The sequence below is a fragment of the Paenibacillus melissococcoides genome (genome assembly GCA_944800085.1).
GTDB lineage: Bacteria > Bacillota > Bacilli > Paenibacillales > Paenibacillaceae > Paenibacillus_B > Paenibacillus_B melissococcoides.
In genome coordinates this window covers 1-461,373 of sequence record CALYLO010000002.1, presented here as the reverse complement: position 1 = coordinate 461,373, position 461,373 = coordinate 1, and the positions used below count along the sequence as shown (strand labels likewise).

398 protein-coding genes, 1 tRNA gene, 25 pseudogenes, 9 riboswitches and 2 other annotated features (1 of these 435 only partly in view) are annotated in these 461,373 nt (G+C 53.9%); of the genes and pseudogenes, 147 read left to right on the top strand and 277 right to left on the bottom strand.

Annotated features, from left to right (window positions below; genetic code table 11):
- On the top strand, positions 1 to 1,035 hold the 3' portion of the coding sequence (locus OCY70_RS10310; RefSeq protein ID WP_213430115.1) for a M42 family metallopeptidase. Its footprint begins 45 nt before the window's first position; only the last 1,035 of its 1,080 coding nucleotides appear in the window; the start codon falls outside the window, past its left edge; its stop codon occupies positions 1,033 to 1,035.
- A 195-nt stretch (positions 1,036 to 1,230) separates the two neighbouring features.
- On the opposite strand, the pseudogene pdxR (OCY70_RS10305) reads toward OCY70_RS10310, so the two are convergent.
- Positions 1,231 to 2,671 (bottom strand): annotated as a pseudogene (pdxR, locus tag OCY70_RS10305) (MocR-like pyridoxine biosynthesis transcription factor PdxR).
- A 410-nt stretch (positions 2,672 to 3,081) separates the two neighbouring features.
- Between pdxR (OCY70_RS10305) and OCY70_RS10300 the strand changes: the two are divergent.
- The 3 genes from OCY70_RS10300 to msrA all read left to right on the top strand — a co-directional run bounded on the left by OCY70_RS10300 (position 3,082) and on the right by msrA (position 5,769).
- Entirely contained in the window at positions 3,082 to 4,089 is a 1,008-nt protein-coding gene (locus OCY70_RS10300) for a cytochrome ubiquinol oxidase subunit I (protein ID WP_213430114.1), read from the top strand.
- Positions 4,073 to 5,089: a cytochrome d ubiquinol oxidase subunit II gene (gene cydB, locus OCY70_RS10295; RefSeq protein ID WP_213430113.1), complete on the top strand. Its 1,017-nt coding sequence runs from the start codon at positions 4,073 to 4,075 to the stop codon at positions 5,087 to 5,089. Before OCY70_RS10300 ends, cydB (OCY70_RS10295) begins: the two co-directional genes overlap by 17 nt.
- Before the next feature lie 101 nt (positions 5,090 to 5,190).
- Entirely contained in the window at positions 5,191 to 5,769 is a 579-nt protein-coding gene (gene msrA, locus OCY70_RS10290) for a peptide-methionine (S)-S-oxide reductase MsrA (protein WP_213430112.1), read from the top strand.
- Between the two features lie 375 nt (positions 5,770 to 6,144).
- Here the strand turns inward: msrA and OCY70_RS10285 are convergent, their stop codons facing one another.
- The 7 genes and pseudogenes from OCY70_RS10285 to OCY70_RS10255 form a co-directional block, all read right to left on the bottom strand.
- The gene (locus OCY70_RS10285; RefSeq protein ID WP_213430111.1) at positions 6,145 to 7,119 is read right to left on the bottom strand and encodes a diaminopimelate dehydrogenase; all 975 of its coding nucleotides are present in this window, start codon (positions 7,117 to 7,119) and stop codon (positions 6,145 to 6,147) included.
- 227 nt (positions 7,120 to 7,346) lie between these two features.
- Positions 7,347 to 7,571 (bottom strand): sulfurtransferase TusA family protein, encoded by a 225-nt coding sequence (locus tag OCY70_RS10280; RefSeq protein WP_213430110.1) that lies wholly within the window; start codon positions 7,569 to 7,571, stop codon positions 7,347 to 7,349.
- Between the two features lie 27 nt (positions 7,572 to 7,598).
- A pseudogene (locus OCY70_RS10275) lies at positions 7,599 to 8,667 on the bottom strand (YeeE/YedE thiosulfate transporter family protein).
- 195 nt (positions 8,668 to 8,862) lie between these two features.
- Positions 8,863 to 9,308, bottom strand: a pseudogene (locus OCY70_RS10270) (SAM-dependent methyltransferase); the annotation flags it as partial.
- Positions 9,309 to 9,779: 471 nt separating this feature from the next.
- A complete protein-coding gene (locus OCY70_RS10265; RefSeq protein WP_261944829.1) occupies positions 9,780 to 10,985 on the bottom strand; it encodes an IS4 family transposase in 1,206 nt (401 codons plus the stop codon).
- 406 nt (positions 10,986 to 11,391) lie between these two features.
- Entirely contained in the window at positions 11,392 to 12,066 is a 675-nt protein-coding gene (locus OCY70_RS10260) for a TerC family protein (RefSeq protein WP_213430980.1), read from the bottom strand.
- A gap of 269 nt (positions 12,067 to 12,335) precedes the next feature.
- Positions 12,336 to 12,707, bottom strand: coding sequence for a putative glycolipid-binding domain-containing protein (locus OCY70_RS10255; protein ID WP_249725608.1), 372 nt, complete (start codon positions 12,705 to 12,707; stop codon positions 12,336 to 12,338).
- Between the two features lie 316 nt (positions 12,708 to 13,023).
- Between OCY70_RS10255 and OCY70_RS10250 the strand changes: the two genes are divergently transcribed.
- From OCY70_RS10250 to OCY70_RS10240, 3 genes are all read left to right on the top strand, one after another.
- Positions 13,024 to 13,275 (top strand): hypothetical protein, encoded by a 252-nt coding sequence (locus tag OCY70_RS10250; protein WP_249725609.1) that lies wholly within the window; start codon positions 13,024 to 13,026, stop codon positions 13,273 to 13,275.
- Between the two features lie 102 nt (positions 13,276 to 13,377).
- Positions 13,378 to 14,094, top strand: coding sequence for a YiiX/YebB-like N1pC/P60 family cysteine hydrolase (locus OCY70_RS10245; RefSeq protein WP_213430981.1), 717 nt, complete (start codon positions 13,378 to 13,380; stop codon positions 14,092 to 14,094).
- A gap of 16 nt (positions 14,095 to 14,110) precedes the next feature.
- Positions 14,111 to 15,310: a hypothetical protein gene (locus OCY70_RS10240; protein ID WP_213430982.1), complete on the top strand. Its 1,200-nt coding sequence runs from the start codon at positions 14,111 to 14,113 to the stop codon at positions 15,308 to 15,310.
- A 137-nt stretch (positions 15,311 to 15,447) separates the two neighbouring features.
- On the opposite strand, the gene OCY70_RS10235 is transcribed toward OCY70_RS10240, so the two are convergent.
- Positions 15,448 to 16,248: a DUF4179 domain-containing protein gene (locus tag OCY70_RS10235; RefSeq protein ID WP_249725611.1), complete on the bottom strand. Its 801-nt coding sequence runs from the start codon at positions 16,246 to 16,248 to the stop codon at positions 15,448 to 15,450.
- 6 nt (positions 16,249 to 16,254) lie between these two features.
- Entirely contained in the window at positions 16,255 to 16,479 is a 225-nt protein-coding gene (locus OCY70_RS10230; protein ID WP_213430983.1) for an RNA polymerase sigma factor, read from the bottom strand.
- A 408-nt stretch (positions 16,480 to 16,887) separates the two neighbouring features.
- Between OCY70_RS10230 and OCY70_RS36565 the strand changes: the two are divergent.
- The 5 genes and pseudogenes from OCY70_RS36565 to OCY70_RS10200 all read left to right on the top strand — a co-directional run.
- Positions 16,888 to 17,652, top strand: a pseudogene (locus OCY70_RS36565) (MBL fold metallo-hydrolase); the annotation flags it as partial.
- A gap of 35 nt (positions 17,653 to 17,687) precedes the next feature.
- Complete coding sequence (locus OCY70_RS10215; protein ID WP_006678380.1) at positions 17,688 to 17,903, top strand: DUF3006 domain-containing protein; 216 nt, start codon at positions 17,688 to 17,690, stop codon at positions 17,901 to 17,903.
- A 129-nt stretch (positions 17,904 to 18,032) separates the two neighbouring features.
- A complete protein-coding gene (locus OCY70_RS10210) occupies positions 18,033 to 18,320 on the top strand; it encodes a hypothetical protein (RefSeq protein WP_213430986.1) in 288 nt (95 codons plus the stop codon).
- A gap of 1,194 nt (positions 18,321 to 19,514) precedes the next feature.
- Positions 19,515 to 20,387: a polymorphic toxin-type HINT domain-containing protein gene (locus OCY70_RS10205; protein WP_261944828.1), complete on the top strand. Its 873-nt coding sequence runs from the start codon at positions 19,515 to 19,517 to the stop codon at positions 20,385 to 20,387.
- 97 nt (positions 20,388 to 20,484) lie between these two features.
- Complete coding sequence (locus tag OCY70_RS10200) at positions 20,485 to 20,940, top strand: hypothetical protein (RefSeq protein ID WP_213430988.1); 456 nt, start codon at positions 20,485 to 20,487, stop codon at positions 20,938 to 20,940.
- A gap of 99 nt (positions 20,941 to 21,039) precedes the next feature.
- On the opposite strand, the pseudogene OCY70_RS10195 reads toward OCY70_RS10200, so the two are convergent.
- Both OCY70_RS10195 and OCY70_RS10190 read right to left on the bottom strand, forming a co-directional pair.
- A pseudogene (locus OCY70_RS10195) lies at positions 21,040 to 22,496 on the bottom strand (IS5 family transposase).
- 109 nt (positions 22,497 to 22,605) lie between these two features.
- Positions 22,606 to 24,126 carry an IS5 family transposase gene (locus OCY70_RS10190; protein WP_261944827.1) on the bottom strand — a complete coding sequence of 507 codons (1,521 nt, stop codon included), beginning with the start codon at positions 24,124 to 24,126 and terminating at the stop codon, positions 22,606 to 22,608.
- A 1,104-nt stretch (positions 24,127 to 25,230) separates the two neighbouring features.
- Here OCY70_RS10190 and OCY70_RS10185 point away from each other — a divergent pair.
- Together OCY70_RS10185 and OCY70_RS36115 are read left to right on the top strand one after the other, a co-directional pair.
- On the top strand, positions 25,231 to 26,208 hold the full coding sequence (locus OCY70_RS10185; protein WP_213431452.1) for an EndoS/ChiA family endoglycosidase: 978 nt from the start codon (positions 25,231 to 25,233) through the stop codon (positions 26,206 to 26,208).
- Positions 26,205 to 26,321 (top strand): Imm53 family immunity protein, encoded by a 117-nt coding sequence (locus OCY70_RS36115; protein WP_390905245.1) that lies wholly within the window; start codon positions 26,205 to 26,207, stop codon positions 26,319 to 26,321. The genes OCY70_RS10185 and OCY70_RS36115 overlap by 4 nt, the downstream gene beginning before the upstream one ends.
- Positions 26,322 to 26,538: 217 nt before the next feature.
- On the opposite strand, the gene OCY70_RS10175 is transcribed toward OCY70_RS36115, so the two are convergent.
- A tRNA-Thr gene (locus OCY70_RS10175) sits at positions 26,539 to 26,613 on the bottom strand.
- 137 nt (positions 26,614 to 26,750) lie between these two features.
- On the opposite strand from OCY70_RS10175, the gene OCY70_RS10170 reads away from it, so the two are divergent.
- A complete protein-coding gene (locus OCY70_RS10170) occupies positions 26,751 to 28,079 on the top strand; it encodes an ISNCY family transposase (RefSeq protein ID WP_261944557.1) in 1,329 nt (442 codons plus the stop codon).
- A 78-nt stretch (positions 28,080 to 28,157) separates the two neighbouring features.
- On the opposite strand, the gene OCY70_RS10165 is transcribed toward OCY70_RS10170, so the two are convergent.
- The 3 genes from OCY70_RS10165 to OCY70_RS10155 form a co-directional block, all read right to left on the bottom strand.
- Positions 28,158 to 29,948, bottom strand: a complete 1,791-nt coding sequence (locus OCY70_RS10165) for a B12-binding domain-containing radical SAM protein (RefSeq protein ID WP_213429515.1) — start codon at positions 29,946 to 29,948, stop codon at positions 28,158 to 28,160.
- 240 nt (positions 29,949 to 30,188) lie between these two features.
- The gene (gene hcp, locus OCY70_RS10160) at positions 30,189 to 31,481 is read right to left on the bottom strand and encodes a hydroxylamine reductase (protein ID WP_213429514.1); all 1,293 of its coding nucleotides are present in this window, start codon (positions 31,479 to 31,481) and stop codon (positions 30,189 to 30,191) included.
- Positions 31,482 to 31,673: 192 nt separating this feature from the next.
- Positions 31,674 to 32,165 (bottom strand): GAF domain-containing protein, encoded by a 492-nt coding sequence (locus OCY70_RS10155; RefSeq protein ID WP_213429513.1) that lies wholly within the window; start codon positions 32,163 to 32,165, stop codon positions 31,674 to 31,676.
- A 671-nt stretch (positions 32,166 to 32,836) separates the two neighbouring features.
- Here OCY70_RS10155 and tnpA point away from each other — a divergent pair.
- From tnpA to namA, 4 genes and pseudogenes are all read left to right on the top strand, one after another.
- The gene (gene tnpA / locus OCY70_RS10150) at positions 32,837 to 33,193 is read left to right on the top strand and encodes an IS200/IS605 family transposase (RefSeq protein WP_213429519.1); all 357 of its coding nucleotides are present in this window, start codon (positions 32,837 to 32,839) and stop codon (positions 33,191 to 33,193) included.
- Positions 33,194 to 33,197: 4 nt separating this feature from the next.
- Positions 33,198 to 34,243, top strand: a pseudogene (locus OCY70_RS10145) (RNA-guided endonuclease InsQ/TnpB family protein).
- Positions 34,244 to 34,386: 143 nt separating this feature from the next.
- On the top strand, positions 34,387 to 35,316 hold the full coding sequence (locus tag OCY70_RS10140) for an alpha/beta hydrolase (RefSeq protein WP_213429512.1): 930 nt from the start codon (positions 34,387 to 34,389) through the stop codon (positions 35,314 to 35,316).
- Positions 35,317 to 35,437: 121 nt separating this feature from the next.
- Positions 35,438 to 36,448, top strand: a complete 1,011-nt coding sequence (gene namA / locus OCY70_RS10135; RefSeq protein ID WP_213429511.1) for an NADPH dehydrogenase NamA — start codon at positions 35,438 to 35,440, stop codon at positions 36,446 to 36,448.
- A gap of 7 nt (positions 36,449 to 36,455) precedes the next feature.
- On the opposite strand, the gene OCY70_RS10130 is transcribed toward namA, so the two are convergent.
- Positions 36,456 to 36,596 carry a hypothetical protein gene (locus tag OCY70_RS10130; protein WP_213429510.1) on the bottom strand — a complete coding sequence of 47 codons (141 nt, stop codon included), beginning with the start codon at positions 36,594 to 36,596 and terminating at the stop codon, positions 36,456 to 36,458.
- 318 nt (positions 36,597 to 36,914) lie between these two features.
- Positions 36,915 to 37,186: riboswitch (cobalamin riboswitch) on the top strand.
- Between the two features lie 229 nt (positions 37,187 to 37,415).
- On the opposite strand from OCY70_RS10130, the gene OCY70_RS10125 reads away from it, so the two are divergent.
- From OCY70_RS10125 to OCY70_RS10110, 4 genes are all read left to right on the top strand, one after another.
- Positions 37,416 to 39,767: a ribonucleoside-diphosphate reductase subunit alpha gene (locus OCY70_RS10125; RefSeq protein WP_213429509.1), complete on the top strand. Its 2,352-nt coding sequence runs from the start codon at positions 37,416 to 37,418 to the stop codon at positions 39,765 to 39,767.
- A 76-nt stretch (positions 39,768 to 39,843) separates the two neighbouring features.
- Entirely contained in the window at positions 39,844 to 40,875 is a 1,032-nt protein-coding gene (locus OCY70_RS10120; RefSeq protein WP_213429518.1) for a ribonucleotide-diphosphate reductase subunit beta, read from the top strand.
- A 240-nt stretch (positions 40,876 to 41,115) separates the two neighbouring features.
- The gene (locus OCY70_RS10115; RefSeq protein WP_249725389.1) at positions 41,116 to 41,628 is read left to right on the top strand and encodes a hypothetical protein; all 513 of its coding nucleotides are present in this window, start codon (positions 41,116 to 41,118) and stop codon (positions 41,626 to 41,628) included.
- A gap of 2 nt (positions 41,629 to 41,630) precedes the next feature.
- Positions 41,631 to 42,683, top strand: coding sequence for a bifunctional metallophosphatase/5'-nucleotidase (locus tag OCY70_RS10110; protein ID WP_249725388.1), 1,053 nt, complete (start codon positions 41,631 to 41,633; stop codon positions 42,681 to 42,683).
- Positions 42,684 to 42,687: 4 nt separating this feature from the next.
- Here OCY70_RS10110 and OCY70_RS10105 read toward each other — a convergent pair.
- The 3 genes and pseudogenes from OCY70_RS10105 to OCY70_RS10095 form a co-directional block, all read right to left on the bottom strand.
- Positions 42,688 to 42,921: pseudogene (locus OCY70_RS10105) on the bottom strand (suppressor of fused domain protein); the annotation flags it as partial.
- A gap of 92 nt (positions 42,922 to 43,013) precedes the next feature.
- Positions 43,014 to 43,976 carry an MraY family glycosyltransferase gene (locus tag OCY70_RS10100; protein ID WP_213429508.1) on the bottom strand — a complete coding sequence of 321 codons (963 nt, stop codon included), beginning with the start codon at positions 43,974 to 43,976 and terminating at the stop codon, positions 43,014 to 43,016.
- Between the two features lie 100 nt (positions 43,977 to 44,076).
- On the bottom strand, positions 44,077 to 45,078 hold the full coding sequence (locus OCY70_RS10095) for a LacI family DNA-binding transcriptional regulator (protein ID WP_213429517.1): 1,002 nt from the start codon (positions 45,076 to 45,078) through the stop codon (positions 44,077 to 44,079).
- Between the two features lie 321 nt (positions 45,079 to 45,399).
- Between OCY70_RS10095 and OCY70_RS10090 the strand changes: the two genes are divergently transcribed.
- The 7 genes from OCY70_RS10090 to OCY70_RS10060 all read left to right on the top strand — a co-directional run bounded on the left by OCY70_RS10090 (position 45,400) and on the right by OCY70_RS10060 (position 51,511).
- Positions 45,400 to 47,349, top strand: a complete 1,950-nt coding sequence (locus tag OCY70_RS10090; RefSeq protein ID WP_213429507.1) for an asparagine synthase-related protein — start codon at positions 45,400 to 45,402, stop codon at positions 47,347 to 47,349.
- 2 nt (positions 47,350 to 47,351) lie between these two features.
- Positions 47,352 to 47,489 carry a paeninodin family lasso peptide gene (locus tag OCY70_RS10085; RefSeq protein WP_213429506.1) on the top strand — a complete coding sequence of 46 codons (138 nt, stop codon included), beginning with the start codon at positions 47,352 to 47,354 and terminating at the stop codon, positions 47,487 to 47,489.
- Positions 47,490 to 47,592: 103 nt separating this feature from the next.
- Positions 47,593 to 48,534, top strand: coding sequence for an aldolase (locus OCY70_RS10080; protein ID WP_213429505.1), 942 nt, complete (start codon positions 47,593 to 47,595; stop codon positions 48,532 to 48,534).
- Positions 48,531 to 48,830 (top strand): lasso peptide biosynthesis PqqD family chaperone, encoded by a 300-nt coding sequence (locus OCY70_RS10075; protein WP_213429504.1) that lies wholly within the window; start codon positions 48,531 to 48,533, stop codon positions 48,828 to 48,830. The genes OCY70_RS10080 and OCY70_RS10075 overlap by 4 nt, the downstream gene beginning before the upstream one ends.
- Positions 48,827 to 49,288: a lasso peptide biosynthesis B2 protein gene (locus tag OCY70_RS10070; protein ID WP_213429503.1), complete on the top strand. Its 462-nt coding sequence runs from the start codon at positions 48,827 to 48,829 to the stop codon at positions 49,286 to 49,288. Before OCY70_RS10075 ends, OCY70_RS10070 begins: the two co-directional genes overlap by 4 nt.
- A 17-nt stretch (positions 49,289 to 49,305) precedes the next feature.
- Positions 49,306 to 51,108, top strand: coding sequence for an ABC transporter ATP-binding protein (locus OCY70_RS10065; RefSeq protein ID WP_261944826.1), 1,803 nt, complete (start codon positions 49,306 to 49,308; stop codon positions 51,106 to 51,108).
- Between the two features lie 67 nt (positions 51,109 to 51,175).
- Positions 51,176 to 51,511 (top strand): helix-turn-helix domain-containing protein, encoded by a 336-nt coding sequence (locus tag OCY70_RS10060; protein ID WP_213429501.1) that lies wholly within the window; start codon positions 51,176 to 51,178, stop codon positions 51,509 to 51,511.
- 122 nt (positions 51,512 to 51,633) lie between these two features.
- Here OCY70_RS10060 and OCY70_RS10055 read toward each other — a convergent pair whose 3' ends face one another.
- The 7 genes from OCY70_RS10055 to OCY70_RS10025 form a co-directional block, all read right to left on the bottom strand.
- Positions 51,634 to 51,804 carry an anti-repressor SinI family protein gene (locus OCY70_RS10055; RefSeq protein WP_213429500.1) on the bottom strand — a complete coding sequence of 57 codons (171 nt, stop codon included), beginning with the start codon at positions 51,802 to 51,804 and terminating at the stop codon, positions 51,634 to 51,636.
- A gap of 17 nt (positions 51,805 to 51,821) precedes the next feature.
- A riboswitch (cyclic di-GMP riboswitch) is annotated at positions 51,822 to 51,905 on the bottom strand.
- A gap of 89 nt (positions 51,906 to 51,994) precedes the next feature.
- On the bottom strand, positions 51,995 to 53,023 hold the full coding sequence (gene galE / locus OCY70_RS10050; protein ID WP_213429499.1) for a UDP-glucose 4-epimerase GalE: 1,029 nt from the start codon (positions 53,021 to 53,023) through the stop codon (positions 51,995 to 51,997).
- The gene (locus tag OCY70_RS10045) at positions 53,023 to 54,585 is read right to left on the bottom strand and encodes a lipopolysaccharide biosynthesis protein (protein WP_213429516.1); all 1,563 of its coding nucleotides are present in this window, start codon (positions 54,583 to 54,585) and stop codon (positions 53,023 to 53,025) included. The genes galE and OCY70_RS10045 overlap by 1 nt, the downstream gene beginning before the upstream one ends.
- Before the next feature lie 16 nt (positions 54,586 to 54,601).
- Complete coding sequence (locus OCY70_RS10040; protein ID WP_213429498.1) at positions 54,602 to 55,867, bottom strand: peptidase; 1,266 nt, start codon at positions 55,865 to 55,867, stop codon at positions 54,602 to 54,604.
- A gap of 24 nt (positions 55,868 to 55,891) precedes the next feature.
- A complete protein-coding gene (locus OCY70_RS10035; RefSeq protein WP_213429497.1) occupies positions 55,892 to 56,863 on the bottom strand; it encodes a polysaccharide pyruvyl transferase family protein in 972 nt (323 codons plus the stop codon).
- A gap of 11 nt (positions 56,864 to 56,874) precedes the next feature.
- A complete protein-coding gene (locus OCY70_RS10030; RefSeq protein WP_213429496.1) occupies positions 56,875 to 58,077 on the bottom strand; it encodes a glycosyltransferase in 1,203 nt (400 codons plus the stop codon).
- Positions 58,074 to 59,063 carry a nucleotidyltransferase domain-containing protein gene (locus OCY70_RS10025; protein WP_261944825.1) on the bottom strand — a complete coding sequence of 330 codons (990 nt, stop codon included), beginning with the start codon at positions 59,061 to 59,063 and terminating at the stop codon, positions 58,074 to 58,076. The genes OCY70_RS10030 and OCY70_RS10025 overlap by 4 nt, the downstream gene beginning before the upstream one ends.
- Positions 59,064 to 59,090: 27 nt before the next feature.
- Between OCY70_RS10025 and OCY70_RS10020 the strand changes: the two genes are divergently transcribed.
- Positions 59,091 to 60,281 (top strand): IS4 family transposase, encoded by a 1,191-nt coding sequence (locus OCY70_RS10020; protein WP_261944587.1) that lies wholly within the window; start codon positions 59,091 to 59,093, stop codon positions 60,279 to 60,281.
- A gap of 157 nt (positions 60,282 to 60,438) precedes the next feature.
- On the opposite strand, the gene OCY70_RS10015 is transcribed toward OCY70_RS10020, so the two are convergent.
- On the bottom strand, positions 60,439 to 60,780 hold the full coding sequence (locus OCY70_RS10015; RefSeq protein ID WP_249725606.1) for a nucleotidyltransferase family protein: 342 nt from the start codon (positions 60,778 to 60,780) through the stop codon (positions 60,439 to 60,441).
- 129 nt (positions 60,781 to 60,909) lie between these two features.
- On the opposite strand from OCY70_RS10015, the gene OCY70_RS10010 reads away from it, so the two are divergent.
- Positions 60,910 to 61,566, top strand: a complete 657-nt coding sequence (locus OCY70_RS10010) for an acetyltransferase (protein WP_213430962.1) — start codon at positions 60,910 to 60,912, stop codon at positions 61,564 to 61,566.
- Here the strand turns inward: OCY70_RS10010 and OCY70_RS10005 are convergent.
- The 14 genes and pseudogenes from OCY70_RS10005 to OCY70_RS09940 all read right to left on the bottom strand — a co-directional run bounded on the left by OCY70_RS10005 (position 61,557) and on the right by OCY70_RS09940 (position 76,647).
- Positions 61,557 to 62,732 (bottom strand): aminotransferase class I/II-fold pyridoxal phosphate-dependent enzyme, encoded by a 1,176-nt coding sequence (locus OCY70_RS10005; RefSeq protein WP_213430963.1) that lies wholly within the window; start codon positions 62,730 to 62,732, stop codon positions 61,557 to 61,559. The genes OCY70_RS10010 and OCY70_RS10005 overlap by 10 nt on opposite strands.
- A gap of 12 nt (positions 62,733 to 62,744) precedes the next feature.
- Positions 62,745 to 63,353 carry a sugar transferase gene (locus OCY70_RS10000; RefSeq protein ID WP_213430964.1) on the bottom strand — a complete coding sequence of 203 codons (609 nt, stop codon included), beginning with the start codon at positions 63,351 to 63,353 and terminating at the stop codon, positions 62,745 to 62,747.
- Positions 63,350 to 64,105 carry a glycosyltransferase family 32 protein gene (locus OCY70_RS09995; RefSeq protein WP_213430965.1) on the bottom strand — a complete coding sequence of 252 codons (756 nt, stop codon included), beginning with the start codon at positions 64,103 to 64,105 and terminating at the stop codon, positions 63,350 to 63,352. Before OCY70_RS09995 ends, OCY70_RS10000 begins: the two co-directional genes overlap by 4 nt.
- Positions 64,106 to 64,118: 13 nt before the next feature.
- Positions 64,119 to 65,192, bottom strand: a complete 1,074-nt coding sequence (locus tag OCY70_RS09990) for an EpsG family protein (RefSeq protein WP_213430966.1) — start codon at positions 65,190 to 65,192, stop codon at positions 64,119 to 64,121.
- A gap of 30 nt (positions 65,193 to 65,222) precedes the next feature.
- Positions 65,223 to 66,063: pseudogene (locus OCY70_RS09985) on the bottom strand (glycosyltransferase family 2 protein).
- 1 nt (position 66,064) lies between these two features.
- On the bottom strand, positions 66,065 to 67,174 hold the full coding sequence (locus OCY70_RS09980; RefSeq protein WP_213430967.1) for a glycosyltransferase family 1 protein: 1,110 nt from the start codon (positions 67,172 to 67,174) through the stop codon (positions 66,065 to 66,067).
- Positions 67,159 to 68,313: a glycosyltransferase family 4 protein gene (locus tag OCY70_RS09975; protein ID WP_213430968.1), complete on the bottom strand. Its 1,155-nt coding sequence runs from the start codon at positions 68,311 to 68,313 to the stop codon at positions 67,159 to 67,161. The genes OCY70_RS09980 and OCY70_RS09975 overlap by 16 nt, the downstream gene beginning before the upstream one ends.
- Positions 68,303 to 69,190 (bottom strand): UTP--glucose-1-phosphate uridylyltransferase GalU, encoded by an 888-nt coding sequence (gene galU, locus OCY70_RS09970; RefSeq protein ID WP_213430969.1) that lies wholly within the window; start codon positions 69,188 to 69,190, stop codon positions 68,303 to 68,305. Before galU ends, OCY70_RS09975 begins: the two co-directional genes overlap by 11 nt.
- A 20-nt stretch (positions 69,191 to 69,210) precedes the next feature.
- Positions 69,211 to 70,407: pseudogene (locus tag OCY70_RS09965) on the bottom strand (UDP-N-acetylglucosamine 4,6-dehydratase family protein); the annotation flags it as partial.
- A gap of 168 nt (positions 70,408 to 70,575) precedes the next feature.
- A complete protein-coding gene (locus tag OCY70_RS09960) occupies positions 70,576 to 71,820 on the bottom strand; it encodes an IS110 family transposase (protein ID WP_261944499.1) in 1,245 nt (414 codons plus the stop codon).
- A gap of 387 nt (positions 71,821 to 72,207) precedes the next feature.
- The gene (locus OCY70_RS09955) at positions 72,208 to 72,852 is read right to left on the bottom strand and encodes a nucleoside-diphosphate sugar epimerase/dehydratase (RefSeq protein WP_249724781.1); all 645 of its coding nucleotides are present in this window, start codon (positions 72,850 to 72,852) and stop codon (positions 72,208 to 72,210) included.
- Positions 72,853 to 72,976: 124 nt separating this feature from the next.
- On the bottom strand, positions 72,977 to 73,630 hold the full coding sequence (locus OCY70_RS09950) for a CpsD/CapB family tyrosine-protein kinase (protein ID WP_213427345.1): 654 nt from the start codon (positions 73,628 to 73,630) through the stop codon (positions 72,977 to 72,979).
- On the bottom strand, positions 73,620 to 74,360 hold the full coding sequence (locus OCY70_RS09945) for a YveK family protein (protein ID WP_249724782.1): 741 nt from the start codon (positions 74,358 to 74,360) through the stop codon (positions 73,620 to 73,622). The genes OCY70_RS09950 and OCY70_RS09945 overlap by 11 nt, the downstream gene beginning before the upstream one ends.
- A gap of 151 nt (positions 74,361 to 74,511) precedes the next feature.
- Entirely contained in the window at positions 74,512 to 76,647 is a 2,136-nt protein-coding gene (locus tag OCY70_RS09940) for a right-handed parallel beta-helix repeat-containing protein (RefSeq protein WP_213427343.1), read from the bottom strand.
- Positions 76,648 to 76,917: 270 nt separating this feature from the next.
- Between OCY70_RS09940 and OCY70_RS09935 the strand changes: the two genes are divergently transcribed.
- Positions 76,918 to 78,504 carry an FAD-dependent oxidoreductase gene (locus OCY70_RS09935; RefSeq protein ID WP_213427342.1) on the top strand — a complete coding sequence of 529 codons (1,587 nt, stop codon included), beginning with the start codon at positions 76,918 to 76,920 and terminating at the stop codon, positions 78,502 to 78,504.
- Positions 78,505 to 78,620: 116 nt separating this feature from the next.
- On the opposite strand, the gene OCY70_RS09930 is transcribed toward OCY70_RS09935, so the two are convergent.
- From OCY70_RS09930 to OCY70_RS09895, 8 genes and pseudogenes are all read right to left on the bottom strand, one after another.
- Positions 78,621 to 79,283 carry a hypothetical protein gene (locus OCY70_RS09930; protein WP_249724779.1) on the bottom strand — a complete coding sequence of 221 codons (663 nt, stop codon included), beginning with the start codon at positions 79,281 to 79,283 and terminating at the stop codon, positions 78,621 to 78,623.
- 54 nt (positions 79,284 to 79,337) lie between these two features.
- A complete protein-coding gene (locus tag OCY70_RS09925; protein ID WP_249724777.1) occupies positions 79,338 to 80,102 on the bottom strand; it encodes an extracellular solute-binding protein in 765 nt (254 codons plus the stop codon).
- A gap of 65 nt (positions 80,103 to 80,167) precedes the next feature.
- Positions 80,168 to 81,088 (bottom strand): annotated as a pseudogene (locus tag OCY70_RS09920) (carbohydrate ABC transporter permease).
- Between the two features lie 95 nt (positions 81,089 to 81,183).
- Complete coding sequence (locus OCY70_RS09915) at positions 81,184 to 82,146, bottom strand: ABC transporter permease (RefSeq protein WP_213427340.1); 963 nt, start codon at positions 82,144 to 82,146, stop codon at positions 81,184 to 81,186.
- A gap of 221 nt (positions 82,147 to 82,367) precedes the next feature.
- Entirely contained in the window at positions 82,368 to 82,910 is a 543-nt protein-coding gene (locus OCY70_RS09910; RefSeq protein WP_261944823.1) for a helix-turn-helix transcriptional regulator, read from the bottom strand.
- A gap of 54 nt (positions 82,911 to 82,964) precedes the next feature.
- A complete protein-coding gene (locus OCY70_RS09905; RefSeq protein WP_261944822.1) occupies positions 82,965 to 83,993 on the bottom strand; it encodes a response regulator in 1,029 nt (342 codons plus the stop codon).
- A gap of 165 nt (positions 83,994 to 84,158) precedes the next feature.
- On the bottom strand, positions 84,159 to 85,976 hold the full coding sequence (locus tag OCY70_RS09900) for a cache domain-containing sensor histidine kinase (RefSeq protein WP_213427338.1): 1,818 nt from the start codon (positions 85,974 to 85,976) through the stop codon (positions 84,159 to 84,161).
- Positions 85,966 to 87,609 (bottom strand): extracellular solute-binding protein, encoded by a 1,644-nt coding sequence (locus OCY70_RS09895; protein WP_213427337.1) that lies wholly within the window; start codon positions 87,607 to 87,609, stop codon positions 85,966 to 85,968. The genes OCY70_RS09900 and OCY70_RS09895 overlap by 11 nt, the downstream gene beginning before the upstream one ends.
- A gap of 291 nt (positions 87,610 to 87,900) precedes the next feature.
- Between OCY70_RS09895 and OCY70_RS09890 the strand changes: the two genes are divergently transcribed.
- A complete protein-coding gene (locus OCY70_RS09890) occupies positions 87,901 to 88,932 on the top strand; it encodes a LacI family DNA-binding transcriptional regulator (protein WP_213427336.1) in 1,032 nt (343 codons plus the stop codon).
- Between the two features lie 375 nt (positions 88,933 to 89,307).
- Entirely contained in the window at positions 89,308 to 90,297 is a 990-nt protein-coding gene (locus OCY70_RS09885; protein ID WP_168180035.1) for a glycoside hydrolase family 130 protein, read from the top strand.
- A gap of 130 nt (positions 90,298 to 90,427) precedes the next feature.
- Here the strand turns inward: OCY70_RS09885 and OCY70_RS09880 are convergent, their stop codons facing one another.
- Both OCY70_RS09880 and OCY70_RS09875 read right to left on the bottom strand, forming a co-directional pair.
- On the bottom strand, positions 90,428 to 91,387 hold the full coding sequence (locus OCY70_RS09880; protein ID WP_213427335.1) for a D-alanyl-D-alanine carboxypeptidase family protein: 960 nt from the start codon (positions 91,385 to 91,387) through the stop codon (positions 90,428 to 90,430).
- A gap of 224 nt (positions 91,388 to 91,611) precedes the next feature.
- Positions 91,612 to 91,845 (bottom strand): hypothetical protein, encoded by a 234-nt coding sequence (locus tag OCY70_RS09875; protein ID WP_213427334.1) that lies wholly within the window; start codon positions 91,843 to 91,845, stop codon positions 91,612 to 91,614.
- 93 nt (positions 91,846 to 91,938) lie between these two features.
- Here OCY70_RS09875 and OCY70_RS09870 point away from each other — a divergent pair, with 93 nt between their 5' ends.
- Positions 91,939 to 92,859, top strand: a complete 921-nt coding sequence (locus OCY70_RS09870) for a transposase (RefSeq protein ID WP_213427351.1) — start codon at positions 91,939 to 91,941, stop codon at positions 92,857 to 92,859.
- A 614-nt stretch (positions 92,860 to 93,473) separates the two neighbouring features.
- Here the strand turns inward: OCY70_RS09870 and OCY70_RS09865 are convergent.
- The 3 genes from OCY70_RS09865 to OCY70_RS09855 form a co-directional block, all read right to left on the bottom strand.
- On the bottom strand, positions 93,474 to 94,637 hold the full coding sequence (locus tag OCY70_RS09865; protein ID WP_213427333.1) for a sensor histidine kinase: 1,164 nt from the start codon (positions 94,635 to 94,637) through the stop codon (positions 93,474 to 93,476).
- A complete protein-coding gene (locus OCY70_RS09860; RefSeq protein ID WP_373871436.1) occupies positions 94,618 to 95,337 on the bottom strand; it encodes a response regulator transcription factor in 720 nt (239 codons plus the stop codon). Before OCY70_RS09860 ends, OCY70_RS09865 begins: the two co-directional genes overlap by 20 nt.
- 252 nt (positions 95,338 to 95,589) lie before the next feature.
- Positions 95,590 to 96,243, bottom strand: coding sequence for an SGNH/GDSL hydrolase family protein (locus tag OCY70_RS09855; protein WP_213427331.1), 654 nt, complete (start codon positions 96,241 to 96,243; stop codon positions 95,590 to 95,592).
- Between the two features lie 1,030 nt (positions 96,244 to 97,273).
- Between OCY70_RS09855 and OCY70_RS09850 the strand changes: the two genes are divergently transcribed.
- Together OCY70_RS09850 and OCY70_RS09845 are read left to right on the top strand one after the other, a co-directional pair.
- On the top strand, positions 97,274 to 98,533 hold the full coding sequence (locus OCY70_RS09850; RefSeq protein WP_213427330.1) for a Glu/Leu/Phe/Val family dehydrogenase: 1,260 nt from the start codon (positions 97,274 to 97,276) through the stop codon (positions 98,531 to 98,533).
- A gap of 264 nt (positions 98,534 to 98,797) precedes the next feature.
- Positions 98,798 to 100,618 (top strand): glycerophosphodiester phosphodiesterase, encoded by a 1,821-nt coding sequence (locus tag OCY70_RS09845; RefSeq protein ID WP_213427329.1) that lies wholly within the window; start codon positions 98,798 to 98,800, stop codon positions 100,616 to 100,618.
- Between the two features lie 90 nt (positions 100,619 to 100,708).
- Here OCY70_RS09845 and OCY70_RS09840 read toward each other — a convergent pair whose 3' ends face one another.
- The 3 genes from OCY70_RS09840 to OCY70_RS09830 all read right to left on the bottom strand — a co-directional run bounded on the left by OCY70_RS09840 (position 100,709) and on the right by OCY70_RS09830 (position 104,431).
- A complete protein-coding gene (locus OCY70_RS09840) occupies positions 100,709 to 101,014 on the bottom strand; it encodes an MTH1187 family thiamine-binding protein (protein ID WP_213427328.1) in 306 nt (101 codons plus the stop codon).
- 69 nt (positions 101,015 to 101,083) lie between these two features.
- Positions 101,084 to 102,721, bottom strand: a complete 1,638-nt coding sequence (locus OCY70_RS09835) for a formate--tetrahydrofolate ligase (protein ID WP_213427350.1) — start codon at positions 102,719 to 102,721, stop codon at positions 101,084 to 101,086.
- Between the two features lie 267 nt (positions 102,722 to 102,988).
- Positions 102,989 to 104,431 (bottom strand): aldehyde dehydrogenase family protein, encoded by a 1,443-nt coding sequence (locus OCY70_RS09830; protein WP_213427327.1) that lies wholly within the window; start codon positions 104,429 to 104,431, stop codon positions 102,989 to 102,991.
- 937 nt (positions 104,432 to 105,368) lie between these two features.
- On the opposite strand from OCY70_RS09830, the gene OCY70_RS09825 reads away from it, so the two are divergent.
- From OCY70_RS09825 to OCY70_RS09810, 4 genes are all read left to right on the top strand, one after another.
- Entirely contained in the window at positions 105,369 to 105,893 is a 525-nt protein-coding gene (locus tag OCY70_RS09825) for a PadR family transcriptional regulator (protein WP_133381611.1), read from the top strand.
- Between the two features lie 121 nt (positions 105,894 to 106,014).
- The gene (locus OCY70_RS09820; protein ID WP_213427326.1) at positions 106,015 to 106,725 is read left to right on the top strand and encodes an ABC transporter ATP-binding protein; all 711 of its coding nucleotides are present in this window, start codon (positions 106,015 to 106,017) and stop codon (positions 106,723 to 106,725) included.
- Between the two features lie 113 nt (positions 106,726 to 106,838).
- Positions 106,839 to 106,973, top strand: a complete 135-nt coding sequence (locus OCY70_RS09815) for a hypothetical protein (protein ID WP_261944821.1) — start codon at positions 106,839 to 106,841, stop codon at positions 106,971 to 106,973.
- Positions 106,970 to 107,266: an ABC transporter permease gene (locus OCY70_RS09810; protein ID WP_213427325.1), complete on the top strand. Its 297-nt coding sequence runs from the start codon at positions 106,970 to 106,972 to the stop codon at positions 107,264 to 107,266. The genes OCY70_RS09815 and OCY70_RS09810 overlap by 4 nt, the downstream gene beginning before the upstream one ends.
- A 127-nt stretch (positions 107,267 to 107,393) precedes the next feature.
- Here OCY70_RS09810 and OCY70_RS09805 read toward each other — a convergent pair whose 3' ends face one another.
- The 3 genes from OCY70_RS09805 to OCY70_RS09795 all read right to left on the bottom strand — a co-directional run bounded on the left by OCY70_RS09805 (position 107,394) and on the right by OCY70_RS09795 (position 110,692).
- Positions 107,394 to 109,625 carry an ATP-dependent helicase gene (locus tag OCY70_RS09805; protein ID WP_213427324.1) on the bottom strand — a complete coding sequence of 744 codons (2,232 nt, stop codon included), beginning with the start codon at positions 109,623 to 109,625 and terminating at the stop codon, positions 107,394 to 107,396.
- Between the two features lie 153 nt (positions 109,626 to 109,778).
- Entirely contained in the window at positions 109,779 to 109,958 is a 180-nt protein-coding gene (locus tag OCY70_RS09800; RefSeq protein ID WP_306433919.1) for a hypothetical protein, read from the bottom strand.
- Between the two features lie 224 nt (positions 109,959 to 110,182).
- Complete coding sequence (locus OCY70_RS09795; RefSeq protein WP_261944820.1) at positions 110,183 to 110,692, bottom strand: mismatch-specific DNA-glycosylase; 510 nt, start codon at positions 110,690 to 110,692, stop codon at positions 110,183 to 110,185.
- Positions 110,693 to 110,928: 236 nt separating this feature from the next.
- Between OCY70_RS09795 and OCY70_RS09790 the strand changes: the two genes are divergently transcribed.
- The 3 genes from OCY70_RS09790 to OCY70_RS09780 all read left to right on the top strand — a co-directional run bounded on the left by OCY70_RS09790 (position 110,929) and on the right by OCY70_RS09780 (position 113,780).
- Complete coding sequence (locus tag OCY70_RS09790; protein ID WP_213427322.1) at positions 110,929 to 111,777, top strand: alpha/beta hydrolase family protein; 849 nt, start codon at positions 110,929 to 110,931, stop codon at positions 111,775 to 111,777.
- Between the two features lie 173 nt (positions 111,778 to 111,950).
- Positions 111,951 to 112,838 (top strand): C40 family peptidase, encoded by an 888-nt coding sequence (locus tag OCY70_RS09785; protein ID WP_213427321.1) that lies wholly within the window; start codon positions 111,951 to 111,953, stop codon positions 112,836 to 112,838.
- A gap of 141 nt (positions 112,839 to 112,979) precedes the next feature.
- On the top strand, positions 112,980 to 113,780 hold the full coding sequence (locus tag OCY70_RS09780; RefSeq protein WP_249724771.1) for a M50 family metallopeptidase: 801 nt from the start codon (positions 112,980 to 112,982) through the stop codon (positions 113,778 to 113,780).
- Positions 113,781 to 114,154: 374 nt separating this feature from the next.
- Here OCY70_RS09780 and hprK read toward each other — a convergent pair whose 3' ends face one another.
- Positions 114,155 to 115,060 (bottom strand): HPr(Ser) kinase/phosphatase, encoded by a 906-nt coding sequence (hprK, locus tag OCY70_RS09775; RefSeq protein WP_213427320.1) that lies wholly within the window; start codon positions 115,058 to 115,060, stop codon positions 114,155 to 114,157.
- A gap of 801 nt (positions 115,061 to 115,861) precedes the next feature.
- Between hprK and OCY70_RS09770 the strand changes: the two genes are divergently transcribed.
- The 6 genes from OCY70_RS09770 (at position 115,862) to OCY70_RS09745 (ending at position 121,477) form a co-directional block, all read left to right on the top strand.
- A complete protein-coding gene (locus OCY70_RS09770; protein ID WP_213427319.1) occupies positions 115,862 to 118,705 on the top strand; it encodes a 2-oxoglutarate dehydrogenase E1 component in 2,844 nt (947 codons plus the stop codon).
- Between the two features lie 21 nt (positions 118,706 to 118,726).
- The gene (gene odhB / locus OCY70_RS09765) at positions 118,727 to 119,992 is read left to right on the top strand and encodes a 2-oxoglutarate dehydrogenase complex dihydrolipoyllysine-residue succinyltransferase (protein WP_213427318.1); all 1,266 of its coding nucleotides are present in this window, start codon (positions 118,727 to 118,729) and stop codon (positions 119,990 to 119,992) included.
- A gap of 325 nt (positions 119,993 to 120,317) precedes the next feature.
- Entirely contained in the window at positions 120,318 to 120,578 is a 261-nt protein-coding gene (locus tag OCY70_RS09760) for a hypothetical protein (protein ID WP_249724770.1), read from the top strand.
- Positions 120,532 to 121,017 carry a phosphotransferase family protein gene (locus tag OCY70_RS09755; protein ID WP_249724769.1) on the top strand — a complete coding sequence of 162 codons (486 nt, stop codon included), beginning with the start codon at positions 120,532 to 120,534 and terminating at the stop codon, positions 121,015 to 121,017. The genes OCY70_RS09760 and OCY70_RS09755 overlap by 47 nt, the downstream gene beginning before the upstream one ends.
- Positions 121,014 to 121,313: an aminoglycoside phosphotransferase family protein gene (locus OCY70_RS09750; protein WP_249724767.1), complete on the top strand. Its 300-nt coding sequence runs from the start codon at positions 121,014 to 121,016 to the stop codon at positions 121,311 to 121,313. Before OCY70_RS09755 ends, OCY70_RS09750 begins: the two co-directional genes overlap by 4 nt.
- Complete coding sequence (locus OCY70_RS09745; protein WP_213427317.1) at positions 121,310 to 121,477, top strand: hypothetical protein; 168 nt, start codon at positions 121,310 to 121,312, stop codon at positions 121,475 to 121,477. Before OCY70_RS09750 ends, OCY70_RS09745 begins: the two co-directional genes overlap by 4 nt.
- A 6-nt stretch (positions 121,478 to 121,483) precedes the next feature.
- Here OCY70_RS09745 and OCY70_RS09740 read toward each other — a convergent pair whose 3' ends face one another.
- Positions 121,484 to 121,609 carry a hypothetical protein gene (locus OCY70_RS09740; protein ID WP_261944819.1) on the bottom strand — a complete coding sequence of 42 codons (126 nt, stop codon included), beginning with the start codon at positions 121,607 to 121,609 and terminating at the stop codon, positions 121,484 to 121,486.
- Between the two features lie 426 nt (positions 121,610 to 122,035).
- Here OCY70_RS09740 and OCY70_RS09735 point away from each other — a divergent pair, with 426 nt between their 5' ends.
- Entirely contained in the window at positions 122,036 to 122,425 is a 390-nt protein-coding gene (locus tag OCY70_RS09735; protein WP_249724765.1) for a FadR/GntR family transcriptional regulator, read from the top strand.
- A gap of 32 nt (positions 122,426 to 122,457) precedes the next feature.
- Positions 122,458 to 123,243 carry an ABC transporter ATP-binding protein gene (locus tag OCY70_RS09730; protein ID WP_213427315.1) on the top strand — a complete coding sequence of 262 codons (786 nt, stop codon included), beginning with the start codon at positions 122,458 to 122,460 and terminating at the stop codon, positions 123,241 to 123,243.
- Positions 123,244 to 123,498: 255 nt separating this feature from the next.
- On the opposite strand, the gene OCY70_RS09725 is transcribed toward OCY70_RS09730, so the two are convergent.
- The 14 genes from OCY70_RS09725 to OCY70_RS09660 form a co-directional block, all read right to left on the bottom strand.
- On the bottom strand, positions 123,499 to 123,735 hold the full coding sequence (locus OCY70_RS09725) for a general stress protein (RefSeq protein WP_213427314.1): 237 nt from the start codon (positions 123,733 to 123,735) through the stop codon (positions 123,499 to 123,501).
- Between the two features lie 560 nt (positions 123,736 to 124,295).
- Entirely contained in the window at positions 124,296 to 127,724 is a 3,429-nt protein-coding gene (locus OCY70_RS09720) for a copper amine oxidase N-terminal domain-containing protein (protein ID WP_261944818.1), read from the bottom strand.
- Between the two features lie 165 nt (positions 127,725 to 127,889).
- A complete protein-coding gene (locus OCY70_RS09715) occupies positions 127,890 to 128,438 on the bottom strand; it encodes a nucleotidyltransferase family protein (protein ID WP_213427313.1) in 549 nt (182 codons plus the stop codon).
- 96 nt (positions 128,439 to 128,534) lie between these two features.
- The gene (locus tag OCY70_RS09710; RefSeq protein ID WP_213427312.1) at positions 128,535 to 129,347 is read right to left on the bottom strand and encodes a GNAT family N-acetyltransferase; all 813 of its coding nucleotides are present in this window, start codon (positions 129,345 to 129,347) and stop codon (positions 128,535 to 128,537) included.
- A 94-nt stretch (positions 129,348 to 129,441) separates the two neighbouring features.
- The gene (locus OCY70_RS09705; protein WP_213427311.1) at positions 129,442 to 129,987 is read right to left on the bottom strand and encodes a GNAT family N-acetyltransferase; all 546 of its coding nucleotides are present in this window, start codon (positions 129,985 to 129,987) and stop codon (positions 129,442 to 129,444) included.
- A 23-nt stretch (positions 129,988 to 130,010) separates the two neighbouring features.
- Positions 130,011 to 130,295, bottom strand: a complete 285-nt coding sequence (locus OCY70_RS09700; protein ID WP_213427310.1) for a hypothetical protein — start codon at positions 130,293 to 130,295, stop codon at positions 130,011 to 130,013.
- Entirely contained in the window at positions 130,283 to 130,522 is a 240-nt protein-coding gene (locus OCY70_RS09695; protein WP_213427309.1) for a hypothetical protein, read from the bottom strand. The genes OCY70_RS09700 and OCY70_RS09695 overlap by 13 nt, the downstream gene beginning before the upstream one ends.
- Positions 130,523 to 130,583: 61 nt before the next feature.
- Positions 130,584 to 130,787 carry a hypothetical protein gene (locus OCY70_RS09690; RefSeq protein ID WP_213427308.1) on the bottom strand — a complete coding sequence of 68 codons (204 nt, stop codon included), beginning with the start codon at positions 130,785 to 130,787 and terminating at the stop codon, positions 130,584 to 130,586.
- A gap of 164 nt (positions 130,788 to 130,951) precedes the next feature.
- Complete coding sequence (locus OCY70_RS35745; protein ID WP_306433918.1) at positions 130,952 to 131,185, bottom strand: hypothetical protein; 234 nt, start codon at positions 131,183 to 131,185, stop codon at positions 130,952 to 130,954.
- Between the two features lie 635 nt (positions 131,186 to 131,820).
- On the bottom strand, positions 131,821 to 132,207 hold the full coding sequence (locus tag OCY70_RS09680; protein WP_213427307.1) for a VOC family protein: 387 nt from the start codon (positions 132,205 to 132,207) through the stop codon (positions 131,821 to 131,823).
- A 171-nt stretch (positions 132,208 to 132,378) separates the two neighbouring features.
- Positions 132,379 to 132,744 carry a hypothetical protein gene (locus tag OCY70_RS36560; RefSeq protein WP_249724761.1) on the bottom strand — a complete coding sequence of 122 codons (366 nt, stop codon included), beginning with the start codon at positions 132,742 to 132,744 and terminating at the stop codon, positions 132,379 to 132,381.
- A gap of 104 nt (positions 132,745 to 132,848) precedes the next feature.
- Positions 132,849 to 133,394, bottom strand: coding sequence for a hypothetical protein (locus tag OCY70_RS09670; protein WP_213427306.1), 546 nt, complete (start codon positions 133,392 to 133,394; stop codon positions 132,849 to 132,851).
- A 279-nt stretch (positions 133,395 to 133,673) separates the two neighbouring features.
- Positions 133,674 to 134,528 (bottom strand): molecular chaperone DnaJ, encoded by an 855-nt coding sequence (locus OCY70_RS09665; RefSeq protein WP_249724759.1) that lies wholly within the window; start codon positions 134,526 to 134,528, stop codon positions 133,674 to 133,676.
- Positions 134,512 to 135,204: a helix-turn-helix transcriptional regulator gene (locus tag OCY70_RS09660; RefSeq protein ID WP_213427305.1), complete on the bottom strand. Its 693-nt coding sequence runs from the start codon at positions 135,202 to 135,204 to the stop codon at positions 134,512 to 134,514. The genes OCY70_RS09665 and OCY70_RS09660 overlap by 17 nt, the downstream gene beginning before the upstream one ends.
- Positions 135,205 to 135,672: 468 nt before the next feature.
- Between OCY70_RS09660 and OCY70_RS09655 the strand changes: the two genes are divergently transcribed.
- Positions 135,673 to 136,863 (top strand): IS4 family transposase, encoded by a 1,191-nt coding sequence (locus tag OCY70_RS09655; RefSeq protein ID WP_261944817.1) that lies wholly within the window; start codon positions 135,673 to 135,675, stop codon positions 136,861 to 136,863.
- 196 nt (positions 136,864 to 137,059) lie between these two features.
- On the opposite strand, the gene OCY70_RS36555 is transcribed toward OCY70_RS09655, so the two are convergent.
- A complete protein-coding gene (locus OCY70_RS36555; protein ID WP_444980927.1) occupies positions 137,060 to 137,638 on the bottom strand; it encodes a tubby C-terminal domain-like protein in 579 nt (192 codons plus the stop codon).
- A 93-nt stretch (positions 137,639 to 137,731) separates the two neighbouring features.
- Positions 137,732 to 137,995, bottom strand: a complete 264-nt coding sequence (locus OCY70_RS09645; protein WP_213430321.1) for an NADPH-dependent FMN reductase — start codon at positions 137,993 to 137,995, stop codon at positions 137,732 to 137,734.
- Positions 137,996 to 138,185: 190 nt separating this feature from the next.
- Positions 138,186 to 138,437: a binding site (T-box leader), on the top strand.
- A gap of 105 nt (positions 138,438 to 138,542) precedes the next feature.
- Between OCY70_RS09645 and OCY70_RS09640 the strand changes: the two genes are divergently transcribed.
- Together OCY70_RS09640 and OCY70_RS36105 are read left to right on the top strand one after the other, a co-directional pair.
- Positions 138,543 to 138,974: a hypothetical protein gene (locus OCY70_RS09640; protein WP_249725513.1), complete on the top strand. Its 432-nt coding sequence runs from the start codon at positions 138,543 to 138,545 to the stop codon at positions 138,972 to 138,974.
- Positions 138,937 to 139,266, top strand: coding sequence for a hypothetical protein (locus OCY70_RS36105; protein ID WP_390905244.1), 330 nt, complete (start codon positions 138,937 to 138,939; stop codon positions 139,264 to 139,266). The genes OCY70_RS09640 and OCY70_RS36105 overlap by 38 nt, the downstream gene beginning before the upstream one ends.
- A 116-nt stretch (positions 139,267 to 139,382) precedes the next feature.
- Here the strand turns inward: OCY70_RS36105 and OCY70_RS09635 are convergent, their stop codons facing one another.
- From OCY70_RS09635 to OCY70_RS09600, 8 genes are all read right to left on the bottom strand, one after another.
- A complete protein-coding gene (locus OCY70_RS09635) occupies positions 139,383 to 141,449 on the bottom strand; it encodes an amylo-alpha-1,6-glucosidase (RefSeq protein ID WP_213430330.1) in 2,067 nt (688 codons plus the stop codon).
- Positions 141,450 to 141,521: 72 nt separating this feature from the next.
- Entirely contained in the window at positions 141,522 to 143,630 is a 2,109-nt protein-coding gene (locus OCY70_RS09630; RefSeq protein WP_213430322.1) for a glycoside hydrolase family 3 N-terminal domain-containing protein, read from the bottom strand.
- A gap of 18 nt (positions 143,631 to 143,648) precedes the next feature.
- Entirely contained in the window at positions 143,649 to 144,473 is an 825-nt protein-coding gene (locus OCY70_RS09625; RefSeq protein WP_213430323.1) for a carbohydrate ABC transporter permease, read from the bottom strand.
- Positions 144,474 to 144,477: 4 nt separating this feature from the next.
- On the bottom strand, positions 144,478 to 145,422 hold the full coding sequence (locus tag OCY70_RS09620) for a carbohydrate ABC transporter permease (protein WP_213430324.1): 945 nt from the start codon (positions 145,420 to 145,422) through the stop codon (positions 144,478 to 144,480).
- A 137-nt stretch (positions 145,423 to 145,559) separates the two neighbouring features.
- Entirely contained in the window at positions 145,560 to 146,813 is a 1,254-nt protein-coding gene (locus OCY70_RS09615; RefSeq protein ID WP_213430325.1) for an ABC transporter substrate-binding protein, read from the bottom strand.
- A gap of 186 nt (positions 146,814 to 146,999) precedes the next feature.
- On the bottom strand, positions 147,000 to 148,535 hold the full coding sequence (locus OCY70_RS09610) for a response regulator transcription factor (RefSeq protein ID WP_213430326.1): 1,536 nt from the start codon (positions 148,533 to 148,535) through the stop codon (positions 147,000 to 147,002).
- A 5-nt stretch (positions 148,536 to 148,540) separates the two neighbouring features.
- Positions 148,541 to 150,349, bottom strand: a complete 1,809-nt coding sequence (locus OCY70_RS09605; protein ID WP_213430327.1) for a sensor histidine kinase — start codon at positions 150,347 to 150,349, stop codon at positions 148,541 to 148,543.
- Positions 150,350 to 150,373: 24 nt separating this feature from the next.
- Positions 150,374 to 151,066, bottom strand: a complete 693-nt coding sequence (locus OCY70_RS09600) for a helix-turn-helix domain-containing protein (protein WP_213430331.1) — start codon at positions 151,064 to 151,066, stop codon at positions 150,374 to 150,376.
- Between the two features lie 166 nt (positions 151,067 to 151,232).
- Here OCY70_RS09600 and OCY70_RS09595 point away from each other — a divergent pair, with 166 nt between their 5' ends.
- The 3 genes from OCY70_RS09595 (at position 151,233) to OCY70_RS09585 (ending at position 155,927) form a co-directional block, all read left to right on the top strand.
- A complete protein-coding gene (locus tag OCY70_RS09595; protein ID WP_213430328.1) occupies positions 151,233 to 153,521 on the top strand; it encodes a glycoside hydrolase family 65 protein in 2,289 nt (762 codons plus the stop codon).
- 72 nt (positions 153,522 to 153,593) lie between these two features.
- The gene (gene pgmB / locus OCY70_RS09590) at positions 153,594 to 154,265 is read left to right on the top strand and encodes a beta-phosphoglucomutase (protein ID WP_213430329.1); all 672 of its coding nucleotides are present in this window, start codon (positions 153,594 to 153,596) and stop codon (positions 154,263 to 154,265) included.
- Between the two features lie 303 nt (positions 154,266 to 154,568).
- On the top strand, positions 154,569 to 155,927 hold the full coding sequence (locus OCY70_RS09585) for an IS1182 family transposase (RefSeq protein ID WP_261944512.1): 1,359 nt from the start codon (positions 154,569 to 154,571) through the stop codon (positions 155,925 to 155,927).
- Positions 155,928 to 156,261: 334 nt separating this feature from the next.
- Here the strand turns inward: OCY70_RS09585 and OCY70_RS09580 are convergent, their stop codons facing one another.
- From OCY70_RS09580 to OCY70_RS09540, 9 genes are all read right to left on the bottom strand, one after another.
- Positions 156,262 to 157,452 carry an IS4 family transposase gene (locus tag OCY70_RS09580; RefSeq protein WP_261944552.1) on the bottom strand — a complete coding sequence of 397 codons (1,191 nt, stop codon included), beginning with the start codon at positions 157,450 to 157,452 and terminating at the stop codon, positions 156,262 to 156,264.
- Positions 157,453 to 157,865: 413 nt separating this feature from the next.
- Complete coding sequence (locus tag OCY70_RS09575; RefSeq protein ID WP_261944816.1) at positions 157,866 to 157,997, bottom strand: hypothetical protein; 132 nt, start codon at positions 157,995 to 157,997, stop codon at positions 157,866 to 157,868.
- Positions 157,998 to 158,232: 235 nt separating this feature from the next.
- A complete protein-coding gene (locus OCY70_RS09570) occupies positions 158,233 to 158,946 on the bottom strand; it encodes a YebC/PmpR family DNA-binding transcriptional regulator (RefSeq protein WP_197256374.1) in 714 nt (237 codons plus the stop codon).
- 204 nt (positions 158,947 to 159,150) lie between these two features.
- Positions 159,151 to 159,597, bottom strand: coding sequence for a spore coat protein (locus OCY70_RS09565; protein ID WP_213431261.1), 447 nt, complete (start codon positions 159,595 to 159,597; stop codon positions 159,151 to 159,153).
- A gap of 129 nt (positions 159,598 to 159,726) precedes the next feature.
- The gene (locus OCY70_RS09560; protein ID WP_213431256.1) at positions 159,727 to 160,026 is read right to left on the bottom strand and encodes a hypothetical protein; all 300 of its coding nucleotides are present in this window, start codon (positions 160,024 to 160,026) and stop codon (positions 159,727 to 159,729) included.
- Positions 160,027 to 160,033: 7 nt separating this feature from the next.
- Positions 160,034 to 160,651: a hypothetical protein gene (locus OCY70_RS09555; protein ID WP_213431257.1), complete on the bottom strand. Its 618-nt coding sequence runs from the start codon at positions 160,649 to 160,651 to the stop codon at positions 160,034 to 160,036.
- A gap of 84 nt (positions 160,652 to 160,735) precedes the next feature.
- Positions 160,736 to 161,380 carry a ribonuclease H gene (gene rnhA, locus OCY70_RS09550; RefSeq protein ID WP_213431258.1) on the bottom strand — a complete coding sequence of 215 codons (645 nt, stop codon included), beginning with the start codon at positions 161,378 to 161,380 and terminating at the stop codon, positions 160,736 to 160,738.
- 2 nt (positions 161,381 to 161,382) lie between these two features.
- Complete coding sequence (locus tag OCY70_RS09545; protein ID WP_143797983.1) at positions 161,383 to 161,619, bottom strand: DUF6953 family protein; 237 nt, start codon at positions 161,617 to 161,619, stop codon at positions 161,383 to 161,385.
- 12 nt (positions 161,620 to 161,631) lie between these two features.
- Positions 161,632 to 162,339, bottom strand: a complete 708-nt coding sequence (locus tag OCY70_RS09540) for a DNA alkylation repair protein (protein WP_213431259.1) — start codon at positions 162,337 to 162,339, stop codon at positions 161,632 to 161,634.
- 89 nt (positions 162,340 to 162,428) lie between these two features.
- On the opposite strand from OCY70_RS09540, the gene OCY70_RS09535 reads away from it, so the two are divergent.
- The gene (locus OCY70_RS09535; protein ID WP_213431260.1) at positions 162,429 to 162,782 is read left to right on the top strand and encodes a hypothetical protein; all 354 of its coding nucleotides are present in this window, start codon (positions 162,429 to 162,431) and stop codon (positions 162,780 to 162,782) included.
- A 217-nt stretch (positions 162,783 to 162,999) separates the two neighbouring features.
- On the opposite strand, the pseudogene OCY70_RS09530 reads toward OCY70_RS09535, so the two are convergent.
- Positions 163,000 to 164,159, bottom strand: a pseudogene (locus OCY70_RS09530) (IS110 family transposase).
- Between the two features lie 275 nt (positions 164,160 to 164,434).
- Here OCY70_RS09530 and OCY70_RS09525 point away from each other — a divergent pair.
- The 3 genes from OCY70_RS09525 (at position 164,435) to OCY70_RS09515 (ending at position 167,343) form a co-directional block, all read left to right on the top strand.
- On the top strand, positions 164,435 to 164,905 hold the full coding sequence (locus OCY70_RS09525; RefSeq protein WP_249725479.1) for a DUF4825 domain-containing protein: 471 nt from the start codon (positions 164,435 to 164,437) through the stop codon (positions 164,903 to 164,905).
- A 186-nt stretch (positions 164,906 to 165,091) separates the two neighbouring features.
- Positions 165,092 to 166,399: an MFS transporter gene (locus tag OCY70_RS09520; RefSeq protein ID WP_213430205.1), complete on the top strand. Its 1,308-nt coding sequence runs from the start codon at positions 165,092 to 165,094 to the stop codon at positions 166,397 to 166,399.
- Complete coding sequence (locus OCY70_RS09515; protein ID WP_213430206.1) at positions 166,396 to 167,343, top strand: polysaccharide deacetylase family protein; 948 nt, start codon at positions 166,396 to 166,398, stop codon at positions 167,341 to 167,343. Before OCY70_RS09520 ends, OCY70_RS09515 begins: the two co-directional genes overlap by 4 nt.
- Before the next feature lie 120 nt (positions 167,344 to 167,463).
- Here OCY70_RS09515 and OCY70_RS09510 read toward each other — a convergent pair whose 3' ends face one another.
- Positions 167,464 to 167,916, bottom strand: coding sequence for an SRPBCC family protein (locus tag OCY70_RS09510; RefSeq protein WP_213430207.1), 453 nt, complete (start codon positions 167,914 to 167,916; stop codon positions 167,464 to 167,466).
- Positions 167,917 to 168,202: 286 nt separating this feature from the next.
- On the opposite strand from OCY70_RS09510, the gene OCY70_RS09505 reads away from it, so the two are divergent.
- Both OCY70_RS09505 and OCY70_RS09500 read left to right on the top strand, forming a co-directional pair.
- Positions 168,203 to 169,570 carry an amidohydrolase gene (locus OCY70_RS09505; RefSeq protein ID WP_213430208.1) on the top strand — a complete coding sequence of 456 codons (1,368 nt, stop codon included), beginning with the start codon at positions 168,203 to 168,205 and terminating at the stop codon, positions 169,568 to 169,570.
- Positions 169,571 to 169,747: 177 nt separating this feature from the next.
- On the top strand, positions 169,748 to 169,957 hold the full coding sequence (locus tag OCY70_RS09500) for a hypothetical protein (RefSeq protein ID WP_213430209.1): 210 nt from the start codon (positions 169,748 to 169,750) through the stop codon (positions 169,955 to 169,957).
- Between the two features lie 75 nt (positions 169,958 to 170,032).
- Here OCY70_RS09500 and OCY70_RS09495 read toward each other — a convergent pair.
- Positions 170,033 to 170,628, bottom strand: a pseudogene (locus OCY70_RS09495) (TylF/MycF/NovP-related O-methyltransferase).
- Between the two features lie 336 nt (positions 170,629 to 170,964).
- Here OCY70_RS09495 and OCY70_RS09490 point away from each other — a divergent pair.
- The 4 genes from OCY70_RS09490 to OCY70_RS09475 all read left to right on the top strand — a co-directional run bounded on the left by OCY70_RS09490 (position 170,965) and on the right by OCY70_RS09475 (position 175,987).
- Entirely contained in the window at positions 170,965 to 171,363 is a 399-nt protein-coding gene (locus tag OCY70_RS09490) for a hypothetical protein (protein ID WP_213430210.1), read from the top strand.
- Between the two features lie 112 nt (positions 171,364 to 171,475).
- Positions 171,476 to 172,675 (top strand): hypothetical protein, encoded by a 1,200-nt coding sequence (locus tag OCY70_RS09485; protein WP_213430211.1) that lies wholly within the window; start codon positions 171,476 to 171,478, stop codon positions 172,673 to 172,675.
- Between the two features lie 34 nt (positions 172,676 to 172,709).
- Positions 172,710 to 175,118: a hypothetical protein gene (locus OCY70_RS09480; protein WP_213430212.1), complete on the top strand. Its 2,409-nt coding sequence runs from the start codon at positions 172,710 to 172,712 to the stop codon at positions 175,116 to 175,118.
- Between the two features lie 2 nt (positions 175,119 to 175,120).
- On the top strand, positions 175,121 to 175,987 hold the full coding sequence (locus OCY70_RS09475) for an ATP-binding cassette domain-containing protein (protein ID WP_213430213.1): 867 nt from the start codon (positions 175,121 to 175,123) through the stop codon (positions 175,985 to 175,987).
- 44 nt (positions 175,988 to 176,031) lie between these two features.
- Here the strand turns inward: OCY70_RS09475 and OCY70_RS35740 are convergent.
- Positions 176,032 to 176,115 (bottom strand): annotated as a pseudogene (locus OCY70_RS35740) (AraC family transcriptional regulator); the annotation flags it as partial.
- Positions 176,116 to 176,222: 107 nt separating this feature from the next.
- Between OCY70_RS35740 and OCY70_RS09470 the strand changes: the two are divergent.
- Entirely contained in the window at positions 176,223 to 177,131 is a 909-nt protein-coding gene (locus OCY70_RS09470) for a DMT family transporter (protein ID WP_213430214.1), read from the top strand.
- Positions 177,132 to 177,197: 66 nt separating this feature from the next.
- Here OCY70_RS09470 and OCY70_RS09465 read toward each other — a convergent pair whose 3' ends face one another.
- The 7 genes from OCY70_RS09465 to OCY70_RS09435 all read right to left on the bottom strand — a co-directional run bounded on the left by OCY70_RS09465 (position 177,198) and on the right by OCY70_RS09435 (position 182,004).
- A complete protein-coding gene (locus tag OCY70_RS09465) occupies positions 177,198 to 178,181 on the bottom strand; it encodes an SPFH domain-containing protein (RefSeq protein ID WP_213430215.1) in 984 nt (327 codons plus the stop codon).
- Positions 178,182 to 178,208: 27 nt separating this feature from the next.
- Complete coding sequence (locus OCY70_RS09460) at positions 178,209 to 179,006, bottom strand: TPM domain-containing protein (protein WP_213430216.1); 798 nt, start codon at positions 179,004 to 179,006, stop codon at positions 178,209 to 178,211.
- Positions 179,003 to 180,040, bottom strand: coding sequence for a TFIIB-type zinc ribbon-containing protein (locus OCY70_RS09455; RefSeq protein ID WP_213430217.1), 1,038 nt, complete (start codon positions 180,038 to 180,040; stop codon positions 179,003 to 179,005). The genes OCY70_RS09460 and OCY70_RS09455 overlap by 4 nt, the downstream gene beginning before the upstream one ends.
- A 27-nt stretch (positions 180,041 to 180,067) precedes the next feature.
- A complete protein-coding gene (locus OCY70_RS09450; RefSeq protein ID WP_213430218.1) occupies positions 180,068 to 180,751 on the bottom strand; it encodes a PspA/IM30 family protein in 684 nt (227 codons plus the stop codon).
- A 291-nt stretch (positions 180,752 to 181,042) separates the two neighbouring features.
- Entirely contained in the window at positions 181,043 to 181,189 is a 147-nt protein-coding gene (locus OCY70_RS09445; RefSeq protein WP_261944812.1) for a hypothetical protein, read from the bottom strand.
- 119 nt (positions 181,190 to 181,308) lie between these two features.
- Positions 181,309 to 181,701, bottom strand: a complete 393-nt coding sequence (locus OCY70_RS09440) for a type II toxin-antitoxin system death-on-curing family toxin (RefSeq protein ID WP_213430219.1) — start codon at positions 181,699 to 181,701, stop codon at positions 181,309 to 181,311.
- Positions 181,702 to 182,004, bottom strand: a complete 303-nt coding sequence (locus OCY70_RS09435) for an AbrB/MazE/SpoVT family DNA-binding domain-containing protein (RefSeq protein WP_006285820.1) — start codon at positions 182,002 to 182,004, stop codon at positions 181,702 to 181,704.
- 417 nt (positions 182,005 to 182,421) lie between these two features.
- On the opposite strand from OCY70_RS09435, the gene OCY70_RS09430 reads away from it, so the two are divergent.
- Positions 182,422 to 183,144, top strand: a complete 723-nt coding sequence (locus OCY70_RS09430; RefSeq protein ID WP_213430220.1) for a hypothetical protein — start codon at positions 182,422 to 182,424, stop codon at positions 183,142 to 183,144.
- 453 nt (positions 183,145 to 183,597) lie between these two features.
- Positions 183,598 to 184,842 (top strand): IS110 family transposase, encoded by a 1,245-nt coding sequence (locus OCY70_RS09425; RefSeq protein ID WP_261944499.1) that lies wholly within the window; start codon positions 183,598 to 183,600, stop codon positions 184,840 to 184,842.
- Positions 184,843 to 185,102: 260 nt separating this feature from the next.
- Here OCY70_RS09425 and OCY70_RS09420 read toward each other — a convergent pair whose 3' ends face one another.
- Both OCY70_RS09420 and OCY70_RS09415 read right to left on the bottom strand, forming a co-directional pair.
- Positions 185,103 to 186,488 (bottom strand): hypothetical protein, encoded by a 1,386-nt coding sequence (locus OCY70_RS09420; protein ID WP_213431478.1) that lies wholly within the window; start codon positions 186,486 to 186,488, stop codon positions 185,103 to 185,105.
- Between the two features lie 151 nt (positions 186,489 to 186,639).
- Positions 186,640 to 187,799 (bottom strand): annotated as a pseudogene (locus tag OCY70_RS09415) (IS110 family transposase).
- Positions 187,800 to 188,164: 365 nt separating this feature from the next.
- Here OCY70_RS09415 and OCY70_RS09410 point away from each other — a divergent pair.
- The 3 genes from OCY70_RS09410 (at position 188,165) to OCY70_RS09400 (ending at position 191,308) form a co-directional block, all read left to right on the top strand.
- Positions 188,165 to 189,133: a sensor histidine kinase gene (locus tag OCY70_RS09410; protein WP_249724549.1), complete on the top strand. Its 969-nt coding sequence runs from the start codon at positions 188,165 to 188,167 to the stop codon at positions 189,131 to 189,133.
- A 1-nt stretch (position 189,134) separates the two neighbouring features.
- Positions 189,135 to 189,827 (top strand): response regulator transcription factor, encoded by a 693-nt coding sequence (locus tag OCY70_RS09405; RefSeq protein WP_249724552.1) that lies wholly within the window; start codon positions 189,135 to 189,137, stop codon positions 189,825 to 189,827.
- A gap of 242 nt (positions 189,828 to 190,069) precedes the next feature.
- A complete protein-coding gene (locus OCY70_RS09400) occupies positions 190,070 to 191,308 on the top strand; it encodes an MFS transporter (protein WP_213426602.1) in 1,239 nt (412 codons plus the stop codon).
- A gap of 658 nt (positions 191,309 to 191,966) precedes the next feature.
- On the opposite strand, the gene OCY70_RS09395 is transcribed toward OCY70_RS09400, so the two are convergent.
- The 6 genes from OCY70_RS09395 to OCY70_RS09370 all read right to left on the bottom strand — a co-directional run bounded on the left by OCY70_RS09395 (position 191,967) and on the right by OCY70_RS09370 (position 199,749).
- Positions 191,967 to 192,308 carry a hypothetical protein gene (locus OCY70_RS09395; RefSeq protein WP_249724554.1) on the bottom strand — a complete coding sequence of 114 codons (342 nt, stop codon included), beginning with the start codon at positions 192,306 to 192,308 and terminating at the stop codon, positions 191,967 to 191,969.
- Between the two features lie 1,047 nt (positions 192,309 to 193,355).
- Positions 193,356 to 193,694, bottom strand: a complete 339-nt coding sequence (locus OCY70_RS09390; RefSeq protein WP_213426603.1) for a DsrE family protein — start codon at positions 193,692 to 193,694, stop codon at positions 193,356 to 193,358.
- A 256-nt stretch (positions 193,695 to 193,950) separates the two neighbouring features.
- Positions 193,951 to 195,615, bottom strand: a complete 1,665-nt coding sequence (locus OCY70_RS09385; protein WP_213426604.1) for a glutamine--tRNA ligase/YqeY domain fusion protein — start codon at positions 195,613 to 195,615, stop codon at positions 193,951 to 193,953.
- A gap of 63 nt (positions 195,616 to 195,678) precedes the next feature.
- A complete protein-coding gene (locus tag OCY70_RS09380) occupies positions 195,679 to 196,458 on the bottom strand; it encodes a hypothetical protein (protein ID WP_213426605.1) in 780 nt (259 codons plus the stop codon).
- A 293-nt stretch (positions 196,459 to 196,751) separates the two neighbouring features.
- The gene (gene ilvA, locus OCY70_RS09375; protein WP_213426606.1) at positions 196,752 to 198,017 is read right to left on the bottom strand and encodes a threonine ammonia-lyase IlvA; all 1,266 of its coding nucleotides are present in this window, start codon (positions 198,015 to 198,017) and stop codon (positions 196,752 to 196,754) included.
- Between the two features lie 75 nt (positions 198,018 to 198,092).
- Positions 198,093 to 198,365 (bottom strand) — a binding site (T-box leader).
- A gap of 103 nt (positions 198,366 to 198,468) precedes the next feature.
- A complete protein-coding gene (locus OCY70_RS09370) occupies positions 198,469 to 199,749 on the bottom strand; it encodes an MFS transporter (RefSeq protein WP_373871414.1) in 1,281 nt (426 codons plus the stop codon).
- Positions 199,750 to 200,339: 590 nt separating this feature from the next.
- Between OCY70_RS09370 and OCY70_RS09365 the strand changes: the two genes are divergently transcribed.
- Positions 200,340 to 201,674 (top strand): Na+/H+ antiporter family protein, encoded by a 1,335-nt coding sequence (locus OCY70_RS09365; RefSeq protein WP_213426608.1) that lies wholly within the window; start codon positions 200,340 to 200,342, stop codon positions 201,672 to 201,674.
- A gap of 233 nt (positions 201,675 to 201,907) precedes the next feature.
- On the opposite strand, the gene OCY70_RS09360 is transcribed toward OCY70_RS09365, so the two are convergent.
- From OCY70_RS09360 to OCY70_RS09335, 6 genes are all read right to left on the bottom strand, one after another.
- The gene (locus OCY70_RS09360; protein WP_213426609.1) at positions 201,908 to 202,738 is read right to left on the bottom strand and encodes a TatD family hydrolase; all 831 of its coding nucleotides are present in this window, start codon (positions 202,736 to 202,738) and stop codon (positions 201,908 to 201,910) included.
- An 849-nt stretch (positions 202,739 to 203,587) separates the two neighbouring features.
- Entirely contained in the window at positions 203,588 to 205,120 is a 1,533-nt protein-coding gene (locus OCY70_RS09355; RefSeq protein WP_213426611.1) for an MDR family MFS transporter, read from the bottom strand.
- Positions 205,121 to 205,375: 255 nt separating this feature from the next.
- Complete coding sequence (locus OCY70_RS09350) at positions 205,376 to 206,017, bottom strand: ABC transporter ATP-binding protein (protein WP_373871415.1); 642 nt, start codon at positions 206,015 to 206,017, stop codon at positions 205,376 to 205,378.
- 234 nt (positions 206,018 to 206,251) lie between these two features.
- Complete coding sequence (locus tag OCY70_RS09345) at positions 206,252 to 207,022, bottom strand: ABC transporter permease (protein WP_213426612.1); 771 nt, start codon at positions 207,020 to 207,022, stop codon at positions 206,252 to 206,254.
- Positions 207,023 to 207,229: 207 nt separating this feature from the next.
- The gene (locus tag OCY70_RS09340; protein ID WP_213426613.1) at positions 207,230 to 208,261 is read right to left on the bottom strand and encodes an ABC transporter substrate-binding protein; all 1,032 of its coding nucleotides are present in this window, start codon (positions 208,259 to 208,261) and stop codon (positions 207,230 to 207,232) included.
- Positions 208,262 to 208,466: 205 nt separating this feature from the next.
- Positions 208,467 to 208,604 carry a hypothetical protein gene (locus tag OCY70_RS09335; protein ID WP_213426614.1) on the bottom strand — a complete coding sequence of 46 codons (138 nt, stop codon included), beginning with the start codon at positions 208,602 to 208,604 and terminating at the stop codon, positions 208,467 to 208,469.
- A riboswitch (TPP riboswitch) is annotated at positions 208,599 to 208,713 on the bottom strand. It overlaps the preceding gene by 6 nt.
- Positions 208,714 to 208,869: 156 nt before the next feature.
- Here OCY70_RS09335 and OCY70_RS09330 point away from each other — a divergent pair.
- Positions 208,870 to 209,133 carry a hypothetical protein gene (locus OCY70_RS09330; protein WP_213426615.1) on the top strand — a complete coding sequence of 88 codons (264 nt, stop codon included), beginning with the start codon at positions 208,870 to 208,872 and terminating at the stop codon, positions 209,131 to 209,133.
- Positions 209,134 to 209,381: 248 nt separating this feature from the next.
- Here the strand turns inward: OCY70_RS09330 and OCY70_RS09325 are convergent, their stop codons facing one another.
- Together OCY70_RS09325 and OCY70_RS09320 are read right to left on the bottom strand one after the other, a co-directional pair.
- A complete protein-coding gene (locus OCY70_RS09325; protein ID WP_213426616.1) occupies positions 209,382 to 209,579 on the bottom strand; it encodes a hypothetical protein in 198 nt (65 codons plus the stop codon).
- A 64-nt stretch (positions 209,580 to 209,643) separates the two neighbouring features.
- Positions 209,644 to 210,372 (bottom strand): queuosine precursor transporter, encoded by a 729-nt coding sequence (locus OCY70_RS09320; protein WP_213426617.1) that lies wholly within the window; start codon positions 210,370 to 210,372, stop codon positions 209,644 to 209,646.
- A gap of 415 nt (positions 210,373 to 210,787) precedes the next feature.
- Between OCY70_RS09320 and OCY70_RS09315 the strand changes: the two genes are divergently transcribed.
- The 8 genes from OCY70_RS09315 to OCY70_RS09285 all read left to right on the top strand — a co-directional run bounded on the left by OCY70_RS09315 (position 210,788) and on the right by OCY70_RS09285 (position 219,619).
- A complete protein-coding gene (locus OCY70_RS09315) occupies positions 210,788 to 212,890 on the top strand; it encodes a BglG family transcription antiterminator (protein WP_213426618.1) in 2,103 nt (700 codons plus the stop codon).
- On the top strand, positions 212,878 to 213,192 hold the full coding sequence (locus OCY70_RS09310) for a PTS sugar transporter subunit IIB (protein WP_213426619.1): 315 nt from the start codon (positions 212,878 to 212,880) through the stop codon (positions 213,190 to 213,192). Before OCY70_RS09315 ends, OCY70_RS09310 begins: the two co-directional genes overlap by 13 nt.
- A 1-nt stretch (position 213,193) precedes the next feature.
- A complete protein-coding gene (locus OCY70_RS09305; protein WP_213426620.1) occupies positions 213,194 to 214,459 on the top strand; it encodes a PTS ascorbate transporter subunit IIC in 1,266 nt (421 codons plus the stop codon).
- Positions 214,460 to 214,653: 194 nt separating this feature from the next.
- Complete coding sequence (locus OCY70_RS09300) at positions 214,654 to 215,418, top strand: extracellular solute-binding protein (protein ID WP_390955138.1); 765 nt, start codon at positions 214,654 to 214,656, stop codon at positions 215,416 to 215,418.
- The gene (locus tag OCY70_RS36100) at positions 215,337 to 215,708 is read left to right on the top strand and encodes an extracellular solute-binding protein (RefSeq protein WP_390955137.1); all 372 of its coding nucleotides are present in this window, start codon (positions 215,337 to 215,339) and stop codon (positions 215,706 to 215,708) included. The genes OCY70_RS09300 and OCY70_RS36100 overlap by 82 nt, the downstream gene beginning before the upstream one ends.
- Positions 215,709 to 215,781: 73 nt before the next feature.
- On the top strand, positions 215,782 to 217,437 hold the full coding sequence (locus tag OCY70_RS09295; protein ID WP_213426622.1) for an ABC transporter permease: 1,656 nt from the start codon (positions 215,782 to 215,784) through the stop codon (positions 217,435 to 217,437).
- Between the two features lie 35 nt (positions 217,438 to 217,472).
- Entirely contained in the window at positions 217,473 to 218,537 is a 1,065-nt protein-coding gene (locus OCY70_RS09290; RefSeq protein WP_213426623.1) for an ABC transporter ATP-binding protein, read from the top strand.
- A 47-nt stretch (positions 218,538 to 218,584) separates the two neighbouring features.
- On the top strand, positions 218,585 to 219,619 hold the full coding sequence (locus tag OCY70_RS09285; protein ID WP_249724555.1) for an ABC transporter substrate-binding protein: 1,035 nt from the start codon (positions 218,585 to 218,587) through the stop codon (positions 219,617 to 219,619).
- Positions 219,620 to 219,720: 101 nt separating this feature from the next.
- Here the strand turns inward: OCY70_RS09285 and OCY70_RS36550 are convergent, their stop codons facing one another.
- From OCY70_RS36550 to OCY70_RS36540, 3 genes are read right to left on the bottom strand one after another with little or no spacing between them, the layout of a single operon-like run.
- Positions 219,721 to 220,011, bottom strand: a complete 291-nt coding sequence (locus tag OCY70_RS36550; protein ID WP_444980918.1) for a hypothetical protein — start codon at positions 220,009 to 220,011, stop codon at positions 219,721 to 219,723.
- 15 nt (positions 220,012 to 220,026) lie between these two features.
- Positions 220,027 to 220,446, bottom strand: coding sequence for an extracellular solute-binding protein (locus OCY70_RS36545; protein WP_444980920.1), 420 nt, complete (start codon positions 220,444 to 220,446; stop codon positions 220,027 to 220,029).
- Positions 220,446 to 220,928, bottom strand: coding sequence for an extracellular solute-binding protein (locus OCY70_RS36540; RefSeq protein ID WP_444980919.1), 483 nt, complete (start codon positions 220,926 to 220,928; stop codon positions 220,446 to 220,448). Before OCY70_RS36540 ends, OCY70_RS36545 begins: the two co-directional genes overlap by 1 nt.
- A gap of 452 nt (positions 220,929 to 221,380) precedes the next feature.
- Here OCY70_RS36540 and OCY70_RS09275 point away from each other — a divergent pair, with 452 nt between their 5' ends.
- From OCY70_RS09275 to OCY70_RS09255, 5 genes are all read left to right on the top strand, one after another.
- Positions 221,381 to 221,890: an FMN-binding protein gene (locus OCY70_RS09275; RefSeq protein ID WP_213426624.1), complete on the top strand. Its 510-nt coding sequence runs from the start codon at positions 221,381 to 221,383 to the stop codon at positions 221,888 to 221,890.
- A 180-nt stretch (positions 221,891 to 222,070) separates the two neighbouring features.
- The gene (locus OCY70_RS09270; protein ID WP_213426625.1) at positions 222,071 to 223,945 is read left to right on the top strand and encodes an FAD-dependent oxidoreductase; all 1,875 of its coding nucleotides are present in this window, start codon (positions 222,071 to 222,073) and stop codon (positions 223,943 to 223,945) included.
- A gap of 99 nt (positions 223,946 to 224,044) precedes the next feature.
- Positions 224,045 to 224,494 (top strand): adenylate kinase and related kinase, encoded by a 450-nt coding sequence (locus OCY70_RS09265; RefSeq protein WP_213426626.1) that lies wholly within the window; start codon positions 224,045 to 224,047, stop codon positions 224,492 to 224,494.
- On the top strand, positions 224,481 to 225,479 hold the full coding sequence (locus OCY70_RS09260) for a polyprenyl synthetase family protein (protein ID WP_213426627.1): 999 nt from the start codon (positions 224,481 to 224,483) through the stop codon (positions 225,477 to 225,479). Before OCY70_RS09265 ends, OCY70_RS09260 begins: the two co-directional genes overlap by 14 nt.
- A gap of 175 nt (positions 225,480 to 225,654) precedes the next feature.
- A complete protein-coding gene (locus OCY70_RS09255; protein ID WP_249724557.1) occupies positions 225,655 to 226,182 on the top strand; it encodes an ADP-heptose synthase in 528 nt (175 codons plus the stop codon).
- Positions 226,183 to 226,235: 53 nt separating this feature from the next.
- On the opposite strand, the gene OCY70_RS09250 is transcribed toward OCY70_RS09255, so the two are convergent.
- Positions 226,236 to 226,793 carry a hypothetical protein gene (locus OCY70_RS09250; protein WP_213426628.1) on the bottom strand — a complete coding sequence of 186 codons (558 nt, stop codon included), beginning with the start codon at positions 226,791 to 226,793 and terminating at the stop codon, positions 226,236 to 226,238.
- Positions 226,794 to 226,842: 49 nt separating this feature from the next.
- Positions 226,843 to 227,586, bottom strand: coding sequence for a hypothetical protein (locus OCY70_RS09245; RefSeq protein WP_213426629.1), 744 nt, complete (start codon positions 227,584 to 227,586; stop codon positions 226,843 to 226,845).
- A gap of 268 nt (positions 227,587 to 227,854) precedes the next feature.
- Here OCY70_RS09245 and OCY70_RS09240 point away from each other — a divergent pair, with 268 nt between their 5' ends.
- Together OCY70_RS09240 and OCY70_RS09235 are read left to right on the top strand one after the other, a co-directional pair.
- Positions 227,855 to 228,478, top strand: coding sequence for a TetR/AcrR family transcriptional regulator (locus OCY70_RS09240; RefSeq protein WP_213426630.1), 624 nt, complete (start codon positions 227,855 to 227,857; stop codon positions 228,476 to 228,478).
- Between the two features lie 43 nt (positions 228,479 to 228,521).
- Entirely contained in the window at positions 228,522 to 228,821 is a 300-nt protein-coding gene (locus OCY70_RS09235; protein ID WP_213426631.1) for a hypothetical protein, read from the top strand.
- 705 nt (positions 228,822 to 229,526) lie between these two features.
- Here OCY70_RS09235 and OCY70_RS09230 read toward each other — a convergent pair.
- The 8 genes from OCY70_RS09230 to OCY70_RS09195 form a co-directional block, all read right to left on the bottom strand.
- Complete coding sequence (locus tag OCY70_RS09230) at positions 229,527 to 230,399, bottom strand: UbiA-like polyprenyltransferase (protein ID WP_213426632.1); 873 nt, start codon at positions 230,397 to 230,399, stop codon at positions 229,527 to 229,529.
- Between the two features lie 22 nt (positions 230,400 to 230,421).
- Positions 230,422 to 230,604, bottom strand: coding sequence for a hypothetical protein (locus OCY70_RS09225; protein ID WP_261944811.1), 183 nt, complete (start codon positions 230,602 to 230,604; stop codon positions 230,422 to 230,424).
- A gap of 50 nt (positions 230,605 to 230,654) precedes the next feature.
- Positions 230,655 to 231,992, bottom strand: a complete 1,338-nt coding sequence (locus OCY70_RS09220) for an aspartate aminotransferase family protein (RefSeq protein ID WP_213426633.1) — start codon at positions 231,990 to 231,992, stop codon at positions 230,655 to 230,657.
- Positions 231,989 to 234,133 carry a peptidase U32 family protein gene (locus OCY70_RS09215; protein ID WP_213426634.1) on the bottom strand — a complete coding sequence of 715 codons (2,145 nt, stop codon included), beginning with the start codon at positions 234,131 to 234,133 and terminating at the stop codon, positions 231,989 to 231,991. Before OCY70_RS09215 ends, OCY70_RS09220 begins: the two co-directional genes overlap by 4 nt.
- 153 nt (positions 234,134 to 234,286) lie before the next feature.
- Positions 234,287 to 235,078: an energy-coupling factor transporter transmembrane component T family protein gene (locus OCY70_RS09210; RefSeq protein ID WP_213426635.1), complete on the bottom strand. Its 792-nt coding sequence runs from the start codon at positions 235,076 to 235,078 to the stop codon at positions 234,287 to 234,289.
- Between the two features lie 4 nt (positions 235,079 to 235,082).
- The gene (locus OCY70_RS09205; RefSeq protein ID WP_213426636.1) at positions 235,083 to 235,988 is read right to left on the bottom strand and encodes an ATP-binding cassette domain-containing protein; all 906 of its coding nucleotides are present in this window, start codon (positions 235,986 to 235,988) and stop codon (positions 235,083 to 235,085) included.
- The gene (locus tag OCY70_RS09200; protein ID WP_213426637.1) at positions 235,961 to 237,523 is read right to left on the bottom strand and encodes a Gx transporter family protein; all 1,563 of its coding nucleotides are present in this window, start codon (positions 237,521 to 237,523) and stop codon (positions 235,961 to 235,963) included. Before OCY70_RS09200 ends, OCY70_RS09205 begins: the two co-directional genes overlap by 28 nt.
- Positions 237,507 to 237,902, bottom strand: coding sequence for a NusG domain II-containing protein (locus OCY70_RS09195; RefSeq protein WP_133382076.1), 396 nt, complete (start codon positions 237,900 to 237,902; stop codon positions 237,507 to 237,509). Before OCY70_RS09195 ends, OCY70_RS09200 begins: the two co-directional genes overlap by 17 nt.
- 284 nt (positions 237,903 to 238,186) lie before the next feature.
- On the opposite strand from OCY70_RS09195, the gene OCY70_RS09190 reads away from it, so the two are divergent.
- Positions 238,187 to 239,260: an FAD:protein FMN transferase gene (locus OCY70_RS09190; RefSeq protein ID WP_213426638.1), complete on the top strand. Its 1,074-nt coding sequence runs from the start codon at positions 238,187 to 238,189 to the stop codon at positions 239,258 to 239,260.
- A gap of 144 nt (positions 239,261 to 239,404) precedes the next feature.
- Here the strand turns inward: OCY70_RS09190 and OCY70_RS36535 are convergent, their stop codons facing one another.
- Positions 239,405 to 241,333 (bottom strand): beta-N-acetylhexosaminidase, encoded by a 1,929-nt coding sequence (locus OCY70_RS36535; RefSeq protein ID WP_213426639.1) that lies wholly within the window; start codon positions 241,331 to 241,333, stop codon positions 239,405 to 239,407.
- 1,086 nt (positions 241,334 to 242,419) lie between these two features.
- On the opposite strand from OCY70_RS36535, the gene OCY70_RS09180 reads away from it, so the two are divergent.
- Both OCY70_RS09180 and OCY70_RS09175 read left to right on the top strand, forming a co-directional pair.
- Positions 242,420 to 243,610, top strand: coding sequence for an IS4 family transposase (locus tag OCY70_RS09180; RefSeq protein WP_261944552.1), 1,191 nt, complete (start codon positions 242,420 to 242,422; stop codon positions 243,608 to 243,610).
- Positions 243,611 to 243,775: 165 nt separating this feature from the next.
- Positions 243,776 to 243,886: pseudogene (locus OCY70_RS09175) on the top strand (DUF1540 domain-containing protein); the annotation flags it as partial.
- 205 nt (positions 243,887 to 244,091) lie between these two features.
- Here OCY70_RS09175 and OCY70_RS09170 read toward each other — a convergent pair.
- The gene (locus OCY70_RS09170; protein ID WP_213426640.1) at positions 244,092 to 244,982 is read right to left on the bottom strand and encodes a formate/nitrite transporter family protein; all 891 of its coding nucleotides are present in this window, start codon (positions 244,980 to 244,982) and stop codon (positions 244,092 to 244,094) included.
- A 313-nt stretch (positions 244,983 to 245,295) separates the two neighbouring features.
- Positions 245,296 to 246,726: an NAD(P)/FAD-dependent oxidoreductase gene (locus OCY70_RS09165; RefSeq protein WP_213426641.1), complete on the bottom strand. Its 1,431-nt coding sequence runs from the start codon at positions 246,724 to 246,726 to the stop codon at positions 245,296 to 245,298.
- A 107-nt stretch (positions 246,727 to 246,833) separates the two neighbouring features.
- A riboswitch (purine riboswitch) is annotated at positions 246,834 to 246,933 on the bottom strand.
- A 329-nt stretch (positions 246,934 to 247,262) separates the two neighbouring features.
- Here OCY70_RS09165 and OCY70_RS09160 point away from each other — a divergent pair.
- From OCY70_RS09160 to OCY70_RS09140, 5 genes and pseudogenes are all read left to right on the top strand, one after another.
- A complete protein-coding gene (locus OCY70_RS09160) occupies positions 247,263 to 247,463 on the top strand; it encodes a hypothetical protein (RefSeq protein WP_213426642.1) in 201 nt (66 codons plus the stop codon).
- Positions 247,445 to 247,897, top strand: coding sequence for a hypothetical protein (locus OCY70_RS09155; protein WP_213426643.1), 453 nt, complete (start codon positions 247,445 to 247,447; stop codon positions 247,895 to 247,897). The genes OCY70_RS09160 and OCY70_RS09155 overlap by 19 nt, the downstream gene beginning before the upstream one ends.
- Positions 247,840 to 248,584: pseudogene (locus OCY70_RS09150) on the top strand (ATP-binding cassette domain-containing protein); the annotation flags it as partial. The gene OCY70_RS09155 and the pseudogene OCY70_RS09150, both read left to right, overlap by 58 nt.
- A 685-nt stretch (positions 248,585 to 249,269) precedes the next feature.
- Positions 249,270 to 250,531: pseudogene (locus tag OCY70_RS09145) on the top strand (MFS transporter).
- A 347-nt stretch (positions 250,532 to 250,878) separates the two neighbouring features.
- The gene (locus OCY70_RS09140; RefSeq protein WP_213426645.1) at positions 250,879 to 251,871 is read left to right on the top strand and encodes a tetratricopeptide repeat protein; all 993 of its coding nucleotides are present in this window, start codon (positions 250,879 to 250,881) and stop codon (positions 251,869 to 251,871) included.
- Between the two features lie 54 nt (positions 251,872 to 251,925).
- On the opposite strand, the gene OCY70_RS09135 is transcribed toward OCY70_RS09140, so the two are convergent.
- Positions 251,926 to 252,354, bottom strand: coding sequence for an EamA family transporter (locus tag OCY70_RS09135; protein WP_197254422.1), 429 nt, complete (start codon positions 252,352 to 252,354; stop codon positions 251,926 to 251,928).
- A gap of 255 nt (positions 252,355 to 252,609) precedes the next feature.
- On the opposite strand from OCY70_RS09135, the gene OCY70_RS09130 reads away from it, so the two are divergent.
- Entirely contained in the window at positions 252,610 to 253,947 is a 1,338-nt protein-coding gene (locus OCY70_RS09130; RefSeq protein WP_213426646.1) for a TrkH family potassium uptake protein, read from the top strand.
- A gap of 69 nt (positions 253,948 to 254,016) precedes the next feature.
- Here the strand turns inward: OCY70_RS09130 and OCY70_RS09125 are convergent, their stop codons facing one another.
- Positions 254,017 to 255,363 (bottom strand): solute carrier family 23 protein, encoded by a 1,347-nt coding sequence (locus tag OCY70_RS09125; RefSeq protein ID WP_213426647.1) that lies wholly within the window; start codon positions 255,361 to 255,363, stop codon positions 254,017 to 254,019.
- Between the two features lie 264 nt (positions 255,364 to 255,627).
- Between OCY70_RS09125 and OCY70_RS09120 the strand changes: the two genes are divergently transcribed.
- Entirely contained in the window at positions 255,628 to 256,605 is a 978-nt protein-coding gene (locus tag OCY70_RS09120; protein ID WP_213426648.1) for an aromatic ring-hydroxylating dioxygenase subunit alpha, read from the top strand.
- Positions 256,606 to 256,865: 260 nt separating this feature from the next.
- Here OCY70_RS09120 and OCY70_RS09115 read toward each other — a convergent pair whose 3' ends face one another.
- The 3 genes from OCY70_RS09115 to hrpB all read right to left on the bottom strand — a co-directional run bounded on the left by OCY70_RS09115 (position 256,866) and on the right by hrpB (position 262,007).
- Positions 256,866 to 257,375, bottom strand: a complete 510-nt coding sequence (locus OCY70_RS09115; RefSeq protein ID WP_213426649.1) for a CcdC family protein — start codon at positions 257,373 to 257,375, stop codon at positions 256,866 to 256,868.
- 676 nt (positions 257,376 to 258,051) lie between these two features.
- Positions 258,052 to 259,263, bottom strand: a complete 1,212-nt coding sequence (locus OCY70_RS09110; RefSeq protein ID WP_213426650.1) for a macrolide family glycosyltransferase — start codon at positions 259,261 to 259,263, stop codon at positions 258,052 to 258,054.
- Positions 259,264 to 259,445: 182 nt separating this feature from the next.
- Positions 259,446 to 262,007: an ATP-dependent helicase HrpB gene (gene hrpB, locus OCY70_RS09105; protein ID WP_261944810.1), complete on the bottom strand. Its 2,562-nt coding sequence runs from the start codon at positions 262,005 to 262,007 to the stop codon at positions 259,446 to 259,448.
- Positions 262,008 to 262,573: 566 nt separating this feature from the next.
- Between hrpB and OCY70_RS09100 the strand changes: the two genes are divergently transcribed.
- Positions 262,574 to 263,248, top strand: a complete 675-nt coding sequence (locus OCY70_RS09100; RefSeq protein ID WP_261944809.1) for a YidC/Oxa1 family membrane protein insertase — start codon at positions 262,574 to 262,576, stop codon at positions 263,246 to 263,248.
- A gap of 132 nt (positions 263,249 to 263,380) precedes the next feature.
- On the opposite strand, the gene OCY70_RS09095 is transcribed toward OCY70_RS09100, so the two are convergent.
- Positions 263,381 to 263,890, bottom strand: a complete 510-nt coding sequence (locus tag OCY70_RS09095; RefSeq protein WP_213426653.1) for a GNAT family N-acetyltransferase — start codon at positions 263,888 to 263,890, stop codon at positions 263,381 to 263,383.
- Positions 263,891 to 263,941: 51 nt separating this feature from the next.
- Positions 263,942 to 265,315, bottom strand: coding sequence for a MocR-like pyridoxine biosynthesis transcription factor PdxR (pdxR, locus tag OCY70_RS09090; RefSeq protein WP_306433907.1), 1,374 nt, complete (start codon positions 265,313 to 265,315; stop codon positions 263,942 to 263,944).
- Between the two features lie 126 nt (positions 265,316 to 265,441).
- On the opposite strand from pdxR (OCY70_RS09090), the gene OCY70_RS09085 reads away from it, so the two are divergent.
- Positions 265,442 to 266,086 (top strand): LysE family translocator, encoded by a 645-nt coding sequence (locus OCY70_RS09085; protein WP_213426658.1) that lies wholly within the window; start codon positions 265,442 to 265,444, stop codon positions 266,084 to 266,086.
- Between the two features lie 260 nt (positions 266,087 to 266,346).
- Positions 266,347 to 266,619 carry a hypothetical protein gene (locus tag OCY70_RS09080; RefSeq protein WP_213426654.1) on the top strand — a complete coding sequence of 91 codons (273 nt, stop codon included), beginning with the start codon at positions 266,347 to 266,349 and terminating at the stop codon, positions 266,617 to 266,619.
- A gap of 204 nt (positions 266,620 to 266,823) precedes the next feature.
- Here the strand turns inward: OCY70_RS09080 and OCY70_RS09075 are convergent, their stop codons facing one another.
- A complete protein-coding gene (locus OCY70_RS09075) occupies positions 266,824 to 268,617 on the bottom strand; it encodes a S9 family peptidase (RefSeq protein ID WP_213426655.1) in 1,794 nt (597 codons plus the stop codon).
- Positions 268,618 to 269,024: 407 nt separating this feature from the next.
- Between OCY70_RS09075 and OCY70_RS09070 the strand changes: the two genes are divergently transcribed.
- Positions 269,025 to 270,269 (top strand): IS110 family transposase, encoded by a 1,245-nt coding sequence (locus tag OCY70_RS09070; RefSeq protein WP_261944499.1) that lies wholly within the window; start codon positions 269,025 to 269,027, stop codon positions 270,267 to 270,269.
- Between the two features lie 387 nt (positions 270,270 to 270,656).
- Here the strand turns inward: OCY70_RS09070 and OCY70_RS09065 are convergent, their stop codons facing one another.
- Positions 270,657 to 270,806, bottom strand: a complete 150-nt coding sequence (locus OCY70_RS09065) for a DUF2087 domain-containing protein (RefSeq protein WP_390905227.1) — start codon at positions 270,804 to 270,806, stop codon at positions 270,657 to 270,659.
- A gap of 56 nt (positions 270,807 to 270,862) precedes the next feature.
- Complete coding sequence (locus OCY70_RS09060) at positions 270,863 to 271,855, bottom strand: hypothetical protein (protein WP_261944808.1); 993 nt, start codon at positions 271,853 to 271,855, stop codon at positions 270,863 to 270,865.
- A 180-nt stretch (positions 271,856 to 272,035) separates the two neighbouring features.
- On the opposite strand from OCY70_RS09060, the gene OCY70_RS09055 reads away from it, so the two are divergent.
- A protein-coding gene (locus OCY70_RS09055) for an IS5 family transposase (RefSeq protein ID WP_390905211.1) occupies positions 272,036 to 272,799 on the top strand; the annotation gives its coding sequence in 2 pieces (ribosomal slippage) (positions 272,036 to 272,372 and positions 272,372 to 272,799; 765 coding nt in all).
- A gap of 90 nt (positions 272,800 to 272,889) precedes the next feature.
- Entirely contained in the window at positions 272,890 to 273,723 is an 834-nt protein-coding gene (locus OCY70_RS09050; RefSeq protein WP_261944807.1) for an MBL fold metallo-hydrolase, read from the top strand.
- A 121-nt stretch (positions 273,724 to 273,844) separates the two neighbouring features.
- Here OCY70_RS09050 and OCY70_RS09045 read toward each other — a convergent pair whose 3' ends face one another.
- Positions 273,845 to 275,137: an NCS2 family permease gene (locus OCY70_RS09045; RefSeq protein WP_261944806.1), complete on the bottom strand. Its 1,293-nt coding sequence runs from the start codon at positions 275,135 to 275,137 to the stop codon at positions 273,845 to 273,847.
- A 517-nt stretch (positions 275,138 to 275,654) separates the two neighbouring features.
- Between OCY70_RS09045 and OCY70_RS09040 the strand changes: the two genes are divergently transcribed.
- Positions 275,655 to 276,524 carry an erythromycin esterase family protein gene (locus OCY70_RS09040; RefSeq protein ID WP_261944805.1) on the top strand — a complete coding sequence of 290 codons (870 nt, stop codon included), beginning with the start codon at positions 275,655 to 275,657 and terminating at the stop codon, positions 276,522 to 276,524.
- On the top strand, positions 276,463 to 277,059 hold the full coding sequence (locus OCY70_RS09035) for an erythromycin esterase family protein (protein ID WP_261944874.1): 597 nt from the start codon (positions 276,463 to 276,465) through the stop codon (positions 277,057 to 277,059). Before OCY70_RS09040 ends, OCY70_RS09035 begins: the two co-directional genes overlap by 62 nt.
- Positions 277,060 to 277,132: 73 nt before the next feature.
- On the opposite strand, the gene OCY70_RS09030 is transcribed toward OCY70_RS09035, so the two are convergent.
- The 8 genes from OCY70_RS09030 to OCY70_RS08995 form a co-directional block, all read right to left on the bottom strand.
- The gene (locus OCY70_RS09030) at positions 277,133 to 277,501 is read right to left on the bottom strand and encodes a hypothetical protein (RefSeq protein ID WP_261948761.1); all 369 of its coding nucleotides are present in this window, start codon (positions 277,499 to 277,501) and stop codon (positions 277,133 to 277,135) included.
- 1 nt (position 277,502) lies between these two features.
- Positions 277,503 to 277,670 carry a hypothetical protein gene (locus OCY70_RS09025; protein ID WP_261948760.1) on the bottom strand — a complete coding sequence of 56 codons (168 nt, stop codon included), beginning with the start codon at positions 277,668 to 277,670 and terminating at the stop codon, positions 277,503 to 277,505.
- A gap of 347 nt (positions 277,671 to 278,017) precedes the next feature.
- Positions 278,018 to 278,764, bottom strand: a complete 747-nt coding sequence (locus tag OCY70_RS09020) for a hypothetical protein (RefSeq protein ID WP_261944803.1) — start codon at positions 278,762 to 278,764, stop codon at positions 278,018 to 278,020.
- A gap of 11 nt (positions 278,765 to 278,775) precedes the next feature.
- A complete protein-coding gene (locus OCY70_RS09015) occupies positions 278,776 to 280,077 on the bottom strand; it encodes an SPFH domain-containing protein (protein ID WP_261944802.1) in 1,302 nt (433 codons plus the stop codon).
- Between the two features lie 227 nt (positions 280,078 to 280,304).
- Positions 280,305 to 280,568: a hypothetical protein gene (locus tag OCY70_RS09010; protein ID WP_261944801.1), complete on the bottom strand. Its 264-nt coding sequence runs from the start codon at positions 280,566 to 280,568 to the stop codon at positions 280,305 to 280,307.
- Positions 280,569 to 280,687: 119 nt separating this feature from the next.
- Positions 280,688 to 281,020: a hypothetical protein gene (locus OCY70_RS09005; protein WP_261944800.1), complete on the bottom strand. Its 333-nt coding sequence runs from the start codon at positions 281,018 to 281,020 to the stop codon at positions 280,688 to 280,690.
- An 83-nt stretch (positions 281,021 to 281,103) separates the two neighbouring features.
- The gene (locus OCY70_RS09000) at positions 281,104 to 281,484 is read right to left on the bottom strand and encodes a hypothetical protein (RefSeq protein ID WP_261944799.1); all 381 of its coding nucleotides are present in this window, start codon (positions 281,482 to 281,484) and stop codon (positions 281,104 to 281,106) included.
- 34 nt (positions 281,485 to 281,518) lie between these two features.
- Positions 281,519 to 281,875, bottom strand: coding sequence for a hypothetical protein (locus OCY70_RS08995; RefSeq protein WP_261944798.1), 357 nt, complete (start codon positions 281,873 to 281,875; stop codon positions 281,519 to 281,521).
- Between the two features lie 48 nt (positions 281,876 to 281,923).
- Here OCY70_RS08995 and OCY70_RS08990 point away from each other — a divergent pair.
- A pseudogene (locus OCY70_RS08990) lies at positions 281,924 to 282,254 on the top strand (LD-carboxypeptidase); the annotation flags it as partial.
- Positions 282,255 to 282,365: 111 nt separating this feature from the next.
- Here OCY70_RS08990 and OCY70_RS08985 read toward each other — a convergent pair.
- The 5 genes from OCY70_RS08985 to OCY70_RS08965 all read right to left on the bottom strand — a co-directional run bounded on the left by OCY70_RS08985 (position 282,366) and on the right by OCY70_RS08965 (position 287,644).
- Positions 282,366 to 282,548, bottom strand: coding sequence for a hypothetical protein (locus tag OCY70_RS08985; protein ID WP_261944797.1), 183 nt, complete (start codon positions 282,546 to 282,548; stop codon positions 282,366 to 282,368).
- A gap of 259 nt (positions 282,549 to 282,807) precedes the next feature.
- Entirely contained in the window at positions 282,808 to 283,122 is a 315-nt protein-coding gene (locus OCY70_RS08980; protein ID WP_261944796.1) for a hypothetical protein, read from the bottom strand.
- Between the two features lie 1,023 nt (positions 283,123 to 284,145).
- Positions 284,146 to 284,562 (bottom strand): hypothetical protein, encoded by a 417-nt coding sequence (locus OCY70_RS08975; protein ID WP_261944795.1) that lies wholly within the window; start codon positions 284,560 to 284,562, stop codon positions 284,146 to 284,148.
- 73 nt (positions 284,563 to 284,635) lie between these two features.
- Positions 284,636 to 287,305, bottom strand: a complete 2,670-nt coding sequence (locus OCY70_RS08970) for an EndoU domain-containing protein (RefSeq protein WP_261944794.1) — start codon at positions 287,303 to 287,305, stop codon at positions 284,636 to 284,638.
- A 72-nt stretch (positions 287,306 to 287,377) separates the two neighbouring features.
- Positions 287,378 to 287,644 carry a DUF4176 domain-containing protein gene (locus OCY70_RS08965; protein ID WP_261944793.1) on the bottom strand — a complete coding sequence of 89 codons (267 nt, stop codon included), beginning with the start codon at positions 287,642 to 287,644 and terminating at the stop codon, positions 287,378 to 287,380.
- A 184-nt stretch (positions 287,645 to 287,828) separates the two neighbouring features.
- Between OCY70_RS08965 and OCY70_RS08960 the strand changes: the two genes are divergently transcribed.
- A protein-coding gene (locus OCY70_RS08960) for an IS5 family transposase (protein ID WP_390905226.1) occupies positions 287,829 to 289,441 on the top strand; the annotation gives its coding sequence in 2 pieces (ribosomal slippage) (positions 287,829 to 288,120 and positions 288,120 to 289,441; 1,614 coding nt in all).
- Between the two features lie 245 nt (positions 289,442 to 289,686).
- Positions 289,687 to 290,450 (top strand): IS5 family transposase gene (locus OCY70_RS08955; protein WP_390905211.1). Its coding sequence is split into 2 segments (ribosomal slippage): positions 289,687 to 290,023 and positions 290,023 to 290,450, totalling 765 coding nucleotides; the frame shifts between segments, so codons are not numbered across the junction.
- Here the strand turns inward: OCY70_RS08955 and OCY70_RS08950 are convergent.
- The 24 genes and pseudogenes from OCY70_RS08950 to OCY70_RS08845 form a co-directional block, all read right to left on the bottom strand.
- Positions 290,447 to 290,797, bottom strand: coding sequence for a hypothetical protein (locus OCY70_RS08950; RefSeq protein WP_261944792.1), 351 nt, complete (start codon positions 290,795 to 290,797; stop codon positions 290,447 to 290,449). The genes OCY70_RS08955 and OCY70_RS08950 overlap by 4 nt on opposite strands.
- 268 nt (positions 290,798 to 291,065) lie before the next feature.
- Positions 291,066 to 291,763 (bottom strand): annotated as a pseudogene (locus OCY70_RS08945) (IS5 family transposase); the annotation flags it as partial.
- Positions 291,747 to 293,007 (bottom strand): annotated as a pseudogene (locus tag OCY70_RS08940) (IS256 family transposase). The pseudogenes OCY70_RS08940 and OCY70_RS08945, both read right to left, overlap by 17 nt.
- Before the next feature lie 102 nt (positions 293,008 to 293,109).
- Positions 293,110 to 293,256, bottom strand: a complete 147-nt coding sequence (locus OCY70_RS36085) for a hypothetical protein (protein ID WP_390905243.1) — start codon at positions 293,254 to 293,256, stop codon at positions 293,110 to 293,112.
- Between the two features lie 230 nt (positions 293,257 to 293,486).
- The gene (locus OCY70_RS08935; protein ID WP_261944791.1) at positions 293,487 to 293,615 is read right to left on the bottom strand and encodes a hypothetical protein; all 129 of its coding nucleotides are present in this window, start codon (positions 293,613 to 293,615) and stop codon (positions 293,487 to 293,489) included.
- A 170-nt stretch (positions 293,616 to 293,785) separates the two neighbouring features.
- Positions 293,786 to 294,124: an immunity 8 family protein gene (locus OCY70_RS08930; protein ID WP_261944790.1), complete on the bottom strand. Its 339-nt coding sequence runs from the start codon at positions 294,122 to 294,124 to the stop codon at positions 293,786 to 293,788.
- Positions 294,125 to 294,135: 11 nt separating this feature from the next.
- Positions 294,136 to 296,211 (bottom strand): hypothetical protein, encoded by a 2,076-nt coding sequence (locus OCY70_RS08925; protein WP_261944789.1) that lies wholly within the window; start codon positions 296,209 to 296,211, stop codon positions 294,136 to 294,138.
- Complete coding sequence (locus tag OCY70_RS08920; RefSeq protein ID WP_261944788.1) at positions 296,159 to 297,109, bottom strand: phage late control D family protein; 951 nt, start codon at positions 297,107 to 297,109, stop codon at positions 296,159 to 296,161. The genes OCY70_RS08925 and OCY70_RS08920 overlap by 53 nt, the downstream gene beginning before the upstream one ends.
- 75 nt (positions 297,110 to 297,184) lie before the next feature.
- Entirely contained in the window at positions 297,185 to 297,610 is a 426-nt protein-coding gene (locus OCY70_RS08915; protein ID WP_261944787.1) for a DUF4280 domain-containing protein, read from the bottom strand.
- A gap of 26 nt (positions 297,611 to 297,636) precedes the next feature.
- On the bottom strand, positions 297,637 to 298,002 hold the full coding sequence (locus OCY70_RS08910) for a hypothetical protein (protein WP_261944786.1): 366 nt from the start codon (positions 298,000 to 298,002) through the stop codon (positions 297,637 to 297,639).
- Positions 298,003 to 298,151: 149 nt separating this feature from the next.
- The gene (locus OCY70_RS08905) at positions 298,152 to 299,144 is read right to left on the bottom strand and encodes a pentapeptide repeat-containing protein (protein WP_261944785.1); all 993 of its coding nucleotides are present in this window, start codon (positions 299,142 to 299,144) and stop codon (positions 298,152 to 298,154) included.
- Positions 299,138 to 300,657 (bottom strand): annotated as a pseudogene (locus tag OCY70_RS08900) (IS5 family transposase). The gene OCY70_RS08905 and the pseudogene OCY70_RS08900 overlap by 7 nt, the downstream one beginning before the upstream one ends.
- Positions 300,658 to 301,391: 734 nt before the next feature.
- A protein-coding gene (locus OCY70_RS08895; RefSeq protein WP_261944570.1) for an IS5 family transposase occupies positions 301,392 to 302,155 on the bottom strand; the annotation gives its coding sequence in 2 pieces (ribosomal slippage) (positions 301,392 to 301,834 and positions 301,834 to 302,155; 765 coding nt in all).
- Positions 302,156 to 302,225: 70 nt separating this feature from the next.
- Positions 302,226 to 302,528 carry a ribonuclease toxin immunity protein CdiI gene (cdiI, locus tag OCY70_RS36080; RefSeq protein WP_390905242.1) on the bottom strand — a complete coding sequence of 101 codons (303 nt, stop codon included), beginning with the start codon at positions 302,526 to 302,528 and terminating at the stop codon, positions 302,226 to 302,228.
- Positions 302,529 to 302,657: 129 nt separating this feature from the next.
- Positions 302,658 to 303,350 (bottom strand): Imm3 family immunity protein, encoded by a 693-nt coding sequence (locus OCY70_RS08890; protein WP_261944784.1) that lies wholly within the window; start codon positions 303,348 to 303,350, stop codon positions 302,658 to 302,660.
- A 13-nt stretch (positions 303,351 to 303,363) separates the two neighbouring features.
- Positions 303,364 to 303,728 (bottom strand): annotated as a pseudogene (locus OCY70_RS08885) (deaminase domain-containing protein).
- Positions 303,683 to 304,168 carry a hypothetical protein gene (locus tag OCY70_RS08880; protein WP_261944783.1) on the bottom strand — a complete coding sequence of 162 codons (486 nt, stop codon included), beginning with the start codon at positions 304,166 to 304,168 and terminating at the stop codon, positions 303,683 to 303,685. The pseudogene OCY70_RS08885 and the gene OCY70_RS08880 overlap by 46 nt, the downstream one beginning before the upstream one ends.
- 560 nt (positions 304,169 to 304,728) lie before the next feature.
- Positions 304,729 to 305,244 (bottom strand): SUKH-4 family immunity protein, encoded by a 516-nt coding sequence (locus tag OCY70_RS08875; protein ID WP_261944782.1) that lies wholly within the window; start codon positions 305,242 to 305,244, stop codon positions 304,729 to 304,731.
- A gap of 16 nt (positions 305,245 to 305,260) precedes the next feature.
- Complete coding sequence (locus tag OCY70_RS08870) at positions 305,261 to 305,953, bottom strand: nucleic acid/nucleotide deaminase domain-containing protein (protein ID WP_261944781.1); 693 nt, start codon at positions 305,951 to 305,953, stop codon at positions 305,261 to 305,263.
- A 460-nt stretch (positions 305,954 to 306,413) separates the two neighbouring features.
- A complete protein-coding gene (locus OCY70_RS08865; RefSeq protein ID WP_261944780.1) occupies positions 306,414 to 306,629 on the bottom strand; it encodes a hypothetical protein in 216 nt (71 codons plus the stop codon).
- A gap of 11 nt (positions 306,630 to 306,640) precedes the next feature.
- Positions 306,641 to 306,841, bottom strand: a complete 201-nt coding sequence (locus OCY70_RS08860) for a hypothetical protein (RefSeq protein ID WP_261944779.1) — start codon at positions 306,839 to 306,841, stop codon at positions 306,641 to 306,643.
- 14 nt (positions 306,842 to 306,855) lie between these two features.
- On the bottom strand, positions 306,856 to 307,332 hold the full coding sequence (locus OCY70_RS08855) for a hypothetical protein (protein ID WP_261944778.1): 477 nt from the start codon (positions 307,330 to 307,332) through the stop codon (positions 306,856 to 306,858).
- A gap of 14 nt (positions 307,333 to 307,346) precedes the next feature.
- Complete coding sequence (locus OCY70_RS08850; protein ID WP_261944777.1) at positions 307,347 to 310,379, bottom strand: phage baseplate assembly protein V; 3,033 nt, start codon at positions 310,377 to 310,379, stop codon at positions 307,347 to 307,349.
- A gap of 27 nt (positions 310,380 to 310,406) precedes the next feature.
- Positions 310,407 to 310,835, bottom strand: a complete 429-nt coding sequence (locus OCY70_RS08845; RefSeq protein WP_390905225.1) for a DUF4280 domain-containing protein — start codon at positions 310,833 to 310,835, stop codon at positions 310,407 to 310,409.
- 404 nt (positions 310,836 to 311,239) lie between these two features.
- Between OCY70_RS08845 and OCY70_RS08840 the strand changes: the two genes are divergently transcribed.
- Positions 311,240 to 312,484, top strand: coding sequence for an IS110 family transposase (locus OCY70_RS08840; protein ID WP_261944707.1), 1,245 nt, complete (start codon positions 311,240 to 311,242; stop codon positions 312,482 to 312,484).
- A gap of 141 nt (positions 312,485 to 312,625) precedes the next feature.
- Here the strand turns inward: OCY70_RS08840 and OCY70_RS08835 are convergent, their stop codons facing one another.
- The 10 genes from OCY70_RS08835 to OCY70_RS08790 all read right to left on the bottom strand — a co-directional run bounded on the left by OCY70_RS08835 (position 312,626) and on the right by OCY70_RS08790 (position 326,087).
- Complete coding sequence (locus OCY70_RS08835) at positions 312,626 to 313,177, bottom strand: serine protease (protein WP_213427478.1); 552 nt, start codon at positions 313,175 to 313,177, stop codon at positions 312,626 to 312,628.
- 21 nt (positions 313,178 to 313,198) lie between these two features.
- Positions 313,199 to 314,329: a pentapeptide repeat-containing protein gene (locus tag OCY70_RS08830; RefSeq protein ID WP_261944776.1), complete on the bottom strand. Its 1,131-nt coding sequence runs from the start codon at positions 314,327 to 314,329 to the stop codon at positions 313,199 to 313,201.
- Positions 314,330 to 314,358: 29 nt separating this feature from the next.
- Positions 314,359 to 315,783: a contractile injection system protein, VgrG/Pvc8 family gene (locus tag OCY70_RS08825; RefSeq protein WP_213427476.1), complete on the bottom strand. Its 1,425-nt coding sequence runs from the start codon at positions 315,781 to 315,783 to the stop codon at positions 314,359 to 314,361.
- Positions 315,780 to 316,418, bottom strand: coding sequence for a hypothetical protein (locus OCY70_RS08820; protein ID WP_213427475.1), 639 nt, complete (start codon positions 316,416 to 316,418; stop codon positions 315,780 to 315,782). The genes OCY70_RS08825 and OCY70_RS08820 overlap by 4 nt, the downstream gene beginning before the upstream one ends.
- A 52-nt stretch (positions 316,419 to 316,470) precedes the next feature.
- Entirely contained in the window at positions 316,471 to 317,250 is a 780-nt protein-coding gene (locus OCY70_RS08815) for a DNA and RNA helicase (protein WP_213427474.1), read from the bottom strand.
- Positions 317,251 to 317,280: 30 nt separating this feature from the next.
- A complete protein-coding gene (locus tag OCY70_RS08810; protein WP_261944775.1) occupies positions 317,281 to 319,947 on the bottom strand; it encodes a molecular chaperone in 2,667 nt (888 codons plus the stop codon).
- Between the two features lie 284 nt (positions 319,948 to 320,231).
- Positions 320,232 to 320,933, bottom strand: coding sequence for an iron-dependent peroxidase (locus tag OCY70_RS08805; protein ID WP_213427472.1), 702 nt, complete (start codon positions 320,931 to 320,933; stop codon positions 320,232 to 320,234).
- Complete coding sequence (locus OCY70_RS08800) at positions 320,924 to 322,210, bottom strand: normocyte-binding protein (RefSeq protein WP_213427471.1); 1,287 nt, start codon at positions 322,208 to 322,210, stop codon at positions 320,924 to 320,926. Before OCY70_RS08800 ends, OCY70_RS08805 begins: the two co-directional genes overlap by 10 nt.
- Positions 322,211 to 322,849: 639 nt before the next feature.
- Entirely contained in the window at positions 322,850 to 324,898 is a 2,049-nt protein-coding gene (locus OCY70_RS08795) for a PP2C family protein-serine/threonine phosphatase (protein WP_249724834.1), read from the bottom strand.
- A 382-nt stretch (positions 324,899 to 325,280) separates the two neighbouring features.
- Positions 325,281 to 326,087 carry a PP2C family protein-serine/threonine phosphatase gene (locus OCY70_RS08790; protein WP_373871441.1) on the bottom strand — a complete coding sequence of 269 codons (807 nt, stop codon included), beginning with the start codon at positions 326,085 to 326,087 and terminating at the stop codon, positions 325,281 to 325,283.
- A gap of 74 nt (positions 326,088 to 326,161) precedes the next feature.
- Between OCY70_RS08790 and OCY70_RS08785 the strand changes: the two genes are divergently transcribed.
- A complete protein-coding gene (locus tag OCY70_RS08785) occupies positions 326,162 to 328,096 on the top strand; it encodes a vWA domain-containing protein (protein WP_261944872.1) in 1,935 nt (644 codons plus the stop codon).
- Positions 328,097 to 328,164: 68 nt separating this feature from the next.
- Here the strand turns inward: OCY70_RS08785 and OCY70_RS08780 are convergent, their stop codons facing one another.
- The 7 genes from OCY70_RS08780 to OCY70_RS08750 form a co-directional block, all read right to left on the bottom strand.
- On the bottom strand, positions 328,165 to 329,202 hold the full coding sequence (locus OCY70_RS08780; protein WP_249724830.1) for a serine/threonine protein kinase: 1,038 nt from the start codon (positions 329,200 to 329,202) through the stop codon (positions 328,165 to 328,167).
- A gap of 122 nt (positions 329,203 to 329,324) precedes the next feature.
- Entirely contained in the window at positions 329,325 to 331,127 is a 1,803-nt protein-coding gene (locus tag OCY70_RS08775) for an MASE4 domain-containing protein (RefSeq protein ID WP_213427470.1), read from the bottom strand.
- Positions 331,128 to 331,306: 179 nt separating this feature from the next.
- The gene (locus OCY70_RS08770) at positions 331,307 to 332,779 is read right to left on the bottom strand and encodes a DEAD/DEAH box helicase (RefSeq protein WP_249724840.1); all 1,473 of its coding nucleotides are present in this window, start codon (positions 332,777 to 332,779) and stop codon (positions 331,307 to 331,309) included.
- A 296-nt stretch (positions 332,780 to 333,075) separates the two neighbouring features.
- On the bottom strand, positions 333,076 to 333,294 hold the full coding sequence (locus OCY70_RS08765; RefSeq protein WP_213427469.1) for a YwbE family protein: 219 nt from the start codon (positions 333,292 to 333,294) through the stop codon (positions 333,076 to 333,078).
- Positions 333,295 to 333,370: 76 nt separating this feature from the next.
- A complete protein-coding gene (locus tag OCY70_RS08760) occupies positions 333,371 to 333,982 on the bottom strand; it encodes a class I SAM-dependent methyltransferase (protein WP_213427468.1) in 612 nt (203 codons plus the stop codon).
- A 571-nt stretch (positions 333,983 to 334,553) separates the two neighbouring features.
- Positions 334,554 to 334,817 (bottom strand): hypothetical protein, encoded by a 264-nt coding sequence (locus tag OCY70_RS08755; RefSeq protein WP_213427467.1) that lies wholly within the window; start codon positions 334,815 to 334,817, stop codon positions 334,554 to 334,556.
- 31 nt (positions 334,818 to 334,848) lie between these two features.
- Entirely contained in the window at positions 334,849 to 336,126 is a 1,278-nt protein-coding gene (locus tag OCY70_RS08750; RefSeq protein ID WP_261944774.1) for a lipase family protein, read from the bottom strand.
- 151 nt (positions 336,127 to 336,277) lie between these two features.
- Between OCY70_RS08750 and OCY70_RS08745 the strand changes: the two genes are divergently transcribed.
- Entirely contained in the window at positions 336,278 to 336,523 is a 246-nt protein-coding gene (locus OCY70_RS08745; protein WP_213427465.1) for a hypothetical protein, read from the top strand.
- A gap of 117 nt (positions 336,524 to 336,640) precedes the next feature.
- Here OCY70_RS08745 and OCY70_RS08740 read toward each other — a convergent pair whose 3' ends face one another.
- From OCY70_RS08740 to OCY70_RS08670, 15 genes are all read right to left on the bottom strand, one after another.
- Entirely contained in the window at positions 336,641 to 337,249 is a 609-nt protein-coding gene (locus OCY70_RS08740) for a TVP38/TMEM64 family protein (protein ID WP_213427464.1), read from the bottom strand.
- A 17-nt stretch (positions 337,250 to 337,266) separates the two neighbouring features.
- Positions 337,267 to 337,827 (bottom strand): hypothetical protein, encoded by a 561-nt coding sequence (locus tag OCY70_RS08735; protein WP_213427463.1) that lies wholly within the window; start codon positions 337,825 to 337,827, stop codon positions 337,267 to 337,269.
- Positions 337,828 to 338,190: 363 nt separating this feature from the next.
- Complete coding sequence (locus tag OCY70_RS08730; RefSeq protein WP_213427462.1) at positions 338,191 to 339,210, bottom strand: LacI family DNA-binding transcriptional regulator; 1,020 nt, start codon at positions 339,208 to 339,210, stop codon at positions 338,191 to 338,193.
- 148 nt (positions 339,211 to 339,358) lie between these two features.
- Entirely contained in the window at positions 339,359 to 342,436 is a 3,078-nt protein-coding gene (gene ebgA / locus OCY70_RS08725) for a beta-galactosidase subunit alpha (RefSeq protein WP_261944773.1), read from the bottom strand.
- 399 nt (positions 342,437 to 342,835) lie between these two features.
- Positions 342,836 to 343,195 carry a DUF1634 domain-containing protein gene (locus OCY70_RS08720; protein WP_213427460.1) on the bottom strand — a complete coding sequence of 120 codons (360 nt, stop codon included), beginning with the start codon at positions 343,193 to 343,195 and terminating at the stop codon, positions 342,836 to 342,838.
- The gene (locus OCY70_RS08715) at positions 343,192 to 344,028 is read right to left on the bottom strand and encodes a sulfite exporter TauE/SafE family protein (protein WP_213427459.1); all 837 of its coding nucleotides are present in this window, start codon (positions 344,026 to 344,028) and stop codon (positions 343,192 to 343,194) included. Before OCY70_RS08715 ends, OCY70_RS08720 begins: the two co-directional genes overlap by 4 nt.
- A 212-nt stretch (positions 344,029 to 344,240) precedes the next feature.
- Positions 344,241 to 345,014: an AAC(3) family N-acetyltransferase gene (locus OCY70_RS08710; RefSeq protein WP_213427458.1), complete on the bottom strand. Its 774-nt coding sequence runs from the start codon at positions 345,012 to 345,014 to the stop codon at positions 344,241 to 344,243.
- A 27-nt stretch (positions 345,015 to 345,041) separates the two neighbouring features.
- On the bottom strand, positions 345,042 to 345,833 hold the full coding sequence (locus OCY70_RS08705) for an alpha/beta hydrolase (RefSeq protein ID WP_213427457.1): 792 nt from the start codon (positions 345,831 to 345,833) through the stop codon (positions 345,042 to 345,044).
- A 414-nt stretch (positions 345,834 to 346,247) separates the two neighbouring features.
- Positions 346,248 to 348,098 (bottom strand): ABC transporter ATP-binding protein, encoded by a 1,851-nt coding sequence (locus tag OCY70_RS08700; RefSeq protein WP_283776729.1) that lies wholly within the window; start codon positions 348,096 to 348,098, stop codon positions 346,248 to 346,250.
- The gene (locus OCY70_RS08695; RefSeq protein ID WP_213427456.1) at positions 348,095 to 349,822 is read right to left on the bottom strand and encodes an ABC transporter ATP-binding protein; all 1,728 of its coding nucleotides are present in this window, start codon (positions 349,820 to 349,822) and stop codon (positions 348,095 to 348,097) included. Before OCY70_RS08695 ends, OCY70_RS08700 begins: the two co-directional genes overlap by 4 nt.
- Positions 349,819 to 350,313 carry a MarR family winged helix-turn-helix transcriptional regulator gene (locus OCY70_RS08690; protein WP_213427455.1) on the bottom strand — a complete coding sequence of 165 codons (495 nt, stop codon included), beginning with the start codon at positions 350,311 to 350,313 and terminating at the stop codon, positions 349,819 to 349,821. The genes OCY70_RS08695 and OCY70_RS08690 overlap by 4 nt, the downstream gene beginning before the upstream one ends.
- 119 nt (positions 350,314 to 350,432) lie before the next feature.
- Positions 350,433 to 350,978 (bottom strand): hypothetical protein, encoded by a 546-nt coding sequence (locus OCY70_RS08685; protein WP_213427454.1) that lies wholly within the window; start codon positions 350,976 to 350,978, stop codon positions 350,433 to 350,435.
- Positions 350,979 to 351,044: 66 nt separating this feature from the next.
- Positions 351,045 to 351,926, bottom strand: a complete 882-nt coding sequence (locus OCY70_RS08680) for an AI-2E family transporter (protein WP_261944871.1) — start codon at positions 351,924 to 351,926, stop codon at positions 351,045 to 351,047.
- A 12-nt stretch (positions 351,927 to 351,938) separates the two neighbouring features.
- Positions 351,939 to 352,145 carry a hypothetical protein gene (locus tag OCY70_RS08675; RefSeq protein WP_249724828.1) on the bottom strand — a complete coding sequence of 69 codons (207 nt, stop codon included), beginning with the start codon at positions 352,143 to 352,145 and terminating at the stop codon, positions 351,939 to 351,941.
- A 66-nt stretch (positions 352,146 to 352,211) separates the two neighbouring features.
- On the bottom strand, positions 352,212 to 352,817 hold the full coding sequence (locus tag OCY70_RS08670) for a DUF1836 domain-containing protein (RefSeq protein ID WP_213427453.1): 606 nt from the start codon (positions 352,815 to 352,817) through the stop codon (positions 352,212 to 352,214).
- 267 nt (positions 352,818 to 353,084) lie between these two features.
- On the opposite strand from OCY70_RS08670, the gene OCY70_RS08665 reads away from it, so the two are divergent.
- Positions 353,085 to 353,792 carry an SGNH/GDSL hydrolase family protein gene (locus OCY70_RS08665; protein ID WP_213427452.1) on the top strand — a complete coding sequence of 236 codons (708 nt, stop codon included), beginning with the start codon at positions 353,085 to 353,087 and terminating at the stop codon, positions 353,790 to 353,792.
- A gap of 74 nt (positions 353,793 to 353,866) precedes the next feature.
- Here OCY70_RS08665 and OCY70_RS08660 read toward each other — a convergent pair whose 3' ends face one another.
- The 7 genes from OCY70_RS08660 to OCY70_RS08630 form a co-directional block, all read right to left on the bottom strand.
- Positions 353,867 to 356,179: an ATP-dependent DNA helicase gene (locus OCY70_RS08660; RefSeq protein WP_213427451.1), complete on the bottom strand. Its 2,313-nt coding sequence runs from the start codon at positions 356,177 to 356,179 to the stop codon at positions 353,867 to 353,869.
- 261 nt (positions 356,180 to 356,440) lie between these two features.
- Positions 356,441 to 357,016 (bottom strand): TetR/AcrR family transcriptional regulator, encoded by a 576-nt coding sequence (locus OCY70_RS08655; RefSeq protein ID WP_213427450.1) that lies wholly within the window; start codon positions 357,014 to 357,016, stop codon positions 356,441 to 356,443.
- Positions 356,997 to 357,731 carry an MBL fold metallo-hydrolase gene (locus tag OCY70_RS08650; RefSeq protein ID WP_213427449.1) on the bottom strand — a complete coding sequence of 245 codons (735 nt, stop codon included), beginning with the start codon at positions 357,729 to 357,731 and terminating at the stop codon, positions 356,997 to 356,999. The genes OCY70_RS08655 and OCY70_RS08650 overlap by 20 nt, the downstream gene beginning before the upstream one ends.
- 919 nt (positions 357,732 to 358,650) lie before the next feature.
- Entirely contained in the window at positions 358,651 to 360,333 is a 1,683-nt protein-coding gene (locus OCY70_RS08645; RefSeq protein ID WP_213427448.1) for a glycerol-3-phosphate dehydrogenase/oxidase, read from the bottom strand.
- A gap of 271 nt (positions 360,334 to 360,604) precedes the next feature.
- A complete protein-coding gene (gene glpK, locus OCY70_RS08640; RefSeq protein WP_261944772.1) occupies positions 360,605 to 362,095 on the bottom strand; it encodes a glycerol kinase GlpK in 1,491 nt (496 codons plus the stop codon).
- Between the two features lie 54 nt (positions 362,096 to 362,149).
- Positions 362,150 to 362,968, bottom strand: a complete 819-nt coding sequence (locus OCY70_RS08635) for an MIP/aquaporin family protein (RefSeq protein ID WP_213427446.1) — start codon at positions 362,966 to 362,968, stop codon at positions 362,150 to 362,152.
- Positions 362,969 to 363,329: 361 nt separating this feature from the next.
- Positions 363,330 to 364,682: an aminotransferase-like domain-containing protein gene (locus OCY70_RS08630; protein ID WP_213427445.1), complete on the bottom strand. Its 1,353-nt coding sequence runs from the start codon at positions 364,680 to 364,682 to the stop codon at positions 363,330 to 363,332.
- A gap of 101 nt (positions 364,683 to 364,783) precedes the next feature.
- Between OCY70_RS08630 and OCY70_RS08625 the strand changes: the two genes are divergently transcribed.
- Complete coding sequence (locus OCY70_RS08625) at positions 364,784 to 365,719, top strand: DMT family transporter (RefSeq protein WP_213427444.1); 936 nt, start codon at positions 364,784 to 364,786, stop codon at positions 365,717 to 365,719.
- 111 nt (positions 365,720 to 365,830) lie between these two features.
- On the opposite strand, the gene OCY70_RS08620 is transcribed toward OCY70_RS08625, so the two are convergent.
- From OCY70_RS08620 to OCY70_RS08610, 3 genes are read right to left on the bottom strand one after another with little or no spacing between them, the layout of a single operon-like run.
- Entirely contained in the window at positions 365,831 to 366,694 is an 864-nt protein-coding gene (locus OCY70_RS08620; protein ID WP_249724825.1) for a LuxR C-terminal-related transcriptional regulator, read from the bottom strand.
- Positions 366,691 to 367,083 (bottom strand): hypothetical protein, encoded by a 393-nt coding sequence (locus tag OCY70_RS08615; protein WP_249724822.1) that lies wholly within the window; start codon positions 367,081 to 367,083, stop codon positions 366,691 to 366,693. Before OCY70_RS08615 ends, OCY70_RS08620 begins: the two co-directional genes overlap by 4 nt.
- Positions 367,084 to 367,131: 48 nt before the next feature.
- Positions 367,132 to 367,737, bottom strand: a complete 606-nt coding sequence (locus OCY70_RS08610) for a hypothetical protein (RefSeq protein WP_261948758.1) — start codon at positions 367,735 to 367,737, stop codon at positions 367,132 to 367,134.
- A 110-nt stretch (positions 367,738 to 367,847) separates the two neighbouring features.
- Between OCY70_RS08610 and OCY70_RS08605 the strand changes: the two genes are divergently transcribed.
- From OCY70_RS08605 to OCY70_RS08595, 3 genes are read left to right on the top strand one after another with little or no spacing between them, the layout of a single operon-like run.
- On the top strand, positions 367,848 to 368,642 hold the full coding sequence (locus tag OCY70_RS08605; protein WP_261944769.1) for an ABC transporter substrate-binding protein: 795 nt from the start codon (positions 367,848 to 367,850) through the stop codon (positions 368,640 to 368,642).
- On the top strand, positions 368,629 to 369,120 hold the full coding sequence (locus OCY70_RS08600) for a hypothetical protein (RefSeq protein WP_373871440.1): 492 nt from the start codon (positions 368,629 to 368,631) through the stop codon (positions 369,118 to 369,120). Before OCY70_RS08605 ends, OCY70_RS08600 begins: the two co-directional genes overlap by 14 nt.
- A gap of 4 nt (positions 369,121 to 369,124) precedes the next feature.
- Positions 369,125 to 370,543 (top strand): ABC transporter substrate-binding protein, encoded by a 1,419-nt coding sequence (locus tag OCY70_RS08595; RefSeq protein ID WP_213427443.1) that lies wholly within the window; start codon positions 369,125 to 369,127, stop codon positions 370,541 to 370,543.
- Between the two features lie 460 nt (positions 370,544 to 371,003).
- Here the strand turns inward: OCY70_RS08595 and ltrA are convergent, their stop codons facing one another.
- The 8 genes from ltrA to OCY70_RS08555 all read right to left on the bottom strand — a co-directional run bounded on the left by ltrA (position 371,004) and on the right by OCY70_RS08555 (position 381,007).
- The gene (ltrA, locus tag OCY70_RS08590) at positions 371,004 to 372,797 is read right to left on the bottom strand and encodes a group II intron reverse transcriptase/maturase (RefSeq protein ID WP_213431462.1); all 1,794 of its coding nucleotides are present in this window, start codon (positions 372,795 to 372,797) and stop codon (positions 371,004 to 371,006) included.
- Between the two features lie 707 nt (positions 372,798 to 373,504).
- Positions 373,505 to 374,986 carry an IS5 family transposase gene (locus OCY70_RS08585; RefSeq protein WP_261944767.1) on the bottom strand — a complete coding sequence of 494 codons (1,482 nt, stop codon included), beginning with the start codon at positions 374,984 to 374,986 and terminating at the stop codon, positions 373,505 to 373,507.
- Between the two features lie 352 nt (positions 374,987 to 375,338).
- Positions 375,339 to 375,602 (bottom strand): hypothetical protein, encoded by a 264-nt coding sequence (locus OCY70_RS08580; RefSeq protein WP_213431267.1) that lies wholly within the window; start codon positions 375,600 to 375,602, stop codon positions 375,339 to 375,341.
- A gap of 14 nt (positions 375,603 to 375,616) precedes the next feature.
- Positions 375,617 to 376,159 (bottom strand): hypothetical protein, encoded by a 543-nt coding sequence (locus OCY70_RS08575; RefSeq protein WP_213431268.1) that lies wholly within the window; start codon positions 376,157 to 376,159, stop codon positions 375,617 to 375,619.
- 245 nt (positions 376,160 to 376,404) lie between these two features.
- Entirely contained in the window at positions 376,405 to 378,246 is a 1,842-nt protein-coding gene (locus OCY70_RS08570) for an ABC transporter ATP-binding protein (RefSeq protein WP_213431269.1), read from the bottom strand.
- On the bottom strand, positions 378,240 to 379,970 hold the full coding sequence (locus OCY70_RS08565; RefSeq protein WP_213431270.1) for an ABC transporter ATP-binding protein: 1,731 nt from the start codon (positions 379,968 to 379,970) through the stop codon (positions 378,240 to 378,242). The genes OCY70_RS08570 and OCY70_RS08565 overlap by 7 nt, the downstream gene beginning before the upstream one ends.
- A 55-nt stretch (positions 379,971 to 380,025) precedes the next feature.
- Complete coding sequence (locus OCY70_RS08560) at positions 380,026 to 380,208, bottom strand: hypothetical protein (protein ID WP_213431271.1); 183 nt, start codon at positions 380,206 to 380,208, stop codon at positions 380,026 to 380,028.
- A gap of 35 nt (positions 380,209 to 380,243) precedes the next feature.
- A protein-coding gene (locus tag OCY70_RS08555) for an IS5 family transposase (protein WP_261944570.1) occupies positions 380,244 to 381,007 on the bottom strand; the annotation gives its coding sequence in 2 pieces (ribosomal slippage) (positions 380,244 to 380,686 and positions 380,686 to 381,007; 765 coding nt in all).
- Positions 381,008 to 381,156: 149 nt separating this feature from the next.
- Here OCY70_RS08555 and OCY70_RS36075 point away from each other — a divergent pair.
- The 3 genes and pseudogenes from OCY70_RS36075 to OCY70_RS08540 all read left to right on the top strand — a co-directional run.
- A pseudogene (locus OCY70_RS36075) lies at positions 381,157 to 381,858 on the top strand (MFS transporter); the annotation flags it as partial.
- Between the two features lie 76 nt (positions 381,859 to 381,934).
- Positions 381,935 to 382,369, top strand: coding sequence for an MFS transporter (locus OCY70_RS08545; RefSeq protein WP_249725356.1), 435 nt, complete (start codon positions 381,935 to 381,937; stop codon positions 382,367 to 382,369).
- Positions 382,370 to 382,988: 619 nt separating this feature from the next.
- A complete protein-coding gene (locus OCY70_RS08540; RefSeq protein ID WP_213429315.1) occupies positions 382,989 to 384,377 on the top strand; it encodes an amidase in 1,389 nt (462 codons plus the stop codon).
- Positions 384,378 to 384,434: 57 nt separating this feature from the next.
- On the opposite strand, the gene OCY70_RS08535 is transcribed toward OCY70_RS08540, so the two are convergent.
- Positions 384,435 to 385,652 carry a multidrug effflux MFS transporter gene (locus tag OCY70_RS08535; protein ID WP_213429316.1) on the bottom strand — a complete coding sequence of 406 codons (1,218 nt, stop codon included), beginning with the start codon at positions 385,650 to 385,652 and terminating at the stop codon, positions 384,435 to 384,437.
- Between the two features lie 242 nt (positions 385,653 to 385,894).
- On the opposite strand from OCY70_RS08535, the gene OCY70_RS08530 reads away from it, so the two are divergent.
- Positions 385,895 to 386,455 carry a GNAT family N-acetyltransferase gene (locus OCY70_RS08530; RefSeq protein ID WP_213429317.1) on the top strand — a complete coding sequence of 187 codons (561 nt, stop codon included), beginning with the start codon at positions 385,895 to 385,897 and terminating at the stop codon, positions 386,453 to 386,455.
- A gap of 722 nt (positions 386,456 to 387,177) precedes the next feature.
- Here OCY70_RS08530 and cydC read toward each other — a convergent pair.
- The 13 genes from cydC to OCY70_RS08465 all read right to left on the bottom strand — a co-directional run bounded on the left by cydC (position 387,178) and on the right by OCY70_RS08465 (position 403,675).
- Positions 387,178 to 388,935: a thiol reductant ABC exporter subunit CydC gene (gene cydC / locus OCY70_RS08525; protein ID WP_213429318.1), complete on the bottom strand. Its 1,758-nt coding sequence runs from the start codon at positions 388,933 to 388,935 to the stop codon at positions 387,178 to 387,180.
- Positions 388,932 to 390,659 carry a thiol reductant ABC exporter subunit CydD gene (cydD, locus tag OCY70_RS08520; protein ID WP_213429319.1) on the bottom strand — a complete coding sequence of 576 codons (1,728 nt, stop codon included), beginning with the start codon at positions 390,657 to 390,659 and terminating at the stop codon, positions 388,932 to 388,934. Before cydD ends, cydC begins: the two co-directional genes overlap by 4 nt.
- The gene (gene cydB, locus OCY70_RS08515) at positions 390,659 to 391,675 is read right to left on the bottom strand and encodes a cytochrome d ubiquinol oxidase subunit II (RefSeq protein ID WP_213429320.1); all 1,017 of its coding nucleotides are present in this window, start codon (positions 391,673 to 391,675) and stop codon (positions 390,659 to 390,661) included. The genes cydD and cydB (OCY70_RS08515) overlap by 1 nt, the downstream gene beginning before the upstream one ends.
- Entirely contained in the window at positions 391,659 to 393,062 is a 1,404-nt protein-coding gene (locus OCY70_RS08510; protein ID WP_261944766.1) for a cytochrome ubiquinol oxidase subunit I, read from the bottom strand. The genes cydB (OCY70_RS08515) and OCY70_RS08510 overlap by 17 nt, the downstream gene beginning before the upstream one ends.
- A gap of 676 nt (positions 393,063 to 393,738) precedes the next feature.
- A complete protein-coding gene (locus OCY70_RS08505) occupies positions 393,739 to 393,891 on the bottom strand; it encodes a hypothetical protein (RefSeq protein WP_213429322.1) in 153 nt (50 codons plus the stop codon).
- A gap of 137 nt (positions 393,892 to 394,028) precedes the next feature.
- Positions 394,029 to 395,531: an N-acyl-D-glucosamine 2-epimerase gene (locus tag OCY70_RS08500; RefSeq protein WP_261944765.1), complete on the bottom strand. Its 1,503-nt coding sequence runs from the start codon at positions 395,529 to 395,531 to the stop codon at positions 394,029 to 394,031.
- Positions 395,532 to 396,121: 590 nt separating this feature from the next.
- Positions 396,122 to 396,478, bottom strand: coding sequence for a hypothetical protein (locus tag OCY70_RS08495; protein WP_261948757.1), 357 nt, complete (start codon positions 396,476 to 396,478; stop codon positions 396,122 to 396,124).
- Between the two features lie 976 nt (positions 396,479 to 397,454).
- On the bottom strand, positions 397,455 to 398,291 hold the full coding sequence (locus tag OCY70_RS08490; RefSeq protein ID WP_213429326.1) for a hypothetical protein: 837 nt from the start codon (positions 398,289 to 398,291) through the stop codon (positions 397,455 to 397,457).
- Positions 398,288 to 399,367 (bottom strand): Gfo/Idh/MocA family protein, encoded by a 1,080-nt coding sequence (locus OCY70_RS08485; RefSeq protein WP_213429327.1) that lies wholly within the window; start codon positions 399,365 to 399,367, stop codon positions 398,288 to 398,290. The genes OCY70_RS08490 and OCY70_RS08485 overlap by 4 nt, the downstream gene beginning before the upstream one ends.
- A gap of 16 nt (positions 399,368 to 399,383) precedes the next feature.
- A complete protein-coding gene (locus OCY70_RS08480) occupies positions 399,384 to 400,211 on the bottom strand; it encodes a carbohydrate ABC transporter permease (protein ID WP_213429328.1) in 828 nt (275 codons plus the stop codon).
- A gap of 1 nt (position 400,212) precedes the next feature.
- Positions 400,213 to 401,166 (bottom strand): carbohydrate ABC transporter permease, encoded by a 954-nt coding sequence (locus tag OCY70_RS08475; protein ID WP_261944764.1) that lies wholly within the window; start codon positions 401,164 to 401,166, stop codon positions 400,213 to 400,215.
- A 105-nt stretch (positions 401,167 to 401,271) separates the two neighbouring features.
- Complete coding sequence (locus OCY70_RS08470; protein ID WP_213429330.1) at positions 401,272 to 402,600, bottom strand: ABC transporter substrate-binding protein; 1,329 nt, start codon at positions 402,598 to 402,600, stop codon at positions 401,272 to 401,274.
- Positions 402,601 to 402,691: 91 nt separating this feature from the next.
- Entirely contained in the window at positions 402,692 to 403,675 is a 984-nt protein-coding gene (locus OCY70_RS08465; protein WP_213429331.1) for an AraC family transcriptional regulator, read from the bottom strand.
- A gap of 194 nt (positions 403,676 to 403,869) precedes the next feature.
- On the opposite strand from OCY70_RS08465, the gene OCY70_RS08460 reads away from it, so the two are divergent.
- Positions 403,870 to 405,069, top strand: coding sequence for an acyltransferase family protein (locus tag OCY70_RS08460; RefSeq protein WP_213429332.1), 1,200 nt, complete (start codon positions 403,870 to 403,872; stop codon positions 405,067 to 405,069).
- Positions 405,070 to 405,125: 56 nt separating this feature from the next.
- Here the strand turns inward: OCY70_RS08460 and OCY70_RS08455 are convergent.
- Positions 405,126 to 405,445 (bottom strand): annotated as a pseudogene (locus OCY70_RS08455) (ArsR/SmtB family transcription factor).
- Positions 405,446 to 405,561: 116 nt separating this feature from the next.
- Here OCY70_RS08455 and OCY70_RS08450 point away from each other — a divergent pair.
- From OCY70_RS08450 to OCY70_RS08440, 3 genes are all read left to right on the top strand, one after another.
- Positions 405,562 to 406,110: an MFS transporter gene (locus OCY70_RS08450; protein ID WP_249725361.1), complete on the top strand. Its 549-nt coding sequence runs from the start codon at positions 405,562 to 405,564 to the stop codon at positions 406,108 to 406,110.
- A 454-nt stretch (positions 406,111 to 406,564) separates the two neighbouring features.
- On the top strand, positions 406,565 to 407,767 hold the full coding sequence (locus OCY70_RS08445; RefSeq protein WP_213429334.1) for an MGDG synthase family glycosyltransferase: 1,203 nt from the start codon (positions 406,565 to 406,567) through the stop codon (positions 407,765 to 407,767).
- 103 nt (positions 407,768 to 407,870) lie between these two features.
- Positions 407,871 to 408,092 (top strand): hypothetical protein, encoded by a 222-nt coding sequence (locus tag OCY70_RS08440; protein ID WP_261944763.1) that lies wholly within the window; start codon positions 407,871 to 407,873, stop codon positions 408,090 to 408,092.
- Between the two features lie 110 nt (positions 408,093 to 408,202).
- Here the strand turns inward: OCY70_RS08440 and OCY70_RS08435 are convergent, their stop codons facing one another.
- The 6 genes from OCY70_RS08435 to OCY70_RS08410 form a co-directional block, all read right to left on the bottom strand.
- Complete coding sequence (locus tag OCY70_RS08435) at positions 408,203 to 409,747, bottom strand: DUF4129 domain-containing protein (protein ID WP_213429336.1); 1,545 nt, start codon at positions 409,745 to 409,747, stop codon at positions 408,203 to 408,205.
- Positions 409,737 to 410,861: a DUF58 domain-containing protein gene (locus OCY70_RS08430; protein WP_261944762.1), complete on the bottom strand. Its 1,125-nt coding sequence runs from the start codon at positions 410,859 to 410,861 to the stop codon at positions 409,737 to 409,739. Before OCY70_RS08430 ends, OCY70_RS08435 begins: the two co-directional genes overlap by 11 nt.
- Positions 410,862 to 410,866: 5 nt before the next feature.
- The gene (locus tag OCY70_RS08425) at positions 410,867 to 411,658 is read right to left on the bottom strand and encodes an AAA family ATPase (RefSeq protein WP_261944870.1); all 792 of its coding nucleotides are present in this window, start codon (positions 411,656 to 411,658) and stop codon (positions 410,867 to 410,869) included.
- Entirely contained in the window at positions 411,586 to 411,825 is a 240-nt protein-coding gene (locus OCY70_RS08420) for an AAA family ATPase (protein ID WP_261944761.1), read from the bottom strand. The genes OCY70_RS08425 and OCY70_RS08420 overlap by 73 nt, the downstream gene beginning before the upstream one ends.
- 119 nt (positions 411,826 to 411,944) lie before the next feature.
- Complete coding sequence (locus OCY70_RS08415; protein WP_373871489.1) at positions 411,945 to 412,073, bottom strand: hypothetical protein; 129 nt, start codon at positions 412,071 to 412,073, stop codon at positions 411,945 to 411,947.
- A 33-nt stretch (positions 412,074 to 412,106) separates the two neighbouring features.
- Complete coding sequence (locus OCY70_RS08410) at positions 412,107 to 412,778, bottom strand: GNAT family N-acetyltransferase (protein WP_213429338.1); 672 nt, start codon at positions 412,776 to 412,778, stop codon at positions 412,107 to 412,109.
- 462 nt (positions 412,779 to 413,240) lie between these two features.
- Here OCY70_RS08410 and OCY70_RS08405 point away from each other — a divergent pair, with 462 nt between their 5' ends.
- From OCY70_RS08405 to OCY70_RS08385, 5 genes are all read left to right on the top strand, one after another.
- On the top strand, positions 413,241 to 414,599 hold the full coding sequence (locus OCY70_RS08405) for an IS1182 family transposase (protein WP_261944512.1): 1,359 nt from the start codon (positions 413,241 to 413,243) through the stop codon (positions 414,597 to 414,599).
- 657 nt (positions 414,600 to 415,256) lie between these two features.
- Positions 415,257 to 415,364: riboswitch (TPP riboswitch) on the top strand.
- 127 nt (positions 415,365 to 415,491) lie between these two features.
- Entirely contained in the window at positions 415,492 to 416,088 is a 597-nt protein-coding gene (locus OCY70_RS08400) for a YkoF family thiamine/hydroxymethylpyrimidine-binding protein (RefSeq protein ID WP_213430308.1), read from the top strand.
- A 32-nt stretch (positions 416,089 to 416,120) separates the two neighbouring features.
- On the top strand, positions 416,121 to 416,669 hold the full coding sequence (locus OCY70_RS08395; protein WP_213430309.1) for an ECF transporter S component: 549 nt from the start codon (positions 416,121 to 416,123) through the stop codon (positions 416,667 to 416,669).
- Positions 416,666 to 418,519 (top strand): ABC transporter ATP-binding protein, encoded by a 1,854-nt coding sequence (locus OCY70_RS08390; RefSeq protein WP_213430310.1) that lies wholly within the window; start codon positions 416,666 to 416,668, stop codon positions 418,517 to 418,519. Before OCY70_RS08395 ends, OCY70_RS08390 begins: the two co-directional genes overlap by 4 nt.
- Entirely contained in the window at positions 418,485 to 419,273 is a 789-nt protein-coding gene (locus OCY70_RS08385) for an energy-coupling factor transporter transmembrane component T family protein (RefSeq protein ID WP_213430311.1), read from the top strand. Before OCY70_RS08390 ends, OCY70_RS08385 begins: the two co-directional genes overlap by 35 nt.
- Before the next feature lie 48 nt (positions 419,274 to 419,321).
- On the opposite strand, the gene OCY70_RS36070 is transcribed toward OCY70_RS08385, so the two are convergent.
- Both OCY70_RS36070 and OCY70_RS08380 read right to left on the bottom strand, forming a co-directional pair.
- Complete coding sequence (locus OCY70_RS36070; RefSeq protein WP_390905241.1) at positions 419,322 to 419,555, bottom strand: GyrI-like domain-containing protein; 234 nt, start codon at positions 419,553 to 419,555, stop codon at positions 419,322 to 419,324.
- Positions 419,556 to 419,589: 34 nt separating this feature from the next.
- Positions 419,590 to 419,781: an HTH domain-containing protein gene (locus OCY70_RS08380; protein WP_261944760.1), complete on the bottom strand. Its 192-nt coding sequence runs from the start codon at positions 419,779 to 419,781 to the stop codon at positions 419,590 to 419,592.
- A gap of 308 nt (positions 419,782 to 420,089) precedes the next feature.
- Between OCY70_RS08380 and OCY70_RS36065 the strand changes: the two are divergent.
- A pseudogene (locus tag OCY70_RS36065) lies at positions 420,090 to 420,356 on the top strand (GyrI-like domain-containing protein); the annotation flags it as partial.
- Here the strand turns inward: OCY70_RS36065 and OCY70_RS08375 are convergent.
- The 5 genes from OCY70_RS08375 to OCY70_RS08355 form a co-directional block, all read right to left on the bottom strand.
- On the bottom strand, positions 420,353 to 421,210 hold the full coding sequence (locus tag OCY70_RS08375; protein ID WP_249725510.1) for an aminotransferase class I/II-fold pyridoxal phosphate-dependent enzyme: 858 nt from the start codon (positions 421,208 to 421,210) through the stop codon (positions 420,353 to 420,355). The pseudogene OCY70_RS36065 and the gene OCY70_RS08375 overlap by 4 nt on opposite strands.
- 148 nt (positions 421,211 to 421,358) lie before the next feature.
- Positions 421,359 to 423,344, bottom strand: coding sequence for a beta-lactamase family protein (locus OCY70_RS08370; RefSeq protein ID WP_261944759.1), 1,986 nt, complete (start codon positions 423,342 to 423,344; stop codon positions 421,359 to 421,361).
- A 120-nt stretch (positions 423,345 to 423,464) separates the two neighbouring features.
- Positions 423,465 to 424,211, bottom strand: coding sequence for a serine hydrolase (locus OCY70_RS08365; RefSeq protein WP_249725511.1), 747 nt, complete (start codon positions 424,209 to 424,211; stop codon positions 423,465 to 423,467).
- Positions 424,198 to 424,452, bottom strand: a complete 255-nt coding sequence (locus OCY70_RS08360) for a serine hydrolase (protein WP_249725512.1) — start codon at positions 424,450 to 424,452, stop codon at positions 424,198 to 424,200. Before OCY70_RS08360 ends, OCY70_RS08365 begins: the two co-directional genes overlap by 14 nt.
- A 144-nt stretch (positions 424,453 to 424,596) precedes the next feature.
- Positions 424,597 to 425,067: a MarR family winged helix-turn-helix transcriptional regulator gene (locus OCY70_RS08355; RefSeq protein ID WP_213430316.1), complete on the bottom strand. Its 471-nt coding sequence runs from the start codon at positions 425,065 to 425,067 to the stop codon at positions 424,597 to 424,599.
- Between the two features lie 136 nt (positions 425,068 to 425,203).
- On the opposite strand from OCY70_RS08355, the gene OCY70_RS08350 reads away from it, so the two are divergent.
- On the top strand, positions 425,204 to 425,335 hold the full coding sequence (locus OCY70_RS08350) for a DUF4023 domain-containing protein (protein ID WP_006676166.1): 132 nt from the start codon (positions 425,204 to 425,206) through the stop codon (positions 425,333 to 425,335).
- Between the two features lie 131 nt (positions 425,336 to 425,466).
- Here OCY70_RS08350 and menA read toward each other — a convergent pair whose 3' ends face one another.
- Positions 425,467 to 426,420, bottom strand: coding sequence for a 1,4-dihydroxy-2-naphthoate polyprenyltransferase (gene menA / locus OCY70_RS08345; RefSeq protein ID WP_213430317.1), 954 nt, complete (start codon positions 426,418 to 426,420; stop codon positions 425,467 to 425,469).
- Positions 426,421 to 426,661: 241 nt separating this feature from the next.
- Positions 426,662 to 426,751, top strand: a riboswitch (cyclic di-GMP riboswitch).
- 105 nt (positions 426,752 to 426,856) lie between these two features.
- Positions 426,857 to 426,944: riboswitch (cyclic di-GMP riboswitch) on the top strand.
- A 98-nt stretch (positions 426,945 to 427,042) separates the two neighbouring features.
- Between menA and OCY70_RS08340 the strand changes: the two genes are divergently transcribed.
- Positions 427,043 to 427,696 carry an anthrax toxin lethal factor-related metalloendopeptidase gene (locus tag OCY70_RS08340; protein WP_213430318.1) on the top strand — a complete coding sequence of 218 codons (654 nt, stop codon included), beginning with the start codon at positions 427,043 to 427,045 and terminating at the stop codon, positions 427,694 to 427,696.
- Positions 427,697 to 427,764: 68 nt separating this feature from the next.
- Here the strand turns inward: OCY70_RS08340 and OCY70_RS08335 are convergent, their stop codons facing one another.
- Positions 427,765 to 431,616: an S-layer homology domain-containing protein gene (locus OCY70_RS08335; RefSeq protein WP_213430319.1), complete on the bottom strand. Its 3,852-nt coding sequence runs from the start codon at positions 431,614 to 431,616 to the stop codon at positions 427,765 to 427,767.
- Positions 431,617 to 431,765: 149 nt separating this feature from the next.
- Positions 431,766 to 431,853: riboswitch (cyclic di-GMP riboswitch) on the bottom strand.
- Positions 431,854 to 432,376: 523 nt separating this feature from the next.
- Between OCY70_RS08335 and OCY70_RS08330 the strand changes: the two genes are divergently transcribed.
- Positions 432,377 to 433,705 carry an ISNCY family transposase gene (locus tag OCY70_RS08330; protein WP_261944557.1) on the top strand — a complete coding sequence of 443 codons (1,329 nt, stop codon included), beginning with the start codon at positions 432,377 to 432,379 and terminating at the stop codon, positions 433,703 to 433,705.
- 30 nt (positions 433,706 to 433,735) lie between these two features.
- On the opposite strand, the gene OCY70_RS08325 is transcribed toward OCY70_RS08330, so the two are convergent.
- Complete coding sequence (locus OCY70_RS08325; RefSeq protein ID WP_213430048.1) at positions 433,736 to 439,273, bottom strand: S-layer homology domain-containing protein; 5,538 nt, start codon at positions 439,271 to 439,273, stop codon at positions 433,736 to 433,738.
- Positions 439,228 to 443,343 (bottom strand): RCC1 domain-containing protein, encoded by a 4,116-nt coding sequence (locus tag OCY70_RS08320; protein WP_261944757.1) that lies wholly within the window; start codon positions 443,341 to 443,343, stop codon positions 439,228 to 439,230. The genes OCY70_RS08325 and OCY70_RS08320 overlap by 46 nt, the downstream gene beginning before the upstream one ends.
- Before the next feature lie 551 nt (positions 443,344 to 443,894).
- Positions 443,895 to 443,982, bottom strand: a riboswitch (cyclic di-GMP riboswitch).
- 461 nt (positions 443,983 to 444,443) lie between these two features.
- Here OCY70_RS08320 and OCY70_RS08315 point away from each other — a divergent pair.
- The 4 genes from OCY70_RS08315 (at position 444,444) to rbsK (ending at position 448,957) form a co-directional block, all read left to right on the top strand.
- Positions 444,444 to 445,421, top strand: coding sequence for a LacI family DNA-binding transcriptional regulator (locus OCY70_RS08315; RefSeq protein ID WP_213430046.1), 978 nt, complete (start codon positions 444,444 to 444,446; stop codon positions 445,419 to 445,421).
- Between the two features lie 222 nt (positions 445,422 to 445,643).
- Positions 445,644 to 446,570: a ribonucleoside hydrolase RihC gene (gene rihC / locus OCY70_RS08310; RefSeq protein ID WP_261944756.1), complete on the top strand. Its 927-nt coding sequence runs from the start codon at positions 445,644 to 445,646 to the stop codon at positions 446,568 to 446,570.
- A 32-nt stretch (positions 446,571 to 446,602) separates the two neighbouring features.
- Positions 446,603 to 447,964, top strand: coding sequence for a C4-dicarboxylate transporter DcuC (gene dcuC, locus OCY70_RS08305; protein ID WP_213430045.1), 1,362 nt, complete (start codon positions 446,603 to 446,605; stop codon positions 447,962 to 447,964).
- Positions 447,965 to 448,027: 63 nt separating this feature from the next.
- Positions 448,028 to 448,957 (top strand): ribokinase, encoded by a 930-nt coding sequence (rbsK, locus tag OCY70_RS08300; RefSeq protein ID WP_213430044.1) that lies wholly within the window; start codon positions 448,028 to 448,030, stop codon positions 448,955 to 448,957.
- A gap of 126 nt (positions 448,958 to 449,083) precedes the next feature.
- Here rbsK and OCY70_RS08295 read toward each other — a convergent pair whose 3' ends face one another.
- Positions 449,084 to 450,178: an NAD(P)H-dependent flavin oxidoreductase gene (locus OCY70_RS08295; protein ID WP_213430043.1), complete on the bottom strand. Its 1,095-nt coding sequence runs from the start codon at positions 450,176 to 450,178 to the stop codon at positions 449,084 to 449,086.
- Positions 450,179 to 450,825: 647 nt separating this feature from the next.
- Between OCY70_RS08295 and qoxA the strand changes: the two genes are divergently transcribed.
- The 5 genes from qoxA (at position 450,826) to OCY70_RS08270 (ending at position 455,804) form a co-directional block, all read left to right on the top strand.
- Positions 450,826 to 451,851 (top strand): cytochrome aa3 quinol oxidase subunit II, encoded by a 1,026-nt coding sequence (gene qoxA / locus OCY70_RS08290; protein ID WP_249725461.1) that lies wholly within the window; start codon positions 450,826 to 450,828, stop codon positions 451,849 to 451,851.
- A gap of 27 nt (positions 451,852 to 451,878) precedes the next feature.
- On the top strand, positions 451,879 to 453,822 hold the full coding sequence (gene qoxB, locus OCY70_RS08285; protein ID WP_213430042.1) for a cytochrome aa3 quinol oxidase subunit I: 1,944 nt from the start codon (positions 451,879 to 451,881) through the stop codon (positions 453,820 to 453,822).
- A complete protein-coding gene (qoxC, locus tag OCY70_RS08280) occupies positions 453,819 to 454,415 on the top strand; it encodes a cytochrome aa3 quinol oxidase subunit III (RefSeq protein WP_213430041.1) in 597 nt (198 codons plus the stop codon). Before qoxB ends, qoxC begins: the two co-directional genes overlap by 4 nt.
- Position 454,416: 1 nt before the next feature.
- Positions 454,417 to 454,704, top strand: a complete 288-nt coding sequence (gene qoxD / locus OCY70_RS08275) for a cytochrome aa3 quinol oxidase subunit IV (RefSeq protein ID WP_006679562.1) — start codon at positions 454,417 to 454,419, stop codon at positions 454,702 to 454,704.
- Between the two features lie 194 nt (positions 454,705 to 454,898).
- The gene (locus OCY70_RS08270; protein WP_213430040.1) at positions 454,899 to 455,804 is read left to right on the top strand and encodes an SDR family oxidoreductase; all 906 of its coding nucleotides are present in this window, start codon (positions 454,899 to 454,901) and stop codon (positions 455,802 to 455,804) included.
- A gap of 66 nt (positions 455,805 to 455,870) precedes the next feature.
- Here OCY70_RS08270 and OCY70_RS08265 read toward each other — a convergent pair whose 3' ends face one another.
- The 7 genes from OCY70_RS08265 to OCY70_RS08235 all read right to left on the bottom strand — a co-directional run bounded on the left by OCY70_RS08265 (position 455,871) and on the right by OCY70_RS08235 (position 461,293).
- A complete protein-coding gene (locus tag OCY70_RS08265) occupies positions 455,871 to 456,302 on the bottom strand; it encodes a threonine/serine exporter family protein (protein ID WP_213430039.1) in 432 nt (143 codons plus the stop codon).
- Between the two features lie 16 nt (positions 456,303 to 456,318).
- A complete protein-coding gene (locus tag OCY70_RS08260; RefSeq protein WP_213430038.1) occupies positions 456,319 to 457,077 on the bottom strand; it encodes a threonine/serine exporter family protein in 759 nt (252 codons plus the stop codon).
- Between the two features lie 442 nt (positions 457,078 to 457,519).
- Positions 457,520 to 457,864 (bottom strand): hypothetical protein, encoded by a 345-nt coding sequence (locus tag OCY70_RS08255; RefSeq protein ID WP_213431383.1) that lies wholly within the window; start codon positions 457,862 to 457,864, stop codon positions 457,520 to 457,522.
- A gap of 11 nt (positions 457,865 to 457,875) precedes the next feature.
- The gene (locus OCY70_RS08250) at positions 457,876 to 459,168 is read right to left on the bottom strand and encodes a phage tail protein (RefSeq protein ID WP_213431382.1); all 1,293 of its coding nucleotides are present in this window, start codon (positions 459,166 to 459,168) and stop codon (positions 457,876 to 457,878) included.
- Positions 459,158 to 459,478, bottom strand: coding sequence for a hypothetical protein (locus OCY70_RS08245; protein WP_213431381.1), 321 nt, complete (start codon positions 459,476 to 459,478; stop codon positions 459,158 to 459,160). Before OCY70_RS08245 ends, OCY70_RS08250 begins: the two co-directional genes overlap by 11 nt.
- Positions 459,475 to 460,161: a hypothetical protein gene (locus OCY70_RS08240; RefSeq protein ID WP_213431380.1), complete on the bottom strand. Its 687-nt coding sequence runs from the start codon at positions 460,159 to 460,161 to the stop codon at positions 459,475 to 459,477. The genes OCY70_RS08245 and OCY70_RS08240 overlap by 4 nt, the downstream gene beginning before the upstream one ends.
- 4 nt (positions 460,162 to 460,165) lie before the next feature.
- Entirely contained in the window at positions 460,166 to 461,293 is a 1,128-nt protein-coding gene (locus tag OCY70_RS08235) for a baseplate J/gp47 family protein (RefSeq protein ID WP_261944755.1), read from the bottom strand.
- Positions 461,294 to 461,373: the final 80 nt, after the last annotated feature.

Below are 461,373 nucleotides of genomic sequence, written 5' to 3'. Positions count from 1 at the left end.
CCGTCTGCCCCCGGCTTTGAACGGGAGCTTCGCGCCCTGGTGAAGCAAGAATTGTCCAAATATACGGATGAATTCCTCCACGATGCCCTCGGCAGCGTATTCGGGGTCATGCGCGGAGACGAGCAAGGCCCGCGCGTCATGGTGGCCGGCCACCTGGATGAGGTCGGCTTCATTACGACCCAGATTACGGCGAACGGCATGATCAAGTTCCAGCCGCTCGGCGGATGGTGGGGCCAAGTCGTGCTCGCCCAGCAAGTCGAGGTCATTACGCCGAACGGGCCAATCCCTGGCGTCGTCGGATCGATTCCGAAGCATCTGTTGGATGAAGCGACGGCCAACAAGCCGGTCGACGTGAAGCATATGTATATCGACGTCGGCGCCGACAGCCGCGAGGAAGCCGAGAAGGCGGGCATCCGTCCGGGACTGCAGATCGTGCCGGTCTGTCCGTTCACGCCGCTGCTCAATCCGAAGAAAATTATGGCCAAGGCATGGGATAACCGCTACGGCGTCGGGCTGGCCATCGAACTGATGAAGGAGCTGCACCGCGAGCGTTCCCCCCTGCCGAACATCCTCTACTGCGGAGCGACCGTGCAGGAAGAGGTTGGCCTTCGCGGCGCGCGCACCGCGGCGAATCTCATTCAGCCGGATATTTTCTATGCGCTCGACTGCAGCGCCGCCAACGATATGACCGGCGACCCGAATTCGTTCGGCCAGCTTGGCAAAGGCGCACTGCTCCGCATCTATGACCCGACGATGATTACGCATCGCGGCCTGCTTGAATTCGTACAGGATATCGCGGATACTCACCGCATTCCATACCAGTATTTCGTGTCTCCGGGCGGCACCGATGCCGGACAGGTTCACCTGAGCGGCAAAGGCGTGCCGGCGACCGTCATCGGCGTGTGCGGACGCTATATCCATACGCCGGCTTCGATCGTTCACACCGACGATATCGATGCGGCGAAGGAACTGCTTGTCCAGCTCGTGAAGCATACCGACCGAACCACCTATAATACGATTGTCGAACGCGCCTAGCGTTCGCGCCTCACGATAGAAGAGCGTGCTCCCGTCCCTGCTGGACGAGCACGCTCTTTCGTTCCGGCGGCCGCTATAGGCCGGCCCATGCTCACGCTAAGGCTCCGGGGGTGCTCAGCGATGACGGTGACAGTTCCCTCCGCCGGCGCACAAAAAAGCCTATGATCTCGCCTGAAATCATAAGCTTATCCTCATTTATCTTCCTGCGGCCCGCAGCGCTTCCGCGAATAACGCGATGCCGGGACCGATCCCGCCGGGATGCGGACGCGCGAACGTAAACCGGACATAGCCCGGCTCCGATCCATAGACGCTCCCCGGAACGAAGACGACGCCCCGCCGGATGCTCTCCTCCAGCAGTCTCCCGTCGTCGATAGGCCGCTTCATCCGGCACCATAGATGCAGCCCGCCTTGCGGCAGCGAATAGGACAGCTCGACCGGCAGCTCGCGCTGAAGGGCATCAAGCAGCAGATTCCGCTTGTGCGACAGCTCCTTCCGCAGCCGCAGCAAATGCCCTTCAAAATGGGCCGAGGACAGCAATTGCGCCGCAATGCGCTGCGGGAGCACGCTCAGGCCGAAATCCATCTGCTGCTTCTCCTCCGTCAGCCGGTTCACCACGGATTGGGGAGCCACCATCCAGCCGATGCGCAAGCCCGAAGCGACGATTTTGGACAGCGATCCGATATACAGCACGGTACTGCCGGCATCGCTCGATTTGAGCGAAGGCGGGGGGGGTGCCCGTGAATGAGGTCAAGCTGAACGGATCATCCTCGACGATGGGAATCCCCAGATGCCCGCAAATCTCGAGCAGCCGTTCCCGGCGCGGCGGATCAAGCACGCGGCCGGTCGGATTCTGATAGTTCGGATTTACAAAAATCATCCGTACCTGATGCTCCCGGTGCAGCGACAGGATCCCTTCGGGACAGACGCCCTTCTCATCCACGGGCAGGCGGAACAACCGCAGGCCCGCCGAATGGAACATCGGGAGGGAATAGTGATAAGACGGGTCTTCGATCGCCACGGCATCGCCCGGGCTTAACAGACGCTTCGTAATCAGATAAAGCGACTGATGCGATCCCGAAGTGACCAGGAACGAGGCTTCCGTGGCGCGAATGCCGCGGTACCGCTTCAAATACGAGGCCAGCGCCTGCCGCAGGGGCACGTAGCCCTGCGGATGGTCATAGCCCAGATCTTCATGCAGCGCATGCTCGCTCAGCAGCAGCCGGATGGCCTCATTGGGCGATAGATCCGGGGACAGCTCGCCGCTGGCGAAGTCGATAAGCGGACGTCCCGAATCCAGTTCTTCGCGAATAAGCTGCATGTAAGATCGGGGCGGCTGGATGGCCCCGCCATCATCCACATATTGAAGCCAATCCGGCGTTTGCTTCGCAGCGGCGCCCCATCGCGATCTGCTTACCCGCGTTCCGCTCCCGACCATGCTCTCGATCATTCCGGAGGCGCGCAATTCCTCGTAAGCCTGCACGACGGTGCTCCGGTTGACGTTGATTTGCTCGGCGAATTTACGCTCCGAAGGGAGAAGGCTTCCCGGCGGGAATTCCCCATAGATGATTCTCCGTTCTATATATGCGGCAATCTGCTGATATAACGGTTGCTTGCTGGAACGATCCGGTTGCCACATCGCGATCCACCTCTTGTTGCGCTTTGTATGTGTTTTTATCACACAATATAAGTATAGCATCTTGTCTATTTCCCCGGCGCAGGCCGATTTCATCGAAACATTGTCAACTATGTGGCAGTGTGTTGAACATGGATGAGTTGGCCCGGTAAAAGTGGATGGCGACACGCAGCACCGTCTGGACTATGATCATGCATAAGCGATCGCCTGGCCATCGCCCGTCTTCCGGCATGGCCGGACAGCTAACGTCCAGATCATGCACCGAAAAGGAGGGCCCCCCTCCCTATGCATGGCGCTGCGCCGCATACGGGCAGCGCATCAAGTGCCGCCTTTTACGTGAACTCATTCACAAAACGCGGGCACCTGGCAGGCCATCTCTCAACCAGAACATGAATCAGCTAAAGGAGGCCGTTATGGATCAGGTCAGTCTTGCACGCATCCAATTCGCATCGACGACGCTATTCCACTACATTTTCGTCCCGATGACGATTGGCCTGGCATTCTTAATCGCCCTGTTAGAGACGTTCTACGTCAGAACAGGCAAAGACATTTATAAGCAGTCCGCCCAGTTTTGGAGCAAATTATTTCTGATCAATTTCGCGGTCGGTGTCGTCACCGGCATTCTGCAGGAGTTCCAGTTCGGGATGAACTGGTCCAATTATTCCCGCTTCGTCGGCGACGTGTTCGGCCCTTCGCTGGCGATTGAGGGTCTGCTTGCCTTTTTTATGGAGTCTACGTTTATCGGATTATGGGTATTCGGCTGGGATCGCTTGTCGAAGCGCGTCCATCTGGCATGCATCTGGCTCGTCTCGATCGGCACGATGCTGTCGGCCTTCTGGATCTTGACGGCCAACGCCTTCATGCACGCCCCGGTCGGTTACGTCTTCCAGAACGGAAGAGCGGAGATGAGCGATTTCTGGCCGATTATCCGCAATCCGCAGCTGTGGCTGCAATTTCCGCATACGTTATTCGCCGCTCTCGCTACCGGCGCGTTCTTTATGGCCGGCGTCAGCGCGTGGAAGCTGCTGAAGCGGCACAACCCCGAGATGTTCCGGATATCGTTCCGCGTCTCGATTACGGTGGCCCTTGTCTCCGCCCTGCTCATCGCTTTTATCGGCCATGAGCAAGCCCAGCATCTGGTTAAGTCGCAGCCGATGAAGATGGCCGCCGCCGAAGCTTTATGGGACACCAGCGAGGATCCCGGCGTCATGCGCACCGAGGACGCGATCTCGCCTACCGTGACCGCGGGCGAGCTTCTGTTCTCGCTGATTGCCTTTACCACCATATATGGGATCCTGGCCGTTATCGACGCGTGTCTGTTCGTCAAGGTTATTCGCCAGGACGGGGACGAGAAGCCGGACGAGCTGTCCCGCACCTGCGATCCGTTTGGCAAGGAGGATGCACATGCTATCGCTAAATGAATTCTGGTTTATTCTCGTGGCTGTGCTGTTTGTCGGTTTCTTCTTCCTGGAAGGCTTTGATTTCGGCGTCGGCATCACGGCGCGGTTCCTCGGCCGGACTGACCGGGAGCGCCGCATTCTCATCAACACGATCGGGCCGTATTGGGATGCGAATGAAGTATGGCTGATTACGGCCGGTGGCGCCATGTTCGCCGCTTTTCCGGAATGGTACGCCACATTGTTCAGCGGCTTCTACATCCCGTTCGTCATGCTGCTGCTCGCGCTGATTGCCCGCGGCGTCGCCTTTGAATTCCGGGGCAAGCTGGACCATGGCGCATGGAAAAAAGCATGGGACGCCGCGATTTTCATCGGCAGCCTGCTCCCGCCCTTCCTGCTAGGCGTCGTATTCGCCAACCTGATTCGCGGCGTTCCGATCGACGGCGACAAGGAGATGCTGGGCAGCCTCTTCGACCTGCTGAACGGCTATGCGCTTGCCGGAGGGGTCGCCGCCGTCCTGGCGTGCATTCTGCACGGCCTCGTCTTCCTTACACTGCGGACCACCGGCGAGCTGCGGGATCGGGCGAGGAAAGCGGCGCGCGACCTCGGGCCTGCCATCGCCGCCTTCCTGCTCTTGTTCGCGGTCATGACCTTTGTCAGCACCGACATTTATACCGTGCATGGACCGCAATGGATCGCCCTGCCGCTTCTGGCCGGAGCGGCGCTCGTCATGGCAGGCCGGTTCATCAAGCGGCAGCGGGACGGCTGGGCATTCGTCATGACGGGAGCCGTTATTATTTTGTCCATGAGCAGCGTATTCATCGGCTTGTTCCCGCGGGTGATGATCAGCTCGATCAATCCAGATTTTCATCTGACGGTATTCAATGCCGCCTCCGGCGCGTATTCGCTGCAGGTAATGACGTATGTGTCCCTGACGATTCTTCCGTTCGTATTGGGGTATCAGATATGGAGCTATTATGTCTTCCGCAAGCGGATCGGCGATAAGGAGCATCTGGAATATTGAGGGACCCCGGTTCTCCCTCATTCCCCTTGGCAGGCTGTCCGCTTCAGGTTACACTGTGAACAGACCAACCATCTACTACTCTGTGAAAAAGGGGAAACGACATGTCAACATACGCTTCAGATGCCTCTGCCTGCCAACAGGGTACGCCGCGCCAGGACGGGCTCCAACTGGCCACCTTCGCCGGCGGCTGCTTCTGGTGCATGGTGAAGCCCTTCGATCAATGGAATGGCGTGCATGCCGTCGTGTCCGGCTATACCGGCGGCCATGTCCCGCATCCGACCTATGAGCAGGTCAAAACCCAGACGACCGGACATCTCGAGGCCGTCCAGATCACATTCGATCCGGCGATTATTCCGTATAGCCGGCTGCTCGAGCTGTATTGGGCGCAGATCGATCCGACCGATGACGGCGGACAGTTCCAGGACCGGGGCGAATCGTATACGACCGCCATCTTCGTCCATAACGAAGAGCAGCGCCGCCTGGCCGAGGCTTCCCGTGCGGAGCTGGCGGCGAGCGGACGGTTCGACCGGCCTGTCGTCACGCCTATTCGCGATGCCGGCCCCTTCTATCCGGCCGAGGACTATCACCAGGACTACTATCGCAAAGAGCCTGAGCATTACGCGGCCGACCGCGCCCAATCCGGCCGTGACGAATTTCTGAACACGCATTGGGATAAGTGAACGTGTGAACGGCATAGTATGAGGCGCCTTTCTCCGCAATTTTTTGGGCAGGAGAAGGGCGTCTTTCTTTTGCCGTCTTATGGCCTGTACCCCGGTCTGTCAGGTATCCAGCGTCTTTTGGTCGTTATCCCATCCACTCAGAGGGGACGAGCCACAGCGTCCTGCAGCGGCTGTATAGGGGAACACGGCGCGACATGCAGCAAAGCGGCCAACTTTAATTTCATAATGGAACAAGGGACATGACAGGAAGCGGAATGACGCCCTGAACTGAGGGGATATTGAGCATAAGGGCTTGCAAGGGGCAGAGTAGAGAGACAACAAAAAACGCAAGCCGCAGCGGGCTTGCGTTGATGTCCATCGAGATTGGCGCCGATATTACAGCATTTCCTTGCGGAGCTGTTCAGGCGATTTCGGCGACAGGAGGCCGAATGGAATGTCGAATACGGTGCGTGCGCCGGCTTCTCCGCGTGCCGCCAGCTTGTGTACCGCCCGCGCATAGGCGACAAGCACACTCGCCGTGAACTCCGGATTGCTGCCCAGCTTCAGGCTGAATTCCATCAATTGCGTCGTGCCTTCGCCGGTCACGCCGCTGCGGAGCACGTAGCCGCCATGAGGCATCGCCGAGTGGTTCGCCTTCAGTTCCTCCTCGCTGATGAAGTTCACAATCGTCTCATAGTCGGAGAAGTAGTTCGGCATGTTTTTGATTTCCGCTTCGATACGGGCCTTGTCCGCGCCTTCCTCGGCCACGACGAAGCACTCGCGCAAATGCTTGTCGCGCGTCGACAGCTGCGGCTGTTCCCCGTTGCGTACGGCAGCTACCGCTTCCTCGGAAGGAATGGTGTACTGCACGCCGTTTTTGACGCCTTCTACGCGGCGAATCGCATCCGAATGTCCTTGGCTGACGCCGCGGCCCCAGAAGGTATATTCCGCGCCTTGCGGCAAGGCCGATTCGAACAGCAGGCGGTTCAGGGAGAACAAGCCCGGATCCCATCCCGTGGAGATGACGGATACATGTCCCGACGCTTGTGCCGCGCCGTTCACGGCTTCGAAGTATTCCGGAATGCGCGCGTGCGTGTCGAAGCTGTCTACCGTATGGAACAGGCGTGCCAATTCAGGCCCCTGCTCCGGCAGATCCGTAGCCGAGCCGCCGCACAAGATCATGACATCGACTTTGTCTGTATAGGATTCTACGTCCTGTAGCGATACAACCGGAACGCTCGCTTGCACCGAGCCCGGATCTCTGCGGGTAAATACAGCGACAAGCTCCATATCCGGATTTTGCTGAATCGACTTCTCGACCCCTCTTCCAAGGTTGCCGTAACCTACAATACCGATACGTATAGCTGACATCGTATGTTCATCTCCTTCAACTTTTCTAACATAAGTATAATATGGGCAAAGGATCGCCGACATAGATTATTCGGAGAACATATTGCACTTCATGTGCACTCTCAGCGTACGCCCGGCTCAGCTTCACTTTATTCTGCCCATCGGCCTGGACGCCAGGCCGCCGTAAGGAACGCCAATAAAAAAGGAAATGCCGCAATGGCATTTCCCTCATGTAAGACAATATGCGCTTATTTCCTCTGTACGGTAATGGTCCAGGACGCATCATCGATCTGCTCGAACCGGGTGACGCGGTGGCCTGCTTCGGCCGCCCAGCGCGGAATGCTCTCGGTTGCCTGGGTACAGTCGAATTCGATGACCAGCTCGTCGCCGCTGTCTATTGTCTCTATTGCTTCTTTGGCCTCAATCAAGGGAAACGGACATACCATGCCAAGTACGGACAGTTTTTTCCCCATCTCATTATTCCTCCTTACGCTATCGGCTTACGCCGTCGTTGTCTGATAAGCTACAGCCTGATTTTTGCGCGCCTTCGCTCGCGGGCGAACATAGACGAAGTAAGATGCGGTCCACGTTCCCAACAGGATAAAAAGAAGCGAAACCCATCCCTGCCAGGTCATCATGGCAGTCATGACCAGACCGTTGCCGATCGAGCCCCCCCCCGGCCCAGCTCGCTCCGAACCCCATCAGCAGGCCGCCGCCTAAGCTGGACAGCGCCGTCTTGGCGTCTGGCGCCCGGAAGCGGAATTCACGGCTCGCCTTCGCGGCGAGGAAGGAGCCTGCCAGGATGCCAAGCACCAGGAAAACGCCCCAGTTCACATATTTCTCGCTGTCTCCTGTTACCAAAAATTGAAGCAAGTTCGCGGAAGGGGTCGTAATGCCGAGACCGGACATTCTTCCCGTCGCCTCGCTGAGCGGCCAGGCCAGAATCGCAATCAGGCCGACGAGCACCGCCGTAACGAAGGGGTGCCACCGCTTCTCGAACAAAATATGGTTCAGTCCTGTGCGCTTCGCCGGCAAGGACGGAATCGCGACGGCAGGCTTGCGCATCTGCCTGACGACCAGCCATAGCGTCAGCAGCGCCAGGATGAGGATAAAAGGCCACACCGACAGGCCGAAGGTATCCGGAATGGAGTTCGTCGGCGCATGGTATGCTTTTAGACTATTGTTGACAGGCAGCAGCGCGCCCGACTTCATAATCGCGCTCATCGCCATATATCCGAACAGGGCGATCCAGCTTCCGATCAGGCCCTCTCCGGCCCGATACCACGTCCCGGTGGCACAGCCCCCGGCCAAAATAATCCCGATACCGAACAAAAACGAGCCGACTACCGTCGCCAGCCATTGGAACGAACCGGCGGAAAACTCGACCAAGCCCAGTTGAATAAGCGCAAACACGCCAATGCTCTGCACCGTGATGGCAATGAGCAGCGCGTAGAACATCCGGTTGTCCCTCGTCAGGTACATATCCCGGAAACCGCCGGTCAGACAAAATCGTCCACGCTGCATGACAAAACCTAGCAGTGCCCCGCATAGCAACCCCGTAATCAACATGAGTACAATGATGCCTCCTCCCGGATTTAAACCGAGTAATTCAATGTGATTTATAAGTGATACTGATTTTATCACATCTTCCGAATGTGTCAATATACAGGATCATCCAGGCAGTAAAAAAGAGAGGGGCTTTCCCCTCTCTGTCATTAGCAAAACATATGCGAAGCGGCTTGCTCCTTATGCTTGCACTTCATCTTACACTTCTCCCCAAAATACTTCGGTCTCGTAATCTAAGGACACGACGCCATTCTGTTCGTTCCGTGCAAATATGCTCTCCAATTCAGCCATACATCGAATCATAGTTCGGGTGTCCCGCCTGTGGCGCATAGGAAGAGGACCGCAGCCGCCCGCCCAGCTCTTCCAGATTGAGCAGCTGGCGAATCGAAAACCGGGCCACCCGGAGTCCCCCTGGCTTGAAGAAGGAGGCGATGACTTCCTTGGAAATATTTTTATGCCTTACCTTCTCATAATCCGTACCATACGTAAGCAGCAACTGCTCGTATTCCTCCAGAAACGGGGTCCCTTCCAGCAAGCGAGAGTTCCAGATCAGCACGGCCTTGCCGCCCGGCTTCAAGATGCGGCAAAACTTCCAGCCGCGCGGCGCCGCGATCGAACCAATGGAACGATTGCGCACAGACAATAGTCCGTCAGGTTCCATCTGTTGAAACTCAGTTCCATTATTTTCTATATGTATATTATAGTACATCAGGCGACCATATTCACCTAGGCAGAGGGAGCTGCGTATAATAAAAAGGGGGTGTCCCAAAAGTAGTATTTCACTACAGTGAGATAGCCCCCCCTGATTCTCAAAGCTCGACTCGCCGAAAACTGCAAAACTGCAGCTTTGCTTTATGACGTGTACTCCGTTACAGGGAATCCTGCAAAACGGCATCAATTTCTGGCTATCCAATCGATAAAAGACAAAAATCGATGAACATCACACTAGCGTTGCATAGAACCTGACATGAAGAAGACTTTAAACTCCAGATACGGAACTAATAATCATTATTTATATATATTTACAGTTTCTTTTTTCCTAGCAAAGCCAAAAGTCGATCTCCTCCTAAACCATAGGAACATGTTACCATCAAATGTTAATATGCCATTATTACCTATTTAATCACCACTTTAACGGTCTTACATTGCTTTGGGTGTTTTCGTGGTCGACCACCCTTTCGTTTCTTCCGCCTGCCCTTCGAGTGCTTGGTTGGTTTGCGGTGCAGTGCCATCAAAAATTGATCCCACGTTTTATTCATATAGACCCGAAGCAGCTTTAGAAATGACCATAGCGTTTGAGTGGTGTCAGCCTCCTTCCGGACCAACATGACTAAACCATATGCGATGAAGGCTAAAAAAATCTGGTTCCATACTGCCTCTGGATGGAAACTGTACAAATGGACTAAGCTCATATGTTGCTTCATCCATTTAAAGAATAATTCAATCATCCAGCGGCGCCGATAAGTCTCGCAGATTTGGGCTGCGGACTTATCCCAGACATTCGTAAGCACACGGTACTGGCGGTTCTTCTCATCGGTATACTCCACTAACCGGAGCTGGGCTTCTATCACATGGCCTTCTTCATCCTTGTAGCTCACGATCACGTCAGCATCACGCACCACAGGCGTCGTTTCATCGATCTCGTGCTCGCAGATGATCGCCGTCTTGTTGCTTTTCTTAATGCGTGCCACGAAGCGTAGATTATCATCCAGCCACTGCTTATAGTGACCATATGTGATGTACCCGCGATCCAAAACATGAATGGCATCTTTATCGATCACCAGATCCAAAGCCACTTCGCTGTCAGCAACGCCTCGTGTGGAACAAACAATGTTTTCGGGATAGACGGTATCGGGGTCGCAAACAGCAAGTTTGGTGTGGATCTTTACCCCGTTGCTGTGTTTCGAGCAGTAGGCCCATTTTCCAGCGACATCAGGGAGTGTAAGTACCGTTGAATCGACAATGCTCAGTTTCCCGATGCCGGGGATACCCTGCTTCGGATAAAGTTGTTGCAAACGTTGTGTCACTTGAATCCATAGCTGCTGCAACACCGGTAAAGGCAACGCTCTGAGTGTACGTACGAGTTGGGAAGCGCTAATGGATTTCAAGTGGATCGCCTGCTGCAGCTGTTCGTTCGCACGCAACGCGTTGCAGATATCTTCGAGGTCCGTGCGTTTATTCAATTGAGCATCAATGAGTAGTTTGATCGCTCTCACGAGTGTAAACTTTCGTCGATAATTGAAGATTGGGAATTCGTCGTCCGAGAGCTGAATCAAATTTAGGCATTTACAAATGACGGTCTGATCTGGTATATTACCCATGGTCTATTTCTCCTTTTGGTGAGGGATTGGGTAACATGCCTATCCTTCAACATTAGGAGATTTTTTTATGAGTTACCAGATATAATCGATCAATAAATTGAAGAAAAAGTCATTAATGAGAAATATATTTTCATGTCAGGTTTGGTGCAATGCTAGTGTGAACATCATGTAATTTTGCAGGAATTTCATCAAATAGCGGCTTAAAGAGCAGAAATTGATGCATCCACGCAGCATTTCACTGCTTCATCCATCTTCTACCAGTTTTCGCCGCCGTTTTCCCTGTATCCACATTCTCTGTTAACTCGTCATCTCCAGCATTTTGCAGTGCCTGTGAGACACCCCCCGCCAAGAAATAGGTGATGTCTTCTCTCGAACGTGGTATGACCTGCAGGAAGGAGCCTGGTTATTAAGCGGCTTGCTTCACTTCCTTCTGCTTTTTCAGTCTGCCCATGAACAGCACGCCGGCAATGATTACAATGATGAGTCCCCATTTCAATACCGGACTTTCCGTGAAAAAACCCTTCACTAACGGCTCATCGGTGATCATTTTACCCGCTGTCCAAGCCAGCACCCCGGATCCAATATAGATAATGACGGGAAATCGCTCGACCCATTTCAAAATCAACGTGCTTCCCCATACGACAATCGGCACGCTAACCAGCAGCCCCATCACGACAAGAATGAAATCGCCATGGGCGGCGCCGGCCACGGCGAGCACATTATCGAGACCCATGACCGTGTCCGCGATAATGATCGTTTTAATGGCCGCCCATATGCTGGCTGCCGATGCCACGTCATGCTTCTTCTCCTCTACGAGCAGCTTATACGCAATCCAGATCAGCATCGCCCCGCCGAGCAGCAGCAGTCCCGGAATTTTCAGCAACCATACTACGGCAAGCGTAAGCAGCGAACGAATGGCAATGGCGCCGAACGTCCCCCAAAAAATAACCTTTTTCTGTTGATCCTTCGGCAAGTTCCGCGCCGACAGCCCGATCACAATCGCATTGTCTCCCGCCAGCACCAGATCGATAATGACGATCGCCAGAAGAGCAGACCAGAAATCTGCTGTGAAGAAATCCATCGTACCCTCTCCTATCTCGAATGTCGTATATATCCTTTCTTCAATGGCTCACATTTATGAACAATCCCGGGCAACACCCCTTAAAAACAAAAATGGCCTCTACCGATCACGGTAAAGGCCATAAATAAAGACCTTTACCGTCATGGTAAAGGTCTCGCCAGCAATCATCGTTGCCAACAAAGCCGGAGGTGTTATCCTCGTAATGACGACTTTATTGAACAGCTACTCCCCTTTATGTTCTCTATGTTAATGGAAAAGGATACATAGGGTCAAGATAAAAATATCCAGCTTACGGCCAGCTTCATTCTCCGAATGGGAAGCACGTTCGTGGAGGGCGTAACGCCGATATCGATGTCCTTCAGCCCGGACAATTCGGCTCTAGGCTCCCCGTTCACGGTCCAATGATCCCGATCATCGCGCTGCAGCCGGAGCGTCCGCGTCTGGTGCGGTTGCTCATAACGAACATATACTTCCCTGGTGCATCCATCCGGAGCACAGTTCACGGTATACTCCACGAATGAACGATCGTCCGGTTCGGCGCAGATGACCTTCCCTTCTAGTCTGGCGGCGGTTCCAAAGGAATGGCTGCAATATTCCATTCCATCTCCTTGAATCCGCTTCCATATGATAGTTTTTTCCACTAGTTATTCCCCATATGCAGGCCGGTGCAGCCGCTCATCTCCCCGCTCACCATCTGCGAAAATCGCCCTATGGGCCGGTGTTCGTGAATTCATATTATACCACGCCTAGGCAGCGCGTCATGAGCAACTCCTTTGCAACCGCCATCCTGTATTGTGATCGTGATGTGCCGCGAGGCGCTCATGACCAATACACGCTGCGTGAATGCAGCTGACGAAAGGGAGGATGTCATGACGAAGCGATGGATGTCTGCCATGATCATCATTACACTGGTAATCTGTACCATCCTGGGCTGCCGCAATTCAGCAAGGTTCGTTGGTGGACGATATCTTGGCGGCCGGCACTCCAGCCAGCATTTCAACTTATCTATTATCCGGCAATCAGAACGATATCCCGAACATGCATAACGAACATACGGGACCGAGCGATGGCGTCGTATTCGTGCAAAGCGCGGCAGCCGTACAGGGGATTGGCCGCGTCGCGGGCAATGTCACGCTGCCGCTTAATCACTTGGAACTAGCCTGGGCCAGTCAAGCTCGCAGCCAGATCGATCAGTGGCTACAGGAGTAAAGCCGGCGTATGCCATATAAATAAGTGGATTTTTTGAATATTTTTCCACTGCGCCTATATACTATCCTTGAAAGTATACTTTACATGCTAGGAGGGATTGTGATGAAAAAGGTTGTGCTTGCCATTCTCGTGCTTGTGCTGATCATGCCTGCAACGGTTGGCGCCCGCGGGCAGGACGGCGATGTCCTGGAGCGTATTCTGGACGTGTATCCGCATGTCACCAAGGACCAGCTCGTAGCCGAAATTGAATACGCTTCCCAAGTCACCAAGCTTCCGCCCGATGTCATCGCCAGCCAAATGTACGACGAGCTGCTCGCGAAGAAGCCCGAACTGCAGAACAAAATAGCGGTGCTTGGCGGCAAAGGCAACGGCGCTTATCCGCTTGCGTCCAGCAGCAAAGGCAATATCTTCTTCGAAACGGCCTCCACAGCCGGGATCCCGCACGGACATGTCGGCATCTATTACACCCCCGACTACATCGTGGAATCCGTGCCCGGCTCAGGCGTGCGCAAGGTGAAGCTCATCGACAAACGCGTCGATGCAGGCTCCAAAATCTTGACTCCAAAGTCGCAATATGCGAGCGCTTCCGTAAGGGAACAAGCCGCCGACTGGGCGCACGGCCGCATCGGCGAGAGCTACTCCTACAACTTTGCCACGAATCGCGCGACTTCATGCGTCGGGGATAAAAACTGCTCCAAGCTCGTATGGTGCGCCTTCAAAGAAAAAGCGAAAATCGACATCGATAAGGATGGCGGCCTCGGCGTCTATCCGGTCGATATCCGGGATTCCCCGATGTTTCTCACCTTGAAAAGCTATTGAATAAGCCTGATCCACGATGATGCCCAATCCTGCGAAGCCGCCTGGAGCCGTTAAGCGGATGTCTCTGCTTCTCTGCCTGCTCATCCTCTCAAGTACCTTGCTCTCATGCAGCCACCCAGCTTCTCTTCCTTCATCTTCGATCGATATGCGGCTCGACGATACCATCGCCCTTGTCTATTATTCCACCTCACTGCCGAAGGAGTATTACCATAAAGGGACATCCTATCTTGTTCGCATGAATCGGGAAGGCGCCATCCAGACCCTCCTTGGAGACGGCTTGGAATGGGGGTCTCCGGTCAAGCTTCCCGATCAGGACAGTCTGGTCATCCAGCGCAAACACGGAATCGAGGTGCAAACAAACGAGGCGAAGTCCGCTTCTTACGCCTCCCCCTGTGCGGTAAGCGCCGGATATCGGCAAATGTCAGGATATCTGACCGGCAGCAAGCAATATTATTCCTTGTTCAATCAAGGCGTCGCTTCGAATGACGACTACGTATCCATCCTGCGCTGGGGAGACACCCATCATCACTATTGCCGGGAGATGCGCGAATTCGTCGAAGCCCAGGGGAGCGACGGGCACACGGTATACGCCTTAACCTCCGATCACGCCTCGCTTCAAGGCCTGAGCCTGGTCGCTATGGAGCCTGGCCATGACAAGCTGGTGTCTGCCAAATACCCGCTGCTGGACATGGATACCGGGTCGCTCATCGTACAGACGGACATCGTATCCGTCCAAGAGAAGCTGTATACCGTCTTCTCCACGCGCAATTCGGACAATCGCGTCAAGCTGCAGCTGATGGAGATAGACACCGCTTCGCATACGGCCAACGTCTATCCGCTGCATACGTACGGAGAAGAGCTCGATAATCGCTATTTCTCGCTCAGCGCGAACAGTCTCGGCACGGCAGAGGAGAAATTGTACTACGTGGATGGCTATGGAACCGTCTTCCCCTTCGCGCTTGACACGCGCACGGCTGGACCGATGTATCCTCTTGCCGGCTTCGAGCCGACTTTCGATCGGAACCAGGAGATGGGGTATGCGCGGGGGAAATATTTTTATCTGTTCCGCTATGATGCGGAGCTTCAGGCGCACAAGGTGGAGCAGTACCGCTTGGCGGACGGCTCCTTGCAGCGGGAGCTGACTATTCCGAAGGTGAAGGATGCCATCTCGCCGGAAGTGTATCTATATGATTTTCAGATGCTGGTGGATTTGTAGGCACTAGTTGTCTGCCTGGCCCAAGTTAGACCCTCACAATAGCAGAAGGGCGCCCTATGCGGCGCCCCCTTTCTGTCGGCCAATCCTTTTCCATTGACCGGAATCCTTGCTTTGTTCGCGTTTCGAAACTCTCTCTATTATTTCTTGACTTTGCGCTCAATGCGAACGAGTTCGCCGGCTTTATTGATTTTGGCAACGATTGTCTCTTTGCCCTTGCTGCTGAACTTATAATCTCCCCAGTCTTTATCGATCTTCAATGTATAAGAGGACAAGTCTACGTCGAACAACTTTTTCGGCACCGGCTTCACCAGCTTGATGCTTTCCTCCTTGGTCAGCGTCTTCGTCTTCTTGCCAGCTTCGTTCGACGGGATCGTTACAGACACTGGCTTGCCTGTCTTTGCTTCAATAATGACCGACTCTTTCACGACGAACGCTCTGCCTTGCCCATCGGTCATGAATGATTTATTTTTGCTCTTATCGCCGTTCACGTCGACGGTCCCGTCCGGAATGAACGCCTCGAACAGCAGATTGGAGTTTAGCGCCTTGCCGTCTTGTTCCAGCCCGAACAGAATCGAGATGCGAAATACATCGTGAATCGCCTCCTTCACCCGGAGCGTAATCCCTTGATCGGTGACTTGCTTATTCACCGATTCGGCGTAACCGTTGTCGGCCGCTTGCTTCAAGCCGCCGTCCGCCTTCTGCAGCGAGAACCAGGCCTTCAACACCTCCGCAAATGTAGGTGACGTCGCCGCGCCGACCGCCGCCGCTAACAGGAGGGCGGCAACGATGGCGGCCGCCGCTTTCACCGCTTTGCGCGTCCGGCTCGAACGGGCAAGCTCCCGTTTGGCCCGGTCGGTTCCCAGCTTGCTGTATTGATGCAGCTCTTCAGGGAGCTCGATCTTCTCCATTTCCTCAACAATCCGCTGATGACGACTCACGAGATTTCACCTCTCCTTTACGCTTTTTCGCAGCTTGCTTAATCCCCGGTACAATATCGTCTTGGCCGTGCCTAGCGGCAGCTCCAAGATTTCGGCGATCGCGTCGAACGTGTACCCCTGGTAGTACATATAGGCGGTCCGGTAAATCTCTGCCTCATGCTGCTGATACAGCATCAGGAATGTTTTATCGTTGCCCTTTTGGGCTTTCCTCACCAGATTTTCTATATCCATGCGGCATCCTTATCTCCCTTCCCTCTCACCTATATAGAGCATATAGAAGGGCGTTTGGCTTTCCTTTTTAGAAAATTGCAAAAAAATAATGCAGAAAACGCGAAAACCCCGGAGACTCCGAGGTTTATCACGTATATATTTCACTTCATTACTTATTTAGGACGTAAAGCTTCTCTATCTCTTCGATCTGCGAGGTCTGGATCCCGAAGAAGAAAAACGGAGTATATGGCCAAGTAGCAAGAAACTGCGCCGAAAATAAGCGGGAGGCGGGGCTGGACCATCCAGCCCCTGGTCGTCGTCTGTGGAGGTTAAGGACGCTTTGCTTATCATTGATCGGTTTCGGTTCGCTCATTATGATAGATATATCTTAATTCTTCGACGAGAAAAGGATCGGAAAGAGGAGACACCATGAGAAAAGCATACGCATCGGCAGCGCTCGTGATTTCACTGGTATGCGCGCTATTCTCCCCTGCCCTGCTGGCGCATCCCGGCAAGACCGATGCGAACGGCGGCACACCTGCCGGACGAACTGCGCGCAATGGGGCTTGAAAGACGGGGAATGCCACTATCATAACAAGGATGGAAGCATAAGAAAGGCCACGAATCCTAAATCGGCACCCAAAGAAGCCGGCACGTCATTGATTCTTCCGCAAAAGCAAAAGGCCGGCACGCTACAAGTGTACTATTTGGATGTCGGACAGGGAGATTCCACATACATAAGAACGCCGGAAGGACATCATATACTGATCAACGGCGGAGACAATGATAAGGGGGCGTATCTCAAGCATCTGGGCGTCAAGCAGCTTGAAGTGCGACACATCCGGATGCCGATTATATCGGCGGTCTGGACGATGTGATCAACGCCTTCAAGGTTACAGTCGTCTAGCCCCGAAAGTGTCCCATACCACGCAAACATTCGAGGAGTTCTTGAAAGCTGTCAAAAAGCAAAAACTGGGGCTAAAGACGGCCAAGAGCGAAGTCCCCCCTTGAAGGCGTTATGGCTGAATTCGTCACCCCTTCAAAGAATATGGCAAGGATTTAAACGAATGGAGCGCCGTGTTACACTTGAAGCATAAAGAAACTTCTTTCCTTTTTACCGGTAAGGCCGGAGCCAACAACGAGGCGGATATGCTAGGACAAACACGCAAGGAACCATCACCGCTCTTAGCCGATGGCAAAAAAAAGTTCGAGACAGTGAGGTAATATATATGATCAAAGGGATAATCGATAGATTCGAGTGCGATCTCGCCGTGATTGAAGTTGATGGCCATACCGTTGAGTATCCGAAATATTTGCTGCCTGCAGAAGCCGAGGCAGGAGACGTCGTGATCATTAACGGCAATCAGTTCACCCTCGATAAAGAAGAGACCAAGAAACGAAAACAAGAAATCGATGAGCTGATGAATGACCTGTTCGAGGATTAAAAAGCAAGCTGCCTGAGAGGCAAATGTTTAAATCGCTAATTCATGCTATTTCCCTAAAAATACCTTTTAATCCCAATTTTTTATATTAAAATGCATAGATAACTATTTATTGGGATGGAGGTTTTCTTAATGAAATACGTAACCAAAGCATTGATCTGTTCGCTCGCGGCATTTGTACTTATCGCAGGTTCTATCTCTGCACAACCGCTTACCCCTCAGCCAGTTACGACTAATTTCGCCTTACAGAGTACCATCGTTAATCCGCTTATCAAGCTCAAAGTGGGTTGGTCCACCTGGATTGGCATGGAAGGCTCAAGAGTCGTATTAGTTAGCGCAGAAGGGGGCGTCAGGCTGGAATCAAGCGGGAGAGTGGTTGGCTTACAACCGGGAAATGCCACGGTTTATAAATGCCGCTAACGGCACCCTGTTCATCAACCATATTGAGGTTACATATTAAATGCTGTTCGAACCAAACAGAGAGCAGAGGTTTCTCCTGCTCTCTGTTTCTTTTGCCCGCGATTCCGCGCCGCATACAAATCGCACGGCTCCTCCAGACTGGAAGTTCCGCTGTTATTGCTTGTAAGCATGAGTTCTATAAAGTACAGTCCCCCAAAGCTATACGGGACAGACAAAGGGGATGACCGCGCATCGAATTCTTAATTCTTTCTATTTCGATATTTATTAATGAAGATATACAAAACGACTGTCACAATACCAATTACTGTATTCATCTTGAATGTTACGCTAAAAAAATCAAAATAATTCCATTGATAAGCGGCCCTTCGACTACATTTTTGTATACTCAATACGTCATTTTTTTACAAAAAGCTCATATACCATCATACAGTGCGGGATAGGGGAGTGAATATGTGATTATTACGAGTAGGAGGGGCGGCTGCCCTTGCGCTTCCCAATAGGGAATAGGCACATCCGCAGCCTCCGACGTATTCATTGGTCCAATATTTCACAAAAAAGAGAGCTAAAATTCTTTTATTGGGGATTGAAAAAGACGCCGGGATTCATCCAAAGACTGTTCAGGGAAGACTCCGTCATTCATCGATAAATGTTACGCTCGACACATATTCTCACGTCTTGCCGGACTTGCAAATGCTGTCCTTCGCAATGTCGGAGATTCAATCACTGGACATCAAATTGAAGGGAAAAAGCCGCTTTATCTAGATAAAGAGAAGATGAGCACGCCATTGATTGATGCCGTTTGGGTCTGCTGGTTCCAACCTACTCGGTAGCCAAGAGCCACGTCTAACCACTCTGACCGGAGCGAGCACCGTTCCATTTTTAAGTGGTCCCTTGGCAATCTTTTTTGCCATGCAATCCCATCATTCAGGTAATTATTACAAAACTTTAAATACATAAATCACCATTTTTGTTATACTCAAAAACCTCATTTTTTACAATGCATATTCCATCCGTCATCCAGCCCACATATAGACAATTTTACTGTGTGACGAGATAAGGGGGGAAAGAAATGATTATTGTCCGTTTGCTAGATCACAACCGGAGCACGGACAGGAAGTGCATGGACGGCAGCATTCCTTAACCAAGAATGAACACAGCATCCAATTGAATATTTTTTACGAGAAGGAGACGAACATGAAAAAGTCTGTTGCCTTGGTGTTATTTTTTATCCTTTCATTCACAAGCATTCCTCTTGCTTCTGCACAATCTATCGCTAATTGCAATTTGCTTTGCTTCTCAGCCGGAACGCCGGTACAAACGAAGACAGGGTTTAAGCCTATTGAACAAATCCGCATCGGTGAATTTGTCCTGACAAAGGATGAACGAACAGGAAAAACAGGATATAATACGGTTGTTGAATTGTTCCAAAGACAGACAGACAAGACGTACCAAATTACGGTCAAAGGAATAACGATAACGACGACGGAAGAGCATCCGTTCTGGGTGCCGGCCCAAGGCTGGGTGGAGGCAAGACACCTAAAAGTAGGTGACCTGCTTCAAAATCCAGAAGGCAAACCGTATCCGATCGATCGGATCGAGATTAAGAAGAACAGCTCCACCGTGTATAACTTCCGTGTCGAAGGTGTACATAACTATTTCGTAACGGAGTTGGAAATATGGACGCATAATTGTGGAGCCGGCGGAATCAGAAATATCCCGATGAGGGCCCCTTCAGGAGGAGGCGTAGGTTCTAGCTATAAGGGGACGGGTAATGCTTCATCTAATGGTAGCAAGAGCCGTAGTACCCCACAGGATACCGGAACTCCAAATTCCACAAAAATCGACAGGGATGCTAATAATAACATTATGAAGTATACAACATATGGATCTGATGGGAAAATTCAAGAAGAGGTTAGGATAAGCGGAAAAGATCACGGTTCTATTCCAAGACCTAACGTCAAGGAGCCTACGTTTAATACTAATCCTAAGACAGGTCAAAAATTCCAAAATGGCTATAAGGTTCGACCTGCTTATCCTAATGAAATTCCGAAAAGCTATCCATATTGATTAATTGTAACATACCAATAGATGGACGAGTCGTTAATGAAAAAGAAACTCATTAACCGTCTCTCAGATCGTTGGGCACTATACTGGGGGATTTATTATGGAGCTATTTCCAGATGAAGTAATTAGTGAATTTAAGGAATTTAAGAATGCTAACTCCAACAATTTTAGTTGGTGGAATTATGTGAACATGAAATCCGACCTACAAACCGCATTAGCGTTTGCCAAGTTTTATTATCCAGATATTGTTGAGGTGCAGGGGTATTTCTTATTAAAAGACAAGTATCAAAAAGATCTGTTACAGAAATGGATAGTAGAGTGTGATGGCGACAAAATCACCGTGGAAAAAATGATGAATTTATATGAATTAAAAGACTTTTTCCATATTAATGTCAACAAAGATGAGAATGAACCTGAGCAGGTAGTGATTTTGGGCAAAATCCTAAAACTATTTTGGACGATGAGTTTCAAACATAGATTCCCTGATAAAAACATTACCGTAGAAATTTATGAAGAGTGGGATTCATTATTTATTACTGTATATCAGGAGAATTAAAATTTCTGATTGGGTTACCAAGTGTGGACAAAGGTAGGCATGCTGCGGAGTCCTGTTTTTGTAGATTTTCTAATTTGAAAAGAGCCGTGGGATTCTTTCCTAACGGCTCTCTATTCTGAAAATCGGCAAAAAGAGAACGCGCAGCTTGCGTTCGAGATTCATAACAAGCAGTTGCAGGGCAATGACCGTTTCGCTTGTCTCTCGAAGGCGTGCTCGAATACGCCCCAGTCCGTAGGAGCGTTTGCCTTCTCCGAATTTTCCTTCGATTGCGTTACGCATTGAAGCATCCTGTCTGGCCTGGTTCCGATCGGGTTCCGCTTCTTTCTTCGGACGCCCTAAGTTTGGACCACTCAAACGGATTCCATGCTCCTTACAATAGCGAAGGTTCTCCCGATTTCGGTAGATTTGGTCGGCTAGAATGGCTTCCGGATAACACCCATATCGCTGGACGAACGACTCCACGGAAGCTTTCAGTGTCATGCTTTCGTTGAAGTTATCCCAGGACAGCTTCTCCATTCGAGCGTAACCGTCCACCAGACTGATCGCCAGCTTTGCCCCAAACTCGACGGGAGCATTCACTTTCCCGCGTACAATCGGCCGTACATGCGGTTGGGAAAGACTGACGATTCGATCTTCCACCGAGTGTGTCCGTTTGTCGTACATCTCTTGTTGTTGACGATACAGCTCGGAAATGACGAGCAATTGCCGATACTGCTGCGAACCCAGTTGATTCAAGCTGCTTTTCGCTGCCAGCATTTCGATGATGCGAAGATTACGCGAAACATAACGAAGCTGTTTGCCAACCGCTTTCCGGATGGCTTTGGCACCCGTTCGCCGTTTCTTGGCGATCTCGAGGTAGCGTTTGCGGGCGGTTTGACGATACGTTCTCGGTTTCTTGGCCTTCCCGACGAAAGGCTCGTGCAGAACATCGATGATCGCTTCGAGTTTTTCCCGCGCCTCGTTCAATAATTTCAAATCGGTCGGATACGAGATGTCGGCCGGTGCGCAGGTCGCGTCGAGCATCAAGGTGCCTTTGTTGCATGGTTTCTCTTTGCTTTTGCCGTCTTCATTAACGGATGTTCCATCAGAGCCATGGCCGCTGCCTGGAGGATCTTGAGGATCGCTCTTGTTTTGTTCCTGCTTCTTTCGCTCTGCGTCCTCTTCCAAAATCCAATCGTTGATTCGTTCAATGACATCCGCACCCAATCGCTTGCGGAAATGGGTCAACAGCGAGTGATGGAACGGAGGCTTATCTTGGAACGCCGGCAGCCCAAGGAAGTACTGGTAGTACGGATTTTCGGCGATCTGCTGGACCGTCTCTCGATCATCGAGCTGCATACGTTCCTGAATGTACAGCGCTCCCAAAGCCATACGAACAGACAAAGGGATCTGACCGCGCATTGATTTCTTGAACGACTTCGCGTAGAATTCTTCTGCCCGCCACCACGGGATGATAGCGGCCAGTTGAACCCAACGGTTCTCCTTATTTAATTTACCGCCAAAGGCAAGTAGAAATCTTCGAACAACTGAAGCTGGCTTTCGGTTCTACGATACATGTCGGCTCACTCCACGTGCACGATTTTTTGCAAGAAATTCGCATTTTCCTTGCATTTTATTTCGAGTTAGAGTCCAGAAATCCTTGTAAAACCTTAGAAAAATGATTGTTCAGCAAGCCCTAATTAGGGCTTGCTGAACATATTGCCTTTTAGGCCACAGAGGCTGACGGCACAGATTCAGCAGCAGTCTGAAAATCGGCAAAAAGAGAACGCGCAGCTTGCGTTCGAGATTCATAACAAGCAGTTGCAGAGCAATGACCGTTTCGCTTGTCTCTCGAAGGCGTGCTCGAATACGCCCCAGTCCGTAGGAGCGTTTGCCTTCTCCGAATTTTCCTTCGATCGCGTTACGCGTTGAAGCATCCTGTCTGGCCTGGTTCCGATCGGGTTCCGCTTCTTTCTTCGGACGTCCTAAGTTTGGACCACTCAGACGGATGCCGTGCTCCTTACAATAGCGAAGGTTCTCCCGGTTTCGGTAGATTTGGTCGGCTAGAATGGCTTCCGGATAACATCCATATCGCTGGACGAACGACTCCACGGAAGCTTTCAGTGTCATGCTTTCGTTGAAGTTATCCCAGGACAGCTTCTCCATTCGAGCGTAACCGTCCACCAGACTGATCGCCAGCTTTGCCCCAAACTCGACGGGAGCATTCACTTTCCCGCGGACAATCGGCCGTACATGCGGTTGGGAAAGACTGACGATTCGATCTTCCACCGAGTGTGTCCGTTTGTCGTACATCTCTTGCTGTTGACGATACAGCTCGGAAATGACGAGCAATTGCCGATACTGCTGCGAACCCAGTTGATTCAAGCTGCTTTTCGCTGCCAGCATTTCGATGATGCCAAGATTACGCGAAACATAACGAAGCTGTTTGCCAACCGCTTTCCGGATGGATTTGGCACCCGTTCGCCGTTTCTTGGCGATCTCGAGGTAGCATTTGCGGGCGGTTTGACGATACGTTCTCGGTTTCTTGGCCTTCCCGACGAAAGGCTCGTGCAGAACATCGATGATCGCTTCGAGTTTTTCCCGCGCCTCGTTCAATAATTTCAAATCGGTCGGATACGAGATGTCGGCCGGTGCGCAGGTCGCGTCGAGCATCAAGGTGCCTTTGTTGCATGGTTTCTCTTTGCTTTTGCCGTCTTCATTAACGGATGTTCCATCAGAGCCATGGCCGCTGCCTGGAGGATCTTGAGGATCGCTCTTGTTTTGTTCCTGCTTCTTTCGCTCTGCGTCCTCTTCCAAAATCCAATCGTTGATTCGTTCAATGACATCCGCACCCAATCGCTTGCGGAAATGGGTCAACAGCGAGTGATGGAACGGAGGCTTATCTTGGAACGCCGGCAGCCCAAGGAAGTACTGGTAGTACGGATTTTCGGTGATCTGCTGGACCGTCTCTCGATCATCGAGCTGCATACGTTCCTGAATGTACAGCGCTCCCAAAGCCATACGAACAGACAAGGGGATCTGGCCGCGCATTGATTTCTTGAACGACTTCGCGTAGAATTCTTCTGCCCGCCACCACGGGATGATAGCGGCCAGTTGAACCCAACGGTTCTCCTTATTTAATTTACCGCCAAACGGCAAGTAGAAATCTTCGAACAACTGAAGCTGGCTTTCGGTTCTACGATACATGTTGGTTCACTCCACGTGCACGATTTTTTGCAAGAAATTCGCATTTTCCTTGCATTTTATTTCGAGTTAGAGTCCAGAAATCCTTGTAAAACCTTTGAAAAATGATTGTTCAGCAAGCCCTAATTATAATTTTTACATATCCACCCAACCGCAGCTAATGCACCTGAAAAGGTGGCTGTAGTCTGCGTATGCGTTATCGCACTGTATAATTTTTCATTACCGTCCTTCGCAATGTCGGAGATTCAATCACTGGACATCAAATTGAAGGGAAAAAGCCGCTGTATCTGGATAAAGGGTAGATGACCGGTAGATGAGCTGCAAAACAAAAAAATAGGGCGGCCCCCGGAAACCCGGAAGCCGCGCCGTTATCGACATGTAAGTGGTGCTGGTGAAGGGAATTGAACCCCCGACTACGCATTACGAGTGCGTTACCTCTCGGTACGGTAAGGTTTTATATCGACCCGTTCGCTGAATTATGAACCGTTGTACAAAAATAAGGTTCCGGAAGGTTTTGCACGGTTCTGCATGTTATTAGAAGAATGGTTAGAATTTTGTTAGAAGCATTGGAGAGGTATATAGTAGCCTCGGGACTGCTCACGGGGCTGAATTTAATACTCCTTACTTAAGATTTTCTGCCATATATCTGTCATAAAGATCGATTCTCTGTACATACCCATCGTCGTCAAACATAAAACCAACGGCCTTTTGATCGTAAAATTCTTCGGTCTATTAATTTTTTTATGTTTCTATACGATAATATATAAGACTCAACTTTTACAAAAGTGGCGCTCCTTTGACGTATTTAAATCATAAGGACTGCTGTAAGACTCCATCGCGAAAAAAGTAAACGACTAGCTATTGAAGTGCTTCTTTCCAATCTTGATTTTTTTCAAACAGATGGGGAGGTTTTAAAATCATCGCTTGTTAAGTCCAGATAAGAGCAGAAATCGAAAGAAGCACACGGTATGACTGCTCTCCATCCTTTGCTGATGCAAACCTGAGGTTGAGTGTGGTTAGAGCAAGGAGAACCGGAATTTCCTCTTAAATGTAATCGCTTACTTTATTGTCTCAAATATTATCATTTAAGGAAGGGAGTTATCTTTTATGAAGAAAACATCAATGTTGTTAATCTTGTCGACAGTTTTAATTTTATCTTTAATGAGCGGCTCAATTATTACAGCTAGTCCTTCAACTTCTTTAGTAAACGAGTTAACTGAAGCTCAAAAAGCTCCTGTTATGATGGCATACTATAGAACATGGCGTGACGTAACCATGCCTCATGATGCAAATTCCACTCTACCATACCCTAATGTGACAGCTATGACAGACATTCCTGAAGAAATCGATATCGTTTCCGTCTTCCACTATGTTAAACCAGGTACAGATGAACAACTATTTTGGGACACGCTTCGTGATACGTATGTGCCTATCTTGCACGAACGTCAAACCAAAGTGATACGCACTATAGATATAAGGGAGCTATATAACGTACCTAGTATTGGTACAATGCCCACATCCAAAGAATATGATGATCATGCGCAATCCTTAATAGATAAATACTTAACTCCCTACAATTTAGATGGCTTAGATATTGATATGGAGGAAACTTTAACTCAAGAAAAAGAAACAAAAGCTTTTGGTGTTTTTGAAGCTCTGTCTAAACGGTTAGGACCAATGTCGAATAGTGGCAAACTGCTTATTTATGATACAAACAAAGACAATCATAGTCTATTCAAAAAAGTAGCTCCATTTTGTGATTATTTGTTTCTACAAGCTTATGGCAGAGACCCTGGTAGATTAGATAGTACATGGGCAACCTATAAAAAGACGATCTTCCCTGATCAGTTTCTTCCGGGGATATCTTTTCAGGAAGAATTAGGCGCAAACTGGGGGGATACTCAGGAACCATTTGAAACAAGTAGAGCCTACAAATATGCTGTTTGGCAACCGGAAGAGGGTCCTAAGGGAGGAATGTTTATCTATGCCATCGATAGAGATGGAAAAGAATATGGAGATAATACAATTACCGAAACAGACTTTAGTTGGACAAAAAAATTAATTGATGTCTTGAAAAACAACTGAACGATTGGATTCATTGTTTTGTAGAAGAAAACACTTTTAAGGGATACGGTGGACCAAACAATCTTAGAGAGATACTGGAAATATTTAAAAATTGGGCATCAATTCATGCTTAGTCTCAATGACCTTGAGTGGCTTCGTGCCTTTCAAGGTTTTTTTGCGGTCATTTGCATAAACGCTTTATTTGCTGTCCTTCGCAATGTCGGAGATTCAATCACCGGACAGCAAATTGAGGAGAAAAAGCCGCTTTATCTGGATAAAGGGTAGATGAGCCTGCATACAAATAGCGCGGCCCCCGGAACCCCGGAAGCCGCGCCGTTATCGACATGTAAGTGGTGCTGGTGAAGGGAATTGAACCCCCGACCTACGCATTACGAGTGCGTTGCTCTACCCCTGAGCTACACCAGCAGTTTAACAACGAATATTATTATAAATAAATCGACGAAAAGTTGCAATACTCTTTTACTTATTTGTTGTTCTTCTGTGATAATGTCACCCTATAACTGTTCTGAGATAATGTCACTATGGGACAGGAGATATTGACATTGACGAAAGCAGAAATGAAGAAGGTACTCGTTGTGGAGAAAATCATAGATGGGCGGATGACCAATAGGGAGGGAGCGGCAGCGCTGGGTTTATCAGAACGCCAAGTCATTCGGCTAAAGAAGAAATACCAATCCGGAAAAGGAGCACAAGAACTTATACACAAGAATCGGGGGAAACAGCCTCATCACGCCCTTCCCAATGAAGTGAAGGAACGAATCGTTGAGCTGTACACAGCCAAGTATTACGGAAGCAATTGCTGCCACTTCGCAGAGCTTCTTGAGGAGCATGAATCGTTGACACTGAGCGCTTCCAGCGTGAGACGTATCCTTCTGGCTAGTGGGCTCAAGCAAGCCAAGCAGCGGCGTCGCAGTAAAGCCCATCCGCCACGGGAACGCAAACCGCAAGCCGGCATGCTGTGGCAGATTGACGCAACTCCTTATGCATGGTTGGAGGATCGGGCTTCATCCTTTACGCTGCATGCTGCGATTGACGATGCAACAGGTACCGTTGTCGGTGCCGTCTTTCGTCCGAACGAATGCCGGGAGGCCTACTCTCTAGTCATGCAGCAAGGGATAGAAAAATACGGGGTTCCCCTTGGGCTTTACAGTGATCGGCATACGATTTTCCGGTCGCCTAACGAAAAGCTGACGCTCGAGCAAGAGCTCGCTGGGGAGACCAAACCGCTCTCCCACTTCGGCAAAGCGATGGCTGACTTGCATATTGAGCACATCAAGGCAATTACACCGCAAGCCAAGGGACGGGTAGAACGCCTCTGGCAAACATTTCAGGATCGCTTGGTGATCGAACTGCGGCTTCTTGGCATCAAGACGCTGGAAGAGGCGAACGCGGCTCTGCCCAGCCTATTGCAGAAGCACAATCACAAATTTGCCATAGAGCCAAAAATGACCGATTCGGCTTACCTGAAGCTTGATCCGTCTATCGATTTAAATCATGTGTTCACGCTTCGCAATTATCGGCAACTCGGGACCGGAAACACCCTCTCGTACAACGGAAAGTGCTATACCCTTGCCCAGCCTGCTTCCCTTCGTCTGGATGCAAAAACGACGGTTGAAGTGCGGGAGACGTTAACAGGGGATGTATTGTTGTGGCACCAAGGCCAGCCCTGGGCACTCAAAGAAACTCAGAAGCCACAGCGCAAGACGTCTGGATCAAAAAAGGCGAGTTCTGCGTCGCCACGCAAACCCGCCCAGAATCATCCGTGGAAAACCACGTATGATAACACTAAAAATAAGCGTACCACAAAAAACAGTTCGTTCCAAGATGCAATGTATTCGCAACATAATAGCTATGCAGAGGTCACCTGGTAAGGCTGACCTCTGATCACACAAGTGACATTTTCATAGCACAGTTAAAGTGACATTTTCACAGACGATTGACATACTCTTTTACTTATTTCCATAAATTACATGCCCATTGATAACCGCAGGGCAAGCATACCAACGGGGCAATTGGCGCCGCTCCGCCGCAGCTGCCGCCTCGCCAAAGACGACGATCACGGTGCTCGGGGCGGAACGATCCACTTCTCCCGTCTCCACCAAGCGGACAGCGTCACATGGCCAGAGGTCAACCATGGCATGCTTATGCAGCGCTTGCTCGGTCAGCTCCAGACTGCCGAAGCCGGCATGGAGCAGCTCGGGCGCATCCGCCAATCGCTTCAGCCAGGCCCCGACCTCCGCCTTCGGCGGGGATGTCCACCAGAGGGTGCGCGGCTTGTGGCGGTGCTGGAGCATATAATCCAACCGCATCAGACTTCGAATGACGTCCAGATCCGGCACCTGCGCCCGCTCCAGAAATCGCTCCAGACGGAGGAATAGATCATGCAACTGATGGCCGATGCGCCCCCAGCCCTGTTCCGACCAATCATCTCCGAACTGTTGAAAAAAATCATACGGCGTCGCAAAAGAGCGCTGCGTCAAATAATCGACGGTATAGTCGGCTCGATGCGAATTCCAGTACTTTTCCAAAATATCCTCTACCCGCTTGATGCGGATGACATCCGAAAACGGGAGGACATCGTTCTCCAGCATTTCATAAGGGGCATGCTCCATATATTTATACCCGTACCGGCCGGCCTCCGCCCGCAAGCCCGTGCCGCGCAGCAGCTTCAGGAAGCCGAGCTGCAGCTCCTCCGGCCGGAGCGCGAAGACGTCGTTGAATGTCTTCTTGAAGGAGGCGTAGTCCTCTCCCGGAAGCCCGGCGATCAAGTCGAGATGCTGATCGATTTTGCCGCCCTCCTTAATAAGGCGCACGGTGCGGCACAGCTTGTCCCAATTTTGCCGGCGCTTGACGAGCCGGTTCGTCTCCTCATTCGTCGACTGGATGCCGATCTCGAAGCGGAAGATGCCGGGCGGCGCCTCCTTGTTCAGGAACTCGAGCACCTCCGGCCGCATAATGTCGGCGGTAATCTCGAATTGAAATACGCAGCCGTCATGATGATCGATCAGGAACCGGAAAATATCAAGCGCATAATCGCGGTTAATATTAAACGTGCGATCGAGGAACTTGATGGTGCGCGCCCCCGACTGAATCAAATACTTCAAATCGGCCTTCACCCGCTCCTTGTCGAAAAAACGGACTCCCGTCTCCGTGCTGGACAGGCAGAACTGGCAGTTGAACGGGCACCCGCGGCTCGTCTCGAAATAAATGATGCGCTTGCCGAGATCGGCACGATCCGCCTCCAACCGGTAGGGAGACGGCAATTGCTCCAGGTCCAGCTTGGCCTGCGGCGGATTGACGCGGATGTCTTTACCCTCCCGCCAAGCGATGCCCGCCACTGTCTCGACCGGCAGGCCATTGGCGAAGCAGCCGAGCAGATGTTTGAATACGGCCTCGCCTTCGCCCATCACGACAATATCGACAGCGGGCTCCCGCCGGAGAAAATAGTCCGGGTCGAAGGATACCTCCGGTCCCCCGAGCACGATGCGGACATCAGGCATCACCTGCTTCAAGATCCGGACGACAGCGAGCGTCGTGTCGATGTTCCATATATAACAGGACAAGCCGACCACATCCGGCTTCCGGTTATATAAATCGGCGGCAATATGAAGCACCGGGTCCTTGATCGTGTACTCCGCCATATCTATCTCGAATTCATCCTCTGCATATGCCTTCAACAGGCGCAGCGACAGCGCGGTATGAATATATTTTGCATTGATCGCAGCGACAATCGTCTTCATCCTTGCAGCTCCTTCGGCTGATTGCATGTACGTGCCGGGCATCAGCCCGGCATGCCACTGCTTACCGTATCGGAAGCCCCGCCGGGAGTCTATAGCGGATATCACATCGGGCGCACAAAGAAGCTGCGCCAGATGGGCCATTCAGAAGCTGTGACTAATCCCGCCGAACAAAAAACGCGGCCCCGCCAGGGACCGCGCCGCAATCGATTAACTCGATTAATCATTTATCCCGTTCATCATCTAGGCGAGACGGAGCATCGCCTTCATATCTTCCTGCGCATCGCCGATAAGCTTCAGGCCGAACAGATCGGTGAGCACGTTCATCACGCCTTCCGAGATGAATTCCGGAGGCTTCGGCCCGATGCGAATATCCCGGATGCCCAGACTGAACAAGCCAAGCAAAATCGCCACTGCTTTCTGCTCGAACCACGAGAGCACGATCGACACCGGCAGTTCGTTGACGCTGCAGCCGAAGGCGTCCGCAAGCGCGGCCGCGATTTTGACCGTGGAGCCGGAGTTATTGCACTGTCCCAGATCGATATAACGCGGAATGCCCGTATCCGCCACCGTGCCGTAATCGACATCATTGAAGCGGAACTTCCCGCACGATGTGGTCAAAATGACGGTGTCATTCGGCAGCGATGTCGCGAGCTCGCGGTAATACTCTCCGCCCTTGCCCGGCGCGTCGCACCCGGCGATGACGAAGAAACGCTTGATTTTGCCATCCTTGACGGCCTGAATAATTTCCGGCGCAAGCCCGAGCACTGTCTCATGATGGTACCCCGTTGTCAATGTCAGCTCGCTGTCCACGTCCGCCGCAGGCAGCGCCAGCGCACGCTCGATCAGCGGCGTGAAATCGTCGTTCACGATTTTGGTCACGCCCTCGAGCCCGGCCACGTCATAGGAGAAGAAGCGATCGGCATAGGTCCCCTTAATCGGCATGACGCAGTTCGTTGTAGCCAGGATGGCGCCCGGATATTGCTCGAACAGACGGCGCTGATCATACCAGGCTTTGCCGATATTGCCTTTCAAATGCGGGTATTTCTTCAATGCCGGGTACCCATGCGCCGGAAGCATCTCGGAATGGGTGTAAATGTTGATGCCCTTGCCCTCTGTCTGCTTCAGCAATTCCTCCAGCGCATACAAGTTATGCCCCGTCACGACGATGGACTTGCCCTCTATCTTGTTCTGGGGGACGGTAACCGGTACGGGAACGCCGAAATGCTCCGTATGCGCCCGATCCAGTACATCCATAATGCGGATGGCCGCGCCCCCTACCTTCATCGCCATGTCCAGATGCTCCTGCAAGTTGAAATTGGAGTTGGTCAACGTCATATAAAGAGCTTCATGCGTAACCGCGTCTACTTCTGCATCGACATAGCCCAACTGCCGCGCATGCGTTGCATAGGCCGCAATGCCTTTCAAGGCAAACACGATCGTATCCTGAAGACTGGCAATCGTCTCGTCCTTGCCGCACACTCCGACAACCTTGCAGCCGCCCGTCGGCGTCTGCTCGCATTGATGACAGAACATTCGCGCTTCCCCCTGTCAAAATGGATTTCTGTCTCCAACATACTAAATGGGAAAGCGGTACCGAGTGCGTACGATCACAACAAATATTTCAAAATCATGAATATCGCGTCAACTTCACAATCTCGCCTCATGTCACAAAAAAACAGCGCGTCCATCCCGGAGCGCGCTGTCCTATGCGATTACAATATGAGATTACAGAACCGCTTCCTTCATCAAGGCCTCGACCATCTTCTCCAATGCCTCCCGATCCGGCTCCTGGAACCGGTCCGTGACCGGACTATCGATATCCAGCACGCCGACAAGCCGTCCGTCCTTCATCATCGGGACGACGATCTCGGAACGGGACGCCGCGTCGCAGGCGATATGGCCCGGGAAGGCGTGGACATCCGGAACGACGAGAGTTCGCTGCTCCCGGGCAGCGGTCCCGCACACGCCGCGTCCCAGCGGGATGCGGATGCATGCCGGCAAGCCCTGGAACGGGCCGAGCACCAGCTCTTCCTTGGACTCGTCCATTAAGTAGAATCCGGCCCAGTTAATCTCCTTCAAGCCTTGCCAGAGCAGGGCCGACGCATTGGCCAGGTTGGCGATAAGATTCGGCTCGCCCTCGGTTAAGGCGAGCAGCTGCTTATGCAGCAGCGGATAATCCTGATCCGGCTGACCGGAATATTGGCTCGGTGTGAACATCGGCAGGCCTCCTGATTGTACAGTATGTCTTGATATGATTCTGTACCATCGTATCACATCTGAAGGCCGCCGCGAAGAGGTGGGCAACGACTTCACCTCCCCTTCCATCTTCCCTCTATCCTCATTTGCTTCTTATGACCAATATTCCCATCGCTCAGGAAAGGGAGACAAACCTCCTCCACTGCCTCTTATGATTGCTATCCCCATTGTTCAGGAAGGTATGTCCTTCACATTTATCCCCAGTAATCAGGACAACCAGCAACCATATTAGCCCTCTTATGACGGATATCCCCATAGTTCAGAAACCAACTATATCAGGTCGAGCGGATAAATTTAGATTCTTCCCGTTCGAGTGACAGACTCATCGCAAGGTACTTGTTAAGTCATATATATTACCTGAACGACAGGGATACTGAGCAAAAGAAGACGGAGCACGATAAGAAGTGAAGACTGAGCGGATGGGATATTGGGCAAAAGGATACGAAAAGAACCTTTGGCAGCATCAAGAGGGCCTCGAAGAACCGGTTAAGCAGGGAAAGCAAGGAACAAAGAGAAGGATCAGAATATGGATTTCCCTCCCTGTCTGAAGATATAATGGAAGGTAACAATAGAAGGTCCCTTGAACGCAGCGAGAGAAGCGGACCTGACGAACCGCCACAACCGTATTTTTAATCAACTATCATTTTGAATTTTGTTCGCGTTATCGAAGAAAGGTATTGGTAAAACAAGTCGAAGTCCGCTTCAAGGAACTGGTGTCGACTATTTGCGGAGAGCATGAATGGCAAGTGATTGTCATGGAGGTCATGCCGGATCATGTGCATATATTTTTGAATGTGGTGCCGACGTATTCTCCTTCGGACATTATGGCCAAATTGAAAGTAGCGACTTCCCGAATCCTGCGTCAAGAGTTCGAGCACCTGAAGCATTTGCCTTCTCTATGGGCACGTTCCTACTTTGTCAGTACGGCAGGGAACGTTTCAAGGGAAACCATAAAACGCTACGTTGAAGAACAAAAGACAAGAGGGTGAAAACATGCAGACGGTAACGATTCAAATCCGCATATTCCAAGCAATCCGTCTATATTGGTGGATATGGGTAATGAGTACATTCGGACGGTCAATCGATTGGCTGAGCAAGCCGAAGCGTCTGGAACGTTTCCAAAACTAACGTCAAAAACCGTCCAAGCGAATCTACCCTCTGCCGTAAAGAATCAAGCCATTAGGGATGCTAAAAGCATCTTCCAGAAATCAATAAAAGAAAACAAGCGTCCAATTCTGAAGCGTCGAGTCTACTACGTCAACAATCAGAACTATTCGATTGGTGAAAAATACCGTTTCTTTTCCTTTTTGCATTGATGGCAAAGTACAACGCCTCAGTACTCCTGCTCTTATTGCTGATCGTGAGAAAAACATGCTTCAAAGCAGTAAATTAGGGCTTCTGCGTGTTGTTCAAAAGTCGAACAAATGGTTTCGCTCGAAAGACCGACAGAACAAGTGACAGGCGGCGCGACGATGGGCATTGATCTTGGCTTGAAGGTTCCAGCCGTTGTCGTGACTTCAAACGGCAAGACCAAGTTTGTCGGCAATGGACGCAAGAACAAGTTCATTAGGCGCAAGTACAACGCCAATCGTCGCAAGCCAGGAAAGCTGAAAAAGCTCTCTGCTATCCGTAAGCAGTGCAACAAGGAAAGCCGCTATATTAAAGATCAGAACCACAAAATTAGCCGCCAAATTATCAATATGGCTAAGAGAGAAAACGTATCGGTCATCAAATTGGAAAAGCTATCCGGCATTCGCCAAACGACAAGAACAAGTCGCAAAAACGCTAAGAATCTGCATAGTTGGTCGTTCTATCAGTTGCAACAGTTCATCGCATACAAAGCGGCATTAGCTGGAATCAAGGTTGTAGAAGTCCATCCAGCGTATACTTCGCAGAAATGCCCATCCTGCGGTGATCGCAACAAGGCAAAAGATCGGACATATCAGTGTTCATGCGGTTATCCTGCACACCGCGATAGAGTTGGTGCAATCAACATCATGTGTCAACCTGTGGCAGATGGTAACAGTCTGTCAGCCTAGTTAGCTATATGCTCTGAACTAGGATGGGCTATTGAACTAGCCCTTAACTTAGCAGTTGCACAAAACAGAAATGGTCTGCGTGCGCTAACTAGCTAAGGATCCCACGGCTTTCGCCGTGTGGAGGTTCAAGGGAGGCGTTCTATATGTTATCCAATACGTTCACGTTCACCGACCCGGAGGGCGTTCGCGTCCATGTGTACCGCTGGGATCCGGAAGAAGGGCAGCCTGTCCGCGGGGTCGCCCAGATAGCTCACGGCATGACCGAGACGGCCAGACGATACAGCCGCTTCGCCGAAGCGCTGACGGAGGCGGGTTATGTTGTCTATGGCAACGACCACCGCGGGCATGGCCGGACCGCCGGGCAGCCAGAAGACCTCGGGTATGTCGGCGAGGACGGCTTTACATGGATGGTCCGCAATATGGCCCAGTTAACCGAGATCATTTATGCGGAACAGGCCGGGCTGCCTGTATTTCTGTTTGCGCACAGCATGGGATCCTTTTTGGCCCAGAAATATATAGCAGAGCATGGCGGGAAAATAAACGGTGTCATTCTGTGCGGAAGCAACGGGCCGCGGGGGCCCGAATTGTACGCCGGCGCCGCGCTGACGAAGCTGATTGCCGCCACCCGCGGCTCCCGCCACCGCAGCAAAATGATTGACAACATGGCATTCGGCGGCTTCAACCGCATGTTCCGTCCGAGCCGGACCTCCTTCGACTGGTTGAGCCGGGACGAACAGGAAGTCGATAAATATGTGGCCGACCCGGAATGCGGATTTTTGAGCACGATCGGCTTTTACCGGGACTTGTTCGGCCTGCTGCGGGAGATTCATCGCCCCGAGACGATGCAGGCCATTCCGAAGGATTTGCCGGTGATGCTGATTGCCGGCGATCGGGATCCTGTCGGCCAATACGGCAAAGGCGTGCGTCGGCTGGCCGAGATGTACCGCGAGCTTGGGATACGCGAGGTCGAATGCATTCTGTACCCGGAAGCGCGCCATGAGCTCCTGAATGAGAAGAACCGGGATGAGGTTACGTCAGACTGCCTCTCCTGGCTGGCGAAGCACACGCCGTAACCATTGCTTTGCATCAAGGGTTATCCATCGACGTGGATGGCCGATTTGTTTCCTCTATACTTGGAGGGGTATAATGGAATGGGAAGTACAATCTCGAACATGATTCTTTGGAGGGATAGCCATGCCCCAATTATTTGAACCGCTAACGTTACGCGGGGTGACGATACCGAATCGTATCGTGATGTCGCCGATGTGCATGTACTCTTGCCACAATGAAGACGGGATGGTCAACGATTGGCATCTGGTCCATTATACATCCCGTGCCGTCGGACAAGTCGGCCTGATCATGATCGAAGCCACCGCCGTAACCCCTGGGGGACGCATCAGCGCGAAGGATCTGGGCATTTGGAGCGACGAGCACGTAGAAGGGCTTCGCCGCCTGACCGACATGGTCCACGCGCACGGCAGCAAGATCGGCATTCAGCTTGCCCACGCCGGGCGCAAAGCAACCGTTCCCGGAATCATCGCCCCTTCGGCGCTGCGCTTCAGCGAAGCTTATGAGACGCCAGAGGAGATGACGCTGGAGGATATCCGCAAGACGATCAAAGCATTCGCCGACGCCGCGCGCCGGGCCGAGGAAGCCGGGTTCGACGTGATCGAGATTCACGGCGCGCACGGGTATTTGATCAACCAGTTCCTGTCCCCGCTGACGAACCAGCGGACCGACAGCTACGGCGGCAGCGCCGACGCCCGCTACCGCTTCTTGAGCGAAGTGATTGAAGCGGTGCGCATCACGTGGTCCAAGCCGCTGTTCGTGCGCATCTCGGCCAATGAATATGCGGAAGGCGGGAACGCCATCGAGGCATACATTGACTATGCGCGGCGCATGAAGGACCAGGGCGTCGACCTGATCGACTGCAGCTCGGGCGGGGTTGTCCCCCATCCGGTCGAATCGTATCCGGGCTATCAGGTCCAATACGCGCATGCGATCCGCCAGTCGGCCGGCATCGCGACCGGCGCCGTTGGGCTGATTACCGAACCGGCCTTGGCCGAAGAGATTGTGCGCAATGCCCGGGCCGATCTCGTTTTCCTCGGCCGCGAGCTGCTGCGGGATCCGTACTGGCCGCGTCAGGCTGCGAAGCAATTGCGCCAAGAACTCACTCCGCCGAAGCAGTACGAGCGCGGTTGGTAATCCATTGTCAGACTGCCCAAGCGGATATCCGCTCCCGGTGCCGCCGGCGGCGAGCCGTCGCGTTCGTCGCCAGCGCATTCTGCGGCGATGCCTTCTTCCCGTCAGGGAGCGTCTCCACAAGCGAAGGAGCGATCGGCCCGTACGTCAACGTATTCTAGGCATCGAAGCCGGCGGATGCCGATATCTGGAGCACATATCGATCATGATCCGGCCAGGCGGCCAGCGGGGGAGCCGGATTCAGCACGGCATCCTCCACAGCCTCCGGCTTGCCTAGCGCGCGCGTTTCCTCTCATTCCCCCTATTCTAGGGCAGAAATATAACCGCCACTATGGGGCGCTTTTTGCAGAGATGGTGTTTTTTTATGGTCCGCGGAACTGTCTCAAATCCTGTCGTTTTCCTATGAGGAATATCACCTATAACCTATTTACTTCCCCAATATGTTGTAGTATATTGGCATAAGTACAACAACATATTGAACGATACAGGTGCTGCGGTTCGACAAAGCGATGCGCGTCGGGCCCCGGCTTAATAGGGAAGACGGTGCGAATCCGTCGCGGTCCCGCCACTGTTAGAAGCGCTTCCGGAACATCGCTCATCTTCGTTCCGGGGCAAGTACCCGGCAGAACAGGCGCTCTGTAGAGAGCGGCCTTTTCTATGTCCACTGGGACGAATGTCCCGGGAAGGCCGCCGAGGTATTCGGCTTCGAGCCAGGAGACCTGCCTGTATCGCAGCACATTGATGTCCCTACGCGGAATAGGGAACGTGTTCAGGCCGTGCGCTGCGATGCGGTACCGCCTTCGCCGGGCGAACGCAGCTGCGTGGTTGCAGGGGGAGCTGCGCCTTGTCCTATTGATGGCAGCCGCCATCGTAAGAAGCCCCCGGATACATACGGCTTTGCCATGCCGTTCCTGAGCTGTTCTCGCGAAGGGACGGCTATTTTTATTGCTCTTTTCGAGGAGGAATACGGATGCTAACCACCAATCATACCGTTCAGACCGTACACAAACCGAATAACCGCTCGCTCGCGTTCGACGCGGATCGCATCATGCGTTACGGCGAGCGCATTATGGGAGAATACCCGGAGCTGGACCGCGAACGCTGGCACCGGGGCGTCCTGGCCAAGCTGCGTCACAGCCATGTTCAGGCATCCGATATCACGCAGGCTTGCATCATGACCGCATTGGAGCTGGTCTCCGTCGAGGAGCCGCAATGGAAGTTCGTCGCGGCCCGCGCGCTGCTGACGAAGCTGTATAAAGAAGCGGCCCTGCACCGCAGCTACAAGGCATACGCCGACCGTCCGTACGGCGACTTCTACAAGCTGATTAAGCAGTTGGCCGATATCGGCATCTACCGACAGGAGCTGCTGGAGGCCTACACGCCCGACCAGATTCGCGAGCTGGGTCAAGCGATCGAGCCGGCCTGCGACGAGCTGTTCGACTATATCGGGCTGCTGACTCTCGCCGATCGGTATTTGGCCGTCGATTTCGAAGGGCGCACGATGGAGCTGCCGCAGGAGCGCTATATGATCATCGCGATGTACCTGATGCATCAGGAGCCGGAGGAGCGCCGGGTCGAGCTGGCCAAGGAAGCCTATTGGGCGATGAGCAATCTCTATATGACCGCCGCGACGCCGACGATGGCGAACGCGGGCAAGAAGGTCGCCGGCCAGTTGTCGAGCTGCTTCATCGATACGGTGGACGACTCGCTGGAAGGCATCTTCGATTCGAATACCGACGTGGCCCGGCTGAGCAAGATGGGCGGCGGCATCGGCGTCTATCTCGGCAAGGTGCGAGCGCGCGGCTCCGATATTCGCGGCCACAAAAATACGAGCTCCGGCGTCATCCCCTGGATTCGCCAGTTGAACAATACCGCCGTGAGCGTCGACCAGCTCGGCACCCGCAAAGGCGCGATTGCCGTCTATCTGGACGTGTTCCACAAGGACATTCTGTCCTTCCTCGATCTGAAATTAAATAACGGCGACGAGCGCATGCGCGCGCATGATATTTTCCATGGCGTCTGCATCCCGGATCTGTTCATGGAAGCGGTCGAGAAGCGCGAGGACTGGCATCTGTTCTGCCCGCATGAAGTGAAGAAGGCGATGGGCTGGACCGACGGGAATGGCCGGCCGCTCGGACTGGAGGATTTCTATGACGAGCAGGCGGGTCAGGGGCAGTTCCGCGAGAAGTATGCGGAGGCGGTGGCGAACCCGCGGTTGTCGCGCATTACGCTGCCGGCCATCGACATCATGAAGCGCATCCTGAAGTCTCAGCTTGAGACCGGAACGCCTTATATGTTCTACAAGGATACCGCCAACCGGGCCAATCCGAACAAGGGGCATGGCACGATCTACTGCTCCAATCTGTGCACCGAGATTATGCAGAACATGTCGCCGACGACGATCGAGCAGGAAGAACTGGTGCTCGAGGACGGGCGGGCCCGCATCATCATCAGCAAGATTCCGGGCGACTTCGTCGTCTGCAACCTGAACTCGATTCATCTGGCGCGCGCCGTGCGGGCCGGCGTGCTCGAACGCCTCGTGCCGATCCAGGTGCGGATGCTCGATAACGTCATCGACATCAACAATATCGAGGTGCTGCAAGCCCAGCATACGAACCGTCGCTACCGCGCAATCGGGCTCGGCACCTTCGGGTTGCATCATCTGCTTGCGCTGGAAGGCATCGCCTGGGAATCGGATGAGGCCGTGGCATACAACGACCATCTATATGAACGCATTCATTATTTGGCGGTGCGGGCGAGCATGGAGCTGGCGAAGGAAAAAGGCGCATATCCGCTGTTCGCCCAGTCCGAATGGGAGAACGGCCGCTACTTCGAGCAGCGCGAATATACGACCGGAACGCGCCCTGGCCGCTTCGTGACGATCGAGCAGTGGAAGGAGCTCGCTGCCGAGGTCAAGGCGAACGGGATGCGCAACGCCTGGCTGATGGCGGTCGCGCCGAACGGCTCCACCTCGATCATTGCCGGCTCGACCGCGAGCATCGATCCGGTATACGAGCTGCTCAGCTATGAAGAGAAGACAACGTACAAGATCGCCAACCCGGCGCCGGACTTGTCGGATAAGACGATGTGGTATTACAAAACGGCATTCCGCCTCGATCAAAACTGGTCGATCCGCATGGCGGGAGCCCGCCAGCGCCATATCGATCAGGGCCAGAGCTTCAACCTGTACGTCCGTCCCGATATCCGGGCCGTCGATTTCCTTAACCTGCATCTGCATGCCTGGAAGGCCGGCTTGAAATCGACCTATTACGTGCGCAGCCAGGCGCTGACCGTCGAGGAATGCGAAGCGTGCAGCTCGTAAAGCGAACGCCGGACGGCAAATAGATAATGATTATGTGCGGAAAGGAAGAATATTGATGACTTTACTCGATCGCGAGCTGAAACTGCAAAAAATATTCAATACTGAGGCGCCGAACCAGTCGACCCGCATTATTTTGGGCGAATGCTCCGGCATCCTGAACTGGGACGATATCCGGATGCCGCACATGTACAAGCTGTACAAGGTGCTTCTGCTGAACCATTGGATCGCCGATGAGATTCCGATGTCCAAGGATGCCCAGCAATTTCCGAATTTGATGCCGGATGAGCAGCGCGCCTTCAAGATTAACATCTCGCTGCTGGCGGTGCTCGATTCGATGCAGACGATGTTCGTCGGCGATGTGAAGCGGTTTTTCACCGATTCCTCCTTGGAGGCCATTTCGGCCATTATCGCCCAGCAGGAAGTCGTTCACAATCAATCTTATTCTTATGTGCTGTCCTCGCTCGTGTCGGAGAAGGAGCAGAAGGACATTTTCGAATATTGGAAGCATGATGCCGTGCTGCTGGAGCGCAACCGCTTCATTGCGGACATTTACCAGACGTTCCGGGACAATCCGACGCCGCAGACATTCTTCGAAGCGCTCGTCGCGGATCTGATTCTCGAAGGCGTATTTTTCTACAGCACGTTCGCCTTCTTCTATAATCTGGCCCGCGATCAGAAGATGATGGCCACGAGCCAAATGATCTCGTACATCCAGCGCGACGAGAACCAGCACTGCTACTTCTTCGGCGAAGTGTTCAAGCAGCTGCTGCGCGATTTCCCGGAATTGAATACCGACGAGAACCGCCGGTTCGTCTACGAGACCTTCGACCGGGCCGTTCAACTGGAGACGAACTGGGCGCATTATACGCTCAGCAATATCCGCGGCATCGATCTGCGCGAGCTGAGCGATTACATTAAATATATCGCGAACCGCCGCCTCGCCATGATGGGCATGGAGAAGGCCTATGAAGGCGTCGACGTGAACTGCATGCCATGGATTAAGCCCTTCTCCGACGAGGCGCTCAATTCGACGAAGACCGATTTCTTCGAAGCGAAATCGCGCACCTACGGCAAGGTCGGCGACGATAACGGCTTCGACGAGCTGTAAGCCGGCGTGCTGCCGGGCACCCGCCCGTGCATGTATATCTAGCACTATGCGGCAAGGCCGTCCTGTCATCGGTGACCGGAGCGGCCTTGCTTTTCTCTCCCTTAAACTGCACCCGTCTTTACAAAAACGATAACTTCCGTTACGTTAACAATCCCCTCATTGGCTTGCCCTACGATAAATATATATGTCATATCGAGCTCTCTTCCATTTTCACTATTTCGCATGCGACGGAGGTTATGTATGAACAAAAAGAAGCTTGGCACAGCCGCGATCCTGACGACAGTGGTAAGCGCCTTGTTCGCCGGTTCCTTATTTGCGGCGCCTATCCACCCTATCGATCATATCCAATGGATGCAGGACAAGAACTACATATTCGGAACCAAAGACGGGCTCGCGCTGGATCGCCCGATCACCCTTGTGGAAGCGATCGCGATGATCGCGCGCGTGCAGGACGCGGCTCAGTCCGTGAAGACTGCCGATCCGGCGATTAAGCACTGGGCCGCCAAGCCGCTTACGTGGGCAAAGCAGGAGGGGGATCGTCGATGCGGAGCAATGGAAAGGGCTTCATCGTCCGGCTACGGCGGCGACGCTCCAGAACGTGGCGGAAAAAGCAGGGTTACGTCTCGAACTGGACGGAAAGACGGTGACCCGCGGCCAGGTTTTTCAAGGCGCTCGGCGACGCGATTACGACGCATGTCACGATCGGACATACGAACGATCTGCATGGCCATGTTCTCGAAGATGCCACGTTAGAAATGGGCTACGCGAAGCTCGCCACACTAATGAAGGAGCTGCGCGAGGAAAATCCGAATACGATGCTGCTGGATGCGGGAGATATGATTCAAGGCACTATTTACGTGAATTTATCCAAAGGAGAAACAGCGACAAAGCTGGCCAATGCCCTCGGGTACGACTTCATGGCGTCGGGCAACCACGAATATGACTTCGGCTATGAACAGCTCGCGAAGCTGACAAAGATGTTCGAGTTCCCGGTGCTGGCCGCGAATGTCTTCGACGCGAAAGGCAAGCCTTTGCTTCAGCCTTATGTCAAGAAGCAGGTGGGCGGCAAGATCTTCGCCATCCTCGGCCTGGTCACGAAGGACACGCCGATCGTTACCCATCCCGACAACGTGAAGGGCCTGACGTTCCGGGACCCGATCGAGGTCACGAAGGAATGGGTGCCGAAGCTGCGCCAAGAAGCCGATCATGCCAAGTCGCTGGGCCGGGTAGACCTGTACTATCATGGCGAAGATCTGGTTCATTTCTCCGGCGGCCTGCTCAAATATGACGAAGCGGCGAAGCCCGACCCGGCTGTAGCCGCCATCGTCGAGTCGCTGAAAAAAGAGACGGATACGCTCTTGAATGAAAAAATCGATGTGACGAAGCGGAATTTGTACGACGTGCTGCCGTTCCCGAACACGCTGGCGGTCGTGGAAATGAAGGGCAGCGACTTGAAGGCGGCTCTCGAAAACGGCGTCAGCGAAAACGAGTCCGGCTCCGGGCGCTTCCCGCAAATTGCGCGCATGTCCTTCGCCTTCGACGTGAAGCAGCCGAAGGGAAGCCGCGTGACCGAGGTCAAGGTAGGCGGCAAGGCGCTGGAAGAAGACAAAACGTATCATGTCGCGACGAACGACTTCCTGATCGGGGGCGGAGACGGATATTCCATGTTCATGAACAAAAAATCGCTCGAAAGGCAGGCGATATGCCGGTTCGGGCCGATCAAATACAGCGATTCCCGGTACGGGATACGGCCGCGCAGTATTTTGGCAATCGAAGGTGCCTGCTTCGCTCCGAGCTCAATCATATAAACCGCTCCGGGTTGTCCCCTTCCTTCTCGTACAGCTCCGAGAAGCCGTATGTGACATAATGCCAATGCGGCACCGGCTCGGTCTGCGCATAGACGCTGATCCCGTCCAGCGGATCTTCGCCGCCCAGCATAAAGGGCAGGACGGTGCCATAATGGAGCGGCTCCGTGTCCCCGTACAGTTCCTTCAATTTCGCATCAATCGCGTCCCAGCCGAGGGCCTGCACTTCTTCTTCCGTCATGCGCATTCACCTGATTTCCTATGGTTTAGAGGTTGTTCGTTGTTCGCACGAATGTGAGAAGGGTCTGCATCCGCCATGCGCTGCTGCATCCGTCAGACAGGCAGCAGCGATAAAATAATGGAAGTCAGCCCGAAGCAGAGATTCAGCAGGCACAAGAAGATGACTACCTGCTTCTGGTTCAATCCGACCGCAAGAAGACGGTAATGCGCCTGGGTCGCATCCGCTTTGTAGATCGGCTGCCCGTTAAGCATCCGCCGGATGACGACCAAAATATTGTCGAATATCGGCACGCCCACCGCGAGAATCGGAATGAAGAGCGATAAGAGCGTCGCTTGCTTGAACGCGCCGTCGAGCGCCACCACCCCCAGCATGAAGCCCAGAAACGTCGCCCCCGCGTCGCCCATAAAGACATTGGCCGGCGGCTTATTGTAACGCAAATACCCTAATGCCGCTCCGACCAGGATCAAAGCCATCATCGCCGGAGTCCCCTGCCCGTGCGAGATGCCGACGATGAACAACGTGCCTGCCGAGATCGCGGTCAGTCCCCCCGCCAGACCGTCCATCCCGTCCGAAAAGTTAATGACTGTCGTGACGCCGAATATCCACGTTACCGTCAGCAGGAACTGAAGCCATTCCGGCAAATAGATGAACTGCCCCGTGAACGGGTGGTTGAAGCCGATGAAAGCGATTCCGGAAGCGTAGATCAAGGCGGCGGCCCCTACCTGCACGATAAGCTTCGGCAGCGCGGGAAAATCCTTGCGCCGGGTCTTGTACCAATCATCCACCATGCCGATGGATAGGATGAGCAGCCCGCCGCCGAGAATGCCTGCCATCTTCGTCAAGGAATGCGGGACGAACAACACATAGGTGATGCAAAAGCCGATAAAAATCGCAGCCCCTGCCAACAAGGGAATGGGCTGCCTATGTATTTTCCGTTCATTATCCGCCTGCGGCTGATCGACGAAGCCGATGCGGAAGGCCAATTTCTTGAAGGGAGGAATCAGAAAAAGGACGATACAAGCAGAAAGAAGGAAGGCGAAAACGTAAGAAAACATATCATTACCTCCGCTGCATAACCGTTTACGTTCATTATAAAGCATATATGAACATGATCAACCACAAGGCGACAGATTTTGGCACGCCGAATGGGTTGATTTATACGGAGGGTCTCGACCGAACCGATTCCGCCTTCACGAGCGTGACGTAAATTCGTTCGTGCTCAACCGGCTCGCCCGCAATCACTTTCAAAAATTGCTCGGCTGCCAGCGCGCCCCATTTGCGCTTGGAATAATCGATCGTAGCGAGGCGGGGCTGGACGAATTGGGAGAGCTCCATATTGTCAAATCCAATCACATGGATATGCTCGCCGATCACGTAAGGCGACTCCTTCACCGCGTTGTACAAGCCAACGGCCATTTCATCGTTAAGGCAAAAGACGTCCACCGGCTCCGTATACTCCCGAATAATCCGCTCTGCCGCCGCTTCCCCGCTCGCTTTGTCGAAATTGCCTTCCATTTCAATCAACTCGATAGGCTGCCCGGTTTCATCCGGCGGGATGGGCTGGTTTCGTTCCACCGTCTGCCGGGCCGCCAGCAGGCGCTGGTTGGAATCGAAGGAGCCTTGAGGCCCTGACACGACGTATATTTTCCGGAAACCTTCCTCTAACAAATATTCCACCGCCAACATGGCGCCTGCTTTATTGTCGAGCAGCACCTGGTTTACGTTGGGATGGTTCAGCTCCCGATCCAGCACGACGAGCTTGTGCCCGCGATCCGCATATTGGAGCAGTTCTTCGCTGGAGAAGGACGCATCGAGGACGATAGCGCCGTCGATCATCCGTTCCGGCAGCAGACGGTGGGATTGAGAGCCGCTGCATACCACCAGATCATACCCTCTCTTGTTCAGCACTTCCTTCATTCCCTGCAGCAGCTGCCCGTAGAACGAACCTTCGAAGCCGGTCAAAAAAGCGCCGATAATCTTCGTCTCTCTCGTTTTCAGCATTCTGGCCGCCGCATTCGGAACATAATTTAATTCTTTGGCGACAGACAATATTTTGTTGCTCGTTTCCTCTTTCACCTTGGGGCTTCCGTTCAAGGCATAAGAGACGGTCGAGATCGAAACCCCCGCTTTCCTCGCGATATCCTTAATACTGACCACAGCATTCGCTCCCATCGTTGACACCATTTTTTCCTTCTTAGTATAAACCACGCACAAAGCATCGTACCCACGTCATGATAAACCGAGGAAGAGCAACCAGCAAGTCCCGGCTGACTCTCTCAGCATTCGGTTTGGAGTTCATTGTCTGACTGTCCACGTTCACATCTATTTCTATTTTTGCAGTTCCCGCCCTTTCTTTCACCCAGGGTTGACAATCCTTAAAGAGGGATGTTACTCTTTATTCACGTTCTTTATTAAGAACAATTTTATTTTTATTGTTCTTCCACAAGAACAAGGACGTGTATCCGGAGGAGAACGACGATGGGTGCGGTAGCAGGCATTTATCACCTTCAACACGAGAAGTTGGAACCCGGACTTGGCAGACAAATGATCGATGACTTGAGGCGCTTTCCCGCTGATTATGTAAGCAGTTGGAGTAACGGTTCCTTATTTCTGGGGAGCCTCCAACAGTGCATTACGCCGCAATCCATCAGCGAGGTCCTGCCCTGCTATGATCCGGTTACATCGCTCGCCATTACTTCGGATGCGATTATAGACAATCAGGACGAATTAGCAGACCAGCTTGAACTATCCAAGCCGGCTCGCCAGACCATAACGGACAGCCGGCTTATTCTGCAAGCATATATGAAATGGGGCCATGATATGCCCAAACATCTCGTAGGGGATTTCGCTTTTATCATTTGGGATGGAAGGGACCGCACGATGTTTGGCGCAAGGGATTTTTCCGGAACACGGACCCTTTACTTTCATCAATCCCCGGAACTGTTTTCATTCTGCACAATCATGGAACCGCTGCTTAAGCTCCCGCACGTGAAAAGAGACTTGAACGAACACTGGATTTCCCAATTCCTTGCTATCCCGATTACGACAGACGCCGTAGATTCATTTTCTACCGTTTATCAATCCATTAAGCAGGTTCCCCCTTCCCATTCCATTTTCGTTGCCAATGGGAAAGTAATCTTTCAACAATATTGCCGTCTGCAGCATACTGACAAGCTTGTGCTTACAAGCAACGAGGAATACGAGGAAGCGTTCCGGGATGTTTTTCAGACTGCGGTTCAAGCTCGGTTAAGAACGTTCCGCCAGGTCGGAGCACATCTAAGCGGCGGACTTGATTCCGGTTCGGTTGTGAGCTTTGCCGCACCGATGTTGAAAGCCTACAACAAACCTCTCTACACCTTCAGCTATTATCCGGTCGAAGGCTTTTCCGATTTCACTTCAGGCAACCGTTTTGCGGATGAAAGAGAATACATACGGTCCACGGTGGAGCATGTAGGCAATATCGAGATGAATGTATCCAGTTATCCGTCAAGCAACCCTTACTCCGTCATTGACGAATGGCTTGATACGCTGGAGATGCCGTATAAATTTTTCGAGAACTCTTTTTGGCTTAAGGGAATCTATGAACAAGCCGCTGCCCGGGACATCGGGGTTATGCTTACCGGACAGAGGGGGAACTGGACCATTTCCTGGGGGCCCGCCATGGATTACCAGGCCAGTCTGCTAAGGAAGGGGCGTCTCGTGTCGTTCTTCTGGGAGCACAGACGTTATTGCCAATCCCTTGGGGCGAATCCCTGGAAAGTGCTTCAAATCGTCGGCAAGAAGAGCTTTCCTTGGCTCGCCCCGCTGATTGCTCCGGGAGGCGACCCTGAGCTGCCGGTCTTGATTAACCCGGACTTCGCCAGAAAAACCAATGTAACTGACTACATGAAGGCCTGCGGCATGGACGTCTGGGGATCATCGACTCAGAATGCGTATGACATCCGCAAGGATCAATTTAATCAACTGTATTTTTGGAATATTAACGGAACGATCGGCACGAAGCTTTCCCTTAAGCATAAAATCTGGGACAGGGATCCCACCAATGATCTGCGGGTCGTCCGCTTCTGTCTGTCGGTACCTGATGAACAGTTCGTTCAGCAAGGCGTCGACCGTTCGCTCATACGCAGGGCAACCGCCCGCTACCTGCCCGACAAGGTGAGATTAAATCGCAAAAGACGCGGCGTGCAGGGCGCTGACGGCGTGTTCAGGCTCATGCCTCACTGGAGTGGATTGATCCGGGATCTTGAACAGATGATTGGCGATCCGCGCACTTCATATTATCTGAATGCCCCCCTGCTTCAGGAGCTGCTGAACGATATCCGGCATCACCCGCGGCCGGAGCTTGCCTTCGATCTGAAGTTCCGCGTGCTGATGCGCGGGTTCATCTTTCATAAATTCCTGTCAAGAATCTCTGGAAAGGAGGTGTAACCATGAAAAAGCAGTACAGCAAGCCGTCCCTTGAAAAATTGGATGTTCATCAGACCATGGCTGGGCCGGGTACCTCTACGCCGGATGCTTTCCAGCCGGACCCGGATGAAAACGTGCATTTCGATCCGATGGATAGCTAGACAACAGGCTTAATGAATGCGGTTATGATGCGGTACCCTCATACTTCTCACCGGGTATGAGGGTTCCCCTGTTCTCATTTTAAAGACCCTTGGAGAGATGAGCATGACCGAACGAGCAGCGGTAAGGACTGACCATTATAAAGCTTTTGGCTTCCGTATTGCGAGCGACTTTGTATTACCGGAACTGCCTCAGGCTGGTGACCGCGAGCCTATGGGCAACATTACGGTACGGCGGACAGACTTGCAGCCTCTCTGGAACAGATCCATTCATTCCTATGGAAACTTGGCTATTCGGGATCACGGCCGTACGGTTATGTTTCGGGTACCTGGAGCTGCCATATATGCGGTGCAGGATGGATCCTCCATTCTGGTCTCTCCGTTCGATCAGGCGGAAGAGGATTGGGTTCGGCTTTTTATTCTGGGGACTTGTATGGGCATTATCTTGCTGCAGCGAAAAATTGTGCCTTTGCACGGCAGCGCCGTGGCTATTGACGGGAAGGCCTATGCCATTATCGGCGACTCCGGGGCAGGGAAATCTACCTTGGCTGTGCACCTGATGTCCGAAGGATATCCGCTGCTTAGCGATGATGTGATTCCCGTCGTGATGACTCAAGGCTCTCCTTGCGTTGTTCCATCTTATCCTCAGCAAAAATTATGGGTGGACACATTGAAGCACATGGGAATGGACAATGCCAATTTCACCCCGCTTTATGAGCGTAATACGAAATTTGCCGTGCCCGCGGGGTCCAACTTTCATGATGAACCTCTTCCTCTGGCAAGTATCTTTGAGTTGGTTCCATGGGATGCAGCAACTCATATTGCGCCGATCCAGGGGATGGAGCGCTTTCGCGTCCTCTTTCACCATACGTACCGAAATTTTTTGGTGCAGCCGCTGGGATTGATGGAATGGCATTTCAAGACTCTGTCATCCTTCGTTCACCAGATCGGGATGTACCGTTTACACCGTCCCATGGTTGGATTCAGCACGCTTGATCTGGCATCTCTCATCTTAAACATTACCCGGCAAGGAGAGAAAGACCCATGAGCAAACTTCATTCGATCACCCCTGTCGATACGCTTGTTCAATGCGAGGGACATATCGTTAGCGATATGGCTGGCGAAAAAGTGATGTTAAGCGTTCAGAAGGGAAAATATTATAATCTCGGTACTCTTGGCGGCGAGATCTGGGACATGCTTATCACGCCCGTGAAGGCGGAACATATTATTCGATCCATTTTATCCGAATATGAGGTGGAGCCGTCGGAATGCGAGGAAGACATTCTCCTGTTCCTCTCGGATTTGGAACATGAGGGTTTGATACGGCATGTGAAGCGGCTATGAACCGGTTGAGAAGATGGATATGGTTATGCTTATTAGACCGGAAGACATTCCTTTTATTTGCGGAAGCTTTTCTTTATTTGGGGTGGGCGCGCATTCTTTTGTATTTTCCGTTCGCGAAGATCTCGCCGTTGCTGGGGAGACGATCCATGGAAACGCCCGCAGTTCATGATCCGTCGCATACGAAAACCATGAAGCATATTCGGAGCGCGATCCATATCGCGAGCCGGCACACTTTCTGGGAGAGCAAATGCTTGGTAAGAGCGATAGCAAGCATGAAGATGCTTGAGAAAAGAAACCTCCACAGCACTTTATATTTGGGGACCGGGAAAAATAAAAACGGTGAACTGATCGCACACGCCTGGCTCCGCAGCGGCTCGATATACATTACCGGGGCCGAGATGATGAAGCAGTTCGTCGTGGTGGAGAAATTCGCGAAGAGCGCAGGGACAGACTCATGAATTAAATTATTCTTTACATGAAGCGGCTTCACAAAACGGCAGGGTTACGATTAAGCCTCAACATTATTGGCATGGTGATCAGCAGTCTCCTGGAGGGCATGACATTTCTTCTGCTCATCCCCATGCTTACGGTTGGCGGCGTTCTGTTGTCAGAGCCGGCTTGGGAGAACAGGCTTCGTTTTTTGAACATCCTGCACAGCTTGCCGCAGGTTGCTTCCATAGCCATCATTCTAACGGTATACCTGCTGATTGTCGTCACTCAAAACCTCATTCATCGGGCCGTTATGATCCGCAATGCCGAGATAGAGCAACATTTCAGCAGACGACTGCGTTATGAGAACTACAGCGCTCTTCTAAGAGCGCAATGGTCTTTTTTCCTACAGCGCAGAACTTCCGATCTGGTGAATGCCCTTACGATCGAAACCGCCAGAGTCTTGGGAGGAATCAGTCTGCTTCTCCAGTTCATTACATCTGCGTTGTTTACCCTCGTTCAGATTGTTTTCGCCTTCTGGATCTCACCGAAGATGACGCTGTTCGTTATTGCCTGCGGAGCCATGCTTGCTTTTCTTTCCCGCGGATTTATTCGCAAATCCAAGCAGCTCGGCAGCCAGACGTCCAAGCTCGCCCAAGCCTATCTGGCAGGAATCACTGACCAGCTTCAAGGAATGAAAGATATAAAGAGCAACAATCTGGAACCCTCCCGCTTGGAGTGGCACCAGAAGCTTACCGAAGGAACCATGCAAGAGCAGCTGGATTATGTGCGGCTAAAGCTGAATTCCCAGCTGTTGTATAAAATATCGTCCTCACTGCTTATTGCCGGATTTATCTTTACGTCATTCCGCTTTTTTCCGAGTGAGGGGCCGTCTTTGTTGATCGTTATCCTGGTCTTTGCCAGGTTGTGGCCGAGATTTACCAGCCTCCAGTCCAAGCTGGAACAATTGGCCTCGACCAGCCCGGCCTTCAAGGCTCTTCAGCAATTGCAGCATGACTGCCAATTGGCCGCAGATCAGGCGATTACGCTTACCGAATCGCCCGCTCCGGAACCTGGCCATTGGTTCGTTATGCAAGGAATCGAAGTCAGAAATCTTTCGTTTCGCTATCAGCCGCAGCTGCCTGCGTATGCTTTGCAAAATATCAGCGTTCATATTCCTGCCCAAGGGATGACCGCTATCGTTGGCAAATCAGGGGCCGGCAAGAGCACGTTTATCGACCTCCTTATGGGCCTGATGCAGCCTGAATCCGGTCAAATCCTCGTGGATGGCATGGCGATCACGAATGACAATCTGCTCGCGTACAGGCGCTCCATCGGGTATGTGGCACAGGATCCGTTTCTCTATAATGCGAGCATAAGAGAAAACCTGTTGATGGTTAAACCGAGTGCCACGGAGAACGAGCTGTGGGAAGCACTCGATTTTTCCTCCGCAGCTGAATTTGTACGCAAGCTTCCTCACCAATTGGAGACGCTCATTGGAGATCGAGGCATTCGTCTGTCAGGAGGAGAACGGCAGCGGCTGGTCCTGGCAAGAGCCATCATCCGGCAGCCTTCGATCCTTGTTCTGGATGAGGCGACAAGCGCACTGGATACGGAGAATGAAAAAAAGATTCTGACCGCTTTACATCGGTTAAAGGATCGCATTACGGTCATTGTGGTTGCCCATAGGCTGTCCACCATCCAAAACGCAGAACAAATTTTAGTCATACATGACGGGAAATTGGTTGAACAGGGAACCTTTCTGTCATTATCCTCAGAAAAAAAGAGTATATTTGCAAATCTTTTACAAAATCAGGAGGTGCAGCCTGTTTCCGTCTATCCGCTGTAGCCGCTTTCGGAGGTGGCACAAATCGGATATAATAGGGACTAGCAGATGTATACACGGAGGTTAAATCATGATCGGAGAACGGATTCAAATCCTTCGAAGGAAGAAAAATTACTCACTGTCAGAACTCTCCGAAAGAGCCGGTGTCGCAAAATCCTATTTAAGCTCAATTGAAAGAGGACTTCAGCAGAATCCTTCCATTCAATTTCTGGAGAAGATTAGTGTGATTCTTGGGGTCTCGGTTGAGGAGCTGCTGCAAGACAAGGAAGCCTCGAATGAGACTGAGGTGTTGGACGAAGAATGGACTAATCTTGTAAAAGAAGCGATGGCTTCTGGCGTAAGTAAAGAGCAATTCAAAGAATTTTTGGAATATAATAAGTGGAAGCTGACACGCGAAGAGTCGTGATGCTCACTAGCGCTGACGCAGCCAAAAATAAAGAAATCTCCGGATGTTGAGCTCACCACGCATTATCTGTAAAAACGCCTCAACAAAGGAGATTTCTTTTCGATAATGTCAACGCTCGTGAGTTATGCTTCTGAATTAACATGGAGCGGCCATTCAGAATCAGATTGTGCCCGAAGATCGCGAAGAAGTTTACGAATGTCCTCAATGGAAAGGCCCATTTGTCGTGCAGTTAAGATAATAGCTACCCAATCCTTGTCCAATTGTTCAATGTTACCTGGAACCGCTTCATCCATGATTGCATTGCCTCCCGAATTTACTCGGCCGGTTGCACCACTAACTCCACGCGCCTAAAGTGCCCAGACAAAAAGCGCATTTCATCGTTTCCTAATATATACTTATTAAGTAGTATTATACACGACATTTGACGTTATATGGTGTCATAGTATGTCGTCTCTGGAGCACTAGTTTTGTCGAATTCGATGATTACCCGGCCGTGATCCTCTCGCAATAGCCTTGCGGATTATGAATCTGCCAATTCCAGCTATCCTCACACATGTCGATAATGCCGTATTTCGGGAACCATCCCAGGTTCATATGGGATTTTGTCGGATCAGCATAGCATATCGCGACATCCCCTGGTCTTCGCCCCACGATTTCATAGGGAATACGAATCCCCGACACCTTCTCGAAGGAATGGATCATCTCCAGCACCGTAAATCCCCGGCCCGTGCCCAGATTGTAAAATTCGACCCCATTTGTATGATCCAAATGCTCCAATGCTTTCAGATGGATTTGCGCCAAATCCACGACATGAATATAATCTCGGATTCCCGTCCCGTCTTTTGTAGGATAATCGCAGCCGTATACTTTAAGCGACGGCAATCTCCCCACAGCGACTTGCGTAATAAACGGCATTAAATTGTTAGGCATCCCATTGGGGCTCTCTCCGATCTTTCCGCTTTTATGAGCACCGACGGGATTGAAATACCTGAGAATGGAAATTCCCCATCTCGGATCAGAAGAAGCCAGGTCCTGCAGTACCTGCTCAATCATTTGTTTGGTTCTTCCATAGGGACTCACCGCCCCAAGGCTGGCTTCCTCCGAAATGGGAACACATTCTGGAACCCCATAAACCGAGGCGGATGAGCTGAATACCAGCTTGTACACGCCATGCTTGGCCATCGCCCTGCACAGGACCAGCGTGCTGGTAAGATTCGTATGGTAGTATTCAAGCGGCACGTGAACCGATTCCCCAACCGCTTTCAGACCGGCAAAATGGATCACGGCATCGATGCGATGTTGCTCGAATATTCGATTCAAGCGTTGCTCGTCGAGAAGATCCGCTTCATAAAAAGCAAATCCTTTGCCTGTAATCTCCGAAATCCGACGAATCGATTCCGGCTGGCTGTTGGAAAAGTTATCAAGAACGACGATTTCATATCCCGCCTCCAGCATTTCTACGCAAGTATGGCTTCCGATATAACCGGCGCCACCCGTAATCAAGATGGCCATTACCTTGTCTCCTCTCTCCGTATGACCGGATTGAATTTAGTAAGGAACGACAGCTTCCCCAGATTCGCCTTGGCTATGTTCGTTAAGTAGATAAACTCGCTCGATTTTCGAAAGCACGCATAGAAGATCAGGTTCGTTACGGACAGGCACAGCAGGGCCCTTGCAGCGATATCCCATAACAGCGGCAGCGTGAGTAAGCCTGCAATCCAGCCGCATAAGCATGACGCCAGAAGGACTAACGCGGCATGCAGTCCGTAACCGGTAAAGTAAGGGCGCAGCGGTTGAAAGAATACGTGCTTATGAAGCAGATAAGGATCAACCCAAAAATAGGTTAACAATCGGCTGATGACCGTTCCGAGGAACACTCCCGGCATCCCGATGAAGTGTGCTAGCACAATCGATAATACGATGTTGATTGCCGCTGCGATCAACGGGCTGTACCTTCCCCTGCGGAACATGCCGGTCGTATCCCGGAACATGGTCGAAGCATTTTGCATCCCCGTCGTATAAAAATTGAGCAGGATCGCAAGCAAGGTCTCCTTGCCAAGGACAAAGGAACCTCCGAGCCATAAAACAATCACGGGATCAAGCAAATTCCACAAACATACGGCACAAAGCCCGAACACCCAAAAGTTGGCCAAGCGTAAAACACGATAGAAGAAAAACTTCTTCTCCTTATCCTCCGTAGCGTTCAAATTCCCCACGCTGGCCGTTAGAGAATAGAAGAAATAGCTCAGAAAAGTAGTTAAGGTCGTCAGAATCAAATAATAATTGGAATACAGTCCAACCCATATGACGCCAAATAAGTTGGCTATAATCAGATTATCCGTCCCATTAATGACAACGCCGCTCACTTTGTACATCAGCAGGGAGCGCAAATTTTGAAAAAAGGTCTTCTTCTCTCCTTTGTCCAAAGGAGTGCTGACCGGCTCATTCAGGAATTCGTACTTTCGGTCGGCCACACGGGAAATATACTTGTTTCTAAGAACGCTCATTCCGATTTGGATGACAAGGAACAAAATGTAGTTTTTCGTAAAGAGAAGCACGATGATTTGGATCGTGTTCATGGCAATCACATACACACTATGGATTCGCGATATCACATGCTGCTGCTGGTCGGCCACAATGAGGGCCTGTTTATAAGCGAAGAAGTAGGTGGACACGGAATGGAGCAAAAATAACACATAGATGACTTCGATATGAGAAACCGTCGTTTCTCCCTGAATGAAAACATCAAGAAAAGGAATCAGGGAAAGCCCCAGCACGAGCACAATCATACCTATGCACAGATAGGCTTTTCGAAATAAATGCATAAAAGCTTTTATCCTGGCCCCGTCCCGATCGGCAAGAGGTTGATACAAGCTGTAAATAATGGCGGTCTCAAAACCGAGATTGGCAAGAGACAGGAGCATGAGGACATCGGAAAACAGACCGCTCACTCCCAGATACTCAACGCCAAGCGTCCATATAAAAACCGTTCTAACGATAAAACCCATTATGGTGCTAATGGCTTGTCCCAGCAGACCAAAAAAAATGTTATAAAGTGAATTTCGAATTCTCATCCCTGTACCTGCTCTTTTACCTGGTTTCACGGATTTGCTGCAGACCCGTTCTCACTTTCCTTCTGATGATCGGGAAAAATTGGGTTACACGGTAGCGAAACCGTTCTTTTCTTCGATGGGCCACGAAATCGTAATCTGGAAACCAAGACAGCAGATCCTGATCCTTCACGTTATCAGGGTTCTCCCGCATGCGCTCCTGGATCGGCTTCCATAACCGGTCGATTTGGATATTCGTGAAAAACTTGACCTCCCGCTTCAAAAACCGCTTCAGAAAACCGGAGAGCTCATCAGGCACCGGAAAACCGTAGTCATTCGGGTCATGGCCTTCTGCCGCAATCCCCATGATCGTTCTTACGCACTTCTCGCATTGACAGCAGTTTTCTGTGTTGCGATAGCATACCCGAACGGCGGTCTTGTCATTGGCAGCGGCGTAATGATCGGCAACCACTTTGACTTTATCCTGCCGGGACAGCTCGTATCCGTCATGGAACACATTTCCCGCTCCGTAACGAATCAGATTGTCCGTCGATGGGTCGGAAGCGCATGAATACGTGTTGCCGATCGTATGCGAGCTCGCAATGTAGATCGTTTTCACCTGTAACAAGCAGGCTGCAGGAACCGCAGCCGATATAATCGCCAGACCGTGATGCAGTCCATGCCACCAGGTGTCCCCCAGCGAGCGCCGGAAATCCCGGTCGATTCGCTGAGGATAGACGAAGGTGCCGTAATTGGACTCCACCAGAATATTGGAGAGCCCTTCCTTGCGGGCAAAAGCCTCCGCATGCTCACGGTCTGCAGTCCATACCTCGCTGTCTGCACATTCCCCTTCATGCCATCCGTACTCCGTAATGAGAAAAGGCTTCTTATCACGATGGCGTATATAGGTCGTCAAGGCGTCCAAGACCCCGCTAAATAACACGGCAGCTTCGTGCTCCGGTTGATAATCATAGGAAGACACCTGCCCAACCTTGATTTGCCCCTTGAGCGGAAAGCGGGGGAACATCTTCTGATATGCCTGCTTCAGTTCCGCAAGACAGTCATAGAAGGAACGATCCAGTTCGTCGACGTACAGCGTTGCATCCGTAAGCCACGCGAGCGGCATCAAGTTCGCTGCAAACGGAATCGACAATATGCTTGCTGGAAGACCCGAGATATCATAGTTATATTTCATAAATAAATGATTGCTTGGTCTGAAGTACTTTTGAAGCTTGGGGTCCACCCGAAAAAAATAGTCCACACGGTTCTGATTTACTTTGATTTGTTCCCGCGACAGTTGTATCATAGATTCCCTCCTTCAAGACCGGGGTTACCGCTGCATGAACTGATCCAGCCACGCATGAATGGCTTCCAGGTTCGTCCGGACATTCGTCGCAAATTCCGAATGGATCATGGCTTCAAGGCCAGCGAGATCCGTACGGTCAACGGTATTCAGGGCATACGTCTCACTCATTCCTCTGGCCCGTTCATCGACCGCAATAATGATGGAACGCTTCTTGTGGCGCATCGCATAAATTCCGGCATGCAGACGCGTGCCTACAAAGTCGACATCCGTGCTGAGCACAGCTTCATATTCTTCCAGCGAAGGAGGAATGACGTGAATGCTTTCGGTCTTCGATAACGTATGAAAGTAGGCATAATCATCGGCCCCTTGAACCCAGAAATATACTTTTTTATAACTCCTGAGCAGAACGTCGATCAGGAGCTGATCTTGACGGGGCGCTCTTGCGTAGTCTGTCAACGTAAACACGACGGCATCCGATTTCCCCCGGGGAATATCCTGGCAATGCTCGGGCGTTAACGCCCACATCGTCGGACATCCCGTATTTAACGCCTTAAGCCCTAAATCCGTGACGAATCTCCAGGTCCGTTCATCTCGAACGCTATGCACATATTCATGGGACAACACCTTGCGGTACAGCATTTTCGTGTACCGTTTTATTTTTTCTCCTTTGCCCGCCCCCACCCCCAGGAGAATGCTCCCTTGTAACGGACGATAATTAAACACATTAATATTCCATTGCGGGAAATGGGTGAACATGTCCATGGTCAATAGATTCGTTCCGCCGACGAACTTGTACTTGGCTCTTGCATAGAACTGAACACGTAATGAATCCCGCATCACCTGGAACCAGCCGAAGGGGGAAAGATGTGTAGGCACGGTAAACACATTTGCCTGGCGCGTAATCCCAGACAACTGGCGCCTCACGCATTTCATGATGATTTCATCCCCTTTGTTCAAGGAACCGACTGAGGTGTCGAGCAACAGGATGTTATCCATATCCACGCCTCCTATCCATTGTCATCCAACAATGCGTATAGTTTATTGAGTTCGCCCGCATTGCCATAATGAGTCCTGCTGCACACCTCCGCGAGCCGGCATCTTAGCTGCCGATCTCGATATAAATGCTCGATCCCTTCCGCTAAGCCCTCGACCGATAAATCCGTAATATATCCGTCCTTCCCGTCGGCAACCTGACTATGTGCCGTAGGATAACGGGTAATCAGAACAGGCTTGCCCAAAATCTGGGCTTCCGTTACAGTCACGGCTTTTCCCTCGTAACGGGAAGGCTGTACATAAAGATCGCCTTGCTTGATGAAAGGATAGGGATTGTACTGCTTGCCAAGCAAAATGAAAGCATCCTGCAGCCGATTCTTCGCAATGAGGCCGCGTATCATCTCCTCGTCTCCGCCATAACCCACAACGTACCAGGCAATGTCCTCAAGCCCCTTCTCTCTCAGCTTCTTCAAGGCCATGACAGCCTGGTCGATTCCCTTGGCGTACGACAAACGGGCGACGGTGACCAATTTGAAGCGCGGATCCGCTGCCATCGGTGAATCGACAGACTCCCCGGACATCATCTTGATGTAGTCCGGAGAGATAATGTTTTCGATTACCGTCACCCTGTCTCTCAGGGTTTCGTACTTTGCCAAGAAGGCTTCCCTGCATGAAGGAGATACGGCGATGATATGATCGAACTTGCTCCACAGCTTCAGATCAGAGCGCACATTCGTAGCTACGGTCGAATAATCGGTATGAATCCAGGCTATTTTTGTGCGGGCATCGACTTTCTCGGCAACGTAGTAATGGGGCCATAAGAAGCTTACAGCCGCATCGTAGAGCTGTTTGTTCCGGGGCAGGAAGGGAAGGGTATATCTCCACATCAGCTGCATCTGATAATATCCCGTTTCTGTAAACCCTCTCGCTTTCCCGGACATATCGGCATGCACTTTTGCGGTCAGTCTGCCGAGCCCGATCAGCATCTGCCGGCTCTTGATGATGTCGCCGATGGACTTTCGGAATGTGGCATAGGCTCGTTGCTCCTCCAGCAACCGGATTTGTTCGGGGAGCAAAGACATAAAATCGCCTTGATGGCGGTATAGCATCAGCTCCGCCTGATAGCGTTCATAATCAAAATGCTCCAGCAATCCGGCCAGGCTTCTCTCGACTCCTCCAACCTCCATATCGAAGGATGCGAACAGTACTCTTTTCATTTCTGTACACCCGCGCTTTTTCTCCATGCCCACAAGAAGGGCCTTAAGGGAATATAGATATAATGAAGCATTTTCGGCAATCGAATGACCTTGACATCCTCGGGATAAGGCAGCATAAAGCTTAGAATGAACAAAAATTTATGCCGTAGCGGCATTAACGCAAACAGATGGCGCTTATGGTAGGCTCCGATTTCTTCAGGTACCGGCTCCTTATGGAGATGAATCATCTGCGACAGATAGAACATGGCGTCCTGGGCCAGCCGCACCGATCTCCGCCTGCTTGCAAGCCGCTGCAGCTCCGGCGCTAACGGCGCTTGAAGCAGCGACGATGCCAGGACGACAAGTTGTCCCCCGGCGGGCAAACATCGGCGCCGCCTCAATCTATTCATGATCTGGCCGTGATCCGGCTGCTGGTTAAGAAGCTGCTTGATATCGAGCAGCCAGCGCAGTCTCGACCAGCCGTGTCGGGCGCCGTGGGTCACGAGAAAGACGAACAAATCCTCTGTGCCTAAATAATAGATCGGGCTGCCGAACAGCGTGCTTCTTCGCTTCCTGAGCCACAACTCGTTAAATTTCGGCTCCTTGGACGGGAACGGGTTCAGCCGCCAATGAAGCTCAACCTTGATGCCCTTGACCGGGTGAAAAAAGGTCAGATGGTGGTGCCGCCATTTCCAGTCCCCCAGTACGGACTCAATGTAGTCATCTTTCTCGTACCCTAACGTGATAAGTATCGTTTCCGCCCTAACTAATTCGGTCAAGGGAACGAGGAGATCCAGATCCGAGCAGGTGCGAAGCGAGACACTTCCATATAAATCCTGGCCAAGCACAGGTCCCTTTAAAAATAAACAACGCAGCACTAGCGTTGCATCAATCTTTTTACGAAAATTTCTACCCCATAAGTCTCTATATTTGTAACTTATTGAACTATATTCGTGGACAAAAATAAAGAAATCTCCTATTGTTGAGTTACCCAAAGCGTTATCCATAAAAACGCCTCAACAAAGGAGATTTCTATGGATAACGTACCGAATCAAAACGTCATTTGTCAATGCCTAAAATGGTTACATGTTCATTCTACTCGACACGAGTCATTGGATTACCGGGCCCAAAAGTTGTTTGTCGGCGCTTCGACACTCTTATTTGTAGAGGCACAGCTTCAGCAACGAGACTCATACAAAGTCATGTCAGAGCATGTAGCCGCTAATCCTGAATTTCAAGAACTGCTTGGACTCAAGAGCATAAGCGCTTCCCAACTATCGCGGAAGCTGAAACGGCTGCCTATGGAGTATCTTCAGACGCTCTTTTTCTCGCTCATTGATCGAATCAAGCAACTTACAAAAGGGAAACGCGGCATTACGCCTGGTATTGGGAAACTCAAGCTAATCGATTCATCGGGAATTACACTACCTCCCATTCTCGCGAAATGGTCCTATTGTTCCAAAAGTAGCCATGGCGTGAAGATGCACACCTCCTTGGTCGTTGCGGACTCCAAAACGATGTATCCAGACAAGATCGTCGCTTCAACCAAAGATGTAGCCGATCATGAAGTCGTGTTGGAATTTACAGTGGATAAAGATGCGACCTACGTGATGGACCGAGGATACCAGGTGTACGACCATTTTCAGAAATGGGTAGAGGATAAGATTAAATTTGTTTGCCGCGTCAAGCAAAAGAGCCGGTTAACGATCATCAGAAAAAGAGACCTCCCCAAAAGGCAGAATGGGTTTATCCTTGATGCTGATGTGACGATGCCGGAGCTGCCAGCGGTTCTGCGTTTGATTGAGTTTAACGATGACCAAGGGCGTACCTATCGAATTGTAACGAATCGATTTGACTTATCCGCACATCAAATTGCCGAGATTTATCGAAATCGCTGGCATATTGAGTTGTTTTTTAAATGGGTCAAGCAGCATATTCGATTGGTAAAACCCCACGGTTATACGGCCGAAGCGATTTGGAACCAAATGTATATTGCTTTAATCGCGTATGCTCTCTGTTTGCTGATTAAATTAACACTGGACTGTAAAAAGTCGACATGGGACCTCCTCCAGTTGATTCGCATCTATGCGGAAAAACCATGGGAAAATTTGATCGCTGCACTCAACCGCAAGCCGACTCGAACATCTAGAGGTCGACCAAAGCGAAATGGGAGACGTCCGAAAAAGGCAACAAAGTCGATGAAACCGAGACTGATTGTGACGTAATGACAAACGAAAACGATTTTTACATATAATGGATAACGCGTAGGGTCTGTTTCCAGCTCGACTTTTTTAGACTTAGCGCGGACATCGCAAATGTAAATATATATCATATATTGATGTTAATTGAAATTAGATTATGAACTAACCGCTCGATGCAACGCTAGTGACAACGCAGGCCTCTTCCGGTCAATTCCTTGCCGATATGTTCGATCTCGCTGCTCAGATGAAGCATTCGGAGCGTATTGGCGCAATATTGGCGGTACAGACGTTGAATGACCGCCGGGGGCACCATATCTTCGTCCATATCCTTCATCTGCATATACAGCACGGAATAGACTCGGTGATGCATCGCAAGCAGAAAAAATGCATCCCACTTGCAGTCCTGAAAGAGCCCGGCTTTATCCTTGCGCAAATCCTCGGGACGATCACTTGAAATAATCTCCAGAATCAACTTCATTTCGTTCGTCAGCATGTCTGTGTCCAAGATAAGGGACTTCTCCATGAACTTACTCCTTCAGTCAGATATCGCTCGCTTTAACGAACAAAATAATCTATAATTGTTCTTATTAAAGAACACTGCTCCAATGCCATTCTTCCCCGATTCACCTTAACTAGAGGAGGGACTAAGTTCATGCTCGATATTATTGTTTTTGGTGCCGGCGGGCATGCCAAAGCCGTCATTGACGTGATTGAGAAGGCCGGGGAATACCGAATCCTTGGTATCCTCGACAGCCATAAACCGCGCGGCACCGAGTGGTATGGATACGAAATTGTTGGAGGTCTGGATTACTTGTCCGCGCATCAGCAACGAATTCAGGGAGGAATCGTGGCCATTGGAGACAACTGGACCCGCTATCGCATCACGCAAAGCATAAGACAGGTCATGCCTGACTTTCGCTTCATTCGGGCCGTACACCCGCAGGCTTCGATCGCGAGAGGAGCCCGAATCGGCGAAGGTTCCGTTATCATGGCCGGCGCCGTAATCGGCAGCGATGCCATCGTCGGAGATCATTGCGTGATGTACACCCGCTCCTCGCTCGATCATGACTCGCGGCTCGGACATTATGCGACGCTCGCCCCCAATGCCGCGACCGGAGGACAAGTCCAGATTGGCGACTATAGCACGATCTCTATCGGCGCGAGCGTGATCCACGCCGTGATCATTGGCGAGCATTGCGTGATCGGTGCCGGCTCCACCGTTCTTCATAATATTCCCGGTTGCTCCATCGCTTACGGCATACCCGCCACCATAGCGAGAACCCGGCAGCCCGGTGAACGTTATCTGTAGACAGGAGCATTCGCGGACCGAAGGGACAAGAACTCTTGGATGCAGTCAATGACTCTTTGCTGGTCCGCCTCGCTCATTCCCGAACCGGAAGGCAGACAAATCCCGGTCTCGAACATCCGCTCCGACACCGGCTTCCCTTCGTCATGAGCATAGAACAGACAATCGTGGAACAGCGGCTGCAGATGCAGCGGCTTCCATACCGGGCGACTCTCGATGTTCGCGGCTTCAAGCGCATGGATCAACTCGGCAGGAGCCACGCCGGTTATCCGGTCATCCATCGTTAAGGCGGTTAACCATCGGTTCGATCGGGTGTTTTCCAGTTCAGGCATGAAATGAATTCCGTCTATTCCTCCCAGCGCCTTCCGGTACCTTTCAAAAATGCTCCGCCTCGCCTCAATCCGTTCATTCAGCACCTGAAGCTGCGCGCGCCATATTCCCGCCAGCACATTGCTCATTCGGTAATTGAAGCCCGTGACTTGATGCTGGTAATGCAGCGCCGGTTCCCTTGCCTGCGTGGCAAAAAAGCGCGCCCGGCGCAATTCGTCCGGATGATTGGATATAAGCATTCCGCCGCCTGAGGTGGTAATGATTTTATTTCCGTTAAATGAATAAATGCCAAAGCGTCCCATAGACCCGCTGGCTTTGCCGTAATAGAGAGAACCGAGCGATTCTGCCGCATCCTCAATGACGGGAACCTCATAACGTCCGCACGCCTCTATAATTTCGTTCATCTTGGCGCTCTGGCCATATAAATGAACGACGATGACCGCTTTGGGGAGGTTTCCGGCCCGTGCCGCTTCATTCAGCGCTCTCTCCAGGGCCGAAGGAGACATGTTCCAGGTATCCGGCTCCGAATCAATAAACACCGGCTTCGCGCCTGTATATGATATTGGATTCGCACTGGCTACAAACGTCAGACTGGAGCAAAAGACAAGGTCGCCCTTCCCTGCGCCAAGCAAGGTCAAAGCCAAATGAATTGCTGCGGTGCCCGAACTGACAGCAGCCGCGCCCTTCACCCGGGCATAAGCCGCGATTTCCGCCTCGAACGCATCGACATGAGGCCCGAGCGGAGCAATCCAATTGGTAGTGAAGGCTTCGTTAATAAAGTCTTGTTCCCTTCCACTCGTATGTGGGGGCGATAGCCATATTCTCCGGTTCGCTGTCATCTGCCGACTCCTCTACCTTTCCTGTTCATAGTTCACGGTACCCTTAAATACCGGCATCGTAACATGGTTGCCATGTTGAATGTTTCCGGGCTTCAATACGTGGAAGAACGTCATCCACAAAATTTTCAAATCCAGCCAGAAACTTTGGTGTTCAACATACCAGACATCGTACTTGAACTTCTCCTCCCAAGAGATCGCATTGCGTCCGTTCACTTGGGCCCAGCCCGTGATGCCCGGCTTCACGCAATGTCTCTTGGCCTGCTCCTCGGTATACAGCGGCAGATATTCCATAAGGAGGGGTCTTGGCCCCACCAGGCTAATATCGCCTTTGACCACATTCCATATCTGGGGAAGCTCGTCCAGACTGTATTTCCGGAGGAACTGACCGAACGGAACCAACCTTACATGATCCGGGAGCGGCTGGCCCGAGCTGTCTGTCTTGTCCGTCATCGTTCTGAACTTCAACAAATAAAATGGAACCCCATGTTTCCCCGGGCGAATCTGGCGGAACATAACGGGCGATCCGATTCGCATTCGTACCAAGAACGCAATGACGGCCAGCAGCGGCAACAATAACATCAACAGCACAATCGCAATAACAAAATCAAATATGCGTTTCATGACCGCGCACCTTTTTGCGATAATATCCTTCTAAGCCTTGCAATGTTCTCCGCACCGATGAAGCGGCTTAACTTGCGCTTGATGCAGCTCTTCACGCGGACATGGGCAGGAAGCCACGATTGGGCAAAATGATGGATCGTGTAACTATCGTCGTTGATGTAATTGCCTCCATTAATATAATCGTAAGGACTGAAGAACCATCTGGGATAAAAAACGACCCCGCTCGGAAGCGTCTGGTGCTGTCCGTTAAGCTTCAATCCATGCTTCTGGCTGATCCGGCTCATTATGGCCGTATTCGTCGTCAGATCGAACACATCCCCGCCCGGAAGCAGAAAAGGCCTGTCGGCATAGTATTGAAGCAGCTCTCCGATCCAGGGATGCTGCTTAACGGCCCCCATCGTTCCTGATTGCAAATATTGATGGTCCTCAAATCCCGAGAAGGCTTCATGCACCAGGAAGCGATGCAGCGGCTTGATCACTTCCACATCCGTGTCCATGTACACCCCGCCTTCATGATACAAGGCATGGAGTCTGACATAATCGCTAACGAACGCGAATTTGCGCGCCTCATAGGCTTCCCTTGCATAAAGATTGGCTTTGACGTCAAAATTATCTTCATTCCATTCGACCAGCTTGTAATCCGGGAGATGCTTCTGCCAGCTTTGAATACACTTTTTGATCAGCTTCGGTTTTTCGCCGCGCCCGAACCAGCAGTAATGCACAACCCGGGGAATTTTCTCCGCTCCGTCCAAGCCCTTTGCCCCCTTAATGAAACCAGATTAAGAAATCACTGCGATACATAATGCCGAGAACAAACATATTTTCATAAGTAAAGTAGATGCCGTAAATAACCAGAATGCATAAATAAATAAGCTTCTGGTCCTTCTTGCGGAAAGCCATGACGATCCATGATGTCAGAACAATCTGATACAAGTTAAAATAAATGGCCAGTCTGGCAAAAATCCAGTTTTGCGTAGAAATCAGCATAAAAAATGACCCGATCAACGACAAATTGACGATAATATCGATGTCAGCAAACAACATTCGCAGCTTATCCCTGCCCCAATAGGCAACTAGCAGCGGCATCATATATAAGCCGACCCGAATGATGTTAGCTCCCCCTTCCTTAAACTCCTTATATTCCCCATACTGCGTCTCGCTGAGAGCCGAGAACAGCAAATCGGAAAATTGGTTGAACAGACCGACGATGAGAACGCCGGCAGCCAGCAAGCCAAAAGTCATGCCGGTCCAAGCTTCCCTGCGGACGATAAAATATAAAGGAATAAGGATAAGCGCACTCATATGGAAAACGGAGGCCAGCGCCACCACAACCATGTATCTCTTCCAACTGCCGTTCAGCAAGTAAGCTGTCGCGGCAAAGAGTAAAGCCGCCGCCATATATTGCCGGATGCCGTTCATGGAGACAATGAATGCGCCGGACGTAATGTATACGTACATCGCCAGTTCAAACAATCTCGCATAGCGATGCATCACAAGCACAATCAATACATTCGTTATCAGCGCCGTCACAAAAATGAGGATTTGCGGGTCTTCTGAAATTTGTTTCAAAAGCATTTGGAACAGATTGAAGCCGACATCCTTCTCTGTTGCGATCGTCGCCCATGTGAAATTTTTGAGCGCATAAGCATGCATATAGAAAAACGTATCCCCGATATTCTTCCTCAGCCCCGCAACCATGACGATGACGAAGCATACCGCGGCAACGAGCAGCCGGTTCGGCCGGATAGATATTGGGCTATGGGGAAGAGATGCCGCAAAATACCTGGCTGTATATGAAAAAATGAAAACCATTAGAAGCGTAAGCCATATGATCGTCATCGCAGGGTTCCTCTCCCATTCAATCACACGCTACGTCTTTGCTACGATAAATACATAAAGCGCAAATCCGGGCAGCAGCGCCAACAAGGTAAGCAGCTTTGCGGGCGATTCCAGGAGCATTCCCGGGCTGCGGGCCAGGCAGCAGCTCGAGACATGATGCACCGCTTGTCTAAATTTAAAGGAAAGTCCCGCGAAAGGCAGCTTCATAAGCTGAACGCGATAAAAGGCGAATCCCCTGGGGTTATTGCGATAATGGCGCAGCATATTCCGGGAAGCCCCATCCGGCATGTACTCTACACAGCACAGGATTTCATTCATCAGCAGCAGCTCATAATCGCGGTCAATCATGTAATACTTGTAGGCCAATCCAACGTACTTTTCTCCTTCAAACAGGGGATAGCGATACTTTTTCGTAAGTTTCGTGCGGTAAACCAGCTTTTTATCGCCCGTAACGCCGTGCTTGTAGTACAGATCGAACAGCGTGGACCTTGCCTTGTCTTCCGGAAGCCGCGTCCCAATCACGGTCCCGTCCAGTGCGCAATCCAGGCCAACGATGCCGGCTACCTGATCACTGCCGTATCTGCGCCAGAAATCTATAATTTTCTCCACCGCGCCGTCAGGCATATAATCATCGGAGTCGATACGTGTTATGCGCTCCATGCATGCCTTGGTTCTCCTGACGGACGTAACGTATGGGAATCCGGTTGTCCGTGATCCAGGCCCGAACCAGTTCCGGTGTCTCATCGGTAGATCCGTCATCAATCACAAGCCACTCAAAATCGCCGCTGTTCTGTCTGACGAGGCTGTCATACAAACGCGTCAAGCAGTAAGCACGGTTATATGCAGGAGTAAATACCGTTAATGTTCGCATCCTACCTCACCATCGATAAATAATAATTCTCGAGCCAGCGTGCGGTGTCGCGGATATCATACCCTTGCCTCCGCAGGGCATCCGCCGGAATCTCCCTGCCGGCGCCGTTGCGGGCAGCTTCAAGTACCCGTTCCACCCACGCCTGTTGATGTTTTAAGGATAGGGACTGAATGAGCCCCAGCCCCAGATCGACTTCCCGCGTGACGTTATCCGAAATGATGCAAGGAAGTCCCGCCCCTTGAGCCTCGACCAACGTCAACGGGAGGCCCTCATGGCGCGAGGGAAAAACAAACAGATCCAATGCCTGAAGCAATCTGTCGATATCGCCTCGCACACCCAGAAAACGCACGCTATTCTCCACCTTCAACCGTTCCGCCTGGCGCCGCAATTCATCGCGCAGCGGGCCGTCACCCGCCAGAAGGAGTACGGAGTCGTTCAGCATGGGCCTCGCCCTGGCATACACATCGAGCAGATACGCATGATTCTTCTGATGCTGGAAACGCCCGACATGCCCCAGAACAAAGGCGGTCTCGCCAATCCCCAACTCCTTTCTCACGGCATGCCTGACTTCGGAACGGAAGAAAAAACGCTCTTGCTCTATTCCGTTCTTCACGATGCCTGCCGTGTCTGAACGTTGTTTGAAGAGCCAACGGGCAGCGGCATGCGAGCAAGCCAACAGATGAGTCGCCGAGGAAGGTATGCTTTGGCCCGCGTACCATTTGAATGCCTTGGCGGCCAAGCCCCCTTCGCTCCTCGTATTATGGCTGTGCGCAATGCGGCAGGGAATGCCTGCCTGACGCGCCGCCTTCAGAACCCAACCGCTCATCTTGTCCATATGAGCGTGAATGAGCCTGTAGCCGGCATGATCCTGGAAGAAGCCGTTCAATGCCTGCCGATACCCTATGACGCCAGCGCCTGAAATATACGGAATCCGGTATATCTTGCCGCCCATCCCTTCAATTTGACGGTCGTATACCCCCGGCTTGCAGGTGAGGAAATCGAACTGAACCTTGCTTCGGTCCAGGTTCCGGTACAAATTCATGATCAGGGTCTCGGCCCCGCCCCGGTTCATATTGACGACCGCATGGAGCACTCTTACAGGACCTGACATGATCCTCCCTCCCCTTCCGTGTGCATATGGGATTCATAGATCAGCCCCAACTCATGGAGGACCGCCTTCTGCTCATATTTCCGGAACATCTGCAGACTTTCCCTCCCCATGCTCTCCCGCAGGTCGGGGGAATCCGCAAGGGTTGCGATTCGTTCCGCAAATAGCCCGGCAGCCTGAGGAGGAACAATATAACCGTTACGTCCGTCGCATACGAGCTCCAGATGCCCCCGGTTCCGGGTGGCGATGATCGGAAGCCCGCAGGCCATCGCCTCCATCATCTGAACCGGCAGTCCTTCCCTCAAGCTGCCGGAGACGGCAATGTCACTCATATGCAGCAGATCGGGAATATCGTTGCGATACCCGAGAAAGTGAACATGCCGATCCACGCCCAATTTCACGGATACACTTTTGCAGGCTTCCAGCAATGCGCCCTCTCCCGCCAAGAGCAGTCTTACTTGCGGAGCCCGCTCCCGTATTCGGGCCAAGGCATGGATAAGCAGCTGATGATTCTTGTTGCGGTTGAACTCGGCCGCATAAAATAACAAAATATCATTCCGGTCGAATGACATCAGCTCCCTCAGGCTTGCCTTGTATTCCGGAAGTGCCGGATAGAAACGTTCGCCGCTCACGCCAACCCCATGCACATGCTCAATGCGCGCCGCCTTAAAGCGCCGGCGAACGGCCAACCGGTAGTCCTCCTGATTGATCGTAATGAGACAATCGGTCGAACGGGCCAGCAGCTTTTCCACCGGGTAATAAAGCATCCAATTGATTAGCGGCGCGCCTCTGCAGAAATGAAACCCGTGCGCCGTATACATGACCTGCGTCCCCTGTCTCCGGGCACGTCTTGAGGCCAGACGCGCCAGGACACCGCCCACCGGGGTATGGCAATGCACAATCTGATAACCATGATGCTCGATCAGCCGCTTTACCTGCCGGTAGGCTTCACGATTCCGCCAGCGAAAGGGAGAACGTTCAAAGGGGATGTTGAACTTCCGGTCTGCATACGGAAGCTCCCGTTCGCCTTTTGCCGCGATATGAATCTCCCAGCCCCGTTGTTTGAACCATTGAAGCACGGGCATATGGAACGAGCTTATATGATAATCGACCGTGGCACAGAACAGTATTTTATTCGGCATTCACGGTCTCCCTCGCCAGGACATGGGACAAATAGTTCAGCAGATCGCCGCGAAGATCGTCGCGTTTTAAGCCAAATTCAATCGTTGTCTGAATAAATCCCATTTTCTCGCCCACGTCATAGCGGGTTCCGGCAAATTGGTATGCATACACCGCTTCCGCCTGATTCAGGGTGTCTAATGCGTCCGTTAACTGAATCTCGCCGCCGGCGCCGGGCGCCTGCCGGGCCAAAATACTGAAAATCTCCGGGGTCAGTATGTATCTTCCCATAATGGCCAGATTGGACAGCGTCGAGCCTTGCTGCGGCTTTTCCACCAGATGATTCACTTGATACAGCGCTTCCTCCACTTGGATGCCGTCCACGATTCCATAGCGTGACACCTCTTCATCTCTTACGCGTTGAACCCCGATAATCGATGAGTGATATCGGTCGTACTTTTCCATCATCTGTTGGAGGCAAGGCTTCTCCGCGGTAATGATATCGTCGCCAAGCAGGACGGCGAACGGCTCCTTCCCTATGAACTTGCGCGCGCACCATATCGCATGCCCAAGTCCTTTCGGTTCTTTCTGCCGGATGTAGTGAATGTCCACCATCTGAGCCGGCTTCTGCACTTCGGTCAATAAATCCAGCTTTTGTTTTTGGAACAGCACTTGCTCCAGCTCCAGGAAATTATCAAAGTGATCTTCAATGGCGCGCTTCCCTTTCCCCGTCACGATAATAATGTCCTCGATTCCGGATTCCACGGCCTCCTCTACGATATATTGAATCGTTGGTTTATCCACGACGGGAAGCATTTCTTTAGGCATTGCCTTCGTAGCCGGCAGAAAACGCGTACCCAGGCCGGCCGCCGGTATGATAGCTTTTTTCACCTTGCTCATTACCATGATCACCTCCCGGTCTAACTCGTCTTGATTAGCTCCCTCGGCTCCACTTTTTTGTTGGCCAGATCAAGGAGCATTTGTTTCAATTCATCAGCAGGCAGCTTGTCGTGTACTTGCAGCAGATACTCGATTTCCTTGAAGTTGACCTTCGAAGACTTCCCGATATAAATTTTGGGATATGCCCGATGCTCATGTACTTCGCCTTCTGTCAAAAGCTCCTCATATAGCTTCTCGCCCGGGCGAATTCCCGTAAATTCAATTCCGATTTCCTCAACGGAATATCCCGACAGGCGAATCACATTTTTGGCCAAATCTACAATTTTCACCGGGTCGCCCATGTCCAGCACGAAAATCTCGCCGCCCCGGGCCAAAGCCCCGGCCTGAATAACGAGACGCGAGGCTTCCGGAATCGTCATAAAATAACGCACCATATCCGGATGGGTGACCGTGACCGGCCCCCCGCGCTCGATTTGCTTTTTGAACAGCGGGATAACGCTCCCCCGGCTTCCCAAGACATTTCCGAAGCGCACAGCTACAAAGTTGGTGGAGCTTATCTCATCCATGTATTGAATGATCATCTCCGCGATCCGCTTCGTTGCGCCCATGACGTTTGTCGGATTGACGGCTTTGTCGGTAGAGATCATAACAAACGTCGAAACGCCTGCCTGACTGGAGGCCTTGGCCGCATTCAAAGTGCCGATAACATTGTTTTTCACCGCTTCCTCCGGGTGCCGCTGCATCAGCGGAACATGCTTATGGGCTGCGGCATGATAGACGACATCCGGTCTGTGCTTGTTCAATACGCGGACAATTTTGCTCTCGTCCTGCAAATCCGCAATCTCCGTATAGAACTGAATGCTTTTATCCTTGAACAGGTTTTGGAGTTCCAGCTCAATGGAATAAATGCTGTTCTCCCCGTGCCCGAGAAGGATCAGCTTGCGAGGATTGAAGTTCGATATTTGCCTGCAAATTTCCGAGCCGACAGAGCCGCCGGCTCCCGTCACCAGGATCACTTTGCCTGTTGCAGAATCGCTGATGCTTTCCAGATCAAGCTGCACAGGTTCCCTCCCTAACAGGTCTTCCACCTGCACATCCCTGAACTGGCTGACGGATACCTTGCCGCTGGCGATATCCTCAATCATGGGGATGAATTGGGTTTTGGCCTTGGTTTTCACACATTCATCGAAAATAACCTTAAGCCCGGGTTTGTTAAGTCCAGCGGTATGATGTCAAGTCCCTGATTGATGAGAATTGGAAAATTACCTTTGCGTGCAGCAGGATCAATCCCAAAAAAGGCATCACCAAACTAGACCCAGTCGAAAATTAAGTAAAATACCATAATTTAACTGGGAATTAGAGAAGAAAATTCATGAGCCAAGGCATTATTGCTCTGTCGGCTTCACCTTCCTTCTGGGCGTATAGAGTTGGTCGTTGCGTAGCAGCACATCGACCAGACGCACAAGTTTTCTTGCCGTTAAGACGAGGGCACGTTTGTGTTGATGCTTAGGGACTTCATTGAATTTCTTCCGGTAGTACTCCCCGAATTCCGGGTCGCGGTTTTTTACCGAGTTGGCAGCTTCAACAAGGTAGTAGCGAAGGAATCGGTTGCCGGAACGAATGCGCTTTGTATCTTCCGCCTCGAAGGAGCCGGATTGGTGCTTGCGCCACGTCAGACCCGCATACTTGGCCAAGGCGGCTTGATCCGTGAAGCGGTCGATGTCGCCGATCTCGGCCAGGATGCCTGCGGCATAGACCCGATCAATGCCCGGAATGGAACGGAGGCACTGGCTGCTGGAAATGCCGTCTAAAATGCGCTCAATCGCCTTGTCGAGCTCTTTAAGCTGACTCTGGATGCTCCGGATCGACTGAATTGAGGTGCCCAGCACCAAATCAATGGAATCCTCGACAACCTTCGAGAGACGGTACGAGGCCCGAGCCGCCTTTTGAATACAGCGGGCGACGTGTTCGGGATCGGGGAAACGATTTCTCCCCTTGTCCTTGAGATAGTCAGCCAAACGGGCGACATCCATATTCGCCATCTCATCCAGACTATACTTTTCCGAGAGCATTTCCATGATGGCATGGCCGAACACGGAACTGTCCACCTCCGCGCGAAAAGCATTGCACTTGTAGAACAGATTTTGCAAAAAGTATTGCTTCTCGCGGGTAAGGTTGTGTACGAGATGGAATCGCATGCGAGTGAGCCGCTGCAAGGCGATGTACTGTTCCTGCATCACGATAGTCGTCGTGAGTCTGCCAAAACGCAGGCGGTCTGCAATGATCCAGGCATCGATGCGATCGGTTTTGTCCAGGTCGGCATAAGCGTCTTTGAATTTGTTAATCAGCTTCGGATTAATGGTGAACACCTTGGCATTCAATTGTTGAAGGGCCTCATCCTCATGCAAGTACATGGCTGGATGCCAACTGTAGACGGATGTGGCTTCAAGCCCGATATGAACCTCAGAGCAGGCTGTCTTGACCGCAGCAGAAATGATGCGATCCCGCAAGTAAGAAGCGCCGTGCAGATTGTTGGTGGTCTTGAAGGTCTCCAGGGTGTCGCCATCCGATTTCATCAAACAGGCTTCCAGTTCTTCGGAACTGACGTCAATACCGACAAAAAGCTTCAAGAGAATTCCTCCTTTCTATAAGGGATTCAGGGAACGGACTCTCCGGACTGTCTCCGGCGCACTCGCCGATCAATCACCCTCGCATATGAGAACACGCTTCGGTTCACGAGCTGCCCCGACGCTGCTACAGTCGGGCATGAGTTGCCGAAGGGAACAGCCAGCGGGTAAGAAGTGCAAGCGAGTACCGGAGAAACAGACTTAAAAAGTAGATTGGACTACAGGAGGGAGACGAATTTCCCCGAATGGAACCCTAAGTTCCATTGTCCAGAGACATTCCGGAAAGTCCAGTCCCCATATTAATTTTCAATGTGCAAGCTGGAAATTTTGAAGGCATTCTATGTTTCTATAAAGGACTGGAAAAAGACTCAAAACTGCCTTCAGGAAATACTATACGAGGGAAGGGATGGCGATGACAATAAGTTCAATCTGGTAGTCTCTGGCAACCTGCTCGATGGCACGCGTGCCGCCAACGACGGGAACCCCCAACACGTCCAAGCCATGTTTGTGCGGATTATCGTCTACAAAAGCCACCGGCCTCATATCCTGATCCGGGGAATGGAGCAACTGCCTTGCCACCATCGTTCCCGTCGAGCCGGCGCCCACGATCAGGGTGCGTTTGTACAGGCTTCGCTGCTCCTGCTTGCGGGTAACATTGCGCATTAAGCGCCAGCAAAACCGCGAACCCCCAATCAGGATCATCAGGATCATCCAGGTCACAGCCATTAACCGCACATGAAATTCCTGAACAGCCATGTATTGAACCGCTACACCCGTTACTATAGACAGCGTTACCGCTTTGACGATGCCGATCAGCTCACCTTTGCTGGCGTATTCCCACGCGTTCTTGTACAAGTTGTACACAAAAGCAAACAGATGATATCCAAGCAGCAGCGCGACGGAAGAAGTTACGATCAACGGGTCCGCGAATACCATGACGTTCGCGGACACGAGAAAATAACTGATGTAAATCGATAACAGGACGATAAGCGAATCCAGCATGGCGAGCAGCGAAAGCCTTTGCTTGTAAGTCAATGCGTTCACTCCCCCTTCCCCATTGTTCTTATGCGTCCTGCCTTCATTCAGCAGAACATTCTGCCAATCCGTTCTTAATAACGAACAAAACGATTTGCAGAACCCGCTGTTACCATGTATCTGGTCACTTTTTATTGAAAAACGTGCCCGCAATTCGGGCATGTCCAAACTCCAGCAGCCTCTTGGCCTCAAGAGCATCCTCGGCGGACGTCCTGCCGTTCTCAATCACGAGCAAGGCCGCCCTGCATCCGCTGGCCAGCACACTGGCCTCACTGGCCGACAGCACGGACGGGCAATCCACCAGAACGATATCAAAATCCTGTGTCAGCTCAAGCTGGTCCATGAACGATGAATCGCATAAATCCAGCAGCTCCGTAACCGCTGAGCCGCTGGATATCACACACAGGTTCTCGATCGGAGTCTCTTGGATCACTTCCTGAATAACCGCCCGCTGTCCCACAGCCTCTGCCAGCCCCGGGCTTGCCTTCACATTCAGAATCCGGTGAATGGCCGGACGCCGAACATTGGCATCAATCAACAACACCCGATCGCCGCGCTGGGCGAAAGCAATGGAGAGATTGACGGCCACCGTCGTCGTCCCGTTTCCCGGCCGGGGCGAGGTAACCGCCACCGAAGCAAACGGAGCGTCCGTAACAGCAAATCGAATATTGTTGCGCAGAACGCGATATTGGTCCGCTTGGGTTGAAGAGGCATGATGATAAGTTATCGTGCTGTAATCCACCAGTATAGGGTTGGAACGATTCTGCTTATGTGCCAAGGGATTCACCACTTCCCCCATGACCTATGGTCTCGCTCTTCATCGTGCGAAGGATCTCCCTTTTGCGCACATAATCCATTTGCCCCAGTACCGGCAATTCCAGCAATCTCTCCAATTCGCGCGCCGAACGTATGGAGCCGTCCAGCGAATCCATCACAAAGATAAGGCCCACGCCTGCAATGGCCCCTGCAAGCAGGGCAATATACAGCCCTGCATAGCTCGGCTTATTCACGGGAACGGGGTTGGGCTCCTCCTTGGCGCCGCTTAGCAGGATCACGCCATGAAACTTTAAACTTTCGGCTGCTACCTGTTTAAAAGCCTCGACAACCGCATTCGAGATGTGAGCAGCCAGCCCGGGATGTTCATGGTAAGCCGTAACCAGCGTAACGAATGAGTTATCGACGCTGGTTACGGAGATCTGTTTTCGCAAGCTTTCGGGCGACTGCTTCAACCCCAATTCCTTGATCACGCGCTCCATCACGACCGGTTCACGGATCATGACCAGCATAGTCCCTCTCATGTTTATTTCACTGGAAGACAGGATAATACGTGCTGAAGATGCATACACGTCCGGCTTCGGTCTGGAAACATAAAGACCGCCCAACACGCCGCAAATGATGATAGATACGAGAATGATCCACCATCGCCGTTGAAGGACACCGTATGTTTCCTTCAAGTTAATTTCTCTGACCGCCATCTTGCCGTCGGATGTGAATGATTCATCGTTCATCACGAAGTTCACCTGCCTAATCACGGATTTAACTTTATTAAGAACGATATTAACTATTTTAGTTCTCAATAGAGAACATGTCAATAATAAACAATTCCTTACTTGTGACAAAATCCGATCCTTAAATAGACTGCAGCACAGCATCCAGCATTTATTCAACCTGATTGTTCCGCGATTTATCGTTCGGTTTTAAAGCCAGTTTCGCGGTATGAAGGGTATTATTTTCCACCGTATACACGGGAGCTCCGATCCCTGCGTTGATTGTCGATATTCCCGCGGCCGGCCTGTTGCTCCGAATGGTGTTCCCCCGAATCGCCGCGCTCCGCACAGGCGCTTTCAATTGGCGTTTGCTATAATCATTGATCTTGATCAATTCAATATCGGTGTTATCCAAATAAAAGGCGTTGACCAGGTTATTTTCGAACACAAATTTTTTGACGGCCTGGACACGGATCGCCGGGGCATTTCCCTGAACCTCGAAGATTGAATTTTTAATGGACAAATCGAGCTCTTTATGGTTGGCTATCACATTATTCGTTGCCATAGAAGCGGAGAGAAAGGTGCAGTTGTCAAACACGTATTTCCCGGCTGTATTGATGAAGACCGCTCCCAACGTTCCGGTGTCGGCCGTCTCGAACCGGCAATCGGTGTACGTTCCAGGGGGCAGGCTCAAGCCGTACGTGGAATTATAGTCGAGCACCTGCAGATTATGAAACACACTGCCTCCCGGGGCGTTGCCGGTCAGCACCCGGAGGGTGGACTCCCCGATGATTTTCACGTTCCTGAACTCACTGGGCATGCCGTTAACGATCAACCCGGATTCCCTCTTCTTGTTATTGTAAATCGTAAGTTCGGACACCTTCACCCCGAATTTCTCCTTGCCATCCACCCGGAATACCGCATCCGTCAGCGTCATGCCGTTCACCTGAATGTTCGGCCCCAGAAAACTGGCAACGGAATCGTTCATCTTGTTCCCTGTAAATACGGCGTCATTCTCCGCCACAATCTTGGAGCCGTCAAAATGATTGTTGACCATGACCGCGTCCGCAAAAGGAGCAGAGACGGCAAGACCGAACTTGTTTGTGGAACCAAAGTAATTGTCCTCGACATGGGCCCCTTGCCCATCGTACAAAATAAGATCATAAGCGGCGTTGTTGTAGAAACGGTTTCGCTTGATCGTGACGTCCGAGTTCCAGTTTCCATTCTCGAAAAAGCCCCCCTCCACATCAATCCCTGATTGAGGAGCCGTTCCTTTCATATCATGCAGAATATTATCCATAATGGTTACGTTTCGGGTTCCGCCCACCGTAATGCCCTGTCTTCGATTGAAGGCAAATTCGGAGTTTTTGACAACGGAATCCGACGTGGGAACCCGGTTCCACACCTGTAAATAAGCATCGGCCGCGGATGGTTGATGAAACACGACATGATAAAAGGCGGCTCCTTGGGGAATGACCATGTTCTCTCTCATCTTTGCCGAGCGCTTTTCCAAAAAGCCCCCGCTGGTCTCATAGAAATAGATGTCAAAGTTTGGGGGTAATCCACGGAAATTGGCCAGTTCAAAATAACCTTCCTTCCGAAAGATTTCATGGGAGAGGGATTTCAGCGATTTGGTTCTGATTTTTGTCAAATCGCTGATCGGCTTGCCTTTGCTGTCGATGCCGCCCCTAACAAAGGATTTGGCGTCCAGCACCCCGGTATTGGTTCCGTGAGCACTCAGCATAAGCCCGTCTCCCGTGAAGTTAACCGCTTTTACCCCATCGATCGTTACGCGCTCGGCCCCTTCTAGCAGGATGCCATACCCCCCTTCATGTGTCCCTTTACTATCCGGATGATCCTTTTTGGAGTAATCATGCATGTCTTTGTCGCCTTGATATGTCCCGCCGATCAGCGTCACATCGTGAACACCGTACCCAATATACATCAAATCATATCTTTCTTTATCATTGGGCTCCTTCTGTAAAATAACATCAGGCGTAAGTTGAAAAGTCATGTTGCTGACCATGTTGATCCGGCTGTTTTTATCGATAGCGTACGTTCCTGGAGGCAGCGAAACGGCCGTTATGCCCGCTTTGCCAGCCCATGCCAGCGCATCGTTAATCCCCTTTGTCGCCTGTGCCGGCTGCGTTCCATCGTTGCGAATTCCCCATCTTGCCAGATCAATGCGATGCACCGGCTGCACCGCACTCTTCCGAGCCTCTTCCGCTTTGGCGGACACCGGCTGTTCATAGAGCACACCAGAGCATAATAACAACAGCAGCAGTGCCATCGTTCCGGGTTTGTACATAAAATCCTCCCTTTACATCATAATCACCACCAAGATTACCATATTTTCCTGCAAAGAAATAGTTTCATCCAACCTGCATTCGTTCAATATATTCAATCGCTGAAACTCAACCGCTGACCATACGGATAACCGTGCGATGATGCGAGGAGACAACAGAAACGTATTCCATTTACCATTAATAGCAACGAAAGTCTATATTCCTTCGCCGTGAAACTCTCTATACTGAGGATAGGCAATGTATGGAAATCAGGACACGAGGGAGGACATCGAATGACACAGCGACAGCTTGAACGGAAAGCCGATCTCGTCATCATCGGCGGCGGCATGGGAGGATGCGCCGCGGCGCTCGCCGCCTGCCGCTTGGGCAAGACCGTGCTGCTGACGGAAGAGACCGCCCGCATCGGCGGCCAGTTGACCAGCCAGCTCGTCCCCCCGGACGAGCATCCCTGGATTGAGCAATTCGGATGCACGGTTACCTACCGCCAGTTCCGCCATGCGGTCAGACGGTACTACCGGGATCACTTGCCGCTGAACGCGAGGGCGCGTTCCGACGAGCGGCTGAATCCCGGAAACGGCATCGTAAGCCGCCTCTGTCACGATCCGCGCGTCGCGCTGCATGTGCTGGAAGCGATGCTGTTCCCGTATGTGCACAGCGGGCGTCTGGCCATCCTCACCGGCTGCCGCCCGATCGGCGCGGAGGTCGAGGGCGACCGCATTCGCGCCGTTACGGTGCGGGCTGCTCAGGGCAATGAGTATGTTTGCACGGGGGCCTATTTTCTCGACGCGACCGAATGCGGCGATCTGCTTGCCCTGTCCGGGACCGAATACGTCACTGGCGCGGAGTCGCAGCGCGAGACCGGGGAACCGCATGCCGTTCCCGGGCCGGCCGAGCCGCAAAATATGCAGGGCATTACGTACTGCTTCGCCGCCGAGTACGCCGAAGGCGAAGACCATACGATCGAGAAGCCGGAGCGCTACGAATTCTGGCGCCAGTATCAGCCATCGTTCTGGCCCGATCGCCTGCTGAGCTGGACCGGCGTTCAACCGGCCACCTTGAAGCCGGTGCGATATTCGCTCTTTCACGAGCCTGGAGCCTTCCCGCTGTTCCATTACCGCCAGATCAGCGATCCGGCCCTGTATGATCCGGCGTCCGGCACCGTTCCCAAACCGGTCACGATCGTGAATTGGCCGGAGAACGACTATTGGCTCGGCTCCGTCATCGATGTCAGCGAGACAGAACGCGAACGCCATCTGCAGGATGCGAAGCAGCTCAGCCTGTCGCTGCTGTACTGGCTGCAGACGGAAGCGCCGCGGAGCGACGGCGGCTGCGGTTATCCGGGCTTGCGGCTGCGGCACGATATCGCGGGCACGGCGGACGGCATGGCGATGTATCCGTATATTCGGGAATCGAGACGCATCCGGGCCGAGTTCACCGTCCTGGAGCAGCATGTCTCCACCGAATACCGCGCGGGCCGCCCGGCCGAACCGTTCGCGGACTCGGTCGGCATCGGCTGCTACCGCATCGATCTTCATCCTTCGACGGGCGGGAACAATTATATCGACATATCGTCCCTCCCGTTCCAGATTCCACTGGGCAGCCTCCTGCCGGTCCGCATGGACAATCTGCTGCCGGCATGCAAGAACATCGGCACCACCCATATCACCAACGGCTGCTACCGCCTGCATCCGGCGGAGTGGAACATCGGGGAAGCGGCCGGCGCGCTGGCGGCGTACGCCCTTGACCACGGGATTGCGCCGCGCGCGGTGCGAAGCGGCCCGGATCATCTGGCGGCCTACCAGCGCCAACTGCAGCAGCTCGGGGTTGAGCTGGAGTGGCCGTCTATTTACCCCGTCTAGACCCTAAGGGCTGGCAACGAATATGTACAATCTCCGCTGCATGCCGCTATTAAAAAGAGACTGCAGCCGCCAGGCGGCGCAGTCTCGATAATGCCGTTTATTCGCAAATGCATTACTCAGCCGCCCTTGGAAGCATACCATTCGTTGGCGGCGTTCACCATCGCTTCGCCGCCCTGGGCGCGCCATTCCGCGAGGAATTGGTCATAATTGTCCAGCGGCTCCGCCCCGCTGATGAAGTTGATGAACGTGTCCTCCTGGAATTTATTCAGCCGCTGCAGGTTTTTGGAGATGTCCGGAATCGGCGGCGCCGAGCTCATCGGATCGACTATAATCAGGCCTTCCGCATTTTTCTGGAAGGTGGCGTAATAGCTTTCCACGACCGGATTTTTCTTGAGCCGAGCCTGCCAATACGTCGGATAATTTTTCTCGTCCACGCCCGTCAGGAAGGCGCTCGCATTGCTGCGCTCGTCCGCGAACTTCGGCATAATCGGCGTGTACACCCCGTTCTCGAACTTGTGATGAATCCCTTCTTCGCCGATGGCAATGCCTTTGAAAATATCCTTATCGAACTTCAGATCGAGCCACTTGATCGCTTCTTCCTTATGCTTCGAAAATTTCGGCACCGCGATATAATAGTTGGTCGTATTGCCAGCCGAGCCTACCCGGGCCACGCCCGCTTTATCCTTCAACACGGGCACGATCTCCAGCTTCGCGTCCGGGAAGTTTTTGGCCAGGGCATTCACGAGATTCGGAGCGACCCACCATCCCGGGCTGTACATGGCCGCCTTCCCGCTCGCCATCTTCTCGATGGATTTGTCCGCCGTATTGATGCCCTATTCCGAGTCGATCAGCCCCTCTTGGTACAGCTTGCTCATGAACTCCAAGTACTCCTTCATCTCCGGCGCTTCGACGGAATGAATGATTTTGCCGTCCCGTTCGAGCCAAGCCGTCGTCAAGCCGAACACGCTGGCGATGTCCGGATGGACGGGGATTTTGCCGCCCGTCAGCGGGATGACATTCTTCTTCTCCTTGAACGCCTTCAGCACCGTGACGAGCTCGTCAAGATTGGTCGGGACCTCCAGATTCAGCTCGTCGAGCCAATCCTTGCGCACGACGAGCGCATACGATGCCGAGCCGTTGCCGCCGCCGGTCTCCGGGATGGCGTACGTTTTGCCTTCATAGCGGGCGCTGACCCACGAATCCGGCCCGATCACCTGCTTCATGTTCGTGCCGTACTTCTCGATCAGATCGTCGAGCGGCTCCAGCGCTCCGGAGGAGACGAGCTGGTAGTATTGCGCAGGCTCCAGCTTCAAGATATCGTAAGGCTCCTTGTTCGCCATGAGCAGGTTCAGCTTCTCGTCGGCATTCTCCGCCGGCAGCATTTCGTATTTGACCGTATAGCCGGTCTTCTCCTTCAAATACTGGGCGACCGCATCCCCGTTCGGCTCGAACCGATCGAACGGCATCAGCTGGCGGAGCTGCTTGCTGTCCCCTTCCCCTCCTTCAGCCCCTTGGCCCGACTTGGCGCCGCTGCAGCCGATAAGCGACAATACGGTGATGATCGCCACGACCGAAATCCAAATCCGTTGACGCCGCATGAACATTCCCCCGTTCTTTTTGTTCTTTTGCGCACGCATACGTGCCTAGACCTTCATTAACGCGATTAACCTTTAACAGAGCCAATTAACACCCCTTTCACGAAGTACTTCTGCAGAAATGGATAGACGAGCAGGATCGGCAGGGTCGCGACCAGAATCGAAGCGGCTTGAATCGCCTGCGGCGTCGAGTTCATGACGGCATCGATAATCGGCACATGTCATCCATCCTGATAGGTGATGTTGGAGTGAATCAACAGTTCCTTCAAATACAACTGAAGCGGTTTCAAATCCGGAGAGTTGATATAAATCATGGAAGCGAAATAATCGTTCCAGAAGCCGACCGCATAGAAGAGCGCAATCGTGGCGAACACCGGCAAGGACAAGGGAACGGTAATGCGGAACAAGATCGTCAGATTCGATGCCCCGTCCATCTTGGCCGACTCTTCCAGTTCGTCGGGAAGCGATTCGAAGTAATTTTTAATGATTAACATATTGAACACGCTGATCATGCTCGGCAGAAAAAGCACCCATAGCGTATCGATGAGGTTAAGCCGGTGCATAAGCAGATACGTCGGAATGAGGCCGCCGCTGAACAGCATCGTGAACACGTACATGAGAATGAAAAACTTCCGTCCGCGCAGCCGCGGCTTGGACAGAGGATAGGCGGCCATCGCCGTCATGACGAGCCCCAGGGCGGTCCCCGCCACCGTGATGATAACGGATACCATGAAGGCGTTCATGAATTTGGCGTCGCTTAATACGTACGCATACGTGCCGAATTGAATATCGGCCGGGAACAACGACACCCGTCCCGACACCACGGCCTCTTCGCCGCTCAGCGATTTGGCGAGCAGGTTGAGGAACGGGAACAGCGTCGTCCAGGACACGATGGCAAAAAAGAGATAGTTCAGCGCCTGGAAGATGCGCTCCCCAGCCGACATGCGGATCGCCGTCCGCACCCCTTTCGTCTTTCGCCCGGTTTTCATGCCAGTCCTCCTTTCTTCAGCTGTCGTCCCGCTGCGGCTGCCGTCCGTTCTGACGCGCCCGGGCGTTCAACCGCACCGTCCGCCAGCGTCGCCCTCTACCAGATGCCGCGGTTGAGCAGGCGCCGGCTGAGGTAATTCCCGCTGATGATCAGAATGAAGCCGACAATGGAGTCGAACAGTCCTACCGCGGCCGAGAAGCTGTAATTTTGTTCGCCGAGCCCGGTGCGGTACACATACGTTCCGATGACATCCGAGACATTATAGACGACCGGATTGTACATCACGAGAATCTGCTCGGTGCCGGCCTCCAGCATATGGCCAAGCCGCAGGATGAACATCAGCAAAATGACCGGGACCAGACCCGGAAGCGTAATATGCCAGATTTGGCGGAACTTGTTCGCCCCGTCGATTTTGGCTGCCTCGTACAACTGCGGATCGATGGAGCTCAGCGCCGCCAAATAGACGATCGTGCCCCAGCCCGCCTCCTTCCAGCCGGCCGTGCCGACGAGCAGCCAGCGGAAGACGCCGTTGTCGAGGAAAAATTTGATCGGCTCTCCGCCGAACCATTCAATCATCCGGTTGACAAGCCCTCCGTTGATGGACAGCAGATCCATGAACATGCCGCTGACGATAACCCAGGACAGGAAGTGAGGCATGTAAATAATCGTCTGCACCGGGCGTTTGAACCACATTTTGGTCAGCTCGTTCAGCAGGATGGCCAGCACAATCGGAAGCGGAAACAGCATCACGATCTTCATCACCGAGATGATGAGCGTATTCCAGAACACCTGCGCGAATTTCGGCGACTGGAACAGCCGCTCGAAATGCTGCAGCCCGACCCACGGGCTGTCGGCGATGCCGCTGAAAATGTTGAAATCCTGAAAGGCGATAACGACGCCGTACATCGGGGTGTACTTGAACAAGAGCAAAAAGGCGATGCCCGGCAAAAGCGCGATATACAAGTCCCAGTCCTTGCGCACGTCGCTCCCCAGCTTGCGCCAGTAACGCTTCCTCTGCGGACGCGGAGCGGCGGCGATATCCGCGTGTCTTATCTCCATTGGCCTCCCTCCTTCCTTGCGGCCCGTACCCCGTAGAGCTGTGATGTATTGCTGTATTACTAGCGTAAGGGACGGCAGCCATCCGGAGAACGGGAAAGCCATGACTTCTTCTGGTAAATTGATGGCTATGGCCCGTTCAGCGCGGGCAGCATTCGGGATCTGCGGCCACGAATCGGCGGATGCTATGTAGGCGGAACTCCTGTCCCTTCGGCTTCCCCCCGCTAGCCCCGCTTCCATTCGCTCGGCGTGACGCCCCAATATTTTCGGAACACCTTCGTAAAATAACTGACATCGCGGAAGCCCGCGGCTTGAGCGGCATCATACACCCGTTTCCCCTGGAAGAGCGCCTCCTTGGCCCGTTCCATGCGGCGCTCCAGCACATAGGCCGAGAACGGCTGCTCCATCTCCTGCTTGAACAGCCGGCTCAAATAAGAGGCGTTAATGAACAGCCGGTCCGCCACCCCTTGCAGCGACAGCTCGCCCTGAAGCTCCCGCTCGATCAGCTCCTTCACTTCCGCCACGAGCCGATTGCCGCCGCGCCGCCTGACCAGGCAGGCTTGCGCGCTAATGCGCCGAATCACGCTCCGCATCCATTCGCTCCATTCCTGCTTCGTGCGCAGCTCCGACGCATGGTGGAATGATTCCGCGTCCTCCTGCATCACCTCATGCAGCGACCATCCCTGCTTGTGCATCCACGTGACGATCCACGACTGCAGCAGCAGCATCTGCTCTTTGACCGCCTCGGCCTGCTCGATGGCGCACACCTCGCCGATCCAGGCCTCCGCCGCCGCTGACGCCTGCCGCTCGTCGCCGGTGCTCTAGGCGATATCCAGCTCCCGCATCCAGCGCTCGCTCTGGACGGCCGCCGCATCCGGCAGCGAAGCGAACCCGTCTTCGCGATACGGGATGACGAGGTCGCCCCCGTGCACGAGCCGCTGGCCCAGCGCGAACATCGCCTCCTTGTACAGGCGGGGCGCATCCTCCAGCCCTCCATGCGCCGAGCTGATGCCGGCGCTGGCCGTCAGCTTGAGCGATGTCTTGATATGCTCCAGCATCGCGCCCGCCATCGCATGGATGGCGATGACCGCGTCCCCGTCCGCCGTGCCGCCATCGCCGGGAGCATGCCGGAACAGAATGGCGATCGGCTTATCGACATCGCGGCAGATCAAGGCCGAGCGGGCTCCCATCGAGCGGAGCGTCTCTTCGGCCACCTGGCCGACGGCAAAGTGGATCAACGCGGGATCTTCCCCGAATGCCTGCGCCCGCTCAGGAGGCACGGGATCGGGCTCCATCACCATTACCGCATAGCGCTCGTCCGCAGGGAGCGCGATGCCCAACTCCGCCATCCGCAGGCGGAAGGCCTCGGCAGGCAGGCCGCCCTCCAGGCCCAGGCGCAGCGTGCGCTGCTGCAGCGCCGGCAGATGGGCCTGCCATTGCTGGCGCAGCGAAGCATAGTCATGCTTGCGCTGAATCTCCAGGCGGCGTTCCGCGACCGCCTCCGCGACCGCCGTCATTATCGCATCCTGGCCCGCCGGCTTGAGCAAATATTGCTTGACGCCCAGGGCGAGCGCCTCCTGTGCATACGGGAAGTGATCATGGCCGCTCAAAATAATGGCCTTCACCTCGGCATTCCAGACCATCGCCTGCCGCGCCAGATCAAGGCCGTTCCCGTCCGGCAGCTGAATATCGACGAGCAAAATGTCTGGACGCTTCACTTGCAGCCACCGCCTGCCTTCCTCCGCCGTCGCGGCCGCCGTCACCCCGGTTATGCCGGCCTGCTCCCATGGCATCAACTCCGTCAAGCTGTGGCGAAGCCGCGGTTCATCCTCGATGATTAACAAATTCATGCCGCTCCCTCCTGACCTCTTCCCAAAAATCCAAATCATAAATGATAATCCCCACCGTTCAGGTGAAAAGTCATTGCAACCTTTAGAACGCCTTTCCAGTAAAACACCTTGCCGAAGATTTCGGCGCCATTTCTTACCCCAGGTCCATCGTCCTGGCAGCAAGCCTTATCCCGTGCGCAGCGCCGTCTCGTTCGGCGCTCCCAGCGGCAGGACGAGCGTGACAGACGTGCCCTCTCCAGGAACGCTGTCTACGCGGATGTCGGCTTGCGGGCCGTAATTCAGGCGCATGCGTGCCGCGACATTCCTTAACCCGTAGCCCGCGCCCGCGTGCCCATCCGGCTGCGCCTGATGCCGATCGGGCTGCCGCAGCACCTCCGACAGCTCCCGCTGCAGCCGCTCCCCCGCCGCGGCCGTCATTCCCGCGCCCGAGTCGGTTACCGCGATGACCAGCGCTGGCCGCGTTCCGCTGTCCTCCAGCCGCGTCGCTACGCGCAGCACCGCCTCCCGCCCCGATTTCTCCACGCCGTGGATAATCGCGTTCTCGACGATGGGCTGCACGAGCAGCTTGACGATGGGCAGCGGCTCCGTCTGCGGGTCGATGTCGTACTCGACCCGGAATTGATCCATGAACCGCAACTGCTGAATGCGGATATACACATGCAGATGCTCCAGGCTTTCCTTGACGGTGAGCACATCCTTGCCCTTGCTGAGGCTGAGCCGGAAAAAGCGGGACAGATTCAGGACCATCTCCGCGATATCCTCCGCCTCGGATTGCTGCGCCATCCAATAGATAGAGTCCAACGTGTTGTAGAGGAAATGGGGATGAATCTGCGACTGGAGCAGCTTCAATTCGGTATTGGCCAGCCTCAGACTCTGCTCATAATGGTCCCGAATGAGATGCTGCTGCTTCGAGGCCATCTGATTGAACAGATCCGTCACAATGCCGAACTCGTCCCGCCGATCCGATTCGAGCCGCACGTCCAGATTGCCGCCGGTTATCGCCCGCATGCCGCGGGCAAGCTTCCGCAGCGGCGCGGCGATGCCGGTATAAATGCTGAAAGCCATAAGAACCGCAAGCACAATGCTGAGCGCGATGATGAAGACGGCATAATGCTCCAGCTTGTAGGATTGCGCGAAGATTTCGCTTTTGGGCTGAGCCAGCGTCAGAGTCCAGCCGTAATAGGGCGATACCGCGCGGATCAGCACTTGATCGCCCTCCTCGGCATGCGTGGCGTAGCTGTCAAGCGATTCGGGCTGCCTGCCTGTCCCCGCGACCCATTTCCCATCGGCCGTATACAGATGCAGCTCGGACTGGGCCGAGGGCAGAAGAGAGCGGATATATTGCTGCAAACGCGCCGTATTCAGGCTAATAATGAGCGCATGCCGTTCCCGATCCAGATTATAAATATCCATCGATCGCACCACGGCCAGACTGTCGACACCGAATACTTGACCGAACGGCTTGCCTCCGCCGATGCGTTCGTCCGGCTGCATGAATACAATGCCCGTCCCCATCCCGTTCAGCGTCTGCCGCAGCCAGATGCGCTCATTCGCGCGATCGACAGGCAGTACGCCATGCGCCGTAGAGATGACCGCATTGGAATGATCATGATACACGGCAATCTGGGAGAACATCGGATGAATGGACAGGAAATCGGAGAACTGGCGCTTCATGCGGGCAAAGGCCATCACCTCCCGCGCTCCCAGCATGCGATTGGCTTGATTCAGCGCCGCGATAATCTCCGGATCGGTCGACAGCATGGCCGACACTTCCTCTACGTTTTGCAGCACGAGCTCGATATTGTCCATCAGTGCCTGCATTGCGCTCTCCGTCCGCGCCGTCGTCTCGGACAGCAGCAATTGCTGCGAGCGCTCATTCGAGAACCACCCGGTAAGCGCCAGCGGAACGAGAATGAGAACGAAATAAACGGTCAAGCGCCACTGAATGCGTTGGCGGAACCGATTAGAAAGCTCACGGAGCATGGGGGTCACTCCCTTCCCGCAAAGGACCGGATACATCACGTACCGCTTCGCGCTTCGCCTGATTCCGGCTGAACTGATACCACGCATTCGCCTCGTTCGACATCTCTTCCCCGCCTTCGGCCAGCCACTCGGCCGCGTACGCATCGAAATCATCCAGCGGCCGCTCGCCAAGCACAATCTCGATCAGCCGATCGTTCTTTTTCGCCAGCATCGGCGCATAGCGGGTCATCGCCGGGGTCGGAAGCGACCGAAAAGCGTTCGGCATCACATGTGGAGAAATATGCTGAAGGTTATCGTACAGGCGATAATGCAAGCCCAGCGAATCCAGCCGGCTGCGGATGTACCCGCTCTCGGGAATATCGGCCAGATTGGCGTACAGGCCCCGGTAATGATCCCGGTTATGCATGCCCATGTTCGTCACTCGCCTGCCATCCTTCCATGCCCACACTTCTCCTTCGAAGCCGAACTTCAGCGTGTCCCTCCCCTCGCCGGCAATGAAATTCAACAGCTGCAGCACTTCGACCGCATGCGGACTCGCGGCCGGAATCACTTGATAGGAACGCACCGTCGGCAGTCCGTACGTGCCGGCCCCGCCGGGTCCTTGCGGATACGGGAGCGTGATCCATTCCGCTTGCGGGTCGCGCGCCGCGCTTTTCTCCAGGACGCCGCGGGTGTCATACCATGTCCCGGTGAACAGCCCGAGCCGCCCGTCGATCACTTGCCGCTCCAGCCCCCGCTGCGTCTGAATCGGGAACAGCGGATCGACGAGCCCCTCCGCCACCAGTCCGCGCAGGAAGGCGAGGGCGTCTTTCATTTCCGGCAAAATATTGGAATAGACGAGCTTGCCGTCACGCTCTACCCACTGATTCAACTGCACGCCGAATGCGCCGAACCACGGGGAGGAGCGCCCGAAATCCTCAAAAAAGCTGGTGCCGTATGGATTGCGAATGCCATTGCCCTCCGGATCGAATGCGGCAAAAGCCCGCAGCACAGCGACGATCTCCTCAAGCGTCTTAGGCGGCGCGAGGCCAAGACGGTCCAGCCAATCTTTGCGGATGTACATCATTTCCAGTCCCTTCGCTTCGTTCAGACTCGGAATGGCATATACTTGGCCGTTAAAAGATACCTGCTCCCACACTTCGGCGGGAATCCGTTCTTTGAGCTGCGGAGCATACCGCTCAATTAATTGATCGAGCGGAGCCAGCATCTGCTTGCGCGCATAATGCGAGACCCAATTCGGATCGGAAATGCTGATCAGATCAGGCGTATGGCTCGACATCATCATTACGCCGACCCGATCCTCGTACCGGTGCCACGGAGGGATAATGACCTCCACCTGGAGCCCCGTCTCGTCCTCGATATACGACAAATACGGGTTATCATTGTCTGTCCACGGCTCGGGGAACTTGATCCCGAGACTGTTCAGCACGATCGTGATTGAGGGACCCGTTCGATCCCGCTCGGACTTTATCCAATCCACGTTGGACGGATGGCAGCCGGCGAGCGACAGCGCCAACGAACAGCATGTCGCGGCGGCCAAGATGGACCTCCATCTGGCGCACATCGGCATTACCATGGTTGTAAGCGCATTCAACAATTTCTTTGCCATCGTTGTTCCCTTATACTTCTGCACTCCTCTCTCTCCTTCCCTGATGCTGAAGTTCACGGCTCCATGCCGCAATATATACAAAAAGGGCCTATCAGTATGTATGTTCTGATAGACCCTTGTCCAAAGCTTATTCTACTCTTCTTCCGCCAACCGTTTCAAGCGGCCCGCCTGCCCGGTGGAAATGATCCATCTTCAACGCTTACCCCCTACTTGCAACTTTACATTTGTCAAGAATGTAAAGTTAAATTATACTGATACTATACACTTTAGAGTACGAAACTAGGAGCAACCACCACGAATCGGAGCGATGAACCCATGTCACATAAAACGAAAGTTACTCAGCAGCATATCGCCGACGCCTTGGGCCTGTCCCGCAACACCGTATCCAAGGCGCTGAACAACGACCCCGGTCTGCGCGAAGACACGAAGCGGCGCGTCCTGCAAAAGGCGGTCGAGCTCGGTTATATGAAGATTCATCATGAGCTGGCCACATCCGAGGGTTACGCCGCGGAGAACCGGCTTGTCGCTCTGCTGACCCATTCGGACTATATGGGCAACCCTTATTGGATGTCCTTCTTGAAGGGGCTGAATACGACGCTGAAGGAAGCCGGCTCCACGTTGACGATGACCATCGTCGATATGGAGGAAGAGCGCCAGCTTCTCCTTCCGGGGCTCTTTCACCAGCAGAAGCCGGCGGGGGTCATCACGATCGGGCCGTTCCTCCGCGAATACTATGAGATGATCGCATCTACCGGAACGGCATCCCTGTTCATCGATACCCATGCCGATTATAAGCCCGGCGATTTGAAATGCGATATTTTGCTGGCCGACAACAAGCACAGCGTGCATAAGCTGACGAGCAAGCTTATCGAGCAGGGCCACCGGAATATCGGCTTCGTGGGAGATATCGGCTCGTGCCTGAGCTACCGCGAGCGCTGGGAAGGCTTCCAGCTCGCCTTGAGCGAGCACGGGATGGAAGCGGATGAGGAGTACTGCATCATCAACCGCATGCAGCGCCATTATTACACGGAGGCGGAGCTGCGGGAAGCCTTCCACGCCATGAAGCGGAAGCCGACTGCCTTCGTCTGCGTGAACGACGCTATCGCGCTTGAGATTATGACGATTATACGCCAAGCGGGGCTCAGCATTCCGGGCGATATCGCGTTGACCGGCTTCGACAATATCGCGGAATCGATACTGGTGCAGCCGCCCCTGACGACCGTGCATGTCCCCAAGGAGGAAATGGGCATGCGGGCAGGCGACCAGATCGTATGGAGAATGGATCATCCGAAGCGGCCGCACGAGATGATCCGGCTCGACGTCGAGATGATGTGGCGGGAGTCGTAAGCCCGCCTCCCCAGTGATCGGCACTGGCCCCCTCTCTCCCTGCATGCTTTCAAATGTAAACTTACATTCATTTTAAAATGTAAGTTAAATCAGATGGTTTTGTAGGATTTTAGATGTAAAATGCACATTATCAACTTGACATTATGCCAAGTCTCGATTACTCTGGATGTAGGAAAAGGGCGTTATGTCCTGGGCCATTTTTCGGCGCAGCGGCATTCGCCGGCAGCAGGTGGTGACCGCCCAGGTCCATGATGGGTCCTTCCTGCCCAGACTGTAAGGGAGGGGCTGGAGAGCTTCGCCGGCCTGAAGGTGCATGTCTATCCACGCTGTACAATATTTCATCATGACATTATTTGCAAAGTGAGGAGTCACATCATGAGCCAATTGAAGATTCTCGGTCCGGATATCCCGAACATGCCGTGGGAAGAGCGGCCAGCAGGCCATAAAGAGGTGTTGTGGCGCTACAGCAACAACCCGGTCATCCCGCGTGATTTGCTGCCTAATTCCAATAGTATTTTCAACAGCGCCGTCGTTCCTTTCGAAGGCGGGTTCGCAGGTGTCTTCCGCTGCGATGACAAATGCCGTTACATGCGGCTTCATGCCGGCTTCAGCAAAGACGGTCTGAACTGGGACATCAACCCGGAACCAATCAAGTTCCAATGCGACGATCCGGAGATCGGCAATTTCATCGAAGGCTACGACCCGCGCGTATGCTGGATCGAAGACCGCTTCTATGTTACTTGGTGCAACATTTACCACGGGCCGACAATCGGTGTCGCTTACACATATGATTTCAAGACATTCCATCAGCTTGAAAATGCGTTCTTGCCATACAACCGCAACGGGGTTATGTTCCCGCGCAAAATTAACGGCAAATATGCCATGCTGAGCCGTCCATCCGATACGGGCCATACTCCATTCGGCGATATCTTCTACAGCGAGAGCCCGGATATGGAGCACTGGGGACATCACCGTCATGTCATGGCGCCAATGGGCGGATGGCAGAGCAAGAAGATTGGCGCAGGCCCAATCCCAATCGAGACAAGCGAAGGCTGGCTGATGATCTATCACGGCGTGCTCAACTCCTGCAACGGCTTCGTCTACGCATTCGGCGCCGCGCTGCTTGACTTGGAGCAACCATGGAAAGTCCTGTACCGCAGCGAGCCATACCTGCTGCAACCATCCACCCTGTACGAATGCGTCGGCGACGTTCCGAACGTTGCATTCCCATGCGCTTCGCTCGTGGATGCCGCTACCGGCCGCATTGCGATTTACTACGGCGCAGCCGATACAGTAACAGCAATTGCCTTCGGTTATGTAGACGAAATCATCGACTTCGTGAAAAACAACTCCCGCGTAGAGTAATCGCGAAGCCATAACCAACTGCAACCGCAAAGATGCAATTGAACCTATGGTTCTGCCGCTTTCTTTGTAACCCCTATAACACGCCCCCTGCGCGACGTCAATCGTCATGCGGGGGGCGTCTATTTTTCCCTCAATTCAGTTGACCGAATCCGAAATCCAGCAGCTTATGCGAGTCCTTCCATACCTTATCGCTTGTGGAATGGAGCACGACGGCAATCAGATGGCGGCTATCCCGAACCGCCGACGACACGAGACAATACCCCGCCTCATCCGTGAAGCCGGTCTTTATCCCCGTCGCTCCTTCATAATAATATTCACTCCCTTTTTGCAGCAGCTGATTGCGGTTGACCAAGCCCGACCCTTCATCCTGGGCTCCAACCGAGGCCGGGGTCACCTCCGCATACGTCGTGCGGACAATCGCGCGGAAATGCTTGTTCTTCATCGCCTCTTGAGCGATAAGCGCCAAATCATACGCCGAGCTGTAATGATCGGGATCGTTCAGACCGTGCGGATTGTTGAAATGAGTATTCCGGAGCCCCAACTCCTCGGCCCGTTCATTCATCATGCCAACGAACGCCTCCATCGCTTCATCGATGCTCATATCCGGATCGCCGCTTGCCTCGCGTCCGATCTGAACCGCGATCGTTCGCGCCGCATCATTGCCGGATGGAAGCATCAGCGCTTCTATCAACTGAAACCAGGAAATCTGCTGGCCCGGCTGCAACCCGGCCGTGCTCTCCCCCGGCTCCTTTAGGAGAACCACCTCGCCCACTTCCACCGTCTCATTCCCCTGCTTCCGCTCCAGAGCAAGCAGCGCCGTCATCATTTTCGTCGTGCTGGCAGGCGCCTTCCGTTCCTGATCGTTCTTGAAAAAGAGCACTTTCCCCGTATCCTGATCAATCACGATCGCCGCTTCTGCTTCCAATTCATAATAGGCGGACAACCGATTATCCGTTTCCGGCCGCAATTCCGCCAGAGCACTTTTTAAAGATTGCTTAACCCCCAAAGCCGCCGGCTGCGCCCAAAACCATACCCCTACGGCCATAACCGCTCCCAACAGAACCCACCGCTTCTTCTCAACAGCTTTCATGATTTATCTCACCTTCGCTCATTATCGTTCCTAGAATGATCCTCATTCTATAGAAACCCGCTTAACATAGTTGTAAGCAATAATGAACAAAACATAAGAAATTATGAAGAAAACATGAAGCCCTCCCGAAACATGCTGTGCTCACAGTCCTCTGCCCCCATGCTGCGAGTCTCCCTACCACTCAGGATGCCCTTGCCACGGTTGGCGGTAAATTTCCAAGTCACTCAGGAGTGATGCAACTCCTTATGACGAATATCCCAGCCGATCAGGAGGGCTGTTACAACTCCTTTTGGCGAATTCCCAGCCGCTCGGGAGGGCTGTTGCAGCTCCTTATGTTGAGTCTCCCAATCATTCAGGTGCATTTGGCCCTTATGATGAATCTCCCAACTACTCAGGCAATCAGGGTTCAAAGCAATGGTTTTCATATATCGATGCTCGTTGTAGTTTAATTCCTTCATACCAAGAATCCCCTTGACATGGAAACATATGTTCGGTACATTATAAATAAGAACGTATGTTTGTTTTTAATCTGTAATTTAGGAGGGACACGGATGACAGGCTGGACAAATGTTGCTACGTTGGAGGAGTTAATGGAGCGGTTCCCTACAGATGATTCATGTATTCCTGCCCTGTTTGCGCTGAAATGGCCTCATGGCTACCGATGCCCGAACTGCCGGCATACCCGTGCCTATGTCATCCGGACGCGGCGCCTTCCTTTGTACGAATGCAGCGCTTGCCAGCACCAGACATCCCTGACTGCAGGGACGATCCTGGAAGGGAGCAGAACCTCCCTACGGAAATGGATAGTTGCGATATGGTTCGTATCTCGTCGGGAAGAAGGAATTAATGCGGTCAGGCTAAGCTCTATTATTGAGGTTACCTACAAGACGGCATGGGCGATGCTCCATAAGATTCGCACTGCGATTAGCTGTGCTGACGAGCAAGAACAACTCGAGCATCACGTCCATGGCTTTATTGCCTATTACGGCAGCAGCCGCCAATATTCCTGTTTCGAGCTGACGGCACAAGAACATCCGCTTATCGTGGCAGCCTCGCTGGCCCCAGATGGTCAGGAGCAGGAGTATAAAATGAAGCTGGTCAATCGGCAGCACATGTCCGGCAAGCTGCTGCTTCCTTCGGGATGCGATGACTTTATTGAACAACACGTATCTGCACTGACCGCCGCCATCTCTATTATCCGCCAGCGGTTTCGAGTCAAGCACAATAGCCCCCTTTATACTGTGTTCCGGCGGGCAAAACGTTGGCTATGCGATACCTTCCGCGGGATAAGCGGCAAGTACCTGCAGCTTTATTTGGATGAATTTTGTTACCGGGAAAATGCAGCCGCCCGCCATGCAGCCGGATGGGGGACTTTGGCTGAGATATGCTTTGCCAAGAATGGGGCCAGGGACCGTTATTTAAGACGGGCAAGCGGATTGCGAGGCCGCTCTCGATATATGGCAGCTGCTTGAATCCATTCGCAGGGAAGCGGAGTATGCTGATCACTTGTGCATCCAATAAATAATAAAAGTTACTGGCCCTTAGAGCCGTAACTGATTTGATATCGATATTTAAGACGAGAAATAATTTATGGGATGTAGTATCGTCGTCTATTTCGTTCTGCGATTTTGACATGCTACGGGCTTCTCTTTCTTCCTAAGGAGACGTTTATTCTGTTCAGGTCCGGCGTCGTATAGCCTGTTCCTGTTTAACTTGCATCATCATAATTATTTGGCATCCTTTTTTCTATGTTTGGCATGCATACATACTAAATTGATAGCATCATTTTGCTTCTCTAAGCGAAGTTTGACAGCATCATTTTGCTTTTCCTAAGAGAATTTTCTTTTTCTGAGCGACTTTTTTCTGGGCGACATATCCTGAGCAACATATTCAGAGCAACATATTCTGAGCGACTAATTCTGAGCGAGGGGGATACTGATCAAAAGAAACGGGGACACCGATCAAAAGAGCCGTAGAAGCAATATAGCAATATCAAGCGGTCGCCCCAACCCCCGAACCAACGCCGCCAAGTCAACAAAAAAAGCAGCGACCCCGGCACTGCTTTGACCGTCTGATTTTGACCATCTTATTCGGGTACTTTGGTTGAGGCTCTTTGCCCGGACACGCCGTCCGCTTGACTCTTATAAGCAGGTTCGAGCGGAGCGAATCGCGGAAGTTCGATAATGAACAGCGTAGCCTGAGGCGAGCTCTCGGCGCGGATAGTTCCGCCATGAAGCTCGGTAATCGTCTTGGCGATCGCAAGGCCTAGTCCGGAACCGCCGGTTTTCTCGGAACGTGATTTTTCGACGCGATAGAAGCGATCGAAGATATACGGCAAATCGTGGCTCGGGATCGGGTCACCCGCATTTTTGACGACAATCTCCACCTTGTCTTCATCTTGTCGGAGGTGCAGCTCCACGACGCTGCCGCTGTATGCATAGTGCATCGCATTGGACAACAGGTTGTCGAACACGCGCACCAGCTTGTCCGGATCGGCGTTAACCCAGCATTTGTCCGTATTGCTGCTCATTTGAAGCGTCAATCCGGCCTGCTCCATCGGATACCGGTAGTGCACGCACAGCTGGCCAGCCATCTCAGACACGTTCATCGGTTTGGTGCGCAAGGCCATGCCGCCGTTCATCCGCGTATATTCGAATAGATCGTTAATCATGACATTCAGCCTCTCGGCCTTCTCATAGGCAATATGAATATAATGCCGCAGTTCCACTTCATCGCGATAACGGTCCTGCTCGACCAGCCCCAAATAGCCGAGAATCGAAGTAAGCGGCGTCCGCAAATCATGCGATACGCTCGTAATCAGGTCGTTCTTCGTCCGTTCGGCCAGCCGTTCTTCCTCGATAGAGGTCTTCAATTGGTACACCATGTTATCAATGTTCTTGGCCAGACGTCCGATCTCGTCATCGGTCGTAATATTGCATCGCTGATCGAAATCCCCATCCGCAATATGCTGCACCGTTTCTGTAATCCGCTCAAGACTGCCAATCAGCTGGCGGTTCAGCAGCACATAAAAGAGGATAAAGAGAATGATGCCCGTAATCACCATTGTAGGCATAACGCCCAGCTCAAACGCCAGGAAATTGATGATTCGGTACGTGACAGGCTCCCTCAGCTCCCGTATCACGCCGGCGGCGAACATGAGCAAAACAAGGCTCATAAAGGTAAGCAGCAGGGTCAGTACAAATCTGAAGAGCAGCTTCCAACGGATACTTTTAGCCCAATGCTTGTTCAATCTTATACCCTACTCCCCATACGGTCTGAATATATTTGTCGCCATGGGCCTCCAGCTTATCCCGCAGCTTGCTGATATGAACCGCTACTGTATTGTGGGAGCCGTTGAAGCTCTCCTGCCACACCCGTTCGTACAACTCTTCGGCGCTGTAGACTCTCCCCGGATGGCTGGCCATCACATAGAGGATTTCGAATTCCATCGAGGTCAAATGGATCGGCTGCCCGTTCACCCGAACGGTATGCGTCGCCTTGTTAATCTCAAGATCCTGGATACGAATGACTCCGGCAGGCTCGGAGCCGGCCTGGATATGAGCGTTCAACTGATACGTGCGGCGAAGAAGCGACTTGACGCGTGCCACCAGCTCCAACGGATTGAACGGCTTCACCATATAATCATCCGCGCCGGTCATCAGCCCCATAATTTTGTCCATGTCCTCTGCCTTGGCGCTCAGCATGAGGACCGGTGTCGCCTGCTTTTCCCGTATCTTCAGACAGACGGACATCCCGTCCAGCTTCGGCATCATGATATCCAGAATGACCAGGTCCACCGGATCCCGTTCCAGCACCGACAAAGCTTCAACCCCGTCATGCGTCTTGAACAGTTGGTAGCCTTCGTTCCTTAAATATATTTCGATTAAATCGGCAATTTCCTTATCGTCATCCACAATTAAAATGCGGGTCACGTTCGAACCTCCTCGCAATATTCGTCAACCTTTCGGCTTTAGCATAACAACATCACAGGAGTGAATTCAACTATACCCGGCATTTGGCACAAGCCCACCCGCTCCCCGCACCATAGGAAAAGTGCTCCCCACCTCAGCGCACGCTGGGCCGCCTTAGGCAGAGCCATACCATTAACCAATCCGTTGGCTTTTTTATGATCTGGATACAAAAAAATCCTGCGTCACGCAAAGGCGGCACAGGATGGCGATGCAGGTACTTCAAGTAATGTCTTATCTTGCCGGAGCGCCTACCGCTTCCAGCCAAGCCTTCGCGATCAGCGCGTGGCCAGCGGGCGTCGGATGCACGCCGTCCGGAGCCCAGAATTGCGGTTCGCGGCGCGCGGCCGCCTGCGCGAACAGACCGTCCAGCGGCACATAGTAAGCGCCGTATTCCCGGGCAAGCCGGCGCACAATATGGATTTTCGGATCCAGATCCTCCCGCCATTGCGTCCGATCGGCCGGCACCGGCAGTACGAACGGCTCGACGAGCACGAGCTGCGCTTCCAGCTCCTTCAAGGTCCGTTCAATAATATCGCGGTACCCTGACTCGAATTGCTCGGCCGTCGTCTCCTCCTGACGGTCATAGCGCCGCCAGCAATCGTTAATCCCGATGTAAATGCTGACCCAAGCCGGCTTGAGCTTCAAGCAGTCTTCCTCCCAGCGCCCCTGCAGATCGCGAACCCGGTCCCCGCTGATGCCCCGGTTCAGGAAAGTGACATCGAGCTGCGGGTACATGCTCTGGAACAGGCCAGCCGCCATGAAGGCATAGCCTGTGCCCAGATGGGAGGACAGTTCCCGCTGACGGCCCGCATCCGTGATGCTGTCGCCTTGAAAAAGAACTACATCTCCGTCTTGAATCGTTCGCTTCGGTACTGAGCTGTTCATCGAATCCCTCCATCGATTGGTATGACCCTGTTCCACGGATGCATCGCATCATGGAACCCCCGATAGCCCTTGGTCCAGTAACCATTGGCAGCCATCCCGGGACGTGGCACGGATTCACCTTGTTTCTCACCGCATACCCGCCCGTTCTGTCCTTGGCAATCATCATATATCCTGCCTCCCCGTCTGTCCATACAGAAGGATCCACAAAATGTACGAATTCGGGAACAATCGGCGTCTCCGTACGATACGCGGGAGCGGCCCCCAAGTGCGGGATGAAGGCGAGACCGAGCGCGATTCTACTTTACACATGCGTTCCTGGCATATACGACCTCAATTTTTGTACAGGAGCAACATGGATCCTGCTTCCTCCTCTACAGCTTGGATGGCATCGAATCTTGCGCATCGTGCATACTCTATTTTCAAGCCAGTTTACTGCGTCAGAGTAAGCAAAGGAGTTTATGAGGTGCATTGTGCCAGGTCTAAATTAAAGGAGTGATAATGTGAATTCACTGCCTGTACGAAGGAAGCGATGTATAATTCGGGCGCGGAATAACAAAAAATAATCACCACAATAAAAAAAACATTTCCATTATAATAGGGCACATTTTAGAAAGAAGAACAGCACTCCGCATTCCGTTATGCCGATTCGCCGGATGAAAAGAGGTCCCTCGTCCGTTTTCATAAAAACACGAACGTCCTCCTGAGGGAGACAAAGTTCAAAAAACGAGAACGCGTGCTGTCATTAGGATTATGCCACGTCAGCTTTCCCTTCCTTACTTCTGCCATCGCCCGAATGTCCACAGCACGAAGACGAAAAAAGTGCGTATAATTGACAAATACTTTCTATTAACAGGTTTTATAGCCATAAAAGAATAAATTAATGTCATGAAAATTTACACTAAACGTCATATAATCTTTAACTATTTTATGAACTTCACGATGTTTGCTATTTCAAAATCCGCACATTCTCAGTATAATGTTTGAAAAGTGTTCCTATAATGCTTGAAAGGATGGGTGATGAGCCTTGGAAATGTTACAACGTGAACAAGCAGAAGTGCTAAACCCGTACGAAATCGTACAAAAGCAAATCGATGCGGCTGCGGCAAAATTACAGTTACCCGAACATGTTACTGAACTGTTGAAAAAACCGAAACGGGTATTATCGGTGAGCTTCCCTGTACGGATGGACGATGGTACGGTACGGATTTTTGACGGGTATCGTTCCCAGCACAACGATGCTATCGGACCAACAAAAGGCGGCATCCGATTCCATCCGGACGTGACACTGGACGAGGTCAAAGCATTATCGATGTGGATGACGTTCAAATGCGGCGTCGTTGGCCTGCCTTACGGCGGGGGCAAGGGCGGCGTCATTTGCGACCCTCGCCAAATGAGCAAAGGGGAAATTGAACGGGTCAGCCGCGCTTTCATGGAAGCCATCTCGGATATTGTAGGACCTGAACGGGACATTCCGGCTCCAGACGTATACACGACACCGCAGATTATGGGCTGGATGATGGATACCTACAGCAAGCTGCGCGGACATTATACGCCGGGCGTCATTACAGGCAAACCGATTATTATCGGGGGCTCCCAAGGACGGAATGCAGCGACGGCCCAAGGCTGCGTATATACGATTCAATCGGCGCTTCAGGACATCGGCCGGCCGATGGAGAAGGCGACGGTAGCGATTCAAGGCTTCGGCAACGCCGGACGCATTGCGGCTCGCCTGCTGACCGACCTCGGCGCGACCATCGTAGCCGTAAGCGACTCCCGCGGCGGAATCTACGATCCGAACGGACTCGATCTCGACCGCGTCGAACAGTTGAAGGACGAAGCGACGATTCTGGAATACGGCCACGATTTCCACATCTCGAACGAAACACTGCTTGAGCTGGACGTCGATATCCTCATTCCGGCAGCATTGGAAAATGTCATCACGAAGGAAAATGCCCCTCGCATCAAAGCCCGCATCGTAGCGGAAGCGGCGAACGGCCCGACGACGCCGGAGGCGGACGCTATCCTGAATCAAAAAGGCTGTATCGTCATTCCCGATATTTTGGCGAATGCCGGCGGCGTAACCGTATCCTACTTCGAATGGGTACAGAACTTGATGAACTACTACTGGAGCGAAGAAGAAGTCCTCGACAAGCTGCAGACAAATATGGTCAAGTCGTACGAAGCGGTGCGCGATATGGCGAATGAGTACAATACGGACCTGCGTACGGCCGCATACATGATCTCGCTTCAACGCGTTACTGAAGCTATGCGCGCTCGCGGCTGGGTGTAATCGAGCGAACCAGCGCACGAAAGAGCTATCTTGCTGCAGAATCTATCTGCCGCAGGGTAGCTTTTTTGCTGCATTCCGGTTATGCTCCTGCGACCAAAGCTTCCATCCATTAGCCCGGATTCAACTCTCCAATTTTTCATTTTTTCGCTTCATTTGGCTCACGGGCGCTATTTTCCTTATAATAGGTTATAGCGCATGAAGGATGACGCGTCTCAGGCAGCGTCGAATAGCGGTACATTCTCATCTAAAGGAAACGTATTCATCATGAACACCATGAACCTACGGACGCGGCGTCCGTTTCAAATGATTCGCGGGGTGCTGCAGGTCTGGAAATACGCCTACCGGCCCTTTCTTCTTTTTGAGCTGTTCTACAAGCTCATGACAATCGGGTTATTTATCCCGTTCCTGTCGATCATCTTCAACAAAATATTGGAGATCGGCGGCTTCGGGGCCGCCGCTAATCACGATCTGCTGCGCTTCGTCTTGAGCCGGTACGGATTGCTCAGTCTCGTCCTGCTCGCTCCGGTGGCAGTGATGCTGATTTATACCGAATTCGCCGTTCTTATTTATATCGCTTATTACGGGATGCAAGGAAAAACGGTCCGGCTGCGCCCCGTCGTGCTCAAGGCCTTGTCCCGCCTGCCCGGGCTGTGGCGCATCGGGGTATTCGGGTTGACGCTGTATCTGCTGCTGCTGTTCCCGTTGCTGAATACGGGCTTCGGTTCCTCTTTGCTGCCGAACGTTACGATTCCGAACTTCATTACGGGTGAGTTGATGAAGACCGGCACCGGAACGGCGGCGTTTGTCCTGTTCTTCACAATCGTCGCCATTCTGAACCTGCTCTGCATCTATGCGCTGCCCATTCTTGTGTTGGAGGAGTCGAACCGGTTCTGGCGCGCCTTCGCCAAGAGCGCCCGCCTGTTCTGGAAGAGCAAGTGGTCGATTCTGAGGGCCGTCGGCGAGTGGGTGCTCGTGTTCGCCCTGATTGTCGCCGTCTTCATCGCCCTTATTGCCGCAGCGATTGCCGTCCTTCCGGAGAGTCTGCCCGAGCCGGCCATCGTCACGGTCGGGTTCGTCATCAGCTTCGGCATCTACGTGATGACCCTCGTCATGACGCCCCTGTTCATCACGGTCGTCACGCGGCTCTATGTCCGCTATGCCGGCAAGAAGCACATCCCTCTGCATTCGGGCGAGCTGGATATCACCAGGGGTCAGACACGGGCGGAAAGACGCCTCTTCGCTTCACAGCATCGCCCGAAGCTAGCCCTGTTCGGCCTGCTGATGCTCATTGCGGTCGGCTGGGGCGTCACGGCGCTGCTGACCGACTGGGGCGAGGCGAAGGATGAGTTCGTCATTTTCGCTCATCGTGGGAATGTAAATACCGGTGTCGAAAATACGATGGAGGCGTTCGAAGGGGCGATCGAGGCCGGGGCCGATTACATTGAGCTCGATATTTTGCAGACAAAGGATCGGAAGCTGGCCGTCATTCACGACCATAATCTGAGGCGCCTCGCGCGGCGCAATGTCAACGTCTATGATCTGACCCTGGCCGAGCTGCAGGACATTCCGCTTTTCCAAAACGGTTATGCCGGACGCGTGCCTTCGCTGGATGAAGTGCTGGATGCGATGAAGGGCCGCATCCGCCTCAACCTTGAGCTGAAGACGCATGGCTATGAGACGCCGGACTATGTCTCCAGCTTCATCGACACGATCCGGCGGCACCAGGCCGAGAATGAGGTTGTCGTGTCCAGCCTCGAATATGATCTGCTTCAAGAGGTGAAGGAAAAGGCTCCCGAGTTGAAGGTCGGCTACATTATTTACGCCACCTTCGCGCCGCTGAACCGGTTCGACGCCGATTTCTTCGTCGTGGAGGAGGCGTTCGTCACCGCCCGCCTGGTCGCCTCCGCCAAGCTGATCGGCAAACCGCTCTATGTATGGACGATTAACGTCCCGGAACGGGCAGCCCATTTCTATTCGCTCGGGGTCGACGGCATTATTACCGACATCCCGAAGGAAGCGAGAGAAGCCGTCACGGATCTTGGCGGGGAACCGGTCTTTTTGCTTGATCTGGAGTCGCTGCCATAACGCAAAATCGCCTCCCTTCGGCCGTTCAGGCAGGGGAGGCGATTGTTGTCTTGCCGCTGCGGCAGCAAGCGAGACATTATGGATGCTTTTTTAATGCTTCAGCTTTTCCCGCACGGAAGCCAGCTTCTGCCCAATCGATCCGGCCTTGTCGCGGCGATCGTCGATTTTCACGACGGTCGATACCCGGGAAGCCCCGCTCTGGAACGGGCTCTCATGCAGCGCGCGGATCGCCTCGAACACTCGATCCAGCGGCCCTTCAATAATCGTCCCCATCGCCGTCAGCTCATAGACGATGCCGTCAATCTGCTCGATCGCACGCTGCATATCGGCGACGTACGAGCTCAAGCTCGTCGACTCCGTTCCGATAGGAATGACCGTAATCTCTGCCAGCGCCATGGCGCCATCCTCCCTTCGTCACGCTATCCTTGAGGTCCTTATATCCGTTCTCATGACTCCGTCAATACATTATCCGCTCAGGCCGACGACGCCCTGCTCCTCATCGAGGCGAATCCGTTCCGCCGCCGGATGCTTCGGCAGCCCCGGCATCGTCAGCACCTGGCCGGTATGCACGACCAGGAAGCCTGCACCCGCGGACCAGCGAATATCGCGCACCTCGAGCGTGAACCCTTCCGGCGCGCCGAGCAGTCCCGGCCGATCGCTGAACGAATACGGCGTTTTCGCCATGCATACCGGGAGCTTCGCCGTATCGAACCGCTTGAGCTCGCGCAGCGCCCGCTTGGCGGCCGCGCTGTAGGCTACCTCGGCTCCGCGGTAAATGCGGGTGACGATCGCCTCGATTTTCTCCTCGATCGGGAGGTCATCCGCGTACAGCAGCCGGAACCGGCCCTCTTCCTGCGCGTCGGCCAGCCGCACGACGGCTTCCGCCAACGCCGCGCCGCCTTCTCCGCCCTTCGCCCACGCTTCGGAAAGAATCGCCTCTGCCCCGATCTCGCGGCACATCCGCTGAACGGCCTCCAGCTCCTGCTCCGTATCGGCCGCGAACCGGTTCACCGCGACGACCACCGGCACGCCGAAGCTCCGCATATTCTCCACGTGACGGCGGAGATTGGCAAAACCGGCGGCGAGCGCCTCCGGCGATTCCTGCTCCAGCTGATCCTTCGCCAAGCCGCCGTTATACTTCAGGGCGCGCACAGTCGCGACCAAGACGACTACCGACGGCTTCAGCCCGCTTTGGCGGCATTTGATGTCCATGAATTTCTCCGCGCCCAGATCGGCGCCGAAGCCGGCCTCGGTCACAACATAGTCGGCCAGCTTCAGCGCATAGCGCGTCGCCCGCACGCTGCTGCAGCCGTGCGCGATATTCGCGAACGGTCCGCCATGCACCAATACCGGATCCCCTTCCACCGTCTGGACCAGGTTCGGATAGATGGCGTCCTTCAGCAGGACGCACATCGCCTCGACGGCTTGGAGCTGCGACGCGGTTACCGGCTCGCCTTCGTAGGTATAGGCGACCACCATCCGGCCGAGTCTCGTCCGCATGTCGTCCATATCCTCGGACAGGCAGAGCACGGCCATAATCTCCGAAGCCGTCGTAATCATGAAGCCGTCTTCCCGCACGGCGCCGTTGCCGTCGCCCAGCCCGACGACGATATGCCGCAGCGCGCGGTCGTTCATATCGACGGCCCGCTTCCAGAGGATGCGTTCCGGCTGGATGCCGAGCGCATTGCCCTGATACAGATGGTTGTCGATCATGGCCGCCAACAGATTATGCGCCGACGTAATCGCGTGAATATCTCCGGTAAAATGAAGATTGATGTCCTCCGCCGGCACGATCTGGGCGCGGCCGCTGCCGGTCGCGCCGCCCTTCATCCCCATGCACGGCCCGAGCGACGGCTCGCGCAGCGCCGCCACCGCCTTCCGGCCGATGCGGTTCAGCCCCTGCGTCAGCCCGATCGTCGTCAGCGTCTTTCCTTCTCCCGCTGGCGTCGGATTCATCGCCGAGACGAGAATCAGCTTGCCGTCGGGCCGGTGCGCATTCGCCTCCCATACTTCCTGGCTCAGCTTCGCCTTGTATTTGCCGTAGAGCTCAAGCTGCTCCGCCGGCACGCCAATACGGGCTGCAACGTCAACTATTGGTCTCATCATTCGAATAAGCCCCCCCTGACTCCTGTCGATACCTTCATTATACATTTCCGTCCCGGACCACGATATTCACAAATCCGTGACAAACCGCAAACGTTCACGCGACCGCCGTAAAGCAACCCCACACCGCGCGCTACCCTGTCCTTCAAGCCGTTGCGCAATCCGCCTTAAGGTTCCGGCGTCTGGGCACTCCGCCTGCCGCAAGCCGTTGAACTGTGTTCCATTCAGGTTCTGGCATCCGCGCGCTCCGCCCCTCCGCAATTCTCGTCATGCCGACGGAAAGGTGTTTACGCACACGAATTTCATTTCCGTCATGTCCTGAATGGCGTATTTGACGCCTTCCCGGCCGTAGCCGCTATTCTTGACGCCGCCATACGGCATGTGATCGGTCCGGAAGGTCGGGATGTCGTTGATGATGATGCCGCCCGCCTCAAGCTGCCGGGCCGCCCGCATCGCATCGGCCAGGTTCGCCGTATAAATGCCGGCGTTCAGGCCGAAGTCGGAGCGGTTCGCCAGCGCAATCGCTTCATCGAGCGAGGCATAAGGGACAATGGACACGACGGGCGCGAAGGTCTCGCGGCAGGAGACGTCCATGTCCGGCGTCACGCCGAGCAGCACCGTCGGCATGAAGTATCCTCCCTCACGCCGGCCGCCGCAGGCAATCTCGGCCCCCTGCGCAACGGCCGCGTTCACCCATGCATCGATGCGTTCCGCTTCGCGCTCGGAAATCATGGCGCTGATGTCGGTCGCCTCATCCAGCGGATCGCCGGCACGCAGTTGCTTCGTTCGCGCCACGAACCGCTCGGTGAACTCTTCGCAGATCGACTCGTGCACATAGATGCGCTGGATGGAGATGCAGACTTGTCCGGCGTAGCCGAAAGCTCCCTCGACGCAGCGCGGAATGATCGGCTCCAGCGGAATGCCGGGCTCGACGATGAGCGCCGAATTCGAGCCAAGCTCCAGCGTCGTCTTGCGCAGCCCGGCCTTCGCCTTCAGACGCGCTCCGACCTCCTCGCTGCCCGTGAACGTAATCTTGCGCACGCGATCGTCCGTGACGACACGGTCGCCGATGGCGCGGCCGCTGCCCGTCACAATCTGCAGTGCCCCGTCGGGCAGGCCAGCCTGGCGGAAAATATCACCCTTCGCGAGCGCGCTAAGCGGCGTCTGGGAGGCCGGCTTCAGCACGACGGCATTGCCGGCGGCCAGGGCCGGGCCGAGCTTATGCGCCACCAGATTCGCCGGGAAATTGAACGGCGTAATCGCGGCGACGACGCCGAGCGGTTCGCGCAGCGTGAAGCCGAACCGGCCCTCTCCGCCCGGCGCCGCATCCATCGGGATCGTCTCGCCGTAGAGACGCTTCGCCTCTTCCGCCGCGAACCGGTACGTCGTAATCGTCCGCTCCATCTCGGCGCGCGCAGCCCGAATCGGCTTGCCCGCTTCCCGGGCCAACTGCCGGGCCAGTTCCTCCTTGCGCGCGCTCATCTGCTCGGCCGCCTTGAGCAAAATGTCGGCCCGGGCATGGGCGGGCATCGCCCTCAGCTTCGCCGCCGCCCGCTGCGCCCCGGCGATCGCCTCCTCCAGCTCCGCCTCGCCGGCCTGGCTGATGCGGGCCAGCAATGCCCCATCATAGGGGGCGAACAGCGGTGCGGTCTGCTCCGTCACCTTCCACTCGCCGTTAATGAACAATCCGTACGTCTCAACCTGTGACATCGTTATCCCTCTTTCCATGAACATCATATCTATTTTCCCATTATACATTACCTTGTAAGCGGCGGCCGGTTCGGCCTCATCTCCGTCTGAATTCAGAAGCCGGAATCAAGCTGCTGTTGTGGCGCCGGCTCTGAGTGGTCTGTCAATTCGAAAATAGCCGGTACCCTGCCTTATCCTTAGTCTCCCATTGGCTGAGGAAACATTTTCCTACTTAGCACGACCATTGCCTCTCCCCACAGTTCAGGATTACATTATCCTTCGTGCAGGTCATACCGGCTACGGCTATGGTAGCACCTAGCCCTGCTCTCCCGCCGGCTCAGAGATATCAGCCTGCCGAGCCCTTATGAGTACTCTCCCCAACGCTCAGGTCCTATCTATCTGCCGGAGCACGTATCCGCAGTCTGTACTCTCCCATCGGCTCCCTCTAGAAGCTCTCCATAAGCTGAGCGGCCTTGATTCCCTCCCCCTTAACTCAACTTAGGAATGATCACATCATGCAACTCAGCTCAAAAAAGTCGTAAATCGCATCCATTTTCATTAATGATACACAAGATTAACGTTATAAAATATTGTTCTATGCTCACGGCAATAGATGGTGCAGTGAGGCTAGCTTCCCTGAGCGGTTGGGAGATTGGACAAAAGAGAGCGGGCATATATATTCAATGTATAGAGTAATGTCAGTGCATAGAGTGATGTCAGCGCATAGAGTGATGTCAACGCATAGAGTGATGTCAACGCATAGAGCGATGTATATTGTGCATAGGAGTGCTGGAGTCCGATAGGGCGATTGCATCAATGGCATCAAGGGAAGAGAAGCGGATTGACAACAGTCATTCCGCGCCCTATAATTCAGATATCAATCAAAATAGCCAATGTTGGTTATCCAATGTTTCACCAATCATTATTTATCGCACAATTGGAAGGGAGCTGACGCATTGTGACCGACTTGATTATTCTCTCCTTACTGCGCCAGCGGCCGATGCACGGCTATGAAATTCAACAGACGATTCAGACCAGTCGCGTCGATGTGTGGACGAATGTGCTGTCCGGCTCCATTTATTACGCCTTGAACAAGATGGAGAAAGAGGGGCTGATTCGGACGGAAGCGGAAGAACGGACCGGAGCCCGCCTGCGGAAAATTTATGCCATTACGGAACAGGGTGAGCGGTATTTCAAAGAGAAGGTGCGGGAATCGCTGACCCTTGCGCCTCATTCGGTTAAGTCTGATTTCGTACTCGGTCTGACCTGGATAGACGAGCTCCCCCGGGAAGAAGCGAAGCCGCTGCTGGAGCAAAATGTGAAGGAGCTGGAAGCAACGCTGGAGCAGTGGAAGCTCGGGAAGGAGATTAAGCGTCAATACGGGCTCCCCCCAATCGCGGAAGCTTCGTTCGACAATGCGATCGCGCTGCTGGAGCTGGATATCGCCTATCTCCGTAAAGTAATCGGGCTGATGCAGCAGTAGCCAGGAGCAGTCTTGCCATAGCCGTTTCCCCGTATACCGGAGCGAGCGGCTTTTCCTTTCACCCACATATCCAATATTGGATATAAAACATTGGCTAAACAAAAAAGGAGATGATCAGTTCATGACCATGCAAGCGGACATCTTAATCGAAGCAGCAGGGCTCGTCAAAGCATTCGGGGGCCGTACCGTTGTGAACGGCGTGGACGTGACGATTCGGCAGGGAGAGGTGACTGCCATCATCGGAGCGAATGAAGCCGGGAAGTCGACGACGCTTGATTTGCTGCTTGGCCCCCGGCGGCCGGATCAGGGACAGATCAGCTACTGGACCAAAGATCCCTACCGCCATATCGGCCTGCAGCTGCAGTCGACTCCGTTCTTTCCCGGTTTTAACGCTTTGGAAAATTTGCGGATGTTCGCCGCTTTTTATGGCTGCCGGTTGCCCGACCGCATCCTGATGGAGCATCTGCGGCGCTGCGGACTTGGCGAAGCCGCACGGACCGATGCGGCACGGCTGTCCGGCGGCCAACAGAAGCGGCTCGCCATCGCCATGGCGCTTGTGCATCATCCGGCGCTCCTGTTTCTCGATGAGCCGACGGCGGCGCTCGACCCCCGGGCACGGCACGATATCCGGGAATTGATTCATTCCCTGGCGGAGGCCGGCACCTCTCTCATCTTCACCTCGCACGATATGGAAGAGGTATATAAGCTCGCGTCGCGCATCATCATGATGAACCAGGGCGTCATTCAGGCTGACGGGACGCCGGAGGACCTGCTCGCGGCGCACCAAGCGGACAGTCTGGAGGAGCTGTACCTTCGGATGACAGAAAGCTGAGCCGTCTGACCGAATCCTTATTAAGGAGGAAATTTTAGCGATGATTACGAACCGGCGCGCGGACTGCGCTGACGCTGGCTGTCAGCTGCTGCATCGTCACGATGGCCGTCCTCATGCTTGGAGTTACTCTGCATGTGGCGAATGCCGGGCTTATGTTCCTCGTGCTGCTCGTCGGGACGGTATGCTTCACGGCAATCGGTTATATCGCGGCGAATCTGTCGCGGGACTTAAAGGCAATGTCAATATGATCTCGAACTTGATGAGCTTCCCGATGCTGTTCACGAGCGAAGCGTTCTTCCGTCTGGATGGCGCGCCGGAGTGGGTACGCATCATCGCTTCGATCCAGCCGTTTCACTACTTCGTCAAGGCGATGGACGCTGCCATTCATGCAGGCGGATCGGCCGGCCTGGTATGGGAGCCGCTCGCCATCCTGGCCGGATTCACCGTGCTCTGCATGACCATCGCGATATTGACCTTCCGCTGGGATGCCGAGCAGGCCGGGTTGAGGCGGAAGCGGCGCACGCATGCGATGTCCGGCTAACCCATGTCTTCCGTAGAGGAAGGAACGCCCTCGACTTGTACTGACGAATGGCCTAGCGCTCCAGCATACGCGAGGCGCAGGCAGGCCGCCTCCAGCATGCATTGAATTCGCTGGCCCGGCCCGCCCATTATCCGCGTGAAGGGACGGCTTCTTCCGCCAACGCCAGCAGCCCGCGGCTCAGGCAAGTGGGAGCGTGCATCCGCTTCCGCTCGCCGGGGAATTGGATCTCGACAGCCTCCTCATCCAGGCTGACAATCTCGCCCAGTCCGAAGGCCGCATGCTTCACCTTCGTTCCGGCCCCGATCCCGCTCCATGTCCGAAGTGCATTCGGGAGCATAGGGGCCGCTCCTGCCTGCGGTACGGACACGATCGGCGCCGGTGCCGGGCTCGCCGCAGCCGCCGGCTGAAGCTTCTCCAGATAAGACACGAACCGGGAGCGCTTCGCCTTCTCGCCGCCCCGCTCCCGGTAGGACAGCAGCTCCAGATGGGATTTCGCCCGCGTCATGCCCACATAGAACAGCCGGACCGCTTCCTCCATCTCTGCGGTCTCGCCTTTGTCGTAGCTGCGGATATCCTCCTGCGACGGGATGATGCCTTCCACCAGGTCGATCATGAACACATGCTCGAACTCCAGCCCCTTCGCGCTGTGAAACGTGGAGAACGTCACCGCGTTCGCGCCCCGGTTCCGCTTCGCAGAGGCCATGATCGCCTCCAGCTGCTTCAAGCGCGCCGCGAAGTCCGGCAGCGTAGCGAGGCCGTCGGCGATATTGTCCAGCGTGTTCAGTATGCCGACGATATACTCCTTGCGGAAGCCGAGCCGCTCGCATGTTTTCTCGACGGCCTTGTCATAGCCCAGCTTCGTGCGGATGACGCGGATAGCCGCTTGCGGGGTCATCTCCTTCAGCCGGGCGAAGGTTACCTTGCTTTCCTGCAGCAGACCGATCTGGTAGTCCTGCAGCGGGACATGGCGAAGCAGATTGTCGAATACCGATTCGCCGTTGTGAATGGCCTTCAATGCCGCCATTTGCTGCTTCGAGATGTAACCGTTGAACTTGAGATGGATTTTTTCCAAAAGATCAGGCCGCCGGTCGGTAAACGCCATCCGCATAAAGTTCAGCACATCCTCGACCACCCAATGCGAGAAGAACCGGCTGTCCCCGTCACGAATAAAAAACGGGATGCCGGCGCGATCGAACTCGTTCATAAGCGCAATGGAAGAAGAATTGTTGCGGTAGAGCACGGCGGTGTCGCGCAAGTTGGCAATGGCGGACACGCTCTCCGCCACCCTTTTCGCCTGATCCTCGTATTCGGCGACCTCCGTGATGGCAATCGGCCGGTTCGGCGGGTTGGCCGTAAACATCTGCTTGTCATACCGCTGCTTGTTCTGCTTGATGAAGCGGTTGGCTGCTTCGACGATATTGCGCGACGAGCGGTAATTCTGCTCCATTTTCAACAGCTTCGCATCGGGGTACACTTGCTTGAACTGCAGCAAATAATCCGGCTCCGCGGCCCGCCACGTATAAATGCTCTGATCATCGTCAGCCACGACGCACAGATTCCGGTGCGGCTGCGCCAGCTTGCCGATAATCTCGTGCTGCACGAGCGAGGTGTCCTGGCTCTCATCGGTCAAAATATAATCATAGCGGGACTGGTACCGCTCCAGCAGCTTCCGGTCCCGGCTCAACGCCTCATGGGCGACCGTCAGCATATCGTCGTAATCAAGCAGGAGCTTGTCCGTTCCCGATCGCTTGAATTGCTCGTACTGCCGGGCGATATGCGCCGCCTTCGGCACGCTGCAGGGGACGCGTTCCCATTGGTCCGCGGGAAGCAATTTATTTTTGACAAAGCTGATGTAAGTCGTTAATTCATCCATCTGATCATCGGCGATATGTTCTCCTGCGATCGTTTTGTACAGCTCGCGGAGAATGAGCTTTTTGTGAAGTGCCGGCATTCCATGCGCGGCTTCTTCCCGGCTCTCCAGATCGATATCCCCTTCGATGATCCGGAAATCGGTGCGCGCATTCCGCAGATGTTCGCGCGTGACCGCGAACGCCAGGCTGTGAATCGTCGAGAAGTCGACGCTGCGGACCGGCAGCTCGGGACATAGCCGCGCGAACCGATCCCTCATGTCTGCCGCAGACGCCCTGCTGAAGGTGATCGCCTTGATGCGTGACGGATCTGCCTTCTTTTCCGCGATAAGATACCCGATCCTCATCACGATTGTCGTCGTCTTCCCCGATCCGGGAGAGGCCAGCACCAGCATCGGCCCGTCCGTATGAAGGACCGCCTCGGTCTGCACGTCGTTGAGAACGATGCCTTCCCGCTGCTTGCGCGCCAAGAACCCTTCCTTTATATGCATGGCCATACTATCCTTTCGTTGTTGCCTGTGGCTGCTCTCGGTTCAAGCCCGATGCTCTCCATTGTACCTGTTATCCTGCCATGAAAAAAAGAGCCCGGACATCCGGACTCTTCGCTGTATGGCACGCCCTAAGGCTGCAAATAAGCGGGAGGGTTACGATTGACGGTTCATCTCATAATTGTTCTGGTGCATTTCCTTAATGAGATGCTGCAAAAAGTGCTGCTCCTGATGGCTTAGTCCGTGCTGGTTTTCTTGCAGAAGATACTGTTGAATATTGCGGCGCAGCAATTCATTTTTGCGTTCCAACATATGCTCGTTACTCAAAATCGTCACTCCCTGCTGGATTGGATTTACGCATTCCCAATCGATGCGTAAACGGCTTCTGTAAGTATAACGGATAAGGGCCTGTAGTTGAAAATGTCCTGAAAACGCCTCAGCACGCCTCTCACGACCGGAAGCGCGCTGCTTGAAGCCTGAGCACTTCCGCTTACAGTTATCCTCCGTCATGCTCGAAAATTCAGCCCTCTGGCCATTCCGCCGAGAGCCGCCGCGACGATTCACTCCCCGCCTTGCCGACGGGCCAATTGCTTGTAAATGTCCACGATCTCCTCCAGCTTCATTCGCACCAGCCCGCTGGACGACGGCGCCACGAAATCGCGCACGCCTTCGACGACCGTCTCATCCTGGAATCCCCAGTCCACTCCTCTTCGCCCGCTGTAAGCTTCATACACGCCCTTGCCGACGAAGCATACAGTCTGCGGGCGGTACGTCTCGATTTTGCGTCGCAGCAGCTTGCGCCCCTCCGCATACTCGGCCGCCGTAATCTCCGCCGCGGTCGCGGTCGGCCGGGCGACAATGTTGGTGAAGCCGTAGCCCAGCTTAAGCAGCTCTCCGTCCTCCTCGGCCCGGTACAGCCGCGGGGTCAAGCCGGCCCGGTACAGGATCGTCCAGAACCGGTTCCGCGGATTGGCGTAATGATGGCCCGTCTCTCCCGAGCGCGGGCTTGGATTGAAGCCGACGAACAGCACGTCGAGCCCCCAGGCAAGATGATCCGGTATCGGATTCATAAGTACCGCCTCCTGATCTTGTTCTATTTATGGCAAATATAATTAATGGGATGAATACTAAAGGGCAGTAATGAACGCTTGCTGGTTCCAGGGTCGATCCTATGCTTATAATACCTATGAGCGGCATCGAATCAAACGCGGCTAATCCGCCTGTAAAGATAGACAAGATTGTAGTCAAAATATATAGAAAATATATAGGAAATACATGTCCAAGCACAAGGAGGGGAGGATTCGCCATGCTGCTGCATCTTACCTATCTGTCCGGGGGCCACAAGGTCACCGGATATTTGAGCCTGCCGCCCGGATCCCGCCTGGATCCCGAGCGGTTGGGGCTCTGGCTTCGCGGCCTCTATGCGTGCCCGGAGCTTCCGCGCCCGACGGAAACGGCCTGCGGCTGGCCGCCGGAACGCCGGGACATGTCGGCGGGACGCTGGCCGGTCCTTCTCTATTGCCGCGGGGGAATGGGCAAGTTCGGCCGCGTGCGGACGCATTGGCTGGAACAGTTCTCCAGCCATGGATATATCGTCTTCGCCCCATGCTACCGCGGCAACGAAGGGGGCGAAGGCCGGGACGAATTCGGCGGCGCCGATACGGAGGACGTCCGCGCCGCTTGGCGCATGCTTGCCCAACTGCCGTTCGTCGATGCGCGGCGCATCTCTATTATGGGCTTCTCTCGCGGAGCCATCAACGCGGCCAGGACGGCGGCAAGCGCCCCCGGCATCCACCGCCTTATTCTATGGAGCGGCGTCTCGGATCTGGCGCAGACGTACGAGGAACGCGTCGATCTGCGGCGCATGCTCAAGCGCGTGCTCGGAGGGACGCCTGCCCGGCAGGAAGCGGCGTTCCGCCTCCGCTCCCCGCTCCATCTGGCGGAGCGGATTGGCTGTCCCGTCCTGCTTATCCACGGGACGGAGGATGAGCAGGTTCCTTATGCTCATGCCATCCGAATGCGGGACAGGCTGGCATCGCTCGGCAAGGAGAGCACGCTGCATGCCTATGCCGGGGAGGGCCATTTATTCCCGCCCGGGAAGCACCGCGAAGCCGTAGAGCGAATGTTCCGCTGGATAGAGGAGACAGGACGCTGAGTTCGGCGCGCTGCCATACATAACCAGCCCGTTCCCGGCGCACACTGCAATGTAGAAGCGTTTTTCGCCTCTTTTTAAAAGAGGGAAAACGCTGCTGCGAGAAATATAAGCCAAGTAGACTCCGAACCGGATACTTTCTTATATTTTATCAAAACGAATGAGGTGAATTCGCCATGGGCTACTCCGGCGTTCGTTTTTTGCTGCTGTGCTGCGCCGCATCGTTGCTATGGATCACGGCATCCTGCGCAAGGCCGAATCCGAATCCGATTGAACCGCCCGGTCCGACGAGCACGGCGCTTCTGGACGGATCGCATATCGATGCGATGGGCAACCGGCTGATCCCGCTGCGCGAAGCCGCGCATGCGCTCGGCTTGCGTATGGAGGACCGCGACCAAGTCGTGCGCATCGGTTATACCGACGTCATCTATGAGCTCTATCCGGGTCGCCCCGAAGCGCTCTCTTCCGGCCAGGCAGTCACGCTGCCGCAGGCGCCCGTCCGGCTGAAGGGAGCGCCGTTCGCCACCATCGAATCCCTGTCCTTGCTGCTCCAGGCTCCGGTGCAATGGAATCCGGAACGGCAGACGATCGATATCGGAGCCATCCGCAATGGAGGGCAGACGCCTTCCGCCGGCGGCAGCTCGGCACACGGGATCCATATGGCCGGCGCGGGGGTGGACGCCCAGGCCTTGATTCAATATGCGAAGTCGTTCCTAGGGGTGCCATACGAATTCGGAGCCGGCCCTTATGAAGAGTCGAAGAAGTTCGACTGCTCCTCCTTCACCCAGCATGTGTTCGCGCATTATGGAGTTCAACTCCCGCGCCTGGCCCAGGATCAAGCCAAGCAGGGCTCTGCCGTCACCAGGGAGAATCTCAAGCCTGGAGATCTGATCTTCTTCACCGTTCCCGGACGGTTCGAGGATGACCGGATTCCGGGACATGTCGGCATCTATGTCGGCAATGGCCAGTTCATTCATACATGGGGCGATCCGGGCGTCCAGATTAGCGATGTGGACGGCGAACATTGGGGCTCCATGCTTCTGTCGATGCGCCGGGTCATCTAACGCTGGAGGCCTGTCCCAACGGGCAATAACGGTCAATCCGGACGCGAGGCGCTCCGTGCGGAGTCAAGAGCTGCGGGAAGCAAATGAAGAATAGGATGGGAATCTCCGGCCGGATCACGATATAATGGATGAGATAATCCGGTGAGACGGAGGAGAAGCCGCGGGACAACCGCTGCCGCTTCCCGCTCCCGGGTTGACCTGAAGCCAAATGGGGGAGCGACGATGAAGCATTGGGGAAAAACCGTCGTATTTCTAGTGGTGGCCGCCGTCTTGACGCGGGTCATTCCGTTTTCTTCTTTCTTTCGCAATGCAGATACGCTCGTGCATGAGTTCGGTCACGCGATCGTCACCCTGCTCGTGTCCGGCAAAGTATTGTATATTCATTTATTCGCCGATCATAGCGGAGTCACGTTCTCTTCCGCGGCAGCCCATTCGTGGCGCTTCATTCTTATCGCGCTCGCCGGCTATACCGTCTCGACGGTGTTCGCGGTCCTGCTGTTCTACGGGTATGCCCGCGGCAAGCAGCAGACCGGATTAACGGCTATTGTTATCGTGACGGCCATCAGCCTGCTCTTCTTCGTGCGCAACGGCTATGGCGTCATGTGGTGCGTCGGCTTCCTGCTCTTGACCGCCGCCATCTGCTTCTGTCCATGGCCATGGCTGCGGCAAGGCTATTACTTGCTGGTCGCCTTCATCGCCCTGGTCGAATCGGTCCTGGGCCCGGTGTTCCTGCTCATCCTGCCCTGCTCGGAGCGAGGGAATGCCTGCGGCTCTTCCTTCATCCGAGGAGAAGCCCCCGCTCCCGTTAACGGTAGCCCGGTCGGATGCGGCTCCACCCTGCTCGCCGTAGACGAATGGCTAAGGGCTGCGGGTGAAGCGCATTGCTGCCGAGAACTGTTCGAGAACTGTTATAGAAGGAAGGGAGTGTCCCCTAGCCATTGAAGCATGACATTAGGGCAAGAATGGACAACCGAGAAGGTAGAGGCGGGAAAAGCGGTAGGGGACTAACGGCGGAAAATGGTTGGGCAGCCAATCCTGCATTTGTGCAGGAATTTATGCTATTTCAGCCGCTGCCTGATGCAATTCCTGTAAAAGTGCATCCTTAACGCGGACTTTTTCTTTCCAGCCATTGGCATGACTGAAATTAATGTAATTTTGCAGGAATTGCGTTAACGGAGTATACGGCACAAGGGAAAACTGTATTTTCGCAGTTTTGTCAGCAAGTCGAGCTGTGAGCAGCAGGGTAGGGCTATGGGGCTGTCTCAATGTTTGTAGCTAAAAGCTACTTATGGGACAGCCCCTTCTTCGTATCCGGCTTACATATTCAGCCGCGAGATGAATTCCTCCGCGGCGCTGTATCCCTGCTGCTGCAAATAATAGTTGTTGGCGGCCGCCTCGACCAGGCTGGCGACATCCCGTCCGGGCTGAAGCTGAATCTGGACGGTCGGAACCTTCACGTCCATATATTCCGTGAACCGGGGCTCCAGCTCCAGCTCGTTGTTCAGCTCGTTGTCCTTCCACTTGGTCAGCTCGATATCGAGCACGATGCGGGTCTCTTCCTGAAAGGCGCTGCGGCCGTAGATGCGGGCCACGTTAATGAGCCCGATGCTGCGCAAAGCAAGAAATTCGCGCGTCTTGCCGTCATGGGTGCCGATCAGCGTCTCGTGGTTCATCTTGCGCAGGACGACCGCGTCATCCGAGACGAGGCGATGCCCCCGGCGAATGAGCGTCAGCGCCGTCTCGCTCTTGCCGATGCCCGACTTGCCGCGCAGCAAAATGCCGATGCCCGCCACGTTCATGCATACACCATGCACCTGAATCTCGGGCGCCAGCATTTTCGTCAAATAAGAATCAACCAGTCCGATGAACTTCGATGTCGTCATGGAGGTGCGGAGCAGCGGAATGTCTTCCCGCCGGCAATGATCGATCAAGTACGTGAGCCCTTCCTGATCCCGAGTAACGACGAAGCAAGGGGGATGGTATTTCACGACGTTTTTGATCCGGGCATCGCGCTCTTCCTCGGTCAGCGTATGAAGGTACCCGATCTCCTTCAGTCCAAGCACTTGAATGCGTTCCTGCGGGAAAAATTCATAGTACCCTGCGAATTCAAGCCCCGGACGGTGCACGCGTGTCTTGGAAATGGTGCGGTTCAGGCGGTTCTCGCCCGTCAGCACTTCAAGCTTGAACTTCTCCACGAGCTGTTGAATCATGACCGTTTTCATCTCATCACCTCATCGGATCCAATGTTCCTTATATTCTAACAAAAAGAGGAGCAAAAAACCCATCCATCGTGAAAGTTTTCACTAATTTATTTAGAGAAAAATGGACTGTTTGTCCAAGAAGGAAAAAAAGGGGCTGTGCAAGTGTAGTCTGGTCGCTACAGCGAGACACTCCCCCTTATTCTTAAGGCTCGACTTGCCGAAATACTGCAATAATGCAGTATGCCCTTATGACGATTGCTTCGTTACAGGAATTCCTGCAAACACGCATGAACTTCAGTATATGAAAGAGATAGTAACCAGACATTAGCTGAAAAAATGTTCTTTTGCAGGAATTTAATAAAATATTGGATCAAAGGGCCTACATTCCTGTTTTAACGCAGGATTGCACTGCATCATCCATCTTCCGCCGCTGTCTTCCGTTGTTTCATAAGGCGTTGCTTCGAATACCGGGAACCAATCCGGCTCATGCCCAGATATCTGAAAAAAATTGTGATGTTACCAATATCTCTATTATAGTCGAAGAGATCGGGAGAGGAAATCACCTCTCTCCTTGAAGTTTCTATTTTCTGTATAAAATTGTATAATAATGTACGTTGAACAATCGTTTCTATGAGAATGGATTGAGAAAATAGGTTCGGAACATTTACCATGATAAATTCCACATTTTCTTCTCGTAAAAACGTCCATTTTATTTTAATTTCTGGCGAACAAGTGGTAAACTAAGTGTAAACGCAAACATTGGGTATGTCATTTTAGATATACTCATAGATTTGGCATAATCCGTAAGGAGGTCTAGCATTCATGTCGGCTGCAGAAGTTACTGAGAAGGAAAGGGTATGGAAGGATTACTATGGACCCAATCTCGGGTACATCCAGGAACAGTACGAGCAATACGTTAACGATCCCGAATCCGTCGAAGCGAATTACCGGGACCTGTTCGCCCGCTTCGGGCCGCCGCCTGCTTCAATCGGTTCCCAGTCAGTAGGAGCCGCTGCTCCGGTCTCGCTGGACGGAGACGGGTTAAATAAAGTCGTCTCCTCCGTCAAGCTGGCCGGCATTATTCGCACCTTCGGCCATCTGGCGGCCGATATCGATCCATTGGGCATTAATCCGCCCGTGGATACCCGCCGCTTCGAGCCGGAGACCTACGGCTTGACCCGCGCGGATCTGGAAGCTCTGCCTGCCTCGATCGTGCTGAAGGAGGCGCCTGCCGGCGTACACACCTGCTGGGATGCGATCGAGCATCTGCGCGCGGTGTACACCCGATCCATCGCGTACGAATTCAGACATGTGCATGACGAGGAAGAATTGAAGTGGCTGCGCAGACATACGGAATGCCTCAACTCGCCGGAGCCGCTTACTCCGGCCGAACGCGTCGCTCTCTTGAAACGGCTCATCGAGGTGGAGCAGTTCGAGACGTTCCTGCACCGCACTTTCGTTGGGCAGAAGCGCTTCTCGATCGAAGGCACCGATGTTCTCGTGCCGATGCTAGACGAACTCGTCCGCGCCTCCGCGGCCAACGGCACTCAGCATATCCTCATGGGCATGGCCCATCGAGGCCGGTTAAACGTGCTCGCGCACGTGCTTGGGAAGCCGTACGGCAAGATTTTCTCGGAGTTCCATCACTCTCCGAACAAGGACCTGTTCCCGTCGGAAGGCTCGATGGGCATCAACTACGGCTGGACCGGCGACGTGAAGTACCATCTGGGCGCCGATCGCTCCGTAACCGAAGGCAATACCGTGCGGACCAAGGTTACGCTCGCGAACAACCCGAGCCATCTGGAGTACGTCAATCCGGTCGTGGAGGGCTTCTCCCGCGCCGCCCAGGATGACCGCAGCCAGCCGGGCTATCCGCGCCATGATACCGGCAAGGCCGCGACGGTGCTCATGCACGGCGATGCCGCCTTCCCGGGGGAAGGCATCGTCTCGGAGACGCTGAACTTCAACAAGCTGCGCGGCTTCCAGAACGGAGGCACGCTGCACATTATCGTCAACAACCGCATCGGGTTCACGACGAAGAGCGAGGACTCCCGCTCCACGCATTATGCGAGCGACCTGGCCAAAGGCTTCGAGATTCCGATCGTGCACGTGAACGCGGACGATCCGGATGCATGCATCGCTGCCGTTCGCATGGCGGTCGAGTACCGGAGCGTGTTCAAGAAGGACTTCCTGATTGATCTGATTGGCTACCGCCGCCACGGCCACAACGAGATGGACGATCCGGAAGGAACGTCGCCGTTCGTGTACCGCAAGGTGAACCAGCATCCGACCGTGTATGCCCTCTATGGCGAGCGGTTGAAGCAGGAAGGCCTGGTCGGCGACGCGCAGATCGAACAGATGAAAAAGGATGCCGAGGCTGTCCTGCAGCAGGCGTATGACAAGATGAAGGAGACGACCGACCGGGCGTACCGCCACAATACGGGCGAGCCGCCAAGCCGCTTGTCCGGCAACGGCACCGCCGTGCCGCTCGAGCAGCTGCGGGAGATCAACCGCGAGCTGCTGTTGGTGCCGGAGGGCTTCCAGGTCTATCCGAAGCTGCAGCGGATTTTGCAGCGCCGGGCCAACGCGCTCGATGAGGGCGAGAAGGTCGACTGGGCGCTCGCCGAGACGCTGGCGTTCGCGACGATCCTGGCGGAAGGGCAGCCGATCCGCATCACCGGGCAAGATTCCGAGCGGGGCACCTTCTCGCAGCGACATCTCGTGCTGCATGACTATAAGACGGGAGAGACGTTCTCGCCGCTGCACCGCATTCCGCAGGCGAAGGCCTCCTTCGCTATCTATAACAGCCCGCTGTCCGAGGCGTCTGTGCTCGGGTATGAATACGGCTATAATGTATTCGCGCCAGAGACGCTCGTTATCTGGGAGGCGCAATACGGCGACTTCGCCAATGCGGCGCAAGTTATTTTCGACCAGTTCATCGCTGCCGGCCGGGCGAAATGGAACCAGAAGTCCAATCTCGTCGTCCTGCTGCCGCACGGCTTCGAAGGCCAAGGTCCGGAGCATTCCAGCGCCCGCCTGGAGCGGTTCCTGCAATCGTCCGCAGAGCATAACTGGACGGTTGTCAATCTGACCAGCGCCGCGCAATACTTCCATCTGCTGCGCCGCCAGGCCGCGATCGGCGGAACCGATGAAGCGCGTCCGCTTATCGTCATGGCGCCGAAAAGCCTGCTGCGCAACCCGCGGAGCGCATCGCCGGGCCGCGAGTTCAGCGAAGGGCACTTCCATCCGGTCTGGGATGAAGCCGTGGAAGGCCAGCAGCCGAAGAAGGTGGAACGCCTGATTCTGGCGACCGGCAAGATGGCGATCGATCTGCAGACAGAACTGGAGACGTCGGATCGGGATCACTCTTGGCTGCATATGATCCGCGTCGAACAGCTCTATCCGTTCCCGCAGGAGGAGATTGCGGCTATCATCGAACGCTATCCGGCCCTGAAGGAGATCGTCTGGGTGCAGGAAGAGCCGAAAAATATGGGTGCGTGGACGTACATGGAGCCGCGGATTCGCGAAGTGGCTCCGAAGAAGGTGCCTGTCCACTATATCGGACGTCCGGAGCATTCCAGCCCGGCGAGCGGGTATGCGGATGTCCATAGCTTCGAACAACGCCAAATCATTACCGAATCTTTTGCATCGCTCGACAAAAACTAATTAACCTGGGAGGTTACGGTCGTGGCTGAAATCAAAGTGCCTGATCTTGGAGAATCGATATCGGAAGGAACCTTGCATAAATGGCTTGTCAAAGTAGGCGACACGGTAGGTCAAGGAGATCTGCTCGCCGAGTTGGAAACCGACAAAGTCAATCTGGAAATCAGCGCCGAAGAGAGCGGAGTCATTGAATCGATCCTGAGAGGGGAAGGCGAGAATGTCGCCGTCGGCGAAGTCATCGCCGTCATCGGCTCCGGGGCGGGAGCAAGCGCTCCAGCGCCAGCTCCGGCGGCGGAAGCGACTGCCGCAGAGAAGGAAAGCGCTTCGGCCGCAGCTCCGGCAGCGCCGGCCCCAGTGCCTGCGCCTGCTGCGGATAGCGGCGCATACCACGCGTCTCCGGCGGCGCGCAAGCTGGCGAGAGAGAAGGGCATCGACTTGAACGGCGTGTCTGCCCGCGACCCGATCGGCCGCATCCAGCATGATGACGTTCAGGCGAACGCAGCCCGTCCGGCGGCAGCTCCGGCAGCGGCTCCGGTTGCGCCGGTGAAGCCTCCGGCTCCGGCTTCCGGTGGGGCTGGCGATTCGGCCAAGCCGATCGAGCGCCAGCGCATGTCCCGCCGCCGCCAGACGATCGCGACTCGCCTGGTGGAGGCGCAGCAGACCGCGGCTATGCTGACGACGTTCAACGAAGTCGACATGACTGCGATTCTCGATATCCGGAAGCGGCGCAAAGACGCCTTCAAGGAAAAGCATGATGTCGGTCTCGGCTTCATGTCGTTCTTCACGAAGGCGGTCGTCGGCGCATTGAAGGCTTACCCGCTGCTGAACGCCGAGATCGACGGACAAGATATTCTCGTGAAGAAATTCTACGATATCGGCATCGCCGTCGCAGCGAAGGAAGGCCTCGTCGTGCCGGTCGTTCGCGACGCCGATCGGCTCAGCTTCGCGGAGATCGAGCGCTCCATCGCTGAACTGGCGACGAAGGCCCGCTCCAACTCGTTGGCCTTGTCCGATCTGCAAGGCGGTTCTTTCACGATTACGAACGGCGGCGTCTTCGGTTCCCTGCTGTCGACGCCAATCTTGAACGCGCCGCAGGTCGGCATCCTCGGCATGCACAAGATCCAGCTGCGTCCGGTCGCCATCGATGAAGAGCGTTCGGAGAACCGTCCGATGATGTATATCGCCCTCTCCTACGATCACCGCATCGTCGATGGAGCGGAAGCTGTCGGATTCCTGGTCAAGGTCAAGGAGATGCTGGAAGATCCGGAGACGCTGCTCCTCGAAGGATAACGCGTCCCCTATAGAATATGTAATCAGAACAGCCGGCTCTGCGGAGCCGGCTGTCTGTATTCTCGCTGCGCCGAGCGCAGCCCGGTTGGCGGCGCGCAGCCCATCTTTCGCATGGCGGGCCTACCACCTGCTCGCCCGCGCCCCCTTCGCGGAAAATTGCTTTGACTTCCCCAAATCCGCGTGATAGGATAATTTTGGAGATTCCGTATTGTAGAGGATCATATCGATATTGCCACTATGCGGCTGCCTGCTGGCAGGCCGCTTTTTCTGTAACATGCGGTTGAACGGAATTCGCATACATTCTAGTTGCAACGAGGTGCAGCGGTTGACGACCACCGTATTTTTCGCTTCGAAATCGTTAGGCGCCCTGACGGACAGCCAACTGCAGCGGATGCTGGACCGCTTCGGGCTGGGCCGATTGCTTCACTCCGCGCCTACAGAGCACGGAGTCATGAAGCAGACGCTGTTCGTCACGTCCACAGCCGGGCAATCCGCTCTATCCCGGACAGTGGAAGGAAGAAGCGTTTTTTATTCGCCATTTGCACGCGAAGACCGGAGTCAAGGTCCCTTATCCCTATCTGATTGACGAGTCGGATGATATTTTCGGCTGGAGCTATGTTCTCATGCCCCGCCTCCCCGGAAGGCATATCCACGATCCGGAGCTGCTGCATCATGAAGACGCATGCGGCATCGCGGCAGCGCTCGGGCGCTCCCTTCGCGCGCTGCACGGATGGAAGGCAGATCATCCCGGGGAATTCGATCCGGACATCGGCCATATCCGCACGTTCGCCGGCTCCTACACGGCGTGGCTGTACGGGACGGTTCGCTATTGGCTCGATGACGCCGCGAAGTACTCCGTCATTACGGACCGGGACAAGGCATGGGTGGAACAGCTCTTAGACGACGCGCAGCCGGCAATGGACAGGCTCGCCTCCCCCAGCTTCGTCATGGGCGACTTCAAGCCGGAAAACGTGCTCGTGCAGCAAACCGATTCGTGCAGCAAACCGATCGAGGCTGGGAAGTGAGCGGCGTGATCGATTTCACGACGTCCTATTTCGGGGATGCCGCCGCAGACTTGCCCAAGTTGACGGCGCTGTATCTGGAACGGGGAGAAGAAGAGGAAGCCGCCAGCTTCCTGTCCTCCTATATCCAGAAGAGTAACCATGTCGGGGATAATGCTCCGCTGCAGGAACAATTCCGGCAAGGACTTCTGGAACGGTTCCGCATCCTTAGGATCGAACCAGGATCAGATGACTCGCCCGAGAAGCGAAGGAGAATGAGCACAGTGAAAAAGAAGGTCATGAGATCATTTTATATTTGAAGGAGCAGACCGTCAGGCAGATCGCTTTCTCTTCTCCGGCGTTCTCTACAGCGGAAGGAGTTAATACCGGCAATTTCGCGGATTATGCCGATTTCTTTACCCGCTTGGAATGCCGGCAGCGCTTCGTGCACCTTCTCGAGGAATGGAAGCCTGTCAGCCCATAAATGAATTTACGGCGCTCCGTCCGAATACGCCACCAGCACTTCCGTGATGATGATGACCGCCCCCATCAGAACGAGAATCGATGGTCCCTGGTATTTGGCGGAGCACCATTTTTTAATGAAAATAATCGGCAAAAAAGACGAGACTCATCCAGCGAACGGCATCGTATTTCGGCGCGGCCAGCTGCCAGGCTGGGCTCCGGCCCCCAGCACGCTGCTTACGAATACCGCTCCGCTGGCCGCCATGACAGCCGCATTCAAGAGGGCTGTTTGATCGTAATGCGCATCATGCATCCAGTCCCTTATCTTGAATTTGAGATGATTCTAGCCAATCACCGCCCTCATTCCCAGCGAGGAATTTCCTGATTTTTTACTGATACTCCGAAGCGCCTCCCGGGATACCTTCTCATTATGAACCATTGATCCCCTTTGCTGCCGGACCTGTGAACCGGGACTTACGGCTTATCATCCCGGCGATCGGATACCGACCGAGCCGGAACTGATGGAGCTATTCGGTCGTAGGCCGCTCGACGGTCCGCTAAGCCGTCAAGATCTTGGTACATGCCGGCGTGCTGGAAGTCCGGCAAGGGGACGGGATTGGCCGCGGAACGGCGCACGGACGGCGATCTGAGGGGGATGAAGCGGCTGCTTGAAGAGCGGAAAAAGGCATTGGAGACCGGCAATTATGCCTCCCAGGTGGATTTTGATGCCGAGTTCCACTGTTCGATTGCAGAGGCAAGCCAAAATCCATTGCTGCTCGATCTGTTCCGGGCCTTCTCCAACGCACTGCGTGGCGAGCTGAGCCACCTCATCGTCGGCACGAAGCATTATGAGAATCGGTCGGAATTGCATGAACAGCTGTACCAGGCGCTTTCGGCCCGGGACGCCGATACCGCCGTGCGCGTGTCGCTGGCCAATCTGGCGCCGCAGGGGCGCGGCGGCAGCGAATAACGGTTGCCAACCTAGAGGAGAGGAGAGACGTTATGGTCATTGATGTTCGCGATGTAACCTGGAAGAGAGACAACAAGACGATTCTGGATCGGGTAGCCTGGAAGGTGAAGCCGGGAGAGCACTGGTGTCTGCTCGGGCTGAACGGCTCGGGGAAAACGACCTTATTGAATATGATCAACGGCTATATCTGGCCGACCTCGGGAAGCGTCTCCGTTCTCGGCAAGCGGTTCGGCACCTTCGATCTGCGCGAGCTGCGCAAACACATCGGCTGGGTAAGCACCTCCCTGCAGCAGAAGCTATACGGGCACGAGACCGTGCAGAAGATCGTGCTCAGCGGGAAATTCGCCTCGATCGGCTTGTACGATGACATCGAGGAGGCTGACGAGGAGAAGGCTTTGTCCTTGATCCGGCTGCTCGGCTGCGAGCGGCTGCTGAACCGCACCTACGACACGTTATCGCAGGGCGAGCGGCAGCGGGTGCTCATCGGCCGGGCGCTGATGGCGTCGCCGAAGCTTCTTATCCTGGACGAGCCGTGCACGGGACTCGATATTTTCGCCCGCGATCAGTTGCTCCATATGATTCAATCGATTGCGTTCGAGCCGGATGCCCCGACTCTTATCTATGTCACGCATCATGTCGAAGAGATAATGCCCTGCTTCAACAAAACCCTGCTCATCAAGCAAGGAACCGTATTTTCGTCCGGGAATACGGCCGATCAGTTGACCTCGGCCCATTTAAGCCAATTTTTCCATGCGCGCATCGAAGTGCGGCAGGAGTTGGGCCATCGCTACTCCCTTCAATTGCTGGACATGGAATAATACGCTTTCCCTTCCTGCTTCAACACGATATTGCTTTCAAGCACAAAAGCCGACCCGCGTCGGCTTTTGCTGCTTCCGCCTTCTCCCTGCCGCCGAAGGCAAATTCCGGCTTGGCCGAAACCTTATACAAAAGGCGGATAATAGATGATGTCCGGATCGTAGCGGTCGCCGTCATAAGGATTCCCGCTCCAGCGAAAATGACGATCTTGCCTTTGTCCAGCTCTTGTTCATGCTGGTGCGAGACGCCCATAGACCTCATTTTGGCGCGCAGCTCGTCGCCATGGGAGCGGAACAGAACGCGGTGAAGACGCCTTCTTCGGCCACGCCGATCTCAGAGGCAGCCGCTTGTTCGGCGATATTCTCCATCCGCTTCTTGTCATGGGCCAGCACGTCCAGATGGTCTCGGTTATAACCCAGATTGGCCAGATCCTGAATCTTCGCTTCGGCCTCCTTTCCCGTATTGACCGTGTACACCTTCGTCTGCTTGTTCATGTCGATTCCTCCTTCATTTTCTCTGTATTCGGTGGGGGTCCGGCCGGCTTACTGTGTTCTTAACCGCACCCTAAGGCCGTCAAACATCCAACAGCCTGAAAGGGAATCGGTTCTGCTTTTTTTGATCAACAAAAAAAGGGGGTGTCTCACAGGCACTGCAAAATGATGGAGATGACGAGGTAACAGAGAATGTGGATCCGGGAAAAACGGCGGCGCAACTGGTGGAAGATGGATGAAGCAGTGAAATGCTGCGTGGATGCATCAATTTCTGCTCTTTCAGCCGCTATTTGATGAAATTCCTGCAAAATTTACATGATGTTTATCGATTTTTGTCTTTTATCGATTGGATAGTCAGAAATTGATGCCGTTTTGCAGGATTCCCTGTAACGGAGTACACGCCTTAAAGGAAAGCTGCCGTTTTGCAGTTTTCGGCGAGTCGAGCTTTGAGAATCAGGGGGGGCTGTCTCACTGTAGTGAAATACTACTTTTGGGACAACCCCCTTGATTCCTGCTTCCGTTCGATAGCAGGATTGTTTTGCGCCGCACCCTGCCTGGGACGCTTAGAACTGTGCCACGACGCCCTGGGATGGAGCGGACAGCACGTTTACCGCACGGCCGTCCGAAACGGTGAGGACGTAGATAATATATGTTTCCCCATTGGCAAGAGGATTGCCATAGGCGTCTTTATCGTAGGAGTTCAGCGTAACCATGCCTTCTCCTGAAGGAGATATGGCTTTAGAGCTGTTTGCTCCTGCCCAATTAGCCTCATCCAGCGTAAAGCTGCCTGCCCTGTTGGAAGGCACCGCCATCACGGCATAGTATGCAACGCCTCTCTCATTCGTCGGCTTGCTGAAGTAGACCCGCAGGTCGCTTCCATTCATCTCCGCCGTTACGTTCGTCGCCGGAGATACGTATTGAGCCGACAAGACCACCTCGCGGGATGGATCAGAGAGCGCATTGGCCGAGCTGACCCGGCTGTCGGCTACGGTGAGAACATAGAAGCGATAAGCGCTGCCGCTTGTGATCGCCTCTCCTCTCACGTCGCGTGCGTTATCTGGCAGAGACAGGCGAATCGTGCCGCCCTCCTTCGCCGCATACGTGTAATATGGCGTATTGTTGGCATCCGCCAACCCAAAGCTCTGATCCGACTTCACGGCCATCACGCGGTATTCCAGCACGCCATAATCATTGGACGGCGCGGTGAAGCTCACCTCGATATCGCGCGCCGTGCCGCTATTGCCTGTTACGTTGGCCGTTACGTTCGACACCGCAGAGACCGACGAGTTGCTTGTCAGCACGATTTCCGGAGAAGCACCGGATAACATATTGGCGTTATTGCTGTTGTTGCTGACGGACAAGACAAATACCTTGTAGCCGACGCCATTTCGAATCGCCGCTCCATCAACGTCCCGCGCCGAGGAGGACAGAATCTGATCAATATTTCGGCCTGTCTTGCTTACATACGTATAGTTGTAGCTGGATACGTTGTTGGCACGATACAAGTCGAAGCGGCTTGCATCAGCCGATTTCACGACCATGATCCGGTAATGCGAGATGTTCGCTTCATCCACCGCCCGGTTGAAGCTGACTCGCATATCGCGGCCGTCGTTATAATCGTTGACGTCGCTTGCCATGACGTTGGTAGCCGGATACACCGTCGAGTTATTGCTCAACGTGATGATGTTCGAATAGCTGGACAACGTATTGGAATAACTGCCCGAGCCGACAGACAGGACGAACACGCGGTAGCTGATGCCGTTCCGAATCAGCGACCCGTCGACATCTCTCGCGCCGGACGAGAGCGTCACGCTCTGGTTGGTGCCATTGCGGCTCACATATGTGTAATTATAGCTGGATACATTGTTCGCATCCCCTACCGTGAAGCGCCCCGCATCGGACGACTTCACGACCATGACGCGGTAGTGGCTGATATTCGACTCATCCGCCGCGCGGTTGAACGTTACCCGCAGGTCGCGGCCATCGCCGTAATCATTGATATCGTAAGCCTGAACATTGGTCGCGGCATACACGGCCGAATTGCTGGACAGCGTAATGGCGCTGGAAGCGTAAGACAACGCATTGGAATAGCTGCCTCTGCCTACCGACAGGACAAACACGCGATAGCTCACACCGTTCCGAATATATGAGCCGTCCGCATCTCTTGCGCGGGAGGAGAGCGTCAAGCTCAGATCGCGCCCCGTCTTGTTCACTCTCGTGTAGTACGAGCTCGATACATTGTTCGCATCCGACACAGTGAACCGGTCCGCATTGGATGTCTTCACGACCATGACGCGATAGTGATCAATCAACGACTCGTCGGAAGCCTTGTTGAACGTGATTCGCATGTCGCGGCCGTCATTATAGTCGCTGACATCGCTAACTTGCACATTCGTGACTGCATTGGCGATGGAATTATGAGACAGCGTAATCGACGAGGACGCGCCACTCAGCACATTGTTAGAGCTGTACCCGGCATTCGACACCGCCATGACGAATACCCGGTAGGTCTCATTGTTGCGAATATAAGAGCCGTTGACATCCGTCAAGCTCGAAGACAAGGTCGTCGTGATATTGTATCCGGTCTTCGATACTTGATAATAGCGGCTGGAAGACAATTTGTTCGCTTCGGTCAGATCGAAGCGGGTGTAGTCCCGGTTCGGCACGACGAATATGCGATAGTGGCTCACCTTCGACTCATCGGAAGATCTCGTGAACGATACCTGCAGGTCGCGGCCGTCGCCGTAGTTGCTCACATCCGCCACGCTCGTAATGACTGGCGCGCCAACGGTGGTGCCCAGCGTAATCGTCGCCGTGGACGAAGAGAGCTGATTGGAATGACGATTCAAATGATTGCTTACGGACAAGACGAACACCGTATAAGGCACGCCGTTGCGAATTCTGTCTCCGGACGTATCCCGGGACGATGAGCTGAGTGTCGTCGACAGGGTCGTGCCGGATTTGTATACCGTCGTATAATTGGAGCTGGATACCTCATTCGCTGCATTCAGATCGAAGCGATGCGCATCCTTCGACTTCACGACCATGACGCGATAGTTGGCGATATTGCTCTCATCGGAAGCCCGTGTGAAGCTCACGGACATATCTCTTCCATCGCCATAATCGGCAACGTCACGCGCCTGCACATTCGTGGCCGCATAGGCTGAATCGCCTGTCAGCGTCACGGTCTGCGAAGGCCGGGATAATACATCCTGGCTGCGTTTGCCCACCGTCAACACATACACGACGTAGGATTGGTTCGCCCGGAGAACATCTCCGTTCACGTCGCGGGTCCAGGAATTGAGCGAAAGAGAAGGATTTCGGCCATACGTATCTACGACCGTGTAGTTATTGTCCGATACCAGACGAGCCCGCGCCAGCGTAAAGGACGATGAATCCGAAGCCTTGACGACGAGAACGCGATAATGATCGATATTCGATTCCTGGGACGCCCGCGTGAAGCTGACGGTCAGGTCGCTGCCGTTACCCGCTTGGCCGGTTACTTTAGCATTTACATTCGTTGCCTGATAGACCCGGTCGCTCGGATAATCGTCCCAATCACGATCCGTCGTATTAATCGTTACGGTCTGCGTTCTGGAATTCCACAGCACTTGCTCGCCCATCGCTTCGCTGACGAAGCGCACCGGAACCATCGTTCTTCCCCGGATCGTCTGGGCGGGAACGTCCAGAGTCACGTTCGAATCATTGATCGTAGCTACCCTGGAACCGATCTTGAGGACAACGGTCGTGCCCGCCTTGGTCGCGGTCACGGTCTTCGTTCTCTGATTCCATCCTACCCTAGCATCCAACGCCTCGAAGATGGCCCGCAGCGGCAGCATCGTCCGCCCTCGAATCATCATTGGCGGTTGATCCGTCACCAGCTTGGATCCATTGATATACACACTGATTTGCGGGGCCGCCTGCACTTGCGCTTGAATGGCAAATGTAAACAACAAGGCAAATGCAATCAGTCCGGATAGTATCCTTTTCACAACTTCATCCTCCATTGGGTGTCATTTCAAATCTCTGAAATGTGTAACGCGGTTACTGAGGTAAATGTTTCTTTCTTTTTAAAAATATTTTCATTTTTGGTCAAATTATCGATCAAGTGCCCTAATGCAAGAAAGGCATGAACCCAGCCTCTCCGGCTCTGTCTTCTATGCTTCAATAATCGTCAGCAGCGGCCATTGCCCCCGCCATTGCTTGGCGTTGACCCGCGCCATATAATAGGCGGAATCGGGAAATGCCGGGCTTCGCCTGACGATCAACTGGAACAAATCCTCCAAGCCGTGCGGATGAATCACTTCTATCCGCGCCTCCCCATTCAGACGCGCGCCTACCGCCGTGGCCGTCTCCGGCCATCGGCTGAGCGCATCGAAGGTGGACGCGTATGGCGCCACGCCATTGCGAATATGCATTCTGGCCTGGTTTTTGACCGACCACTTTTCGTTGCCCGTCTGTCTTCTCAGTTCCAGCTCCAGCGCAACGTCCCGCTGCTCCGACAGATCCTCCGGGTCATAGTAGACGACATCGATATCCTGATGCCGCGCCCGGTACTCGAATCCATGCCGCCGATCCCAGATATAATTGCGAATATACCCGGCGGCTATATAGCATTGCGGCAGGTGGAGGTCCCTGACGATCCGCAAGTCGGCCAACAATTCCTCATGTTCTTCCAAATATTGAACCAGACGCTGCTCCAACACGGGGACTCCTCCTCTTTCGCAGGCGCGAGCATACTTGCCCGGTCCCGCTCCGTTGTCCAAGAGATGTCCGCCAGGCGGCCGTCGTCGTTCCAGCGCTCACAGCCCGGTCCAAGTCGAGCGCACATACCCGATCCGCATGCCGGCCCGCTCCATATTCCGGTGGCTGCCTGACAGGAAGGCGCATTGGCCCACGGCCAGGCTGCATTTGCGGCGTGCTGCCTCGACAAGCCTGCAGCGCAGCAGACTCAGCTGCAAGCCTCGCCGCCGATATTCGGGAAGCGTGGCCGCGAACGTGAAGGAAGCGATATCTCCCTTCACATGCATGACGCCGACAGCCGCCGGCCGTTCCTCGCAATAGGCCATATAAAAGCTCCAGCCCGATCGCTGATGCAGCACGCGGTTGTTGGCCGCGACATGCGGGATTCCGTCATCCGGCAACCCCGTCCCCCGGCAATGAATCATCGCGTATGCATCGAATTCCGAAGCCCCTATCTCTTCAATCCGCACCGTTTCCGGCCCAGGCTCCCAAGCGGCGGCAGCAGGCTGCGCATACAAGGACGTATGGCTGCCCGACGGATACAACCCCCGCTCTGCCAGCGACCGGAGCACCTGCCGATCGGCAAGTCCGGGCACGACTTCGAACTGAGGTGTCCGATCCCGCTCCCGGTAGAAGCGGATTATGTCATCTATATGCTCAATATCGCTGTTCCGCAGTCCTTTGACCGTATTGAAGGAAGGCCATGGCATCGTCCTGCTGTAGAAGCAGACCGCATGCCCGAACTGTGCCACCTCCACGCCTTCCGGATTGCCCGGACGTTCCCGGATCGCATTCATCCGATCGGTCATATAATCGATTTCCGACTGCTCAATGGCTTGTATCACCTTCTCTGACGGATGTACGGCATTCATCCCTGTATCCTCCGGAAGAGGCAAAACCATCCCCTCTGTTAGATTCCCGGCGAAGCAAAATGGTTTTCCCTTTTTTTAAATTTGCTCAAATGGGTCACGCCTCGCTTACATATTCGCTCTGCAGAATGCTCATCTGAATAATGTCCCAATACTTGCCTTCGCGATACAGCTTCTGCCGCAGCCGGCCTTCTTCCTTGAAGCCGCTCCCCTGATAACAACGAAGTCCGCGCTCATTGAATTCGAACACTTCCAGCTCCAACCGGTTCAGATTCAGCGTGTCGAAGGCGAACCGTTTGATCAAGGCGATCGCTTCCTTGCCATACCCTTTGCCAAGATGCGACTTGCGGCCAATGACGATGCCCAGTACGGCGCAGCGGTTTTTCCAATCGAGCCGATGCAGATCGATCTGTCCGATATATTCAAGCGACTCCTTGTCGGCGATAATGAAGCCTTTGCTGCGGCTGCTTCCCTCGATCATCATTTTCAGAAAGGACTCGGTGTCATGCAGCGTCTGCGGATAGGTAAAGATATCGCTCAACGTATCCGTAATCTCCGGGTCATTGACCCACTCCCGCATATACGGTAAATCTTCCATTCGATACTCTCTTAAAATTATGCGCTCTCCTGCGATATGCGGCATTCGGATCATCCTTTCTGACCAGGTTACGTACTTGGCCTGAGCTCGGGCGGGTGCATCGTCCCCACAGTATAGACGGACTGATTCCGCTTCATCGCCTCGATAACGCCTCCGGCAATCTCGGAGTGGGTCAACCAGCGGGTACGGGACTGCTCGACAACAAATCCAAGTTGAACCTGATGGCACTCGCATTTGGGAGAAATGTCCACAGCATTTTCCACTTCAACCAAATTTGCACTGCTTCCGAGAATGTGAAAATGTCTCCACCGCGATATCGATTGTCCGTCCAGCTTGTTCATCACGATCCGCATTGCCCGCGGAGCCGCTTGCCAATGCACCCAGGCGACTGCCGTCTCGACGGGAGCCCGGCGGATGATCTCACCCAGCCGCTCCTCCAGGGAGCATCATCCGTATAATCGACGGATACCGGGTGGACGAGCCGATTCTGCTGCTGAAGATGGGATAATTTGCCCGTATCCGTCCCGATAACCGAGACTTGGGCTCCTTGTTCCGCCAGCCAGAGGGATGTCTGCGCCACGCCAGCATGCCGGAGCCGCCGATGACGAGCACATGCTTCATCCTAACCTGCCCTCCGTTCGTCACATCTCATACAGCCACTCCATCACCAGAAGCGCCACTCCGAATAGGATAAGCATAAGAAGAATAACGGCCTGATTGTGAACTCGCCGAAGCCCGCATGCGAAGAACCGGTGCGAACCGCTCCCAAGCATCGCCAGGACTACGGCATACAGCGGGACAAGGAGGCACAGAATCAACTGCGCCGGATTCCCGTTCCCGGACATGCCTCCACCCGGCCGCAGCGTGAAGCCGTTGAACCGCGTCCCCTGACTCGTTACCCCCCGCGATCGCCGCCGCTTCGGTTGAAGGCGGAACAGACAGGATACCGGTATCCCGATACTACGCAGTCACCTCTTCCGATTCCTGAATCTCTCGGTTCATCTGAGTCTTATTGACGGTTCGGCATTGATTCTTCCTTCGTTACGCCCGCCAGCTCATAATAAGCATCGCGCAGCCAAGGATGGAGCACCTTCAGCGTGTCCCGCCGCTCCCACACCTTGTCTATCATCGTGGCCTGCTTGCGAAGCGTCGTATGGCAGTCAACCGCATCCAATATGTCTTGTTCGGTTACATGGAACCGATCCCGGGTCATCTGCCGCGACAGCTTCTGATGAACAATCATCGGAAAGGCCTCTTCTTCCGGCAGCACTTCAATGCCAAGGGAACGAGATAGGGGCACTCTGACATTGTTGGGATAGGAGATAACCGGCGTATTCCGCGGCCTGTGAATCCAACCCGAATCGCTCCGCCAGACGGCGCGCTTCTTCCCCCACCCTCATGCAGTGCTCCGCCGTCCGGGGACACCCGTTTCTGACCAAAAAGCGATAAACATCTGCGCGCAAATCGCCTGACAACGCTTCGACCCTTAGATCCGCATAAACCGGATTCATATTCGCCTCCCTTTACGAGCTGCATCACTATCTTGCATGCAGCCATCCGCTTTACACATTTTTGGATAAATGTGTATGTTGATCTGCTACATCGTAACATAGAAGCGAAGCAAGGGGGTTAAAGATATATAAACATCTCATTCAGATCCTTTCTCCTCCAGCTTCGCTATCATTTTTTCGTATTTCCATAAGGAGCCTCCCATTGATCATCGATTCTCTCTCATCCTATTGCGCTATATCATCCCCGGTCTCGCTGCGTATCGGTCCGGCATTCTTGAATGAATGCCAATCCGATGTCTACACATGAACAAAAGGATGCGCATTCCGCACATCCCTGAGATGAATTCAACCGGGTCTATGTACCACGCTACCGGCGAGCGACGATCTCCACCTTCATCCGATCCGGATCCTCGAAAAACACGGCATAATGACCGCTGCCCCCGGCATACGGATATCTGTCCGCATACAACATAGGGATGCCTCTCTCCTCCAGCTTGATGCGCAGCTCGTCAACCCGCGCCTTCGATTCCGCGTGAAAAGCGATATGGTTCAGGCCGGTGCGCTTGCGATGGTATGGAAGATCAAGAAATCGGGCTTCCGTCTGCACGAATACGAGATAGGTGTCTCCCTGCTTCCAGCTGATGCCTTCCGCCCATCTCTGGAATTCTTCATATCCCAGCTCCTTCAGCAGCCATCCCCAAAACGCGATGGATCGTTCCAAATCAGATACGTTAAACTCGACATGATGCAGCATGTAAGCCTCCTGCTCTTTTTACCGCGCTAACACAAAACCCACCTTCCGGCGCTTGGCTTAGGGTGGGTCTTCTCCTGTTTCAACAGAACTGCGGTAACTTGTATTTTTATATATTTATCCTACTTCAAAATGAATATGCGTACAAGTGTTCTCTTTTTTCTCGGGCTATCACTAACCTTTCACGCGTCCGTCTTGCCCGATCTCCATCCTGTATCCTTGGCTCCATCGACTCGCCCTTCTCATCATCTCCCATATCCAGGGCTCCTTCGCTCGACGTAACGTGTTCTGTCCTGCTTGCGCAAAGAAGATAACTGGCGCTTCACCGTTCCATAGCGGGCCGCCTCTTCCGGATGCACCCGCAAATAATCGCGGAACAGCAGCGCGAACTGCTCGGCGAAGCTCCCGGCCGGCCGCGCTCACCTCGAACTGATGCTCCGCGACATAAGCGGCGACCCTGGAGCTGGCCGCATCGCCCCCCCCCTGGTCATTGGCCACGATAACGCACTGCTGCGGAGGCATCGTTACCCGGAATACCATTCCGGTATCCCTTCTTCCCTCACAATTCTCAGGTTTATGACATGGGCGGTTATTCACGAGGGCCGCTCCGGCATAGGGGCCATTCCACTGTTGAAGGCCGTGGTCTACATTTTCACATACTCATACCGAATCAGGCCTTGGTACTCGACAGTAAACCCATCCTTGATTTGATCGTATTTGTCGGCATCAATGGCGAATCCGAAGCTTGCCCCGGGCCCGTATCCACTCCCCCCGTATGCGACTGCTTTCCCATCGGCGTTGATGATTCGGAATGGGATGTCAGGCGAAAAGTCCCGGTATGAACCGTCTATAACGAATGTGTTATGCAAAAATTCGCCACCGGAGTAATGCATTTCGGGAACGGCTTCAAAATCAAAGTAAATATCCTTACCTCGATGCCACACGCTGGCCAACACAAAAGTGGTCTCGTTCTTCTTCGCCAGTTCAATACGCAGCTTGCTGCTTTCCGCTTCTTCTTGCGCTGGAATCCACTCCGGCCTTACCTTCAACGCCACAGACACGGGCTTTTCCTTCTCCATCAGGGCATATCCCGATTGACGCATGACCCTGTCCAATATTCCCGCTTCATTGAAATAATGGTCGTAAACATAGAACACGCCCCATCCTGCAAGAAGAATCGCAGCCGCCAAAATGCCTATTCGCTTACGCATACGCACCTCCGTTCCAGCGCTGCCGCCCGTTCCCTGGCTTCCCGCATACTCTCCGCGGTACGTCGCCTTTACATACGGCTTGCAACCGCTGTCATTACCGATATCTTGACCATTCGCGAAATGATAGCCACCTCATTATGTACAAGGTTGGAATCCGTTTCCATTCCTCTGTCTTGCCACATATTATAGTAGGTTATGTAAAAATACTCAATCGGATTTCGGGCTATCGCCCTGCATGAACAAAACGGAGAGACAGCCTCATGGCCGCCTCTCCGCACTCCGCTTCCCTTTATTATCTGGTCCGCTGTTGGCGCTGTAAGCATCGTATGCTTTCTTTACCCAATCGAACAGATAGGCGCTGCCTCCATGATCGGGATGCAGCAGCTTCAGCAGCTTTTTCGACTGCTTCCGCACCTGCTTCACATCCGCCTCTTCAGGCACGCCGATCAGCACATGATAAGACGCGGCTCCGGCCTGCCGATGCTCCCATGAGTTCGAGGAGCTGTCGCCATAAGAGCGGTTATACGATTGCTCCCGGCGCGGAGCTTGATCGGCCAGCTCGGACAGCTTATGGCGCATGTGTTCCAGCGTTGCCTCCAGGCGCTCCTCCTCGCGCGGGAGGCCTCCTTCCCAGAACTCGAATTCGAATTCCCTCATCATCTGCTCGAATTGCTCCATCAGATCGTTATACATGATGAGGGTCGCCTTTATGCGGTCCGCCAGTATGTAGATTCGAAGCAGTTGCGGCACCGCCCATTCCGGCATTTCCAATGCGAACGCGTGCAGCACCTTGCCCATGTCCTTCTCCGGCACCGGTACCTCCTGCAAGAACTCCATCAACCGTTCCTGCTGCTCTTCGTTCAGCCTCGATCCGATCTGGACGGCAAATTGCAGCTTGGCGGTCCCGGCCTTCACTCTGTTCTGCCAATCCTTGTTCAAGTTCATCAAGGCCCGGACGAACTCGACAATATAAGGTTCGGTCACCGTAACGCCATCCGAATCATCCACATTGGCGAATTGGGCCCCTTCCATGTAGTCATCTTCTCTGCCGCTCTGCATATCCTTCCTCACCTCGAACCGGACGCCGCCGTCTAAACTAGATATCTTCTTCATCCTTTGTCGTCTCATTGCCCGAAGGGACGCTTGGCTTCCCGGTAATCCGGAACATGCATTTGCGTCCGCCGTCCGCCATACATTCTGTCCGTTCGACCTGGGCTTGCAGCAGATCTGCGAACAAAGCGAGCTCGCACTGGCATGGCGGGGAATGCTTGGCGGCCACCTGCACAATCGGACAATGAGCCTCCTCCAGCCAAAACGATTCATCCGAGCTGCGTCCCCACCGGGCCATATAGCCTTCCTTGTCCTGAATATCAGCTAGCGCCTGCACCCGCTGCTCCAGCTTCTGTCCCTCCAGCAAGCCCGCATATTGCTGCATCAGCTTCCGCTTCCGCCGCTCGAACAACCGCTCCACGAACGTATCGCCGGCCACGGCCTGCATCTCCTCAATCAACTCCAGCGCAAGCCTGTCATACTTGTTCACGAACAACGCGCTTGCCTTCTCCGACAAGCTATATAGATAGGCCGGCCTGCCGATGCTGGGGCGGGTCAATTGAATGCGGACATAGCCGCCTTTCTGCAGATCGTACAGATGCCTGCGTACCGCGATGCACGTCAGATTCAATTGATCCGCCAGCGGTTGAATGCCAATGGGCCCCTGCTGCTTCAGCATCGTCAGGATGTCTCTGCGCGTGGGCTGCTTGAGCAGACGGGCTTCCTGCGCAATCGTCATCTCTCATCCCTCCGCCGATTTTCAATCTGATGAACTCTCCGACGGCCCCGCTTGCCGTCAGACCCGGTTTACACTCCTCCTTATTGTACCTTATCGAAAATCTTTTGTACACGGTAAACATTTTTAGATATAGTAAAAAATTATGTTCAAAAAAATCTTGCTGAACCTCGAATAATCACCCTAAAACCTGCAAATTTGCAGCTTTTGGCCGACCTCGCATCTCCAAATAAAAAAAATCCTGCAAATATACATCACTTCCGCCCCATTATCTCGTGAATTGAGATTCAAAGGGCAAAATCATGTATTTCTGCACTAGCGTTGCATCAATCTTTTTACGAAAATTTCTATCCCATAAGTCTCTATATTTGTAACTTATTGAACTATATTCATGGACAAAAATAAAGAAATCTCCTATTGTTGAGTTACCCTAACGTTATCCATAAAACGCCTCAACAAAGGAGATTTCTTATGGATAACGTACCGAATCATAACGTCATTTGTCAATGCCTAAAATGGTTACATGTCCATTCTACTCGACACGAGTCATTGGATTACCGGGCCCAAAAGCTGTTTGTCGGCTCTTCGACACTCTTATTTGTAGAGGCACAGCTTCAGCAACGAGACTCATACAAAGTCATGTCAGAGCATGTAGCGGCTAATCCTGAATTTCAAGATCTTCTGGGTCTCAAGAGCATAAGCGCTTCTCAACTATCGCGGAAGCTGAAACGGCTGCCTATGGAGTATCTTCAGACGCTCTTTTTCTCGCTCATTGATCGAATCAAGCAACTTACAAAAGGGAAACGCGGCATTACGCCTGGTATTGGGAAACTCAAGCTAATCGATTCATCGGGAATTACACTACCTCCCATTCTCGCGAAATGGTCCTATTGTTCCAAAAGTAGCCATGGCGTGAAGATGCACACCTCCTTGGTCGTTGCGGACTCCAAAACGATGTATCCAGACAAGATCGTCGCTTCAACCAAAGATGTAGCCGATCATGAAGTCGTGTTGGAATTTACAGTGGATAAAGATGCGACCTACGTGATGGACCGAGGATACCAGGTATACGACCATTTTCAGAAATGGGTAGAGGATAAGATTAAATTTGTTTGCCGCGTCAAGCAAAAGAGCCGGTTAACGATCATCAGAAAAAGAGACCTCCCCAAAAGGCAGAATGGGTTTATCCTTGATGCTGATGTGACGATGCCGGAGCTGCCAGCGGTTCTGCGTTTGATTGAGTTTAAGGATGACCAAGGGCGTACCTATCGAATTGTAACGAATCGATTTGACTTATCCGCACATCAAATTGCCGAGATTTATCGAAATCGCTGGCATATTGAGTTGTTTTTTAAATGGGTCAAGCAGCATATTCGATTGGTAAAACCCCACGGTTATACGGCCGAAGCGATTTGGAACCAAATGTATATTGCTTTAATCGCGTATGCTCTCTGTTTGCTGATTAAATTAACACTGGACTGTAAAAAGTCGACATGGGACCTCCTCCAGTTGATTCGCATCTATGCGGAAAAACCATGGGAAAATTTGATCGCTGCACTCAACCGCAAGCCGACTCGAACATCTAGAGGTCGACCAAAGCGAAATGGGATACGTCCGAAAAAGGCAACAAAGTCGATGAAACCGAGACTGATTGTGACGTAATGACAAACGAAAACGATTTTTACATATAATGGATAACGCGTAGGGTCTGTTTCCAGCTCGACTTTTTTAGACTTAGCGCGGACATCGCAAATGTAAATATATATCATATATTGATGTTAATTGAAATTAGATTATGAACTAACCGCTCGATGCAACGCTAGTGGTATTTCTGCAGGAATTGTTCCGAAAACACCCTCTAAAGAAAGAAAAACCTGCGGTAGCGCAGGAATTTTGCCACGGGCACCATGATATGATCTATGCAAGGCAGTGCGATTGGACATAATGCATCCTCATAGATTACGAGTTCCCGTTGGTTCAGCTTGCCTCCCGGAACTTTTGCAATCTTGCCCACAACAGCATGGCTGACGGAGTCGGATATTGTTGTCGTCCTGTTCAGCGGATCTTTGGAGATGACATACTCACGCTCTTCATTAGTCCATACTAACCGGGGATGTGTGGCAATCTTTGACCGATCCTTGAGAAAAGACAAGCTTTCCCTGCCTTCACGCTTCGTCGTTATCGTCCATTTTCTGCGCCCAAGCCATGGGCTGCTATCCGTCATTTTTACATGCCGCTCCGAGTGTATCTCTCGCCCTTCCAAGCTCAATTCCCAGTTATCGACCACCCAGCTTAATGCTTTATTTGTACTCTTCGTAAATATTCTTTGAAAAGAGCCGACTGCATTGCCGCTATCATCTTCGATTGATATAGGAGCTGTTGACATGTTAAGCAATGGACGAGTGTAATAATACCTTTCCGTAAAGAGACTCCTTATATCTGGTTTTACACTTGCAAGCTAATCCCCCTTAAGTTTATCACCCCGCCCTAAACGCCCCGGCCGCGAACCGAAGCGCTGCGCCTGGACTCTTTACTTGGCATGGTGCTTTTTGTACCATGCGACGAAATTATCAACGACCGAATCGAGAAACGCGATGGTCGGCTCATGAATCAATGTTCCGCTATCGTCAATTTTCGGCGGATTATTTTCAATATCTTGATTGTAGAAGGGGAGCTCCTTGATGCTGACGATATCGATATCGATTCGCTCCTGATACCTTTTTTGCATATAGGCAGCCAGCTTCAAGTTATAAGACTCTTTGCGGTTACTGCCGACAAGGGCAACAATATTCATGAATCACGCCTCCTCTGAAATAAATATCCAATGGCTTTAAACTAATTCCTATCGCATACATCCTTTATTATTCATTTTTGATATATTCTCCAAAGTGAATGGATTCTCCTGCTTACACGGAATAGAATGTGTCCGGATTTTCCTCCGCCAACATACCGGTGTAAAATCATGTCCAACATAGGTATCCAAATTAACGACATGGAAGAAGAGCAAGTACGTATCAGAGATCGAGGTCCAGAGAGTCGGTGGCCGCTGTGAACCGATCCTCGCCTGATGCCGAATGGGCTTCGGAGTCGCTTCGCCGAACCTGGGAGTAGGCGTGGCCGGGATTCTCTTTCCGTTATCATGAGAGGCGTATCGAAGGAAGATGTTCCTTCCGTACGCAAGAGTGAATCGCTGCGGTGATTAATGAAGGTGGTACCACGATAACCTCGTCCTTTGCTGACGGGGTTTTTTTGTTTATTTTGCAAAGGGGGTGATGGTCATGGATGACGGCTGGTGGTTCTTACTGCGACAGAAGCATGCCAGATCATAAGGAGGAATCTCTATGCAAGAACGTATATTAACGGGAGATCGCGTAACCGGCAAGCTTCACATTGGCCATTACGCCGGCAGCCTCAAAAAGCGGGTCGAGCTGCAGCACCAATTCGATACCCACCTCATCCTGGCGGATGTGCAGGCGCCGACGACTCACTTTGAGCACCCCGAACTGCTTCAGAACCATTTGCGCAGCGTGGCGTTAGACTATGTGGCGGCAGGAATCGATCCGGAAAAAGCAACCATTTTCATGCAATCCCTTATCCGGGAGATCGCGGAACTAACCGCCTATTTTTCGATATTTGTCACCGTCAATTCGCTGCGCCACAATCCGACGATCAAATCCGAGGCCAAGGATCGGGGCTACCAAGAGATGCATCGACAGCTGAAGAGGTCCGGGAAAAATCAAAAGGGCGAAAACCGAATCGGCCCGCATCTATAAAAACGATTCCGGCCATCCCGAGGTATGCCCGATATACAGCTATCATCAAGCGTTCCGCAAGGAAGGAGCCGACGAGATCTATGACAGCTGCTCCAAGGGACAAATCGGGTGCGCCGCATGCAAACAAAAAATTGCCCGAAGCATTAATAATCTACTCGAGCCGATGCGGGAACGAAGAGCAGCCTATCTGAAGCATCCCGGAAGAATCGGCGAGATCATGATCGCAGATACGGAAAAAGCGCGTCTCGTCGCGAAGAAACAATGCAGGAGGTGCGCGAGGCCATGGGCTTGAATGATTTCAAACGGTAGAGTTCAGGCAGATGAAGCCATAAACATGCACCCCTTAGAATGCATCCGCAAAGGTCCGGAAGGAGCCCATGCCGATGCTAAGGGGTGCACCGTTTTCCCTTATGAAATCAATTCAAAACCCGTCGTATTTTCCAAAATCTCAACGGCAAACGACTCGCCCTCGCGGCGGGTGACGCTAACCGAGAGATGGCCTGAACCGATGGCGATGCGCTCGGCCTTCAATTGATCCATTTCATCCGGAAGGAACGGCGAGAGCGCGATCTCCCGCTTCACGGCATCCGGGTACAATCCGAGCATCGCCTGCAGGAAGACGATCGACGTTCCCGCCGACCAGGCCTGCGGCGAGCAGGTCGTCGGATAAGGGACCGGATGGCCGGTCTCCGGACCGTAACCGCAGAACAATTCAGGGAGCCGCTGATATTCGAAGAAGGAAGAAGCCTGAAGCAGGCCCGATATGACTCGGCCCGCCTCCTGCTTGAAGCCGAGCTTGCCCAACCCGAGCAGAATCACCGCATTGTCATGCGGCCATACGCTGCCGTTATGATAGCTCATCGGATAGTAGCCTGCCGCGTCCGTGCTCATCGTGCGGATGCCGTATCCGTTGAACATATCGTCCTTCAACAGACGCTGGGACAGCGACTTCGCCCGCGAAGCCTCCGGCAGGCCGGTCATCAGCAGATGGCCCGGATTGGAGGTCACGCTCCGGACTTGGCGTTGGTCCTTGTCGAGCGCAATCGCATAGCATTGCTCGTCCTCCATCCAGAAGGAAGACTCGAAGCGCGCGCGCAGCCGCTCCGCTTCCTCCTCCAATCGCTGCGCCCACTCCGTTTCGCCCATGGCAGCCACGATCGGAGCAAGCGATTTTTTGGCCTGGTAGACGTATCCCTGCACCTCAGACAACGCGATCGGGGCTTCCGCATAATCGCCGGAGCGATGCACGATCGAGTTCGCCGAGTCCTTCCATCCTTGATTCGGGAATCCCTTCTCCGCCTCCTGACGGTAAGCGACGAACCCGGAGCCCGCTTCGAGAGCGGAATCGATATATTCCAGCGCGCGGATGACATTCGGCTTCAATTCCTCGACGAGAGCGAGATCTCCCGTCCACCGATAGTATTCGCCGAGCACGACCAGGAACAGCGGCGTCGCATCGACCGTGCCGTAATAAGGAGAGAATGGCGATTGCTTCGTCGTCACCAATTCTCCGAACCGAATCTCATGCATAATCTTGCCCGGCTGCTCGTCTCTCCATGGATCGACCTTTTCCCCCTGGTATGCGGCAAGCGTACGGAGCGTGCCCTTGACGATGTCCGGATTGACAGGCAGCATGAACAGCGCCGTAATCAGACTGTCTCTTCCGAACGGCACGGCGAACCATGGCAGTCCCGCCACCGTCGTATCGCCATAGCCGACATCGGTCGTCAGCATGCGCAAATCTTGAAGCCCCCGCTGGAACAGCCCGTTGAACCGGTCCGAATCCGTGCTTACCTTCGAGCTGTTCTCGTACCATTGGAGATAGGAAGTCTCGAGCTTCCGCAGCCCTTCTTCATACGTCAATGGATCCGCTGCCGGATGATGATCCGACGACGGGGTGATGAAGAACGTAATTTCCCGCTTCTGGCGCGCGTTCAGCGACAGCGGGAAGCGCACCATGCCGCTCGCATCCGCCGTTCCTTCCGCGTCCCACGCGATGCGCGTCGCTCTTCTCACCTTGTCGGCCCCAAGATACGAGAGGGCCAATTCCCGGTCGCCCGCCCGCGTCTCCTCCTGCTTGCCCACTTCGCCGGTCCGATATTTCCGGACCAGGAACATGTCTTGGAAATCGGCATCGAAGAAGGCCGAAAATTCAAACTCGACCGGATGGGTAAAATAGTTCGTTAACGTGCAGCGCTCATATAAAATGCCGTTATAAATAAACCGCTCCCGCAGCACTTCGATGGCTCCTTCGTCCTTCTTGTCCTTCATCAGGCGGAAGGAAGCCAGATAACTCTTGTCGCCGACGGAAGAGAGCAGTGCCGGCTTCTCGCCGTCAATCCGCACTTCCATGCGGCTTAGATAACGCGTGTCCTTCATATACAATCCGTGGCCCTGATCATCGCCCGCGACGATATCTCCATCCAGACCCGTCAGGAAAAACAGCTCGCCTTCTTTGATTACGCGATAGTCCATCATCGATCTCCCATCTATTTTATAGTATCTGCAAAAACGGCAGGTCTAAGCTCCCTGGCGGGTGACAAGCCTCTACGTAACCGTTAATTCCGCCTGCAGCCCTTCCTCGGAATGCGGCCCGATCCAGATATGGAATTTGCCCGGCTCCACCTTGAAGCGGAACTGTTCATCCAGCAGCCCCAGCTCCGCCGGCGTCAACTCGAAGCTCACGGTCCGGCTTTCTGCCGGCTCCAGGAATACTTTGCGGAAGCCCTTCAATTCCTTAACGGGACGCGTCGAGCTGCCAACCAGATCGCGAATATAGAGCTGCACCGTCTCTTCCCCGGCGCGCGCTCCCGCATTCGTCACCCGCACCGATACCGAGACCGACTCATCGCGGTGAATCGCGCTCCGTTCCAATCGCAGATCGTCATAATGAAATGTTGTATAACTCAGGCCGTACCCGAACGGATACAGCGGCGAATCGTCACAATCGATATAATCCTCATACAGATGCGGCCGGCCCGTATTTTTCCGGTTATAGTAAATCGGAATTTGTCCGGTCGATCGCGGGATGGTGACCGGCAAGCGCCCGCTTGGATTATGGCGGCCCGTCAGCACATCGGCCAGCGCATAGCCGTTCATCGTCCCCAAGTGCCAAGCCTCCACCACCGCATCCGCATGGTGATGCACCCATTCGGTCGCCAACGGCCGTCCGTTCATCAGGACGACGATGACCGGCGTGGCCGTCTTCTCCTTCAGCTCCCGGATCAGACGCTCCTGGCAAGCCGGAAGCGTAATCGAGACGACATTGTAGTGCTCGCCTGTCATTGCCTCGCTCTCGCCCACCGTCACGACGGCGACATCGCATTGCTTCGCCAGCTCGACGGCGCGGTCAAGGCCGCCCGGGATCGCCTCGTTGATGCCGCTGCCCGGCTCATAGAACACCTCTGCATGAGGCCCGATCTCGGATTGGAACGCATCCCATGCCGTCACGACATCCTCGTCCCGGCCCTTCCATGCCCAGCAGCCCATCGAGTTGTGGCGGTCATCCGCCAGCGGGCCGATCAAGGCGATCTTCCGATGCCGGGCATAATCGAGCGGAAGGATGCCGCGGTCGTTCTGCAGCAGCACGATCGACTTGCGCGCGCTGTCTCTCGCCTGCTCCGCGTGTTCCGCCGGAATGCCAGCCGCTGGCGGCTCCCCGGCATCGACATAGGGCTGCTCGAACAAGCCGAGACGGAATTTCACCATCAGAATGCGGAGCACCGCTTCATCCAGCAGCTTCGTCAGCTCGGGATTCTCCTGCACGAGCGATTCCAGATGCTCCAGATAGACGCCGGAATGCATGTCCATATCGACGCCGGCAAGCAAGCCTCTGCGGGCGGAATCGCGGCGATCCTCCGCATAGCCGTGATAGATCAACTCTTCGATCGATTCCCAATCGCTGACCACCATGCCGGCGAAGCCCCATTCTTCCCGCAAAATATCCCGCAGCAAGTAGGAACTGCCGGTGGCGGGCACCCCATTCAGCTCGCTGAAGGCGCTCATGACGGTCAAGGCGCCGGCCTGAATTCCGCCGAAGTAAGGCGGCAGCACGGTCTCCCGCAGCGTCCGCTCCGACATATCGGTCGTATCGTAATCGCGTCCGCCCTCCACCCAGCCATATCCAGCGAAATGCTTGACGCAGGCGGCGACCGTCGGGAAGCCTGCCGCGTTCGGGCTCTGGAAGCCTCTCACCTTCGCGGCCGCCGCCAGGGACGACAAGTAGACATCCTCTCCCGTGCTCTCCGCGATTCTCCCCCAGCGGGGCTCGCGCGTAATGTCCGCCATCGGAGCGAACGTCCAGCGGATCCCTTCCGCCGCCGCTTCGGTCGCCGCGATGCGTGCGTTCTTCTCCATCGCGTCCGGATCCCAGCTCGCCGCTTCGGCGAGCGGAATCGGGAAGATGGTGCGGAAGCCGTGAATGACATCGTCGCCGATCAACAGCGGAATGCCCAGCCGGCTCTGCTCTACCGCGATTCGTTGCAGCTCGTTTACCTTATCCGCGCCATGCACGTTCAGCAGCGAGCCGATCTTGCCCTCCGCGATCAGTTCCCGCTCCCGCTCCTCGCAGCGGCCGTACTGCACGGTCTGGCCGATCTTCTCGGCCAGCGTCATTTTGCCAAGCAGCTCCTCTGCCCGCTTCCTCCATTGCTCCATACCGTTCCCCTCCATCCATCAGCCTTTGACGCCGGCATTGGAAATGCCTTCAATATATTGGCGTTGGAACACGAAAAAGAAGATAATAATCGGCAGCGTCGAGAGAACGACCCCGGCCATAATGAGCGGCGTATTCTCGAAGAACATATCCTTCACGCTGTTCAGACCGACGACGAGCACGTATCTCTCCGGCGTATTGGCCAGCGTGCTCGGAATCAGGTAGCTGTTCCATGTCCCGGCAAAGGCAAGAATCGACATCGTAATCAGCGAAGAACGGGCCAGCGGGTATACAATCCGCCAGAAGGCGCCCATCTTCGTCAAGCCGTCAATCCGGGCCGCCTCGATGAATTCGTTCGGCACCGAGATGAAAAATTGGCGCAGCATAAAGATATACAGGCCTTGGTACAAGAAAGGCACCGTCAATGCCCAGAAGGTGTTCAGCCAGCCGAGCTGGGCCACATTGACGTATACCGGAATCAAAATCATATGGTAAGGAACCATCATCGTCGCGACGACAATCCAGTAGATAACGCTTTTGCCCCGGAAATCGAGCTTGGCGAGCGCGAATCCCGCCATCGGGTTAATGATCAGATTCCCGATCACGACAATCCCCGTCATAATGAGCGTATTGAGGAACCATCTTGGGACATCATACGCTTCATTGGTGAAGAACATTTTATAGTTGTCGAACGTCCAAAATTCAGGCGACACCAGCTTGTTGACGTAGCGCATCGGAACGAGCGACGTATAGATCGTGTAGAGAAAAGGAAGGGCAAACAAGAGGCCAACCAAAATCGCGGCGATATACAGGAACAGCCGTCCGGTTCTGCTTCGGGTCTTCATGCGTTCACCCCTTCTCGTCCAATAGTTTTTTTTGCAGGAACGTAATAAACATAATGATGAAGAAGAACAGCACGACGGCCGCGCTTCCGTATCCGATGTTCATATAGCGAATCCCGTGCTGGTAGAAATACGTCACGACCGTGCTGGTCGCGCCAGCCGGCGAACCGAGCGCGCCGTATCTGGAGATAGCCGCGATCTGGTCGTAGATCTGGAAGCCGGTAATCGTGGATACCGAGACGATAAAGAACGTAATCGGTCTCAGCGACGGCACCGTAATATAACGGAACTTATGCCATTTCGAAGCGCCGTCAATCTCTCCCGCCTCATACAGATCCTTGGGAATCTCCTGCAGCCCGGACAAATACACAATCATGGTGAACCCGGCCTGCTGGAAAATAAACAGGATGCAGACAAACAGCAAGGCATAGCTCGTATCCGCGAACCAGGTGACATTGCCGAAGCCAAGCATGCCGAAGAAGTCCGTCAGGAACGTCCCCTTCTTGAAGAGCATCATGAATACCGTCGTAATCGCAATCTGAGACGTAATATAGGGGAGGAAAAAGACCGTTCGGAAGATCCCCTTCCCCTTCAGGTTCTGATTCACGACCAGCGCCAGCAGCAGGCCAAGCAGTGTCTGAATCGGAACGGACAAGACCACGATTTGCAGGGAATGAAGCACCGCCCGGAAAAATTCCTTGTCTTGAAGAATCGTAATATAGTTTTCCAGTCCAATGAACTTGGCCTGATCGAGACTTGCAAAGTTCGCATCCTGAAAGCTTCTCACGAAGGACTGGATGAATGGATATAAAAACCACCATGCCCACAAAATTAGAAAGGGCAGTGAAAACATCCAACCTAGAGTCATATCGGAATCCGCCAGGGAACGGAACCAGGATTGCCTAATTTTCGCCCCCCTTACTTCCGCGTTGTTGCTGCCATGTTTGGACATTGTCTTCCTCCCGGTACTGAAAGTGTAAGCGGCCTGTGTGAACGGCAACCTCTGCCCATGTCAGGCACAGATAAAAAGGTACTGCTCCCCCTCCCGGGGAGGGAGAAAGGAGCAGCAATCAAGACGGCCGACTCACCTTATTGGAATTGCTTCTGAATATCGTCCAGAATTTGCTGGGCCGATTTGCCGGAACCGCCAAGAATTCGTTCCTCCAACTGCTTGACCAGTTCGTCGGTGAACCGCTTCGTATCTGTAGGATATCCATAGTCCGTGCTGTATTCCAGCGCCGGCTGCACTGGCTTGAATTCCGGATTCTTCTCGAAGTATTGCTTCGACAGCTCCGGAACGGCCGGGTTGTAACCAAGCTCCATAAACTCGGTCTGTGTCTTGTCATTCGTCATGTAGTAAGCGGCTTTGAGCGCAGCTTCCTTGTTTTTGGCATCCTTCAGCACCACGTAAGCGTCGGAACTCATCGTGCTGCCGTTGGCCGTGCCCTTCGGAACCGGAATCGCGGCATATTTCAGATCCGGATTCGCATCCTTCAGGAAGCCTTTGTACCAGTAGCCGCCGGTGCTCATCGCGCCCAGCTCATTGCTGAACACTTCGCCGTCCCAGCCGAAGCCAAGCGCCTTAGGCGTCACGGCAACTCCGTCACTGTACATGTCGATAATCGTTTCCAGCGCTTTTACGTTCTCTGGGGAGTTGATCGTTTTGCCATTTCCCCAGCCGCCGCCGAAGCTTTTCACATAGTTAGTGATATGGAATGCATCGATATTGATGATCATCCCGTGCACTTTATCGGTATTCAGCTTCTTGGCCGCCGCTTTTACCTCATCCCAGGTTTTCGGATAATCGCCCAGGCCGGCATTTTTCCACATCGTCTCGTTAATCAGGAACATTGCCGGCATGTCGCTGTTCGGCACGCCGTATTGCTTGCCGTCCACGTTCCAGATCTTCATCGAAGCTTCCGGGAAACGAGTCATGTCGACCTGAGTCGAGCTGATCAGCTCGTCCAGCGGCGTGAACAATCCTTTATTGATATACTCAAAAGCGCCTTCATTGGAAATTTTGATAAAATCCGGAGCCACTCCTGCGGCGATCTCGCCAGGAAGCGTATTCCAGAACTGCTCGCTGCTTGGGTATTGCTTAATCTTCAATTCGATATCCGGATATTGCTCGGAAATCGTCGCGGCTGCATCCTGGTAGACCTTCAAGTCCTGCGCGGTGCCCCAGAACCCCATGTTAACGGTTACTTTTTCGCCAGCAGCCTCGTTGCCTGTTCCTTGATCCGCGGCGTTGTCCGCTTTGCCGCCTCCGCAGGCCGTCAAGCCGACAAGCAGGGCCAGACAAAGAATCAGCGTGGCCGAGATTTTTTTATTCATCTTGCGCATGTACGGTACCCCCCATGTGGTATGTTGGACTTTCCCTTGCTACTTCAGCATAAGATGAAATAGATACAAAAAAAATTAATCAAATCATGATTAATTTCAAAATATCGGCCAACTCGGCCCTTTTCTTTTTTTTATCCTGCACCGGAAAAATCATTTTTATAAAATTTTGTGCTTTTTTTTCGATAATCACACTTTTTCTTTGCGATATTGCATCGGCGACAGCCCCGTATATTTTTGAAAGACAATGGAGAAATGGGCTTGATTGTTGAAACCGACCATTTCCGCAATATCATAAATTTTATAACGGTAGTCCTTGAGCAGGGCTTTGGCCTTCTCGATCCGAAGCTCATTGATATAGTCGAACAGCCCTCTTCCTACCTCCTGCTTGAACAGCCTGCTGACATAATTGGGACTGACATGGAACAGCTCGCCCAGCATTTTCAAGGATAACCGCTCTTGATAATGCTCGTGCGTATACTGAATGATATTCCGCGTCAATTGACTGTAGCCTCTATCCTCCCGCTCCCTGTCCTGCGCGCGCTTCAGGAAGATCTCCCGATAATAAGCGGACAGTTGTTCGAAATTTTCCAACTCGGCGGCGCCGCCGTCCTGGCGTTCCGGGTCATTGCCCCCCATCATGAACAGCAAGCCTTCATAGATTTTGCGCACTTCCTTCTCATCCAGACATTCCTCTTGGCGGAGAAGTCCCTCCCAGCGCGTGAGCAAGCTCATGAATGCCTGATCCGCCTCTTCCCTGAGGGCCGCCTTCATCTCCGATACATATCGGTCGGCCTGCGCCACGGCATCCTCGCTGGGCCGCTTCAGATGCTGATAATAGAAGATCGAAGCATTCGGGTGATAGAAGCTGCGCGAGAGCGCCTCCTCCGCTTGCGCGTAGCCGTTCGGTATCCCGCTGAAATCGGCGAACCAGTCGCTAATGCCGAACACCAGATCAATATTGACGAACCGCTTGAGGGCCGAGCCGATCATTTGCACCTTCTCATTGACCCGGGTCAATGAGGCCAACAAGCTTTTCAGCTCGCTGTTGCTGATGAAGACGGCGCTCCGCCGCTGATCCAGTTGCAAATATTCAAGTTCCTTCTCCTTGGAGAACAACTCGGTGACGATGTTCCGGATCGTATTCGGCAGCACCGACTCCGTATCGGCCGTATACCTCCGGATCACCTTGTCATAGTCCTTGACCGCGAACAGCACCACGTACAGATTGCCTTCGCGCAGCCCCGTCACCGATATATTGTGCGGATGGCCGTGAAGCGCATCCATCAAGGCCTGCTCAGTCTGGCGGCTGGAGCTTCCGGCCTCGGGCACGGCCGCCGCCATGCCGTTCGCCGCGTTCTGCTCCTTGATGGCCGCCAGCATCGAGACTAGCTCATGCTCGTTAATATCCGGCTTATGAAAATAATCGACCGCCCCCAGCTTCAGCGCCTGCTTCACGTAGGAAATATCATCGAAGCTGCTCAAAATAATGACCTTGGCCGGAATATGTCTCTCCTTCATCGCGTTCAGCACTTCAAGGCCATCCATCTTCGGCATTTTGATGTCCAGGAGGACCACATCCGGCGCATGCGTCCTCATCATCTCGAGCGCTTCTTCGCCATCGCCCGCTTCCCCGACAATGTCCACGCCCTGCCTGTCCCAATCGATCGCCGATTTAATCCCGATTCGGACAAGCGGCTCGTCATCTACAATTAGCAATCGCATCGATATCACCCTGCCGTTTCTTCGTTGATAACCGGAACCCGGATCGTCGCCACGGTTCCGCCCTGTTCCCGGTCTGTAATCCACAAGCCGTATTCCGTTCCGAAATGCAGCTCGATGCGGCTCCGCACGTTCGCGATGCCGATGGAATTGAACGGATCGCGCGGGCCATCCTCTTCTGTCCGCGATTCTTGTCCTTCTTCCGGGAAGCCGCGCCCGTTGTCAATGACTTGCATAACGAGCTCATTTCGTTCCTTATCTTCCTGTATCGAAATAATCAGGCTGCCTTTGTAGTCGATTCCGGTAAATCCATGGAACACCGCATTCTCCACCAATGGCTGGAGCAAAAATTTCAAGGTTTTATAGGAGAGGACGCCGGGATCGATCTCATAGATCACTTCGAATTTGTTCATATAACGGTAATCGAGAATATTGGTATAATTCTTGATGAATTCCACTTCATCGGCAATCTTGACATAGTTGCCGCTCGTCTTTACGGTGAATTTGATGACGGACGAAAAGGCATGCAGCGCTTCTTCGATTCCTGTCGCCCCCTGGATCTTGGCCATCCACTTAATCACGTTCAGCGTATTGTAAATAAAATGCGGCCGGATCTGCGATTGAAGGGCTATCATTTCCAAATCCCGCTTTTCTTGTTCCTCGCGGTAAATGCGCCCGATCAAGCCTCGAATCTCCTTCAGCATATTATCCACCGTATTGCTGATAATGCCGATCTCGCCATACTGCTTGTCGAATTGCACATGAAGCTGGCCCTGGGAGACCAGCTTCATCTTGCTGTTCAAGACCGAAAGCGGCTTCATGATCATGGTCGCAATTTGCGCCGAGATCAGGATGGACAGCACCAGCAGCAGGATGAGGCTGACCGCCATAATCGCGACCATCAGATAGACGATGGAGAACAGCTCATTCTTCGGAATGACGGTGACCGCCTTCCAGTTCGACAGCTTGGAGGAGGAGGAAATCAGGTACGTATCCTTATTCTCTTGGGTCAGCGTCTCCCCCGGCAGCTCCTGGAACTGTTCTCCGAGAATCTCGGAAGCCGGCTGGCCGATCCCGTTCCGATCCTTGCTGTATATAATGCGGTTGTCCTCGTCGATCAAATAAAAATTCGTATTCTCCGTCATGGAGGAATCTCTCCATAGTGTCTTCAGCTTGTCGACGGATATGTTCAGCAGGATGAATCCCAGGTCCTTTTTTGTATACGGATCAAGAATCGCTCTCCCGACCGACACGACGGGCTCGCCATGCGGGGACAGCAGCCGTTCCTGGTGAATCCCGACAGGCACATATCCTCCGCGCTCCTCTCGAATCCTCCCCACGAACGGCTCGTGGACGAATTCCTTCTCCAGGTAAGACATGTTCATGTATTGACTGTTGCTGCGGCCAATAATGAGATGGTCATTGCCATGGTAAATGATGGCCGAATCGATCAGATCGGAGTACAGCATTATGCCATTGAGGATCAGACCGTTCACCGTGTCGAAATCCCGTCCCCGTTCCAGCATCGGATATGGCTTCGTGCTGTATTCCTTGCGCATAATCCGGTATATGGTCGATTCCTGGAGCGGGAACATGGATAACCGCACCAGAGGCTGCAGCGACGTGTCGATATTGTTCATAATCTGCCGGTTGTTCTCGACCGCGGCATCCAGCATCGTATTCCGGTTATTGTCCACATATACCCAGGACACAATGCCGCCGATCAGCAACAGCGGGACGATAATAAAACAAGAAAACGCCGCGATTAATTTCTTCTCGAGGCTCCAATGCAATATTTTCTGCTTCAGTTTGTTCATAGCTGATTCCTACTTTTTTCAGATTTACTTGCCGGAATTGTCCCGGCGGAACTGCCTCGGCGTCATGCCCGTAAATTTTTTGAAGATCTGAGTATAATAACTTTGGCTGCAGAACTTGAACAGGAAAGCGATTTCCGAAATGGACTGATTCGTATAAATGAGCAGATGCTTCGATTCCTCCACCTTCTTCGCGTGAATGAACGAAGTAATGGACATGCCGGTCTCGCGCTTGAAGCGATCCGACAAATAACTCGGATGCACGCCAATATGGGCCGCAATCCCTTTCAAGGCGAGATCCTGGAAAATATGCTCCCGAATATAATGCACCGATAAATTGACAATATGCGAATAGGGCAGCACTTCCTTTTCCCGCCGGATGGTCGCAATGAACTGCATCAGCATTTCGTACTCGAACAGATTGAGCCGCTCGACGTCGCTCATTCGCTCAATCTCCAAAATCAGCGTATCGCTAAGCTGGAAGGCGGTCTCCGCATCGACGCCGCCCTTGATAATCGCCCGGGTGAACAGCGTGCAGGAAGCAATCAAGGCATTCTTCCTGGAGCGCAGCGGATAGGAAGCCAGCACGGCGCCTTCCAGTTGATTGATGCGGTTCAGCATGTCGAGCGCCTTGTTCTCGTCCCCGAACCGGATTGCCTCCAGCAATTCTTGTTCATAATCGAACGGAGGATGAACATAATTATCCCGCAAGTATTGCATGCGGGACGACAAGAAACTCGGCCGATCCCCGGCATGATACGACTTGTTCACGCGTCTCTCTCCATTCACCTAAAAATATTGATAATAATCTGAATATTTTAGTATAATCTTATCTTTTTACGAACTAAAATTCAAATCATAATCACACTAGGGAGGATGCGCAACCATGACGTGGACAATTTCCAACCGTGATTTGACATCGGATGCACTGCTCAATATGGAAAGTATCTTTGCTCTTGGCAACGGTTACTTGGGCGTGCGGGGCAACTTCGAAGAAGGCTACGGGGACGCCATGCCGACGATTCGCGGCACCTATTTGAACGCTTTTCACGATGTTATCGATATTCCTTACGGGGAGAAGCTCTTCGCTTTCCCGGATACGCAGCAGAAGCTGGTTAACCTTATTGACGCCCAGACCATCCGGATTTATATCGGCGAGGAGGAAGAACCGTTCCGCCTCGATCAAGGCCAAGTGACGGCCTTCGAACGCCGCCTTCATCTGGATAAGGGATATTCCGAACGCACCGTGCGCTGGACCTCGCCATCGGGCAAGGAGCTGAAGCTGACCTTCCGCCGGTTGGTGTCGTTCATCCGCAGGGAACTGTTCGCGATCCACGTCTTGATTGAACCGGTCAATTTCACGGGCTCCATCAAGCTTGTCTCGACGGTCAACGGCAATGTGACCAACTACACCAACCCGAATGATCCCCGCGTCGGCGCGGGCCATGCCAAGCGTCTGAATGTCGCGGATGTCGGCACCGAGGGCCCGTACGGCTATGTCGTGGACGAGACGATGGCCTCCGGGCTGCAGGCGGCCTGCGTGGCCCGCCACCGCTTCGACGGCGAGGCGCAGGAAGCTTGGGAAGCGGCATCCGGAGAAGCTGTCTATACGGCAGCCGCCGATGGATCCGGTCCGGTAAGCTTCACGAAATACAGCATCTATACCGATACGCTGCGCCACGGCGACGGCCTGGTGAAGCAAGGGATAGCGCTTCACGAGCAGCTTGCGTCGCTGTCGTTCGACGATCTGCTCGCGGAGCAAGCGCAATATATGGAGAATTTCTGGAAGTCGGCGGACATCGTCATCGAGAAGGATGACAAGCTGCAGGAAGGGATCCGCTTCAATCTGTTCCAGCTGCTTCAATCGGCGGGCCGGGACCGGCACAGCAACATCTCGGCCAAAGGCTTGAGCGGAGAAGGCTACGAAGGCCATTATTTCTGGGATACGGAAATCTATATGTTCCCGATCTTCCTGATGACGCAGCCGGAGATCGCCAAGCAGCTGCTGCTGTACCGCTATTCGATTCTGGATCAGGCGAGAGCGAGAGCCCGGGAGATGGGGCATCGCCGGGGCGCGCTGTTCCCGTGGCGCACGATCGCGGGAACGGAATGCTCATCCTTCTTCCCGGCAGGCACCGCGCAGTACCATATCAGCGCCGATATCGCTTATAGCTATATTCAATATTATCTGGCCGAGCTGGACAACGAGTTCCTGCTGTCCTGCGGAGCCGAGGTGCTCATCGAGACGGCCCGCCTCTGGGCGGAGATCGGGCATTATCATCAAGGGGCCTTCCATATCGACGAGGTCACCGGTCCGGACGAGTACACCTGCCTGGTCAACAACAACTACTATACGAACGTGATGGCCAAGCATAACCTGAAATGGGCGGCCAAGAGCTGCGCCATCCTGCGATCCTACGATGCGGCGGGGCTAAAGGCGCTGTGCGATCGTCTCGGCGTCACATCCGAGGAAATCGAAGCATGGGAGAAGGCCGCGGAGGCGATGCTGCTGCCGTATGACGAAGAGCTCGGCATCAACCCGCAGGATGACACGTTCCTGCGCAAGGCGGTCTGGGACTTCGAGAATACGCCGAAGGCCAAGTACCCGCTCCTGCTTCATTATCATCCGCTGACCATTTACCGCTATCAGGTCTGCAAGCAGGCGGATACGGTACTGGCGCATTTCCTGCTTGAGGATGAGCAGGATCTCGACACCATCCGCCGGTCTTACGATTATTATGAACGGATCACAACGCATGACTCTTCCTTGTCGTCCTGTATCTTCAGCATTATGGCCGCCAAGATCGGCGACGTGGACAAGGCTTACGACTACTTCATCGAGACGGCGCGCCTCGATCTGGATAATACGCACGGCAATACGAAGGACGGCTTGCACCTTGCCAACATGGGCGGCACATGGATGTCGATCGTCTACGGCTTCGCCGGAATGCGCCTGAAGGAGAGCGGGCTGTCGCTCGCGCCGGTCCTGCCGGCGGCATGGGAGCAATACGCCTTCCGCCTTACGTTCCGCGGACGCCTGATCGCCGTGCGCGTCGCCGGCAATGGCATCACGCTTGAGCTGCTGGAGGGCGACAAGCTGGACATCGCCTTGTACGGCGAGCCGGTAAGCCTGGACCGCACCGGGGCGGTTCACCGTCCGTTCGGGGCCAAGTAAGGAAAGGCTGGATAAGGAAGAGCTCAGGAAAGCTCGAAGAACAAACCGGAACCTATGGGAGGAGCGATAACGATGAATCAGACAAGTTCGCTGCAGGCTGTCCTGTTCGATCTGGACGGCGTCATTACGGATACGGCCGAGTATCATTATTTGGCCTGGAATGCGATTGCCGAAGAGCTGGGGATCCCGTTCAGCCGCGAATTCAACGAGAATCTCAAGGGCGTCTCGCGGATGGATTCCTTGAAGCTCCTGCTCAGCCAAGCGCCAACGCCGCCTTCCTATACGGAAGAGGAGCTGGAGCAGCTCGCGGATCGGAAAAACAAGCTGTATCAGGAGCTGATCGACAAGGTGACGCCCGCTGACCTGCTGCCCGGCATCGCCGACTTCATCGCCGATATGAAGCGCCACGGCGTGAAGATGGGGCTCGCCTCCGCCAGCAAAAACGCGCTGGCGGTCATCAGCCGCCTCGGCATCGCGGATCAGTTCGATGTCATCGTGGATGCCGCCACATTGAAAAACAACAAGCCCGACCCGGAAATATTCCTGACCGGCGCAGCGGCGCTGAACGCCGATCCGAAGTACTGCATCGGAGTCGAGGATGCGGTCGCGGGCGTGGACGCCATCAAGGCCGCGGGCATGTTCGCGGTGGCGATCGGAAGCCCGGCCGCCTTCCCGCACGCCGACCTGGTGCTGGAGAGCACGTCGCAGCTCCGATTCCAGGAGTTGGCGAAGCGGTTCTCCTAAGCCGCGATATTTCACGCGAACAGGCAGAGACATCGGTCTCTGCCTGTTTTGTATGCTGGCTTTAACGGAGCGAGGCTGTTCCCTAGAGTGTGCTGTGCACTAGGATGCGGGGCAAGAGGGGACAAACGGGAACATAGAGGCAGGGAGGGGGGGAGACGGCGGCGGGAAAAGCGGCGGAAGAGGGATGAGGCAGTGAAATCCTGCGTGAATCAGAGTGTTGAGAAAGTCTATGTTAATTACCCATTCACCGCGTTAATTTGGTATAATGTTCTTATCATAATCCATGGAAAGCGCGGTGTTTGTATGCTTTACACGAATGATCCCAACCCACAACTGGACTATGAACTGGTTTGTCTTGAGCATATGGTTGCCCCTGATCACTTGCTTCGTCATATCGATAAACATATTGATTTTACCTTTATTTTGGACCTTGTGCGTCCTTACTACAGCGAGTCGAACGGCCGACCATCTGTGGATCCCATTGTGTTCTTTAAAATGCTGCTGATCGGCTACTTGTATAACATTCGCTCAGAGCGAGAACTGGAGCGAGTCGTCAACGATTCCCTGGCTTTTCGGTGGTTCTTACGGCTCGGGCTTTCCGGCAAAGCGCCTGACCATTCGATCTTTAGCTGGAACCGGAAAAATCGGTTTAAGGATACTACCGTCTTCCAAGATATCTTCGATAATATCGTTCAGCAGGCGATTCAGCACAACATGGTGGGAGGGCGGCTGCTCTTTACCGACTCCACGCATATCAAGGCAAATGCCAATAACGGACGGTACGAGAAACGAGAAGTCACTTGTACGCCTTATGAATATCTCCAAGAGCTGGAGCAAGCCGTGAATGAGGATCGGGTCGCTTTTGGAAAAAAGCCACTGCCTCCCAAAGAGGAGGCCGAAACCAAGGAACAAAAAGTTAGCTTAACAGATCCGGATAGCGGAAACCTGAATCGGGATGGAAAACCGGAAGGGTTTCATTATTTAGATCACCGCACCGTAGATCATAAATACAACGTGATTACGGACTGCTACGTTACGCCTGGAAATGTGAATGATTCGGTTGTTTATGTGGATCGTCTACTACATCAAATAGAGAAGTTTGGCTGGGAAAAGTCGCTGGAGGCCGTTGCACTCGACTCTGGTTACATGACGGCCTATGTTTGTTACCGTACGAACAAATTAAACATCACGGCAGTTATTCCAGAGCGTTCGACCCGTGAACACGGTGTATTTCCCAAAGAGAAATTTCATTATGATGCAGAAAAGAATGTTTTTATCTGTCCAAACCAGCAAGAACTCACGTACCGCACCACAACACGAAAAGGATTCAGAGATTATAAATCCGATCCCAAACAATGCGCTGCCTGTCCATTATTGAGCAAGTGTAACGAGAACAAAAATAAACAACGCACCATACAACGGCATATCTGGGAAGAACACAAAGAGAAAGTAGTTCAAAACTTCCAGAGTGAGAGCGGAAAAGCCGTTTATGCCCTACGCGCCCAAACCATTGAGCGAAGTTTCGCGGATGCCAAAGTGCTCCATGGACTTCGCTATTGCCGGTTTCGGGGAAGAGACAAGGTGCAGGAGCAAGTGCTAATGACAGCCACTGCACAGAACATAAAAAAGATAGCCACACATCTCGCCAGAAGGGTGGGGTAAAGCAAAGACCCCATCCCCCCTCCATTCTCTCTCACCAAACACCACTTTTTCCCAGCAAAATGATATTACAATGATATTACTTCGTAAAAAACAGGGGTTTTCCAACAGCCTGGTGAATGCAGGAATTTAGGCTCCTTGAGCCGATATTTTAATAAATTCCTGCAAAGGTGCCACTAGCGTTGCATCGAGCGGTTAGTTCATAATCTAATTTCAATTAACATCAATATATGATATATATTTACATTTGCGATGTCCGCGCTAAGTCTAAAAAAGTCGAGCTGGAAACAGACCCTACGCGTTATCCATTATATGTAAAAATCGTTTTCGTTTGTCATTACGTCACAATCAGTCTCGGTTTCATCGACTTTGTTGCCTTTTTCGGACGTCTCCCATTTCGCTTTGGTCGACCTCTAGATGTTCGAGTCGGCTTGCGGTTGAGTGCAGCGATCAAATTTTCCCATGGTTTTTCCGCATAGATGCGAATCAACTGGAGGAGGTCCCATGTCGACTTTTTACAGTCCAGTGTTAATTTAATCAGCAAACAGAGAGCATACGCGATTAAAGCAATATACATTTGGTTCCAAATCGCTTCGGCCGTATAACCGTGGGGTTTTACCAATCGAATATGCTGCTTGACCCATTTAAAAAACAACTCAATATGCCAGCGATTTCGATAAATCTCGGCAATTTGATGTGCGGATAAGTCAAATCGATTCGTTACAATTCGATAGGTACGCCCTTGGTCATCCTTAAACTCAATCAAACGCAGAACCGCTGGCAGCTCCGGCATCGTCACATCAGCATCAAGGATAAACCCATTCTGCCTTTTGGGGAGGTCTCTTTTTCTGATGATCGTTAACCGGCTCTTTTGCTTGACGCGGCAAACAAATTTAATCTTATCCTCTACCCATTTCTGAAAATGGTCGTATACCTGGTATCCTCGGTCCATCACGTAGGTCGCATCTTTATCCACTGTAAATTCCAACACGACTTCATGATCGGCTACATCTTTGGTTGAAGCGACGATCTTGTCTGGATACATCGTTTTGGAGTCCGCAACGACCAAGGAGGTGTGCATCTTCACGCCATGGCTACTTTTGGAACAATAGGACCATTTCGCGAGAATGGGAGGTAGTGTAATTCCCGATGAATCGATTAGCTTGAGTTTCCCAATACCAGGCGTAATGCCGCGTTTCCCTTTTGTAAGTTGCTTGATTCGATCAATGAGCGAGAAAAAGAGCGTCTGAAGATACTCCATAGGCAGCCGTTTCAGCTTCCGCGATAGTTGAGAAGCGCTTATGCTCTTGAGACCCAGAAGATCTTGAAATTCAGGATTAGCCGCTACATGCTCTGACATGACTTTGTATGAGTCTCGTTGCTGAAGCTGTGCCTCTACAAATAAGAGTGTCGAAGAGCCGACAAACAGCTTTTGGGCCCGGTAATCCAATGACTCGTGTCGAGTAGAATGGACATGTAACCATTTTAGGCATTGACAAATGACGTTATGATTCGGTACGTTATCCATAAGAAATCTCCTTTGTTGAGGCGTTTTATGGATAACGTTAGGGTAACTCAACAATAGGAGATTTCTTTATTTTTGTCCATGAATATAGTTCAATAAGTTACAAATATAGAGACTTATGGGATAGAAATTTTCGTAAAAAGATTGATGCAACGCTAGTGCAAAGGTGCATTATTTCTGGAGGATTCTTGCTGTATATCTCTTTTTATGCTGAAAATGATGTAGTTTTACAGGAATTCCCGCAGCGAAGGGGACGTCATAAGGAAAAGCTGCAGTTTTGCAGTTTTCCGGCAAGTCGAGCGTTGAGAATCAAGGGGAGCTGTAGCCCCGTTTGGTGCCCGCATTATCCGGCCATTGAAGGCTCGGACGGGGCGGGATGGGCCGGCAGACCGCCGGCCGAACCGGGGGCGCTTTCCTCACGGCTTGGCCTCGTCCACCCCTTCGAGTTCCGGAAGCCCCGCCTTCCGCCGCTGCTCGATAATGTGCTGGACATCCCATTCGGTATTTTCGGTGTTCCCTTTATCGACCGGATCGTGTTCAGCCAGCACTCATTCCAACTCACTCCATTGGACATTTTGTGCCCTCGTTTCTCCATTTCAATATTCCGGTCATAGGCGCAGGCTGCGTCGGCACCCATTCGCGGCGTATCGGCCAAGGTGATTTTTCCCTGCGAGCCTAATCTTCTTCTAAAAAAATGCACCCCCTAGAAGACATGACCCATCCATCGGCGGGCTTGTCCTCTAAGGGGTGCGAGTCATTCAGCGTGCCTTCCGCGGCAAGCTTCTATTGATCGACGTTGTGATAGACCTGCTGCACATCGTCCAAATCTTCCAGCGCATCAATCATTTTTTCAAATTGCGCCTGCGCGTCTTCCGGAAGGGAGACATAGCTTTGCGGCAGCATGGTCAGCTCCGCCACGGTGAATTCCGAGGTGCCCGCTTCGCGCAGCGCGTTCTGGACCGCATGGAACTGATCGGGCTCTGCATAGATGATGACCGCCTCATCCTCCTCAAGGATGTCCCGGACATCGAGATCCGCATTCATCAGAATCTCCAGCACTTCCTCGGCGGTCTTGCCTTCCAGACCAATGACGGCGGTCTGATCGAACATATAAGTGACCGAACCGCTGACGCCGAGGCTGCCGCCGTTTTTGTTGAATGCGGCACGCACCTCGGACGCTGTCCGGTTCACGTTGTTGGTCAAGGCGTCCACAATGACCATCGTCCCGTTCGGACCGAAGCCTTCGTAGCGAAGCTCGTCATAGTTTTCATCCGAGCCGCCTTTGGCCTTCTCAATCGCCCGATCAATGATTGCTTTCGGCACATTGTATGTTTTGGCGCGCTCAATTACAAATTTCAAGGCCTGGTTCGATTCGGGATTCGGCTCCCCTTGCTTCGCAGCTACGTAAATCTCTCTGCCGAACCGGGCATATATGCGACTCGTGTTCGTATCCTTGGATGCCTTTTTTTCCTTAATGTTATTCCATTTACGCCCCATCTGTACTCGCTCACTTTCCACATTGAATGTCCATATTTATAATAATATCTCTTCACCGAATCTTGAGCAACAATGGTCACACTGCAACAGGAAAGATATGCAGAGGGACGGGCCCGTTCCGGCCGAAATGACGCCAAGTCACGAAATAGAGAAAGACCCCTTTCCCGGGATAACAGGAAAAGAGCCTGTAAGAGCCTGCGCTATTCACATCGACAATGCCTTGTTGGCGTTTTTCATATCGTTCTCCAACAGCTTCGGCAGGTCGTATGAAGGATAATATCCGCGATCCAGCATAAAATGGAATACTTTCGCATGCAGGTCGATCGCGGCGTTAAGCTGCTTCTTCAGCGTCTGCCGCAGCGACGGCGTCGACGTCTCGGTAATGCCGATGGCGTAGCTCCGGACCGACGTCTTGCAGAAGGCGAGCAGATGCCCGGCGTAGAACCCGGTCATATCCGCGCCGTCCCCCACATGACGAACAAATACCGGGGCCATCGGGTAATATCCAAGCAGTTCCTTCAAGTTGTTCTCCATTGCATAGATCGCTTCCTCATATAATCCGCGCAGCTTCGCATCCTTGACGTCATCCAGCATCATTTTGAACGCCATCAGATGGTTTGCCTGGAACGCCGTCAACTCGTGCATTTCCATCGTCTCATGCCATGCCAGATGCTTCTTCCGTTCACTCTCAGCCAACCATAATCCCCCCACCTTCGATTATGGGGTAGCATATGCCTATATTGGGCGGGTGGTGCCTGCCCATTCAGGCGGCGACGCAACTTATGTCTGCTGATAGTTCGTCGCCGCAATGCGGCAGTCCGGGCAGATGAAGGCGTCATAGATTCCTTCCCCGTATTCCTCTATGTCTTCCCAATCGATCTGCCCAAGGAACTTCATCGTGGCCGAGCAGCTCGGACAGGCAGGGTAGTCGGCGTCCTGGACCCAAGCCGGATGGCCCCCGAGCTGGGAGGAGGCCGCCTCCAGCGTCCAACTCGCCGCATGGAAGGCGCTTCGCTTCGAAGCGGACAGGTGCAGCGCATGATCGGTCTCGCCGAAGGCCATGTCTTCATCCGGCTTCACCCAATACTCAGGCTCCCGGTTCCATTGGCTCCAATGAACCTGCCCTTCGGCATCGACATCGGTATAGATATAACCGTAACAGGTGCAGTTGATTGCAGGTGGCGAGCCGGAGCCTGTTCCACCGGAGGCCGTAATCGTGCAGCAGCGGGTGCGTCATATCCAGATCGAATAATACGGTCAACCGGCTTCCGCACCAGTTGCACTGCTGCTCCCCTTTTCCCAGGATCGCGGCCGCTTCGCCTTCTTCGCTGGATGAGCTCCCCGTTACGACCGGATAGCAGTCCGAATAGTACAAATTCCGCCGCTGATCGTCCGCCGTCAGCTCCCAGCCCGCTTCCCGGGCATACGCTTCAGGCGCGATATACAGCTCCTTTGCCCATTGCGGCGGATGATCCCGCCATTCCCGGAACAGCTTCACGATCTTCTCGTCGCCAATCCAGGCCAGAGCGAGAAGAATGGCGTTGCGGTTCTCCGCATCGATATCCGCCTGCCGGATCAGCTCGTCCCGCATCTCGGCGGAGGCATCCATATAGAGGATGCCCGGATAGGACTCGCGCCGGCGCATAAGCAAGGGGAGACAATCCGCAATGGACGCCTCCGTCCAGCAGACGAGCGAGGTTAACATCTCTTGCGCCGTATCCAGTTCATCCTCCTCGATCAGCGCGGCGGCATGCGCCTTCAGACGCTCGACATCCCCGCTGGCGTCCCCCTATTTCCGGCCGTAATCCGCCTTGATCTCGCCCCATGCCTTCGTGTCCCATTTCAGCACCTTGTTGTCATAGGTGTTTGTCTGCAGCCAGGCAAGTGCCCGATCCACGAGATTCCAGATCTCTTTCGTCGACTCATTGCGCTCCAGGGTGGTGGCCACCTTCTTCTCCCGCACCCATTTCATGGCGGTGCGGGAGTCGCTGTACACCGTCTGGCTGCTGCCCTTCCGCTTCAAATACGCCAGCGAGTGCACGATCGCCAGAAACTCTCCCAGATTGTTCGTGCCGTTCGGAATCGGACCAACGGCGAACAACACCTCGCCCGTCCGCGTTGACACGCCCCGGTACTCCACCGGTCCCGGATTGCCCCTCGTGCCGACATCGACCGAGATGCTGTCGTAATCCACCTCGGCCGGCGGGGCGCTGGAAGCCGAGCTTCCCCGGGCTGGCGAGCCTGTCCCGTCCTTCTTCTTGCCCCAATGCTTCTGCCAGCCGTCCCGATAGGCCTGCTCCGCCGCGGCCTTGGATGGAAAGGATTTGTACCTGGCATCTTTATAGTTATCCGTCTGCGCTTTGCATTCCGCCCAGCTTGCATAAATGCCTGGACGGTGCCCGGTCCATACGACGTAATATTTTGCCTGTGCCACGCTTATGTCCACCCCCAGCAGAAGCCGTCCCGATCCCAGGCAATCCGGCCGCGATGCAGCTTCCGGAACGCCTTCTTCACTTCCTTGTCCAACGACGCATTGCCCCTCTCATTCACGAACACGAACGCTTCGCCGAAATGAGCGCGCACATACGCAATCACATCGCTCTGATGGACGACTCCCTTCGCCTGAATCTCGGCTACCATCCATTCCGCCACCTGCTGTGCGGTCGCTTCCATCCTGTCCACCCCTTAGCAAATACAAGTCTTCTTCCGGGTCCCCAGCTTGCCGGCTGCGACCGTCTTCTCAATATAAGGCACGGCATCCGGCACCTTGCATGCGGTCTGCCCCATATGAACCTGCACCTTGCCGATCGCCTCGGCCACCCGGACCGCTTCCTCGTGCAGAGGCCGGACATAGGAGCCGACAACGATCACGAACATGTTCATCGTATAGCGCACCCGATTCTTCTCGCTATGGATCGTGGCCGCGATCTGCTTCAGAAGCCGGCGGATCTCCTCCAGATCCAAGTCCTCATCCTTCGTAATCGAGATATAGTTGGCATATGTGCTCCAGCCGCAGGTGGCGATCATCTCGTCGTCCGACTTCATCCATTCCCGGGCCAATTCAAGGGCATACGGGCTTTCCGCCGCCACGCCTGCTACCGTATACTCGGCAAGCGCATACCAGTTCGCCTTCTTCGCCCAAGCCTGCAGCGTCTCCTTGTCCATCATCTTCGGGTTCACCGTCAGTCCGGCCAAATACATCGCATCGCTGTTGCCTGTCTCGTACAACGCCCGGGCAAGCGCCTGATCCTTCTTCACATCCTTGACCAGCTTTTTCAGATCTCCAATCTTGACGCCGAACAGCGGGCCTGGGGCCCCATGCCGGATGAACGTCTTTTTCGTCTGCTCCGACCCCATCGCTTCCAGCTTCTTCATGATGTCTTCTACGGTCATGCGCTTCACCTCTCTGAGCGGAATAATTATGGGTGTATTATATCATGCCGTTAAAAAATAAATCTTTACAAATAAGGGGTTAGATGTTAGTGTTCTTGACCGCTTCGCATGTGCTGCTGTCGTTCCATTCCTTTTTAAAGGTCCAGCAGAAAGATATGGGCATCTTAAAACAGTTCGGATTTAAGAATCGGATGATTCAACATATATACGCGGGTAACATTAATCGTATTTTTGGCCAGGTTGCCGCGGGAATCGCGGCATACACCGCGATCATTTGCCTGCTGTTCGTTCAGGAGCGGCTTCTGCTATATTCATTTTCTTTACTATTTTTTCTAATGATTGTATTATTTATAATTAATCGGATTATTGTCCTTGTCATCGCCAAAGGCTACGCGTCCAAAGATATTCTGACGCTGCTGAAGACGAACAAGGAATTCGAATGACGCCATCCTTCTAAATCGAGGGCAGACCGAACGGGGAGGATCATCGATGAAAGTGAGCAGACCTTTGATTTTTTTTCTGTGAAAATCCAAACGCACTCATGAACGATTATCGTCTTTAAAAAGCTGCAGTTTTCTGAGAAATGACCATAAGATGCCCGGTCCACCTTCTTTGAAGGGGCCTTGTTTAAAATCGCTATGTTTCGTCAATGCTGTAAGGTTAGTTGATCTGCATGAGTGGTGCTTGTGGTCCACCTTCGATGTAAATTTGTTTGTTCTTCAGCATGTGGTAAGCAATGATAAGTATCTTACGTGAAATGGCAATGCAAGCTTTTTTCTTTCCTCGTCGTGAAGCAATCTTCCAGAACTTTGTTGCCAAGACCGTGTTTCGTGAGCGAGCGATTGCCCAAGACGCTTCGCATAGTGTCACTTTTGCATGAGGATTGCCTTTTACGCTTTTTGTACTTTTTTTTTGCCTGCACTCTCGTGGTTGCCGGGTGCTACGCCAGCCCAAGAGGCAAGGTGATCTGCGGATGGAAATTGCTCCATATTGGCCCCGATTTCTGCAAGGAGTGCTGCAGCTGTTCGTTCGCTAACACCTGGAATGGTCTGAAGCAGTTCGTACTCCGTCCGATAGGGCTCCAAGTGATCGTTAATTTCGGCTTCCAACCGAGCAATGGACTTCTCTAAGTATTCGATATGCTCCCAACAATCTTTAATCAATCGAATTTGATGCGGGGTCATCGTGCCAAAAAGAGAGTCAGTAACTTCACTTTTTTTGTTCTTGATCGAACCCTTGACGCTCGCTTCAACATCTTCCGCGTCAACGTAACCTTTTTCGATTAAGCGTTGCAGCAAACTGCGCCCGGATACACCGAATACGTCTGAGATGACACTGCCTAGCTTGACGTTACCTGCTTCAAGATACTTCTGGATTCGGTTTTTCTCCGCTGTTAGGGAGCCGATTCGTTTTTTTCGAAGTCGGCAGAGGTCCCGTAGCTCCCTTAAGTCCTCGGATGGCACAAAGCTGGGCTCAATTAGACCGACTCGAAGCAGCTTCGCGATCCATTCGGCATCACAAACATCCGTCTTGCGGCCAGGAACATTCTTAATGCGCTGCGCATTCGCCAGTACGACGGTGAAGTAGCCTTCAAGTATGTTGTAGACAGGTTTCCAGTAGATTCCCGTGCTCTCCATTGCGATGTGTGTAACGCCTTGGGACTCCAGGTACTTAAGCAGTTCGAAAAGATGTTTGGTCATCGTTCCAAAGCTTCGGATCTCGCTGTGGGCCTCCCCCGCAGCATCTGTGGTCATCACACAAACGACGATTGTCTCTTGGTGAACGTCCATTCCAGCACAGCGTTCAAGCAATACTTCCATCTTGGCTTCCCTCCATAACTGAAATGCATGACGGCGGATGAATTCGAGCTTGAGCATTTTTCTGTTCGCGGTTCTCTGATTGGGCATACAGAGCCAGCACAGGTTTGTACACAGAACTCATCCTCAACAGTTTATTTGTCGGGGTTACACCACCATTAAAAAGAACGTGTTTCGCGTCATGTAGTAGCAGTATGGGAAATAGGTCCGACCACTAAACCCTCGCTATTTTCATGCTAGGTTTGCGAACGAGAGTTCATGAATGTTTATTTGTCCTGTTGTTGGCGCTCGCGGGTTGCGACTCGAACAGCCGCAACGCAGGGACTGGAGACAAAGACATTTTCCAGTACAAAAATTCCTATGTCGGCGACAACAGCGCCATCGGCAGCATTCTGGGGATGCTTCCGCAGAGCGACCGATTGAAGCAGTTCTCGCTAAGCACGGCCGAGAAGCCTTACCGCATTACGGTACAGTACAATGAGGCAGCTTCGCAGATGAACGAAAGCGAGATTCGAGAGACCGTCATTTTCAACGCTACCTTTTTGTTCGCCTTGGTACGGAATGTCGACCAGGTCCACCTGGAGCTCGAGGGCCGGAGCTACCTCATCACCAGAGAACAATTGCAGAGCTGGTACGGCAAAGACCTGGATCAATTCGAGAACGAACAGGCTCTCAGAAATTTGACGCAGGAGTTCATACCGGATAAAGGCAAAGTGGATCAGTTGTTTACGAAGCTGCAGCAGCAGTGACAGCGGGGGAAGAGCTTGCAGGCCGGGCCGCGAAAGCAGCGCCCGCCCGGCAGGCTTAATCTCATTCTAATTCGCGCTCCGGCCGCATACATACGTAAGTAGCGGTTTCATTCCACGCCGAATGGGAGCGGTTCTGCGAACGTCCCATAAGACGGCAGACAGTTCCCAAGAATGGAGGAGCCTCTGATGCGCGGAACTTGGCTCAATTCCCCGCTGTCCTACGCGCTCGGCATGTTCGCGATGATGGTGCCGACCCAAGCCTTCAGCGCGTTCTACAGCTACTATTATGTCGAGAAGCTGGGGCTCGGCGTCGGGCTGGCTACATTGGCCCGCACGATCTACCTAATCTGGGATGCCGTCAACCAGCCGCTGTTCGGCCACTGGTCCGATCGCACCCGCACGCGCTTCGGCCGGCGCAAGCCGTGGCTCTGGGCTTCCATTCCGCTGTTCATGCTGACGTTCTGCATGATCTTCGCCGTGCCGCCGGGATTGGCGCAGCACCAGAACAGCCTGTTCCTCTGGTTCCTCATCGCGCTCCTGCTCTTCGAAGCGGTGTCGACCGTCATCTGGGTCAACTACGGGGCACTGTTCCCGGAATTGTTCCGCGGGGAGCGCCTGCGAGCGAAAGCTTCCGCGATACAGCAGGGCTTCCAGATCGCCGCCATCCTGATCGGATCTGCCCTGACGCCGATTCTATTCGCCCTCATCGGCTTCGGCTATATGTCCCTTGTCTATGCCCTTCTCTTCGCCGTATTCATGCTGTCGTGCACCGGTTCCGTCCGGGAAAATATGAGCATTCAGCAAGAGCCGCGGCTTCCGCTGAAGGAAGCGTTCCGCGAGACGCTGAAGAACCGGGAATTTTTGATCTTCAATATCGCCAACTCGTTCGCGCAGACCGTGAACGGGCTGGTGAGCTCCATGATCCCCTTTTACGCCAAATATGTGCTGAACATTCCCGAATCCCAAGTCTCCCTGCTGTTGGCCTCCGTCTTCGTCTCCGTTATCCCGCTCGTCGCCGTCTGGTACTGGATCGTCAACCGGCTGGGCGGCATCCGGGGCTGGCGCCTGTCCATGGCCGCTTACGGCCTGTCCGTCATCCCGCTCTGGTTCGGCAGCGGTCTCGCGAGCGGCATCGCCGCGGGCATCCTCGTCGGGTTCGGCTTGGCCGGCTTCCTCGTGACGCCGCCGGTTCTGAGCAGCCAGATCATCGACCGGGACTTCGCGAAGACGGGACAGCGCCGCGAAGGCGTCTACACGGCAGTTGGCGGCTTCATCACCCGCTCCAGCGGTCTCATCTCCGCCCTGTCGTTCTGGGTCGTCGGCCTGCTCTTCGGCTATGTGAGCGGAGACAACCCCGGGCCGAACCCGGAAGGAACGTTCCGGGTCTTGATCAGCGCCGTGCCGTTCTGTCTGCTGGCTGTCGCCTTTCTACTATCTCTGGGCGTCAAGCAACATGATCAGCCCCAATCTTATGGAAGGAGCCATTCGTCATGACTCAGCGCCATATTCGCACTCGACTCATACTCAATTGCGACGACTTCGGACAGAGTCCGGCGGCCAATCAGGCCATCATCCGCTTGCTGGAGAAAGGCGCCGTATCCTCCGCCACGATTATGCCTCCCGCTCCGGCCTTCGCGGAAGCCTCGGAATGGTGCAGGCGGACCGGCCAGCGCAATGTCGGCCTGCACCTCACGCTGACCAGCGAATTCGAGGGCTACCGCTGGAGCAGCCTAACCGGCGGGCCGTCCCTGCACGATGTCTCCGGCTATTTGCACGCCACCGTCGAAGCGTTCGAACGAAATGCGAGCGCTCCCGACGTGAAGAGGGAACTGAACGCCCAATACGAGGCCGTCCGCCAAGCCGGCATCGACATCTCTCATGTCGACAATCATATGGGCAGCCTGTACGGGATGGCCACGGGCCGAAGCTTCCTGCCCTATGTCCTATGGCGCTGCTCCCGCTGGGGGCTGCCCTTCCGGCTGTTCCGGCGCATCGATGAGCGGGATCATCTCCTCGCCTCCATCGCCGGGGCGCAGCAGACCTTGCGGAAGGTGGTGGCCCTCGCCGATGCGCTGGGCGTTCCCCTGCCCGACTACCTGCTCTCGCACCCGTATTTTATGGAAGAAGGAGAAACCTATGACAGCTTCAAGCGGATGCTCATCGGCAAGCTGTACGAACTGCCGGAAGGTGTTGTCGAGACGTATATCCACCCGGCGGTCGAGGACAGCTTCATGGCGGCGCGGATTCCTTCCTGGGAAAAGCGGGTCTGGGAGTACCGGCTGATGCTGGACGATGATTTCGCCTATGCGAGACGTGATGCGGGGGTGGAATTGACCGATTACCGTTACGTGCGGAAGACTCGGAGGCCGGTCAGGCTGAGAGGAGCGCTGCGCATGCTCGCGCTGCTTCTCCCCGAATCCAGGAATGGAGCCAGGTGAGAAGGCGGATAATCCCGGAGTAAATACCTGTGATCAAGCAGGTTAACCATGCTGAAGAGCACCGCGATATGCAGGTGCTCTTTTCACGTAAGGTTCTCTTTTCTCGTGCAATGCAGCGGGCTACCACCCGAGATCCAGCGTTCTGCCCGTCTCGGCCAGCGTCTTGACGTTGGAGAGAATCATCCACCAATGGGAACTGGCATTCGGATAGGAAGGATGATTGTCCGGCCACTGATCATTGACTAGCGTCAGCTTCGTGCACTGGCCAACCGTCTCCAGCGTGAAGGTGATTCTCGTCTCCAGCTCGGCGTGATTGCTGTAATAGGACGGGCCCGGATGCTCCGTTCCGCTGAATACCTTGTTCGGCTCGTATTGCAGCACGGTGCCATATACGTGAACCGTCTCTTCGCCATCATTGCCCGGTCCTACGTATTCGTATCTGTCCCCGACCTGGAACGTGGACCGAAGCTCGCTCCCAAAAAAGATTTGGCGCGTCCCTTCCGGCGACATTAGCGTATTCCAGACCGTGTCGACAGGGGCGCCGATATAGAACTCGTATTTCAAATCTTCCATGTCACTCACTCCTCTGCTCTCGGGGATGAAGGCTCCCTCTCAATTATAGTGCCGCGTGATTGATTCGATTATAGCGTCTTCCCTTCAGCAAGGATTGTAAAAACGCGACAAGCTGTCCGCCGCTCCCGTTCTTTACCAAATGCGAACATTAAATTGAAATTAATCTATAATTGTTCGTGTTTTTGTTGACATCGAGGCAGTTAAACTGGTATCGTAAACATGGAATGTTGGGAATTACTAAACGATGATGATATACATCTGCAGAAGCGAAGAGAGGGATTATCCGGTGGGACAAGTATGGTTGAAGAACGGCTGGATATTGACGATGGACGGGGAGCGCCGCGTCTTCCAGAACGGCGATGTGCTGATTGAGAACGACCGCGTCAAGGCGATAGGCGCCGTCGATCCGTCCGTGGTGCGGGCGGACGCGGAAGTGGCAGAGCTGAACGGGAAGACGGTCATGCCGGGGCTGATCAATACGCATGTGCATACGATGCAGCAGCTCGGCCGCGGCATTGCCGACGATGTCGATCTGCTCACTTGGCTGTACAAGCGCGTCTTCCCTTATGAGAGCTGCATGACGGAGGAAGAAGCGTATCTGTCCGCGCTGGCTTGCAGCCTGGAGCTTATCCGATCGGGCGTGACGACGTTCGCGGAGGCGGGCGGCAAGGAAGTGAACGGCATCGCCCGCGCGGTGCAGGAGGCAGGCATTCGCGCCGTGCTCTGCCGCGCGACGATGGATATGCCGGAAGGGCTGCCGGAGCCATGGCGGGAGTCGACGGAGCAATCGCTCGCCGTGCAGGAGCAACTGTTCGAGCGCTGGCATGGCCAGGCGGACGGACGCCTGCGCGTCTGGTTCGGCCTGCGCACGATCTTCAACTGCTCGGACGAGCTGATTGTGCGCACGAAGCAATTGGCCGATCGCCATGGTGTCGGGATCCATATGCACGTGGCGGAGATTCCGGAGGAGATCCGCTTCGTGGAAGAGCAGCGCGGCCGCACGACCGTAGAGCATCTCGCCCATCTCGGCGTGCTCGGCCCGAATATGCTGGCCGTTCACACCGTATGGATGACGGATCGGGAGATCGATCTGTTCCGCCTGCACGATGTGAAGGTATCGCACAACCCGGCGGCCGCGATGCGCGTGCTCGGCTTCGCCCGCATTCCGGAGATGCTGGAGCGCGGCATTACCGTATCCATCGCTACGGATGGAGCGCCATGCAACAACCGGATGGACATGATCGACGAGATGCTGCTGACCGCGCTGATTCACAAAGGCCGCACGCTCACGCCGACGAAGCTTCCGGCCGTGCAGGTACTGGAGATGGCCACAGTCAACGGAGCGCGCTGCCTCGGGTGGGAGGATGAGATCGGATCGCTGGAAGTAGGCAAGAAGGCCGACCTTATCATCATCAATCCGCGCAGCGCGGGCGTGCTGCCGGTCCATGATCCTGTCTCGACCCTTGTCTACGCCATGCATTCCAGCAACGTTGAATCGTCGATGTGCAACGGACAATGGATAATGAAGGATCGCCGCATTCTCACCTTGGACGAGGACGAGATACTCGATTGCGTGCAGGACACGGCCCGGGCGATCGTCCAACGCGCGGGCATCGAGCTGCCGCATCCTTATCCGGTTACGAAGGTGCGTTAACTGGAGACAGATTGTTCATGAAGCCGCCTTTTCCTCACTTCTTTGAGGAGAGGCGGTTTTTGGTTCGGTCATTTGAGCGCGCGCTTCCTTCCTCTTCACGATTTTCCTATTTTCTCCGATAATGATGATTAGCGTTCATTTCAAGAAGCGTCTTATTCCGCAATAGGAGGTCGAACCGTGAACCGGTTGAAAAAGTTTGTACATGCCGCTCTCAGCTTTCTTGTCGTTCTGATCCTTACCCAGGCGGTCATCGTCCCGCTCCTTCGCTCCGTAGAGGCACCGCAATCTGGATTCCCGCTATCCTTGGTGATCTCCGTTATCATCTCGTACCTCATCACGAGAAAGCTTTTGCGTCGCTTGGAACGAAAACATACGCTGAAGCTATAGCGAATATTCATTGTGACTATGCAAAAAGCTGGTACACCGTCATGGATGAGATACCAGCTCTCGCTTCCATCCTGTTTATTTGGACTTTCTCCAATATGCGCCATAGTAGTCAATCTGAATCAGCGGATCTTGAATTTGATGGAGGTTTCTGAAGTCATGTACTGCCGCAGCACAGCAGCTGATGGCATAGTCGTCGATAATGATGTAGCCGCCCCTGACATCAAGCAGATCGTACTTCTGAAAATTAAGGGCGACCTCTTCCATAGATACTTTCAGATAATCGACGGTATGAAGCTCAAGCCCGGCATCGACCGGATACTTCTCCACGTCCGGCGGCGGCAAGCCTTCGAAGGAGTCGGCTACCCATACCCGCTTGTCCGTAATTCCGTAAGCCTTCAAAAATCCCCTCATAAAGATGCAGGCTCCGCCTCTCCAGACGCCAGTCTCGATAAAATCCCCCTTCGACCCGATCTTGACTAACGGACTTCATGCTCTCATGAAGTTGATTCATCCGTACTCTGCCGATCATGCTGTGAGCGATTGGGGGCCAGTCCAGCCCGTTCAATCGATTCTGGGCGGTAGCTCCGGGCTCATGTTCTAGCCATATTTCAAATAAGATCGGTTTTCTTCAATAATTTCAAATATAACTCCTGCGCCGCTTCCAAACTCACCATCGATTCCCTCCTCGACACCAGTCGTTGACCCGATAATCAATATATCAAAACGATAAAGAGCCGGTATGCACGGTGACATAGCAAAAACGTATAATTAAGCTGCGTCCTCGCCGTCACTGGAGTCCTTGTCTTGGTGACCCGGCGCGTATTCCAGCGGCATCAGGTGACGTAGAAGATTATGAGAAGCGCTTAAATTCTTATTACATATAAACATATTATGTGGTAATATATGTATCAGGTGGTGTTTGTAATACTAATTCGGCCGAATAATGGTAGGAGCATCATAAGAAATCACTTGCAAATCACCTAATAACTGATTAGGGAGTGATTCTCTTGAAGCTTAACCGCAGAAAATGTTTAGCTCTTGCAACTTCTGTACTGGCAGCATCGATGTTATTTGCTAGCGGGGCGTACGCCAAGTCCTATACGACGGGTAAAGCCGGAAATAATGATACTTCTGGCAGGGTAACAATTTACAGTGACAGCGCATCGGGGCAAACCACATGTGGAGGCAGCAATTGCTACTCTTATGTTAAAGTAACTTACTACTACAAGCATGGAGATGCAACCGTGACTCGCTCTTCAACAGCTTCGGCTTATGAGAAGCATCCCGGAGTCTCGGCTACCGCCAAAGCACAATACGTGCCTGCATTGTCAGTATCCGCAACTGCAGAGCATAAGGCGGAAGTAGGTTCAGCTACATGGGAAGATACTACGTCGGTTGACTACTAGTAATATTTTACATTAACGATTTAGCCTTGGGGGAAGGGGAACGGATCACTTTCCCCAAGGCATTATCTCTTTATCGTCACATAACTGCAATAGCTAGAGAAAGGATACCGTGATGAAGAAATACATTTCCTTTACCCTGCTGCTATGTCTGCTGCTTGTATCAGGGTGTTCCAGCAAGAAATTTCCAGACGACAATGAGTATCACTTGGAATGGGATTATCCATTTATGTTTCATAAACAAGGGTATGGTTTGAAGATAACCCGATCAGAGACGGGATATTACTTCCTTCATGAACAACTTATTTATTATATGGACAAAGAGAGAACAAAGCCCATTCTTCTGGATAATCGTCCTGACAATCAATGCATGGATATTCCGACTACAGAAAACTGCTTCGCGTTCGTTACATTTTCATCATCCAAGCCGCCTCAGTTTTTACAATATTATGATACGCATCTCTATGTGTTAGAAAGCTACTTGGATCGAGAAAGCAAACGCTCGAGGTTCGATAATACTTGGACGCTCGTCAGGCTAGATCCGGACGGACAAAATCGAAAAGTCATCAAAACCTTTGAAGCCACACCCAGATCGCTGGCCATTCACCGGGGCTATCTTTATTATACGACGACAGACGGGAGCAGAGAGAACGACCTGGAAGTTAATGTCTTCAAAGCGAGCCTTGATAATTTGAAGCAAGATCCCGAATTGATTTACCACGCATCTGATCAAGTGAATGAGATAACCGATATCATTCCATATGGAACGCAATTATACTGGCTCGTATTTAACGAGACAGGCTATGAAACACAACGCTATGATCTGCAGAATGGTCAAGTCACAACGTTATGGGATCGCGGAGATGGCGGGTTATCCAGCTTACGCAGCATCGCTAATAACAGGCTATACTTCTCTTATTTCTATGGCGATCCACTGGACAAGCGAACGCATAAGAAATACTCGTCTGACCTGGAAGGGAATTATATCGAAGAAGTTAAGATCGATCACCCGCCTATCATTTCCTATATTTACAAGGATTCGTCATATACTTATATTCAGCCAATAGGCGGGTATGTCCATGAATATGCTCCAGACGTCCCGGTTCAGCTATCCATTTTCAAAGATAATACTCTGGTTCATAAGATCGATTTATCTCCTTTTTCTAAACATATTGAAATGCTTCCAGGTGACGATCGCTATATGTTTGCCCATAACGAGCAATCGGATAAGAGTTCCATCTTGTATTTGGACAAACGAGAGATTGAGTCAGGGCAGGCTAAACTAAAAACTTTGTTGGAGACAAAGCTCCGTTAAACCTTCACAATGCCATTGATGCAAGGAGTTCCTCATGACATTAATCGGATATGAGCTGTTGAAGGTGTGGCATAGACGAGTCTTCGCCCTTCTGGCCGTCCTGCTGCTGATCGGCAATGGGCTGTTCTACTATAATACGCAGTTCCGGGACCAAATAGCTCTGATTCAACATAGAGACGAGTATCAACGCCTGGAACAGCAATATCGAAGCTTGCCAACCGATGAGGGGCTGGCAGTAGCCGCCAGACAAGCGGATTTATTGGCTTTATACAGCACATTTGCCCAAGAAGGAACCATTGCCGAAGAGATCTGGGATCAAGCCATCAATGAAGCCAAGCAGGCCCATCCTCAGGAGTATAAGCAGTATAGGCAAAGCCCTTATGCAGGCAATCCGGATCTGATTGGCCGAGATTTATATCTCATCGAACGAATCAAAAAGCAATACGAGCATATGGAACAATATCGGCGGACGATGGATGAAATGGGCACTCGAGCGGAAGAAATGCTATCCGTGTCGATTTTTTATCAGGAGGGAACTTACTCTTACCGCAATATTGGGAAGACGGTACAAGACTTTGAACCGCTCCGCGGCTTGCCGCTGCAGTTGGGACTGGAAGAAGGGCTCACCTCAGGCACGCGGCTGCAGTCCACGGATATGTGCCTTGCCGCGCTCTTGTTTTTGCTGTGTATCATTTTGTTCCAGGTTGAGAAGGAAGAAGGGCTGAACCGCCTCATCCGTTCGACGCGCAACGGTCTGCTTGACCTATGGGGAGCCAAATGGGTTGTTCTGAGCCTGCTGACCGTGCTGTTAACCGTCTTATATCATGGATCGATTTTGGTGATAAGCGAGCAGCTCTATGGCTTTGGAGACCTCCACCGTTATATCCAATCGATGCCGTCATTCCAGGGTGCAGTCGAAGCATTGACAGCAGGACAGTTCCTGCTCCTGTATCTGCTGCTGAAGGTGGCGGCCAACCTCTTGTTTGCCTGGATGCTTGCCGCCTTGTTCTTATTATTTCGCCGGGCCGGAGGAGTCTACCTGGCGACAGGGGCGTTGTTAGGCATCAGCTTTCTATGCTATTCCGTGATTCATCCGAATTCATACCTGAATATGTTCAAATATATGAACGTGGTTGCATTCTACGATTCCTTTCAGCTTCTTGCGGATTATCGCAACCTGAATGTGTTCGGTTACCCGGTGAAGAAGACGGCATTGACGTATTGGCTCGGCGGGGCTGTGATGATGCTGCTGCCCGTACTATGCGCCTGGCTTTATGTGTCCGATGCAGGGATCGGCTCTCGGCTTCCATGGGATCGCTGGCGGAGAAGACTGCACGGGGCATGGTTCAAGCTGCGGCGTACGAATTCCCTATTGGTGCATGAAGGATTTAAATCGTTCATCTCCGGAAAAAGCATTCTCCTGTTGGTCCTCGCCGGAGTTATCGTATACCAGCAGATCGATTGGGATGAGCGAAGGTTCGATTACGATTCCATCGTATATAACCGCTATTTGAATCATATCAGTGGCGCAATAAATGAAGACAAGCTGAACTTCCTCCAGGAAGAAAGGGCGAAATATGATGATCTGCCGCGGCAGTTCGCTTATTGGTATGAACAATATACGTCCGGCAGCATTGATTTTACGGTCTATAATACGGAAAAGGTGAAGCTGGAGGAGTTCGCCAAGCAGGCGAAAGCATTTCAGTACATTGAGGAGCAGAGGGATTACTTGTTAAGGCTGCAGGAAGACCGTGGAATTACGGGAAGCTTCGTGAATATCATCTCATCCGATGCGCTGTTCAATCGGAAGCAGGCGGATCTGGAGGACGGACTGTTATATACCATCTTGCTGCTGGCCGGGCTTAGCCCGTTGTTCGCCCTTGATTACAGGTATGGCATGATGGCTATCCTGCGAAGCACCCGACACGGCCGGGGGAAACTGTTCCTTTCCAAGCATGCCGTTGCCTATCTGTACAGCGTCTTCCTGCTCCTTCTGCTTCAGATACCGAAGTTCTATAATCTGCTAAGGCATTACCCTGACATCGATTGGCAGGCTCCGGTTCAGAGCATCGAAGTGCTCGGGCATGTAGAGGGATCGTTGAGCATCCTGCAGTATGTTCTCCTGATGGGCGTGCTCCAGATTGGAGGCGTGCTGCTGCTCGTTCATGTTGTGCTATTCCTGGCGGTGCTTGTCCGCAGACAAGCGATCCTGCTGCTAATTTCAACCGCTATCGTGGTCATCCCGCTTGGTCTGCAGTATATGGGATGGAAACCAATCGGCAGCATATCCTTCAATCTTCTTTTTCAACTGTATCACGCCTTTCCAACATCACAATATGCGCTGAACATGAGCATGTATTATGGAATGCTGCTTCTTCTTGGCATCGGATGCGGCATTGGCGCATGGCGGACATTCAATAGCTTCACTCAGAAGGGGGACTGACCGTGGAACTGACTATTGATCGTGTAACGAAGCGCTATAACAAAGGGCGCAAAACGGCGCTAGATCGCTTCAGTGCCGAGTTCTCCCCTGGAATATACGGCATATTGGGTCCGAATGGCGCAGGCAAGTCTACGCTCATGAATCTGATTACGAATCAGTTGAAGCAGGATGAAGGAGAGATTCGATATAACGATCAGATCATCTCTCGTCTCGGCAAGGAGTATCGGAATATTTTAGGATACATGCCTCAACAGCAAGGAATTTATCATCATTTCACGGGCCGGAGATTTCTATGGTACATCGCCGCTCTCAAAGGGATCAAGGCCCCGCAGGCTAGAGAAACTATCGATGAACTGCTGGACATCGTCAATCTGCGCAAGGATGCGGATACGAAGCTTGGCGCCTACTCTGGCGGAATGAAGCAGCGTATTCTGATCGCTCAAGCGCAATTGAATGATCCAAAGCTTTTAATCCTGGATGAGCCGACCGCAGGGCTTGATCCAAAAGAACGTATACGCATCCGCAACTTCATATCGACCATCGCCATGAACAAAATTGTGCTGATCGCGACCCATGTCGTGTCCGATATCGAGTTCATCTCGAAGCAAATTCTTCTGATGAAGGAAGGCAAGCTTCTTGTCAAAGACGACCCTGCACGCATCCTGGCCGGCATGGAAGGAAAAGTCCATGAGGTGCGCGTCACAGAGTCTGAGCTTGCCGAGGTGCAGTCCCGCTTCAAGGTTAGCCAGATTACGAGCGATTCAAGCGGCATCTGGGCGAGAATCGTTCACGATGAACCCTTGGAGCATATGGAATCCCGAACGGTAAAGCCGAATTTGGAGGATGTGTACCTTCGATATTTTGAGTGAATCAAACCGGCAGTCTTTCTCTGCCGGTTTTCGCTTTCGTGATTTTAGTTTCGTTTCTTCACCGGACGCAGCACGGCATAACCGTATCCCTCCGGGAAATGACGCTGATAAACCTGCTTCGTCTCCTCTATATTTGACCTGAATTGCAATCTCTTGCTCTTGACATTCAAAGCGAAGTCTTTATAATGATAGAGCTTATACTATATGTGAAATATGTAACAAGGGGAGCGAAGTCATGTGGTTTTTATTTGCGGTAATAACCGCTTTGGCTTGGGGAGGCGCTGATTTATTTTATAAAAAAGGCAGCGACCCTCATGATCGGTTCAGCCATATTAAAATCGTCATTATGGTCGGATTGGTTATGGGAATTCACGCCACCGCTTATCTGTTCATCAAAGGAATTAACTTTCATCCGATCGATCTCGTTCGCTATTTGCCGGTATCGGCGCTCTACATCCTGTCGATGACGATCGGGTACATTGGCTTGCGGTATATGGAGCTGTCCATCGCATCTCCCGTACAAAATTCTTCAGGAGCCGTCACCGCCATATTATTGTTTATTTTCTTCACCCACGAGCTGAGCATCGTTGAAATTTTAGGCATAACCATCATTACCGCCGGTGTGATTGGCATTGCCATTTTGGAAAAGAGGGCGGAACGCGAGGCGCTTCAGAACAGCTTATCCGCGATCGATCAAAAATATCAAATCGGCTTCATGGCCATCACCTTCCCGATTCTGTACTGCATCATCGACGGGCTCGGAACGTTTGCCGACGGGATTTATTTGGATGAGCTGAGTCTAATCAGCGAAGACGCTGCTCTGCTCGCTTATGAATACACCTTTTTCATTTGCGCCATTCTGGCCTTTACATATCTTAGATTTATTAAAAAACAACCGTTCCGCCTATTCCAGGAACGGGTGAAAGGATATGCCGCCCTATTTGAAACAACGGGGCAGTTCTTTTATGTATTCGCCATGTCCAGCAACGCCATCATTGCGGCGCCGCTAATTGCTTCCTACAGCATTTTTTCGGTCATCCTGTCCCGAATCTTTCTCCAGGAGCGGCTGAACAAGAAGCAATACGCGATTATTGTCATGGTCATTGCCGGCATCGCCTTGCTTGGCCTTGCGGATGAGCTGTAGCCTGTTTTGGCGGCACCAAAGCCTAAAAAAGCCGACCTTGCATGGTCGGCTTTTGGATGGCCCGGGTCAGTTCAGCTTGTGGCCGCAATTCGGGCAGAAGTTGGCTCCTTCGTTTTTGGTGCCGCAGTTCGGACAGAAGTTCGGCTTTTTGTTGCCTTCCGCAGGAGAGGAAACGGCAGGCGATGTCTCGGCCGCAGGCTTTTGGTTTTGATTCATATTTTTCATCATTTCATTGGCGATGTTCATCCCCATCATCATGCCTGCCATGTCCGAAGCGGCGCCGCCGCCTTTGACGCGGCCGGAGGCAATGCCGTCCGTCATCGACACCTGCTGGTACTTCTGCAGATTGCCGATCATCTCATGGGAAGCCGTCTTCGTAATCATATCTTGAATTTCTTGCGGATAATTGAAGCTCATCACTTGAAAGCCAGTAATCGTCAGACCGTTGTCCATTACTTGCATATCCAGATCTTCACGAATGCCTGCGGCAATATCGGAAGCATTCGCCTGCAGGTTGAACATGTCCTTCCCTTCCCGGCTGATCCACTTCATCAAGAGCTGGTCCAGCACGGAAGTAATCCGGATTTTCACATCCTCCACCAGATAGCTGTCCTTCATCCCGGCCACCTTATCGATCAGCGTCACGTAGTCATTCACTTTAAAATTAAACGTGCCGTTGGCGCGAATAGGCATGCCGCCCGGAAGCTGCGGAGACGGGATCAGAACCGGATTCTGCGTTCCCCAACGGACGGTGAACTCCTTCGTGTTCACGAACAGGACCTCCACCCTCATCCCGCTGTTGAAACCGAATTTGAACCCTTTTAACGTCGACAGGAACGGGATGATATCCGAATCAATGTTATACTCCCCTTCATCCTTGAAAATTCCTTCGATCTTGCCGTTATTTACGAAAATCGCGTCTTGCCCGGCGCGGATAATTAACTTGGAACCTTTTTTAATCTCCCGGTTGCTCCACTTCCAAAAAATCATATCGTCTCGAAATTCTTCCCACTCGACTACATTCGCAAATTGATTTCTGAAGAATCCCATCCTCATCCCGTCCTTTTCGCTAATTCTCTAAAACGATCCTCTGCTGCCGCTATGCGAATGGCCCCCTGACGGGGTTCCTCCGCCTCCGCCGCTTGAGCCGCTGCTGCTGCTCCGTTCGATCTTCCGTCTCGTGGTGCTGGTATGAAGATACCTGTCCTCGTGAGCGACCACGCCCGAAGTGCTGGCGTTCTCGTAGGTCCGGGAATTCACAGTAACCCGGCCGCCGGAATGACGGACCATCAAGGTAACGATGCCCCCTCCGATGACCACCGCGATCCCTAATTGCACCCACGTATTGAACAAGAGATTATCCGGGTTCACCCCTGGACGGAATCCCATATATTTATGTGCTAATTGGATATATTTTTGAAAGGCGAGCTTATAGTCGCCGTCTGACATATACGAGGATATCTTGCTTCGTATTTTGTCCATTCTGTCATCATCGAGATAGGTCTCCGCTTTATAAAATCCGGCCAAGTACACTTCCCGATGCGTCATATCCACCATCAAAATGGCGGCATTGCCATGCGGCTTATCGTAGCCGGGTCCATAATTATCGTAGAAATCCTGTGTCATTTTCTTCACGTCATAAGCTTCCGGGCCGCTGATCGTAACAATAATAAAGTCCGTTTCCCTCTCAGCTCCGTATTGATTCGCCAACGCGTTCAGCTCTTCAACCTCCTGCGAAGTAAGCAGCTCCGCTGTATCGAAAATCAACTGCTTTTCCTTCGTGGCAGCCGCTTCGCCCGCAATGGTATCCATCGGGATGGCCAGCATCATGAGGAAGAAGAACAGGAAGGCGAGGGTCGCTCTCTTCCTTCTCACCACAATCCACCTCCCAAAATCAAGGAGGACACCGTGTGCATGACGAGGAAGGAGGCGGCCGAAATCCCGGCAAACCATGCGGCCACTTTCCCTTTGCTAATCGGTGGCTTGCCGACCACCTTGCCCGTCTGGCCATTCATGGCAAACGTGTACTCCTTTTTATTGTAGTCGTAGTTCACCATCCATACCGGAAGCAGGACATAATCGGCACGCTCCAGTTCGGTATCAATGTCGACATCGGTATAGCTCACGGTCGTATATCCCGACACCGTAGATTTAATATAAGAGTGGATATATTCTTCTACCTTATGTTTCACCCGGGGGTAGAGTTGTTCCTCGTTATAGCTGTACTTTTCGGCAATGTAACCGGCCAGATACGGCGTCTTGAAGCTTTCCAGCTTATGATAAGGAAAAGGCTCCAATTTATCCATCAGTTCATCATTCATTTTCTTGGATGCATCAATCGGCACCCTTACGTAATCGAGATGGATTTCTCGATATATATCATAATAATCCGTTTTGGTATACTCGTAATCTCCCGATGTATACGTGCTCACTCTCGTGGCCCGGGCATACGCCTCGACTTCATTATGCAGATCATACAGCCAAAACGGCACATACAACCCCGTGATTCCTTTGATTCGATCCGCCGTCATAAACCCGCGTGGCGTCACCAGGCCGCCGCGGCACCATTTGCGGAACGCCTTCATCGCTTGTTCCTTGCTGATGGAAAACGGAATAATCTTCGCCGGTGCCAGCTCCCCGGTCAGCCGATCGCCGAGCACGACAGCCGAGCCGCAGAAGCTGCAGTTCGTTGCGCTCGTCTCCGCGTCGGTCATAATGACGGCACCACAGCTATTGCAGTGATATTCCTTGGTCTTATCTTCATCCGAAAACACTTGCTTCATCAAAGGATCGGGAAGTTGCTCGATATTGTCTTCCCTTCCGCAGCTGCGGCAGGCTAGCATTCCCGTTTCCGCATTGAACTCCATCCCGCTGCCGCAGTTCGGGCATTTATATTCGATAACCGGCATCTGCTCACCCCTATTACAAAGAAGCCCTTATTCCTTCTTGTTCATTTTCTCTTTGAGTGCAGCCAATTCATCTTCCGCATTGGTGGACGGTTTTGCATTCTTGCGCATGTCCTTCTCCAATTGCGCAATCAGGTCATCCAGATCGTCTTCCTTCGCTCCTGCCCGAAGCTCGGCCAGAGCCATCGCTTCATCGAGGGCGCGATTCGCCTTCTCCTCCAGGGCATCGAACGAGGCATTGACATCGCCCGGGGAAGAGCCGCCTGAATTTATTTTCGCAGCCGCCAGCTTCCCTTTCAGCTCCGCATGCCGCGCTTCCAGCCGGCCGATATCCGACACCAGCTTCTCCTGCATTTGCTTCATCTTTGCGGCGTTGGCCGAAGCCAATTCATAGGCCGTATGCAATTCACTTTGCTTTCCTGCCAGCGCTGCCTTCCTCTCGAGAAACTTGACCGCATCCTCTTCCTTGCCGGCTTCCACGGACTTCTCCGCGTAACGCTGGAGCTTGCGGATCTCGGCATTGCATTCATCCAACGCCCTGCGAGCCCTTCCCTCGTCCGCCAGCACCGAAGCCGTCTCCGCCTTCACCTTGCCCAGGTCCTGGTTCAAGCTCCGCATATACTGATCAATCGTCTGCTCCGGGTCTTCCGCCTTATCCAAAAAAGCATTCACATTGCTGGCCATAATATCCCTGAACCTCGACAAGATTCCCATGCTGCGCTCCCCCTCGCAAAAATTCCATCTTATCTTATAATACAGGAAAATGGGGAGGGAGGTTTCATTTCGAGCAAATTGGCTGCATGGTGAATTTGGGTAAAATACACGGGTTGTTCGGAATCGGCAAACGTACAGGGGCAACATTCTTTGAACGCAAAAGTACCGCCAAAGGCGTCATAGAGGACGAAATTGACGGTACCATACAAGCGATTGGCAGGGGATATAACCCCTTTTCAAAATAATCTAAAGTGTTCTGGAATGATTGCGTCGCTTCCATTCGCGGTAGCGTTACGAAATAACCGGTTCGATAATGCGATAATTCTCGATGGTATATTCCACATGATAGATCGTTGGCAAGCCGGCCCCTACTATTTCCGTGAAATCAACCGCCGTATAAATATCGTTGTGGATATTGCTTGGTCGAATACGGCTCATAAGTCGGATTCATCGTTTTTCTATCCGGGTACAACCGGCCTTTAATGATATTAAGAATACAGGTCTGCGCTGCTTCCGTAATCGTCAAATAAACAGCTAGATATCCCCGCCGCCCCATCTTACATTTTGATGCAATTTTCTGCAAAAATTTGAGCCATATCTGCAATAGAATATTTCCCATTCACAATGTCTACCATGAAATTCACCGCAAATTCCCGTTCCATTTTTAGATGATAGCCATTAATTTTAAGGAATGATTTTACAGATAAATAAGCCGTTCGTTTATTGCCATTATGAAAGCAATGGTTTTTAGCCAAAGAATCACCCAACGCAGCTGCTTTCTCAAATAATGTTGGATACGCATCCTCGCCAAATACACTTTGCTCCGGCCTATAAACGGCAGATTCAAGAAGAGAATGATCTTTAACGCCCGCTTGTTCCATATCGCGCATCTGCTTCATCATGAAGTAGTGTCCGGCCACCACTTCTTCTTTAGTCAAATACTTTACCATTTATCGGTCCCTTAGGTCATTAAATATGTCCTTATCCTCATGAAAAACATCATAAAATGCTTCTAACACTTCAGGCCGCACATGTTCAGGCAAATTCGATTTCCAAACCTTTTTGATGACGATTTCTCCCTGGTCATTTTCGAAAAATTCAATCTCGTCACCCTGTGTAACATTCATTTTTTCTGCAAGTCTCTTTGGTAAACTAATCCCTAAACTATTGCCCATTCGGCCTATTTTGCGAGCGTATCGAGTCCTCTTCGTTGTGTCACGGTCTTTTTCCATATTGACCACACCATTCATCATAATGTTCTCTCCTCATAGTATGATCCAAGCGTACAAAATTATACCTTACTAATGTAATAACTTAATAACATTCTAACAGAAAATACGAAGGAGTAAAGCAAAACCCGACCTCATGCAGTCGGGTTTTTCATGGTGGAGACGGGGGGGATTCGAACCCCTGTTCGAAAATTTACGCTGAAGCAGACGACTATCTGCTATCGGCTGGCTAGACTACCGATAGTTACATGGCTTCGGTGGCTTCACGCAGATAATTAATCTGATTAACGATATATATAAGTTAACCGGTTATTACCGCTGCCGCCGATTCTGTTCCCTTATCGAAAGTGTATGAATGCCCAAAATAGGCGGCTGTAGGTACCATAGGCGAATCCCCAGCATAATATAATGTAAAATAGTTACAACGAAGGAGAAAAATCAATGTATCAATACGATTTCGGTCAATCCAATTACGCTCCATCCGGTTACGACCCGTATGGTTACGGTCAATTTGATGGGTATTATCAACTTGATTATCCTTCCGACATATCCGGCGTCCCATTTCGACAGCAAGATTTGGGCATTGAATGGCATGAACAAGAAGGCCCGTGGAGCGGGGTGTGGCGCAGGCGGGGGAACAGCAACATCTTCGATGCCAGATGGACTATGCCTGGAGCTCCGGCTATAACAGCTGTTTTAACGATCTATATATTCGGAAATTTTGTTTTTGTCCTCCGGCAAAACAGCAGCGACGGAAATGACTGTGCCTACACAGGAACACTCTCCAGAGATGGGCGTACGGTTAGCGGGACTTATCGATGTATCCGAGGAGGAGGCACTTGGACGGCCACAATCATTCGGCGCGCGAGAATCGATTTGGGCAGGGTCTGGTATGAACAAGAAGGCGGCTGGAATGGGGTGTGGCGGCGCCGGGGAAACACCAACATTTTCGATGCAAGATGGACTATGCCTGGAGCACCGGATATTACGGCTGTATTGACGATCAACATATTCGGCAACAACGTCCAGGTTTTGCGTAGAAACAGCAGCGATGGAAATAACTGCGACTACACCGGCACCATCGCTGGGGACGGCAGAACGGTTACAGGCACTTACACATGTACGCAAGGCGGAGGGTCTTGGAGAGCCACTATAACTTTTTGAATTAGCTGCGAGGACTGCTCAAAGAGGAGCAGTCCTTGGTGTTCATGTTAGAGCCTCCTCGTATAGTATTTCCTGAAGGCAGTTTTGAGTCTTTTTCCAGTCCTTTATAGAAACATAGAATGCCTTCAAAATTTCCAGCTTGCACATTGAAAATTAATATGGGGACTGGACTTTCCGGAATGTCTCTGGACAATGGAACTTAGGGTTCCATTCGGGGAAATTCGTCTCCCTCCTGTAGTCCAATCTACTTTTTAAGTCTGTTTCTCCGGTACTCGCTTGCACTTCTTACCCGCTGGCTGTTCCCTTCGGCAACTCATGCCCGACTGTAGCAGCGTCGGGGCAGCTCGTGAACCGAAGCGTGTTCTCATATGCGAGGGTGATTGATCGGCGAGTGCGCCGGAGACAGTCCGGAGAGTCCGTTCCCTGAATCCCTTATAGAAAGGAGGAATTCTCTTGAAGCTTTTTGTCGGTATTGACGTCAGTTCCGAAGAACTGGAAGCCTGTTTGATGAAATCGGATGGCGACACCCTGGAGACCTTCAAGACCACCAACAATCTGCACGGCGCTTCTTACTTGCGGGATCGCATCATTTCTGCTGCGGTCAAGACAGCCTGCTCTGAGGTTCATATCGGGCTTGAAGCCACATCCGTCTACAGTTGGCATCCAGCCATGTACTTGCATGAGGATGAGGCCCTTCAACAATTGAATGCCAAGGTGTTCACCATTAATCCGAAGCTGATTAACAAATTCAAAGACGCTTATGCCGACCTGGACAAAACCGATCGCATCGATGCCTGGATCATTGCAGACCGCCTGCGTTTTGGCAGACTCACGACGACTATCGTGATGCAGGAACAGTACATCGCCTTGCAGCGGCTCACTCGCATGCGATTCCATCTCGTACACAACCTTACCCGCGAGAAGCAATACTTTTTGCAAAATCTGTTCTACAAGTGCAATGCTTTTCGCGCGGAGGTGGACAGTTCCGTGTTCGGCCATGCCATCATGGAAATGCTCTCGGAAAAGTATAGTCTGGATGAGATGGCGAATATGGATGTCGCCCGTTTGGCTGACTATCTCAAGGACAAGGGGAGAAATCGTTTCCCCGATCCCGAACACGTCGCCCGCTGTATTCAAAAGGCGGCTCGGGCCTCGTACCGTCTCTCGAAGGTTGTCGAGGATTCCATTGATTTGGTGCTGGGCACCTCAATTCAGTCGATCCGGAGCATCCAGAGTCAGCTTAAAGAGCTCGACAAGGCGATTGAGCGCATTTTAGACGGCATTTCCAGCAGCCAGTGCCTCCGTTCCATTCCGGGCATTGATCGGGTCTATGCCGCAGGCATCCTGGCCGAGATCGGCGACATCGACCGCTTCACGGATCAAGCCGCCTTGGCCAAGTATGCGGGTCTGACGTGGCGCAAGCACCAATCCGGCTCCTTCGAGGCGGAAGATACAAAGCGCATTCGTTCCGGCAACCGATTCCTTCGCTACTACCTTGTTGAAGCTGCCAACTCGGTAAAAAACCGCGACCCGGAATTCGGGGAGTACTACCGGAAGAAATTCAATGAAGTCCCTAAGCATCAACACAAACGTGCCCTCGTCTTAACGGCAAGAAAACTTGTGCGTCTGGTCGATGTGCTGCTACGCAACGACCAACTCTATACGCCCAGAAGGAAGGTGAAGCCGACAGAGCAATAATGCCTTGGCTCATGAATTTTCTTCTCTAATTCCCAGTTAAATTATGGTATTTTACTTAATTTTCGACTGGGTCTAGTTTGGTGATACCTTTTTTGGGATTGATCCTGCTGCACGCCAAGGAAATTTTCCAATTCTCATCAATCAGGGACTTGACATCATACCGCTGGACTTATCGAAGACCGTTTTACCATGTAAATTATACCGAATGACCCACGCCTCACAGGCTTCTACGGGTGTAGTCACATTGGATATCCCCCGAATCAGACTCGTTTAATCTTCCGCAGCTCATCGATAAGAGCAGGCCGATTGGGATAAGTGGTGCACAACTGTTCAATAACCTTTTCCGCATGGGCTGCCCCGCCTGCTTTCATGAGATCACGAATCATTCTACATCCTTTCTGATACTGTTTTCGATTGGAAGCCTGGGCGATTTCCTCTGAGATGGTTTGTGTAAATAAATCAAAGACCTCTTCTGCATATTTACTTACGAGGTATGGATAGTAGTCCAGTACCGTCCGCTTGTTCTTTCGGACATAATTCAGTAATTTCTCCGTTTCCTTCTCTTCAATAAGCACACGGGTATATAAGGACTCCGTTCGCCAATTCCTGTTGTATTCGTCTTCCAATTTGGCTAATAACCTCTCATATGCCTCTTCCCATTCATCTCTGCTGTATAATTCTTTTAACATCATATAATAATGATAATCCCCTGACACTGCGAATTCCTCTGCAAGCTTCTTTTGAAGATCCACTTGACGAGTATGCCCATAAATTTCGAAGCGATACTCCTCCCATTGTTTAACAAGACCGCGGTAGCCTTTTTCAGCGTCTTGTTGTTCTCCTTGCTCGGCAAGCTCCAACGCTCGATCAAATTCCTGTCTCTTGATAGAATCTTCAATCGCCATTTTGCGAAAGTGCGGATTGTCGAGGTGGTCTTGTAAAAATTGCAATGCTACACTGTCACCTTCAAACTTCTGAATGACTTGGTATCGAAGTATAGCTGCATGCTCTGTAAAAAAAGTACCGGAGAAGGATTGACTTTTTTCATGCGCCTCTAATTTAGCGATCAACTCACCCCATAAATCCTTTTCCGCAGAAGTGGCCATCAAATAACTTGCACTTTCCAGAAGAGACAATTGCCACTCATTCCAGCCCTTTGTATTCGGATGGAGCACCTCTTTGAGAACTCGTTGAAATAGGACGGCTCTATCCTTAGAGGAGCTATTTTCTAGTTGAACTGATATACGATGAATATTGTTTAGACATTCCTGAATTATACCTCCGACGATTCCGCCGGAATCATCACACATCTGCAGCAAATCTCCCATCTCATGGATAATGCAAAAATTAATTTCAGCAGCACGAACGTAATTTCCGCTATCCAGCGCTTCCTCCGCTTTATTCAGTATTTGTTCGGCACCCGTGACAGCCTTGGGAACATTCCGATAAGCAACAAACCCAGAACGATCAGAGTTTTGTTTAATAGAGTTACGAATCATTTTTTTAAAATGGTTTACACTTTCCTTCTCACCGGCGTCCATAAATTTCAGCGAGAGCGCTCGCTCTACTTCCGTGATTTCGTTAGAGAAATGGACAAGAAGCGCGACCAACTCGTCCTTACTGAGCTTGGACAAATGGTCAGCCATACTCTTTTTTCTGTGAAAATCCAAACGCACTCATGAACGATTATCGTCTTTAAAAAGCAGCAATTTTCTGAGAAATGACCATAAGATGCCCGGTCCACCTTCTTTGAAGGGGCCTTGTTTAAAATCGCTATGTTTCGTCAATGCTGTAAGGTTAGTTGATCTGCATGAGTGGTGCTTGTGGTCCACCTTCGATGTAAATTTGTTTGTTCTTCAGCATGTGGTAAGCAATGATAAGTATCTTACGTGAAATGGCAATGCAAGCTTTTTTCTTTCCTCGTCGTGAAGCAATCTTCCAGAACTTTGTTGCCAAGACCGTGTTTCGTGAGCGAGCGATTGCCCAAGACGCTTCGCATAGTGTCACTTTTGCATGAGGATTGCCTTTTACGCTTTTTGTACTTTTTTTTTGCCTGCACTCTCGTGGTTGCCGGGTGCTACGCCAGCCCAAGAGGCAAGGTGATCTGCGGATGGAAATTGCTCCATATCGGCCCCGATTTCTGCAAGGAGTGCTGCAGCTGTTCGTTCGCTAACACCTGGAATGGTCTGAAGCAGTTCGTACTCCGTCCGATAGGGCTCCAAGTGATCGTTAATTTCGGCTTCCAACCGAGCAATGGACTTCTCTAAGTATTCGATATGCTCCCAACAATCTTTAATCAATCGAATTTGATGCGGGGTCATCGTGCCAAAAAGAGAGTCAGTAACTTCACTTTTTTTGTTCTTGATCGAACCCTTGACGCTCGCTTCAACATCTTCCGCGTCAACGTAACCTTTTTCGATTAAGCGTTGCAACAAACTGCGCCCGGATACACCGAATACGTCTGAGATGACACTGCCTAGCTTGACGTTACCTGCTTCAAGATACTTCTGGATTCGGTTTTTCTCCGCTGTTAGGGAGCCGATTCGTTTTTTTCGAAGTCGGCAGAGGTCCCGTAGCTCCCTTAAGTCCTCGGATGGCACAAAGCTGGGCTCAATTAGACCGACTCGAAGCAGCTTCGCGATCCATTCGGCATCACAAACATCCGTCTTGCGGCCAGGAACATTCTTAATGCGCTGCGCATTCGCCAGTACGACGGTGAAGTAGCCTTCAAGGATGTTGTAGACAGGTTTCCAATAGATTCCCGTGCTCTCCATTGCGATGTGTGTAACGCCTTGGGACTCCAGGTACTTAAGCAGTTCGAAAAGATGTTTGGTCATCGTTCCAAAGGTTCGGATCTCGCTGTGGGCCTCCCCCGCAGCATCTGTGGTCATCACACAAACGACGATTGTCTCTTGGTGAACGTCCATTCCAGCACAGCGTTCAAGCAATACTTCCATCTTGGCTTCCCTCCATAACTGAAATACATGACGGCGGATGAATTCGAGCTTGAGCATTTTTCTGTTCGCGGTTCTCTGATTGGGCATACAGAGCCAGCACAGGTTTGTACACAGAACTCATCCTCAACAGTTTATTTGTCGGGGTTACACCACCATTAAAAAGAACGTGTTTCGCGTCATGTAGTAGCAGTATGGGAAATAGGTCCGACCACTAAACCCTCGCTATTTTCATGCTAGGTTTGCGAACGAGAGTTCATGAATGTTTATTTGAACAAATCCGCAATAAGAATGCGGTGTGGCTCGCTGTTCTGGAAAGTATGTCTGAGGGCTTAATGCTCGTAAACAATCAAAAAGAAGTCGAATATGTGAATGAATTTTTCCTGAATGTCGTTGCTCACGGAGAAGAGCAAAAGGTAAAAAATCTACATGACGTTTACAAAAGATTTCTGGCTTTATTTGATGTCGACAAAGAAGAGTTGTCCGCCTTCTTCACGGATGAAAATGCAGAACTAAAAATGGAGCATAAGCAAAAATCAAAGTACTATAGACTTCATAAATTTTTGGTCAAGTTAGATGAGGATACGATCGGCGAAGGCCTGTTGCTGCGTGATATAACAAAGGATGAGGAGATCGACGCATTAAAAAATAATTTAATCTCGCTTACTTCCCATGAATTCAAAACCCCGATTACGAATATTAAGGGAAGCATAGAAACCTTGCTCCGGCAAGAGGTAGAATGGGGTCCGGAATTCCAGCAAGAGCTTCTCGAGGGGGTCCACGAAGATATTGACAGAATTCTGTGTCTCGTCAACGATTGGATGGATATTTCCAAAATCGAATCCGGAACCATGTACGTGGAAATGAATAAAATCCGTCCCGATCAAGTGATTGCCAAATCGATGGAGCAAATTCCGCTGCCGCTTCGACGAGATGCGGAATTCCATTTCCATAATCATCTGGGGAATGACTTTGTTTTATATGCGGATAAGCTCCGTGTTCAACAGGTTCTTGTGAATTTATTTACAAATGCGCTTCGGTATAACGATGCCGCAATTAAAAAAATCGATGTCTCGTTAGACATAGAACAGGATTATATAACCATCTCGGTGTCCGATAACGGTATTGGCATCGCAGAAGATCAACTTGAAAAAATATTCAATCACTTTTACCAAGTAGACGCAACGGCGGCCAGACGAACGGGGGGAACCGGGTTGGGGCTTGCGATATGCGTTGGCATCATGGAAGCCCATGGAGGGAAAATCGAAGTAACCAGCAAGCCGGGAACAGGGAGCACCTTTACCCTCTATTTTCCTATAAAGAAAGGGGAAGAATAGGATGAAAAAGCAGAAGATTTGCATTGTCGATGATGAACCCAAAATTCTGCGCTTTGTGGCTGCAAACCTCAAATCCATCGGATATGAAGTAACAACAGCAGGCTCAGCGGAAGAGCTGTTTGCCAATTTCGATCTCGTATCGCCTGATTTAATTCTGCTTGATATTATGATGCCGGGCCAAGACGGATTCCAAGTACTAGAAAAAATACGCAAGTTCTCTGATGTTCCGGTCATTATGTTAACGGCAAGAGGCAACTCCCAAGATAAAGTGCAGGGATTAAATTTTGGTGCGGATGACTATTTAACAAAGCCATTTTCATTGGATGAACTATTCGCCAGAGTGAACGCCGTGTTGAGAAGAAGCCAATTTAATGGCGCCAAAGCCTATATGGCGAATACGCCAATCATTCGAACCGGAGAACTCGTCATCGACCTGGGCAGCAGAAGATGCTGGGTTCAACAGGAAGAGCTTAACCTTACGCACACAGAATATTCCGTAATGGAAATCCTATCGCTCCACCTGGATAAAGTGGTTCAGCATGAGACCTTATTATCCGAGGTATGGGGAGCGCAGTATCGGGATGAGGTGGAATATTTACGCGTGAGTATCGCAAGAATCCGGCGCAAATTAAAAATCTCTTACACCATCAAGAGGAATATATCGTCACTTATTCCGGCATTGGATATATGCTGAAAAGCATTCCGATTCATGAATAAATGAATGTCTCACGATTTTCCCGTCTTGCAAATTTTGCAATACGGGATTTTTTTGTTATGGAGCCTATACCCCCTCTTCCTTTTATTTTTTCTATGTCATTTTTAATGTTTATGCAATGAAAGCACTTTCATTTTTATTCGACTGTTATGCCGCTTATCTTATAGTTTTATTGAACGGTCGCCGAGATAGTACAAATCTACATTCAGGAGGAAATCAAGATGGACAATCATAATGCCGCACCAAAGGGCCTGGTTCCCTACTGGGTCAAAATCACCATTGTTTTCTTTTTAGGCTGGATTTCCATTTACGCCACCCGCTCCGTGCTCAATCCGGTCATGGACAATATCCAAGCGGAATTTGGCTTATCGGCTTCTCAATTAGGCTTAATCAGCAGTATTTTCTTCATTGGTTACGCCGGACTCAACGTGCCGTCCGGAATATTGGGCGATAAAATCGGCAAGAAAAAAGTGCTTGTCCCCGGTGTCATTCTATTCGGGATCTTCGCTGCCATTACAGGCATGATGCCCACCTTTGCGCTTTTCATGACAACCTGGCTCTTTGTCGGCATATTTCAAGGTTTTTACTACGGACCTCAGTACGGACTATCCTCAGAAGCGATTCCCAAAAAACATATTACCGTAGGCAGCGCAATTATTAATAGCGGGATGGCGTTCGGGCTTTCCCTTGGCTACTTCATTTCCAGCTACACGGTCGGCACGTTGGGGATGAGTTGGAGGGCCCCCTTCTACATTATTGCCGTTCCCGTCGTTCTGGTCGGCATCGCGATGTGGATCGTGATTAAAGACAAACCAAAAGCAAAAGAACAAGGAACCGATGAAAAAGCCCCTCAAAAGCTTAAAGTAAAAGAACTCTTTAGCAAAAACCTGATTTTTGCGTACATTACGATTTTTTGCGCGATCTATGCCTTCTTCGTCGTTGTCACCTGGATCCCGTATTATTTGCAGCATGCCCGCGGCATTGAAGGCACCGAAGTCGCCGTTGTCTCTTCGCTCGTTCCATGGGCAGCCATACCCGGTTCCCTCTTGTTCAGTTGGATTGCGGACAAAATGGGGGCGCGCCGTCCCGTCTTATTAGTGATGCTGCCCCTTTCCATTATCGCGATTATTTCCATTGTCGCCTTCGATAATATGTGGGTTTTATATATGGCCTTGATCGGGTACGGCATTTTCGGAAAAATCAGCACCAACCCGGTCCTTGTAGCCGTTGTTGCCGATAACGCGCCAAAGCATGCCTTAAGCACCGCATTTGGTCTCTACAACTTCATCGGTATGTGCGGCTCCATTTTGGCGCCTTATATTACCGGATTCCTTACCGACGTAACCGGATCGCTGAACGCCGGATTCTATTTCGCCGGATTCCTTCTCGTCATCGGCACCGTTTCCGTGCTCTTTATCAAGGAAGACAATAGACCGAATGCAGAAGCTCCCTCGAAGTAAGAGCGCCGTGATCTCCATGTACGATGCCGGATCATCTTGAAGAGACAACAAAAAACTAACCACTGCAATCGAAAAGCTGGAACCAAATTAAGGAATGGCCTGAATAGAGGTGTTCGTAAAATGACGGACAGCCTCTTTTTTATTCCGTTAGGTTGTACATTTCTAAGAGTCGTCTCCCTATATAGTGAGCAGGGAAAAATTCATCGCGATGGAAGGAAATTTCTCGGTTCACAATAAATCAATGAGGAGGAATGTAACAATGGCTGCCAGAGAATATGTACAAGAAGTTGAATTGAACCTGCGGACGATTTCAGATCTCCAGGGCGCTTAAAGCGAAACTTCGGTTTTTAGAGTATCGTAAGGTGGATGGGACTACTCGATTTGTTATTGGAGAAGGCTACATCACTGGGGTTCGTTATCGTGGAGGCGGCTGGAATACTGACCATTAGTTCCTGAAAAAAACAAGGGATAGCTTGACGCTAACCCTTGTTTTCTTTCTCTTGCAACTTTTTCTGGATCGTTTGCTCAAGAAACTTTAATGTATCGCGTACGGATTCATCTGAAAGGGTGTAAAATTTTTCGGGTTCATAAGATTTGCTTATTGCAATCGTTCCATTTTTTGAAATTCCGAGAGACCTTATGATCTGGGTTACTCCATTTATTTCGCCGTCAATAAAATCTGGTACATTGTATCCCATGACTTGGAAGAATAGATACCCCTTACTTGTATTTCAGAAAGAGATGTTATGAATAATTTTATTTCCTGTTCGTCTTTTAAAAAAACAACTCCCGATTCTTTTTTCGTATCGTCTTCGGTTTTCCTTATTGAAATCGATTTGATATCTTTTTCTTTCAAATTTTCTTGAAGTACATCGTGGAATGAAAAGGATTTCGCATTCAGAACATAATCATAAAAGTAGGGATAACCGTATATCCCTAGATTAATAAGGGCAATGACAAGCACAACCGCAGAAAGAACGGGGCGATGTTTTTTGTTCACTCTATCCCTCCTGTTTAATGGCAAATTTATATTACATATATTTTACCAGAAAATATAACTTAAAGAACCACAAAATCCGATTCAGGAAGGGGTGGAAGAAGTTATGTGCAAAATAGCGGATTTGGTGAAATAGTCCGGCCGCCTAGTCGGAAGCAAGACTACACTGGAAAAAGTCAGCAGAGGTCATAGTACGCAGCAATACGGAAGGAGCGAACTTCGAGCAGTGGAAATAAGCGAGGATTTCGTGGATACTTCCCTGCTTTACATTCTTTCTCGGTAACTCGATGCACTTCATAATCTGTCTCGACTGCGTCCCCTGTACGATGAGATGCAGCCCAGATTCGGTTAGGGAGCAGCTTAAGCGAAAAGATGGAGAGAGGGACACGAGCCCATTTTCACGCCCATACATCGGCCGTTCAATCGGCTTTTCACCTTGGAGTTCTATCTGACATTTTTCCATACATTGATCGCGAACGCCAAGACCGCCAGCATGGAAATGATACCCCCGCCGCAAAGTAAAATGCCGCTGCCTTAATGAAGCGGACTCCGACCGTCATCCTATTCCCCCATCCTGCATCAAATTGGTTATACATATGAACGGTGGGACTTGTTTATTACGAGCGTCGGACCAATCCTGCAAGAGTGCAGGATTTTTCCCGATTTTCGCTCGTTGGGAGGGGAATGGATGCATTCATACATCAATTTCACCCGTTCCAGCTTTCAATGGGGATAACCCGAGGAAAAAGATGCAGTTTTGCAGGATTGGTCCGGAATGGGCCCCTCAAGGAAAGCAAAGCTGCATATTTGCAGGATTTATTGCTGTTAATCATCAACCTTATTAACCAATAATGAGACTAAATACCAGATAACAGAGTTACGGCCTGCTCTTTCCGTCACCCGCTGCATGGAGCGCTTCACCCCAACGGCAAAAAACCGGGTCCCCTCGGGAACCCGGTTCATGCAACGGCTGCAACCCGCTATACATTGCGCGGTGCAGCCGCTCGCGCTATTCAAGTCTGGCCAGCATGACAGTACTCGCGGGCAAGATTAGCCCAACGTCAGCACTTCATGCCGGGAGGCGAGCTGGACGAATTCGCCCATGCTTGAAATCTCCCCCGCCTCGAGTTCGTCCGCGATGCCGTAATGATCGACGCATGTCTTGCAGGCGAGCACAGGCACTCCCGCCTTCGCCAGATCGGCCAACTGCAGCGAGGCCATCGACTTGGAGGTCAGCGCAAGCACCCCACGATTCATGCAGAAAATCGCGGCCGGAAGCTCTTCCTGCTGCTTCAACAGCGTCAGGAAGGTCTCCAGCACGGACGGACCAAGCCCGTTCTCTTCGGCGCCGATACGATCCGACGTCAATAGAATGACTTTGTTTTTCATGACACCCACCCTTTCCTCAGCATGTAGCCTTCGACTCTTGGATGGGCATCGCCTGGCGCTCCCGCCATTCCGCTTCCGCACCGAGTTGCGCGGTTCAGGGGCAGGGCCTCAGCAGTCCCCAACCCTGACTTGGCAGTACGGAGCCACTATCAGCAAGTACGGAGCCACTGTATCAGCAGCCCGAATCTCCCCTTGGCAGTTCGGAATCACTCATCAGCAGCTCCAACAACTCCCCGGCGGCTCATCCCGTTCGAAGTTACTTCTTCGGCAGCTCGAATGAGCTTTTCAACGATACGATAAGATTGAATACGATGCGTCCGTCATTCGTATATTTCGGATCCGCATTGAAATAGCCGTGGCGGAAAAATTGATACTTGTCATGGCCCGCGACATCCTTCATATTCGGCTCCACGAAGCCCTGCTCCACGACCAGGGAAGACGGGTTGATCCGATCGAGGAACGTCGAGTCGCCTTCGTCCTCCGTCTCGTCGAGAATTAGCGGCTCATAGAGCCGGAATTCCGCCGGAACCGCCTGGGAAGCCTCGACCCAGTGAATCGTTCCCTTCACCTTGCGGCCGGTGAAGCCGCTGCCGCTCTTCGTCTCCGGATCATACGTGCAGCGCACCTCGATAACTTGGCCGTTGCTGTCCTTGATCACTTCGTTGCACTTGATGAAGTACGCATGCTTCAAGCGGACTTCATTGCCCGGGAACAGGCGGAAATATTTGCTTGGCGGATTCTCCATGAAGTCGTCCTGCTCGATGTAAATCTCGCGCGAGAACGGAATTTGGCGGATCCCCATCTCCGGATTCTCCGGATTGACTTCCGCGTCCAGCCATTCGATCTGGCCTTCCGGATAGTTCGTAATGACGACCTTCAGCGGCTTGAGCACGCCCATCGTGCGCGGCGCCTTCAGCTTCAAATCTTCACGGATAAAATGATCGAGATACTTGGAATCGACGGTGCTGTTCCCTTTCGTCACGCCGATCTCCCGGCAGAACGTCCGAATCGATTCCGGCGTGAAGCCGCGGCGGCGCAAGCCGGAAATGGTCGGCATCCGCGGGTCGTCCCAACCGTCCACGATCCCCTCGTCCACGAGCAGCTTCAGCTTCCGCTTGCTCATGACCGTATTCGTCATATTGAGGCGCGCGAATTCGTATTGATGCGGCGTAGCCTCCATCTCGCATTCCTGCACGACCCAATCATACAGCGGACGCTGATCCTCGAATTCGAGCGTGCAGATGGAATGAGTGATGCCTTCGATCGCATCCTCCAGCGGATGGGCGAACGCGTACATCGGGTAAATGCACCATTGGTCGCCGGTGTTATGATGCGTCGCATGCGCAATGCGGTAAATGACCGGATCGCGGAGATTGATATTCGGAGAGGCCATGTCGATCTTGGCGCGCAGCACCTTCTCCCCATTTTGAAATTCGCCGTTCTTCATCCGTTCGAATAAGTCCAGATTCTCCTCGATCGAGCGATCGCGGTACGGGCTGTTCTTCCCCGGTTCGGTCAGCGTGCCCCGCATCTCCCGTATCTCGTCGGCGCTCAGGTCGCAGACGAAGGCTTTGCCCTTCTTGATGAGCAGGACGGCGCGCTTGTACATCTCGTCAAAATAATCGGAGGCGAAATAGAGCCCATCCCAATCGAAGCCGAGCCAGCGGACATCCTCCTTAATCGATTCGACGAATTCCGTATCCTCCTTAAGCGGATTCGTGTCATCGAAGCGGAGATGCGCGCGGCCCTTGAACTCTCGGGCCAGCTCGAAATTCAGGCAAATTGACTTCGCATGCCCGATATGCAAATATCCGTTCGGCTCGGGCGGGAACCGGGTCACGATCTTGTCCACCCGGCCTTCTTCCAGATCATTCACAATAATATTGCGAATAAAATTCGATGTAGCATTGGGGTTCTCCACCAGCAATCAACCTTTCTCTGTCTAGCGCTTTGTCTATTAATATACCCATATCATGGGGGGACTTCAACTCTGATCGGCCGGGAACCAATTCTCGATCAGCGCGGCATACTCCCGTTCCGAAGCGGCCTGCTGCCGTTCCACGCTCACGGCTTCCTCCTCCAGGCGCCGAAGCGTCGCCTCAACGTGCCGAATCGCCTCTTCCACCCGTTCCAGCGAACGGTTAATCCGGCCCTGCACCATCCAATCGGTCAGGAATCCGTCGAACACATAATCGGCGAAGGTAAGTCCCGCGCCGATATTGACGGCCTGTGCCGTCTGCCGCAGCTTCTGCACGTCTTCCAGCTCCCGGCCGAAGCGGCGCAGCCGGTGATTGGCATCGTTCAGCTCGGCCTTCGCGTCGTCATACCGATTATGCTTGAGGTGGGTCGCGATCGTGCCGCCGCCGAGCATATCGTACGTTCCCCAACTGCGGGCGGAACGGAACTGTTCCTCGGCCCGCTTCAGGGCGCGCAGCGCGTCGCGTCCCGCCTGGATGGCCTCGTCCAGCTCGCGCTTCTCCGTCTGCAGCCGCGCCCGCCCGGAGATGAGCGCATCCAACTCGGCTGCCACGGTCCGGTCGCAGGCGTGAAGCAGACGCTCCTTCTCATCGATGGCCCGCTGCAGCTCCTCATCCGCCCCGCTGACGCCGATCAACTGGCGGCGCCATTCCGCCGCATCCGCCTCGGCCTGGCGATAAGCAGCCTGCGCCATCTCGTATTGCTCTTTGGAGCGAAGCGCCTCTTCCTCTTCCTGCTCAAGCTTGCGCTCCTTCTGTCCGATCAGCGTGAAGAAAAAGTTCGCCATCGACCAGGACCGCAGCCGTTCGACATCCTGTTCTTCCTCGCGCCACCACTTTTCCAGACGTTCCAGTTCCGCCCTGCACCGCTGACGCTCCCGCTCGGCTTCCTGCAGACGGGTCTCATACTTGTCCTGAAGTCTTCCATTCAGCCGTGCCCGCTCGATGCGCCGCTGCAGTTCATGCCATGTCTGTATGCCATCTCCTCCTTTTCCCGCGTTCCTTACCTATTTATACGAGAGGAACGCCTCCCGGGATGCGTCCGAAGCGCACGAGGCAGGATGCAGCGCAGGCGCAATCATTACACGAGCATATTATACAGAGTCGCGTTTTTATTCACTTCCACGTACTGGATGCCCCGCTTCTTCATCCGTTCGATGAGCGGCTTATAATCCTCGGTATGCTCCAGCTCGATGCCGACCAGGGCGAAGCCGTCATCCTTGTTATGCTTTTTGTTATATTCGAACCGGGTAATGTCATCATTCGGTCCGAGCACATCCTCCAGGAATTCACGCAAAGCGCCGGCACGCTGCGGGAAGTTCACGATGAAGTAATGCTTCAAGCCTTCATAAATGAGAGACCGTTCCTTAATCTCCTGCATCCGGTCAATATCGTTGTTGCCGCCGCTGATGACGCAGACGACATTTTTGCCGCGAATCTGATCCCGGTACAAATCGAGCGCCGCGACAGGCAGCGATCCGGCCGGCTCCACGACAATCGCATTCTCGTTGTAGAGCTGCAGGATGGTTGTGCAGGCTTTGCCTTCCGGCACGAGAATGACATCATCAAGCACCTGCGAGCAGATCTCGTAAGGCAGCTGCCCTACCCGCTTCACGGCGGCGCCGTCGACGAACTTGTCGATCTTCTCCAGCGTGAGCACTTCATGGCGTTCCAGCCCCGCCGTCATCGAGGCTGCCCCTTCCGGCTCCACGCCAATTATCCGGGTGGACGGACTCACGGTCTTCACGTACGTGCCTACGCCGGCCGCCAAGCCGCCGCCGCCAATCGTCACGAAGACATAGTCGGCCGGCACATCAAGCGACTCCATAATCTCCATGCCTACCGTGCCGCTGCCTGCGACGATATACGGATCATCGAAAGGATGAATGAAGGCGCTGCCGTTCTCTTCGCAAATGTTCATGGCCGCTTCATAGGCATCATCGAAGGTGTCCCCCGTCAAAACGACTTTGACGAACGATCCGCCGAAGCGCTTCACCTGGGTTACCTTTTGGCTCGGCGTCGTAGTTGGCATCACGATCGTGCCCTGAATCTGAAGCGCTTGGCACGAATAAGCGACTCCCTGAGCGTGGTTGCCCGCGCTGGCGCACACGATTCCCTTCTGCAGATCCTCGGCGGACAGATGGCGGATCATATTATAGGCGCCCCGGATTTTGAATGACCGGACGATCTGCAGATCCTCCCGCTTCAAATAGACATTGCATTCATATTTGGCGGATAAAATCGGGTCGCGCTGCAAAGGCGTCCGCACAATGACTTCCTTCAACACATGGTGGGCACGGACGATATGCTCCATCGTCACGGCCGGTGCAGGATGAGTCGTCTCCATGTCACATTCCTCGCTTTCGGTCGGTATACAGTCTAGTGTTGGGCAATTGCCGGGAAAATAAAAAAACTCGTCCCAAAAAGGGACGAGAGTTACCGTGGTACCACCCTTGTTCCGCGAAAGTCCGGATTCGCTTGCCGAATCCGCTTCTGCGGCGCTTGGCCGCGGCAATGCCGCGCATCCGGGTAACGGCGGATGAGCCGTCCGCGCTTACTGGGCGCCGCCAGGCGGCATACGGTTCAGCGCGGCATCTCGGAGAGGATATTCAGCTGGTCCAGACATCGACTCGCACCGGCCGTCGACTCTCTGCGGACTGCATCCCAGCTTACTTGTTCTCGTCATCGATTCCAATAACGGTTCATGAATTGTATCCTATTATTATGAACATGCGTCCGGCTTCATGTCAATGGGCACGGTTATAAATTGTTCAGCGCCCCTAAACGCGGACATTGGATTATTCCTGGCCGACAGCGGGTTGGGCCGGCTGCACAGGCTCCGGCGTTTTCTTCATCCGCAGAATCGGCAGCATGACGGCGATTCCGACTATGAATAGAACCGCAGAGATCTCATACATGGTCGTAATGGAAGTCAAATTTTTGATCCATCCGGAGATCGACATCATGATGACCATCGCCCCCATGAACAGCGGCGTCAGGATGCCGTTGACGCGGCCAATGAAGGACCCTTCCGTATTTTGCAGAATCATCGTGTTGATGCCGATCTGAATCGACGGCAGCATCAAGCCGCTGATGAACTGCGCCACAAGCGTAAGCCACAATTGGGTCGACATGCCGGCCATCCAAATCCCGATGCTGCTGAACAGCAAGCCGATCGCCAGCATATGCTGCGGCAGCAGCCGCTTCGATATGCCCATCGCGATGGCGCCGCCGATCATCATCGCCACGCCGTTCGTCATCATCAGATAACTCAAATTCTCCTTCGGCAGCCCAAGGCGTTCCGTCACGAGGAAAGCCCCCATAGGCTGAATCATCCCGATCGCCAGCCCTGCAAAGGCGAAGCAGCCGCCAAGCGACTTCAGAAGCTTGCTTTTCATCACATAGCGCAAACCGGCTCCAAGCTCATCCCATACCCGGGAAGCCTTCCCCTTCGCTTCATCCTCCCGAGAATCGCCAGGAAGGAACGTCAATGAGATTGCCGACAGCACGAAGGCCAATCCGGTAAGAACGAGCGATGTCGTAATGCCGTAATGCTGGAAAATCATCGTGCCGATGACCGGGCCGAGCACCATGAACAGCGCCACCATCGTCTGGAAGATGGACATTCCCGCCTGCATCATTTCGGCCGGAACATGCTGCTTGAACAGCTTCATGGAAGAAGGCTGCGAGAATTGCGACAGAATGGCCGAAATGAAGGTCGTGAAAAAGACGGCCTGCCACGATCCGAGCAGGATGGTCACCAGGACGGCGAACACCGACAAGGCGCTTAATATATCACACCATATCATGGTGCGCTTCGGTCGCCAACGGTCGGCGAAGGTTCCCCCGATGAACGAAAAGACGAAGATCGGAGCGAACTCTGCTACCGATATCATTGAGACCGCAAAGGCATCTCCGTTCGTCATCTCCATGACAAATAACAGCACGGCGAAGTTGCGGATCCAGATGCCGACCTGCATGAACAATCCCGCCATCATGATGGCTTGCACGAACCGGTTCCGGAACAGGCTGAATACCGAGTCATTTTTCTTAGCAGTTGCTGCAGAATTCATGTACATTTCCCCCCACTCTATCCTCAATGCGGATGACTCCGCTTTGGAATTTTTTCTGAACTTGCATGGTTTCTTCTCTCTGAACTCAATTAGTGTACTGGATCATCACCGCTTTTCGCAATCATTTTGTTTCAAAAATTTTGTGTAGATGTTGGATGCGGGATCAGTGCTGCGCTCCGCTCTCTTCAAGGCGTTCCGGAGGAAGCAGTACTGTGCCGCGGCTTAACGCTGCCGCGCCGCTTCCGAACAGCCTTCAGCCACAATTCAGTGTACCGAAAAAGCGGGAATGCTTGCATCCGCAACCAGCAGGAACTTCTCCTGCGTCCCGGAGAGGAACCAAGGCTCCGTCTCGGGTTGGATAGCGTCTCCGTCTCTGGACCGATCAGAACGGCTCGAAGGCCTTTTCTGCTCTATTTCGTTGGGCTGCTTGCGCCTGATCCGGCTTGCAGCACGCTATATTAAGGAAGAAAGGTAGCGGAAGAACAAGATCGGGATCCTTATGTCATAAAATGGAATGCAAGAAACGTTATACATTACTCTGGTAACGTGGTAATGTTTTAATTAATTATTATCATCAAGTGAGGTTGATCTTTTACATGAATGCGGTTCTTCTCTCTCTCGCGGTATTATTCGGACTAAGCCTGCTGCGAGTGCATGTCGTCCTCGCCCTGATCGTGTCCGCCATCATCGGCGGCTGGGCCGGGGGGATGCCGATCTCGAACACGATCTCGGCCTTCTCCGAAGGGCTGAAGGACAACGCCGGCATCGCGCTAAGCTATGCCTTGCTTGGCGCTTTCGCCGCCGGGCTGGCCGAGACGGGGCTGCCCGAACGGCTGGTGCGGCGCACGGTTCGGCTCGTCCGGGGCCGATCGGACAGCGGCCCGGTTCGCGCCTCCGTCCGGTACGGCGTATTGGCCGCGATCGCCGGCATCGCCTGCCTGTCGCAAAATGCGGTGCCCGTTCATATCGCCTTCATTCCCGTGCTTATCCCGCCGCTCCTCATGCTGTTCAATGCGGCGCGGCTGGACCGGCGGGCCGTCGCGTGCGCGCTCACTTTCGGGCTGATTACGCCATACATGCTCCTGCCCGTCGGCTTCGGCGCCATCTTCCACGATATCGTGGCAAGCAATATGACGCAGAACGGCCTGGCCGTCGACGCTTCCCAACTGCCGAAGGCGATGCTGCTTCCGGCGATCGGGATGGTGGCGGGCCTGCTGTTCGCCATGATGATAAGCTACCGCAAGCCGCGCCGATATGACGAAGGAGCTGAGCCCCAACCGGCTGACGCAGCCGACGAGGGCTCCTCTTCCGGCAGCCGCTTCGCGGCCGGAGCCGGCATCGCCGCCATCGCGGCCATGCTTGCCGTGCAATTAAGCACAGGCTCGATGATCTACGGCGCGGCCGCCGGGCTGGCCGCGCTGCTGCTCTCGCGCGTCATGCCGCTCGGCCGGGCCGACCGCGTCCTCTCCGACGGCATGCGGTCGATGGCCTACATCGGCTTCGTCATGATGTCGGCAGCCGGCCTTGGCGCGGTGCTGCGCGAGACCGGGCATATCGAGTCGCTCGTCCAAGCGGCCGTCAGCATGGTCGGCGACAACCGGGCGCTGGCGGCCATCCTGATGCTCGCCATCGGCCTGCTCGTCACGCTCGGCATCGGGTCGTCATTCTCGACGATTCCGCTGATCGCGACCGTCTTCGTGCCGCTCTGCGTCGAGCTTGGCTTCAGCCCGCTGGCGACCGTGGCGCTCATCGGCACGGCAGCGGCGCTGGGCGATGCCGGATCCCCGGCCTCGGACAGCACCCTTGGTCCGACCGCAGGGCTGAACGCCGATGGACAGCATGATCATATATGGGACACCTGCCTGCCGACCTTCCTGCACTATAACGTGCCCCTCCTGCTGTTCGGCTTCCTCGCGGCCATGATGCTGTAAGCCGGCGTTCGAACAAGGCGCGCCCTTCCGCAGAGGAGCGGCTAAGCAGCCTCCGCAACGCAGGTTCCGGGCTGCATAGGCTCCTGGCTGCGCAACTTCCGGCTGCGCACGCTCCCACAGGCGCAGACGCCTGTCAAGGAGCTCACGCAGGGCCGGGACTGGCAGCGCAAGCTTCCGCAGAGCAGACGCCTGGCAAGGCGGGCTCCCGCGCCTGCCTAGCTTGCGCAGCGGGGCTACACGCCGTAGCAGCGCTTCGCGTTGGCCCGCAGCAGCGCGGTGGCCTCGCCGAACTCCAGCCGCTGCAGCGCGGCCCATGACGCGGCGACGTCGCGCACCATCAGCGGGAGCGTGACCTGCCCCGCAAAAGGCCCTTCGAACGGCCACGGCCCGTCTGTCTCCGTCATGACGCGCTCTGGCGGGTAGCGAAGGGCCAGCTCCCGGATCTCGGCTTCATAGGCGAGGTCCGGCGTGAACGAGATATAGTATCCGTTCCCGGCCATCCGCTCCGTCGTCTTCGCGTCTCCCTTGAACCAATGGAAGTGGGCCGTGCGCACGCTGTACCGTTCCAGCAGATCGATGACGAGCGGCGCGTCGTCGTAGACCGCATGCAGCACGATCGGCTTATCCCACGCGGCGGCACGCTGCACGAAGGCCTCCAGCAGCTCCAGATAAGCGCCGCGGGGGAAGGCGGCCTCGCTGCCCTCCGCGCGGACCGCTTCCTGCCTCATGTAATAGGGCAGGCCGACCTCGCCGATGGCGATCATCTCGTCGCGCCGCTCATCCATCCATTGCAGGAGCGCGCTCCGCTCCGGCTCGGAAGGCAGCGCTTGCTCGGGGTGGTAGCCGTACGCGGGGTGAACCCGCCCCGGATACCGCTCCGCCCAGCGCTGCACCTCGCGGCACGAGGCCGCATCCATCGACACGGCGATGACGCCGTCCAGTTCTTCCGCGTCCAGCGATTGCTCCAGCAGCGGCCGCTGCTCCGGACCATATCCGTCGAGATGGATATGGGCATCCATGAAGCGGAGCCGCTCCGTGCCTGCAGCGATATGATTCCCTTCCATTGTCCGCACCTCTCCTCTTCCTATATGATGATGGATGCCGGAATACGGGGTTTCCGAACGTGGATGCCGTCCAGGGGCGGCTGCACGTGGCTGCTCTACGTAGAGGCAGTACGTGAATGCCGTACGCGGATGCCGTGCGTAGCTGCTTTACGCAGATGCCGTACGTGGCTGCCGTACGTAGCTGCTGTACGCAGATGCCGTACGTGGCTGCCGTACGCGTCTTCCGCACGGGACTGCGCTACGTGGATGCCCTGCCTGCCATACGTAGCTGCCGCCGCGAGCAGCGGATCCCGCCCCCTTCTCTTCCGGCAGAGTGAAGATTCATTTTAGACAGATCGACTTAACCAATCCTGCAGTAACGCAGGATTTTACACAGAAAACACTTCTAAATGAAGAAATTCCTGCAAAACTACATCAATTCCGTCGAATATAGGTCATTTGGGGCTTTGCCTTGGAAAAATAATGTAATTTTGCAGGAATGGCATTGCACCGACATTCCCTCAAAACTAAAGCTGCATAATTGCAGGATTGCGGCGGGTTCGCACGTCATGGAGTGCAGTGTGAGACAGTATGCGATCCAGATAGGCCAGCATGCCGCACCAGGCAAACAGTAACAATACAGAAAACGCAGCATGCCCCACCAGGCAAACAGTAACAATACAGAAAACGCAGCATGCCGACCAGGCAAACAGTAACAATCCAGACAACGCACCATGCGGTACAAGCATGACAGTCTTACTGCACTAGCCGCCCTTCAGTCACCCGACACTCCCGCCCCGAAAAAAGACGCTGCGCTCCCGTTCAGGCAGCGCAGCGGCCTACGGCTGCAGCGATACACAGCGGCCCTGATCAGGACACCGCTTCCTCCGATTTGGCGCCGGGGCCTTTGCCGGCGGCGTCATCCATCATGCGCGCATTGCCCATCAAGGCAATGCAGATAAGCGCCAGGCCGACCGGAATCAAGGCCCAGGCGAAGATGCCGGCGATGGAGTCGGCGAGCGCAGCCGCCATTCCCTTCATCGCCTCCGGCGGCAGATCGGCGCTGCCTCCGCCGCGCAGCAGCTCTTCGGGCTTGATGTCGGCCGGCATCGCTCCGCCCGGCATCATGTCCTTCAGCCGCCCGCTGAAGAAGGAAGACTGGAGCGAGCCGAAGACCGTAATCCCGATCGTCATGCCGAGCGAGCGGCAGAAGGATGAAGTCGAGTTCGCCGTTCCGCGCTGATGGTAGCTCATCCCGTGCATGGAAGCCATGCTGAGCAAGGAGAAGGAGAAACCGACCCCGAGTCCGGTCAGCACCATGTACAAGGTGACCAACGCGTGAGGAGTGTCCACGGACAGCGTGCTCAGCGACACGATGCCTGCCGTGAACAGAACGCCCGAGACGATCATCAGCTTGCGGAAGCTCGTCTTCGCGGCCAGAATCCCGCCGATCGAGCTCGTGACGACCGACCCGATCATCATCGGCGTCAGCACGAGGCCGCCGTTCGTGGCCGACCCGCCGTACACGCCCTGCACGAACATCGGAATGTAGACCGTCGCGATGACGAACGTGACGCCATAGAAGAAAGCGACCCCTTGGCTGGAGGCGAACAGCCGCTTCCGGAAGAGAGCGAAGGAAATAATCGGCTCCTTCGCATTCAGTTCGAACAGAACGAACGCGATAAGGAAGATGACGAATGAAGCGAATAACCCGATGATGAACAAAGAATTCCATTCATACCCTTCCTTGCCGCCCAGCTCAAGCGCGAACATCAGGCTGACGACGGCGACCACCAACGTAACCGCGCCGCCCCAGTCGATGCGCTGCTTGGACTTCGCCGCACTCTCCTGATAGAACTGGGCAATCAGCCACAAAGACACAATGCCGAGAGGCAGGTTAATGTAGAACACCCACTCCCAGCCGATATATTCGGTAATATAGGCGCCGAGCAGCGGCCCAGCCACGCTGGAAATGCCGAACACCGCTCCGAACATGCCGGTCATTTTCCCGCGCTGCTCTAACGGAAAGACGTCATAAATAATCGTAAAGGCGATAGGCATCAAAGCGCCGCCGCCAATCCCCTGGATGGCGCGGTAAATCGCCAGCATCATGATGCTGTCTGCCGTCCCGCACAGCATGCTGCCGGCCAGGAAGACGAGCAGGCCGAAAATGTAAAACCGCTTGCGGCCGTACATATCGGAAAGCTTGCCGAAAATCGGCATGCCGGCCATGGTCGCGACCATATACGCCGAGGTGACCCAGACATACAGCTCGAAGCCTCCCAACTGGCCGACGATCGTCGGCATCGCTGTCGCGACGATCGTATTGTCCATCGCCGCCATCAGAATCCCGAGCAGGAGCGCTACCACCACCAAGCTCAAGTTGCTCTTTTGAGCCACCATATCTCATTTCCCTCCTTCTATGTACCGGACCGGCTTCGGAAGCCGGTCCTGATTCACCCGCGATCACTTCGCTGCCGAAGCCGGGATAACTTATTATATAGCGTCAACTTTCCATTTACCAGTAAAAGTTATTCACCCGAATTTGCCATAAAAGATGGAAATTCCCCGCCGGAGAATCGGTTCCGGCCGCTGGAAAATGGGCCTGCTTCTCCCTGCCCAGGCCAAAAAGGGACGGCGCTCGCCGTCCCTCTCCCCTTATTTGTCCAGTCCGCCCGTTCCCTGCCGCTGCGCCTCCAGGAGCATCCCGGCCAGCTCCCGCTTCAAGCGGAGAAAGGATTCCTCCCCCGTCAACGCATCGCGCCGCGGCCGCGGGAACGGCACAGCCACCTCCCGCAGCACGCGGGCGGGGCGGCTCGAGAACACGTAGATCGTATCGGAGAGCAGCAGCGCTTCTTCGATGCTGTGCGTAATGAACAGCACGGAGCGCCGGTGCTGCTCCCACAGGCCGATGAGCCAGCGCTGCATCTCGGTGCGGGTTAAGGCGTCGAGCGCGCTGAACGGCTCGTCGAGCAGCATCAGCTCATGGGGGCTCATCAGAGCGCGCAGGAACGCGACGCGCTGCTGCATGCCGCCGGACAGCTCGTGCGGATACGCCCGCTCATAGCCGGACAAGCCGATCTTCCCCAGCCACTGCCGCGCTTCCGCGCGGGCTTCCTTCTTCGGCCGGCCGCCGATCTCCTGGGCCAGCATGACGTTCTGCTCCACCGTCCGCCACGGGAAGAGCGCCGGCTGCTGAGGCATGTAGCTGACATGCCCTGTCCGCCCCGCCGCCTCTTGTCCGTTCATCCGGATATGGCCGTCGTCCGGGAGCAGCAGGCCGCCGATCAGATGGAACAAGGTGCTCTTGCCGGAACCGGAGGGGCCGATGATAGAGACGAATTGCCCCTGCTACACCTGCAGCGACACTTGGTCCAGCACCGGCAGCCGTCCTTCGCCGCGGCCGTTCGTCCCCGGATAGGACATGTCGACCCGCTCCAGCTCCAGAGCGGGCGGGCGGCACGGCGGCACGGGCAGCCTCGCCTTCTATCGAATCGGCCAGATGGGCCGTTGCTTTCATAGCGCTTCCCTCCCTCATTTGTCGTTCTCCTCGGGCCGCCTGGTGGAGCGGATGATCATCCGCTCCACCAGGCGGATCGCTCCGAACATCGCCAGACTGAGCAGAATGATGACGACGATGCCGAGGAACATCCGGTCGACGCGGTAGGCCGCTTTTTGCAGCATCATATAATAGCCGATGCCCTGATCCGTTCCGAGCCATTCCGCGATTACCGCTCCCATCACGCTGTAGGTGGCGGCGATCTTCAAGCCCGAGAAGACGGAGGGCAGCGCATGCGGCAGCTCCAGCTTCCAGAACAACTGCGCCCGGGTCGCCCCCGTCATGCGCATATAATGAAGCATCGTCCGATCCGTCTGGGTAAGGCCGTCGAGGGCGGCGACGCAGACCGGGAAAAAGCAGACGAGCGCAATGACGATCACCTTCGGCAGCAGGCCGAAGCCGAACCACAGCATCAGCAGCGGCAGCAGCGCGATCGTCGGCACGTTTTGGCTCAATATAATGAGCGGATAGATCGCGCGCTTCAGCCAGGGGAGCGGATGGAGCAGGCAAGCGAGCGCGAGGCCGATCCCGGCTCCGGCCCCGAAGCCGATCAGCATCAGCTTCAGGGTAGCCAGGGCGTGAAGCAGAATGCCGCCGCCGTTGGCCGCCGCTTCGCGGGCAATATCAAGCGGGCTCGGGAGCATCCATTTCTCCACATCGAACAGCATGACTCCCATCTGCCACGCCACGATGAACAGCAGCAGGGCCGCCACGGGCGGTCCCGCCGCTGCAAGCCGTCTTTTCATCCCGCCGCCACCTTCCTGCGCATTCCTGCCGCACCTAGGCGGTTCGTCCTCCTCATGCCAATTCCTCCTCTCGATGCTAATCCCGCTCTTGGTGCCGATTCCGGCTCGAACCGTCCGTCCCGGAGAGGGCAGACCCCTTGCACGGATTATCCGCTCTCATTTATCTGACGCCGGCTGTCATCGCCCGCTCCCTGAGCAGCGCCAGCGTCAGGCTTCAGGCAGGAACTCATTCGTGAACGTCTTGTCGATATCGATCGGCTTCTCCATCAGCTTGTTCTGCAAAAGCCAGTTCGTATAGTTTTCCCATACTTCCCGCTTCTGCTCTCCCCAGCGCGGCGCATCGTCGCGGTATTTCGGGCTGAGCCAGCGCTGGCTGGCCATGACCAGTTCCTTGTCCAGGTCAGGCACCTGCTTCAACAAAATCTCGCCCGCCTGCTCCGGATTGTCGATCGCAAACTGATATCCCCGGGAGACGGCCCGCATGAACGCCTTGACCAGCTCGGGGTCGGACTCGATCAGCTTCTCGCTTGTGGCGATGACCGGAGTGTAGTAGTCGAGCGCATCCGAATATTGATTGACGTACATCATATCGATCGGCTCGCTGCGCAGCTCGGCCTCTATGCCCGTCCACCCGTAGAAAATCCAGGCGAAATCAATATCCTTTTTGACCGCCGTAAAAAAGTCGGCGGAGCCCATATTGATGTTCTTGATCTTGTCGTAGTCGGCGCCATCCTGCTCCATGAGCGTCCGCAGCACCATTTCCTCTACCGGCGAGCCCCAGCCCCCGTACGTCTTGCCTTCAAAATCTTTGGGCGACGTAATGTGCTTGTCCCGCGGGGCGGCGAATCCGGACGTATTATGCTGAATGATGGCCGCCAAAGAGACGATCGGCACATTCTGCGTGCGCGCCAGCGTAATGCTCTCCTGCACGCTGACCCCGAACTGCGCGGCGCCGGAGGCGATCATCGCGTCGGCTCCGCCCGTGCCGGGCTGAATAATGTTCACTTTCAGCCCTTCGGCTTCGAAGTACCCCTCTTGCTGGGCCACATACACCCCGGTATGGTTCGTGTTCGGCGTCCATTCCAGCACGAACGTAATCTCGCGCAGATCCTTCGGCGCTTCAGCGCCTTGGGCTCCGCTTCCTTGCGGCGTCGGGGCAGCGCCTCCTCCCCCGCAGGCGGTCAACAAGAACATGAGCGCCAAGGCAAGTCCAAGCGCTCCTTTTTTTCGTGGACGCATGCTTCTCATCCTTCTCCTCTTCCCCTTTCCGATTAGCCTGTAACTCAGGCGGTAGAGACGGCCTTGCTCCTTCTCTGGCATACGATCCGGTTGAGTCCCGGCACAACGGCGTCCTGCCGAGCCCCTCCCTGATGAGCGGATGCGCTAAGCACTCGCCCGGATCCAAAAAAGCGCCCCTCATCGGGGCGCTTACGCTATCCATTACCTATGCGCATGCATGGCGGCAGCTCGAATGGTACGGCGCGTTCCATGCGGAGCATTCCGCTTGCCCGCCCGCGATGTGAACACGGATGCGGTGCATCGGAATCGCCGGCCGCAAATGAACGCCTCCGCCGTTCGGCATGGCGCCATTCTCATTCCTACGCTGGCATTACCCAGATCAGGTGTAAGGGTCAGTATCTTCACGGGATACGATCTCAGCCGGCCCTATTCCAGCCCCCCTAGTATGCATATTCAGTTGCCGTTTCACATGCAATTATAGACCTCGTCCGCTCCCTTGTCCAGCCGTTATCCGGGGCAGGAGCCGCATCTCCCATACCTTTCTTGTGACGAAGCACATAGCAATCCGCTTTCCGGTTCGGGTATGATGGCCCTGGAGGGATGTTTTCATGAAAAAACGACTTGCATGGGTTGGGGCAACCGCGCTCGCCCTCATCTTCGGAACCGCGGTATACGCCTCCGGCAGCGGCGACAGCGGCTTCGGCCAAATGCTTTCCCATATGAAGCAGATGCATCCGGACATGACCGATACGCAGATTGAGGAAATGGTGCAACACTGCCACGGATCCGATCGCCAGGCTGTCCGCAGCCAAGGCATGATGCGCGGGGGCATGATGCATAACCAAATGATGCAGAACGGACATTGGTATTGATCACATATATCAACGACCGAGTGAAGCAAGGGGTTCCAGCCGCTAATCAGCGCAGGAACCCCTTTTTGTACGGGGAATCAGGCCGTCCGACCAAGGCGGAATCGGAGATCTCGCGGCAGACATCCCGCGGCGATGCCTGGCGCAATATAAGGCTTCTACCGCCCCAAGTGGATGACCCATTACGAACGCTCTCTCCCCAGAAACGTTCCATGTGAAACATGGCGCATTTTGTCAAAAAAGCTCGGCCGTTATCTCGGCGAGAGATGTCCCTGCCGCCGCATAATGCCCCTTTTATCGCCCGCTGATGCCATCGTCAAATCCCAACGCGGCAACAGCGAAGCCGCGCCTTCCGGGTTCAGCTCGCTGCCTATCCGATGATAGCTTGGACTTCTTCCCTTCGCCGACTTGCCGCTGCGCTTCCGCCCGTATTTTTTCGATGTCCGCATTCACAAAAAAACCGCCCGGCTCCGCATCTTGTCTGCGAAGCCAGGCGGATATCTCTCCCGCAAGCTATCGTCGGTCCATCCTGCCTTCCCCAGTGGCGGACAATTCCATTCCGGGCACGCGGAAGCTTCTCGCCCAATACAAAAACGGCGTTGACGCTACCGACAGCAGCAGCTTGACGACATAGGTCGTCAGCAAAATTTGGAACCATACATCCCATTGGTAATAGCCGGCAAACGCGATCGTGCAGAAGACGAACGAGTCCGCCAATTGGCTGATTCCCGTGCTCCAGTTGCTGCGAATCCATAACTGGCCCGACTTCGGGAACCGTTCCCGCAGCATGCTGAACAGCTTGACATCGAGAAATTGACTGACGAGATAGGCCGTCAGGCTCCCCGCGGCGACCCGCGGCATCAAGTCGAAAATATGCGCCAGCGACGCCTGCGCCGTCTGGGCAATCTCATCTCCTTGAGGAATGAAAGCAAGGGCCATCTGCATAATAACGGTTGTCATGATGAGCATGAAAAATCCGAACCAGACCGCGCGGCGCGCTTCCTTCGGTCCGTATTTCTCGTTGAGCAGATCCGAGGTCATGAACAGGCTGGCATTCGCCGCGTTGCCCAGCGTCATCACGATGCCGAACATCTCGATCGTCTTGCCGACCTGAATATTGGCGAAGATGGTCATGACGCCGACCCAGGCGAACAAGCCGCTCTTGCCGAACAAACGGTAGCACAGCAGAAAAAAGCCGAAATTGGCCAGGACAAACAATATCCCCCATATGAAATTAAACATTCGGTACTCCCCCTAGTTTTGATTACGCGGGATGGTTGCGAACCGCGGTGCGATGGCACACAGGGGTATACTTTACCATAGACCGGGTCAATTGCCAATGCCAAAAACTCATTGTTTTCCTTCCATCACTCTCCTCGGCCGGCATGCCCGCTGCGGCCCTGCCTTGCCGGGCGGCCGCCCCGATCAGGTCTGTATCGCGCGAACGGTCGGGCGGCGGCCGCCGATCCTTCTGCATCAAGCGTATTGCTCGGGCCCATGCCCCGTTTTCGTCCGCATCAAAGCGTACGGCCTCGGGGCCGTCCCGCCGATCCGCATCCCCGCTGCCCGGCGTTCACCCTTGACGCTGCGCGAAAATATGCAATAATCAAGACATGTAAGCGAATTCATGACAGAATACGACAGACAGGGGACATCTATGATAACGAGCCGTCAACAACGAATGCTTCAGCTTCTGATGGAAGCTCGCGATTATATCCCGATACAGCACTGGGTTGATGAATTCTCCATCTCCCCCCGCACCGTCCGCCATGATCTGCTTCAGCTGGAAGACTGGCTGGCCCGGCACGGGACCGTGCTGGAACGGAGCCGGACATGCGGCGTCCGGCTGCGGCTGCAGCCCCGGCAGACCGAGCTGCTCGTGCAGAAGCTGGCGCAGCCGCCCGACACGGTCGACGCCAAGGAGAGGCTGGCGCTTCTGCTGAAGCGGCTGCTGCAGCAGACCAGCATCCATATGGGGAAGCTGATGGACGAGTACGGCATCAGCAAGAACACGCTGCTGGTCGATCTGGCCGAATGCAAGCGGTGGCTGGAGGAACGCCGCCTGACGCTCGCCAAGCAGCGCGGCATCTTGAGCGTGGGCGGCAGCGAGCAGCGGAAGCGAAGCGCCTATCTGGAGCTGCTGCGGGCCGAATTGACCGACGACAAGCTGATGCGCTTCGTCTGGGACAGGCAGGCGGAGCGCCAGGATCCTTATGGGGCGCTGCTGTGGAATTCCTGGTTCCAGGTTGCGGACGCCCGCTTCCTGTTCGATCTCGTGCAGCGGCTGGAGGATCTGCTGCAGGTGCAGTTCACCGATGCGGGCTATTCCACGCTCACCCTGCATCTGCTCATGGCGATGGAACGGCTGAAGCATAAGCATGCGATCGAGATGGAATCGGGATTGCTGCAGGAGCTGCAGGCCCATCCGGCCTACCGCCTGATTCAGCTCCGGATCCGGCCGGAGATCGAGCGCCACTTCGGCGTCGCGTTGCCTGACGCGGAGATTGGCTATATTACGCAGCATGTGCTCGGCGCGCAGAAGCAGCAGCTGCCCGAGCAGGAAGAACTGTTCCACGCGCTGGCGCAGCGCATTATCGAACGTACGGAGGAGATGCTGGAGTCGCCGCTGCAGCTGACCGAACAACTGGTGCAGGGTCTGGCGATTCACCTGAAGCCCGCCGTCTACCGGGCCAGATTCGGACTGCAATCCAACAACCCGCTCCTCCCGCAGCTGGAGGAGCAATACGGTGCGCTGCTGGCATCCCTGGAGCGCATCGTCAACGAGGAGGTGGCCGGCTTGTCCGTCACCTTCGATCGGGACGAGATCGGCTATATCATGCTTCATATCGGCAGCGGGCTTACGCCGAACGTGACGTATTCCCCGAAGCGCGTCGCCATCGTATGCGGTTCGGGCCTGGGCACCTCGGCCATTATCGAGCGGCGGCTCTCTGTCCTGTTCCCCCAAGTCGAGATCGCCGGCACGTACTCCTACAAAGATTCATTGAAGCTGCGGCTCCAGGATGCCGACGCGGTGCTGACGACGATGGATATCGGGCACCCGCTTCCCCTTCCATGGATGAAGGTGTCTCCGCTGCTGACGGAGCCGGAGCAGAAGCGGATTGCCGCCTTCCTCGGCGTACAGCCGGCTCCCGACACGGTGGCCGCGGCGGCGATTCAGACCGTCAACGACGTGCTGCGCATCGTGGAGCGCCACGCCGACATCCGCCATCGCGGCGAGCTGCTGGAGGAGCTGCTCGCGCTGTTCCAGGGCGGACCGCTGCATCGGCAGGAGGAGGATTGCCGCCTCAGCCGCCTGCTCCCGTCCTCTGCCATCCGGCTGCAGCTTGACCCGGCCGATTGGGAGGCGGCGATCCGCATCGGGAACGGTCTGCTGTCCGCTCACGGATGGACGGACGCTGCCTACGAGGAGAGGCTGCTCGCGATGATTCGGTCGCAGAAGCATCACTTTATTTTTCATGAAGGAATCGCCTTCCCGCACGCCTATTTGCCCGATCATGTCCGGCAGACCGGGTTCAGCCTCGTGACCTTCAAGGAGCCGATCCCCTTCGGTCCGGCGGGGCACCCCGTATGGCTTGTCATCACGTTGGCGGCGGTGGACAAGGAGAAGCATATTGCCGCCCTGAGCACGCTGCTTGAGGCGCTCAATGAGGCCTCTTTCCTGGGGGCGCTCCGTACGGCGTCCGATCCGGACAAGCTATGGCGGCTGTTGAAGCAGAAGGAGGACCTATGCGAAAAATAATTGTAGCGTGCAACAGCGGTCTGGGGACGAGCCTCATGATCCGAATCAATCTGGAAGCGCTGTTGAAGGAACTGGGCGTGTCCGCGGAAGTGGAGCATACGGATGTCACGTCCATGTATGCCCACGGCGCCGATATCATCATCGGATCCTCCGTCATTATCGATGGCCTGGACGCCGGTCACGGCGTCGAGGCGATCGGGCTGGACGACATCCTGGACCGCCAATATTTGAAGCGCAAGCTGCTGGACAGCCCGGCCTTCCGGCAGTGGCTGCCCGCAGAACGCCGGGAGGATATCACGTGACATGAACCCCGCCCAATTCATTAACAAAGGTTTGCTCGGGGAGCCCGCCCTTCTGCTCGGCTTCATCGCCTTCCTCGGCCTTCTGCTGCAGAAGCAGCCGGTGCAGCGGCTGGCCAACGGCACGATCAAGACGATGCTCGGGTATACGCTGCTCCAGATCGGGGCGGCCGCTGCGGGCTCATCCCTGTCGAACCTGTCCGCCATCATTCAGAACGGATTTCAGATCATCGGCATTATTCCGCATAATGAGACGATCACCGCCCTTGCCCAAATCAATTACGGCGAAGAAATCGCCTTGATTATGCTGTTCGGCATGGCGCTTCATCTCGTGATCGCCCGCTTCACGCCGATCAAATACGTCTTTCTGACGGGCCACCATATGCTGTTCATGGCCTCCATGCTGGCCGGGCTGCTCATGTCGATGGCTTTGCCGCTCTGGCAGACGGTCCTTATGGGCGCGACGGTGCTGGCGGCCGCGATATCGCTTGGCCCCTTCATCGCCCAGCCCTATGTCCGCAAGACAACGGGAGACGACCAGTTCGCCATCGGGCATTTCAACAGCATCGGCTACGTCCTGAGCGGCTGGATCGCCTCCTGGTTCCGCCCGGGCTCCGAGCCGCCCGAGCCGGCGAAGCTGCAGAAGCTGCGCGCCTTTTTCCAGGACCATATGAGCGTCATCACGGTGTTCACCTTCGGCTTGTTCCTCGTCTCCGGCTTGTTCACGCCGTCCAACCGTATGGAGGAGATGTTCTCGGGACGGCATTTTATCGTCGTCTCGCTGATCCAGGCGACCTGGTTCGCGGGCGGATGCTATATCATCCTGGCCGGGGTCCGCATGATGCTGTCCGAGATTATCCCCGCGTTCAAAGGCATCGCCGATCGGTTCGTGCCAGGGGCCATCCCTGCGCTCGATTGCCCGGTGCTGTTCAAATATTCGCCGTTCGCGGCCATGTTCGGCTTTTTTCTCAGCTTCGCGGGCGGCATTGTCGCGATGATCGTGCTGCTCCAATTTCAATATACGGTCATCATTCCCGGCGTCATCCCGCATTTTTTCTCGGGCGGCGCGGCGAGCGTCATCGCCTACAAGACGGGCGGACGAACAGGCATGATCGCCGCCTCCCTCATCCACGGCTTCGTCATCACGATGCTGCCGGTGCTGCTGATTCCGCTGCTGTCGAATCTGGGTTTCCTGCGGGCGACCTTCGCCGACAGCGACTTCTCCGTCATCGGGGTGGCCGTCCATTCGATTGTGCGGCTGTTCTATTGAGCGAGGCGCCGCTCCGGAACTCATCACCGGAAGATAACGAATATTCGCATGTATTAAGTACCTTGCCCGAACGGCCCCGCGCCCGAGGCAAGGTACTATTTTTTTGCCGCAGCAAACGGCAGGAACTTGGACTCACACCCATGTAAGCGTATCCAATATAATGGAGCCAAATCAAGCCAAGGGGGATCTACACAATGAGAAAATGGACAAGCATGCTCACTTCACTCGTCTTGATGGCCGCCCTGTTCGCGGGCTGCGGTTCGTCCGGCTCATCCGGCACGGCGGCGGACGGCGCCCAGGGAGACAAGCCGGCGGCATCCGGCAAGCTGACCGTCTATGTCGGCTTCCAGGAGGACCATGCCGTGGAGGCGATGAAGCAGTTCACCGCGGATACGGGCATCGAAGCCGAGATGATCCGGATGTCCGGCGGCGAGATTCTCGCCAAGATCCGGGCCGAGAAGGACAATCCGCAAGCCGATATCTGGTATGGCGGGCCGGCCGACACCTTCGTGCAGGCGGTGAGCGAAGATCTGCTGCAGCCGTACCAATCGCCGATTGCGGACAAAATCGATCCGAAATATAAAGATCCGGAGGGCTATTGGACCGGCATTTACGTCGCGCCGCTCGGATTCGCGGCCAATAAGGAATTCCTGGAGAAGAAAGGCGTCGAAGCGCCTACGAAATGGGAGGATCTGCTGAACCCGGCATTCAAGGGCGAGCTCGTCATGGCCAACCCGGCCTCGTCCGGCACCGCGTACTCGGCGGTATACACGATCTTGAAGGCGTTCGGCGGCGAGGAGCAGGGCTTCGAATACTTGAAAAAGCTGCATCCTCAGGTGCAGCAGTATACGACGCTCCTCCGGGGCGCATGGTCGGCATGGGCGAAGCCGGTGTCGGGGTGCTGTTCGCGCATGACATCATCAAGTATCAGGAAGAGGGCTTCGACAGCCTCGTGCTGACGATACCGGAAGACGGAACCGGGTATGAGACGGGAGCCGTCGCGATTATCAAAAATTCCAAAAATCAGGAGCTGGCGAAAAAATTCATCGACTGGTCGCTCTCGCCAAGCGCGCAGGAAGTCGGCAAGCGGGTCGGCAGCTTCCAGAACTTGACCAACCCGGAAGCGGTCGGGCCGGACAAGGCGATCAAGCTGTCCGACATTCATACGATTGACTACGATGTGATGGAAGCGGGCAATGAGCGCCAGCGCCTCATCGACAAATGGAACAAAGAAGTCAACAAGAAATAACGCGTCTGTCCACGGGCCGGTCTCCGGCCCTCCGGAACAGCGCTGCATTACATCATGAGAGGAGAGACCTGGAATGGCCCGTCTGTTGACAAGATTCAAACGGGAGCCGCTGCTGTTCGTCTGCATTGCGCTCGTGATGCTCAGCTTATTGGTCTTCATCGTATATCCGTTATTTCAAATCATGAAGTCGAGCTTGCTGACCAACGCAGGCCAATTCGGCACGGAGGGCTACCAGCGGGTGCTGTCGGGCGGCCAACTGTTCGAGTCATTGACGAACTCCCTGGTGCTGGCCTTGATCGTCTCGACGATCTCCACGGCGATTGCTTATGTGTTCGCCTATACGTTCGCTTACGTGAAGGTTCCATTCAAAAAGCTGTTCAACGGCATCGCCATCCTGCCTGTCATCTCCCCGCCGTTCGTCATCGCGCTGTCCGCGATGCTGCTGCTCGGGAAGCAGGGGCTGGTGACCAAGCATTTGCTTGGCTTGGAGAACGCCAATATATACGGGCTGCAGGGCCTTGTGCTGGTGCAGACGCTCACCTTCTTCCCGGTCGCCTTCCTGACGCTCGCCGGGCTGCTTCGTTCGATCAGTCCCGCGCTGGAGGAAGCGAGCCAGAACATGGGCGCGAGCCGCCTCAAGACGTTCCTGACCGTCACGTTGCCGCTCTCCGTTCCCGGCATTGCCAACGCGTTCCTGCTCGTCTTCGTGCAGTCGCTGGCTGACTTCGGGAACCCGATGACCATCGGGGGGAACTATTCGACGGTCGCCCGCGAAATCTATCTGCAGGCGGTCGGCAGCTACGACATGCAGGCCGGCGCGGCGCTCGCCATGCTGCTGCTTATGATTACGCTCATCGTCTATGCCCTGCAGAAGTTCTGGGTGGGCAAGAAGAGCTACGTCACCGTGACCGGGAAGCCGACGGGCGGACGCCGCATGATCGAGTCCGGCCCCGTCAAGCATATGCTGTTCGCCTTCTGCACGCTGATGTCCGTTATCGTCATCGCGTTCTATGTGCTCGTCCCGATCGGCTCCTTCATCAAGCTGTGGGGCATCAACAACAGCTTCACGCTGGATCATTATAAGTACGTCTTCTCGCTTGGACAAAAAGCGATGGGCGACACCCTGATGCTGTCCCTCATCGCGACGCCAATCGCAGGGCTCCTCGGCATGATTATCGCCTTCCTTATCGTGCGCAAGCGCTTCTTCGGCAAAAAGGCGCTGGAAGCGATCAGCATGCTCTCGATCGCCGTGCCGGGCACCGTCATCGGGATCGGATACATTCTGTCGTTCAACAAGGCGCCGCTGGCTTTGACGGGAACGGCGGTCATCATTATCGCCGCCTTCGTCGTGCGGGCGATGCCGGTCGGCATCCGCTCCGGGATTGCCTCGCTGCAGCAGATCGACCCGGCTATCGAGGAAGCGGCCACCAATCTGGGCGCCGGCCAGTACAAGAACTTCACGAGCGTCGTCCTGCCGCTGATCAAGCCGGCCTTCTTCAGCGGGCTCGTCTACAGCTTCGTGAAGAGCATGACCGCGATGAGCGCCGTCATCTTCTTGATATCGGCCAAGTTCAACCTGATTACGGCCTCCATCCTGGCCCAGGTCGAGGCGGGCCGCATCGGGGTCGCCAGCGCCTACTGCACGATACTCATCGTTATCATGATCATCGCCATGGCGCTGCTCAATGCGCTCGTCGCCTGGTTCGGCGGGTCGGAGCGATCCGCGTAGTCAATCGATACGTCCCATAAGGAGGAAGCTACATCATGGCCAAATCTGTAACATTGCAACAAGTCTCCAAGGCGTACGCGGACGGACAGGGGAACACCTCGTATGCCGTGTCGGATATCCATCTGGAGATTGAAGCCGGCCAATTCGTGACGCTGCTCGGCCCGTCCGGCTGCGGCAAGACGACCACGCTGCGCATGATCGCCGGATTCGAGGAAATCACGTCGGGAAGCATCTATTTCGGAGACGAATTGGTGAATCCGATTCCTCCGAACAAGCGCGACTGCACGATGGTGTTCCAGTCGTACGCGCTGTTCCCCCACTTGAACATGTTCGACAACGTCGCCTACGGGCTCCGCATCAAGAAAATGTCCAAAGACCAAATTCGCTCCAAAGTCGACTCGGTCTTGGATATAATGAACTTGCGGGAATACAAGGATCGCATGCCGTCGCAGCTGTCCGGCGGCCAGCAGCAGCGGGTCGCGCTGGCGCGCGCGCTTGTCATGGAGCCCGGCGTGCTGCTGTTCGACGAGCCGCTGTCCAATCTGGACGCGAAGCTGCGCCTCGTCATGCGCGACGAGATTCGCCGCATTCAGCAGCAGATCGGCATTACGGCCATCTATGTGACGCATGATCAGAGCGAAGCGATGAGCATGAGCGATCAGATTATCGTCATGAACAAGGGGAAGATCGAACAGGTCGGATCCCCGGTTGAAATCTATCAACGCCCGAAGACGAAGTTCGTCGCCGACTTCATCGGCACCGCGAACTTCATTGAAGGCACGGTGAAGAGCGTAGAGGACGGCCATATGACCGTCGCCACCGCCTCCGGCGATCTGCGGGTGAGACGCACGAAGCATAAGCCGCAGGATCGGGTCACCGTCGTTATCCGCCCGGAGGCGGTCTCGTTGGCCGAAGCCGGCGCATCGCATGTCGGGACGGTGGTCAAGAGCGTCTTTATGGGCCAGACCCAGGAATACGAAGTCGAGTACGAAGGACAGACGCTGCAGATTACGGAGCATAATCCGATTCTGGATCATGTGTTCCGGGCCGGGGACTTCGTCTCGCTCCGGTTCGCGGAACAATCGCTGCACGTTATCTAAAGGGAAGGCTTGACGGCAGATGCCATTCTATACAGGGAGGGATAAGCATGCGCGCTTCGAAAATACGACATCTGGTGATGCTGTCCCTCTGCATGCCGCTTCTGCTCCTGTTGGCCTCCTGCGGGACCGAACCGAAGGGGACGCTGACGATCTATGCCGGCCTGTATGAGGATCACGCCATCAAAGCGATCGAGACATTCCAGAAGCAGACCGGCATCAAAGTGTCCTATGTCCGGATGGCGAACGGGGAGATTCTGTCCCGCATCCGGGCAGAGCGGGAGCAGCCGAAGGCGAGCATCTGGTTCGGCGGGCCTTCCGATACGTTCGTGCAGGCCAAGTCGGAAGGGCTGCTCTCCCCTTACGTATCGCCGAACGCGGCGATGATCGATCCGATGTACCGGGACAAGGACGGCTATTGGACCGGCATCTACGTCGGCTCCATCGCCTTCGTCTCGAACAAGACGTGGCTGCAGGAAGTGGGCGGCGAAGCGCCGCAATCATGGAACGATCTGCTGAGTCCGGCCTACCGCGGCATGATTACGATGCCCGATCCGCGTTCATCCGGAACGGCCTATACAACGCTCGCCACCTTGGTGCAGCTCTTCGGCGAAGACGAGGCGTTCCGCTATTTGAAGCGGCTGCACGATCAGAACGTCATCTACACGACGTCGGGCAGCGTTCCCGGCCGCACCGTTGGCATGGGCGAGGTCGGCACCGCCGTCATGTTTTCCCATGACGCGCTCAAGTTTTATAAGGAAGGATTCCGCAACATCGTCATCAGCTTCCCGAAGGAAGGAACCGGGTACGAGATCGGCGCCGTCGGCATCATCCAGGGAGCGCCCCAGGAGCATGAAGCGAGGCTGTTCGTCGATTGGGCGCTCTCGAAGCAGGCCCAGGAGCTCGGCAAGCAGGTCGGGAATTACCAGCTCCTCACCCACCGCGATGCCGAATCGCCGGAGGAAGCCTTCCCGTTGGATCGGCTGAATGTCATTTCCTACGATCAGGACTGGGCGGGACGGAACCGCGAACGCCTTATCGCCCGCTGGACGGAGGAGGTGCTCCGCAGAGAGCGGACGCCTTAACGGGTCCGAGGCCCTTCCGGGCATACAGAAGAAGCACCTTCCCCAGGATTGCGGGGAGGTGCTTCTGTGCGTTCCGGTTCTTCTGCCCGGTCAGCCGTCCTTTATTTGCGCAGCAGCTTGTTCGCCTTGTCCGTCGCGGCCTGCAGCGCTTCGTCCGGCGTCGCCTGGCCCAGGATGACCCGTTGGATCTCGGTCATGATAACCTCCTGCAATTCCTTATAGCCGGGCACCATCGGACGCGCCTTGCCATATTGCAGTTGATCGATCGCGACCTTGAAGTTCGGATCCTTGGCGAAGGCCTCCTTCAAGGCGTCCGACTCCACCGCGGTCTTGCTGACCGGCATATACCCCGAGCCTTGCGACCAGCGTATCGTCTGCTCCGGAGCGGTCATCCACTGAATGAACTTCTACGCCGCCTGCTTCTTCTCCGTAGACGGTGCCGCGAGCACGGCCAGATTCGCGCCGCCCGGCGGATTCTTCATGATGCCTTCCTTAATCATGCGCGACCAGAATTCAAGCGGCGCCTTCCCCGCTTCGTTCAGCAGCGCAAGCTGCTTGTTGTCCTCGGTCAAGATGCTGCCCCCGCTCTGAAAGACAAGCGCTTCATAGAACCAGATGTCGATCGGCGTAGAGAAGCCGTACCGCACCGTCTTCCCGCCCTTCCGCTTTGTCAGCTTGCGGGCGAATTCCTCCAGCTCCGCCCAAGTCTTCGGGCCTTCCGGGTTGAGCCCCGACTCCTTCAGCAGCCCCTTGTTCACATAGAGCAAGGGCGTCGAACGGTTGAACGGGATGGCGTACAGCTCATCCTTCCAGTAGGAGTTGCCCATCAATCCGTCGATATAGTCCTTCTCCGCGCCTTCGTATATGATGACAGCGGATCGATGACGCCCGCGTCCGCGAACGCCCCGACGGAAGCGACCTCGATCATCGTGACGTCGGGCTGGTTGCCGGCCGCGACGGCGGCCAGCACCTTGGAATGGTTCGTATAATAATCGCCCTGATAAGCCGGCCGGACGAATACTTGATCCTGAGACGCGTTGAAATCCGCCGTCATCGCTTCAATGAGCTCGCCATTCGCTCCGCCCAGGGAATACCAGAACTCAATCTCTACCGGCGAGCCCGCAGCCGGTTCGGAAGCGATCTGGGCCGCCGGAGCCGGGGCGAGTCCCCCTTTCTGGGCGTCCGATGCGCTTCCCGAGGACGTGCCGGCGGCCGTCGCGCCGCAGCCGGACAACAATGCCGCCGCCCCCATCATCATCGCCAGCACGGCTGACCGCATTCGCTTCCTGCGATACCCATTCGAATTCATCCTTCTCCATCCCCTTTGCCATTCATTGATGTGCGATTGATTCATGTAAGAAGCTTTATTTGGTGCTATACACGAAAGCCTGCATAATATGCCGCTGTGCCAGCACGAACAGCAGCAGCGCCGGAACGACGAGCATCAGATTGCCTCGTGAAGCCGCAAGCTCAATCCGCGACCGGTGGTTTGCCTTGCCCGGATATGGTGTATATATGGTTATCAAGCCGAATCGGAATAAGCATTGCGGTTTGGTTCCCGATTGTATAAGATGGGAGAAAGTTCGCAACAATAAGAAAAACAACCGGAAAACAACACAATTTTAATATTATTAAATTTTAGGGTTGACTGTGACTTATATCACATCTAATATTTGGTCTTGATGTTACAATCATGGTGTAAAACGGTTAGTTAAATTTTTCACAAAGTATTTTTGAATAATGAAGAGGTGGGGACGGGTTATGAAAAAGAAAATTGCATTGCTTTTGTCTGCTGTCTTGGTAGTGGGAATGCTGGCAGGCTGTGGAGATAAGAAAGAAGATACTACAGCAACCCCAAATACGGAGACAACAACTCCGGCGGAACAAGGCGAAGGCCAAGCCCAAGGCCAATATAAAGATGGCACGTACCATGCCGAAGCCGGTGAATTCGACGAGAAATCCGGTTGGAAAGATACGCTCGATATCACCGTGAAAGACGGTAAAATTGCTGAAGTAAACTGGGACGCCGTGAGTAAAGAAGGCGGAAAAACGAAAAAAGAGCTGGGCGAAGAGTACGGCATGAAGAAAGCCGGTTCCGAACTGGAATGGAGCGAGCAGGCCAAAAAAATGGAAGAAGAGCTGATTGCGAAGCAAGATCCTGCGGCCATCGCAGTGAAAGATGACGGCACCCAGGATGCAATCTCCGGCGTATCCATCCACGTTGTCGGCTTTGTGAAGCTGGCTGAGGAAGCTCTCGCTTCGGCTAAGTAATCTGGCTTCGATTCAGGATTGAATATAGAGCTCCGCAGTAAGAGAGTACGGTGGCCTACGGGCACAGATGACGCTTGATCGCATTCATCCTTGCTCTCCTGCTGTCGGGGCTCCCTTCATGATATAGTTTAATTTTGAACCAACGCAATTCATACTACATCGTTATACAGGGGTGAAACCATGAAAGAGATCGTTGTGTTGGGCGCAGGCTACGGCGGTGTCCTGACGGCGAAGAAGCTGGCCAAACGGTTCAAAAAGGATCAGGATATCCGCATCAGGCTGATTGACCGCAAGCCGTTCCATACGATGATGACCGAGCTGCACGAGGTCGCCGCTGGACGCGTTGACGAAGATGCCATCAAGATGGATCTGAAGAAAATTTTCGCGGGCCTCAAGGTGGACATCGTCCTGGACGAAATTACGAACATTGATTTCAAGAGCAACAAGCTCCAGGGAAAACGCGGCACGTATAAGTATGACCATCTTGTTATCGGTACCGGATGTAAACCGTCCTTCTTCGGGATCCCGGGCGCGGAGGAGCATTCCTTCTCGCTGTGGTCGTTCGAGGATGCGGTGAAGCTGAAGCAGCAGATCCGCCAAATGTTCATGGATGCGACGAAAGAGAGCGATCCGGAACTACGCAAGCAGATGCTGACCTTCGTCGTCGTCGGCGCCGGCTTCACCGGTGTGGAAATGATCGGGGAGCTGGCGGAGTACCGCGAGCAGCTGTGCAAGGAATTCTATGTTGATGAATCCGAAGTTCGTCTTGTCGTGGCTGATATGGCACCGAAGATTTTGCCGATTCTGCCGCAAAATCTGATCGACAAAGCGGATAAATATCTCCGCAAAATGAAGGTTGAGATCATTACCGGAACGAAAATCTCCGGCGTGACTCCGAACTCGGTTATTCTCGGCGAGGATAACGAGATCAAATCGAGCACGGTTATCTGGACGGCCGGGGTCGAAGGTTCCGATCTGGTCGGCAATCTCGACGTGCAGCAGCAGGGCCGCAAGCGCATTTTGACCAATGACAAGCTGCAGTCCGTTGATTATGACAATGTTTATGTTGTCGGCGACAACATCTTCTATATTCCGGAAGGCGAAGAGCGGCCCGTGCCGCAAATGGTCGAGAACGCCGAGCACTCCGCCGGCCTCATCGCCCACAACCTCGTATGCGACATCAAGGGCGGCACGCAAAAATCGTATAAGCCTGCCTTCCACGGCACGATGGTCTCCATTGGCGGACGCTATGGGGTTGCCGCCGTCGGAACGCCGAAGAAGCTGTTCCATTTCTCCGGCTTCCTGGCCATGTTCTTCAAGCATATGATCAATATCGTGTACTTCTTGCAAGTACTCGGCTTTAACAAGGTCTGGACTTATTTGATGCACGAAGTCTTCCACATCGAGAACCGCAGAAGCTTCGTTGGCGGCCACTTCTCCAAGCGTTCGCCGAACTTCTGGCTCGTGCCGCTGCGGATCTACATCGGGGTCATGTGGTTGCTGCAAGGTTGGGAAAAAGCGGCGAAGCTGATGAAGGACCCTTCCCAAATGTTCTTGATTCCGCCAAAGGCGATGGATGGCGTTACGGCGGCTACGGAAGCGGTCGACGCGGTCCATTCGACCGTAGACGCCCAGACGGCCGCATCGGCTGTAGAAGGGGCAAGCACGGCGATCAAGGCCATTCCGGTGCCGGATTTCATCAAGGGCATCGTCGATTGGTCGATGGATCTGATGTTCTACACGCATGACGGCGGCTACACGACGCTGGCTTATGTTTTCCAAGGCTGCATGGTAGCGGCCGAGGTTATCTTCGGCATTATGCTGATTCTGGGCTTGTTCACGGCGATCGCCGCGATCGGAACATGCGCGATGAGCGTCATGATCTACACGTCCGGCATGGCTCCTTACGAGATGTTCTGGTACTTCTTCGGCGGCATCGCGTTGATTGGCGGTTCCGGCAGCACCTTCGGCGCGGATTACTACCTGTACCCTCGCCTGAAGCGCATCTGGAAGAAGATTCCGTTAGTCCGCCGCTGGTACCTGTACACCGATTAATCGGGACCCGGACGATATAACATTCATTGACAACGGCAAAGTAATGTGTCCCTGCGTCACATTACTTTGCTTATTTCTACAGGGAAGCGGGGGGTTCCCATGAACCGGCAACTTATGAAGGATACGATTCAGATGCTTGAGCAAGAGCTTCCGCCGCTGGCTGGCATCCGCATTACGGCAGGCTCGGACGAACGCTACCTGTCCGATATGGCCCGAACGCTGGACGCTTACGATATGACGGCGCAGGAACGGCGCGTTCTGTTAGGATGCTACTGGCTGCTGCGTCAAGCGATGCGGACGCATCACCATGTTCCCCAGGACAAGCGTCTCGCGGGGAAGGCGGTGCTCGACGGCGACTTCTTGCTCAGTCTGTACTACCAGTTCGCCGCGCGTCACGGGTTAACCGAGCTGATAGCCGATATGGCTACAGTCAATAAGCGGATTCAGATACGGCGGGCTGAGGGAAAAGGAACGGACTCGGAGCTGCATCGCCAGATGTCCCGGTTCCTGATGAAGCGTTACAAGCAGGTGGCGTATGAGGTCATTTGACGGCACGCTGCATGAACGCCTGCATGTCCCGCTCGCCCGCATCAACCGCGACCTGGAACGAATTGTGCTGCATGACCCGGATGTATCCTCCCGATCCATCGTCGCGCTAAGCGTCATGGATCTCATCCGCGCTGGAGGCAAGCGTCTGCGGCCGATCATGACGATCGTCGGCAGCCGGTTCGGCTCCCGTCCGGAGACGGACAGCGTCTACCAATTGGCCGCGATGGTCGAAATGGTCCATGCCGCCTCTCTCGTCCACGACGATATTCTGGATCAGGCAGAGACGCGGCGCGGACAGCCGGCCCTGCATCGCAAGACCGGCGTCTATTCCGCGGTCCATATCGGGAATTATATTATGTGCCGCGTTATGGAGCTCGCCGCCGCCAACGGGCAGGAGGCGGAGAAGTATATCCACGAGCTGGCCTCGGTCACGACGACCCAGCTCTGCCTTGGCGAATACCAGCAGATGGAGCAGCGCTTCAATCTCGATATCCCGTTGGAGGCGTATTGGGAGAAGACCCGCAACAAGACCGCCCTGCTGATGGCCACCTGCCTCCAGCTTGGCGCCAAAGCCGCCGACGCCGATCCGGACGTCGTGGACAGTCTGTACCGCTTCGGCGAGCTGCTCGGCATGGCCTTCCAGATTCGGGACGACATCATGGACTTCACGGCGACCGCCGAGGAGCTGGGCAAGCCGGCAGGCACCGACCTGCGCAACGGTCATGTCACCCTGCCCGTCATCATGGCGATGCAGGACGAGGCCACGGCCAGCCAGCTGCGCGAGCTGCTGCGCCCGGATGCCTCCGAAGCGGCGATGGACGAGGCAATCGAGCTCGTCCGGCAGAGCGGCGGCCTGGAGGAAGCGCTGGCGGTAAGCCATCGGTTCATGAAGCAGGCCTGGGACGTGACGGAGCAGCTGTCCGCATTTCCTGCGCATGCCGACCTGCGCACGCTCTGGTCTTATTTCGAGGCGCGAACGTATTGACCCGTACCCGGCAGAAGCCGAATCTCTTGGATACAGGAGGTTCGGCTTTCTTGAGTTTCCCGAAGAATTCAACTGTTTACTCTTTTGTCCATTGGGGCAAGGTGGTATTATTATGTTATTGCGCGCAGCCTGTCTGCCAATCGCAATCTGCATCTTAGATGAAGGAGGATCGACAGTGAAGCCTCGGCGATTTGTATTGGAAGCCGTTATGCTAGCGGTATACGGCCATTTATTCGAGCCCCGGCGGCCCGTTGAATATGTAATCCCTTATACGACGATCATGGAATTGTACGAGATGCGCCAAGAGGGCGAGCAGGTGATGCCTGACCCGGAAGAAGACGTCTTCGCCAAGCAGCAGATCGAGCAGCTGATCGCCTATTTCGAGAGCGAATTGAACAAAAAGAAGATCGAACGGGCCTTAACCGCCCCTTGGCGGACCAGCCCTCCCCTTCTCTTGCGCGATAACGTCTCTTGCGTCATCATCAACGCGATGGACAACGCGCGCTACGGAGAACTGTTCGATCCGGTGGAGACGGAGCTCATTCTCACCTCCATGCGCGAGCAGGCTCCTTTGTTGACGGATCAGTTCGAATTTGTCAGCCGGCTCATCGCCAATGAAGTGCCGATTCCGATCTACGACATCGATGATTTCGAATATGCCGTCGAACAGGAAGACTTCCCTGACGACACCGGCATCCATTAGTGCCAGCCCGCCCCTTAAGCTAGCAAGAGGCGGGTTTTTGGATACATCCAACCTTACTTGAACAAACTTTTGTCGTATTTTTGATTCACGTTCTTGTACACGACCTTATTCTCCTTGGAGTATCCTGTTATATCGACAGGGGATTGCTGGATTCGATTGTCAACTGCAATCACGAAGCGGTAATTATTGTACTGAATCGGGTGCAATTCCTTGCTCATCTCCCGCCCGTCCTCTGCCTTCACGGTAATCCGGTCAATCGCCCCGTCCAGCAGGACAGAGGTAAATATGACGCTGTCTTGATGTGCGCTAAGGTGCCAATGCACTCTCGTATCCTCTGGTGTCCATTTCGGAAAATATAGATATTTAATAATATCATGCTTGGCATCCGAATAGAACACAAGCGTTTCCCCGTTGCTATCCGTGAAAAAATCGACATGATGCGAGTTGATCGTATACGTCACGCGGGAGTCCCGGTCTAGCTGGTGCATGGAACCGGCACGCGACTGAAACGGCGCTATCGGATCGCGGTTTATTATCTTGATGACGACGACGGCGAGAATAACAGCAAGAATTAAGAAACCCGCGATCAGGGCTCTTTTTCGCTTGTTCATTTAGACCACCTTTCTTTAGCAAGCAGAAAAAAGAGGAGTTGCCTCCTCTTTAAAAACTCATGTAAGTAGGTTCGTCAAACTTCCAACTTTCGGATTCATTTGCAATGCCAATCCCTATTGAAAATGGTCCGGCACTTATACTGTTAACATATGCTCTGCCCCATGTGTGTGCTACAGTCACTTTAAACGAAATCGTTGTTCCTGGTCGCGGATAACCATCGGTAAAATTAAAATAATACCACATTAAATGTCTATATCCGTTATATTGCTCAAACTTAGGAGGATTGACTCTTGCAACTTGGACAGTATCTTGAAAAGAGTATGCTGCACCTCTCCTTTCTATTTCCTTATCTGCTCTATATGACCAATCCGTTTCAGTCAGGGTACCGTGCGTTATTGTGTAAAACTTTGGAGAGATAACATTGATATCGCGATGCAATGAGAATAATCCTATTCCGTCTTTCCCTCCCACATCTATCGTTCCGTGGCAGGAAAGCGGACACTGTACATCATTGTAGAAGTTGGTGTTTTTCCACATCCCCGCCATTTCAATAACATGCAGTCCCACTTTGGAGTCATAATAGATTGTAAGCTTATCCAGTGCATAATCTCCTTTTGTAGATAAAGGAGTCACTGATTGCTTCTCCTCTTGACTAACCTTGATAAGACCCAATTGTTGATAGCCCTTCTCCAGCTTTTCAAGTTCCGCTTGTGCAGATAAAACTTGTTCCGATTGCATTGTAAAGTGCTCTGACATTTCATCCAGTTTTGCTTTCGCCTTTGCAACCGCCAAGAAATGCCTTCCAACCTCCTAATACAAATATTTCAATAACATTATATTGTATGAACTGGGTAAGATATATAGGCCTTTCATCCCAATATTTGGTTAATTAGGTTAACCTTTCGATATGCCGTAAAGCGCGATACTACAAACTGCTTCTAAACAGTCATCTCATATTTGACGCTTTCGCCATTTATATGGTAAATTGAAGTCAATCTTAGTTAGTCATTCAAATAACTAATTAAGGTGAACCTAATTTCCTTCAAGGAGGGAGCCTGACATGGCCAAGCCGAATATCGTCTCCCGCGACATGCTGCTGCAAGCGGCCCGGACCTGCATCGCCGAGCGGGGACCGGAGCGAACGACGCTGCGGGCCGTCGCGGAGCAGGCGGGCGTGACCCAGGGGACGGTGTTTTATCATTTTCGGACGAAAGATCAGCTGTTGATGGAGGTGCTGCGGGACTGGTGCGAATCATCCTGGGCCGAGATGCAAAGCGAATCGGCAGTGTTGGCGGATGCGTTGGCATCCGCACGCAGCCGCTGCGGCTTCGATTCCCCGTACCACCGCCTCTTCTTCGCCATGATGGCGCACAGTCTGCATCAGCCGGCGATGCAGGCGCCGCTTCATCAACTGCTGGCACGGGAGAACGAGCAATTAGCGAAGCTCCTGGAGAGCCGTATCCCCCAGCCGAGCAGCACAGAGGAAGAGAGCGGAAAAGCGGCGGAGCGGCCGAAGGCTAGGCAAGGCGCTCTGTCTCCCGGGCGGCTGGCGCCGCTTCTGAATGCGCTCATCGACGGAATCGCGCTGCAGGCACTGCTGGACCCCGATTATCGGGTCGATGAAGTCTATCGCGATGCGGAGGTATGGATACGGGCCATGCTGGATAAGGATGTGCCCTTATAATTCGAGTTCAACAGCATTTCATTGCATTAAGGAGGATGGAGCTATGCGCTCGTTTATTTTATGGGGATGCCTAGTCTGGATCGGGGCGACTGCCTCGTTCCGCTGGTTCGGCGGATGGCTGATTCAACCGGCAAATCCGGGGTGGATGATACTGTTCTACTTGCTCACGATACCGATTGTCGCGGCCATTACGCTCCCGCTGTACCGCGGCAAGCGTGCTGCCGGATTGAATCTTCCTGCCGCGGCCGCCGCCCCCGCCTTCGCCGGCTGGCTCATGTGGGCTTACGGACTCATTCTGGTAAGCGGCTGGGCAGGTACCCGGCTGCCTCGGAGAAGTCAATAGACTATTTTTCTGAGGCAAAAACATCGATGCCAAGTTCAGCTAGCACGTCTATAGCCTCTCTTACGGGGAGCTTGGGCAAATCGTAGTTGTTAGCGATGCCTCTTCGATCTCGGCAACCGAATGCAAGGTGTACTTGTCCGTCGTCTTAATGACGAATGCCGAATTGATTGTAGACTAAGGAGTCGCTTCTGCTGCGGCTCAACTGCCAAAGCTGGCATCTGAGGATGGTCATGAACGTAGTCCCGGCCATATTCGAATATAGGATAATGTCGTGGAAATCTGGAAAGACGCTTTTTGGTTGATATTAAAATGCCACTCTTTCCCGTTTTATTCGCCCTGCGTAGAACTTACATATTTATAGCGGCCTGTGTCCACAACAAAGAAAAACACCCTTCGCGGGTGCTGTTTCTTATGCGTGGGTGAACGCCAGTTTTTGTCCATGTACGATGGAAAATTGAAAGAACTGTCTTCCAAATAGTGGACACTGTTTCGAGAATGAGACAGTTTTTCTCAAGCTCCGAAAACACTATATATCGTGAGTTTACAACTCAACTATTCTATATATTGATTTTTCTTACGTTCAAAGCTTAACACCCTTTTGTCTGCTTATGTGTGGACGCTTTAGGAATTTTTCCACATACAGAGGACAATGCTCACATTCTCCTACTTCTATGCCTGACGCCTAAGCTCGTCCTCATTTCTGACTCAGAGCAAAAAGAAATCAGCCATCGTACAAAACAGAATCAGCATGCTGATGACCTGATTCAGGTTGTAGGAGGCCACGTTCATCCGCTTCCGGCTGCTTGGCCGGACGATGCGGTGCTCGACCGCAAGGAGCACGGCGGAGACCGCGATGCCCGTCAAGTAGAGCCAGCCCAACCCCCGGATGAAGAAGAGGGCGAACAGCACGGCCAGCATAATCGTATGGAGCGATCGAGCGATGAACAGCGCGTCCTCGTAGCCGAACAGGCTTGGCACGGACCACAGTCCGGTCTTCCGGTCGAATTCGATATCCTGCGTTGCATAAATAATATCGAAGCCGGCAATCCAGAGCATCACCACCAGGCCAAGCAGGAACGGTGTCAAAGCCAGCTTGCCCGTGACGGCGAACCAGGCGCCCACCGGCGCGGATGCAATCGTGAAGCCGAGATACAGATGGCAGAGCCAAGTGAACCGCTTCGTGTACGAATACGAGCAGATGAGCGCGATCGCGACCGGGGACAGCCAGAGGCACAGCGGATTCAGCATGCCTGCCGCGAAGATGAAGACGGCGAAATTCAGCAGGATGAACGCCGTCACCTCCCGCTCCTGAAGCAGCCGCTGCGGCAGATGGCGGTGGGCCGTACGCGGGTTCGCCTCGTCATATTCCCGGTCGGCCAGCCGATTGAAGGCGTTCGCGCCGTTCCGCGCCGCCACCAGCGCGATAAGCGACCACAGCATCACATGCGCGGACGGCAGGCCGCCGGCGGCCCATACCATAGAGATAAGCGCGAACGGCAGCGAGAACAGCGTATGGGAAAACATGACGAGCTCGCCGAACAGCCGGGTCTTGCGGTACAGCTTCTGAATCCAGATCATTTCTGACTCCCCCAATATGCAATCATCCTAACTTCGGTGCCAGGCCTCTCCGCCAAGCCATGGCAGCCCGCGGATCATCCTCCGCAGGCTGCGTCTCCTGCAGGCTGCGGCTCCGGTCCGGAACATATCTATCCATATATTGCCTCACTCGATAGTCCCTATACATGCTTATCCTCCGGGCCGCCTTCATGGCTTCGGGTCTCATGCTGCCGGCTCCTGGAACCGGCCGGCGTCGGGCCGATGCGTTTGGCGATTTTACGCTTCGATGCCGCCCAGGACGCCGTCCAGCGCTTCCAGCATCGCATCGATGTCGCCTGTCTCGATGACGAGCGGCGGCTGGAACGCCAAGACGTTGCGGCCGATGCCGTTCTTCCCGATGATGAAGCCGCGCTCCTTCATCGCTTCCAGCACGGCGTCGGTCAGCGCGGCGCTGTCCGTTCCCGCCGCGCCCTGCAGCTCCGCGCCGATCATCAGTCCGCGGCCGCGCACGTCCGCGATCACCTGATGCTTCCGCTGCAGATCTTCCAATCCCTGCTTCAGCCGTTCGCCCAACCGGGACGCCCGCTCGACAAGGCCTTCTTCCTCGATATAGTCCAATACGGCAAGCGCCGTCGCGGACGAGACCGGATTGCCGCCGAAGGTCGAGGCGGACGGCCGGTTGAAGCTCGCCGCAATCTCGTCGGTCGTGGCAAAGGCGCCGATCGGCACTCCGTTCCCGAGCGCTTTGGCCATCGAGACGATATCCGGCGCGACACCGTCATGGTCGAGCGCGAACATGCGGCCCGTACGGCCGAAGCCGGTCTGAATCTCATCCGCGATCAGCAGCACGCCATAGGCCTCAAGCAATGCCTTCACTTCGCGGAAATAGCCTTCCGGCGGCACGATGATTCCGCCATTGCCCTGAACCGGCTCGACAATCATCGCCGCATACCGCTCTGGAGCCGCCTCCAGCGCCTGTCTCAGCGCCTCCAGCGAGCGGCGCATCGCGGACTCCGCGTCCAGGCCGGGCTCGTACGGCCGTGGAATAAACGTCACGCCGCCCTCATCGAGATGGTCGTCGGCCCGCCACATCGGCAGCCCGGTCACGCCCATCGTCAGCCAGGTGCGGCCGTGCAGCCCGTACTCCAGCGCCAGGAAATCGCGGCGCTTCGTATGCAGCCGGGCGAGCAGCAGCGCGCCCTCATTGGCCTCCGAGCCGCTGTTGCAGAAAAATGTCCGCGACAGCCGGCCCGGCAGGATGCCGTTCGCCAGCCGCTCGGCCAGGTCGGCCATCGGCTGTGTCAAATATATCGTCGTCGTATGCTGCAGCGTCTGCAGCTGCTTCACCGAAGCCTCCGCGATGCGGGGGTTGCAGTGGCCGCAAGCGACGACGGATACGCCGGCGAAGAAGTCTGTATACCGGCGGCCTTCATGGTCGTACAAGTATTGCATGGAGCCGCGCACGATCTGCGGCGGCTGGCGGTAGAAATGCTGCGTGCACGGGTAGAAATAAGCCCGGCGCTTTGCGAGCACGCCCTCCGGGCCAATAAAGGCGTTTCCCTCTATGCCGCTTGCCTGGTTAACATCCTGCCGCTCGTTTCCGATGCTTGTCATCGCGCACCCGCTCCTTCCTTCTGCCCGGCTGCTTCCTTCTCATCCGTTACTCCCTTCGATTCCGTCACTGCCTTTGATTCCGTTGCGGTTTTCGCTTCCGCCTTCGAGTCCGTTGCTGGTTTCGATTCCCTCTCCGCCTTCTCTTCTGCCGCAGGCTCCGCTTCCGTCTTCGCTTCCGCCGGTACCTTCGGCTCGCCCATCGGGCGGTCGAATTGCAGCGCGCCCAGCGTATAACCGGCATAGACCGGCTTCATGCCGCGAAAGATCTCCTCGCATCGTTCCAGTCCCTCCAGCGCCTTCCGGTAGGCCTGCACGAGGCCGCGCAGCTGCTCGACCGTATACGACTGCCCTTCAATCCGGAAATGGTTCACTCCGGCGGAGTGGAGCTCGGCGAGGAACGGCATGTAGCACAGTTCCTTGCACAAGGTGAGATGGTTGCGGCCGCGAGAATCCCGGTAGACCGGATTCTCTCCTTTGTCCGTCATCAGTACGAGATAACGGTTGTCGACGTAGCGGTTATCCTCCTGGCTGATCGGCTCCAGCGCCTCCGTATTCTCATACAGATCGAGCTCCAGATACATGACGACCGGAGACCCGTGTACGATCACCTCAACCGGAACCGGGCTCTGCTCCAGCAGCAATCCGAGATCATGCAGCGGCAGCTCCAGCGACGCCGTTACCCGCTCCAGACCGAAGCGCTCGTGGTAGAACTCGGCAGAACGGGCATTGTACACGTTCAGATTGACATCCCCGATCAGCGGCAGGCCCGCATCGCGGAAGCGGCGCATCGCGCCGAGATTCGTGACGAGCAGCCCATCCAGACCGCTGAGGTCCTGCGCCAGGGCATGGCTGTACTGCTCCATATGCAGCCCATCCATCATGCGCGGCAGGCCGAGGATCACCTTCGACGCGCCGGCGGCGCCGGCAATCCGTTCGATATCGCTGCGCGTGAACGGCCGGGCCGGCTGGAACACGTCTCCCGCGAGATAGACGATATCGGCGCCCGCTTCCAGCGCGGCCTGCGCCTGCTCGGCATCGTTCACATGCACGGAGAGCTGCGGGCGTTCCGTCCGGCGGGACGGGGTATGCACTTCCGCCAACGCAGCCTTCACTTGCTCGATGCGCTCCTCCTTCATTTCGCGCTCGGCGGTCGGGGTGCTGAATACTTTGCCCGTGCTGTAGAACTTGCCGGTTCCTTCATAACGGGTATTCAGATAATCCAGTCCGGGCTTGCCGAACGCATAGGCCGTCGTGAAATCCCGCTTCCGGTTCTCGAACAGCTTGCGGCTGTCCTGCGAGCGCTCGAATCCGACCGGATCGGCGATATAGCGGTCAATCGCGTCTCCGTAGCTGTTCACCAGCAGGCGGAGGAACTCGGCGTCGCGCATCCGGCCCTCAATCTTGAAGGAGGTGATTCCCGCCTCAATCAGCTCCGGAACATGCTCGTACAGGTTCATATCCTTGGCGGCGAGCGGATATTCGGTCGGGTACACGTTGCCGTCCTTCTTCACGCGATACTCCCAACGGCACGGCTTCATGCAGCGGCCCCGGTTGGCGCTGTTGCCGAACAGCAGCGAGCTGTAGTAGCAGTTGGCGCCATGCACCGTGCACATATCGCCATGAACGAAGTACTCGAACTCCATGCCGGTCTTCGCCTGCAGCAGCTGCGCCGTCCGGAGATCCATCTCCCGGGAAGCGACGATGCGCGTCACGCCGAGCTCCTGCAGCGCGCGAATCATTTCCTCGTTATGCACGTTCATCATTACCGAGGCATGCACGGGAAGCCGGTTCAGGTTCATCTCCTTAATCAGCGGAAATACGGCCATATCCTGAGCGATAATCCCGTCCGGACCGACCTCGTTCAGGAACGACAAGTACCGCTTCGCTTCCTCGATGTCTTCGCCATTCAGCAGATTGTTGACCGTCACATAGACACGCTTGCCCCGTTCATGCGCCATCTCTACCGCCGTCCGAATCTCGTCGTAGGACAGATTGTAGCCTTTGCGCATCATCCGCATGTTCAGCGACGGCCCGCCAAAATAGACCGCATCGCAATTCGCCTCAATCACTTCCTTGAAAATTTCAAACGTGCCTGCCGGTGCCAGCAGCTCGACCTCTTTGCCGTGAAAATATCTAGCCATGCCCGTTCCTCCTATCCCACATTTCCATACTATCATACTGTCAAGTTTATTTTTCCTAATTTTAAATATATCAGGCTTTGAAATATTTTATGTGATATTTTTCACTAAACAGACTGTAAATATAGAAGAGGTGGTGATCTAGAACCGAACCGATCACCACCACGATATGAAGAGCAGCAGGACGAGGAACGACGCAATGAACAGCGTGTCCGGCGCCCGCCATACGAGCATGCGCAGCGACGTGCGCGGCGCATGCAGCACATATCCCCGGGCCTCCATCGCCTGGACCAGCTCCTCGGCCCGCCGGAACGCGCTGACGATGACAGGCACCATGAGCGTCATGACCATCTTGCCTTTCTGGACGAAGGAGATCTCATGGAAATCGGCGCCGCGCGAAGCCTGCGCCTTCATCACCTTGTCCGCCTCCTCGAATAGGGTCGGAATGAAGCGCAGCGAGATCCCGATCATCATCGACCACTGCTGCGGCGAGCCGCCGACGAAGCGCAGCGGCTTCAGCACCCGCTCCAGGCCGAGATTGAGCTCGACCGGCGTCGTCGTGAACGTCAAAATCGCGGTGAAGGTGACGAGCAGCGCCATGCGCCATACCGCGTACGCCCCGTAGGTAACGCCTCCGGTCGTAATATTGAGCTTGCCCACATTCACCAGCGAGTTGCCGGTCTTGTCGAATAAGATATAGAACAGGAACATGAAGGCCATGATGAGCCAGAGCGGCCGCGACGCCCGAAAATAACGGGTTAAGGAAATGCGCGAGCTTATCATCACCAGCAGGGCGAATCCGCTCAGCACCGCGAGCTCCGCGAACGCGTCGGCCATAATGACCGTAATCAGAAAAAGGACCATCGCCACCAGCTTCCCCCGCGGATCGAGGCGGTGAATCCAGGAATCGGCGGGGACATACCGGCCGAGCATCATTTTGGCTTCCATCTGGCTAGTCCCCCTCCCTGCTGTCTAATGGACGGTCACCCCTTCCGGCCGCCTTCATGCCCAACCGCTCCGCAATCCAGTCGGCCCAACCCGCCGGATCGGCGGGCAGATCGTCCAGCGGCGCGCCCGTCTTATCCGCCACCAGCGCCGCGAGGCGCAGCGTGGCGGGAATCTCGATGCCGGCCGCCTCCAGCTCCTCGGGCCGGCGCATCAGCTCCTGCCGGCCGCCCTGGAATACGATGCGGCCTTCCTTCATCAGGATGAAGCGGTCGGCATGCGCGAACACTTCATCCAGGCGGTGCGTCACCATGACGACCGCCTTGCCCTGCTGCGCGCACAATCCGTGCAGCAGCCGGATCAGCTCTGCCCGGCTTATCGGGTCCAGCGTCGCCGTCGGCTCGTCCAGCACGAGCAGCTCCGGATCGGAGGCGAGCACCGTCGCAATCGCGACCTTGCGAATCTGGCCTCCGCTCAGCTCGAACGGGCTGGCCTCCAGCACCGATGAGGGCAAGCCTACCATCGCGAGGGCCTCCCGCGCCGCTTCGGCGGCTGCCTCGGGCTTCGCTCCGAACTGTATCGGCCCGAACATCAGGTCCCGTTCGACCGTCTCCTCGAACAGTTGATGCTCGGGGAATTGGAACACGAGCCCGACCCGGCGTCGCAGCGGCTTGAGACCGGACTGCTTCGCTCGGCCCTCGAAGGTGTATTCCAGCACCTGCAGCTTCCCGGAGGTCGGCTGCAGGATGCCGTTAAAATGCTGCAGCAGCGTCGATTTGCCGGAGCCGGTCGAGCCGAGCACGACCGTGAAGCCGGAATCGACGGCAAAATCCAAATCCTGCAGCGCATGGACCGGCGGCTGCCCCTGCGCCATATAATCGAAGGTTAATCGTTCAGCATGCACGATGGCCATAAGGCGTTCACCAACTCTCTCTCGTCATTCGTCGAGGCGACCGCTACGCCGCGCTCCCGCAGCGCTTGGGCCACCGACCAGACGAACGGGGCCTGCAGCCGGCAGTCCCGCATCAGCGCCTCATCCGCAAACAAAGCCTCGGGCGTGACATCCGCCGCAATCTTCCCGTCCTTCAGCACGATCGCGCGATCGGAAGCCATAATCTCTTCCGCATCATGCGTAATCGAGATAATCGTATATTTGCCGGTCGCATGCAGCTCCGTCCAATAAGCCGTCATCTCCCGTTTGGAGCGCTCGTCGAGCATCGAGGTCGCCTCATCGAAGATGAGCACCTCCGGCTCCAGGACCATCATGCCGGCGATGGCGGCCCGCTGCTTCTGTCCGCCGGACAGCTGCGCGGGATGACGGTCCAACAGCGGCTCGACGCCGAACCGCCGGGCCGACTCCGCCAGCCGGCGCTCCATCTCCGCATGCGGAAGGCAGCGGTTCTCCATCCCGAAGGCGATATCGTCCCGGACCGTCGTCGCGAAAAATTGATTGTCCGGATTCTGGAACAAAAAGCCGACGCGGCGGCGAATCTCCTCCAGGCTCGCTTCGGACAGCGTCAGGCCCGCCACCTCGATGCGGCCAGCCTGGGGGCGATGCAGGCCGTTCAGCAGCTTCACCAAGGTCGACTTGCCGGAGCCGTTCGGGCCGACAATGGACACCCACTGCCCCTGCGGAATGCGAAGGGACAGATCATCGAAGAGCAGGCGGTCCGGCCGATATTGGTACCGGACACCGCACAAGACGACCGCGTCATGCGCCCCCTTGCCGTCCGGACCTCTATCCAGGCCGGCGCCCCCCAAAGGCGGCGCTTGTTCCGGGCTCCCCGGCGCTCCGTCCGCCGGAACATCCGAAGCGAGCGCCTGGTTGCGATCAAGCGCCGCCTGCCGGTTCGCATCCGCCGCCGAGCTGTCGATCTGCGGCGTCAGCTTGTCGAAGAGCGGCAGCTTCGCCAGCGCCGCCACAATGTACTTCACGGCGATGCCGATGAAGACGCCGGTGACAACGCCGGTTATCAACAGCACCGGCAAGTAATAAAAAATATTGGCGGTGCGGAATACAATATACGCGGCCGTCAACTGGCCCGCGTTATGCGCCGCGCCGCCCACCACGGAGATGCCGATGAGGCTGACGTGATCTTTTCCGATTTTCAAGATGGCATACATGACGATGAAGCTGAACAGCGATCCGAGGAAGCTGAACAGAAATGCGGAGAACGTCCCCAGCATCAAGGTCATAAGCAGCGTCTTCAAGATGACCAGCATCAACGCATCGCGGCCGCGCAGGAAGTAGAGGCAGGCGAGAATCATTACGTTCGCAAGCCCCAGCTTCGCCCCGGGAATCGGCATAATCGTCTGCACGGGCAGCATCGCTTCCACGAAGCCGAGCACGACGGCCACGGCGCTAAAAATCGCGATAATTACCGCCCTTTTCAAGGCGTCCGAAGAGGATTCTCCCTTTCGCCAGGCCGGGCTATTGTACGACCGCATCGATCTCATCCTCCTCTGCGCCGTCCTCGCTTACCAGCTCGACGAGCACACGATGAGGGATGCAGACGATCGTGCTGTTCGGACGGGTAACAAAGCCGAAGGACAGGCATACTTTATCCGGGCAATCGGCCTCGAACATTTCAATGCCATAGTCATGAACCTTCAATATATTTAGTCCTTTGCTTGTTTCGACTTTTATAATCTGCTCTTCCTTCGTCAGTTCTACTTTTTGATACAATTCTCCGTCCACCGTAATATTGGCAAACACCTTTGAATTGTGCAAATTTTCACTTTCTTGTTGAAACAGCCATTTCGGCACAAGAAACGCCAGCGCCGCGATGACAATGACTCCGATGAGAATCAGGTCTCCACGTTTCATTGCAATGACTCCTTGGATTAAATTTGAATAGTTTATCTTTTGCCATTATACATCTCTCATCCTTCATCAGCAACGAACTTCCATGTCCATCCGATGACATCTGCTCCTGTCCATCGATGACTTCTGGTACCGAATCCCCGCCCGGAGCGGGATCGTAACGGGCTTCCTTGCAACTCCATCCGTAACTGTTATAATAAGCGTGTTCCGCAAGCGAGCTTCGCCGCCACGGGAAGCTAGCGCGAACCGATATCCAGTCAGTCTATCCGAACGGGGGAATTGAGAATATGACACAACATCGACGGCTGCCGCTTCGAAGCTGCCTCCTTCTGCTCGTGGTCTTCATCCTCGTGCTTGGCGGATGCGCCAAGGAGAATTCCACGAATGCCGGCTCCGGAACGTCTTCGATCAAGCAGCAGACTTACTTCATTTTCGATACGATCGTGACGGTCAAAATATATGATGAACGGGCGGGGGACGCCCAATTCAAGGATATCGAAGCGATTCTGAAGGAGATCGACCATAAAATGAACCGCCAGGACAAGGAGAGCGAAATCTCCCAAGTCCAAGCCGCTTCCGGCAAGCAGGCCGTGGCGGTCTCCCAGGATACATTCGATATTATCGCCACCTCGCTCGACTACGCCAAGCGCACCGGCGGCATGTTCGATCCGACCGTCGGCCCGATCGTCGATCTGTGGGGTATCGGCTCCGAGAATGCCAAGGTTCCCGATCCGGCGGAACTGAAGCAGAAGCTGGAGCTGATCGACTACCGGGATGTCACCCTGAATCCGGACAAACTGGAAGTGAAGCTCGAAAAAGAAGGCATGGAGCTTGACCTCGGCAGCATCGGCAAAGGCTATGCCGCTGACCGTATCGCGGATTATTTGCGCGAGTCGGGATTCGAGAGCGCGATCGTCGATCTCGGCGGCAACATTTTCGCCGTCGGCCCGAAGCCGGGCGGCAAGGATTGGATCATCGGGGTGCAGGATCCGGATGAGACGCGCGGGAATCAGATCGGCAAAATGACGGTCCAGAACAAAACGATTGTCACCTCGGGCGTGTATGAACGGTACTTCGTCGAGAACGGCAAGCATTATCACCACATTCTGAACCCAATGACCGGGTATCCGATCGAAAATAATCTGAGCAGCGTCACGATCGTGACGAGCAGCTCGACTCATGCCGACGCGCTGTCGACCTCGACGTTCGCTCTCGGACTCGACGAAGGGATGAAGTTCATCGAATCCAATCCGGAAGCCGAGGCCATTTTCATCACGACCGATCACAAAGTATACTGCACGCCGGGCATTAAGGATATTTTCGAATTGACGAATAGCAATTACACCATCGTCAAGCAATAATCGCTTCCTGCCTGCGGCGATAGGAAGGGGTGCCTCTCGCCTTAGACGGCCGGCGGCACCCTTTTCCCGCCTATGCAGTGCTCGCAGCTTGGCCGAGGCCCTTCCTTCGAGGTTCCGGGTTCTATGGTGCTGCGATCCTTTTGCCTAAATCGCGGACAGCACGGCGCCTGTCGCGATCCGGTGGAAGAACGGAGAATGCGAGACACGATGCTCTCCCACCGGATCGTTCGCGATGAACGGAAGCCGTTCTGCCTCCAGCTCCTCCAGCCTGTCTACCCGGCCCTCCACATAATCGAGCAGCCGATCCTCGGCCGATTGCAGCCGGGCCAGCACCCCGCCGTAGCGGATGTCGAGCACTTCCCAGCCGAACGGCTTGCTTGTCGCCATCCACAGCGCGCGATGCGCCTTGCGGGTCCGATCCGCCTGCGCGCGGACGCGCGGAATGACGTTCTCCGCCAGGCTGCGGAGCTTCTCATCTTCCCGCGCCCGATAGGCCGTGGTTACCTGCAGGCCGAGCGCTCCCTTCATGGACAGCGTCTCCGCCAGCTTCGCATAGAACCCGAACACCAGCTTGTGCATTCCCGCAGCTTGCGCTTCAGCGGCGGCAAGCCGTTCGGCCAGCTTCGCGTAATGCGCCGGCAGCGCCGTCTCGAGCTCGCCTTCCAGATCTTTGTCGAACAGGCCGATTAACGTATCCTGCCAGAGCAGGAACTTGGACGCGTTCGAGCTGTGCATATTGTTCTTCGTTACGCCCGGCGTCTCGTCCAGATAGGTTAGCTGCCAGTAATCGTCGAGACTCTGGCCAGTGCAGAGGCGAAAGCGCTCCGCCAACGCCGACTCGTCCACCTCGCCGTCCGTATACCCGTGCTCCGCGAACAATTGAAGGCCCGGCAGAACGGTCAAATGGTTCGTCTCCTGCCCGTTGTCGCCCCACGCCGTCGCAAATACTTCGCGTATGCCCTTCGCCTTGCAAGCCATAAGCGCCGGATTCGTGTTCTGCCATGTCTTGCCATAGTTCGGGCTGATGCTGCCCCACAGCCAGACGCCGCCGGCGAACACCGGATCCGAACCGAGCGCGCGGTGTTTGTCGAGGAAGTTCTCATAGAACTTCTGATCATCATGGTAATAATCCCAATAGACGAACTGGACGCCCTTCGGAATCCGGGCCACCTCATCGCTGGAAAACTCCAGGTCCAGATCGTAATAATGGCCCCCGTTGTTCATCAGCAGGTGAAAATACATGTCGCTCCACATCATCGGCTGTAAGCCATGCTTCCCGGTAATCTCCAGCACGCGCCGTAGATGTTCGTTCATAATATCGAACCGTTCCTGGAAGCCGTGCTTGAACAAATATCGCCCCAGTCCAAGTCCGAACGCCTCGTCCATGCCGATATGAATCCGGTTCGAGCGAAGCGGATTCGATACGGCCGCGATCATGTCCTCAATGAAGCGGTAGGTGGCATCCGAGCCGGCCAGCAGCACATCCTCGGTATCGCGCAGCTCCTCGGCCTCATCCCATTTCAGCGCCTGGGCCAGATGCCCCAGCGTCTGAATGCACGGCACCACCTCAATGCCAAATTGGGCCGCATAATCGTCAATGGCCCGCAGTTCCTCTGCGGTATACCGTCCCCGCATATATCCGAAATAAGGCCGCTCCGGCACCTCATATGTATCTTCCGTATAGAGCATGATGCCGTTCAACCCCATCAACGCCATCGAACGCAGCAATTCCTTCAGCATGGCCAGATGGGGTACGGCATTCCGTGAAGCGTCGATCATCGCCCCGTTGTACGTGAATTGCGGCCGTTCTGCTATATGGAACGATCCGCCCTGACGGTAAGCTTCCACGAACCGCCCGAGCCCCCGGAAAAAATGGATTGGCTCCGCATAACGGATCCATCCCGAGCTTCCATCCCAAGATACCGTTAACTCCCCGGCGGCCTGCTCTACCTTTACAGCTACCGCTTCGGGATTAGGGCTCCCCGCCTCGCTAATTTCTACGTCAAGCAGCTGCCGGAGCTCCCGAGTTCCGGGCAAGAAGCGGTCAACATCGCCGCTGAATTGAATATGCATCCTCTTGTTCCTCCTCTGGTCGTATAAATCTGCTCCATGCTGGCCACTGTAAGTGGTAGGATGTGATTAGGATAGCGCTATCGATCCCGTTATGCAACCTGGGACTCAACTTTGCTCATCATACGTACAAGATCTGCAAGCATACTGCGACGCCACTGGCCGAGAGGAAGAGCTGCGGACTCTTACGCTCCTTTGCTTCAATATCCCCAGCGCTCAGCTTGTCACCTGAACCGTTGGGATAACGGCAATAAGACTGCAGGGGCTTCTACCGCTACTTGCTCCACTATCCCCGGAACTCAGCTTGTCGCTGAACTGATGGGATAATGGTAATAAGGACTGGCGAGGCCTCTTCCGGTCCTTGCTCCGCTATCTCCAGCGCTCAGTTTGTACCCTGAACCGTTGGGAGAATGGCAATAAGGACTGGCGAGGCCTCTTCCGGTCTTTGCTCCGCTATCCCCAGCGCTCAGCTTGTACCCTGAACCGTTGGGATATTGGCAAAAGGACCTGCAAGGCCCTCTATCGCTCTTGGCTCCGCTATCCCCGGAACTCAGCTTGTGCCCTGAACCGTTGGGATAACGGCAATAAGGACGAAAAGGAGCGACCTCCGTCCCTGAGCCATTGGCATCGTGGAGCAAAGGCATAAATCAGCGGGGTTTCCCCCAGCCCAGAACGCCCATGTCGATAACAATAGCGGCCCGATAAAGAGATTCAGAGTCCTTCGCAAGGGTTGTGCGCCAACGTTCCCTCGCCGCCCTTTCGGGGACATGCCAAAAAGACATGGCTTGCCGATCCATGTCTGGGGCAGACTTTGCAGCAGGCCAGGCGTATAGAACCGCCAGCATCCCGTCAATGCTATTGCAAAGGGGGTGACACGCAATGGCTAAAGACGTGCTGTGTGAAGTGAACAGCTGCAAATACTGGGCTGCCGCACTAGCGTTGCATCAATCTTTTTACGAAAATTTCTATCCCATAAGTCTCTATATTTGTAACTTATTGAACTATATTCATGGACAAAAATAAAGAAATCTCCTATTGTTGAGTTACCCTAACGTTATCCATAAAACGCCTCAACAAAGGAGATTTCTTATGGATAACGTACCGAATCATAACGTCATTTGTCAATGCCTAAAATGGTTACATGTCCATTCTACTCGACACGAGTCATTGGATTACCGGGCCCAAAAGCTGTTTGTCGGCTCTTCGACACTCTTATTTGTAGAGGCACAGCTTCAGCAACGAGACTCATACAAAGTCATGTCAGAGCATGTAGCGGCTAATCCTGAATTTCAAGATCTTCTGGGTCTCAAGAGCATAAGCGCTTCTCAACTATCGCGGAAGCTGAAACGGCTGCCTATGGAGTATCTTCAGACGCTCTTTTTCTCGCTCATTGATCGAATCAAGCAACTTACAAAAGGGAAACGCGGCATTACGCCTGGTATTGGGAAACTCAAGCTAATCGATTCATCGGGAATTACACTACCTCCCATTCTCGCGAAATGGTCCTATTGTTCCAAAAGTAGCCATGGCGTGAAGATGCACACCTCCTTGGTCGTTGCGGACTCCAAAACGATGTATCCAGACAAGATCGTCGCTTCAACCAAAGATGTAGCCGATCATGAAGTCGTGTTGGAATTTACAGTGGATAAAGATGCGACCTACGTGATGGACCGAGGATACCAGGTATACGACCATTTTCAGAAATGGGTAGAGGATAAGATTAAATTTGTTTGCCGCGTCAAGCAAAAGAGCCGGTTAACGATCATCAGAAAAAGAGACCTCCCCAAAAGGCAGAATGGGTTTATCCTTGATGCTGATGTGACGATGCCGGAGCTGCCAGCGGTTCTGCGTTTGATTGAGTTTAAGGATGACCAAGGGCGTACCTATCGAATTGTAACGAATCGATTTGACTTATCCGCACATCAAATTGCCGAGATTTATCGAAATCGCTGGCATATTGAGTTGTTTTTTAAATGGGTCAAGCAGCATATTCGATTGGTAAAACCCCACGGTTATACGGCCGAAGCGATTTGGAACCAAATGTATATTGCTTTAATCGCGTATGCTCTCTGTTTGCTGATTAAATTAACACTGGACTGTAAAAAGTCGACATGGGACCTCCTCCAGTTGATTCGCATCTATGCGGAAAAACCATGGGAAAATTTGATCGCTGCACTCAACCGCAAGCCGACTCGAACATCTAGAGGTCGACCAAAGCGAAATGGGAGACGTCCGAAAAAGGCAACAAAGTCGATGAAACCGAGACTGATTGTGACGTAATGACAAACGAAAACGATTTTTACATATAATGGATAACGCGTAGGGTCTGTTTCCAGCTCGACTTTTTTAGACTTAGCGCGGACATCGCAAATGTAAATATATATCATATATTGATGTTAATTGAAATTAGATTATGAACTAACCGCTCGATGCAACGCTAGTGGGGCTGCCGGCAACAAATGCAACGCTTCTTCGATTTATGTCGTGAATCGTCAGGGAAGACAAGCAAGTAATTCCGAAGAAACGGATTGTAAAACGTTCGAGCCCAAAATTTAACGTATGTCCAAGCAGCCTTGCCGGGCTGCTTTTTCACTCAGATACTGATAATTATTATCATTTCCTTCCGAATATATGCAAGCTCTGATCACCGTTATGAAAAAAACGGATGTCTTCCGCAACTGCCTGTTCCGGACGGTCCAAGGATCAAGAAACCAGGCCCGACCCGAACGGACCTGGTTCGATATATACTGCGAGCGGAAGCTTATCCCGTGACAGAGTGGTCAAGGCTCCCCGAGGAGGAAGCCGCCGCAGCCGGTGCCGCTGATGCGGCAGAAGCGGAAGCACGCGTCGCCGAAGGCTGAGCCGGCATGGCCGCAGCCGGATTCGGCCGCAAGTAGGCCAGGCAGTAAGCGCCGGCCACGAAAACGGCACCGCCGGTGAGGTTGCCGAGCCAGACGGGGATGAAGTTCATGATGTATTCTCCCCAGCTGTAATAGCCTTCGAAGATGGCGGCCGGAATGACGAACATGTTGGCCACAACGTGCTGGAAGCCGATGGCCACGAACGTCATCGTCGGGAACCAGATGCCCAATACTTTGCCGCTGAAGCTCTTGGAGCCGTAAGACAGCCACACGGCCAATGCGACGAGCCAGTTGCAGCCGATGCCTGAGACGAACGCTTGCAGGAAGCCTTCTTCCAGCTTGTGTCCGGCAACGGATACGGTCTTCTCCAGATAGACGCCATCGGCAGTCAGGCCGACGATATGCCCAAAGAAGTAAGCGACAAAAATCGCGCCTAGGAAATTGCTCAACGTAATCACGATCAGATTGCGAGCGACCTCACCGGTCGTAATTCGGCCCTTCATCCGGGCCAATGGAACGGCCATCATATTGCCGGTCAGCAGCTCACCGCCCCCCAGCAAGACAAGGATGAGCCCGATCGGGAAGAGAGAGGCGCCGATAAGCCCGGTGATCGTCCCCCACTCTGGCGGCGCGCCCGCCGTCACCCGTATATACAGTAAGTATCCCAGCGCGATGAACGTGCCTGCCAGAAATCCCAATATCACCATGACCGACAGCGGATTGCGGGCCTTAGTCGTCCCTGTCTCCACCGTCGCTGCCGCTATCTCCTGCGGCTTCAAGTATCCTGCCATACTGCATTACCTCCCTGCACCGCAAGTACCTTGTTGGCCAATCGTATCCTCCCGAATGAACGGAACCGTTAGCCGTATGGCGGTCCATATCAGGCGGATGTTAAGATGCAAGTTCATTGTATCGAAGCTTCCTCACTGAGGTTGTGCATTTTATCACAAGTCAATGTTCAAAATTAACAATCTGCCAACATCTCATGGAGCAAGTCAAGAACCGCCTAGAATCGCGGGGAGCCGTGGAGCAACGAAGCCGCCGAAAACCGCAAAAAACGGAAAAAGCCCGCGGACCTTACGGCAGCGGACTTCCTTGTATAGATTATGCTTTCGCGATGATGCTGCGGGCGATGTGGACTCCGGCTGCCCCGGCTTGCGCCAACCCGCGGGTAACGCCGGCCCCGTCGCCGCCGCAGTACAGTCCGGCAATCTCGGATTCGAGCGACGTATCTAGTTTCGGGCGGGCCGAGTAGAATTTCGCCTCGACGCCGTAGAACAGCGTATGCTCGGAAGCGATTCCCGGCGTCACCTTGTCGAGCGCCTCCACCATTTCGATGAGACTCTTCATTGTATTGTATGGCAGCACGAGGCCCAGATCGCCAGGGACCCCCTCACGCAGCGTCGGCTCCAGAAAGCCTTCCCGGATGCGCTTTTCGGTGGAGCGGCGCCCGCGGAGAATATCGCCGTATTTTTGCACAATGACGCCGCCGCCGGACAAATCGTTGGCGCGCTTGCAGATTTCGCGGGCATACTCGTTCGGCTTGTCGAACGGCTCGGTGAACGTGTGCGAGACGAGCAGAGCGAAGTTCGTATTTGTCGAGCCGAGCTTCGGATCCTTGTAGGAGTGGCCGTTCGCGCACATGATGCCGCTGTGGTTCTCGACCACGACATGACCGGACGGATTGCTGCAGAAGGTGCGCACCCGCGTGCCTACGGACGTGTTGAAGATGAATTTTCCTTCGTATAGATGCTCGTTAATCTCCCGCATGACCACGTCCGATGTCTCAACGCGCACGCCGACATCGACCTGGTTGTTGTACATTTTCAGGCGGCGCTTCTTCAAAATCTCCGTAAGCCAGGCTGAACCGTCCCGTCCCGGCACGACGACGACGCGATCGGCTTCGATCGTCTCGCCGCCCTTCAGCTCGATTCCCTTCACGAGATGGCGGCCGTCTTCCTTCACGGTGACGAGATCCGCCACTTCGGTCTTATGCATCATATCGATGCGGGTCTTCAAGTATTCAAAAATCGATTTCAAAATCTCCAGGTTCTGCTCCGTCCCCAAGTGGCGGACTTCCGCACGCAGCAGCTTCAAGCCTGCCGCATATCCCTTCTGTTCGATCCGGCGCACGGTATCGGTCGTCGGGTCTGTTATATTCGTCGTGGCTCCATGCTCCAAATTAATCCGGTCCACGTATTGAATCAGATCAAGCACCTGCGACGGCGGCAAATAATCGGTCAGCCAGCCGCCGAACTCGGTCGTAATATTGAATTTGCCGTCACTGTAGGCGCCGGCTCCGCCGAAGCCGTTCGTGATGGAACAGGCGGGCAAGCATCCGGCGAACTCTTTGCGGCCGATAGCCGGAGGGCAGAATTGAATCTTCTCCTCCAGGATCGGACAGCTCCGCCGGTAAATATCATGACCTTTGTCCACTAACAATACGTTAAGATGGGGGGCTTTCAATGTCAGCTCATAGCATGTAAAAATTCCTGCGGGCCCTGCGCCAACGACAATGACATCATACTTGCTCATAAGATCAGGATCCTCCTCGTTCATAACTCGTTGTATGAATCTGAATGGGCGAATGACGAACTTCCGTTCCTTTTCCGGGCGACAAAAAAACCTGACTTCACCCGGGTATGCGGAAGCATACCGCTCGTAGTCAGGAATTTACGGCTCCTGGTAGAGACCCCCGGACCTTATCTCCGGGAATATACGAACAGGAATCATAGTTAGCATTGTGATCAACTTCATTGCCGTTCCCCCAAGGGAGCGACATGGATATTGTAACGAATTTTGCCGAACATGTCAACGAACAAATATTTTATTGTTCGTTATTTTTTCGTAAATAGAGAAGATATCAGAAATGATCAGAAAGAAAAACAAGGCTAAATCCGAACATTAACAGAAAATGCATACTCTTTTCCCATCGGTTTCAGCCCGAAGTCCCCCTACTCCCGTACACGAAAAAATACGCTATGATGGAGAATGCGTGTCCTGGCCCGAATCTGATAAGCTTGCCATTGGATATGACGATTGAAGTAGATTCAATGAAAAGGCGTGAAATAATGAAACCTCACTCCCCCGCCCGATCGGGCGGACTCGTTCTCGACCATCTCTATGTCGCCCAAGGCAATTCGACGCTGCTGGATATGCTCCATGTCACGGTGAATCCGGGCCAATGCCTCGCTGTGCAATGCAATCATGTCACAGGCCAGCTCATCCTGGATGTGTTGGGGGCAGCGCCGCCATGTCCACCAGGACGGTGACTTGGAACGGCCTTCCCCTCCACTCCACGGAAGCGAAGGCCCGCATCAGCTGGATCCGCCAGGAGGACACTGCCCATGAACGGTTGACCGTGCGCGAGGCTGTCAGATTGTACATGAAATTATATAATGCATTCGATAAATCAAGACTGCAATCCGTATTGAAGCTGACGGATACTGTCCTGCGCTGGACGCCCGCCGGCTTCAAGGAGGTCATCCTCGACGAAGACGGCGCCAGCCAAGCCCCGGAAGGAGCGGCGGCCCTTCCTCAGGAAGCGGAAGATCGCTCCGCCGCCGAAGCCGCGCCAAACGCGGTCAAGAAGCAAGCGGACGGCTCCCTGGAATCCGAAGCGAACAGCTCTGACGGCAGAGCGCCTTCATCGGCGGCTTCCTTGGGCCAAGCGGCTCCGGCAAGACGGCTACGATTAAAATATTGACCGCCCAACTGCTGCCTACATCCCGGGACGGCGCGCGTATTCGGGCAGGATGTCGCCCGTATGACGGAAGCGCAGTGCTACCATCATTTATCCCGCATCGGCATCCTGACCGACAACAGCACTTTGTATGACCGGTCGGTGCAGGACAATCTGGAATTGTTCTGCAGGCTGTACCAGGTGCCCGCCAGCAGAGTGCCGGAAGCGCTGGAGCAGGTGAACCTGGCCGACGACCGGCAGACCGTCGTCCAAAATCTGTCCAAAGGAATGAAGCAGCGCGTCACCTTGGCACGGGCCTTGCTTCACCGGCCGGAGATTCTGTTCCTGGATGAGCCGGCATCGGCGCTCGATCCGGGGAACGCCCGCCGGATTCACGAATCGTTGAAAGAGCTGAATCGCGCGGGGACGACCATCTTCCTCTCCACGCACGACATGGAAGAAGCGGAGACGCTCTGCGATCGGATCGCGTTCCTGCACCAGGGGCGCATCGGCGCCATGGATACGCCGCAGCTGCTTCGCCGCCGCTATGGCGATGCGACGATTACGGTCACGACCACGGACCGGTCATACCAGGTGGCCTGCGACGAGGAGGGTGCGCGCCGCGTATCCGAGGCGATTACATCCGGGAAGCTGGTGTCCATTCATTCCAATGAACCGTCGTTGAGCGATATTTTTATAAAAGTTACTGGGGGGAGCCGTATTATGACTTACGCATGGAAACGAATCTCGGCGATTGTCGAGAAAGAATGGAAGGATTGCCTCCGCAGTCCCGTTCTGTTAAGCATGGCCGCTGCCGATCATCTTCGCCTTCCTCTTCCGCAGCCGAGAGGAAGTGGGGATCAGCGTGCTGGCGCTGCCCATCAATATGGCCTTGACGATTACGGGGTCCTCCGTGATCGCAATGATGGTCGCCGAGGAGAAAGAACAACATACATTGCGGGTGCTGATGCTCTCGCCGGCCAGACCGTTCGAGGTGCTGATTGGCAAAGGCGCCATCGCTGCCGTGATGACGGTGGCAGCCATTATTTTGACCCTGTTCATCGCGGATACGCCCGCCCTGTCCCGGTCTGCCGGCTTGCTTCCGCAGGCCGGCTTCGCGTTATCCGGCCAAGCGGCCGCTCCATTGCGATATCCCGCGCCTGACCGCTTCCGGCGGCGGGAAAGCCCGGATAGCGCTCCGATATGAGGAATAATTTGGATTGCGCCCCGTCGCAAAAACTTGTATCGTAGCATCATCCCGATGAACTCGGCGGGACATGGCCTTATCTTCAGAACGGTCATTGAACGGCCCATTCCCGTCCTTTCCATCCGGTGTCCGGTTTGAGAAGGACGCGTGGCCGTTATTACGATAAATCCGTCAGGAAAGGAGCTGCACATGAACAGCAAACCGCTAGCCGCCTCGCGCCCGGCTCCCGATCTGCTCAAGCAGTCAAGCCCGCAGCAGGATACGGTCTTCCGCATTCTGTTGGCCATCAGCTTCGTCCATCTGTTAATGACTCGATTCAAGCCGTCATTCCCGCGATTTTTCCGATATTGAAAGATACGATGCGGCTCTCGTACGGACAGATCGGCTGGATCGCCTTCGCGATCAACTTCACCGCTTCGATTATGCAGCCCGTTGTCGGCTATGCGGCCGATCGGCGGCCGACGCCGGCGCTGCTGCCCATCGGCATGACGTTCACGTTCTTCGGCGTGCTGCTCTTGGCGCTGGCGCCGAATTACGGGCTGGTGCTGCTGGCCGTCATCCTCGTCGGACTCGGCTCCGCCGCCTTCCATCCCGAAGGGATGCGCGTCGCCCATATGGCCGCCGGACTTCGCAAAGGCCTTGCCCAATCCATCTTCCAGGTCGGCGGGAACACCGGACAATCCCTTGCCCCGATGCTGACCAAGTGGGTCTTTATCCCCTTCGGTCAGATGGGAGCGCTCGGCTTCACCTTCATCGCGGGGGCCGGCATCGCCGTGCAGACGTATATCGCACGCTGGTACCGCGGCATGCTCGACGCCGGATACACTTTCGCGAAGCGCCATCAGCAGCGCAAGATGGACCCGGCAAGGCGCAAAAGCATCGCCTGGGCGACCCTGATTCTCGTCGTGATCGTTTTCGTCCGTTCCTGGTACGGGGCTGCCATCGGAAGCTATTACGCCTTTTATTCAATGGAAGATTATCAGCTAACGCTGGACCAAGCCCAATTGTATATCTTCCTATTCCTGGGGGCAGGCGCGGTAGGCACCTTCTTCGGCGGGCCGCTGGCGGATCGGTTCGGCCGCCGCAATCTCATCCTGGCCTCGATGCTCGGCACCGCGCCCCTGGCGCTGCTGCTGCCGTTCGTCAATCTGTTCTGGGCCGGGGTGCTGCTGGCCCTTACCGGCTTCATCCTGCTCTCCAGCTTCTCGGTGACCGTCATCTACGCGCAGCTGCTTCATCCGGGCAATATCGGCACGGTCTCCGGCCTTATCACCGGCTTCGCCTTCGGGATGGGCGGTGTCGGCGCCTTGGCGCTCGGATACTTCATCGACGGCTTCGGCATTACCCGGATTATGATCGTGTGCGGCTTCCTGCCGGTCCTGGGCGTTCTCGCTCTGCTGCTGCCGAAGGATCGCACGCTGAACGAATGGGCGCAAGATGCCGGCGCATAATGATTGACAGCACCGCAATTCGTCGCGGCCTCCGCCGCTTCGGATTGCGGTTCTTCACCGTTTGGACACATTTGTCCAAGCTTCCCCGCTTTCCACTTGCTCCCCGCGCTGACTAGATCTACAATATGATGAGCTTGCAATCGTTGCTTGCATTCGCCGAGCGCGGCAGCATCGCGCATCAGAACCGTGAACGAACCCGCAATCCCGGCATGTCCCGCAATTGGATGAGGAGCTTGTGGAATCCGCCCCGATTCGCCAGCAATCAAGACAATCACATGTTACCGTGGATACGGATCACATATCCATCGTTCTAGACAGCATAAGAAAATACTTGGAGGTGATGGAGGATGACGCGGAATGCGCATCAAGAGCCGGTTCAGGACACGCAAGACACCGAACCATGTCCTCCGGCGGCGCAGGAGCAGACCCCGGCGGCAGACGAATCGAATTCGGCCTGCGGCAGGGAAGAGTACGATCAACATACGATTCGATATTTGCAGCAGGCGATCCAGCGCATCAACCAGCTATACCAAAAGCAAGAGTATCAGGGAGCGCTGCGGGAAGCCATGCGGTTGCAATTGGAATATCCGGAGCATCCGACCATTATGTCGCTGGCTGCCGTCGTTCATAAGCCCGTCGATCCGGATAAAGCTCTCGATTGGGCGGGAGAAGCGCTGCGGCGGGACATTTATCAGCCGGACGCCTGGCGGGTGCGGATGGGCATCTATTATGACCGGGGAGAGTGGGTTGCGTTCGAGACGGCGGCGCGGCAGTTGATCGCGATGGCGCCCGACGACCCGACGCCGCATCTGCTGCTCGCGCAGCACCAGATGCGCAAGGGCGCGCTGGAGCAAGCCGTTCTCTCGCTGGAGCGGTGCATCGATATCGAGCCGGCCGGACTCGCTTACGCCACCTACAGCTATGTATTGGCGCAGCTGCAGCGGACGGCGGAGTCGAAGGAAGCCGAACGCCAGGCATTGGCGATGGAAGAGGAGCATGCCTACACGCTGATGCAGCTCGCATGGGCAGCCGACCAGCGCGGGGAGAAGGAGCACTCGCTCCGACTGATGGAGAAGGCCGTCCGCCTGGATCCGGACGATGCCCAGGTCCGGGAGGAGTATATGGACACGCTGCAGAAGGCCAACCTGGCCTTTCGCCTCGTCTGGCTGCCGGCCCAGTGGTTCCAGAAGCTGAATCCGTGGATATGGTTTGTCATTTGGGTCTTATTTGCTTTTCTTAAACCGGTGCTGCTCGTTGCCTTTATCCTGATTCATGTCTCGACACATTGGATTAGCCGGTGGTATGTCAATTGGAAAGTATACGGGCGGCCTTGGGCATGATACCTTGGGCCGCTTCGCATATGTATGATTGCAAGTCTCTTCTCCTTGCTCCGCTCAGCCGATCGCCGTCATGATGACCCCGACGGTAATCAGAAGCACGCCCAGGCTGGCGACAAGCGACAAGCGCTCCCCCAGGAACAGGAATGCCAACCCCACGGCCAACACGACGCTGAGCTTGTCGACCGGCGCCACCTTCGAGACCTCGCCTTTCTGAATCGCAATAAAGTAGAACAACCATGACAGCGCGCCTGCTACCCCGCTCAGCACGATATAGAGCAGCGCCTTCCGGTTGGCGAGAATCTCCCCGACCTGCGTCAGCTTGCCCTGAATGGCCAGCACGCCCAACAGGAACACGGCCATAATGACCGCCCGCACGGCGGTGGCGGTGTCCGGATCGACATTCTTCATGCCAAGCTTGCCGAAGAGCGAGACGAGCGCCGCCATCACGGCTGACAGCAAAGCGAACCATAACCAGCTTCCCATGCTTTTTCCTCCTTTTTCTAAACCTATCGGCACACTGTCCATTATACGGCAAAACGCGTCCGCCTTCCGCCGCCAAAAGCTTGCATTCCATCCCAGAGAATAGGAAAATGTTCATTAAAACATGGAACGCTTGTTTACAACGGAAGCGGAGAACGATATACTAGTCTTCGTTTTACGTTCCCATCCGATTCGGCGCCGAGCCGGCGTCGTTGCGATCATTATTTTTTCGTTGTGGACCAAAAGGAGACCTTCTTCATGAACCTGTTGAAAAAAAGGACGCTGCACTGGACGCCCGCCCGCGTGCTGGTGACGGGTTTTCTGTTTATTATTTCAATCGGAACCCTGCTGCTGAAGCTGCCTGTCTCGCTGGCGCCGGGTCATTCCATTTCCTTCGTGGATGCGTTATTTACGGCGACCTCCGCCGTCTGCGTAACCGGGCTGGTCGTCGTCGATGTCGGCACGACCTTTTCTGCCTTTGGACAAGGCGTGATTATTTCCCTCGTCCAGATTGGGGGCATCGGCTTCATGTCGGTGGCCCTGCTGTTCTATCTGATGCTGGGGAAAAAGATATCGCTCCGCGAACGCCTTATCCTGCAGGAGTCGATCAACGCCAACAGCATGGAAGGGATTGTGCGCACGATTCGGCGGGTCATCATCTTCGTCGTCATCATCCAATCGTCGGCCACCGTCGTGCTGACGCTGCATTGGGGACAGACGATGCCGCTCGGGCAATCATTCGCGTATAGTCTTTTCCATTCGATATCCTTGTTCAACAACGCGGGCTTCGACCTGTTCGGCGACAGCTTCCAGCAGTTCGCCGAGGATGGGGTGACCAATCTCGTCGCCTTCTTCCTGGTCATCGCCGGGGGTCTTGGCTTCATCGTGCTGGCGGAGCTGTATGATTATCCGAAGAAGCGGCGGCTCTCGCTGCACTCCAAGGTCGTCATGTCGATGACGGCGATTCTCGTCGCGGGCGGGGCGGTTCTGCTCTTCATCTTCGAATTCTCGAACAGCTATACGCTCGGATCGATGAGCTGGGAAGGCAAGCTGTATGCTTCCTTCTTCCAGTCGGTATCGACCCGCTCCTCCGGAACCGTAACGCTGGATGTGGCGGATATGCGCCAGGTGACGCAATTTTTCCTGATTATGCTCATGTTCGTCGGCGCTTCGCCCGGCTCCGCGGGCGGCGGGATTAAGACGACGACGTTCGCGATTCTGATGGCGGCCGTCTATGCGATGCTGAAGGGACGCGAGGATGCCGTGCTGTTCCGCCACCGCCTGCCGAAGGATCTGATCATCAAGGCGCTGACGGTGATTTTTCTGGCGTTGTTCATGGTGCTGTCGGTCTCGATGCTGCTCGCGTTCACCGAGGATGTGCCGTTCATCAGCATTCTGTTCGACACCGTCTCGGCCGTGGCGACGGTTGGCATGTCGATGGGGCTGACCCCCGAGCTCTCCCCCTTCGGGAAGCTCGTCATCGCCATGACGATGTTCATCGGCAGAATCGGGCCCATGACGCTCGCCTACGCGCTCGGCAATCGCCGGGAGCAATCGCTCTATCGCTATCCGGAAGGGAAAATCATGATCGGGTAACCATAACCCCCGCTGCCATGAGGGCGCAGCGGGGGTTATTTGTTTATCGGAATCAACGATCGATAGTAGCTAAGCCGCCGTATCCGTTGCCGCGTCCTTGGCCGAAGCAGCGCGCCCGCCCGGAATAATCAGGTTCAGCACGAGCGCGGCGATCGCGCCGGCGGTAATACCGGAAGATAAAATATAGACGGCGAAGTCAGGCAGACCGACCAGCGCGTCCTTCGGCAGCACCGTCACCGCCATCGTCAGCAGGACTGGCACCCCGATAATCATCATCGCGCGTTCATCAAGGTCAATCAGTTGAATGACCTTGAGGCCGTTCACGACAATCGCGACACAGACGACGCCGAAGATGCCGTTGATAACCGGCTCCGGAATGCAGGTAATCGCCGTAGACAGCTTCGGCACGAGGCCGAGCAGGAGCAGGATGAAGCCACCCGCCATAATCGCCATGCGGCTGCCTACTCCCGTCACCGCGATCAGGCCGGCGTTCGAGGAGTAGCCGGTCATCGGCGTGCCCCCGAACAGGGCGCCGGCGAAGCAGCCGAGTCCCTCGCCGGCGGCGGCGCGGTTCAAGCGCTCGCCCGTCAGCTCTTTGCCGGTAACTTGAGAGATGACGAACCAGGTTCCGGTCGTCTCGATCAGAATAATGAAATAGACAAAGACCATCGTCAAGATGGCGCTCAGGTCGAAGACCGGAGCTCCGAACGGGAACAAGCTCGGAATCGCCAGCAAGTCCGCCTCAGCGACCGGCGTAAAATCGACCGTTCCGAAGAAGGAAGCGGTAATCGTGCCGACCACGATCGCGACGATAACGGAGATCAGGCGCGACACGGTGCCCAGCCCCTTCGAACGGCGGCCGAGCAGCATGCAGAGAATAAGCGCGCCCGCGGAGACGGCGGCAATCAGCACATTCGTCCACAGATCGCCTTCCGCCCTATAAATATTGCTCATGCCGACCGGCATAAGCGAAATACCGACAATGAGAATAACCGTGCCGCCGACCAGCGGAGGGATGACACGGCGAACTGCCTTGGCGAACCATTTCAACGGCATGCCCAGCAGGGCGATAAGCAGCGCCCCGGGAATCAGGCTCCCGGTCATCGCGCCGAGCCCCAGCTTGCTGCCGATGGCCCCCATGGCCCCGATAGGCACATAAGACGGTCCCTGAACGACCGGCAGCCGGAGTCCGAAGCCGGTCTGAATCAAGGTCGCGATGCCCGTTCCCAAAAAGCACATTTGAATAAAAAAGGAAGTGTCCGACGCGCTCAAACTAAGCAGGCCGGCGATAACGATTGGAGCAATGTACAAATCCATCGCCAATACATGCTGCAAGCCCAAAATAAAAGCCTTCCCGACGCCGATCTTATCATCTACTCCAACGATAAGGTTGTTCGACTTGGTTGACGGTTCCATAAGTGTGCTGTTCCTCCCATTGCGGTTCGAATGTAGTCCTGGATGTGATATAGCTCACAACTCCAGATTATAAATTCAATCCTCCGATTTGTATAGATAATTTACGAATATTATTTCTGTTTACCAATATATTGTTCGTGTTTTGGATTGACTTCTTCGAATATATCTCCTAAAATAAGAAAAGGATAGATTGATTGTAGAACTTTCGAATCAAAACTCTCATTGATTCATAACACTTCCATAAAAAAGGGATATACCAAGATCATGATCATCCAGGATGAAGTATTGCGCAAGGAATGGATTGTCGCCTGCCGGGCGGATGAGGTAAAGGAGAAGCCGATCCAGGTCCACATCATGGGAGAGCGCGTCGTCGTGTTCCGCACGGAGGACGGCGTGCATGCGTTCAAGGATCTGTGCATCCATCGCGGAGCGGCGTTATCGCTTGGCTGCGTCAAGAACGGGCACCTCGTATGCCCGTATCATGCGTGGGAATTCGACCCTTCCGGCGCCTGCGCGCACATTCCGCAGCTGCCGGCGGAGCAGGCCATTCCGAAGAAAGCGCAAGCGACTGCATACGGATGTGAGGAGCGTTACGGCTTCATCTGGGTCAATCTCGGCGGGAAGGACGCGCCGTGGTTCCCGTTCCCGGAATATGAAGCGGAAGGATGGCGCCATGTCGTCTGGGGGCCGCAGACCGTCGAAGCGAAGCCGCCGCGGATCGTGGAGAACTTCCTCGATGTCGGCCATCTGGCCGTCGTGCATGAAGGCTATCTCGGGGTCGAGACGCATACCGAGATCGGAGATTATCGGGTGCATCGGGTGCCGGAGGGCATCCGTTCGGAGGAGATCGAGATTTTCCAGCCGGATCCGGATGGTAGCGGACAAGCGAAGCATGTGTACTATACGTATGAGATTGCGCGTCCGCTCACGGTCAAGTTCGTCAAGCGCGACAAGGAGAACGGGCAGCGCATGTCGATTCTGCTGACGGTTCGTCCGCAGGACTCGGCGACGTCCGTTGCTTACGGCATCATCTCGTTCAGCTATGCTCCAGGGCTGAGCGACAATGAGATTACCAGCTTCCAAGACATGATTTTCGCGCAGGACAAGCCGGTCGTCGAGAACCAGAAGCCGGAGGATCTGCCGCTTGACCTTCAGGTGGAGCTGTCGCTCAAATGCGACCGAGTCAGCATCGCTTACCGCCAATATTTGAAGGAGCTCGGGGTCGAGTGGGGAACCGCTTGAGCCGCTTACAAGTCTGAGGCGTGTACAGGTTGCCAGACTTTTTCGTATTTTGGGATCGAGGGCAAAACGCTGTGCATGCCTAGAACGGTCTCCACACAAAGAGCCCGCCCCTTCCCATGTTCGGGAAGAAGCGGACTCCGTATAGGCGTAACCTCGTGTATAGCGCTGCATGCCGGGTACATGAACTGCGGGGCCGCGCTTCCGCATCCAGCGGCTCCGTTCCGGCAGTTCCGTTACGTCAGCTCCGTCCGCCGCCATGTCTACGTGGAGCGGTTCTCTTCCGCGCCTGTATCCGCAGAACCTGTCAGCTTCCGGTATTGCATCAGCATGGCCACACGCCAAGGAAGCAGCATCCCGAACGCCAGGATGAAGAAGATGGACGCGCTCTGCGTGATCGAGACAACCTGCTCCACGACATCATGCAGAATGAGCCGCAAAATCAACAGCGCGACGATGACCACGATGAACATATTCGAACGCTTCAGGTACACTTGCCCGTCGTTCACCTCGAACCGCGATGTGCGGATAAGCGGGTACGAGAAGCATACCGCGCCGGCTACAAAAGCGGCAAGTCCCCATGTCCACGGGATCCGCATCGCCGGCACGACAAACATGAGAAATCCGGAGGCCATGCCGACAGGCGGCATAATAATCTTTTTGGCGGATGTCGGCTTGCGGGACGCGCGCAGGCGCAGCACAATGACCGCCGTCCCGGCCGCGAGCGATACAAGCAGTGACATCCATTGCGACGATATTAGGGCATGTGACATGGTCATTCACCTCGATAGACTAAAATAAGAACCGCAGGGCACCCGCGTCGCCCTCGGTCATCTATGACTTATTTTACATGAGTATGCCCTCGCTTACAAAAGATCCCCTCCCGCTTCCCCCGCAGCCGGACGCTTCCCGGTGTCCGCCAACTTGCGGACGTCCGGGAATAAACGGTTCTGCCCGCTTCTTCCCGCCGCCGTCCTCTGTGCCGGACTTGCCCCATACAGCGGCGACCTGGGGTGTCTCATAGGCACTGCAAAAATGATCAGGGTGACGGGTCAACAGGGAATGTGGAGGCGGAAAAAAACGGCGGCGGGGAAAGCGACAGAAGAGGGATGAGGCAGTGAAATCCTGCGTGAATGCAGCAATTTACGTTATTTAAGCGACTACTTGGATGAAATTCCTGTAAAAGCACATTATTTCCATCGGTTTTTACCTTTTATCTATTGAATTGCCTGAAATTGATGAAGTTTTGCAGGAATCCCTGTAACGGAGTACACGTCATAAAGGAAAACTGCATATTCACAGTTTTTCAGCCACTTCGCTGTGAGAAGCAAGGGCGGGGCTGTCTCGCTCCAGCTAAAAACGACTTATCGGACAGCCCCTTATGTAAGGCCACTTGAGTGAGTCTGCAGCCAAGCTGCTCAACTTAACGGTATATCTCCATCTTGCCTTTTATACTTTAGAAAATAAGGACATAATCCGCTTCGCGGCTTCGGTGTACCCACCGGCGCTGCGCAAGGAATCCCCTACCCGCTTGGCACGCTCTGTATAAGAAGATTCATTCAACACTTGCAGCAAAGCGGACTTCAACGCTTCAGGCGTGAGCTCGCTCTTATTTAAAGAAATACCGGCTCCCAACTCCTCTACCCGCTTCGCGACAATGGGTTGATCCGAGCTTAATGGAATCATGACCAGAGGCACGTTATAATATAACCCCTCGCTTGCGCTGTTCATGCCGGCATGCGTAATAAAGGCATCCGCATGCTGGAGCACTTCCAGTTGGGGAACATACGGCTCGATGATAAAATGATGCGGAATCCGATCACCCAGCGAATCGAGATCCGTATCTTTGCCGCAAGATAACACAAATTGTGCCGGGATATCTTCACACGCCTCAAAGAAAAGCTTGTACAGCTCCACATCCTTGGTCAAAATGCTTCCCATTGAGATGTAGACCACTTTATCATATCGCGATCGAAGCTGTTCAAACGGAAAGGAGGGCGCATCAGGACGCGGCGTAATGGAAGGTCCAGTAAAGATATAGCTATCGTCAAGCTTGTCCGCGTCCGGTTGGAAATCGCGGCTTGTAAATACAATTTTAAATTGCCCATACTGGCGGGTAATGTCTTCAATGGCGGGCACGGCTACGCTGCAGGCCTGAGCGACCCTCTGCGCCGTCTTCTCCACTCTGGCATAAAGAGCTTCCACATCTACATCATCGGCATCGAACACTTCTATAATACTGCTCAGAGGCTCGGCGAAAGCCAGGTTGGTAATCGAGCAGATCGTCGGGATGCCTAACTTTTCCCCTAAAATGGCCCCTCCCCACCCGAACAAGGAGTCAAAAATCAGGTAATCAAAGGATTCGCCCTCTGTCTGCCTTAAAATTTCAGGAATATGAGGTTCAATAATGCCTCGCACAATAAAATCGGTGAAGTGAAGCGGGTGTGTATATTCCGTTGGATTAAAACCAAGCTGTCTAAATACGGTTTCATCCATTTGATAGGGTCGGAATTGCGCCCCGGTCCGGGCAAGCCTGGACCGATATTGTTCCGAGCACATATAGACGACTTCTTCTCCGTTGTCGACCAGTTGCTTCACTAAACCTATCGTAGGATTAACGTGACCTTCTGCTGGAATTGTTGCGTATAATACACGTGCCACTTACTCCACCTCCAAAATTATACTGAAATAGGATATGACTCCATTTCCATTATAAAGGAGGCCGCTCACAGGGTCAAACAACACTTGAACCCCGCCATCCCTTGCGCAAGGGAACAACAACGGGGTTATAGGCATCTCGTTCATCAGTTGATGAGCTGCCTGTTCGGAGCGTACAGATCCGCTTATCCGCGCGGCGGCTGCGGCCTCGTCCGGCGTGTCGCGATGGCTTCATGCGGATCGTCCGGCCAATAATGCTTCGGGTAGCGGCCTTTCAGATCTTTTTTGACCTCGAAATAGGTGTTCTGCCAGAAGCTCGCCAAGTCCTGCGTGACCTGCACCGGGCGCCGGGCCGGCGAGAGCAGGTGCAGCGTCAGCGGCACCGCGCCGTTCGCGATCCGCGGCGTCTCCTTCCAGCCGAACACTTCCTGCAGCCGCACGGCGAGCACCGGCCGATCCGGATCGGTGTAATCGATCGCGATTCGCGATCCGCTCGGCACCGTCATATGGGTCGGCGCTTCCCGCTCGATCTGCTGCCGCTTCTCCCATGGAAGCAGCGCTTCGAGCGCCGCCGCGAGGTTGAGGCGCTGCAGGTCCGCACGGCTTCGCATCCCGTAGACGTGCGGACCGAGCCACTCCTCCAGCGTCGCGAGGAGGGCTTCCTCCCCGGCATCGGGCCAATCCGGCTGATGCCGGTGCATGAATTGAAGGCGCGTCTGCCATTGGCGCGCCTGCTTGGTCCACGGCAGCAGGGCCAGCCCTTCCCGGGCGATGCCCTGCAGCAGCGCGCGCTGGACCGCCTCCGCATCGGGGGCGGGGTGCGGCGCGTCGGCGAGCGTGAGCGCGCCCAGCCGAACGCGCTCGCGCGCGCGGACCGCTTGGGCCGCCGCGTCCCAGGCGACCTGCGTCTCCCGCACGAGCTGCTCGGCGAAGTGCCGCTCCAGCAGGGCGCGGGCCACAGCCGCCGCCTGCAGGATGCGGCTGTCCGCGCCGGTGTCGTCGAGCTGCAGGGCGACGAGGTAGGGCTCGCGCGCCAGCGGAGCATTGCGGGCCACGGCGGGAGCGAAGGCCGCCCCGCGCCCGTTCGCGAGCAGGTAGCGGCCGTCCGCCCGCCGCTCCGCGATGCGGTCCGGGTACGCGAACGCGGCCAGCAGGCCCGCCTCGGCGGCGGATGGCGGCGGCGCGTCCGCGGGGGCGCCGAACGCCCGGCGGTAGCGCTGCGCCTGCTCGCGCACCTGGCGGACGGCGCCCTCGTCCAGCCGGCCGCCGGCCGCAGCCGCCGCCTGCGGAGCGCGGCGGGCCGCGAGCGCCTCCAGGCGCAAGGACAGATCCGGGCTCAGCGGCGTCTCCGCCGCACCCGGGTCCTTGCGGAAGAGATCGCGCTCGCCAAGCAGCGCCGCCAGATCGCAGGCGGCGGCGCCGAGGCCAAGCGGCTCGGCCCGCACGATCATGTGCGCGATCCGCGGGTGCAGGCCGCTCCCGGCCAGCTCGCGCCCGTGCGCCGTCAAAGCCCCGGCCGGCGTCAGGGCGCCGAGCCGTTGGAGCAGATCGGCGCCTTGGGCCAGAGCGGCCGCGGGCGGCGGGGTCAGCCACCGCAGGTCGGCGGCGGCGGTGCCCCAGGCGGCCAGCTCCAGCACGAGCGGGGCCAGATCCGCGTCCAGAATTTCCGGCGTATTCTGCGCCGGAAGCTGGGCGTGGCGCGCTTCCGGCCAGAGCCGGTAGCAGACGCCGGGGCCCATCCGGCCGGCCCGGCCGCGCCGCTGGTCGGCGGACGCGCGGGAGACGGGCAGCGTCTCCAGACGCGTCATCCCGGTGCGCGGCGAGAAGCGCGGCACGCGCATAAGGCCGCTGTCGACGACGATGCGGACGCCTTCCACCGTCAAGCTGGTCTCGGCCAGCGCCGTGGCGAGCACGACCTTGCGCCGGCCGTCCGTCCCGGGCGCGATCGCGGCGTCCTGCGCTTCGGCCGAGAGCTGGCCGAACAGCGTGGCGATCCGCACCCGCCCGTCCATGCCTTGCGAGCGCAGCTCCGCATGGAGCGCCTCCTCCGTGCGGCGAATCTCGCCCGCGCCGGGCAGGAACGCCATGAGGTCGCCATCATGGCGCTGCAGCGCCGCGGCGATCGTCCGGGCGACCGCCCGTTCGAGCGGCACGCTCTCCGGCTGCGGGGCATAATGCGTATCCACCGGATACGTCCGTCCCGGGCTATGGATGACGGGCACGCCGCCCAGCAGGGCGGCGACCGGCTCGGCCTCCAGCGTGGCGGACATGACGAGGATACGCAGATCGCCGCGCAGCAGCGCTTGCGATTCGAGCGCCAGCGCCAGGCCGAGATCGGCGTCGAGATGCCGCTCATGGAACTCATCGAAGATGAGCAGGCCCACGCCCTCCAGCGCCGGGTCGTCCTGCAGCATCCGGGTCAGGACGCCCTCCGTGATGACTTCCACCCGCGTCGCGGCGCTCACCTTCGTATCGAGGCGGACCCGGTAGCCCACGGTCTCGCCGGGCTTCTCCCCCATCGCCCGCGCCATATAGCTGGCGGCCGAACGGGCCGCCAGCCGCCGCGGCTCCAGCATCACGATGCGCTGGCCGCGAAGCCAGGGCTCGTCCAGCAGCGCCATCGGCACGCGGGTCGTCTTGCCCGCTCCCGGCTCGGCGACGAGCACCGCCCCGCCGCCAGCGTGCAGAGCCTCCTTCAGCGCGGGCAGGGCATTCTCTATCGGCAATCGGTTCTGTTGCTCCACCATTCTTTCACTCCAACTCCATCTCTGATTCCATTCGCGGCGGCGTCAATCGGCGTCGCGACCGGTGAAGGGGGCATGAGGCCGCATTCCTGCGGCGGGGCAGTACACGACAGTTCCGTGTTCCTGGCCCGTCTTCCCTTCGTCCATCATAGATGAGAGGCGGCACCGTTGGCAATGCGGCAGGGCAGGAGCCTATTATTGGACGAAACGCATTTTCCGCTGGTTCGTATGTAACGGTATAGCTAACGTCTAACGGAAGGGGGTGAGCGGAATGGATATCGAGTTGTCCATCGATTGGTCGCTGATGTTCCTATTGATCAGCATGTGCAGCTTGTTGGCCGGATACTTCTTGTCGGCCCGGCTGCAGGCCCCGTGCCTGCACGCGCACCTCTCGGCGCGGCTCTCGGTCCCCGCTCCTCCCGAAGGCGAGTCGGCGGTTCATCCCCTTCTGGCCGGTCTGCGGCGCATTCGGAGCAAAATCCCGCGCCGCAGCGGGAAGCGGACCCTGGATGAACCCCAGTCTCTCTCTGTGAATCACCAACAGCGTATATTCACAGGGAGGGATGTCGATGGCTCTGTTACAAGGGATAATAGATATTTTGTATGTGGTACTGACAGGTCTGTACGGCCTGATTGGGGATTGGGGCATCGCCGTAATCCTATTCACGCTGGCGGTGCGCGGGCTGCTCTTTGCTATGAGCCTGCACACGTCCAGGCAGCAGCTGCGGCAAGCGAGAATGCAGAAGGAGCTGCAGGCCGTTCGCGCGCAATGCGGAGAAGACAGTGAACGTCTCCTTCAGGAGACGGGCAAGCTGTATGCGAAATACGGAATCCGCCCGATTTCTCAACTGGCATCGCTGCTCGTGCAAATGCCGATTCTCTACGCGCTGTATCAATTATTCTCTGTTCACGGAAGCGCGATGAGCTCCTGGCTCGTCCCCTGGGTGGCCTCCTTCGCGCAGTCCGATCCGTGGCATATCGTTCCGTTCGCCTATGCGGCGGTATCGTTCATCAGCATGCTTATCCCGTTGACGGCCGAGCTCGCCGGAGCCGGCAGCGGCCTGAGCCGCAGCCTTCTGCCGCTGCTGGCGACCGGACTGTCCTTGCTTTTTCTGTGGAGAATGCCGGTCGCGCTTGGGCTGTATTGGACAGCGAACAAGCTCTATTTTATTATGGAGCGGCTGTTCTTCCGCACGGGCTGGGGCCGCCGCCTGCTGTATAAAAATATGCCGGAGGCGTCCTAACCGGGGAAATACGAGCGCGAGAGACGGGGCGGATAAATTGGGCTCCGGCTCCGGACTGCGACTCTTCTTACCAACTGCAACGAACAGAGGCAGGATGCCGCGGCATCCTGCCTGTTATTTCGTTCGGTCACCCTAACCCTTATATTCCGATCTCAGAATTGACATAATCGAGAGCGATTCGAATTGATCCCCATTAAAAAGGCAATCCCGCAATGTCCCTTCATGAACGAAGCCGACCGCTTCATAGACGCGGCGCGCGCGTCCGTTCCCTTCCTTGACATCCAGCCAAATGCGGTGCGCCTCCGTCTGCTCCCAAATCCATCGCACGATCAGCCGCAACGCCTCGGTCCCGTACCCCCGGCGCTTCTGCTTCAGCGCGATGCGTTGGATGCACACCGACCGGTTCGGATCCGTCAACCCCGTCACAATCAAGTACCCCACCGGAGCGCCCTGCTTGTCGCGAAGCACGGCATGGAGCACATCCTCTTCGGTCAGGGCGGCCCGATGCCGCTCCGCGGTCCATTGCCCGATGAACGGGCGATTGTCCGGGTCGTTCTCGGTCTCCAAGACGAAGACCAGATCCCGCTCTTCCGTCGTCCGCAGTTCCAGCTTGGACGATGCAATGATATTTCCCTTGTTCATCGACCTCATCCTTTCGCGAACCAGGCCTCATAAAGCCGGCCGATTCCGTCTTCAATCTCCTGCTCGCTGACGCCTCCGTAGCCGAGCAGCAGGGTGGGGGCTTCGGTGTCCGCGCCTTCCCCCCCAATAGTTCGAAGTCGGGTACACCTTCACCCCGACACGGGCCGCCGCCTGCAGCAGCTCCACTTCCGTCATGCCGTTGCCGACGCGAAGCAGCACGTGAAGTCCGGAATCTTGGCCGATGATCCGGACCTGTCCGCCCATCATGCGCTTGACGGCAGCCAGCAGGGCCGCGTGCTTCTTGCGGTAAATTTTGCGGATTTTCCGCACATGCCGATCCCAGTGCCCTTCCTCCATGAACCGCTCCAGCGTCAGTTGATGCAGCTTGGATGCGGTCTGCTCGTACACGGCAAAATCGGTCCGGTACCGTTCCAGCAGCGCCGGCGGCAGCACCATATAGCTGACGCGGATGGACGGCAGCAGCGACTTGGAGAAGGTGCCCATATAGATCACCCTTCCTCCTGAATCCAGTCCTTGCAGCGCCGGAATCGGCTTCGCATGATACCGGAATTCGCCGTCATAGTCATCCTCAATGATGAGGCCGTCCCGCTCCTCCGCCCACTGCAGCAGCCGCAGCCGCTTCGCCACCGGCATGACCATGCCGCATGGGAACTGATGGGACGGCGTAATATAGACCGCCTCCGCGCCGCTCGCCTTCAACAGACCGACGTTCAAGCCGTCCCGCTCCATCGGAACGGAGACAAGGCGCAGCCCGTGGTTGCGGAAGATCGCCCAGGCGCCGTCATAGCCGGGATTCTCGATTGCGACCGTCCGGCGTTCGCTCGCGATCATCTGGCTGATCAGCATCAGCAGCTGCTGAATTCCTGCGCCGATCACGATCTGCTCCGGCTCGCAATCGACTCCCCGCGACCGGCGCACATAAGCGGCAATCTGCTTGCGCAGCCCGGGCTCGCCCTGCCGATCCCCGTATTGCAAGGCCTCGACGGGCATCAGCCGCCATATGTCGTTCGACAGCTTGCGCCAGAGCGGGAGCGGGAAGCCGCCGGCATCGATGTTGCCGTGCCGGAAATCAATCTCATAGTCCATGGCAGCGGCCGGAGCGGCTGGCGGCGGCGCATCCCGCTGGCGGCTTGGCGGAGGCAGCTCCGCGTCGCTCTCCAGGTCGCAGACGAACAAGCCGGCGCGTGGCCGGCTATCGGCATAGCCTTCCGCCTGGAGCTGCTGATAGGCAGCCTCGACAGTGTTGCGGCTCAGATGCAGGCTCTCCGCGAGCTGCCGAATCGAAGGCAGTCTCGTTCCCGCGGGAATGGCGCCGCTCAAAATCTGCCGCTTCATATACCGGTAGATCTGCTCGTATTTCGGTTCCCCCGCCTGTTCGTCAAAGTATGGAATCAGGTCCACCATTAGCCCCCCTTCTGTCCCCATCAAGAACCGTAAATCTGTCACTTATCGTCAGGACAGTGATTGCCTATGATTATAGCAGACTTTGCAAGCTTTGATTACCTGAAGAAAGGAACATCGTGGATGAGCATGTGGTTCAGTTATATGCTGCTTGGTATTTCGCTGTCGGCCCCGGTCGGACCCGTGAATGTGGCCCAGATTAAAGCCGGCCTGAGAGGAGGGTTCTGGAACGCCTGGTGCGTCGGCATCGGCGCGATGTGCGCCGACGTCGTGTTCATGCTGCTGATTTATTTTGGGGCAGCCGCCTATGTAACGACGCCGCTGGCGAAGCTGATCATCTGGCTCCTGGGCTGCGGCGTGCTGCTGAAGCTCGGGTATGACAGCATCCGCGAAGCCCGTTCCGTCATCGATGCGGAAGATACCGGCGGTTCAGCCCGGAAGAAATCGGTCAGATCGTCGTTCTTGTCCGGCTTCCTCATCGCGATTGCCAATCCGATGAACATCGTGTTCTGGATCGGCATCTATGGATCGGTCATGACCAAAACGCTGGAATCCTCGGGGAACGGCCAGGCGTTATGGTTAAGCTGCGCGATTTTTGCCGGAGTGTGCCTGTGGGACTTCTCGGTCTCGCTCGTCGTCCATCTGAGCCGAAGAGCCCTCTCCCCGCAGCTGATGAAATGGATCTCGATCATTGCCGGGTGGTCGCTTATCGGGTTCGGCGTCTACTTCGGTTATTGCGCTGTTCAACAAACCATTCTGCTGCTGCGCGGATAACGGGAATCTGCTCTTTCTTTACAATCCGGCCGTTCTCCATGTACACTGATTTCGTTCAAATATGATTCGAGGCATACGATTCAGTTGCCCCCGCATAGGGTAAACAACATAAAACCGCGTAGAAAAACGATGTATCGGGAGGACGCCGCTTTATGACCTTTTATCCGGAATTGCTTGCGATGCCGTTCCATGGGATCGCGGTCGTCTAATGGATATTCGCCGTCATCGGCATCCTCGCCGGAGGCTACGATCGCAAGACCGTGCTGAAGAGCTCGGCCGGAGCGGCCCTGGTGCTGTACGGCGCCGCCAGCTTTTTCATTTACGCCGTGTCCTACGACGCTCACCATATGGAAGCGCGGATGCTGCAATCTTTGGATGACCTGCATACCGGGACGACCAAGGATCTCAATCTGATCCGGCCGGTTGATCATATTGTCGCCAAGGTCGGGGCGTTCCGTGATGACGACATTTACCGGATCACGGTCTATGTCGGCAATTATAACGAGAACACGGCATTCAACGGCAGCCTCTAGTGTGAAAATGTATGATGCGCAGGGCAGCATGCTGGAAGAGAAGACGTACAAGGAACTCCATCTGCAGCCACCATCATATACTCATCGGCCATATACTCATCGGCGCAAAACATGAATAATACGTTCCTTACCCCATTTTTCCTCCGATCAAAAAACTGTCCCCCGGACCTGTGCGGCCTCTTGGGGACAGTCTGCTGCTTGCGCCTACCCTTGGTGGCGCTGCAGGAAATCGACGATCGCGCGGTACACCCGCATTTCGTTCTCTCTCTTCGTGAATCCATGCCCTTCATCGTCCAGCACGATATACTCGACATCGCGTCCTTGCTGGCGAAGCCGCTCGACGATCTGGTCGGACTCCGCCTTGACGACGCGCGGATCGTTCGCGCCCTGGATGACCAGCATCGGGTTCGTCATGCCTTCGAGATAAGTAATCGGGGAATCCTTGATGAAGCGCTCCTTGTCGCGCTCCGGATGGCCGACCCACCGATCCATCATCGGCTTCCAATGCTCCGGCACCGAATGGTAGAAGGTGAACAGATTGCTGACGCCGAAGATATCGACCGCCGCCCGGAAATAATCCGCATGGCGTCCGGCCAGCAGCAGCGTCATATAGCCGCCGTAGCTGACCCCCACGATGAACAGGCGCTCCCTGGACGAGATGCCCTGCTCGAACAGCCAATCCATCCCGGCCACGCAATCGAGACGCGGGCCTTCCCCCCAGTCGCACTCGACCAGCTTCACGAACGAGCTGCCGTAGCCGGTGCTGCCCCTGAAGTTCGGAGCGAAGATATGGTAGCCCTGGGCGAGGAAGTATTGGAACATGCTGCGGAATTGCTTGCGCTCCGCCGCCTGCGGACCGCCATGCGGCCAAAATATCGTGTAGCCGCTGGCCGCTTCCTCCTTCGCCCGGAACAGCAGCGCCTCTATCTCCATCCCGTCGAAGGAGGAATAGGTGACGACCTCCGGCTCTACCATCTGCTCGGGCGTCAGTCCGGTCGGCAGGTTCCGGGTCAACTGCTTCCAGCCGCCGTTCGCTTGCTTGTAAATATTCGCCGGAGAGGCTGCTCCGCGGGCGAGCAGGTAGACGGTGCCCGATTTGGCGACATGAATCTGGTCGACCAGCGAGTTCGGAAGCTCCATCGGCGCCAATTCGCGCGCATCCAGCGAGAACCGGTACAGGCGATCCTCCACCCCTTTTTCCGTAACGAAGTAGAGCGTACGGCTGTCCTTGTGCCACTTGATCTCGACGATGCCTTCCCGCGGAATCCGGCACAGCTCGGAAAACTGGCGGCTCGGAATATGGTAAGAAGCAGCGTAGGCATACTCCGACTTGTAATCGGTGGTGAAGACAATCATGTCTTCATCCACAAAGATGGCGCGGCTGCTTCGGTGAACCTCGCTCTCTTCGGCGGGTACCAGCGGGAGGTCGCCTTCTTCGGTGCGGACATAGAGCACGCGATAGGTATTGCTATAGGAATGGCCGTAGACGAAGCGGCCCTCGCCCGGGCTGACCGCCTCCAGATCCGTGGCCGCCCCCTCTCCCTCAATCAGAAGCTCGTCCTGCTTCGTCCGCAAATGGTATACGCGGCTGTTCAAAAAATTCGGATTATTCCGGCTCGTGCAATAATATAATCTCTCCCCGTCCTCCGACAGGTGGGCGAAATACATCTTATCCTTCTCATCCGCCTCGAACAGCGGTATCGGCTTGCCTCCGGCCGGCGGAAGCGCATAGATGTGGTAATTCTCGTCTCCGTCGCGATCGAAGCCGCACAGAATATGGCGCTGCTCCGGGTCGATGGCAATGAAGCTGCTGACCTGATTGATATACGTCAGCGGGTAAGGGAAAGCGGTCCCCTCCATCTCTATCGCCCACAGATTGTAATGGCCGTTCAGGTTGCTGCTGAACACGATTCGGTTCTCATCCCGGCTGACCGCGAACTGGCGAATGACCGTCGTCTGGAAATACTGCTCTACATCGGGCTTTGGAAACTGCAGCATCATAACCCCTCCTCGTATAGTATTTCCTGAAGGCAGTTTTGAGTCTTTTTCCAGTCCTTTATAGGAACATAGAATGCCTTCAAAATTTCCAGCTTGCACATTGAAAATTAATATGGGGACTGGACTTTCCGGAATGTCTCTGGACAATGGAACTTAGGGTTCCATTCGGGGAAATTCGTCTCCCTCCTGTAGTCCAATCTACTTTTTAAGTCTGTTTCTCCGGTACTCGCTTGCACTTCTTACCCGCTGGCTGTTCCCTTCGGCAACTCATGCCCGACTGTAGCAGCGTCGGGGCAGCTCATGAACCGAAGCGTGTTCTCATATGCGAGGGTGATTGATCGGCGAGTGCGCCGGAGACAGTCCGGAGAGTCCGTTCCCTGAATCCCTTATAGAAAGGAGGAATTCTCTTGAAGCTTTTTGTCGGTATTGACGTCAGTTCCGAAGAACTGGAAGCCTGTTTGATGAAATCGGATGGCGACACCCTGGAGACCTTCAAGACCACCAACAATCTGCACGGCGCCTCTTACTTGCGGGATCGCATCATTTCTGCTGCGGTCAAGACAGCCTGCTCTGAGGTTCATATCGGGCTTGAAGCCACATCCGTCTACAGCTGGCATCCAGCCATGTACTTGCATGAAGATGAGGCCCTTCAACAATTGAATGCCAAGGTGTTCACCATTAATCCGAAGCTGATTAACAAATTCAAAGACGCTTATGCCGACCTGGACAAAACCGATCGCATCGATGCCTGGATCATTGCAGACCGCCTGCGTTTTGGCAGACTCACGACGACTATCGTGATGCAGGAACAGTACATCGCCTTGCAGCGGCTCACTCGCATGCGATTCCATCTCGTACACAACCTTACCCGCGAGAAGCAATACTTTTTGCAAAATCTGTTCTACAAGTGCAATGCTTTTCGCGCGGAGGTGGACAGTTCCGTGTTCGGCCATGCCATCATGGAAATGCTCTCGGAAAAGTATAGTCTGGATGAGATGGCGAATATGGATGTCGCCCGTTTGGCTGACTATCTCAAGGACAAGGGGAGAAATCGTTTCCCCGATCCCGAACACGTCGCCCGCTGTATTCAAAAGGCGGCTCGGGCCTCGTACCGTCTCTCGAAGGTTGTCGAGGATTCCATTGATTTGGTGCTGGGCACCTCAATTCAGTCGATCCGGAGCATCCAGAGTCAGCTTAAAGAGCTCGACAAGGCGATTGAGCGCATTTTAGACGGCATTTCCAGCAGCCAGTGCCTCCGTTCCATTCCGGGCATTGATCGGGTCTATGCCGCAGGCATCCTGGCCGAGATCGGCGACATCGACCGCTTCACGGATCAAGCCGCCTTGGCCAAGTATGCGGGTCTGACGTGGCGCAAGCACCAATCCGGCTCCTTCGAGGCGGAAGATACAAAGCGCATTCGTTCCGGCAACCGATTCCTTCGCTACTACCTTGTTGAAGCTGCCAACTCGGTAAAAAACCGCGACCCGGAATTCGGGGAGTACTACCGGAAGAAATTCAATGAAGTCCCTAAGCATCAACACAAACGTGCCCTCGTCTTAACGGCAAGAAAACTTGTGCGTCTGGTCGATGTGCTGCTACGCAACGACCAACTCTATACGCCCAGAAGGAAGGTGAAGCCGACAGAGCAATAATGCCTTGGCTCATGAATTTTCTTCTCTAATTCCCAGTTAAATTATGGTATTTTACTTAATTTTCGACTGGGTCTAGTTTGGTGATGCCTTTTTTGGGATTGATCCTGCTGCACGCCAAGGAAATTTTCCAATTCTCATCAATCAGGGACTTGACATCATACCGCTGGACTTCTTGGCGCCAAACCGGGAAATGGAACGGCACCGCATCCCAAAGTTTGGCATAGGAATACGTCTATCATATCCCGATTTCCGCTTCCGTGTAAAGCGGGCTTTCTCATGGCGCAGGCCGCGCCAGCCCTGACCATTCAAGGCGGATCGTCTGTTGCTGTATAAGAAAATCCCCATGCTGCGGCGGTGTCCCGTTCCGTTCGCAGGACCCCCGTTTATTTAACCGCTGTTCTTCGATGGGCTCGGCTTATTTTTCCCCCAATAGGCGCTTCCGTCGGTCTCCCGATCCAGGAAGCCGTATTCCATGAGGTCACGGCGCAGCGTAACATCATCGGCATGCGCCGCCGGGACCGCCGATGGAAGACGCAAAAGGCCGCTCCGCCGGCTCATGACGAGCCGGGCGGGCAGCCCATTCCATGGTTGCTTTATTCTGCTATGCCTTTTGCCGGCTGGATTGATATCGCGGTGAACTTCCCTGAGGAAGACATCATTCCGTATATCGACGGCTGGCCTTTCTTCGTGTATTCGAACATCATCGGATAGTCCGGACTCCAGGACACGGAATATCCTTTCATATCGATTCCGAAAATTTTCTTGACGATCGGCGAGACGGCGGCAAGCTTCTTCTCGTTGCTCATTTTGTTCGCCATTTTTTCCATTTGATCATAATCAATGGGCTTGTTGTCTAATACGGAGACGCTCCATATTTTCCCCGTCTTTGTCCCTACGACTACGGAAGCCTTCCCGTCACTGTCGTTGAACATCCAGACATCTGCGTCCACAGCTTTGGTGCGGATGGCCTCCGTCAGCTTCGGAGCGGACACGCCCGCCGCTTTGGACATCTCTTTGACCGCTTCCTGCGCCCGGGCCAACGCCTTTTTATCCGCTTGAGCCGCCGGGTATTCAATCCCCGCGAAGGTAACGGCGCCATTGCTGACCACTACGCTTGCATCATCGCTATTGATAGAATAAGTGATGCTCTTTTCTGCTGCCTCTTTCGCTTTAAAGACATCGGTAAATTTGAATTTTTTCTTCCCGTCCAGCGCTTTGAGCGCCTTCTCCGCAGCTTGTCTGTCCTTGTTCGGCACTTCCTCATAGGAAATCGCCGCGCTTACATACAGGGAATTATCGATATCCTCGATAAGGAAGCTGGCATAGTCGTGCTCGTTCGCGCCGGTAAGAAAGATCATCTCATCTGATTGATAAGCATGGGTCAGTTCAATCTCTTTCCCTGCGAGCTTCTTCATTTCCTGCTGCACCCGCTGAAGGAGAGCAGCATCGATATCCTCCATATTCAGTTCAACGCTCTCTTCTTCCCAATCCCATTCCTCGGCCTGCGCATGCGCCGGAACAGCGCTTAAGAGCAATGCGGCCATCCACAGCGGCGCGATCCATCTGACCCACTTGGTCCATCTCATCGTCGTGTCTCCCCCTATGTATTATTGAACATGGAACAGGGACGCCGTACACCCCCGACCACCCTCCTAATTATACGAAGGAAATACAGGATTATACAATGAATAATTGTTCATTATATGATTTCACTAGGGCGTGTACGCAAACTATCGAAATAGCCAAATATCTGGTAAACTTATCCTATGAGAAGACGATATGAGATACGAGATGACCAATGGGAACGACTCAAAGACCTCTTGCCACCGGAACGGAAACCACAGGGTGGACGTCCGGCAATCGATAACCGAAAAATGTTCAATGCCATGCTTTGGGTGATTCGTTCTGGTGCGCCTTGGCGAGACTTGCCAGAGCATTATGGCTCCTGGAGCAGTGTCTACAGTCGTTTCCGCCGCTGGGAGAAAGCAGGCATCTTTGATCGAATGCTAGACGTTCTGGCTGCCAATCCCGATGACGAAAGTGTTATGCTCGATGCTTCCATCGTTCGTGTTCACCAACACGGCGCGGGGGCAAAAGGGGGCAGCAATTCCAAGCCATCGGACGATCACGCGGAGGATTAACCAGCAAGATTCATGCCGTTGTAGACGGCCTTGGCAATCCGCTACGCTTCGAAGTAACCGCAGGCAACATCAATGATTGTGTAACGGGTTATGAGATCCTGCAAACCCAAGACATACAAGGTAAACATGTTTTGGCGGATCGCGGATACGATACCGATAAAATCATTGCGCTTTTGGAAGAGAAACTGGCCCATTCCGTCATTCCCAGTAAGAAGAATCGCACGATCCAACGTACAACCGACTGGTGGTTGTATAAAGAGCGTCATCTGGTCGAATGCCTGTTCAACAAACTCAAACATAATCGTCGGCTGGCAACTCGGTACGATAAATTGGCCTGTACTTTTGTTGCCTTCTTAAAGCTGGCCTCTTCCATGATCTGGTTGGCTTAAGGTTTGCATACACGCCCTAGAGAAGAGTGTAACCCACGGATATATAAGAACCGTGCAGCAACTCGTTTGGAAGAAGAAGGAGGGACTCGTATGGCTGGAGGAAGCGGTGCATCCACAGCGGATGGCCGTGCCTTACATGATAATTGGCACCAGGTCGATCCATTGGACAGGAGGACGTATGGGATTCACGAACCCCGCTATTATCAAAAAAATAATGCGTTTCTTCTGATCGGGATCGAGCGGGCGCTGCTCTTTGATTCCGGTTCGGGAAAAATAACGATCGCCCCGCTTATCAGACAGCTCACCCATCTGCCGGTCATCCTGTTTAATTCCCACGCTCATTTCGATCATATCGGCAATAACCACGAGTTCAAGCATATCGCGCTGACCGACCTTGCCATCAACCGAGAGCAAATAAAAAACAACCTGTTCACCCCGCACTGGCGGTTACGGTTGTCATTCAAGCGGTATTCCTTCCCCGTTCAGGAATGGTATAAGGCGGGTCAGACGATAGATTTAGGGAACCGGAAGCTCCATGTGATTCCATTGCCGGGGCATTCCGCGGATCATGTCGGATTGTTGGATGAGGAGAACGGGTATTTCTTTGTCGCAGACGCCCTGTACCACGGTCCTCTCGTAGCCAATCTCCCAACCGCCCACGTTCCGGACTACGCGCGAAGCGCGCAGGCGATGATCGACATCTATGCCGGTCACAAGATATTGGGGAGTCATTACCTGCCTGCTCCCTTCATGGGCAAACGTCATCTCCTGGATCTGAAGGCCGCATGCGGGCAAGCGCTCGATTCCCCGCGGAGCTTGGTCAATCGGCTCAAGCCCTTTCTCCGCTTCAAGCACGGTACGGTTACATTGCAAGTGAGCCACGCGGCCTTAAAGGAGCGCGATCGGGGGCCGGCCCCGGAATAGACACAGGCCCGTCATCCCTGCGTTCCTGATCGGCCTGCCGATTCCTTTGCTTCCTTCATAGGAACGGCGCTATAGAGTTGCAGCATCCGGGGCGAGAGCCCGTTCAAACTGCCAGTCAGGCTTAATGCGCCGGAAAAAATACCATCTGCAGCGCGAAAATGACGCCGAAGACATAGAGAATCGGGTGCACCTGCCGGCCTTTGCCGCTGAACAGCTTGATAAGCGGGTAAGTAATGAAGCCGATCGCGATGCCCGTCGCGATGCTGGAGGTCAGCGGCATGCTGATCATAATCGCGAATGCCGGGAACGCATCATCGAATTGCTTCCACTGGATGCGGGCCAGCCCCTCCATCATGAAGCAGCCGACAATGATCAGCACCGGAGCGGTAATGGCCGGGAGCGAAGAGATCGCTTCGATCACCGGCGAGAAGAAGAGCGACAGGAAGAACAGTCCGGCGACGACGGCTGAGGTCAAACCGGTGCGCCCCCCTGCGGCCACGCCTGCCGACGATTCCACATAGGCGCTGGACGGGGTCGTTCCCATTAGCGAGCCTGCCGTCGTCGCCAAGGCGTCGGCCAGCAGCGCCTGCTTCGCCCGCGGAAAAGAGTTGCCCTTCATCAGCCCAGCCTGCTCCGCGACGCCGATCATCGTGCCGGTCGTATCGAAGATCGTCACCAGCAGGAAGGCAAAGACGACCGTGTACAGCCCATGGGTAAAGACGCCTGAAATATCGATGTCGAACAACACCGGGGCCGCAGGCAGCGCCACCACGCCCGTGAACTTCATCAAGCCCATGAAGTAACCAATGACGGCGGTCAGCGCCATGCCGATAAATAAGGCCCCGTTCACCTTGCGGGCCATCAGGATAAGCGTGATGAACAGGCCAGCCAGCGTTAATATCGTGACAGGCTGGTGCAGGTCGCCGAAAGCGACCATCGTCGATTCGCTGGCTACCACAATGCCGGATGATTTCAAGCCGATAAAGGCGATGAATAACCCGATGCCTGCCGTGATGCCGAACTTGAGCGGCGCCGGGATCGACTCAATCAATGTCTCGCGCAGCTTCGTAAAGGTAAGCAGCAGGAAGAGAATCCCCGCCAGGAACACCGTTCCGAAGACAGTCTGGTAGGTAACGCCCTGCGAAGCGACCACGGAGGTGAAGTACGCATTCATTCCCATACCCGGCGCGACGGCGATCGGATGGTTCGCCGCGAGAGCCATGGTCAATGTTCCGATAATGGCGGAGATGACCGTCGCCGTGAACACCTGTTGGAACGGCACCCCCGCCCCCGACAAAATCGCCGGGTTGACGACGACAATATATACCATAGTCAAGAACGTGGTCAGTCCCGCTGTCATCTCGGTGCGGGCATTCGTGCCATGTTCTTTTAATTTGAACCACTTTTCTATCATAAACTCTGCTCCTTCCTTGCCTGCGCATTGCGCACTTTCGTATCCTAGTCCAAAGCCGATTTTTTGTCAATGATATTGTCGATTCATTCGCCTTTTCGTCGAAAATTGCCCGGGAAATGCTATTTTTTCTAATCTCTCCATCCCGAAAACGAACAATATGTCGATATGGAGCTCATTCTTCATATTTGCCAGCCAGACTCGTCCTCTGTTGAAAATGGTTAGTCTAGTATTCCATGGCGCAACGCAATTCCATTCATTTCGTAATGTATACTATCATGTTCTCTTTGGCCCGCAGCCCCGTTCCTATCCGGTTCGTTCGACCTCCAGGGCGCGCCGCTCACCCCCAATATCGCTCCGTTCATCGCATAAAAAAGGCGGCCGCATCCATTCCGTTATAAGATGAATGCGTCACATCGGGAGCAATTATGGCCAATAGCAACACGCCGGTCCTCGTGACCCTGATTCACCTGATTCATATGTAAAAGCAGTATAGATACTTATAGGGAGAGATGATATTTTGAAACCCCAGATGACAAAATGGACCAGACGTTCCGTACAGCTATTCGCAGCATCCGTGATTTCTCTAAGCGCCCTGTTCTCTTGGGCACCTGCCGCACATGGAGAAGCCAACCCGGCTGCGGCCGCATCGACGGCCGCCGTCAGCGGCACCGTATCGACCAAATTTAGACAGCAATGGGAGGATTGGCTCCGCACGAATGCCTATGCGCTGGATACGATTCAACCTGCCGCGACGAAGGACGGCCAGGCAGCCGAGGGCAGCTTCGCCGACCTGGATATGCTGAAGCCGCTCCTGCTCGACAAGCGCATCGTCTATCTGGGCGAGAGCTCCCATGGCGCGGCGGAATACAATTCGGCCAAGACGCGGCTGATTCAATATTTGCATCAAGAGCTAGGCTTCAACGTCGTCGCCTTCGAGACGAATCTCGGCAATGCCGCCTCCGCGTACGGCCATATTCACACCCGGGAACCGGTCGCGACGATGAAGGATTCGATCTTCCGCGTCTGGCAGGCTCAGGAGACCGTCCCGCTTTTCCAATATATCAAGGATACGCAACACACGAAGACGCCGCTGGCGCTGGCGGGCTTCGATATGCAGCCGCAGGGAGCGCTGTTCACGGGCGAGTGGATGGGCGATGCCAAGCTGGCCAAGCAATTCCGGGAAGCGGAACAAGAGCTGGATGAGTGGGAAATGACTGAAGATCTGGAAGCTGCTGAAGGTGTACCAGCAGGTGCGGGCGCGGCTGCCGAAGCGCGCCGAGGAGCTGCAGCGGCAGTATCCGGACAACCCGCATATCGTCAAGCTGATGGAGCGGGCCCTGGACAACCGGAATCAAGTCGTCGAGGAGTATATGGAGATTTCGATTAACTCCACTGCATTCCTGAACGGGAAATCGATGGACTACATGTCGATTATCCAATCCTCGGAGTACCGCGATCGGATGATGGCCGACAACCTGAGCTGGCTTGCGACCCATGTTTATCCGAACGAGAAGATTATCGTCTGGGCCCATAACGGCCATATCGCCAAAGCGTACTCGCAAGAGATGAATTCGCTGCCGCGCGTCCATATGGGCGAATGGATGCCGAAGACCGAATTCAAGGATCAGGGCTACGTAATCGGCCTGTATATGGGCGGCGGCCGCAATGCGCATGTCGGCGGAGGCGCTTCCGACGTGCTTCCTCCGATGCCGCATTCGATCGAGGAAGTGATGAAAGGGGCAGGGCATCCGTTCGCCTTTGTCGACCTGCGCTATGCGAAGCGCGTGCCGGGCAATTCGTGGATGACGCAGCCGAACATCTCCTACTATGACGGCGTCATGCCGGTCAGCAGCGTTCCGGCGCAGCAGTTCGACGGCATCCTGTTCATCGATCAAGTAAGCGAGCCGGATTATTTGAAGTAATCCGCGATCAGCACAAGGCTGCGCCGCTCAAGCAGGCATTCTGCTTGGGTGGGCAGCCTTGTTTCCTTGATATTTACAGGTTGGTAAGAGTAGAGCCGCAGTATTCGCAAGCTATGCTGGCATGCGCCGGGACGGTGTTCTGGGCCCCGCAGCCCGGACAGATCATCCTCCGCGGAGGCGAAGGCGGAGACTGGGCGCTTGCCGCCTCCTTGGCCGCTGCGGCGGTATAGGCCACCCGCTTCGGGATGGGATCCCGGCTGTACTTTTTCCATTCTTGATCGGTAGTCCGGCCCGCTTGCGATGAGCTTGCCTTCCCTTCCCCGCCGAACCTGTTCGGTAGCGATTGGGCTTGATCCTCCTTGCGGTTCAGCCTCGTGCCCGCCCAGTACATAAGCGTGCCCGGCAGGCAGAACAGGAAGAAAAAGATGATCAGAATTTCCAATTCATTTTCCTGTTTTGATAAGGCAAGAACTAGCACAACCAACCCGAAAAAGATAAGGAATATCAAACCGATAACCCGCAGCACATTGCCAAAACGGAACCATCGTTTCAGGAACATCCATGGACGATGCGCCGCTGGTATGGCTTTCAGTTCTTCCCACTTCATCCACCGAACTGGAGCCTCCTTTTCGGCTGACCTGATGACTCTGTTACCGGCGCGTATCATGGACAACCCGGGCAACAAGTACAGGACACCAGCTAGGAGTAACACTTGAGAGTAGGGTGGTGGATTCGGATTCTGGAACAGTTGTCCATAGGCCATAAGAACAAATATGGCAATCGAAATCCCGCCTGCAATTCGTAGTCCCCGACTTTTGCCCCGTATACTGTTGTCGTCATATTTGCCGCGAAGGATACCCAACGCAATTCCCGTAGGCGGACAGATAAAAAACATAAAGGCAACCCCGGCCGCGCTGAGCCACAGGCTTCGTCTTTCCCTGGACATGGCGCTCCCCTCCTACTTCATCACCGTCATGCGCTCGTTGCGGAGCCGCAGGAGCTTGGCAATATCCAGCATCAGTTGACGCAGCTCGTCAGAAGAATGCAGCGTCGGCCGTTCGCGCACGAACGATCGCACCCCGCTGTCGAGCTGCCGCACCTTCTCCATCAGTTCGGCTTCTTCCAACACCAGGGCCGGATGCGAGATCGGATCGCTATATTTCAACTGCTCCTCCAGACTGTACAGCAATTCCCGCAGCGTGTCGCGGTCCGCATGCTGGCAGCTTTCCAGTTCCATTCGCGCCCCATTCAGAAGGATATAGAGCTGCTTCATCGACTGGATGCGAACCTGCTCGTCCGCTTCCCGGCTGCGAATAAATATTTTGGCCATGCTAAGAAGCAAGCCGACGATCAGCATCGTTGCCAAGGTCAATATGTGAATGAATAAATAGATTTTGAACGGAATTTCGAAAATAAGCCAAAATAGCACGATATGCAACAGAACGACGGCATCATAAATGGTGATGACCGCTGCCAGCGACATATAGGCCGGGACGGACGCCTTGAATTCATGGCCGCTCTCTATCATTTGGAACACAAATCCGTAGCTGATGACCTCCGCCAGCACGAGGGCGCCTAACGACAGCCACCAGGAGGCGTCGCGCGTATCGGTCTCACTGAACGAGAAGAACAGCGAGAGCGTAACGATAAGGATGATAGCGAAAATCGTCGTCGTAATCCCTTTGTATGATGTAAGCTGTCTCATCCGTCATCCCCCTATGTCAGCTTATTGCCGCATTCTGCGCAAAATTTCTGTCCCGGCTGCACTTCGTGGCCGCATTGGCCGCAGGTGAGCGCGAGCTCCTGGCCGCAATGCGGGCAGAACTTGACCCCGGGCTGCACATTCTCCCCGCAATGGCGGCAAGGAACCGGCATATCTTGCCCGCACTTCGCGCATTGGGCTTGCCCAGGCTGATTGTCTGCCCCGCAGTGAGGGCACGGATTGTACGGGTCGCCGCAATGCGGACAGAACTTGGACCGCCGGGACATCGAACGATTGCAGGCACTGCACCGGACTTCTTCCGGGGGAGCGGCTTCGCCGGAGGCGGCAAATGCCGTGCCGCATGCCGTGCAGAAGGCGGCGTCGTCCGGATTGCGGCGATCACACTTTGGGCATGTTTTCTGCCGGGCCGGCACGGCCTGCAGGTCGTCGGCCAGCCGCGTCATCGTGCCGCCGATGGCCCCGCCGACGCCATATCCCATGCTGAGGCCAATCCCCGCGCCCATCAGATCCGAATGGGTGCCGCCCTCGTTCTTCGCGGCCTGCTCGAGCGTATCGAAGGTGCGCTCCTGCTGATACGTGAACCCGATAATATCCATCTCCGCCCGCTTCGTGAGCGCTTCCCGCAGACGCTGCGTGGCCGGATCGTCCTCCGGCGTATTGACGGAATCGACCGTGAAGTTCAACAGCCGGATGCCATATTCCTCGAAGACGGGCGCTACGCGCTCATGGATATGCTTGGAAATGTCTGATATGTATGCGTTAATTTCCAGAATGCTGATTTTACGGTGAACAAAATAAGACGAAATCAATTCATGAATATTCATCATCAGCACGCCGCGGAAATATTCGCTTAGCGCGTCCTGACTGAATATGGGCATCGTGCCGACGAGCTTCCCCAGAAACTTGCGGGCGTCATCGATCTGAATGCCGAATTGGCCGTAGGAGCGCACCAGCACGAACATCTGATATTTCGGATCCTGGAGCTGGAGCGGCGCCCGCGTCCCCCATTTGATATTGAGAGAATGAAGCTTGTTGACGAACCATACCTCCGCCGTGAACGGCGACTTCCCGCCGAACGGCAAATTCACGATATTATTGATAATCGGTATATTCGCTGTACTTAACGTATGCCGGCCGGCGGTGAACCGATCCATCGCCTGTCCGCCTTTATAGAGAATTACTTCCTGCGATTCATTGACGATAAGCTGCGTCCACGTCTCCAGCTCCTGATTCGGATGCTTCCACGCGAATACATCCGGCGGACCGTCATATTTGATCACATCAATGATTGCCATGTACCTTCTCCCCCCGCTGAATCTACTCTGTCCATTCTATCGGTTATATGTATAGAGGCTTGCAACGAAGCCTCCCAAAATACAAAAAATACAGCCACATCTCTATTATAGGAAATATTAACTAGGAAATATATCATAAATATCGCGTCGGAGCGATCATTTTGTATTCTAGCCTATGAAGCCGCAGCGCAAAAAAATACCCTCATCGGTATGAGGGCGGGACGCTCTTATAAAAATCTTCTTCTCGGAATGCGGCGTCTTCTCTCCAGCAGCACGATGGCCAGCAGATCGAACAGGACGAGCGGCAAGATGAACGGGGCAAAGGAGGTATGCACTTTGCTCGCGTGCTTCACGGAACTTACCTTGAGATAAACTCTCTTTTTATCCACCTTCACGATTTTCCCTAGATAGATATTGCCATTCTTCGCTGTGATGCTCACCTGCTTGTTCAGGCAATGGGCGCATTTTCTGTACATGGATACGGCAGGCATCGGTTGACCTCCCTTGCGCTTTTGTCGAGGCCAGTGTATGCAGGCTGCCGGGGAAGCGTGTGGGCCGGGCTGTTGCCGGGGTCCTGGTTCGCCCGACTCCATCCATGAATTTCCAATAACTAGAACACTTTATCCAAATCATATACTTCATCCGGTTCGAAATAATTTCTCGCTATTTTCAACGCAAACCAATTTTGGCGTATAATCCATGACGGGGTAACGTAGTAATTCTTCACTTGAATCACTTCGTTGCTCATCTCCTGATTGATGCTGAGAAGCGCTTCATCGGCATCGCCGAATGCGCGGAGCTTCTTGTAAATGGGGTGACGCTCCCTGTCCATCATTCTATACAGCGCCCTTATGATATTGAACGCGGCAAGCAGGAAAACGGGAGTCACGATATAGAAAATCTGCATCGCCTTTTGCTGCAAAGCGCCTGTCATGTCCAGCATAAAGGGCAGTACCTTCCGCTCACCGTCTATCAACTCATCAGCGATTCCATAGACATCTGCCGGGACGCGGAATAACGCTACCTCTAGCGGCCATCGATCGGCTCATCAACGTTGTGTCTGATAATGATAACATGATCTTTCAACTGGGCCAAAGAATACTTGTATACTGCCTCCTCATCGCTTCGCATCATTCCATGAAAAGCAGTCATCCATTCGACTTGCTCCGCAATCGGCTCATATATCGTGTCAGCCTGAAAACGAACATAGAATTGATATACATCATCCGGATCAACCACGGACAGCAATTGTTCCCCTTCCACCTCGAACGGCCCGTTCATGTAATTATGAATGGTTCGGAAAGAGCCGCTGCACAGAAGGATAACAACAACCATCAGAATTAGATTGCTTACTAGAAAATTTCGATTGCAGCGCTTCATCGGGTATTGAAGATAAGTATCTGTCATGTCATCTTCCTCATAGAAGTATTCCGTATTCGTCTTACTTTTTCTCGCTAAGATCAGTCAAGGAGTAAATTTGATCGCAATTGACGCATCTGTAATAGATGCCAAGCTTGTTGGCTGCCCCGACATGCCCCTTGCCAAGCTCCACACGCTCCAGCATTTCTTCACAGATCGGACATCTCTTTTCCCTGAAAAGAAAGTAAGACAGCTCTTTTGCCGAAAATTCTATCTCAAAGGAAGTCATCGTTGCGCTCTCCTTTAATTTATGATGAAACCGTTTTTTCATATATCGGCATACCCATCGGTGAATTTCATAAAATAAGGAAAAATCATAATTTCTTCTTGGGAATGGAAGCTCCTTACTTCTGATAGAATGAGTCTGATCGATCGCCAATTCGTTCCATCTTGATGATACAATGTCTGGAAAGGAGGGGATTCAACCATGCATATGCCTAAATTGAAGCAAGGAGATGAAATTGGGTATCGCTCCTTCCAAAAGCTTGTCGCTTATATCCAAGCCGCAGCGAGAGTTGGCAAAGCGCCACCTGGAGCAGATGGGGTTTACCGTGACCGTGACCTTTTCCACCCATGCGGAAGAAATGGATGCCTTCAACTCGTCCTCAATCGAATCGAGGGTGAACGATCTGCATGACGCGTTCCGTGATCCGGGCGTGAAAGCGATCTTGACCGTCATCGGCGGATTTAACAGCAACCAGTTGCTGCGCTACCGGGATTATGAACGGATCCGGCGTAATCCGAAATGGTGTCAATACTTTTAAATACTTTATAATATTCTTCAGGCTCCTCCTCAAACTTAAACGGAAGGAAGCGAAGATAACAAAAAACAGGTCTATCATGGTGGTATCTGACCATAATTGACCTGTTCAACGTATGGCTGTTGCTTTAAATATGTCTAAAAATGCGGCTCTTGACTTTATATCTCCGACATATTGATAGTCAATCCCACATTTTTGGCAGTTGGGGCATGCAATTTTAGAAACTTCTTCGTTATTGTTAGCAATGATGGTGGTTAACTTAATCCAATCCTTGAACTTTGAGTTACTCAATTGTTATCTCCCCTTTCTTCTATAATACTCCCACCATGAGTCTTCTGAACCAATGCCCCTTTTCAAAATTCGAGTAACATCTCATGGTCTTGGGGCTTCCCAAAAATTTTTGTTGGTAGATATGAATTCTCTCGTGCCCCAATGTTTTAACTAAATTCTCCTTACTGCTAAAAGCATCAGGGTATAATATTTCTATTTCCTTTTGGATCTGCCCATCCATACAAGTCCTTTCCAACTAATTCAGCGCCCCTAACCATTTCTATTTTATGCCTTTTAATCCTATACCTGCATCTTCTGCAATCTTTTCAACGTGCCTCAATTGCATTGGTTCAGGAAGGTCTTTGAATGCCCCCGTGTTGGAGGTTCTGCGGTATAAATCCCGTTCAATGTTACCCGTCCTCACAACTCTGCTTTGCATTTTTTGAACCTGTCCAATTGTACTTTTACCATTATTTATTTTAGGTGTTCCTATCGATGTTACTTCAGCTATCCTATCAGCACTTCCTGCACCGCGCATAGCAGCCTGGAAATCAGATGAGAGTTCAGTTAAAACCAGTTGTTGCTGCATTTGCATAGTAATTATTGAGCTTCTAGCACTTTTTGGCCCTGGGTTTTTACTCAGGGCTTTTCACCAGTGAAAAATTCTATAAGTGGATCTACCAAATACTCGTCTATAAAATCTTTTTTTGGTTTGATTTTCCAATTACTATTACCCAATGGTCCAACCCATTACTCAACTTCCTGCAAGGTTTTCTCTCCCCTGTTCTGCTATCACCCATAATTTCATGGATAATTTGAGCTTCTCTACCAAATCCTCTGTGGGTAACTGATTTGGGATCCACGTGCTGACGTGAATACTTTGCTCAATTGCATCGCTTTTGTCATTGATATTAAGTCTGATACATCTTTTGGATTATTAATTGATATTATTGGGGTGGTTGGCAATGGACTTTGTATGCTAGCCATCAATAAGCTGCCTTGGAGTAGTCGGCAACAGAGTTCGATTTGCCCGTTTTGTTGTTCGGCAAATGAGAAGTGCTGCCCCCATTTCCGGCTATCGTTTTCGCTCCTAAAGCGACTGCATTTCCGATACCTGGAATCATAACAAGTGCATGTAGCGCCAATTCTGTACTGCTTTTTAAAGGCTTTCCGTTTTGTGCGCTTCCCTTTCCTGCCGGTGAATCAGGCTAGTGGCTAGCCTTTAACACATGAACTTCCCGTTGTGAAATGTTCGGTTAACCCCGACAATATAGTGGTCGGAATATTCTGCAATTTGGTTGCGATGACCTCAACAATATATCCATCGGGGTATCTATTCACAAAGTGGCGACTGATTTAAAAAACTGTGATAAAACGAAGATAGCAAAAAACAGGTCGATTATGGTCGTATCTGACCATAATCGACCTGTTCAATGTAGCGGAATAGCGTTATTTAGGATATAAAATTCAAGCATTGATGTGCGTACAAACAAAATGGAGAAGTCTTTATACGGGTATTACATGGGTTATATGTGTTGTTGGTTGAATGATGGATTCATTCGGCACTGGGTATAGCCTCCACCAATATTAATCTACTAAAAATGAGTGTTTAAACTTGTTATTTTGACAACTTCCTAATAAAATCCTCAAACATTTTTCGTGTAGCCATGCCACACTTTGGCAGTAATTCTTCAATTCGTTTCATGATTGCCTCATCACTAGATACTAACCCAATATTATCTGAATTAACAATCACTCTCAATGAATCAACACACGTTGTAAATAATTCCTCATCATCTACAGTAGATAGTAAAAGCAAACTTTTCACTACGGCATTATCTTTAATATCACTGTCAACACAGTAAGCGTATCTGACTTGCCAGTCTATAGATTTTGAAAGAATAGAATTAAGTAATTTTCCCCAATCATTATTATTGAACTCCTCTAGCATCTCTCTAGCAATAGAAAATCCTTCATCATACCAATAATCCGTTGTAAATTCCCCTGATAAATATTCATCTAGCTCTTCATACATTTTCGAGTCCTCCTACATACATGTAATTCATTCTTAATCAAGTGATTCCGTCAACAAATTGGTGTTAATGTGTTTACTGAAAACCCGATAGTAATGATGTTGCCCCTCCACCTGTCGGATAACCGCTTACTACATTATCGCCAATTTTAATAACCTCAACTTGCACACCATCAACAATGCCTCTGTGTAATGTTGCTCCGTCTCTTGCACGTTGACCAATCTTTGGGGTATCTCCTATTTTGGCAATACTATCAATAATTTTTTCATCAGACCATGATTCAGGAAAAAGTGTACTCGTCTTAATTTTTGAAAGATTACCATCCGAAAATTGAGTTGTAAATTTAACTTTCTTTGTTCCATCAGCATTAATTGACACCTTTTCGACGGCATAATGGGGATGAGAATTTGTAATCTCTGGTGAATGCCCCCCAATTAATTCGTTTTTAGCAGGGTCTTTGCGTTGGCCTAATAGTATTTTTTCTTTCATCTCATCACTGATTACAGTTCTATAAGCTTCACCCGTCCCCCCAACTCTGCTTTGCATTTTTTGAACCTGTCCAATTGTACTTTTACCATTATTTATTTTAGGTGTTCCTATCGATGTTACTTCAGCTATCCTATCAGCACTTGCTGCGCCGCGCATAGCAGCCTGGAAATCAGACGAGAGTTCAGTTAGAACCATTTGTTGCTGCATTTGCATAGTAATTAATTGGGCTTCTAGCGCTTTTTGGCCCTGCGTTTTTACTCCGGGCTTTTCACCAGTGAAAAATTCTACAAGTGGATCAACTAAATACTCGTCTAGAAAATCCTTTTTCGCTGGTTCACTCTGCCAATTACTATTACTCAATGGTCCCATAACTGAACTTCCTGCAAGGTTTTCTCTTCCCTTTTCTGCTATCGCCCTTAACTTCATCGACAATTTGAGTTTCTCTACCAAATCCTCTGCGGGTAACTGATTTGGGAGTCCGCGTGCTGACGTGAATACTTTGCTCAATTGCATCGCTTTTGTTATTGATATTAATTCTGATACATCTTTTGGATTATTAATTGATATTATCGGGGTGGTTGGCAATGGACTTGGTATGCTAGCCATCATGGAATAAGCTGCCTTGGAGTAGTCTGCAACAGAGTTCGATTTGCCCGTTTTGTTGCTCGGCAAATGAGAAGTGTTCCCTCCAGTTGCGGCTATCGTTTTCGCTCCTAACACGGCTGCATTTCCGATACCTGGGATCATGGCAAGTGCATGTAGCGCCAATTCTGTACTGCTCTTTAAAGGCTTTCCGTTTTGTGCGCTTCCCTTTCCTGCCGGTGAATCAGGCTGCTCGACACGCACTGGGGATTTTGTAAGTCCCTTTACAGTCACCTGTCCGGCCTTTATATCTGTATCCCCATCCAACACAATACTGCTCGATCCGCTCAAGAGATAGACTGCCTCTTTGGCCCGTATATCTAACCTGCCGGCCTCTAGCGCTATTTCTCTGTCCGCGTGGAGAACGATAGCGTCCTTGCTATGAAGCTCAATGCCTTCGTTATCATGCAGCTTCATAAAAACATGGTTCTCCTGAGCCGTCATCCTCAGTTCATTGCCGTTGAACTTGAGTTCCTTCCCGAAGGGATTGCCCCAATATTTCACACTAGGATTGCTTAGCTTCGGAGAGTTCCCCCCTTCACGAAAAGAGGAGCGGACAAAGGCTTCCTCCTCCCGATGATTCGGGATATACAACTGGACAGAGTCGCCAATCTGCGGCATACTATATAGGCCTGTCTTTCCTCCCGCCACATAAGGAGAAGAATAAGGAAACCAACATGCTTCCTCTTTTGTCTGTACATCGTCTATATTCAAATGGAGCTTCACTTTATCTTTCGCGGCGTCTATTACTTTTCCTGCAAGGGATGCGCCTCGAATAGACTCGTTCCATATCGGTCGCCAACGTCTATCTGCTTCGGCTTGTAAAGTGTATTGACGGGTGAGCATACCTTCATGTAACAGAGATGTAGAACCGGTAACAATCAGTGGTTTGTTCTTGAATAGAATTCGATCTCCAAGATTATAATAACGTTTCGTTACAATCAAGTAACTAGTGACGCCTTCTTCTTTCTGCCCATAATTATTCAGCGTTCGCAGCACCTGATAGTTCGTATTGCGGAGAGAATCGGGTTTGCCCTCAGGCAATCCGACCCAGAGCTTCGGGGAATCGGCTGCCGCCTCCGGAATAAGAACTGTCCCGAATCGGGAAACCATACGTTTGAGGAACTGCCAGTCGGTTTCCTCATACTGAACCGTAAATTGATCCAGCGGCGCATTGTTGAACGTCAAATCAATAAAGTCGGAGCCAGGGTAATCGGACAGAATATGTTGAACCAATTCCTCGTACGGCATTTTATGATTCTGAAAGGAGCGCGTTTTCGGCTTTATATCAAGACGATAGGAATGGGAGACCGCCTCCATCTCCAGATGATAGACGCCCCTAACAACCTTAACCGCTATATCGGAGAGTACCCCATGGAACAAGGTTCGAATAACGTCTCCCTCATCAGATAACTCACGAATCTCAATCTTGTCCGTATCGTTAGCCATAGCTACGCAACTATCTTTCTTCTCTTCGGGAATAATCGCTGTAAGCAACATCCGAGCATGCTCGTTCACTTTCTTTTCAACCCGAAGTGTACTGAGGCTATGTACCTCGTATGGCGATACAATCTGTATATTTCCGTACCCTGCCAGCTTGGTTGATGTACTCACATAATCCCCCCTTCAGGTGGGTGATAGTGCTGTTGCTTTTTTAATCATCTTCATTGCCTTTCAAAAACATGATTAATTTGATGCATCCATTCTTTCACGATAATCCTCTAAGATCTGGTTGAAAGCAACTTCTTCCATATCTTGAAATCCTTTAAAACAGACTGTATCGATGTATTCATGATTAAACACGCAAGCAAGGTTGGGATCGATGTTCCCTTCCGGGTAGGGAAGAGCAATATAATCCCATATTTTATCGCCCTGTTTTTGTAATCTGCCAAATATCATGACTCTTTTTTTGGCATCCTTCAGGAGTACTACAGAGCCTATTGGTAACAGCATATTTGCCTCCATACATTGTTATTTATAGTCTCCACTCTTTGATATAGAGAAAAATATCTAATTAGGGCTTGCTGAACAATCATTTTTCTAAGGTTTTACAAGGATTTCTGGACTCTAACTCGAAATAAAATGCAAGGAAAATGCGAATTTCTTGCAAAAAATCGTGCACGTGGAGTGAGCCGACATGTATCATAGAACCGAAAGCCAGCTTCAGTTGTTCGAAGATTTCTACTTGCCGTTTGGCGGTAAATTAAATAAGGAGAACCGTTGGGTTCAACTGGCCGCTATCATCCCGTGGTGGCGGGCAGAAGAATTCTACGCGAAGTCGTTCAAGAAATCAATGCGCGGTCAGATCCCTTTGTCTGTTCGTATGGCTTTGGGAGCGCTGTACATTCAGGAACGTATGCAGCTCGATGATCGAGAGACGGTCCAGCAGATCGCCGAAAATCCGTACTACCAGTACTTCCTTGGGCTGCGGCGTTCCAAGATAAGCCTCCGTTCCATCACTCGCTGTTGACCCATTTCCGCAAGCGATTGGGTGCGGATGTCATTGGACAAATCAACGATTGGATTTTGGAAGAGGACGCAGAGCGAAAGAAGCAGGAACAAAACAAGAGCGATCCTCAAGATCCTCCAGGCAGCGGCCATGGCTCTGATGGAACATCCGTTAATGAAGACGGCAAAAGCAAAGAGAAACCATGCAACAAAGGCACCTTGATGCTCGACGCGACCTGCGCACCGGCCGACATCTCGTATCCGACCGATTTGAAATTATTGAACGAGGCGCGGGAAAAACTCGAAGCGATCATCGATGTTCTGCACGAGCCTTTCGTCGGGAAGGCCAAGAAACCGAGAACGTATCGTCAAACCGCCCGCAAACGCTACCTCGAGATCGCCAAGAAACGGCGAACGGGTGCCAAAGCCATCCGGAAAGCGGTTGGCAAACAGCTTCGTTATGTTTCGCGTAATCTTGGCATCATCGAAATGCTGGCAGCGAAAAGCAGCTTGAATCAACTGGGTTCGCAGCAGTATCGGCAATTGCTCGTCATTTCCGAGCTGTATCGTCAACAGCAAGAGATGTACGACAAACGGACACACTCGGTGGAAGATCGAATCGTCAGTCTTTCCCAACCGCATGTACGGCCGATTGTCCGCGGGAAAGTGAATGCTCCCGTCGAGTTTGGAGCAAAGCTGGCGATCAGTCTGGTGGACGGTTACGCTCGGATGGAGAAGCTGTCCTGGGATAACTTCAACGAAAGCATGACACTGAAAGCTTCCGTGGAGTCGTTCGTCCAGCGATATGGGTGTTATCCGGAAGCCATTCTAGCCGACCAAATCTACCGAAATCGGGAGAACCTTCGCTATTGTAAGGAGCATGGAATCCGTTTGAGTGGTCCAAACTTAGGGCGTCCGAAGAAAGAAGCGGAACCCGATCGGAACCAGGCCAGACAGGATGCTTCAATGCGTAACGCAATCGAAGGAAAATTCGGAGAAGGCAAACGCTCCTACGGACTGGGGCGTATTCGAGCACGCCTTCGAGAGACAAGCGAAACGGTCATTGCCCTGCAACTGCTTGTTATGAATCTCGAACGCAAGCTGCGCGTTCTCTTTTTGCCGATTTTCAGACTGCTGCTGAATCTGTGCCGTCAGCCTCTGTGGCCTAAAAGGCAATATGTTCAGCAAGCCCTAATTAAAATATTCATTTACAATTTCAGTCAATTCCTTAGTTCCCAATTCTATGTTAGTCAAATAATACAAAAAGAAATCATTTACATTTTCATTATTAAAAAGACTTAAATACTTAAATGCAAGTTTTAATAAGTCATACTCTTTAAATGAACTCTCTTCTAATTTAGACTTCGCAAATTGAATAATTTTAGGATTAAATGTTTCGGACTTAGCTTTAATTAGTGCGTTAAAAATTACAGTTATATCCTCTTCTCTTCCCCTGTCCAGTATTTCATTTATTTCAGATTCTTCTAATTCCTCTAGGGCGTGTACGCAAACTATCGAAATAGCCAAATATCTGGTAAACTTATCCTATGAGAAGACGATATGAGATACGAGATGACCAATGGGAACGACTCAAAGACCTCTTGCCACCGGAACGGAAACCACAGGGTGGACGTCCGGCAATCGATAACCGAAAAATGTTCAATGCCATGCTTTGGGTGATTCGTTCTGGTGCGCCTTGGCGAGACTTGCCAGAGCATTATGGCTCCTGGAGCAGTGTCTACAGTCGTTTCCGCCGCTGGGAGAAAGCAGGCATCTTTGATCGAATGCTAGACGTTCTGGCTGCCAATCCCGATGACGAAAGTGTTATGCTCGATGCTTCCATCGTTCGTGTTCACCAACACGGCGCGGGGGCAAAAGGGGGCAGCAATTCCAAGCCATCGGACGATCACGCGGAGGATTAACCAGCAAGATTCATGCCGTTGTAGACGGCCTTGGCAATCCGCTACGCTTCGAAGTAACCGCAGGCAACATCAATGATTGTGTAACGGGTTATGAGATCCTGCAAACCCAAGACATACAAGGTAAACATGTTTTGGCGGATCGCGGATACGATACCGATAAAATCATTGCGCTTTTGGAAGAGAAACTGGCCCATTCCGTCATTCCCAGTAAGAAGAATCGCACGATCCAACGTACAACCGACTGGTGGTTGTATAAAGAGCGTCATCTGGTCGAATGCCTGTTCAACAAACTCAAACATAATCGTCGGCTGGCAACTCGGTACGATAAATTGGCCTGTACTTTTGTTGCCTTCTTAAAGCTGGCCTCTTCCATGATCTGGTTGGCTTAAGGTTTGCATACACGCCCTAGGTAAAATCTCTCTTTAACCTGATTAAATAGTGATAGTGTTTTAGGATCATCGTTATAATAGTTCTCCCAAAACATAGGGTCAGCAAATTGCTTTGGCAAAGAGGCCGAACCATTATTTGGTTTTTCCCATAGAATCCAATCGGAATTTGTATGATTAGATACTACATCAAAAAGTGTTGACAAATAGGGAACTACCTTATTCGAGTCATTCTCTATCCGATAATAGATATCGCCTGATTGACTAAATTCAATAGAATAGACAATATATTTTTTTTCAAATGATAAATTGATTGGTTTATCTAGGTTATTTCTAAGCTTCACTTTCATTGATCTCTCACCCCTATTATGTTAAAGTCAGTGTCCATATCGATAATCCAAAACAAATCATGTTCATTTTTTCTAAGTTTTTTGGGTTTTGATACTTTCAATGGTCAAGTCCAAAATTATGTGTAAATTCCCTCAAGCAAAATTCGTTGCTCTAGCTTAACCGTACAACCTTGGAAGAAGTCTTAGGGCGTGCATGCAAACCTTAAGCCAACCAGATCATGGAAGAGGCCAGCTTTAAGAAGGCAACAAAAGTACAGGCCAATTTATCGTACCGAGTTGCCAGCCGACGATTATGTTTGAGTTTGTTGAACAGGCATTCGACCAGATGACGCTCTTTATACAACCACCAGTCGGTTGTACGTTGGATCGTGCGATTCTTCTTACTGGGAATGACGGAATGGGCCAGTTTCTCTTCCAAAAGCGCAATGATTTTATCGGTATCGTATCCGCGATCCGCCAAAACATGTTTACCTTGTATGTCTTGGGTTTGCAGGATCTCATAACCCGTTACACAATCATTGATGTTGCCTGCGGTTACTTCGAAGCGTAGCGGATTGCCAAGGCCGTCTACAACGGCATGAATCTTGCTGGTTAAGCCTCCGCGTGATCGTCCGATGGCTTGGAATTGCTGCCCCCTTTTGCCCCCGCGCCGTGTTGGTGAACACGAACGATGGAAGCATCGAGCATAACACTTTCGTCATCGGGATTGGCAGCCAGAACGTCTAGCATTCGATCAAAGATGCCTGCTTTCTCCCAGCGGCGGAAACGACTGTAGACACTGCTCCAGGAGCCATAATGCTCTGGCAAGTCTCGCCAAGGCGCACTAGAACGAATCACCCAAAGCATGGCATTGAACATTTTTCGGTTATCGATTGCCGGACGTCCACCCTGTGGTTTCCGTTCCGGTGGCAAGAGGTCTTTGAGTCGTTCCCATTGGTCATCTCGTATCTCATATCGTCTTCTCATAGGATAAGTTTACCAGATATTTGGCTATTTCGATAGTTTGCGTACACGCCCTAGCATGTGTTTTGCGCCATTCCAAATAATCCGTCATATCCAGATACTTTCGGCCATTGCTCCACTTTTCATCTATCTCCATTAGCAAAGCACCAAGTAATCGGTATGCAGAATCGCGGTTTGGAAAGATACGAATCACACGCTCACGACGCCGTACTTCCTCGTTTAAACGCTCTTGGCTGTTTGTCGTACGCAGACGTTTTCGGTACTTCTCTGGAATCGACATTACCGCCGTAGCATCGTCGAAACCTTAACTCCAGTATACGCATCGCTCGCTCCGCTTTCTCACTGTATGTCTCTAACGTTTTATCCAGCAATAGCCGAGCTGTCTCCAAGTCCGGAGCATCTAAAACGCCTCGGATGGCACGGTGCACATCTTCCTTGAGACTTTTCGGTGTTGCGTCCAGCACATTACGAATAAAGTGCGTCTGGCATCGCTGCCATGTAACCCCCTGAAAATGCTGACGGATCGCACGCACAAGCCCGCCATGCTAGTCAGAAACGATGTAATCCACGCCCCGTAACCCACGCTGCTTCAGTTCCTGGAAGAAGGCCCCCCACGTCTCTTCCGATTCCGAATCGCCGAGCATGTGCCCAAGCACTTCTCGTGTTCCGCCGGTATTGACTCCTGTTGCGATCAACAGTCCACGAGAGCGTACACGACCGTCTTCACGTGCCTTCAAGTACATGGCGTCTACTAGCACAAATGGAAACGGGCTGTCACCAAGTGGACGATGGATCCAAGCTTGTACGATGGGATCAAGCTTCTTACATAACTCGCTCACCGTAGACTTTGAGAATTCGGCGCCACACAGTTCCTCGGTAATCTGCGACACCTTGCGAGTAGAGACACCATTGACAACCATCTCCATTAAGGCTAATACAAAAGCTTGCTCGCTTCGTTGGTATCGGGCAAATAAATTCGTAGAGAACTTGCCATCCCGGATACGTGGAATATGAAGCGTAAGCGTGCCTACACGTGTTGTGAGCTTATGCGGGTATGTCCCATTCCGATATCCCTTGCGCTCCTCTGCTCGCTCATAACGTTCTGCATCCAACTGTTCGGTCACCTGCGCTTGTAAGACTTGATTCAATACGGAATCCAGCAGCTTGGCTACACCCGCATTTTTACGATCTCCAATAAATAATTGCTGCAAAATATTCGAATCTACGTTAATCTGATATTGAGCCATTTTCAAATCCACCTCATTAGTTTGTTGTGTCAGCAACTACATTCTACTTGAGGGGGTTGAACATGGCTCTCTTTATTTATTGGAAGAAGCTATTTTACACAATTATACGGACTCAACTGTTAGTTCACGAAGTTGGTTAAAGTCTAAACTGCTTAATGCATTTAAGGCTAACTCTTTAGCCTTAATAAAAATATCCTCTTGCAACAACAATAATTTGCCATAAGTAACATAAATGATATTATTTTTAATTTTCTGTTGGTTCTTACATTCTCATAATCTCCCCATACCCCTATACTTGCTTAAATTTGTTCTCCAAAATATTGCTTTCATCAAAATACCACTTCCCCTTAGAAAATAGTTTTTAGGATTATCCCCAGATCCTCTCAAGGTAATCACAATTAGAGATGAACCTTAAAAATAAACCTTGAAAGGTAGAAAACCAATCAAGGTAATTTTTCATGCTATTGACTTTTTACGTATTAAGTACCATTGGATTTCTCTAACTGATATTTAAAAAGTTTCGTACTCTTATTCTCCTTGGTGTCAATAGTCACCGCTGTTGATTGACATTCTAACCGCCCATGAGTCGCATCTGTTTTTGCCATCATTCCTTTTTCCTCCTTTAGTTTCGGGTACGCAAAAAAGCTCATTCCATACTCATGGTTTAAGTTTGGAATAAGCGTTTTGATAGGTTCAAGTATTTTCATGTTTATAGTCGTACAAATTGATATCGGTAAGCTGTATATAGAATTTATAAAAACTGTTTATATAGTCAACATTACTCGTAATCGTACTCCCATTGGGCAAAACGACTTAAGAACAGGCTGGTCTTTTCCCAAGAATCGCTAGAGCAAGCTTTAATAATTTTTTCAATTTCGTGTTCTGCTTTATTAATATTAAAATCATTTGTAATAAGAAGTCCTCTTCCAAGTTTTATCTCATTTCCTGTTAAGAATTTACTTAAGTACTTGGGACTTATAATGGTAAATTTAAATATTTCAGAACCATTGATACCCTCAATACCTATGTCAACCTCTAACTTCACGCAAAAATCATCTGGTTCGTCTCCCCAATCCTCAGAAAAAATATGGATGGCTTTTATTTCAGCATTTATCAACGTTTTCACCCCTATTTATTATAAGACCATTTTGATGATGGGTCTTTTAAATCTGTAATCCATATGTGAGCATTCCTTATTTCGAGAGTTTCTATTTTACCGTTTCTTAGCGAGTTAGTCACTCTTGTATTTTCTTGATAGTTTGCTTTCCAGACCCCATCTCTAGGTTTATATTGTAACCTAAAAGCTCTTAATCCATCTTCACTAGAAAAACCAAGTAAATCGCCTGTTTTTTTATCTCTAATTTCCTTAAAGCCATTACCAACCCATGCTTTCCCTGCTTCAATTGCTGTTTTAGAATCTCCATACCCAATATTAGTCATCCCTTTTCCTTCTTTGGCTCCTAGTAATATTTGCGATGGTGTCTTTTGATGACCATTACTTGCGATTTCATCAGCATATTTACTATTTTCGAATGGATGAGAACCCGCACCCTCAGTTTGTCCCTTACCTTGTGACCCCTTCCCTGAATTACTCTCCATGACATTCCAGTAATTCTTCTGGGTCTTTGTCAGCTCAGATGGTTTTTTTACCGTGCTCTTATTTGAATATATATAACCACCAGCAGGGGCCACCTTCAAACCAAACTTATTATTATCTGCCATGTTTTCAAGAGACTCTCTTAGCCCTTGAATCCCATTCTTGAAGCTCTCTTTAACCATATTTTGGCCAACTTTATACTCCAAGAACTTATCTCCTGTCCACACTCTTAGCTTCCCATTAACTACTTTCAATGGGCTTATTGCACTTTTTATAAATTTGGGCATTCCTATTCTGAATCCCGGCGGAATATCGTATGTCGTTCGCTCTCGGACAAAGAAGAAGTTCAATTGTCTGACATTTGGCTCATCATGGAACTGTTCCTCAAGGCCATTCGCTATCTTTATTTTATCTTCTAAAGACAACCTATTGTCTTCCCAGGCATTATAATGCTCAGGGTCGGTGATGCTGCCAAATAGGATGTCCCTCATCCCCTGCTTCCGAAGCTGGTTCGGGAGGTGCAGAGTATCAATGGCTTGAAACCGCTCGATTAACCGATTTAATCGGTTATTCGTTTCCCATACCTCGTCGGGGACTCGGCTTGCGCCAATTTCCACGGACCGGCTGAAATGAATCAGAAAATTCACGAGCGTCTCTTTCGTTTGCGGTTCTCTTAGCCCTTTGGCGCCGGTAAAAACTTTCCCCAGCAAAAACGTGAATTCCCCGTACATTTGACGGTTCAGTTCCTTTTCTTCATTCGTCAAGTGGGCATTCTTCATGCCTCGGATAACCGAATTGATAATGCTTGGACCAGTACTGCCGGAAGCAACCGGCATCATAGCGAGAGTGCCTAGAGAACTCTGTGCCAAACGCCCGGTGGTACTAGCAATAGGGATCATCCCCAGGACAGTCAGCGCGGCGGCCATCATTTTTCCGATCTGGGCCCCGTTGATAGGAGATACACTGGAAGCCTGAGTCTTCGCTTCCTGTGCAGCCGTATAAGCCTCTACCGTCATCAACGGGGGTTCAGGCACCGGTTCCAGATCGGTGACATGCACTGGCGCTTTGACGCTTCCTTCTTGGGTAAGAAGGCCGGAGCGCAGATCCGACTCGCCATCCAGAACCAGACTGCTCTCCCCGCCTCGTAAATAGATCGCTTCGCCAGCTTCCATGTTCCACCGCTGGCCTGCTTGAGCGGAGAAGCTGCAGCCGCGGATGGCAATGCTTCCCGAACTACGGATCTTCACTCCGCTCTGTTCATCGAGCCGAATGACCATGCCGCTTCCCGCATGCAGACGCAGTTCGTTGGCCACCAGCTCGAACCCGTTGCCTTGTTTGTTATGCCAAGCTTTCGCTTCCGGCTTCCGACCCGGATCCCGACTGCGCAGTGCTCCGCGAACGACGGCTTCCGCTTCTCTCGCGGAAGGCAGGTACAACTGAACGCGCTCCCCCAGATCAGGCATGCTGTACCATCCGGTGTGTCCTTCTGCAACGTAGGTTGTCATATAAGGGAACCAGCAGCCATCTTCGGTCGCATCATGCTCTTCATCGAGATCAAGCTTCAGTTGGACGCGATCTCGCTCTACCCCGCATACGGCAGCTCCCATGACAGCGCCTGCGGCAAGCGGATTGCTCTTGGCAAGACCAGGCGGCGTTCTCCTCCAAGCATAATTGATATGTATGAAGAAGCAACCCTTGTTTCATTTCACTTACCGCCTCGATCACAACCGTTAGCGCGCCGTCTGGGAGGCGTAGACGGTCACCCAATGAACAATAATATTCCAGTTCAATCGAATATATTGTTACCGGAGTGATCATGTTCTCCCCGATAGCAGGGCTCCCGTTCAACCCTTCCTGCCCATGCAAAATCTTTTTTCTCCGATAAGGAATATGGCGATCCAGCTCTCGCAGCCTTCCCTCAGGGAGCCCAAAAAAGAACTTTGGAGCGTTTGCCGTAACTTCAGGTACTAAGACTGTCCCGAACCGGGAAGCCATTCGCTTAAGAAAAGCCCAGTCTGTCTCCTTGAATTGCAATGTGAAGGCTTCTAACGGTGTGGCTTCACTTGAAGTGTCAATCACATCTGCTCCCTTGTAATTCTCGATTACACGCTCGATCAGTTCCTCGTAAGATACATCGGCTGGATGAAAGGAACGGCTCTTGATTTGCACATCCAGTTCATATGTCCACGAGACCGCTTCCAAGGTTACATAATATATGCCGCGGACCATACGGACTGTTCGAGTGAGCAGTTGTCCCTGGAACAGTGTCCGCAGGACGCTGCCGTCATTCGTGATCTGATGCACCGCGACAGATTCGCCCGCGTCTGATGAATCAATCACCCGCTCTCCTTGTTCCTCACTCAGGATGCCGCTTAGCACCATTCGGGCATGATGATTAACCCGCTGCTCGATTCGCAGGTCCGTAATTTGCTGTACTCCATATCTCCATGAAAGGCGCATATTATGATACCCTGCTAATTCTATAAACTCCCCCGTCTGATTCATCTTCTCCTCCTCCCCGGATAGTAGCAGACGCGCTACGGCAGCGCATTGAGCTCCTGCCGCTTGCCCGCTTATCCATCAATCCAGGTCCTGCCCATCGTTCTCGATCCGAATCGTTCCGCAATACAGGCATTGATGGGTGCAACGGCTTAGCAGGGCCGGTTTCCCATCTACCAACACATCTCCTTTTCCATTAGCCCAGGGAATCGTCACTACAGGAACACAAGGCGCTTTCTTCACGCCATAGATATCCACCATATTGCTGGCCTGTACGGCTGGATTGAGCGGACTGAAGCAGTTGCCGAAGGAAGGTATGTTAATCCCGGGCACGAAGTCTCCCGTATTCAACTGAGCCTTGCCTTTGAGATAGGTGCCATGGCTTTGCAGCATTTTAAGCCGTCCCGGCTGAGTCCCGTAACTGCAGCTAACAATCGCTCCTGCCACGACATAGCTTTCTTTGGCGCCTTTGCCCGGTTCGATGCGAATTTCCTGTGGTTTGCTCATTTATCGCACCCCCCTTTCCTCATCGCTTAATCCCTTTCCACTTCTTCAAGGCAAATTCCGTAAAAATCCCTTCTCAGCATGCTCTCGGCCACAGCCAAGTTCACAATCCATAGCGTTTCGCGCACGCCATCCACTTGGAAAAACGGTTCGTATGTTTTGTTGCCTTCTAGCACGAGCCGTTTCAATGCCCCGTCCTTGAAATATTCGCTTCGGGCAGAGAGACAGCGATTTCGGGGCGGACAGGCGTTCCAGTACACTTCTTGATGCACCCGTCTGACATCGGTCAGAATGACTAGATTACAGCGCATATCAGGCATATACTTCTCAAGCAATTGCTTGAATTTATCCGAAACTAACGGCAATGGCCGCTCTAAAAAATCCACGTATTCCACATGTTCCTGCTCTCGAATCGGAAAGGACAGAGAGGATGAATCCCCCTCAGTCTTTCTATTCTCCGATAACTGGAAGAGAGAATTTGATAAACCGACCGGAATAGCACGGCCCTCAATCCGACCGTCCTCGGCAAGCTTGAAGTACCGGTTCATGATGGACTCCCCTTTCCTTGAGACAGTGACAGACAAGCCTCTCGTCTCGGAAATATTGCATCGTCCAGACTTGAATCGGAGAAATCCGTATCTGTCAAATCGGCCTCACGGAAATCCGCATTTGTCAGATCCGACTTCTGGAACCGGACACCTCGAAGAGTGGCTCCACGGAAGTTGGCTCCCCGCAAACAGGTCCTCACAAAGACGGCGCCATCCAAGTTAGCCCTTGTAAAATCGGCTTCCGCCAAGTCGCAGTCCGTAAAACGGACGCCTTCCACACCAGGAGGCGCCCAATCCGGTACCGGCATGCCCGCCTTCCCCTGCACACAGCGAAATATCGAAGCCTTCATGGAGGATCCGCTATATTTGGCCCCTTGGACGAGACTGTAGGCAAAATCGGCGCTATCCAATCGGCAGTCATTCCAAACCGTACCCAGCAGAAACCCTTCACCTAATCGGCTGCTCTTCAGATCGCAGTTCCGGAACGAGCTATAGCGAAAATCAAGCGCATGATAGTCACCGCTTGATAAATCAAAACCATAAAAATCCTCATATGTATATGCAGCCGAATCATTCTTCTCCTGAAGCCAAGCTCTCACTTCCTCCGAGTCCCGCTCATCCAATCGGAATATACATTCGCTATGGGAGAGATATTCTCCGACGCGCACCTCAAACACCGCTTCCTTCTTCAGCTCCTTGAACTCAGGCAGAGCAGCCGCCTCCATCCAAGAGCGGCAAATCAGATTTACAACAAAGCGATGGAAGTGCTCCGCTTCCAGGAGTCGAATCCGATCAAGCTGCGGCAAGGTGACCGCTCCGGAATAGTCGGTAGCTGCCCGTGTCAGTTCATCCATGAGGCGGTCCAAATAACAAAAAGCCCAGGAGGCATCATAGGTGTCCTCAACCGGGCGGGAATCGAACAACCACGAGGCGTCAGACGCTTGGACAAGATAACTGGCACGGCCATGCGCAATATTGGTTCTTAGCATGGAGTACGTAGGGCTTGCTGAACATATTGCCTTTTAGGCCACAGAGGCTGACGGCACAGATTCAGCAGCAGTCTGAAAATCGGCAAAAAGAGAACGCGCAGCTTGCGTTCGAGATTCATAACAAGCAGTTGCAGGGCAATGACCGTTTCGCTTGTCTCTCGAAGGCGTGCTCGAATACGCCCCAGTCCGTAGGAGCGTTTGCCTTCTCCGAATTTTCCTTCGATTGCGTTACGCATTGAAGCATCCTGTCTGGCCTGGTTCCGATCGGGTTCCGCTTCTTTCTTCGGACGCCCTAAGTTTGGACCACTCAAACGGATTCCATGCTCCTTACAATAGCGAAGGTTCTCCCGATTTCGGTAGATTTGGTCGGCTAGAATGGCTTCCGGATAACACCCATATCGCTGGACGAACGACTCCACGGAAGCTTTCAGTGTCATGCTTTCGTTGAAGTTATCCCAGGACAGCTTCTCCATCCGAGCGTAACCGTCCACCAGACTGATCGCCAGCTTTGCTCCAAACTCGACGGGAGCATTCACTTTCCCGCGGACAATCGGCCGTACATGCGGTTGGGAAAGACTGACGATTCGATCTTCCACCGAGTGTGTCCGTTTGTCGTACATCTCTTGCTGTTGACGATACAGCTCGGAAATGACGAGCAATTGCCGATACTGCTGCGAACCCAGTTGATTCAAGCTGCTTTTCGCTGCCAGCATTTCGATGATGCCAAGATTACGCGAAACATAACGAAGCTGTTTGCCAACCGCTTTCCGGATGGCTTTGGCACCCGTTCGCCGTTTCTTGGCGATCTCGAGGTAGCGTTTGCGGGCGGTTTGACGATACGTTCTCGGTTTCTTGGCCTTCCCGACGAAAGGCTCGTGCAGAACATCGATGATCGCTTCGAGTTTTTCCCGCGCCTCGTTCAATAATTTCAAATCGGTCGGATACGAGATGTCGGCCGGTGCGCAGGTCGCGTCGAGCATCAAGGTGCCTTTGTTGCATGGTTTCTCTTTGCTTTTGCCGTCTTCATTAACGGATGTTCCATCAGAGCCATGGCCGCTGCCTGGAGGATCTTGAGGATCGCTCTTGTTTTGTTCCTGCTTCTTTCGCTCTGCGTCCTCTTCCAAAATCCAATCGTTGATTTGTCCAATGACATCCGCACCCAATCGCTTGCGGAAATGGGTCAACAGCGAGTGATGGAACGGAGGCTTATCTTGGAACGCCGCAGCCCAAGGAAGTACTGGTAGTACGGATTTTCGGCGATCTGCTGGACCGTCTCTCGATCATCGAGCTGCATACGTTCCTGAATGTACAGCGCTCCCAAAGCCATACGAACAGACAAAGGGATCTGACCGCGCATTGATTTCTTGAACGACTTCGCGTAGAATTCTTCTGCCCGCCACCACGGGATGATAGCGGCCAGTTGAACCCAACGGTTCTCCTTATTTAATTTACCGCCAAACGGCAAGTAGAAATCTTCGAACAACTGAAGCTGGCTTTCGGTTCTACGATACATGTCGGCTCACTCCACGTGCACGATTTTTTGCAAGAAATTCGCATTTTCCTTGCATTTTATTTCGAGTTAGAGTCCAGAAATCCTTGTAAAACCTTTGAAAAATGATTGTTCAGCAAGCCCTAAGTAGCTGGGCTTACCCCATATCTAGATGACGCATTGGCCGCATCATGAAGGAACAGGCCCTTTTTTTCTACGTACACGATGGCTCAATATAAACCTCACAAAGCTGCATGTAACGACTCGTAACTGCCGAATGAAATGAACCGTCAGTTCCAGCAATCTGAAGCGAAACGCGTCGTTGTAAGCAACGTATGTCAAAGTCAAAAACAGATGACTTGTGTACTGGTTGATCTCTATAAGCTTAAGCGCAGGCACGAAAAAAGGATGCCCCCTGGTTACGTGCCTTTGTCTCTGTCCAAGTTCAGTTATTCCATACGGATCGCGGCAGCGAGTTCAAAAACAAGTTGAGCGATGAGACGCTTACTACGTTCCAGATTAAGCATGAAAGGGTCCCCTTTTGATTAACAGCCGTTACTGGAAAAAGGCGGAGGAAAACGAAGAGAACAAAAAACAGGTCAATCATGGTAGCCATAATCAACCTGTTTAACATGTAACCCTAAATTGTCATCCGAAGATGTCTTTGTATGGATACCACATGTGTTAAATGTCCTATTGCTAAAAAATGATTTCATTTTATATTGGTAGCCTTCAGTTCTAGGGCGTGTATGCAAACCTTAAGCCAACCAGATCATGGAAGAGGCCAGCTTTAAGAAGGCAACAAAAGTACAGGCCAATTTATCGTACCGAGTTGCCAGCCGACGATTATGTTTGAGTTTGTTGAACAGGCATTCGACCAGATGACGCTCTTTATACAACCACCAGTCGGTTGTACGTTGGATCGTGCGATTCTTCTTACTGGGAATGACGGAATGGGCCAGTTTCTCTTCCAAAAGCGCAATGATTTTATCGGTATCGTATCCGCGATCCGCCAAAACATGTTTACCTTGTATGTCTTGGGTTTGCAGGATCTCATAACCCGTTACACAATCATTGATGTTGCCTGCGGTTACTTCGAAGCGTAGCGGATTGCCAAGGCCGTCTACAACGGCATGAATCTTGCTGGTTAATCCTCCGCGTGATCGTCCGATGGCTTGGAATTGCTGCCCCCTTTTGCCCCCGCGCCGTGTTGGTGAACACGAACGATGGAAGCATCGAGCATAACACTTTCGTCATCGGGATTGGCAGCCAGAACGTCTAGCATTCGATCAAAGATGCCTGCTTTCTCCCAGCGGCGGAAACGACTGTAGACACTGCTCCAGGAGCCATAATGCTCTGGCAAGTCTCGCCAAGGCGCACCAGAACGAATCACCCAAAGCATGGCATTGAACATTTTTCGGTTATCGATTGCCGGACGTCCACCCTGTGGTTTCCGTTCCGGTGGCAAGAGGTCTTTGAGTCGTTCCCATTGGTCATCTCGTATCTCATATCGTCTTCTCATAGGATAAGTTTACCAGATATTTGGCTATTTCGATAGTTTGCGTACACGCCCTAGGGCTCTTTTTAGTGATTTAGTCCCAATTTTTACGCTCTAAATAATTCTTTATTCTTTCTTTATCTTCAGGATGCTTCTGAAGGTACTTCTCACTGTATAAGACCACATATTTACAAAACTCATTATGATTCATAACTGTCATTACGTCCTCATCGTAAGCAGACGGTTCTCCGATAAAACATACTTTATTATCTCCAATGTAATATTCTTCCCATGATTCATGGTAGATTGAGAATTGTACAAAAAAAGTGCCTAATCCATACCCATGACTTTCACTAAAATCATCAAGTGCATGTAATTCTTCCCTGCTAAATTGGATGATTTCCCCCTCACTCTACTGCTGGTGAGGAGCTTCAAATCTTGGTGTAATCTGCTATAATCAAGTTCTCTGATTAGGAAATACACTTTAACTAACACCCTATTAAAAAGCACCTATGAAGAGTCGAGATTAATTGGTATTGAAACTCTCCAATAATCTTTTAATTTGATTTTTTAACTGGTTCTTTTCTTCTGGAAGCAGTTGATCCTTTGTATCATCAACATCGAAACCTTTTATTTCTGCCACGATTTCATTGGGTACCGTCAAATTGTGCTTTACGAGGTTCTCTCCTAAGCTCGTATACACTATTATTTTCTCACTGAGAGTATTCTCACAATCTCGTCTAAAACGACTTAAGAGATTTGTTGTAATTTTCTCTGCGTCTAGTGCAGCGCTATTGATACGTAGAAAGTATTGATTTACCTCATTTATCATCTCATCATAAAACCATCTTGCAAAACGACAGGTATCTGATGGTTTTCTTTTAATATTTTCTAAAACATCATTGTATCTAGACTGTAAATCATTAAATTGCTCTGTGGTAAGATTCTGTTCTTGTTTAATTAACTCAAAATTTATATAACTTAAATTTTCTAGTAAACTGTCTCTTGTACTAACTAATACCCTCAATTGTTCAGAAACAATTAGTTGGCCATATGTAATAAGAATAATCGCTTTCTCTGTTTCACTACGAGACATTAATCCCTCAAAATCATACAAAGTTCTTGCAATTGACTCTACCGTACTAAAATTATCTTCTTTTTTGTAGTCTTCATAACATTCATAAATCTCAGCAATATACTCTTCATATGATTTTTTCATTATTTATCCTCCTCTAATATGGTTCAATCATTTTCCCATTATTATGAACTATTTCGATGGTTATATAACGATATTTTTTCGCAAATTTACTAATAACTAAATTACAACTACCACATGTATCTTTTTCTGTAAACATTTTAACTGTACCCCTGGTTCTCTATTACCCTTTAGCATGTTGTCAATATCATTAAGAATTTTATACTCCGTATCCATGTCCCTAAGAATAATATCACCTTTACCCTCATTCAAAGCAGCCTTGGAAGCAGGGAGTGAAGGTTTTTCTGGAGCTAAAGAAAATTTTTCAGCTCCGGGGATTCTTTTGCTTGGATCACTTATTTTACTGTGGGCGAAGAAATCAGACTGTTCGAGTCCTTCAATTTCAACTTTAGCATATCCGAAATTCCCTTATATTTCCCAGATAAACCAGATCTAGCAACTGCAACTTTATCAACAAGATACTTCTCTGTCTCAAGATTGATAGGTCTGGTAGGGGCCCAATTATGATAGATTATTTCTCCCGTTTTTGGATTTATTGGTCTCATTTCATCAGTAATATTACCACCCTTACCAACTTTATCGACCCCTTCATATCGGAATGCTTCCCGGCTCTTCTGTTCCTGAGCTTTGTACTGCTCTCTCGTTATTGTTCGTTCACCAGGCTGTGGCTTATAGCCTCTAGTTTCTAATCCTTTACGTGCCTTCAATGGAGCTTCTCGTATGACATTCTCCTGCATCGCCTGCTTCAAACCTGTTATAATCTGGTTTGGCTTTAGTTGGCTTGTATATTGCCGGGCAGTGGTGAGGACTTTTCCCCACATTATACCTAATCCTCCACCTATTCCGCCAAATAACCCGCCAAATGCGCCACCCCAAAATGCAGCTTGGAGCAGTTCAGGCCCACTCGACTTATTTTGAATAAGAGAGATTGAAGTACTGTGAAATGATCCTGTTACATCGGTACTAGATGTCGTTGGATTAACCATAAATACCGTACTATGTTAATAATTATGTAATGAATTATACAACAGCGAACTCTTACTGGAACGCTCCCTGCTCCCTGATAAAGAACGTGCTCGTATCTCGCCCCATTGACACGCTCTAACTACAGGAAGGCGAGAAGTAAATCTCATATACCTTCAAGAAAAGGAAGATAACAAAAAACAGGTCGATCATGGTAATTTCTGACCATAATCGACCTATCTAACGTAACGGATTGGGCGTTATTTAGGGTATAAAATTTACGCATTGATGTGCGTACAAATGAAATGGAGAAGTCTTTATAGAGTCTTATATGGGTTACATCTATTCTTGGTTAAATTATTGGTTTATTCGTAACTGGATAGCCCCATAACACAAAAATTAGTAGTGCGCCCAAAAATTATAAGAAACCTATTTCATATGGGAATAAATATTGATCCCAGTAACTATCCTCCACTAGTGCATTTGGCTCTATTTTCATGAATTTCTCTTTCATTCTTTCAACAGCCGCACTCATTTCATCTTCTTCATAAGCCTTTACTTTATAAAATTCCGAACGACAAATTTGTTCAAAAATTAGAAAGTTACGAATTGATGAGTTAATATAGACTAAATTAGACTTTTTAGTTGTAAAAACTTCTTCACTTTCGCAGTTGATATAGATGTAGATGTCTACATCCGCGAATTTCCCAATGATTGTATATTTTTCACCATCTATTAATACCTCCTTAAAATCATTACTTTCATAAAAGGTATGATAGACGCCATTTTGTTTCAATATTTCTTCATTAGGCAAGCCAACCTCAACCAAAAAAGACACCGTTTCTTCTAACAGATTAAATTTTTGCAGTTCCTTTTCACTGTATTTTATAAATTTATTCTCCCAAAAGTCCTTAATATCTTTATTAGATATCATTATTATCACCTCTTTTTTATTGCTCATATTTTTTAAATTGTTCCTTGATGTCTTTAAGTAACTGTTTCTTACTTTCAATAGCCTGTTCTTTAGTAGAGAAAGGATAGGAAAAAGATTTCTCAGCCTTTGGATAATACTTGTTTACTAATTCGGAACAGTTATGACCAGCAAGATCACAAAAATCTCTTTCTGAATATATTCTTTTAACTTGAGAAGGATCAATTCCTTCGCTTTGGAGATAATCATGTATTACTTTTTCTGAATGACGCCCTTCAACGAATTTCCCATCTACTACTTTCCCCTCACTGCTAGCTACTTTATAAGCTAATTTCCCATTGTTATCGATATATTCAAATATAGCATAATTCTTAGCACTCTTATCTCCTCTAGCTATTCTTTCCTCGATAGTTTTTCTTGATAGATCACTTTCCCCATACTTAACTTTTGTAACAATTTTACCCGTCCCCTTACCACTCTGTTCACGCAAAGCTTCCCTGCTCTTCTGTTCCTGAGCTTTGTACTGCTCTCTCGTTATTGTTCGTTCACCAGGCTGTGGCTTATAGCCCCTGGTCTCTAATCCTTTACGTGCCTTCAATGGAGCTTCTCGTATGACATTCTCCTGCATCGCCTGCTTCAAACCTGTTATAATTTGGTTTGGCTTTAGTTGGCTTGTATATTGTCGGGCAGTGGTGAGGACCTTTCCCCACATTATACCTAATCCTCCACCTATTCCGCCAAATAACCCGCCAAATGCGCCACCCCAAAATGCAGCTTGGAGCAGTTCAGGCCCACTCGACTTATTTTGAATAAGAGAGATTGAGTGCTGTGAAGAGATCCTGCTACGGCGATGGTCACCGTCGTTGGCTTAGCTATAAATTCAACACTATGTTAAGAATTATGGAGTAACTGATTTATACAACAGCGAAATCTCACGGGAACGCTCCCTGATAAATAAAGAACGTGCTCGTAGCAGTATGTAGTCTTTAAATACAAAAAGCTCATTCATACCCTAAATATTCAGGTTAGAATAAGCCTTTGAAAGTTTGTCAATCGAGTTTGAAATTTTTTAATGTTTGGTTTGTGGTTGTTATATTTTTAATTATTCTGCCGGGAAAACCTCACTTTACGTAAACTAGTACATCTATAAACTTCAAAAAGAAAGAAATGATCTAAGATCCTTTGCTTTTTAAGTCAGAAATAATCTCAGTAATTCCACTTGTGATTGCATAACCAATAACCTCTGAATAAGTATTAAATGAAGAAGTTTCTATTATGGAATCAAGTAAATTTTTGAACTTACCTTCAACCATAATTCTAACTCCCTTTACTAATTCTCCAGTATCACCATTTTGCAAATCATCTTCAACAATTATAAAATTGTCCATAATTATCTCTCCTATTTTATGGTCTTATTAATTCCCCTAGCTAGGGCATTTGCTATAAGATTTGTATATCCGTCATAGGATTTTTCGTTTTGAAGTATTGTGTCTAACACTTGTTTAAAATACCCATCTACAACTACAGTAACCCCTTTTACAACTTCTCCTGAGTTTTCATTTAAAAATTCATCTTCAAATATTTGCAACTGGTTCTTCAAATAAACTCATCCTTTCACTTTCTTTTGGCATTCTCCGGAATTACTTTCTTTGCATCTTTCTCAAAAATCCCCTTCCAATCAGTTGGAACAAAATACTCATAAGATCCGGGTTCTTTAAAAAAAGAGTAAAAATTTTTATTATCAAAATCTAAATAAAACGAGGTTTCAACTTCGGAATTCACTCCATCCAAATATACCTCAGAATATAAATTGAAGTACTCAATCAATTCTGTATAGCTTACTTCAAAGTCTTTCATAGCTTCTTGAAATTGACTTATGTTTTTTTCAGATAGTATTTCGCATCCCACACGTTCTTCATAATCAGCCTCTGTTTCAGTTACTTTAGGTTGATTGAATTTTCTTCGGAAGGCGTTCTCTAATTGTAGCAAGTCCATAATCCATAATTCTTTTTCACTTACATACCAAGTATATTTTTCTTCATGTTTCACTAAAACTACGACCGTATCAGGAAAATTTGGTTCTACTTTCAAAGCTGTAACACCCCCTACTTAAGTATTTTAGCATTTTTAGCAAGTTCTTCGATCCAATCAATCCAGATAGGTGGCAGCTCGAGAGACAATCCGGGCTGATGAGGGTCAACTATTTTAGGCGCTGTTCTACCTTGATTTAAAGGGTTCGTTCTATAATATTTCTGAGGAATTGCATACTCTTTTATCATATCATGGAACCAACTATCAACTTCAAACTCAATAATGTAAGATCCTTCCCCTTTTTTTTGCATGAAATATTCTGCATGTTCTGCTGTTTCAGCACTTACGTTTAAATTGCTTTTTTTAGTGACTACTGAAATAGTTCCGTCATCATTTACAATCATTCTTTCAAAGCTGCCATGTTCGCCCTTAGTTTGCACTCTGTAGTACTTTACAATATTTACATCTTCAGATACACTATCACGCGAATAGCCCCTAGTTTCTAATCCTTTACGTGCCTTCAATGGAGCTTCTCGTATGACATTCTCCTGCATCGCCTGCTTCAAGCCAGTTATAATTTGGCTTGGCTTCAGTTGGCTTGTATATTGCCGGGCAGTGGTGAGGACCTTTCCCCACATTATACCTAATCCCCCACCTATTCCGCCAAATAATCCGCCAAATGCGCCACCCCAAAATGCAGCTTGGAGCAGTTCAGGCCCACTCGACTTATTTTGAATAAGAGAGATTGAAGCACTGTGAAATGATCCTGTTACAGCGCCCCTCACCGCCGTCTGCGATATTTTTTGGGCGTTACTCGGACTGAGAATCTTTTCCAACGGTTTGGAAATCAGATTTTGTGCAAGCTGTCCCCCTTTGGTATTAGCAAGCGAGTTGCCAACCTTATTCGACACTGTGAATAAGTTTTGCGTATTCGTCCCCATTCCGGCTGGATTGACGATGACGCCTGAAACTCCGCCTAAAACATCTGCGGCTATGTCTGCTATTTCATTCCCTGTCGTCGGCTGATCGACTACAGGCGGTCCTACCATAGAGGCGGCGGTATAACTGAAACGATTTACAAACCTTCCTGGGTCTGTATCATAAAGAAACCAATCCATACCTTCCGCAAAAGGATCGGCAATATTTTCTTTCATGAATTTTAAGAATTCATTGGTCGGTTGTATCGCTTCACGCGCTCTTCTATTTTTTTCGCGTTGAGTCAATTTTTCTTCCTTCACCGGCAGGGCAGCCATCTGTTTTTTCCACTCGTTCAAGGCCTCAATATCCCCATTGGCGCCGCGCATCAATAGGGATTCAGACATCATATTGCTAGGGTTCATCTTACCCAAAATATCAGATGTAAGCTTATTAACGCCTGCTTCGTAAGGATTAAAATCCCGACCGATAAAAGGGACGCTGGCAGCTAAGGATAAAGCAGCTCCTTGCGTGCTTCCGCGCATGGCGGTTATCCCCGTGTTTACAGCGTTGGCAGCCAATCCAACGGCCGGTATCATTCCGGCCAAGCTGAGGGCAGTTTGAACACCATCCATCACCGTGTTAAGCAGACCTTTCGTGGGAGAACCACCTGCAACTTGAGAGGACCCGTTAAACGCATCGATAGACATTAACGGCGGTTCGGGGACAGGTTCCAAATCTGCCACGAAGACAGGGGACTTCACCAAGCCAGCCAAATTCAATGCAGGAGCATAGATGTCCGCCTCTCCATCCAGAACAATACTGCTTTGATTGCACTGCAGAAAAATGCCCTCCTGCGCTTGAATCCCTAACCTTTGATCCGCTCTGAATTCCAAATCACTCTTGGAAGCTATCGAAACCGTATGCCCGCTCTCGATATGAACTCCATCTCCATCATCCAACTTAATAAAGATGTTATTTTCTCTGGCTGTGAAGGTCAGATCCGTTGTTCCAAGCTTCAATCCCTTGCCATGTTTTGTGCTCCAACCCTTTACCTCCGGATTCTGCACCTGTGACGCGCCTTGCCCCCTACTCACAGAGCCAATTGCAACGGCTTCTTCCTCACTGCTGCTTGGAAAGTAGATCTGGACTGTATCTCCCAACTCAGGCATACAATAAAAACCGCTGTTCCCCTCTGCCGAGTACATCGATTCATACCGAATCCAACATGCCTCTTCCTTGTTCTGCTCGCTGTCAATAGTAAGGTGGACTCGCACGGTGTCCTTATCTACATCAATTACTTTACCTTCCAATGCGGAGCCAGACAAATATTCATTATCGTGCTGATTTTGACGTATTGAAAATTCCGGAGAAAGGAGATAACTCATTGTTACGACGCCATCCTTCAGTTGAGCTACCGACTCAACCACAGTCAGCTCTTTTCCTTGGAACTGTACAATATCCCCAATGGAATAATGTTGATTGGTTACTACGGTATAGCTTATTTCTGAGTAACCTTGTACCTTGGGATTACCGTTTTCATCGCACTGTCGGTACTCCTCTAACGTTTTTCTAACATGATATGAGGTCTTATCAAGTATCCAACGTTTGCCCTCTGGCACCCCAAACCATAGTTTGGGCGCGTCTGCCGTCGCTTCCGGTATAATAACGGCTTCAAAGCGTGAAGCCATTCTTTTGAGAAACATCCAGTCCGTTTCTTGATATTGTATTGTAAATTGTCCTAATCGAGCAGAGCCTGTGGCGTTATCAATATAATCCCCGCCTGAATATTCTGATAATATTTGTTTAAACATCGCGTGATAGGGCATCTTTTGATGTTGAAATGATCGGCTTTTCTTTTTTAGATCCATTTTAATAGAATGAGAGATTCCTTCTAGCTCTAAGTGATAGATTCCCCTTACACTTCGAAAAGAGATATCCGACACGAGACCATGAAAGAGTATTCGGTGCCTATCGCCATTATCATCTACATCTTGAATCACGATGGTGTCAGAACTGCTCGCTAGATCAATATAACGATCTTTCTGTTCCTCTGCAACGAGTCCGGAAATGAATACTCGGGCGTGATCGTTAGCCTTCTTTACAATCCGCAATTCGGTAATGCGTTGGATATCGCACGGGAAAATAACCCGTATGCTCCCAAAGCCGGTCTTCTCTTTTATCCCACTCACCGTATCCCCCCTCGCCATAGCATGGAGCTATTCTAGGTTCTGTCCGTCATTTTCAATTTGTATCAGACCGCAATGAATGCATCGGGTAGTGCAAGTATTCAACAAAGCTGGCTCATTCTCGACAAGAACGTCACTCTTGCCATTGAGCCAGGGCATGTTAATAAGCGGGATGCATGGCGCTTTCTTTACCCCGAACACATCTACCAACGAACTATTCTGGACAGCAGGATTGTCAGGGCTAGAGCAATTACCGAAATGAATAATATTTACGCCGGGCTTGTAATCCTTGATATTCATTTGTGCTTTATTCTTGATATAGACACCATGGCTCAAGGGTGTTTTCAGCCTTGTAGGTTGGGTTCCAAAACTGCATTTTAAAATAGCTCCCGCCACTACGTAACTTTTCTTATCCCCTGAACCGCTCTTCAGTTGCCCATTATTATTCTCCTGCATCATAACCACTCCTCGTATAGTATTTCCTAAAGGCAGTTTTGAGTCTTTTTCCAGTCCTTTATAGGAACATAGAATGCCTTCAAAATTTCCAGCTTGCACATTGAAAATTAATATGGGGACTGGACTTTCCGGAATGTCTCCGGACAATGGAACTTAGGGTTCCATTCGGGGAAATTCGTTTCACTCCTGTAGTCCAATCTACTTTTTAAGTCTGTTTCTCCGGTACTCGCTTGCACTTCTTACCCGCTGGCTGTTCCCTTCGGCAACTCATGCCCGACTGTAGCAGCGTCGGGGCAGCTCATGAACCGAAGCGTGTTCTCATATGCGAGGGTGATTGATCGGCGAGTCCGCCGGAGACAGTCCGGAGAGTCCGTTCCCTGAATCCCTTATAGAAAGGAGGAATTCTCTTGAAGCTTTTTGTCGGTATTGACGTCAGTTCCGAAGAACTGGAAGCCTGTTTGATGAAATCGGATGGCGACACCCTGGAGACCTTCAAGACCACCAACAATCTGCACGGCGCCTCTTACTTGCGGGATCGCATCATTTCTGCTGCGGTCAAGACAGCCTGCTCTGAGGTTCATATCGGGCTTGAAGCCACATCCGTCTACAGCTGGCATCCAGCCATGTACTTGCATGAGGATGAGGCCCTTCAACAATTGAATGCCAAGGTGTTCACCATTAATCCGAAGCTGATTAACAAATTCAAAGACGCTTATGCCGACCTGGACAAAACCGATCGCATCGATGCCTGGATCATTGCAGACCGCCTGCGTTTTGGCAGACTCACGACGACTATCGTGATGCAGGAACAGTACATCGCCTTGCAGCGGCTCACTCGCATGCGATTCCATCTCGTACACAACCTCACCCGCGAGAAGCAATACTTTTTGCAAAATCTGTTCTATAAGTGCAATGCTTTTCGCGCGGAAGTGGACAGTTCCGTGTTCGGCCATGCCATCATGGAAATGCTCTCGGAAAAGTATAGCCTGGATGAGATGGGGAATATGGATGTCGCCCATTTGGCTGACTATCTAAAGGACAAGGGGAGAAATCGTTTCCCCGATCCCGAACACGTCGCCCGCTGTATTCAAAAGGCGGCTCGGGCCTCGTACCGCCTCTCGAAGGTTGTCGAGGATTCCATTGATTTGGTGCTGGGCACCTCAATTCAGTCGATCCGGAGCATCCAGCGTCAGCTTAAAGAGCTCGACAAGGCGATTGAGCGCATTTTAGACGGCATTTCCAGCAGCCAGTGCCTCCGTTCCATTCCGGGCATTGATCGGGTCTATGCCGCAGGCATCCTGGCCGAGATCGGCGACATCGACCGCTTCACGGATCAAGCCGCCTTGGCCAAGTATGCGGGTCTGACGTGGCGCAAGCACCAATCCGGCTCCTTCGAGGCGGAAGATACAAAGCGCATTCGTTCCGGCAACCGATTCCTTCGCTATTACCTAGTTGAAGCTGCCAACTCGGTAAAAAACCGCGACCCGGAATTCGGGGAGTATTACCGGAAGAAATTCAATGAAGTCCCTAAGCATCAACACAAACGTGCCCTCGTCTTAACGGCAAGAAAACTTGTGCGTCTGGTCGATGTGCTGCTACGCAACGACCAACTCTATACGCCCAGAAGGAAGGTGAAGCCGACAGAGCAATAATGCCTTGGCTCAAGAATTTTCTTCTCTAATTCCCAGTTAAATTATGGTATTTTACTTAATTTTCGACTGGGTCTAGTTTGGTGATGCCTTTTTTGGGATTGATCCTGCTGCACGCCAAGGAAATTTTCCAATTCTCATAAATCAGGGACTTGACATCATACCGCTGGACTCAACTTCGTTCTCCACCTTGCGAAGCTTGATTCCGGAATAGCTCCTGCGGAGTATGCTTTCCGCTACCGCTAAATTGACAAAAGTATATTTTTCCCGAATCCCCTTGATTTGGAATATTGGTCGGGAAGCTTTACGGTTATCAATCACTAATCGTTTTAGTGTTCCATCTTTGAGAAATTCGGTTTTCAAGGATAGGCAATCGATACGAGGGGGAGCGATAATCCAATAAACATCTTGACGAAGTTTCTTCATATCCGCCAGAACAAGAGGAGCTACTTTTACATCCGGTGCAATTTTGGTTAGAAGTTGTTTCAAACTATCCGATACTAGCGGAATAGGCCTTTCAATCCAGTCTACATACTCAACACTGTCCTGGCTCTTAATTGGGATTTGGAGGTTAATATTTTCCAAATTGTGAGTTAACCCTTCCCCGCTCATTTCATTGGCGACTGCTTCGGAAATGCCTATTGGTTCCACTCTTCCTCGAATTCGATCATCGGCAGACATTATAAAATAGCGCATTCCCTGCCTCCTCTCGACACATCATGTTCTCCATATAATGTCTTTTCGCTGATTATCATCTAACAGGACTACATCCGCTTGCTCTAGAGAGAACATTGCTCCTGTCAAATCGGCTCCCTTAAAATTGACATTATCCAATTGGGCATGTGTAAACTGAGCCCCTCGTAACGAAGCTCCTTCAAAGTTCGCTCCTGTCAAATTGGCACCCGAAAAGTTAACTCCCAAGAAACCCGGCTTGTTCCAGGAAGAATTAGGCCTGCCGCTATTGCCTTCCGTGAAACTGAACAACGCCCCAACTAAATGACATTCACCAAAATCGGCACCTTGAATAAGAGAATGCGAAAAATCTGACTGTTCCAACCAGCAGCCGCTCCACCTCGTTCCAACCAAAACTGCCGCCTCAAAACTGCTAAATGACAAATTACAGTTGTTAAATGAAGAGAACCGAAAATCAATCTCTGAATAATCACCCTTGGATAAATCAAGCTCGAGAATAGCGGCGTAAGCATATTCATACTCGTTTTTTTCTTCAAGCCATGCCTTTACGACTTCCGGGTCAGGAATGTAAGTGTTTTCTTTGTAGACTACTTCACTTATATCCAAGTACTCTCCCACTCTTACTTCAAATAGATCTTCCTTCTCCAGCTCAACAAATTCAGGCAAAGCGGCAGCTTGCGGCATCGCGTATCGTATTAAACTAATGACGTAATCATGAAAGTGAACGGACTCTCTGAGTACATGCCTTTCGAGTTCAACGGGTGTAATGGCTCCCATATAATTGCGGCTTCCCTGTACCAACTCGTATTCCAGTCTGTCTAAGTAGCGGAATGCCCATTCCGCGTCGTACTTAGAGCGGCATGGATTTCGGTCAAATACCCATGACGAATCGGTCGCTTCTACGAGGTAGGTAGACCGTCCTTCCGCTATTTGCGTCCTCAACATAGAAAAGGTAATATGTCCGATTTTCCCTTTTTTGCCCATAATCTGCTGGTCTTTGAGACGTAAACACAGGCTCTTAAAATACTGGACATAATCGCAACACAGTTCTTCCCTGTTCGCATGAAAAAACATCTCTAACTCAGACAAAACTTCTTGACGTTTCGGTTTAACAACCTGTTGGGTAAACATTCGTTCCGACTCCGCTTTGGCCACCTCGTCTCCCCTTTCTCCGAACGATGCGTCTAGTTTGTCTTCAATTCACTGCCCACAATGTTCGTATTTCCGCTTAAATGGATACTGCTGCTCTTACAGCTTAGGTTCAACTCCTGCCCTGCAGAGATGATGACCTTTTTCTGAGAGTCCATCATAATGTCTTCCTGAGCGCTTATCATGATATTCTTATTGCTAATGATATGAATCCCATTATTTTCATTCAGCTTGATATATATCGCTCCATCTTTCCCGGTAATCACAATCTCATCCGGGCTCATCTTCACTTCCTTGCCGGCTGCCGTTCGGAAATATTTGATGTTCGGGTTACCGACCTTATTCGTCTCCCCCTCTATCAAGTCTTGACGGATCGAACTGCTTGCCACACCCTCTTCTTCTTTCTCGCTTGGGAAATAAATGCGTACGGTGTCGCCAATCTCAGGCATGACATACCAGCCACTATGTCCTTCGGCTGTGTACACCGAAGTATAGGGGAACCAATGTGCCTCCCCTTTATCCTGCTTCTTATCAATGTCTAAGTGCACCTTAACTTTATCTTTGGCGACATCGATAACTTTCCCTTGAAGCGAAGCGCCTTTAATCTGCCGATTATAAAGGATCTTCTGCCGTAAACCTTTATGTAGACAAAGTACGTATTGATGCGTGAGCAGTCCGTTTTTCACTTCCGTCAGCGCTTCACATACGTATAAGCTCTTACCCTTGAATCCAATCCAACTGCCAAGCTCCAGAACCCTGTCAGTCTCCACTTCATAATAGATAAAGTCATTTTCATCCACATTGGGCGAATCATTCTCGGCAAAATACCGATAGGTGTTCATCCGCTTTCTGACCGTATAATGATAGTCTTCCAAGCGGGTTTGAGAGTTGCTCTCACAAATTCCAAAGTAGAACTTGGGACGATCGAATACTGCTGTTGGCATTAAGCTCGTATGAAAGCGAGACGCCATTCTCTTAAGGAACTGCCAGTCAGTCTCTTGATACTGGACCGTGAACCGTCCTAGTCTGGCATTGTCGGTAGCCTCATCCACCACATCCATACCCGGATAGTCCGATGCAATTTCATCCAGCAACATGGGGATCGTCACGGCCTTATTTTGAAAAGAACGGCTCTTTCTTTTTACATCCAGCTTATAAGAATGAGATACAGCCTCAACCTCAAGATAATAAATATCTCGCACAGCCTTAATCCCAATGTGGAGCACGATTCCGCTGAACAACGGTTTACTTTCGCCTTCCTCATTAATTTGGCTAAGCTCGATAGTTGTATCCGCATCCGTCATCTCCACATAGCTATCCTTCAATTCCTCTGGCACGATACCCGTGAACCTAAGCCGCGTATGTTCGTTAATTTTTTTCGTCAACTTCAACTCCTGCAAGTTGACAAGACGGTAGGGGGTTATCTGCAAATTCTGGTAAGTCAGAGCGGATTGACTCATTGTTGCGTCCTCCCTTCCTCCAATTCGCCGATGACGAGAGAATCCATGAGGCCTCGAGCAATCGGCTGCCAATGCTTCATTTCCTCTTCCGAGCAATTGAACGTGCAGAGCAGCGCCGTCTGCTCCAGTTCAGCAAAGAACATCAAATTATATACATTGACATTCAAGGAAGGAGCCAAAAATTCGCAATACCCTACTCGCTTCCCGTGAATATCTTTTACGCCGTCTTCATACCATTGCAAAATGGGCTGCATTCGCCGCAAAATATGAATCATGGAAACTGTAAATTCTTCGATTTCAGCTTCCATTACGTTATGTTCCGTATGGTTGAACGCGATATTGATCGAGGCGTTGTCGTTGGTATAAATCAATTCGGGCCTTCGTTCTGACGGATATTTCATTGCTGCAGCTTGAGGAGACATTTGGTGAAATGTCTTTGGCAGAAGTACACGGATTTTTCCATTTAGCAGCCGTTCTTCTGTGAACGGTATCGTTTCCCCGTTTATTTTCAACACAGCCTGATGGAAAAGAATAGGCTGATCCGATTGTGTTCCATTCTGCTTATCATCGGCTTGCTCTTTATTTTCTTGCTCTCCATACAACAGCGAAATGATCTGCTCATCTACGTGCTCCACGTCGCTTCTCCCTCCTTCGACTTCTGTTCGTTGGGGTCCCGGAACCGCCGCGTCAATCCACAATCACCCGCTGCCGCCCGCCTGGGCGCATGTCCGGCGCCATGGCCCGGCTGCTGCCCGCTTCGCTCAGCACCCGGCGGAGGCCGGCGTAGAGCCGCTCGTTGGTCAGCTCGCGGTAGCCGGTGCCGAGCCGCTGGCCGAGGTAATGCTGAATGACGTCCCGCTCCACCGCGCCGCCGTTCAGGCACAGCATGGCGAAGGCGGCGTCATGCGCATGCTCGACGCGGGTCTTCAGCAGCTCCTGCGCAAAGTATCGCAGGATGAAGGGCGACAAGGTGCTCTGCCCGATGCCCGCATGCGGCACATGGATGACATTCAGCGTGTTGAATTCGGTCGACAGGTCGGCGAAGCTCTGGTAATCGTCCCGCAGCCGGGCGCCTTCCTTCAGCTTGAAGCGGCCGAGCTCCATCTCGTTCGCCTTCACCTCGGCCGTGTCTTCGTCCAGCACGATCTCCCCCGGGAGCGTCGTGAAGTCGCTCGACGGCTGCTCCGCATGGAACCGGATCTTGAGCACGGTCTCCCTCCCGGTCGAGCGGTAAGGCAGCTCATGCTCCTGCTCCAGCATATAGATGAGGCCTCCATGCTTGACGATGCCTTTGCCGACCGTCAGGCTGCGGGGGCCGACCCGAACCTCGGTCCCGGCCAGCACCCCGCTCGAATAGGACTGGTAGGCGATGTCGACGAATTGCCGCGGGAAGTCCCGCAGATTCTCCAGCATGTCCGTCTTCAGAATCCGGCCCCGATGGAAATGCGGCACCTGATGTTTGAACAAGGCGCAGCCCTCCTTTCCGTTCTGTCTCGATTATTTCAAGCCGTCGAAGAAATCCAGCTCCGACAGATCATTCTCGAAGGCATAGAACTGCTTCGCGCCGATATAGAGCTGCTCGTTCAGCCGCGCGACCGGCATAGTCTCGAAGCCCCAGCTTCCGTCGCCGGCGAAGACGAACCATTTGGCCTCGCCGTTGGCGATCGAGTCCGTGTCATCCTGCGGAATCCGAACGCCGTATTCCGCGGCGATCTCCTCGTACCGCACCGGGCGGTACGCCGTGAAATCATTGGCGTAGACCGCGATATAGCGCAGCTGACCGTCCGCATTGCGGATGTTGAACTCGATCTCATGCGCGCCCAGCGGCCGCGAGATCGAGCCGCGCGCCTGATCCAGCCGTTCGTAGCTCGCGATCAGCAGCTTCTCCTGCCCGGTATGGGTCAGGGCGCTGACCGAGTACGGGACGATCGGCGCTTGATTCGTCAGTCGCGCTTCAATCAGCCCAGCCTTCCGGGCGCTCAGGTAGCGCAGCGCGCCGCGCAGGCAGGCCAGCTTCAGTTCCGTCACCTTGCCGGAATCATCCGCCTTCTGCCGGAACTCGATCGCCCGCCCGGGCACGAACTCCTTCAGCGCCTCCCGGAAAACGTCGATCCGGCAGGATTGGCCGGTCAGCTTGATGATGGAATAATCCTGCAGCCGGCCGTCGCGGAAAAACTCGTCCAGGAACTTATGCACAATCGCATAAATGTCGGCCCGAATGAGATGGTTGATCTCCTGAATGTTGAACACGACATCCGGCGGCTCGTGCACGTCCCGGAACTGCCCATTTTCCCGCAACGACAAACACCACCGATCCAGGACCGTCAGATGCAGATCCTGCTCCGCCCGGCTGCCGCGCCCGGAATCGAAGCGGCTCCGCAGAATGCCTGTCCGGCGGAAAAATTCCTTCTTCATCCCGTCCGCCATCTCCCACAGGACGTAGAAATTGTTCCGCACCCGATGATACTCATCCCGGGAGCGGTGCTCATATTCCTTATACCGGGTCGGAATGACGGCCTCCGCCTCGCGGTAAGCGGCGTCGAACGCCGCGTAGACCGCCTCCGACCCGAATTCATCCACATGACGGTACAGATCGGCCGCCGGAATGTCGATCAGCGAATCGATATCCGGCAACGTTCCGGCCGCCGCTCCGCCGCCGCGGCAATACCCGGCGAAGACGATTTTCATGAATTGCATGATCCGATATGTAATGTTGTTGCCGCCGAAGTTCGTATCCCCATTTTCATAGGATGTATGGATGTCCAGCTTGTAGGCGATGTGGCCGTCCTCGATGCGGAAGCGGCAGGAGGACAGATCGGTCGTCCCTCCGCCGCAGTCGATGACCAAGGCCTTGTATTCCTCCCCGTCGAGGAAGCGCTGCTGCTCTATCTGGTTGGCAATCGTGTTGTACAGCACGGCCAGTCCTTCGTCGAGCGCATCGTCAGACTCGATCCGGTATTCCGGCAAAATGTCGGCGAACATCTCGATGAACTGCTTCTTCAGCTTGACCGGGCCCGACAGATGCAGATGGCGGAAGCGGCATTTGAACTGATGCTCCGCCATGCGAATGACATGGAGCGTATAAGCCCGGATCAGCTCCTGCCGGCACACGGATGCCGCATTTCCCTGCGCATCCATCACATCTTCCCGCTTCTTGTAGTTGTTCACCCACCGCTTCATGCCATGGAAGACGGTGGCGCTGCCGCTGTAGCCGTTCCTTTTCCGGTCCCGCAGCGCATCGTAGCCGAAATGATAACGGATGCGCTCCGGATCGGAGCAATCCGCGACGCCGATGACGGTCGGAAGCACCTCGATCCAATCCGCATCCGCAGACGTCGTATCGGGGAACGCCACATAGTTGATCCGATCGAGGCGAATGCGTCCGCTCAGCACATCGTTCGTATTAGGCGAAGCGATATAGCCGCTGTCCAAATACGCTCCGGCCGTCGTATTCGAGGTGCCGAAATCGATCGCCAGGACGGCATCGGTCTCCTCCAGCTCGCGGATGTCCAGATCGGTCACCGGAATTTTGTAATAATACAGATGAGCCGGCGGGAGCAGCGTGTCGCGGTAATACGTTCGATACACGTACTCGGATACCGCCCGCGGGAAGAAGAGCAGGCTGTACTGGCGGTTCGCGGTCTTCTTCACCTCGGCCTCCTCGGCCATCGCCAAATAAAAGCTTCCCGGAGCCGAGCCGTCCTTCACCAGATTGAGAATGGCGCACAGCTCCAGATTTTCATTGACGAGCAGCACGTTCGATTCGGCCATCTCCGCCCCCGCTTCGACCCGGTAGCCGTCGAACCGATCCAGCTTCAAGCCGGAGTACAGCGTAATCTTCGCCGGAATTCGGATGCCTCCGGCATCGGGCAGCGGCGTGCCCAGATACTTTTTCATGGCCGCCTCGACCCGCTCGAATCCGCCCGGCCGGACGCCAGTGATGAGCAGACTCTCGTCTGCGCCCCGATATTTCATGATGGTCGCGATCAGTTCGTCCCGATCCAGCGTATGGATCAGCCCCTCGATCAGCTTCTCCCGCTGGCATATGTTCCGGAGCTGGAACGTCGTCATCTCCAACAGTTCCTCCCGGTGATATTGCGCCCGCTTCCGGGCATCCTCCCGGCGTCCCGGCTGCGTATACAGCTTGTACGAGTATCCGGCCATAAGTTACCTCTCCCTCCGGCTGTCAACTTCGTGACCTGCCCTATCATGAACGGCCCATCCTTGGTTGCAACCATTGCGATGAACCGATAGCTTAACGTGCTTAACTATGCCATTGCATTTCTTTGAAAAAAAACATCGTTCACCCCGGGCAGTCTGCTGCTACAGGGAAATCTGCCGCGACAGAGCAACCTGCCGCTACTACAGGGCATCTGCCACTTACAGAACACTCTGCCCTACAGGACCCTCTGCCACTACCGAGCAGTCCGCTTAGAGAGCGGCCCGGGCTAATACAGAGCAATCCGCCCCAACTGCATCGTGTCGTCCACCTCGATAATGCCGAAGTGATCGCGCCAGTAGACTTCCGTATGGAAGCGCGCCGGCAGGAACAGATCGGTGATCAGCTCCACCTTCGCCCGGACCGACTCCGACTTTTCCTGGCCGACATAGATGAGCAATTCATCCTTGTCCTCGCAATTCACGTAAATCGTCGAACGGCGGAAAATGCGCCGCATCGTATCCCGCAGCAAATAAACGGCCTCGCCCGTCTCATACAGGCGCAACACATTGCACGCCACCGCTTCCTGCTCATCGCGGGTGAACAGCGGGATCGCTTCGCTCACGCGGCGGCCGAACCGTCCCTCCGCCATATCGCGCAGCACGAACCGGATATAATACTCGCGCCGGTTCATCCCCTGTCTGCGGTCAATCCCGGTCAGGAAGTGCAGAATGATGTCGAACAGCGCATGACGCAGCTCGGTATCCTCTTCGTTGTTGATATCGAACAGGTCCTTGAACAAGTCGTAGAACCGGTAGTACGGATTGACCTCGACCTTCTCCAGATGCTGCAGCGCGCGCGTGTTGAGATCCTGGAGACTGAGCTCCATATAGGGCGAGTAGACGCGGGCCGGAGCGAACCGGATATCCTTCGCCTCGATGCCGGCTTGTTCCGCCTGGATGACCAGATCCCATATATAATTCACGCCCATTCCCCTTCACACTTGTATTCCGGAAAAAACATCTGAACTTCCGACACGAGAAAGCTCATCTGATCCTGAAGCAGGAAGCGCTCGTTCTCCTCCGCCTGGCGCGCCCGGAAGGCGAGCCGCATCACCTTTTTGTCCCGTTCCGTGCGGACATTGTCGCTGACGAACGGATTCATCTCGTACGTCTGCGGCGATCCGTCGCTCCGATCGCGGATATCGACCCGCTCCAGCTCAAGCAGGCGAGCCGCATCGAACGCATGCACGAGGCGGATGATCTCCCCCGTCGCCCGCACAATCTGCCCCTGCCGGCGGGCATATTTTCCGATGAAGCCATCCGTTCTCCGGTTGGAGACGAGCGGATAGCTCAGGCTGCCGAGGCGGGAGGCGACGGGCTGGGCGATTTTGAGGACGCTCCAGATGCCCGCCTTCTCCTGCGGCGACACGATGGTCAGCTCATCCCGCGAACGCTTGATATACCGGATGTTCTCCTCGTCGCCCTCCACCAGATAACCGTGCTCGCTGCCCGTCTTGTGCAGCGACAGCACATGCTCGTAGTTAATCCGATCGGAGGCGGGAACCGGGAAGCCGCTGTTCTTGATGGCCAGCCGCTCGATATTCCACAGCGGAACGATATCGACCCGCTTATACGGCTCGTATTCCTCCAGATCGACCGTAATCTCGCTGATCTCCTCATCTTCCTGCGGCACGGCGTCGCAATGCGTCAGCAGCACGTCGACGAATTTGTAGGCGTACGGATGATTGAGTGTCTTCCACGGCACATTGTTTTGTTGGAACACGTGATACAGCTTCTCGATCTCGTCAATATAGCGCCGGCTCTGCACGAGCCGGACCGAGATCGGATAACGTCCGCCGGAAGTGATCATCTCCCCGCGGAACGTTCGCTCCCCTTCCAGCAGCCCCCGGAGCGCCGCATAATCGCATTCGAGGAACAGCGTGAACAGCAGCGCCTCTTCCTTCCGCTGCAAATGGTCCAGCAGCCGGCTCATGTCGATCAGCTTCGGCGCCGCGTCCTCCGGCAGCATCGGATGCAGGAACTCGTGAATCGGGTCCAACTCGTCGCGGCGGCACAGCGAGACGAAGACATCATGCTTCTCTTCGCCGTCCTCCACCTCATCGAACACTTTGCGCTCCATCTTCCGGTTCATCTCTTCCTGATATTCCACCAGATTGAGGAACAACCCGGTCATCAGCTGCTTCAGCAGCTTGCGCTGCTCCAGATCCTCCATTTTGCTTAATCGATCGGAAATGATATCCTTCATGGCGATGATCGACCCCTCCTTCTCCTCAGCTTGCCCGGGCGCGGGCATGATCCCCGGCGGTTGCCTCTCCCGTGCCTCGCTGACACGGCATGCCCCCGGGTATCTTGGCCGCTGCTCCCATACCCGACTGTGCGGCGCGGCTTCCTGCGGAAGCGTCCGCGGCTCGGCATCAGACAGGCAACGCAGCGGAAGTGACCCGACGGAGTGCCGCCTCCGGCGGGGAGTGCCTCCACGGGCGTGTCCGCGGGGCCCCCGACGGTGAGGCCTTGCCACGTAGTGCCTGCGGGAGCACACCTGACAGCGCGGGCTGCCAACCCGCAGGAAGCGCCTGTAGCTCCCGCAGCGCCGCCTCCCGCCCGGACACAATGTGCCGCGGGCCAGATATGCTTTGACACGATGCGTGATTTCGCATGTTCCGGGCGCATCCCGGCAGAAAATCCTGCAAAATTACACTTTTGCTTGTTTAGCACTGCCCGCTCCGCAACAATCCTGCAAAAATGCACCTTTTTGATCGGTCGTCCCCGGATTTGGCCCGCTATGGGCAAAATTGATGTAGTTTTGCAGCAATTTCCACCTTTCGGCGCTGGTTCCGGCGAAAATCCTGCGCGTGTGCAGGAATTCCTGATCAGCTCGACTAAATTACCGCGTTGGGGCTTCTTCCGATTCTCCGGTGTCCGCCCCTGAATTCATGCCTGGGTTCGTGCTTGAACCAGCGCCGGAGTTCGTCCCGGAGTTTGTACCAGAACCAGGGTCAGAGTTCCTCCCGGAATTTGTGCCAGCGCCGGCGCCGGAGTTCGCGTCAGAGTTCCTCCCGGATCCTGCGCCCGAGCCGGATCCCGCAGCCGCGCCCCCATTCGCGGCGCCTGCGGTTTCTCCCGCGCCGCTTCCCGTCCCGGACGCGGCAGCGCTGCCGCCGCCGGAACCTCCGCTCTGGCCAGCGGCATTGGCTCCCGCCGCTGGCGGCGTTTGCCCCGTCCCGGCCGGTACGGCGCCGGCCCCGGAAGCGTCCGCGCCGGCGGCAGGCGGCGGGTTGAGCTTGTCGACCGCCTTGTCGATCTTCCGCTCCATGCCCAGCACCCGCTCCAGCATGTCAATTTCCTGATAGATCTGCTGCGCTGCCGAATAAGCGTCAATCGCCCCGACATAGTCCTGGGCGGCGAACTGCTGATCGCCCTTTTTCTCGAGCTTGTCGCCCTCGAGCAGCCGCTTCTCCCGCTTCAGCCCGGTGACCTTCTCTTCCGCGTCCTCCAGCTTCTTGCGAATCTCCTTCTCGCCGTCGACGAAGCCTTCCTCGATGGCCGCCCGGCGCGCCTTCTGGTACGAGCTGCGCGCGCCGACGAAGTCCTGCGTCTCGAACTTCATGTCCCCTTCCTGCACCCAGCTCATAATCTGCATATACAGGTTGGTGCGCTCGATTTTCTCCTCGAGCTCCTTATGGTTGAACTCCTTGTACGGCTTCGCTTCCTCCTGCGCTTTGACGTATTTCTCCAGCGCCTTGGCGAAGTCTCGTTCCTTGAAAAAGCCGTCTCCGTCCACCATCAACTGCATCAAGCGCTGCTTCTTGTCGAACAGATCGCGGTGATAGCGGTCCTTCAAGCGCTTGGCCATATTTCGCGCCTCGCTGTACTCGTTCACGGCCTTCGCATAATCGCCTTCCTTCATGTACGTGTCGGCGTTCTGCTGGAACTCGATCATATTCGCGGCCGCCTCCGCTTTGCGCGCGGCTTCCTTCGCGTACAGGTAGATGGCGCCGCCTCCCGCCACGGCCAGGATGACCAGCGCGATCAGCCATTTTTTGAGCTGTCGCCACTTCTTCTTCGGATCCTCCTTGAACGCCTTGTTCACGTAGACGGCGACGGCGGTATAATTATTGACCGTGCCGCGCTGCTTGCTGAGCAGCACGTCCTCGAGCGTATCGGTGAAGTCCTCCGGCTCCTTCGCCTCCTCAAGCGCATCCAGCATCTCCAGGCGGTGCACCTCTTCCCACAGGCCCGGCGTGCAGAGCAGCAGCACATCGCCGTCGGAGAGCGGCGCCTTTTTCGAGACGAACGGCTCGAAGCTATCGGGACGGCCCATATAATTGAGCAGATTATGACGCTCCGCATGATGGTCGATCGCCGCGTCCGAGATCTCGCCGGCATTCGCCATCGCCTGCGCCAGACTCTGATCCTGACTGCGCCCGAACAGGCGTCCGCCGCGGAAATGATACAGGCGCGCATGGCCCGCCACTGCCCAGACGATCTTCGAATAGTCCGTGACGACCAGGATCAGGCTCGCCTTGAGCCGCACCCGGCGGCTCTCTTCTCTGAGCCATTCATGCGCTTCCTGCATATACCGCTTGAGCCGCAGCGGAGACATCGTCGGCTTCTCGGTGAACCGCCCCAGGATGCTCTTCACGACCATCTCGGCGCTGTCCGCCTCCCGGTCCGCATCCAGGCCGTCCGCGACGACCCAGCAAGCCATATCGTCGAGCTCGACATAAGCGAAATAATCCTTGTTATGTAGAAAAGAACCGGCTTCCGACACGAAGCTGGTCTTGAAATCGCTGTTCTCCTTCCTCATCCGTACCCCCGCTTTTCCCCTATTCCGCACGCAGCTCTGCAGGCTCTCCTGCTCATGTGACGCGACCCGGCGAACCGACTGAACCGGCTTCTTCGGCTCCTTACATCCCGGCACACCGAATGCCACGGCTTATCCAGCCCTTGAGCTATCCAACATAGCGAAAGCCGCGGCTCACCGGCCTCTTAACTTCCGATACACCGAATACCCTGGCTTCTCCAGCCACTCAGCTTCCAACGCAGCGAATGCCACGGCCCTCCGACCTCTTAACTACCGGCACAGCGAATGCCATGCTCCCCCGGTCTCTCGACGTCCGACACAGCGAGTGTCTTGGCTCACCGGCCTCTCAACATCCGCCACAGAATGGCACGGCTGCCGCTACGAGAGCGTCTCAGGCTTCAGCCGCTGTCCGCACCGCAAGCTCCGGTCCTCTGCTCCCGGCACAGCGAATGCCCGGATTCCGGCGCACCGCAGACTCACGGTCGAACCAGGCCAGCCGGCTCACCCGCACTCAGTCATGATCGACGATGACAATCGTCGCGTTGTCCTGATTCGCCAGCCCCTTGGCTTCGATCGCCTCGATAATCTCCTCCGCGGCGTCATTCGGCGATATCGGTTGGGACAGAATCGCCTCCAGCTCCACCTCGGTCATCGTGTTGTAGACGCCGTCGCTGCACAGGATGACCCGGTCTCCGGGCCGAAGCTCGAACGGTTCGCTCCCCGTCTCCATCCGGGCGAAATGCTCGTAGCCCAAATAATTGATCAGCCGCTTCCGCAGCGGATGATCGATCGCTTCCTCCTTCGTCAGCTCCCCCGCCAGACAGCGCTCCTGCAGCACGGACTCCAGCGTATGCTTCTCATTCATCCGGATGAACTCCCCGTCCCGGAACACCATGATGACACTGTCCCCGACGGCGGCCCAATAGAGCCAGTCCCCGGCAATGACGCCAGCGACGAGGGTCGTTCCCCCGGGAGCGCCCTGGAGCTGCTGCAGGATCTCCGAATTGCTGACCTTCGCCGCCTTCGCGAAATAATCATGCACGTCCCGGATATCGGACAGCTTCAAAAATTCCCGGATGAACACGGTCACGGCAATCGTGCTCGCCAGACGCCCATGGGCGAGGCCGCTAATGCCGTCGGCCAGCACGGCGGCGGTGCCGTGCGGGGTCGTTACGCTGGAGAAATAATCATCCTGCTCGTCCCGAGTGCCGATCGTCTGCCCGTTCCCGATCGGAACTCCCGGCTTGTCGGCAGGGGCGTTCGCCAGCAAGCGGCGCAGCGCCCACGTTCGCCGCAGGCAAGGCCGCAAGCCAAGCAACCCAAGCAAGTCAAGCAAGTCAAGCAAGTCAAGCAAGCCAAGCAAGCCAAGCCGCCCATGCGGCCTCGCAAGGGATTGACGCCGTCTTCGTCCTGGACGTCAGTTATTCGATGAATGAGACCGACAAGGACGGCATCGCGGCGGAAGTCATCAATATGTTCATGGATATGAGCGATTCCGCCAAGACCCGGATCGGCTTCGTCGCCTACAACGACCGCATCGTGGAGACGCAGCCATTGACGTCCATCGCTTCGCCGGGACATCAGGCGAAGCTGAAGCAGAAGCTGCGGCAGATGCCGCGTTACGGCTATACCGATCTGGGGCTCGGCCTGCGCACGGGGGCGGAGATGCTCGCCTCGGACAAGGAAAAGAGCGGCGTTCCGTTCCTCATTCTGCTGTCCGATGGCGGCACCGACTTCGGCTATGCTTCCCGGGGGAGGACGGTGGAGGATTCGAACCGGGACGTGAAGCACGTCATCAAGCAAGCCCAAGCGCAAGGTTATCCCATCTACACAATCGGCCTGAACCACGACGGCTCGGTCAACAAGGAAGAGCTGGAGCGGATCGCCAAGCAGACGGGCGGAACCTCGTTCATTACCGACAGCGCGGATGATTTGCCCGATATTTTCAATCAAATCTTCGCCCATCAGATTCAGTCCGCTCTCGTGACGGTCGCGGCGGTAACGGCAACCGGCGATCTTCAGGAGGTGAAGGTGCCGATTCCGAACTCCAGCATGAGCGAAGCCAATATTATATTGCTCTCTTCGCATCCGCTGCGGGAGGCCCAACTGTATTACAGCTCCAAAAACGTGCGTCTGTACGAGTCGAATAAATACCGTCTGATGAAAATCATCCGTCTTGAGCAAGGAGAACTGGTCATCAAGCTGCGGGGCAAGCCGGGAGATTTCGTCAAAGTGAATCTGCTCGGGAACTATAGTTTGGGACCTGAACTGGTTCTGGAGTCCCAGGAGATTATAAAAGGGCAAAATACGAAATTTTTATCATACCTGCAGCATCCCGACGGTTCCCGGCTGGAGGATCCGCATGTATTCGACACGATGCAGGCGGAACTTGTCGTAACCAATCTCGATTCCGGCAAGGAGGAACGGACTCCGCTGGCCAGGAAGGGGAACGGGTTCGAGGGGGATTATATTTTCCGCCAAGCCGGCTCGTACCGCTGGCATGTCTATTTGCATGGCCCGGACTTCTACCGCATGAGCCCGGAGACCGAACGGGAGGTGGAGAATCTGCCGCCGGAAGCGGCCGCGGCCGGCCCCCTCTCCCTGACCAAGGAAGATGGCGAAGCGCGCATCGATTTGCGGGAATGGTTCCATGATCCGAACGGGGATGAACTGACCTTCCGGCTTCAGCCGGCAGCGGACAATAAGCTGGAAGGCGCTTATATCGAGGAACACTGGCTTATCGTGACGCCGCGGAAGACAGGCGATGCCTCGCTCGCCGTTCAAGCCTCCGATCCGGAAGGCGGCACCGCCGTCTCGACGCTGGCCTTCTCGGTGCGGTCCTACTGGGAGCTGCCGCTTCGGATTGGAGCCGGCGTCTTGTTCGCGGCCCTGATCGGCGGCGCGGCCTATCTGTGGCTGCGTCCGCGGCCCAAGTTCGCCGGACGGCTGGAGGGCTACTTCCTGAATACCGCCAGCGGCAATGACATTCCGGTGGCCTTCTGGCCGCTGTCATCTTTCGACAATCGCCGGGTCAGCCTGGCCGATCTGTTCCGCAGCCTCGACATTCATGAGCCGCTGCCGGAAGCGGATCGCATCCTGCTGGAGCCGGGGAAGGATGGCGTGCTGCGGGTGGTTCACCATACGTCGTGCGCGGTGGATAAGGGGCGGACGCCGATTCCGAAGGGCAAGAAGGAAGCTGTGCAATACAATGAGAAAATCTATGTAACGTTCGAGGACGGCATTACCGAGATCGAGCTTCGTTATAAGCCGTTCAAATCGGGCGCGGCCTCCACGGGGCGCCCGCATTCGCTGCCGGAATCGGGCTGATGCGGGAAGAGCCGGGGCGCAAGCCCCGGCTCTGTCTGTTATTGCTGTATACGCAACTAGGCCGCAAGCTAGCTCCCGCCCCGGGACATCGGCTCTTGCTCCGCCTGTTCCGGCAGGCGGCGGCCTTGAAGCCTCTCCTTCAGCGTCCATTTGAGATGCTCCGCATACAGCGCGATCCGGAACGGATTCAGCGAGGCGGGGCGCTTGCGGGAATGAATGGCCAATCCCTTCGTAATGACCCGGGCCAATAGAGGGGTCGTGCCCCTGCTCCGCTGCCGGATCGGCTCAACCTGATCACGGAACAGCCGTTGGGTCACATCCAGCGGCGGCTGGCCGCATAAGCAGAAGTACAGCGTCGCCGCCAGGCTGTAGATGTCGGCGGCCGGATCCTGCCGCGACGTCTCGGAGTACAGCTCCAAGGCCGAATAACCGGCTGTCGTAAAGATCGGCTGCCTGCCGCCCGCCTCATAATGCACTGCCGATCCGAAGTCGATCAGCTTCGGCTGTCCTTCCCGATCGATAATGATATTCCCCGGCTTGATATCGCGATGAATCAGGCCCTGTCTATGTATATATTCGAGCGCATCGATGATCGGCAGCATCGTCTCCTTGTAGAATCGGGCCTGGGACGGCGCCTGTCCTTCCCGAATATATTGCGCAAGCGTCATCCCCGGGCAGTAGGCCGTCACGAGATAGACCGTTCCGCCCTCTTCGAATTGATCGACATATTCGACGATGCAAGGATGGCTCAACTGCGCAAGCAGCGGCCCCTCCTTCGCGAAAATCGCCCGCTGCTCCTCGAACTGCGCCCTCGCTCCAGGCACGCGGCACCGCACGGAGCGCCGATCCCGATCCCGCCGCGCTAGGGCTTGCGGGAAAAATTCCTTGATCACGCACCATGATCCGCTCTCCATATGTCTCGCTTTGTAGACGATGGACAGCTCGCCGCTGGACACCACTTTTCCTATCCGATACTTGTTCTGCAGCCTCGTATTCCGTTTTAAGGCCGATTCGTTGACCGTCTGTGCCACCTGTTTCCCCCGCTCCGCCGTCAGCGCCTGCATGCCTCTGCTTCCCTCCGGCGCTGTGCCTGTACTTTCCTCCATTGTAGCAAGATCCCCCAACATTTTCTATTTCCTTGTCAACATTCCGCGGCGTGCACCATTTGTCGACAAAAACACCCTGCCCTTCCAGGTAAGGTGTCTATGGCGGCTTCGCCTCCGCGTGTTCATCCTGTCGTCCCGCCTCCATGCATCCTGACGCGGTTCCGCCCGTCCCGCTTCGCCGCATACAAGCTCCGATCCGCCATGTGCACGAGGGCTTGCGGATCAGGAGAATGCTCTTGCCGCCCCGGAATCCAGGTGGCTGCGCCAAGGCTGCATGTCACAAAATGGCTCACCTCGGACGCCTCGTGGGGGATAGCCAACGATTCCACCTGCAGCCGGATCCCCTCGGCGGCAATCGTCGCATTCATCGCCGGGGTATGCGGCAGAAGGATGGCGAATTCTTCCCCGCCATAGCGGGCCGCGACAGACAGCGGCTGAGTCACCGCGGTCTTGAGCGCCTGGGCCACCTGCCGCAGACATTCGTCCCCTGCCAGATGCCCGTAAGTGTCGTTATACCGCTTGAACTCGTCGATATCGAGCAGGATGAGCGACAGCGGACGGTTCTCCTGCTTCATCCGCTCCCATTCCTGCTGCAGCATCAAGTCGAAATAGCGGCGGTTGTATACCCCCGTCAACCCATCGGTATAGGAGAAATCGGTCAGCAGCCGATTCGCCATTTGAAGCTTCTTGTTTGCTTCCTTCAACTTTTCCTCGGCGGCGATGCGGTCGGTCACGTCGCGGAAATAGATGGATACGCCCTGCCCCGTCGGGAAAATTCGAAACTCCAGCCAGCGCTCCCGCAGCTTGTCATATTCCGTGAACCCCACCGGCTCGCTGCGCTCCATCACCTGATGCGCCATCGCATACAGTCTGCTGTCCAGCAGGCAAGGGCTGACGTCCCAGATCGAGCGGCCCTTGACCGCCTCGAAGTCGAGTCCGGTGTATTTCTCCGCTTCCTTGTTCATATAGGTATATTCCCATTTCCGATCTACGGCAAAAAAGGCATCCGTAATGCTGTCCAATATCGTCTCCACCCGCTCCTGCGACTGCTTCAGCGCCGCTTGCGACTGCATCAGCCGGAAATACAACTGGTTCAGTTCGTGGAAGAACACGGTCAGCAGCGCCGTCGACGAGACGAAGGAATTGAATCGGGCCGCATACCAGCCGATGCTGTACCGCTCTCCGGCGAACAGCGTCAGGTTGATGTCCATCCAGAACATAAAAGCGGACATCGTCAGCCACAGATGCAGCAAGCTCTGGGCCCGCGTCGCGATATATAGATAGACAAGGGCGAGTAGATTGAGCAGCCACAGCGCGGGGCCGATTCCCGTAGTAATCATCAGCCCGTAATGATTCTGTTCCACCAGAACAGGCAGCCCGTCCCGGAACTGCCCAAGCAGGTACGCCAGCACTGCAATCAGGAGCAGCACCGTGCCGAAGATGGCGGCGACCGTCGCCTTCTCCCGGCGTTCGGACAGGGCCGATTTCCATTTCCGGAGACTATAGGTGTACAGAATAATGCCGAGCGGAAATCCGCCATGCCAGATCGCCCAGAACCAGACCGAGGTCTGAGGGCCGGCATGAAGCAGACCCGTATCCGAAAAAATGCCCGGAAAGGTCAGCAGATACGGAATCGTAATCAAGCCGGCGAACCAAAAGGCGGCCGCGAGCAGAAGAATCGGCTTATACCCCGTCGCCCGGAACTGGACATACAGCAAGTAAGCGGTCATCAAATTCCCGAACACAATCCAGGCAATGAAAACAGACAGGAAAGGCCGGACCTCGGGCAGCGGCGTGTCGAAATAGGGACTGATCAGCAGCGAGATCGCCAATACCCCGATACTGAGATACAAGGCGGTCTTTCTCTGCACCGCTGTCGCCGGAATGTTAATCAGACTCGTTAACGGGTCGCGCATGCGCAGCATGGAGTGGAATCAACCTTTCGTCAGTCAATGGCTCATTTCGTCGAATCGTGTCACATCTTACTCTCATAGTAACAATACTATCCGCCTGTGAAAAGGAAAAACCGGGTACCCCACCTCTGGAGCGCCCGGTCCTTCATCTGTCTTATACCGTTCCGCTTGGGCGGCTTCCGCCGCGCGCATTACTTCCGTCTGCGCGGCGCCTTTCCCTTCTTGCCCGGGCCGGGCGCGGCGTTCCGCCCGGAGCGCGGTCCGGCCGCGGATGAGCCCCGCTGTCGGCCGCCCGCGGCGGCCGGCGCATGTCCGCGGCGAGCAGCCTGGGCCGCTCCGCCGCCTTTGCCCCGCTCGGCGCGCGCCCGGCCGGCCCGCCGGAGGTCCGAACCGGCTCCGGCACGGGCCGGATTCGGCCGCCGCGTTCGTTCGCCGCGGCCTTCGTCTTGCCCGCGGCGCGCAGCTTGGCGGCCGCTCTTGCCGCCGCCGGCTCTGCGGCGCTCCGGCCCCGCTTCGGCCGTGCCGCGCGTGCTTGCGCCCCGGCCGCTTCCATGCCGGGCGGCTCCGCGGCCGCTCTCGCCGCGCTCATTCCCGCCGCGCTCGTACCCGCTGCGCCCGACGGACGCGCCGTCTCGGCTCTGCCGCCGCAGCTTCATGCGGATGCCCCGCTCGATGAGGGCGAGATAGCTCTCGTCCCGGGGCGCGGCCAGCGTAATGGCCCATCCGGCACCGCCCGCACGGCCTGTCCGCCCGATCCGGTGAATATAGCTCTCCGCATCATTCGGAATATCATAGTTGAACACATGCGTAATTCCTTCCACATCCAGTCCGCGAGCCGCCAGATCGGTCGCCACCAGAAGCTGAACCTTCGCCTGCCGGAACCGCTTCATCACCTGCTCCCGCACCGCTTGGGTCAGATCCCCGTGAAGCTCGTCCGCATCATAGCCCTTCGCCTTGAGCGCCTCGTACAGCTTCTGGGCCCGCCGCTTCGTGCGGCAGAAAATGACGGCCTGATACGGCCGATGCTCGTCGAGGAGGCGGAACAGCGTCTCCTGCTTCGCCCGATCCGTCGTCTCCACCACCATCTGGCGAATCTCCTTCACCGTCACCTGCTCCGCCTCCACCCGGAGATCAAGCGGCGACCGCATAAAGCGCGCGGCGAGCGCCCGGACCGGCTCCGGCATCGTCGCCGAACAGAGCAGCGTCTGCCGGCTGGCCGGCGTGTGCGAGATGACGTCCTCCACTTCGGGGAGGAAGCCCATATGCAGCATCTGATCGGCTTCGTCCAGCACGAGCATGCGGATGCCGGAGCCGTCGAAGGTGCCCCGGCGCAAATGATCGGTCAAGCGGCCCGGCGTGCCGATGACCAATTGGCATGCTCCCTGCAGCTTGCGGATCTGCTTCTCCACATCCTGGCCTCCGTAAGCGGCCAGCACATGAATGCCTCCGCCTCCATCCGGGGCGGAATCCGTCAGCTTCTTCGCCTCTGCCGTAATCTGCAGCGCGAGCTCGCGCGTCGGCGCGACGATAAGCGCTTGCGCCTGGGGCTGCTCCGGGTCGATCCGCTGCAGGATCGGGAGCAGGAACGCCAGCGTTTTCCCCGTTCCGGTCTGCGCTTGCAGCACGGCATCCCGGCCGGCCAACGCGGCGGGGATCGCTTGCATCTGTATCGGCGTCGGCGCCGCAATGCCTTGCTTCGTTAATCGATTCGCCCACTCCTGGCGAATTCCTAATGATATAAAGCCTGACAGACAGGCCACCTCATTTCTTCGCTATGCGTATGCATCGGTTTCTCTAGTGTTCATGATCGTTTCATGGATTCATCCTATAGATTCGTTCCATGGATTCATACCTTGATTCGTCTCGTGAATTCGTTGCTTCGTCTTGGGAACGATTCCGGTCTTGCTTGCCGCCCCTGGCTTCGATCCCGGCGTCCTCCGTTCGAGATCCTCCGGCAAGTTCACTGTCCCGAATCGCCGGATCCGATAATCCGCTTCACCCGGCCGACCTGCCCGTCCTGCAGGCGATCCTTGATGCCATGCGGATGAGAGGCCGAATTCGTAAGAATATCTTTGACGACGCCCCGGGTTGTCTTGCCGGTGCGCTGATCCTGCTTCAGGACAATATCCACCTCGAGGCCGGGGCGGAGGCTCGCCCGCTGCTGCCCGCTCTGTTCCATATATGCTTCCCTCCTTCAAGCACGGCTTTTGCCCGTTTCGCCCGATCAAGCCGGGCGCCTCCTCGGATGTCGTCCCCTATTTGCGGCACACGGCGACGCCGATAAAATACCGCACTCCTTCCCGCGGCTTCTCGAACGTGACGCCGCGCTGATAGTAAATATCCGTCTCCGCGAACCGGGTGAACAGCTCCGCGAATTGCTCCGGTGTGAGCTGATGCACATGGAACGGCTCGTTCGTCGGCATTCCTCTCCCCCTGCCGAACGGACTCGACAGCACGAGGACGCCGCCCGGATTGAGCATCCTATACAGGTTGTCCATCAATTGCCGATCGTCGGCCACATGCTCCACCGTCTCGAAGCTCAATATCGTATCGAAGGTGCCCAGCTTGCCGGGCAGCTCCGGGTCCGTCGCATCCCCTTCGACGTGCGTCACCTTCTGATGATGATACTCCCGCCGTGCATATTGCAAGGTCGGAAGGTCATTGTCGACGGCGACAATCTCCGTCACCTCCCGCTTGCGCTCCTTCGCGACCAGATGGGAACCGTACCCGGTCCCGCAAGCGATATCGAGCACCCTGCCCCGGGCATACGGCGTCGCAAAGTAATAGCGGGCAATATGCTCCAGCAGCATCCCGTTCATCGGCTTCATCAGTTTGGGGATAATCCGCTCCCCTGTCCATTCCAGCATCCATTCACGCTCGATTCCGTTTTATTTTCCCCATGTTACAGGAAAGCAGGCAAAATTGCCACTATTCAAGCCGAACCATCCCGCGAACCACCCCGCCGTCAAGAGGCAGATTACGAACGAATGGCTTCATCCGCCGTCACCCAGGCGGGCACGCCCCCTTTTCTTCCCCCGTACAGACTTTTCTAGAGCCGCTTTACCTCCAGCTTCCCCCGAAAGCTGCAAAAATACATTTCTTTAACCGGTACCGTCTTCTTGAATAACCAATCCTGCAAATCTACAGGAATTCCAGCCATTTGAGCCAGGATTTCAGATGAAACAAGCAAAAAACTGCGTCCTTGCAGTAATTTGGCCGAATCCGCCCGCGAGATCGGGAAAATGATGTAAACTTGCAGTATTCCACCTTTTTCCTCAACATTTGTTCATTGGGGCTCAAGCGCGGCCGCTGTCCACTCCCCCCGCCCCGAACGAAAAGGACCCGCCAGCCATGACGGGTCCTTCCCTATGTTATCGCGCTTCCCGGGCCATCGTCCGTTCCCCCGGTACCCCTTATCCGCGCGGCAGCGGACGGAGGCTAACCCAGCCGTCCGGCGGAGGCGTCGACACGCTCCATATCCGCGATATAGGCGGCAATCTCCTGCTGCCGGGCCGACAGCTCCTGGCGGAACGCCATGAACCGCTCCCGGAGCTCGTCGGCGGATTGGCCTTTCCAATCGGCAATCCGCTGCAGCTGCCCGTGAATATATTGTTCATTCTGGCCCAGACGCTGAATGAGCTGCTCCATCTCCCGGACAGACCGGCGCAGGTCATTCAGCTCGGCCAATATGCGATGCTGCATCGAGTAGCGCCTCCTTCGTCAGTATCATGGGCTACGCCAGGCTCGTATCGGCCTGATGGAACTCCTCTGCCTTGCGCCCGATATATTCCGCCATCTCGCGGGCCGCCGCGGCGTACCATTCCTTCGTGCTGCGCATATCCTGGCTGGCCGCCTCCGTAATGGCCGCGAGCCGCCGGATCTGGCTCGTATGCAGCAGCTGCGCAATCGTGCCGAGCGCCGCCCCCGCTTCATGATGGAATTGCTCGACATGACTCTGCAGCGTGCGGGCGACCTGCATCAGCTCCTGCGGCCGCAGCTCCAGCAGCCCGCCTCCCGATCCGCCGGGCAGGCCGGTTTCCTGAAGGGAAGCAAGGAGCGGCTGGCCCGCCATCGCGCTTGAGAACAAGGCAGGCAGCCCATCCGGGGCCAGCCGGTCAATCAGCGGGAGGCGAGGCGAAGCACTGAGCCGCTCCCCTGTGAGCCGGTTCACCAGTTCGTTGCTGATATTGCCGTCCTCGTCGAACTTATAGTGCTTCATGGAGTGGTGATTCACGCCGAAGGGCGTTTCCTTCAGCCGCCGGGCCGCCCCGAGCGCCCCTTCATATTCCCGGTTGGCGGTGGCGTAGTCACCGTTGATATAGTAGGTGGATCCGACATGCCGTTCGTATTCGCTGAGCGCCCCCGCCCCGATCGCATCCTTCGGGTTGACGTAATTCGTAATGAGATCGTCGAATTTCCCTTGCTCGGCCTGCTTCGCCAAGTCGTCCGGCAGCAGGTTCATGACCGACGGCGCGCTGTAGGTGACGGCTTCGACCTTATGCTTGGCCGCCGCGTACTGGGCCAGCGCTCCCCCCAACGAGTGGCCGGTCAGCGAGATCTCCGCATCGGGATACTTCTCCTTCAGGGCCTCAACCAACTGATCCGCCCGCCGGAATTGATTCGTGCTGTATTCAATATGTTCCGATCCCGCGTTTCTGAACGGGTTCAAGTACGCCACGGCCGTCTTGACGGGAGAGCTGTACGTCTCCTCCAGATCCTTGAAGCGCCCCTTGACGATATCGTGATAATCCGTCAGCACGTCGGGAACGGTGCGCGACAATCCGCCCGTCGGTTCCGTCCCGCGGAAGGCGACCACAATCTGATTCGTGTCCTTGTTCCGGAAGACGGCCGCATCGAATCCGGAGTAGGAGTCATGAAGCTTGACGCCCTTCGGCTCGATGACTTTCCACGATCCTGCGGCTCCGTCGTAACGGCCTGGGGGCAGGTCATCATAGGCGGAGCCGGACATGCGTACATAATCCTTGTCAGAAATATGGTTTCCCTTCGCCATATACGCTCCTTTTATTTCATAAAATTGGATGTTATAATATTTTTATTATAGAAGATTTCCTGTAGGAGTGAAGCCATTGAGACGAAAAAATTTCCTCTTTACAGGTTTTTTGTTCCTGATGTTTGCATTTCTTATAGGATGTGGTGCGGAAATGAAGCAGCCTGCAGAGGAACAGCGGCAAGCGGAAGTAGACAAGGCGATGGCCGTCGGCACGCAATTTTTCAAGGATCAGTATGGCCTGGAGGTCGACTGGACGAGGCATGAGTTCCAGCCTGAATATGTGTCCGACAATCTGGCTCTGTACGGGAATGTTCACGGCAAGCCGGATCAGGAAGTGTACGCGCAGGTGAATTATAAGACATTCGAAGTGATCAGCACGGTAAGACCGGAAGAATGAGGGCCCTGATGAGGCCCTCATTGCATTTTACGGAGATAGAGCAACAAGCCTGCGCTCTCGAGAGGCGGCAGGCTTGCGGATATTGAACGTGATCGGGCTCGGACGATATCCGCCCGCTTATTGGATTTGATAACGCTTTTCGACCTTTTTGCCAAGATACCACAGCAGGAACAATCCCGCCGCCGACACGAGCAGGCGCCACGGATGAGAGATAAAGCCCTGCCAATCATGGCCGACGAAGGACATCATGAATACCATAACTCCTTTGCCCAGCACGACGGCGGCGACAAATATCCGCTTCGGCACATTGCTTACGCCCGAGGCGATATTGACGAAGAAGGAAGGGGTGAACGGAAAGCAATATAACAGGAACAGCGGCGTAAAGCCTTTGCGTTCAATCCATGAGAAGAAATGCTCTGCCTTCGGGTACTTCGCCGACAAATAGGTGCTGAATCTCCCCCCGAACCGGCGCGCGGCCAGGAAGACAAGCAGCGCCCCCGCGACCGTGCCGAGCCACGAATAGATGAAGCCGAGCCACAAACCGTAGGCGGATGCATTGCCCGCGACGATAATGAACAGCGGCAAGAAGGGCAGCAGCGCCTCCACCATCGGCAGGGCGATGCCCGGGATAGGGCCGAGCGAAGAATATTTCTCAAGCAGGGCTTGAATCTGCTCCATGTCAAGCTGTGATAAATAGTGATAAGTGCGTTCCAACCATTCCAGCATGATGACTCCTTTGTCTTCTATGAGTACTTCCGCCTCTTGTGACGCACTTTGGTCCGCAGATCGCCCCGATAGACCAGCTGCAGGGACGGAGAATGGCGGAAATCCTCCGGCGTCACCCATACCCAGTTCTTGTCCACTACGCACATTCCATGCTCCTGCAGCATGGAGGCAACGAATTGGGAGCAGAAATAAGCATTCTCCCGGCGAATAGGTATATTAAAAATGATGCCGAACAGGCCAAGCAGATTATATTTATACTGTTCCGGATTCCGCTCCATCTGCTTCAGGCGCAGGCGGATCCGTTCATATATTTCCGGGCTTACGGTGCAAGAGTACAGCGCACATTGCGTAGGACGATTCTCGGTCCGCACGAGATAGCCCTGCACCCGCTCCTTGACGAAGCCGCCATGGAACGGATTGAGCGGATGCTTCCTGCCGAAGCTGTACACCTCCCGCAGCTCGGAATCGAGCGCGATCGACGCGTGATTAAGCGGCGCCTTCGTATAAAGCCGGATAAGTTTGGAGAAAATCGTGCCCGTGTCGGTAAGAAGGATATAAATCTTTCTCTTGTCCACCATGCTCACCAACCTGTGATTAATTTCAATAAAGAATGAATGAAGAGCTCCTGCCGGCAGCTCGGCCCGCTGAATCATCCTTTTCTATTGTATTGGAGCGGCGGAAGCAATAACACAATCCCGCGACCGGCTTCGACCTAGACCATTGTCGGGGACGAGCCGGAAGATAGTATGACAATCACGCATTCACGGGTCCCTCTGCATGCTTGCCGCAAAACCCGCTGCGGCCGGCCGGCATACGGCTCTAAGCCCGCCCGCTACGCGCATTCCCGCTGCCGCGTCCATTGTTTGCTGTGGAGATTATAACACTAATCACAGGCCCCTTGCTATATATGTCATCTTTGCCATGCAAGCGAGACGCCGACCTTATCGGACGGCCGCACAGCTCTCCCGTATCATCAGCTCCACCGGAATGATGACCTTCTTGCTGATGACGCGCTTCGTCCGGATGCGCTCGAGCAGCAGCTCCAGCGCCGTCCGGCCCATGAATTCGCTGTGGAGCTTCACGGTCGTCAAGGATGGCGTCATGAACTGGGCGACGGTAATATCATTGAATCCGGCGACGCTGATATCGGCGGGCACCTTCAGCCCCGCTTCCCGAAGCGCCCGCACCGCGCCGATCGCCATCGAATCATTCGCCGCCAGCACCGCCGTGAAGCGAATGCCCGCTTCGATCAGCTCGCGGGTCAACCGATACCCGTCCTCTGCCGAGAAGCGGCCGATGCGAACCCGCTGCGGGTCGTACCAACCCCGCTTCTGCATCCACCGCTCATACGCTTCTTCCCTCCGATCCGCGCCGTCATATCCGTCATCGTCCCGCCCGCCGATGTAGGCGATGTCCCGATGTCCCAGGCTGTGCACATACGCCAGCATCTGCTCCATCGCATCGTGAAGATCGGCGATGACGATATCGAAGCGGTTGTCCCACGGCACCGGCTCGACGAAGACGAGATTCGGCGTGACGGCCGCCAGCCGGCTCACCTGCTCCCGCTGCACCGGCCCGATGACGATATAGCCGTCCGCCGCGCCGCTGTCCAGCTCCAGCTCGTCCTGGAAGCCGGCCAACCATTGCACCTGATAATCCCGGGCGGCAGCCTCGATCGCCAGCCGCATCGTCAAATAATAAGGATCGTTCAATTCCTCGCTGCGCGGATACGTCATCAGCAGCCCGACGGTCGCAGCCGCGGCGGATTCCCCGGACGAAGCGGCGGATTCCTCCGTCCGCGCCCCCCGCTTGTGCTTCGTATATTCCAGCTCCTCAGCCACTTCGAAGATGCGGCGCCGCGTCTCCTCCGATACGGAAAGCGTCTCGTCGTAATTCAATACTCTGGATACCGTCGAGACGGATACCATCGCCTTCTCCGCGATATCCTTCAATGTTGCCATCCCGTTCACTCCTAATCTGTAAACCTAATATCCCTCATTGTACTTCATTTTTTAGTAAATCCACAATCATTTTAGTAAATAAATAGCGGCTGCCACGGCGTGCAAATAGACAACCCGCTATCTAGAGGATAGCGGGTTGAACGGCTGCTTACAATATGATTTCCTTCCCTTTGCGGGCATCGGAGATGACTTTATTGGAATAGACGGACAGCTTCAGCTTCATATGGAACGGCTCGAAGCCGCAGCGGTAGCGGGCCAGCTGGTTCTGTCCGCATGAATTGGAGCCGAGCCCGTTCTGCTTGTAGTCCAGGTTCAAGACGATGTAATCGCGCTTCCGCAGATCGATGGTATGCTTGGCCGCGTCCAGATCGCCGGCTTCATAATAAGAAGCGCTGAAATCCACACTCGGATAACCCGCCGCCATCAAGCCGATGCCGTACCGGTCCGCCAGCCGGACCCAGCGGGTCTCCGTATGGTTGCCGTTCTCCTGCGGCGTCACGTACGGGGTGAACATGCCGTCCACGGTCTGTTCGTACACGCCGAACCGATTCGCTTCCTTCGAGTCGGCGTACGATTCGCCGGGGCCGCGCCCGTACCATTTGGCGAACTCGCATTGCTTGTTGATCCGGAGCTTCACGCCGATGCGAGGCAGCATTTCCGGCGCATTCTGGAGATGGCCGCCGGGAACGCCGAGCACCTCGAACAGGACGTCGCCGTTCCCATAGATGCGGTACTCGTACACCGAGCGGTAATGCCATGAAGCGTTGGTCGAGGCGTTCATCGTATGCACCCGGACATGAACACACTCTTCTCCGCACCTCTCGTAGGCGACTTCCTCCACGACTTCGTGCATCAGATGCAGGAAGGTTTTCTGCTTATAGTCGGGCACCAGATACATGTCATTATCGATCGCCGCCCGCCAGAACTGCAGCCGGGGACCGGCTTCGACCACGCGGCAGCCGTTGTACGTCCAGGAGGCGATCTGCCCCTTGACGGTATCGAACGTAATGGCGAAGTCCTCCCCCCGCATGATCAGCTCGCAATGACGCTCCTCCAGCTCCAGCAGGCCCGCCGGCCGCACCGTCACCGCCTCCGCTTCCACCGGCAGGAGGAACTGGGCAGTGGCCACCTCATGTCCCCGGGACGCCCAGGCCGTGTCCCGATTCAATACATAGGACAGGTTAAGATAATAATCGGCCCCCGCCTCCGGCTCGAAATCGAGCGAATAATCAAGCGCGAGCTCCCGCGCCGTCCGGGCGGCAATGCCGGCCACCGAAGCGCGGCCCGTCCGGATCGGTTCTCCGTCCTTCACGATGCTGTAGAACAGATCGAGATGGTCGAGGGAGGCAAAGTCGTATTTATTCTCGCAGCGGATAATGCCCCGGGCCAGATCAACCTCAGCCGTTCGCACCGGTTCGATAACCTTCTTATACTCCAGCAGGCCGGGCGACGGCGTTCGATCCGGCATGACCAGGCCGTCGATGCAGAAGTTGCCGTTCGTCGGATCGTCGCCGAAGTCGCCGCCGTAGCGGTAATAGACCTGTCCGTCCTCCGCTGCGGTATGAAGTCCGTGATCGATCCACTCCCACACGAAGCCGCCCTGCAGCTTGTCATGCGCGTCGAACAAATCCTGATACTCGCGCAGATTGCCCGGGCCGTTCCCCATCGCATGCGCGTATTCGCACAAAATATGCGGCTTGTCCGAGGTCTCGATAATATGCTGCATCGTCTTCCGATCCGGATGCTCCAGCCAGGTGTACATCGTCGAGTAGACATCCGTCACTTCCGCCTCCCGATCCCCCTCGTAGTGAACGAGACGCGTCGGATCGAGCTCGCGCGCCCGCGCCGCCATCGCGCGGAAGTTGCAGCCGAAGCCGGACTCGTTGCCAAGCGACCACATGATGATGCTCGGATGGTTCTTGTCCCGCTGCACCATCCGCTCCAGCCGGTCGACATAGGACCGCTCCCATGCCGGGTCGTCGGAGATCCAATTATAGTCCCCCGTCAGCTCGAAGCCGTGGCATTCCAGATCCGTCTCATCGATGACGTACAAGCCATACTCGTCGCATAAATCGTACAGATACGGAGAGTTCGGATAATGCGCTGTCCGCACCGCATTAATGTTATGCTGCTTCATCAGCTTGATGTCCTGCTCGATATCGTCCCGCGAGACGACGCGGCCGGTCAACGGATGGGCGTCATGGCGGTTAACGCCCCTGAACTTGATCGCGACGCCGTTGACGGTGAAGGTGGAGCCGCGCCGCTCAATCTGGCGGAAGCCGACCCGCTGCGGAACGACCTCGATGATGTCATTCCCCCGCTTGACGGTCAGCAGCAGCGTATACAGCTCCGGCGTCTCAGCGCTCCACAGCTTCGGCTGCGCAACTTCCGCCTCGAACCGCACTTGCTCCACTGCCGCCGGCACCGCGCCCTCCGCTACCGTCCGCCGCCGATCGTCGAGCAGCTCGTAGGCGAGCGTGAGATCCGCGCCGGGATGGCGAATCTTCGCCCCCACCAACAAGACGCCTTGCGTATAGGTGCCGTCCAGCTTCGTGACTACCGCCACATCCTGGATGCCGCTCCGGGGCTGGGCATACAGATCCACATCGCGGAAAATGCCGCTCAGCCACCACATATCCTGATCCTCCAGATACGTTCCGTCCGACCATTGGTACACCCGGACCGTCAGCTGGTTCTCCCCCGCCCGCACGAAGCCGGTAACGTCGAACTCGGACTGCAGGCGCGCCCCCTTGCTGTACCCGGCCTCCGCACCGTTCACCCACAGATGGAAGGCCGAATCGACGCCATGGAAGCGCAGGATCACCTGCTGCCCGTCCTCCAGCCACTCCCGGCCAATCCGGAAGGAACGCTTATAAATGCCGGCCGGATTATCGGTAGGCACATATGGCGGATTGATCGGAAAGCTGTACCACAGATCCGAGTAATGCATGCGGCCATAGCCTTGCATCTGCCAGTTGCCCGGCACGCGGATATCGTCCCAGCCGTCCGCGTCATACTCGGCGGCCTCGAAGCCGGGCGGCGAATATTCCGGCGCGGGCAGGAAGAGGAACTGCCAGATGCCGTTCAAGCTTTTGAAATGATGCGTATACGCCGGCTCGCCCGTCAAGGCGCGCTCCCGGCTTGGGTAAGAGTAGAAATGAGCTCTCGCCTCCATCCGGTTCCGGTGGGCGATGCCGATGTCTTCCCATACTTTTCTGCGACGCATAAATGAACCCTCCCCCATAAGATTGATCAGGCTGCGATCGTAAACAGAAGATTCCTATAAATCGGCCTACACAACGTAAAACGAAAAACGTGAAGGAAGCTCGCTCTTGTCATCGGATACACAGTAAATGTATCACTGAAGTAAAACAAAATCAATTTATTTTACTAAATTATTTACCCGAAAATCCGACGAGTTTCTTCAAGATGTGTCAATTTATTTTACTAAAATTATCTGAATCGGAAGGATATTTTCACTTAAATGAGGAGGAAAGCCGGGAAAAGAAGAGGAAGAGAGGGAGAGAAAGCTGAAAAAGAGGGAGAAGAAGCAGAAGCGCCGAATGACAAAATTTCGCAAAAAAGAGGAAGAAGCGAAGCGGCTTCTTCCGGATGGGTGTTCCGATTATATTCCGGCTCGTCCGAGCACGAAGCTGATGAGCAGAATCACGAGCACGAGTGCCGTAATGCCCGCATACACGATATCGCCCTCCTTCAGGAAGACCAGGATGGACACGGCGACGCGAAAGATCGGGGTTAGAATAAGCAGAAGCAGCCCGAGCGATATAAATGCATAGGGCTTGAAGCCGGCCACTCCGGCGGCCACTCCGGCCACCGTCGTCGGGAAGCTGGCATCCGGATACCCGCTCTCGCCCGTTGCGAGGAAGAGGAGCAGCCCGAAGGCAATGAACAGACCCGCTCCCACTACGCCGATCCGCAGCAGGCGGCTGACCGTCAGTTCAACATCCTCCGCCTTCGAATTCATATCCAGCCCACCCCCTGCAGAATCATTTCAATGGCGACATAGCCCAGAATCGGTATGAACAGCAGCCGGATCGTGCGGCTCTTCAGCTTCTGCATCAGGCGCGCTCCAAGCGTCGAGCCGGCCAGCACGCCGATAGCGACGGGAGCGGCAATGCTCGGGTCGATATCCCCGCGGAAAAAATAAATCCCGGCGCTCGCCGCCGCAGTCACCCCCATCATGAAGTTGCTGGTCGCGCTGGAGACCTTGAGCGGGAGCTTCATAAATACGTCCATCGCCATCACCTTGAAGCTGCCGCTCCCGATGCCGAGCAGGCCGGAGATCACGCCGGCCGCGTACATGACGCCGAATCCGCCGTAAACATTGGCCACCTGATAATCGACCTGCCTCCCCAGCGCTTTATCATAATACGAGCCGTTCATTCTCAGCTTTGCCGCGAGCGGATGCGTCTTCGTATGCTCCGGAAGCTCGGTATTCACCTTCTTCACCATGCCGTAAGCCGAATTCAACAGAAGCAGCCCGAACAGAATGAACAGCACGTTCGGCGCGATCAGGCTGGCGATGAAGGCCCCCGTGACCGCCCCTATCGTCGTCGCCACTTCCAGGAACATGCCGACCCGCAGATTCGTAAGCCGATCGCGCAAATACGCGATCGCCGCCCCGCTGGATGTCGCGATGACCGAGATGATGCTGGCTCCGATCGCATACCGGATATCGACATCGAACAGCAGTGTGAGCGCAGGCGTAATAATAATGCCGCCTCCCAGGCCGAGCACGGCCCCGACGGTGCCCCCGACCAGGGAAATGAGCAGCAGTTGTATCGTCGTCATGATCATGATCCGATGCCCCTTTCGCCCCCCCCTGTCTCCTTAAGATGTCCCATAAGATGCCAAGGAATGCGGGATTCACCGCTCTTTTCCATGCCAAAAAAAGCCCCCTGCAGCCGGCCGCAAACCGGATCGAGGGAGTAATCGGGAACGACGGATGACTCCGATCACAACAATAGCCGGCACGCGAACGTGTCGTGTCGGCTTGCCGTCTTCTTCATTTACGTTGCGCGTGCGGCGTTCAACGGTTCATTATCCGAGAACAGATCCGGATTGGCCTGGAGCATCCGCGTCAGCACTTCCGTCATTCGTACGGTATCGCAGACCCGCACCTCCGCATCGCCGAACCGCCCGAGTCTCATCGCGCCTTCCTCCCGCAGCACGTCATCCACCTTCCAGAAATGCTCCGACCAGTTCAGCCCGCAATGTCTGCGCGACGGAACGGAGATGACGGTTCCGTCCGGAAGCACCGTATTGAGCTGCTCGCGCTCCTCGGTCATTCTTCCCGGAATATCGAGCCATTCCTCGATGCCGTGAATGAACGTATTGCGGCGCAGATCGACGCCGACCAGCATAATCGCGGCCTGGCGATCGAGCAGCTTCCCCCAGGCCGATCCGCGGGCGCACGGCGTGTCGAACCGTTCGTCCCCGGCCGTGAACGCTGCCGCATCGCGGCCCAGAGCGGCGACCGAATGGGTCGGATGCCAGGAGCGAATGACGCCGGGGCGCTTGCGGAACCTCTCCGGCAGCATGCCAATGCACACCGGAGTATTTTCGACGTCGAACCGCGGATTCTCCGCATTGATGTTGGCCCACGTATGCGCCGGCAGCACCAGCAAGCCTTCTTCCATATAATTCGACAGCGCATCGAGCACCGTATCCGGACCGCCCTCCACGCCGCCAATGCTTTTGTAAGAAGAATGCACCAGCAGCGTGCCCTTCCGATCTATCCCGATTCGTTCCAGATCGGACATCAGACTTTGTAACGTATGCATGCTCTCTCCGTCTCCTTCCCTGCCGCGTTACGACTTCGGCTGCTCCTGCGGCCCGAGAGGAAGCCAATCCAGCACATCCTGGATGCGGGCGTCCCAGTACTCCCATGTATGATCGCCCGGGCCCTCGCTATAGGTATGCTCGAAGCCGGTGCGCCGCACCGCCTCACGGAAGCGGAGATTATCTTCATAGAGGAAATCCTCCGTCCCGCAGCATTGGAACAGCTTCGGCTTCGGTCCCGGATGCCGGTCCGCCTGCTCCAGCAAGCGGAACAGATCGTTCGGCGTTCCGGCGATGTCGCCTTCGCCGTAGATCAACCGGGCATCCTCCCGAATGCGCTCCCGCAGCGCGGGGGCGGCGACATCCAGGCTGCCCGACAGGCTGGCCGAGGCCGCGAACCGCTCCGGATAGGAGAGCGCCCATTTCATGGCGCCGTATCCGCCCATCGACAGGCCGGCCACATAATTGTCCTCCCGCTTCGCGGACAACGGGAAGAAGCTGCGGGCCTTGGCCGGCAGCTCCTCCGTCAGGAAGGTCCAATAGCGCAGCCCATGGGCCATATCGGTATAGAAGCTGCGATGGACCTGCGGCATGACGACCGCGATGCCCTTCAAGGCGGCATAGCGCTCGATCGACGTGCGGCGGACCCAGATCGTGTGGGCGTCCGACAAGCCGTGCAGCAGGAACAGCGTCTGATGAACCTCCGTCGCTTTGACGTTGTTCATCCCGTATTGTCCCGCCGTCGTCTCCGGCAGGATGACTGTCATCGCCGTGCTTAAGCCCAACACTTCCGAGAAATAGTTGCAGGTAAGCAGTGCCATTCGTTCCCCTCCTAGTCTCCACATCTCACCATCTGCTATGTACAGTCCTTTGCTTTATCCTCATTATAGTCCGTTCCCCGGCAAAAGGTAAGCAAGCGTTTTCCCGCCGGAATGGCACCGAATCGTCCCTTTGAAGGAAACCCGCATTTTCGTTCATCGTCTATGGAAACTGTAAAAGTGCAGGTTTCGCAACGGAATCCATTATCGAAAAAGGCAAGCCTGCAAACATGCATCAATTTCATCCCCTTTCAGCTTGTAGCACCGATTTGAGGGACAAAGGATGCAGATTTGCAGGAATTTCACCAAATCCCGCTTCTCAGGGAACGAAATACTGCACTTGAGCAGCTTTTTATCTATGACACACCGAACGCATCAAAAAAGACGCACCCGAAGGTGCGCCTTTGCTGGGCAGCGTTACCCGACATCGACCAGACGGCCGGTAAATTGGCTGTTGTACAGATCCGCATAGAAGCCGCCCTGCTGCAGCAGTTCCTCATGCGTGCCCTGCTCAATCACGGAGCCCTGATTCATAACGAGAATCAGATCGGCATCCCGGATCGTAGACAAGCGGTGGGCAATGACGAAGCTGGTGCGGTTCTTCATGAGCTCCTGCATAGCTTTCTGGATATACAGCTCTGTCCGCGTATCGACGCTGCTCGTCGCCTCGTCCAGAATCAGAATCGCCGGATCGGCCAGAATGGCGCGGGCGATCGTCAGCAGCTGCTTCTGGCCCTGCGAAATATTCGATGCTTCCTCATTCAGCACCGTATCATAGCCGTCCGGCAGCGTGCGGATAAAGTGATCCGCATGCGCGGCTTGGGCCGCCTGCACGATCTCTTCTTCCGTCGCGCCCAGCCGTCCGTAAGCGATATTGTCGCGGATGGTGCCGTTGAACAGCCACGTATCCTGCAACACCATGCCGAACAGGCTGCGCAGTTTGCCGCGCTCCATCGCGGTAATGTTGACGCCGTCGATCGTGATCGCTCCGTCGTTAATCTCATAGAAGCGCATCAGCAGATTGATCAGCGTCGTCTTGCCCGCCCCGGTCGGCCCGACGATGGCGACCTTCTGTCCCGGCTTGACGTCGATGTTCATATCGTCGATCAGCATCGCATCCTCCTTGTAGCCGAAGCGAACGTGATCGAAACGGACTTGGCCCGCCGGATGAGCAAGCGTCTTCGCCGGAGCCGCCTCCGGCACTTCCTCGGCTTCATCGAGCACTTCAAATACCCGTTCCGCCGAGGCGACGGTAGACTGAATGATATTGGCAATATTGGCGGTCTGCGCAATCGGCTGGGTGAACTGCCGCGCATATTGGATGAACGCCTGAATATCGCCGATCTGGATGGTGCGCTGGGTAACGAGCACGCCCCCGACCACGCAAATAAGCACATAGCCGATGTTGCCGATAAAGTTCATCAGCGGCATAATCATCCCGGAGATGAATTGAGCCCGGAAGCCGGATTCATACAGCTTTTCATTGATGCCGTCGAACGCGGCCACCGATTTTTCCTCATGACCGAAGGCTTTGATGATTTTATGGCCGGTGTACATTTCCTCGACATGGCCGTTCAATTCCCCAAGAGACTTCTGCTGCCCCATGAAATGCTTCTGCGACCGCTTCGCGATCACGATCGTGACGACGAAGCTGAGCGGCAGCGTCAGCAGGCAGATCAGCGTCATGAGCGGGCTGATGGTCAGCATCATCACCACGACGCCGACCAAGGTCACGATCGAGGTGATCAACTGCGTCAAGCTCTGCTGCAGCGTGCTGCTGATGTTATCGACATCATTGGTCACCCGGCTTAAAATCTCGCCATGCGTCCGCGCGTCAAAATATTTCAGCGGCAGCCGGTTCAGCTTGTCATTGACCTGCTTGCGCATCTCGTACACAATATTTTGCGCCACGCCGGCCATCAAATATTGCTGAAAGTAGCTGAACAGCGCGCTGACGACATACAATCCGATTAAGACAAGCAATATATTCCCAATATAAGCAAAGTCAATGGCGGTTCTTCCCATCAAGCTCTCGAACAGCGAGGTGGTCGCCTTCCCCATAATCTTCGGGCCCAGAATCGTGAAGATGGTACTGAGGATGGCCATCGCCACGACGGCGATTAATTGATATTTCCGTGGCTTCAAATAGCCGACGAGCCGCTTGAGCGTACCCTTGAAATCCTTCGCCTTCTCCATGGGCATCCCCATCGGCGGCCCGCCCATCGGGCCCCGGTGTCCGCCCGCTTTCGGCCGATTATCTCTGCTCATGCGATCTCCTCCTCTGACAGCTGGGAGGATACTATCTCGCGGTACACCGGACACGTCTCCATCAATTCGCGATGCGTGCCTATTCCCGCGATCCGTCCTTCATCCAGCACAATGATTCGATCGGCATCCATGACGGTGCTGACCCGTTGGGCAACCAGCAGAACGGCCGCATCCCGGGTCTCCGGCCGAAGCGCCGCGCGCAGCTTCGCATCGGTCTTGAAATCAAGCGCCGAGAAGCTGTCGTCGAAGATATAAATTTCCGGACGCCGGACCAAGGCCCGCGCAATCGACAGGCGCTGCTTCTGCCCGCCGGATACGTTCGAACCGCCCTGCGCGATCGGAGAATCGAAGCCCTCCGGCATATTGGAGATGAAGTCCGTCGCCTGGGCGATATCGGCCGCATGCTTCACCTCTTCGGCGGTCGCATCCTCCTTGCCGTAGCGGATATTGTCCGCCACCGTTCCGGTGAACAGCACGGCCTTCTGCGGCACAAGTCCGATCTTCTCCCGCAGCTCCTCCTGCTTCCACTCCCGGACGTCAACGCCATTCACCCGGATACTGCCGCTGTCGATATCATAGAAGCGCGGTATCAAGCTGATTAGCGTCGACTTGCCAGCCCCGGTTCCGCCAATGATCGCGGTCATCTCTCCCGGACCGGTCTCGAACGAGATATTCGAGAGGGCCGGCATCTCTGCCCCCGGATAGCTGAAGGTGACATTGTCGAATTGAATATGGCCCCGTCTGCCGGCCGCCCGCTTCGGTTGCGCAGGATCGTGAATCTCCGGCTCCATGCCGAGCACCTCGTTAATCCGGACCGCAGACGCGGATGCTCTTGGAATCATCACAAAAATAATGGAAACCATAATGACAGAAAACATGATTTGCATCGCATATTGAATAAAGGCCATCAAGGATCCGACCTGCATGCTGCCGTTGTCGATCCGGATGCTTCCGAACCAGATGATCGCAATCGTCGAGAAATTCAGGGTGATCATCATGATCGGCATCATCGACGACATAATGCGGTTCACCTTCAAGGCCGTGCCGGTCAAGTCGGCATTCGCTTCGTTGAACCTTGTCTTCTCATGGTTGATCCGGTTGAAAGAACGAATGACCCGGATTCCAGTCAGATTTTCGCGCAGGACAAGGTTCAGCTTATCCAGCTTTTTCTGCATCGCCTTGAAGAGCGGAATCCCTTTGCCGGCTACGGCAAAAATGGCCAAGGCCAGCACCGGAATGACGACCGCCAGCACGAGCGTCAGCTTCGCATCCTTCGACACCGCCATAATAATGCCGCCGATACACATCATCGGCGCGCTGATCATCATCCGGAGGATCATGACCAGCACCTGCTGAACCTGGGTAATATCATTGGTCGTCCGGGTAATCAGGGATGCCGTCCCAATCTTGTCGAACTCCTGCAGCGAGAAGTTCTCCACATGGGTGAACAGGCGCCGCCGCAGATTGCGGCCGAAGCCGGACGCCACCTTCGCGGACAAGTAGCTGCCCGCGATGGCGCATAACGTGCCCCCTGCGGCGACCAGGAGCATCCACCCGCCCATTTTCCAAATATAAGCCGTATCTCCGCTAACAATGCCGATATCGACGATATCCGACATCAGCGTCGGCAGATACAGCTCGGCCAGCGACTGGAAGAAAACCAGCCCCAGCACGAATGCCACCGGAAGCCGGAACGGCTTCAGGAAGCGGAATAATTTCATCATTCATGATCATCTCCACTCGTGCGCTTCTCTATCTCCCTCCAAGGGATTGGAGGATTGTCTTGAAAATACGTATACACTTTGTTGAGCAGCTCGGCCAGCTTCTCGCTGTCCTCCTCACCCAGGTACTCAATCAGCCCGTTGAAATATTCCGTCATGACGGCTTTCGCCTTTTTCGTTACCGCGATGCCTTTGTCGGTCAGCGCAATCCGTATGACCCGCCGATCCTCGGGATCGGCGTTCCGGGTGACAAGCCCCTTGCTCTCCATGCCCTTGATTAATTGCGTAATCGTCGGTGAAGTGACATGCAGCATGCTGCTGATCTCGGATACCATCAGCCCTTGCTTATCCCGCTTTATCGTACGCATGAGAACCATCATGACATGCAGTTCGCTCGGCTTATGTCCTTCAATCGAACGGCGATGCCATTCCGCCTTGTTGAACAGCTTGAAGGCCCTCATCAGCCGCTCGGTTGTCGTTCCCTCCTCATGCATCTCGTTTACCCCCTCGTTACCTAAAATTTAAATTAGTTAGGCAACCTATTTATTTGGTAACCTAATTATATTTTCACAGCTAACCGATGTCAAACTCCAAAAAAAGGAGCTGCCCCCCCTTATAGGAAAAGAGAAACAGCCTGCTTTTTGAGTCCATGCAGTTGTATCTTGACTGATTGCGCGCCGGTGAGCTCTTCTTCCAGCACGATATACCAGACCGCCTCATCTGACGATCGGATGACCGGCGCAATCTTGATATCCATGGCCTCTTCTTGTTGGTGGCGGGGAATGCGAACCTCCACGGCGCCGACATCCGGATCGGTGACGAGGCCGTACAGTACGGCAAGGTGAGTGCTGCCGAGCGGGAGGCGGGAATATTTATAGCTTATCGATTCGGGAGGAACGGTAAGGGGGAAGTCGCTGCGTACCACCCCGTTTCTTTTCCACCCGCTTGATTGTAAAAAGGCGATATTCATCTCTTTCAGATTCAAATCATGAAAAACGATAATATCGATGTCTCCTGGCCTGGTCTCCCGATGCAGCAGCTCGGCATCAAATCCCTGATGCCTCAACCATTCTTCGGCCGACTCTGCTTCCGGACGAAACAATAAGGCTGCCGCCAAACCTATAAGTAAGAGCGCAGCCAGACCAACCCATCTTTTCATTGGAATCCGCTCCTAACCCGCTAGAAGGCACCTTAATATTGTATCCCATCTGCAAAAACAACCGGGTTACTTCGACGACAAGCGGCGCTCGATATAGGAGTCGAATGCGGTCTTGATGACCGCCACCACGGGCACCGCGATGAACATGCCGAGCAGCCCGAAGAAGCCGCCCCCGATAATAATCGCGAAAATAATCCACAGCGGGCCGATGCCCACCTTGTTCCCGATGACCTTTGGGCCGATATAATAGCCGTCCAACTGCTGGATAATGAAAATAAAGAGCACATTCCACAGCGCCTGCATCGGGGACACGAGCAAGGTAATCAGGCCGACGAACAGCATGCCGATGAACGGGCCGAAATAGGGAATGACATTCGTGATCGCCACGACGAGGGCGGCCAGCAGCGCGAATGGCGATTGCAGAACAAGCAGCCCCAGAAAAACGATCGAGCCGATAATCATCGCATCCAAAATGACCCCGACAAAATATTGGGAAAAGGTCGTGTCAATCCGCTTCACGAACTCAATCACCGATGCCGCCCGTCCCTGTCCCAACAGGGCGACCAGAATCTTTTGCGCGCTGCGGCCGATCACTTCCTTGTCCTTGAGCAGATAAATCGAGACGATGAAGCCGATGACGAGATTCAGCAGCGTCGTCGTTATCGAGAACAGGCCGGACAACAAATTGTTCAGGATGAGCCGGACGAACTCGCTGATCTGACTGGAAGCGGACGAGAGGAACTCCCCCAGCTTGGCGTCAAAACCGGATTGGGCGAACCATTCCTGCTCCAGAACATGGCCGCGTATCCACTGCTCCGTCCCCGCGATATACTGGGGCAAGCCCGCGAGCAGCGTGCTTACGCTGTCAATAATTCTCGGGGTGATGACCGTGATTCCGAAAAAGATGAGTCCGAGGAACAGCGTATAGACGATAAGAATGCTGTACAGCCTGCGCAGCCGCTACCGGGAGAACAGCTTCGCCTCCAGCGCGTTAACCAGCGGCCGGAGCAAATAAGCGATAAAAAACGCAATGAAAAAAGGCGTCATCAGGGACATCAGCGTGGAGAAAAAATGCAGAACGCCCCCAATATTCTCCACCAGCTTGTACAGCAGCAGCCCCGCGGTGAACAGGCCCAAATAGTATAATGTTTTGCGATCCCTGAACATCGTTCCCTCCTGAACTTCTTCGTGGTGTAGGTTGCCGCATTCCGGGCGGCAGTCCGGTATAGCGAATCAGGAGGACTTTTTGCCCTTCTCTTTGTCCTTATCCTTGTCCTTCGCCATGCGCTTCTCCAGATCGTCAATCAGCTTCTCGGCCAGACGCTTATACGTGTTCGCCTGATGAATGAAGTTCAATACGGCCAGCAGCGTGAAGGCCTGACTCTCCCCGGCCGCCGCCACCGCTTCGGTCTGGGCCGCCACGGCTTGCTCCAGTTGAGGAGCCTGCTCTTCCTTCAGCCGGAGGAACTGCTCGTATACCTTCCATCCGTCCACATCCTCCCGATGAAGCGTGCCCTGGAACAGCGCCTTGATGTCACTGATCGACAGCGACTGCTTTAAATGATAGATCAGCGCCATTTGAATGATATGCTCGGGAGAATACTTCTTATTCTTCGCCGGAAGCAGCAGCTTGTCCTTGGTGTAATTATTGATCATTGTCTTCGTTAGCAGCTTGTCCTCGGGATGCCGCTTCGTGGGCTCCAGCACGCTTTCGAACAATGTAATGACCTGATCCATGTACAGATCGAGCTTCGGGATCTCCGCCGGCTCGATATCCGGCATCGCCGCGATGCCCCGGTACAGGGCTTCGATATGCTCCTTCAAGGTTGCGTCTTCCATGTCTTCCTCTCCTTCATGCCTGGGGGCGCAACTGATGATGCTGTTCCGTTCATTTCTCCATACTACCATATGCCCAAGACAAGAGGCTACAATGCAAAAAACTCTTCTATTTACTTGTTCAAATCACATGATATAATACATATATAACATTATGTAGTTTTCATTACTACATAAAAACTTTTGTTAACTCATACAATGCGCGGTCACGCGTCAATCATAAATAAGACGGGATATCCGGATACTAATTCACGGGAGGTTTGATTGGAAATGGAAAAGCCATGCAATATCGTCCTGTACGGCGATTCGATTGCGAAGGGGATCGTGTACGATGAAGAGAAGGGCAGATACGCCAAGCTCGCCGACAGCTTCGGGCAGCTCGTTCAACGCCGCCTGAACGGAATCGTGACGAACGCGGGACGATTCGGCTGCCTCGTTACGAAGGGAGCCGAGAAGCTGAAGCAGGATGTCCTGAGCCGGCGCCCGGATATCGTGCTGCTGGAATTCGGGGGCAATGATTGCGATTTCGATTGGGACAAAATCGCCCGGCAGCCCGGGGAGCTTCATGAGCCGAACACCGATCTGGATCGCTACACGCAGACGTTGAAGGACATGATCCGCACCTTGAAGGATCACGGGATCATTCCGGTGCTGATGTCCCTGCCGCCGCTGGATGCCGATCGGTATTTCCGGTGGATCAGCAAGAACGACGACTCCGCCGCCGCGAACATCTTATCCTGGCTGGGCAGCGTCAGCCGGATTTATTGGTGGCATGAACGCTACAATGCCGCCATCATCCGCGTGGCCGAGGAGATGAATACGCGCTGGATCGATGTTCGAGGCGCGTTCCTGCGGGCATTCGATTACCGGAATTATCTGTGCGCCGACGGAATTCACCCGAACGAACAGGGCCATCAGGTGATTGCCCAGGAGCTGATGAGCTATCTGGAGAGCCGTTACCGTCATTTGTTGAAATGAAATGTATTGCTTGCTTACCACGGCAAATAAGCCGGATGACCGTCGATGCAAGGCGATCACCCGGCTTGCTTGGTTTACTCGATATCCGGCTTATCCGTACCGGGAAGCCGGTAATTCATCCACTCCTCCGGCAGCAATTGCCGGTAAGGCGGCTGGAGGAACCGGTCGTCGATCAGCACGAGCGTCCCGGTGTCCCGCTCCGAGCGGATCAGCCTCCCTCCGGCCTGAAGCACCTTGTTCATCCCGGGATAGACGTAGGCATAGTTGTACCCGTTTTTCCCCGTACGGTTGACGTAGTCGCGAATGATATTCCGCTCCAGACCTAGCTGAGGCAGGCCGACGCCGACGACGATGACGCCCGTCAGCCGGTCTCCCTGCAGGTCTACCCCTTCCGAGAAGACGCCGCCAAGCACGGCGAACCCGACCAGCGTGCCTGTCCGATCCGGCTGGAAAGCATCCAGGAACCGCTCCCGCTCCTCCTCTGTCATCCCCGCCTCCTGCACAAGCGTATCGACCGGGCTGCCTTCCGCGATGAAGGCTTCGTATACCTCCTGCAAGTACGGATACGAAGGGAAGAACACCAAATAATTGCCGCTCCGCTCCTCTACCACGCCCCAAATCGTCTGCACGAGCGGAAGCTTCGTCCGTTCCCGATCCCGGTACCGGGTCGACAGCGGGTGCAGCCGTACATCCCACTGCTCCTGGGCGAACGGCGAAGGCAGGGAGAGCGTGTAGTCCTCTTCCCGATCGCCGCCCAGCAGGTCCATATAATATGACATCGGCGTCAAGGTCGCAGAGAAGCGGATAATCGAGCGGTACCGCTTGCCCGCCTGAGCGAGCAGGAAGGACGGATCGAGACAGAACAGCTTCAGCCGGACCTCATTCCGTTCGACTTCAGCGTACGTCGTGAACCGCTCATCGTAGAGCTTCGCAATGCGGATGAAGCTTGACGCCGCGAAATACGCGTCCAGCAGCATCGCGTGGGCGGGCGTTCCCCCGCCGCTCAGCAGGACCGGTTCGGTTTGGGCGATGAATCGGTCCAACACCGAAAGCAGATCTTCGGGCAGCTCCATGTCCGTCAGGCCGCCCTGTTCCGCACACCGCTTCCGCAGGGCGATGAAATAGGCGTTCACCGCCTGGGCCGCGTCGTGAATCGCGCGGTTCACTTCCTTGAACTCGCGCTTCAGCTGCAGGAACGCGGATTTGACCAGCTCGGCCGAATACATCTCCCGCGCCCGATCGACCAGATTATGCGCCTCATCGATCAGGAGCGCCGTCTCCTTCTTCTGCTCTTCCGCCCACCGCTTCATCGAGACGCGGGGATCGAACACATAATTATAATCGCAAATGACCGCATCGGCCGCATACGCAAGGTCGAGCGAAAATTCGAACGGGCATACCCGGTGCTTGCGGGCGTACTGCTCAATGACCGGGCGGGTCATCTGCGTCTCATGAGTCAAAATATCCATGATCGCCCCGTTAATCCGGTCATAATAGCCATCGGCATATTCGCAATAATCCGGCTGGCAGCGGGTCTCCTCCTGGAAGCAGATTTTATCCTTGGCCGTCAACGTAACCGATTGCATGATCAGTCCCTTCGACGCCATCCGCTCGCAGGCATCCTCGGCAGCCGTGCGCGTCGTCGTCTTGGCCGTAATATAGAGAATCCGCCGGATCAGCCCTTCCCCCATCGCCTTGACCGCAGGGTACAAGGTCGACATCGTCTTGCCGATGCCGGTCGGCGCCATGGCGAACAGGCCGCTGCCCTGCGCGATCGACGTATATACGGCTCCGGCCAGCTTCCGCTGCCCTGCCCGGTACGCGTCGAACGGGAACGGCAGCTCCCGGATGCTCTCCTGCCGCCGCAGCTCATGATCCCGCCGCATCGCCGCGTAAGGCGCATACCGTTCGATAACGTCCAGCACGAAGGCCTCCAGCTCGGCGAAGGTCAGCACCCGCTTGAACCGTTTCGCCTCTTCCGTGCGGACATGGACGTAGGTAAGCTGCACCGCCATCCGCTCGCGGCCATGCTCCTTCGCGTACATATAGGCGTAGCAGCAAGCTTGCGCCCAGTGCACGGGATACGCATCCTCCGTAATCAGGCTGATGTCCCCCGATGTCGACTTGATCTCGTCTATCGTCTCCTCGCCGGACAGAAGCAGGCCGTCACAGCGGCCGTCGATCTGGAAGCACAGATCGCCGTATCGGATGTCGGCCTTCAAATACACTTCCTTTTGGTCCGTCTCTCCATAGCTTTCCTGCACCCGCTGATGGGCCTTCGTCCCGTCCGTCATCGAACTGGCGGCCCGAAAGCCGCTGTCGATGCTGCCGCTCAGGAACACATGCTCCACCAGCGAACGCACGGATAATTGTATCGTATACGTCATCGCATTCTCCCGATTCCTGTCATTGCCTGAATCTGTAACTCACTCTACCGATTATATCGCAATTCAGGCCGCAGTGCCGGATGCGCGACGTGCACGACCTCGCCGCAAATTCCTCAAGCTCCCCGCAGCGGCCCATGTGCAAGTCTGCATGTACCTTGCCGCCTGTTCGCGAGCCCGCCCTCACCCTGTGCCCTGCTCGTGAGTCTGCCTGCACCTCGCCTGTCTGCAGGAGTTCGTCTTCAGCCAGCAGAACCGGGCAGCTCACTTCGTTCCCGGGCCCGCTGCTTCCAGCCCGCGCACATACGTATGAAGCATCCGCTTTAAGCTCTCGTCCCGCTCCAGCTCCATGCGGAAGCCCTGCTTCATCTCCAGCGTGGCGAAGCCATGCAGCAGGCTGCGCAGACCGCGCACGACATGGAAGGCGTCGGCCTGCTCGTATTTGTATGCGCCAAGCACATCGAGCAGCAGCTCCAATATCGAGTCGGATGCGGCTTGAATATCCGGATCGTTGAAATCCGGCGGCGACATCGTCGCTTCGTATACCCCCGGATGCTGGCGGACGAAGTTGACGTAAGCGAACCCGATCGCGTCGATGGCCGCTTCGCCCGACTTCCCGACCGCCGCGCGCGCCAGCGACTCTCTCAGCTCCAGCAGGCCGTAATGCGCCAGCCCGGTGCGCAGGCCAGGGAGTCCCTGGACATGATTGTACAGCGAGGGCGACTTGATGCCGAGCCGCTCCGCAACCGCGGCCAGCGTCACCTGGCTGAGGCCGTCCGCATCGGCAATCTCTGCGGCGGTGTGCACAATTAATGATCGATCAATGGATTTCCTTGGCATGATGCTGATTCCTCCATACATGTTCTGCTTCTTGAATGGCCTTATCGATTGCCGCCGCCGGCTGCGGCAGCATCGGCCCATGGCCGGCCGCCAGCAGAGTCGGCTCCAGTGCGCGCAGCTTGCGGGCGCTCGCGATAGATTCCCCTAGGTTCCAGGTAGCGAACGCCGGGAACGGGAACCGCAGCTTCATCTTGCCGGAGACGGCCACGCCGCCCTGCGTCTGAAAGGCATCTCCGGCAATAAGAGCCCGGCTGCGCGTGTCGAGGAAGGCCATCAGCCCCGGCGTATGTCCCGGCGCCGCCACGGCAAGCAAAGAGCCGATGCGATCGCCGTCGCGCAGCAGCCGATCCGGCGCCGTCTTGACCGAGGACGGCACCCCGCCGCAAATCGGCGTCCCGGGCTCCCCCGGCTCCAGCGAGCGGTCACCGCGCAGCAGCTTGGCATCCCGCTGCGAAATCGATACCTCCGCTTGCGGCAAGGCCGCCTTCAATGCATCCAGCGAACCGACATGATCATCATGGGCATGCGTCAAGAGGATGCGGGTAATCGGCTTGCCCAGCTTCGCGGCCGTGCTCAGGATGCCCTTCAGACTAAGGGGCAGCCCGGCATCGATCAAGGTAAGCTCGTTCTCTTCTTCGACCAGATAGACATTGACGGGGAACAGTCCCGGGAACCACGTTAATTGATAGATATGCTCATGGCGGGTTACGCGCACGGCAATCACCTCCGATTGCTTAACTAATTATATTAGCATAATAACTAATGATATTAGTTGTTGCAATCATTTCTTTTTCCTTCTCATACATTTTGAGCAAAATGCCTTCCCTGGGAGTGACATAAATTCGACATTGCAGGCGTAACCCAGTGGGATTCATACAGGCCGGACAACAAAAAACACCCTTAGCGGGTGTTTTTTGGCGCTGTTCCGGGACGGCTTTAATTTGTGGGGGGGGCGAGGCTGCTCTGGTCTATCCCGATCGGTCAGGTTCGACGTGGCAAGTTGCTCTGCTTTATCCCAGTTGCTCAGGTTCGACGTGGCGAATTTGTTCTGCTTTATTCCAGTTGGTCAGGTTCGACGTGGCAAGTTGCTCTGCTCTATCCCAGTTGCTCAGGTTCAACGTGGCGAATTTGTTCTCGTCTATCCCCGTCGGTCAGATTCGCTCTAAGGTTTGATTTGTGCGCAGAAGTCTGGTCGGCCCAGTTGTGTAAAAATCCTGCATAGCTGCATCAATTTATGCTAGGAAAGCAGATTTTTGCCCAACTTCCTGCAAAACTACATCTTTTCATCCTATTTTGTCTTCTCTTCAATCGATAAGGCGGAAATTCCTGCACTTTTGCATCAATCCGATCACGACATAGACGCCGACATGCAATTGCTGCACTTTTACAGCTTTGCCGAAGCGTTACCGAGCCGCTCGATGCGCCTTGGGATAATGGGGGGGCAGTTCCCGGCCCCCGGACAAGTCGCCACTTCCCCCTATCCCCTTGGTTCCCCAGGTTCCCCTGAGACTCCCTGGGTTTCCCTGGGCTTCCTTGATTCTCCCATGGTTCCCCTGAGTTTCCCTGAGTTCCCTGAGTCTCCCTGGGCATCCCCGAGCTTCCCTTGGCTCCCCTGCCTGTCCCCATCTGCCCCCCTATTGCTCCCCTGCCGCTTCCGCTTGCGGAACGACCGCTTCATGCAGATAGCGGTCCAGCTCTGCGGCACCGCTCGCCTTTTGCTCCGGCGTCCAGCCCAGGTGAGCGGCCATCCACTCGATGGCCGGCTCCTTCCATTGCCGGACCCAGTCGATGTTGAAGAACAAGGCGCCGGTTCTTCGAATGAAGAAATCGGCCGGCTTGAGCGCCATCTCTTCCTCGACCGCGTATGCGAGCGGCACGAGGACTTCGAGCGGAAGGCCGCCGGATGCGGCCTCGTCGCGGTATCGCTCCGCGAGCGCGAAGAGGCGGTCCGCATTCGAGCCGTACATGCGAGCCCAACGCTGGGCCAGCGCCGCATCCAGACCGCGGCGCACGCCCTCCTCTTTCTTCGCCTCCACGAAGCCCGGAAAGGCGGAGGAGCCGCCGACATGGCCGCCGGAGATCGGCATCTGCTTCGTCTTGACTGGCACGAACGGGCGTCCGTGTTCCTTAACCAGCCGCTGCATGACGCGATCGACGACCGTCTCCGCCATCTTGCGGTATCCGGTCAGCTTGCCGCCGGCGATCGTGATCAGGCCGGAAGGCGACTGCCAGATTTCATCCCGGCGCGAGATCTCGGACGCGCTCTTTCCTTCTTCATAGATGAGCGGTCTGACCCCGGCCCAGCTCGACTCGATATCGCCGGCGGTCAGCCGCACCGACGGGAACATGAACGCGATAGCGTCCATAATATAATCGCGGTCTTCCTTCGTCATGACGGGATGGGCGGGGTCGCCCTTATAGAACGTGTCGGTGGTGCCGACATACGTTTTGCCTTCACGCGGAATCGCGAAGACCATCCGCCCGTCGGGCGTATCGAAATAGATCGCTTGCTTGAGCGGGAACTTCTCCTGGTCGATGACAAGATGCACCCCTTTGGACAATTGCAAATGCTTGCCCGTCTTGGAATGATCCCGTTCGCGAAGCTCATCCACCCATGGGCCCGCCGCATTAATAATCGTCTTGCCATAGAACTCATATTCCTTGCCGTCCGCCTGATCCACGACGCGCACGCCGTGCAGCTTCCCATTCTCATAGAGGAAGGAGTCGGCCTTCATATAGTTCAGCGCCAACGCTCCGTGGCGCACGGCTTCCTTCATCACTTCGATCGTCAAGCGCGCGTCATCCGTCCGGTATTCTACGTAATAACCGCCGCCCAGCAAGCCTTCCCGCTTCAGCAGCGGTTCACGCTCTATCGTCTGCTGCGCGGACAGCATGCGCCGGCGCTCGCTATGCTTGACTCCGGCAAGGAAGTCGTAGACGCGCAAGCCAATGCCGGTGCTGAATTTGCCGAAGGTCCCGCCGCGGTGAATCGGCAGCAGCATCCATTCCGGAGTCGTCACATGGGGTCCGTTCTCATAGACGATGGCCCGTTCCTTGCCGACCTCGGCTACCGTGCTAATATCGAACTGCTTCAAATACCGGAGCCCGCCATGCACCAGCTTCGTCGAACGGCTGGACGTTCCGGCCGCGAAATCCTGCATCTCGAACAAGGCCGTCGTCAGTCCGCGGGTCGCCGCATCAAGCGCGATGCCCGCTCCGGTGATGCCGCCGCCGATGACGATGACGTCCAGCGGCGTCTGGCCCAGCGCATGCGCGATCCGCTCCCGATGCGCAGAAGAGAATGTTGCAGTTGTCATAGGTGAACCCCCTCGCTGCAGTAAATGAAATATTGGCTGTCTCGCCGATAGAAAAAACTGCAACAACACCACAGACTGTCATGCGATTGCAGTTCCCCCCCGTTCTCCAACTGATTGATTTTATTAACTTGTGCGCAATGATTTCGACATGAACGATATATCCGATTTCCCCGGCTGAATCCATAAATTCCACGATTTTGCGATGATCTCCGTGATATCCCCGGTGTCCCTGATATGTCCGGTGTCCCTGTTATCCCCGCTATCCCCGGCTTTACTTGAATGCTTTGGTCGCCGCAATGGCGGTCTTCCAGCCTGCGTACAAGGCTTCCCGCCGCTCCTGCGGCAGCGCCGGTTGGAAGTCGCGCTCGATGCTCCAGAGCGAGTAAATCTCCTCCCGGCTCTCCCAGTAACCGACCGCAAGCCCGGCCAGATAGGCGGCTCCCAGCGCGGTCGTCTCGCTGACTTGCGGGCGTTCCACCGGCACGTCCAGCATATCGCTCTGGAACTGCATCAGGAAATTATTATGCACCGCTCCCCCGTCTACGCGCAGCGTCGTCAATTCAATCGAAGAATCGGCCTCCATCGCCTGAAGCACATCCAGCGTCTGATATGCGAGAGACTCCAGCGTCGCCCGAATCAGATGCTCCTTCGACGTGCCGCGCGTCAAGCCGAAGATGGCGCCCTTCACTTCGCTGTCCCAATATGGCGTCCCCAGTCCGACGAAGGCCGGCACGACGTATACGCCATCAGTCGAGTCGACGCGGCTCGCATATTGCTCGCTGTCGGCGGCGTCTTTGAACATGCGCAGGCCATCGCGCAGCCATTGGATCGCCGAACCGGCCACGAATACGCTTCCTTCGAGGGCATATTCCACCTTGCCGTCGATTCCCCATGCAATGGTCGTCAGCAATCCATGAGAGGATTGAACGGCCTGATCGCCCGTATTCATAAGCATGAAGCACCCGGTTCCGTACGTGTTTTTGGCCATTCCCGGCTTGAAGCAAGCTTGCCCGAACAGGGCGGCCTGCTGGTCTCCGGCGATGCCGGCAATCGGAACCCGTTCCCCGAAGAAATGATAATCGGCCGTCTGGCCGTAGATCTCGGAGGAGGAACGCACCTCAGGCAGCATCTGCTTCGGAATGTCCAGAATTTCCAGCAGCTCGTCGTCCCATTTCAGCTCATGGATGTTGTACATCAGCGTGCGGGATGCGTTACTGTAATCCGTCACGTGCGCTTCCCCGTCGGTCAGCTTCCAGATCAGCCATGTATCGATCGTGCCGAACAGCAGCTCCCCGCGTTCCGCTCTCTCCCGGGCGCCCGGGACATGATCAAGTATCCACTTCACCTTCGTGCCGGAAAAATAAGAGTCGATCAGCAGCCCGGTCTTGGAGCGGAACAGCTCACTATGTCCTGCCGCCTGAAGTTCGTCGCAGATCGCCTTCGTCTGCCGCGATTGCCATACAATCGAATTATAGACAGGGCGGCCTGACTCCTTATCCCAGACGACCGCCGTCTCGCGCTGATTCGTAATGCCGATGCCGGCGATCTGGCCCGGCTTCACGCCCGATTCAATCAGACAAGTCGCAATGACGGCGAGCACGGTTCCCCAGATCTCCTGCGCATTATGCTCGACCCACCCCGGTTCAGGGAAAATTTGTGTAAACTCTTTTTTGGCCATATGAATAATCTCGCCGGATCTGTTGAACAAAATCGCCCTGGAACTGGTCGTCCCCTGATCAATCGATAAAATATACTTCTCCATCACCGATTCCTCCATTCCATATAATGAACTGCGCCATGACCTGCACGGAAGCCCCTATAATTTCGCCTGGGCCGATACTTTTCCGCCTCGCCGGGAAGTGAGCAATGCGATGACCGCGATGACGAGGACGATCCCGGATACCACCCAGATGAGGGTGTCGGCTTGCCCAAGGAACACCGTTTTGTAGAAAAGTCCGCCCAATGCGCCCCCAATCACCGGGCCTGCGACAGGAACCCAGGCATATGCCCAATTGGAGCCGCCCTTGCCCGGAATCGGAAGCAGCATATGCATAATTCTCGGGCCGAGGTCGCGCGCGGGATTGATCGCGTACCCGGTCGTTCCGCCCAGCGACAAGCCGATGCTCACAATAAGAAAGCCGACAATGAACGGGCCGAGCCCGGCGGTAAGCTCATTGGCGCCAATCGCCAAAATGCCGAGAACGAGAATAAACGTCCCGATAATCTCGCTCATCAGATTTCCGAAAAGATGCGGCGCCGCGGGACCTGTCGCGAATACGCCCAGCTTGGCGGCCGCGTCCTCCGTCAGCTTCCAATGCGGCAAATAATGCAAATACACGAGGACCGCTCCCGCCATAGCTCCGAGAAGCTGCGCCGCGATATAGGCGGGCACATCCGCCCAAGGGAACGTGCCGATCAGAGCCATCCCTACCGTAAGCGCCGGATTCAGATGCGCCCCGCTGATCGGACCGACCGCATAAGCCGCCATCGCGACGGCCAGGCCCCAGCCCATCGCGGTCACGATCCAGCCCGAATTCGCCGCATAGGACCGTTTCAAGGATACGCCCGCACATACACCTCCTCCAAGCGCAATCAAAATCATCGTCCCAATCAGTTCCCCCCAAAATGCCGACATTCCAAGTCCCCCTTCACTTCTAGTCAATCAATAGCATTATTCGACGGGAACGCAAAAAAGACCTACCTATCCATCCGCGCGATAACTCTCCAATTCGAGAGCGATCAGCGCGTCTGCAAGTAGATCTCCATGTCTCCGCAACATCATTAACTTAGTTCACAGTTTATTCTATTTTGGAAACGGTGTCAAATGATTTTTATCATTTCCGGGACTTATTTTTTTCGGAACTGCACCGCCGATCAAGAAGAGGCGGAGCGAAATTCACGCCTTCGTTCTTCAGTCTATATTTGGGAGCGGGCTTGGGCCGGTTCATTCGGATACCGGGAAATTCATCTGCGAAGGCTTGCTTCGCTGTACTAAATCATCCGCGCAGCCCCCTGCTCAATTCGTCGGCAATCAGAGCAACGCCCGCTTCGATCCGTTCCTCCGGCACTTTGGAGACATTCAATTTCATGATTTTCTCGGGGTAGCAGCTCTCCAGATAATGCTCCTTCATGTCCCCCACATAGACATGCCGCTGCCGAAGCTTGCGCAGCAGCGCCCCCATATCGATCCGGTTCGGCAGCACGATATGCGCCTTCATGCAGACGGACGGCGGATGCACGAACGTCCCCGGCTTCAGGAACGGCTCGACATGCTTGCTTAAGGAAGCATACAGCCGCCTTGATTTGCTGATATACGATTCCCTCACCTCGGCGCGGTGGCGCCAGAACATGCCGCTGGTGATGTAGAGCTCCAGAGCGGCCTGGGAGATCATCGAGCTGTCGATATCGGTCGTCAGCTTGTGCTGCTGGAAGGCGCCGACAAGCGCATCCGGCAGCACGGCGACGCCGACGCGAAGTCCGGGGAACATGATTTTGGAGTAGCTTTTCAAGTAGATGACCCGCTGATTCGTATCGTAGTAGTACATCGGCATCTGGCCCGCATCCTGCTCGAAATCAGCCAAATAATCATCCTCGATAATATAGACGTCGTACCGGTCGGCCAGCTCGACAATCCGCTGCTTGTCGGCATTGCTCAACGAGGTCCCCAACGGATTGTGAAAGCGGGGCATCGTGTAAAAATAGCGGACATCCCCGCGCTTGAACAACGCTTCCAGACGGGCAAGGTCGAGCCCCCGTGCCGTCCGCTCCACGCCGAGGGCCGGCGTGTGGTGAAGCTTCAGATGCGCCAGGAACAGATGATATCCGGGCTGCTCGACGACGACCTTCGTCTTCCCGTTCGGCAAAGGCATCGCATTCAGCAGGGCCAGCGCCTGTTGAACTCCGGACGTAATGACGATATTGCGCTCGTTCGCAAAGACCTGACACGACTCCAGTTGGGGGCGCACCGCCCGAATGAGGGACGGCAGCCCGTTCGGCGTGCCGTATACGAAAAAATCATCCTGATACAGATTGATCGCCTGATTGATGCAATGCTGAAAATGAACATACGGAAACTGCCGCACATTGGGCGCGGAGGCGGCAAAGTCAAAGCCTTCCTCATCCTCGGCCATCTGCGGCTGTGCCTTATTCACGACATAATGACCGCTGCGCGGAATCGAGTAGATGACATGCTCCTTCTCCAGCTCCTGCAGCGCCTGGATCACCGTGCTATTGCTGCATTGATAAGCTTGCGCCAAGGCGCGAATCGATGGCAGCTTCTCCCCCGGCCGCAGGGAAAGATCCTCGATCCGCCGCTTGATGTCCCGCATGATGGCTTCATATTTCTTCACGGTTCCCCTCCTCTCTGTACCGGTACAGAATGCGAATACGGATATTGTTGCCTCTAGTCCCGCTCCGTACAATAAAGCCACCAGACAGGAGGGAACCAACTATGAAGCAACCCTTGATTAAAGCTTACGCCGCCGCGCTTATCTATGCTTGTATTATCGGCTTTTCATTCCTATTTGTCACGATAGCGCTGGAGAGTGCCAATCCGCTTGATTTGCTGGCCCACCGGTTTACGATTGCGTTTGCCGCCGCCACGCTGATTCTCGCCGTGAAGCGGCCGTCCTTTTCCATCCGCTGGTCCGATCTGCTCAAAATCATGCCGCTGGCGCTGCTCTATCCAACCGGGTTCTTTGTCTTTCAGACCTTCGGCCTCGTCTTCACGACTTCGTCCGAAGCCGGCATCGTCCAGGCGACCGTGCCGATTATGACCGTCTTTCTGGCATCTGTCCTGCTGCGCGAGCGCTCCTCCTTTATGCAAAAGATCGCGCTGGCCGTATCGTCCGTTGGCGTGATCTTCATGCTGCTCATGGGAGGAATGAGCGGAGCCAGCTTCAGCCTGATCGGAATCTCGCTTATTCTGCTGTCGGCCCTGTGCGCCGCGCTGTACAATATTTTCGCGCGCTCCTTGACCAAGGCGTATTCGCTGCTGCTGCTGACCTACGTGATGACCTGCTTCGGCTTCATCGCATTCAACGGGCTGTCCATCGGCCGCCATCTTGTCGAGGGCACCTTGTCATCATGGTGGGTCCCGATGGCAGATGGGCGGTATCTGCTGTCCGTACTCTATCTAGGTCTCCTCTCTTCCTTGGTTACGTCCTTCTTGTCGAACTATGCCTTGTCCGTCCTCGAGGCGGCCAAAATGAGCGTGTTCAGCCATATCGCAACCCTGATTACGATCATCGCCGGCGTCCTGTTCCTGCATGAGAGCTTAGGCTACTATCATGTGCTCGGCGGCATCGCCATCCTCGGCGGGGTCATCGTCACGAACCTACCAGCGGCCCGTAAGGCGAAGGAGCATCCTTCCCATTCGGCGTCATGACAAATAGTTGGCATCGATGGCCAAAAGAGCCATCCTGGAGACCGGCTTCGAAAATCGGTTCCAGGAATTGTAAAATGAGCAGGGCCTATGCATATCCGCACAGGCCTGCCTTCAGGATATCAACGATTCCTTCCTCGCCTTCTCCATCGCCTCATCACGGTTGCTTACATTCAGCTTCGCATAAATAGAAGGCATGTAATTCCGTACCGTACGTTCCGACAGATGCAGCCAGGACGCAATGGCCTTATAACGAAGCCCTTGCATTAATCCTTTCATAATATCCATCTGCCGGCTTGTCAACGAGAACGGATTTTCACTTGATACGCGAACGGTTGGGGCGTGTGCGCCTCCCCTTTGTTGGCCTGCCGGTTCATGCCCTCCTTGCGTAATCATCTTGCCGCCGCAATGAACGAATCGGATGGTAGCGGCTAATTCCTTCGCGCCAGCCTCTTGCGATGCATATCCGTCAACCGCGCCGCGAAGCGCCTGCACCGCCTTAACACGTTCCTCCCCTTCGTTAACGATAACGATAACGCGGATGTCTTTTCCCTTCCCTTTTTTCCTGAGGCGTCCTATCCAATCTCTCCTGTCTGTCCCATCCCAATCTACGGACAGCAAGACGATATCGGGTTGCGTATGCTCTACGAGTTCTGCCGCTTGATCCTCATGCTCCGCCGTGACGGCCCGGAAATCCCGTTCTTCGTTCAAAAGACTTGCGACCTGCTCGCGCCATGCAGGGGGATCTCCCAATACGACAATCTCAATCCGTTCGACAGAGGCTGCCGCTTCGCTCGGTACCGTTACGGTCATTACCGTTTCTCCGTCCACACCGGTATAAAGATGCATATCGCCTCCCAGCTTGTTCAGACGCTCTTTCACAGGAGACAGATCCGAGCCGAATGGCAGCCAATCGAGCCGCTTTCCATTATCCTCTATCTGCAGCGTGATATGCGTCGGGGCATATTGCAGGATCATGTGGATAGAACCCGCTTGGCCGTGCCAACAGGCATTGGCCAATGCCTCCCATGCACAACGGTGCAATGCTGCGTGTCCTGATCGACCGGATAGGCGCTGCCAAGCTTTCGGAAGGATACGGGAACGCCCTCTTGTCTGATCCAATCGTCTGCGACCGCTTCAATAAAGGCCTCTAGCGGCAGGTCATATCCCGGCTGCTCCAAACTCCGCAACTGATCCTGAAGCTGATCCCGCTCTGCCACGATGGATGCTCTCAGCGATTCTAAGCGCTTCATGCCATCTTCTGAAGTGACATGCTGGCGAAGCGCATCCAACTCAGACCCTGCTATCGTAAAAAGGTGACAGACCGTCTTCGTGGTCTCGCGCGCCGCTTGGCAGCGCTCCTCCAAGCGCAGCGTCCGTTCCGTCTGAAAAGGGTGCTTTTCGATAACGTCGTATTACTCTTCAATGACGGCAAGTTTGCGCTTGGCCGTGCGTATAACATCTCCGAGCTTGCGCAGACCGGATCCAATGAGGTAGATACATGCCGCTAAAAACAAAGTGCCAAACACCGATGCTCCCCAAGACGCATCCGGCGAGAAGCATGCTGCCACAGGAGGAGTCGCAATGGCAAGCATAGGCACAACCCAGTTCTTCGTATTTCTATGAAAATACCCCATCGTGAACGCCGCCGGAAAGAACATGAAGTAAAAACCGAGATCTATAGCGGAGTAGATGGAAACTCCGCCGGTAATCAATACATCGGCAATGATATACGCCCGATAACGAAATGCTAGCAAGATAATAGGAACTTGAAGATATAACACAATGAATAGGACGGCATCGATGGTAAGAAAAGATCCCGAATATTCATTTTTTAAAAGAAGAAGAGTCCAAACAAAAAATAAGATGCGTGCCAGGATCACCAACCCATCCAGCTTGGAAAGGCGTTTGTTGTTCAAATCCATTAAAAACAGCCCCAATTGATAGAATGTTATGTTGGAGTAGATTTCTAAATTCATATGTACCATGAAAATACCGAAAAAGAAAGCTCTGGCACGCATGACTTTTTCAAACTTTCAACCTCGGGACATTTTGACCCTACCGGGCAGGACAATCCGTATGCTACCTTAACGTGGTCATGCTTTTATACAAGAAGAAGGAGGAGTTGGAATTGAAAACAAAGCTGATGGCATGGACGCTGATTTGCAGCGTTCTTCTGCTTATGCTCCCTGTCCATGCGGAAGCGGCCAGCGAGAAAGTGACCTTAAAGGTGTTGGACTACTCCCAAGAAGACTTTAACAAGAGGTTCGGGGATGCATTTACGGCCAAGTACCCGAATATTGAAGTCAAGGTCATCCGGACACTAAACGCAAACGGGAAATCGGTGCTTCGGGGGGATGAACTGCGTAAGCTGGAGGATAAGGAAAAGCCGGATCTGCTGCTGCCCGATAAGGATAGCTTGGAGAAATATGTGGCTGAGGGCAGACTGATCGATTTAGAGCCCTATATTGCTCAATCCAAATCCATCAAGCTGGCCAATTTGAATCAAAATATGGTGAATTCCATGAAAGTAAAAGGCAAACTCTACACGCTTTCGCCGACATTTATGACCAAAGGCCTGTTTTATATCAAAACCCTATTCGATAAATACAAGATCAAGTACCCGAAAAACAAAATGAGCTGGGCGGAAGTGATGGATCTAGCCGCGGAAATCAAGAACAAAGCGGGCTCGGATAAGGTTGAAGGGTTTGATTATGATTATCATTTATTCTCTTTGGCAGACACAATCGCACGCTCCTATAAATCTGACATACCGGGATGTCAGCAAGGGCGGCAAGAACATAATCATCAACACCAAGAAGTGGAAACCGATCTTCGAGATGGTGCTCAAGGTTGCCAAAAAAAATGCAATCACGACGGAAAAAGAGGCCTTTCTAGCAGGCAACGCGGTAATGACGGTATCTGATTCTTTCTTTCTTCGCTCGATTAAGCTGCAAAACATCAAGTTCGAGTGGGGCGTTGTATCCGAGCCAGTGAATCCCGCCCGTCCGATCAGTTCGGCATACGGAGCAAATCATATGTTCGGCATTAGCGCCGAGTCGAAGCATGCGGATGCGGCTTGGAAGTTCATTGAGTTCGTTAACAGTGACGATTCTGCCAAAGGGTACCTAAAGGATGGCGAATTCATGTCAGGAGTGCCGACGAACGAATGCTGCAAGAAGTGGAACAATAAAGTCGACCTTAGCGGCCTCTACCAGCTGGCTCCGGTCAAAACGATGTATGATCCGAACCAGGCGGACATCTGGCAAGTTTTTCTGAAAGAAGGGGATGCGGCATTCAAATCCGTCTTGAATGGCAAACAGAGCCTTGATTCCATGTTGACCGGACTTCACACGAAATTACAGTCTGAACTAGATCAAGCATGGGCCAAGAAGGGAAAATAAGACCATGAAGAACCGGCTTCGCGAACCGAACATCGCATGGCTGCTCATCGGCTTAATCCTGCTCCTGCAAGGCTGTGCCGACAAGCATACCGAGCCCTTCGACCCGAACAAGCCCGTTACCTTAACAATCATGTACGATTCGGGATTCGAGTCGGGAGTGGAGGAGGAGTTCTATAATCGGTTCGGCGAGCAGTTTCAACTCAAATATCCGAATGTCGATTTTCACATCATCAAGGAGCCGGAGTATAATCCCGAGTTAACGGCAAAAGAGAATGAACAGGCATTGCTTGCCTATATCGCGAAAGAACGGCCTGATGTTCTGAAACTTGGTCCCGTCAGATTCGAAACGGTAGCGGCTGCGGGTAAGCTCATTGATTTGGCGCCATGGATTCAACGGGACAAGTTTTCGCTGGACGGGATTTATCCCCCAGTTATCGACGCGATTAAAATGAAGGGCCGCGGAACGCTGTACGGTCTGTCCCCAACATTTATGAGTTGGGCCCTATACTATAACAAGGACTTATTTGAGCGGTACGGGGTTACGCCGTCCCAGGATAAGATGACCTGGGAACAAGTGCTTGATTTAGCTGCGCGCTTTCCGGTTGATGGTTCCCCTGAAGAACGGATATACGGGTTTACTCAGCCATTCTCTAGCGATAGTTCTATATTTGCGCTCATGGAGAGCATCGCCAAGACCGAGCAGATCGCATTGATCGATGCTGCGGGGACACGATTGCTGTTCGACTCGGACGGCTGGAAGCGGATAACGAAGCTGACTGTGCGGAGCATGAACTCCAATTCTGTCTATTTTCCTGTGGCGGTTGATCTAAGCAGGATGCTGGTCGATGATCCGTTCCTATCGGGCAGAGCCGCCATGGTCGTCATGGGCGATTCTATAGCGGGGGACTTGCAAGGTATGAACCAAATCAGGGAAAATTCCATTCCCCCGGAAGAGCCGCTGCGTTGGGGAATCGTACCGGTTCCGATCGATCCCGTAAATCCGCAATCCGCGAACGATATCACGGTGTTTGAAATGTACGGCATCGGCGCCGACTCTACCGCCAAGGCAGCAGCCTGGGAGCTTGTGAAGTTCATCAACGGCGACGAATGGGCAAAAGCGAAATCTCGGTCCAAAGACGGGGGTAATTTGCTGGCACGTATCGCATACAATAAAGACCGCTACGGCCATTTCAACCCTGAAGAGATGGAGGCATTCTATAAAGTCAAACCACAGAGCGAAGAAGAACAGCGGCAAATCCGCCAAGTCCCGCCTGCATTCCGGACATCGTTCGCAGAGATCGTAAGGGAAGAACTCGAATCGATCGCAGCGGGCAAGCAGAATGTGGAGCAGGCCGTACAGAAAATTCAGACACGAGGCCAGGCGGAGCTTGATTCCTTCAATGCCCGGACGGAAGAGAAATAACGGGTTCATTCATCTCTATTGGAACAAGCCCGGTGCCGGATTCGCATCGGGCTTCCCTTGGCGTATACGTCTCCTCTTTGCCCTCTTGTGAGGCCCCTTTTTGCTAGACGGCATGATTCACTTGTAGCAACCTCGGACAGCATTAATACAAGTGAGTAAAAAAATTACCGTTCCGTCCAGGAGATATATTCACTAAGGTGATTTATAAATCGAGCATAATTTGAATAATTTTCTGGTTTATAATCATCTATGTATATATTATGTTCAATTTCTTTAGCCAAATATATTATACTTCCCAATGAAATAAAATCTTCATTCTCTTCTTTATATTTTGAAGTAAACTATTTAGGGCTTGCTGAATAGGTATAGGTAAGGCTTTGAATAGCTCGCCACCTTTTCCCCACCTCCACACCGTGCATGCGACTTTCACCGCACACGGCGTTCCATCTTGCTACTTGAATTAAACAACAGTGCCCAAGTTACTCATTTTGCGGTATTGGTTTACCTTTTTAATCATGCTGCCTGTTAGGCCAAGCATGTTTATGAGTTTCATAATCGTTTCCTGGTTTGTGGCATGAATAAGTGTATGGACATCTTGATGAAGGATCCTCAGGTTATTGTAGCTGTCATCTCCACCAAGGTAAGTTGGAAGATAATGATGACAGTGCACATCGTCTGCATAAAGGAATATACCTGTGATCTCGCATTTTCCCATGACCATACTGTACCTACTAATCCGATTATCCAAGTATTCTGCACTGCGTTGAGGATTGTCTGATTTCATTAATATAATGATTTCTGATTGTACAAATCCAACCAGTTTTCTAGTAATCCTCTTCCGCCCCTCGACAGTAAATGGAGTTATCTCTTGACTGAAGTTCAGATTGTTAGAGGTAGTTACATCTACTATCGGGTATAAGTAGACTCCATCCACCTTGAACGTGCGATAACTGGTTGAGTAAAACTTCCTATATGTCGGAGGTGGATTATCAGGATGTTCGTATTTACCAGCCCGTTTCAAACGATTATAAGTGAACTTTTTCAGGTCATAGGCAAGTCGTGAGAACTCAATGAACACATGCGTTGCTTTCCTAAAGTAATTGTGAATCCCGAGAACAAAACTATTGAATTTGTGCACATTACCGGCTGAGGGTGATTGTTGAATATGTTGAATAAGTTTCTTATATTGTATCTTAATCTGTTGTTTTTTCTTCTCAATCACACCGGTATGTGCAACTGCCTTTTTCCCCTTCATTGTAGCTTTAATTGTAAAGCCGAGAAATTCAGATTTCTGTTTCCTCAAATTCAGAATTTTTGATTTCTCAGGGGAAATGTCCAACTTAAGGCGATCTTTCAAATAAAGTTTTACGGCATGGAACCATTTTTGGGCCGTTTTCCAATCACGACAGAGGATTTTGAAGTCATCGGCGTATCTGACGATGAATCCTTCTTTAAGCTTTGACTTCTTAAGAGCATTATATTTATTCCTCTTCGTATATGCATGTTTTGTTTGGAAATTCTCCCATTGTCCAGCTACCCAAGTATCAAGATCGTGCAGTGCAATGTTAGAAAGTAAAGGGGATAAAATTCCTCCTTGTGGGGTTCCTTTTACAGGAGTACCTTCACCTTCTATTACAGCTTTTAGCATTCGACTGATAATCCGTAAAACCTTACGATCGTGTATTCCAAGATTCCATATCTGCTTTAGCAAGGTTGAATGATTAATGTTATCGAAGAATCCTTTGATATCGATGTCTACGATAAAGTGAAGTCCCCCGTTATTAATCAAAAATTGAACTCTAGCCAATGCATTATGGGTGGAGCGCAATGGTCTGAACCCATAACTATGTTTATAAAAGTGCGCCTCGGCGATTGGTTCAAGTACTTGCTTAAAGCACTGCTGTATTAGCCGATCTAGAATGCATGGAATTCCCAGTGGTCTCTTTCTCCCATTAGGTTTTGGAATAAAGACCCGTCTAACCTTTTTAGGTTGGTAATTCTTAAGTTTTGTTTTAACAAGGTTCACAAGATCGCTGTCTGTCATTGTTTTAAGATTCTCGATTGTTTTGCCATCTGTTCCTGCTGTTTTAGATCCCTTATTTGACTTGATTGTACGGTAAGCAAGAAGGATATTTTCTCTTGATGTGATTAGTTCATAGAGACGTTTGAATGTTTTTCCTTGCTTGGCCTGCTCGTGTAAGTCTGTAAAGGTATCTGTTAGATTATAGTAATCCCAATAACGCAGAGCCTGTATTGTGGCAACCCCCTTGCAGAGATTGTCCCCACATTCATACCCGACCGATACAGTTCACTTTTGGAAAGTTGTTGTCAAGTAACAAGACTCAGGGCTGTTCCTCCACTTCTATTACGGAAGTTTCATTGGTCGTGCCCCTACTCTCACAAGGGTAAATGCATTTCGGTGTAACCTTATAGCAACCGTCTTGGACGGCAGTCCATTGTTGCAACGTCCCTTGCTTTCCTTGTTCCTTCTATCCTAGCTATGCATACTGCCCTTAGGTGACTCCTTTGAACCTGCAAGCTTGATACCGCCATTGTTCGGTATAGCGTATTTCCTAACATGTAATTGTACTTTACGCCACTTGCCCCAACATTCATTGGTCAACATGTTTCCATTAGGTAGGCATTTAGATTCTTACATTCGGAGTTTCGTCAGTTCCCCTTTGAACATTCTCACCATAGGCAATTTTTCAGCCGTCCGGCATATCAGTAAGCATACCTTCCTTGATTGGTGGCTCCAGCTTCCTTCTGCCGACTTCACCTAGCTTCATACCTCATGCCCTGCCGAACAAGACGCATGTAGGAGTCTCAACGGAACAGTTTTGGAAAACATGGATTCCTCATTCCTGTTCTCGGATAGAAAGTTAGACTTTTCTTTATAAAGTCCTTGCTTTTCCTGAAGTTATTCAGTTATAGCAAAACAAGTCGCACACATATTGCCTTTTAGGCCCACAGAGGCTGACGGCACAGATTCAGCAGCAGTCTGAAAATCGGCAAAAAGAGAACGCGCAGCTTGCGTTCGAGATTCATAACAAGCAGTTGCAGGGCAATGACCGTTTCGCTTGTCTCTCGAAGGCGTGCTCGAATACGCCCCAGTCCGTAGGAGCGTTTGCCTTCTCCGAATTTTCCTTCGATTGCGTTACGCATTGAAGCATCCTGTCTGGCCTGGTTCCGATCGGGTTCCGCTTCTTTCTTCGGACGCCCTAAGTTTGGACCACTCAAACGGATGCCGTGCTCCTTACAATAGCGAAGGTTCTCCCGATTTCGGTAGATTTGGTCGGCTAGAATGGCTTCCGGATAACACCCATATCGCTGGACGAACGACTCCACGGAAGCTTTCAGTGTCATGCTTTCGTTGAAGTTATCCCAGGACAGCTTCTCCATTCGAGCGTAACCGTCCACCAGACTGATCGCCAGCTTTGCTCCAAACTCGACGGGAGCATTCACTTTCCCGCGGACAATCGGCCGTACATGCGGTTGGGAAAGACTGACGATTCGATCTTCCACCGAGTGTGTCCGTTTGTCGTACATCTCTTGTTGTTGACGATACAGCTCGGAAATGACGAGCAATTGCCGATACTGCTGCGAACCCAGTTGATTCAAGCTGCTTTTCGCTGCCAGCATTTCGATGATGCGAAGATTACGCGAAACATAACGAAGCTGTTTGCCAACCGCTTTCCGGATGGATTTGGCACCCGTTCGCCGTTTCTTGGCGATCTCGAGGTAGCGTTTGCGGGCGGTTTGACGATACGTTCTCGGTTTCTTGGCCTTCCCGACGAAAGGCTCGTGCAGAACATCGATGATCGCTTCGAGTTTTTCCCGCGCCTCGTTCAATAATTTCAAATCGGTCGGATACGAGATGTCGGCCGGTGCGCAGGTCGCGTCGAGCATCAAGGTGCCTTTGTTGCATGGTTTCTCTTTGCTTTTGCCGTCTTCATTAACGGATGTTCCATCAGAGCCATGGCCGCTGCCTGGAGGATCTTGAGGATCGCTCTTGTTTTGTTCCTGCTTCTTTCGCTCTGCGTCCTCTTCCAAAATCCAATCGTTGATTCGTTCAATGACATCCGCACCCAATCGCTTGCGGAAATGGGTCAACAGCGAGTGATGGAACGGAGGCTTATCTTGGAACGCCGGCAGCCCAAGGAAGTACTGGTAGTACGGATTTTCGGCGATCTGCTGGACCGTCTCTCGATCATCGAGCTGCATACGTTCCTGAATGTACAGCGCTCCCAAAGCCATACGAACAGACAAAGGGATCTGACCGCGCATTGATTTCTTGAACGACTTCGCGTAGAATTCTTCTGCCCGCCACCACGGGATGATAGCGGCCAGTTGAACCCAACGGTTCTCCTTATTTAATTTACCGCCAAACGGCAAGTAGAAATCTTCGAACAACTGAAGCTGGCTTTCGGTTCTACGATACATGTCGGCTCACTCCACGTGCACGATTTTTTGCAAGAAATTCGCATTCTCCTTGCATTTTATTTCGAGTTAGAGTCCAGAAATCCTTGTAAAACCTTTGAAAAATGATTGTTCAGCAAGCCCTATTTAACCATTGCTCTAATTTATTTTAATTTGGAATGCTATGACCAAATTGTCGGTAAATATCCGTCGCCATTTTTGTACTTAATAAATAATTTGTATCCTTCATATTTTTATCTTGAGTATTATATAATAGAAAATAACCGTCATTAGATTGCAAAGAATTGACAAACCTAATGATATTCGATGCCTTCTTGCTAGCTAATTTATTGGCTTCAACTGAATGAGTATATAACTATAAATCATATAGAGCTCCGTTATTTCCATCGTAAAAAAATTGCTCGACCTCATAATTTTTTAATAAATCAGCATATGATTTGTCAAGTTCTTGATTACCAATTTTACTAATCGCCTGAGTAGTATAAAAAAAATCATATAAATCGATTTTGATTAAATCTGAATTTGCATTACTGTTATTTACTTGTTTATAGTTTGAAAAGAAGATGATAATTCCCAACGAAAAAAATATAACCATAAGAAATGTTATCTTTCTTTTCATAATCGAACAACCTCTTAATCCCAATTATATAGTATTTCATCTTTTTCTCCATATATAGTAATGTTTGTTTGTAAGCTCATGCCATGAGTATCCTCATCGTGTACAATAATGTAACTGAATTGATTTGGACTTGTGTCTTTAATGACCTCTTTATTGCCAAATGTAACTACTATTCTTTTCATTTTTTCTTGGATACTTTTATCATTTACTCTGAGCATAACATAGGAGTATCCCCCGTCTGCGCCAAGCACCTCTACCGACTTTTCCCTTCTTTTATGTGTGGTCAACGTCTTCGCATACTCGATTTTTCCGTTTCTGTTGAAAACACTATAGGAACCGATATAGATTTCCTTCTCATAAAAGATAAGAGCGGCAGGTTTATTCCGCTCATTTAACCGTTCCTCCGCCAATACGGTGATTCCCTCTGTAGCTACAATATGTTCTATCTGTGATTTTGTTATCACTTCATATTTATCTCTTCCAAAATAATCAACAAGCGTAATAATAAGAAGGATTAACAAAATAAAAGCCAGACGGATCACTAACTTACGATTCATTTATTTAAATGACCTCCATTTCTCTATCCGCCTTTACCTTACCATCATCAGGGAAAGTTTTAAACAACTTTTCCCATTTTTTAATTCATTATAATATTTATCATTATTATTACAGCATGAAGAAAAGAACGAATTGGCGATCACTTCAAAGAAAAAGGAACAACAAAAATTCACCCAATTCGGATCAATCCATTTCAGGAAATGCCTGCACCGGATGTGAATCCTGTCACCCGGCGCAGCGTCTACTATCCCGATTGGCGCCGGAACTGGCTCTGCACCAAGCCGTGGTAGAAGCCCTGCTGCCGCAGCAGCGACTCGTGGCTTCCCTGCTCGATGATGCGTCCGTCCTCCAGCACGAGGATGCAGTCTGCCTGCTGAATCGTATTCAGACGGTGCGCGATAACGATACTCGTTCGCCCCTCCATCAGCCGGTACAGTGCCTCCTGAATCTTCATCTCCGTAATCGTGTCGATGCTGCTCGTCGCTTCGTCCAGGATGAGAATGGCCGGATCCGCCAGCACCGCCCGCGCGATCGACAGCAGCTGCTTCTGGCCCTGGCTAATGCCGCTGCCGTCCTGGCTCAGCTCCGTCTCGTACCCCTGCGGCAGCTTCATGATGAATGAATGGGCATTCGCCAGCCGCGCGGCCTGCTCGACCTCCTCGTCGGTGGCATCCAGCCGGCCATAGCGGATATTGTCGCGAATGGTGCCCTGGAACAGGAAGGAATCCTGCAGCACGAAGCCCATATGGCTGCGCAAATTTTTTCGGTCTATGGCGGACAGCTCGACGCCGTCGAGATAGATCTGGCCGCTGTCATAGTCATAGAAACGGCTGAGCAGTTGGGTAATCGTCGTCTTGCCAGCCCCGGTCGGCCCGACCAGAGCAATCGTCTGGCCGGGCTCCGCCCGGAAGGAGACGTCCCTCAAGGTGCGCCCGTCCTTCTCGTAGGCGAACGAGACATCCACGAACTCGATCTCGCCGCGCACTCGCTGCAGCCGGATCGCATCCTGCTCATCCTGCCCCTCCTCGCGCTCCTCCAGCACTTCAAATACCCGCTCCGCCCCCGCAATCGCGGACAGGAATGTATTGAATTGGTTCGCCAGATCGTTCAGCGGCCGGGTGAATTGCCGCGCGTACTCGGAGAAGGTTACGATGACCCCGATCGAGACGAGCCCATGGAGCGCCAGCACGCCGCCCGCTCCCGCAATGATGGCGAAGCTCATATTGTTCAGCACGTTCATCAGCTTCGGAATGAAGCCCGAATAGGTCTGGGCCCAATACCCGGAAGCCTTCAACCGTTCGCTCTTCTCGGCGAACTCCTGAATGACTTTTTGCTCCTGCGAGAAGCTCTTCACGATCTTCTGCCCCGAGAACGTCTCCTCGATGAACCCGTTCATCTCCCCAAGATTGCGCTGCTGCTCCTTGAAAAACCGTCCGGTCCGCCGCGTAATCCATCTCATGCCGAGGAACATAAGCGGCACAATCGTCAGCGTGATCAGCGTCAGCAGCGGACTCAGCCACAGCATTAGCGTCAGCATGCCGACGAAGGTCAGAATGCTGGAGGAGAGCTGAATGAACGAGCTGTTCAGCGTCTGGCTCACATTGTCGATATCGTTCGTAATCCGGCTCATCAGCTCGCCATGCTGCCGCTTCGTATAGAACTGGACCGGCAGCGTGTGGAGCTTCCCGAACAGATCGGAGCGCATGGCGTAGACCGCCTTCTGCGCCACGCCGATCATCCAGTAGTTCTGCAGGAAGAGAGCGGCCGAATACAGCAGGTACACGGCGCCGAGCAGGACGAGGAGCAGCAGGAAGTTGCCGCCTTCCTGCGTCTTGATATAATGGTCGATCGCATACCCGACCAGGAAGGGACCGAGCAAGCCAAGCCCCGACGTCAGCAACACCATAAGGAAAATAAGGGCCAGCAGTCCTGTGTGGCCGGACATGTAACGCCATATGCGAAGCAGCGTGCCTGACCAGTCCTTGGCCCGGGGCTTCTTCTTCGAAGGGCTGCCGGCCGCCGTTCCGCCTCCGCCCCGGTCCGCAGCGGTCCTGCCGGGCTTCTCCGGCAGCTTCAGTCTCAGCATGGAACTCCCTCCCCTCGCTCGAACTGGGACTGCACGATGCGCCGGTACAGTTCGCTGCGGCGCATCAGCTCGTCATGGCTTCCCTGATCCAATATGCGTCCGTCATCGATGAGAATCACGGCATCCGCCTGGAGGGCGGTGCTGATTTTCTGCGTAATAATCAGTGTCGTGCAAGGATTGGCCCCCAATGCCTCCAGCAGCCGGGCCTCGGTCTTCACATCAAGCGCGCTCGTGCTGTCATCCAGCAGGAGCAGCTTCGGCTTCCGGATCAGCGCCCGGGCAATCGACAGCCGCTGCTTCTGTCCGCCGGACAGATTGATCCCCTTCTGCCCGAGCATCGTGTCATATTGGCGGGGAAGCTTCATAATCGTGTCATGAATCTGGGCGCGGTGTGCCGCCTCCATGACCTCGTCATCGGAGGCATCCTGCTTGCCCCAGCGGATATTGTCCCGCACCGTGCCGCTGAACAGCATGACCTCCTGCGGCACATAACCGATGTGGCGGCGGAGCTGCTCCATCGTCATGGAGCGAACGTCCATCCCGTCCAGCAGGACGCGTCCCTTGCTGACATCGTACAGCCGCGGAATCAGCTGGAACAGGGATGATTTCCCGGAGCCGGTCGCTCCCATGATCGCTATCGTCTCACCCGATCGTACCGTGAACGACACGTCCTGCAGCACAGGTGCCTCGGTGTCCGGATAGCGGAAGGTGACGTGCTGGAATTCCACGCGGCCTTTGCTTACCGCCGCATCCGGATCGGCATCGGCCGCATCCGTCACGTCGACCTCGCTCTGCAGCACATCGGCTATCCGTTGGGCGGACGCCTTGGCGCGCGACAGATTCATCATAATCATGGAGACCATCGACAGCGCTCCCGTAATCCGCGTCGTGTAATTGACGATAGCCACCACTTCGCCGAGGTCGGTGCTGCCGATCTGTACGCCCAGCCCGCCATACCACAGCACGAACAGAATGCTGCCGTTCATCAGCACCAGGAGGAGCGGAACCGTGAACTCAATCAGGCGCAGCGCGGCGACCGTCCGATCCATCAGCTGCCCGTTCGCCTCCTCGAACCGTTCCACTTCATGCTTATCGCGAACGAACGCCTTGATGAGCCGCATGCCGAACAGGTTCTCGCGGAGCACCCCATTCACCCGGTCCAAGCGCTCCTGCACCGAGCGGAACAGGAGGAACGCCTTGTTCATCAGCCAGACGAGCAAGATGAACAGCACCGGCGTGACGACGGCCAGAATGAGCGCCAGCCTGACGTTGACCAGCAGCGCCATCACGAGGCCGCCGATCATCATTAGCGGCGCCCTCATCATGATGCGCAGCCCCATGAACACGACGTTCTGCATCGTCGTCACGTCCGACGTCACCCGCGTAATCAGCGTCGCGGTCGGGAAGCGGCTGAAATTGGCAAACGAGAAGGACTGAATTTTCTCGAACAGGTGCTTCCGGATATCATAGCCGAAGTTCTGGCTCACATGCGCCGCATAGTACGAGTTGACGATGCCGCATACGAAGCCGAACAACACCAAGCCGACCATCAGCCCTCCCCACTGCACCACCGCGGGGAGTTGATGGGCTACAATCCCCTCATTAATAATTCGAGCCATGAGCAGCGGGAGCCACAGATCCACGGCTAACTCCATCAGCATGAGGGCCAGCGCGAAAACCATCGGCCCCCGATAGGGGCGCAGAAATGATAGTATTTTCCTCATTCACACTCTCCTTCCCCAAGCCGGGACGGAACCGTCATGCTGCGCAAGGCAGTCCTTAACCGGTCCCTCCCCCGGATATAAATCGATTATCGGTATCCAGCCTGCCGGCGAAGCGCTTCCATCGCAGCAGATGACAGGCCATCATTGAGGCCTGCGCCATCGCCTTCCGATCCCGATGAAGCTGCCATGCCGGGCGGGGGATGATGCCCGCATGCCGCACAATCGTGTCCTGGCACATTTTCGTACATTCATTCTAGGGCGTGTATGCAAACCTTAAGCCAACCAGATCATGGAAGAGGCCAGCTTTAAGAAGGCAACAAAAGTACAGGCCAATTTATCGTACCGAGTTGCCAGCCGACGATTATGTTTGAGTTTGTTGAACAGGCATTCGACCAGATGACGCTCTTTATACAACCACCAGTCGGTTGTACGTTGGATCGTGCGATTCTTCTTACTGGGAATGACGGAATGGGCCAGTTTCTCTTCCAAAAGCGCAATGATTTTATCGGTATCGTATCCGCGATCCGCCAAAACATGTTTACCTTGTATGTCTTGGGTTTGCAGGATCTCATAACCCGTTACACAATCATTGATGTTGCCTGCGGTTACTTCGAAGCGTAGCGGATTGCCAAGGCCGTCTACAACGGCATGAATCTTGCTGGTTAATCCTCCGCGTGATCGTCCGATGGCTTGGAATTGCTGCCCCCTTTTGCCCCCGCGCCGTGTTGGTGAACACGAACGATGGAAGCATCGAGCATAACACTTTCGTCATCGGGATTGGCAGCCAGAACGTCTAGCATTCGATCAAAGATGCCTGCTTTCTCCCAGCGGCGGAAACGACTGTAGACACTGCTCCAGGAGCCATAATGCTCTGGCAAGTCTCGCCAAGGCGCACCAGAACGAATCACCCAAAGCATGGCATTGAACATTTTTCGGTTATCGATTGCCGGACGTCCACCCTGTGGTTTCCGTTCCGGTGGCAAGAGGTCTTTGAGTCGTTCCCATTGGTCATCTCGTATCTCATATCGTCTTCTCATAGGATAAGTTTACCAGATATTTGGCTATTTCGATAGTTTGCGTACACGCCCTAGCATAGATTGGGAATTTAGCTCGACAATATGTGAAGGATTGCATATGATTGGGTTAGATTTTCACTTGATGCAGCAGGAGGATTGGACGACAACGAATGATGAAACGTATTTTTTGGCTCGGATGCCTATGTTATTTTCTTATCGGCCTGGCCCATGTTGTTATCGGTACCATTCTGGAGGAAATGATGGCCCACTACGGGCGTTCGTATGGCGACGGAGGCCAGCTTATTTTCAATCAATTCGCCGGATTTCTAGTCGGCGTCCTGCTGACGCCGCTGCTCACCAGCCGCATCGGGCGCCGGGGCGCTCTGCTCTTCGCGTTGACGGCCCTCACGCTCGGCGAGGCGGTATACTGCTTCCTGCCCCCGTGGGAATGGATGCTGACTGCCGCTCCTGTGGCAGGCCTCGGCTTCGGGATGATCGAGGCAATCATCGGAGCCATCATCATTGAATTCATGGGCGCGAACAAAGCGATTGCCATGAGCCGCTTGGAGGTATTTTTCGGCATCGGCGCCTTGCTGATCCCGATAGTCTCGTCGGTCTTCATTGTATACGACATGTGGTATGCCTCCTTCATCAGCGTCACTGTGCTGTCCATCGGCACGGGCGCGCTGTGGCTGTTCCTCCCGCTGGGAGAGGCCGAGCCTATGCTGCGCCGGCAGCGACGCGAATCCGGGGAACGGCAGGCAGCCGCGGCGGCGCCTTCGAAGCTCGGAGCAAACGAGTGGCTGTTTATCGGCTTGATGATCGTCTTTTTCCTGACCTATGTCGGCGTCGAAATGAGCTTCGTCAACTTCCTCCCGTCCATGCTGATCGAGAATGCAGGGGTGACATCGGCTACCGCCTCCATCAGCATCACCCTTCTGGGGGACGATGGCCTTCGGGCGCTTTTTCGCCGGCGTCCTGGCCGAGCGAATGGGATATGCCCGCTATCTGTTCTACAGCTGCGGACTGTCGCTCCTCATGATGGCGGGCTTCGTCTTCGCCTCCCAGCTGTGGAGCAGCTTCGCCGTGACGCTGCTGTTCGGCATCGGCATGGCAGGCATCTTCTCGATCGCGCTCGTCTTCGCCAATCATGTCCTGCCCGGCATGACCGAGCGGATAACCAGCCTGCTCGTCGCCGCCGGCGGCATCGGCGGGGCCGTCGTACCTCGCTTGACCGGCTGGATGATGGATGCCTTCGGCGTATCCGGGGCACAGTGGCTGCTGATGTCCTTCATGGGACTGCTGTTCCTCATCGTCATCGCCTCCTCCCGGATGGGGAGATCGGCAGCTCCATCCGCGAGCGCGGCCGTCCATCAATCATAGCTACTTGGGGGTGTCCCAAAAGTAGTATTTCACTACAGTGAGACAGCCCCCCTGATTCTCAAAGCTCGACTCGCCGAAAAACTGCAAAACTACACTTTTCCTTTATGACGTGTACTCCGTTACAGGGAATCCTGCAAAACGGCATCAATTTCTGACTATCCAATCGATAAAAGACAAAAATCGATGAACATCATGTACTTTTGCAGGAATTTCATCAAATAGCGGCTGAAAGAGCAGAAATTGATGCATCCACGCAGCATTTCACGGCTTCATCCATCTTTCACCGGTTTGCGCGCCGCCGTTTTTCCCGCATCCACATTCTCTGTTACCTCGTCATCTCCATCATTTTGCAGTGCCTGTGAGACACCCCCTTTGCCTTTCCAGGACCGTCGCTCCGTTTCTCAACATAGCTTTTTTCTTCGCCTGATAGAGAACGATGCCGAACCCAACTTTTCCAAGCCGCCATCCCGATTCCGTCCAGTCCCCCCACACTCTTCTCTCTTCTCTAGCATATTACTGTGACAGGATACAAGAAGACAGGATGTCTCTCTATAGCAACATGATAGAAATCGGCAGCCTCGCTCTCCCAGCAAGCATATCCAGAAGGAGAGGATGAGATTTGAAGCGAAGATCGATTCGGCAGCTGTTGAACGGTTACAAGTACAAGCTTTTTTCTCCTGTAGAGATCACCCGCGACTATTTAAGGGAAATAAAAAATTGCGACCCGGTATATAACGCCTATATTACGGTTACGAAGGAACGCGCGCTGCGGAAGGCGAAGCGTCTGGAGAAGAAATGGAACCGCGGCAAGAATACGGGGCTGTTGTTCGGGATTCCGCTGTCTTATAAGGATAATCTGGCAACCAAGGGCGTCCGGACCACGAACGGTTCCGAGATTTACCGCAGCTTCGTTCCCGATCGAACCGCTGCCGTTATCCGCAGGGCGAACAAGGAGAATGCGATCATGCTGGGCAAAACCAATATGCATGAATTCGCGCTCGGCATCACGTCCAACAATCCGCACTATGGGCCGGTCCGCAATCCATGGAACATCGAATATTCTCCCGGAGGGTCAAGCGGCGGCTCGGCAGCGGCGGTGGCCGCCAATCTGTCCGTCGCCTCCATCGGAACGGAGACCGGCGGTTCCGTGCGCATTCCGGCCGCTTCCTGCGGCATAGCCGGGCTGAAGCCGACCTATGGAACCGTTCCGACGTCCGGTGTCGACTTCGCCTCGTGGACGATGGATCATGTCGGGCCGCTTGCCGCCAACATGGAGGACCTCGCGATCATGATGGACGCGCTTACCGGCAACGACTACTCCCGCCATCTGATTGAGAATATTCGCGGGATGCGCATCGGCGTCCCGATCAATTTCTTCAATGAGCATATCGAGAAGGAGACGCAGCGGCTGTATCGGGAAGCGCTTGCGGCTCTCGAGGAGCTCGGCGCCGTGCTCGCCGATGTCGATACCTCGTTCCTGTACGGTTGCCAGGAATATGGGCTGACCATTGCCGCATCCGAAGCCGGATATGTTCACCGCAGCGATATCGCCTGCTGTCTGACGGAGATGGGGGCCGACGTGCGCGCGATATTGGAGTTGTCGCTCGATATTACGTCCCTTCAGTACATTACCGCGCTCCACAAGAAAGAAGAATACACCCGAGCGTTCAAACGGATCTTTAAGCAGGTCGACGTGCTGGCCACGCCGACGCTCCCGATCCCGCCGCGCCGCATCGGGGTCGAATCCGTCACGTTCGGCTCCTATACCGAGAACATCTTCGACGCGATGACCCGTTATACGGAGATTTTCAATATGACCGGCATGCCGGCCCTTACCCTGCCTTGCGGCATTACGAAGCAGGAACAGCTCCCGGTCGGATTGCAGCTCATCGCCGATCATCGCCGGGAGGATCGCCTGATCCGAGCCGGTTATACGTATGAGCAGAGCGAACTGGGCGGATATTATCGCAAGCGGGATCAGATCATCTCCGGAACTTGCGGCTCCTGATCGTGATCTCCCGAAAGCGACAAATCCCCGGCCCAACGATGGACCGGGGATAAATGATTAACGGCGGCGGATCAGCAGCCGGTAGCAGCCGGCCGCCCCAAGCCCGCAGCAGGCGATGACGACGCCCATCGGCACGGCCGTGTCGCTTCCTGCGATACCGACGAGCGGCGCTGCCGCCGAGCCGGCGATGAAGGGCAGCAAGCCGAGCATGGCCGAGGCGCTGCCGGCCGTCTTGCCCTGGTTCTGCATCGCTAGGGAGAAGCCGGCGGTATTGACGACCCCCGTGCTGGATACCGACACGAAGAGCGGAAGCAGAACCGACCAGAGCGGCCCGTGCAGCAGAATCGCGGCCAGGAGCGCGAGGCTCCCGCCGCAGGACAGGATCAGCCCTGCGATGAACAGCCGCATTTCGCCATGGCGCGCAGCCAGCCGTCCCGTAATCTGGGTGGCCAAAATAAGACCGAACCCGTTGAGCGCAAAGAACAGACTGAACGCCTGGGGCGATGCGCCATAAATATTTTGCAAGACGAACGGCGAGCCGGAGATATAGCTGAACATCGCGGCAGAGACCAGCCCCTGCGTGCAGGCATATCCCATAAATTCCTTATCGTTCACCAGTCCCCCGAAGGTGGACAAGGTCGTCCGGACGCCGCCGGATGATCGCCGATCCTGAGGGTGGGTCTCCGCCAGCCCGAAGTAGGCCGCAGCGATCATCAACAGTCCCAATGCGCCCAGCACCGTGAAAACGCCGTGCCATGACGTAAATTTGAGCAACTGGCTGCCAATGATCGGAGCGGCGATCGGGGCCAGCCCGTTAATGAGCATAAGCAGCGAGAAAAACTTCGTCAGCTCCGATCCGGAGTACAGATCGCGGACCATCGCCCGCGCGATAACGATCCCGCCCGCGCCGGCCATCCCCTGCAGGAAGCGCAGGGCGATCAAGCCCCACATGGAGGGAACGATGGCGCACAAGAAAGAGACGACGGCGTACACCGTGAGGGACGCCAGCAGAGGACCGCGGCGGCCCCGCGCGTCACTGAGCGGCCCCATGACCAATTGGCCGAGCGCCAGGCCAAGCAGACACGCCGTCAAGCTGAGCTGGGTCAAGGAGGTGCTTGCCTGCAGATCGGCGGCGAGCATCGGCAGCGACGGCAAATACATATCAATCGAGAGCGGCCCGATCGCCGTCATCGAGCCGAGCACGATCGCGATCGCGAGTCTCCGCTTGCGCGGGACGGCCGCCACGGAAGCATTCAGATTTGTTCCAGGATTCATGTATGACAACCTTTCTCTATAAAATTGCAATTGTAACAATTATAGTTACAACTTGTGAGGGAATCAAGACTTGAATATTTCATATTTTGCCTATAGAATCCACTGTATTCTTGAGGCCGTCTGGCGAAGGAACGGCGAGCCGCCGCTCTGGCGGGCGCTGCAGCCGATCATGATCAGCAGGAAGCCGGAAACTTCACGTCGAAAAAATAAATCAAAAGAAATGAATGGAGGGACGGCCGCCTATGAATACATTTCGGATTATCGAGGAACGGGTTCAGGACGATATCTACGCATCGCAAGCCGAGACCGCCGATACCGAGGCGATTATGTCCTTGCTGTACCGTACAGCCGCCTGGCTGAACAGCAAAGGCTCGACGCAATGGAATGAGCTGCTGCAGGGCGTCGATGTTCACGGGATGGCGGATTCCATCGCCAAGGGAGACGTATTCGTCTTCAAACGCGGCGGCGATCCGGCCGCCGTCGTCATGCTGCTTCAGCAACCGAGCGCCTGGGACCGAGAGCTATGGAGCAGCCTGTGCGACAAGGGGGAAGCGGGCCATGACGATTCCATATATTTGCACCGCCTGGCCATCGACCGCGCCTTCGCCGGCAGCCAGTTGGGACATGCGGTGCTCCGCTGGGTCGAGGCCGGCATCCGCTTCCCGGGCAAGCGCCGGCTCCGCCTGGACTGCAAGGCGGGCGTCCCGGCCTTGAACGCCTTCTACCGCGCGGCAGGCTATACTTTTCAAGGCGAGATCCCGAAGGGCTATCTGCTGTTCGAGAAGGCGCTTCCCCCGCAATAACCCACAAAAACACCCGCTAAGGGTGTTTTTCTTTGCGCCGCGCGGCCAGTAACTGCGATTTGTCGGATTTTGCTCTATTGTTGGATGCGCCGCCTTGTTCGGTTGCCTGATGTGAGTGTTTGATTCGATTGCTCATTTGGCGCTTGTTCGGTTGTTCGATGTAACTTGCTGATTCGGTTGCTCATCTGGTGCTCATTCGCTTGTTCGATGTAACTTGTTGATGCGGTTGCTCACCTGGTGCTCATTCGCTTGTTCGATGTAACTTGCTGACTCAGTTGCTCATCTGGTGCTTTGTTCGGTTGTTCGATCTAACTTGTTGATTCGATTGCTCATCTGGCGCTTCTGCTCTCACCACGATCCTCACGGCTCCTCACCGCTCGCCTTGGCCAAAGCTGCAAAACTGCAGCATTCTCCTCTCGCGCCTACTCCGCTAAAAACATTCCTGCCAAACTGCAGCAATTTCGGCCGTTTCGCCTTAAGAAGCGCCGAAATCAAGGCAAATAATGTACTTTTGCAGCAATTCCCACCAATGTCAGTCCATACCGCGGTAATTGCTGCATTAACGCAGGATTCCCCCGCCTCACCTCATCATCCATCATGCGCCGACTGCCCACCGCTGCCTTCTCCACCTCCAAACACCCACCCCGGCATAAACAAATCCCCCGAGACTAACAGGTCTCGGGGGATTCCGTATGGGGGGACGACTGTAATACTCTAGCCCCCTATAACCGCGACAAAAGCGCGGGCCGATCCAGATGGTACAGGTTGCGGTAGCGCGGGTACCGCTCCAGCAGCTCCGCATGCGGCCCTCTCATCTCGATGCGGCCGTTCTCGATGAAGATGACTTCGTCCATCTGCTCCACGCCGACGAGATGATGCGTAATCCAGAGCAGCGACTTGCCCTGCAGCGCGGCGAACATAGTGGCCAGCAGGGCGCGCTCAGTCTGCGGATCGAGCCCGACGGTCGGCTCGTCGAGAATGACGACCGGCGTATCCTGCAGCAGGATGCGGGCCAGCGCGATTCGCTGCCGCTCCCCGCCGGAGAAGCGTCCGCCCGTCTCCAGCATCCGGGTGTCATAGCCGTCCGGCAGCGAATCGACGAGCGTCTCCAGGCCGACCTGACGGACGACCCGGCGGATGTCTTCGTCCGAGGCGTCCGGGCGGCCCAGCCGGATATTGTTCGCTACCGTCGTGTCGAACAGATGCGGGCTCTGGTTCAAGACCGCGATCATCTCGGGGATATGCTCCCCATAGGAAGCCGCCGGGATGCCGTTCAACAGGACCTGGCCTTCATCCGGCGCCAAGGCGCCCTGCACCAGCTTCAGCAGCGTCGATTTCCCCGCTCCGCTGCGGCCGATGACGGCGATGCGCCATCCTTGCGGGATATCGAGCGACAAGCCGTCCAGCGTCCAGGCGGCCGATTTGTCGTAGCGGTAGCGGACCTGCTCCAGCCGGATATGCGCCGCTCCGGATGCCAAGGCTGTCCGCAGCTCCGCCTCCGCCGCAGGACGAACGGGCTCTTCGGCCGCCGGAGCGTCCAGCTTTGCGAGCCGATCCAGCGAATCCTGGTACTGCGGCAGCTTCTCCACCGCCTCCGATACGGGGAGGAAGCCGTCCATCAGCGGGAACACGACCAAGGTGAAGGCCGCGATTAAGGTGGCGGCGATGCGCCCGTCCGCATATTGGCCTCCTGCCCAGCAGAGCATGAGCACCAGCACGGCTGCGACGACGCACTGCCCCAGCAGCATGCGAAGCCGGGCCCAGCCGTTCAGGCGGCGCTCCATGCGGGCGACGGATTGCTCGCCCTCTTCATATTCTGCCGTGAACCGTGGAGCGCGGCCGCTAATGACCCAGTCGCTCATCCCCATCACCGCATCGGTCAGCCGCTGATACAGCACGTTCCGCTCCTGCTTGATGCGGGTCTGCCAGGTGCGGGTAATCAGCAGAGACACCCAGGGCAGAACCGCGATCAGCAGGAGCAGCAGCAAGCCGATAAAGAGCGCGAACGGCAGATCGAACCAGCCGAGCGCCGCGATGCAGGCGGCATAGGCGACGAGCGCCACCGCGCCCGGGAACACCGTGCGCAGGTAGACATTCTGCAGCTGCTCGATATCATCCGCCAGCGTGCTGAGCAGATCTCCCGTCCGGAAGCGGGAACGGAGGAACAGCGCCTGCGGCTCCAGGATCCGGTACATCCGCTCCCGCATCTGGGACAAAATGCGCAGCACCGCATCATGGCCGACCAGACGTTCGACATAATGGACGACAGCCCGCCCGATCCCGAACGTCCGGACAAGCACGATGGGCACGTAGACGAGCAAAATATTTTCCGGACGAAGAGCCGACTTCGAAATGAGATAGCCTGACGTGAAGGTCAAGGAGGAGGCGCACAGCACCGTCAGCACGCCCAGGGCGATAATGACGGCGAAGCGTCCGGCATAGCGCCGCATATACGGCATAATCCAGCCTTCGCGGTTCATAGCGTCTCCTCCCCTTCCGTGCGAATCATGTCGTAGTAAGCCCCCCGCTTGGCCAGCAGCTCTTCATGGGTCCCCGTCTCCGCCACCTTGCCGTCCTGCAGGACAATAATCCAGTCCATATCCGGCATCCAATGCAGGCGGTGCGTGGCCAGGAAGACGAGCCGATCCCGGAACAGATCCAGCATCGTCGACTTCAGCTCATACTCGGTCTCGATATCCAGATGCGCCGTCGGTTCATCGAGCAGCATAACCGGCCGTCTGCTCAGAAATGCCCGCGCCAGCGCAACCCGCTGCTCCTGCCCGCCGCTGAGAGAACGGCCGCCATTGCCGATGCGCTCGTCCAGACCATTCGGAAGCTGTTCCGCCAACTGGCCCAGCCCCGCGGCGGCCATCGCCCGCGCGACCTCGTCATCGGTCGCGTCCGGCGAATAGAAGCGGACGTTATCCGCCAGCGAGGAGCTGAAAATGTACGGATGCTGTGGAATATACGTCGTCTGCTTCCGCCAGTCCTCCCCGGTCAGCGACGTCCTTTCCTGTCCGTCCACCCGGATCGTCCCCGCAGTCGGATGCAGGAAGCCGCCGATAATGTCGATCAGCGTTGATTTGCCGGCCCCGCTTGCGCCGATAATGCCGACCTTGCGGAAGCCTTGAATCTCCAGATCAATCTCCTGCAGCGAAGACGGGCCCTCTTCCTCATGCCGCATCCCGATGCCGCTCATTTGCAGCACGCTATCCTGTGTCCAAGCCGGCAGCGCCTGCGAGGCAGGCGCCGGCTCGGACTGGGCTCCCGCGCGGATAATGGCCTGCATCGCCTCGCCCGCTTCCTTCCCGTCCAGCGTCGCGTGATAATCGGCCCCGACCATGCGCACCGGAAGGAAATATTCCGGCGCCAGGATAAGGATCGTCAGCGCGGTAACGAGCATCATCTCCCCTTCCACGAGGCGCAGCCCGAGGCTGACCGCCACCGATGCCACGGACAGCATCGTGAAGAAGTCCAGGGAGAAGGAGGATAAGAAGGCGACGCGCAGGGTCCGCATCGTGGCCGAGCGGTATCTGTCGCTCACCTTGGAGACGGTGGCTCCGTGCGAGCGGCTGCGTCCGAGGAATTTGAGCGTCTCCAGGCCGCGCAGCGAATCCACGAAATGGTTCGACAACTGCCGGTACGACGCCCACTGCTTCTCGGTCTGCTTGCGGGCGGCCAGCCCGACAAGAATAAGAAACGCGATGAGAATCGGCATCGTCACCGCCAGAATCAAGGCAGCGACGATATCCTGGGTCGCAATGTACGCAAGGATAAGCACGGGCGTCACTGCGCTCCCGATCATGCGGGGCAGGAACAGCTCCATATATTTGCGGAACTTCCCGACCCCTTCGAGCACAAGCGTTACCGTCGTGCCCGTTCCCTCTGTCCGGGTATGCCGCGGCCCGAGGCGGAACAGCGCCTCCAGCAGCTGGCTCCGCAGGCTGGCGCCGGTCTTCTCGGCGAATCGGTAAGCCACCTTCTGCTGCAGCAGTGCCGTTAACTGGCGCACGAGAAAAGCAAGCAGGAACAGCCCGATCTTGCCGGCTTGTTCCTGCCATGCCGCCCCGGCGAACAGGGCGGAAATTGCTTCTGCCAGCCAGATGGCCAGCATAATAATAGAAAGTGTGTGCACCAGGGCAATGGCGGTCAGACTGGCAAGAACCGGCTTGATCCCTTGGTAGCCGAACAGATTCTTGCCCATTAGTATTCGAGATGCTGCTTCTCGTTCACGCGCTTATGGAAGACGAAGTAGCTCCAAATCTGGTAACCGAGCACGAACGGCAGCAAGGTCACCGCTACGATCGTCATCACTTTGAGCGAATAAGCGCCCGAAGCCGCATTATGAATCGTCAGGTCGAATGCACTGTTGATGGAGCTGATCATCACCCGCGGGAACAAGCCGATAAAGACGGATGCGATCGAGAGCAAAATAATGCCTCCGGTCATGCCGAACGCCCAGCCGTCCTTCTTCTGCTTCATGAAGTATCCGGCGAGCAGGAAGACGATAAGACCAAGGACGGCGACGACAGCCAGGATGGCGCCGCGAACCTGGAACACATCGGTCATGAAGTAGGTCATGACGGCGAACAAGACGAGCAGCGCGGCGAGCGGAATCATCAGCTTCCGAGCGAGACGGCGTGCGCGCGCCTGCAGATCGCCCTCCGTTCGCAGCGTCGTGAACATGAGCCCGTGCACAAGGCAGAGCACGGTAACGGTAATGCCGCCTACTACGGTATAGAGATTCACCATATCGAACAGGCCGGCTTTCATCTCCATCTGCTGATCGATCGGAAGGCCCTTAATCAGCCCGGCGAACACGACGCCGAACAGGAACGGAGGCAGCAGACTGCCGACAAAAATAGCCAGATCCCATGTTTTCTTCCAACGCTCGTTGTCCACCTTGCCCCGGAATTCGAAAGCGACGCCGCGCACGATCAGCGCGAGCAGCACCGCAACGAGCGGCACATAATAGCCGCTGAACAAGGTCGCGTACCAGTTCGGGAAGGCGGCGAACATCGCCCCGCCGGCGGTCAGAAGCCAGACTTCATTGGCATCCCAGAACGGGCCGATTGAATTGATAAGCACCCGGCGCTCTCCGTCGGTGCGCGCCAGGAATTGAGTCGACATCCCGACCCCGAAGTCGAAGCCCTCGAGGAAGAAGAAGCCGACGAACAACACAGCGACAAGAACGAACCATAATTCATTGAGTGAGAGCATGACGTTCCTCCTTATCGAATGGATCGTGAGACACGCGGACAGTTACGTCCTCGTTCGGTCCTTTTTTGATAACGCGTACGAACAGGTAGACCATCACGATAGCCAGCACCGTGTAAATGGCGGAGAAGGCAATCAGGGAGAACAGCACCGATCCTCCGGTCACGCTAGGCGAGATACTGTCTTCCGTCGTCATCAGCCCGAATACAGTCCACGGCTGGCGCCCGATCTCGGTCATGATCCAGCCCGCCGTATTGGCAATGAACGGCAGCGAAATGGCATACAGCATGAAACGCATGAACCATGTGTTCTTCTGATCCAGCTTCTTGCGCGCCATCAGCCAGACGCCGTACAAACCGAGCAGAATCATCAGCGATCCGGCAGCGACCATGATGCGGAAGCTCCAGAAGGTCGTGCGCACCGGCGGAATATAATCGCCAGGTCCGTATGTTTGCTCGTATTCTGCCTGCAGCTCCTTCATCCCCTTGACGTCTCCGGAGAATTTGCTGTAGGACAGGAAGCTAAGTAAGTATGGAATCTTCACTTCCATTTTGTTTTCTTGCTTGTCCGGATCGATAGCCGCGATAACCGTCCAAGGCGCCGGGTCCGAACTCCGCTCCCACATGCTCTCGGCCGCAGCCATCTTCATCGGCTGTGTATGCACCAGGTACTGCGCTTGCTGGTGGCCGAAGATCGCGACCAGGAACGACGAGATCAGGGCGACCACGATACCCAGCTTGAAGGATTTTTTGAAAAACTCAAAGTCTTGGCGACGCAGCATCTTATACGCACTGACGCCCGTAATGAGGAAGGCCCCTGTCGCAAATGCGCCCAGCACCGTATGCGGAAATTCCACCAGCAGCTGGCCGTTCGTAACTAGCGCGAAGAAATCATTCATCTCGGCCCGGCCATTGTTAATTGTGAAGCCGACCGGACGCTGCATGAACGAATTGGCCGCGAGAATCCAAAAGGCGGACATCGTCGTTCCGATAGCCACAAGCCAGATGCACAGCAAGTGCACCTTCTTGCTCAGCCGCTCCCAACCGAAGATCCAGAGCCCGATGAATGTGGACTCCATGAAAAAGGCAAGCAGCGCCTCGATAGCAAGCGGCGCGCCAAACACGTCCCCGACGAAGCGGGAGTAGTTGGACCAGTTCATGCCGAACTGGAATTCCTGAATGATACCGGTCACGACGCCGACGGCGAAGTTGATAAGGAACAATTTACCCCAGAACTTGGCCATTTTCTTATACTCTTCATTGCCCTTGGCGACATACATTGTCTCCATAATGGCAATCAGCAGCGCCAACCCGATGGATACCGGGACGAAGAAGAAGTGAAAAATCGTCGTCGACGCAAACTGGATGCGTGATAAGATTAGCGTATCCATTTTTTCGTTCCACCTTTCGTTATTATGCGGGAGTCAAAGAGGTCAGTTCGGTTTCCAGCACCTTTTGAGCATCCTCTTTTAAGGATCTGCCGCACGCTTCGGATAGCCGTCTTCGCCCTACGCGCATGGCATAAGCCGTTGACTGCGATACGAGGAACAGCTCGATCAATGACAAACATTACAGGACTCAGTGTTATTTTGTCAGATGGACACGTCGGCTAATGTGACTTTTGTCACTTTCTGTCGAAATAGAGTGAGCAAATTGCGAACTTTGTGCCATTGTTCACAAAAGCGTTGAAAATAAGGCTGGGGCGGAAGAGAAAAGGCATAGCTTTCCCGGTAAGGGAAGCGTTTGATTTCTACTTTTCGTTTCACTCTTACCATAAACTACTATGTAAAACTTCCTCATTAATGCCTTCTGAATACCTGCTCGGGGAGAACCAAAATTCAAAACAGAACATAAAAAGAAGTCTGGAGAAGCGTCAAGCCAAGCAAAGTAAAAGTATTTAAACTCGTTCGTAGAGATTCAAATCATCCTACTGCGCAGAACACAAAATAACCGCGGAAGGACGCGGCCAATCGAGGAAATATAAAAATTTAATTCCTTAGACTTTAGATATTTCTGCAGTCAAAATAAACATGAATGCAAAGAGAATTAATATCCAAATTGCCACATTCATATTTCAAACATACCAACAATCCAAAGGATAGCCGTAATCGAAACCATGGCCCGAAAATGCGAACTAGGCGTATTTGTGATCATTCCTTCTATTGCAGGCAAAAGAACAATGGCTAGTGCTGCATGATACCAAAGCGGCTTTTTGTTCATCCCCCTCCCCCTTGCCAAATGTTGGGTTCTGTAGCCATTGTATCAAAACTAGCTCGGGGGATTCCAGAGTTTGCAAAAAACCGCCACCTCCAAGTACGATTAAAAGTCTCGGAAGCGACGGTTCTCCACCGATTCACCTAATGATTCTTCTTCCCTGCCGTCACAATGGTATCAACCTTAATTGCATTGGCCGGCTGATCCTTGTTATACAGCCAGTAAGACGGCGTATCCGTCACCTGTTGAATCCGCAGGCGGAATTCCTTCTTCGGCAGCCGATCCCATTCGATAATGAGCATATTGCCGTCGACGGCAATATGCTCCGGAGGGACGGGCGTCTCCCCCTCTTCGGTGATCATATGCAGACTGCCGGGAAGCTTGGCGGAGGGCTCATCGATTCGCTTCTGGAACGTGATGACCGCCTTATCAAACCGCGTACGGGCAACGGTGACCGGAACGGGCGGTTCCTCGTACATATATTTGCCGAGATGATATTCATAGGCCGTCCATGTACGGAATCCCATCTGCGCGGCCTCGCGGCCGAACGAGTCGTACCAAGCGCGGTCCTTCACCATGTCCAGCGACGAGCCGATATCCGCCTGCACGCCAAGCGGAATATTCGGGTGAACGGAGCGAATCTGATCGACGAAGCTCTGGTAGCTGCGGATATACTGCGGCGGAAGCACGTCCTGGGGCTTCATCCAGTCGGGCCAATGCGTCTGCAGGATATGCAGATCCGGCCGGACCGCCGATATCATTGCTGCGGCATCGAGGCCCTGCATCTCGCGCAGCGTATCCACGGAGTCCGGGCCGGCGTCGATCGCGAGCGACCAGGTCGCGGCGAGAATATCCTTTTTTGCGTCCCGTACCCCGCCTTTGCCGTTCATCAGTTCATTGAGGAAGCGGTTGACGGCCTCGACCCGGAACTCGATCCAATCCTCATACAGCTCGACATTCATCAGATAGAAGTCGGGATCATCCGGATCGGTGAAATTCGGAATCCGGTCATGTCCGTACTGTTCGCGAAAGGCCGCTTGGGCCAGCGGGCCGACATCACCGTACACGCCGCGATCGATGCCGTCCCACTCCGGGAAGTATGGCTCCGCGACTTCAATGCCGTCGAACGGGATACTCCGGACCAGGCTCGCCAGCTTCTCCTTCTTCCAATTGACATAAGCTTCGCTATGCGGGGAGAAGCGGTAATACCCGTCATTCACCGGGGTCAACAGTTCCATCTGCCAGCTTGGCCAATCGGCCGGGAAGCCTTCGACAGAATACGATCCGTTGCCGAGGACCAGCGCCCAGACGAACAGCCCTCTCTCCTGAAAAGCCTCGACAAGCCCTCGGTTGACATGGTTCTCATTCACGACGAAATACCGGACGGACTTATACCCGTTCTGCACAATCTCATCGGCGATGCTCGCCGCCGAGCGATTTTGATAATAAGGAAACACCGGGTCGACCTGAATGGTCGAACCCGATAAGGCCGAAGCCTGTCGTAGTAAGCGAAGAGTTGATCCGGCTTCCTGTTCGCCTTGCTCGGCGGCCTGCGCGCCGACAGGAAGCACGCCAAAAAGAACGGTTAGCGAAGCCAAGCAAATCCCCGCTTGCCGGGACCATCGGCGCTGGCGAAAGATGAACATATTGCACACCTCCTTTGACAGATCGAAAGAATGACCCTTCCCGACGCGAAGAACCTGACCTGATCTTCAATGAACAACCGGAAAAAATCCGACTCCGGCTTTAGGATCCGACAATTTCCCGAATCGTATGCAACCGCAGTCGTGAACGGGCAATCGCGGCCCAGATGATGAAACGGTACTTTCTTTTACGGAGCTAAATTGAGCGTATCGCTTTGAACCAACCGCTAAAACGGCCAGAACTGCGATCGGCTTCACATATACGAATTCAAAAAGAAAGATTATTTTGGCGGTATTTGAAAGGAAAACGGCATGGGAGCACGAGCTTTTATGAAAGGTCTGTACTGTACAAGTGCAATCATGCTGGATGGCGGGGGGGATCTTCCCAAATGCGTTATAAAACATCTAACGGAACAACTGGGTTCTGGTGTCCAAAACCAGGCCGCGGAAAAATGCGAGCGGTCCATAGTATGGTCACGGTTAATGCTCCCAAGTGAGTATAACTCACCCGTCAAGGATAAATAATTCCGGTTGTGTGTACTTAAAAAGCAGAGGGGCGTCCCTCTGCTTTTCTTGATCCTTTGCATGACTTCCTAATTTTGAATAGATAAAATCTTCCACTCATTATTTTCCTTAATCATGTAATATATTATAGTTCCTGAGTATATGCAATACTTTGGATCAGACGGCATGATCTGGGATTGAACGGCGAAAGCCTCTATCTCTGTATCGAAAACATGATTAAACTGAGCGTTATCCAGCGAAACAATGATGCTGAGGACATTTTGATTCGGGTTATCCTTGTCATCGGCATCTTCTTCCGAATCGGCATTTTCTTTTGAATATAACCTGGATATGCCTTGAGGATTGTTTTCAAGAGAGTACCTCATTTCTAAGTTTAAAATCTTAACAATATCCAATTCGCCGCCTGGATATTTTGTGGTGTCCACATATCGGGGGGTTACTCCTGCTTTATCAAGAATATGTTGAAACTTTTGCGAAGTATGCTGTGGATCTGGTTTTTCGTTGTTGCCGGAGCACCCGGCTACAATCATCAAACAGAGCTAATGTTCTAATAAGAAAGTCCAAGGGATTTTTCGGCACTCCATTTGGACTCGTCTCTCAGTAGAAAAAATGGATTTAAAACGCTCTGATCGGAGTGCCAAGTTTTGATTCGGTAAATGGACAATCTCCACCCCTTCGTAAAAAAGGGGGTTCCAACGGCCTGAAAACCGCACGATTTCTTAAGACACGCCGATTCGGTAAGCAAAAGCCTGCTTAAATACAGCAATTCGATATGGACGACTTCAGTAGAAAGGGAATCCTGCAAAACTGCAGCAATTTCACCCGTTTCGCTTCGACTTGGAGCAAAAGGGCCTAAAATGATGTAGATGTGCAGCAATTCCTCGGGATGCGGACTCATTGAGCTGAAATTCCTGTAAAATAGCAGCAATTCCCTCCACAGGTTCAAGCCACAGAAGGCGACGTGCCCCTAGAAGGCAACGATGCGTCCAGAAAGCGATGATGCGTCCAGAAGGCGATGATGCCCCCAGGATCCGACGCAGTCTCTTGGAGCCCGTAAATCAGGCCGTTGAGAAAATCCATGTGGATTTTTGGCGATTCATTTTTTATGTGGTGGCTCTCGTCGCTCAATAGAAATAATCGATGTAAAACGCTCAGAGTGCCGAGTTTTGATCCAAAAAAGATTCGTTGCAACATGTTCGTCCCCATGTCCTAACCTTACCCAAAACAGAAACAAGGCGGAAGACCTGCTTCCTCCCCTAAAAATTTATAAATCCACACAAGTTTCGGCCATTCGCTGTCGCTCATTCAGGAACCCGAACAAGAAAAAAAACCGCCCGCGCCCGAAAACAATCCGGTTTCCCGGCAACAAGACGGTTCCATGTAGTGCAATTCTTCCTCTTCCTATGGCAGTTCGACCCACTCATTCGGCCGCTGGGCTGCCAGCAAGCCATACTCGATGATGGTGATGATGGCGACGGTCTGGTCGGAAGGAACCGGAGTTCGCCCCGTCTCGAAGAAGGCAACCATCTCTTGAATGAACAGCTGGAAAAAATCCGATTCCGGCTTCAGGATCCGGCAGTTCCCCGATGCGTACGCAATCGCGGTCGTGAACGGGCAATCGCCGCCCAGATGATGCATCGCCGCCTGCCGGCCATCCTTGAATTCGATCAGGAGCGCGGGCGCGCTCCCGGTTCCAATGAACATGACGCGCTTCGCTTCCGTTCCCAGCAGCGAGACGATTGGTTCGATCTGATGAATCGAATAATTCTCGAACATGCCGGGCCCCCAACTGCAGATCGTCTCGATTCCCGATCGCTCCGCTTCGCGGTATTCCGTCGCGAACCGCAAGGCCGACGAGGAGTACAACGGCGTGCCGTGCTGCGCCGCGCACTCGAACAGGCGCAGCGCCGCCGCCCGATCCGGGGCGAAGGTCTTGTCGATGTACGTCGGCTTCCCCGATGCCAGCGGCAGCTCGGCGAGCGCTTCATGATGCTCCGGGTTGTCGGGTGACAGCACGATGAGATAATCGCTCTCCGCCACGACCTCCTCCACCGTATGGCGCAAGGCGATGCCGTGCTTCTCGCACCATGCCGCGTTGCTCAACCCGCGTTCGGCATTCTTCATCCCGTAAGCATATGCGACCTCCATCGTGCCGCCGGAAGCGGCTCGAATCCAGTCCGGGTACTTGTTCGCATGCCATTCGTCCAAATAATAATCGATGAATCCGATCTTCTTCATGCCCGCGCTCCCTCTTTCACGAATGAAATCTCTCGCCCTTGCTCCGAGGAATCATAGATGGCCTGAATCATTTTGGCCGTCAGGATGACCGTATCGATATGGGACGGCAAGCGCTCGCCCGACTTGACGCAGTCGAGGAAGCTGTTGATCTCGTTCCGGAAATGATCGGTCTTCGTGAACTTCGGGGTGCTCTCCAGCAGGGCGCCATGCTTGGCGCTGTAAATTGTGAACCCGGCGCCGTACTGCAGCCGGATGCCCGCCTTGTCGCCCAGGAAGTCGATATACATCTCATCGACCCCGATATTTTGCGCCCATGCGCCGTTGACCGTAATCGAAGGCCCCGCCGTGCGAATCATCGCGGTGACGAAATCATCGACATCGTAGGTTCCCTCATAATTGGGCGGCCCCGCCCACATGTTGAGGTAGGAGTAATTTTTCATATCCTTGCCCAGCTTGCAATACGTCTGTCCCGTCACCGTCTGCGGCTCCGGATCGCCTGCGCAGTACATGACGATGTCGAGAAAGTGCACGCCCCAGTCAATCAGCGCGCCCCCGCCGGCGACAGCCTTGGTCGTGAAGTCGCCCCCCAGTCCGGGAATCGAGCGCTGCGCGCGGAAGCTGACGTACACGTGATACAGATCGCCCAGCTCTCCGTCCTCGATCATCTTCTTCATAATATTTACTCCCGTGTTAAACCGATTTACGACGCCGATATTCAGCGTCATTCCGGTCTCATGCTGCACCTTCTGCATCTCCAGCGCTTCCTCATAGGTGCGGGCGGCCGGCTTCTCGCACAGCACATGCTTCCCTGCGCGCATGCAATCGATCGCGATCGGGGCGTGGCAATGATTCGGGGTGCATATGGAGACGGCTTCGACGTCCGGATCGTCCAGGATGACCCGATAATCTTCAATCGCGATGCCGCAGCCGTATTTCTCGACCGCCTGCTCCGCCCGTTCCTTGCGAATATCGCAGAAATATTTGATCTCGGCGTCCGGATTCGCCAGATACGCCGGTATGTGGGCGCTGTTGGCAATCGTTCCGCAGCCGATAATCGCAACCATGCTTTTCCTCATTTCGACACCCCTCCCATTATTTGAAGCCGGTTAAGGCTGAACCGGATTGCATGAAGTATTTCTGGCCGAAGAAATAGAGAAGAATCATCGGCACCGCCATAATCGTGGAAGCCGCCATCAGCTTCTCCCACTGGGCCCCGTGATCCTGCTGGAAGCTCTGCAAGCCGACCGTTATCGTCCATTTGGCAGAGTCATTCAAATAGATCAGCGGCCCCATAAAATCAACATAGGACCAGACAAAGGAAAACAAGGCCACGGTGACCAGGGCAGGCTTCAAGATCGGCAGGATAATCTTCGCGTAAATGCGCAGCTCGGAAGCTCCGTCAATCTTCGCCGCCTCGGACAGCTCCGCCGGCACCCCCATCAGGAACTGGCGCAGCAGGAAGATGAAGAACGGCGCCCCGAAGAACGCTCCGATCGTAAGCGGCAGAATCGTATTTACCCAGCCCAGCTTCGTAAAAATGATATACTGCGGAATCATCTGCACCTGCGCCGGCAGAATCATCGTGGCGACCACAATCGAGAAGATGATGTTCCGCCCGCGCCACGGGATCCGGGAAATCGAATAAGCCACCAGCGGAGCCGAGAACAACTGCCCGATAATATTCAGAGCGCAGATGAGGAACGTGTTCATCATATAGCGGGTGAACGGAATCGCCTCGAACGCCGCTTTATAGTTGGACCATTGGAACGTCTCCGGCAAAATGCGCGGAGGAAGGTGGAAGATCTCGTCCGGCGTCTTCAACGAGGTCATTACCAGCCACAAAAACGGAAACAGAAAGAGGATGGAGAACAGAATCAGCACGGCATGAGGCAAAATATGCTTCCGCAACCGGATGGCCATCTTAATCACCTCCGTAATAGACCCAGCGGCCCGATGTCTTCAAGAGCACGAATGTAATCAGCAATACGATCAGGAATAAAATCCAGGCGAGCGCCGAAGCGTAGCCCATCTTCAAATAAACGAACGCCTCCTGATACAGATTGACTGCGTAAAATAACAAGGATTGATCCGGTCCGCCCAGCGATTTGCCTCCGTCCACCTTGCCCCCGGCTAAAATGTATGACTCCGTAAAGATCTGGAATGCGCCAATCAGGCCCATAATGAGCTGAAACAGAATGATTGGCGACAGGGCGGGAACCGTAATTCTCCAGAACCGGTGCCACCAGTTAGCGCCATCCACTTGCGCCGCTTCATAATATTGCTTCGGCACCCCCTGCAGGGCCGCCAGGAAAATCAAGGCGCCTGCCCCGGAGCCCCATAAGCTCATCAGAATCAGTGACGGCTTCGTATACCGGGGATCGAGCAGCCAAGCGGGATCGGGGAGACCGAGCGCGCGGAACACCATATTGATGAGGCCGAAGTCCGGGTTGAGCATCCATGTCCACAGGAGCGCGCTGGCGACGATCGGAATGACCGACGGCAAATAAAAAATCGTCCGGTAGCAGTTGATGCCCTTCACTTTCGTATTCAAGAGCAGCGCGATCAGCAGGGAGCACGTTAACGTAATCGGCACGGATATAAACGCCATAAAAAACGTATTCCCCAGTGACTTATAGAAGCCGCTGTCGGCGATGATTTGCTTATAATTGTCCAGACCGACCCATCTCGGCGGGCTGAACAGATCGTAGTCCGTCAGACTGAAATAAAGGGATCCGAAGAACGGGTATACGGTAAAAACGAGAAATCCGATAATCCAGGGGGAAGCGAATGCCAGGCCAAGATACACATAATGACGCTCCTTCTTCGACCAACCGGCTCCCTTCCCCTGTCGCAACGCGGGCGTGGAGACTCTCATCTTCGCAGCTCTCCTTTCGTGAGCATGTCTCGTCAGGCCAATGCTCCGATCCGAAGCGATCCCAATGGATATTGCTGCAGCGGACCGGAGCCGTCCGGGCGCAATCTATTTCACGAGCGGCTGAATCTTGTCCTTGACCTTCTTCAAGCCTTCCTCCAGACTGATGCTGCCTCGCAGAATGGCGTCATACTGAACGCCGAACTCGGTCATATATTCATTCGCGAAGGAAGTGGCAGGGAAGGACTTCAGGTTGCTGCTTGTCGAGTAATCCAGGAACTCCCTGAATCCCGGCACGTCATTATAGAGCGGGTTCTTGAACGCGGATGTTCTCGTCGGGAGATTCCCGATCGCCGCCGTGAATTCAGCCATTTGCTCCGGCTCGGTCATCCACTTCAGGAACTTCCAGGAGGCATCCGGATGCTTCGCGCCCTTCGGAATATAGAACACGCTCGTCACCACATTCCCCGGGTTCTTCATCTCCGGATTGTTCTCATCATACGGAATCGGCGCAATGCCATAGTTCAGATTCGGCGCGAATTGCTTAATGAAGGTCGGCAGCCATTCGCCGTCGATCGTCATCGCATACTTGCCGGAGAAGAACGGGTTCTGGGCGGACATATATTGGCCAAGACCGGAAGAGAACCGATCCAGATTGTCAGAGCCGTATTGATCCCAGATGCTCTTGGATAGCTCAATGGCCGCTTTCACGCCCGGATGATCCGGCGTCACCTGCTTCGCTTCGGCATCGTAGAACGAACCGCTGTAGGCATAGGCGAAGGTGTACGCATCCATTCCCGGCCATAATCCCAGACGCTGCAGGCGCCCCCCGTCCTCCACGATGCTCAGCGCCTTGATATATTCCTTCAGCTCGCCAATCGTGGCCGGAGGGCCGTCGAAGCCCGCCGCGGCCAATATGTCTTTGTTATAGAACAGCATCGACATATGCATCGCAATCGGGATCGCGTAGGTCTTGCCCTCATACTGCGACGTGCTTAATGCCGCCGGAACGAAATCCTGCAGATCGACGCCATCCTTCGCAATATAATCATCCAGCGGCATCATGGCGCCCCGCAGCCCCCAAGGCACCACGTTCTGGCCGAATTGCGAGGCGATGTCCGGAGGATTGCCGCCGGTAATCGCCGTAAGCTGCTTCTGATAATCGCTCTGGGACAGCCCCTTCACCTGGATGCCGGGATTGGCCGCATTCCACTTGGCGATCAGCTTCTCAATCGCTTCGCCCTCCGGCCCGGTCCATCCGTACCAGAAGCTGAGCTCTACCGCGTCCGCGGAAGAAGCGTTGTCTGTCCTGCCGGCTTCGCTCCCCTTATTCCGGGAGCTGCCGTCTGCATTTTGAGAATTGCCGCCAGAGCATCCGGATACAATCGAGATCATGAGAACGAGAGCAAGACACCACATCAACGATTTTCTTCTCATACTTCATCCCCCCGTAATGATGAATCGAACAACCGTCTGCGACCCTGTTAGGCTAACAAGTACCCATATGGTAGCATGTAAACGGTTTATTTCATTTCACTTTTGACTGTATAAGTGGGATTATCGTATGATTGTCATTCTTTGCCTGCACCGCTTGCTTGCGGAAATAGGTAGGGGAGATGCCCGTATATTTTTTGAAGATTCTGCAAAAATAAGAGAGCTCGTTAAAGCCCGTGGAATAGCATACATCCGTGACGGACAGCTCCGGCCGCATCAGCATGCCGATGGCGTGGAAGATGCGAAGATCGGTGACGTAGCGGTTGAACGTCTTGCCTGTCCATTCCTTGAACAACCCGCAAAAAGTAGACCGCGACAGATTCGCGATCGAGCATAGCGTGTCGAGCTTTAAATTTTCGTGATAGTTCGTATGGATATACTCAATTACCCCGGTCATAATATTTTTATATTTTTCCGACTTCTCGAATCCCGCATCGACCAGCTCCCGATTCACCTGCCGAACCAGGATGGACAGCAACAGCAGCAGGTTCGCCTTCAATAGGATCTGAAAAAAGGGAGATCGCCTCTCATACTCTGCCAGCATCTCCCTCATCAGATTTCGAACCCTGACCTCGATCACGTTCTCCAGCGTAATTTTGGACTGGATGCCTGTCTCCCTACGCAGAAAATACTCTACATAGGCGACATCAAAAAAAGAACGATCCACCGGCTTCTCTTCCAACCGCTCGTTGATAAAGGAGGGCATAAATTCACAGCCGTAGATTTCAAGCTCCTGCTTCGAAGGAATCTCTACGCTATGCAATGTAAACGGGGAGACGACAAAAATATCCCCCGCCGCAATCGCGAACCGCTTGCCGCTCACCATATGATGGAAGGCTCCTTTGGCGACATACCAGATCTGAAAGTAGTCGTGGCAGTGGGTCATTAAGCTCGGTTGGGCCGTCAATCGGTACATTTTGCAGGGCAAGTCCTCCAACATTTCCATCTTGGAATTGAAATAAATAATGCCGGAACGAGTCAATTCATCAATATCAGCGATATTCCATTGAAGCGCCATTGATATTCACTCCTTCGTATTCCGCCTATGTGCTCTGCCTCTCGATTACTTCTCCTCCTTGGAACCGTTTTCCTATGACTGTATTCAAAAATTTAAACATCTTGCTGCAAAAAGAGATTACAATGAAAAGTAATAGATAGTACGTGTCCTCTAAGTAAGAGGAGGAACGCCGGTATGGAGGAGTGGGAATGCCCATGAAGTCGAAAATTGTATACTTGGACGGCGTAAGAGGATTGGCGGCTTGCATCGTGGTGATAAGCCACTTCTTTCAGGTGTTTCTTCCGTCTGTCTTTGAGGGCAAGCCGGAGATAGCGCATTTCGCCTTCGAGGCTGCCGCCGCGCAGACCCCGATCAATCTGCTGTTTAACGGCAACTTTTCTGTATGCTTGTTCTTCGTGCTGAGCGGTTATGTACTGAGTTATCGATATTTCCAGACCAAAGACCGCCTGCATGTCTATTCTTCCGCGGCCCGAAGATACTTCCGCTTGGCCGTGCCCGCTTGGCTGTCGGTTGTCCTGGCTTATGTGGCGATCCTCGCCGGATTCGGATTCTATGATGACATTCAAGGAATCACCCTGTCCTCCATGCCCGATCCGTTCGCGGCGGATACCGGCGTATGGGCGATGATGAAGGAGAGCCTGTTCCACACCTTCTTCACCTATGGATCGCAATACAACCCCGTGCTCTGGACGATGACGTACGAGCTGTTCGGGTCCTTCTTGATCTTTGCGTTCCTGCTGCTGCTTGGGAAGCGCAAGCTGCGGTTCGCCGTCTATGCGCTTCTGATCTGGCTCTGGATGGACTCCTACTATTTGGGCTTCGTGCTGGGCATGCTGCTGAGCGATCTCAAGCATAGCGGCCGGAACTGGCTGGCGGCCCTCAACCGCCCCTGGATTAACGCAGTATTCGTTCTCGTTGGCATCTACCTGGGCTCTTTCCCTTATTGGGCTCCGCAGGGAACCATATATTCCATTCTCGTATGGGAAGCGCCCGGCTTCTCCTTCTTCGAGTTCTACCATGTCATCGGATCGTTCCTGATCCTGGCGGCCCTGTTGAACTCAAGCCGGATGCAGACCCTGTTCAACCGCAAGCCGTTCGCCTATTTGGGCAAAATATCGTTCTCGCTGTATCTCGTGCATTTTACGATAATTTGTTCCCTCGGCAGCTATATCTTCTTGCAGCTCCACTCCGTGCTGCCTTACGGGATGAGCGTCCTGCTGACGATGCTGAATACGCTGCCGGTCATATTCGCTGCGGCCCATCTCTTCGAACGGTTCGTCGATGCCAATACGCTGGCCCTGCTCTCGCGCGGGAGCGAGCGGCTGTTCGGCCCTGCAAAAAGACGAAGAAGGGAGCGCGGCGTACAAGGGGAGAGAACGGTGGGGATGGATTGAGAGGTTTGAAATAAGGCTGCCTGGACGCAAGGTCCTAAGCAGCCTTATTTCACTTGTTACTCCTCGTCCTTCCCCTTGCCGTACGCCGATAGCACCGACTGGAGAAGCCCCGGAAACCGTTCCTCCAACTCCTCCTTGCGCAGGGACATGAACCGCTGGGTTCCGGATATGCGTGTCCGGGTCACCCCCGATTCCCGAAGAACCTTGAAGTGATGCGACATCGTCGACTTCAGGATATCCATCCCCATGTCACCGCATCGGGTCTCCCCGTATTGGCGATAAAACGGATGATCTCCAGACGGATCGGATCGCTTAACGCGTACAGCACAGCCGCCAGTTGAATTTCTTCCACAGGTGGATGATATAAGCTTCTCATGCTCCAATTATAAGCCTACCAATGACATATTTCGATTATTCGAATATTATCGAACTATTGAAATAGAAGGCATGCATGACTCTCTTACACCAAGAAAGGGGTTCTCTCCATTGCAAATGAAATACTTGTTCGCCGCCATTATGTTCACCATCAGTATCGACATCTTTATCATGTCTCCTCTGCTTCCAACCCTGCGTATGGAATTCGGAATCGGGGCCGACACGTCCGGTTGGCTGATGTCCGCTTACTCGCTCGGTTATGCTGTTACAGCCATGATCGCCGGACCGCTGACCGAGCGAATGAACCGCAAAAAAGTGCTGATTGCCGGACTTGCCGCATTTGCGGCCTGTACGGCTTTGTGCGGTACCGCGAACGGGTTCGACACTATGTTCCTGTTTCGCTTCCTCGCAGGTGTGGCTGCTGCCATCACCACTCCGCAGGTGTGGGCTTCGATTCCCCAGACGGTAGCTGGACCCGCTGGTGCTCAAGACGATGGGCTGGGCGACGGCCGGGGCGGCCATAGCCGGCGGGCTGTATGTCCGGTTCGGCGGGTTCCGGAGCGTCGGTCTGATGGTATTGATCGCCATGTTAGCGGCACTCGCCCTGTTTTACCGAAGCGGCCTGTTCGGATCGGAAGCCTCCGTACCAGCATCCGCCGCGGGTAAGGCAGCCGCCAACGACTGAACAGTGGCTTAGCTATACATAGGAAAGGGGCCGTCGGCCCCCTTGTCTATTGTCATATTTCACTGCCGTGGTGCGCACTTCAACAAATCCTTCATATTTTACCTCTGCATACGTCCCTACTACCCCGAATATAGTTATCTAGGGTGATGTCCCATTCATCTTGTATAATAGTATAAAGTGGCCTGGCTATCGGTCTTTCTAATGATATCATTTGAAAATATTATAAATTTTCAACCTTTTCTCATCATTTTTATTCTATGATGGAGCTTGTATGCTTAATAGCTAGGTCCAAGACCCGCCAAAGGTCTAGGATCACAACCGCACTCCAGTCCATTTCCAGTCCGTCCCTTTTCGGATACGATAAGAGTAACAAATTCTGAGAGAAGAAGTAGCCAGAGATGGTGAAGTTATAAATAAAGGGAGATGTTAGGAAACATGTATGATCGGGGTTACGGTAAACAGCCGAAGGAGAAGGTGCTCGTTCTCGCAGGATCGCTCGGCCACGGCCATCTGCAGGCGGCTCACGCGATTCGGGAAGCGGCCCGCACCTGGTGCCCGCAGGAAGCGGAAGTGCATGTCGTCGATTACTTGGAACAGGTGTCGCCGCATCTGCACACGGTCGGTTCGTACTGCTTCGTGCAATGGTTGAAAATGTTCCCGAATATGTACGGCTTTCTGTTCGAGATGACACGCCGGGATCATCGCTTCTCCCAGCTGATTAAAAATGTTCCGCTGACGAGTCTGCGTCCGCTCATCAAGCTGATTCGCGAGCTGCAGCCGACGATTATCGTCAGCACGTTCCCGGCGGCCAGCGCGGCGGTATCCCGCCTGAAGGAGCGCGGAGCTGTGCAATGCGGCCTGGTGACGGTCATCACCGACCATACCGATCACAGCTTCTGGATTCACCCCCATACCGACCGCTATCTGGTCGGATCGGAGGAGGCCCGGGCCAAGCTGGCCGGACAGGGCATTCCCGCCAGCCGGATCGAGGTATCCGGCATTCCGGTTCGTCCGGAGTTCTACGGAAGCTATGACAAAGCAGCGCTGCGCCGCCGCTACGGCCTGGATACGGAGCGGATGACCGTGCTGCTGATGGGCGGCGGCTGCGGCCTGCTCGATCCCGATTTCTTCCGCGCAATGGAAGAAGCCGACTGGGCAGCCGACATTCAGTTCATCGTCATCTGCGGCCGGAACGAGCGGCTGCGCCGCCACCTTGAGGAATGGGCGGCCTCGTCCCCGCTTCATATCCGGGTCGAAGGCTACGTGCAGCCGGTCCACGAATATATGGCCATGTCCGACCTGCTGATTACGAAGCCAGGCGGGGTGACGACGACCGAGGCGGTCGTCCAGCGGCTGCCGCTGCTCGTCTACAAGCCGCTGCCGGGCCAAGAGCAGGACAACATCCGCTATCTGGTCCGCAAGGGACTGGCCTGCCAAGCCGAGGACCCGGAGGATCTCGTGTCCCAGCTCTCGTCCTTCGCTTCCCGGCCTGAAGCGCTGCAATGGATGAGCATCCGCGCCCAGGCGGAACGCCAGCATACGCAAGCCCGCGTGCTGGAAGCGATTCTGCAGGTGGAGCGGCACCCAATCGTGCCGCGCAAGACGGCGAGACTCCGCTTCCGCCGCAATTACGTGTAAACCGGTAAAAACAGCCGTCAGGGTGCTCGCCCTGACGGTTTTTTGCACGGGTTGAGGCGGTTCAGAGCGGGCTAGTTGGGAGCAGCTGGAGGAGTTGGGACTAGTGCCTACTGGTGTCTGCTGGCGTCTGCTGGTGTCTGCTGGTGTCCGCTTCCTTCCATATCCTGATTTGGAGTTGCGTGCTGTTCGTGCTTTCCGCCAAAAATACTGCAATTGTGCAGTTTTCTCAAAGGATCCGTTAGGGGAGCAAGCGAATCCTGCAAATGTGCAGCAATTTTCACGCCATAATCGCTTGAATGGCACTTATCGCAGCGAATTGATGTAATTTTGCAGTAATTTTCCATTATTCGTCCCATTTGCCTATAAAATGCTGTAATACAGCAGGAATTCGCAATCAACGGAGCCGCCAGGGCTCCCTTCTTCAATAAACTTGCCTCACTTCGCACCGCCTCGTATCTGGCGGGCAAGCCGACTCACCGTCTCGTCCGGAACGTCGCGCTTCCCGTATCGGGCTTCGGTGTACGCGTCGCCCAGTTCGCTCTCCACGGGATCGGTGTACGCGTCAACCCACTCGCTCTCGACGGCTTCGGTGTAGACGTCGACCAGTTCGCTCTCGCCCCCTTGACCGCCCTCTGCCCCCCGCTCCCATTGCCGAAGATGCTCCATCGTCTCCTTCGGCGTACGTCCCGGGTCAGGCTCGTACCCTTTCCCGATCGCCTGGCGCAGCCGCTCCCGGTACAGGAAGCGGATTCGCTCGCGATTCGTCTTCAGGTCGTCATAGCGCTCGCGGCGCCAGCGGCGCGCGGTCTGCGCCCACGGCTTCATGACGCGGCGGCGGAGCTTCTCCCATTCGAACGTGGAGGATTGTTCGTCTACATAGTCCGCCGCCTCCGGCTCTGCTTCCCGCTTGCGCAAAAACCGCAGCAGCGCTTCCCAGGCCTGCGGGAACAGCTTTTTCATCAGGAAGCGCAGCAGGAAACCGATTCCGGCCAGCGCCCCGACAGTTAAGGCGACCCAGAAGACGACGGTAATGAGACGCTCCAGCAGCTTCCAGAACAGACTCGGCTCGGCGTTCGCATCGGCCCCGAATAGAGGCATCTGCGGTGCGGCCGGCGGCGGCGGAGGCTCGTCCACGGCGACAGGCTCGCTTCCCGAGAATATCCAGGCGAGCAGCCTGCGCGTCCACTCCATCAGCGTGTCCATCGCCGACCCGAAGGTGAAGGCGACGATAAGCACCAGCGCAAGGAAGAACAGGATGACATAGGACGCATTGAGGCGCACCACCTGGGACGGGACGGAGCCGCGTGCCTCCGCGCTGTAATTCGCCTTGTTCAACTGCGCCCAGTTCATCTGCCAGAGCGTGCCGAAGACGAACAGCACGCCGACGGCGGCCAGATGCGGCTGCAGCTCACGCAGCTCCGGGCGGAAGAAGGAAAGCGCGAACACGAGAAAATAGATGCCGAGCCCCGCCCAATTCCAATGTACGGTATCTCTGAACGCCTGCCGGTTCGCCACAGCCGACGTCCCTCTCCAAAATACGATAAAGCCGCCCGCATACACCGCTATCATCGGCAGACGAAGCGGCGATGCCGTTGCCAGCGCGGCGATGCCGGCCACAAAAAACAGCAGCAGCCAGAGGCGCAGCCGCTTGAATCGCGCCGCAGACTGGAGCGCCGTTCCTGCGGCCGCGCAGGCCGGCCATAGGCCGGACCACAGCAGCGGTCCGGCCTCAGCAGGAGCCGCATACACGCTGATCAGCAGCAGAACCGGGAACAGGATGAGATAATCGAGCAGCGCCCGCAGCAGCGAAATCCCGATGCCTCGCCCCCGGTTCCAATACCAACCCCGGCCGCCTTCCCGGTTGAATTCCCGCTTTCGTTCCCGATTGCCTTCGCGGTTCAGTTCCCGGCTGCTTTCACGGTTCAGTTCCCCGCTCTGATTCCGGCTTCGTTCCAAACCCTTTTCCCGGCTATTGAGCATGGCGCACCTCCTCATCCTGCGTCTCCGGCTTCATGGGAGGCTTCGGCAGCACAAGCCACTCCACGGCGCTGCCGCGCATGCGCATCCGGTTCGCGATCGCTTCCGCCTGGCGGGAAGGCGGGAGCGGCGTCACGATTATATAGTCCATGTCCCCCGCCGGCTCCCACTGCGCAAGGAAGGTGTCGAATGTCATCGTCAGCTCCAGCTCCAACTTCGCCAGCCATTCGAACAGCAGGTGCAAATGCGGCATTCCCGCTCCGGGCGGAAAGGTTAACGCGGTCCCTCTAGTATGGCCGGGCTGGCTTCCGTTGCAGCTAACCCCGGTCTCCATCCCCTGCTTCACCGTCGCATGGGCGATGGAGGCCGCATATGAGAGCGCCGTCTCGACCTGCTCCGGAATCGTCACCTTCGACCACATCCCGTCCGATGTCTCGAAGTTGACCAGGATCATCAGCTTGCGGTCGGCCGTATAATCGAACTTGTGCACTTGAAGGCGGTTCGTGCGGGCCGTTGCCTTCCAATGCACCGATTTGAGCGTATCGCCCGGGCGGTATGGCCGGACCCCTGATTTCCAGAATGGATCCTCCAAGATCCAGCGGCGTACAGGAATGTCCCCAATCCAGCTCTTCGTCGACAGTGGAAGCTGATCCAGACTAAGGAGCGACGGATACACGGTCAGCTCCAGCCCCAGCGGAATTCGGCGCACGGCATCGAAGACGCCGAACGGATCGCCGGCCGTCATCGTGACGCTGTCCAGCCGGTAGATGCCCCGCTTCACACATGTAATCTGATGACGCCGAATAACGCGTGTATACGGTTTCAACGCGAACAGGCTTCGATGGTTCTGGGAGAGCTCCCCGACGTCCATCTCCAGATTCTGCTGCTTCCCGAAGCGAAGAGCGCTCGGCATCATCGACTCCAGCCGGACCCAGGGCAGAGGCAGCAGCTTGTCGTTGCCGATCGTCTCCGTCATCTCCAGCGTCTCGCCGGCGAACAGCTTTTGCTTCGAAAATGTGCGGGTATAAGAGACCCGCCGCAGCTCCCAACGTCTATACAGCATACCTTGCGCAGCCAGCGCAAGGCCGAGGAACACAATCAGCCAATGCAGCGGCATAAGCGTCACTCCGCCGCGCGGGCTTCTGCCGGAACCGGCACCTGGCTTATGATCTGGGCCAGGACGGAAGCGGCGTGATCGTCCCGCGATGCGGCCGCATGATGAAGCAGCAGGCGATGCGCCAGCACCGGAGCGGCCATCGCCTTCACATCGTCCGGCGATACGTAATCCCGCCCGCGGATGACAGCATAGGCCTGTACGGCGCGAAGCAGCGCCTGGCTGGCCCGCGGGCTGGCTCCCAGCGCGATGTCCGGGTGGCTGCGCGTCCGCTCGACGATCCCGAGCACATATACGAGGATGGCATCGTCAACATGGACCCGGGTATATCCGGCCCGGGCCGCCTTGATATCCTCCCGCGTCGCGGCCGGGGCAAGCTCCTGTATCGGATCCTCGGTGCGGAAGCGCGACAGGATGCGCAGTCCTTCCTCGAATGTCGGATAGCCAAGCTTCAGCTTCAGCATGAAGCGGTCCAACTGGGCCTCCGGGAGCGGGAACGTGCCGAAGTTGTCGAGCGGGTTCTGCGTCGCCAGCACGATGAACGGCTCTTCGAGCGGCATCGTGACGCCGTCGATGCTGACCTGGCGCTCTTCCATGCATTCCAGCAGGCTGGATTGGGTGCGCGGCGTCGCCCGGTTAATCTCGTCAGCGAGCAGCAGGTTCGTGAAGACCGGGCCCGGCCGGAATTCGAATTCGCCCCGCTTCTGGTTGTACACATTCATTCCGCTCAGATCGGTAGGCAGCAGATCGGGCGTGAATTGACGCGCTTGAAGGTGCCGTCGATCGACTTGGCGATGGATTTGGCGAGCAGCGTCTTGCCTGTGCCCGGGACGTCCTCCAGCAGCACGTGGCCGCCGGTGAACAGAGCGACGAAGATACGGTCCAGCGTGTCGTCCTTGCCGACGATAACCTGCTGCACATTGCGTTTAATCGCTTGGGCAAGCGCATGAATACGGGATAAGTCCATAGATCGAAGCACCTCGTTTCCGTCGTGGTTACTGCTTCTATGTTACCCTTTTTTGGGAGGCTCGGCTACGGTTAACCCTGAACTGGTGCGGCGAGGGCAAGCGCAAGGGGGATCTGAGGTTAAGAGAGAGTCGGGCCTTCCTCTCCATTGCCCGCCGCCGTGACGGCGAACCCTTCCTTTGTCAAATGATTGCCCACCATCTCCACGATGCCGGGATCGTCTTCAATCTGCAAAATATGCTGCTTCATCCTCTATCCTCACACCTTCACTGTTGTGCTCTGTTACGGCTTGTGTCGCGTGGCGGCATAGCTGCCGGATGCCCGGGACTCCCGTTCTGCCCAGACGCCCTTCCCAGGCAGACAGATCATGCAATACTGCCTCAGGTCGCTGTTCCGCAGCCGGATCGTATCCACGACCGTGAAGCCGTAATGCTCATACAGCCCGACATTGCGCGGATTTTGCGTCTCCAAGGTACAGGCGATTCCCCGTTCGCGGCATTCGGCCAGCAATGGGGACATCATCTTCCGCACCCAGCCCTGGCCCCGGTATTGCGGCTGCACCACGAGCATGTCGAGATGCAGATAAGGCTGGTCGCCCAACGAGGCCAGCCAGGCCGAGCTCATGCTGCGCAGGCCCGACAAGCCGCGCAGGAAGCCTGCGGGACCGATGCAGCGGCACATGCCTAGCGACTTCGCGACGGCCCGGGCAACGCCCCAGGCGTAGCTCACGCGGGAAGCCCAGGAGGCTCCCATCCGCTCCGAGCGGAAGATGAGCGCGACGGCCTCCATGTTCTCGGATGTCGCATATAAGCCGCCGTAATCATACAGCAACTCGATATAATTTCGGAAAAACAGCTTCAACACTTCCACGCGGGTAGACGGATCAGGCAGCAAATGCACATACAATCCGTCTTCCTTGAACCCTTCGGCCATGACCGCGGCCGCGTCTTCCATATGCTTGCGTTCCAAGAGCAACAGCTTGGCCCTACAAATAGTTCCACCCCGAATCTTCGGAATATGGCCCCTGCGCCGGTTTGCGGCGCCGGAGCTTCTCCTGTCATCGTACTGCGCCGGGGCAGCCGCGTCAATTGTTCCCAGTGCAGATTGAACGGATTCGCTCCACCTGCGGGCGAAGCGTGGCCGCGTGCCGGAACAAGCAAAAGGGGCTGTCCAATAAGTCAAAGAAAAATGAGGGAGGGCAAGACGGGACAGCTGCGAATTGCGGAGGTGGGGGAGACGGTGAGATGTGACGAATGTGGAGGTGGGAGAGACGGCGGCGGGACGAGCGGCGGAAGAGGGGGAGGCAGCGAATCCTGCATATGTCAGAGTGTTGAGAAAGTCTATGTTAATTACCCATTCACCGCGTTAATTTGGTATAATGTTCTTATCATAATCCATGGAAAGCGCGGTGTTTGTATGCTTTACACGAATGATCCCAACCCACAACTGGACTATGAACTGGTTTGTCTTGAGCATATGGTTGCCCCTGATCACTTGCTTCGTCATATCGATAAACATATTGATTTTACCTTTATTTTGGACCTTGTGCGTCCTTACTACAGCGAGTCGAACGGCCGACCATCTGTGGATCCCATTGTGTTCTTTAAAATGCTGCTGATCGGCTACTTGTATAACATTCGCTCAGAGCGAGAACTGGAGCGAGTCGTCAACGATTCCCTGGCTTTTCGGTGGTTCTTACGGCTCGGGCTTTCCGGCAAAGCGCCTGACCATTCGATCTTTAGCTGGAACCGGAAAAATCGGTTTAAGGATACTACCGTCTTCCAAGATATCTTCGATAATATCGTTCAGCAGGCGATTCAGCACAACATGGTGGGAGGGCGGCTGCTCTTTACCGACTCCACGCATATCAAGGCAAATGCCAATAACGGACGGTACGAGAAACGAGAAGTCACTTGTACGCCTTATGAATATCTCCAAGAGCTGGAGCAAGCCGTGAATGAGGATCGGGTCGCTTTTGGAAAAAAGCCACTGCCTCCCAAAGAGGAGGCCGAAACCAAGGAACAAAAAGTTAGCTTAACAGATCCGGATAGCGGAAACCTGAATCGGGATGGAAAACCGGAAGGGTTTCATTATTTAGATCACCGCACCGTAGATCATAAATACAACGTGATTACGGACTGCTACGTTACGCCTGGAAATGTGAATGATTCGGTTGTTTATGTGGATCGTCTACTACATCAAATAGAGAAGTTTGGCTGGGAAAAGTCGCTGGAGGCCGTTGCACTCGACTCTGGTTACATGACGGCCTATGTTTGTTACCGTACGAACAAATTAAACATCACGGCAGTTATTCCAGAGCGTTCGACCCGTGAACACGGTGTATTTCCCAAAGAGAAATTTCATTATGATGCAGAAAAGAATGTTTTTATCTGTCCAAACCAGCAAGAACTCACGTACCGCACCACAACACGAAAAGGATTCAGAGATTATAAATCCGATCCCAAACAATGCGCTGCCTGTCCATTATTGAGCAAGTGTAACGAGAACAAAAATAAACAACGCACCATACAACGGCATATCTGGGAAGAACACAAAGAGAAAGTAGTTCAAAACTTCCAGAGTGAGAGCGGAAAAGCCGTTTATGCCCTACGCGCCCAAACCATTGAGCGAAGTTTCGCGGATGCCAAAGTGCTCCATGGACTTCGCTATTGCCGGTTTCGGGGAAGAGACAAGGTGCAGGAGCAAGTGCTGATGACAGCCACTGCACAGAACATAAAAAAGATAGCCACACATCTCGCCAGAAGGGTGGGGTAAAGCAAAGACCCCATCCCCCCTCCATTCTCTCTCACCAAACACCACTTTTTCCCAGCAAAATGATATTACATTGATATTACTTCGTAAAAAACAGGGGTTTTCCAACAGCCTGATATGTGCAGGAATTTACGCGATTTCAGCAGCGATCTGATGCCATTCCTGTAAAAATGGATCATTCTCGCCGATTTTTTCTTTCAATCCATTGGTATAGCTGAAATTCCTGCGGTTTTGCAGGAATTCCTTTAACGGAGGAAACTTCACAAGGGAAAACTGTAATTTCGCAGTTTTTTGGCAAGTCGATTTGTTAGAAGCAAGCGGGGTTGTCTCAGTGTAGCTAAAAACTACTTATGGGACAGCCCCCCGGCCCTTACAGTCCGACCTGGATAAACAAATTATCGGCATCAGGAAACATATGTTCTCAACTCGGGCTATGGCCCACGCTCATCCAGCCAACCGAGCGTCTTGGCGACGGAGACGGCCTCATGGAGATTCCCTCGTATTCTCTCGATTCCAAGCGATTAAATTTCTTCTTTTCATTATACCGGAAGATGACCGGGAAGGACGATGAAAAAGCGCCTTTTCCCGAAAAGAGTCTTTACATTCAGGGCGGTCCCGGTATAATGGGAAGCGTAAAAGAAGCAATGCCAACCGCATATCCGTGAACACTAGGGGTGCTTGCTCGCAGGCTGAGAGACAGCGGATCGCTGTTAACCCTTACGACCCGAACTAGATAATACTAGCGTGGGGAAGTGTAGGCAGATTACGATGATTCGCGCTCGCCGAAGGAGGCTTTCCTTCCTGGCAGCCGCTCTTCCGTATGGCGAACCGCACTTCCCGGAGGTGCGGTTTTTTGCTGTTTTACGATCATTCGGAGATACGGGAGGAATTCGCAATGAAAAAATCAATGTGCGGCACCGGCCAGATCGCCGGCTGCCGGTTCTCGCTCTATCCGATGAGCGATCGGTTCATGGAGCTGATTCTCGGCGCCTTGGAGGCGACGGACCTGTCCAAAGTATGGTCGAAGAGGGATGAGGTAAGCACCTGCGTCCGCGGCAAGACGGAGCATGTGTTCGATGTGGTGAAGTCGATCTTTCTCCACTGTGCCCAGTCGGGCGTTCATACCGTGCTGAATGCTACCTTTTCGATCGGATGTCCCGGGGACAGCGAAGCCGATTATTACATGACGGAGGACGCCCATCGCCTGAATGAAGAGCGCTCCCGCCCGATCGCGGTCCAGACCGATGCGCAGTTCTCGCTCTATCCGCTCGGCACGCCGGATTATATGGATACCATCTATGACATTATCGGTCTTGCCCGGGAGGAAGGCACCTTCACCAAGGGGGTGCATTATGCGAGCGGGCTGCAGGGCGACGCGCATGACGTATTCGCTACGCTGGAGCATGCCTTCGAGCGGGCGCGGGCAAGCGACAGCACTCATATTGTGCTGACGGCGAATATTTCGGCGCATAGCCCGAGCCGTAAGTCATGAACGCGGGAAGCGGAAGGGAGAGCCATATACCGATGCAACATTGGAAATTAAAGGATATCGTCATGCTCAGCTCGCTGTCTGTTGTCTTTGCCGTTGTCTATTTGCTGTTCTTCCAGGTGGGCAATGTCCTGGTCGGCTTCATGGGGCCGATGGGCTACGAGGTCATCTTCGGCATCTGGTTCATCGTGTCGATTATCGCTGCCACGATTCTGCGCAAGCCCGGCGCCGCCGTCATCGAGGTGCTGATCGGCAACGCGGTCGGGCCGATCTTGATCGTGTCCGCCCTCATTCAAGGGCTGGGCGCCGAAGCGGCCTTCGCCGCCACCCGCTACCGCAGCTACAGCCGGAAGACGCTGATGCTGGCCGGGGTCGGGGCGGCCCTGTTCAGCTTCGCATGGGGCTACTTCCGCAGCGGCTTCGGCGCGTACTCCGCCGGCCTCGTCATCGCGATGCTGGCCGTCCGCTGCGTCAGCGGAGCGTTCATCGCAGGGCTGCTCGGCCACGGCATCGCCCATTCGCTGAAGCGGACCGGCGTGCTGCGCAGCTATCCGATCGCGAAGGAAGGCGCCCGCGCCGCATGAGCCGCGTGAATGTGAATGTAAGCCGCGTGAGCGAGCGCGTGGCGGCGATCGAGGCCGAGGGGCTGACGCTCGCCTTCGCGGCGGGCGCGGACCCGATCCTGTCCGGCATCGACGTCCGCATCGGCGACGGCGAGACGGCGCTGCTGCTCGGCCCGAGCGGCTGCGGCAAAAGCTCGCTCGCCCTCTGTCTGGCCGGGCTGTACCCGCACGCCATCGACAGCGAGGTGCAGGGCCGGGTGTTCGTCTACGGGAAGCCGGTCAGCGACCGGTCGGCGGGCGATGCCCCTTGGGCGGCCGGCATCGTGTTCCAGGATTTCGAGAGCCAATTCTGCCTGCTGCGGGTCGAGGAGGAAATTGCCTTCTGTCTGGAAAACCTCGGCTGCCCGCGGGAGGAGATGGACGGGCGCATCAGCGGGGCACTGGCGGCAGTGGACCTCGCCGCCTGGCGCAAGGCGCCGATTCACGAGCTGTCCGGCGGCATGAAGCAGCGGCTGGCGCTGGCCTGCGCCATCGCGATGGAGACGCGTCTGCTCGTGCTCGACGAGCCGACGTCGAATCTTGACCCGGCGTCCCGCAGGCAGTTCGCGGCGCTCGTCCGCGAGCTCGCCCGGGCGCGCGGTCTGGCCGTGCTCGTCATCGAGCATCAGCTCGACGAGTGGATCGGCCAGGCGGACCGGCTGCTCGTGATGGACGCCGGCGGCGCCATCGCTTACGACGGGCCGCCCGCCGCATATTATGCCGGCGCGGCGCCGGAAGCGCCCGGCATCTGGCAGCCGGGCCCGCTTCGGCTGTACCGCGAGCTGAAGCGGCTTGTCCCGGGCGAGGAACCGCGGGCGCCGGCGGCGGTCTTGACGGAGCAGGACCTCGCCGCCGAGCTGGCCCGATGGAGCGAGGCGGGCCAGGAGCGCGCGCTGAGGGCGCTGACCGCGCCTTCTCCGGCCGGCTGCAGGCCTGCCGGAGAACAGTCCGGCGGCGGAACGGGCGGAGACCAGGCCGGAGGCAGATCAGGCGGGGTCCGGGCCGCGGGCGCTCCCGATCCCGCCCCTCTGCTGGAGGCGGAAGGCTTGCGCTTCCGGCGCGGCGGCCGCCCGGTGGCGGACGGCATCTCGCTGACGCTGCGCGCGGGAGAATGGGTCGCCATTGCCGGGCCGAACGGGGCGGGCAAATCGACGCTCGCCTCGCTGCTGTCCGGGCTGAATGAACCGGAAGCCGGAACGGTCCGGCTGCAGGGAAAACCTCTCGGCGACTACACGGAGAAGAAGCTCCGGACCTGGATCGGCTACGTTTTCCAAAATCCGGAGCATCAATTCATTACCGATACGGTCGCCGATGAGCTTGCCTTCGGGCTCCGGCTGCAGGGCATCGCGCCTGCGGCGATCGAACGGGCGGTTCAGGAAGCGCTGCGCCGCCTGCGGCTGGAGAACGCCGCCCAGGCGAGCCCGTTCTCGCTCAGCCAAGGCCAGAAGCGGCGGCTGAGCGTCGCTTCGGCGCTGACCGATGAGCAGAGGCTGCTCATCCTGGACGAGCCGACCTACGGCCAGGACGCCGACACGACCCGCGAGCTGATGGACATGCTCGGGGAACGGGTCCGGCGGGGGGATGCGGTTATCATGATTACGCATGATATGGAGCTGGCACACGCGTATGCGGACCGCATCATTGTCCTCCGGGACGGACGCGCCGCCTATGACGGACCGCCGGCCACGCTGTGGTCGGACTATGCGGAGCTGGCGGCGGACTGCCAACTGCTGCCGCCGCTCCGCTGCGCGGCAGCCGGCAGGCTGGCCGAACTTATCGCGAGCGGGAGGGAGAAGCATGCTGAGCTTGCAGGAATGGAATCCGAGCATTAAGGGATTGGCGGTCATCACTGCCGTTATTCTGTTGTCGCTGACCCTTGATCCGATTACGCCGCTGCTGGCGCTGATCTGGACCGCATCAATGACATTCGCGCTTGGCCGCGTGTCTTGGAAGAAATGGCTGCTCGGCTTCGCTCCGTTTCTGATCATGAGTATCGGATATGTATGGACGGCGATATTGCTTCCGCGGGCAGGAGCGGACGGGTCTTCTGACGTGGTATGGCAGTGGGGTGCCTTCTCGGTAACGGCAGCGGCGCTGCATCAAGCGCTCTCGCTCGGGCTGCGGGTGCTTATCTTCTCGGCGCTGTCGCTTCTCTTCATCCTGACGACGGACCCCGTCCGCTTCATGCTGAGCCTGATGCAGCAGTGCAAATTGTCTCCGAAGTGGGCATACGGCATCCTGGCAGGCTACCGCTTCCTCCCGTTCTTCCGGGAGGAGCTGCGGATTCTGCAGCATGCCCACCGCATGCGCGGCATGGAACGGGAACGCGGCTGGCGGGGCCGGCTTCGTGCCATGAAGCGGTACGCCATCCCGCTGCTTGCCTCCGCCATCCGCAAATCGGAGCGCGTCGCCGTCGCCATGCTGTCCAAAGGTTTCACCGGCAAGCGGGAGCGCCCCTATTACGTGCGCCTGCGGGTGACCTGGAAGGATTGGCTGCTCTTGCTGCTGCTCATCGGCGGCATCTGCGGATGCTATCTTTTGTCCTGGCAAATGGGCTCGGTGAGGCTCTATCGGGGGGAATTGTAAACACTCCGCTGCGCTCCCGCTTCTAGGGACGGGGCGGCCATTCCCTCATCAACCGGCTTGCCGTTCAGCGAACCGGGATATAGAATCATATTGATTATGGGGGGAGGAAGGCGCGAAGCGCTCATCAAACGATTCGATAATAAGCGCCTCCCTATCCTGCTCATAGCCATTCTTCTCCAGCCAACGGTAAATGGAATGATAGGTCGCATGAACGTGCGCCCGCTCTAAAGAGCCATAGTGCGTGAAAAGAGCATACATGCGCGCGGGAATGTGCAATTGAATAAAATCATCGGGAATCGTTCAACATGTTCTACCTCTAAGGTGACATAATAGGTGAACTCTTTGTCCCGATTGTGAGCGAGACCGAAGCGTATACCTCCTGCAGATAGCGCCACATCGTGCGATAAGACACGCCGAACTCATCCGCCAGTTCCTGCACCGTATACCTTTTTTTCGAATTCAGTTTCATCATCAGTTCGGTTAACCGCCTGCTTTTCGCCACGTCCATCCCCTGCCATCAAATTTTTTTGAACTATGACAGTTTTTGACCAAGTTTACTGCTAGCGTAAAAGAGCAAGAAAAAATGATCAAACTGGGAAGGAGTATGAACGATGGCAGGAAGTATTGTGACCAAAGAGGAGTTCAAAAAATAGCGGGAATGGGATGGACAGGCCCTTTTTCGGCCGCGCCTGCGATTCCGAGTCTGTGGCGAGAGTTCGCGGAACGCGTGCATGAGATTGAATACCGGATCCATCCCCGCCAATTTATCGCGGCTAGCCATGACCGCCCGACGGACTTTACGTCTTATATCGGTGTGAGGTGTCTGATTGGGGTCAGCTGCCCGATGTAATGATCGGCCTTACGATACCGACGCAACGGTACGCCCCCTTCACCTGCACAGGTCCCATGGCCCAAGTGTCCGGTTTCTATGTGCGATGCTTTGACTGGATAAGGCAGGAAGTATATGAAAAAAATGTTGCCGTGCTCGGTCTCGAAAGCTACGATCAACGCTATCATCCCGCCATTGACGATCCGGATCGGGAAACGAACGCGTTCGAGATCTATATCCCCCTCCAATCCTAGTCGCTCCTTGAGGGCGAAGCGAATGACGGAGGCCGTCCTCCTCTCATGAGGCTCCGGCGCCCGCCGGTAAGCCGGCCGCACCGGAGCCGCTTAGCCAAGTTGTGACGAGCTCCGCCTGCAGCCGCTCCCGATCTGCTCCCCCCTCCAGCCAGACCTCGCTCAGGCGGCGGATTCCCTCGTCGATCCGGTCGATCGGAATGCCGCCGAAGCCGAGGAAAAATTCTTTGCGGCTCTCTGCGGGCGGCGCTGTCATAGAGATCGCCGATAGGAATGCCGTCCTCCTCCAACGATACGGGCATCACCTCGTAGCCCTGCTGGCGAAACGTGGCCGGGCAGAGCAGATAACCCGGATTCTTCACGGCGATATGGCCGGCATGTTCCCGCAATAGCTTGGCCAGCATCGTCAGCAGGACATGCGGATCCGAGCCGACGATGACCTGCTCCTTCGTACAGCGCACTCCCCTGAATTGATGCGTATATTTCGCGATTTTCTCCCGCAAGCCCGGTTCTCCCTGCGGGTCTCCATACCAGAGCAGCTCCTTCCGCTCCGGGGCGAGAAGCTCCTGGAAGATGCTTCGCCACACCCGGTATGGAAAGTGGGTCCCATCGATGCTGGACAAGTGAAAGTCGTAAGGATACGTCCTCGCGTCCCGGGCGGGCGCCGCCCGCTGCGTGATGGCGTCCTCTTGCGAAGGCCGCTGCGGCTCGTCCCCGATCCCGAGCCGCAGGTACGGCTCCGGCAAATGCTGCACGTAATATCCTTTGCGCGGCACGCTGGCAATGAATCCTTCCGCGGCCAGCTGGTTATAAGCCAGTTCCACCGGCGCCGGACTGAGCGACAAGTAGTCGGCCACTCTGTCAGCTTGCCGTTGATTCCCGGCTGGCGGCTTGGTTCATTCCTTGACGCACGGGCGGCCTGATTGCTTCCTTGCCCCGCTGGCGGGAAGACGCGGCCACGATTGCCGCGAATGGCGGCCATGCCGCCATCGCTCTGACGTCAGGTCACATCGCCTTGAGCATCAAATCCATCAGCTTCGACATGACCAGCGCCGCTTCCTGGCGGGTCATCTCCTGCCGGGACCCGAAGTCGACGGCCCCGTCCGCGAGCAGCTTCACTTCCGGCCCGTACAGTTCCAACGCCGCCATCGTCTTCACACTGTCCGCATACGTATCGTCGGTTCCCCCGGCCAGCTTCACGCCGCTCAGATCCGGGCGGGCATTCTCCAGAATCGGCGCCATGCCGCGTACGATCATCTCGGCCGCTTCCTGCCGGCTGAGCGTCTCCTCCGGACCGAACCGGTCTTCCGACACCCCTTCCGCCAGACCGAGCTCAAGGGCCGTCTGAATCTCCGCGCGGGCCCAATGGTTCGCCGCATCGGCGTACGCTGGCAGCTGCTCGGACAACGGATAGCCTAAGGTTCGCGTCATAAGGGCGATCAATTCCGCCCGTGTCACCGGCTTGCCCGGACGGAAGGTCCCATCCTTGAATCCCGCCGCCCGATCAATGGCCCGCAAATAATGAATATGCGATGCATAAGGGCTGTCCTCGGCCACGTCGCGAAAGGCTTGCTGCGTGATCTTCTGGGCGTAGCTGACCGGATTCCGGTATTTCAAATAATCGACGGTATGATCGGCATTCTCCTTGAAGGCAAGCAGCTTCCCCGCTTTATCCTCGAACAAAAGCGTATCGATCTGCTTCGCGGTGTGCCGCCCCAGCACATCCTCGACCAACAGCTCTCCGTCTCCCGTTGCCGTAACGGTGGTCTGCATAATTTTCAACCTCAGATCGAGATAGACCCCTTCCAGCCGCCGAAGCTGATCCATCGGCGTCCGAAGGAACGTCCGCACCTGCTCCTTCTTCGGATAGTACTGGTTCATGAAGGCGGCATACCAGTCCGAGCGCAGCATTCCTTCCGCATTGGCGGAGATGAATATGCCCGTCTTCTGATCCGGCAGCAGCCACATGCAGGAGGCGAAGCCGAGCAGATCGCCGCCCTTGGAAATCACATGCTGCCCGTTGGTGGCCGCAGGATCGAGCACATTCTCGAAGCCGTACGTCGCATCGGGGAACGCCGGATGTATCGGCTCGCGGTAGAGCTGCATGGCCTCGACCGTCTCTGGACGGAGAATCCGGCCGTGGTCATTGGCGCCGCCATTCAATTGCGCGATCATGAATTGGGCGATATCGCTGCCGGTCGTGTTCATCGCGCCGTCCGGCCCCTCCGTAGGCGTTACGCCATACACCGAAATCGGCTTGCCGCTAGGATCATAACCGTTAGCCAGCCGCTCCAGCACCTCCTTCGTCAGCAGAAAATCGCTGCTCGCCATCCCTAGCGGCTTGAAGATATGCTCCTTCATATATTGATGGAATGGCATCCCGGAGACTTGCTCTATAATATAGCCTTGCAGGATGTAGGCGAAATTGTCATACATATAAGCTTCGCCCGGCTTGCGAACCACCGGCGACATTCTTTCCTTAATATAAGATTGGATCGAGACCGTGCGGGACAGATCTTCCGGGAAATCGTCCATCGTCTCCAACGTAGCTTGAAAGCCAGACGTATGCGTCAGCAGATGATGCATCGTCACGGGCTCCTTGAACGGATTGTCAATGCGAATATCCCCCATATAGCGGTTGATATCGGCATGCAAATCGATCTTCCCCTGCTCCGCCAGCTGCATGACGGCGGCCGCCGTAAATACCTTGGAGACGGAGGCGATGCGGAATACGGTTTTATCCGGATCAACCGGCACCTTCCGTTCCATGTCGGCATACCCGTACCCCTTCTTCAGCAGCACTCTCCCATCCTTGACCACGACAACGACAGCGCCGCCGGCATCCTTCGGTTCTCTCTTTTCAAAAAAAGCATCCGCAAACCGCTCCAGTTCACGCGCATCGGCCGGACCGGATGGCCGGGCCTTAGCCGCCGCAGCGAATGTGGTCCGATCGTACCCGAGACCGGATAAGACCATTCCTGCAATGATCATGACTATCGCTCCTTTGACCGCTCTGTTCCTTATGTTCATCGTTCTCCCCATCCTTGGCTAATTTCTGTCTCTGACATGAATTGCCCTCACAGCAGGTACATCTGCAGCGGGTCAGTCGACCTATTGGATCCGTACGGAATATGTCTCGTAACCATCCTGGACGATCACAAGCTTCTCCGCCCGCTCCTTCCCCGCCTCAATCACGAACTTCACTTCAACCGGAATCAGCCGAACGAAAAATCTCGTATCACTGGCGGGGTACAGTTCCACGCGTGCCTTGCCGGCAACCTGCAGGTAGAGCCTGCCGTCCTCAATCGAGACGGACATTAGCGTGTCCCCCCCGTCCTCCTGCTGGTATAATCCGGTATAGCGCTTATATAAGTCCGTGTCGACGGCGGCAATCTGTCTCTCTAACGGCCGCTGCGGAATCTCATAAGGCTGGTCGAACAGAATTCGCTCGGCCGCTTCAATGACCTTGTGATCGAATTCCACGTCCTGCTCCCGGTTACGCAAATAAATCAGCGTCATATCGGTATCAAGATATCGGTTCAGGATGGAGGCGTAACCCGGCCAGCCGCCGCTATGGCTAACGATACGCCCCTTTCCATCCTTATCTTCTACGAACCAACCGAACCCGTAATCGAATGTCTCCCCATTGTTCAGGCGCACGGGAGCATACGCTTGCTCCAGCGATGGACCGTTGACAAGCTTCCGTTCTTTTAGTGCCCGGTCGAAGGCGAGCAGATCATGCACGTTCGAGCTCATCGCTCCATCCCCCTGGATGCCGTCAAGGAACATGGCGAAATTCGTCTCCGGCACAAGGTCGGGCAGCTCATACCGGGGGGAATGATGATCATAGATCGTCATAGCCCAGCTTGCCCTCCTCTGCCAGTACCATGATGCCCGCCGCTGTGAACGGCTTCGCCAGTGAGGCCAGATCGAATACCGAACCCGTCGTTATCTGCCGGCCTGTCGCCAGGTCGGCTTCTCCAAAGGCCCTTTGATAGATAATCTCGCCCTGCTCGGCGGCCAGGAAGACCCCGCTCATTCCTCCTTGTTGTTCCAACTTGCTGAACAATCGTTCTAACCGTTCCCGTTTCGTCTCCATTCCGCTCTCTCTCCTTTTCTATAGATGTCATCGCAAAGCAATATGATTCAATTAACTTAATTATTAAGACGACTTAACAATTGGACAAAGGAGAGCCCTCCCTCTCCTGCCCGGGGATGTTCATCCGATTCCCGCATGAAGCAATCAATTCGTCTCCGCCCTGCCCTTGCAATCCTTCTCTACGATTCCTTTGAGCTTCAAGATGATGTTCCTCAATGTCACAACTTCCTCATAATCGAGCTGGGAATAGTAGCGGTCGATAATGGTTCGCTCGAGCTCCTCCTCCCTGGCGAAATGCTCCTCACCGCGCTCGGCCAGGCGAACGAAGATTTCCCGGCGGTTGTCCGGATTGATCTCCCGGCTGACGTACTTCGCCTTTTCCAGCTTGCTGAGGATCTGGCTGACCGCACTGGAGGAGACCTTCATCCGCTCCGCAAGCTCGCTGACCGTCAGACGCCCATGCTTGTGAACGAGTTCGAGCAAGATCGTCTGCTTCGCTGTAATCTCGTTGTCGATCAGCGACTCATGAGCTTGAAGCAGCATGACATTCATGGCATAATCCGCTTCATTCATCTCCTTGACGAGACGGACAAGGTCATCGCTTGCCTTCTTCAATCATATCCACCACCTTAATAATTAAGTTATCTTAATTGTTTTATATTCTAATCCATTCCGTTCGGTTCTGCAACCCGGGCCATCGGAATGAAATCATTGGAGTTGGCAATAGTAAGAGCCTAAGGAGGTGCCGACGATGGAAAATACGCATGATTATGTAGAGAAGCTGAAGGAGACGCAGGAGAAGGCGGAGCGCAATCAGCAGCGGCAGGGCAAAGGCTCGCCGGGCAACAAGCTGCCGAACAAGCAGCACAGCACCAATAAGTAGAGGAAAGGCGAAGGGGGCGAGGGAACGACCGGGTCCCGCTCGATCCCCTTACAACTTGTTCATCCCCCTTGCTCTGCCTGACCTGGCGGGAGCAAGGGGGATGATACGTTACGGCAAAAAATAAAAAACGGCTATATTAGGTTGAGCAAGATCGCTGCGCCCAGAGCGGCAATTCGGGCCACATTCGTGATGATGAAATTTTTGACCGCCAAGACGAAGGTATGCTCCTTGGTCTGCTTCTGCCGGAAAGCGCGTATATTGCGCTGCACCGGTATCAGCGTGCACAGGACAAGCAGCAGAATAATCGGGTTGACCTTCAAGAAGAACAGGACGATAAGGTCCAGATAGGAAGCGTAATAGATGATGCGGAACAGGGCCAGCGCATTCGGCTTGCCGATATAGACCGGCAGCGTATACCGCTTATTTTCCACATCGTCTTCCATGTCGCAAATATTGTTGGCCAGCATAATATTCGCAATGCACAGAATCGCCGGTATGGAAATCAGGAACACCAGCAGCACTTCCATGATGTTGATGTCGATCTTCACATGCCAGTCTTCCAGCCACAAGGCCGCCAGCTGATGATCTTCCACATGAATATAGGTGGAGATGAAAATGATGACGAACCCCATGAACAACCCGGAGAACAATTCCCCGAGCGGCATGCGGGAGATCGGTACCGGTCCAAGCGAGTACAAAAAGCCGACCAAAAACGATAATCCTCCTAAAAGCAGGATCAGCAGGCTGGTCTGGAGGAACAAAACAACCCCCGCGCTTATCGCGATCGCGAGCAGCGCTATAATGGTGGCGACGACCGTCGATTCCTTCAATTTAAACTGCACAATCGCATTATGGACCTCATAGCCGTAACCATGGGTTTTGATCGCCTTTTTGTAATCGTAATAGTTATTGATGGCCGTGGTCGCCATATCGAAGGACAGCAGAGAGGCCAGCATCAGCAAGAAATGGCTGAATTCGAAGGACTGGAACCGAAATACGGCATACAGACTGCCGAGAAAGAAGGGGATCATGCTGGCTGTTTTGGTCTGGATCTCAACCAGCTTAAGAAAGCTTTTGATGGTCACGTTTCATACTCCTTTGCATGTACAGCACCCGTAGAGGCATCTTTCTGTTTCATCTTTTCCCCATAAACTTTACCACCAGATCCAAGGCCAGTCCAGTTCCTTGGCATCCCCCAAAAAAGCCGCGAAAAAGCCCGTAAAAACCAAGTCCGCGCACGCCGATTCATCTTGACAAGCTATTCTATCAATATTAGTCTAAAGGTAGATAGAACACTAGATTTTTCTTCCAATCGCATATCTATCCTAGTGATAAAGGCAAACCCATCGAAAGATGGCGACGCAAAGCTACAGGGGCTTCAGCGAAGAGGACTCGCTATGCCAGCCAGTTACCGATAGAGATAGCTTGACGTGTCTTTCGCGAACGTTTCCAAGCCCTTCTTACTTCGGTAAGCGGGGCTTTTTCATTAGGATGGACAAGCGAAGGAACCGGTCAACTCCGTATTGACAAAGGCAAACCTGTTGAAAAGCAGGGACGCAAAGCTATAGGGGCTTCAGCGCCGCCAGCGCTCAGCCAGCCAGCTACCAATATAGAAGCAGGCGCCGACTGCGCAAGCGATTCTATCAATCCGGACGGAATGGAAGAGTCGCGGAAGCAGAGACGCCAGGCTTCAGAGGAGAGATTGCGATGAAATGGGACAAGCGTCTGTTGGGCCTGCTTGTATTGGCCGTTATCTTGTTCACGGTGCCGGCCTATCCGGTTCACGCCGAGGAAGCCATTATCGATAAATTAGTCGTGCTGCCAAGCGGCGATTATAATGTCAAGGAAGCCGAAGCCATGAAGGAACGGTTGGCCAAGATCCCCGCCCGCATTCTGAACAAGCTGTATGACAAGGGCGTCAAAATCAAGCTGACGAACGACATCATTACGAACGAACCGGAGTTAAGTTATTTGAAGGGCGTTACGCCGCAAGGCTGGGAAGGCACCGGCATGACATGGGACGATGTTCCCGGCGTCAGCGAGCGTGTCGTCGTCGCCCGTATCGGTTACAGCAAGAAGGGACAGGGACACAATTCGTTCAATCTGGAAATTCACGAAACCATGCATGCGGTAGACCGCATCGTCTTCAATGAAATCAGCAGCACCGAGGAATTCAAGAACATTTTCAATCAGGAAGCGAACGTCAACTATAACGGGGACGGCTATGTATCGGTCCATCCGACCGAATACTTCGCGGAGACCGCCAGCTTGTATGTATACAGCGACGCCACGCGGGAAGAGCTCAAAAAGACGACTCCCCTCACCTATGAATTCATGGACAAGCTGTTCGCCAATCCATAATAGACACAGAAGCTCCTTCCGGGCAGATGCCTCGGAAGGAGCTTCTTGTTCATGCAGGCGAGCCTGCCTTATGGGTATACCCGTTCCGGTTGGATGGAATCCCACGACTCATAACCGTCCTCGGAACGGCTGTACTCGTGGTGGTTCGTCGCCTCCAACACGTCCGTATAGTACCATTTGCCCGGCTTGTTGTCCGGCCATTGCTTCGCATCTTCGTGGATATCGGCTGCCTTCACCTTCCGATTCAGCACACTGTTGATGAAAGCCATCGCTTCCGCCCGCGTAATGTACTGGTTCGGCTTGAAGGTGCCGTCCGGATAACCTTTAATCCAGCCTTTGTTGGCAGCCGATACGATATATTTCTCTGCCCAATGTCCGGAAATATCCGAGAACATGCCGTTCGCTTGATCATTGAGCTTGTCGAATCGGGACGCGATCGCGGCGAATTCCGCCCGCGTAATGGATTGGCCCGGCTTGAAGGTGCCATCCTGATATCCGGTGATGATGCCGGCCCGCTCCATCGTCGAGATATGTTTGTTCGACCAACGTTTCTTGGCTACATCCGAGAACGAATTCTGGTCGGTCAGATAGTTCACGCGGCTCTCATTCTCCATCAGGCGATAGAAGATGGCAGCGACCTCTTCCCGGCTAATCTGATTCTCCGGCTTCACCGTGCCATCCGGGTAGCCGTTGATGTAGTTGTAGTGATTCTCCATATCCAGCTTCGGCGGTACCGGCGGCAATGGCGGCACCGGAGGCAGCGGCTTCGGCGACGGCGTTATGGTATACGAGCTACTTTCGCCGGGATTACCCCCAGAACCCGGATCCGGATTGGACGAATTTTTCGTGTAATAGAAAATGTATTCCTGTCCTTCCGCATCGGTAAACGTGTACGTATCGCTGGACTTCACCGGCGTATAGCCGGATACCGAGACCGCCGTCAACGTCACTTGATCTCCCGGCTTGCCGCTCTTCGTCGTCGGCACAGCCAACTGCTTGCCCGTTCCCTGCTCCAGATACTTCACGGTCACCTGGCGCTCCGTCTGGGATGGGTCCTTTTTGTAGAAAATAGTAAGCACTTGCTCCGGTTCATCACTGAATGTATACGGATAACTTGGATGCTCAGGGTGATACACGGCGCCCGTGACCGTAATCGGAGACGTCCGATAGAGGAGCTGCTCGCCGGCTTTGCCTTTGACTCGATCGGAGTCTTTCAGCACATGGTTCGTCCCGGCTTCCAGATGGTTAATCGTCAGAAGCTGGATATCGCCATGCTCGCCCTTCACATAGTAGAACGTATACTGCTGATCAGGAGCCGTTGTAATCGTGTAAAGCTCATTGAATTTCAGCGGCGTGTATACGGCGTCTGTAACGGTAATCTGATCCGCTCTCAACCACAGCACGTCCCCGGCCTTGCCGGAATGGGTGGACGGAGCTTGCAGGGCCAGATTCGATTCTTGATCCACGTAGTGAACCGTTACCGTGTACGTCTCGTCTTCATCTACTTTGTTGTAGTAGAAGGTGTATTCCTGCTCGGTGTCTGCTGTAACTGGGTACTCCACGCTATAACGTTCCGGCTTGTATACAGCGTCCGTCACCGTAATGTCTTCCGCTGTCAACGTAATCGTCGAACCAACTTCCCCACTGCGCGAAGCCGACTCCTTCAGGGATTGTTCCGTCGCCCGATCCACGTAATGCACGATTACGGTTCGCTCTTCGCCTGCCGGATCGTCTTTGGTGTAGTAGAACGTATATACTTGGTCAGCTTCCGCCGAGAACGTGTACTCATCCGTCTCGTTTTCTGGGGCATAACCCGCGATCGGCTTCGCTTTCAGCGTTACGGTCTGGCCCGTTACGCCTTCAACCGTCGTTTCGTCTGCCAGTTCTTTATCCGTACCTTTTTCCAGGTATTTCACGGTTACGATCTGCTTCTCGGCCGTATAGTAGAAGATATAATTCGGATTTTCGCCAGCCTTCAGCTCATAATTCACTGCTTTCGGCTCTTCCGCTTCATAGCCCGCAATTTCTTCGGCTTCCAGCGTCAGCGTTTCTCCCGTCTTCCCTGTCTTCACGCTTGGTTCCAGCAGCTCCTTGCCTGTTGCCCGGTCTACGTAACGGACTTTTACGCTCTGATCCTTTGCCGTGTAATGAAAAGTTATCGTTACATCCTTGGCAGGCATCACGCCCGTTACATGCCCTTGGTCGACGCCCAGTCCACTGCCCTCGCTAACCCCGGCACTGGCGAACTCATATCCGGTGAAATTCTTGCTGCTTACATCAATGGATTCGCCCGGCTTTTTATCCGCATCGCTGCGCTCCAGCACCTTGTCTCCCGATTGGTGAACAATCGTAAGCTTGTTAGGGACATCGTTGTAACCGAACCAAATAATTGGCGATGGTTTGCTTACCGTTAAATCAACCTTCGTTCGATTCTCCCCAACTCTCAAAGTGTAACCTGGTACCGTTGGCGCAGGTATGGTATAGGATTGGCCGACCTCAAGCGCATCGCTTCCATTCTCCTCGTGGTAGCGGCTGTACAGCTCTTGGGCCAAATCCGGACGCTCGACTTCTTGACCGTCTGAATTGACCGGCTTGCCGTTGGCATTAACCGTATACGCCTTTACGAGAATCGAACCTTTACCCAAGCCCACTCTCGGCACTTCGAAATCCTTCGATGTACGGTCACCCTTGGCATCGGTGTAATTCATCGTCGTTGTCTTGTTAGTCGGGTACAATTGTTTCGGATCCGGGTTTTTAGAGTGATCCATTTTGACCCGGTAAGTAAGAGTCGCTGGATTCCCTTCCGTGACATTGCCGATGTTCCAATTCAACGTCTCGGTTTGCGGGTTCCAGGTGACCTCCCCTTGAGAGACCTTATAGTCGTCCGGGCCGAAGGAGCTTCCCTTCAACTTCAGATCGAACATGTCCCCCATAGGGTCAGTGACTACCGCATTTTCCGCGGCAAAGGCAATTTTGCTGGCCAGCTCGGAGAAAATTCGCTCCAGACTGTCGCTGCTGCCCGAATAATAACCTTTGTTCGCTACATCCTTCAACGTATTGGTTGCATTGCTATTGTTGCCGACATCCAACCCGATGGAATAAATGCCGATACCCGCATCGTGGGCCAGCTTGGCTTCGGAAATCGTGCCGATCCCATTATCAAATACGCCATAACCATTAACAGAATAGGAATCATTAAAGGTACATCCAAAAATACTGCAACCGTACCTTAATTCATATCTGCTGCCCGAACCAATTATCTTATTGTCGCGATAATCAAAATCTGAGAGTGCATAATTGTGAGCATTGTTACCCCATGATCCAGGGACTGCTTTGCCGGCCTTGTAACTGTACGTAGGCTCCCCGTCACTCAGCAGAACGATCACTTTGTTGTTGGCCCGGCTTGTCTTTAAGAGCTCCTGAGCTTCGTGCAGTCCGGCCTGAATATTCGTTCCCCCGGTCGCCTGTATATTATCAATGACACGTTTCAACTCCGTCTTCTGGTCAAGGCCTTTGAAATCAGATACCTGCTGAGAAGTCTTATTGAAGGTTACGACTGCAATTCTTGTTTCCGAGTCTTCAATCAAGAGATTGTCAACGAATTTCTTGGCTGCGTCCGTGGCCTTCAGCAATCGATTCTGGTTCGGTTTCTGGGTCATACTGCCCGACTTGTCGATCACGAGCACAATATCCGAGGAGCCCGATTTCAGGTTCTTGCCTTCGATTGTCAGTGTAATATCCCATTCATCCAGCTTGCCTTCGACCGGGTTCGCTTCCTTCGTGAGCTTCACGGCTCCCGGACTCGGCCACTCCAGCTCCCCGGAATTCGCCGCCTGGGCGCCGAGCGTGCCCGGAATCGTCCCAAATGCGACACTCAACATACACAACCATGTGACTACTAGTCTGAATCGGCGTTTCATAGTTTCCTCCTCATTTTTTCATCTGAGTCCTCCTTTGCAGAGTAAAATTGCCTCCTCACGTCTTATTTATATCGTTCGGCGGGCCAAAAATACCGCGGAGAACCGCCCTATGAAAAATAAAAAAATCCGGCTGCAATTTAACGATTGTTAAATGCAGCCGGACGATCATAGGCCTGGGGGCCTTTAGATTCCTAAGCTTTGCGGCCTAATCTTTCGATTAGTGTGCCCTATGTAATTGGCGTATCCAAGCATACCCAGCTAAAGTACTAGTTAATGCTCAATATATCGGTCTATCCACCATTTGTCAATTCCCTTTTTCGAAATTATGGCGCATTTTCAAATACTACACAAATCCCGAAAATCCCCTGGAATTGACCATGTACTCTTCCAGCGGATGGACCTGTCGAAAGAGGCCGACGCCAAGCTACAAGGACCTCTGCAACGATGACAAGCTCTCGGCTAATCCATAATATACATAGAAGAAGCTCCTCCCGGGCAGTTTGCCGCGAAAGGAGCTTCTTGTTATGCAGACCAGCCTGCATTAAGGATAGATTCGATCTGGATTAATAGTGGTCCAGACTTCATAGCCATCTTCGTTGCGGGTATATTCGTGATGGTTGGCCGCTTCCATTACATCCGCATAATACCATTTCCCCGGCTTATTGTCCAGCCATTGCTTCGCATCCTGTTGTTCTTCTGTGATAATGTCACCCTATAACTGTTCTGAGATAATGTCACTATGGGACAGGAGATATTGACATTGACGAAAGCAGAAATGAAGAAGGTACTCGTTGTGGAGAAAATCATAGATGGGCGGATGACCAATAGGGAGGGAGCGGCAGCGCTGGGTTTATCAGAACGCCAAGTCATTCGGCTAAAGAAGAAATACCAATCCGGAAAAGGAGCACAAGAACTTATACACAAGAATCGGGGGAAACAGCCTCATCACGCCCTTCCCAATGAAGTGAAGGAACGAATCGTTGAGCTGTACACAGCCAAGTATTACGGAAGCAATTGCTGCCACTTCGCAGAGCTTCTTGAGGAGCATGAATCGTTGACACTGAGCGCTTCCAGCGTGAGACGTATCCTTCTGGCTAGTGGGCTCAAGCAAGCCAAGCAGCGGCGTCGCAGTAAAGCCCATCCGCCACGGGAACGCAAACCGCAAGCCGGCATGCTGTGGCAGATTGACGCAACTCCTTATGCATGGTTGGAGGATCGGGCTTCATCCTTTACGCTGCATGCTGCGATTGACGATGCAACAGGTACCGTTGTCGGTGCCGTCTTTCGTCCGAACGAATGCCGGGAGGCCTACTCTCTAGTCATGCAGCAAGGGATAGAAAAATACGGGGTTCCCCTTGGGCTTTACAGTGATCGGCATACGATTTTCCGGTCGCCTAACGAAAAGCTGACGCTCGAGCAAGAGCTCGCTGGGGAGACCAAACCGCTCTCCCACTTCGGCAAAGCGATGGCTGACTTGCATATTGAGCACATCAAGGCAATTACACCGCAAGCCAAGGGACGGGTAGAACGCCTCTGGCAAACATTTCAGGATCGCTTGGTGATCGAACTGCGGCTTCTTGGCATCAAGACGCTGGAAGAGGCGAACGCGGCTCTGCCCAGCCTATTGCAGAAGCACAATCACAAATTTGCCATAGAGCCAAAAATGACCGATTCGGCTTACCTGAAGCTTGATCCGTCTATCGATTTAAATCATGTGTTCACGCTTCGCAATTATCGGCAACTCGGGACCGGAAACACCCTCTCGTACAACGGAAAGTGCTATACCCTTGCCCAGCCTGCTTCCCTTCGTCTGGATGCAAAAACGACGGTTGAAGTGCGGGAGACGTTAACAGGGGATGTATTGTTGTGGCACCAAGGCCAGCCCTGGGCACTCAAAGAAACTCAGAAGCCACAGCGCAAGACGTCTGGATCAAAAAAGGCGAGTTCTGCGTCGCCACGCAAACCCGCCCAGAATCATCCGTGGAAAACCACGTATGATAACACTAAAAATAAGCGTACCACAAAAAACAGTTCGTTCCAAGATGCAATGTATTCGCAACATAATAGCTATGCAGAGGTCACCTGGTAAGGCTGACCTCTGATCACACAAGTGACATTTTCATAGCACAGTTAAAGTGACATTTTCACAGACGATTGACAGCCATTGCTTCGCATCCTCGTGGATATCGTCCGCCTTCACCTTCCGATTCAGCATCCTGTTGATGAACGCCATCGCTTCCGCGCGCGTAATGTGCTGGTTCGGCTTGAAGGTGCCGTCCGGATAGCCTTTGATCCAGCCTTTGTTCGCAGCCGACACGATATATTTCTCCGCCCAATGCCCGGCAATATCGGAGAACATGTCGTTCGCCTGTTCATTGAGCTTGTCGAATCGGGACGCAATCGCTGCGAATTCCGCCCGGGTTATGGAACGGCCCGGCTTGAAGGTACCATCCGGATAGCCGGTAATCAGTCCGGCATGTTCCATCGTCGAGATGTGTTTGTTCGACCAACGGCCGCTGGCTACATCCGAGAAGGAGTTCTTGTCGGTCAAATAGTTCGCGCGGCTCTCAATGTCCATCAGGCGATAGAAGATCGCGGCGACCTCTTCCCGGCTAATCAGGTTCTCCGGCTTAATCGTGCCGTCCGGATAGCCGTTGATATAGTTGTAATGATGCTCCGTTTCCAGCTTCGGTGGAGCCGGAGGCAATGGCGACACCGGAGGAAGCGGGTCTGTTGGCGTTTCTGTAGACGAACTTCCGCCCGAACTACCGCCGGAATCCGGATCCGGATTGGACGAATTTTTCGTGTAGTAGAAAATGTATACCTGTCCTTCCTCTTCGGTGAACGTATACGTATCGCTGGACTTCACAGATGTGTAGCCCGACACCAATACTGCCGCCAAAGTAACCTTGTCTCCGGGCTTGCCGCTCTTCGTCGTCGGCCCAGCCAGCTCTCTGCCTGTGCCCTGCTCCAGATACTTCACCGTCAGTTGACGCTCCGTCTGTGAAGAATCCTTGATGTATTGAATAGTAAGCACCTGATCCGGTTCGTCAGAGAAGGTATACCTGTAACTTGAATGCTCTGGATGGTAGACAACGCCCGTTACCGTTATTGGAGCCGGTCGATACAGAATCTCCTCTCCTGTTCTTCCTTTGACTTGCTCAGAGTCTCTCAGCACATCGTCCGTCCCGGCTTCCAGATGGTTAATCGTCAGAAGTTGGATATCACCGTACTCTCCCTTGACGTAATGGAACGTATACTGCTGATCCGGAGCCGTCGTAATCGTATATAGATGATTGAATTTCAGAGGCGTGTATACGACATCTGTTACCGAATATGCGGCATCTGCTTCCGAGTACACGACATCGGTTACCGTAATCTGATCCGCTCTCAACCACAGAACTTCCCCTGCCTTACCTGTAAAAGTGGATGGAGCCTTCAACGCCTTATCCGATTCTTGATCCACGTAATGGACAGTTACCATGTACGTCTCGCCCTCATCTTCGTTATAGAAGAACGTGTGCTGTTGGTTGAAGTCGTCTGTGATTACGTAATTGAAGGTATAGCTTTCAGGTTTGTATACCTTGTCCGTTTTCGTAATATCTTGCGCAGTCAATGTAAGTTCTGACCCGACTTTTCCGACATAAGGAACCGATTCCTTCAAAAATTCATTGTTCGCACGATCCACATAATGTACGAATACGATACGATCTTCACCGATGCTCTTGTAGCGGAAAGTGACGCTGGCGTCGGCTGTTATATTGGTCAGTTCCTTGGTCTTCTCGTCGGTTAACACATACCCGGAGACATGTGGAGCATAGGCCGTGAAGCTGCCTCCCCTTGGCGCCTGGAAGCTCTCCTCATCAATCGTCGCTCCCAGATCGTCTACCGCCTTCACCGTTATCGTGACGACATCCTTCTCATACCGGAAGATGATTTCCTTATCGGTTCCTACTATCGCCTCCTGGGTGGTGGCTGTGGTCAGCTTCCAGCCCAGGATGTCCGGCGCCGCCGCGGTGATGGTTTCGCCGACGGTTCCGCTCATCACGTAGCTTTGCAGCACTGCGCCGTCTTCCGACACCGCTTTGACTGCCACTTCATCTTCCGCCAGCGTTCTGTACTGGAAGATGACTTCGCCGCTGCCGGCGATGACGATCTGGGACGGGCTGCCCACCAGCGCATAATCCGTGACATCTAGCGCGCCTATCGTGACCGCCTCGCCCTTGCGCTGGCCGGTTACGGTGCTGGTTTGCAGTTCAGCGCCCGTCAGATAGTCTGTCGCCTTGACTGGGATATCCACGGTATCCTTCGTATACTCGTATTCCACCGTCAGCGCGGTTCCCGTGTAGGTCACTGTTTCAGCCATACTGACAGCCGTGTAATGATCCGCCGTCAGGTCTGGAACCGGGATTTCCCGCGTCTCGTTGACCGCGAATGTTTCGCTCATCGTTTTGATGATGCGGCTGCCTTCCTTCAGCACAACCGTGACATTGCCGCTCGCCTGGCTGTACGCGAAGGTCAGGCTGTTGTTGGCGCTGCTTACGTCCGCGATCGTCTGCGTGATCGCTCCCTCTAAATTGTAGCCTGAAACGTATGGCGCGTTGTAGCTGAAGCTTTCTCCCGTGGTCGCCGCCACATTGAAGCTCGGCGCGATCTCGGTGCCGCTGCCGTCCACCATGTGGATCGTAACAGCTGTCGCCAGCGTTTCATACTCGAAGATGACCGTTTCGTTGTCCTCTCCTACCGTGACGCTGGCCGGCGAGGAGCTCATCAGCTTGTATCCTTTGACCTCAAAGGCATCGACGTTAAAGTCTCCGCTATTCTTCGGACGGGTCAGCTCATAGCTGTACAGCTGGTTGTTGCTGCTGTCTTCGCCACGCACTGTGATGTTGACCAGATACTCGTCTACTGCTTCCTCAATCGGCACATACTTGAATGTCGCCGTGTCGTTGGCAACCAAGCTGCTGAATGCAACACTCTGGCTGCTCTTCAGTACATACCCCGGAATATGCGGCGCATACGCCGTGAAGTCTGTACCCTTCGCCACTACGTAGCTTGTTACTACGCCTGCAGGTGCTGCGATATCCGCTCCGCTGTTATAGTTCTCCAGCTTCAGCGTCACCGTTACTGTGTCCGGTACATACTGGAACACTGCTTCCCCAGGCACTGTTACCCTTTGCGAACTAGCCTCGCCACTTGCAAGCGCCCAGCCCGCCAGCTCCGGTGCATTCACCGTTACGCTGTGGCCAATCGTGCCTGTCATTGCGTAGCTGTACAAGATCTCCTTCGTGACACTGTCTACCGCCTTAACGAGTACTTCGTCCTCTGCCTTGGTCACATATTCAAATGTTACCGTCGTGCTGTTGTCAGCTTTCACGATTACCATCTGGCTCGGGCTGCTCACCAGCTTGTAGCCTGGCTGATCCTTCGCTTGGAACTCCGCCGTTTCGCCTACGCGGTAGCTCCCTGTCTGGGTGCTCATCGTCACATGGTTCGTCGAATCAGTCACGTCTACCAGATTCACGGTCACATTTGCCATGTTCTTCTCATAGTAGAACTCAACCGTCTGTGACTTTCCGTCGTAGCTCACGTTGTGCTCGTTCGGAGAGATCAGCGTGTATCCTTCGTTAGTCAGATCCGGTGCCGTGATGGTCAGCGGGCTGTTGTTCAATGTTACTTCTGCGCTGTCGGTCCGGATAACCGCACCGTTCGTATCTGTCTCCTTCAGCACGATCACTACGTTACCGCTAGCTTTTTCGTACTTAAATGTCAATGTGTTGTCTGTATCATTTACGCTTGCGATCCTCTTCGTGATCGCTTCCGTACTCAACAGGTTGTAACCTGGGATGTACGGCGCGTTGTAACTGAACGCCTGACCCTTCACTGCAGGTGCAAGAATTTCCGTAAAGTTCGGAACAGGCGTCGTTCCGTCAGACATTACTGCCTTAATCGTTACCGCCGTGCTCAGGCTCTCGTACGTGTAGGTTACCTGGTTCACGCTACCGTCCAGCGGCACCGTTACCGTATCAATCGGTGCAGTCGTTCCGTTAACAGAATTCTTCGCCAACTCGTAGCCGCTCACGTCAAACGCCGTCAGGTCTGTCGTCATTGTTCCAGTCGTATCTTTCGTCTTCGTCACAACATAGCTGTACAGCTGGTTGTTGCTGCTGTCCACGCCACGCACTGTGATGTTGACCAGATACTCGTCTACTACTTCCTCAATCGGCTTGTAGTTGAATATAACGGTATCATCTTGTGTGACCGTAATTGTCTTACTGGCTTCGCTAACGATCACATAGCCAGGAACATGCGGCGCGTACAAAGTAATATCTGTATTGTTAATTACTTCATGAGTTGCCGGATAACCACTGACAAGCGTTGAAAGATCGTTTGCAAGAGTTGCGTTATCCTGAAGCTTAACCGTAATTGTAGATTTGTCACTCACATATCTGAATTTGACTACATATGCCGACGTTGCTGTATCTGCGAGATTGACTTTTACAGGCGTAATATGGTCTGGCGCTGTATCTGCCAACTTCCATCCGGAAAAAGAAGGAGCGCTGACAGCGACAGAAGTTAAAGTACCATCCATCGCATACGTGTCAGTATGACTCGTAATCTCCCTCTCGACGCCGTTCTCATCCAGATAGTAGGCTATCCAAGTAATCTTGCCGCCGCTGGTCTGTCTATACCAGAACTTGACCGTAATAGCGCCTGTGGCATCGTTAGACACATATACCGCTTTACTGTTGTCTCCGGTAAGCTCATAGTAAGCTAGAGCAGCCGCATCCGTTGAAGTAAGAGCGTTAATATCATAGTAGGCGCCTACTCCGTGGGTGAGGGTCTTGGAAGCAATCAAATGATTCGTATCAAGATCATAGGCTTCAACAATAACGTCACGAGTTTTTCTCTCATAACTATAGGTCAGTGTCACATCGTTGATGCCGTCATAAGATGCAGCCGATGCCGTTCCGCTACCCGGAACTAACTTGTAGTTGGCAAGGGCTGGTATTTCGCTGGTCGACGGAGCGTTGGGGTCCGTGAAGTCTATCGTGTCGCCGTTTGCAATATTCCGTCCGGCACTGCCAATTTCAACATTGCTCCCGTCTTCCTTGGCAACAACCGTTAACGCTCCTGTGTTCTTGGTGTAATAGAATTTGATCACGTTATCTGCAGCGGTTGCACTGACAGACGTAATTGTACCTATTCCACCCTCAGGCAGCTTATTAGTATGCCCTGATATTACCGGGGCCTGATAGGAGAAGGCCTTGCCGATTTCCGCTGGCACCTGGAAGCTGGTGAAGCCTTCAACAGGAATCGTAGTCAGGTTAGTTCCTTCACCATAATAAGCTTCAATAGTGACCGCCGTCATATTGGAAGCATATTCAAACACTACAGTCTGATGCCCAATCTTTGGATCAACAGTAATCGGATTATCGCTGCTCTCGTTTACCGCTACCGATTTGGTCAGTCCGGATGCCGGATCATCAGCGGCAGCCAAATCGTTTACCGGTTTGATTACACCGTTAGCATCCTTATACTGCAGCGCCTGACTGGAGACCAGTTGATAGGCCGCCTGCGGGAACGCTGTAACTTCAAACTGTTTATCATTTAAGCCCTTGTTAATAACATAGTTATAGAACTCGACATCTCCCACTTTTCCGATAACCGTAATAACATCGGTTCCAATCTGTCGGGATATGAATTTTCGTTGTAATCCTCATCATAATAGAAACAAAGTTTTTGCTCATTGTTGCTATCAAACTTATAGTCAAAATACCATTGACCGGTATAGCCATACTCCGTCAACACGTCTCTTGGAGGAGTATCGTATTCTCCAGTATCAAACAGCCACTGGCTGGATGGAGTAAATTCGTTGGCGTGTACACTTCCGGTATCTGCCACATATACCAGACCATATTGGTCATACCACGGGTTACCTGGGCCGATATCTTGACCAATGCCGTAAAGTTCCCGCTCATTCAACACCACTTGAGAACCGCTGGCCGTAACCGCGACCCATTGGACTGTGATCTTCCCTTCCAAGTCGTCCGGAATCCCGTTATTATTTGCATCGACCATGTAGAAGAACGTCACCACATTACCAAACTTGCTGACATAATCAATGTTAGCGATCGTTTCATTGGTACGAGTGCCTTCATCAATGTCCGTCGCAGTAGTGTAGGTATCAAGTCTTACCTGTACAGGGACGTAGCCAGGAATGTCCGGAGCAAGTTTGCTGTAGGTATCACCCTCGATTTTCTTCGTGGTGGTATCGTCAAGCATCGGATCGCCGTTCTCATCGACAAGCTTTCCACCGTCAATAGTTTGATACCGCTCACGGATCAGTCCTTCGTCCTTGTCAGCGACGCCGTTACCGTTCGCATCGATATCATAATAGAAGTTTAAGATATCGCTCTTGTGCTCAAACTCATAATTATACGTGATCGGCAAGCTTGGGAAGCCATGATTCAGCGCATCATTCGCGGCACTCCAATTGCTCTTCTTTGTCGCAGATTCGTTAAAAATCCAGCTTAAGCTTCCTGGCGTCTGTGTAGCGCCATGGGTATCGCCCTCATGATCACTAAATACTTTCTGATCGGCTGGATTTTTCCTTCCGTCGCCGATATATTTGTCACTGCCGAGTAATGTTGTACTGCCGTCTTCATTCACGCCAATCCAGTTGACATTTAACCAGCCCTCATACTCGTCAGGAATTCCGTCATTGTTACTATCTACTTTATATACATAGTAAACATCCCAGTTATCAGTCACTGGTGAAATAGTTACCGTAACGTTATTACCATAGGAGCCGTACTGTTCCGGGTATACTTCTACCCCGTCCCCGTTGATGTTTTTTGTCCATGCTGCAACCGCCACGTGTCCCTTGATATCATGAGCGGTCTTATTATAATCTTCACCGTTCTTGATTTGGGCGGAGGAATCCTTGGCAATCTTATTGCCATCCTTGGTATCCAACACAAAGTGCTCCGTAACGGTCTTCATTCCAGCCTCATAGACAATATAAATTTCCTGACCAAGCGAAACGGTTGGATTAAAGCCCTCCGGGAAGGAGCAGGCTACTAGATTATTGATATCGGGACTACCACCAGCATCAACTAGTATGTAACCAATCGGCTTGTCATCAGGATCTTCTGGCAATGGCGGCGTAAATGGGCTATGTCCCTGAATGAAAGGAATGCCGATCGGAGCGAAGGAGCCGACATCTTCAGGATTGGCCCTGAATACGGAAAGGTCATCTTCCCATACATTTATATTATTCAGGTCTGTGTCGATATAGTGTAATTTGACTGTCCCCCATTTGCTAGGGTCTTTAGCATAGGTATAAGTGAATAAAGCATAATATTTTCCATCAGAAGCTTTATAATACATTACCTCGTTAGCTGAATCATAGTAATAAGTGCCGTCTGAAGAATACCGGGTATCAGGCAACAGTGACGTATCTACCCCATCCAGGCGGTCCTCTTTCTCCTGATAGATCTCACTGTTAAGAGGAATCTCTACAACCTGTGCTGCCTCATCCGGTCTTAACAGCCAGAGGTCAACAGTATCAGGGTATACTTTAACGGAATCAATGGATTTCTCAGGTACAAAGTTCCCGTCACGGTCATAATATAAACCGTATAACCTGGTATTCGGCCCCTCGTATGGCTTGCCGCCATACAACGTGAAGTTCAAATTGGCGTCTACTTGATAGTTAACGTCAGTCTTGTCAAAATGATCATTATTATACTCTTCCTTTACACCCTTATGATACAGCCTGATCGGTGTAAGGAAGGTTCCGAACTCGTAAAACATGCGGTTTGTATACTTTACACCCGACTTGGAAGTCACTGACTGCAGCAGGATAACACTGTTGTCATTCACAGTCATTGTGTAACTGCCAGTTGTCGTTGTCGGAGTCATAGTGCCGCTTTTTCTTGTATCTGCCTTTTGCGTATACAGCTCATTAAATATTTCTTCTGTGACTATTTCCGATACGTAGTTCTGGAAATGCGGATAGCTCTGGGAGGCAATGACTACTTGTCCTTTATCATTCTTGTTGTTCAGAACAACCTCGTTCCCCCATTCACCCAATCCGCTATTAAATTGTTCAACTACTTTTTTGTAATAAGGGTCGTTGTCGTACAGCATGACATACTGGACTTCTTGCAGTGTAGCCCCGGCTGGTGTCGTGACATTGGCGGTCAATGTCGCGCCAGAGTCCACGAGATTCGCAACCTGAGTCCCGTCAAGGTACTTATCCTTGTAAATGATTTTTTTCTCATAGACGATATTTCCGTATGCGTCTACTACAGGCTTACCTGATGTATCCAATACAGGCGTAGTGGATACGTCGGTAGCGGAAATTGAGGTAAACAGGCCCCTAGTCTTGGGAAAGGTTGCAAGTGTCAACTTTGACGAAGTGCCTGCGGTATAGTTACCCTGCTCCCACACATTTCCGTTAATATCAATAAACAACACGCCGCCATAATGGCCGCCGGATGTTCTGAGAATTTTCCCTGCATTGGCATCAGCCGGCAGGACACCCTTGGTTAAATAAGTTTTAAAGTTACCTACACCAATATCGGTGTTGTACCGGAGTTCACCTGTTGCGTAAATATTGCCCTCGCTGTCCACCGCATGGAGATTCCAGGCATATAGCCCAAAGTCGACAAATTTGGGTGCCTCTGTATTCGTAGTGGACGTACTGGAGGTCCTGATATAGTCGACTCTCTTCGGCGCGTTGAGACGGTTTTCAGCAGCTAAATGGCTCCCTGTAATTCCCTGCCCGAGGATACCGCTGTTGGTACTAAAGGCCCAGTTAGCGCCCCAGGTCCAAAGGTTGCCGTCAGCATCCAGCATAGCAAAGGAGCCAACACCGGCATCAATCTTTACAATATTACGAGGCAGTGTTTGTATACTAGATGTAGAATGCACCGATGTAACCTTCTTAGGTCTGTATGAACCGCCGGAAGCCAGCATCAGAGCGTCGCTGTTTCTGCCCACGCCCCAGGTCCAAATATCACCGTCTTCCGTCAGCGCGATCCCCGCGCCACCATGGGTGTCGGTCCAATCGGTAATCTCGGCCGCAATAAATTTGATGCTGGAAATATCGACATTGTTCGCCGCATCGGCGGTGTTACCTATATTTGTGGTGCCTGTTGTAATCTTTGTAGGTATTCGTAAATTTGTGGTAGTGTTCATGCCCTCAGCTGCATCTCCGGCACGTCCCCAATACCACAAGTTCCCGCTCTCACCCACCGCTATGCCGCTATAATGTCCGCTCGCGATATACACGGCTTTTTCGGTAAGAGGAACTTGTGTGAAATACGAACAGTTTGATGTAGAGTTATTGCCGTTTGCATAGTTATTTCCAGCACCAGCCGACCAGACATTTCCGTCCACGTCAAGCAGCAGAGAGTTCTGATATCCAGCAGCGATCCGCTTTATTTTCGGCAATGGTGCCCCGGTATTGGTCTGGGTTACTTGTATTGGATCTGTATGCGTGCCCTTAGACCCAAGTCCCTGTTTATTGTTGACATTCTCCCCCCAGGCCCAAACCCGGCCTTCGTCATCAAGGGCAAGCTGGTGATAAGAACCTACCGCGACTGAAACAATATTAACATCTGTTAATTGCTTAAACGACATTTGGGCCTTAGCCGTTGGAGTAAACAGAAGGCCCTCGGGCAGAAGCCCTAACAACAAAGAAAATAATAGGGTCATGGATATGACTCGCTGCAGTTTACGAGTACCACGTCTCATATTTATCTCACATCCTTATTTTACAATCAGTCCCTAAAAACAATGTTTTACGCTAACACACACATACATCCGTCATAATTTAACGCTGCAATCTTTTTTCTACCCAAGAAAGACTAGACTTAGAATGATTCGAGGGGTAGTTTTTTTAAATACTGAAACTATTTGGAATCAGTCAGTTGTGAAAAATAACTTACAGTTCAGGCACCTCCTCCCCGCGGCAACTTTATCGCCAAAAGATAGATTGGCGGCTTCTTTTGTGTTATACATGACACAAATATTTTTTAGTGAACTACCCACCACTTAAACCCTTACGGTTTTTGAGATGGCCATGGGAGCATCCGGAATGCATAGTGTCTCAACCTTGTGTATTCCAGTTTTCTCCTCTGTTGGCCGGCGAACTTGTAACGTTCTCTTTGCATAGTTCATGGTAGCAATCCTCCATCATTCCTTCTTTATAAGAGTGGTAGCGATAACTAAAAATAAAAAAGTCCAGCTGCAATTTAACAAATGTTAAATGCAGCCGGACGATCATGGGCCTGACGGCCTTTAGATTCCTAAGCTTTGCGGCCTAATCTTTCGACTAGTGTGCCCTGTTCACTATGTAGTTTGCACATCTGATGATATCCAGCTAAAGTACTATTTTATGTTCAATATAATGGGATAACCTTCTTTTTGTCAATAACTTTTTGAAAATTTTTCGACGCTCTTTCAAAGTCTTAATATCCCCCAAAACCTCCTGATAGTGGGATTTTTATGACCTTGCTATAGTATAAAATATTCATTTCTATGAAAATCATATCACTAATTATTTTCATTATTATAGGTCTTTATGCCTACATCACCAATCGATGGGCAGGTGGATGCGGGAGTTCACATGTCACCGATTCATGCCAAACTGGGTCATAATATAAGGGCCGGTTGCTGGCACTTCGACCGGAGGAGACAACAATAACAATCAATTTCCACATATCGGATCGTTGACAAACGGACAAGCAGGACATATGATAAATGATGTAACGGATGTGTAACCGGTTACACATGGAAAGGAAGGATACTCCGTCATGGCCACGATCAAAGATGTGTCAAGATTGGCGGGCGTATCGGTCGCAACCGTCTCCCGGGTCCTTAATCAAAAAGGGTACGTCCACGAGGATACCGAGAAGAAAGTGATGAACGCGATTCGGGAACTGAACTATATTCCGAATGACGTCGCCAGGAGCTTGACCAAAAAATCGGCGAAAATGCTGGCGCTTATTGTCCCGGACATCACGAACCCGTTCTTCAATGAACTTGCCCGAGCCGTGGAGAAGGTGACCCAGCTATACGGATACGCGACCATTCTGTGCAACTCCGACGACACCCCTGCCAATGAGAAGCAATATATTCATGCGTTGAAGCAGAAATACATCGATGGCTTCATCCTCGCATCGGATACCCTGTCGGCGGAAGAAGTCCGGCAGCTCGATGTTCCGGTTGTCACGTTGGACCGGACGATTTCGGACACCATACCGACGGTCGCCTCCGACAACCGCGAGGGCGCCCGGCAAGGCGTGCAATATCTCCTTGATCGCGGCTGCAGCAAAATCGCCCATATTCGGGGACCGCAGCAGCTCTCGATTGCGGATGAACGCTGCCAAGGATATTTGGATGTCGTGCAGGAGGCCGCATGGTTCTCCCCGGATCTCATCGTCGAAGGCAACTTCAACCTGAATCAGGCGGCGGAAGCGGCCAATCGCTTGCTGGACCGTCACCCCGATATCGACGGAATCTTCGCCGGCAACGATATTATGGCGATGGGAGCGCTGCGGGCCGTTCAGAAACGGGACATTCCCGTTCCCGACCGGATGCAGATTGTCGGCTTCGACGGCATCTCGCTGGGCGAGATGGTCTACCCGGAATTAACGACAGTCGCACAATCTATTTATGAAATGGGGCTGCTGGCAGCCCGAATGCTGATTAAAATGATCGAAAGAAGGCCGCTGGATACGATGCATTACAAGCTTCCCGTAGAGCTGATTCCGCGAGGGACGACGAGATAATCGGCCCGTCCTCAACTCCGCTTTCATAGAACTTTATTTTCAGGGAATGCTATTCTTTAGAAAAAACAGCGTGCGCTCTCTCCAGTCTCATTTTTCTTCATACCCATCCGACAGCGTGGGATGAAGAAATTCTTTGTCGGATGTGTAACCGGTTACACATACAATTGATATGTTTTCATATGCCGCTTTCAACCCACTACATCCAAAAAGGAGTGCTTGAACATGGAAACTATGAAAAAAATCCCCATCATTCTGGATACGGACCCTGGAATTGATGACGCCGTCGCCATTGCGGCCGCCCTGTTCCATGAGCGTATCGATGTCCGGCTGATTACGACGGTTGCAGACAATGTCGGCCTCGACAAGACGACCAATAACGCCTTGAAGCTGCTCGAGTTCTTCGGCAAAGAAGTGCCTGTCGCCCGGGGCGCGGCCAAGCCTCTCGTGCGCCCGGCCGAAGACTCCAGCCATATTCACGGGGAATCCGGCATGGACGGATATGATTTCGACGAACCGAAGCAGGCTCCGCTCGATCATGCCGTATTGCAGATGCGCGACACCATTCTGAACAGCCCGGAACCGATTACGATCGTTCCGATTGGGCCGCTTACGAATGTGGCGCTGCTGCTGACGCTGTTCCCGGAATGCAAGGAGAAGATTGAGCGAATCGTGCTGATGGGCGGTTCCGCTTCCCGCGGCAACCATACGCCGAATGCAGAATACAACATTTATGCCGATCCGGAAGCCGCCAGCATCGTATTCAATGCCGGTCTGCCGCTGGTGATGGTCGGACTTGACGTGACCAGCCAGGCTACATTGACGACCGAGATTGTGGAGAAGATAAAGGAAATGAACAAGACGGGCTTCATGCTCTACTCCTTGTTCCAGCATTACCGGGGCGGCAGCCTGAAGAGCCGCGGCTTGAAAATGCATGACCTGTGCGCTATCGCCTATCTGGTCAATCCAGGACTGTTCAAGACGCAGGACTGCTTCGTTGACATCGAGCTGGCAGGAACTTATACGGCCGGCACGACGGTCACCGATATTACGAACCGCCTTGGCAAGCCAAGCAACGCCGCCGTATGTCTGGACATTGATGTTCCCGCTTTCCGCGAGTGGGCGATTGAAGTCCTTGGCAAAACCGTATAAACCTTCTTATTATATAAGGGAGCGTGTTCAACGTGTTGGAGATCATCATCAGCATCGTTCTTCTTGTTGCAACCGGGTATTTGATCGCCAAGAACTATGACGCTAAGTTTGTGCTCCTGGCCGCAGGTATCGTGCTTATGATCGCTGCCGCGCTGCTCGGACATCCAGTTCTGTCACCTGAAGATACAACCGGGCTCGCCCTGCTTGATCCGTTCAAGCAGATTGGCCTGATCTTCGTTAAGCAACTGGGAAGCGTCGGCTTGACCATTATGGTGCTCTTTGGCTTCTCCAGTTATATGACGCACATCGGAGCCAATGATGTAGCCGTCCATTTAATGACGAAGCCGCTGGGCCGAATCAAATCGCAGTATATCCTTGTACCGATTATTTTCCTGTTGGGCAACCTGTTGTCTCTTGTTGTTCCCAGCGCATCCAGCTTGGCTGTGCTGCTCATGGCGACGCTATATCCGGTGTTGAAAAATACAGGGATGTCCTCCCTGACTGCCGGAGCCGTCATTGCGACAACAGCCACCATCATGCCGACGCCGCTCGGAGCGGATAACGTCGTAGCCGCAGAGAAGCTGGGTGTCAGCCTGGTCGAGTATGTTTTCTCCTATCATGCCAAAATCTCGATTCCGGTTCTGCTGATTATGGCCGTAGCCCACTACTTCTGGCAGAAGTATATGGACAAGCGCCAACAGGGCAGCATCCAGCAGGATATTAATGACGAGAAGCTGAAGGTGAAAACCGACTTGCCGCCAAGCTATTACGGCTTGCTGCCGATTTTGCCGCTCATTCTCGTACTCGTATTCGGTCTGATTATCACGAATATTCAGCTGGGTCTGATCGAGATCACCTTTATATGTCTCGCCCTAGCTTTAATCATCGAGATTATTCGCAAAGGCAGCTTCAAAGAGACATCAAAGCAGCTCTCGATCTTCTTTACCGGAATGGGAACCGGACTGGCGCAAGTCGTATCGCTTATCGTCGCTGCCAGCATGCTGGTCGAGGGGTTGAAAGCGATCGGCATTATCGATATGCTGATTGAATCCGTCAAGCATGTCGAGAGCGCCGGCATCATCCTGATGCTTATCTTCTCTGGTGTGGCTGGTCTTATCGGCTTCATCAGCGGAAGCGGTCTGGCTGTATTCTATTCGTTCATCAATATTATTCCGGAGATTACGGAGAAAATCGGCGTGAGCAGCATCATGGTCGCTCTGCCGATGCAGTTGACCTCGAATCTGATCCGATCGATTTCGCCGGTAGCGGCGGTTATTATCGTCGTCGCTTCGATTATTAAGGTCAACCCGATACAAATTGTGAAGCGGACATCCGTGCCGATTCTGGTCGGGGTCGTCTCTTGCCTCATCTTGTCGTTCATTATGTTCGCCTAAGAGGACAAGGGAATGAGAGGATCCCGCCAGGGATCTTCTCCAGGTAGGAGGGAGTGTTAGAAAATGAACCATATATGTGTCGTGGGCAGCTTAAACAGAGATACAAGCCATCTGCTCGCAAGACTGCCGATGGTGGGGGAGACGGTGCACGGGATCAGCACCTCTTCCAGCGCCGGAGGCAAAGGCTGCAACCAAGCCGTATCCGCTGCCCGCTTGGGCGCGAAGGTCGCCTTCATCGGCAAGGTCGGTGAAGATAAAGCCGGCGATCAGCTTCTGGCGGTGCTGAAGGAGGAGCAAATCGATACCTCGCATATCGATGTCGATCCGAAGGTGCATTCCGGAGAAGCGACAATTCTGATTCAAGAGGACGGGAAAAATGCCATTATCGTCACGTCGGGCGCCAATATGAGCATCCGCGAGGAAGATATAGAGCGGGCTTACTCGGCCATCGATCAGGCAGACATCGTCATCGCTCAATTCGAAATTCCGATTCCGGCGGTGACCCAAGCATTCGTCTATGCCAAGCAGCAAGGCAAAGTGACGGTTCTTAATCCGGCTCCGGCCAAGGTCATTCCGGAGGAACTGCTGCGGGCTACCGACATTCTGGTGCCGAATGAATCCGAGATGCAGATCATCACGGGAGTGGAGCCGTCCAGCGACGATGCGATTCGCCAGGCGGCGGACCGGCTGCTTGGGTACGGCATCCGCTACGTCATCGTCACGCTGGGCGAGCAAGGGGCGCTTATCTGCCACGCGGATGGAGCCGCGCATGTGCCGGCCAAGCGCGTAACCGCTGTCGACACGACGGCCGCCGGCGATTCATTCATCGGCGCCCTGTGCAGCCGCCTCGATCTCGCTCAATGGCAGGATGTCCGCCATATGGAAGACATCGTCCGCTTCGCCAACTCCTTCTCGGCGCTGGTCGTGCAGCGCAAGGGGGCCATCTCCTCGATTCCTTACGCGCATGAGCTGGAATCTTTGCAGGAGAAGTAAAATACAGCCCAGTCCGGCAATATGCCAGGCTGGGCTGTTTCTGCTTTATTTGCGGTATTTCCCGACGGCCAGAGCGGCGTTCACCGCCTGATACATCGCTATCTCCTTCCTTAGACACCGTCTGTTTTACGCTTGATTCAGCGCCGGAAGGCCGTTCAACAGCCGCTGCGCCTCTTCCATGATCTCCATCACAATGCGGGAGGCCGAATCTCCGTCCGTCAGCAGCCGCGTAGCTTGGCCGGCCCACAGCGACATATAATCGGCTTGCTTCCGTGCTGCCGCGGCCTGCCGAATCTCATTCGTTGCCGAGTTCTGGGTCGGAAACGGCAGCGGCTCTACCCCGCTCTCATCGAATCGCCGTACAAACGCGTTGCTGATCCCCCGTGCCGGCCGTCCCGAGAACACCCGCGTAATGACGGTGCTCTCCTCCGTGCTGTCCAGCAGCGCTTGCTTATAGGCCGGATGGGCCCACGACTCGGCGGCGGTCAGGAACCTCGTTCCGAGCTGCACGCCGCTCGCGCCCAAGGCCAATGCCGCCACCAGACCGCGCCCGTCCATCACCCCGCCCGCCGCGACGACCGGGACCCGAACCTGATCGGCGATCTGAGGCACGAGAGAGAACGTGCCGATATTGGCTCCGTTCGGGTGCAAGCCGACGTCGAACGTGCCGCGGTGGCCGCCGGCGTCACTGCCCTGGGCCACGATGACGTCGCTGCCCGCCCATTCCGCCTCCACCGCTTCGCGGACGGTCGTCACCATCGTCGTGACCTGAATCCCCCGCCGCTTCACCTCTTCCATGAGCCGTGCCGGCAGAATGCCGAATGCGGTGCTGATAACAGGCACATTCTCCTCAAGCAGCACCTGCATCTGCTGCTCGAACCGATCGGGCGTATGCAGCTCCGCGGCCGGCTCTCCGAGCCCAAGCTCGGATCGGATGCCGCGCAGCACTTGGTTCACCTCGGCGATTCGGCTCGCATCGTCCGTCATATCCGCCGCGAACAGATTGACCGCGAACGGCTTGGCGGTCCGCTGGCGAATCAGCCGAATCGCCGCCCGGATATCGTCCGGCTCCATATAGGCCGCGCCCAGCGTCCCGAGAGCGCCTGCCTCGGACACGCTCGCCACGAGGTCCGCGGTCGCCGGTCCGCCCGCCATGCCCGCTTGCACGATAGGATACGCGATATTCAATGCTTTGCACAGCTCCGTGGTCATCTTCATCATGAACTCAGCTCCATTCCATTGATTTTAGAGCCCGCCGTCCCTAAGCCGGGCATCCTTTAAGTACCAATCCTTACCTTTCGGCAGAAAACGAGAGCTTTAGCAAGATCGCTTGCGGCGGGAAGTCATTTTTGTTCTCACCAAGAAGACATTTGTTTACCCATAAAACACCTTTTCTTCATCGGATGTTACGATTTTATGACAGCCCGATATCATATGAGGAGCCGTCCGTTCGGAAGGCGGCCCATTCGTGAATAAAGCCGAAGAAACCGAATGCAGCAAGGCTTCGAACGAACATGTCATAGCTCTATTGTACAAATAATTACCAGTTAAGGCGAGGCTCCGCCATGCAAAAACCACGCTTTTCACCCCGCTTCTAATGTGACAATATTGCAAACTCGGCCTTTCCGCCCATAAATGTGTACAAAAATCAAAACGGCCGATTTCGGCCGAATACGCGTGATTTTTGTCATATATCACAATTAATCATTTATTTTTTTGGCTTTCACGCCCAACCCCAATCCATTTAATGTCATATATGGTTTTCTATATGCTTTGTTTTTCTACTCCCTTCTTACTAACATAGACTGTGAAATCATTATCCCGACATATTTCAGCGAAGTTCATCACACATAGAAAGGGGTATTTTTGTGAAAAAGAGATGGTCGCTATCTTTTCTTTTTCTATCTCTTCTCATCCTGCTGACCGGATGTGATTCATCACTGCTCGTGCTGGATCCAAAAGGTCCGGTGGCCAAGACCCAATCGGACACGATCATCTTCTCCATGTTTATTATGGCGGGCGTGCTGCTGGTCGTCTATGTCCTGTACATCTATATGCTGACCAAGTACCGGGCGTCGAAGGCCGCGCCGGACTATGAGCCGCCGCATATGGAGGGAAGCACATGGCTGGAAATTACATGGACGCTGATTCCGGTCATTATCGTCATCATTCTGTCGGTCGTTACGGTTCGATCGACCAATGCCGTGGAGACCACGCCTGCGGGCTATGAGGATCAGAAGCCGCTTGTCGTCTATGCCTCCTCCTCGAACTGGAAGTGGCATTTCAGCTATCCGGAAGAAGGCGTCGAGACGGTCAATTACGTCAACATTCCGACGAACCGGCCAGTCGAGTTCCGGCTCTATTCGTACGGGCCGATTACAAGCTTCTGGATTCCGCAGCTCGGCGGGCAGAAATACGCCATGAGCGACATGGTGACCAAGCTGCGGCTCGTGGCCGAACATGAGGGTTCCTTCATGGGCAAGAACTCCAACTTCTCGGGAGAAGGCTTCGCCCACATGGATTTCGAGGCATTGGCCATGTCGCCGGAAGCCTTCGACAAATGGGTGAACGAAGTGAAAACCACGGCGCCGGAACTGACGAGCGAAGAGTTCGATACCTTGCTCGCGACGGAGCATGTCGGACGCAAAAGCTACTCGTCAACCCATCTGGACTTCAAGCCTGCGCCTGAAGGCGAGCATGCAGGCCATCATCACGGATCGGACGATGCAACCGCTCCGGAATCCGACTCGGAGCACTCCGGCACGAACCACACGGGAACGGAGCATTCGGACACCGACCATGCGAATATGAATCATTCGGATATGGATCACGGTGCGATGAACGGTTCAGAGCCGGAGCATGAGCAGACGGAGCACTCTCAGCATGGCAACTAGATTCGCAGAGAAAGGAGTCAAATCTGTATGAAATGGGACGAATTTTTCGTTACCGGAGAACCGATGATCTACGGCGCGATGGCCAGTATCGTCCTCGTGTCGCTCGCCATCCTCATCGGGCTGACCTATTTCAAAAAATGGGGGTACCTGTGGCGCGAGTGGCTGACGACCGTCGATCATAAGCGCATCGGCGTCATGTACATTATCGCCGCGCTCCTCATGCTGTTCCGCGGCGGCGTCGACGCCCTGCTGATGCGCACGCAGCTCGCGGCTCCGGACATGAAGTTCCTGGACGCGCAGCACTATAACGAAATCTTTACGACACACGGGGTCATCATGATCCTGTTCATGGCGATGCCATTCATTATCGGCTTAATGAACGTCGTGATCCCGCTTCAGATCGGGGCCCGCGACGTCGCATTTCCCCGCTTGAATGCAGTCAGCTTCTGGCTGTTCTTCTTCGGGGCGATGCTGTTCAACATTTCGTTCGTTATCGGGGGTTCGCCGGACGCCGGCTGGACCGCTTACTTCCCGCTCGCGAGCGTGGAGTTCAGTCCGACCGTCGGCATGAACTTCTACTCCATCGCGCTGCAGATTGCCGGTATCGGTACCTTGATGACCGGGGTCAACTTCATCGTGACGATTCTCAAAATGCGCGCGCCTGGCATGACGCTGATGCGCATGCCGATGTTCACGTGGTCCGTTCTGATCACCTGCGTCATCATCCTGTTCGCGTTCCCGGTTCTGACGGTAGCGCTCGCCTTGATGATGTTCGACCGGATGTTCGGAGCGCAATTCTTCACGATGGCCAATGGCGGCATGGATATGCTGTGGGCCAACCTGTTCTGGGTATGGGGCCATCCGGAGGTCTATATCGTCGTTCTGCCTGCGTTCGGGATTTACAGCGAGATTATCTCGACCTTCTCGCGCAAAAATTTGTACGGCTATAAATCGATGGTATTCAGTATGGTTGCCATCTCGCTCCTGTCCTTCGTCGTATGGGCGCACCACTTCTATACGATGGGTCACGGGGCCATGGTCAACGGCTTCTTCTCCGTCACGACGATGGCGATTGCCGTGCCGACCGGGGTCAAAATATTCAACTGGCTCTTCACCATGCAAAAAGGGAAGATACAGTTTACGACACCAATGATGTATGCCCTCGCTTTCATTCCGATCTTCACGATCGGGGGCGTAACGGGCGTCATGCTCGCGATGGCGAGCGCCGACTATCAATACCATAATACGATGTTCCTGGTCGCGCACTTCCACTATGTGCTGATTCCGGGCACCGTGTTCGCGGTCATTGCCGGCATGTACTACTGGTTCCCGAAAATTTTCGACTTCCGCCTGAACGAGCGTCTGGGCAAAATCAGCTTCTGGTTCATCGCGATCTGCTTCAACATCACGTTCTTGCCGCTTTTCTTCCTCGGATTGAACGGCATGACGCGCCGGATGTACACGTACTCGGCCGAGACCGGCTTCGGTCCGCTCAACCTGATCGCCACGATCGGCGCCTTCGGCCTGGCTATCGGCTTCGGGATTCTCGTGTACAACATTTACTGGAGCGCCCGGTATGCGCCAAGAGACACGACCGGCGACCCTTGGGATGCGCGCACGCTGGAGTGGAGCACCCACAGTCCGGTGCCGGAGTACAACTTCGCCGTCATCCCGAATGTGAAGAGCATGGACGCGTTCTGGTTCTGGAAAAAAGACAAACAGCCGTTGTATGAAGACAAAATCGAAGAGATCCATATGCCGAATAACAGCGGGCAACCGTTTATTCTGGGCGTCATCTTCTTCTTCCTGGGCTTCTTCCTCGTCTTCAGCTGGTGGATTCCGTCCATCATCGCCGGCCTGGGTGTGCTGATTATGCTCGCGGTCCGCTCCTTCGAGCGCGATCACGGCCATCACATTCCTGTGAAGACGATTCAGGAGACGGAACAACGATTGCGGGGTGAACAAGCATGAAATTAGACAACACGCTGCCGCTTGAATATCGCTCGGAGGAGAACAGCAACCGTATTTTCGGATTCTGGTTGTTCCTGGGGGCAGAGATTGTCCTCTTCTCCACCCTCTTTGCTGTCTATCTGACCTTGTGGAACCGTACGGGCAGCGGCCCGACGGGTACGGATATTTTTGAACTGAAGGGCGTCCTGATCGAGACGTTCCTGCTTCTGACCAGCAGCTTCACCTGCGGTCTCGCGATTCACAGCATGCGTCTCGGACTGAAGAAGCCGTCGCTCGTCTTCTTCGGCATCACGCTGCTGCTCGGCCTCGGCTTCCTCGGCGTCGAGATCAGCGAGTTCGTGACGTATGTCCATGACGGCGCAACACTGCAGACGAGCGCCTTCCTGTCCAGCTTGTTCGTGCTGCTGGGCACGCACGGCGCGCACGTCACGCTGGGCCTGCTGTGGGGAGCGGGGATTATGATTCAGATTGCACGCGAAGGCTTTACGCTGGATACATCGAACAAGTCGTTCATCTTCTCGCTGTACTGGCACTTCCTTGACGTCGTCTGGATCTTCATCTTCAGCTTTGTCTACTTGAAAGGATTGATGTGACATGAAACAACTGTTCCCGATTCGTCATGTGATGGGATATGTCTTCTCTCTCATCCTTTCTGTCGTCGCGCTGGCCGTCATTTTCTGGGATATGTCGTTCGCCATGGGAATGACCATCCTGCTCGTCTGTGCCGCTATCCAGGCATCTGTGCAGCTGTTCTTGTTCATGCACGCTACGGAAGACAAGACAACGAAGTCGTCCAACATGACGAACCTCGTCTACGCGCTGTTCGTCGGTCTGGTGACCGTCTTCGGTACGCTGTTCACGATGATTTGGGGTTATCAATAAATCGATTCAGCCAAGCGGCTGCCTCTGAAGTCAGGGACTTCGGAGCAGCCGCTTTTTGGTGCGGGGCGATAGTTAACAGCGGTAAGGCGGTTGTCGTACGGGGCAGCAGGAGCGGAGACAGAAGGCGGAACGAACCGGGTCCATCCTGAATACGGTAGGTCTAGGCGAATAACTATAGGGAGGATCCGAACGCTATGTATGATTACCCCATGTATCCTTATTACAGCACAATGACGAAGTGCGAGGAGCAGCCGATTACGTTCCCGCCCCAGCATCAACATCAGCAGCCGGGATTGGAATATATAATGTGTCCGCGGCCGATCGTGGAGAATCCGCACTATGCCGGCAGCGGCAAGCTCCGGGATCGGGCCGTGCTCATTACGGGCGGAGACAGCGGCATTGGCCGGGCTGTGGCTATTGCTTGCGCCAAGGAAGGAGCGGCGGTCGCATTCGCTTATCTGTATGAAGAGGCCGATGCGCAGGAGACCCGTGACCGGATCGGGCAGTTGGGAGGGCGCGTCCTGGCGATGAAGGCCGATCTGCGGAGCCGGGCCGCGTGCTGCGATATCGTGGAGCAGACGCTGCGCCGCTTCGGACGGCTCGATGTGCTGGTGAACAATATTGGCGTGCAGTATCCGCAGCACAGCCTGCTCGATATTACCGAGGAGCAGTTGGAGCAGACGTTCCGCACCAATATTTTCTCCTTCTTCTTCGTCACGCAGGCGGCCCTGCCCCATCTGAAGCCGGGCAGCTCGATTATCAATACCGCCTCGATTACCGCTTACCGCGGCGAGAAGACATTGATTGACTACTCGTCGACGAAGGGAGCCATCGTATCCTTCACCCGCTCATTATCCCTCTCGCTGGTCGAGCAGGGCATCCGCGTCAATGCGGTCGCTCCGGGCCCGATCTGGACGCCGCTCATTCCGTCCAGCTTCTCCGCCGATCGGGTAGCGGTCTTCGGCTCGGATACGCCGATGAAGCGGTCCGGACAGCCGTTCGAGCTCGCCCCCGCCTATATCTACCTGGCGAGCGACGACTCCCGCTACGTTACCGGCGAGACCATGCATGTGAACGGCGGCGGGTTCATTACCTCCTGAACCTGGCCGAGGGAGAGGACGGCTCGCTAGCCGGCGGCCGGCCAGGCAGCCGATTGCCGGCTTAGGCTAGGCCGCCTTTCTTCGCATGACTTGATAGATAACTTCGGAGAACACCAGCCCCATCGCAATCGCGCCCGAGATCATCGCCGCCTTGACCGCAAGCTGAACCGCAATGTCATATTCATTCCCGACCGCATTCCGCATCGCGTCATAGGCCATGCCCCCGGGCACAAGCGGGATAATGCCGGAAACATTGAACACGATGATCGGAGTCCGGTATTTCTTGGCGAACACGTGGCTTACCATCGTCACGACGAAGGACGCGATCAAGGTCGCCGGAATGGCATCCATCCCGACCATCGTGAACGACAGGTAGACAAGCCACCCGATTAAGCCGACGAAGCCGCACTGCACGAGATTTTTCCCCGGAACATTGAAAAGTATGCCGAAGGCGGCCGTCGCGAGGAAGCTGACCGCCGATTGTTCGATGAAGCTCATTCCCATCCTCCTTCCATTATCCGAGGGACAAGACGCATGCGATGCCGGCTCCGATCGCGAAGGCGGTCAGGAAGGCTTCCGCGCCCTTCGAGATGCCGGAGACGAGATGTCCGGCCATCAGATCCCGCACGGCATTCGTAATCAGCAGTCCGGGCACGAGCGGCATGACCGAGCCGATGATGATTTTGTCCAAGTCGCGCCCCAGCCCATATGTGACGCAGAGATAGGAGACCGTTCCGATGGCGATCGACGCCAGGAATTCGGCGAAAAACTTGATGCGCACCAGCCCGTGCACATACAGCAGCAGCGAGAAGCCGATGCCGCCCGCCAGCATCGCCGGCAGGAATTCTGGCCAGCCGCCCCGGAACATAATGGCGAAGCAGCCGCTGGATATCGTCGCCGCGGCGATTTGCAGCCATAGCGGATAGGCCAGCCGGGCCTTGTCGATTCGCTGCAGCAAGCGCAGCGCCTCGGACGCCGGAAGCCCTTCTCCGCTAATCCTCCGCGAAATATTGTTGACGAGCGTCACCTTCTTCAGATCGGTCGACCGCTCCCCGATGCGGAACAGCCGCGTTGTCGGCGCGGAGCCGTCAATGGCGAAGATGATGCCGGTCGGCGTCACGAAGCTGTGACTGTTCTCGTATCCGTAAGCAGCCGCAATCCGCATCATCGTGTCCTCCACCCGGTACGTCTCGCCGCCGCACTGGAGCATAATTTTCCCCGCGAGAAGACATACCTGAGTCACCTCGTAGCTTGCACTCGGCTGTGCGCTCATTCCTTCACTCCCCATACTGGCCATCTGCGCTGTCATTGATGAGTTGCTCGGGACATTCCGCGATGTCCATTCGCAAAAAGGAGAGCCTTCGCTCTCCTTCTCTATCATTCTGCCTATAGTGTAACCGAGCCTCCCGGTTTAGTCCAGATGAGGAAAATGCAGCCGGAAGGGCTGCATTTCGCGGTCATGAACCTATCGATTTGTTCCGTTCGGGCACGGGCAGATCGTGCTCTTCTGTAGCGGCGCATTTTTTTGGCAATGTTTATCAAGATATTTGGCAAAATTGCGCCGTTATAGAAGTGAGGTTCTCACCCTTTCGTCTCAATGATTTCTTGACATTCTTCAGCCGAAATGTACTTAGGAACATACGACTGAAGCTTATCTTCATCAGCAAAACCTTTTCGCCAGCAGTCCATAAGAAATGCGAAAAATAGGCTCTTCATTATGCATTACCCCCTTCGTCCATCATACCCATCACAGCCAACTGCAACGCGTCAAGCTGCCTCCGAAGCTCTTCGTTCTCCGCCTGTAGCTTTTCAATCGGGCCGGGCTCACGTGGTCTATTGCGTTCTGCTTCATAAGCTGCCTCGTACTCTTCTTCCGTAATAAGATGGATGTCCTCGTGTTCCGGGATTTCTTCCCTTGACTGCTCTGTTATGACATAAAAGTCATATGATTCTGAAGGATATACCAGTGTGCCCGGGACAAACTTGTTCGTGTCCAAACCCTTGTAATCATAGTTACCGCCTCTCGGCCCTATAACATTTGTTAATTTTAATCCAATCATGTTAATCCTCCTTATCGATATGCGTGTGCTCCAAGAAATTGAATAACGCCTGAGTCTGATGTGCTTTTGTCTGTCATTTCGTAACTAAAGGACAGGTTGTTTCTCGTAATAATAGTATGCTTGCGAGCTATCGGCGAATAACTTTGTCGTGCTACATACAGTTTTGTCTTGCTTAAAAAAACAGCTTCCTCGGCGCTGACACTTCCGGAAGGCATTGTGAAATAAGGTACTGCTGCATGGTTTAAAATTCTTACAGGGTCTCTATCTCTATAACCTCTATCAACAATGAACGTGTTAGAGCCGTCACGAGTGACTGCGATTACTTCGTAGTCGGGAGCAGAAGAATCCACATTGTTTTTTGATATGAGTTTTCCCGCATGGTCATACAGTTCATATGTTTTTGAAGAGCCACTCAACACGATAAGTACAACATTATCGCCTACCACCAAACTACTCGCCGCAAACTCCCGTGGAGCGCCCAGATGTACTGCCCTCACAACAGTTCCGTTTGGCGACACCTCATGTAGCTCCGATTGGTATTTTACCGGGGAACCTGATGTTGTTTCTTTGACTAGTACAAAATTATTATCCTTGTTGATAAACATGCCTTTCCCAACATAGTTTCCCAGCATGTCAAAGAACGTGCTTGTTAGGGCGAGGTTGCCCTTCGCTTGTGGAATACCACTAATTGCAGCAGCCAATTGGTCAAACGTACTATTCGCGGAGACTGGCCCGCCACCTTTGTCGTTGATGACCCCCGCGACTTTCCCTTTCCCATCAACGACAGATTGCTTTACCGAATCGAGCTCCGTTATGATATTGCGCGATTGGACGGTCAGTGCACCGTTAACAGTGAGCCCGCCCGTGATAGTGCCACCCGAGCGCGGCAGACTTGCGCTTTTGGCGTTCGATTCAGCTTGGTTTGCTTTTGCCTGTGCCCCTTCAGTCGTTTCCTTTGCATTCCAAGCCGTCCGCTCGGCAGCCGTAATATGCCGGACTTGATCCTCAGTATGAGCTTCGATGGCTCCTTGTGCATTGACAGCTGCTTGCATCGCCTCGTTTACGGCCTTCGGCGTGGCTGCCTTCGTCTCGTCGGTGCTGTCCGTTGCATTTGATAGCTGGGTGATGCCCGCCTGGGTCAGGGAAGCAGCCGGAACCTTCACATCATCAATCCGCTGGCTGAGCTGGTATATCCCTTCCTCAATGTTATTTAGGTTTCGGGCTGATATCGGCGTGCCTTCCTGGATGACTTCGCCAGTCGGTGCAACGATATGGTCACGCCATTCGGTGCGGTTATATGCCAAGCCCCTCGACCTCCATTTCAATCAATCTATATTTGAATGCTACATACAAGCCCTTACTCGCTGGCTTGATGAATTCTCTTTCAGCCCGGGCAACAATATCGCCGTCATGGTCTATCAATTCAACGTTTCCAATTTGACCCGCGACACTGTCATCGAAATAGATGTACACTCGAACTGTATCTCCCTCGGCAGTAAGCTTCATGAAGTCAATCCGTTTCGTCTCGCCTGAGTTTTGATATGCTGCATGAGAGAGAGAATCGGCGAATCTTTGTAATTGCTTTTGAAGTCCGATTTCTGTAAAAGTCTTCACGACGTCGTCACCTCGTTAGCAGGTGGCCATGTGCCACATTTGATTGTGTTGCAGGGAGGAGTATGGATCAAGTAACCAACCCCTGTCGGCCACGTCCCGCATTTGATGGTATTACAGAGCGGCAGCCCTACAGAGCCGAAGCTGAAGGTAGATTGTATCACTACAGTCGATCCGGCCCCTTCTTCGATGCCGTAACTAGGCTTTGAACGAGCTGGCTTTACCTTCATCACTTCTGCATCAATGACGGCGATGTCATTAATTCCGCTCGGTGCCGAGCTGCCCAGGTAGACAATAAATTCGGCCCAACGCTCCGGGTCATGGATATAATAGGGCTCGATATATGAATGCTCATATCCAAGCGCCCGAAGCGCGGTAAGTATGCCTTCCTTGGTTCCGGCTTGTTCCGCTATAAGGTTCTTCATCATCAACCGTAAACGATACGCCTCAACGTCTTCGCCCTTTAATCGTGGCATGTCCCGATCCCGACCGTGTTCGAGTAGCATCGTCTCGCTTGCAGAGATGATCATCGATTCCTCGCGGACGCGGAAGATGTCTTCCTTCGTCTGGTCAAACAATTTGCCAATTACCTTGAGAAAGATATAGAACTGATTATCCTTCTTGGCAATTTTTTTTAATGGGCCATATAGGAGATAAAACATGTAATCACTGAATTTTTGAAACATGTAGTTACCCCCTCATCAGCCTAACGGTGACCTCACCGAGAACAATCACCTTGGAGTTGTCCAAGACAACGTCTTGCGGCGGATTATTGACCTTTACGTTCCTGACGTCGAGTTCCTTCCGAATCGCGAAAATGATGTCTGAATGATTCAATTCATTCAGGCCGCGACCTTTTTTGATTCGGAGGATCTCTGTCAGAATGGCCTTGGCGCGCTCTTCTATGCCTGCATCGGATGCATCCGATGCTATCCAAATGGTTATATCAATGTCCTGTGTCACCGTATCCGATGCCTTAACCAGGAGGTTGTCGTCCGGGCCTTTTATCTTCTCGGCCTCCTCTCGGACTTTTTGAAGGAGGCCTTCTGATGGTGTGCCCGCCGTTCCCGTGACAATGATGTCAATCGTGCCCTGGCCGCGAGGGTGAAGGTCATCGACGCGTACATATAGCACGCCGGGGATAGCTTCGCATACGTTTTTGTACTTGGCAGCTATCGGCAACGTGGAGAGCTCCGCCCAGGAATTCAATGTTCGTGCCCGTAGGCTCTCTATATCTTCGAGGTCGCTGCCTTCACGGGTAATCCAATCTACATCATTTGTAATCTCGTCTATGCTCTCGATGTGGGTCAATGACCGCCGGATTTGACCGGGCGGAACGTTGTATGTTGATCCTGCCTTTTCGGCCTCTACTGCCACACGATGGGATAGGGCATCCGCTGGCATTGTGCTATTTTCCAGGGCGATGAACCGGAGTTCCTCGCCGAGCATATCCGGTTCCGTCCGGAAAACGTCTCCTTTGGCAATCTTGACTGCTTTTCCTGCCGCCTTGCGCTTCAACGTCACGAATCCCCGTGTTTTTACGGGCTGTTTTCTCCGCTTGGAGAAGTCCGCTGCTTTCAGCTCCAACCAACCGGATTCGGCATGCGCAACAAACTGGTTGTTCAACACCTTTCGCAAAAGAAGAACCAAGTCAATCCGTACTTGAATGGCAATCATCATCAGCGTATAGAATACGCCGCCCGTGAATAGATTCGTTATGACGAAGCCTTCTTGTTCAAGCTCTTCCCGCAGCTTGTTTTTTGTCTCTTCCCGGTCGGGGATGGGGAGCAGTTGATCCAACACCTTATCATCAATCAACGAGTACCACCTCAACTTTCACTCTGTCCAGGTCGACATCAAGCTCATACAAGCGTTCGTCGCCTCGAAACCTGAAGGAA

Coding starts and splice junctions, on each gene's coding strand:
- OCY70_RS10300 (WP_213430114.1), top strand. CDS start 3,082: ATGGATCAGGTCAGTCTTGCACGCATCCAATTCGCATCGACGACGCTA.
- cydB (WP_213430113.1), top strand. CDS start 4,073: ATGCTATCGCTAAATGAATTCTGGTTTATTCTCGTGGCTGTGCTGTTT.
- msrA (WP_213430112.1), top strand. CDS start 5,191: ATGTCAACATACGCTTCAGATGCCTCTGCCTGCCAACAGGGTACGCCG.
- OCY70_RS10285 (WP_213430111.1), bottom strand. CDS start 7,119: ATGTCAGCTATACGTATCGGTATTGTAGGTTACGGCAACCTTGGAAGA.
- OCY70_RS10280 (WP_213430110.1), bottom strand. CDS start 7,571: ATGGGGAAAAAACTGTCCGTACTTGGCATGGTATGTCCGTTTCCCTTG.
- OCY70_RS10265 (WP_261944829.1), bottom strand. CDS start 10,985: ATGGGTAATATACCAGATCAGACCGTCATTTGTAAATGCCTAAATTTG.
- OCY70_RS10260 (WP_213430980.1), bottom strand. CDS start 12,066: ATGGATTTCTTCACAGCAGATTTCTGGTCTGCTCTTCTGGCGATCGTC.
- OCY70_RS10245 (WP_213430981.1), top strand. CDS start 13,378: ATGAAAAAGGTTGTGCTTGCCATTCTCGTGCTTGTGCTGATCATGCCT.
- OCY70_RS10240 (WP_213430982.1), top strand. CDS start 14,111: ATGATGCCCAATCCTGCGAAGCCGCCTGGAGCCGTTAAGCGGATGTCT.
- OCY70_RS10230 (WP_213430983.1), bottom strand. CDS start 16,479: ATGGATATAGAAAATCTGGTGAGGAAAGCCCAAAAGGGCAACGATAAA.
- OCY70_RS10215 (WP_006678380.1), top strand. CDS start 17,688: ATGATCAAAGGGATAATCGATAGATTCGAGTGCGATCTCGCCGTGATT.
- OCY70_RS10210 (WP_213430986.1), top strand. CDS start 18,033: ATGAAATACGTAACCAAAGCATTGATCTGTTCGCTCGCGGCATTTGTA.
- OCY70_RS10205 (WP_261944828.1), top strand. CDS start 19,515: ATGAAAAAGTCTGTTGCCTTGGTGTTATTTTTTATCCTTTCATTCACA.
- OCY70_RS10200 (WP_213430988.1), top strand. CDS start 20,485: ATGGAGCTATTTCCAGATGAAGTAATTAGTGAATTTAAGGAATTTAAG.
- OCY70_RS10190 (WP_261944827.1), bottom strand. CDS start 24,126: ATGTATCGTAGAACCGAAAGCCAGCTTCAGTTGTTCGAAGATTTCTAC.
- OCY70_RS10185 (WP_213431452.1), top strand. CDS start 25,231: ATGAAGAAAACATCAATGTTGTTAATCTTGTCGACAGTTTTAATTTTA.
- OCY70_RS10165 (WP_213429515.1), bottom strand. CDS start 29,948: ATGAAGACGATTGTCGCTGCGATCAATGCAAAATATATTCATACCGCG.
- hcp (WP_213429514.1), bottom strand. CDS start 31,481: ATGTTCTGTCATCAATGCGAGCAGACGCCGACGGGCGGCTGCAAGGTT.
- OCY70_RS10155 (WP_213429513.1), bottom strand. CDS start 32,165: ATGTTCACACCGAGCCAATATTCCGGTCAGCCGGATCAGGATTATCCG.
- OCY70_RS10140 (WP_213429512.1), top strand. CDS start 34,387: ATGTTATCCAATACGTTCACGTTCACCGACCCGGAGGGCGTTCGCGTC.
- namA (WP_213429511.1), top strand. CDS start 35,438: ATGCCCCAATTATTTGAACCGCTAACGTTACGCGGGGTGACGATACCG.
- OCY70_RS10125 (WP_213429509.1), top strand. CDS start 37,416: ATGCTAACCACCAATCATACCGTTCAGACCGTACACAAACCGAATAAC.
- OCY70_RS10115 (WP_249725389.1), top strand. CDS start 41,116: ATGAACAAAAAGAAGCTTGGCACAGCCGCGATCCTGACGACAGTGGTA.
- OCY70_RS10110 (WP_249725388.1), top strand. CDS start 41,631: ATGGGCTACGCGAAGCTCGCCACACTAATGAAGGAGCTGCGCGAGGAA.
- OCY70_RS10100 (WP_213429508.1), bottom strand. CDS start 43,976: ATGTTTTCTTACGTTTTCGCCTTCCTTCTTTCTGCTTGTATCGTCCTT.
- OCY70_RS10090 (WP_213429507.1), top strand. CDS start 45,400: ATGGGTGCGGTAGCAGGCATTTATCACCTTCAACACGAGAAGTTGGAA.
- OCY70_RS10085 (WP_213429506.1), top strand. CDS start 47,352: ATGAAAAAGCAGTACAGCAAGCCGTCCCTTGAAAAATTGGATGTTCAT.
- OCY70_RS10080 (WP_213429505.1), top strand. CDS start 47,593: ATGACCGAACGAGCAGCGGTAAGGACTGACCATTATAAAGCTTTTGGC.
- OCY70_RS10075 (WP_213429504.1), top strand. CDS start 48,531: ATGAGCAAACTTCATTCGATCACCCCTGTCGATACGCTTGTTCAATGC.
- OCY70_RS10070 (WP_213429503.1), top strand. CDS start 48,827: ATGAACCGGTTGAGAAGATGGATATGGTTATGCTTATTAGACCGGAAG.
- OCY70_RS10065 (WP_261944826.1), top strand. CDS start 49,306: ATGAAGCGGCTTCACAAAACGGCAGGGTTACGATTAAGCCTCAACATT.
- OCY70_RS10060 (WP_213429501.1), top strand. CDS start 51,176: ATGATCGGAGAACGGATTCAAATCCTTCGAAGGAAGAAAAATTACTCA.
- OCY70_RS10055 (WP_213429500.1), bottom strand. CDS start 51,804: ATGGATGAAGCGGTTCCAGGTAACATTGAACAATTGGACAAGGATTGG.
- galE (WP_213429499.1), bottom strand. CDS start 53,023: ATGGCCATCTTGATTACGGGTGGCGCCGGTTATATCGGAAGCCATACT.
- OCY70_RS10045 (WP_213429516.1), bottom strand. CDS start 54,585: ATGAGAATTCGAAATTCACTTTATAACATTTTTTTTGGTCTGCTGGGA.
- OCY70_RS10040 (WP_213429498.1), bottom strand. CDS start 55,867: ATGATACAACTGTCGCGGGAACAAATCAAAGTAAATCAGAACCGTGTG.
- OCY70_RS10035 (WP_213429497.1), bottom strand. CDS start 56,863: ATGGATAACATCCTGTTGCTCGACACCTCAGTCGGTTCCTTGAACAAA.
- OCY70_RS10030 (WP_213429496.1), bottom strand. CDS start 58,077: ATGAAAAGAGTACTGTTCGCATCCTTCGATATGGAGGTTGGAGGAGTC.
- OCY70_RS10025 (WP_261944825.1), bottom strand. CDS start 59,063: ATGGATAACGCTTTGGGTAACTCAACAATAGGAGATTTCTTTATTTTT.
- OCY70_RS10020 (WP_261944587.1), top strand. CDS start 59,091: ATGGATAACGTACCGAATCAAAACGTCATTTGTCAATGCCTAAAATGG.
- OCY70_RS10015 (WP_249725606.1), bottom strand. CDS start 60,780: ATGGAGAAGTCCCTTATCTTGGACACAGACATGCTGACGAACGAAATG.
- OCY70_RS10010 (WP_213430962.1), top strand. CDS start 60,910: ATGCTCGATATTATTGTTTTTGGTGCCGGCGGGCATGCCAAAGCCGTC.
- OCY70_RS10005 (WP_213430963.1), bottom strand. CDS start 62,732: ATGACAGCGAACCGGAGAATATGGCTATCGCCCCCACATACGAGTGGA.
- OCY70_RS10000 (WP_213430964.1), bottom strand. CDS start 63,353: ATGAAACGCATATTTGATTTTGTTATTGCGATTGTGCTGTTGATGTTA.
- OCY70_RS09990 (WP_213430966.1), bottom strand. CDS start 65,192: ATGACGATCATATGGCTTACGCTTCTAATGGTTTTCATTTTTTCATAT.
- OCY70_RS09980 (WP_213430967.1), bottom strand. CDS start 67,174: ATGTCAGGTCCTGTAAGAGTGCTCCATGCGGTCGTCAATATGAACCGG.
- OCY70_RS09975 (WP_213430968.1), bottom strand. CDS start 68,313: ATGCCGAATAAAATACTGTTCTGTGCCACGGTCGATTATCATATAAGC.
- galU (WP_213430969.1), bottom strand. CDS start 69,190: ATGAGCAAGGTGAAAAAAGCTATCATACCGGCGGCCGGCCTGGGTACG.
- OCY70_RS09945 (WP_249724782.1), bottom strand. CDS start 74,360: ATGAACGATGAATCATTCACATCCGACGGCAAGATGGCGGTCAGAGAA.
- OCY70_RS09940 (WP_213427343.1), bottom strand. CDS start 76,647: ATGTACAAACCCGGAACGATGGCACTGCTGCTGTTGTTATTATGCTCT.
- OCY70_RS09935 (WP_213427342.1), top strand. CDS start 76,918: ATGACACAGCGACAGCTTGAACGGAAAGCCGATCTCGTCATCATCGGC.
- OCY70_RS09930 (WP_249724779.1), bottom strand. CDS start 79,283: ATGTACAGCCCGGGATGGTGGGTCGCTCCGAATCTCGTGAATGCCCTG.
- OCY70_RS09925 (WP_249724777.1), bottom strand. CDS start 80,102: ATGCGGCGTCAACGGATTTGGATTTCGGTCGTGGCGATCATCACCGTA.
- OCY70_RS09915 (WP_213427340.1), bottom strand. CDS start 82,146: ATGGAGATAAGACACGCGGATATCGCCGCCGCTCCGCGTCCGCAGAGG.
- OCY70_RS09905 (WP_261944822.1), bottom strand. CDS start 83,993: ATGAATTTGTTAATCATCGAGGATGAACCGCGGCTTCGCCACAGCTTG.
- OCY70_RS09900 (WP_213427338.1), bottom strand. CDS start 85,976: ATGCTCCGTGAGCTTTCTAATCGGTTCCGCCAACGCATTCAGTGGCGC.
- OCY70_RS09890 (WP_213427336.1), top strand. CDS start 87,901: ATGTCACATAAAACGAAAGTTACTCAGCAGCATATCGCCGACGCCTTG.
- OCY70_RS09885 (WP_168180035.1), top strand. CDS start 89,308: ATGAGCCAATTGAAGATTCTCGGTCCGGATATCCCGAACATGCCGTGG.
- OCY70_RS09880 (WP_213427335.1), bottom strand. CDS start 91,387: ATGAAAGCTGTTGAGAAGAAGCGGTGGGTTCTGTTGGGAGCGGTTATG.
- OCY70_RS09875 (WP_213427334.1), bottom strand. CDS start 91,845: ATGAAGGAATTAAACTACAACGAGCATCGATATATGAAAACCATTGCT.
- OCY70_RS09870 (WP_213427351.1), top strand. CDS start 91,939: ATGACAGGCTGGACAAATGTTGCTACGTTGGAGGAGTTAATGGAGCGG.
- OCY70_RS09855 (WP_213427331.1), bottom strand. CDS start 96,243: ATGAACAGCTCAGTACCGAAGCGAACGATTCAAGACGGAGATGTAGTT.
- OCY70_RS09850 (WP_213427330.1), top strand. CDS start 97,274: ATGTTACAACGTGAACAAGCAGAAGTGCTAAACCCGTACGAAATCGTA.
- OCY70_RS09845 (WP_213427329.1), top strand. CDS start 98,798: ATGAACACCATGAACCTACGGACGCGGCGTCCGTTTCAAATGATTCGC.
- OCY70_RS09840 (WP_213427328.1), bottom strand. CDS start 101,014: ATGGCGCTGGCAGAGATTACGGTCATTCCTATCGGAACGGAGTCGACG.
- OCY70_RS09835 (WP_213427350.1), bottom strand. CDS start 102,721: ATGAGACCAATAGTTGACGTTGCAGCCCGTATTGGCGTGCCGGCGGAG.
- OCY70_RS09830 (WP_213427327.1), bottom strand. CDS start 104,431: ATGTCACAGGTTGAGACGTACGGATTGTTCATTAACGGCGAGTGGAAG.
- OCY70_RS09820 (WP_213427326.1), top strand. CDS start 106,015: ATGACCATGCAAGCGGACATCTTAATCGAAGCAGCAGGGCTCGTCAAA.
- OCY70_RS09815 (WP_261944821.1), top strand. CDS start 106,839: ATGCTTGGAGTTACTCTGCATGTGGCGAATGCCGGGCTTATGTTCCTC.
- OCY70_RS09810 (WP_213427325.1), top strand. CDS start 106,970: ATGATCTCGAACTTGATGAGCTTCCCGATGCTGTTCACGAGCGAAGCG.
- OCY70_RS09805 (WP_213427324.1), bottom strand. CDS start 109,625: ATGCATATAAAGGAAGGGTTCTTGGCGCGCAAGCAGCGGGAAGGCATC.
- OCY70_RS09795 (WP_261944820.1), bottom strand. CDS start 110,692: ATGAATCCGATACCGGATCATCTTGCCTGGGGGCTCGACGTGCTGTTC.
- OCY70_RS09790 (WP_213427322.1), top strand. CDS start 110,929: ATGCTGCTGCATCTTACCTATCTGTCCGGGGGCCACAAGGTCACCGGA.
- OCY70_RS09785 (WP_213427321.1), top strand. CDS start 111,951: ATGGGCTACTCCGGCGTTCGTTTTTTGCTGCTGTGCTGCGCCGCATCG.
- hprK (WP_213427320.1), bottom strand. CDS start 115,060: ATGAAAACGGTCATGATTCAACAGCTCGTGGAGAAGTTCAAGCTTGAA.
- OCY70_RS09770 (WP_213427319.1), top strand. CDS start 115,862: ATGTCGGCTGCAGAAGTTACTGAGAAGGAAAGGGTATGGAAGGATTAC.
- OCY70_RS09735 (WP_249724765.1), top strand. CDS start 122,036: ATGCCGGCGTGCTGGAAGTCCGGCAAGGGGACGGGATTGGCCGCGGAA.
- OCY70_RS09730 (WP_213427315.1), top strand. CDS start 122,458: ATGGTCATTGATGTTCGCGATGTAACCTGGAAGAGAGACAACAAGACG.
- OCY70_RS09725 (WP_213427314.1), bottom strand. CDS start 123,735: ATGAACAAGCAGACGAAGGTGTACACGGTCAATACGGGAAAGGAGGCC.
- OCY70_RS09710 (WP_213427312.1), bottom strand. CDS start 129,347: ATGAATGCCGTACATCCGTCAGAGAAGGTGATACAAGCCATTGAGCAG.
- OCY70_RS09705 (WP_213427311.1), bottom strand. CDS start 129,987: ATGCCGCATATCGCAGGAGAGCGCATAATTTTAAGAGAGTATCGAATG.
- OCY70_RS09700 (WP_213427310.1), bottom strand. CDS start 130,295: ATGCGGATCGTGATGAACAAGCTGGACGGACAATCGATATCGCGGTGG.
- OCY70_RS09690 (WP_213427308.1), bottom strand. CDS start 130,787: ATGTCCGGGAACGGGAATCCGGCGCAGTTGATTCTGTGCCTCCTTGTC.
- OCY70_RS35745 (WP_306433918.1), bottom strand. CDS start 131,185: ATGATTGTTCATCAGAAGCTGTCGCGGCAGATGACCCGGGATCGGTTC.
- OCY70_RS09680 (WP_213427307.1), bottom strand. CDS start 132,207: ATGCTGCATCATGTCGAGTTTAACGTATCTGATTTGGAACGATCCATC.
- OCY70_RS36560 (WP_249724761.1), bottom strand. CDS start 132,744: ATGGTATTCCGGGTAACGATGCCTCCGCAGCAGTGCGTTATCGTGGCC.
- OCY70_RS09665 (WP_249724759.1), bottom strand. CDS start 134,528: ATGAAGAAGATATCTAGTTTAGACGGCGGCGTCCGGTTCGAGGTGAGG.
- OCY70_RS09660 (WP_213427305.1), bottom strand. CDS start 135,204: ATGACGATTGCGCAGGAAGCCCGTCTGCTCAAGCAGCCCACGCGCAGA.
- OCY70_RS09655 (WP_261944817.1), top strand. CDS start 135,673: ATGGATAACGTACCGAATCATAACGTCATTTGTCAATGCCTAAAATGG.
- OCY70_RS09645 (WP_213430321.1), bottom strand. CDS start 137,995: ATGAATATTGTTGCCCTTGTCGGCAGTAACCGCAAAGAGTCTTATAAC.
- OCY70_RS09640 (WP_249725513.1), top strand. CDS start 138,543: ATGCAAGAACGTATATTAACGGGAGATCGCGTAACCGGCAAGCTTCAC.
- OCY70_RS09635 (WP_213430330.1), bottom strand. CDS start 141,449: ATGGACTATCGCGTAATCAAAGAAGGCGAGCTGTTTTTCCTGACGGGT.
- OCY70_RS09630 (WP_213430322.1), bottom strand. CDS start 143,630: ATGGAGCAATGGAGGAAGCGGGCAGAGGAGCTGCTTGGCAAAATGACG.
- OCY70_RS09625 (WP_213430323.1), bottom strand. CDS start 144,473: ATGAAGACCCGAAGCAGAACCGGACGGCTGTTCCTGTATATCGCCGCG.
- OCY70_RS09620 (WP_213430324.1), bottom strand. CDS start 145,422: ATGTCCAAACATGGCAGCAACAACGCGGAAGTAAGGGGGGCGAAAATT.
- OCY70_RS09615 (WP_213430325.1), bottom strand. CDS start 146,813: ATGCGCAAGATGAATAAAAAAATCTCGGCCACGCTGATTCTTTGTCTG.
- OCY70_RS09610 (WP_213430326.1), bottom strand. CDS start 148,535: ATGCGATTGCTAATTGTAGATGACGAGCCGCTTGTCCGAATCGGGATT.
- OCY70_RS09605 (WP_213430327.1), bottom strand. CDS start 150,349: ATGAACAAACTGAAGCAGAAAATATTGCATTGGAGCCTCGAGAAGAAA.
- OCY70_RS09600 (WP_213430331.1), bottom strand. CDS start 151,066: ATGCAATACTTGCGGGATAATTATGTTCATCCTCCGTTCGATTATGAA.
- OCY70_RS09595 (WP_213430328.1), top strand. CDS start 151,233: ATGACGTGGACAATTTCCAACCGTGATTTGACATCGGATGCACTGCTC.
- pgmB (WP_213430329.1), top strand. CDS start 153,594: ATGAATCAGACAAGTTCGCTGCAGGCTGTCCTGTTCGATCTGGACGGC.
- OCY70_RS09585 (WP_261944512.1), top strand. CDS start 154,569: ATGCTTTACACGAATGATCCCAACCCACAACTGGACTATGAACTGGTT.
- OCY70_RS09580 (WP_261944552.1), bottom strand. CDS start 157,452: ATGGATAACGTACCGAATCATAACGTCATTTGTCAATGCCTAAAATGG.
- OCY70_RS09570 (WP_197256374.1), bottom strand. CDS start 158,946: ATGGGGCGTAAATGGAATAACATTAAGGAAAAAAAGGCATCCAAGGAT.
- OCY70_RS09565 (WP_213431261.1), bottom strand. CDS start 159,597: ATGGAAATGCACGAGTTGACGGCGTTCCAGGCAAACCATCTGATGGCG.
- OCY70_RS09555 (WP_213431257.1), bottom strand. CDS start 160,651: ATGTTAACCTCGCTCGTCTGCTGGACGGAGGCGTCCATTGCGGATTGT.
- OCY70_RS09545 (WP_143797983.1), bottom strand. CDS start 161,619: ATGGAAGCGACCGCACAGCAGGTGGCGGAATGGATGGTAGCCGAGATT.
- OCY70_RS09540 (WP_213431259.1), bottom strand. CDS start 162,339: ATGACCGTAGAAGACATCATGAAGAAGCTGGAAGCGATGGGGTCGGAG.
- OCY70_RS09520 (WP_213430205.1), top strand. CDS start 165,092: ATGCGCGGAACTTGGCTCAATTCCCCGCTGTCCTACGCGCTCGGCATG.
- OCY70_RS09515 (WP_213430206.1), top strand. CDS start 166,396: ATGACTCAGCGCCATATTCGCACTCGACTCATACTCAATTGCGACGAC.
- OCY70_RS09510 (WP_213430207.1), bottom strand. CDS start 167,916: ATGGAAGATTTGAAATACGAGTTCTATATCGGCGCCCCTGTCGACACG.
- OCY70_RS09485 (WP_213430211.1), top strand. CDS start 171,476: ATGAAGAAATACATTTCCTTTACCCTGCTGCTATGTCTGCTGCTTGTA.
- OCY70_RS09480 (WP_213430212.1), top strand. CDS start 172,710: ATGACATTAATCGGATATGAGCTGTTGAAGGTGTGGCATAGACGAGTC.
- OCY70_RS09470 (WP_213430214.1), top strand. CDS start 176,223: ATGTGGTTTTTATTTGCGGTAATAACCGCTTTGGCTTGGGGAGGCGCT.
- OCY70_RS09465 (WP_213430215.1), bottom strand. CDS start 178,181: ATGGGATTCTTCAGAAATCAATTTGCGAATGTAGTCGAGTGGGAAGAA.
- OCY70_RS09455 (WP_213430217.1), bottom strand. CDS start 180,040: ATGCCGGTTATCGAATATAAATGCCCGAACTGCGGCAGCGGGATGGAG.
- OCY70_RS09450 (WP_213430218.1), bottom strand. CDS start 180,751: ATGGGAATCTTGTCGAGGTTCAGGGATATTATGGCCAGCAATGTGAAT.
- OCY70_RS09445 (WP_261944812.1), bottom strand. CDS start 181,189: ATGAGCCGTATTCGACCAAGCAATATCCACAACGATATTTATACGGCG.
- OCY70_RS09440 (WP_213430219.1), bottom strand. CDS start 181,701: ATGGTAAAGTATTTGACTAAAGAAGAAGTGGTGGCCGGACACTACTTC.
- OCY70_RS09435 (WP_006285820.1), bottom strand. CDS start 182,004: ATGATGAATGGTGTGGTCAATATGGAAAAAGACCGTGACACAACGAAG.
- OCY70_RS09430 (WP_213430220.1), top strand. CDS start 182,422: ATGTATCAATACGATTTCGGTCAATCCAATTACGCTCCATCCGGTTAC.
- OCY70_RS09420 (WP_213431478.1), bottom strand. CDS start 186,488: ATGGCTGACCATTTGTCCAAGCTCAGTAAGGACGAGTTGGTCGCGCTT.
- OCY70_RS09405 (WP_249724552.1), top strand. CDS start 189,135: ATGAAAAAGCAGAAGATTTGCATTGTCGATGATGAACCCAAAATTCTG.
- OCY70_RS09400 (WP_213426602.1), top strand. CDS start 190,070: ATGGACAATCATAATGCCGCACCAAAGGGCCTGGTTCCCTACTGGGTC.
- OCY70_RS09390 (WP_213426603.1), bottom strand. CDS start 193,694: ATGAAAAACAAAGTCATTCTATTGACGTCGGATCGTATCGGCGCCGAA.
- OCY70_RS09380 (WP_213426605.1), bottom strand. CDS start 196,458: ATGGCGAACTTTTTCTTCACGCTGATCGGACAGAAGGAGCGCAAGCTT.
- ilvA (WP_213426606.1), bottom strand. CDS start 198,017: ATGGAGACGACTCATCCTGCACCGGCCGTGACGATGGAGCATATCGTC.
- OCY70_RS09370 (WP_373871414.1), bottom strand. CDS start 199,749: ATGTACATGAATTCTGCAGCAACTGCTAAGAAAAATGACTCGGTATTC.
- OCY70_RS09365 (WP_213426608.1), top strand. CDS start 200,340: ATGAATGCGGTTCTTCTCTCTCTCGCGGTATTATTCGGACTAAGCCTG.
- OCY70_RS09360 (WP_213426609.1), bottom strand. CDS start 202,738: ATGGAAGGGAATCATATCGCTGCAGGCACGGAGCGGCTCCGCTTCATG.
- OCY70_RS09355 (WP_213426611.1), bottom strand. CDS start 205,120: ATGGTGGCTCAAAAGAGCAACTTGAGCTTGGTGGTGGTAGCGCTCCTG.
- OCY70_RS09345 (WP_213426612.1), bottom strand. CDS start 207,022: ATGAAAAGACGGCTTGCAGCGGCGGGACCGCCCGTGGCGGCCCTGCTG.
- OCY70_RS09340 (WP_213426613.1), bottom strand. CDS start 208,261: ATGCGTCCACGAAAAAAAGGAGCGCTTGGACTTGCCTTGGCGCTCATG.
- OCY70_RS09335 (WP_213426614.1), bottom strand. CDS start 208,604: ATGCCGAACGGCGGAGGCGTTCATTTGCGGCCGGCGATTCCGATGCAC.
- OCY70_RS09330 (WP_213426615.1), top strand. CDS start 208,870: ATGAAAAAACGACTTGCATGGGTTGGGGCAACCGCGCTCGCCCTCATC.
- OCY70_RS09325 (WP_213426616.1), bottom strand. CDS start 209,579: ATGCGGACATCGAAAAAATACGGGCGGAAGCGCAGCGGCAAGTCGGCG.
- OCY70_RS09320 (WP_213426617.1), bottom strand. CDS start 210,372: ATGTTTAATTTCATATGGGGGATATTGTTTGTCCTGGCCAATTTCGGC.
- OCY70_RS09315 (WP_213426618.1), top strand. CDS start 210,788: ATGATAACGAGCCGTCAACAACGAATGCTTCAGCTTCTGATGGAAGCT.
- OCY70_RS09310 (WP_213426619.1), top strand. CDS start 212,878: ATGCGAAAAATAATTGTAGCGTGCAACAGCGGTCTGGGGACGAGCCTC.
- OCY70_RS09305 (WP_213426620.1), top strand. CDS start 213,194: ATGAACCCCGCCCAATTCATTAACAAAGGTTTGCTCGGGGAGCCCGCC.
- OCY70_RS09300 (WP_390955138.1), top strand. CDS start 214,654: ATGAGAAAATGGACAAGCATGCTCACTTCACTCGTCTTGATGGCCGCC.
- OCY70_RS36100 (WP_390955137.1), top strand. CDS start 215,337: ATGGGCGAAGCCGGTGTCGGGGTGCTGTTCGCGCATGACATCATCAAG.
- OCY70_RS09295 (WP_213426622.1), top strand. CDS start 215,782: ATGGCCCGTCTGTTGACAAGATTCAAACGGGAGCCGCTGCTGTTCGTC.
- OCY70_RS09290 (WP_213426623.1), top strand. CDS start 217,473: ATGGCCAAATCTGTAACATTGCAACAAGTCTCCAAGGCGTACGCGGAC.
- OCY70_RS09285 (WP_249724555.1), top strand. CDS start 218,585: ATGCGCGCTTCGAAAATACGACATCTGGTGATGCTGTCCCTCTGCATG.
- OCY70_RS36550 (WP_444980918.1), bottom strand. CDS start 220,011: ATGACCGCTCCGGAGCAGACGATACGCTGGTCGCAAGGCTCGGGGTAT.
- OCY70_RS36545 (WP_444980920.1), bottom strand. CDS start 220,446: ATGGGCAACTCCTACTGGAAGGATGAGCTGTACGCCATCCCGTTCAAC.
- OCY70_RS36540 (WP_444980919.1), bottom strand. CDS start 220,928: ATGAATTCGAATGGGTATCGCAGGAAGCGAATGCGGTCAGCCGTGCTG.
- OCY70_RS09275 (WP_213426624.1), top strand. CDS start 221,381: ATGAAAAAGAAAATTGCATTGCTTTTGTCTGCTGTCTTGGTAGTGGGA.
- OCY70_RS09270 (WP_213426625.1), top strand. CDS start 222,071: ATGAAAGAGATCGTTGTGTTGGGCGCAGGCTACGGCGGTGTCCTGACG.
- OCY70_RS09265 (WP_213426626.1), top strand. CDS start 224,045: ATGAACCGGCAACTTATGAAGGATACGATTCAGATGCTTGAGCAAGAG.
- OCY70_RS09260 (WP_213426627.1), top strand. CDS start 224,481: ATGAGGTCATTTGACGGCACGCTGCATGAACGCCTGCATGTCCCGCTC.
- OCY70_RS09250 (WP_213426628.1), bottom strand. CDS start 226,793: ATGAACAAGCGAAAAAGAGCCCTGATCGCGGGTTTCTTAATTCTTGCT.
- OCY70_RS09240 (WP_213426630.1), top strand. CDS start 227,855: ATGGCCAAGCCGAATATCGTCTCCCGCGACATGCTGCTGCAAGCGGCC.
- OCY70_RS09235 (WP_213426631.1), top strand. CDS start 228,522: ATGCGCTCGTTTATTTTATGGGGATGCCTAGTCTGGATCGGGGCGACT.
- OCY70_RS09230 (WP_213426632.1), bottom strand. CDS start 230,399: ATGATCTGGATTCAGAAGCTGTACCGCAAGACCCGGCTGTTCGGCGAG.
- OCY70_RS09225 (WP_261944811.1), bottom strand. CDS start 230,604: ATGAGACCCGAAGCCATGAAGGCGGCCCGGAGGATAAGCATGTATAGG.
- OCY70_RS09220 (WP_213426633.1), bottom strand. CDS start 231,992: ATGACAAGCATCGGAAACGAGCGGCAGGATGTTAACCAGGCAAGCGGC.
- OCY70_RS09215 (WP_213426634.1), bottom strand. CDS start 234,133: ATGGCTAGATATTTTCACGGCAAAGAGGTCGAGCTGCTGGCACCGGCA.
- OCY70_RS09210 (WP_213426635.1), bottom strand. CDS start 235,078: ATGGAAGCCAAAATGATGCTCGGCCGGTATGTCCCCGCCGATTCCTGG.
- OCY70_RS09205 (WP_213426636.1), bottom strand. CDS start 235,988: ATGGCCATCGTGCATGCTGAACGATTAACCTTCGATTATATGGCGCAG.
- OCY70_RS09200 (WP_213426637.1), bottom strand. CDS start 237,523: ATGCGGTCGTACAATAGCCCGGCCTGGCGAAAGGGAGAATCCTCTTCG.
- OCY70_RS09195 (WP_133382076.1), bottom strand. CDS start 237,902: ATGAAACGTGGAGACCTGATTCTCATCGGAGTCATTGTCATCGCGGCG.
- OCY70_RS09190 (WP_213426638.1), top strand. CDS start 238,187: ATGACACAACATCGACGGCTGCCGCTTCGAAGCTGCCTCCTTCTGCTC.
- OCY70_RS36535 (WP_213426639.1), bottom strand. CDS start 241,333: ATGCATATTCAATTCAGCGGCGATGTTGACCGCTTCTTGCCCGGAACT.
- OCY70_RS09180 (WP_261944552.1), top strand. CDS start 242,420: ATGGATAACGTACCGAATCATAACGTCATTTGTCAATGCCTAAAATGG.
- OCY70_RS09170 (WP_213426640.1), bottom strand. CDS start 244,982: ATGGCAGGATACTTGAAGCCGCAGGAGATAGCGGCAGCGACGGTGGAG.
- OCY70_RS09165 (WP_213426641.1), bottom strand. CDS start 246,726: ATGAGCAAGTATGATGTCATTGTCGTTGGCGCAGGGCCCGCAGGAATT.
- OCY70_RS09160 (WP_213426642.1), top strand. CDS start 247,263: ATGAAACCTCACTCCCCCGCCCGATCGGGCGGACTCGTTCTCGACCAT.
- OCY70_RS09155 (WP_213426643.1), top strand. CDS start 247,445: ATGTCCACCAGGACGGTGACTTGGAACGGCCTTCCCCTCCACTCCACG.
- OCY70_RS09140 (WP_213426645.1), top strand. CDS start 250,879: ATGACGCGGAATGCGCATCAAGAGCCGGTTCAGGACACGCAAGACACC.
- OCY70_RS09135 (WP_197254422.1), bottom strand. CDS start 252,354: ATGGGAAGCTGGTTATGGTTCGCTTTGCTGTCAGCCGTGATGGCGGCG.
- OCY70_RS09130 (WP_213426646.1), top strand. CDS start 252,610: ATGAACCTGTTGAAAAAAAGGACGCTGCACTGGACGCCCGCCCGCGTG.
- OCY70_RS09125 (WP_213426647.1), bottom strand. CDS start 255,363: ATGGAACCGTCAACCAAGTCGAACAACCTTATCGTTGGAGTAGATGAT.
- OCY70_RS09120 (WP_213426648.1), top strand. CDS start 255,628: ATGATCATCCAGGATGAAGTATTGCGCAAGGAATGGATTGTCGCCTGC.
- OCY70_RS09115 (WP_213426649.1), bottom strand. CDS start 257,375: ATGTCACATGCCCTAATATCGTCGCAATGGATGTCACTGCTTGTATCG.
- hrpB (WP_261944810.1), bottom strand. CDS start 262,007: ATGGTGGAGCAACAGAACCGATTGCCGATAGAGAATGCCCTGCCCGCG.
- OCY70_RS09100 (WP_261944809.1), top strand. CDS start 262,574: ATGGCTCTGTTACAAGGGATAATAGATATTTTGTATGTGGTACTGACA.
- OCY70_RS09095 (WP_213426653.1), bottom strand. CDS start 263,890: ATGAACAAGGGAAATATCATTGCATCGTCCAAGCTGGAACTGCGGACG.
- pdxR (WP_306433907.1), bottom strand. CDS start 265,315: ATGGTGGACCTGATTCCATACTTTGACGAACAGGCGGGGGAACCGAAA.
- OCY70_RS09085 (WP_213426658.1), top strand. CDS start 265,442: ATGTGGTTCAGTTATATGCTGCTTGGTATTTCGCTGTCGGCCCCGGTC.
- OCY70_RS09075 (WP_213426655.1), bottom strand. CDS start 268,617: ATGCTGCAGTTTCCAAAGCCCGATGTAGAGCAGTATTTCCAGACGACG.
- OCY70_RS09060 (WP_261944808.1), bottom strand. CDS start 271,855: ATGAGATGGACCAAGTGGGTCAGATGGATCGCGCCGCTGTGGATGGCC.
- OCY70_RS09050 (WP_261944807.1), top strand. CDS start 272,890: ATGGCTGGAGGAAGCGGTGCATCCACAGCGGATGGCCGTGCCTTACAT.
- OCY70_RS09045 (WP_261944806.1), bottom strand. CDS start 275,137: ATGATAGAAAAGTGGTTCAAATTAAAAGAACATGGCACGAATGCCCGC.
- OCY70_RS09035 (WP_261944874.1), top strand. CDS start 276,463: ATGGAGCGGGCCCTGGACAACCGGAATCAAGTCGTCGAGGAGTATATG.
- OCY70_RS09020 (WP_261944803.1), bottom strand. CDS start 278,764: ATGAGACAGCTTACATCATACAAAGGGATTACGACGACGATTTTCGCT.
- OCY70_RS09015 (WP_261944802.1), bottom strand. CDS start 280,077: ATGGCAATCATTGATGTGATCAAATATGACGGTCCGCCGGATGTATTC.
- OCY70_RS09010 (WP_261944801.1), bottom strand. CDS start 280,568: ATGCCTGCCGTATCCATGTACAGAAAATGCGCCCATTGCCTGAACAAG.
- OCY70_RS09005 (WP_261944800.1), bottom strand. CDS start 281,020: ATGCTGGACATGACAGGCGCTTTGCAGCAAAAGGCGATGCAGATTTTC.
- OCY70_RS09000 (WP_261944799.1), bottom strand. CDS start 281,484: ATGACAGATACTTATCTTCAATACCCGATGAAGCGCTGCAATCGAAAT.
- OCY70_RS08980 (WP_261944796.1), bottom strand. CDS start 283,122: ATGCAAATGCAGCAACAACTGGTTTTAACTGAACTCTCATCTGATTTC.
- OCY70_RS08975 (WP_261944795.1), bottom strand. CDS start 284,562: ATGTATGAAGAGCTAGATGAATATTTATCAGGGGAATTTACAACGGAT.
- OCY70_RS08965 (WP_261944793.1), bottom strand. CDS start 287,644: ATGCTGTTACCAATAGGCTCTGTAGTACTCCTGAAGGATGCCAAAAAA.
- OCY70_RS08950 (WP_261944792.1), bottom strand. CDS start 290,797: ATGAAAGTGAAGCTTAGAAATAACCTAGATAAACCAATCAATTTATCA.
- OCY70_RS08935 (WP_261944791.1), bottom strand. CDS start 293,615: ATGATGGCAAAAACAGATGCGACTCATGGGCGGTTAGAATGTCAATCA.
- OCY70_RS08925 (WP_261944789.1), bottom strand. CDS start 296,211: ATGGGAGCTGCCGTATGCGGGGTAGAGCGAGATCGCGTCCAACTGAAG.
- OCY70_RS08920 (WP_261944788.1), bottom strand. CDS start 297,109: ATGAATCAGACGGGGGAGTTTATAGAATTAGCAGGGTATCATAATATG.
- OCY70_RS08915 (WP_261944787.1), bottom strand. CDS start 297,610: ATGAGCAAACCACAGGAAATTCGCATCGAACCGGGCAAAGGCGCCAAA.
- OCY70_RS08905 (WP_261944785.1), bottom strand. CDS start 299,144: ATGCTAAGAACCAATATTGCGCATGGCCGTGCCAGTTATCTTGTCCAA.
- OCY70_RS08890 (WP_261944784.1), bottom strand. CDS start 303,350: ATGAAAAAATCATATGAAGAGTATATTGCTGAGATTTATGAATGTTAT.
- OCY70_RS08880 (WP_261944783.1), bottom strand. CDS start 304,168: ATGTGGGGAAAAGTCCTCACCACTGCCCGGCAATATACAAGCCAACTA.
- OCY70_RS08875 (WP_261944782.1), bottom strand. CDS start 305,244: ATGATATCTAATAAAGATATTAAGGACTTTTGGGAGAATAAATTTATA.
- OCY70_RS08870 (WP_261944781.1), bottom strand. CDS start 305,953: ATGTGGGGAAAGGTCCTCACCACTGCCCGACAATATACAAGCCAACTA.
- OCY70_RS08865 (WP_261944780.1), bottom strand. CDS start 306,629: ATGGACAATTTTATAATTGTTGAAGATGATTTGCAAAATGGTGATACT.
- OCY70_RS08845 (WP_390905225.1), bottom strand. CDS start 310,835: ATGATGCAGGAGAATAATAATGGGCAACTGAAGAGCGGTTCAGGGGAT.
- OCY70_RS08835 (WP_213427478.1), bottom strand. CDS start 313,177: ATGCGCTATTTTATAATGTCTGCCGATGATCGAATTCGAGGAAGAGTG.
- OCY70_RS08825 (WP_213427476.1), bottom strand. CDS start 315,783: ATGAGTCAATCCGCTCTGACTTACCAGAATTTGCAGATAACCCCCTAC.
- OCY70_RS08810 (WP_261944775.1), bottom strand. CDS start 319,947: ATGGCCGGATACTCGTACAAGCTGTATACGCAGCCGGGACGCCGGGAG.
- OCY70_RS08805 (WP_213427472.1), bottom strand. CDS start 320,933: ATGGGCGTGAATTATATATGGGATCTGGTCATCCAGGCGGAACAAGCC.
- OCY70_RS08800 (WP_213427471.1), bottom strand. CDS start 322,210: ATGAAGGATATCATTTCCGATCGATTAAGCAAAATGGAGGATCTGGAG.
- OCY70_RS08780 (WP_249724830.1), bottom strand. CDS start 329,202: ATGGAGGAAAGTACAGGCACAGCGCCGGAGGGAAGCAGAGGCATGCAG.
- OCY70_RS08775 (WP_213427470.1), bottom strand. CDS start 331,127: ATGCTGCGCATGCGCGACCCGTTAACGAGTCTGATTAACATTCCGGCG.
- OCY70_RS08770 (WP_249724840.1), bottom strand. CDS start 332,779: ATGCAAGCGATCCCCGCCGCGTTGGCCGGCCGGGATGCCGTGCTGCAA.
- OCY70_RS08765 (WP_213427469.1), bottom strand. CDS start 333,294: ATGGAACAGAGCGGGCAGCAGCGGGCGAGCCTCCGCCCCGGCCTCGAG.
- OCY70_RS08760 (WP_213427468.1), bottom strand. CDS start 333,982: ATGCTGGAATGGACAGGGGAGCGGATTATCCCCAAACTGATGAAGCCG.
- OCY70_RS08755 (WP_213427467.1), bottom strand. CDS start 334,817: ATGCAGCATCGCATATTGGCCGAGCTGAATGACCTGCGCCGGTCTGTC.
- OCY70_RS08750 (WP_261944774.1), bottom strand. CDS start 336,126: ATGGCGAAGGGAAACCATATTTCTGACAAGGATTATGTACGCATGTCC.
- OCY70_RS08745 (WP_213427465.1), top strand. CDS start 336,278: ATGAAGCAGCCTGCAGAGGAACAGCGGCAAGCGGAAGTAGACAAGGCG.
- OCY70_RS08740 (WP_213427464.1), bottom strand. CDS start 337,249: ATGCTGGAATGGTTGGAACGCACTTATCACTATTTATCACAGCTTGAC.
- OCY70_RS08735 (WP_213427463.1), bottom strand. CDS start 337,827: ATGGTGGACAAGAGAAAGATTTATATCCTTCTTACCGACACGGGCACG.
- OCY70_RS08730 (WP_213427462.1), bottom strand. CDS start 339,210: ATGGCAACATTGAAGGATATCGCGGAGAAGGCGATGGTATCCGTCTCG.
- ebgA (WP_261944773.1), bottom strand. CDS start 342,436: ATGCGTCGCAGAAAAGTATGGGAAGACATCGGCATCGCCCACCGGAAC.
- OCY70_RS08720 (WP_213427460.1), bottom strand. CDS start 343,195: ATGAATTCGAAGGCGGAGGATGTTGAACTGACGGTCAGCCGCCTGCTG.
- OCY70_RS08715 (WP_213427459.1), bottom strand. CDS start 344,028: ATGATCATGACGACGATACAACTGCTGCTCATTTCCCTGGTCGGGGGC.
- OCY70_RS08710 (WP_213427458.1), bottom strand. CDS start 345,014: ATGCATACGTTACAAAGTCTGATGTCCGATCTGGAACGAATCGGGATA.
- OCY70_RS08705 (WP_213427457.1), bottom strand. CDS start 345,833: ATGGCACTGCTTACCTGCAACTATTTCTCGGAAGTGTTGGGCTTAAGC.
- OCY70_RS08700 (WP_283776729.1), bottom strand. CDS start 348,098: ATGAGCAGAGATAATCGGCCGAAAGCGGGCGGACACCGGGGCCCGATG.
- OCY70_RS08695 (WP_213427456.1), bottom strand. CDS start 349,822: ATGATGAAATTATTCCGCTTCCTGAAGCCGTTCCGGCTTCCGGTGGCA.
- OCY70_RS08690 (WP_213427455.1), bottom strand. CDS start 350,313: ATGCATGAGGAGGGAACGACAACCGAGCGGCTGATGAGGGCCTTCAAG.
- OCY70_RS08685 (WP_213427454.1), bottom strand. CDS start 350,978: ATGAAAAGATGGGTTGGTCTGGCTGCGCTCTTACTTATAGGTTTGGCG.
- OCY70_RS08675 (WP_249724828.1), bottom strand. CDS start 352,145: ATGTTCAGGGATCGCAAAACATTATACTATTTGGGCCTGTTCACCGCG.
- OCY70_RS08670 (WP_213427453.1), bottom strand. CDS start 352,817: ATGGAAGACGCAACCTTGAAGGAGCATATCGAAGCCCTGTACCGGGGC.
- OCY70_RS08665 (WP_213427452.1), top strand. CDS start 353,085: ATGGAAAAGCCATGCAATATCGTCCTGTACGGCGATTCGATTGCGAAG.
- OCY70_RS08660 (WP_213427451.1), bottom strand. CDS start 356,179: ATGACGTATACGATACAATTATCCGTGCGTTCGCTGGTGGAGCATGTG.
- OCY70_RS08655 (WP_213427450.1), bottom strand. CDS start 357,016: ATGCCAAGGAAATCCATTGATCGATCATTAATTGTGCACACCGCCGCA.
- OCY70_RS08645 (WP_213427448.1), bottom strand. CDS start 360,333: ATGACAACTGCAACATTCTCTTCTGCGCATCGGGAGCGGATCGCGCAT.
- glpK (WP_261944772.1), bottom strand. CDS start 362,095: ATGGAGAAGTATATTTTATCGATTGATCAGGGGACGACCAGTTCCAGG.
- OCY70_RS08635 (WP_213427446.1), bottom strand. CDS start 362,968: ATGTCGGCATTTTGGGGGGAACTGATTGGGACGATGATTTTGATTGCG.
- OCY70_RS08625 (WP_213427444.1), top strand. CDS start 364,784: ATGAAGCAACCCTTGATTAAAGCTTACGCCGCCGCGCTTATCTATGCT.
- OCY70_RS08620 (WP_249724825.1), bottom strand. CDS start 366,694: ATGATCCTGCAATATGCCCCGACGCATATCACGCTGCAGATAGAGGAT.
- OCY70_RS08610 (WP_261948758.1), bottom strand. CDS start 367,737: ATGCGTGCCAGAGCTTTCTTTTTCGGTATTTTCATGGTACATATGAAT.
- OCY70_RS08600 (WP_373871440.1), top strand. CDS start 368,629: ATGACGGTATCTGATTCTTTCTTTCTTCGCTCGATTAAGCTGCAAAAC.
- OCY70_RS08595 (WP_213427443.1), top strand. CDS start 369,125: ATGAAGAACCGGCTTCGCGAACCGAACATCGCATGGCTGCTCATCGGC.
- OCY70_RS08585 (WP_261944767.1), bottom strand. CDS start 374,986: ATGTATCGTAGAACCGAAAGCCAGCTTCAGTTGTTCGAAGATTTCTAC.
- OCY70_RS08580 (WP_213431267.1), bottom strand. CDS start 375,602: ATGAAAAGAAAGATAACATTTCTTATGGTTATATTTTTTTCGTTGGGA.
- OCY70_RS08575 (WP_213431268.1), bottom strand. CDS start 376,159: ATGAATCGTAAGTTAGTGATCCGTCTGGCTTTTATTTTGTTAATCCTT.
- OCY70_RS08570 (WP_213431269.1), bottom strand. CDS start 378,246: ATGCTGAGACTGAAGCTGCCGGAGAAGCCCGGCAGGACCGCTGCGGAC.
- OCY70_RS08565 (WP_213431270.1), bottom strand. CDS start 379,970: ATGAGGAAAATACTATCATTTCTGCGCCCCTATCGGGGGCCGATGGTT.
- OCY70_RS08560 (WP_213431271.1), bottom strand. CDS start 380,208: ATGTGCCAGGACACGATTGTGCGGCATGCGGGCATCATCCCCCGCCCG.
- OCY70_RS08545 (WP_249725356.1), top strand. CDS start 381,935: ATGGCCTTCGGGCGCTTTTTCGCCGGCGTCCTGGCCGAGCGAATGGGA.
- OCY70_RS08535 (WP_213429316.1), bottom strand. CDS start 385,652: ATGAATCCTGGAACAAATCTGAATGCTTCCGTGGCGGCCGTCCCGCGC.
- OCY70_RS08530 (WP_213429317.1), top strand. CDS start 385,895: ATGAATACATTTCGGATTATCGAGGAACGGGTTCAGGACGATATCTAC.
- cydC (WP_213429318.1), bottom strand. CDS start 388,935: ATGAACCGCGAAGGCTGGATTATGCCGTATATGCGGCGCTATGCCGGA.
- cydD (WP_213429319.1), bottom strand. CDS start 390,659: ATGGGCAAGAATCTGTTCGGCTACCAAGGGATCAAGCCGGTTCTTGCC.
- cydB (WP_213429320.1), bottom strand. CDS start 391,675: ATGCTCTCACTCAATGAATTATGGTTCGTTCTTGTCGCTGTGTTGTTC.
- OCY70_RS08510 (WP_261944766.1), bottom strand. CDS start 393,062: ATGGATACGCTAATCTTATCACGCATCCAGTTTGCGTCGACGACGATT.
- OCY70_RS08505 (WP_213429322.1), bottom strand. CDS start 393,891: ATGAACAAAAAGCCGCTTTGGTATCATGCAGCACTAGCCATTGTTCTT.
- OCY70_RS08500 (WP_261944765.1), bottom strand. CDS start 395,531: ATGTTCATCTTTCGCCAGCGCCGATGGTCCCGGCAAGCGGGGATTTGC.
- OCY70_RS08490 (WP_213429326.1), bottom strand. CDS start 398,291: ATGAAGAAGATCGGATTCATCGATTATTATTTGGACGAATGGCATGCG.
- OCY70_RS08485 (WP_213429327.1), bottom strand. CDS start 399,367: ATGAGGAAAAGCATGGTTGCGATTATCGGCTGCGGAACGATTGCCAAC.
- OCY70_RS08480 (WP_213429328.1), bottom strand. CDS start 400,211: ATGGCCATCCGGTTGCGGAAGCATATTTTGCCTCATGCCGTGCTGATT.
- OCY70_RS08475 (WP_261944764.1), bottom strand. CDS start 401,166: ATGAGAGTCTCCACGCCCGCGTTGCGACAGGGGAAGGGAGCCGGTTGG.
- OCY70_RS08470 (WP_213429330.1), bottom strand. CDS start 402,600: ATGAGAAGAAAATCGTTGATGTGGTGTCTTGCTCTCGTTCTCATGATC.
- OCY70_RS08465 (WP_213429331.1), bottom strand. CDS start 403,675: ATGGCGCTTCAATGGAATATCGCTGATATTGATGAATTGACTCGTTCC.
- OCY70_RS08460 (WP_213429332.1), top strand. CDS start 403,870: ATGAAGTCGAAAATTGTATACTTGGACGGCGTAAGAGGATTGGCGGCT.
- OCY70_RS08450 (WP_249725361.1), top strand. CDS start 405,562: ATGAAATACTTGTTCGCCGCCATTATGTTCACCATCAGTATCGACATC.
- OCY70_RS08445 (WP_213429334.1), top strand. CDS start 406,565: ATGTATGATCGGGGTTACGGTAAACAGCCGAAGGAGAAGGTGCTCGTT.
- OCY70_RS08435 (WP_213429336.1), bottom strand. CDS start 409,747: ATGCTCAATAGCCGGGAAAAGGGTTTGGAACGAAGCCGGAATCAGAGC.
- OCY70_RS08430 (WP_261944762.1), bottom strand. CDS start 410,861: ATGCCGCTGCATTGGCTGATTGTGTTCCTCGGCCTTGCGCTGGCTGCG.
- OCY70_RS08420 (WP_261944761.1), bottom strand. CDS start 411,825: ATGGACTTATCCCGTATTCATGCGCTTGCCCAAGCGATTAAACGCAAT.
- OCY70_RS08415 (WP_373871489.1), bottom strand. CDS start 412,073: ATGAAGCAGCATATTTTGCAGATTGAAGACGATCCCGGCATCGTGGAG.
- OCY70_RS08410 (WP_213429338.1), bottom strand. CDS start 412,778: ATGGAAGACGCGGCCGCGGTCATGGCCGAAGGGTTCAAGGAAGACGGA.
- OCY70_RS08405 (WP_261944512.1), top strand. CDS start 413,241: ATGCTTTACACGAATGATCCCAACCCACAACTGGACTATGAACTGGTT.
- OCY70_RS08400 (WP_213430308.1), top strand. CDS start 415,492: ATGAAAAAATCAATGTGCGGCACCGGCCAGATCGCCGGCTGCCGGTTC.
- OCY70_RS08395 (WP_213430309.1), top strand. CDS start 416,121: ATGCAACATTGGAAATTAAAGGATATCGTCATGCTCAGCTCGCTGTCT.
- OCY70_RS08390 (WP_213430310.1), top strand. CDS start 416,666: ATGAGCCGCGTGAATGTGAATGTAAGCCGCGTGAGCGAGCGCGTGGCG.
- OCY70_RS08385 (WP_213430311.1), top strand. CDS start 418,485: ATGCTGAGCTTGCAGGAATGGAATCCGAGCATTAAGGGATTGGCGGTC.
- OCY70_RS08380 (WP_261944760.1), bottom strand. CDS start 419,781: ATGGACGTGGCGAAAAGCAGGCGGTTAACCGAACTGATGATGAAACTG.
- OCY70_RS08370 (WP_261944759.1), bottom strand. CDS start 423,344: ATGATCATTGCAGGAATGGTCTTATCCGGTCTCGGGTACGATCGGACC.
- OCY70_RS08365 (WP_249725511.1), bottom strand. CDS start 424,211: ATGACGATCTATGATCATCATTCCCCCCGGTATGAGCTGCCCGACCTT.
- OCY70_RS08360 (WP_249725512.1), bottom strand. CDS start 424,452: ATGGAGACGAAACGGGAACGGTTAGAACGATTGTTCAGCAAGTTGGAA.
- OCY70_RS08350 (WP_006676166.1), top strand. CDS start 425,204: ATGGAAAATACGCATGATTATGTAGAGAAGCTGAAGGAGACGCAGGAG.
- OCY70_RS08340 (WP_213430318.1), top strand. CDS start 427,043: ATGAAATGGGACAAGCGTCTGTTGGGCCTGCTTGTATTGGCCGTTATC.
- OCY70_RS08335 (WP_213430319.1), bottom strand. CDS start 431,616: ATGAAACGCCGATTCAGACTAGTAGTCACATGGTTGTGTATGTTGAGT.
- OCY70_RS08320 (WP_261944757.1), bottom strand. CDS start 443,343: ATGACCCTATTATTTTCTTTGTTGTTAGGGCTTCTGCCCGAGGGCCTT.
- OCY70_RS08315 (WP_213430046.1), top strand. CDS start 444,444: ATGGCCACGATCAAAGATGTGTCAAGATTGGCGGGCGTATCGGTCGCA.
- rihC (WP_261944756.1), top strand. CDS start 445,644: ATGGAAACTATGAAAAAAATCCCCATCATTCTGGATACGGACCCTGGA.
- rbsK (WP_213430044.1), top strand. CDS start 448,028: ATGAACCATATATGTGTCGTGGGCAGCTTAAACAGAGATACAAGCCAT.
- OCY70_RS08295 (WP_213430043.1), bottom strand. CDS start 450,178: ATGATGAAGATGACCACGGAGCTGTGCAAAGCATTGAATATCGCGTAT.
- qoxB (WP_213430042.1), top strand. CDS start 451,879: ATGAAATGGGACGAATTTTTCGTTACCGGAGAACCGATGATCTACGGC.
- qoxC (WP_213430041.1), top strand. CDS start 453,819: ATGAAATTAGACAACACGCTGCCGCTTGAATATCGCTCGGAGGAGAAC.
- qoxD (WP_006679562.1), top strand. CDS start 454,417: ATGAAACAACTGTTCCCGATTCGTCATGTGATGGGATATGTCTTCTCT.
- OCY70_RS08270 (WP_213430040.1), top strand. CDS start 454,899: ATGTATGATTACCCCATGTATCCTTATTACAGCACAATGACGAAGTGC.
- OCY70_RS08265 (WP_213430039.1), bottom strand. CDS start 456,302: ATGAGCTTCATCGAACAATCGGCGGTCAGCTTCCTCGCGACGGCCGCC.
- OCY70_RS08260 (WP_213430038.1), bottom strand. CDS start 457,077: ATGAGCGCACAGCCGAGTGCAAGCTACGAGGTGACTCAGGTATGTCTT.
- OCY70_RS08255 (WP_213431383.1), bottom strand. CDS start 457,864: ATGATTGGATTAAAATTAACAAATGTTATAGGGCCGAGAGGCGGTAAC.
- OCY70_RS08240 (WP_213431380.1), bottom strand. CDS start 460,161: ATGTTTCAAAAATTCAGTGATTACATGTTTTATCTCCTATATGGCCCA.